The sequence below is a fragment of the Nonomuraea sp. NPDC002799 genome, from assembly GCF_053592075.1.
Map to the genome: position 1 here is coordinate 112,063 of NZ_JBSFVA010000003.1, position 452,538 is coordinate 564,600.

At 71.4% G+C, this 452,538-nt stretch carries 426 protein-coding genes, 1 tRNA gene and 3 riboswitches (2 of these 430 cut by a window edge); of the genes, 174 read left to right on the forward strand and 253 right to left on the reverse strand.

Features of this window, described 5'->3' with window-relative positions; all coding sequences use genetic code 11:
• The 4 genes from ACWD0F_RS07280 to ACWD0F_RS07295 form a co-directional block, all read left to right on the forward strand.
• Positions 1–685, forward strand: the 3' portion of a protein-coding gene (locus tag ACWD0F_RS07280) for a lantibiotic dehydratase (protein WP_449873050.1). 2,186 nt of this gene lie to the left of the window's left edge; the window shows 685 of its 2,871 coding nt (coding positions 2,187–2,871); its start codon lies beyond the left edge, outside the window; it ends in the stop codon at positions 683–685.
• Positions 589–1,830 carry a lanthionine synthetase C family protein gene (locus ACWD0F_RS07285; RefSeq protein ID WP_449873051.1) on the forward strand — a complete coding sequence of 414 codons (1,242 nt, stop codon included), beginning with the start codon at positions 589–591 and terminating at the stop codon, positions 1,828–1,830. The genes ACWD0F_RS07280 and ACWD0F_RS07285 overlap by 97 nt, the downstream gene beginning before the upstream one ends.
• 110 nt (positions 1,831–1,940) lie before the next feature.
• Positions 1,941–2,888, forward strand: a complete 948-nt coding sequence (locus ACWD0F_RS07290; protein ID WP_449873052.1) for a thiopeptide-type bacteriocin biosynthesis protein — start codon at positions 1,941–1,943, stop codon at positions 2,886–2,888.
• A gap of 341 nt (positions 2,889–3,229) precedes the next feature.
• Entirely contained in the window at positions 3,230–5,098 is a 1,869-nt protein-coding gene (locus tag ACWD0F_RS07295) for a GmrSD restriction endonuclease domain-containing protein (protein WP_449873053.1), read from the forward strand.
• Between the two features lie 202 nt (positions 5,099–5,300).
• Here the strand turns inward: ACWD0F_RS07295 and ACWD0F_RS07300 are convergent, their stop codons facing one another.
• The gene (locus ACWD0F_RS07300; protein WP_449873054.1) at positions 5,301–5,870 is read right to left on the reverse strand and encodes a PadR family transcriptional regulator; all 570 of its coding nucleotides are present in this window, start codon (positions 5,868–5,870) and stop codon (positions 5,301–5,303) included.
• A gap of 59 nt (positions 5,871–5,929) precedes the next feature.
• On the opposite strand from ACWD0F_RS07300, the gene ACWD0F_RS07305 reads away from it, so the two are divergent.
• Entirely contained in the window at positions 5,930–6,694 is a 765-nt protein-coding gene (locus ACWD0F_RS07305) for an alpha/beta fold hydrolase (protein ID WP_449873055.1), read from the forward strand.
• A 140-nt stretch (positions 6,695–6,834) separates the two neighbouring features.
• Here the strand turns inward: ACWD0F_RS07305 and ACWD0F_RS07310 are convergent, their stop codons facing one another.
• The 3 genes from ACWD0F_RS07310 to ACWD0F_RS07320 form a co-directional block, all read right to left on the reverse strand.
• Positions 6,835–7,512, reverse strand: coding sequence for a PepSY domain-containing protein (locus ACWD0F_RS07310; protein ID WP_449873056.1), 678 nt, complete (start codon positions 7,510–7,512; stop codon positions 6,835–6,837).
• Positions 7,513–7,822: 310 nt separating this feature from the next.
• On the reverse strand, positions 7,823–9,931 hold the full coding sequence (gene uvrB / locus ACWD0F_RS07315; protein WP_449873057.1) for an excinuclease ABC subunit UvrB: 2,109 nt from the start codon (positions 9,929–9,931) through the stop codon (positions 7,823–7,825).
• Positions 9,932–9,966: 35 nt separating this feature from the next.
• Positions 9,967–10,200: a helix-turn-helix transcriptional regulator gene (locus ACWD0F_RS07320; protein WP_449873058.1), complete on the reverse strand. Its 234-nt coding sequence runs from the start codon at positions 10,198–10,200 to the stop codon at positions 9,967–9,969.
• 163 nt (positions 10,201–10,363) lie between these two features.
• On the opposite strand from ACWD0F_RS07320, the gene ACWD0F_RS07325 reads away from it, so the two are divergent.
• The 7 genes from ACWD0F_RS07325 to ACWD0F_RS07355 all read left to right on the forward strand — a co-directional run bounded on the left by ACWD0F_RS07325 (position 10,364) and on the right by ACWD0F_RS07355 (position 17,058).
• The gene (locus tag ACWD0F_RS07325) at positions 10,364–12,007 is read left to right on the forward strand and encodes an SPFH domain-containing protein (RefSeq protein ID WP_449873059.1); all 1,644 of its coding nucleotides are present in this window, start codon (positions 10,364–10,366) and stop codon (positions 12,005–12,007) included.
• Complete coding sequence (locus ACWD0F_RS07330) at positions 12,004–13,245, forward strand: SPFH domain-containing protein (protein WP_449873060.1); 1,242 nt, start codon at positions 12,004–12,006, stop codon at positions 13,243–13,245. The genes ACWD0F_RS07325 and ACWD0F_RS07330 overlap by 4 nt, the downstream gene beginning before the upstream one ends.
• Positions 13,246–13,255: 10 nt before the next feature.
• A complete protein-coding gene (locus ACWD0F_RS07335) occupies positions 13,256–14,029 on the forward strand; it encodes a sporulation protein (RefSeq protein ID WP_449873061.1) in 774 nt (257 codons plus the stop codon).
• Positions 14,030–14,195: 166 nt separating this feature from the next.
• A complete protein-coding gene (locus ACWD0F_RS07340; protein ID WP_449873062.1) occupies positions 14,196–15,254 on the forward strand; it encodes a hypothetical protein in 1,059 nt (352 codons plus the stop codon).
• A gap of 9 nt (positions 15,255–15,263) precedes the next feature.
• Positions 15,264–15,881, forward strand: a complete 618-nt coding sequence (locus ACWD0F_RS07345) for a hypothetical protein (RefSeq protein ID WP_449873063.1) — start codon at positions 15,264–15,266, stop codon at positions 15,879–15,881.
• A gap of 10 nt (positions 15,882–15,891) precedes the next feature.
• Positions 15,892–16,707: an inositol monophosphatase family protein gene (locus ACWD0F_RS07350; RefSeq protein WP_449873064.1), complete on the forward strand. Its 816-nt coding sequence runs from the start codon at positions 15,892–15,894 to the stop codon at positions 16,705–16,707.
• Positions 16,708–16,812: 105 nt separating this feature from the next.
• On the forward strand, positions 16,813–17,058 hold the full coding sequence (locus ACWD0F_RS07355) for a hypothetical protein (protein ID WP_449873065.1): 246 nt from the start codon (positions 16,813–16,815) through the stop codon (positions 17,056–17,058).
• A gap of 25 nt (positions 17,059–17,083) precedes the next feature.
• Here ACWD0F_RS07355 and ACWD0F_RS07360 read toward each other — a convergent pair whose 3' ends face one another.
• Positions 17,084–18,256, reverse strand: a complete 1,173-nt coding sequence (locus ACWD0F_RS07360; protein ID WP_449873066.1) for an SLC13 family permease — start codon at positions 18,254–18,256, stop codon at positions 17,084–17,086.
• Between the two features lie 57 nt (positions 18,257–18,313).
• On the opposite strand from ACWD0F_RS07360, the gene ACWD0F_RS07365 reads away from it, so the two are divergent.
• A complete protein-coding gene (locus tag ACWD0F_RS07365; protein ID WP_449873067.1) occupies positions 18,314–23,884 on the forward strand; it encodes a WD40 domain-containing protein in 5,571 nt (1,856 codons plus the stop codon).
• An 82-nt stretch (positions 23,885–23,966) separates the two neighbouring features.
• Here ACWD0F_RS07365 and ACWD0F_RS07370 read toward each other — a convergent pair whose 3' ends face one another.
• A complete protein-coding gene (locus ACWD0F_RS07370; protein WP_449873068.1) occupies positions 23,967–24,572 on the reverse strand; it encodes a TetR/AcrR family transcriptional regulator in 606 nt (201 codons plus the stop codon).
• A gap of 95 nt (positions 24,573–24,667) precedes the next feature.
• Between ACWD0F_RS07370 and ACWD0F_RS07375 the strand changes: the two genes are divergently transcribed.
• Positions 24,668–25,489 carry an SDR family NAD(P)-dependent oxidoreductase gene (locus tag ACWD0F_RS07375; RefSeq protein WP_449873069.1) on the forward strand — a complete coding sequence of 274 codons (822 nt, stop codon included), beginning with the start codon at positions 24,668–24,670 and terminating at the stop codon, positions 25,487–25,489.
• Here ACWD0F_RS07375 and coaE read toward each other — a convergent pair.
• From coaE to polA, 6 genes are all read right to left on the reverse strand, one after another.
• A complete protein-coding gene (gene coaE, locus ACWD0F_RS07380; RefSeq protein WP_449873070.1) occupies positions 25,486–26,088 on the reverse strand; it encodes a dephospho-CoA kinase in 603 nt (200 codons plus the stop codon). The two genes, ACWD0F_RS07375 and coaE, sit on opposite strands and share 4 nt — an antisense overlap.
• A 129-nt stretch (positions 26,089–26,217) precedes the next feature.
• The gene (locus tag ACWD0F_RS07385; protein ID WP_449873560.1) at positions 26,218–26,673 is read right to left on the reverse strand and encodes a GNAT family N-acetyltransferase; all 456 of its coding nucleotides are present in this window, start codon (positions 26,671–26,673) and stop codon (positions 26,218–26,220) included.
• Positions 26,674–26,699: 26 nt separating this feature from the next.
• The gene (locus ACWD0F_RS07390; protein ID WP_449873071.1) at positions 26,700–28,220 is read right to left on the reverse strand and encodes an alpha/beta hydrolase; all 1,521 of its coding nucleotides are present in this window, start codon (positions 28,218–28,220) and stop codon (positions 26,700–26,702) included.
• 298 nt (positions 28,221–28,518) lie between these two features.
• A complete protein-coding gene (gene rpsA, locus ACWD0F_RS07395; RefSeq protein ID WP_449873072.1) occupies positions 28,519–30,003 on the reverse strand; it encodes a 30S ribosomal protein S1 in 1,485 nt (494 codons plus the stop codon).
• Positions 30,004–30,193: 190 nt separating this feature from the next.
• The gene (locus ACWD0F_RS07400) at positions 30,194–31,300 is read right to left on the reverse strand and encodes a polysaccharide deacetylase family protein (RefSeq protein WP_449873073.1); all 1,107 of its coding nucleotides are present in this window, start codon (positions 31,298–31,300) and stop codon (positions 30,194–30,196) included.
• Positions 31,301–31,372: 72 nt separating this feature from the next.
• Positions 31,373–34,063 carry a DNA polymerase I gene (gene polA, locus ACWD0F_RS07405; protein ID WP_449873074.1) on the reverse strand — a complete coding sequence of 897 codons (2,691 nt, stop codon included), beginning with the start codon at positions 34,061–34,063 and terminating at the stop codon, positions 31,373–31,375.
• Between the two features lie 104 nt (positions 34,064–34,167).
• Here polA and ACWD0F_RS07410 point away from each other — a divergent pair, with 104 nt between their 5' ends.
• The 6 genes from ACWD0F_RS07410 to ACWD0F_RS07435 all read left to right on the forward strand — a co-directional run bounded on the left by ACWD0F_RS07410 (position 34,168) and on the right by ACWD0F_RS07435 (position 39,433).
• Positions 34,168–34,539 carry a PaaI family thioesterase gene (locus ACWD0F_RS07410; protein WP_449873562.1) on the forward strand — a complete coding sequence of 124 codons (372 nt, stop codon included), beginning with the start codon at positions 34,168–34,170 and terminating at the stop codon, positions 34,537–34,539.
• Positions 34,540–35,065: 526 nt separating this feature from the next.
• Entirely contained in the window at positions 35,066–36,229 is a 1,164-nt protein-coding gene (locus tag ACWD0F_RS07415) for an ABC transporter permease subunit (RefSeq protein WP_449873075.1), read from the forward strand.
• A 16-nt stretch (positions 36,230–36,245) separates the two neighbouring features.
• Positions 36,246–37,244, forward strand: a complete 999-nt coding sequence (locus ACWD0F_RS07420; protein ID WP_449873076.1) for a branched-chain amino acid ABC transporter permease — start codon at positions 36,246–36,248, stop codon at positions 37,242–37,244.
• Positions 37,234–38,172 carry an ABC transporter ATP-binding protein gene (locus tag ACWD0F_RS07425; protein WP_449873077.1) on the forward strand — a complete coding sequence of 313 codons (939 nt, stop codon included), beginning with the start codon at positions 37,234–37,236 and terminating at the stop codon, positions 38,170–38,172. The genes ACWD0F_RS07420 and ACWD0F_RS07425 overlap by 11 nt, the downstream gene beginning before the upstream one ends.
• Positions 38,169–38,954, forward strand: coding sequence for an ABC transporter ATP-binding protein (locus ACWD0F_RS07430; protein WP_449873078.1), 786 nt, complete (start codon positions 38,169–38,171; stop codon positions 38,952–38,954). Before ACWD0F_RS07425 ends, ACWD0F_RS07430 begins: the two co-directional genes overlap by 4 nt.
• Before the next feature lie 77 nt (positions 38,955–39,031).
• Entirely contained in the window at positions 39,032–39,433 is a 402-nt protein-coding gene (locus ACWD0F_RS07435; RefSeq protein ID WP_449873079.1) for a hypothetical protein, read from the forward strand.
• Between the two features lie 66 nt (positions 39,434–39,499).
• On the opposite strand, the gene ACWD0F_RS07440 is transcribed toward ACWD0F_RS07435, so the two are convergent.
• Positions 39,500–40,795 (reverse strand): ABC transporter substrate-binding protein, encoded by a 1,296-nt coding sequence (locus ACWD0F_RS07440; protein WP_449873080.1) that lies wholly within the window; start codon positions 40,793–40,795, stop codon positions 39,500–39,502.
• 188 nt (positions 40,796–40,983) lie between these two features.
• Here ACWD0F_RS07440 and ACWD0F_RS07445 point away from each other — a divergent pair, with 188 nt between their 5' ends.
• Complete coding sequence (locus ACWD0F_RS07445) at positions 40,984–41,838, forward strand: hypothetical protein (RefSeq protein WP_449873081.1); 855 nt, start codon at positions 40,984–40,986, stop codon at positions 41,836–41,838.
• Between the two features lie 55 nt (positions 41,839–41,893).
• On the opposite strand, the gene ACWD0F_RS07450 is transcribed toward ACWD0F_RS07445, so the two are convergent.
• Both ACWD0F_RS07450 and ACWD0F_RS07455 read right to left on the reverse strand, forming a co-directional pair.
• The gene (locus ACWD0F_RS07450; protein ID WP_449873082.1) at positions 41,894–43,186 is read right to left on the reverse strand and encodes an ABC transporter substrate-binding protein; all 1,293 of its coding nucleotides are present in this window, start codon (positions 43,184–43,186) and stop codon (positions 41,894–41,896) included.
• A gap of 156 nt (positions 43,187–43,342) precedes the next feature.
• Positions 43,343–43,927 (reverse strand): ANTAR domain-containing response regulator, encoded by a 585-nt coding sequence (locus tag ACWD0F_RS07455; protein ID WP_449873083.1) that lies wholly within the window; start codon positions 43,925–43,927, stop codon positions 43,343–43,345.
• Between the two features lie 109 nt (positions 43,928–44,036).
• Here ACWD0F_RS07455 and ACWD0F_RS07460 point away from each other — a divergent pair.
• The 4 genes from ACWD0F_RS07460 to dapD all read left to right on the forward strand — a co-directional run bounded on the left by ACWD0F_RS07460 (position 44,037) and on the right by dapD (position 46,433).
• A tRNA-Leu gene (locus tag ACWD0F_RS07460) sits at positions 44,037–44,119 on the forward strand.
• 172 nt (positions 44,120–44,291) lie between these two features.
• On the forward strand, positions 44,292–44,612 hold the full coding sequence (locus ACWD0F_RS07465; RefSeq protein WP_449873084.1) for a VOC family protein: 321 nt from the start codon (positions 44,292–44,294) through the stop codon (positions 44,610–44,612).
• A 264-nt stretch (positions 44,613–44,876) separates the two neighbouring features.
• Complete coding sequence (locus ACWD0F_RS07470; RefSeq protein ID WP_449873085.1) at positions 44,877–45,299, forward strand: pyridoxamine 5'-phosphate oxidase family protein; 423 nt, start codon at positions 44,877–44,879, stop codon at positions 45,297–45,299.
• 171 nt (positions 45,300–45,470) lie between these two features.
• The gene (gene dapD / locus ACWD0F_RS07475; protein ID WP_449873086.1) at positions 45,471–46,433 is read left to right on the forward strand and encodes a 2,3,4,5-tetrahydropyridine-2,6-dicarboxylate N-succinyltransferase; all 963 of its coding nucleotides are present in this window, start codon (positions 45,471–45,473) and stop codon (positions 46,431–46,433) included.
• A 259-nt stretch (positions 46,434–46,692) separates the two neighbouring features.
• On the opposite strand, the gene pyk is transcribed toward dapD, so the two are convergent.
• From pyk to gltB, 5 genes are all read right to left on the reverse strand, one after another.
• Complete coding sequence (gene pyk / locus ACWD0F_RS07480) at positions 46,693–48,123, reverse strand: pyruvate kinase (RefSeq protein ID WP_449873087.1); 1,431 nt, start codon at positions 48,121–48,123, stop codon at positions 46,693–46,695.
• A 35-nt stretch (positions 48,124–48,158) separates the two neighbouring features.
• Positions 48,159–48,509, reverse strand: a complete 351-nt coding sequence (locus ACWD0F_RS07485) for a DUF2784 domain-containing protein (RefSeq protein WP_449873088.1) — start codon at positions 48,507–48,509, stop codon at positions 48,159–48,161.
• Entirely contained in the window at positions 48,506–50,305 is a 1,800-nt protein-coding gene (locus ACWD0F_RS07490; protein ID WP_449873089.1) for a S8 family peptidase, read from the reverse strand. The genes ACWD0F_RS07485 and ACWD0F_RS07490 overlap by 4 nt, the downstream gene beginning before the upstream one ends.
• Before the next feature lie 261 nt (positions 50,306–50,566).
• A complete protein-coding gene (locus ACWD0F_RS07495) occupies positions 50,567–52,045 on the reverse strand; it encodes a glutamate synthase subunit beta (protein WP_449873090.1) in 1,479 nt (492 codons plus the stop codon).
• Between the two features lie 12 nt (positions 52,046–52,057).
• Complete coding sequence (gltB, locus tag ACWD0F_RS07500; protein WP_449873091.1) at positions 52,058–56,563, reverse strand: glutamate synthase large subunit; 4,506 nt, start codon at positions 56,561–56,563, stop codon at positions 52,058–52,060.
• A gap of 269 nt (positions 56,564–56,832) precedes the next feature.
• Here gltB and ACWD0F_RS07505 point away from each other — a divergent pair, with 269 nt between their 5' ends.
• Positions 56,833–58,368, forward strand: a complete 1,536-nt coding sequence (locus ACWD0F_RS07505) for a bis-aminopropyl spermidine synthase family protein (RefSeq protein WP_449873092.1) — start codon at positions 56,833–56,835, stop codon at positions 58,366–58,368.
• Between the two features lie 44 nt (positions 58,369–58,412).
• Here ACWD0F_RS07505 and ACWD0F_RS07510 read toward each other — a convergent pair whose 3' ends face one another.
• From ACWD0F_RS07510 to ACWD0F_RS07585, 16 genes are all read right to left on the reverse strand, one after another.
• Positions 58,413–58,997: a hypothetical protein gene (locus ACWD0F_RS07510; RefSeq protein ID WP_449873093.1), complete on the reverse strand. Its 585-nt coding sequence runs from the start codon at positions 58,995–58,997 to the stop codon at positions 58,413–58,415.
• A gap of 97 nt (positions 58,998–59,094) precedes the next feature.
• Positions 59,095–59,955, reverse strand: coding sequence for a hypothetical protein (locus ACWD0F_RS07515; RefSeq protein ID WP_449873094.1), 861 nt, complete (start codon positions 59,953–59,955; stop codon positions 59,095–59,097).
• Positions 59,956–60,878: 923 nt separating this feature from the next.
• Positions 60,879–61,583, reverse strand: coding sequence for a VIT1/CCC1 transporter family protein (locus tag ACWD0F_RS07520; RefSeq protein WP_449873095.1), 705 nt, complete (start codon positions 61,581–61,583; stop codon positions 60,879–60,881).
• Positions 61,580–62,932 carry a prolipoprotein diacylglyceryl transferase gene (gene lgt, locus ACWD0F_RS07525; RefSeq protein WP_449873096.1) on the reverse strand — a complete coding sequence of 451 codons (1,353 nt, stop codon included), beginning with the start codon at positions 62,930–62,932 and terminating at the stop codon, positions 61,580–61,582. The genes ACWD0F_RS07520 and lgt (ACWD0F_RS07525) overlap by 4 nt, the downstream gene beginning before the upstream one ends.
• A gap of 26 nt (positions 62,933–62,958) precedes the next feature.
• Positions 62,959–63,726, reverse strand: a complete 768-nt coding sequence (locus ACWD0F_RS07530; RefSeq protein ID WP_449873097.1) for a DsbA family protein — start codon at positions 63,724–63,726, stop codon at positions 62,959–62,961.
• A 21-nt stretch (positions 63,727–63,747) separates the two neighbouring features.
• Positions 63,748–64,197: a MauE/DoxX family redox-associated membrane protein gene (locus ACWD0F_RS07535; RefSeq protein WP_449873098.1), complete on the reverse strand. Its 450-nt coding sequence runs from the start codon at positions 64,195–64,197 to the stop codon at positions 63,748–63,750.
• 180 nt (positions 64,198–64,377) lie between these two features.
• Positions 64,378–68,229: an endo-alpha-N-acetylgalactosaminidase family protein gene (locus tag ACWD0F_RS07540; RefSeq protein ID WP_449873099.1), complete on the reverse strand. Its 3,852-nt coding sequence runs from the start codon at positions 68,227–68,229 to the stop codon at positions 64,378–64,380.
• A 231-nt stretch (positions 68,230–68,460) separates the two neighbouring features.
• Positions 68,461–69,255, reverse strand: coding sequence for a tryptophan synthase subunit alpha (gene trpA / locus ACWD0F_RS07545; protein WP_449873100.1), 795 nt, complete (start codon positions 69,253–69,255; stop codon positions 68,461–68,463).
• Positions 69,256–69,349: 94 nt separating this feature from the next.
• Positions 69,350–70,570 carry a tryptophan synthase subunit beta gene (gene trpB, locus ACWD0F_RS07550; RefSeq protein WP_449873564.1) on the reverse strand — a complete coding sequence of 407 codons (1,221 nt, stop codon included), beginning with the start codon at positions 70,568–70,570 and terminating at the stop codon, positions 69,350–69,352.
• 23 nt (positions 70,571–70,593) lie between these two features.
• A complete protein-coding gene (gene trpC / locus ACWD0F_RS07555) occupies positions 70,594–71,433 on the reverse strand; it encodes an indole-3-glycerol phosphate synthase TrpC (RefSeq protein ID WP_449873101.1) in 840 nt (279 codons plus the stop codon).
• Between the two features lie 130 nt (positions 71,434–71,563).
• On the reverse strand, positions 71,564–71,995 hold the full coding sequence (locus ACWD0F_RS07560) for a DUF2752 domain-containing protein (protein ID WP_449873102.1): 432 nt from the start codon (positions 71,993–71,995) through the stop codon (positions 71,564–71,566).
• A gap of 50 nt (positions 71,996–72,045) precedes the next feature.
• The gene (locus ACWD0F_RS07565; RefSeq protein WP_449873103.1) at positions 72,046–72,627 is read right to left on the reverse strand and encodes a CD225/dispanin family protein; all 582 of its coding nucleotides are present in this window, start codon (positions 72,625–72,627) and stop codon (positions 72,046–72,048) included.
• Between the two features lie 177 nt (positions 72,628–72,804).
• Positions 72,805–73,530 carry a DUF4190 domain-containing protein gene (locus tag ACWD0F_RS07570; protein WP_449873104.1) on the reverse strand — a complete coding sequence of 242 codons (726 nt, stop codon included), beginning with the start codon at positions 73,528–73,530 and terminating at the stop codon, positions 72,805–72,807.
• A gap of 108 nt (positions 73,531–73,638) precedes the next feature.
• Positions 73,639–74,202, reverse strand: a complete 564-nt coding sequence (locus tag ACWD0F_RS07575; protein ID WP_449873105.1) for a Trp biosynthesis-associated membrane protein — start codon at positions 74,200–74,202, stop codon at positions 73,639–73,641.
• Positions 74,203–74,214: 12 nt separating this feature from the next.
• Positions 74,215–74,568, reverse strand: a complete 354-nt coding sequence (gene hisI, locus ACWD0F_RS07580) for a phosphoribosyl-AMP cyclohydrolase (RefSeq protein WP_449873106.1) — start codon at positions 74,566–74,568, stop codon at positions 74,215–74,217.
• 60 nt (positions 74,569–74,628) lie between these two features.
• Complete coding sequence (locus ACWD0F_RS07585; protein WP_449873107.1) at positions 74,629–74,979, reverse strand: STAS domain-containing protein; 351 nt, start codon at positions 74,977–74,979, stop codon at positions 74,629–74,631.
• A gap of 136 nt (positions 74,980–75,115) precedes the next feature.
• On the opposite strand from ACWD0F_RS07585, the gene ACWD0F_RS07590 reads away from it, so the two are divergent.
• Both ACWD0F_RS07590 and ACWD0F_RS07595 read left to right on the forward strand, forming a co-directional pair.
• On the forward strand, positions 75,116–75,946 hold the full coding sequence (locus ACWD0F_RS07590) for an MEDS domain-containing protein (protein WP_449873108.1): 831 nt from the start codon (positions 75,116–75,118) through the stop codon (positions 75,944–75,946).
• On the forward strand, positions 75,939–76,346 hold the full coding sequence (locus ACWD0F_RS07595) for an ATP-binding protein (RefSeq protein ID WP_449873109.1): 408 nt from the start codon (positions 75,939–75,941) through the stop codon (positions 76,344–76,346). Before ACWD0F_RS07590 ends, ACWD0F_RS07595 begins: the two co-directional genes overlap by 8 nt.
• Positions 76,347–76,427: 81 nt before the next feature.
• On the opposite strand, the gene ACWD0F_RS07600 is transcribed toward ACWD0F_RS07595, so the two are convergent.
• Together ACWD0F_RS07600 and ACWD0F_RS07605 are read right to left on the reverse strand one after the other, a co-directional pair.
• Positions 76,428–78,209 carry an ABC transporter ATP-binding protein gene (locus ACWD0F_RS07600; protein WP_449873110.1) on the reverse strand — a complete coding sequence of 594 codons (1,782 nt, stop codon included), beginning with the start codon at positions 78,207–78,209 and terminating at the stop codon, positions 76,428–76,430.
• Positions 78,206–80,002, reverse strand: coding sequence for an ABC transporter ATP-binding protein (locus ACWD0F_RS07605; protein WP_449873566.1), 1,797 nt, complete (start codon positions 80,000–80,002; stop codon positions 78,206–78,208). The genes ACWD0F_RS07600 and ACWD0F_RS07605 overlap by 4 nt, the downstream gene beginning before the upstream one ends.
• A 115-nt stretch (positions 80,003–80,117) precedes the next feature.
• Between ACWD0F_RS07605 and ACWD0F_RS07610 the strand changes: the two genes are divergently transcribed.
• The 3 genes from ACWD0F_RS07610 (at position 80,118) to ACWD0F_RS07620 (ending at position 82,640) form a co-directional block, all read left to right on the forward strand.
• Positions 80,118–80,747 carry a TIGR03085 family metal-binding protein gene (locus ACWD0F_RS07610; RefSeq protein WP_449873111.1) on the forward strand — a complete coding sequence of 210 codons (630 nt, stop codon included), beginning with the start codon at positions 80,118–80,120 and terminating at the stop codon, positions 80,745–80,747.
• A 308-nt stretch (positions 80,748–81,055) separates the two neighbouring features.
• A complete protein-coding gene (locus ACWD0F_RS07615; RefSeq protein WP_168019289.1) occupies positions 81,056–81,217 on the forward strand; it encodes a hypothetical protein in 162 nt (53 codons plus the stop codon).
• A 61-nt stretch (positions 81,218–81,278) separates the two neighbouring features.
• Positions 81,279–82,640: a glutamine synthetase family protein gene (locus ACWD0F_RS07620; protein WP_449873112.1), complete on the forward strand. Its 1,362-nt coding sequence runs from the start codon at positions 81,279–81,281 to the stop codon at positions 82,638–82,640.
• A gap of 49 nt (positions 82,641–82,689) precedes the next feature.
• On the opposite strand, the gene hisF is transcribed toward ACWD0F_RS07620, so the two are convergent.
• Genes hisF through hisD form a run of 9 tightly spaced genes read right to left on the reverse strand, consistent with a single transcriptional unit; the run spans position 82,690 to position 88,708 of the window.
• Positions 82,690–83,451, reverse strand: coding sequence for an imidazole glycerol phosphate synthase subunit HisF (gene hisF, locus ACWD0F_RS07625; protein WP_449873113.1), 762 nt, complete (start codon positions 83,449–83,451; stop codon positions 82,690–82,692).
• A complete protein-coding gene (locus ACWD0F_RS07630; RefSeq protein WP_449873114.1) occupies positions 83,448–83,837 on the reverse strand; it encodes a Rid family hydrolase in 390 nt (129 codons plus the stop codon). Before ACWD0F_RS07630 ends, hisF begins: the two co-directional genes overlap by 4 nt.
• Positions 83,838–83,854: 17 nt before the next feature.
• On the reverse strand, positions 83,855–84,601 hold the full coding sequence (gene priA, locus ACWD0F_RS07635) for a bifunctional 1-(5-phosphoribosyl)-5-((5-phosphoribosylamino)methylideneamino)imidazole-4-carboxamide isomerase/phosphoribosylanthranilate isomerase PriA (protein WP_449873115.1): 747 nt from the start codon (positions 84,599–84,601) through the stop codon (positions 83,855–83,857).
• The gene (locus ACWD0F_RS07640; RefSeq protein WP_449873116.1) at positions 84,602–84,931 is read right to left on the reverse strand and encodes a hypothetical protein; all 330 of its coding nucleotides are present in this window, start codon (positions 84,929–84,931) and stop codon (positions 84,602–84,604) included.
• A gap of 22 nt (positions 84,932–84,953) precedes the next feature.
• Positions 84,954–85,586: an imidazole glycerol phosphate synthase subunit HisH gene (gene hisH, locus ACWD0F_RS07645; protein WP_449873117.1), complete on the reverse strand. Its 633-nt coding sequence runs from the start codon at positions 85,584–85,586 to the stop codon at positions 84,954–84,956.
• Positions 85,583–85,738, reverse strand: a complete 156-nt coding sequence (locus ACWD0F_RS07650) for a hypothetical protein (RefSeq protein WP_449873118.1) — start codon at positions 85,736–85,738, stop codon at positions 85,583–85,585. Before ACWD0F_RS07650 ends, hisH begins: the two co-directional genes overlap by 4 nt.
• Positions 85,735–86,328 (reverse strand): imidazoleglycerol-phosphate dehydratase HisB, encoded by a 594-nt coding sequence (gene hisB, locus ACWD0F_RS07655; protein WP_449873119.1) that lies wholly within the window; start codon positions 86,326–86,328, stop codon positions 85,735–85,737. Before hisB ends, ACWD0F_RS07650 begins: the two co-directional genes overlap by 4 nt.
• Entirely contained in the window at positions 86,325–87,395 is a 1,071-nt protein-coding gene (locus ACWD0F_RS07660) for a histidinol-phosphate transaminase (protein WP_449873120.1), read from the reverse strand. Before ACWD0F_RS07660 ends, hisB begins: the two co-directional genes overlap by 4 nt.
• Complete coding sequence (gene hisD, locus ACWD0F_RS07665; protein ID WP_449873121.1) at positions 87,392–88,708, reverse strand: histidinol dehydrogenase; 1,317 nt, start codon at positions 88,706–88,708, stop codon at positions 87,392–87,394. Before hisD ends, ACWD0F_RS07660 begins: the two co-directional genes overlap by 4 nt.
• Before the next feature lie 401 nt (positions 88,709–89,109).
• Between hisD and ACWD0F_RS07670 the strand changes: the two genes are divergently transcribed.
• From ACWD0F_RS07670 to ACWD0F_RS07680, 3 genes are all read left to right on the forward strand, one after another.
• Complete coding sequence (locus ACWD0F_RS07670; protein WP_449873122.1) at positions 89,110–89,304, forward strand: hypothetical protein; 195 nt, start codon at positions 89,110–89,112, stop codon at positions 89,302–89,304.
• 48 nt (positions 89,305–89,352) lie between these two features.
• Entirely contained in the window at positions 89,353–90,363 is a 1,011-nt protein-coding gene (ligD, locus tag ACWD0F_RS07675) for a non-homologous end-joining DNA ligase (protein WP_449873123.1), read from the forward strand.
• Between the two features lie 86 nt (positions 90,364–90,449).
• The gene (locus ACWD0F_RS07680) at positions 90,450–91,934 is read left to right on the forward strand and encodes a trypsin-like serine peptidase (protein ID WP_449873124.1); all 1,485 of its coding nucleotides are present in this window, start codon (positions 90,450–90,452) and stop codon (positions 91,932–91,934) included.
• 21 nt (positions 91,935–91,955) lie between these two features.
• Here the strand turns inward: ACWD0F_RS07680 and ACWD0F_RS07685 are convergent, their stop codons facing one another.
• A complete protein-coding gene (locus ACWD0F_RS07685) occupies positions 91,956–93,083 on the reverse strand; it encodes an MFS transporter (protein ID WP_449873125.1) in 1,128 nt (375 codons plus the stop codon).
• Between the two features lie 54 nt (positions 93,084–93,137).
• Here ACWD0F_RS07685 and ACWD0F_RS07690 point away from each other — a divergent pair, with 54 nt between their 5' ends.
• Positions 93,138–93,983: a helix-turn-helix domain-containing protein gene (locus ACWD0F_RS07690; protein WP_449873126.1), complete on the forward strand. Its 846-nt coding sequence runs from the start codon at positions 93,138–93,140 to the stop codon at positions 93,981–93,983.
• A gap of 20 nt (positions 93,984–94,003) precedes the next feature.
• On the forward strand, positions 94,004–94,501 hold the full coding sequence (ybaK, locus tag ACWD0F_RS07695) for a Cys-tRNA(Pro) deacylase (protein WP_449873127.1): 498 nt from the start codon (positions 94,004–94,006) through the stop codon (positions 94,499–94,501).
• Positions 94,502–94,620: 119 nt separating this feature from the next.
• Here ybaK and ACWD0F_RS07700 read toward each other — a convergent pair whose 3' ends face one another.
• Together ACWD0F_RS07700 and murA are read right to left on the reverse strand one after the other, a co-directional pair.
• Complete coding sequence (locus ACWD0F_RS07700) at positions 94,621–97,134, reverse strand: transglycosylase domain-containing protein (RefSeq protein WP_449873128.1); 2,514 nt, start codon at positions 97,132–97,134, stop codon at positions 94,621–94,623.
• A gap of 53 nt (positions 97,135–97,187) precedes the next feature.
• A complete protein-coding gene (gene murA / locus ACWD0F_RS07705) occupies positions 97,188–98,498 on the reverse strand; it encodes a UDP-N-acetylglucosamine 1-carboxyvinyltransferase (RefSeq protein WP_449873129.1) in 1,311 nt (436 codons plus the stop codon).
• Positions 98,499–98,560: 62 nt separating this feature from the next.
• Between murA and ACWD0F_RS07710 the strand changes: the two genes are divergently transcribed.
• Entirely contained in the window at positions 98,561–99,073 is a 513-nt protein-coding gene (locus ACWD0F_RS07710; protein WP_449873130.1) for a hypothetical protein, read from the forward strand.
• A gap of 22 nt (positions 99,074–99,095) precedes the next feature.
• Here ACWD0F_RS07710 and ACWD0F_RS07715 read toward each other — a convergent pair whose 3' ends face one another.
• Both ACWD0F_RS07715 and ACWD0F_RS07720 read right to left on the reverse strand, forming a co-directional pair.
• Positions 99,096–100,466, reverse strand: coding sequence for an amidase (locus ACWD0F_RS07715; protein ID WP_449873131.1), 1,371 nt, complete (start codon positions 100,464–100,466; stop codon positions 99,096–99,098).
• 204 nt (positions 100,467–100,670) lie between these two features.
• The gene (locus tag ACWD0F_RS07720) at positions 100,671–101,543 is read right to left on the reverse strand and encodes a CPBP family intramembrane glutamic endopeptidase (protein ID WP_449873132.1); all 873 of its coding nucleotides are present in this window, start codon (positions 101,541–101,543) and stop codon (positions 100,671–100,673) included.
• 124 nt (positions 101,544–101,667) lie between these two features.
• Between ACWD0F_RS07720 and ACWD0F_RS07725 the strand changes: the two genes are divergently transcribed.
• The 4 genes from ACWD0F_RS07725 to ACWD0F_RS07740 all read left to right on the forward strand — a co-directional run bounded on the left by ACWD0F_RS07725 (position 101,668) and on the right by ACWD0F_RS07740 (position 106,365).
• Positions 101,668–102,822: a sensor histidine kinase gene (locus tag ACWD0F_RS07725; RefSeq protein WP_449873133.1), complete on the forward strand. Its 1,155-nt coding sequence runs from the start codon at positions 101,668–101,670 to the stop codon at positions 102,820–102,822.
• Positions 102,819–103,472 (forward strand): response regulator, encoded by a 654-nt coding sequence (locus ACWD0F_RS07730; protein WP_449873134.1) that lies wholly within the window; start codon positions 102,819–102,821, stop codon positions 103,470–103,472. Before ACWD0F_RS07725 ends, ACWD0F_RS07730 begins: the two co-directional genes overlap by 4 nt.
• 199 nt (positions 103,473–103,671) lie before the next feature.
• Complete coding sequence (locus ACWD0F_RS07735; protein ID WP_449873135.1) at positions 103,672–105,042, forward strand: amino acid permease; 1,371 nt, start codon at positions 103,672–103,674, stop codon at positions 105,040–105,042.
• A 147-nt stretch (positions 105,043–105,189) separates the two neighbouring features.
• Positions 105,190–106,365 (forward strand): SGNH/GDSL hydrolase family protein, encoded by a 1,176-nt coding sequence (locus ACWD0F_RS07740; protein ID WP_449873136.1) that lies wholly within the window; start codon positions 105,190–105,192, stop codon positions 106,363–106,365.
• Between the two features lie 6 nt (positions 106,366–106,371).
• On the opposite strand, the gene ACWD0F_RS07745 is transcribed toward ACWD0F_RS07740, so the two are convergent.
• Positions 106,372–107,601 carry a chorismate mutase gene (locus ACWD0F_RS07745; protein ID WP_449873137.1) on the reverse strand — a complete coding sequence of 410 codons (1,230 nt, stop codon included), beginning with the start codon at positions 107,599–107,601 and terminating at the stop codon, positions 106,372–106,374.
• Between the two features lie 291 nt (positions 107,602–107,892).
• Between ACWD0F_RS07745 and ACWD0F_RS07750 the strand changes: the two genes are divergently transcribed.
• From ACWD0F_RS07750 to ACWD0F_RS07775, 6 genes are read left to right on the forward strand one after another with little or no spacing between them, the layout of a single operon-like run.
• Positions 107,893–109,755: a protein kinase domain-containing protein gene (locus ACWD0F_RS07750; RefSeq protein WP_449873138.1), complete on the forward strand. Its 1,863-nt coding sequence runs from the start codon at positions 107,893–107,895 to the stop codon at positions 109,753–109,755.
• A 10-nt stretch (positions 109,756–109,765) separates the two neighbouring features.
• Positions 109,766–111,382, forward strand: a complete 1,617-nt coding sequence (locus tag ACWD0F_RS07755; RefSeq protein ID WP_449873139.1) for a serine/threonine-protein kinase — start codon at positions 109,766–109,768, stop codon at positions 111,380–111,382.
• Positions 111,379–112,221, forward strand: a complete 843-nt coding sequence (locus tag ACWD0F_RS07760; RefSeq protein ID WP_449873140.1) for an AraC family ligand binding domain-containing protein — start codon at positions 111,379–111,381, stop codon at positions 112,219–112,221. Before ACWD0F_RS07755 ends, ACWD0F_RS07760 begins: the two co-directional genes overlap by 4 nt.
• A 10-nt stretch (positions 112,222–112,231) precedes the next feature.
• Positions 112,232–112,894 (forward strand): AzlC family ABC transporter permease, encoded by a 663-nt coding sequence (locus ACWD0F_RS07765; RefSeq protein ID WP_449873141.1) that lies wholly within the window; start codon positions 112,232–112,234, stop codon positions 112,892–112,894.
• Positions 112,891–113,202, forward strand: a complete 312-nt coding sequence (locus ACWD0F_RS07770) for an AzlD domain-containing protein (RefSeq protein WP_449873142.1) — start codon at positions 112,891–112,893, stop codon at positions 113,200–113,202. Before ACWD0F_RS07765 ends, ACWD0F_RS07770 begins: the two co-directional genes overlap by 4 nt.
• Positions 113,203–113,211: 9 nt before the next feature.
• A complete protein-coding gene (locus ACWD0F_RS07775) occupies positions 113,212–114,471 on the forward strand; it encodes a serine/threonine-protein kinase (RefSeq protein ID WP_449873143.1) in 1,260 nt (419 codons plus the stop codon).
• A 29-nt stretch (positions 114,472–114,500) separates the two neighbouring features.
• On the opposite strand, the gene ACWD0F_RS07780 is transcribed toward ACWD0F_RS07775, so the two are convergent.
• Genes ACWD0F_RS07780 through ACWD0F_RS07790 form a run of 3 tightly spaced genes read right to left on the reverse strand, consistent with a single transcriptional unit; the run spans position 114,501 to position 116,357 of the window.
• A complete protein-coding gene (locus ACWD0F_RS07780) occupies positions 114,501–115,430 on the reverse strand; it encodes an RluA family pseudouridine synthase (protein WP_449873144.1) in 930 nt (309 codons plus the stop codon).
• A complete protein-coding gene (lspA, locus tag ACWD0F_RS07785; RefSeq protein WP_449873145.1) occupies positions 115,423–116,004 on the reverse strand; it encodes a signal peptidase II in 582 nt (193 codons plus the stop codon). Before lspA ends, ACWD0F_RS07780 begins: the two co-directional genes overlap by 8 nt.
• Positions 115,968–116,357 (reverse strand): TraR/DksA family transcriptional regulator, encoded by a 390-nt coding sequence (locus tag ACWD0F_RS07790; RefSeq protein WP_449873146.1) that lies wholly within the window; start codon positions 116,355–116,357, stop codon positions 115,968–115,970. The genes lspA and ACWD0F_RS07790 overlap by 37 nt, the downstream gene beginning before the upstream one ends.
• Positions 116,358–116,815: 458 nt before the next feature.
• Between ACWD0F_RS07790 and ileS the strand changes: the two genes are divergently transcribed.
• Positions 116,816–119,980, forward strand: coding sequence for an isoleucine--tRNA ligase (ileS, locus tag ACWD0F_RS07795; RefSeq protein ID WP_449873147.1), 3,165 nt, complete (start codon positions 116,816–116,818; stop codon positions 119,978–119,980).
• Positions 119,981–120,406: 426 nt separating this feature from the next.
• Here ileS and ACWD0F_RS07800 read toward each other — a convergent pair whose 3' ends face one another.
• The 18 genes from ACWD0F_RS07800 to mraZ form a co-directional block, all read right to left on the reverse strand.
• Positions 120,407–122,575, reverse strand: a complete 2,169-nt coding sequence (locus ACWD0F_RS07800) for a hypothetical protein (protein WP_449873148.1) — start codon at positions 122,573–122,575, stop codon at positions 120,407–120,409.
• 41 nt (positions 122,576–122,616) lie between these two features.
• Positions 122,617–123,504: a DivIVA domain-containing protein gene (locus ACWD0F_RS07805; protein WP_449873149.1), complete on the reverse strand. Its 888-nt coding sequence runs from the start codon at positions 123,502–123,504 to the stop codon at positions 122,617–122,619.
• Between the two features lie 107 nt (positions 123,505–123,611).
• Positions 123,612–123,899, reverse strand: coding sequence for a YggT family protein (locus ACWD0F_RS07810; protein WP_449873150.1), 288 nt, complete (start codon positions 123,897–123,899; stop codon positions 123,612–123,614).
• Positions 123,900–123,979: 80 nt separating this feature from the next.
• Positions 123,980–124,480, reverse strand: a complete 501-nt coding sequence (locus ACWD0F_RS07815) for a cell division protein SepF (protein ID WP_449873151.1) — start codon at positions 124,478–124,480, stop codon at positions 123,980–123,982.
• 141 nt (positions 124,481–124,621) lie between these two features.
• On the reverse strand, positions 124,622–125,314 hold the full coding sequence (locus ACWD0F_RS07820) for a YggS family pyridoxal phosphate-dependent enzyme (RefSeq protein ID WP_449873152.1): 693 nt from the start codon (positions 125,312–125,314) through the stop codon (positions 124,622–124,624).
• Between the two features lie 250 nt (positions 125,315–125,564).
• Positions 125,565–127,007, reverse strand: a complete 1,443-nt coding sequence (gene ftsZ, locus ACWD0F_RS07825; RefSeq protein WP_449873153.1) for a cell division protein FtsZ — start codon at positions 127,005–127,007, stop codon at positions 125,565–125,567.
• 340 nt (positions 127,008–127,347) lie between these two features.
• Positions 127,348–128,013, reverse strand: coding sequence for a cell division protein FtsQ/DivIB (locus ACWD0F_RS07830; protein WP_449873154.1), 666 nt, complete (start codon positions 128,011–128,013; stop codon positions 127,348–127,350).
• An 80-nt stretch (positions 128,014–128,093) separates the two neighbouring features.
• Positions 128,094–129,491, reverse strand: a complete 1,398-nt coding sequence (gene murC / locus ACWD0F_RS07835) for a UDP-N-acetylmuramate--L-alanine ligase (protein WP_449873155.1) — start codon at positions 129,489–129,491, stop codon at positions 128,094–128,096.
• The gene (murG, locus tag ACWD0F_RS07840) at positions 129,488–130,564 is read right to left on the reverse strand and encodes an undecaprenyldiphospho-muramoylpentapeptide beta-N-acetylglucosaminyltransferase (protein WP_449873156.1); all 1,077 of its coding nucleotides are present in this window, start codon (positions 130,562–130,564) and stop codon (positions 129,488–129,490) included. Before murG ends, murC begins: the two co-directional genes overlap by 4 nt.
• Positions 130,565–130,576: 12 nt before the next feature.
• On the reverse strand, positions 130,577–131,851 hold the full coding sequence (ftsW, locus tag ACWD0F_RS07845; RefSeq protein WP_449873157.1) for a putative lipid II flippase FtsW: 1,275 nt from the start codon (positions 131,849–131,851) through the stop codon (positions 130,577–130,579).
• Entirely contained in the window at positions 131,835–133,211 is a 1,377-nt protein-coding gene (gene murD, locus ACWD0F_RS07850; RefSeq protein ID WP_449873158.1) for a UDP-N-acetylmuramoyl-L-alanine--D-glutamate ligase, read from the reverse strand. Before murD ends, ftsW begins: the two co-directional genes overlap by 17 nt.
• 2 nt (positions 133,212–133,213) lie before the next feature.
• Entirely contained in the window at positions 133,214–134,269 is a 1,056-nt protein-coding gene (mraY, locus tag ACWD0F_RS07855; protein WP_449873159.1) for a phospho-N-acetylmuramoyl-pentapeptide-transferase, read from the reverse strand.
• Complete coding sequence (locus tag ACWD0F_RS07860; RefSeq protein ID WP_449873160.1) at positions 134,266–135,744, reverse strand: UDP-N-acetylmuramoyl-tripeptide--D-alanyl-D-alanine ligase; 1,479 nt, start codon at positions 135,742–135,744, stop codon at positions 134,266–134,268. Before ACWD0F_RS07860 ends, mraY begins: the two co-directional genes overlap by 4 nt.
• A complete protein-coding gene (locus ACWD0F_RS07865) occupies positions 135,744–137,273 on the reverse strand; it encodes a UDP-N-acetylmuramoyl-L-alanyl-D-glutamate--2,6-diaminopimelate ligase (protein WP_449873161.1) in 1,530 nt (509 codons plus the stop codon). The genes ACWD0F_RS07860 and ACWD0F_RS07865 overlap by 1 nt, the downstream gene beginning before the upstream one ends.
• A gap of 40 nt (positions 137,274–137,313) precedes the next feature.
• Entirely contained in the window at positions 137,314–139,044 is a 1,731-nt protein-coding gene (locus ACWD0F_RS07870; RefSeq protein WP_449873568.1) for a peptidoglycan D,D-transpeptidase FtsI family protein, read from the reverse strand.
• Between the two features lie 743 nt (positions 139,045–139,787).
• The gene (locus tag ACWD0F_RS07875; protein WP_449873162.1) at positions 139,788–140,699 is read right to left on the reverse strand and encodes a hypothetical protein; all 912 of its coding nucleotides are present in this window, start codon (positions 140,697–140,699) and stop codon (positions 139,788–139,790) included.
• Positions 140,689–141,654, reverse strand: coding sequence for a 16S rRNA (cytosine(1402)-N(4))-methyltransferase RsmH (rsmH, locus tag ACWD0F_RS07880; RefSeq protein WP_449873163.1), 966 nt, complete (start codon positions 141,652–141,654; stop codon positions 140,689–140,691). The genes ACWD0F_RS07875 and rsmH overlap by 11 nt, the downstream gene beginning before the upstream one ends.
• Before the next feature lie 217 nt (positions 141,655–141,871).
• A complete protein-coding gene (mraZ, locus tag ACWD0F_RS07885; RefSeq protein WP_449873164.1) occupies positions 141,872–142,303 on the reverse strand; it encodes a division/cell wall cluster transcriptional repressor MraZ in 432 nt (143 codons plus the stop codon).
• A gap of 419 nt (positions 142,304–142,722) precedes the next feature.
• On the opposite strand from mraZ, the gene ACWD0F_RS07890 reads away from it, so the two are divergent.
• From ACWD0F_RS07890 to ACWD0F_RS07900, 3 genes are read left to right on the forward strand one after another with little or no spacing between them, the layout of a single operon-like run.
• A complete protein-coding gene (locus tag ACWD0F_RS07890; RefSeq protein ID WP_449873165.1) occupies positions 142,723–143,760 on the forward strand; it encodes an AAA family ATPase in 1,038 nt (345 codons plus the stop codon).
• Positions 143,757–145,019, forward strand: a complete 1,263-nt coding sequence (locus tag ACWD0F_RS07895) for a DUF58 domain-containing protein (protein ID WP_449873166.1) — start codon at positions 143,757–143,759, stop codon at positions 145,017–145,019. The genes ACWD0F_RS07890 and ACWD0F_RS07895 overlap by 4 nt, the downstream gene beginning before the upstream one ends.
• The gene (locus ACWD0F_RS07900) at positions 145,016–147,457 is read left to right on the forward strand and encodes a transglutaminase TgpA family protein (RefSeq protein WP_449873167.1); all 2,442 of its coding nucleotides are present in this window, start codon (positions 145,016–145,018) and stop codon (positions 147,455–147,457) included. The genes ACWD0F_RS07895 and ACWD0F_RS07900 overlap by 4 nt, the downstream gene beginning before the upstream one ends.
• A gap of 375 nt (positions 147,458–147,832) precedes the next feature.
• Here the strand turns inward: ACWD0F_RS07900 and ACWD0F_RS07905 are convergent, their stop codons facing one another.
• The 8 genes from ACWD0F_RS07905 to ACWD0F_RS07940 form a co-directional block, all read right to left on the reverse strand.
• Positions 147,833–148,231 carry a DUF3040 domain-containing protein gene (locus ACWD0F_RS07905; protein WP_449873168.1) on the reverse strand — a complete coding sequence of 133 codons (399 nt, stop codon included), beginning with the start codon at positions 148,229–148,231 and terminating at the stop codon, positions 147,833–147,835.
• 228 nt (positions 148,232–148,459) lie between these two features.
• The gene (dinB, locus tag ACWD0F_RS07910) at positions 148,460–149,701 is read right to left on the reverse strand and encodes a DNA polymerase IV (protein ID WP_449873169.1); all 1,242 of its coding nucleotides are present in this window, start codon (positions 149,699–149,701) and stop codon (positions 148,460–148,462) included.
• Positions 149,702–149,770: 69 nt separating this feature from the next.
• A complete protein-coding gene (locus tag ACWD0F_RS07915) occupies positions 149,771–150,490 on the reverse strand; it encodes a methyltransferase domain-containing protein (RefSeq protein WP_449873170.1) in 720 nt (239 codons plus the stop codon).
• A 428-nt stretch (positions 150,491–150,918) separates the two neighbouring features.
• The gene (gene nusB / locus ACWD0F_RS07920) at positions 150,919–151,329 is read right to left on the reverse strand and encodes a transcription antitermination factor NusB (protein WP_449873171.1); all 411 of its coding nucleotides are present in this window, start codon (positions 151,327–151,329) and stop codon (positions 150,919–150,921) included.
• A gap of 1 nt (position 151,330) precedes the next feature.
• Positions 151,331–151,891 (reverse strand): elongation factor P, encoded by a 561-nt coding sequence (efp, locus tag ACWD0F_RS07925; protein WP_449873172.1) that lies wholly within the window; start codon positions 151,889–151,891, stop codon positions 151,331–151,333.
• Between the two features lie 227 nt (positions 151,892–152,118).
• A complete protein-coding gene (locus ACWD0F_RS07930) occupies positions 152,119–153,624 on the reverse strand; it encodes a serine/threonine-protein kinase (protein WP_449873173.1) in 1,506 nt (501 codons plus the stop codon).
• Positions 153,625–153,823: 199 nt separating this feature from the next.
• Positions 153,824–155,131, reverse strand: coding sequence for a dicarboxylate/amino acid:cation symporter (locus ACWD0F_RS07935; RefSeq protein ID WP_449873174.1), 1,308 nt, complete (start codon positions 155,129–155,131; stop codon positions 153,824–153,826).
• A gap of 216 nt (positions 155,132–155,347) precedes the next feature.
• Positions 155,348–156,388, reverse strand: coding sequence for an LLM class F420-dependent oxidoreductase (locus tag ACWD0F_RS07940; RefSeq protein ID WP_449873175.1), 1,041 nt, complete (start codon positions 156,386–156,388; stop codon positions 155,348–155,350).
• A gap of 93 nt (positions 156,389–156,481) precedes the next feature.
• Here ACWD0F_RS07940 and ACWD0F_RS07945 point away from each other — a divergent pair, with 93 nt between their 5' ends.
• Positions 156,482–157,369 carry an endonuclease/exonuclease/phosphatase family protein gene (locus ACWD0F_RS07945; RefSeq protein ID WP_449873176.1) on the forward strand — a complete coding sequence of 296 codons (888 nt, stop codon included), beginning with the start codon at positions 156,482–156,484 and terminating at the stop codon, positions 157,367–157,369.
• On the opposite strand, the gene ACWD0F_RS07950 is transcribed toward ACWD0F_RS07945, so the two are convergent.
• Genes ACWD0F_RS07950 through ACWD0F_RS07965 form a run of 4 tightly spaced genes read right to left on the reverse strand, consistent with a single transcriptional unit; the run spans position 157,355 to position 160,937 of the window.
• A complete protein-coding gene (locus ACWD0F_RS07950; RefSeq protein WP_449873177.1) occupies positions 157,355–157,921 on the reverse strand; it encodes a nucleotidyltransferase family protein in 567 nt (188 codons plus the stop codon). The genes ACWD0F_RS07945 and ACWD0F_RS07950 overlap by 15 nt on opposite strands.
• Positions 157,918–159,009 (reverse strand): XdhC family protein, encoded by a 1,092-nt coding sequence (locus ACWD0F_RS07955; protein ID WP_449873178.1) that lies wholly within the window; start codon positions 159,007–159,009, stop codon positions 157,918–157,920. Before ACWD0F_RS07955 ends, ACWD0F_RS07950 begins: the two co-directional genes overlap by 4 nt.
• Positions 159,002–160,078, reverse strand: coding sequence for a vWA domain-containing protein (locus tag ACWD0F_RS07960; RefSeq protein ID WP_449873179.1), 1,077 nt, complete (start codon positions 160,076–160,078; stop codon positions 159,002–159,004). Before ACWD0F_RS07960 ends, ACWD0F_RS07955 begins: the two co-directional genes overlap by 8 nt.
• Positions 160,071–160,937 (reverse strand): AAA family ATPase, encoded by an 867-nt coding sequence (locus ACWD0F_RS07965; RefSeq protein WP_449873180.1) that lies wholly within the window; start codon positions 160,935–160,937, stop codon positions 160,071–160,073. The genes ACWD0F_RS07960 and ACWD0F_RS07965 overlap by 8 nt, the downstream gene beginning before the upstream one ends.
• A gap of 118 nt (positions 160,938–161,055) precedes the next feature.
• Between ACWD0F_RS07965 and ACWD0F_RS07970 the strand changes: the two genes are divergently transcribed.
• Complete coding sequence (locus ACWD0F_RS07970) at positions 161,056–161,301, forward strand: hypothetical protein (protein WP_449873181.1); 246 nt, start codon at positions 161,056–161,058, stop codon at positions 161,299–161,301.
• A gap of 10 nt (positions 161,302–161,311) precedes the next feature.
• On the opposite strand, the gene lgt (ACWD0F_RS07975) is transcribed toward ACWD0F_RS07970, so the two are convergent.
• Positions 161,312–162,103, reverse strand: a complete 792-nt coding sequence (lgt, locus tag ACWD0F_RS07975) for a prolipoprotein diacylglyceryl transferase (RefSeq protein ID WP_449873182.1) — start codon at positions 162,101–162,103, stop codon at positions 161,312–161,314.
• Positions 162,104–162,215: 112 nt separating this feature from the next.
• Between lgt (ACWD0F_RS07975) and ACWD0F_RS07980 the strand changes: the two genes are divergently transcribed.
• Together ACWD0F_RS07980 and ACWD0F_RS07985 are read left to right on the forward strand one after the other, a co-directional pair.
• A complete protein-coding gene (locus tag ACWD0F_RS07980; RefSeq protein ID WP_449873183.1) occupies positions 162,216–163,343 on the forward strand; it encodes a sensor histidine kinase in 1,128 nt (375 codons plus the stop codon).
• Positions 163,340–163,984, forward strand: coding sequence for a response regulator (locus tag ACWD0F_RS07985; protein WP_449873184.1), 645 nt, complete (start codon positions 163,340–163,342; stop codon positions 163,982–163,984). Before ACWD0F_RS07980 ends, ACWD0F_RS07985 begins: the two co-directional genes overlap by 4 nt.
• 128 nt (positions 163,985–164,112) lie before the next feature.
• Here ACWD0F_RS07985 and ACWD0F_RS07990 read toward each other — a convergent pair whose 3' ends face one another.
• The 28 genes from ACWD0F_RS07990 to pyrR form a co-directional block, all read right to left on the reverse strand.
• Complete coding sequence (locus tag ACWD0F_RS07990; protein ID WP_449873185.1) at positions 164,113–164,565, reverse strand: PH domain-containing protein; 453 nt, start codon at positions 164,563–164,565, stop codon at positions 164,113–164,115.
• A gap of 19 nt (positions 164,566–164,584) precedes the next feature.
• Positions 164,585–165,052, reverse strand: a complete 468-nt coding sequence (gene ribH, locus ACWD0F_RS07995) for a 6,7-dimethyl-8-ribityllumazine synthase (protein WP_449873186.1) — start codon at positions 165,050–165,052, stop codon at positions 164,585–164,587.
• On the reverse strand, positions 165,049–166,266 hold the full coding sequence (locus ACWD0F_RS08000) for a bifunctional 3,4-dihydroxy-2-butanone-4-phosphate synthase/GTP cyclohydrolase II (protein ID WP_449873187.1): 1,218 nt from the start codon (positions 166,264–166,266) through the stop codon (positions 165,049–165,051). Before ACWD0F_RS08000 ends, ribH begins: the two co-directional genes overlap by 4 nt.
• Complete coding sequence (locus ACWD0F_RS08005; protein WP_449873188.1) at positions 166,263–166,925, reverse strand: nicotinamide mononucleotide transporter family protein; 663 nt, start codon at positions 166,923–166,925, stop codon at positions 166,263–166,265. Before ACWD0F_RS08005 ends, ACWD0F_RS08000 begins: the two co-directional genes overlap by 4 nt.
• Positions 166,922–167,512, reverse strand: coding sequence for a riboflavin synthase (locus tag ACWD0F_RS08010; RefSeq protein WP_449873189.1), 591 nt, complete (start codon positions 167,510–167,512; stop codon positions 166,922–166,924). Before ACWD0F_RS08010 ends, ACWD0F_RS08005 begins: the two co-directional genes overlap by 4 nt.
• Positions 167,512–168,627: a bifunctional diaminohydroxyphosphoribosylaminopyrimidine deaminase/5-amino-6-(5-phosphoribosylamino)uracil reductase RibD gene (gene ribD, locus ACWD0F_RS08015; RefSeq protein WP_449873190.1), complete on the reverse strand. Its 1,116-nt coding sequence runs from the start codon at positions 168,625–168,627 to the stop codon at positions 167,512–167,514. The genes ACWD0F_RS08010 and ribD overlap by 1 nt, the downstream gene beginning before the upstream one ends.
• Positions 168,628–168,737: 110 nt before the next feature.
• A riboswitch (FMN riboswitch) is annotated at positions 168,738–168,868 on the reverse strand.
• Positions 168,869–168,945: 77 nt separating this feature from the next.
• Positions 168,946–169,755: an oxygenase MpaB family protein gene (locus ACWD0F_RS08020; RefSeq protein ID WP_449873191.1), complete on the reverse strand. Its 810-nt coding sequence runs from the start codon at positions 169,753–169,755 to the stop codon at positions 168,946–168,948.
• Positions 169,756–169,785: 30 nt separating this feature from the next.
• Entirely contained in the window at positions 169,786–170,442 is a 657-nt protein-coding gene (rpe, locus tag ACWD0F_RS08025; RefSeq protein ID WP_449873192.1) for a ribulose-phosphate 3-epimerase, read from the reverse strand.
• A 45-nt stretch (positions 170,443–170,487) separates the two neighbouring features.
• Positions 170,488–171,939 carry an RsmB/NOP family class I SAM-dependent RNA methyltransferase gene (locus tag ACWD0F_RS08030; protein WP_449873193.1) on the reverse strand — a complete coding sequence of 484 codons (1,452 nt, stop codon included), beginning with the start codon at positions 171,937–171,939 and terminating at the stop codon, positions 170,488–170,490.
• A gap of 106 nt (positions 171,940–172,045) precedes the next feature.
• Entirely contained in the window at positions 172,046–172,969 is a 924-nt protein-coding gene (gene fmt / locus ACWD0F_RS08035; RefSeq protein ID WP_449873194.1) for a methionyl-tRNA formyltransferase, read from the reverse strand.
• Positions 172,970–172,971: 2 nt separating this feature from the next.
• Positions 172,972–173,520: a peptide deformylase gene (def, locus tag ACWD0F_RS08040; protein ID WP_449873195.1), complete on the reverse strand. Its 549-nt coding sequence runs from the start codon at positions 173,518–173,520 to the stop codon at positions 172,972–172,974.
• A 186-nt stretch (positions 173,521–173,706) separates the two neighbouring features.
• On the reverse strand, positions 173,707–175,059 hold the full coding sequence (locus ACWD0F_RS08045; RefSeq protein WP_449873196.1) for a hypothetical protein: 1,353 nt from the start codon (positions 175,057–175,059) through the stop codon (positions 173,707–173,709).
• 37 nt (positions 175,060–175,096) lie between these two features.
• On the reverse strand, positions 175,097–176,566 hold the full coding sequence (locus tag ACWD0F_RS08050) for a hypothetical protein (RefSeq protein ID WP_449873197.1): 1,470 nt from the start codon (positions 176,564–176,566) through the stop codon (positions 175,097–175,099).
• A 49-nt stretch (positions 176,567–176,615) separates the two neighbouring features.
• Positions 176,616–179,216 (reverse strand): primosomal protein N' family DNA-binding protein, encoded by a 2,601-nt coding sequence (locus ACWD0F_RS08055; RefSeq protein ID WP_449873198.1) that lies wholly within the window; start codon positions 179,214–179,216, stop codon positions 176,616–176,618.
• Positions 179,217–179,437: 221 nt separating this feature from the next.
• Positions 179,438–180,625 carry a methionine adenosyltransferase gene (metK, locus tag ACWD0F_RS08060; RefSeq protein WP_449873199.1) on the reverse strand — a complete coding sequence of 396 codons (1,188 nt, stop codon included), beginning with the start codon at positions 180,623–180,625 and terminating at the stop codon, positions 179,438–179,440.
• Positions 180,626–180,753: 128 nt separating this feature from the next.
• Positions 180,754–181,077, reverse strand: coding sequence for a hypothetical protein (locus ACWD0F_RS08065; RefSeq protein WP_449873200.1), 324 nt, complete (start codon positions 181,075–181,077; stop codon positions 180,754–180,756).
• Between the two features lie 286 nt (positions 181,078–181,363).
• Positions 181,364–182,569: a bifunctional phosphopantothenoylcysteine decarboxylase/phosphopantothenate--cysteine ligase CoaBC gene (coaBC, locus tag ACWD0F_RS08070; protein ID WP_449873201.1), complete on the reverse strand. Its 1,206-nt coding sequence runs from the start codon at positions 182,567–182,569 to the stop codon at positions 181,364–181,366.
• An 8-nt stretch (positions 182,570–182,577) separates the two neighbouring features.
• Positions 182,578–182,847: a DNA-directed RNA polymerase subunit omega gene (rpoZ, locus tag ACWD0F_RS08075; protein WP_043638590.1), complete on the reverse strand. Its 270-nt coding sequence runs from the start codon at positions 182,845–182,847 to the stop codon at positions 182,578–182,580.
• Positions 182,848–182,852: 5 nt separating this feature from the next.
• Positions 182,853–183,446 carry a guanylate kinase gene (gene gmk / locus ACWD0F_RS08080; protein WP_449873570.1) on the reverse strand — a complete coding sequence of 198 codons (594 nt, stop codon included), beginning with the start codon at positions 183,444–183,446 and terminating at the stop codon, positions 182,853–182,855.
• Between the two features lie 115 nt (positions 183,447–183,561).
• Positions 183,562–183,885, reverse strand: coding sequence for an integration host factor, actinobacterial type (gene mihF, locus ACWD0F_RS08085; RefSeq protein ID WP_214637712.1), 324 nt, complete (start codon positions 183,883–183,885; stop codon positions 183,562–183,564).
• A 653-nt stretch (positions 183,886–184,538) separates the two neighbouring features.
• Complete coding sequence (pyrF, locus tag ACWD0F_RS08090) at positions 184,539–185,231, reverse strand: orotidine-5'-phosphate decarboxylase (protein WP_449873202.1); 693 nt, start codon at positions 185,229–185,231, stop codon at positions 184,539–184,541.
• A gap of 150 nt (positions 185,232–185,381) precedes the next feature.
• Entirely contained in the window at positions 185,382–186,359 is a 978-nt protein-coding gene (locus ACWD0F_RS08095) for a dihydroorotate dehydrogenase (RefSeq protein WP_449873203.1), read from the reverse strand.
• The gene (locus ACWD0F_RS08100) at positions 186,349–187,215 is read right to left on the reverse strand and encodes a dihydroorotate dehydrogenase electron transfer subunit (RefSeq protein WP_449873572.1); all 867 of its coding nucleotides are present in this window, start codon (positions 187,213–187,215) and stop codon (positions 186,349–186,351) included. The genes ACWD0F_RS08095 and ACWD0F_RS08100 overlap by 11 nt, the downstream gene beginning before the upstream one ends.
• Before the next feature lie 23 nt (positions 187,216–187,238).
• Positions 187,239–190,526 (reverse strand): carbamoyl-phosphate synthase large subunit, encoded by a 3,288-nt coding sequence (carB, locus tag ACWD0F_RS08105; RefSeq protein WP_449873204.1) that lies wholly within the window; start codon positions 190,524–190,526, stop codon positions 187,239–187,241.
• Entirely contained in the window at positions 190,513–191,598 is a 1,086-nt protein-coding gene (gene carA, locus ACWD0F_RS08110; protein ID WP_449873574.1) for a glutamine-hydrolyzing carbamoyl-phosphate synthase small subunit, read from the reverse strand. The genes carB and carA overlap by 14 nt, the downstream gene beginning before the upstream one ends.
• Positions 191,599–191,615: 17 nt before the next feature.
• Complete coding sequence (locus tag ACWD0F_RS08115; RefSeq protein WP_449873205.1) at positions 191,616–192,902, reverse strand: dihydroorotase; 1,287 nt, start codon at positions 192,900–192,902, stop codon at positions 191,616–191,618.
• Complete coding sequence (locus tag ACWD0F_RS08120; RefSeq protein WP_449873206.1) at positions 192,899–193,816, reverse strand: aspartate carbamoyltransferase catalytic subunit; 918 nt, start codon at positions 193,814–193,816, stop codon at positions 192,899–192,901. The genes ACWD0F_RS08115 and ACWD0F_RS08120 overlap by 4 nt, the downstream gene beginning before the upstream one ends.
• The gene (gene pyrR, locus ACWD0F_RS08125) at positions 193,813–194,358 is read right to left on the reverse strand and encodes a bifunctional pyr operon transcriptional regulator/uracil phosphoribosyltransferase PyrR (protein WP_449873207.1); all 546 of its coding nucleotides are present in this window, start codon (positions 194,356–194,358) and stop codon (positions 193,813–193,815) included. Before pyrR ends, ACWD0F_RS08120 begins: the two co-directional genes overlap by 4 nt.
• Positions 194,359–194,610: 252 nt before the next feature.
• Between pyrR and ACWD0F_RS08130 the strand changes: the two genes are divergently transcribed.
• The 6 genes from ACWD0F_RS08130 to ACWD0F_RS08155 all read left to right on the forward strand — a co-directional run bounded on the left by ACWD0F_RS08130 (position 194,611) and on the right by ACWD0F_RS08155 (position 200,690).
• A complete protein-coding gene (locus tag ACWD0F_RS08130; RefSeq protein ID WP_449873208.1) occupies positions 194,611–195,855 on the forward strand; it encodes an arginine deiminase in 1,245 nt (414 codons plus the stop codon).
• Between the two features lie 9 nt (positions 195,856–195,864).
• Positions 195,865–196,800, forward strand: coding sequence for a carbamate kinase (gene arcC, locus ACWD0F_RS08135; protein WP_449873209.1), 936 nt, complete (start codon positions 195,865–195,867; stop codon positions 196,798–196,800).
• 10 nt (positions 196,801–196,810) lie between these two features.
• Positions 196,811–198,235: an amino acid permease gene (locus tag ACWD0F_RS08140; RefSeq protein ID WP_449873210.1), complete on the forward strand. Its 1,425-nt coding sequence runs from the start codon at positions 196,811–196,813 to the stop codon at positions 198,233–198,235.
• Complete coding sequence (locus ACWD0F_RS08145) at positions 198,232–199,098, forward strand: universal stress protein (RefSeq protein ID WP_449873211.1); 867 nt, start codon at positions 198,232–198,234, stop codon at positions 199,096–199,098. The genes ACWD0F_RS08140 and ACWD0F_RS08145 overlap by 4 nt, the downstream gene beginning before the upstream one ends.
• A gap of 301 nt (positions 199,099–199,399) precedes the next feature.
• The gene (gene bldD / locus ACWD0F_RS08150) at positions 199,400–199,894 is read left to right on the forward strand and encodes a transcriptional regulator BldD (protein ID WP_026214021.1); all 495 of its coding nucleotides are present in this window, start codon (positions 199,400–199,402) and stop codon (positions 199,892–199,894) included.
• A 361-nt stretch (positions 199,895–200,255) separates the two neighbouring features.
• The gene (locus tag ACWD0F_RS08155) at positions 200,256–200,690 is read left to right on the forward strand and encodes an ester cyclase (RefSeq protein WP_449873212.1); all 435 of its coding nucleotides are present in this window, start codon (positions 200,256–200,258) and stop codon (positions 200,688–200,690) included.
• 147 nt (positions 200,691–200,837) lie between these two features.
• On the opposite strand, the gene ACWD0F_RS08160 is transcribed toward ACWD0F_RS08155, so the two are convergent.
• From ACWD0F_RS08160 to ACWD0F_RS08170, 3 genes are all read right to left on the reverse strand, one after another.
• The gene (locus ACWD0F_RS08160) at positions 200,838–201,284 is read right to left on the reverse strand and encodes an SAV_6107 family HEPN domain-containing protein (protein ID WP_449873213.1); all 447 of its coding nucleotides are present in this window, start codon (positions 201,282–201,284) and stop codon (positions 200,838–200,840) included.
• 412 nt (positions 201,285–201,696) lie between these two features.
• On the reverse strand, positions 201,697–201,888 hold the full coding sequence (locus ACWD0F_RS08165; protein WP_449873214.1) for a ferredoxin: 192 nt from the start codon (positions 201,886–201,888) through the stop codon (positions 201,697–201,699).
• Positions 201,889–201,894: 6 nt separating this feature from the next.
• Positions 201,895–203,085, reverse strand: a complete 1,191-nt coding sequence (locus ACWD0F_RS08170) for a cytochrome P450 (protein ID WP_449873215.1) — start codon at positions 203,083–203,085, stop codon at positions 201,895–201,897.
• Between the two features lie 96 nt (positions 203,086–203,181).
• Here ACWD0F_RS08170 and ACWD0F_RS08175 point away from each other — a divergent pair, with 96 nt between their 5' ends.
• Both ACWD0F_RS08175 and ACWD0F_RS08180 read left to right on the forward strand, forming a co-directional pair.
• A complete protein-coding gene (locus ACWD0F_RS08175) occupies positions 203,182–203,787 on the forward strand; it encodes a TetR/AcrR family transcriptional regulator (protein WP_449873216.1) in 606 nt (201 codons plus the stop codon).
• Between the two features lie 84 nt (positions 203,788–203,871).
• Entirely contained in the window at positions 203,872–204,390 is a 519-nt protein-coding gene (locus ACWD0F_RS08180; protein WP_449873217.1) for a hypothetical protein, read from the forward strand.
• Positions 204,391–204,400: 10 nt separating this feature from the next.
• On the opposite strand, the gene ACWD0F_RS08185 is transcribed toward ACWD0F_RS08180, so the two are convergent.
• Positions 204,401–205,276, reverse strand: a complete 876-nt coding sequence (locus ACWD0F_RS08185; RefSeq protein ID WP_449873218.1) for an NmrA family NAD(P)-binding protein — start codon at positions 205,274–205,276, stop codon at positions 204,401–204,403.
• A gap of 83 nt (positions 205,277–205,359) precedes the next feature.
• Between ACWD0F_RS08185 and ACWD0F_RS08190 the strand changes: the two genes are divergently transcribed.
• The gene (locus ACWD0F_RS08190; protein ID WP_449873219.1) at positions 205,360–205,761 is read left to right on the forward strand and encodes a winged helix-turn-helix transcriptional regulator; all 402 of its coding nucleotides are present in this window, start codon (positions 205,360–205,362) and stop codon (positions 205,759–205,761) included.
• A 21-nt stretch (positions 205,762–205,782) separates the two neighbouring features.
• Here ACWD0F_RS08190 and ACWD0F_RS08195 read toward each other — a convergent pair whose 3' ends face one another.
• Positions 205,783–206,610, reverse strand: a complete 828-nt coding sequence (locus tag ACWD0F_RS08195) for a L,D-transpeptidase family protein (RefSeq protein WP_449873220.1) — start codon at positions 206,608–206,610, stop codon at positions 205,783–205,785.
• Between the two features lie 122 nt (positions 206,611–206,732).
• Between ACWD0F_RS08195 and ACWD0F_RS08200 the strand changes: the two genes are divergently transcribed.
• Entirely contained in the window at positions 206,733–207,209 is a 477-nt protein-coding gene (locus ACWD0F_RS08200) for a YbaK/EbsC family protein (protein WP_449873221.1), read from the forward strand.
• Positions 207,210–207,219: 10 nt separating this feature from the next.
• Positions 207,220–207,792, forward strand: coding sequence for a GNAT family N-acetyltransferase (locus tag ACWD0F_RS08205; RefSeq protein ID WP_449873222.1), 573 nt, complete (start codon positions 207,220–207,222; stop codon positions 207,790–207,792).
• A 186-nt stretch (positions 207,793–207,978) separates the two neighbouring features.
• Here the strand turns inward: ACWD0F_RS08205 and metF are convergent, their stop codons facing one another.
• Positions 207,979–208,899, reverse strand: coding sequence for a methylenetetrahydrofolate reductase [NAD(P)H] (gene metF, locus ACWD0F_RS08210; protein ID WP_449873223.1), 921 nt, complete (start codon positions 208,897–208,899; stop codon positions 207,979–207,981).
• Between the two features lie 90 nt (positions 208,900–208,989).
• Here metF and ACWD0F_RS08215 point away from each other — a divergent pair, with 90 nt between their 5' ends.
• Complete coding sequence (locus tag ACWD0F_RS08215; protein WP_449873224.1) at positions 208,990–210,057, forward strand: polyprenyl synthetase family protein; 1,068 nt, start codon at positions 208,990–208,992, stop codon at positions 210,055–210,057.
• A gap of 209 nt (positions 210,058–210,266) precedes the next feature.
• Here the strand turns inward: ACWD0F_RS08215 and thiE are convergent, their stop codons facing one another.
• The 3 genes from thiE to ACWD0F_RS08230 are packed head-to-tail and all read right to left on the reverse strand — an operon-like array spanning position 210,267 to position 212,454.
• Positions 210,267–210,902, reverse strand: coding sequence for a thiamine phosphate synthase (gene thiE / locus ACWD0F_RS08220; RefSeq protein ID WP_449873225.1), 636 nt, complete (start codon positions 210,900–210,902; stop codon positions 210,267–210,269).
• Positions 210,880–211,254: an Rv2175c family DNA-binding protein gene (locus tag ACWD0F_RS08225; RefSeq protein WP_449873226.1), complete on the reverse strand. Its 375-nt coding sequence runs from the start codon at positions 211,252–211,254 to the stop codon at positions 210,880–210,882. Before ACWD0F_RS08225 ends, thiE begins: the two co-directional genes overlap by 23 nt.
• Before the next feature lie 30 nt (positions 211,255–211,284).
• The gene (locus ACWD0F_RS08230) at positions 211,285–212,454 is read right to left on the reverse strand and encodes an NAD(P)/FAD-dependent oxidoreductase (RefSeq protein WP_449873227.1); all 1,170 of its coding nucleotides are present in this window, start codon (positions 212,452–212,454) and stop codon (positions 211,285–211,287) included.
• A 52-nt stretch (positions 212,455–212,506) separates the two neighbouring features.
• A riboswitch (TPP riboswitch) is annotated at positions 212,507–212,621 on the forward strand.
• Here ACWD0F_RS08230 and ACWD0F_RS08235 point away from each other — a divergent pair.
• The 4 genes from ACWD0F_RS08235 to pknB all read left to right on the forward strand — a co-directional run bounded on the left by ACWD0F_RS08235 (position 212,590) and on the right by pknB (position 217,030).
• The gene (locus ACWD0F_RS08235) at positions 212,590–213,999 is read left to right on the forward strand and encodes an FAD-dependent oxidoreductase (RefSeq protein WP_449873228.1); all 1,410 of its coding nucleotides are present in this window, start codon (positions 212,590–212,592) and stop codon (positions 213,997–213,999) included. (Overlaps the previous riboswitch by 32 nt.)
• Positions 213,996–214,196, forward strand: a complete 201-nt coding sequence (gene thiS / locus ACWD0F_RS08240; RefSeq protein ID WP_449873229.1) for a sulfur carrier protein ThiS — start codon at positions 213,996–213,998, stop codon at positions 214,194–214,196. Before ACWD0F_RS08235 ends, thiS begins: the two co-directional genes overlap by 4 nt.
• Positions 214,189–214,944 (forward strand): thiazole synthase, encoded by a 756-nt coding sequence (locus ACWD0F_RS08245; RefSeq protein ID WP_449873230.1) that lies wholly within the window; start codon positions 214,189–214,191, stop codon positions 214,942–214,944. Before thiS ends, ACWD0F_RS08245 begins: the two co-directional genes overlap by 8 nt.
• 184 nt (positions 214,945–215,128) lie before the next feature.
• Positions 215,129–217,030 (forward strand): Stk1 family PASTA domain-containing Ser/Thr kinase, encoded by a 1,902-nt coding sequence (gene pknB / locus ACWD0F_RS08250; RefSeq protein ID WP_449873231.1) that lies wholly within the window; start codon positions 215,129–215,131, stop codon positions 217,028–217,030.
• A gap of 54 nt (positions 217,031–217,084) precedes the next feature.
• Here pknB and alc read toward each other — a convergent pair whose 3' ends face one another.
• From alc to ACWD0F_RS08265, 3 genes are read right to left on the reverse strand one after another with little or no spacing between them, the layout of a single operon-like run.
• Positions 217,085–218,041 carry an allantoicase gene (alc, locus tag ACWD0F_RS08255; protein WP_449873232.1) on the reverse strand — a complete coding sequence of 319 codons (957 nt, stop codon included), beginning with the start codon at positions 218,039–218,041 and terminating at the stop codon, positions 217,085–217,087.
• Complete coding sequence (gene allB / locus ACWD0F_RS08260) at positions 218,042–219,352, reverse strand: allantoinase AllB (RefSeq protein ID WP_449873233.1); 1,311 nt, start codon at positions 219,350–219,352, stop codon at positions 218,042–218,044.
• Positions 219,349–220,506: a glycerate kinase gene (locus ACWD0F_RS08265; RefSeq protein WP_449873234.1), complete on the reverse strand. Its 1,158-nt coding sequence runs from the start codon at positions 220,504–220,506 to the stop codon at positions 219,349–219,351. Before ACWD0F_RS08265 ends, allB begins: the two co-directional genes overlap by 4 nt.
• Positions 220,507–220,831: 325 nt before the next feature.
• Here ACWD0F_RS08265 and ACWD0F_RS08270 point away from each other — a divergent pair, with 325 nt between their 5' ends.
• Together ACWD0F_RS08270 and ACWD0F_RS08275 are read left to right on the forward strand one after the other, a co-directional pair.
• On the forward strand, positions 220,832–221,158 hold the full coding sequence (locus ACWD0F_RS08270; RefSeq protein WP_449873235.1) for a hypothetical protein: 327 nt from the start codon (positions 220,832–220,834) through the stop codon (positions 221,156–221,158).
• A 106-nt stretch (positions 221,159–221,264) separates the two neighbouring features.
• Positions 221,265–221,555 (forward strand): hypothetical protein, encoded by a 291-nt coding sequence (locus ACWD0F_RS08275; RefSeq protein WP_449873236.1) that lies wholly within the window; start codon positions 221,265–221,267, stop codon positions 221,553–221,555.
• 54 nt (positions 221,556–221,609) lie between these two features.
• Here ACWD0F_RS08275 and ACWD0F_RS08280 read toward each other — a convergent pair whose 3' ends face one another.
• Positions 221,610–222,923, reverse strand: coding sequence for a nucleobase:cation symporter-2 family protein (locus tag ACWD0F_RS08280; protein ID WP_449873237.1), 1,314 nt, complete (start codon positions 222,921–222,923; stop codon positions 221,610–221,612).
• Positions 222,924–223,088: 165 nt separating this feature from the next.
• Positions 223,089–223,301 (reverse strand): EF-hand domain-containing protein, encoded by a 213-nt coding sequence (locus tag ACWD0F_RS08285; protein ID WP_449873238.1) that lies wholly within the window; start codon positions 223,299–223,301, stop codon positions 223,089–223,091.
• Between the two features lie 62 nt (positions 223,302–223,363).
• On the opposite strand from ACWD0F_RS08285, the gene ACWD0F_RS08290 reads away from it, so the two are divergent.
• A complete protein-coding gene (locus tag ACWD0F_RS08290; protein ID WP_449873239.1) occupies positions 223,364–223,894 on the forward strand; it encodes a GNAT family N-acetyltransferase in 531 nt (176 codons plus the stop codon).
• 6 nt (positions 223,895–223,900) lie between these two features.
• Here ACWD0F_RS08290 and ACWD0F_RS08295 read toward each other — a convergent pair whose 3' ends face one another.
• The 6 genes from ACWD0F_RS08295 to uraD are packed head-to-tail and all read right to left on the reverse strand — an operon-like array spanning position 223,901 to position 228,280.
• Positions 223,901–225,280: an 8-oxoguanine deaminase gene (locus ACWD0F_RS08295; RefSeq protein ID WP_449873240.1), complete on the reverse strand. Its 1,380-nt coding sequence runs from the start codon at positions 225,278–225,280 to the stop codon at positions 223,901–223,903.
• Positions 225,277–225,750, reverse strand: coding sequence for a (2Fe-2S)-binding protein (locus ACWD0F_RS08300; RefSeq protein WP_449873241.1), 474 nt, complete (start codon positions 225,748–225,750; stop codon positions 225,277–225,279). The genes ACWD0F_RS08295 and ACWD0F_RS08300 overlap by 4 nt, the downstream gene beginning before the upstream one ends.
• Positions 225,750–226,610: an FAD binding domain-containing protein gene (locus tag ACWD0F_RS08305; RefSeq protein WP_449873242.1), complete on the reverse strand. Its 861-nt coding sequence runs from the start codon at positions 226,608–226,610 to the stop codon at positions 225,750–225,752. Before ACWD0F_RS08305 ends, ACWD0F_RS08300 begins: the two co-directional genes overlap by 1 nt.
• A 3-nt stretch (positions 226,611–226,613) precedes the next feature.
• Positions 226,614–227,474 carry a factor-independent urate hydroxylase gene (pucL, locus tag ACWD0F_RS08310; protein WP_449873243.1) on the reverse strand — a complete coding sequence of 287 codons (861 nt, stop codon included), beginning with the start codon at positions 227,472–227,474 and terminating at the stop codon, positions 226,614–226,616.
• On the reverse strand, positions 227,475–227,774 hold the full coding sequence (gene uraH, locus ACWD0F_RS08315) for a hydroxyisourate hydrolase (protein WP_449873244.1): 300 nt from the start codon (positions 227,772–227,774) through the stop codon (positions 227,475–227,477).
• Positions 227,771–228,280 carry a 2-oxo-4-hydroxy-4-carboxy-5-ureidoimidazoline decarboxylase gene (uraD, locus tag ACWD0F_RS08320; RefSeq protein ID WP_449873245.1) on the reverse strand — a complete coding sequence of 170 codons (510 nt, stop codon included), beginning with the start codon at positions 228,278–228,280 and terminating at the stop codon, positions 227,771–227,773. The genes uraH and uraD overlap by 4 nt, the downstream gene beginning before the upstream one ends.
• A 144-nt stretch (positions 228,281–228,424) precedes the next feature.
• Between uraD and ACWD0F_RS08325 the strand changes: the two genes are divergently transcribed.
• Entirely contained in the window at positions 228,425–229,264 is an 840-nt protein-coding gene (locus ACWD0F_RS08325; RefSeq protein WP_449873246.1) for a deoxyribonuclease IV, read from the forward strand.
• Between the two features lie 355 nt (positions 229,265–229,619).
• Here ACWD0F_RS08325 and ACWD0F_RS08330 read toward each other — a convergent pair whose 3' ends face one another.
• The 5 genes from ACWD0F_RS08330 to ACWD0F_RS08350 all read right to left on the reverse strand — a co-directional run bounded on the left by ACWD0F_RS08330 (position 229,620) and on the right by ACWD0F_RS08350 (position 234,081).
• Complete coding sequence (locus tag ACWD0F_RS08330) at positions 229,620–231,110, reverse strand: sodium:solute symporter family transporter (protein WP_449873247.1); 1,491 nt, start codon at positions 231,108–231,110, stop codon at positions 229,620–229,622.
• A gap of 19 nt (positions 231,111–231,129) precedes the next feature.
• Complete coding sequence (locus tag ACWD0F_RS08335; protein WP_449873248.1) at positions 231,130–231,480, reverse strand: hypothetical protein; 351 nt, start codon at positions 231,478–231,480, stop codon at positions 231,130–231,132.
• Positions 231,477–232,217 (reverse strand): LytR/AlgR family response regulator transcription factor, encoded by a 741-nt coding sequence (locus ACWD0F_RS08340; RefSeq protein WP_449873249.1) that lies wholly within the window; start codon positions 232,215–232,217, stop codon positions 231,477–231,479. Before ACWD0F_RS08340 ends, ACWD0F_RS08335 begins: the two co-directional genes overlap by 4 nt.
• 66 nt (positions 232,218–232,283) lie before the next feature.
• Positions 232,284–233,429, reverse strand: a complete 1,146-nt coding sequence (locus ACWD0F_RS08345) for a sensor histidine kinase (protein ID WP_449873250.1) — start codon at positions 233,427–233,429, stop codon at positions 232,284–232,286.
• Between the two features lie 55 nt (positions 233,430–233,484).
• Positions 233,485–234,081, reverse strand: a complete 597-nt coding sequence (locus tag ACWD0F_RS08350) for a molybdopterin-dependent oxidoreductase (RefSeq protein WP_449873251.1) — start codon at positions 234,079–234,081, stop codon at positions 233,485–233,487.
• Positions 234,082–234,319: 238 nt separating this feature from the next.
• Here ACWD0F_RS08350 and aroF point away from each other — a divergent pair, with 238 nt between their 5' ends.
• Positions 234,320–235,342 (forward strand): 3-deoxy-7-phosphoheptulonate synthase, encoded by a 1,023-nt coding sequence (gene aroF, locus ACWD0F_RS08355; RefSeq protein WP_449873252.1) that lies wholly within the window; start codon positions 234,320–234,322, stop codon positions 235,340–235,342.
• 107 nt (positions 235,343–235,449) lie between these two features.
• Entirely contained in the window at positions 235,450–235,737 is a 288-nt protein-coding gene (locus ACWD0F_RS08360; RefSeq protein WP_449873253.1) for a YiaA/YiaB family inner membrane protein, read from the forward strand.
• 11 nt (positions 235,738–235,748) lie between these two features.
• Here the strand turns inward: ACWD0F_RS08360 and thiI are convergent, their stop codons facing one another.
• From thiI to macS, 3 genes are all read right to left on the reverse strand, one after another.
• Entirely contained in the window at positions 235,749–236,945 is a 1,197-nt protein-coding gene (thiI, locus tag ACWD0F_RS08365) for a tRNA uracil 4-sulfurtransferase ThiI (RefSeq protein ID WP_449873254.1), read from the reverse strand.
• A 64-nt stretch (positions 236,946–237,009) separates the two neighbouring features.
• Positions 237,010–237,651 carry a response regulator gene (locus ACWD0F_RS08370; RefSeq protein ID WP_449873255.1) on the reverse strand — a complete coding sequence of 214 codons (642 nt, stop codon included), beginning with the start codon at positions 237,649–237,651 and terminating at the stop codon, positions 237,010–237,012.
• 70 nt (positions 237,652–237,721) lie between these two features.
• Positions 237,722–238,837 carry a MacS family sensor histidine kinase gene (gene macS, locus ACWD0F_RS08375; protein ID WP_449873256.1) on the reverse strand — a complete coding sequence of 372 codons (1,116 nt, stop codon included), beginning with the start codon at positions 238,835–238,837 and terminating at the stop codon, positions 237,722–237,724.
• A gap of 112 nt (positions 238,838–238,949) precedes the next feature.
• On the opposite strand from macS, the gene ACWD0F_RS08380 reads away from it, so the two are divergent.
• Both ACWD0F_RS08380 and ACWD0F_RS08385 read left to right on the forward strand, forming a co-directional pair.
• Complete coding sequence (locus tag ACWD0F_RS08380; protein ID WP_449873257.1) at positions 238,950–239,801, forward strand: MHYT domain-containing protein; 852 nt, start codon at positions 238,950–238,952, stop codon at positions 239,799–239,801.
• 61 nt (positions 239,802–239,862) lie between these two features.
• Positions 239,863–240,681, forward strand: a complete 819-nt coding sequence (locus ACWD0F_RS08385; protein ID WP_449873258.1) for an MHYT domain-containing protein — start codon at positions 239,863–239,865, stop codon at positions 240,679–240,681.
• Positions 240,682–240,849: 168 nt separating this feature from the next.
• On the opposite strand, the gene ACWD0F_RS08390 is transcribed toward ACWD0F_RS08385, so the two are convergent.
• On the reverse strand, positions 240,850–241,875 hold the full coding sequence (locus tag ACWD0F_RS08390; protein ID WP_449873259.1) for a 6-phosphofructokinase: 1,026 nt from the start codon (positions 241,873–241,875) through the stop codon (positions 240,850–240,852).
• A gap of 537 nt (positions 241,876–242,412) precedes the next feature.
• Here ACWD0F_RS08390 and ACWD0F_RS08395 point away from each other — a divergent pair.
• Positions 242,413–243,189, forward strand: coding sequence for a Clp protease N-terminal domain-containing protein (locus tag ACWD0F_RS08395; RefSeq protein WP_449873260.1), 777 nt, complete (start codon positions 242,413–242,415; stop codon positions 243,187–243,189).
• Here the strand turns inward: ACWD0F_RS08395 and ACWD0F_RS08400 are convergent.
• Together ACWD0F_RS08400 and ACWD0F_RS08405 are read right to left on the reverse strand one after the other, a co-directional pair.
• Complete coding sequence (locus ACWD0F_RS08400; RefSeq protein ID WP_449873261.1) at positions 243,186–244,520, reverse strand: N,N-dimethylformamidase beta subunit family domain-containing protein; 1,335 nt, start codon at positions 244,518–244,520, stop codon at positions 243,186–243,188. The genes ACWD0F_RS08395 and ACWD0F_RS08400 overlap by 4 nt on opposite strands.
• Positions 244,521–244,572: 52 nt before the next feature.
• Positions 244,573–245,472 carry a lactonase family protein gene (locus tag ACWD0F_RS08405; protein ID WP_449873262.1) on the reverse strand — a complete coding sequence of 300 codons (900 nt, stop codon included), beginning with the start codon at positions 245,470–245,472 and terminating at the stop codon, positions 244,573–244,575.
• A 30-nt stretch (positions 245,473–245,502) separates the two neighbouring features.
• Here ACWD0F_RS08405 and ACWD0F_RS08410 point away from each other — a divergent pair, with 30 nt between their 5' ends.
• Positions 245,503–246,414: a bifunctional helix-turn-helix transcriptional regulator/GNAT family N-acetyltransferase gene (locus tag ACWD0F_RS08410; RefSeq protein ID WP_449873263.1), complete on the forward strand. Its 912-nt coding sequence runs from the start codon at positions 245,503–245,505 to the stop codon at positions 246,412–246,414.
• Here the strand turns inward: ACWD0F_RS08410 and ACWD0F_RS08415 are convergent.
• Positions 246,383–248,635, reverse strand: coding sequence for an MMPL family transporter (locus ACWD0F_RS08415; protein ID WP_449873576.1), 2,253 nt, complete (start codon positions 248,633–248,635; stop codon positions 246,383–246,385). The two genes, ACWD0F_RS08410 and ACWD0F_RS08415, sit on opposite strands and share 32 nt — an antisense overlap.
• Positions 248,635–248,784 carry a hypothetical protein gene (locus ACWD0F_RS08420; protein ID WP_449873264.1) on the reverse strand — a complete coding sequence of 50 codons (150 nt, stop codon included), beginning with the start codon at positions 248,782–248,784 and terminating at the stop codon, positions 248,635–248,637. The genes ACWD0F_RS08415 and ACWD0F_RS08420 overlap by 1 nt, the downstream gene beginning before the upstream one ends.
• A gap of 95 nt (positions 248,785–248,879) precedes the next feature.
• On the opposite strand from ACWD0F_RS08420, the gene ACWD0F_RS08425 reads away from it, so the two are divergent.
• Positions 248,880–249,473, forward strand: a complete 594-nt coding sequence (locus ACWD0F_RS08425) for a TetR family transcriptional regulator (RefSeq protein ID WP_449873265.1) — start codon at positions 248,880–248,882, stop codon at positions 249,471–249,473.
• Positions 249,474–249,534: 61 nt separating this feature from the next.
• Here the strand turns inward: ACWD0F_RS08425 and ACWD0F_RS08430 are convergent, their stop codons facing one another.
• Together ACWD0F_RS08430 and ACWD0F_RS08435 are read right to left on the reverse strand one after the other, a co-directional pair.
• Positions 249,535–250,557 carry an alkaline phosphatase PhoX gene (locus tag ACWD0F_RS08430; RefSeq protein WP_449873266.1) on the reverse strand — a complete coding sequence of 341 codons (1,023 nt, stop codon included), beginning with the start codon at positions 250,555–250,557 and terminating at the stop codon, positions 249,535–249,537.
• A gap of 168 nt (positions 250,558–250,725) precedes the next feature.
• Entirely contained in the window at positions 250,726–251,193 is a 468-nt protein-coding gene (locus tag ACWD0F_RS08435) for a Dps family protein (RefSeq protein ID WP_449873267.1), read from the reverse strand.
• Positions 251,194–251,310: 117 nt separating this feature from the next.
• Between ACWD0F_RS08435 and ACWD0F_RS08440 the strand changes: the two genes are divergently transcribed.
• The 4 genes from ACWD0F_RS08440 to mmuM all read left to right on the forward strand — a co-directional run bounded on the left by ACWD0F_RS08440 (position 251,311) and on the right by mmuM (position 256,210).
• A complete protein-coding gene (locus tag ACWD0F_RS08440) occupies positions 251,311–251,976 on the forward strand; it encodes a helix-turn-helix domain-containing protein (protein WP_449873268.1) in 666 nt (221 codons plus the stop codon).
• On the forward strand, positions 251,973–254,366 hold the full coding sequence (locus ACWD0F_RS08445) for a VIT domain-containing protein (RefSeq protein ID WP_449873269.1): 2,394 nt from the start codon (positions 251,973–251,975) through the stop codon (positions 254,364–254,366). The genes ACWD0F_RS08440 and ACWD0F_RS08445 overlap by 4 nt, the downstream gene beginning before the upstream one ends.
• Positions 254,367–254,524: 158 nt before the next feature.
• Complete coding sequence (otsB, locus tag ACWD0F_RS08450) at positions 254,525–255,343, forward strand: trehalose-phosphatase (protein ID WP_449873270.1); 819 nt, start codon at positions 254,525–254,527, stop codon at positions 255,341–255,343.
• Entirely contained in the window at positions 255,344–256,210 is an 867-nt protein-coding gene (gene mmuM / locus ACWD0F_RS08455) for a homocysteine S-methyltransferase (protein ID WP_449873271.1), read from the forward strand.
• A 7-nt stretch (positions 256,211–256,217) separates the two neighbouring features.
• Here the strand turns inward: mmuM and ACWD0F_RS08460 are convergent, their stop codons facing one another.
• Positions 256,218–257,510, reverse strand: a complete 1,293-nt coding sequence (locus tag ACWD0F_RS08460; RefSeq protein ID WP_449873272.1) for an MFS transporter — start codon at positions 257,508–257,510, stop codon at positions 256,218–256,220.
• 166 nt (positions 257,511–257,676) lie between these two features.
• Here ACWD0F_RS08460 and ACWD0F_RS08465 point away from each other — a divergent pair, with 166 nt between their 5' ends.
• On the forward strand, positions 257,677–258,633 hold the full coding sequence (locus tag ACWD0F_RS08465; RefSeq protein WP_449873273.1) for a LysR family transcriptional regulator: 957 nt from the start codon (positions 257,677–257,679) through the stop codon (positions 258,631–258,633).
• On the opposite strand, the gene ACWD0F_RS08470 is transcribed toward ACWD0F_RS08465, so the two are convergent.
• Positions 258,630–259,064: a DoxX family protein gene (locus ACWD0F_RS08470; protein WP_449873274.1), complete on the reverse strand. Its 435-nt coding sequence runs from the start codon at positions 259,062–259,064 to the stop codon at positions 258,630–258,632. The genes ACWD0F_RS08465 and ACWD0F_RS08470 overlap by 4 nt on opposite strands.
• Positions 259,065–259,146: 82 nt before the next feature.
• Here ACWD0F_RS08470 and ACWD0F_RS08475 point away from each other — a divergent pair, with 82 nt between their 5' ends.
• A complete protein-coding gene (locus tag ACWD0F_RS08475) occupies positions 259,147–259,605 on the forward strand; it encodes a MarR family winged helix-turn-helix transcriptional regulator (RefSeq protein ID WP_449873275.1) in 459 nt (152 codons plus the stop codon).
• A gap of 52 nt (positions 259,606–259,657) precedes the next feature.
• Here ACWD0F_RS08475 and ACWD0F_RS08480 read toward each other — a convergent pair whose 3' ends face one another.
• Positions 259,658–260,362, reverse strand: coding sequence for a lysophospholipid acyltransferase family protein (locus ACWD0F_RS08480; RefSeq protein WP_449873276.1), 705 nt, complete (start codon positions 260,360–260,362; stop codon positions 259,658–259,660).
• A 149-nt stretch (positions 260,363–260,511) separates the two neighbouring features.
• Between ACWD0F_RS08480 and ACWD0F_RS08485 the strand changes: the two genes are divergently transcribed.
• Together ACWD0F_RS08485 and ACWD0F_RS08490 are read left to right on the forward strand one after the other, a co-directional pair.
• Complete coding sequence (locus tag ACWD0F_RS08485) at positions 260,512–261,270, forward strand: alpha/beta hydrolase (protein WP_449873277.1); 759 nt, start codon at positions 260,512–260,514, stop codon at positions 261,268–261,270.
• Positions 261,271–261,316: 46 nt separating this feature from the next.
• Entirely contained in the window at positions 261,317–261,772 is a 456-nt protein-coding gene (locus tag ACWD0F_RS08490; RefSeq protein WP_449873278.1) for a hypothetical protein, read from the forward strand.
• A gap of 94 nt (positions 261,773–261,866) precedes the next feature.
• Here ACWD0F_RS08490 and ACWD0F_RS08495 read toward each other — a convergent pair whose 3' ends face one another.
• Genes ACWD0F_RS08495 through ACWD0F_RS08525 form a run of 7 tightly spaced genes read right to left on the reverse strand, consistent with a single transcriptional unit; the run spans position 261,867 to position 267,553 of the window.
• A complete protein-coding gene (locus ACWD0F_RS08495; protein ID WP_449873279.1) occupies positions 261,867–262,976 on the reverse strand; it encodes a hypothetical protein in 1,110 nt (369 codons plus the stop codon).
• Positions 262,977–263,013: 37 nt separating this feature from the next.
• Positions 263,014–263,700 carry an endonuclease/exonuclease/phosphatase family protein gene (locus tag ACWD0F_RS08500; protein ID WP_449873578.1) on the reverse strand — a complete coding sequence of 229 codons (687 nt, stop codon included), beginning with the start codon at positions 263,698–263,700 and terminating at the stop codon, positions 263,014–263,016.
• Positions 263,697–264,629: an ROK family glucokinase gene (locus ACWD0F_RS08505; RefSeq protein ID WP_449873280.1), complete on the reverse strand. Its 933-nt coding sequence runs from the start codon at positions 264,627–264,629 to the stop codon at positions 263,697–263,699. Before ACWD0F_RS08505 ends, ACWD0F_RS08500 begins: the two co-directional genes overlap by 4 nt.
• Before the next feature lie 14 nt (positions 264,630–264,643).
• Entirely contained in the window at positions 264,644–265,042 is a 399-nt protein-coding gene (locus tag ACWD0F_RS08510) for a hypothetical protein (protein WP_449873281.1), read from the reverse strand.
• 39 nt (positions 265,043–265,081) lie between these two features.
• Complete coding sequence (locus ACWD0F_RS08515; protein ID WP_449873282.1) at positions 265,082–266,293, reverse strand: ArsA family ATPase; 1,212 nt, start codon at positions 266,291–266,293, stop codon at positions 265,082–265,084.
• A gap of 1 nt (position 266,294) precedes the next feature.
• Positions 266,295–266,732, reverse strand: a complete 438-nt coding sequence (locus tag ACWD0F_RS08520; protein WP_449873283.1) for an SRPBCC family protein — start codon at positions 266,730–266,732, stop codon at positions 266,295–266,297.
• A gap of 53 nt (positions 266,733–266,785) precedes the next feature.
• Positions 266,786–267,553, reverse strand: a complete 768-nt coding sequence (locus tag ACWD0F_RS08525) for a metallophosphoesterase family protein (protein ID WP_449873284.1) — start codon at positions 267,551–267,553, stop codon at positions 266,786–266,788.
• Between the two features lie 126 nt (positions 267,554–267,679).
• On the opposite strand from ACWD0F_RS08525, the gene ACWD0F_RS08530 reads away from it, so the two are divergent.
• Together ACWD0F_RS08530 and ACWD0F_RS08535 are read left to right on the forward strand one after the other, a co-directional pair.
• Positions 267,680–269,410, forward strand: a complete 1,731-nt coding sequence (locus ACWD0F_RS08530; protein WP_449873285.1) for an AMP-dependent synthetase/ligase — start codon at positions 267,680–267,682, stop codon at positions 269,408–269,410.
• 233 nt (positions 269,411–269,643) lie between these two features.
• A complete protein-coding gene (locus tag ACWD0F_RS08535; protein WP_449873286.1) occupies positions 269,644–269,976 on the forward strand; it encodes a hypothetical protein in 333 nt (110 codons plus the stop codon).
• Between the two features lie 108 nt (positions 269,977–270,084).
• On the opposite strand, the gene ACWD0F_RS08540 is transcribed toward ACWD0F_RS08535, so the two are convergent.
• Complete coding sequence (locus ACWD0F_RS08540) at positions 270,085–270,855, reverse strand: DeoR/GlpR family DNA-binding transcription regulator (RefSeq protein ID WP_449873287.1); 771 nt, start codon at positions 270,853–270,855, stop codon at positions 270,085–270,087.
• A gap of 185 nt (positions 270,856–271,040) precedes the next feature.
• Between ACWD0F_RS08540 and ACWD0F_RS08545 the strand changes: the two genes are divergently transcribed.
• The 3 genes from ACWD0F_RS08545 to ACWD0F_RS08555 are packed head-to-tail and all read left to right on the forward strand — an operon-like array spanning position 271,041 to position 274,163.
• Positions 271,041–272,324, forward strand: a complete 1,284-nt coding sequence (locus ACWD0F_RS08545; RefSeq protein WP_449873288.1) for an ABC transporter substrate-binding protein — start codon at positions 271,041–271,043, stop codon at positions 272,322–272,324.
• A complete protein-coding gene (locus tag ACWD0F_RS08550; protein WP_449873289.1) occupies positions 272,324–273,199 on the forward strand; it encodes a carbohydrate ABC transporter permease in 876 nt (291 codons plus the stop codon). Before ACWD0F_RS08545 ends, ACWD0F_RS08550 begins: the two co-directional genes overlap by 1 nt.
• A gap of 46 nt (positions 273,200–273,245) precedes the next feature.
• Positions 273,246–274,163 (forward strand): carbohydrate ABC transporter permease, encoded by a 918-nt coding sequence (locus tag ACWD0F_RS08555; RefSeq protein ID WP_449873290.1) that lies wholly within the window; start codon positions 273,246–273,248, stop codon positions 274,161–274,163.
• 88 nt (positions 274,164–274,251) lie between these two features.
• Here ACWD0F_RS08555 and ACWD0F_RS08560 read toward each other — a convergent pair whose 3' ends face one another.
• Positions 274,252–275,337, reverse strand: coding sequence for a glycosyltransferase family 4 protein (locus ACWD0F_RS08560; protein WP_449873580.1), 1,086 nt, complete (start codon positions 275,335–275,337; stop codon positions 274,252–274,254).
• Positions 275,338–275,599: 262 nt separating this feature from the next.
• Entirely contained in the window at positions 275,600–276,949 is a 1,350-nt protein-coding gene (locus ACWD0F_RS08565; protein WP_449873291.1) for a M48 family metallopeptidase, read from the reverse strand.
• Between the two features lie 9 nt (positions 276,950–276,958).
• Here ACWD0F_RS08565 and ACWD0F_RS08570 point away from each other — a divergent pair, with 9 nt between their 5' ends.
• Positions 276,959–277,180: a hypothetical protein gene (locus ACWD0F_RS08570; RefSeq protein ID WP_449873292.1), complete on the forward strand. Its 222-nt coding sequence runs from the start codon at positions 276,959–276,961 to the stop codon at positions 277,178–277,180.
• Between the two features lie 44 nt (positions 277,181–277,224).
• On the opposite strand, the gene ACWD0F_RS08575 is transcribed toward ACWD0F_RS08570, so the two are convergent.
• The 3 genes from ACWD0F_RS08575 to ACWD0F_RS08585 all read right to left on the reverse strand — a co-directional run bounded on the left by ACWD0F_RS08575 (position 277,225) and on the right by ACWD0F_RS08585 (position 280,191).
• Positions 277,225–278,049 (reverse strand): hypothetical protein, encoded by an 825-nt coding sequence (locus ACWD0F_RS08575; protein WP_449873293.1) that lies wholly within the window; start codon positions 278,047–278,049, stop codon positions 277,225–277,227.
• A gap of 386 nt (positions 278,050–278,435) precedes the next feature.
• A complete protein-coding gene (locus tag ACWD0F_RS08580; protein WP_449873294.1) occupies positions 278,436–278,960 on the reverse strand; it encodes a C40 family peptidase in 525 nt (174 codons plus the stop codon).
• A 73-nt stretch (positions 278,961–279,033) separates the two neighbouring features.
• Positions 279,034–279,195, reverse strand: a riboswitch (cyclic di-AMP (ydaO/yuaA leader).
• A gap of 300 nt (positions 279,196–279,495) precedes the next feature.
• A complete protein-coding gene (locus ACWD0F_RS08585; protein WP_449873295.1) occupies positions 279,496–280,191 on the reverse strand; it encodes a class I SAM-dependent methyltransferase in 696 nt (231 codons plus the stop codon).
• Between the two features lie 72 nt (positions 280,192–280,263).
• Between ACWD0F_RS08585 and ACWD0F_RS08590 the strand changes: the two genes are divergently transcribed.
• Positions 280,264–281,151: a LysR family transcriptional regulator gene (locus tag ACWD0F_RS08590; RefSeq protein WP_449873296.1), complete on the forward strand. Its 888-nt coding sequence runs from the start codon at positions 280,264–280,266 to the stop codon at positions 281,149–281,151.
• Positions 281,152–281,244: 93 nt separating this feature from the next.
• On the opposite strand, the gene ACWD0F_RS08595 is transcribed toward ACWD0F_RS08590, so the two are convergent.
• Together ACWD0F_RS08595 and ACWD0F_RS08600 are read right to left on the reverse strand one after the other, a co-directional pair.
• The gene (locus ACWD0F_RS08595) at positions 281,245–282,198 is read right to left on the reverse strand and encodes a C40 family peptidase (RefSeq protein ID WP_449873297.1); all 954 of its coding nucleotides are present in this window, start codon (positions 282,196–282,198) and stop codon (positions 281,245–281,247) included.
• 106 nt (positions 282,199–282,304) lie between these two features.
• Positions 282,305–283,627: an NYN domain-containing protein gene (locus ACWD0F_RS08600; protein WP_449873298.1), complete on the reverse strand. Its 1,323-nt coding sequence runs from the start codon at positions 283,625–283,627 to the stop codon at positions 282,305–282,307.
• Positions 283,628–283,771: 144 nt separating this feature from the next.
• Between ACWD0F_RS08600 and ACWD0F_RS08605 the strand changes: the two genes are divergently transcribed.
• Positions 283,772–284,833 (forward strand): phosphotransferase family protein, encoded by a 1,062-nt coding sequence (locus ACWD0F_RS08605; RefSeq protein ID WP_449873299.1) that lies wholly within the window; start codon positions 283,772–283,774, stop codon positions 284,831–284,833.
• Positions 284,834–285,130: 297 nt separating this feature from the next.
• Here the strand turns inward: ACWD0F_RS08605 and ACWD0F_RS08610 are convergent, their stop codons facing one another.
• The 3 genes from ACWD0F_RS08610 to ACWD0F_RS08620 all read right to left on the reverse strand — a co-directional run bounded on the left by ACWD0F_RS08610 (position 285,131) and on the right by ACWD0F_RS08620 (position 289,878).
• Complete coding sequence (locus ACWD0F_RS08610) at positions 285,131–286,585, reverse strand: hypothetical protein (RefSeq protein WP_449873300.1); 1,455 nt, start codon at positions 286,583–286,585, stop codon at positions 285,131–285,133.
• A 346-nt stretch (positions 286,586–286,931) separates the two neighbouring features.
• On the reverse strand, positions 286,932–288,386 hold the full coding sequence (locus ACWD0F_RS08615) for a serine/threonine-protein kinase (protein ID WP_449873301.1): 1,455 nt from the start codon (positions 288,384–288,386) through the stop codon (positions 286,932–286,934).
• Positions 288,376–289,878: a protein kinase domain-containing protein gene (locus ACWD0F_RS08620; RefSeq protein WP_449873302.1), complete on the reverse strand. Its 1,503-nt coding sequence runs from the start codon at positions 289,876–289,878 to the stop codon at positions 288,376–288,378. The genes ACWD0F_RS08615 and ACWD0F_RS08620 overlap by 11 nt, the downstream gene beginning before the upstream one ends.
• Positions 289,879–290,059: 181 nt before the next feature.
• Between ACWD0F_RS08620 and ACWD0F_RS08625 the strand changes: the two genes are divergently transcribed.
• Positions 290,060–291,784: a DEDD exonuclease domain-containing protein gene (locus ACWD0F_RS08625; protein WP_449873303.1), complete on the forward strand. Its 1,725-nt coding sequence runs from the start codon at positions 290,060–290,062 to the stop codon at positions 291,782–291,784.
• 17 nt (positions 291,785–291,801) lie between these two features.
• Positions 291,802–292,089 carry an Lrp/AsnC family transcriptional regulator gene (locus ACWD0F_RS08630; RefSeq protein WP_449873304.1) on the forward strand — a complete coding sequence of 96 codons (288 nt, stop codon included), beginning with the start codon at positions 291,802–291,804 and terminating at the stop codon, positions 292,087–292,089.
• Positions 292,090–292,192: 103 nt separating this feature from the next.
• On the opposite strand, the gene qcrB is transcribed toward ACWD0F_RS08630, so the two are convergent.
• From qcrB to ctaE, 4 genes are read right to left on the reverse strand one after another with little or no spacing between them, the layout of a single operon-like run.
• Complete coding sequence (qcrB, locus tag ACWD0F_RS08635; RefSeq protein WP_449873305.1) at positions 292,193–293,848, reverse strand: cytochrome bc1 complex cytochrome b subunit; 1,656 nt, start codon at positions 293,846–293,848, stop codon at positions 292,193–292,195.
• The gene (gene qcrA / locus ACWD0F_RS08640; protein WP_449873306.1) at positions 293,845–294,954 is read right to left on the reverse strand and encodes a cytochrome bc1 complex Rieske iron-sulfur subunit; all 1,110 of its coding nucleotides are present in this window, start codon (positions 294,952–294,954) and stop codon (positions 293,845–293,847) included. The genes qcrB and qcrA overlap by 4 nt, the downstream gene beginning before the upstream one ends.
• Complete coding sequence (gene qcrC, locus ACWD0F_RS08645; RefSeq protein ID WP_449873307.1) at positions 294,951–295,760, reverse strand: cytochrome bc1 complex diheme cytochrome c subunit; 810 nt, start codon at positions 295,758–295,760, stop codon at positions 294,951–294,953. The genes qcrA and qcrC overlap by 4 nt, the downstream gene beginning before the upstream one ends.
• Positions 295,761–295,774: 14 nt before the next feature.
• Entirely contained in the window at positions 295,775–296,428 is a 654-nt protein-coding gene (gene ctaE / locus ACWD0F_RS08650) for an aa3-type cytochrome oxidase subunit III (RefSeq protein WP_449873308.1), read from the reverse strand.
• A gap of 209 nt (positions 296,429–296,637) precedes the next feature.
• Here ctaE and ACWD0F_RS08655 point away from each other — a divergent pair, with 209 nt between their 5' ends.
• Both ACWD0F_RS08655 and trpD read left to right on the forward strand, forming a co-directional pair.
• Positions 296,638–297,036: a hypothetical protein gene (locus tag ACWD0F_RS08655; protein ID WP_393161581.1), complete on the forward strand. Its 399-nt coding sequence runs from the start codon at positions 296,638–296,640 to the stop codon at positions 297,034–297,036.
• Positions 297,037–297,042: 6 nt separating this feature from the next.
• A complete protein-coding gene (trpD, locus tag ACWD0F_RS08660) occupies positions 297,043–298,092 on the forward strand; it encodes an anthranilate phosphoribosyltransferase (protein ID WP_449873309.1) in 1,050 nt (349 codons plus the stop codon).
• Between the two features lie 66 nt (positions 298,093–298,158).
• Here the strand turns inward: trpD and ACWD0F_RS08665 are convergent, their stop codons facing one another.
• The 4 genes from ACWD0F_RS08665 to ctaC all read right to left on the reverse strand — a co-directional run bounded on the left by ACWD0F_RS08665 (position 298,159) and on the right by ctaC (position 302,421).
• Positions 298,159–299,373, reverse strand: a complete 1,215-nt coding sequence (locus ACWD0F_RS08665) for an Ig-like domain-containing protein (RefSeq protein ID WP_449873310.1) — start codon at positions 299,371–299,373, stop codon at positions 298,159–298,161.
• A 143-nt stretch (positions 299,374–299,516) separates the two neighbouring features.
• Positions 299,517–299,930, reverse strand: a complete 414-nt coding sequence (locus tag ACWD0F_RS08670; RefSeq protein WP_449873311.1) for a cytochrome c oxidase subunit 4 — start codon at positions 299,928–299,930, stop codon at positions 299,517–299,519.
• Positions 299,930–301,594 (reverse strand): aa3-type cytochrome oxidase subunit I, encoded by a 1,665-nt coding sequence (gene ctaD, locus ACWD0F_RS08675; RefSeq protein WP_449873312.1) that lies wholly within the window; start codon positions 301,592–301,594, stop codon positions 299,930–299,932. Before ctaD ends, ACWD0F_RS08670 begins: the two co-directional genes overlap by 1 nt.
• On the reverse strand, positions 301,591–302,421 hold the full coding sequence (ctaC, locus tag ACWD0F_RS08680) for an aa3-type cytochrome oxidase subunit II (protein WP_449873313.1): 831 nt from the start codon (positions 302,419–302,421) through the stop codon (positions 301,591–301,593). The genes ctaD and ctaC overlap by 4 nt, the downstream gene beginning before the upstream one ends.
• Positions 302,422–302,572: 151 nt before the next feature.
• Here ctaC and ACWD0F_RS08685 point away from each other — a divergent pair, with 151 nt between their 5' ends.
• Together ACWD0F_RS08685 and ACWD0F_RS08690 are read left to right on the forward strand one after the other, a co-directional pair.
• The gene (locus tag ACWD0F_RS08685; protein ID WP_449873314.1) at positions 302,573–303,703 is read left to right on the forward strand and encodes a cysteine desulfurase family protein; all 1,131 of its coding nucleotides are present in this window, start codon (positions 302,573–302,575) and stop codon (positions 303,701–303,703) included.
• Entirely contained in the window at positions 303,700–303,945 is a 246-nt protein-coding gene (locus ACWD0F_RS08690; protein ID WP_449873315.1) for a sulfurtransferase TusA family protein, read from the forward strand. Before ACWD0F_RS08685 ends, ACWD0F_RS08690 begins: the two co-directional genes overlap by 4 nt.
• 57 nt (positions 303,946–304,002) lie before the next feature.
• Here the strand turns inward: ACWD0F_RS08690 and ACWD0F_RS08695 are convergent, their stop codons facing one another.
• Together ACWD0F_RS08695 and ACWD0F_RS08700 are read right to left on the reverse strand one after the other, a co-directional pair.
• Positions 304,003–304,989, reverse strand: a complete 987-nt coding sequence (locus tag ACWD0F_RS08695; protein WP_449873316.1) for a carbohydrate kinase family protein — start codon at positions 304,987–304,989, stop codon at positions 304,003–304,005.
• A 102-nt stretch (positions 304,990–305,091) separates the two neighbouring features.
• The gene (locus ACWD0F_RS08700; protein WP_449873317.1) at positions 305,092–305,445 is read right to left on the reverse strand and encodes a HesB/IscA family protein; all 354 of its coding nucleotides are present in this window, start codon (positions 305,443–305,445) and stop codon (positions 305,092–305,094) included.
• A 156-nt stretch (positions 305,446–305,601) separates the two neighbouring features.
• Between ACWD0F_RS08700 and nadA the strand changes: the two genes are divergently transcribed.
• The gene (nadA, locus tag ACWD0F_RS08705) at positions 305,602–306,759 is read left to right on the forward strand and encodes a quinolinate synthase NadA (protein ID WP_449873318.1); all 1,158 of its coding nucleotides are present in this window, start codon (positions 305,602–305,604) and stop codon (positions 306,757–306,759) included.
• Positions 306,760–306,817: 58 nt separating this feature from the next.
• On the opposite strand, the gene ACWD0F_RS08710 is transcribed toward nadA, so the two are convergent.
• From ACWD0F_RS08710 to ACWD0F_RS08740, 7 genes are all read right to left on the reverse strand, one after another.
• Entirely contained in the window at positions 306,818–307,417 is a 600-nt protein-coding gene (locus ACWD0F_RS08710) for an SIMPL domain-containing protein (protein WP_449873319.1), read from the reverse strand.
• Between the two features lie 104 nt (positions 307,418–307,521).
• A complete protein-coding gene (locus ACWD0F_RS08715; RefSeq protein ID WP_449873320.1) occupies positions 307,522–309,600 on the reverse strand; it encodes a protein kinase domain-containing protein in 2,079 nt (692 codons plus the stop codon).
• 121 nt (positions 309,601–309,721) lie between these two features.
• On the reverse strand, positions 309,722–311,098 hold the full coding sequence (locus ACWD0F_RS08720; protein WP_449873321.1) for an alpha/beta fold hydrolase: 1,377 nt from the start codon (positions 311,096–311,098) through the stop codon (positions 309,722–309,724).
• Between the two features lie 47 nt (positions 311,099–311,145).
• Positions 311,146–311,703, reverse strand: coding sequence for a PspA-associated protein PspAB (gene pspAB / locus ACWD0F_RS08725; protein WP_449873322.1), 558 nt, complete (start codon positions 311,701–311,703; stop codon positions 311,146–311,148).
• 6 nt (positions 311,704–311,709) lie between these two features.
• Positions 311,710–312,612, reverse strand: coding sequence for a zinc metalloprotease HtpX (gene htpX / locus ACWD0F_RS08730; RefSeq protein ID WP_449873323.1), 903 nt, complete (start codon positions 312,610–312,612; stop codon positions 311,710–311,712).
• A 4-nt stretch (positions 312,613–312,616) separates the two neighbouring features.
• The gene (gene pspAA, locus ACWD0F_RS08735; RefSeq protein WP_449873324.1) at positions 312,617–312,895 is read right to left on the reverse strand and encodes a PspA-associated protein PspAA; all 279 of its coding nucleotides are present in this window, start codon (positions 312,893–312,895) and stop codon (positions 312,617–312,619) included.
• Positions 312,892–313,671, reverse strand: coding sequence for a PspA/IM30 family protein (locus ACWD0F_RS08740; protein ID WP_449873325.1), 780 nt, complete (start codon positions 313,669–313,671; stop codon positions 312,892–312,894). Before ACWD0F_RS08740 ends, pspAA begins: the two co-directional genes overlap by 4 nt.
• 175 nt (positions 313,672–313,846) lie before the next feature.
• Between ACWD0F_RS08740 and ACWD0F_RS08745 the strand changes: the two genes are divergently transcribed.
• Positions 313,847–314,431, forward strand: coding sequence for a DUF3043 domain-containing protein (locus tag ACWD0F_RS08745; RefSeq protein WP_449873326.1), 585 nt, complete (start codon positions 313,847–313,849; stop codon positions 314,429–314,431).
• Between the two features lie 116 nt (positions 314,432–314,547).
• Here the strand turns inward: ACWD0F_RS08745 and ACWD0F_RS08750 are convergent, their stop codons facing one another.
• Entirely contained in the window at positions 314,548–315,465 is a 918-nt protein-coding gene (locus ACWD0F_RS08750) for a hypothetical protein (RefSeq protein ID WP_449873327.1), read from the reverse strand.
• A 57-nt stretch (positions 315,466–315,522) separates the two neighbouring features.
• Here ACWD0F_RS08750 and ACWD0F_RS08755 point away from each other — a divergent pair, with 57 nt between their 5' ends.
• Positions 315,523–316,521 (forward strand): aldo/keto reductase family protein, encoded by a 999-nt coding sequence (locus ACWD0F_RS08755; RefSeq protein WP_449873328.1) that lies wholly within the window; start codon positions 315,523–315,525, stop codon positions 316,519–316,521.
• Positions 316,522–316,585: 64 nt separating this feature from the next.
• On the opposite strand, the gene ACWD0F_RS08760 is transcribed toward ACWD0F_RS08755, so the two are convergent.
• A complete protein-coding gene (locus tag ACWD0F_RS08760) occupies positions 316,586–316,735 on the reverse strand; it encodes a hypothetical protein (protein WP_449873329.1) in 150 nt (49 codons plus the stop codon).
• Positions 316,736–317,079: 344 nt separating this feature from the next.
• Between ACWD0F_RS08760 and ACWD0F_RS08765 the strand changes: the two genes are divergently transcribed.
• Complete coding sequence (locus ACWD0F_RS08765; RefSeq protein ID WP_449873330.1) at positions 317,080–318,282, forward strand: bifunctional adenosylcobinamide kinase/adenosylcobinamide-phosphate guanylyltransferase; 1,203 nt, start codon at positions 317,080–317,082, stop codon at positions 318,280–318,282.
• Here ACWD0F_RS08765 and ACWD0F_RS08770 read toward each other — a convergent pair whose 3' ends face one another.
• Positions 318,283–319,083 carry an ABC transporter ATP-binding protein gene (locus tag ACWD0F_RS08770; protein ID WP_449873331.1) on the reverse strand — a complete coding sequence of 267 codons (801 nt, stop codon included), beginning with the start codon at positions 319,081–319,083 and terminating at the stop codon, positions 318,283–318,285.
• Positions 319,084–319,117: 34 nt separating this feature from the next.
• Between ACWD0F_RS08770 and ACWD0F_RS08775 the strand changes: the two genes are divergently transcribed.
• Positions 319,118–320,038, forward strand: coding sequence for an adenosylcobinamide-GDP ribazoletransferase (locus ACWD0F_RS08775; protein ID WP_449873332.1), 921 nt, complete (start codon positions 319,118–319,120; stop codon positions 320,036–320,038).
• An 82-nt stretch (positions 320,039–320,120) separates the two neighbouring features.
• Here the strand turns inward: ACWD0F_RS08775 and ACWD0F_RS08780 are convergent, their stop codons facing one another.
• From ACWD0F_RS08780 to ACWD0F_RS08790, 3 genes are read right to left on the reverse strand one after another with little or no spacing between them, the layout of a single operon-like run.
• Entirely contained in the window at positions 320,121–321,038 is a 918-nt protein-coding gene (locus tag ACWD0F_RS08780; protein ID WP_449873333.1) for a CPBP family intramembrane glutamic endopeptidase, read from the reverse strand.
• Positions 321,035–322,006 carry a hypothetical protein gene (locus ACWD0F_RS08785; protein ID WP_449873334.1) on the reverse strand — a complete coding sequence of 324 codons (972 nt, stop codon included), beginning with the start codon at positions 322,004–322,006 and terminating at the stop codon, positions 321,035–321,037. Before ACWD0F_RS08785 ends, ACWD0F_RS08780 begins: the two co-directional genes overlap by 4 nt.
• A complete protein-coding gene (locus ACWD0F_RS08790) occupies positions 322,003–322,350 on the reverse strand; it encodes a GntR family transcriptional regulator (RefSeq protein WP_449873335.1) in 348 nt (115 codons plus the stop codon). The genes ACWD0F_RS08785 and ACWD0F_RS08790 overlap by 4 nt, the downstream gene beginning before the upstream one ends.
• 105 nt (positions 322,351–322,455) lie before the next feature.
• On the opposite strand from ACWD0F_RS08790, the gene ACWD0F_RS08795 reads away from it, so the two are divergent.
• The 14 genes from ACWD0F_RS08795 (at position 322,456) to ACWD0F_RS08860 (ending at position 337,815) form a co-directional block, all read left to right on the forward strand.
• Positions 322,456–323,925, forward strand: coding sequence for a leucyl aminopeptidase (locus ACWD0F_RS08795; protein WP_449873336.1), 1,470 nt, complete (start codon positions 322,456–322,458; stop codon positions 323,923–323,925).
• 50 nt (positions 323,926–323,975) lie between these two features.
• Entirely contained in the window at positions 323,976–325,340 is a 1,365-nt protein-coding gene (gene lpdA / locus ACWD0F_RS08800; RefSeq protein ID WP_449873337.1) for a dihydrolipoyl dehydrogenase, read from the forward strand.
• Between the two features lie 38 nt (positions 325,341–325,378).
• Complete coding sequence (gene sucB, locus ACWD0F_RS08805; RefSeq protein WP_449873338.1) at positions 325,379–326,848, forward strand: 2-oxoglutarate dehydrogenase, E2 component, dihydrolipoamide succinyltransferase; 1,470 nt, start codon at positions 325,379–325,381, stop codon at positions 326,846–326,848.
• Positions 326,849–326,933: 85 nt separating this feature from the next.
• Entirely contained in the window at positions 326,934–327,827 is an 894-nt protein-coding gene (locus tag ACWD0F_RS08810) for a TIGR01777 family oxidoreductase (protein WP_449873339.1), read from the forward strand.
• A gap of 33 nt (positions 327,828–327,860) precedes the next feature.
• The gene (locus ACWD0F_RS08815) at positions 327,861–328,598 is read left to right on the forward strand and encodes a Type 1 glutamine amidotransferase-like domain-containing protein (protein ID WP_449873340.1); all 738 of its coding nucleotides are present in this window, start codon (positions 327,861–327,863) and stop codon (positions 328,596–328,598) included.
• Between the two features lie 37 nt (positions 328,599–328,635).
• Complete coding sequence (gene lipB / locus ACWD0F_RS08820) at positions 328,636–329,328, forward strand: lipoyl(octanoyl) transferase LipB (protein WP_449873341.1); 693 nt, start codon at positions 328,636–328,638, stop codon at positions 329,326–329,328.
• A gap of 58 nt (positions 329,329–329,386) precedes the next feature.
• The gene (locus tag ACWD0F_RS08825) at positions 329,387–330,367 is read left to right on the forward strand and encodes a hypothetical protein (protein WP_449873342.1); all 981 of its coding nucleotides are present in this window, start codon (positions 329,387–329,389) and stop codon (positions 330,365–330,367) included.
• Positions 330,368–330,409: 42 nt separating this feature from the next.
• Positions 330,410–331,339: a lipoyl synthase gene (gene lipA, locus ACWD0F_RS08830; RefSeq protein ID WP_449873343.1), complete on the forward strand. Its 930-nt coding sequence runs from the start codon at positions 330,410–330,412 to the stop codon at positions 331,337–331,339.
• A gap of 169 nt (positions 331,340–331,508) precedes the next feature.
• A complete protein-coding gene (locus ACWD0F_RS08835; RefSeq protein WP_449873344.1) occupies positions 331,509–332,468 on the forward strand; it encodes an AraC-like ligand-binding domain-containing protein in 960 nt (319 codons plus the stop codon).
• Positions 332,469–332,557: 89 nt separating this feature from the next.
• Entirely contained in the window at positions 332,558–332,944 is a 387-nt protein-coding gene (locus tag ACWD0F_RS08840) for a VOC family protein (RefSeq protein WP_449873345.1), read from the forward strand.
• Positions 332,920–333,783 carry an alpha/beta fold hydrolase gene (locus tag ACWD0F_RS08845; protein ID WP_449873346.1) on the forward strand — a complete coding sequence of 288 codons (864 nt, stop codon included), beginning with the start codon at positions 332,920–332,922 and terminating at the stop codon, positions 333,781–333,783. The genes ACWD0F_RS08840 and ACWD0F_RS08845 overlap by 25 nt, the downstream gene beginning before the upstream one ends.
• A 124-nt stretch (positions 333,784–333,907) precedes the next feature.
• The gene (locus ACWD0F_RS08850; RefSeq protein ID WP_449873347.1) at positions 333,908–336,301 is read left to right on the forward strand and encodes a beta-glucosidase H; all 2,394 of its coding nucleotides are present in this window, start codon (positions 333,908–333,910) and stop codon (positions 336,299–336,301) included.
• Positions 336,302–336,370: 69 nt separating this feature from the next.
• On the forward strand, positions 336,371–337,051 hold the full coding sequence (locus tag ACWD0F_RS08855) for a DUF4191 domain-containing protein (RefSeq protein ID WP_449873348.1): 681 nt from the start codon (positions 336,371–336,373) through the stop codon (positions 337,049–337,051).
• The gene (locus ACWD0F_RS08860) at positions 337,051–337,815 is read left to right on the forward strand and encodes a class I SAM-dependent methyltransferase (RefSeq protein ID WP_449873349.1); all 765 of its coding nucleotides are present in this window, start codon (positions 337,051–337,053) and stop codon (positions 337,813–337,815) included. The genes ACWD0F_RS08855 and ACWD0F_RS08860 overlap by 1 nt, the downstream gene beginning before the upstream one ends.
• A gap of 52 nt (positions 337,816–337,867) precedes the next feature.
• Here the strand turns inward: ACWD0F_RS08860 and ACWD0F_RS08865 are convergent, their stop codons facing one another.
• The gene (locus tag ACWD0F_RS08865; protein WP_449873350.1) at positions 337,868–338,329 is read right to left on the reverse strand and encodes an RDD family protein; all 462 of its coding nucleotides are present in this window, start codon (positions 338,327–338,329) and stop codon (positions 337,868–337,870) included.
• A 77-nt stretch (positions 338,330–338,406) separates the two neighbouring features.
• Between ACWD0F_RS08865 and ACWD0F_RS08870 the strand changes: the two genes are divergently transcribed.
• Complete coding sequence (locus ACWD0F_RS08870; protein ID WP_449873351.1) at positions 338,407–339,510, forward strand: hypothetical protein; 1,104 nt, start codon at positions 338,407–338,409, stop codon at positions 339,508–339,510.
• A 127-nt stretch (positions 339,511–339,637) separates the two neighbouring features.
• Positions 339,638–341,062, forward strand: coding sequence for a type I glutamate--ammonia ligase (gene glnA / locus ACWD0F_RS08875; protein ID WP_449873352.1), 1,425 nt, complete (start codon positions 339,638–339,640; stop codon positions 341,060–341,062).
• A 736-nt stretch (positions 341,063–341,798) separates the two neighbouring features.
• Here the strand turns inward: glnA (ACWD0F_RS08875) and ACWD0F_RS08880 are convergent.
• The 3 genes from ACWD0F_RS08880 to ACWD0F_RS08890 form a co-directional block, all read right to left on the reverse strand.
• A complete protein-coding gene (locus ACWD0F_RS08880) occupies positions 341,799–342,032 on the reverse strand; it encodes a hypothetical protein (RefSeq protein WP_449873353.1) in 234 nt (77 codons plus the stop codon).
• Positions 342,033–342,298: 266 nt separating this feature from the next.
• Complete coding sequence (locus tag ACWD0F_RS08885; protein WP_449873354.1) at positions 342,299–342,445, reverse strand: hypothetical protein; 147 nt, start codon at positions 342,443–342,445, stop codon at positions 342,299–342,301.
• A gap of 97 nt (positions 342,446–342,542) precedes the next feature.
• Positions 342,543–343,142 (reverse strand): B3/B4 domain-containing protein, encoded by a 600-nt coding sequence (locus tag ACWD0F_RS08890; RefSeq protein WP_449873355.1) that lies wholly within the window; start codon positions 343,140–343,142, stop codon positions 342,543–342,545.
• 16 nt (positions 343,143–343,158) lie between these two features.
• Here ACWD0F_RS08890 and ACWD0F_RS08895 point away from each other — a divergent pair, with 16 nt between their 5' ends.
• Positions 343,159–344,154: an SDR family NAD(P)-dependent oxidoreductase gene (locus ACWD0F_RS08895; protein WP_449873356.1), complete on the forward strand. Its 996-nt coding sequence runs from the start codon at positions 343,159–343,161 to the stop codon at positions 344,152–344,154.
• 93 nt (positions 344,155–344,247) lie between these two features.
• On the opposite strand, the gene ACWD0F_RS08900 is transcribed toward ACWD0F_RS08895, so the two are convergent.
• Positions 344,248–345,492, reverse strand: coding sequence for an MFS transporter (locus ACWD0F_RS08900; protein WP_449873357.1), 1,245 nt, complete (start codon positions 345,490–345,492; stop codon positions 344,248–344,250).
• Positions 345,493–345,576: 84 nt separating this feature from the next.
• Between ACWD0F_RS08900 and ACWD0F_RS08905 the strand changes: the two genes are divergently transcribed.
• A complete protein-coding gene (locus ACWD0F_RS08905; protein ID WP_449873358.1) occupies positions 345,577–346,419 on the forward strand; it encodes a LysR family transcriptional regulator in 843 nt (280 codons plus the stop codon).
• A 76-nt stretch (positions 346,420–346,495) separates the two neighbouring features.
• Here the strand turns inward: ACWD0F_RS08905 and ACWD0F_RS08910 are convergent, their stop codons facing one another.
• Positions 346,496–347,530, reverse strand: a complete 1,035-nt coding sequence (locus ACWD0F_RS08910) for a hypothetical protein (protein ID WP_449873359.1) — start codon at positions 347,528–347,530, stop codon at positions 346,496–346,498.
• Positions 347,531–347,562: 32 nt separating this feature from the next.
• Positions 347,563–350,484: a bifunctional [glutamine synthetase] adenylyltransferase/[glutamine synthetase]-adenylyl-L-tyrosine phosphorylase gene (locus tag ACWD0F_RS08915; RefSeq protein ID WP_449873360.1), complete on the reverse strand. Its 2,922-nt coding sequence runs from the start codon at positions 350,482–350,484 to the stop codon at positions 347,563–347,565.
• Between the two features lie 90 nt (positions 350,485–350,574).
• Between ACWD0F_RS08915 and ACWD0F_RS08920 the strand changes: the two genes are divergently transcribed.
• Complete coding sequence (locus tag ACWD0F_RS08920; RefSeq protein WP_449873362.1) at positions 350,575–351,288, forward strand: HXXEE domain-containing protein; 714 nt, start codon at positions 350,575–350,577, stop codon at positions 351,286–351,288.
• Here the strand turns inward: ACWD0F_RS08920 and ACWD0F_RS08925 are convergent.
• The gene (locus ACWD0F_RS08925; RefSeq protein WP_449873364.1) at positions 351,272–351,952 is read right to left on the reverse strand and encodes a type 1 glutamine amidotransferase; all 681 of its coding nucleotides are present in this window, start codon (positions 351,950–351,952) and stop codon (positions 351,272–351,274) included. The genes ACWD0F_RS08920 and ACWD0F_RS08925 overlap by 17 nt on opposite strands.
• Positions 351,953–352,031: 79 nt before the next feature.
• On the opposite strand from ACWD0F_RS08925, the gene ACWD0F_RS08930 reads away from it, so the two are divergent.
• Positions 352,032–352,892: an alpha/beta fold hydrolase gene (locus ACWD0F_RS08930; protein WP_449873366.1), complete on the forward strand. Its 861-nt coding sequence runs from the start codon at positions 352,032–352,034 to the stop codon at positions 352,890–352,892.
• Positions 352,893–352,953: 61 nt separating this feature from the next.
• Here ACWD0F_RS08930 and ACWD0F_RS08935 read toward each other — a convergent pair whose 3' ends face one another.
• A complete protein-coding gene (locus ACWD0F_RS08935; protein WP_449873368.1) occupies positions 352,954–353,667 on the reverse strand; it encodes a PaaI family thioesterase in 714 nt (237 codons plus the stop codon).
• A gap of 557 nt (positions 353,668–354,224) precedes the next feature.
• On the opposite strand from ACWD0F_RS08935, the gene ACWD0F_RS08940 reads away from it, so the two are divergent.
• Positions 354,225–354,821 carry an AAA family ATPase gene (locus ACWD0F_RS08940; RefSeq protein WP_449873370.1) on the forward strand — a complete coding sequence of 199 codons (597 nt, stop codon included), beginning with the start codon at positions 354,225–354,227 and terminating at the stop codon, positions 354,819–354,821.
• Between the two features lie 249 nt (positions 354,822–355,070).
• Positions 355,071–356,987, forward strand: a complete 1,917-nt coding sequence (locus ACWD0F_RS08945) for a S8 family peptidase (protein WP_449873372.1) — start codon at positions 355,071–355,073, stop codon at positions 356,985–356,987.
• A 73-nt stretch (positions 356,988–357,060) separates the two neighbouring features.
• Here ACWD0F_RS08945 and glnA (ACWD0F_RS08950) read toward each other — a convergent pair whose 3' ends face one another.
• Entirely contained in the window at positions 357,061–358,422 is a 1,362-nt protein-coding gene (glnA, locus tag ACWD0F_RS08950; protein WP_449873374.1) for a type I glutamate--ammonia ligase, read from the reverse strand.
• Between the two features lie 152 nt (positions 358,423–358,574).
• Between glnA (ACWD0F_RS08950) and ACWD0F_RS08955 the strand changes: the two genes are divergently transcribed.
• Complete coding sequence (locus ACWD0F_RS08955; protein WP_449873376.1) at positions 358,575–359,120, forward strand: EF-hand domain-containing protein; 546 nt, start codon at positions 358,575–358,577, stop codon at positions 359,118–359,120.
• A gap of 8 nt (positions 359,121–359,128) precedes the next feature.
• Positions 359,129–360,229, forward strand: coding sequence for a terpene synthase family protein (locus tag ACWD0F_RS08960; RefSeq protein ID WP_449873378.1), 1,101 nt, complete (start codon positions 359,129–359,131; stop codon positions 360,227–360,229).
• 8 nt (positions 360,230–360,237) lie between these two features.
• Here ACWD0F_RS08960 and ACWD0F_RS08965 read toward each other — a convergent pair whose 3' ends face one another.
• Positions 360,238–361,224 (reverse strand): DUF5937 family protein, encoded by a 987-nt coding sequence (locus ACWD0F_RS08965; protein ID WP_449873380.1) that lies wholly within the window; start codon positions 361,222–361,224, stop codon positions 360,238–360,240.
• A gap of 59 nt (positions 361,225–361,283) precedes the next feature.
• On the opposite strand from ACWD0F_RS08965, the gene ACWD0F_RS08970 reads away from it, so the two are divergent.
• From ACWD0F_RS08970 to ACWD0F_RS09010, 9 genes are all read left to right on the forward strand, one after another.
• Positions 361,284–362,480, forward strand: a complete 1,197-nt coding sequence (locus tag ACWD0F_RS08970) for an MDR family MFS transporter (protein ID WP_449873382.1) — start codon at positions 361,284–361,286, stop codon at positions 362,478–362,480.
• A 71-nt stretch (positions 362,481–362,551) separates the two neighbouring features.
• Complete coding sequence (locus tag ACWD0F_RS08975; RefSeq protein WP_449873384.1) at positions 362,552–364,405, forward strand: histidine kinase; 1,854 nt, start codon at positions 362,552–362,554, stop codon at positions 364,403–364,405.
• A 49-nt stretch (positions 364,406–364,454) separates the two neighbouring features.
• Positions 364,455–365,906: a BTAD domain-containing putative transcriptional regulator gene (locus tag ACWD0F_RS08980; protein WP_449873386.1), complete on the forward strand. Its 1,452-nt coding sequence runs from the start codon at positions 364,455–364,457 to the stop codon at positions 365,904–365,906.
• A 32-nt stretch (positions 365,907–365,938) separates the two neighbouring features.
• Positions 365,939–367,711 (forward strand): NAD+ synthase, encoded by a 1,773-nt coding sequence (locus tag ACWD0F_RS08985; protein WP_449873388.1) that lies wholly within the window; start codon positions 365,939–365,941, stop codon positions 367,709–367,711.
• A gap of 49 nt (positions 367,712–367,760) precedes the next feature.
• The gene (locus tag ACWD0F_RS08990; protein ID WP_449873389.1) at positions 367,761–368,771 is read left to right on the forward strand and encodes a hypothetical protein; all 1,011 of its coding nucleotides are present in this window, start codon (positions 367,761–367,763) and stop codon (positions 368,769–368,771) included.
• 5 nt (positions 368,772–368,776) lie between these two features.
• Positions 368,777–369,229, forward strand: coding sequence for a MarR family winged helix-turn-helix transcriptional regulator (locus tag ACWD0F_RS08995; protein ID WP_449873391.1), 453 nt, complete (start codon positions 368,777–368,779; stop codon positions 369,227–369,229).
• A gap of 136 nt (positions 369,230–369,365) precedes the next feature.
• Positions 369,366–370,703: an OFA family MFS transporter gene (locus tag ACWD0F_RS09000; protein WP_449873393.1), complete on the forward strand. Its 1,338-nt coding sequence runs from the start codon at positions 369,366–369,368 to the stop codon at positions 370,701–370,703.
• Between the two features lie 65 nt (positions 370,704–370,768).
• On the forward strand, positions 370,769–370,897 hold the full coding sequence (locus ACWD0F_RS09005; RefSeq protein ID WP_449873395.1) for an MFS transporter small subunit: 129 nt from the start codon (positions 370,769–370,771) through the stop codon (positions 370,895–370,897).
• A 61-nt stretch (positions 370,898–370,958) separates the two neighbouring features.
• Entirely contained in the window at positions 370,959–372,038 is a 1,080-nt protein-coding gene (locus tag ACWD0F_RS09010; RefSeq protein ID WP_449873397.1) for a DNA alkylation repair protein, read from the forward strand.
• Positions 372,039–372,137: 99 nt separating this feature from the next.
• Here ACWD0F_RS09010 and ACWD0F_RS09015 read toward each other — a convergent pair whose 3' ends face one another.
• From ACWD0F_RS09015 to ACWD0F_RS09040, 6 genes are all read right to left on the reverse strand, one after another.
• On the reverse strand, positions 372,138–373,364 hold the full coding sequence (locus ACWD0F_RS09015) for a hypothetical protein (RefSeq protein ID WP_449873398.1): 1,227 nt from the start codon (positions 373,362–373,364) through the stop codon (positions 372,138–372,140).
• Positions 373,361–373,765, reverse strand: a complete 405-nt coding sequence (locus tag ACWD0F_RS09020; protein ID WP_449873400.1) for a hypothetical protein — start codon at positions 373,763–373,765, stop codon at positions 373,361–373,363. Before ACWD0F_RS09020 ends, ACWD0F_RS09015 begins: the two co-directional genes overlap by 4 nt.
• Complete coding sequence (locus ACWD0F_RS09025) at positions 373,762–375,960, reverse strand: right-handed parallel beta-helix repeat-containing protein (RefSeq protein WP_449873402.1); 2,199 nt, start codon at positions 375,958–375,960, stop codon at positions 373,762–373,764. Before ACWD0F_RS09025 ends, ACWD0F_RS09020 begins: the two co-directional genes overlap by 4 nt.
• Before the next feature lie 139 nt (positions 375,961–376,099).
• Positions 376,100–376,702: a TetR/AcrR family transcriptional regulator gene (locus ACWD0F_RS09030; protein WP_449873404.1), complete on the reverse strand. Its 603-nt coding sequence runs from the start codon at positions 376,700–376,702 to the stop codon at positions 376,100–376,102.
• 7 nt (positions 376,703–376,709) lie between these two features.
• Positions 376,710–378,260: an MFS transporter gene (locus ACWD0F_RS09035; RefSeq protein ID WP_449873405.1), complete on the reverse strand. Its 1,551-nt coding sequence runs from the start codon at positions 378,258–378,260 to the stop codon at positions 376,710–376,712.
• Between the two features lie 145 nt (positions 378,261–378,405).
• Positions 378,406–379,629, reverse strand: coding sequence for an MFS transporter (locus ACWD0F_RS09040; RefSeq protein ID WP_449873407.1), 1,224 nt, complete (start codon positions 379,627–379,629; stop codon positions 378,406–378,408).
• 149 nt (positions 379,630–379,778) lie between these two features.
• On the opposite strand from ACWD0F_RS09040, the gene panB reads away from it, so the two are divergent.
• Positions 379,779–380,609, forward strand: a complete 831-nt coding sequence (gene panB, locus ACWD0F_RS09045; protein WP_449873409.1) for a 3-methyl-2-oxobutanoate hydroxymethyltransferase — start codon at positions 379,779–379,781, stop codon at positions 380,607–380,609.
• A 186-nt stretch (positions 380,610–380,795) separates the two neighbouring features.
• On the opposite strand, the gene ACWD0F_RS09050 is transcribed toward panB, so the two are convergent.
• The gene (locus ACWD0F_RS09050) at positions 380,796–381,809 is read right to left on the reverse strand and encodes a pyridoxal-phosphate dependent enzyme (RefSeq protein WP_449873411.1); all 1,014 of its coding nucleotides are present in this window, start codon (positions 381,807–381,809) and stop codon (positions 380,796–380,798) included.
• Between the two features lie 29 nt (positions 381,810–381,838).
• On the reverse strand, positions 381,839–383,011 hold the full coding sequence (locus ACWD0F_RS09055; protein WP_449873413.1) for a trans-sulfuration enzyme family protein: 1,173 nt from the start codon (positions 383,009–383,011) through the stop codon (positions 381,839–381,841).
• A gap of 59 nt (positions 383,012–383,070) precedes the next feature.
• Here ACWD0F_RS09055 and ACWD0F_RS09060 point away from each other — a divergent pair, with 59 nt between their 5' ends.
• Together ACWD0F_RS09060 and ACWD0F_RS09065 are read left to right on the forward strand one after the other, a co-directional pair.
• Positions 383,071–384,480, forward strand: coding sequence for an aminotransferase-like domain-containing protein (locus ACWD0F_RS09060; RefSeq protein WP_449873415.1), 1,410 nt, complete (start codon positions 383,071–383,073; stop codon positions 384,478–384,480).
• Positions 384,481–384,493: 13 nt separating this feature from the next.
• Entirely contained in the window at positions 384,494–385,180 is a 687-nt protein-coding gene (locus tag ACWD0F_RS09065; protein ID WP_449873417.1) for an alpha/beta hydrolase, read from the forward strand.
• Between the two features lie 57 nt (positions 385,181–385,237).
• Here the strand turns inward: ACWD0F_RS09065 and ACWD0F_RS09070 are convergent, their stop codons facing one another.
• Positions 385,238–385,711, reverse strand: coding sequence for a TIGR00725 family protein (locus ACWD0F_RS09070; protein ID WP_449873419.1), 474 nt, complete (start codon positions 385,709–385,711; stop codon positions 385,238–385,240).
• 23 nt (positions 385,712–385,734) lie between these two features.
• Positions 385,735–386,400, reverse strand: a complete 666-nt coding sequence (locus ACWD0F_RS09075; RefSeq protein ID WP_449873421.1) for a hypothetical protein — start codon at positions 386,398–386,400, stop codon at positions 385,735–385,737.
• A 38-nt stretch (positions 386,401–386,438) separates the two neighbouring features.
• Between ACWD0F_RS09075 and ACWD0F_RS09080 the strand changes: the two genes are divergently transcribed.
• On the forward strand, positions 386,439–387,167 hold the full coding sequence (locus ACWD0F_RS09080) for an AAA family ATPase (protein ID WP_449873423.1): 729 nt from the start codon (positions 386,439–386,441) through the stop codon (positions 387,165–387,167).
• A gap of 93 nt (positions 387,168–387,260) precedes the next feature.
• Here the strand turns inward: ACWD0F_RS09080 and npdG are convergent, their stop codons facing one another.
• Positions 387,261–387,962, reverse strand: coding sequence for an NADPH-dependent F420 reductase (gene npdG / locus ACWD0F_RS09085; RefSeq protein ID WP_449873425.1), 702 nt, complete (start codon positions 387,960–387,962; stop codon positions 387,261–387,263).
• Between the two features lie 137 nt (positions 387,963–388,099).
• Entirely contained in the window at positions 388,100–389,242 is a 1,143-nt protein-coding gene (locus ACWD0F_RS09090) for a lipase family protein (protein ID WP_449873427.1), read from the reverse strand.
• A gap of 171 nt (positions 389,243–389,413) precedes the next feature.
• Between ACWD0F_RS09090 and ACWD0F_RS09095 the strand changes: the two genes are divergently transcribed.
• Entirely contained in the window at positions 389,414–389,992 is a 579-nt protein-coding gene (locus ACWD0F_RS09095; protein WP_449873429.1) for a hypothetical protein, read from the forward strand.
• On the opposite strand, the gene ACWD0F_RS09100 is transcribed toward ACWD0F_RS09095, so the two are convergent.
• Positions 389,989–391,053, reverse strand: coding sequence for a LysR family transcriptional regulator (locus tag ACWD0F_RS09100; protein ID WP_449873431.1), 1,065 nt, complete (start codon positions 391,051–391,053; stop codon positions 389,989–389,991). The genes ACWD0F_RS09095 and ACWD0F_RS09100 overlap by 4 nt on opposite strands.
• 72 nt (positions 391,054–391,125) lie before the next feature.
• Here ACWD0F_RS09100 and ACWD0F_RS09105 point away from each other — a divergent pair, with 72 nt between their 5' ends.
• Complete coding sequence (locus ACWD0F_RS09105) at positions 391,126–391,377, forward strand: CBU_0592 family membrane protein (RefSeq protein ID WP_449873433.1); 252 nt, start codon at positions 391,126–391,128, stop codon at positions 391,375–391,377.
• Positions 391,374–392,018, forward strand: a complete 645-nt coding sequence (locus ACWD0F_RS09110; RefSeq protein ID WP_449873434.1) for a cyclase family protein — start codon at positions 391,374–391,376, stop codon at positions 392,016–392,018. The genes ACWD0F_RS09105 and ACWD0F_RS09110 overlap by 4 nt, the downstream gene beginning before the upstream one ends.
• 9 nt (positions 392,019–392,027) lie before the next feature.
• On the opposite strand, the gene ACWD0F_RS09115 is transcribed toward ACWD0F_RS09110, so the two are convergent.
• Positions 392,028–392,207: a hypothetical protein gene (locus ACWD0F_RS09115; protein ID WP_449873588.1), complete on the reverse strand. Its 180-nt coding sequence runs from the start codon at positions 392,205–392,207 to the stop codon at positions 392,028–392,030.
• A 32-nt stretch (positions 392,208–392,239) separates the two neighbouring features.
• Here ACWD0F_RS09115 and map point away from each other — a divergent pair, with 32 nt between their 5' ends.
• Positions 392,240–393,088, forward strand: a complete 849-nt coding sequence (map, locus tag ACWD0F_RS09120; RefSeq protein ID WP_449873436.1) for a type I methionyl aminopeptidase — start codon at positions 392,240–392,242, stop codon at positions 393,086–393,088.
• A 138-nt stretch (positions 393,089–393,226) separates the two neighbouring features.
• Here map and ACWD0F_RS09125 read toward each other — a convergent pair whose 3' ends face one another.
• From ACWD0F_RS09125 to ACWD0F_RS09145, 5 genes are all read right to left on the reverse strand, one after another.
• Positions 393,227–393,616, reverse strand: a complete 390-nt coding sequence (locus tag ACWD0F_RS09125) for a sensor histidine kinase (protein WP_449873438.1) — start codon at positions 393,614–393,616, stop codon at positions 393,227–393,229.
• A 212-nt stretch (positions 393,617–393,828) separates the two neighbouring features.
• On the reverse strand, positions 393,829–395,805 hold the full coding sequence (locus ACWD0F_RS09130; RefSeq protein ID WP_449873440.1) for a cytochrome c oxidase assembly protein: 1,977 nt from the start codon (positions 395,803–395,805) through the stop codon (positions 393,829–393,831).
• Positions 395,802–396,410 (reverse strand): copper resistance CopC family protein, encoded by a 609-nt coding sequence (locus ACWD0F_RS09135; RefSeq protein WP_449873442.1) that lies wholly within the window; start codon positions 396,408–396,410, stop codon positions 395,802–395,804. The genes ACWD0F_RS09130 and ACWD0F_RS09135 overlap by 4 nt, the downstream gene beginning before the upstream one ends.
• A gap of 45 nt (positions 396,411–396,455) precedes the next feature.
• The gene (locus ACWD0F_RS09140; RefSeq protein WP_449873444.1) at positions 396,456–397,739 is read right to left on the reverse strand and encodes a helix-turn-helix domain-containing protein; all 1,284 of its coding nucleotides are present in this window, start codon (positions 397,737–397,739) and stop codon (positions 396,456–396,458) included.
• Positions 397,740–398,182: 443 nt separating this feature from the next.
• The gene (locus tag ACWD0F_RS09145) at positions 398,183–399,676 is read right to left on the reverse strand and encodes a PucR family transcriptional regulator (protein WP_449873445.1); all 1,494 of its coding nucleotides are present in this window, start codon (positions 399,674–399,676) and stop codon (positions 398,183–398,185) included.
• Positions 399,677–399,771: 95 nt separating this feature from the next.
• Between ACWD0F_RS09145 and ACWD0F_RS09150 the strand changes: the two genes are divergently transcribed.
• The 3 genes from ACWD0F_RS09150 to ACWD0F_RS09160 are packed head-to-tail and all read left to right on the forward strand — an operon-like array spanning position 399,772 to position 403,629.
• On the forward strand, positions 399,772–401,973 hold the full coding sequence (locus tag ACWD0F_RS09150; protein ID WP_449873446.1) for a molybdopterin cofactor-binding domain-containing protein: 2,202 nt from the start codon (positions 399,772–399,774) through the stop codon (positions 401,971–401,973).
• Positions 401,957–402,190, forward strand: a complete 234-nt coding sequence (locus tag ACWD0F_RS09155; protein ID WP_449873447.1) for an EF-hand domain-containing protein — start codon at positions 401,957–401,959, stop codon at positions 402,188–402,190. Before ACWD0F_RS09150 ends, ACWD0F_RS09155 begins: the two co-directional genes overlap by 17 nt.
• A 59-nt stretch (positions 402,191–402,249) precedes the next feature.
• Complete coding sequence (locus ACWD0F_RS09160; protein ID WP_449873449.1) at positions 402,250–403,629, forward strand: NCS2 family permease; 1,380 nt, start codon at positions 402,250–402,252, stop codon at positions 403,627–403,629.
• Here the strand turns inward: ACWD0F_RS09160 and ACWD0F_RS09165 are convergent.
• Positions 403,626–404,552 (reverse strand): excalibur calcium-binding domain-containing protein, encoded by a 927-nt coding sequence (locus ACWD0F_RS09165; RefSeq protein WP_449873451.1) that lies wholly within the window; start codon positions 404,550–404,552, stop codon positions 403,626–403,628. The genes ACWD0F_RS09160 and ACWD0F_RS09165 overlap by 4 nt on opposite strands.
• 149 nt (positions 404,553–404,701) lie before the next feature.
• Here ACWD0F_RS09165 and ald point away from each other — a divergent pair, with 149 nt between their 5' ends.
• Positions 404,702–405,817 carry an alanine dehydrogenase gene (gene ald, locus ACWD0F_RS09170; protein WP_449873453.1) on the forward strand — a complete coding sequence of 372 codons (1,116 nt, stop codon included), beginning with the start codon at positions 404,702–404,704 and terminating at the stop codon, positions 405,815–405,817.
• 79 nt (positions 405,818–405,896) lie between these two features.
• The gene (locus ACWD0F_RS09175) at positions 405,897–406,391 is read left to right on the forward strand and encodes an EF-hand domain-containing protein (protein WP_449873455.1); all 495 of its coding nucleotides are present in this window, start codon (positions 405,897–405,899) and stop codon (positions 406,389–406,391) included.
• A 30-nt stretch (positions 406,392–406,421) separates the two neighbouring features.
• On the opposite strand, the gene ACWD0F_RS09180 is transcribed toward ACWD0F_RS09175, so the two are convergent.
• Positions 406,422–407,132 carry a DUF3105 domain-containing protein gene (locus ACWD0F_RS09180; RefSeq protein WP_449873457.1) on the reverse strand — a complete coding sequence of 237 codons (711 nt, stop codon included), beginning with the start codon at positions 407,130–407,132 and terminating at the stop codon, positions 406,422–406,424.
• Between the two features lie 121 nt (positions 407,133–407,253).
• On the opposite strand from ACWD0F_RS09180, the gene ACWD0F_RS09185 reads away from it, so the two are divergent.
• Positions 407,254–407,916 carry a DUF305 domain-containing protein gene (locus ACWD0F_RS09185; protein WP_449873459.1) on the forward strand — a complete coding sequence of 221 codons (663 nt, stop codon included), beginning with the start codon at positions 407,254–407,256 and terminating at the stop codon, positions 407,914–407,916.
• A gap of 4 nt (positions 407,917–407,920) precedes the next feature.
• A complete protein-coding gene (locus ACWD0F_RS09190; protein ID WP_449873461.1) occupies positions 407,921–409,327 on the forward strand; it encodes a phytoene desaturase family protein in 1,407 nt (468 codons plus the stop codon).
• 80 nt (positions 409,328–409,407) lie between these two features.
• Here the strand turns inward: ACWD0F_RS09190 and ACWD0F_RS09195 are convergent, their stop codons facing one another.
• From ACWD0F_RS09195 to ACWD0F_RS09220, 6 genes are all read right to left on the reverse strand, one after another.
• The gene (locus ACWD0F_RS09195) at positions 409,408–410,466 is read right to left on the reverse strand and encodes a threonine aldolase family protein (RefSeq protein WP_449873463.1); all 1,059 of its coding nucleotides are present in this window, start codon (positions 410,464–410,466) and stop codon (positions 409,408–409,410) included.
• A complete protein-coding gene (locus tag ACWD0F_RS09200; RefSeq protein WP_449873465.1) occupies positions 410,463–411,092 on the reverse strand; it encodes an SDR family NAD(P)-dependent oxidoreductase in 630 nt (209 codons plus the stop codon). Before ACWD0F_RS09200 ends, ACWD0F_RS09195 begins: the two co-directional genes overlap by 4 nt.
• Positions 411,089–413,191: a DUF6421 family protein gene (locus ACWD0F_RS09205; protein WP_449873467.1), complete on the reverse strand. Its 2,103-nt coding sequence runs from the start codon at positions 413,189–413,191 to the stop codon at positions 411,089–411,091. The genes ACWD0F_RS09200 and ACWD0F_RS09205 overlap by 4 nt, the downstream gene beginning before the upstream one ends.
• Positions 413,192–413,262: 71 nt before the next feature.
• Positions 413,263–413,919 (reverse strand): response regulator, encoded by a 657-nt coding sequence (locus tag ACWD0F_RS09210; protein ID WP_449873469.1) that lies wholly within the window; start codon positions 413,917–413,919, stop codon positions 413,263–413,265.
• Between the two features lie 70 nt (positions 413,920–413,989).
• The gene (locus ACWD0F_RS09215) at positions 413,990–415,726 is read right to left on the reverse strand and encodes a serine/threonine protein kinase (RefSeq protein WP_449873471.1); all 1,737 of its coding nucleotides are present in this window, start codon (positions 415,724–415,726) and stop codon (positions 413,990–413,992) included.
• Positions 415,726–417,192, reverse strand: a complete 1,467-nt coding sequence (locus ACWD0F_RS09220; protein WP_449873473.1) for a zinc ribbon domain-containing protein — start codon at positions 417,190–417,192, stop codon at positions 415,726–415,728. The genes ACWD0F_RS09215 and ACWD0F_RS09220 overlap by 1 nt, the downstream gene beginning before the upstream one ends.
• 105 nt (positions 417,193–417,297) lie before the next feature.
• Between ACWD0F_RS09220 and ACWD0F_RS09225 the strand changes: the two genes are divergently transcribed.
• Together ACWD0F_RS09225 and ACWD0F_RS09230 are read left to right on the forward strand one after the other, a co-directional pair.
• Positions 417,298–419,322: a hydantoinase/oxoprolinase family protein gene (locus ACWD0F_RS09225; RefSeq protein WP_449873475.1), complete on the forward strand. Its 2,025-nt coding sequence runs from the start codon at positions 417,298–417,300 to the stop codon at positions 419,320–419,322.
• Positions 419,319–421,019, forward strand: coding sequence for a hydantoinase B/oxoprolinase family protein (locus ACWD0F_RS09230; RefSeq protein ID WP_449873477.1), 1,701 nt, complete (start codon positions 419,319–419,321; stop codon positions 421,017–421,019). The genes ACWD0F_RS09225 and ACWD0F_RS09230 overlap by 4 nt, the downstream gene beginning before the upstream one ends.
• A gap of 51 nt (positions 421,020–421,070) precedes the next feature.
• Here ACWD0F_RS09230 and ACWD0F_RS09235 read toward each other — a convergent pair whose 3' ends face one another.
• The 9 genes from ACWD0F_RS09235 to ACWD0F_RS09275 all read right to left on the reverse strand — a co-directional run bounded on the left by ACWD0F_RS09235 (position 421,071) and on the right by ACWD0F_RS09275 (position 429,311).
• Positions 421,071–421,709: an adenosylcobinamide amidohydrolase gene (locus ACWD0F_RS09235; protein WP_449873478.1), complete on the reverse strand. Its 639-nt coding sequence runs from the start codon at positions 421,707–421,709 to the stop codon at positions 421,071–421,073.
• Positions 421,706–422,479 carry an ABC transporter ATP-binding protein gene (locus ACWD0F_RS09240; RefSeq protein WP_449873479.1) on the reverse strand — a complete coding sequence of 258 codons (774 nt, stop codon included), beginning with the start codon at positions 422,477–422,479 and terminating at the stop codon, positions 421,706–421,708. The genes ACWD0F_RS09235 and ACWD0F_RS09240 overlap by 4 nt, the downstream gene beginning before the upstream one ends.
• Positions 422,476–423,510 (reverse strand): FecCD family ABC transporter permease, encoded by a 1,035-nt coding sequence (locus ACWD0F_RS09245; RefSeq protein ID WP_449873480.1) that lies wholly within the window; start codon positions 423,508–423,510, stop codon positions 422,476–422,478. Before ACWD0F_RS09245 ends, ACWD0F_RS09240 begins: the two co-directional genes overlap by 4 nt.
• Before the next feature lie 3 nt (positions 423,511–423,513).
• Positions 423,514–424,470 carry an ABC transporter substrate-binding protein gene (locus tag ACWD0F_RS09250; RefSeq protein ID WP_449873482.1) on the reverse strand — a complete coding sequence of 319 codons (957 nt, stop codon included), beginning with the start codon at positions 424,468–424,470 and terminating at the stop codon, positions 423,514–423,516.
• A gap of 199 nt (positions 424,471–424,669) precedes the next feature.
• Positions 424,670–425,527 (reverse strand): Gfo/Idh/MocA family protein, encoded by an 858-nt coding sequence (locus ACWD0F_RS09255; RefSeq protein ID WP_449873484.1) that lies wholly within the window; start codon positions 425,525–425,527, stop codon positions 424,670–424,672.
• A gap of 67 nt (positions 425,528–425,594) precedes the next feature.
• The gene (locus tag ACWD0F_RS09260) at positions 425,595–426,416 is read right to left on the reverse strand and encodes an SDR family NAD(P)-dependent oxidoreductase (RefSeq protein ID WP_449873486.1); all 822 of its coding nucleotides are present in this window, start codon (positions 426,414–426,416) and stop codon (positions 425,595–425,597) included.
• Positions 426,413–427,606, reverse strand: coding sequence for a cytochrome P450 (locus tag ACWD0F_RS09265; RefSeq protein WP_449873487.1), 1,194 nt, complete (start codon positions 427,604–427,606; stop codon positions 426,413–426,415). The genes ACWD0F_RS09260 and ACWD0F_RS09265 overlap by 4 nt, the downstream gene beginning before the upstream one ends.
• The gene (locus ACWD0F_RS09270) at positions 427,603–428,559 is read right to left on the reverse strand and encodes a phosphotriesterase family protein (RefSeq protein ID WP_449873488.1); all 957 of its coding nucleotides are present in this window, start codon (positions 428,557–428,559) and stop codon (positions 427,603–427,605) included. The genes ACWD0F_RS09265 and ACWD0F_RS09270 overlap by 4 nt, the downstream gene beginning before the upstream one ends.
• Entirely contained in the window at positions 428,544–429,311 is a 768-nt protein-coding gene (locus tag ACWD0F_RS09275; protein ID WP_449873489.1) for a phytanoyl-CoA dioxygenase family protein, read from the reverse strand. The genes ACWD0F_RS09270 and ACWD0F_RS09275 overlap by 16 nt, the downstream gene beginning before the upstream one ends.
• An 85-nt stretch (positions 429,312–429,396) precedes the next feature.
• Here ACWD0F_RS09275 and ACWD0F_RS09280 point away from each other — a divergent pair, with 85 nt between their 5' ends.
• Positions 429,397–430,305 (forward strand): TIGR03621 family F420-dependent LLM class oxidoreductase, encoded by a 909-nt coding sequence (locus ACWD0F_RS09280; RefSeq protein ID WP_449873491.1) that lies wholly within the window; start codon positions 429,397–429,399, stop codon positions 430,303–430,305.
• 38 nt (positions 430,306–430,343) lie between these two features.
• The gene (locus tag ACWD0F_RS09285; RefSeq protein ID WP_449873493.1) at positions 430,344–430,931 is read left to right on the forward strand and encodes a histidine phosphatase family protein; all 588 of its coding nucleotides are present in this window, start codon (positions 430,344–430,346) and stop codon (positions 430,929–430,931) included.
• Between the two features lie 119 nt (positions 430,932–431,050).
• Here ACWD0F_RS09285 and ACWD0F_RS09290 read toward each other — a convergent pair whose 3' ends face one another.
• From ACWD0F_RS09290 to ACWD0F_RS09315, 6 genes are all read right to left on the reverse strand, one after another.
• Entirely contained in the window at positions 431,051–431,314 is a 264-nt protein-coding gene (locus ACWD0F_RS09290; RefSeq protein WP_449873495.1) for a sigma factor, read from the reverse strand.
• The gene (locus ACWD0F_RS09295) at positions 431,314–432,195 is read right to left on the reverse strand and encodes a maleylpyruvate isomerase family mycothiol-dependent enzyme (protein WP_449873497.1); all 882 of its coding nucleotides are present in this window, start codon (positions 432,193–432,195) and stop codon (positions 431,314–431,316) included. Before ACWD0F_RS09295 ends, ACWD0F_RS09290 begins: the two co-directional genes overlap by 1 nt.
• Positions 432,196–432,215: 20 nt before the next feature.
• A complete protein-coding gene (locus ACWD0F_RS09300; protein ID WP_449873499.1) occupies positions 432,216–432,974 on the reverse strand; it encodes a hypothetical protein in 759 nt (252 codons plus the stop codon).
• A 43-nt stretch (positions 432,975–433,017) separates the two neighbouring features.
• Positions 433,018–433,275 carry a 3'-5' exonuclease family protein gene (locus tag ACWD0F_RS09305; RefSeq protein ID WP_138717555.1) on the reverse strand — a complete coding sequence of 86 codons (258 nt, stop codon included), beginning with the start codon at positions 433,273–433,275 and terminating at the stop codon, positions 433,018–433,020.
• An 88-nt stretch (positions 433,276–433,363) separates the two neighbouring features.
• Positions 433,364–433,600: a DUF397 domain-containing protein gene (locus ACWD0F_RS09310; RefSeq protein WP_043632079.1), complete on the reverse strand. Its 237-nt coding sequence runs from the start codon at positions 433,598–433,600 to the stop codon at positions 433,364–433,366.
• Positions 433,601–434,422: a helix-turn-helix domain-containing protein gene (locus ACWD0F_RS09315; RefSeq protein ID WP_449873582.1), complete on the reverse strand. Its 822-nt coding sequence runs from the start codon at positions 434,420–434,422 to the stop codon at positions 433,601–433,603.
• A 222-nt stretch (positions 434,423–434,644) separates the two neighbouring features.
• Here ACWD0F_RS09315 and ACWD0F_RS09320 point away from each other — a divergent pair, with 222 nt between their 5' ends.
• Positions 434,645–435,148, forward strand: a complete 504-nt coding sequence (locus tag ACWD0F_RS09320) for an ATP-binding protein (protein ID WP_449873502.1) — start codon at positions 434,645–434,647, stop codon at positions 435,146–435,148.
• A 79-nt stretch (positions 435,149–435,227) separates the two neighbouring features.
• On the forward strand, positions 435,228–437,648 hold the full coding sequence (locus ACWD0F_RS09325; protein WP_449873504.1) for a helicase-associated domain-containing protein: 2,421 nt from the start codon (positions 435,228–435,230) through the stop codon (positions 437,646–437,648).
• On the opposite strand, the gene ACWD0F_RS09330 is transcribed toward ACWD0F_RS09325, so the two are convergent.
• Positions 437,632–438,639 carry an ABC transporter substrate-binding protein gene (locus ACWD0F_RS09330; RefSeq protein ID WP_449873506.1) on the reverse strand — a complete coding sequence of 336 codons (1,008 nt, stop codon included), beginning with the start codon at positions 438,637–438,639 and terminating at the stop codon, positions 437,632–437,634. The genes ACWD0F_RS09325 and ACWD0F_RS09330 overlap by 17 nt on opposite strands.
• An 86-nt stretch (positions 438,640–438,725) precedes the next feature.
• On the opposite strand from ACWD0F_RS09330, the gene ACWD0F_RS09335 reads away from it, so the two are divergent.
• From ACWD0F_RS09335 to ACWD0F_RS09350, 4 genes are all read left to right on the forward strand, one after another.
• Positions 438,726–439,838: a FecCD family ABC transporter permease gene (locus tag ACWD0F_RS09335; RefSeq protein WP_449873507.1), complete on the forward strand. Its 1,113-nt coding sequence runs from the start codon at positions 438,726–438,728 to the stop codon at positions 439,836–439,838.
• Positions 439,835–440,842, forward strand: coding sequence for a FecCD family ABC transporter permease (locus ACWD0F_RS09340; RefSeq protein WP_449873509.1), 1,008 nt, complete (start codon positions 439,835–439,837; stop codon positions 440,840–440,842). The genes ACWD0F_RS09335 and ACWD0F_RS09340 overlap by 4 nt, the downstream gene beginning before the upstream one ends.
• Complete coding sequence (locus ACWD0F_RS09345; protein ID WP_449873511.1) at positions 440,842–441,645, forward strand: ABC transporter ATP-binding protein; 804 nt, start codon at positions 440,842–440,844, stop codon at positions 441,643–441,645. The genes ACWD0F_RS09340 and ACWD0F_RS09345 overlap by 1 nt, the downstream gene beginning before the upstream one ends.
• A gap of 109 nt (positions 441,646–441,754) precedes the next feature.
• Complete coding sequence (locus ACWD0F_RS09350) at positions 441,755–443,047, forward strand: FAD-dependent oxidoreductase (protein WP_449873513.1); 1,293 nt, start codon at positions 441,755–441,757, stop codon at positions 443,045–443,047.
• On the opposite strand, the gene ACWD0F_RS09355 is transcribed toward ACWD0F_RS09350, so the two are convergent.
• A complete protein-coding gene (locus tag ACWD0F_RS09355) occupies positions 442,998–444,248 on the reverse strand; it encodes an ArgE/DapE family deacylase (protein ID WP_449873515.1) in 1,251 nt (416 codons plus the stop codon). The genes ACWD0F_RS09350 and ACWD0F_RS09355 overlap by 50 nt on opposite strands.
• Before the next feature lie 111 nt (positions 444,249–444,359).
• Between ACWD0F_RS09355 and ACWD0F_RS09360 the strand changes: the two genes are divergently transcribed.
• Complete coding sequence (locus ACWD0F_RS09360; protein WP_449873517.1) at positions 444,360–444,680, forward strand: GroES family chaperonin; 321 nt, start codon at positions 444,360–444,362, stop codon at positions 444,678–444,680.
• A 17-nt stretch (positions 444,681–444,697) separates the two neighbouring features.
• On the opposite strand, the gene ACWD0F_RS09365 is transcribed toward ACWD0F_RS09360, so the two are convergent.
• Positions 444,698–445,645 (reverse strand): TolB family protein, encoded by a 948-nt coding sequence (locus ACWD0F_RS09365; RefSeq protein ID WP_449873519.1) that lies wholly within the window; start codon positions 445,643–445,645, stop codon positions 444,698–444,700.
• 54 nt (positions 445,646–445,699) lie between these two features.
• Positions 445,700–446,155, reverse strand: a complete 456-nt coding sequence (locus tag ACWD0F_RS09370; RefSeq protein WP_449873521.1) for a TIGR02611 family protein — start codon at positions 446,153–446,155, stop codon at positions 445,700–445,702.
• A 151-nt stretch (positions 446,156–446,306) separates the two neighbouring features.
• Between ACWD0F_RS09370 and ACWD0F_RS09375 the strand changes: the two genes are divergently transcribed.
• From ACWD0F_RS09375 to ACWD0F_RS09390, 4 genes are all read left to right on the forward strand, one after another.
• Positions 446,307–447,215: a phosphotriesterase family protein gene (locus ACWD0F_RS09375; RefSeq protein WP_449873523.1), complete on the forward strand. Its 909-nt coding sequence runs from the start codon at positions 446,307–446,309 to the stop codon at positions 447,213–447,215.
• A 33-nt stretch (positions 447,216–447,248) separates the two neighbouring features.
• Positions 447,249–447,638, forward strand: coding sequence for a PPOX class F420-dependent oxidoreductase (locus ACWD0F_RS09380; RefSeq protein WP_449873525.1), 390 nt, complete (start codon positions 447,249–447,251; stop codon positions 447,636–447,638).
• Between the two features lie 45 nt (positions 447,639–447,683).
• Complete coding sequence (locus ACWD0F_RS09385; RefSeq protein ID WP_449873527.1) at positions 447,684–448,733, forward strand: sensor histidine kinase; 1,050 nt, start codon at positions 447,684–447,686, stop codon at positions 448,731–448,733.
• 98 nt (positions 448,734–448,831) lie between these two features.
• A complete protein-coding gene (locus tag ACWD0F_RS09390) occupies positions 448,832–449,485 on the forward strand; it encodes a response regulator (protein ID WP_449873584.1) in 654 nt (217 codons plus the stop codon).
• Positions 449,486–449,490: 5 nt separating this feature from the next.
• Here ACWD0F_RS09390 and secY read toward each other — a convergent pair whose 3' ends face one another.
• Positions 449,491–450,777, reverse strand: coding sequence for a preprotein translocase subunit SecY (gene secY / locus ACWD0F_RS09395; RefSeq protein ID WP_449873528.1), 1,287 nt, complete (start codon positions 450,775–450,777; stop codon positions 449,491–449,493).
• Positions 450,778–450,862: 85 nt separating this feature from the next.
• Between secY and ACWD0F_RS09400 the strand changes: the two genes are divergently transcribed.
• Positions 450,863–451,465 (forward strand): AAA family ATPase, encoded by a 603-nt coding sequence (locus ACWD0F_RS09400; RefSeq protein WP_449873530.1) that lies wholly within the window; start codon positions 450,863–450,865, stop codon positions 451,463–451,465.
• Here ACWD0F_RS09400 and ACWD0F_RS09405 read toward each other — a convergent pair.
• Complete coding sequence (locus ACWD0F_RS09405) at positions 451,401–452,210, reverse strand: putative hydro-lyase (RefSeq protein WP_449873532.1); 810 nt, start codon at positions 452,208–452,210, stop codon at positions 451,401–451,403. The genes ACWD0F_RS09400 and ACWD0F_RS09405 overlap by 65 nt on opposite strands.
• Before the next feature lie 81 nt (positions 452,211–452,291).
• Here ACWD0F_RS09405 and ACWD0F_RS09410 point away from each other — a divergent pair, with 81 nt between their 5' ends.
• On the forward strand, positions 452,292–452,538 hold the 5' portion of the coding sequence (locus ACWD0F_RS09410; protein WP_449873534.1) for a sodium:solute symporter family protein. 1,388 nt of this gene lie beyond the right edge of the window; the window shows 247 of its 1,635 coding nt (coding positions 1–247); its start codon is at positions 452,292–452,294; its stop codon lies off the right edge, out of view.

Here is a 452,538-nt window from a genome sequence, read left to right on the forward strand (position 1 = left end):
GGAGCACGGCAGACGCGATGACTGGTGGTTCATCCGCTACGACACCCCCACACCACACCTTCGGATCCGGCTCCACCTGCACGACGGCGACCGGTACGGGCCCGCAGCCCAGTCCCTCGGCACGTGGGCACGCACCCTTCACCGCGCCGAACTACTCCGCGATCTCTGCCTGGACACCTACCGGCCCGAAACCGGCCGCTTCGGCACCGGCCCGGCCCTGGGCGCCGCCGAAGCCGTATTCGCCGCCGACTCCGCGATCGCGGTCGCGCAGTTGCGTACCACGGCCAACGCTCAGGCCGCGACCGCGGCCGGCCTGCTCGACCTCGCGACGGGATTTCTCGGCATCGACGGGTTGGCCTGGCTCGTGAACCACCTCGTCCACGGTGGCACCCACGCGCTGGATCGCGCCATGGTCAAGCAGGCCAGGCACCCAATGGCTCTTCCGCTCAGCCTGATCGAGTGGCGGCATACAGCGCTGGCCACCTACCGGGCACTACTCGACGCCAGTGACGTGGACACCGTTCTGAGCGACCTGCTGCACCTGCACCACGCCCGCATGATCGGCACCGATACCGCGTCGGAGGGGATATGTCTGCGCATTGCCCGAGGCCTCGCTCAGAGCCTGATCGCAAGGAACGGCACATCGACCTCCGCCAGCGGGCCCGCCACGCGGCCGACGCCATAGCCCGACAGCTCCAGACACCCCATCCCTTCGGGCGGCCGCCTCAGTCACTCAGCGGCGGGGCCGCCGGGATCGCGCTCCTGCACATCGAACGCGCCAGCGCTGGCAGCGCCGGATGGCAGGAGGCGCACGACTGGCTGAGCGCAGCGACCCACGACGACTTCACCACCGGCGCGGGCGCCTGCCTCTATCACGGGGCACCCGCGCTCGCCTTCGCCCTCGACCCCGCGCCCCACGCCGGATACCGGCCCGCGCAGACCCTCCTGGACGAGGCAGTCGCGGCCCTCACCCGCGACCGACTCGCCGCCGCCTTCCAGCGCATGGAGCGCGGCGAGCGACCCGCTCTGGCCGAGTTCGACCTGATCAGCGGCCTCACCGGCCTCGGCGCCCACCTGTGGAGACATGACCCCGGCAGCGACCTGGTCAAGGACGTGCTGGCCTACCTCATCCGGCTCACCGAACCGGTAGATGGGCTGCCGGGCTGGTGGACGCTGTCCTCGTCCCGGCGCGCCCTGCAGGCTCCGCCTGGTGGGCACGGCAACAACGGGATGGCCCACGGCATCGCCGGGCCCCTGACGCTGCTGGCGCTCACCGCCAGAGCCGGCCTGGTCCTGCCAGGCCACATGGAGGCCATCGGCCGAATCGGCGGCTGGCTGGACGGCTGGCAGCAAGATCACCTCGGTGCCCCCTGGTGGCCAGAGATGATCACCCTGTCCGAACTCCATCGGGGTCGGACCGCCCAACTCGGACCACACCGCCCCTCCTGGTGCTACGGCACCCCAGGCCTGGCCCGCGCCCAGCAACTGGCGGCCCTCGCCACCGGCGACACCGACCGCCGGACCACCGCCGAAGCCGCCCTGACCGGCTGCCTCAACGACCCGCATCAGCTACGGCGGATCATCGACCGGAGCCTGTGTCACGGCACAGCAGGACTGTTCATGACCGTGACCGCCTTCGCGACCGACGCGATCGCCCCACACCACCTACCGATCTCCTGCGTCACCGAACTGCTGCTGGACGGCCCCACCGCGACCAATACTCCACCGGGATTCCTGACCGGACTCGCCGGCTACGGGCTCGCCCTCCACACCCTCGCCCACGACGCGCCACCCACCACCGCCTGGGACACCTGCCTTCTGCTGCGCTGACCACAACTGGGTGGGCACGCCTCCGCCCACACGCCGCCTCCGTCCCCTGGATGGAACACATGCCTACTCAACACCCGACTCTCACACGCTCACCCGTACCACCGCGCAAGATGGCCGATGCCGTGCTCGCGGTCCTCGCCGGCACCCCCGCCAAAGTGGCCGCAGCCGCGATCAACACCCGCACGGAGACCCTCATCGACGCCATCGAGGCCTACCAAGCAGCCGGATACCAGGCGTTGAAGGCCCGCACGGCCGATCACGGCTGGTACAGCATCCGCGCCCAGTTCGCCGACTGGGACACCGCCGAGCAGGCCGCCATAAATGACCTCGGCCCGCGCCTGGACCACCTCCAGGACCGCAAGCTAATCGGCGAGTGGTGGTTCATCCGCAAGCACCCGTGCTGGCGACTTCGGCTACGCCCGTTCGGCGCCCTCGTCCCGGAGACGAAGGCGGCCATCAACGCCGCGCTGAACGAGCTGACCGTATCCGGGGTGCTCACCCGCTGGTGGCCCGTCATCTACGAACCCGAAACCGCCTCGTTCGGCGGGCCGGTCGGAACCGAGATCGCCCACTCCCTGTTCAGCGCCGACAGCCACCACATCCTCGCCTACCTGCGGCAGCCCTCGCCGGACGTCAACCGCAAGGAGGTGTCGATGGTGCTCTGTGCCACCCTGCTGAGCGCCGCCGGACTGGACCGGTTCGAGCGCGGCAACCTATGGAACCGAATCACCGAGCTACGCCCTCTCCCCGCCAACACGCCCCCCAGCCGACTGGAGGACTTGACCGAGCGGATCCGCCCCCTGGTCGACTCCAACATCGGCTCGATCGACCCGGACGGGCCGTGCGCCTTCGCCATGCCCTGGGCGGCCGTCTTCCGCGACGCAGGGCAGCACCTCGGCGAAGCCACATCCGCCGGCTCTCTGGATCGAGGCATCCGCCACGTCATCACCCACCTAGTGATCTTCCACTGGAACCGCCTCGGCCTGCCCGCCCTCACCCAAGGCATCCTCAGCCGCGCCGCGAGCCAAGCTCTCCTCCCCACCGGGAATGGGCCATGACCACGGCGGACGTCGCCCAGCTCGTGCGCTGGTTCCCGCTGGCCCCACGAGAGTCCGACAGAAAGGGGACGCGCAATACCTGGTAGGTCAGGCCGTGTAGACGTAGTTCTTGCCGCACGGGTAGGCACGGGCGTGCCGCGTCTCCCCCATGGAAGAGCTAACCATGGACGGCTTCGACAGGCTGCATGCAGTGTCAGACGACGAGCACGATGCTCTGCTCGACGAATTCTGACACGGCAGCCGTACTTGGATGTCGGTTGGGCGACACGAAATCCCCTGACGCTCCGTTACCTTCCTATTACCATATTGCCCATCCTTCGCTCTCGACGAGGACGGGTGGCATGAGCTTCCAGACTCCGCTGTACAAGTTGGCCGACTACCTGAAGTGGACCACAAGTGGCCGTATCCAGCTCCCCGATTTCCAGCGCGGCTACAAATGGGAGGACGAGCGCATTCGCCAGCTCCTCGTGACGATCCTCCGTGGTCATCCGCTCGGTGTCGTCATGATGCTGAAGACCGGCAATGATCAGATTCGATTCAAGCCGCGCCCGGTCGAAGGGGTGGCCTCCCTCCCACTGGACACCGAGCCCGGGCTGCTGCTCCTTGACGGCCAGCAGCGGCTCACCTCGCTCACGCAGGCTCTCACCGGAGACGGTGTCGTCCACACCAAGGACAGCCGGGGCAAACTCATGGACCGCCGGTATTACGTACACATGGCCACCGCGCTGCTCGGCGAAGAACGCATCGACGAGGCCGTCGTGTCCATGCCCGGGGACGGAGTTCTGCGCAGCAACTTCGGCAAGGACATCGAGCTCGATCTGTCCACGCCCGAACTTGAGCGTGCGCACGGGTACTTCCCCGTTCGCCTTCTCTTCGGTGAGGCTGACATCGTCACGTGGCTCTTCGCCTGCGAGGACAAGGAGCAGGCCAGCCAATTCCACGCCAAGGTCATCCAGCCCTGCTCGACCTACAACATCCCCGCCATCGAGTTGGACGAGACGACCAGCAAAGCGGCTGTCGCCACCGTCTTCGAGAAGGTCAACACCGGCGGTCTGCCGCTGAACGTCTTCGAGCTCCTCACTGCCACCTTCGCCGGCGACAAGAAGTATTTCGACACCCACGGCACGGACTTCCGTCTCAACGATGACTGGCACACGACCCAGAAGGGCTTCGCCGCACATCCTGTCCTGGCGGCAGTCGAGAACACGGATTTCCTCCAAGCAGTGAGTCTGCTCGCGACGCTGAGCCGGGCCAGGAAGGACACATCTGGCCGACCACCCGCGGTGTCCGCGCGGAAAGAGGACCTACTCAAGCTCGCACTCGACGACTACCTAGAGTGGGTGCAGCCGGTCCGTGACGCCTTCGCATGGACATCGACTTTCCTCGCCGATCATCACATTTTCGACGTGAAGTTCCTCCCATACCCTAAGCAACTCGTTCCGCTCGCCGTGGTCAAGGTCATCCTTGGCAACAACGCGGACTTGCACGGCGTACGCGCCAAGCTCGCTCAATGGTTCTGGTGCGGCATCGTCGGTGAGCTGTACGGCTCCGCCATTGAGACCCGGTTCGCCCGCGATGTCGAACAGGTCCCTGGCTGGGCACGCGACACCACGGCGGCAACACCCCGGACCGTCGCAGACTGCACCTTCGCTTCCTCCCGGCTTCTGTCACTAAGAACCCGGAACGCGGCCGCCTACAAGGGTATCTACGCGCTTGTCCTGGCGCACGGCGCCAAGGACTGGATGTATCACAAGGCCTTCGACAAGATCCAGTATGTGGACCTTGCCGTTGACATCCACCACATCTTCCCGTCCAAGTGGTGCCTCGACCACGGCATCGACCCGAGCCGGCGGGAGAGCATCGTCAATAAGACACCTCTTTCCGCCGAAACCAACCGCGCGATCGGAGGCGTGGCACCCTCCACATACCTGCCCAAGATTGAGAAAAAGGCAGCGATTGCCTCCGCCCAGCTCGACGCACTCGTCGCTACTCACCTAGTAGATGCTGCACAGCTACAGGCGGACGACTTCGATGCGTTCTTCGACAAGCGCATGCAGGAGCTCGTCGTCCTCATCGAGGGTGCAACCGGCAAGCCGGTGCAGCACGACCTCGATGAAGGCAACGGAAGCGAGAGCCTGCAGCAGTTCGACCCCGAAGACGTCGCTGTAGTACCCGACCTGGACGACCTCGAGGTGGGCAGCGAGTCGTAGCGAGGGTGGGTGCCTCCAACGGCCGTTGACGCTCATAGGCGTAAGCGAGGTGAATCTCGACCGCTCGGCCGAGTACTCAGCCGAGCGGCTGAAGGCACATCAGCCAATGCGAATGTGGTGGAGTAACCGTTGATTGTGGTGGGCCATGTGCGACAAGTGGTGCTCGCCCAGGGGAGCAGCACCCCCCGTAAATCCAGCACCTTCAGGAGCCCATCGGCTGCACCTCCGGGGTGCTTCCTTCAGCACTGCTAGCCTCCAGCGCGTCAATGGTGGCGCGGAGCCACGCCAGCTCGGCCTGGCTGGTGGCGTGGGCGATCGTCAGCAGCCCCTGCCTGAACGGATCACCGAACTCCTCGGCCCCCATCGGGCGATCCCCCTCATAGAAGAAGCTCGTCGGCTCCTCCAGGAACGCCAGCCGCCTGCGCAGCACGACGGCCTGCTCCTCAGGGTCGGTCAGATGGCGGAGGAACGCCAGCAACACGAACCACCGATTCTCATCGCTGATGTCGAGCTCGTCAGGCTCCCGTAGTCGGTGCTCCAGCTCTTCCCGCCCCTCGGGTGTCAGGTAGAGCGTGCGCCGGGGCGCGGCGGCCGCTCCCGGCTCGTCCTTCCTGGTCAGCCAGCCGGCGGCGACCATGCGCTTGATCGCCGGGTAGAGCGTGCCATCGGCCACCGGGCGCACGTGCCCCATCAGGGCGGCCACCCGTTTACGCAGGTCGTAACCGTGTAACGGCCGATCTCTGAGAAACCCCAGCATCGCCAGCTCCAACATGCTGACCATGATACCTCGCAGCCGATGTATATTGGTCGCGATACAGGAGGAGAGTCATCATGCACGATGCCATCGCCCACCCCAGCGGCGCCCGCATGCGCTGGGTAGAGCTGCCGGGCGCGGATCCGGCCCGCGTCTACGTTCACGGCCTCGGGGCCACCTCGGCCCCCTACTACGCGGAGGTCGCCGCCCACCCGCTGCTGCCGCGCAACCGCTCACTCCTGATCGACCTGCTCGGCTTCGGCATCAGCGACCGCCCCGAGGGCTTCTCCTACACCCTGGAGGCCCACGCCGACGCGCTGGCCGAGGCGCTGCGCAAGGCCGGAGTGACCGGCGCCGCCCTGATCGCCCACAGCATGGGCGGCGCGGTGGCGATCGTCCTGGCCGCCCGCCACGCCGACCTCGTCGCCAGCCTGGTCCTCGTCGACGCCAACCTCGACCCCTATCCCAGGTCTCCCGTCCAGCCGGGCAGCAGCGGCATCTCCTCCTACACCGAGGAGGAGTTCGTGTCGCACGGCTGGAAGGATGTCCGTGACCGCGTGGGCCCGCACTGGTGGTCCACGATGCGCCTGGCCGACCTGCGCGGGCTGCACCGCACGGCGGTCAGCCTCTCCCAGGGCACCACGCCCACCATGCGCGAGCTTCTGCAAGACCTCCCGATCCCCCGCGCCTACCTGCATCCGGAGGGCGACGCTCCCGCCGGGGCCGACGGGTTGCGCGCGTCCGGTGTCGAGGTGCTCAGCATCCCGGAGTCGGGGCACAACATCATGCTCGACAACCCCCATGCCTTCGCCCACACCCTCAAGACCCTCCTCCCCTCCTAGCACCACGCCCAGCCCTACTGTCGCGCAGCTCGGCTCAGTGTCACGCGGAGTGACTCGTTGTCACGCAGCTCGGCTCGCTGTCGCGCTGGCGACTCACTGTCACGCGGCTGGGCCGCGTTCGGGTGTCCTGAGCCGGGGTGTCAGCTGGTGGTGCCGTCCCTGGTGACCTGGCCGGTGGCGGCGTCCACGACGGCGTGGTGCTTGGTTCCGTCGGGGGTGACCACGTCAGACTCCCAGACGGTCTTGCCCTGCTCGGTGTCGAGGTTGAGCTCGGTGATGCGGCCCTCGGGCACGGCGGCCAGGATCTTGTCCGCCGCCTGCGCGTAGTCGAGCTTGGCCGCGCTGACCCGTGCCTGGTGCTTGGCCTTGTCCTCCGGGTCATCGTCCTCGGTCGTGGGGCCGCTGACGACCTTGCCGGCCTGCACGTCCATCTCGTGCTCGGTGCCGTCCTTGTCGACGACCTGCACCTCCCAGAGGCGCCCGTTCTCCTCGGTCTCGATGGAGATGAGCGTGGAGCCCGGCACGGCGGCGAGTGCCGCCTGGGCGGCCTGCCGCAGCGCCTCCGCGCCGACCCGGCCGGGGCTGACGGACGGCGAGCCGGTGGAGGTGCCGGTGGAGGTGCCAGTGGACGTGCTGGTGGGGGTATCGGTGAGTATTCCGGACGGCGTGCCGGTGGGGGCGCCGGGTGTGCTGCCGGGCTCCTGGATGCCGGATGGCGACGCCTCGACGGCCAGTTTCTCCACTTGGCTGATGACGGTGCCGCAGCCGCCGGTGAGCACCGTCGCGCCGACCAGGGCCCCGATGATCGTCTTGTTCATACCATGACGCTGCCCGCCAGAAGTCGAACCATTCTCGCAGGTCAGAGGACCGCTGGAGCCAAGGAAACGGAAGCCCCGGCGGCAGCGGGCCTGGAGCGGAGCGGGCGAAGACCGCACACGCGGAAGGCGCGACGGCGGCCCGAGCCGCCGAGCGATCCGAGCCGCCGGGCGATCCGAGATCCGGGGCGATCCGAGATCCGGGGCGATCCGAGATCCGGGGCGATCCGAGATCCGGGGCGATCCGAGATTCAAGATCCGGGAGATCGCACCCGAAGGCTGGGTCGTCCCGGATCCGCGACCGAGTCAGGGTTTACTCGACCCCTGCCTCCCGCATGTCGCGCAACTCCCGCTTCAGCTCCTTGATCTCGTCTCGCAGCCGAGCCGCCACCTCGAACTGCAGATCGGCCGCGGCCTGGTGCATCTGCTCGGTCAGCGACTCGATCAGGGACTCCATCTGGGCCCTGGGCATCTCGCCCGCGATCGCCTTGGCGTGCTGCCCGGCCTGGCGGGCGGCGAAGCCGGGCACCGGGGCCTTGCCGCGCGACTGCTGGCGCCCGCCGCCCAGCAGCCGGTCGGTGTCGGCGTCCTCGCGCTGGAGGGAGTCGAGGATGTCGGCGATCTTCTTGCGCAGGGGCTGCGGGTCGATGCCGTTGGCCTCGTTGTACGCCTCCTGCTTGGCCCGCCGCCGGTTGGTCTCGTCGAGCGCCCGCTCCATCGACGGCGTGATCTTGTCGGCGTACATGTGGACCTGGCCCGAGACGTTACGGGCGGCGCGGCCGATGGTCTGGATCAGGGAGGTCTCCGAGCGCAGGAAGCCCTCCTTGTCGGCATCGAGGATGGCCACCAGCGAGACCTCCGGCAGGTCGAGGCCCTCGCGCAGCAGGTTGATGCCGACGAGCACGTCGAACTCGCCGCTGCGCAGCTCGCGCAGCAGCTCGATGCGGCGCAGCGTGTCGACCTCGCTGTGCAGGTAGCGGACCCGGATGCCGAGCTCGAGGAGGTAGTCGGTGAGGTCCTCCGACATCTTCTTGGTCAGCGTGGTGACCAGGACGCGCTCGTCGCGCTCGGCGCGCTCGCGGATCTCGTGGACCAGGTCGTCGATCTGCCCCTTGGTGGGCTTGATGACGATCTCGGGGTCGACCAGGCCGGTCGGGCGGATGACCTGCTCGACGACGTCGCCCTTGACGCGTCCCAGCTCGTAGGAGCCGGGCGTGGCCGACAGGTAGACGGTCTGGCCGATGCGCTCCAGGAACTCCTCCCACTTGAGCGGCCGGTTGTCCATCGCCGACGGCAGCCGGAAGCCGTGGTCGACCAGCGTGCGCTTGCGGGAGGCGTCGCCTTCGTACATGGCGCCGATCTGCGGCACGGTCTGGTGGGACTCGTCGAGGACCAGCAGGAAGTCCTCGGGGAAGTAGTCGAGCAGCGTGTTGGGCGCGGTGCCGGCCTCTCGCCCGTCCATGTGGCGCGAGTAGTTCTCGATGCCGGAGCAGGTGCCGATCTGGCGCATCATCTCCAGGTCGTACGTGGTGCGCATCCGCAGGCGCTGCGCCTCCAGCAGCTTGCCCTGGCGATCGAGCTCCGACAGCCGCTCGCCCAGCTCCGCCTCGATGCCCGTCACCGCGGCGGCCATGCGCTGCTCACCGGCGACGTAGTGGGAGGCGGGGAAGATGTAGAGCTCCTGGTCCTCGGTGATCACCTCGCCCGTGAGCGGATGCATGGTGGAGAGCTTCTCGATCTCGTCGCCGAACATCTCGATGCGCACGGCGAGCTCTTCGTACTTGGGGATGATCTCGATCGTGTCGCCGCGCACCCGGAACGTGCCCCGGGTGAAGGCGAGGTCGTTGCGGGTGTATTGCATGTCGACCAGGCGGCGCAGGAGCTGGTCGCGGTCGACGTCCATGCCGACGCGGAGCCTGGCCATGCGGTCGACGTATTCCTGCGGGGTGCCCAGGCCGTAGATGCACGAGACGGAGGCGACCACGATGGTGTCGCGGCGGGTGAGTAGCGAGTTGGTGGCCGAGTGGCGCAGCCGCTCGACCTCGTCGTTGATCGAGGAGTCCTTCTCGATGTACGTGTCGCTCTGCGGCACGTAGGCCTCAGGCTGGTAGTAGTCGTAATAAGAGACGAAATATTCGACCGCGTTGTTGGGCAGCATCTCCCGCAGCTCGTTGGCGAACTGCGCGGCGAGCGTCTTGTTGGGCTGCATGACCAGCGTGGGCCGCTGCAACCGCTCGATGAGCCAGGCGATCGAGGCGGTCTTGCCGGTGCCCGTGGCGCCCAGCAGGACGTTGTCCTTCTCCCCGGCCTTGACGCGGCGCTCCAGCTCGGCGATGGCCGTCGGCTGGTCGCCGGAGGGAGTCATCTCGGTGACGACCTCGAAGGGCGCCACCTTCCGCTGCAAATCTGTGACCGGACGCATGGTGCCACTGTAGGTGGCCCCACCGACAGAAACGCTCAGGCCGTACGCGCCCCGATCCGGGGGAACGGCGTGGTGGCGAAGACCACCTCGACCGGCACCTCGAAATGCTCGGCGATGCGCAGCGCGAGGTAAAGACTGGGGCTGTATTCGCCCCGTTCCAGATAGCCGACGGTCTGGTAGTGCACCCCGAGCGCGTCGGCGAGTTGCCTGCGGGTGAGCCCGCGCTCGGCGCGCAGGAGTGCGATGCGGTTGTAGACGGTCTCGGTCATTGACGCCCATCCTCCCAGGTTTTCGGCCCCGCAAGCAGTAGACCTACGCCATATGTAGCACACCTGCTACACCCTGTAATAGATCCGTGACTTCACATTGCAAGCGAATAGTAAGTCACACCCGATACGGTCTAATCCGCCTGTAGCGGAAAAGGAAGGTTCGATGTCACGACCCAGAGAGGCACTGATCCAGGCAGGTCAGGGCATAGCCCATGCGGTGGTCCAAGGGGGTGACGTACGGCAGGCGGTGGGCCAAGCCATGGGGCAGGTCGCCGGCCAGGCGAGCCAGTACGCGGGCCAGTACACGAGCCAGGGCCCGGGCGGCTTCACCCTGAACCCGCACGACTTCGCCGCCGCCCGCGACGGAGGCGTGTCCATCGGCACCCTCATCGAGGCCAGGACCGCGTCACTGAACGAGGCCGGCGAGATCGTCAACCGCAGCTTCGCCGAGAACGGCATGCACGTCATCTCGCCGGTGGTGATCCCCAAGGGCAGCACCGCGAAGGTCGTCGTGCCGCTGGGCATCCTGGTGGTGCTCGGCCTCATCGGCGCGCTCGGCAACGTCATCCCGAACACCGATCTGTTCTTCGGCCCGCACTACTGGGTGGTGCTGGTCCTGGCCGCCGCGTTCCTGTGGTGGCGCAGAAGCGTGGTGATGGTGCCCGAGGGCTGCAAGGCGCTGATCACCAAGTTCGGCAAGCTGGTGCAGATCGCGGACCCGGGCCGGGTGACGCTGTTCAACCCGTGGAAGCGGGTCAGCTACATCGTCAACACCACCCGCGAATACCCGTTCAACGCCCCGATCAGCGAGGCCCCTACCCAGCAGGGCGTCAAGGCGAGCGTGGACCTGTTCCTGCAGTTCAGGATCGAGAACCCGGCGGAGTTCATCTTCGTGCTCGGCTCGGTCAGCGGCTTCCAGTCCAAGCTCCAGAACGCCATCAGCGAGGTCACCCGCTCCCTCATCTACGCCCAGCGCGCCGAGGAGATCTACGACCTGGTGGGCGAGAGCACCCTGGGCATGCTGGACAACCTCAACCAGCAGTTCCTGCCCGCCGTCCGGCTCACCGACGTGAACATCACGCACGCCGAGCCGACCAGCCAGGAATACCGCATGGACCTGGCCGCCCCCGAGATGGTCCGCGTCGCCAAGGAGGCCTACACCTACGAGTACGAGCTGCAGCTCCGCAAGGAGCAGAACGAGGGCGACCTGATCAAGGAGCTCGCCGGTCTGCAGGAGACGCTGAGCGCCATCCAGGCGGAGATCGCCGGATACCAGGCCCGCATGGACACCGCGCTCGAACGCGCCACCCACCAGGCCACGGCGCAGGCCAGGCAGCGCCTGGTCGAGGCCGAGTCCACGGCCAACGCCAACTCCGCGCTCCTGGAGGCCCAAGCCCTGGACATCAGGGCGTTGTCGGCCGCCGAGGCCCCCGAGATCCTCGACTACCGCTTCCAGCAGGACCTGCTCACCAAGCTGGAGTCGGTCGCCACCAGGCTGCCGCAGGTGGTGCAGGTGGGCGAGCACATCGACATCGACTTCCTGGCCCTGGCCCAGCAGCTCGTGGGCGGCAAGGGCGCGGTGCTGTTCTCCCCCGAGGACATGGCCGCGATCCGCGCCAGGCTCGACGACATCGGCCTGCGCGTGTCGGGCCGCGAGGCGGAGATCGCCGCGCTGCTGCGGAAGAACGCCGCCGACGTGACCGAGCCGCCGGTGACGCCGGCGCCCGACGACGACCTGAACAGCACCGTCGAACGGCTGCTGCCGGGCGGCAGACATCACGTGATGGGCGAGGGTGAGGGCCGATGAGCAGGGAATTCTCCAAGATCAAGGAGTCGGTGGCCTCCTGGAGCGACATCCGCCAGCTCCTGCGCGGCGGCGAGCAGGGCCAGCTCGTGCCCGTCGTCATCCCCAAGGACCGGCGCGGCTTCGCCTGGATGGCGCTGGTGTTCCTGGCGCTCTACTTCGCCGGCATGGCGGCGCTGACCGACCTCACGCTGCTGGCGGCGCTGGCCGCGCTGTTCTTCTTGTTCGTGGCCATGGTCACGATGTGGCGCAAGGCGATCATCGAGATCGAGGAGGGCACCACCGGCGTACGCAGCCGCTGGGGCGCCATCACCGGCACGCTGCCGCCGGGACGCCACTATCTCTGGCTGCCGTGGGACCGGGTGGACGCGGTCGTCGACACCTCCACCGAGATCCCGTACTCGGCGCCGATCGTGGCCTGCCCCACGGCCGAGAACGTGCCGCTGAAGTCGATCGAGTTCTTCCTGAAGTTCCGCATCGTCGACCCCGTCGCGTTCGTCCGCACGATCGGCGCGGGCAACTTCGACCTGGTGCTCTCCAGCGCGGTGCAGGACGCGATCAGGCAGCGCAGCCGCCGGGTCAACACCGAGCGCGCCTACGACCTGCGCGGCTCCGACGTCGGCGACATGCAGGAGGCGCTCAACCGCCAGCTCGGCCGGTACGGCGTGCGCGTCACCGGCGCCAACATCCCCGACGTGCAGTTGCCCGACCAGTACCAGCAGCATCTGGCCACCAGGGAGAAGGTGGCCAAGGAGCTCTCGGCCTACGAGCGGGAGTGGGAGCTGACGCGCAAGCGCCGCATCGACACCCTGCTCATGGAGATCGAGCGTTCCAAGAAGACCCGTGACGCCCGGGTCGTCGAGGTCAAGGCCGCTCACAACAACGCGCGCAAGAACGTGGCGCGGATGCTGGAGGAGCAGGAGACGGAGGCGCAGCGGGTGACGTGGGAGATCGAGGCGCGGGGCAGGGCCGACCTGACCTCCGCCGAGAACGAGGCCAAGGCGCTGCGCCGGCTGGCCGAGTCGTATCGGGACAACCGGGCCGTGCTGCAGTACGAGCTGGCCCGCAGGCGCCTCGACGTGGGCGCCAAGCTTGCGGAGAACGCCCCCCAGCCGCTGATCGTACGCACCCAGCAGGGCCAGGCCGACTCCGCGCTCTCCACCCTCCTCCTGGCCCAGATGCTCCCCCGCATCTCGGGCACGGGGACAGGCCAAGTGAACGGCCACACACCTTCCGCATAGGAGAACCCCCATGGTGTTCCGCAAACTGATGGCCGCGTTCGGCGCGGGCGTCGAAGTCGACACGGTGCTGACCAACACGGGCGTGCGCCCCGGCGAGACCCTGCGCGGTGTCGTCCACTTCCGCGGTGGCAACTCCGACTACAAGGTCGAGGGCATCTACATCGACCTGACCGCGGTGGTAGAAGTCGAGCAGGGCGACAACGAGTACAAGACGACCTACAGTTTCCTGCGCCAGCAGGTCGCGGGGACCTTCCAGCTCGGCGCGGGCGCGCAGCACCAGCAGGCTTTCGAGCTGCAGGTCCCGTGGGAGACGCCGATCAGCGCGATCGCGGGGCATCCGCTGCACGGCATGCGGCTGGGTGTGCAGACGGAGCTGGCGCTGGCGGGGGCGCTGGACAAGGGCGATCTCGACCCGCTGTTCGTCAGCCCGCTGCCGGCCCAGGACCACGTGATCGGCGCCCTGGACCGGCTGGGCTTCGGGTTCAAGAAGGCCGACCTGGAGCGCGGCACGCTGTACGGCTCGACGATGCCGTTCTTCCAGGAGATCGAGTACTACGCGGGCGGCCAGTGGCGGCGGCACTTCAACGAGCTGGAGCTGACGTTCATCGCCGGGCCGCGGCAGATGGACGTCATCCTGGAGGCCGACAAGCGGGGCGGCTTCCTGACCTCCAGCCACGACTCCTACAACCGTTTCACCGTCCGCTACGACGACCACGCCGGCTCGGTCGAGCAGGCGTTGCAGCGGGGCCTGGAGCAGATGGCCCGGCATCGCGGCTGGTTCTGAACCCGTCGCGGGACGCGGCGGGCGGCGGCTGATGCCGCCCGCCGTCGTCAGTGTGCGCGGCATCCGCGGCTAGGGGATCGCTCCTTTCCGTGTGCTGGCAGTCGCTTGGCGCGCTCGTTACCATGACGTTCGGGGACTGACTGATCGTCGGACGGCGGGGCGAGCGATGACACGGTTCATGGTGGCGGTGCGGCGGGTCACGCCCTGGGCGGCCCAGAACGCCGACGGGGCCATCGCCCTGGTGCTGGCCATCGTGATCGGCGTCGTCGGCATCATGCCGGACGAGGTCGTGCCGACGGCGGTGCAGACGCAGCTCGTCAACGCCGCCACGCTGGTGATCATGGCGCTGGTGGCCACCGCGCTGCTGCGCGACCGCGTCCGCCAGGCCCCGGTCGAGGAGACGATCACCTCCGGGGCGCTGTCCCAGCTCCCCGAGCGCCTGGCGCGCATGGAGCAGATCGAGGCGCTGGCCGAGAGCACCCGCAAGGCCCTCGACGCGTTGCAGCTCGTCCGGGTGCTCGCCAGCAAGCAGGAGATCGCCCAGTCGCACGCCGAGGCCCGCCGCGACACCACCCGGTGGAGCTTCAAGGGCGGCACCGGCACCTACCTGCGCGCGATCACCCTGCCCGTGTGCGTCGCGGCGGCGCGCCGGGACAAGCGCCACCTCACGGTCCGGATCGAGATCATCGACCCGTCCGACGCGGAGGTCTGCGAGTCCTACGCCCACTACCGCCGCTCGCTGTCCGACACCCCTGACGGCACCGGCGAGACGTGGACGACCGACCGGGCCAGGAAGGAGTCGTACGCGACCATCCTGGCCGCCTTCTGGCACCGCCAGCGCTACGGCCTGCTCGACATCGGGGTGGGCCTGTCGTCGACGATGACGACGTTCCGCTGGGACCTGTCGGCCACCCGCCTGATCATGACGGTCGAAGACCCCAACATGGCGATGACCGCCCTGGCCGGCACGTTCTACTACGAAAACTGCGACACCGAGCTGCGGCTCAGCTTCGAGCAGGCGCGGCGGGTGCCGCTGGAGATGTACAAGAAGGTGCCGCTCGGCGACGAGCCCACCATCGAGGAGGTGCAGGAGCTGTTCGAACGCGTCGGGGTGCCCCTGCCCCGCTCCTACAACGGCCGCGACGTCGTGGACATCGCCCGCAAGGCGCTGCGGGCCATGGACCCCTACGGCGAGCCCGCGGCCCACCGCCGGGACGGAACGTAAGCACGGGTCATGAGCTATCACGACGTCCGTCAGCGGGTGCTCGCCGGTGAGGCGCGGTCGTGGGCCCTGGCGGCGCTCAAGGCCGGCGACCTGAGCGGAGTGCGTCACCCGCTCGGATTCGTCTGCCTGCCGCTGGAGCGCGAGGGCGGCGAAGGGGTATGCCTCCATCTGTGGTCCGACTCGCTCTCGCCCGCCGAGAGCACCACCTCGCAGATCCACTGCCATAGCTGGGACCTGGTCAGCCACGTCCTCTACGGCCAGGTGCGCAACGTGCACGCGCTGGTCTCCGACGCGGGCGCGGACGCCACGCACCGGGTGTTCGAGGTGGTCAGCGCGTCCGACGGCGACCGGATCTCGCCCACCGGCCGCACCGTGCGGCACGCGACGGGACTGGTGGAGGTGTTCGGCCCCGGCGACACCTACACGCTGCCGGCCGGCCGCTTCCACAGCAGCGTGGTCCCCGAGGGCGGCGAGGCGGCCACGATCGCGCTCGGCCGTGGCCGGCCGGGCAGCCGCGACCTGTCGCTCGGCCCGCTGGGCGCGGGCCCGCACCACGTGTCCAGGCAGTCGCTGGACGACCGCGAGACCGAGCTGGCCGTACGTCTGATCACCGCGCACCTGACCTGAGGGGTACCCGATGGACCTGGATCACGCTCGCACGGTCGCCGTCGAAGCCGCCGAGGCCGCGGGGGCGCTGCTCCTGGAGGGCATGCGGGGCGCGGTCCGCGTGCGGGCCAAGGGCGCGGCGGGAGACGTGGTGACCGATCTCGACCTGGCCTCGGAGAAGCTGCTGCTGGAGCGCATCCTGACGGCCTACCCCTCGCACACGGTCATCGCCGAGGAGTCGGGGCTGGTCGGGGCGGCGGGCGGCGAGTGGACCTGGCTGGTCGACCCGCTCGACGGCACCAACAACGTGGCGATCGGCCTGCCCGCCTACGTGGTGGGCGTGGCGCTGTGCCGGAGCGGGCGCCCGGAGCTGGGCGTGGTGCACGAGCCGGTCTCCGCCCAGACGTGGTCGGCCGTCCGGGGGCGCGGGGCGCGGGTCCAGCCGGTGGGCGCCGCCTCCGGTGTGCGCCTGGCGCCGGCGTACGCGCCGCGGCCGCACGGGCCGCTGCTGGCCTGGACCCAGGGCTACGACGTACGCCGGGGCGACCCGGCCGCCCGCGCGCTGAAGACCGCCCTGGAGCTGGGCGCCCGGCGGGTGCTGCAGTTGTGGGCGCCGCTGCTGGCCTGGGCGATGCTGGCGCGCGGCGACATCGACGGCATCGTCGGCTACCGGGCCGAGGCGGTCGACCTGCCCGCCGGCGCGCTGCTCGCCAGGGAGGCCGGGATCGAGATCAGGGCGCTGGACGGCGGGCCGTTCGAGGAGTGCTTCGACGGCACCGCCGAGGACCGCAGCTTCGTCGCCGCCCATCCCCGGGCCCTTCCCGCGCTCCTCTCCCTTCTCGAATGAGTAGAAGTCCACAGATGTGGTGTGTCCTTTGTCGATGAGTTCTTCCGCCGTTCGACGTCTATTTAGAGGGTGCCGCGGAACGGCACACGGGAGAGGGAGCTCGACATGATCAGCACGACCGAGTTGGCGCAGGTGCTCTTCGCGACCGCCCTGCAGCCGTCCGACGGCCTGTCCTCGTTCCAGATCCGCCAGGCCGTGGACGAGCGGCTCTGCGCGTGCGGCGGCGACCCGCGCCGCTGCGCGGCCTACGTGGCGCAGGAGGCCGGCGACCACCCCGAGACGTACGTGGTGCGCATGCGCTGGGCGCTGGGCGCGGTCGCCGGCGCCTACGAGACCGCGCTGGCCGCCTGAACGACCCGCGGCCGGTCAGGGACGGTCAGCCGAACTCGACCAGCGCCCACACGGTCGCGACGAGCCCCACGACGGCCAGGCCCGTGCCGGTGAGCAGGAACCGGCGCATCGGCACCTTGACGTCATGGCGGCGGCACGACTCGAACCAGAGCAGCGTGGCCAGCGAGGCCCACGGGGTGATGACCGGGCCCACGTTGGTGCCGGCCAGCAGGGCCAGCAGGCGGTCCTGGTCAGCGGCCGGGATGACCGTCTCGACGGCCTGGTAGGCGGGCAGATTGTTGATCACGTTGGACAGCCCGGCTCCGACGGCGGCCGTGCGGTAGGGGTCGCCCTCCGTGCCGATCATCCAGATCATCAGGTCGGACAGGCCGTGCCTGCTGAGCGTGGGCACCACGAGGAACAGGCCCGTCACGAAGATGACGAGCTGCCACGGGATCAGGCTCCACGTCAGGCGGTCGCGGGCGCGCACCAGGAACGCCGCCGCCACGACCACCGCCGCCACCGTGGCGGCGACGGCGACGTGCGTCTTGAGCAGCAGCAGCACGATGAAGAGCAGGCAGGCCGCCGAGGCGGCGCCGAACAGCACGCGGTCGGCGACCGGCTCCAGCACCGGCGGGGTGTAGCGCAGGTCGCGCCGCTCGCCGCGCCGCCAGAAGAACACCCACAGGAACACCATCGTCACGGCGATCGAGGCGACCTGCGGGGCCCACATGCGCGCGGCGAACTGCTGGGCGTCGAGACCGATCTTCTCCATGCCCAGGAGGTTGGTCAGGTTGGAGACGGGCAGCAGCAGGCTCGCCGTGTTGGCCAGCCAGATCGTGGTCATGGCCAGGGGCAGGGCGGCGATGCGGGCTTTGGGGGCGAGGGCGAGCATGACCGGGGTGAGCAGCACCGCGGTCGTGTCCAAGTTCAGAAATATCGTGATAAATGACGCGAAAGCCGTACAGAGGAAGAACAGGGCGACGTAGTTGCCGCGCCCGAACACCGCCATCCTCGCCGCGATCGCGTCGAAGACCTGCGCCTCCTTGGTCAGCTCGGCGGTCACGATGATCGCCACCAGGAAGATCAGCAGCGGGCCGATGTCGTCGAGGCTCCCGACCGCGGCCTCCCATGGCAGCAGCCCGGTCGCCACGAACACCGACCCGAGAACCAGCAGCCCGATCCGGATCAGGTCGAGCACGCCAAGACGCCGCCACACCCGTCGATGATCGCACACGGACTCCAAAACGCCGATTCCCCGGGGGATACTGGCGGCATGGCACGTGACGGCAGGCCGACCGAGATCTTCGTCAGCTACTCCCCGGCCGACACGGCGTGGGCGACCTGGATCGCCTGGGAGCTGGAGGCGGCCGGCTACCGGACGATGATCCAGGCCTGGGACTTCGTCCCGGGCACCAACTTCATCGACTTCATGGACCGCGGCGTCAGCGAGGCCCAGCTCGTCGTGGCCGTGCTCTCCCGGCACTACCTGACCTCGCGCTACGGGCGGATGGAGTGGCAGGCGGCGCTGCGGGCCGACCCCGACAACCCCTCCAACAAGCTCGTCACGATCAGGCTGGAGGACGTCCAGGTCGAGGGCCTGCTGTCCACGATCACCTGGGTCGACCTGCTGGGCGTCGGCGATCCAGGGCAGGCCAGGGCGCTGCTGCTCGGCCGGGTCAGGGAGGCGCTGTCGGGCCGGGCCAAGCCGGAGGCGGCGCCCGCGTTCCCCGACGGCTCCAGCGTGCCCGCGCCGACCCCGACGCTGCCCCCGCCCGGCGGGCGGTCCAGGGCCCGGCGCACGCCGGTCACGGCGCCGAGGTTCCCGCCGGCGGCGAGCAGCGACCGGGGCCGCGAGTCGATCAGCGTGCTGCACATCGGCGGCCCCCGGTTCGGCCGGGCGCTGCCCGATCCCGGCGAGCCGTTCACCCCGGAGGACATGCAGGCGCGCATCTGGGCCGACCTGACCGCCATGTACGACCGGGGCATGCCCCGTCCGGACCTGATGGTCGTCAGCGGCGACCTGACCGAGTCGGGCAGCCTCGGCCAGTTCGGGCAGGCGACCCGGTTCGTGACCGACCTGCGGCTGCTGATCGGGCTGGAGCCGCACCGGCTCGTGCTGCTGCCGGGCGCGCGTGACGTCACCAAGGCCGCCGCCAGCGCCTACTTCATGACCTGCGAGGCCGACGACGTGAGCCCGCAGCCCCCTTACTGGCCCAAATGGCGGCATTTCGCGAAGTTGTTCGGCGAGGTGTACCAAGGGCTGGACGACCGGGTGTTCGACGGCGGGCAGCCGTGGACCCTGTTCGAGGTGCCCGACCTGCGGGTGGTCGTGGCGGGGCTCAACTCGACGATGGCGATGAGCCATCTGGAGCGCGACGCGCACGCGCAGCTCGGCGAGGCGCAGGCGGCCTGGTTCGCCGAGCGGCTGCGGCCGTACGAGGAGGGCGCGTGGCTCCGGCTGGGCGCGGTCGGGCACGCGCCCGGCGAGCTGCGGGACGCGCCGACGTTCGAACGGCTGCTCGCCCACCGGCTCAACCTGCTCTTCCACGGCGGATCCGGGCAGCCGGCCGACGGCCGGATCACCGCGCCGCGCTCGGGCCGCCACCACGTCGTCGAGATCACCCCCGACGGGATGCGCACCTGGCTGCCCGACGAGGGCCGGCCCGAGCGGGCCCGGTACCGCTGGCGGGCCGTCGAGACCACGTTCACCGGCCGGAGCCCGGCCGGCCCGCCGCCCGCGCCCAAGCCGGAGGAGCGCGTCCCGAGCCCGGTCGAGCTGCTGCTCGACCGGATCGCCGAGGTGTGCGAGGCCAGGCACGAGCGGGTCAAGGTCCGCAGGTTCGCCGCCCATCTCGTGGTCACCCACCCCGAGGACGGCTTCGTCCGCCAGACGATGATCGGCGCGCACGTGGGCGAGCTGACCGAGGAGGCCGCCGACGGGTTCGCCCGCCAGGCGCACGCCACCGGCCTGGCCGCCGAGCTGGTCTACCAGGGGGCGCCCGCGCCCCGCGCGATCCGCGACGACCTGATGCGCAAGGGGGTGCGGCTGCGCAGCTTCACCGAGTTCCAGGGGCTGCTCGACCTGTCCGGCTACGTCGCCGAGCAGACGGCCCGGGTGACGGCGGACCGCCGCTACCCGCCCGGCCTGTACGTCCCGCAGCGCTACCGCGAGCTGGACCGCCCGGGAAGCCAGGTCGGCCAGGGGCTGACGGACGAGCTGATGCGCCTGCTGGCCACCGACCACGGCCGTTTCCTGCTGCTGCTCGGCGACTTCGGCCACGGCAAGACGTTCGCGCTGCGCGAGCTGGCCCGGCGCATCCCGGCCGAGCTGCCGCACCTGACGCCGATCCTGATCGAGCTGCGCGCGCTGGACAAGGCGCACTCGGTGGACGGGCTCGTCGCGGCCCACCTGGCCAACCACGGCGAGGAGGTCATCGATCTCAAGGCCTTCCGCTACCTGCTGCGGCAGGGGCGGATCGTGCTGCTGTTCGACGGGTTCGACGAGCTGGTGACCCGGCTGACGTTCGATCGGGCGGCCGACCACCTGGCCACGCTGCTGGCGGCGGCCGAGGACAAGGCCAAGATCGTGGTGGCCAGCCGCACCCAGCACTTCAAGTCGCACAGCCAGGTGCTGACCTCGCTCGGCGAGATGGTCGGGGTGCTGCCGCAACGACGGGTGCTGAGCGTCGAGGACTTCACCCCCGACCAGATCCGCTCCTACCTGCTCAACAGGTTCGAGGACGGCGACGAGGCGCGGGCGCGCATGTCGCTGATGGGAGAGATCGAGGACCTGCTCGCGCTGGCGCAGAACCCGCGCATGCTGAGCTTCATCGCCGACCTCGACGCCGACCGGCTGCGCACGGTGGCCGGCGCCCGCCACACGCTCAGCCCGGCCCTGCTCTACGAGGAGATCCTCGGCTCCTGGCTGGCCTTCGAGGAGCGGCGGGCCAAGGTTCCCGGCTCGCCGGCCGCGCTGACCACCGGCGAGTTGTGGCGGGCGGTGACGGCCCTGGCGGCGCGGCTGTGGGAGTCCGGGGAGTCGCTGCTCGGCGTGGACGAGCTGACCGAGATCGGCGAGACCCTGACCGACCTGGCCGACGGGCAGCTCTCCGGCGCGCACGCCGCCTACCGGATGGGCTCGGGCAGCCTGCTGGTGCGCACCGAGGAGGGCATGTTCGGGTTCATCCACGCCTCGGTGATGGAGTGGCTGATCGCCCGGCACATCGCCGCGACGCTGGACAACCCGGTGCTGCTGGCGCGCCGGCCGCTGTCGGCGCTGACCGTGGAGTTCCTGTGCGACCTGGCCGACGTGGCGGCGCTGCGCGCGTGGGTGCACGATCCGCCCGCCGACGACGTGTCCCGGGCGAACGCGGTCAAGATCGCCGCCCGGCTGCGCACGCCGGCCCGCGCCGACCTGCGCGGGGCCAACCTCAAGGGCGAGGACCTGTCCTCCAGGGACCTGCGGGAGGTCGACCTCACCGGCGCCGACCTGTCCGAGGCCACCCTCGCGGGCACCAACCTGTCCAGGGCGACCCTGCGCGAGGCCAGGCTGGCCGGGGCCCGGCTCGACGGCGCCGACCTGTCCGGGGCCGATCTGACCGGCGCCGACCTGTCGGGGGCGCGGCTGGCCCAGGTGGACCTGAGCGACGCGGCCGTCGAGGGCGCCCGCTGGCACCGCGCCTCACTGATCAACGTGACGGGCACGCTGCCGCACCTGCACGGCGCGGCGGTGGTGCCCGGCCAGCCGGTCGAGGTGGAGTTCGCGCCGGCCGGCATCGGCGTCCCGTACGGCTACCACTTCCAGACCAGCCGGCTGCCCGAGCCGATCGCCTACAGCGCCGACGGCGCCACGATCGCGATCGGCAACGAGGACGGCGGCGTGCTGCTGTGCGTCGGCGGCGCGCCCGTGCGCACCCTGCACGGGCACCGGGGCCGCGTCTACGCGGTCACGTTCGCGGGCGACCTGCTGGCCACCGGCGCCAGCGACGGGGTCGTGCTGCTGTGGGACTCCCTGACCGGCGAGCTCCGGCACCGGCTGCCCGGTCACGCCGACGGCGTCTGGCCGGTGCGGCTCAGCCCCTCGGGCGACCTGGTGGCGGCCGGCGGGGGCGACGGCGTCGTACGCGTCTGGGACACCGCCACCGGGCGGCTCACCCACGAGCTGAGCGGCCACCGGGCACCCGTCTACACGGCCTCGTTCGGCCCCTCGGTGCTGGTGACGGGCGACGCGGCGGGCGTCGTCCGCGTCTGGGACCTGGAGACGGGACGGGTGCGGCAGACGCTCGACGAGCATCGGGGCAGCGTCTACCGGGCGCTGCACAGCCCCGGCGGCCGCCTGCTGGCCACCGGTGACGAGGCGGGCACGATCCGGTTGTGGGACACCGCCGCGTGGACGCTGCTGCACACGCTGAGCGGGCACGCGGGGAGCGTCTACTGCCTGACGTTCTCCCCCGACGGCACGCTGCTGGCCAGCGGCGACACGGCGGGCAGCGTCCGCGTGTGGGAGGTCTCCGGGCAGGCGCACGGCGTGCACACCACGCACACGGCGGCCGTCTACCAGGTGGCGTTCAGTCCCGACGGGCAGAGCCTGGCCAGCGGCGACTCGGGCGGCGTGGTCCGGATCCAGCCGGTCGGCGGCGGGCAGCGGGTCGAGCTGACCGGGCACCGCAGCTCGGTCTGGCCGTTCGCGTTCCGTCCCGACGGGCAGCAACTGGCCACCAGCAGCAACGACGGCACCGTGCGCCTGTGGGATCCCGAGTCCGGCAAGTGCCAGCGCGTGCTGCGCGGCCACGGCCGGCGGATCACCTCCGTCCGGTTCAGCGCCGACGGGACGATGCTGGCGACCAGCGGCAACGACGGCGTCGTACGCCTGTGGGAGCCGCGCACCGGGCGGCGGCTGCGCGAGTTCAGCGGCACCGCCGACCGGCTGATCTCCGCCTCCTTCTCCCCCGCCGGGCCGGTGCTGGCCACCTCCAGCAACGACGGCGGCGTGCACTTCTGGAACGCCACCACCGGCGACTACGAGCGCGAGCTGCACGCCGAGACCGACCACGTGTGGGCCGAGGCGTTCAGCGCCGACGGCGACATGCTGGCCACGGCCAACGACGACGACAGCGTCAAGATCTGGTATCGCCCCACCGGGCGGCTGGCGGTCAACCTGATGGACCATCGCGGGCGAGTGCGCTCGATCGCGTTCAGCCCCGACGGCGCCTACGTGGCCACGGGCTGCGACGACAAGCTCGTCCGCCTGTGGCACGTGACCTCCGGCGGCCGGGTGGCGACCCTCGAAGGGCACACCGACCGCGTCTACTCGGTGGCCTTCTCCCCCGACGGCCGCCACCTCGCCAGCGCCGGCAACGACGGCAGGGCCCTGGTGTGGGAGCTGCGCCCCGGCCAGCCGTGGCAGCCGCGGCTGACGCACACGTTCGACCAGCACGACGGCCGGTTGTGGAGCCTGGCGTTCAGCGCCTCGGGCGACAGCCTGGCCACCGGGGGCGACGACCAGCGGGTGCGCGTGTGGGACCTCGGGACGGGGCGGCTGCGGCACACGCTGGCCGGGCACGCCCGGCGGGTGTGGTCGGTCGCCTACAGCCCCGCCGGCGACCTGCTGGCCAGTGCGGGCGATGACGGCGTGGTGATCCTCTGGGAGGGCGGCGAGCGGCGGGCGACGCTGCTCGGGCTGGCCGAGGGGTGGGCGGCGCTGGCGCCGGACGGGCGCTACAAGGTGCAGGGCGAGCCGGCCGGGCAGTTCTGGCACGTGGTGGGGATGTCGCGGTTCGAGCTGGGCGAGCTCGACCGGCACCTGCCGGGGGTGCGGCAGGTGCCGCTCGACTCACCGTTCTGACCTCAGCGGGCGGGCGGCGGGCGGCGGGCTCATCGCTCGGGCGAGCGCGCTGTTCGGGCGGGTCTGACATCGGGCGGGCGCATTACTCGGGCGGGCGCTGCTCGGGCGGGCGCTGCTCGGGTGTGCCTGACATCGGGCGGCCGAGCAGGGCGGTGGCCACGGCCGCCACGTGCGGGGCCACGTCGGCGGCTCCGGCCCGGGCCAGCGCCGGGGTGGCGACGACCGAGCGCAGGATGCCGATGCCGACCAGCCACGCGCTGAGCAGCTCGGCGCGCAGCTCCGCGTCCTCGCCCCGCGCGAGGTCCTCCAGGGCGCGCACGTAGGTGGCGCAGACCTCCTCGCGGATGCGCCGCCTGGTGTCCTCGTGGGCCGAGGAGCGCAACATGGCGACCAGGGGATGCTCTCCGCCGTAGCCGGTCCAGTCGGCGAAGACCACCGAGCCCAGCATGCGCGCGACGAGCTCCTCCTCCGGGCCGTCCAGCAGGTCGTGCGAGGTCTCGGAAGCGGCCGTCGCCTCGTCGAAGAGCCGCTTCTTGGAGCCGAAGTAGCGGAAGATCAGGGTGGCGTCGACGCCGGTGTCTCCGGCGATGTCGCGCACGCTGGTCGCGTCGTAGCCCTCGCGGGCGAAGCGCAGCCGGGCCGCCTCCAGCAGACGGGCCCTGGTGGCCTCCCGGTCTCTCTTCGGCACGCCGGCTCCCCTCCGTAGTCATCGACCGTTGACATTGTACGCAGGAGTCATGCTAGGTTCCTCAAGTCAGCGTTCGATGACTTGAGGGATGAAATATGCGGACATATGTCGTGGCGGGCGGCTCCACCGGCATGGGCAACGGGCTGGCGCGGCACTTCCTGCGCCGGGGCGACCAGGTCACCATCATCGGCAGCGACCCGGCGAAGGGCCGGCGCTTCCTCGACGAGGCCGCCACCCTGGGGGCCGGCGACCGCGCCGCGTACATCCAGGCCGACCTCACCTCCGTGACGGCGAACCGGCGCGTGATCGAGGAGGTCAAGGCCCGCCACTCGGCACTCGACGGCCTGATCCTCACCGCGATGCGGCACTTCGGCCGGCGCGTGGAGACGCCCGACGGCTTCGAGGGCACCTTCGCCCTCTACTACGTCAGCCGCTTCCTGCTCAGCTACGGCCTGACGGAGCTGCTGGAGAAGGGCGAGCGCCCGATCATCGTGAACGTCTGCGGCGTCAGCGCCACCAAGGGCGCGATCCACTGGGACGACCTGTCGCTGGAGCACGGCTTCGGCAGCGTCAAGGCCATGCTGCAGGGCGGGCGCGCCACCGACCTCCTCGGCGTCGCGTACGCCGCCAACCACCCGGACGGGCGCACGCAGTATCTCCTGCACCACCCCGGCTTCACCGACAGCGGGGCGGACACCCTCGGCCAGCCCGCCAAGACGATCGTCAAGCTGCTCGCCAAGGTCGCCGCCAAGCCCGTCGAGAAGAGCATCCAGCCGATCATCGAGCTCATGGACGATCCGCCCGCCGGGCGCCTGCTCGCCTACGACCGGCGCACCCCGGTCGCGCCGGCGCTGCCGACGCTCGACCCGGACAACGCCCGCCGCCTGTACGAGCGGACGCGCCACCTGCTCGGCTAGCCGCGGGCCGCCCGCCGCAGCAGTTCGTCCCAGACCTCGTCCGCCCGTGCGTCGAGCTCCTCCAGGGTGCCCTCGTTGGGGATCACGACGTCGGCCACCGCGAGGCGGTCGGCCCTGCTCGCCTGCGCGGCGATGCGGGCCCTGGCGTCGGCCTCCGGCATCCCCCGGTGCTCGGCGAGGCGCTTGATGCGCACGTCGTCGGCGGCGTCCACGACGATGACCAGCTCGTACATCGGGGCCAGCTTGTTCTCCGCCAGCAGTGGCACGTCGTAGACCACGATCGCGTCACCGGGCGCCCGCGACTGAAGCTCCGCGACGCGCTCCCCCACGAGCGGATGGACGATCGCGTTGAGCGCCGCCAGCTTCTCGGAGTCGGCGAAGACGATGGAGCCGAGCCGCTCCCTGTCGAGTGAGCCGTCGGGGCGGAGCACCTCCTCCCCGAACACGGCCACGACCCTGGCCAGACCGGCCGTGCCGGGCTCGACCACCTCCCGCGCGATCCGGTCCGCGTCGATCACCACGGCGCCTCTGGCCGCCAGCCGCTTGGACACCTCGCTCTTGCCGGATCCGATCCCACCGGTGAGCCCAATCATCAGCACCGCAGCAGCCTATCCACCATCGCGGCCGGCCGCTGCTGGGCGGAATGTCGGCGAGCTCCCGATCGCCGCGACGCACCCTTACCGACGAGCGTTCGGAGGGGCCACGCCGTGATCATCCCCGAGGCCGGGTCACTCTGGCGGCTGCCTGCGCAGATGCACCATCGTCAGATGGTCGTCCATCCGCTCGCGATGGGTCTCCCGATAGCCCAGGCGGCGGTAGAGCTTGAGGTTGGGGGCCGACAGGTGCCCCGTGAACAGGTCGAACACCGTCGCCTCCGGCACCGCCTCGTGCAGGGCGGTCAGCAGCGCGGTCCCGAGCCCGCGTCCCTGGTGGTCGGGCGCGACGGCGAGCCGGCCGACCAGGCAGGTCGTCCCGGACACCCGGCCGCGCACCACGCCGACGATCCGGCCGCCGTCGAGCGCCTTGAGCACCACGGCGTCTTCGATGACCTTCCTGACCTGCTCCAGCGACTCCACGAGCGGCGGGATGAACGGGTCGCCGTAAAGCTGGGCCTCGCTCACGTACGCCGCCCGCTGCACGGTGAGGATCTCCCCCGCGTCCGCCGCCACCGCCCGTTCGATCACCACCCGCAGCACTCTAGTCCTTCGCGTCATCCGCCCGGCGTGAGCTCCGCCGGGCAGGTGCCGCCCTTGTCCGGGAGCGTGCCGTTGACCAGGTACTCGTGCACCCGCGTCCGCAGGCACGTCGCCCGCAGCTTGCCCGCCCCCTGCAGCAGGTAGGCGCCGTGCCCGTCGCCGTGCCACAACAGCGCCGCGCCGGGGATCCGCGCGGCCACGTTCGCCGCTCCGGCGGCGGGGGCGTGGGTGTCGAGCCGCCCGATCCCGATCAGGACCGGCCGCCGGGACGTCGTGCTCAGCGGGCGAGGCGGCCAGCTCGGGCCCCGCCCCGCCGCCCCGAGGCAGCGGGCGACCTCGTAGCGGCCGGCCAGCCAGCCCACCCGGGGCGCCACGGCGCGCAGCCTCGCCTCCATCGCGAGGAAGCGCCGGTAGCGGGGCACGGCGGGCACGAAGTCGTGGCACAGCAGCACGCCCGCCACCGTCCCCGGCGCGGCCGGCCGGGCCGGGGCGGCCATCGCGGCCAGCGCGCCGGCGTCGCCGTTCCTGGCCGCCGCCAGGGCCTGGGCCAGCTCAGGCCAGCGCTGCGGGGCCAGCCCGGCGGTGACGGCGGCCACCAGCCGCCGGGCGTCGGCGCCGCGGCCGGGGCCGGCGGCCAGCGGCGCCCGCGCGAGCAGGTCGTCGAACACCGAGACCGCGTCGGCGTCCAGCGGGCAGCCCAGGCGGTAGCGGCACCAGTCGCGGAAGGAGAAGAGTTGCCGCTCCACCGCCCGCGCCCTGGCGATCATGCGCCGTCCCAGGCCGGCCTCGGTGTGGTCGGGCACGCCCTCCAGGTACATCCGCTCGACCCGGCGCGGGAACACCTCCAGATACGCCTGCCCGTACACGGCCCCGTAGGAGTTGCCGAAATACCGCAACCGGGGCTCGCCGAGAGCGGCGCGCAGGGCGTCGAGGTCGTGGGCGACCTGCCAGGACGTGAGCCCGGCGTGGGCGGGCCCGGCGGCGATGCGGCAACTGCGGTCGTAGGCGGCGTTGTCGCGGGCGTAGGCGCGCCACGCGGCCCGTCCAGGGGTGAGCTGGAGGCGCAGGGCGTCGGGCTTGGGCACGGAGCAGCGCACCATGGCCGCGCTCCCCTGGTCGCCGAGCCCGCGCGGCTCGGCCAGCACCACGTCGAACCAGCGCGTCAGCTCGCTCACCATGTCGGGCCTGGCTCGGACGTCCTGGATGGTGGGCCCGTGTCCGGTGTTCACGACCAGGGGGCCGAGGCTCCTGCCGGGGTCCTGCGCGGGCATCCGGGCCAGGTCGATCTGGGTACGGGGGCCGTGCGGCCTGGCCCAGTCGACCGGCACGGACAGCTTGGCGCACTGCAGGCGGTCACCGCAGTCCCGCCAGGCGAGCACCCGCTGCGCCCGGTATTCCGGCCCGGGAGTCTCCACCACACCGGCGCCACTCGCCGCGCTCCAGGCATTCGCCCTGTCGGCGCCGACCGGTGAAGCCAGGACGACAGCGGTGGCGGCCCCCAGGCCGGCCGTCACCCGCACCGTCCGCTGAACCATGCCCATGGCGATCGCCCCCGGGGTTAGGCGTCAAAAGCGCAGGTCAAAGTCTCCCAGCGCAGACAGCCACCACGCCGGGCGGTTGCCGATCCCCTAGGTAAAATCTCCGGGCCGCCCGGTGGACCATCCGGAAGAATGCGCGGATACCCGCCACCAGCGGTCCCGGCGCCGCCCCTGGCCACCAGGTGGCCGGGCAAGCGGAAGGCCCCGCACGGAGATCCGTGCGGGGCCTTCCCCAACGCTATGCCTCAGACATCAGCACGCGATGTCTCAGACGTCAGCCGAGAGCCTGACGGCCTCAGCTCTGTCCACCCGCGAGCTTCTCGCGCAGAGCCGCGAGCGCCTCGTCAGAGGCGAGCGCGCCGCTGGCCGGAGCCGACGACGAGGAGCTGCCGGACGGAGCCGCCGTCTCACCGCTGTAGGACGAGGGAGCCGCTTCGCCGGCCTCGGCCTCGGCCTTGCGGGCCTCCTCGATCTGCTTGCGGTGCGCGTCGAAGCGGGTCTGAGCCTCGGCGTACTGCCGCTCCCACTCCTCACGCTGCTTGTCGAAGCCGTCGAGCCACTCCCCGGTCTCGGAGTCGAAGCCTTCGGGGTAGATGTAGTTGCCCTGGTCGTCGTAGGTCGCCGCCATGCCGTAGAGGGTCGGGTCGAATTCGACCTCGGTCCCGACACCCTCGTTGGCCTGCTTCAGCGAGAGGCTGATGCGGCGACGGTCGAGGTCGATGTCGATGATCTTCACGAAGATCTCGTCGCCGACCTGGACGACCTGCTCCGGGATCTCCACGTGGCGCTCGGCCAGCTCGGAGATGTGGACCAGGCCCTCGATGCCCTCCTCGACCCGGACGAACGCGCCGAACGGCACCAGCTTGGTGACGCGGCCCGGAACGACCTGACCGATCTGGTGGGTGCGGGCGAACTGCTGCCACGGGTCTTCCTGCGTGGCCTTGAGCGACAGGGAGACGCGCTCGCGCTCCATGTCGACGTCGAGGACCTCGACCGTGACCTCCTGGCCGACCTCGACCACCTCGGACGGGTGATCGATGTGCTTCCAGGACAGCTCGGACACGTGGACCAGACCGTCGACGCCGCCGAGATCCACGAACGCACCGAAGTTGACGATCGAGGACACGACGCCCTTGCGGACCTGGCCCTTCTGGAGGGTGTTGAGGAACGTCTGGCGAACCTCCGACTGCGTCTGCTCAAGCCAGGCACGGCGCGACAGGACCACGTTGTTGCGGTTCTTGTCGAGCTCGATGATCTTCGCCTCGAGCTCACGGCCGACGTACGGCTGCAGATCGCGGACACGGCGCATCTCGACCAAGGACGCCGGGAGGAAGCCACGGAGGCCGATGTCGAGGATGAGTCCACCCTTGACGACCTCGATGACCGTGCCGGTGACGATGCCGTCCTCGTCCTTGATCTTCTCGATCGTGCCCCAGGCGCGCTCGTACTGAGCGCGCTTCTTGGACAGGATCAGGCGGCCTTCTTTGTCCTCCTTCTGGAGAACCAGGGCCTCGACGTGCTCGCCGACCTCCACAACGTCAGCAGGGTCGACATCGTGCTTGATCGAGAGCTCACGCGAGGGAATGACGCCCTCGGTCTTGTAGCCGATGTCGAGAAGAACCTCGTCTCGATCGACCTTGACGACGGTGCCCTCGACGATGTCGCCGTCGTTGAAGTACTTGATGGTCAGATCGATCGCTGCGAGGAATTCTTCCTCGGACCCGATGTCGTTGACCGCTACCTGCGGGGTGCTCGAGGTGGCCTCAGTGCTGGACGTCATGTGTGGAATTGCTCCGAACGCGGACAGATGTCGATGTGGCGATGCGCGGCAGGCCCTCTTCCGCATCAAGCCGAGCTATTACGACATCGACGTGACCGAGCGCGAGCCCGCTCCGTCTGAGGCGCGCGCGAGCCCACAGCGCAGCGATCAGCATATGAGACCATCGCCCTGAGGTCAATCCGGGGAGGAGTCAGTAGGCGATGACCTGGGGCCCTCGCTTGGCGACGATATTACCGCGAAGTTTCTCCGGGATGGAGATCCGCTGGGGATCGCCGTCCGAGACATAGCGCTCACCAGGGTGCTTGTTCAGCCACTCCAGCCAGTACTGCGAGCACCACTTGCGGCACTCGCCCTTCTTGCCGTTGCTCTGGATCCGCTGGATCGCGCCCCGGTCGAAATTTTTCGCGTAGGGCGAAAGCGACGGCTCCGCCCCGGCGAGGAAGACGCCCGCGAAATCGTAGCCCGTCCCGTCCCAGGAGCCCTTCCTGGCCGCCTTCTTGGTCCGGGGCATCGAGCCGTAGGGCAATGCCATGGTCATGGACTGCGGCGCGCCGAGTTTTTTGAGCAGGCGCTCGATCCGCACGATCTGCTCGCCGACCTTCTTCTTCTTGAGCAGGCGCAGGTTCGGGTGCCGCCAGGTGTGGTTGGCCACCTCATAGCCGTGATCGACCAGCCACCGCACGGCGACCGTCTGGGACTCCCGGTCCAGCAGCCCGAACGGCTCCCTGTTGATCCAGAACGTGGCGACCGGCCGGAACGACGGGTGCGCCGCCGCCACCTCCTGGATGACGCCCACGGCCGTGCCGGGCTTGGGATTGCCGCTCCCGTCCAGCGCGAAGTGGCTCGGGTGCCCGTCGTCGAACGTCAGCACCACGGGGAACTTCCCGGCCGGCACCCGGATGTCGCCGGTCGCGAACTCCCGGGCGGTGATCGGCACGTAACCCTGCTCGGCCAGCTTCACGAGCTCCTTCTTGAGCTGGCCGGGCGTGCGGTCGAGCGAGGCCAGCCGCTTGTCCAGGATCCGGTGGTACATCAGGACCGGCACCAGCCCCGCCTCGTTGGCGTGCACCTGGCGCGCGAACTCGGGCGTGGCGACCACTCCGGGCGGTTCGCCCACCGGGGCCGGGCTCGGCGGCGGCGCGCCGTCCTGGACCTTGGCCGCCGCGTCCGGTTCGGTGTCCGGGTCGGTGTGCGGCCGGGGCTCGGACGGCACGAGGCTCAGCCCGATGATGGCGATCGTGACCACCACCACGTTCGCGATGCCGATGATCCGCGTGAGAGACGCTGATATCCGCACAGAACTCCCGGCCGCTCGGTGAGACGTAAGCGTTCAGGGTAGTCCAGAACCACCCAGAAGCGGCCCGGGAGGTCAGTGGCCGGCGTCCTCCCAGGTGCGTCCCACGCCCACGGAGACCTCCAGCGGGACCCGGAGACGGTAGGCGGCGTTCATCTGGTCGCGGACGAGCTGGGTGAGCCGCTCCAGCTCGCCCTGGGCCACCTCGAAGACCAGCTCGTCGTGCACCTGCAGCAACATCCTGGAGGCCAGCCCCTCCTCCAGGACGGCCTGGCGGACGTTGAGCATGGCGACCTTGATGATGTCGGCGGCCGAGCCCTGGATCGGGGCGTTGAGCGCCATCCGCTCGGCCATCTCGCGACGCTGCCGGTTGTCGCTGGTCAGGTCGGGCAGGTAGCGGCGGCGGCCCATGATCGTCTCGGTGTAGCCGTCGGTGCGGGCCTGGGCCACGATGGCCTGCAGGAAGTCGCGCACGCCGCCGAACTCCTGGAAGTATTCCTCCTTCAGCGCCCGCGCCTCGGCCACCGCGATGTTGAGCTGCCCGGACAGGCCGAAGTCGGACAGGCCGTAGGCCAGGCCGTAGTTCATCGCCTTGATCCGGGCGCGCAGCTCGCCGTCGATCTGCTCGGGCGGCAGGTCGAACACCCTGGCCGCGGTGGCCTGGTGGAAGTCGTGGCCCGACTCGAACGCCTCGATCAGCGACTCGTCGCCCGACAGGTGGGCCATGATGCGCAGCTCGATCTGGCTGTAGTCGGCCGTCAGGAGCGTCTCGTAGCCCTCGCCGACCACGAAGCCCTGCCGGATGCGGCGGCCCTCGGCGGTGCGGATCGGGATGTTCTGCAGGTTGGGCTTCTCCGACGACAGGCGGCCCGTGGCGGCGATGATCTGGTTGAACGTGGTGTGGATGCGGCCGTCGTCGGCGATCTCCTTGATCAGCCCCTCGACCGTGGTGCGCAGCTTCTGCTGGTCGCGGTGGCGCAGCATGATCGTCGGCAGCTCGTGCTCGGTCTGGGTGGCGAGCCAGGCGAGCTGGTCGGCGTCGGTGCTGTAGCCGGTCTTGATCTTCTTCGTCTTGGGGAGGCTGAGCCGGGTGAAGAGGATCTCCTGGAGCTGCTTGGGCGAGCCGAGGTTGAACTGCTCCCCCACCGACCGGTGCGCCTCCTCCACGGCCTGCTTGACGGCGGCCGCGAACTCGGTCTCCAGGCCCGTGAAGTAGGCGCCGTCGACGGCGATGCCGGCGCGCTCCATGTCGGCCAGGACGGCCAGCAGCGGCAGCTCGACGTCGGCCAGGAGCTGGGTGCCGCCGCGGCCGGCCAGGAAGACCTCCAGGGAGTCGGCCAGCTCGCGCACGGCGTGGGCGCGCAGGCCGAGGTCCTTGGCCGGGGCGTCCTCGTCGTCGCCGAACAGCGCGGCCTGGCCGCTGGACTCCTCCTCGGCGCGCAGGTCGCGGTTGAGATAGCGCCTGGCGAGGTCCTCCAGGGCGAACGTGCGCTGCCCCGGCATCGCCAGGTAGGCCGCGAGCGCGGTGTCGCAGCTCAGGCCGCGCAGCTCCATGCCCTGCGCCCACAGGGCCAGGATGGGCCCCTTGGCGTCGTGGACGGCCTTGGGCCTGGTGTCGTCGCCCAGCCAGGCCCGCAGGGCCGTCTCGTCGGCCTCGGTGAGCTTGACGGGGTCGATGTAGGCCGCCGTGCCGTCGGGCGAGGCGACGGCGATGCCGTCGATGCGCCCGGTGCCGCTGCCGTAGGCGCCCTTGAAGGCGAGCCCGGCGCGGCCGCCCGGCAGCGCGTCCAGCCAGCCCGCGACCCGGTCGGGGCCGAGCAGCACGGTCTCGACCTCGAAGCCCTGCTCGGGCTCCTGCTCGCCGGTGCCGAGCACCTTGAACACCCGCTCGCGCAGCTCGCCGCGGATCTGCAGGGTGTCGAACAGCTTGTTGATCTCCTCGCGCTCCCAGACGCCCTGCTGGAGATCGGCGAGCTCGGCCTCGAGCGGGACGTCGCGGAGCAGCTCGGTGAGCCGGCGGTTGAGCAGCACCTGGGCGACGTGCTCGCGCAGCTTGTCGCCGACCTTGCCCTTGACCTCGTCGACCCGGTCGATGAGCGCGGTCAGCGAGCCGAACTCGCGCACCCACTTGGCGGCGGTCTTCTCCCCCACGCCGGGGATGCTCAGCAGGTTGTCGCTGGGGTCGCCGCGCAGGGCGGCGAAGTCAGGATATTGGACCGGGGTGAGGCCGTATTTCTCCACGACCGCCTCAGGCGTGAACCTCGTCATGTCGCTGATGCCGCGCCTGGTCATCAGAACGGTGACGTTGCCGTCGACGAGCTGCAGCGCGTCGCGGTCGCCGGTGACGATCAGGACGCTCATGCCCGCGGCGGACGCGCGGGTGGCGAGGGTGGCGATGAGGTCGTCGGCCTCGAAGCCCGCCTTGGACAGGTGCGGGACGCGCAGCGTGTCGAGCAGCTCGTAGATGAGCTGCATCTGACCGCGGAAGTCCTCCGGCGTCTCGCTCCTGGTGGCCTTGTAGTCGGAGTATTCCTCGTGGCGGAACGTCGGCTCCGACCTGTCGAAGGCCACCGCCACGTGGGTAGGCTGCTCATCGCGCAGAATGTTGGTCAGCATCGAGGTGAACCCGTAGACCGCCTCGGTGTGCTGACCGTCGGTGGTCATGAGGTTGGCGTCTTTTAGCGCGTAGAACGCGCGATAGGCCAGCGAATGCCCGTCAAGCAGCAAGAGACAGGGGCGGCTGGGGGTCACTTCACTCTTCGGCACGTACGCAGCCTAGTCTGCGTCTGCGACAGAAAACCTGAGCTCGGAAGAGTGGAGGCGTCCCTTTGACGCAGACCAACCCCTTGGACCTCTCGGTGTACAGCGGCATGCATGAGGGCACGCTCGCCGATCGGATGGGCATCGAATTCCTCGAGGCCGGACCCGAGCGGGTGGTGGGCCGGATGCCGGTGGAGGGCAACACGCAGCCGTACGGACTGCTGCACGGCGGCGCGTCGGTGGTGCTGGCCGAGACGCTCGGCTCGGTGGGAGCGGCCATCCACGCGGGGCCCGAGCGCATCGCCGTGGGCATCGAGATCAACGCCACCCATCACCGCTCCGCGACGTCCGGCCACGTCACGGGCGTGGCGACCAGGCTGCACGGCGGCCGGACGCTGGCGACGTACGAGATCGAGATCTCCGACGAGGAGGGACGGCGCGTCTGCACCTCCCGTCTCACCTGCCTGCTGCGCGACCGCTGACCCGGCGGTCACTTCGTTCGACCCTTTGCGCGAGGCCCCCGTGGGTCGCTACGGTTGTCCGACCGCGAGCCCGCGGGGAGGCCCGGTAGATAACGTGTTCGGCCGAGAATGCCGTTCATGGCCCCAAAGGCCATCTCCGCGGGTTCGTCCACCCTTTCCTGTGATCGTTATCGATTCGTCGTTCCATAACGCCAGGCGTCTCTTGCGATTTAGCCCCTGACCTGGCGTCTTGTTTCCTCACATCAGTGACACACACATGTCACTAATTGGTGACGAACGATACTGAACCGGGCGTCTGCGGAATAAGCTCCCGCCACAGCATCCCAGTGTGCCTGCGATGCGCGCGTGTCGAGATGGAGGGGCACCACCCCGCCTTGACCTACTTGAGGGAGCACCATTGCGCAGAGCCGTGATCGCGTTCACGGCCTTCCTGGGTGGACTCATCTTCCTGCTCGCCGGACCCGCTCACGCGGGACCCGCCGATTGCCAGGGTCTGAGGGGAACACTCAAACTCCAAGGCCAGCCAGTGAACGGCGCGAAGATCGTCGTGACCACCGAAGGCGGACAACCCGTCAAGGAAGTCACCACCAACGCACAAGGCACGTGGGACGTCCAGGTCGACAAGCCGGGCAAGTACAAAGTCACCTTGGACGCCGGCACGCTCCCGCAGAACGCCGAGGTACGCGGCGGCAACCTGGTCCGCACGCCGACCGTCTATGAGGGCAACTGCTCCGCGGTGCTGTACGCGCTGCAGTCCAAGGGCGTCCCGGGCCAGCCGCAGCCGGGGGAGGGCGGCGGCGAGAGCTCGTTCTGGACGCGGGCCGCGCAGCTCACGTTCGAGGGACTCAACCTGGGGCTGATCATCGCCCTGGCCGCGCTCGGTCTGTCGCTCATCTACGGCACGACCGGCCTGACCAACTTCGCCCACGGTGAGCTGGTCACGCTCGGCGCCATCCTCGCCTACGCCTGCAACGTCGGCTTCGGGCTCCATCTGATACCCGCGGCGGTGATCGCGGTGATCGTGGCGGGCGCCCTGGGCTACTTCCAGGACCGCCTGTTCTGGGGTCAGTTGCGCAGGCGCGGCACCGGCACCATCGCCATGATGATCATCTCCATCGGCGTGGCGCTCTTCCTGCGCTACGTGTTCCTGATCTTCTTCGGCGGTGAGAACGAGTCCTTCGCGCAGTACACCGCGCAACCGGGCATCGAGGTCGGGCCGATCTCCGCGGCGCCGAAGAACTTCGTCGCCATGGGCATCGAGCTGACCGTCCTGATCATCGTCGGCTTCGCGCTGCTGCGCACCCGCACCGGTAAGGCGGCCCGCGCCGTGTCCGACAACCCGGCGCTCGCGGCCTCCTCCGGGATCAACGTCGACCGGGTCATCCGGATCATCTGGACCCTGGGCGGCGCCATCGCCGCGCTGGCCGGCATCATGCTCGGACTGTCGCAGAACCTGAAGTTCACCATGGGCCAGGACATCCTGCTGCTGATCTTCGCCGGCGTGACGCTCGGCGGCCTCGGCACCGCGTTCGGCGCGCTGGTCGGCTCCCTCGTCGTGGGCCTGTTCATCCAGGTCTCGACGTTGTGGGTGCCACCGGAGCTCAAGAGCGTCGGGGCCTTGGCCGTGCTCATCATCGTGCTCCTCGTCCGGCCACAGGGCATCCTGGGCCGCCGCGAGCGGGTCGGCTGATCGGGGGAGGATCACCATGGACTGGATCACGATCATCAGCACCACCCTCAAGGCGGCCATCGGCGTCGAGACGGTGCTGTACGGACTCGCCGCGATCGGCATCAACATCCACTTCGGCTACACCGGCCTGCTCAACTTCGGTCAGGCCGCATTCATGGGCGTGGCCGGTTACGGCCTGGCCACCACCATCACCGTCCTCGGCCTGCCGTTCTGGCTGGGCATCATCGTCGGCCTGGCGGCCGCGGTGCTCCTCGCGCTCCTGATGGGCATACCGACGCTGCAGTTGCGCGCCGACTACCTGGCCATCGTCACCATCGCGGTGGCCGAGATCATCAGGCTCGTCTTCCGCTCGGTGACGTTCAAGGAGGTCTTCGGCGGCTCCGACGGGCAGCGCGGCTTCTCCGACGGCTTCTACGCGCTCAACCCCTTCCCCGAAGGCGACTACGGCTTCAACCTCGGCCCGGTGCCGTTCTTCTTCGGCTACCGCACGCTCTGGGTGCTCGTCGTCGGGTGGCTGCTGATCGCGCTGTGCTGCTTCATCGTCTACCTGCTGATGAAGAGCCCGTGGGGCCGGGTGCTCAAGGCCATCCGCGAGGACGAGGACGCCGTGCGCAGCCTCGGCAAGAACGTCTTCTCGTACAAGATGCAGTCGCTCATCCTGGGCGGCGTCATCGGCTCTCTCGGCGGTTTCGTCTACGGCCTGGCCTACGGCTCGGTGCAGCCCGACATCTTCGGCACCGAGACGACCTTCTACATCTACACGATGGTCATCCTCGGCGGCGCGGCCCGCGTGCTCGGCCCGGTCGTCGGCTCGATGCTCTTCTGGGTGCTGCTGGTCCTCGTCTACAACGTGCTCACTGAGGCGGTCGCCGCCGGGTACATCACCTTCATGAGCACCAACCAGGTCGGCGCCTTCCGCTACATCGTCGTCGGTCTCGGCCTCATCCTGTTGCTCGTCTTCCGGCCACAGGGCATCTTCGGCGATAAGAGGGAGATAGCGATCGATGCACGCTGAAACGACGACGAACGATCGCAAGAGCGCCGCCCTGGCCGCGTTCAAGGACCTGGCCCGGGACCCCGGCGTGCCCAAGCCGGACCCGATCCTGGTGGTGGACAACGTGGTGCGCCGCTTCGGCGGCCTGACCGCCGTCGAGGTGGGCCACATCGAGGTCCAGCGCGGCTCGATCACCGCGCTGATCGGCCCCAACGGGGCGGGCAAGACCACGTTCTTCAACCAGCTCACCGGCTTCGACACCGCCGACTCCGGCTCGTGGACGTTCAACGGGCGTTCCATGAACGGCGTGCCCGCCCACAAGGTGGCGCGCTCGGGCATGGTGCGCACCTTCCAGCTCACCAAGGCGCTGTCGCGCCTGACGGTGCTGGAGAACATGCGCCTGGGCGCCCAGCGGCAGAAGGGCGAGACCTTCTGGCGGGCCCTGCTGCCGAGCCTGTGGCGCGGCCAGGAGGACGAGATCACGGCGCGGGCCGAGGTGCTGCTGGAGCGCTTCAAACTCGACACCAAACGCGACGACTTCGCCGGATCGCTCTCCGGCGGCCAGCGCAAGCTGCTGGAGATGGCCCGCGCGCTCATGGTCGACCCCGAGCTGGTCATGCTCGACGAGCCGATGGCGGGCGTGAACCCCGCGCTGACGCAGTCGCTGCTCGGCCACGTCAAGGATCTGCGTGAGCAGGGCATGACGGTGCTGTTCGTGGAGCATGACATGGACATGGTCCGCGACATCAGCGACTGGGTGATCGTCATGGCCCAGGGCGCGGTCATCGCCGAGGGGCCGCCCGGATCGATCATGTCGGACGAACGGGTGATCGACGCCTACCTGGGCGCCCACCACGACGCGCCGCTGTCCGAGGGCGAGCTGGAGGCCCAGCTCCACGAGGCCGAGGCTGCGCTAGAGGCCGAGATCGAGGAGGAGACGCAGAAGTGAACGCGGTCCCAGAGTCGAAACAGGCCGTCACCGACCGCAGCGCGCACCTGGCAGGCGCCGAGAACGCCGTGCTCCGCTGCGACGAGCTGATCGCCGGCTACCTGCCGGGCGTCAACATCCTCAACGGCTCCGACCTCTACGTCGGGGAAGGCGAGCTGATCGGCATCATCGGCCCCAACGGCGCCGGCAAGTCGACCCTGCTCAAGGCCATGTTCGGGCTGGTCAACATCCGCAGCGGCACGGTGCTGCTCAAGGGCGAGAACATCACGAACATGAAGGCGCACTCGCTGGTCTCGCGCGGCGTCGGTTACGTCCCGCAGACCAACAACGTCTTCCCCAGCCTCACCATCGAGGAGAACCTCGAGATGGGCGCCTTCCAGGTGCCGGGGAAGTTCAAGGAGCGCTTCGAGTTCGTCGCCGAGTTGTTCCCCGCGCTCAAGGAGCGGCGCAAGCAGCGCGCCGGCTCGCTGTCCGGCGGTGAGCGGCAGATGGTGGCGATGGCCAGGGCCCTCATGACCGAGCCCTCGGTGCTGCTGCTCGACGAGCCGTCCGCGGGTCTGTCGCCCAAGCTGCAGGACCTGGTGTTCATCCAGGCCCAGCAGATCAACAAGGCGGGCGTGACGGTCATCATGGTGGAGCAGAACGCGCGGCGCTGCCTGCAGATCTGCCACCGCGGCTACGTGCTCGACCAGGGCCGCAACGCCTACACCGGCACCGGCAAGCAGCTCGCCGACGACCCCAAGGTCATCGAGCTCTACCTCGGGACGCTGGCCAAGGCGTAAACGAGATCACCGCGGAGAAGGGGCTCCCGCGGGGCCCCTTCTCCATTTTTAATGGGGCGATGTTTTCAATGGGCGATGTGAAACGTCTGACCGCGCTCGCGTTCATGATCCCCCTCCTGCTCGCCGGCTGCCAGGACGACGCGTCCCCGGCCCAGAAGTACAGCACCGGAGGCGATCCCGGCGACAGCCCGTGCGCCCGCGTGGTCTCCGCCATCGGCTACGCCGGCCTGATGTTGCGGCCGAAGGGCGAGGAGGACCGCCAGCACTTCGAGGACGCCCTGACAGGCCGCCTGGCGGAGGTACGCGGGATCACGCTGCAGTTCGGCGGCCGGCTGCCCAGCGGGCTCCAGGGAGCCGTGCAGACCGTCATGACGACCACCGAGGGGCTGTCCAGGAACGACGTGCCGAGAGATCGGGCGGTGTCGCTGCTGAAGCGGTACCGCGTGGCCGCCGACGAGGTCGTGGCCGGCTGCCGATGACGCGAAAGGGCCCGGCCTGAGGCGGCCGGGCCCTTTCTCATGCGTTGCTCACGCGGGCGTGAGGTCCTAGCCGGCGATGTTGCCGGTGCGGTACTCGAGCGCCTTGGTGGCGTACTTGTTGTCGTCGCCGTACTGGTAGATGCCGATGGTGGCGACGGCCGGGTCACCGGCCTCGTTGAACTCGACCGGGCCGCTGACGCCCTCGTAGTCGATGTCGGTGCCGGCCTTCAGCAGGTCGACGCACTCCTTGAAGCTCTTGCACTTCGTGCCGCCCTTGCTGACCTCGGCCAGCTTGGGTGCGATGTCGACGCCCGCGTCGCTCTTGGCCGCCTCGGCCGCCAGCGCGATCAGGTTGGCGGCGTCGTAGGACTCGGGGGCGTAGCTGAAGTCCTTGAGGTCCGCGTTCACCTCGATGAGCTTCTTCTGGAACTCCTCCGGAGCCGCGGCGCCGGGGATCGTGCCCTTGACGCCGTCGAGCGTGCCCTTGGGCATCTTCAGGTAGTTGGTGTTCGACGTGTTGCCGTCCACCATGTACCACTTGTGCTTGTCGGCGGGCAGGCCCTGCTTGACGAGCTCCTGGACGACCTTGGCGGTCTCGTCGAAGCCGATCAGGACGATGCCCTTCGGGCTCTTCGCCTTGAGCTTGGCGACGTCGGCGGAGAAGTCGGCCGCCTTCGGGTCGTAGTCGACGCGCTCGACCACTTCGGCGCCGCCGTCGGTGACGGTCTTCTGCACCTGGTCGGCCAGGCCGGTGCCGTAGGAGTCCTGCATGGCCAGGATGCCGACGGTGTCGTTGCCGTCGGCCACGATGAGGTCACCGAGCACGCGGCCCTGCAGCTTGTCCGGCGGCGAGGTGCGGAAGTAGAGCCCCTTGTCGTTGATCGTGGTGAACTTGTCGGAGGTGTTGGCCGGCGAGAAGTGGATGACCCCCGCGCCCGTGATCTTGTCGATCACCGACTCCGAGACCGAGGAGGACGCGGCGCCGATGATGGCGTCGGCCTTCTGGGCCAGGAGCTTGTCGACCGACTGCGAGGCGATGTTGGTCGTCGTGTCGCCCGAGTCCGTGTCGAACTTCTGCACGGGCTTGCCGAGCACCCCTCCGGCCTCGTTGATCTCCTTGAGGGCGAGGTCGACTCCCGCGAACTCGGGCGGGCCCAGGAAGGCCAGCGATCCGGTCTGGGGCAGCAGCGTTCCTAGTGTGAGCGTTCCGTCGCCCTTGGTGGCGGGGGCCGCCGAGGATGCCGCGGCCGATGGCGAGGTCTGCGTGGCGGTGTTGCTGTCGCCTCCGCCACAGGCTGTCAGGGCCAGGCTGGTGGCAGCCACGACAGCCAGCGCTCGCCCAACGGGAGCAATGCGGATCATGAAGTGTCTCCTTCATTTCCAAGCCGGGAGCCGTCAGCACGGCCGAGCGTTCCCGATCGAATGACGGAAACGTACAAAACCCCTGCTCGCTACGACAGGTGCAGCGAGGAACTGTCGGCACTTGGATGCGGAGTCGTAATCAGTCCTCAACTTACGAGAGCCGCCTTACCACGCTTAATGTGCGACAGGTGAAGCGCATTACGCCGCCGCTCGTCGTGATGATCCTCCTCACCGCCTGCGGCTCGTCAGAGCGGCCGCCGCCCTCCGCCGGCCCGGTCTCCGCCGATCCGCCCGCCGGCGTGTCCGTCTCCCTGGCCCAATGGCGCTCCGACGAACCCGTGCACGCGATGCAGGTGGCCGTCCGAAACACCGGCGAAACGCCGGTGTATTTCGCCGATGTGCAACTCGTCACACCCTCGTTCAGTACGCTGCCGCCGCAAAGGTCCGATTCCACCATCAAGAAGACGGAGCGTACGGACCTGCCGATCCCCTTCGGCGCCGCCAACTGCTCGCCCCAGGGCCTGCCCGAGGTGCGGCCGGCCACCGTCGTCGCCCACGTCAGCACCGGTGCGGAGCCGTTGCGCAAGGTGGTGTTCAAGGTGCCGCACCCCGATCCGCTGCTGACCAGGCTGCTGCGCGACGAGTGCTCCGAGTTCCTGATCAAGCAGGCGGCGAGCATCGAGTTCGGGCCGCGGTGGGAGCGGTCGGGCGAGGCCATGAAGGGCGACCTGGTGATCACCCGGCGCGGCACGGGGGCCGTCACGCTCAACGACATGGACGGCACCACGCACTACATCGTCACCCCGGAGCGGCGGCCCCTGGGCGAGCTGAAGGACGGACGGCAGCGGCTGGAGGTGCCGATCGCGCTCACCCCCGGCCGCTGCGACCCGCACGCCTTCGCCGAGGCCAAGAAGGCGTTCCTGTTCCCGGTGCGGGCGAGCCTCGACGGGGGCGAGGAGCGAGTCGTCATCGTGGTGCCGCCCAAGCCGCTGCAGGATCGCCTCATCGCCTACGCGCTGAAGGTGTGCGGCCTGGGCGGATGAGCACGCCACCGGCCCGCTGAGAGCCGCTGAGAGCCGCTGAGGAGGGCTCAGCGGCTCAGCCGGCGATGTTGCCGCGGCGATACTCGATGGCCTTGGCCGCGTCGAACTTGTTGTTCGCCCCGTACTGGTAGACCCCGATCGTCGCCACCGAAGGATCGCCCACGTCGTTGAAGTCCACCGGGCCGCTGACGCCGTCGTAGTCGATGTCCTCGCCGGCCTTCAGCAGATCGGCGCACTGCTTGAAGGCGGTGCACTTGGTGCCGGTCTTGCTCACGTCCACCAGGTTCGCCGCGATCGCCACGCCCGAGTCGCCCCGGCCCGCCGTGGCCGCCAGCGCGATCAGCGTCACCGCGTCGTACGACTCCGCGGCGTAGGTGAACTCGCTCAGGTCGTCCTTCAGGCCCAGCAGCCGCTTCTGGAACTCCTGCGGAGCCTCCGCCCCGGGAACCGTGCCCTTGACGTCCTTGAGCGTGCCCCTCGGCGCCTTGACGAAGTTGGTGTTCGACATGTTGCCGTCCACCATGTACCACTGGTGCTTGTCCGCCGTCAGGCCCTGCTTGACCAGCTCGTTGACGACCTTCGCCGTCTCCTGGAAGCCGATCAGCACGATGCCCTTGGGCTTCTTCTGCTTGATCTTGGCGACGTCGGCGGAGAAGTCGGCCGCCTTCGGGTCGTAGTCGACCCGCTCCACGACCGTGGCGCCCCCCGCCTCCGCCGTCTCGACCACCTGGTCGGCCAGGCCGGTGCCGTAAGAGTCCTGCATCGCCAGGATCCCGATGGTGTCGTTGCCGTCGGCGACCACCAGATCACCCAGGACGCGGCCCTGGAGCTTGTCCGGCGGCGCCGTACGGAAGTAGAGGCCCTTGTCGTTGATCGTGGTGAACGCGTCAGAGGTGTTGGCCGGCGAGAACTGCACCACACCGGCGCCCGTGACCTTGTCGATGATCGACTCCGACACCGACGAGGACGCGGCGCCGACGATCGCGTCGGCCTTCTGGGCCAGCAGCTTGTCGACCGACTGCGAGGCGATGTTCGTGGTCGAGTCGCCCGAGTCCGTGTCGAACTTCCGCACGGGCTTGCCGAGCACCCCTCCGGCCTCGTTGATCTCCTTGAGCGCCAGGTCGGCACCCGTGAACATGGGCGGCCCCAGATACGCGAGCGAGCCCGTCTGCGGCAGCACCGTGCCGATGGCCAGAGTGCCGTCCCCCTGCCCCGCCGGAGCGGAGGAGGACGAGATCGAGGCGGATCCTGCGGCGTCGGGGGCGGCGGTCGTGCCCCCGGTCGAACATGCCGCCAGCGCCAGGCCCGCCACGATGGCGACGACGGGCGCGCGGGAAATGCGGATCATCGAAAGCGTCTCCGTTCGCGATGAGCGGACCTTCCGTCCATACGCCCATCAGTTATGCGCCGGTACGCCGCTCTCGTAAGCATCCGAAGCCGGTTGGATGCCTACTCGTGACCACACCACAACCCACCGCACCAAAGAACCTGATATGTGCCGCTTTCAGCCCCGGTCGGCCGCGTCGTCTATAACGATCTGAGCAACCTCACGCATGCTCAGCCGCCGGTCCATCGACGCTTTCTGGATCCACCGGAACGCCTGCGGCTCGCTCCAGCCGTGCTGCGTCATGAGCCGCCCCTTGGCGCGCTCCACCAGCTTCCTGGTCTCCAGCCGCTCCGACAGGCTCGACACCTCGGCGGCCAGCGCCACCATCTCCTCGTGCCTGCTGACCGCCATCTCGATCGCCGGCACCAGATCCGCCTTCGTGAACGGCTTGACCAGGTAGGCCATCGCCCCCGCGTCCCTGGCCCGCTCCACCAGGTCGCGCTGGGAGAAGGCGGTCAGGATCAGGCACGGGGCGATCCGCTCGGCCACGATCCGCTCGGCCGCGGAGATGCCGTCGAGCACGGGCATCTTCACGTCCAGGATGACAAGATCGGGCCTGTGTTCGGCGGCCAGCCGGATCGCCTGCTCGCCGTCACCGGCCTCGCCGACGACGATGTAGCCGTCCTCCTGGAGCATCTCCTTGAGGTCAAGGCGGATCAAGGCCTCGTCTTCCGCGATCACTACTCGCCGCTGCGTACTCACGAGCAGAAGAGTACAGACGTCCGGTAGATTAGATCCACGCTGGCGCCCTGCAGTTGATCAACTTCAGCGGTAGGCTGCGCAGCAGATCCGGACAAGTCCGGAAATTTCGGCCGGAATGATGGAATGGCAGACATGGACGCCTCAAAAGCGTCTGCTCGAAAGGGCGTGCGGGTTCGAATCCCGCTTCCGGCACCCATGGTGGAGCGGAAACTGTCAGTGACGATCGTCACTCTGGGTCCGTGCATCCTCGCGCGACCGTAGACCGGGGCCCTCGGCATCGCCGGCGGCGGAGCCGCGTCACGCCCGATCATCGTCCTGGCAAGATGGCGGCATGGAACGTGTGCTTGGAATCGGTGGATACTTCATGCGAGCCACCGACCCGGTGGCCCTGGGCGCGTGGTATCGCGATTGCCTGGGCTTGGACGCCGATGAGAACGGCTTGTGGCGTCAGGAAGCCGGGCCGACGGTGTTCGCGGCGGTTGACTCCGAGATCGACTACTTCGGGTCCCGCACCCAGCAGAATATGATCAACTTCCGGGTCCGCGACCTTGACGCGATGCTCGCGCAACTGCGTGCCAAGGGAGCGGACGTGGCCGCCGAGACGCAGGACATGGAGGATGTCGGCCGATTCGGCTGGGTCACCGATCCCGAGGGCAACCGGATCGAGTTGTGGCAGCCCGCCTGACCCTGCCCCCACCCTGTCGTCACCGTGCCCTCACGCCGGCGGCGCCGGGCCGGAACAGCCGCGGTCACCGGCGAACGTCCGTACGGCGGCGACGACGGGCGCGGAACGTCTCACCTGCTCGCCCAGCTCCTAACCCGAACGAAAGCTTCGGCATATCTCACCCTATGCTGCCGATCGGTCGCGAACCGACACAACGCCGAGCTTTCGGGAACGCTCCCACAGGGAATAGGCGTCACAGGGCCGGCGAAGACGGGGGTGGCGCGGATGCCGTTGAGCGTGGCGGCGCGGGAGGCGTTCCTGGCGGAGACGCACATCGCGAGCCTGGCCGTGGAGGCCGGTGATGGACGGGCGCCGCTGAGCGTGCCCGTCTGGTACGACTACGATCCGGGCGGCGAGATCCGCTTCCTGACCGACGGCGACTCGCTCAAGGCGAAGCTGATCGCCAAGGCGGGCCGGTTCTCGATGCTGGTGCAGCGGATCAGCCCGACCTACCGGTACGTGTCGGTGGAGGGCCCGGTGGTCCGCTCGTATCCCACGACGCTGGACGACCTGACCCGCATCTCCGCGCGCTATCTGCCGCCCGACGCGGTGTCGGGATACGTGCACGGCTCGGATCTACGCGTGCTCGTGACGTTCCGGATGCGACCCGAGCACTGGCTCTCGGCCGACCTCGGCGCCCTGGCCTGACCTCGGCACCCTGACCCGGGCCCGAGCCTCGGCCTCCGCGCCTTGGGGCGCCACACCTTGGCGCGCCACGCTTGGGGGCGCCACGCCTGGGGGCGCCACGCCTGAGGCGTCGGGCCTGAGGCGTCGGGCCTGAGGCGTCGGGCCGGGCTTCGAAACGGTATTTTTGGGCGTGTGACTGCTATCGATCCCACCTCTACCGGCGCGTTCGGCGTCGGGCTCGCGACCATCGCCGACGACGGCACCGTACTCGACACCTGGTTCCCCGACCCCGAGCTGGGCGACGCGCCCGCCACCGGCACCGAGCAGCTCTCCGGTGCCGAGGCCGGTGAGCTGGCCGAGCTGACGGGGCCCGACGCCGCGCGGGGCGTGCGGGTGGTGGCGGTGCGCACCGGCATCGCCAAGCTCTCCGAGCCGCCCGTGGACGCCCACGACGTCTACCTGCGGCTGCACCTGATCTCCGCCCGCCTGATCAAGCCGCACGGCGCCAATCTGGACGGCGTTTTCGGCCTGCTCGCCAACGTGGTGTGGACCAACTTCGGCCCGTGCCCGGTGCCCGGCTTCGAACGCACGCGGTTGCGGCTGCGGGCCAGGGGCGCGGTGACGGTGTACGGGGTGGACAAGTTCCCCAGGATGGTGGACTACGTGCTGCCCGCGGGCGTGCGGATCGCCGACGCCGACCGGGTACGCCTCGGCGCCCACCTGGCCGACGGCACCACGGTCATGCACGAGGGCTTCGTGAACTTCAACGCCGGCACCCTGGGCGCCTCGATGGTCGAGGGCCGGGTGTCGGCCGGCGTGGTGGTCGGCGACGGCTCCGACGTGGGCGGCGGCGCCTCGATCATGGGCACGCTGTCCGGCGGCGGCAAGCAGGTCATCTCGATCGGCGAGCGCTGCCTGCTGGGCGCGAACGCGGGCGTCGGCATCTCGCTGGGCGACGACTGCGTGGTGGAGGCGGGCCTGTACGTGACGGCGGGCACGAAGGTCGCCCTTCCGGACGGGAAGGTGGTCAAGGCCGCCGAGTTGTCGGGCGCGGACGGCATTCTGCTGCGCCGGAACTCGCAGTCGGGCGCCGTGGAGGCGGTCCCGCGCAAGGGCGGCGGCATCGAGCTCAACGCCGCCCTGCACGCCAACTGACACGGGCGGGCCACCAGGGAACACCCGTCACCGGGCTGACACCTCAAGATCGACCGAGAACTGCCAGGGGCGACCGTGGCAGGGAGGGGCCGGCTGGAGGCGGCCCGGTGTGCGGCGCCCGGGAGGCTCCACGGACTCGGTCATCGACGCGCCGTGACGGCGGCGCGCCGGTGAGGCGGGTAAGCGTCCCCCTGGAAGGCCATCGGCCCCGGTCGGCGGATGGAGCCTGCCGGGCGGAGCCGTAAAAGCTGAAAAAGATCTACTGCGCGTGGGACACCGCGGAGCCTATGGTGTGCACGCGGAGGGCGTTGGTGGAGCCCGGGGTGCCGGGAGGCGAGCCGGCCACGATGACCACCTTGTCGCCCTTCTCCAGCACGCCCAGCGACAGCAGCGACGCCTCCACCTGCCGCACCATGTCATCGGTGTGATGCACGAACGGCACGTGGAACGTCTCCGTCCCCCACGTCAGCGAGAGCTGCCCCCGCACGTGCGGAGCCGACGTGAACGCCAGCAGCGGGATCGGCGACCGGTAGCGGGCCAGGCGGCGCGCCGTCTCCCCCGACATCGTGAACGCGATCAGCGCCTTGGCCCCCACGATGGCGCCCACCTCGGCCGCGGCCCGGGCGATGGCGCCGCCGGTGGTCTCCGGCATGCGCTCCAGCGTGTGGGTGGCGTGCAGGGACGCCTTCTCGGCGGCGCAGGCGATGCGGTCCATCGTGGCCACGGACTCGATCGGGTAGTTGCCGACCGAGGTCTCGCCCGACAACATGACCGCGTCGGCGCCGTCCATGACCGCGTAGGCCACGTCGGAGGCCTCGGCGCGGGTGGGGCGCGGGGCGTTCATCATCGAGTCGAGCATCTGGGTGGCGACGATCACCGGGCGGGCCTTCTCGCGGCAGAGCGTGATGATGCGCCGCTGCACGATCGGGACCTGCTCCAGCGGCAGCTCGACGCCCAGGTCGCCGCGGGCGACCATGATGCCGTCGAAGGCCTCGATGATCTCGGGCAGGCGGTCGACGGCCTGCGGCTTCTCGATCTTGGCGAGCAGCGGCAGGCGGACGGCCTCCTGCTCCATGATGTTGCGCACCACGTCGGCGTCGGACGGGCGGCGGACGAAGGAGAGGGCGATCATGTCGAAGCCGGTGCGCAGCGCCCAGCGCAGGTCGGCCTCGTCCTTGTCGGTGAGCGCGGGCGCGCTGACGTTGACGCCCGGCAGGTTGAGGCCCTTGTTGTCGGAGATCATGCCGCCGATGACGACGCGGGTGACGATGCGCTCGCTGTCGACGCGGGTGGCCTCAAGGACGAGGCGGCCGTCGTCGACCAGGATCGTGTCACCGGGGCGGACGTCGTTGGGCAGACCCTTGTAGGTGGTGGAGACCTGCTCGCGGTCCCCGGGCACGTCTTCGGTGGTGATGGTGAAGACGTCACCGAAGCCGAGCCGGACGGGCCCTTCTTCGAAGGTGCCGACACGGATCTTGGGGCCCTGCAGGTCGGCGAGCACGCCTACACCGCGGCCAAGGTCGGCCGCCACCTCCCTGACCCGGTCGTAGACCTCTCTGTGCAACTCATGATTGCCATGGCTGAGGTTGAACCGTGCCACGTCCATGCCCGCGGCGATCAGCTCGCGGAGGCGTTCCTTGGACGATGTGGCTGGGCCTAGAGTGCAGACGATTTTCGCGCGACGAGTCACGAGTCCTACCTTAATTGGTACAGACCACTTGGCAGTCACTGACGACGGAGAACGTACCCGACGTAGGAGAACAGAACGAGAACGGCGACCCCGAGTCGCGCCAAGTTCGTGTACTCCTCCGGGTAGATCACGCCTTCGATGTAGTGGTCGATGAATCCGCTGGCCGGCAGGCCTTGGAGACCTGCCATGCGGCGCCCCCAGTCTTCGGCGAGGGTCAGCGGGCACTCGGCGCCGGTGACGACCGAGAGCACTCCCCAGGCGGCGACCGCGAGGTGCGTCCAGATAGTACGCCGCCACCGCCACGCGAGAAACCCGCCCACCGCCATGTAGACGAGAAAGGCGAAATGCACCACCATCGCTGCGTCCGCGACGAGGCGATACATCATGGTACGAAGGTAGCCGCCTTCCAGGCGTCCACGAGCCCGTGGCCGAAGAAACCGTTGCGGGCCTGCTCGCCCTGACAGTCGTGCTTCTCATTCCCACCGTACGCCTTGTACTCGTACGAGCGCGGCGAAGGGCAGGCCAGCGGGCGGGCGGTCTTGTAGAGCAGGTCCTCGACGGTGGCCGGTGCGAGGGTGAGGCCGGCGGGGCCGGGTTTGCCGAAGCGGCTGATGAGGATGGCGGCGACACCTGTGGCGTGCGGGGCGGCCATGGAGGTGCCGTCGAGATACTGGTAGTAGGAGCAGGCTCCGCTCTTGCAGTCCTTGACGACGTCCGCGCCCTTGGGTTCGCCCGAGGCGTCGATCCGGCCGGCGGCCCGCAGCACGTGCTCGGGGGCGGCGGCCAGGATCGAGCGGGTGGTCTTGACGCCCTTGCCGTCGAGCACGTCGCCGCCGGGGGCGGACAGGTCGGTCTGCTCGACGCCGTAGTCGCTGTAGATGGACTTGCGCCCCGACGGGCCGACCGCGGAGACGGAGACGACGCCGTTGGACTCGGCGGGCACGTTGATGCAGGAGTTGTCGACCTTGCGAACCCTCTGGTCGCCTTCGGGATAGCCGGGGCTGGCTCTGTCGACCGTGGGCTTGCCCAGGTCGCTGGAGCCGTTGCCGAGGGCGGAGACGAGGGTGACGCCCTTGTTACGGGCGTAGTCGAGGGCGCGCTGCATGCCGACGATGATGGCCTGCTGTTCGAGCTGCTCCTTCCTGCGGTCGGACTTGTTGTCCTTGCAGTTGAACAGCCAGGGGTCGACGTAGTAGCTCATGTTCACCACGTCCACGCCGATGTCGCCGGCGTAGGTGAGCGCGTCGAGGCTGGGCTTGAGGAAGAAGAACCCGGAGTCCTGGCCGGCCCGCAGGTTCACGATCTGCACGGCGGGCGCGACGCCGGCGATGCCGATGCCGTTGATCGGGGAGGCGATCGTGCTGGCCACGTGGGTGCCGTGGCCGTCGTCGTCCACGTCCACGGGGTCCTTGCAGTCACGGGCCTCGCAGGCGCCGTCGAGCTTCTCGCCGTTCTCGTCCTTGGGCTTGTCGGTGACGAAGTTGCGGCTGAGCTCGCGGTTGAAGTTCGCGGCGAGGTCGGGGTGCTTGCCGTCGACGCCGGTGTCGATGACGCCGACCAGCACCTGCTTGCTGCCGGGGGCCTTGGCGTGCGCCCGGTCGGCGCCGATCATGCGCATGTCCCACTGGCGGCCCGCGAGCGGCTCCCGGCCGCCTTGCGAGATGAACGCCCCCGCGTCGGGGAAGGCCGACGATCCGGTACGGCGAGCCGCGGCGCTCAAGCCGGTACGACCTGCCACGGCGCCGGAGCCGGTACGACCGACCGCGGCGGTCGAGCCGGCTGTGGCGGTCGAGCCGGCTGTGGCGGTCGAGCCGGCTGTGGCGGTCGAGCCGGCTGTGGCGGTCGAGCCCTCTGTGGCCGGAGAGGACGAGGGGGGCGGTGTGCCGGGGCGGGTCGCGGAGCCGATGCGCCGGTCGGGCGACACGCCCACGATCGCCGGGTTCGCCCCAAGCCCCTCCACGAAGGCGTCACCGCTCCCGGAGGCCATCAGGTAGCCGAGCTTGGTGTCCTTGCTCACCGTGGCGCCTCCGGCCCGCTCAACGGCGTCCAGGGCCTCGCGCTGCCGTCCCTCGGCGTAGAAGACGAGGTATTCGGCCTGCTGGGACTGACGGGCGGCGGCGGGAACCCGAGGTGAGGCGGGCGCGCAGGCCGTAAGGGCGGCCAGGGTGGCGACCGCCGTCACAGCACAGGCGACTCGCCACATTCTTCCCCCAACCGACCGACTTCCCGCAGATTCTGCATCTTCCCGACACTAACCAGGTGATGCAACTTAGTCACGAAATTTCGGTCGATGCGGGGCGAAGTGGACTCCTCAACGGCCGGGCTGAAGGGCCGCGGGCGAAGGCCGTACGCGAGGAGCGAAGGCGGAAAAGCCGCCTGACGTTCAGCATGCGTAAGGCCCGGCAGGGCGTCGTCGCCTTGCCGGGCCTTACAACGGTCCTCGTCAGACGAGCGGCCGCGCCGTCGGCAGGATCGGGTACGGCAGCGCCGTCTCCCCGGTCAGGAACCGGTCCACGCCCGAGGCGGCGGCCCGCCCCTCGGCGATGGCCCACACGATGAGCGACTGCCCGCGGCCCATGTCGCCGGCCACGAAGACACCGTCCACCTTGGACATGTACGTCTTGTCACGCGAGACGTTGCCCCTGGCGTCGTAGAAGCCGTCGCCGGCGCCTTCGGCCAGGTCCTGCAGCAGCGCGCCCTTCTCCGGCCCGAGGAAGCCCATGGAGAGCGTGACCAGGTCGGCCGGGATCTCCCGCTCGGTGCCGGGGATCGGCTTGAACCCGTTCTGCGGCCCGTCGACCTGGACCAGCCGCAGCGCGCGCACGTTGCCGTCGGCGTCGCCGGCGAACTCGGTGGTGGAGACCGCGTAGACCCGCTCTCCCCCGCCCTCGGACAGCTCCTCGTGCGCGCTCTCCATCTTGAACAGGATGGGGAACGTCGGCCACGGCTGGCTGCCGGGCCTGGCCGCGGGCGGCTGCGGCATGATCTCGAGCTGGGTGACGGACGCGGCGCCCTGCCTGATCGCCGTGCCGATGCAGTCGGCGCCGGTGTCACCGCCGCCGATCACCACCACGTGCTTGCCCGCGGCCGAGATGGGCGCGGTGTCGTAGTCGCCCTCCTGGACCTTGTTGGACAGCGGGAGGTATTCCATCGCCTGGTAGACGCCCTTGAGCTCGCGCCCGGCGACCGGCAGGTCGCGCCATGCCGTGGCGCCGCCGGACAGCACCACGGCGTCGAACTGCTCGCGCAGCTCGGCGGCGGTGATGTCGACGCCGACGTTCACGCTGGTGCGGAACTCGGTGCCCTCGGCCCGCATCTGCTCAAGGCGGCGCTCGATGTGCCGCTTCTCCATCTTGAACTCGGGGATGCCGTAACGCAGCAGGCCACCGATCCGGTCGGCCCGCTCGAACACCACCACGTCGTGCCCGGCCCTGGTGAGCTGCTGGGCGGCGGCCAGGCCCGCGGGGCCCGAGCCGACGACCGCGACCTTCTTGCCGGTCCTGACCGCCGCAGGCTGGGGGGTCACCCAGCCCTCGGCGAACGCCCGGTCGATGATCTCGACCTCGACCCGCTTGATCGCCACCGGGTCGGAGTTGATGCCGAGCACGCACGCCGCCTCGCACGGAGCCGGGCAGAGCCTGCCGGTGAACTCCGGGAAGTTGTTCGTGGCGTGCAGCCGCTCGATCGCCTCGCGCCAGTCGGTGCGGTAGACGAGGTCGTTCCACTCGGGGATGAGGTTGCCCAGCGGGCAGCCGTTGTGGCAGAACGGGATGCCGCAGTCCATGCAGCGGGCCGCCTGCTTGGTCAGCTTCTCCTGGGAGAAGTCCTGGTAGACCTCGCGCCAGTCGCTGATGCGGACGTCCACGGGGCGGCGCGCGGGCAGCTCCCGGTCGTGTGTGAGAAAACCCTTGGGGTCAGCCATCGGTACGCCTCCCTAGCCCTTGACCGCGGCGGCCATGACCGCCTCGTCGATGTCCCTGCCTTCGGCGCGGGCGGCCTCGGCGGCCTCCAGCACCCTCTTGTAGTCGGTCGGCATGATCTTGCCGAACCGGCCGAGCGCGTCGTCCCAGTCGGCCAGCAACTGCTTGGCGACCGGCGAGCCGGTCTCCGCGAAGTGCTTCTCGACCGTCTCCTTGAGGAAGTCGGCGTCCTGCTCGGTGAGCGCCTCGATGGCGACCATCTCGCGGTTGACCCGCTCGGGCGCCAGGTCGAGCAGGTACGCGACGCCGCCCGACATGCCGGCCGCGAAGTTGCGCCCGGTCGCGCCGAGCACGACGACCTTGCCGCCCGTCATGTACTCGCAGCCGTGGTCGCCCACACCCTCGACGACCGCCGTGGCTCCGGAGTTGCGCACGCAGAACCGCTCGCCGACGACGCCGCGGACGAACACCTCGCCGGACGTGGCGCCGTACAGGGTCACGTTGCCGGCGATGATGTGGCCGTCGAGCGGCGCCTCGTCGTGCGGCCGGACCGTGATCCGCCCGCCCGACAGGCCCTTGCCGAGGTAGTCGTTGGCGTCGCCGGTCAGCCGCAGCGTGATCCCGCTCGGCACGAACGCGCCGAACGAGTTGCCCGCGGAGCCGGTGAAGGAGATGTCGATGGTGTTGTCGGGCAGGCCCTTGCCGCCGTGCCGCTTGGTCACCTGGTAGCCGAGCATGGTGCCGACCGTGCGGTTGACGTTGCGGATCGGCAGCTCCAGCGTGACCGGGGTGCCCTGGACGAGCGCGCCCTCGGCCAGCTGGATCAGCGTGTTGTCCAGCGCGTGCTGCAGCCCGTGATCCTGTTCGACGGTCCTGCGCAGCGGGGTGCCCGCGGGCAGCTCCGGCTGGTGCAGGATCGGCGACAGGTCGAGGCCGCTGGCCTTCCAGTGGTTCTCGGCCGCCGTCATGTCGAGCATCTCGACGTGCCCGATCGCCTCGTCGAGCGAGCGGAAGCCCAGCTCGGCCAGGTATTCGCGGATCTCCTGCGCGATGAACTCGAAGAAGTTGACCACGAACTCCGGCTTGCCGGAGAAGCGCTTGCGCAGCTCGGGGTTCTGCGTGGCGACGCCCACGGGGCAGGTGTCGAGGTGGCAGACCCGCATCATCACGCAACCGCTGACGACGAGGGGCGCGGTGGCGAAGCCGTACTCCTCGGCGCCGAGCAGCGCCGCGATGACGACGTCGCGGCCGGTCTTGAGCTGGCCGTCGACCTGGACGACGATGCGGTCGCGCAGGTCGTTGAGCAGGAGGGTCTGCTGGGTCTCGGCCAGGCCGAGCTCCCACGGCGCGCCCGCGTGCTTGAGCGACGTCAGCGGCGAGGCGCCGGTGCCGCCGTCGTGCCCGGAGATGAGCACCACGTCGGCGTGGGCCTTGGACACGCCCGCCGCGACCGTCCCGACGCCGACCTCGGCGACCAGCTTCACGTGGACCCTGGCCTCCGGGTTGGAGTTCTTCAGGTCGTGGATGAGCTGCGCCAGGTCCTCGATCGAGTAGATGTCGTGGTGCGGCGGCGGCGAGATGAGGCCGACGCCGGGCGTGGAGTGCCGCGTCTTGGCGATCCACGGGTAGACCTTGTGGCCGGGGAGCTGGCCGCCCTCACCGGGCTTGGCGCCCTGGGCCATCTTGATCTGCAGGTCGGCGGCGTTCACCAGGTATTCGCTGGTGACGCCGAACCGGCCGGAGGCCACCTGCTTGATGGCGCTGCGGCGGTTCGCGTCGTACAGGCGCTCGGGGTCCTCGCCGCCCTCGCCGGTGTTGGACTTGCCGCCGAGCCGGTTCATCGCGATGGCGAGCGTCTCGTGGGCCTCCATCGAGATGGAGCCGTAGGACATCGCGCCGGTGGAGAACCGCTTGACGATGCTCTCGACCGGCTCGACCTCCTCGATCGGGATCGAGGCGCCCTCGCGCAGCCGGAACAGGCCGCGCAGGGTCATCAGCCGCTCCGCCTGGGAGTCCACGAGGTTCGTGTACTCCTTGAAGATCTCGTAGCGGCGGGTCCTGGTGGCGTGCTGCAGCTTGAAGACGGTGTCGGGGTTGAACAGGTGGGGCTCGCCCTCGCGCCGCCACTGGTACTCGCCGCCGATCCGGAGCCCGCGGTGGGCGTTCGGCACGCGCGGGTAGGCGTGGCGGTGACGCTGCTCGACCTCGGAGGCCAGCACGTCGAAGCCGACGCCGCCCAGGCGCGAGGTGGTGCCGATGAAGCAGGAGTCGATGACCTCCTGGCTCAGGCCGAGCGCCTCGAAGATCTGCGCGCCGGTGTAGGAGGCCACCGTGGACACGCCCATCTTGGACATGACCTTGATGACGCCCTTGCCGTAGGCCTTGATCAGGTTGCGCACGGCCTTGCGCTTGTCCATCTGCAACGCGCCGGTGTCGACCAGGTCCTCGATGGTCTCGATGGCGAGGTACGGGTTGATCGCGGCGGCGCCGTAGCCGATCAGCAGCGCCATGTGGTGGCACTCGCGGGCCTCGCCGGTCTCGATGACCAGGCCGATCTTGGTGCGGGTCTTCTCCTGGATCAGGTGGTGGTGCACCGCACCGGTGAGCACCAGCGACGGGATCGGGGCCAGCGCGTCGGACGAGCCGCGGTCGGACAGCACGATGATGCGCGCGCCGTCGGCGATCGCCTGCGACGCCTCGGCCCTGATCTCGGCCAGCCGGCTCAGCATCGCCTCGCCGCCGCCGGCGACGTCGTACAGGCCGCTGATGACGGACGGGTGGAAGCCGGGCAGGTCGTGCTCGTCGTTGATGTGGATGATCTTGGCGAGCTCGTCGTTGTCGATCACCGGGTACGGCAGCACGAGCTGACGGCAGGAGCTCGGCCCCGGGTCGAGGAGGTTGCCCTCGGGCCCGAGGGTGCTGGCCAGCGAGGTGACCAGCTCTTCACGGATGGCGTCCAGCGGCGGGTTCGTGACCTGCGCGAACAACTGCGTGAAGTAGTCGAACAGCAAGCGCGGCTTCTCGCTCAGCACGGCGACGGGCGTGTCGGTGCCCATGGAGCCGATCGGCTCGGCACCGGCCTTCGCCATGGGCGACAGGAGGATGCGCAGCTCTTCCTCGGTGTAGCCGAAGGTCTGCTGACGCTTGACGAGCGCCTCGTGGGTGGGGACCTCGTGCTGGCGCGCGGGCAGCTCCTCGAACCTGACCAGGCCGGCGTGCAGCCAGTCTTCGTACGGGAGCGCGGCCGCGAGCTCGGCCTTGATCTCGTCGTCCTCGATGATCTTGCCGCGGGCGGTGTCGATGAGGAACATGCGGCCCGGCTGCAGGCGGCCCTTCCTGACCACGTCCTCGGGCTTGAAGTCGAGCACGCCGGCCTCGGAGGCCAGTACGACCAGGCCGTCGGCGGTCACCCAGAAGCGTCCGGGGCGCAGGCCGTTGCGGTCGAGCACGGCGCCGGCCAGGGTGCCGTCGGTGAACGTGATCGAGGCGGGACCGTCCCATGCCTCCATCATCGTGGAGTGGAACTCGTAGAACGCCCGCCGGGCGGGGTCCATCTCGGTGTGGTTCTCCCACGCCTCCGGGATCATCATCAGGACGGCGTGCGGGAGGCTCCGGCCGCCGATGTGCAGCAGCTCCAGGGCCTCGTCGAAGCTGGCGGTGTCGCTGCCATCCGGGTCACAGATGGGGAAAAGTCGCGAAATATCGCCCGGGATGTGGGCGGACGCCAGCATCGCCTCGCGAGCCCGCATCCAGTTGCGGTTGCCCTTGACCGTGTTGATCTCGCCGTTGTGGGCGATGTAACGGTAGGGGTGGGCCAGCGGCCAGCTCGGGAAGGTGTTGGTGGAGAACCGCGAGTGCACCAGCGCGATCGCGGTCTCGTAACGCTCGTCGCTCAGGTCGGGGAAGAACGGCTCGACCTGGTCGGGCGTGAGCATGCCCTTGTAGACGATCGTCCTGGCCGACAGCGACGGGAAGTAGACGTCGGCCTCGTGCTCGGCCCGCTTGCGCAGGCAGAAGGCGAGCCGGTCGAGCTCCACCCCGTGCCGCCCCTCGGGGTCGGACACGAAGAGCTGGGCGAAGTGCGGCATGACGGCCCGGGCACTGGGGCCGGGCAGAGCGCGGTCGACGGGCACGTCCCGCCAGCCGAGCACGGTGAGACCCTCTTCGGCCGCGATCTCCTCGATCAGGCGCGTGGCGATGGCCCTGGCCTGCTCGTCGACGGGCAGGAAGGCGATACCGGCGGCGTACGCGCCGGCCTCGGGCAGCGCGAACGGCAGGCTCGCGCGGTAGAACCCATCGGGAATCTGCGTCAGGATACCGGCGCCGTCACCAGTGTCCGGCTCGCTACCCTTGGCCCCCCGATGATCAAGATTACACAGCGCCGTCAGCGCCTTTTCCACGATCCCGTGCCCTCGGCGACCCGCGACGTCGGCAACCATGGCGACACCACAGGCATCATGCTCGTTGGCGGGGTGGTAGAGGCCCTGAGGCTCGGGGAATCCGAGGTGGGCAGCAGGCATTGAATCCCTCCCGTCGTCATCGTCTGTCTGAACTGCGCTACAGGCGGGGACGACGTTGGCCCTGCTGCATATCGTGGGTAGAGGTTACCGCACCCTGCCGGAATGGTGCCCGCCACGTCCGCATTGCGAACATTTGCGACAATCTCAACATCCGAACTCCCTATCCCAAACCCCGGATCACATGGTCAAATTCCCGATCCGGAACCGCGGAATGCGCCACGGGGAGCGATTCCGGCAGAGCCCCTCCGCACCCTCGATAGGGTTGCCCCATGGAGCGTGACGGGGTGGAGCGCCTGCTCAGCGAGGCAGGGGCCGACAGCAGGCGGCTCAGACACGCACTGGCCCTCCTGTGCGACGGCCAGTGGTGGACCCTGGGGGCGCTCGTCAGGCAGAGCGCCACCTCCAGGCGCACGATCGAGGCCCTGCTGCGCGAGCTGCCGCTGGAGCGCTCGGGCGACGACTCGTTCCGGGTGCCGCTCCCCCGCACCCCCGGCTATCAGGATCTCCTCGCCCTGGCCCCGCCGCCGGAGGACCCGGTGGCGCACCTCGTCCCCCACTACGCCGACGTGCTGCAGCGCCTGACCACGCTCATCTCCCGCGCTCCGCGGGCCCGCCACGTCCTCGACCACGTCTCCGCGACCCCGGAGACCGTGTTGCGGCGCGCGCTGCTCCTCGGGGCCCGCTTCTGGCTGCCCGGCGCCCGCCTGCTGTGCGTCGGCGACCACGATCTGACCTCGCTGGCCGTCAAGCTGGTCCATCCGGAGACCGACGTCACGGTGGTCGACGTCGACGAGCGCATCCTGGCCTACATCGACGCCCAGGAGCTCGGCGTCCGCACCCGCTGGGCCGACCTGCGGCTCGGCCTGCCCGCCTCGGCCAGGGATCACGACCTGGCGCTCACCGATCCGCCGTACACGCCGGAGGGCACGAGCCTGTTCGTGGCCCGCGCCGTGGAGGGGCTGAAGGACGAGGGCCGCGTCCTGCTGGCCTACGGCGCCAGCGAGCGCACTCCCATGCTGGCCCTCAAGGTCCAGCAGTCCCTGTCGGACCTTAACCTGGCCTATGAGGCCATCTATCCCGACTTCAACCGCTATTTCGGCGCAGAGGCCATCGGCTCCGCCGCCGACCTCTACATCCTGCGCCCCACCTCCAAGACCCGCCCGGCGGTGACGTCCCGCCTGAGCCGGTCGGCCACCGCCATCTACACGCAGGGCCCGCAGTCCGTCGAAAGCGCCCAGATCGCCCTCCCGGCGCCGCCGGCCGACGCCGACCTGCTGGTGGGCGACTGGCCCAAGGACCTCACCCAGCCCCGGGTACGGCTGGCGACCTGGCTGGCCAAGCCGTACGCGGCCGCGGCCGGCCACGTGGCCGCCGCCCTCCCGCCCGGCCTGGAGGCCGCCCTCCCGCGCCTGCTCCTGGCCACCCGCGCCGGCCATGTGCGCGTGCTCGGCACCGGCCTCCCCCCGCTGCCGGACGTCCTGTCCGCCGTCTACAAGGTGAGCACCGGCCCCGGCGCCCTCGACGCCGTGCGCATCCCGCCGCCCGAGGACGAGGCGGCCTCGGTGCTGCGCAAAATCCTGGACAACGGCCATGCCAAGCTGGCCAACACATGGCGCGAGGCCCTCATCGCGGTGGCGCGCGGCCAGGGGACGGCCCTGACCAAGAACGAGGCCCGCACCCTCATCCGCGAGGCCGCGCCGTGGTCGGACGACCTGACCCCCTTGGAGGCCCCCCTCCACCGCCTTGACAGCCTCAAGGACGCGGTCGCCACCACCGTCGCCGCCCTGACGACCACGACTTCCTGACCTCCGGGTTCCGGCACACGGCAGCGCTTCACCGCTACCGGCGACTACGTGGCGTTGACGATGCGGCTCTGGACCACGCGTCCGAGGCCGTCCAGCGCGACCAGGGCGGCGACCAGGTCCTGGGCGGGCCCACCGGCCCAGCTCACGGTCACGTAGTGCCCCATGGCCCGGGCCTGTGCCCGGCTGCCGGCGGCGTCGAACGGAACGTCCTGCCGGACGAACCCGTCCCGGCCCAGCGCCGCCACCAGCGCGTCAGCGGCACGCCCGTCGTTCAGGTTGAAGATGACGAACTGGCCCGCCATCGAGGACCCCTTGTAGGTGGCCTGGAGCGCCTGCGTGCAGCCCATGGCCGTGGTGCCCCAGAGCACCTCGTCGCAGTCGGTGAACTGCCGCGTCGACTCCCGTCGCATGGCGCCGAGCTTCTCCGTGGCCGCGGTGAAGACCTCTTGCGGGGTCAGCGGGGTGGCGTCGTTCTGGCGGGTGTCGATGGCCGCGTAGAAGGCGGAGGTGGGCTCGGCGTGGAAGCCGCCGGGACGGGGCTCGTCGCCACGCAGCCACAACCAGCCGGCCACGGCGACGATCACCACCAGGGTGGCGATCACGGCGGGAATGACGACACGGCGTGACATCAGGCGGCCACTCCTGCGATCGAGACGGCGTCCTGGCGGCGACGTGGGATGTCGGCGGGGCGTGTCCTGTGGCCGGGACAACGGGGCGTGGACGGCATCAGGACGACTGACCCGCGATCGTGACCACGCGGCGGTAGACGGCCTTCTCCGCCCCGCGCAACGCCAGCGTCAACGAGACGAAGTCGTCCTTGGGACCTGGCTCCGTGCCGTCCACCCGGCCGAGCCACACCAGGCCGACGTAGTGGCCGAGCGCGTAGCCGCCCGCCTCCGAGTGACCGCCGGTGGGGAAGGCGACCTTGGAGGAGGACAAGGGACGCGTCCATCCGCCTCGGTAAAGCGTTTTCAATGACTCCACCAGCCCGCTCGCCGACTGGCCGTCCTTGAGGTTGAGTAGCGTGTACTGGCCGACGTAATGGCCGTCGGAGCTGGCGTAGAGCCCGCGCGCCACCTGGGTGCAGCCGAATTCGGACATTTGTTCGAGGAGTGTCGCGCCCCACAGCGCCGCGGAGCAGTCCGTGTCGAGTTGTTTGGCGACGAGCTTGAGCTTGAGTTTCTTGGTGACGGCCAGTTCGTTCTGGCCGAACACCTCCTTCTCGGTGAGCGGACGCCCGTCCCTGGCCCGGTCCGTGACGGGTTCGAACAACTTCGGCGAGCTCCAGCCCTGGAACACCTGCGGCAGCGTCACGTCAGGCCCGACCACGGCGGCGCTGGCCCGCTGATCGGGCGAGTAGTTGCCGATCGAACGCGCGACCACCACGATGCCGGTGCCACCCAGCAGCACGCCGATGACCACGGCGATGATGACGATCATCCGCTGCCGCCGGGGCGGGACGCCCATGTCGGTGAGCAACGGGAACTGCCAGTCGGATCGCTCGGGACGACGCCGCTTCCTGGACGACGCCGCGGACCTCCCGCCATCGTCGGCCTCCGCCGCCGTATGGCCGCCGCCATCCGCCATCCCGTCGCGTCCGCCACTGTCCTGACCCGGCGGCCAGGCGCCATCTTCCTGAGCCGACGGCCAGGCACCCGCTTCCTGAGCTGGGGGCCAGGCACCGCTGACCTGCCCACCGTCGGACGCCCGCGCCGCCCTGCGACCACGGCCGCGACCGCCCTCTTGCGCGCTCGCCGCCGTCCGGGATCCACCACCGTCTGCGGCCGTCCCGCGCCGCGACCCCTCCGAGGCCGCCCGGCGCCCGGTTCCGCCCACGGCGGCCGCCCAGGATCCGGATCCGTCGTCAGCCGCCCACGATCCGGCCTGGCCCTCCCAGAAACCGTCTTCGTCCGCCGTGGTCCGAGGCGCACCGTCGGCTGCGGACCGAGGTCCGCCACCCGCCGCCCGAGGGCCGGTCGCGTCGGACACCACCGACTGCCATACGTCGTCGTCGGCCGCCGCCGACCGGCGCCGCCCGCCATCACGTGCACGGCGTCCACCGCCGTCACCACCCGCCGACGGCCGGCCACCGCTGCCCTGACCACTGCCATCAGCACCCGCCGGCCAACCACCAGTGCCCTGCCTAGTGCCATCAGCACCCGCCGGCCAACCACCAGTGCCCTGACCACTGCCTGGCGCACCCGCTGACGGCCGGCCGCCGCTGACCTGACCCGCACCACGAACGCCCGCGGCGGACCAGCCGTCACCGGCCTGACCACCGCCATCCGCACCCGCCGACGGCCAGCCGCCGCTGACCTGCCAGCCGCCGCTGACCTGACCGGCACCGTTGGAACCCGCCGGGGGCCAGCCGCCGTTGACGTCTCCAGCGCCGTCGGGGCCTGGGGCGGGCCGGTCGTCGCCGGAGTGTCCCGTGCTGTCGAAGTCCTCCGGGGGCCGGTCTCTGCCCGAGCGGCCACCGCTGTGGGAACCGCCGGCTCGTCTGCGGGCCATCACAAGCCCGCCGCCCCGATCAGGTTGCCGACGCCGAACGTGACCCCTGCCGCCACCGCCCCGACCACGAGCTGGCGCAGCCCTGAATACCACCAACTGCGTGCCGTCACAGCCGACACGATAGCCCCGGCCGCGAAGAGCGCAACACAGGACACAACCGCTGAGACCGCCAGAACCTTCACTCCGAGTACGTAGGGCAACAGGGGCAGCACCGCCCCCACGCTGAACGACAGGAACGACGACACCGCCGCCACCAGCGGTGACGGCAGCTCGCCGGGCGTGACACCGAGCTCGTTACGGGTGTGGACCTCCAGCGCCCGTTCGGGGTTGCGGGAGATCTGCGCGGCCACGCGCGCGGCCAGGTCGGGCGTCACACCCTTGTCCACGAACGTCTGCGCCAGCTCCGCCTGCTCGTCGTCCGGATAGCGGGCCAGCTCACGCCGCTCGACGGCGATCTCGGCCTGGGCCAGCTCGCGCTGACTGGCGACCGAGACGTATTCGCCGCCCGCCATGGACAGCGCTCCCGCGGCGAGCCCGGCGACACCGCCGAGAGCGATGACCCTCGTGTTGCCGGTGCCACCCGCGACACCCGCGATGAGCGCGAAGTTCGACACCAGACCGTCCATCGCGCCGAACACCGAGGGCCGCAACCAGCCTCCGGTGACGTCGCGATGGCGGTGGTGGATCTCCGCGCGACCGGTCATCGTGCGTTCTTCGCCTTGGCCCCGGAGCCGGAGTCGTCAGGAACGTCGCCAACCCGGCCGCCGGCCTCGCCGGAGACGTCCGTGGACCGGCCGCCGTCGCCAGGGTCGGCCTCACCAGAGGCGTCCTTGGAACCGTCCGCCTCACCGGAAACGTCCGCGGAACCATCCGCGACACCAGCGGCGCGCGCGGAATCGTCCGCCTCATCCGTGACACCAGCGGCCACCGAAGAATCGTCCGACTCGGAGACGCCAGAACCGTCCGCCTCGGAGAGGCCGGCAGAACCGTCCGCCTCACCGGATGCGTCCTCCGAACGGCCGGTGGTGCCAGGGACAACCGCCGCGCGGGGCGCGTCCTCCTGAGGGCTCCCGTCAGGAGCGCCGTCGGGAGCCGTGCCGACACGAGCCGTGTCATCACCGCCGCGCCCGGCCGCCGCGTCATCGGCGACCGCTTCGGAGGGCGTCTCTTCGGAGGAGGTCTCCCCGGTCTCGTGCGCCGGATCCGCCGGATCCGCCACCGACGGCGACACGACGATCTCCTCGCCCTCCTTGTTCCTGGTCGCCCAGAGGTAGACCAGCGCGCCCAGGAACAGCACGATCGACGTCCACTGGTTGATCCGCAGCCCGAGGAAGACCACCGCGTGGTCGACCCCGCCCACCGGGTCGATGCGCAGCCCTTCGATCCAGAAGCGGGCCAGCGTGTAACCGGCGACGTAGAGGGCGAACAGCCGCCCGTGCCGCAGGTTGAAGCGCCGCCCGGCGTAGATCAGGGCGAAGCCGAGCGCCAGGTCCCAGAGCGACTCGTACAGGAAGGTCGGGTGGTAGAGGATCCCCGGCTCTCCCCCGTGGTCGAGGTCGATCTCCAGACCCCACGGCAGCGTGGTCGGCGAACCGTACAGCTCCTGGTTGAACCAGTTGCCCCAGCGGCCGATGGCCTGGGCGAAGGCGATGCCGGGAGCGACCGTGTCGGCGACGGCGCTCATGGACAGGCCGCGCTTGCGCGCGGCCCACCAGACGCCGACGCCGCCGAGCGCGATCGCGCCCCAGATGCCGAGGCCGCCCTCCCAGATGAACAGGGCCTGGTAGGGCTCCTTGATCGCGCGGCTGCCGAAATAGGTCTGCCAGTCGGTGATGACGTGGTAGAGGCGGCCGCCGATCAAGCCGAAGATGACCGCGGGGACCGCGATATCGATGATCGTTCCGCTCTGGCCGCCGCGGGCGCGCCAGCGGCGCTCGCTCAGCCAGACCGCGACGATGACGCCGAGAACGATGCACAGTGCATAAGCCCGGATCGGGATGATTCCGAGATACCAGACCCCTTGGGAAGGGCTGGGAATCGAGGCAAGGGGCATGTCAGGTGAGGGTAGCGGAAGCGAGGCTACTTAGCCGCCTTCGTCACCGCATCGCGAAGATCCTTCGGACTGAAGATGACCGCATTGTCCATCTCTGTGCCGTTCAATTTCACCGTCGGCGTGTGCGTGAGCTTCTGCTCGTCGCTGATCTTCTTGCTGTACGCCAGATGCGCGTCGACGTTCTTCCCCGACGTGACGCACTGCTCGAAGCCCGGGTCGGTCACCCCGGCCTGCTTGCCCCACTCCACGAGCCGGCTCGGCGGGAAGCCCTCCTGGGTCTCCGAAGGCTGGTTGTCGAAGAGCAGGTTGTGGAAGGTCAGCCACTGCTTGCCGTCCTTGACGCAGCGCGCGGCGTTGGCGGCGCGCACGGAGTTGGACTTGGTCGGCTCCTGGGAGAAGATCGTGATGGGGTGGTAGACGACCTTGGCCTTGCCCTCCGAGGCGAGGTTCTTGAACGTCTGGCCGCTGACCCGCTCGGCCTCCTTGCAGGCCGGGCACTGGAAGTCCTCGTAGATGTCGATGACGGGCTTGGTGACGCCCGGCTGGGCCATCACGGTGCTGCCGTCGGCCTGCACCGTGATCGGCGCGAGGGCGCCGGCGGCCTCCTCCGAGCGGGACGTGCTGGCCGCATACCACCAGCCGAGCCCCACCGCGGCCACCGCGACCACGCCCGCGGTCACATAGGTGACCACCCGCTTGCGGTGGTCACGGGCGCGGGCCTCGGCCTGCTGCTCCTTGATCTTCTCACGAGCCGACTTCGACGCCGTCTTCGTACGCTGGCCCTTGCTCATCATTCGTCTTCCCCTTCGTCACGGTTATCGCCTTGCCAGGCCGAGCGCCCCGTCCAGGGCGAAACGGCCCGGCGGGAAACGCACGGTCCACGCCCCGAGCAGCACCAGGCCGAAGTCGCGGAGGATGTCGAGCAGGTAGGCCGGCTCCTGCCCCACCCCCAGCTGGCCGCCGCCGCCGAAGCAGCCGCAGTCGATCCGCAGGCCGTTCGCCCAGGCCCAGGCGATGCCGAACACGAACGCGAACATGAGCAGCGCGGCGATCACTCCGGCCACCCTGGTCAGCAGACCGACGACCAGCAGCACGCCGACCACGATCTCCAGGATGGGCAGGGCGTAGCCCACCGTGACGGCGATCGATTCGGGCAGCAACTGGTATGCCTTGACCGCCACGACGGAGTCGGCCGGGTTGCCGATCTTGAGCGCGCCGGCCGCGATCAGCACCCCGCCCAGGATCAGCCGGGCGACGGTCGTCACCCAGGGTATAGCCGCAGACGCTCTTAGTGACTGTTGCGACGCGACCACGGGTCATCTCCTCTGTCTTTGCACCGGAATTGCGCACAGTACCGGGATCTCATCCGACCACGCTGCGGATAAGCGCCGGCTAAGGCACTTTTCCGCAGGACGTGGAGCACCACCCGTCACAAAAGTGCGCGATCAGCCGCAGGTGAACCGGGCCGCGCCCCAGTCCGCGTGGTCGTTGCCGTTCCCGTCTCCGCCGTCGCCGGCGACGAGGTCCGCGTACCGGGCTCCGGACACGTCGGCGCTCAGCTCGTACGCCGCGTCCGCCGCCCGCAACACCGGGCTGCCCGCCTTCTCCACGCCGTCGGCCACCACGCTGAACCGCACCGACCCCCGCGCCGCCTGCGAGTCGTCCACGCCCACGACGGCGGTGAACGCCGTGCACCGGCCGCCCAGATGGAAGCGGACTGTGGCGGGCGCGTGCGTGCCGAGGCCCTTGGCGAACGTCCGCCCGCCGACCACGATCGGGCCGCCGTCGGCGGGGCCGGTGTCGCCGTTGGACCGGTCGCGCTCCACGGGGCCCCAGCCGTTGCCGGCGCTGACCCACTCCAGGTCACTGGCGTAGACGTCGGCCACCGGCGGCGCGGGCAGCGTGCGCACGCTCGCCGCCGCCGTCAGCCGCCGCGCGCCGCCGGCGGTGTAGCCGGCGACGGCGCGGAGCTCGTAGACGCCGTACGCCGCGTCGGCCGGCGGGGTCACCCGCCACGTCGTGACCAGCTTCTGGCCGGGCTCGACGGCGGCGGCGGTCCCGTCGCCGGCGACCGTCCATCCGTCCGGCGCCGCCAGCTCCACCAGCACGTCCCTGGCCGCCACGTCCTCCAGGTTCGTGAACGTCGTGGCGACCTCGTTGGCCGCCCCCTGCTCGAACGCCGGCGAGGCGGGCACCACGTCCAGCGACCCGCACGCCTGCGCCTCGGAGGTGACCCCGAGGTCGGTGACGGCGAAGTCGTCGAGGATGAAGTCGGCTCCCGGCTGCTCGGCCCTGAGCGAACGCAGCCCCACCCACACGTCGCCGCAGCCGGCCACCACCCGCTCGCTGAACACGGCCGTGGCCCGCCGCTCCGGGATCGGCGTGCGCCGGGTCTCGACCGTGGCCGCGGCCTGGTCGTAGCCGGTCACCCACTGGTAGGTGTCCGCGAGCGCGTTCTGGTAGCGGAAGGAGACCTCGTAGGCGTGCCCCGGCTCGAAGCGGGCGGTCCACGGCAGCGTGCGGTAGACGAGCCCCTGCCGCTCCTCATGGACCTTCAGCGACCAGTCGCCGCTCAGCACGTCATCGACCGTCTTGCCGTCCCACCCGGCCCGCGTGTACGGCTCGTGCCGCTCCGACAGGTGCGTGCGCGCGTCGAAGGACCCGCCCGCGTCCCCCTTCACGAACGGCCCCCAGCCCGGCTCGACGGACTCGAACGTCTCCACCTCCCCCTCCGGCTCCCGCCCGAACAGCCGTACGTCGTCCACCCGCACGTCCCCGTCGGCGCCGGCCGCCGTGACGCGCAGCGTGACGGCACCGCCGGGCGGCGCGGCGAAGGTGACCCTGACCCGCTGGAAGAAGGTGTCGTGCTTGTCGTCGGAAGCGATGTAGTTCCGCGCCGTGGAGCGGTCGAGCGTCACCGACGCGCCGCCCGCCTCCAGCGTGGTCCGGCGCGTGTGCCCCGGCTCGACCTCGACGTACGCCGACGCGGTGTACGTCCGGCCGGGCGCAAGGCCCGTCAGCCGCTGTTCCAGCCGGGCCGGCGCGCCGCCCGCGAGCCGCGCCATCCGGCGGCCCAGGCCGTCCCGCACGGCGCTCACCGGGCCGGTGACGCGCCAGCCCCCGAGCCGGTCGTCGTTGAAGCCGGGATCGCGCACGCCGGCGCCCTGCCCCCATCGCGGGTCGCCCTGGGCGGGCGCCTTGCCGGGGTGGAGCACGTACGGCACGCCCGCCTCGGCCCGCAAGGTGATCTTCCCGTCGCGCGGCGTGACCGTGCCCACGAGGACGCGGCCCTGGTCGGTCAGCTCGTAGACGGTCATCGCCCGCCCGGCCTCCCAGATGGTGACGCCTCCGGCGGCGTTGTAGTGGTAGTGCCTGCCCTGCCACGGCAGCAGGTACGCGCTCCCGTCGAGGACCTTCCTGCCCCCGGCGAACAACTCCCGCCGCCCGTCCCGGTACGTCCCGCGCACGCCGCCGCCGAAGACGATCTCGTCGGCGTCCCAATCCATGATCTTCTGCTGCTGCAGGAACTTGACCGGCAGGTTGTGCTCCCAGACGTTGCGGAGGAACGCGGTGAAGTCGTTCTCCGCCGTCCAGCCCTCGAACTCGACGATCCTGGCGTTGCCGAGGATCGGATGGGCGTTCCAGACGTCCTTCTCGTCGTTGCGGATGAAGCGGATGATCTGCGAGTTCAGCCCCTTGTTGGTGACTCCTCCGTAGTTGAGGTCGTTGGCCCAGTGCGCCCACAACGACGACCGTTCCAGCTTGTCGGACCATTCCGTGGTCACCTGCCAGCCCTGCGCGCGCAGCTCGGCCAGCGTGCGGTCGGCGACCCAGCCGTAGGGCCTGAACACGTCCACGTACAACACCCCGAGGTTCCCGTCGGTCTCCCGGCGCAACCGGGCGAGCCGCCCGGCCAGCGTGCCGCGGGTCAGGTCGCCGCGCTGGTCGATCAGGTACGCCTGGTCGAGCCAGTTCCAGCCTCTGCCGCCCCCGATGAGCTGCTCGCTGAAGGCCCTGGCCTCGGGATAGGCCTCGGTGGCGTTGACGTGCACGCCGAACGTGGCGTTCCACCCCTTACCGGCCCGGAGCAGGGTGTTCAGGTCCGTCAGCCCTCCGGCGCGGCGGTTGTGGTTGCCGCCGTAGTCGGGGTGCGCCGAGTCGTGCCCCTCCGACTGGTAGCCCTTGAGCAGCGCGAGCTGCCCCAGGCCGTCGGTGGCCAGCGAGACGCGCTTGACGTCGTCGAGCGTGCGCAGGAACGGGTGCGTGGCCTGGCTGGAGAAGTTGAACGGGATGTGGGTGACGACCCGGTCCTTGGTGCGCTCCGCGCCGAGCGCCTTGACGCCGATGCTCCGGAAGGCGATGGCGCCGTCCTGCCAGTCGAGGCTCCCGTCGCCGTTGGCGTCGGGGGTGACCACCACCTTGGCCCAGGGCGGCTCCTCGGTGAACGGCGAGCCGGCCGCGCGGTGGGTCCACTGGCCGCTCCACACCGCCACCGTGACCGTGCCGCCGGCGTCGCGCCTGGCCTGGTGCCAGAGCCGGGCCGCGTCCCTGTCGGTCACGCCGGAGGGACGGTCGTAGGTGGAGTTCGACTCGACGGCGGCGGCCAGCCGGTCGGTGTTCACGATGGCGTACGCCGCCCCGGCCGGCGCCGCCTCCGGCGCGGTGCCCGCCGTGACGGGGGCGAAGACGTCGGCCGTGCGCGTGGCGTTGGGATCCAGCCGGGTGAACGCGGTGGCCGCGCCGGGCTGGGCGCTCGACACCGACACCAGGTCGTGCCCCGGCAGGTCGATCGTCCCCACGCGGAACGCCTCGGTGTCGGCCACCGAGTCGATCCGGAACGTCGTCACCCTCCCCCGCACCCCGACGCTCGCCGCCAGGACCACGCCCGGCAGGGCGCCGAACGTCAGCCGGTACCGCGCCCGCGCGCCGTCGGCGCCGCTCAGCGCCACGCTCGCCGCGTACGGCTGCCCGTTGAGCACCACGGCCGGCACGGCCGTGCTCCCGCCCAGAGAGGCGCCGCCGGCCCGGTCGGTGTAGCGCAGGACGCGCGGGAAGGCCGGGTCCAGCTCGACGGTGAGCGACGGGGACGAGATCGTGATCGGCCGCGCCACCTCGGCGGGCTCGGGCGCGATGTCCTGCGCGGTGGGGCTCGGCGGCGGCGCGCCGGTCGGCGACGGCTCAGGGGACGGCAGCTCGTACGTCGGCGTGGGAGCCGGTACGGGGTCGGCGGACACCGGGGTGGCCATGGCCGCGGCCGTGAGCGCGAGGGCTGCCAAGAGCACGGGACTTCGACGCATGGGGGTCCTCCCGGGTCCTGCGTCATACCGCTCAGGAGCCCGATCATCACCCCGCGCCGGACCACCCGCCATGGACCCGCACGCCAGATCCTTACTTTCCTGACAGAGACGGCGAAGCGCGGCCCCCACCGGGGAACCGCGCTTCACGTGCTCGAATCAGCGGCACACGCCCCGCACCCGTCCGGCTCAGCGGCGCCCGGCTCAGCGGCGCCCGGCCGGCACCCGTCCGGCTCAGCGGCGTACGGCCTGTGCCATGTCCTTGGCGAGCGTGGCGATGGAGGCCCGGCCCGCGGCCTCGTCGGGCGCGTCGAGGATGCGGCGGATGAACGCCGACCCCACGATGACGCCGTCGGCGTAGGCGGCCACCTCGCCGGCCTGCTTGCCGGTGCCCACGCCCAGGCCCACGCACACGGGCAGGTCGGTGTGCGCCTGGGTCCGCTGGACCAGGCCCTCGGCCGCGACGTTGACGGTCTCCCTGGCGCCGGTGACGCCCATGAGCGAGGCCGCGTAGACGAAGCCGGTGCAGCAGTCGACGACGGCCTTGATCCGCTCCTCCGTCGAGCTCGGCGCCACCAGGAACACCGTGTCGATGCCCGAGGCCGCCGACGCCGCCCGCCACGGCTCGGACTCCTCCGGCGTCAGGTCCGGCGTGATCGTGCCCACGCCGCCGGCGGAGGCCAGGTCGCGGGCGAACCGCTCGGCGCCGTACTTGTCGATCGGGTTCCAGTAGGTCATGACGAGCGTGGCGGCGCCGGTGGCGGCGACGCCCTCGACCGTGCGGAGCACGTCGGCGATGCGGGTGCCGTTGAGCAGCGACCGGTGCACCGCGTCCTGGATGGTCGGCCCGTCCATGAGCGGGTCGGAGTAGGGCAGGCCGATCTCGATGACGTCGCAGCCGGCCTCGACCAGGGCCGCTGCCGCGGCGACGTCGCCGCCCTTGGTGGGGAAGCCCGCGGGCAGGTAGCCGACGAGCGCGGCCCGGTTGTCCGCCTTCGCCTTGGCGAAAACCGTCTGAAGAGTCGTCATGTCTGTCCGTTTCGGAAGGTCGAGTCTCACCATGATGCCTCGCCGCGCGCCCGCCCAGAGTCCCCCGCGCCGGTGCGGCTCAGCCCGGAGACCTTCAGAGGTTGAAGTACTTCATGGCCGTGCCCATGTCCTTGTCACCGCGCCCGGAGAGGTTGACCAGGATGGTCGCCTCGGGGCCGAGCTCGCGGCCCAGCTTGAGCGCGCCGGCCAGCGCGTGGGCGGACTCGATGGCCGGGATGATGCCCTCGGTCCTGGCCAGCAGCGAGAACGCGGCCATCGCCTCGTCGTCGGTGACGCCGTGGTAGGTGGCCCGGCCGGAGTCCTTCAGCCAGGCGTGCTCGGGGCCGACGCCCGGGTAGTCGAGCCCGGCCGAGATCGAGTGGGACTCGATGGTCTGGCCTTCGTCGTCCTGCAGGACGTAGGTGCGCGAGCCGTGCAGCACGCCGACCGAGCCCGCGGTCAGCGTGAGCGCGTGCTCGCCGCTGTCGAGGCCGTGACCGGCCGCCTCGTAGCCGTGCAGCCGCACGTCCGCATCGTCGATGAAGGCGTGGAAGATGCCGATCGCGTTGCTGCCGCCGCCGACCGCCGCGCAGATCGCGTCGGGCAGGCCGCCGGTCAGCTCCAGCATCTGGCGGCGGGCCTCGACGCCGATGATGCGGGCGAAGTCGCGCACGATCTCGGGGAAGGGATGCGGCCCCGCGACCGTGCCGAACAGGTAGTGGGTGGTGTCGACGTTGGTCACCCAGTCGCGGAACGCCTCGTTGATGGCGTCCTTCAACGTCTGCGAGCCGTTGGTCACCGGCACCACGCCGGCGCCGAGCAGCTTCATCCTGGCCACGTTGAGCGCCTGGCGCTCACAGTCGACCGCGCCCATGTAGATGACGCACTCCAGGCCGAGCAGGGCGGCGGCGGTGGCCGTGGCCACGCCGTGCTGGCCCGCGCCGGTCTCGGCGATGACCCGCTTCTTGCCCAGCCGCTTGGTCAGCAGCGCCTGGCCCAGCACATTGTTGATCTTGTGCGCGCCCGTGTGGGTGAGGTCCTCGCGCTTGAGCACGATCCTGGCGCCGCCGGCCTGCTCGCTGAAGCGCGCCACGTCGGTCAGCGTGGTGGGCCGGCCCGCGTACGTGCGGAGCAGGTGGTCGAACTCGCGCAGGAACTCCGCGTCGTTCTTGGCCTTCTCGTAGACCGCGGCGACCTCGTCGAGTGCCGGGATGAGCGCCTCGGGCACGAATCGGCCGCCGAAGATGCCGAACTTGCCGTGCACGTCGGGGTCGTCGCCGCGCACGCCGTTGCCCGCCAGGTCGGCGGCGGTCAGAATGCTGCCTTCGTATGCCACTGCTATCCCTCTGCTGAGTGGTCGGGGCGCGTCGACGGATGGGCGCCGGCCGTCACCAGCGCCTCCACTGCCTTGCGCGGGTCCTTGCCGGTGACCAGGCTCTCCCCTACCAGCACGGCGTGGGCGCCGGCCCTGGCGTAGGCGAGCAGGTCGTGCGGGCCGCGCACACCCGACTCGGCGATCTTGATCACATTATCGGGGATCTTCGGCGCCAGCTTCGTGAAGACGTCGCGGTCGACCTCGAGTGTCTTCAGATTGCGCGCGTTGATCCCGATGACCCGGGCGCCGGCGGCGACCGCCCGCTCCAGCTCCTCTTCGGTGTGCACCTCGACCAGCGGGGTGAGCCCGATCGACTCGGCCCGCTCGATCAGCGACACCAGCGCCTCCTGCTCCAGGCAGACGACCATCAGCAGCGCCAGGTCGGCGCCGTGGGCCCTGGCCTCCCAGAGCTGGTAGGAGGTGAGGATGAAGTCTTTACGCAGGATCGGGATGTCGACCCGGGCGCGGACCGCCGCCAGGTCCTCAAGGCTGCCCCCGAACTTGCGCCGCTCGGTGAGCACGCTGATGACGTGGGCGCCACCCGCCTCGTAGTCGGCCGCCAGCGCCGCCGGGTCGGCGATCGCGGCGAGCGCGCCCTTGGACGGGCTGGAGCGCTTGACCTCGGCGATCACCGAGATCCGGTCGCCCCCGAGCGCGGCCATCGCGTCCCTGGGCGGCTGCGCCCGCTCGGCCCGCTGCTTGAGCTCGTCCATGGAGACGGCCTGCTGGCGTGCGGCGAGGTCGGCGCGCACCCCGTCGAGGATGTCGTCGAGGACACTCGGCCCTTCCGTCCGCTCACTCACGCGCTTGGGGTCCCTCCGGTCGACAGTGGGGGTGGCTGGGAGTTCGCGTCGCGTCCGCTCCCTGCCTCGTCTTGCGATGGTATCGGCCCCGGCGGGGTCACCTCACCACAGGCCCCCGGCGAGCAGGGACTCAGGGCGCGAGGAACGCCCCGAAAGGCAGATTACGGACGACCCAGTAGACCATGACGACCGCGATGAACCCCCACAGCCACGCCGGGTGCGCCAGCGTCGTGCGTCTCGGCCTGCCCTGCCAGGCCCGCAGGACCCACCTGCCCCACCAGAACAGCAGGAACGGGATCGTCGCCATGGCGAGCGGGTTGAGCCCGATGGCCGCGACCGGATCGAGGTGCGCGAGCGCGTGGATGGTGCGCAGCGTGCCGCAGCCCGGGCAGTAGAGGCCGGTGATGGCCAGGAACGGGCACGTGGGGTAGTGGCCCGGCTGGTTGGGGTCGATCGTGCCGACGAACGCGAACACGGCGCCCGCCGCGGCCGCAACACCGAACGGCGCGAGCAGCGCCCTGAGGCGATCCGTGCCGCGCCGCTCGGTTGTCGCGAAGCTCATGCTCTCAGTATCCGCCTTCCGGTACGTGCCGGCCGCCCGCGCCGCTCGCTCTAGTAGGACCCGTAGGACGACGAGACGCTGGCGGTGAGCACGATGGCGAAGAGGACGTAGGCGATGATCGACAGCACGATGCCGATCGCGCCGACGATGAGGCTCCGCTTCCACCAGGTCTTGGCTTCCTCGGCGGCCTGCACCGCGCCCTGGACGTCGCCGATCTGCCACTTCGAGTTGACCTGCGATGACTTGACGATCGCCACGATGCCCAGGGGGAGGCAGCAGAACAGGGTGGTGAGGATGGCCGGGACAAGCTGGTTGTCCGGCGGCTGCTGGCCGGGGGCGCCGTAGCCACCGCCGCCGTAACCGCCGGCCGGAGGCTCCTGGCCGTAGCCGCCGCCGTAACCGCCACTCGGGGGCTGCTGGCCGTAGCCGCCACCACTCGGAGGCTGCTGACCGTAACCGCCACCGCTGGGGGGCTGCTGGCCATAGCCGCCACCGCTGGGGGGCTGCTGACCGTAACCGCCGCCACTCGGGGGCTGCTGGCCATAGCCGCCACCGCTGGGAGGCTGCTGACCGTAACCGCCGCCGGGCGGCTGCTGGCCGTAGCCGCCGTCGCCCTGGTTTCCGTAACTCATGCTAATGACCCCTCATGTCGTCATTTTTGAGCGAGTTGCGCGCGGCAGCCTAGCGATTCAGCATCTCCAAGGTGGACCAACATCCATTTTGCGGACAATTCGTAATCGGACCGCAAGCGGCTCGTCACGGCCTGGCTACACCCCGAGCACGTTACCGTTCAGTAGCCACGTTCCCGATCAGTAGTCGACAGAGGACGTCGCCGCGGCGCTGAGCCCCATCAGGCCCAGGATGAAGCCGCCGAAGATCAGCCAGCCCAGCACCCAGAGCACGACGGTGATGTAGGACGTGACGAGTCCGCCGACGGCCATGCCGTGGCCTTCCTCGCCGGTGGACTTGATCTTGTTGAGCGCGATGTGACCCAGGATCACGCCGGGGATGCTGGTGATGCCGCAGAAGATCAGGCCGATGATGCCCAGGACCAGCGAGGCGACCGCCATGCCGTTGGTGGACCGTGGCGGCGGGCCGTACTGGCCGTAGGCCTGCTGGCCGCCGAATCCGCCGCTCGGGGGCTGCTGGCCATAGGCGAGCGGCTCCTGCGGATAGCTGGGCGGCTGCTGACCGTAGCCACCACCGTAGCTGGGCGGCTGCTGACCATAACCGCCACCGGAAGGCGGCTGCTGACCATAACCGCCACCGGAAGGCGGCTGCTGACCATAACCGCCACCGGAAGGCGGCTGCTGACCATAGCCACCGCCGGAAGGCGGCTGCTGACCGTAACCGCCGCCGCTCGGCGGCTGCTGGCCGTAGCCACCACCCCCGCTGGGCGGCTGCTGGCCGTAGTCGCCCGCACCGCCCTGAGACTGCTGACCGTAACCGCCGCCGTAGCTGGGAGGCTGCTGGCCGTACCCACCACCGGGCGGCTGGGCGCCGTGGCCGCCATTGCCCTGATCCCCGTAGCTCATGCGCTTGGCTCCTAATGTTCCTGGCGAGTTGCAATGGCAGCTTATTGAGAAAACGTTTGCCAGGCGGACACAGGTTCAGAACAGTGCAGAATTCGTCACCCCCGAATCTCAGCGGGAATCGGTGGGATCGTCACCGCGGTCAAGGGCGTCCCAGAGCCCCCGGTCATCGTCACGGGCCCGCGCCGGCTCCTTGGCGGCACCCCTGTCGTAGCGCGCCGACATGCCCGCCCACCTGCCGCCCCGCAGAAACGCGAGCACTCCGCCCGCGATCATCAGCAGCGCCCCGGCCGCCGCCGCACCGGGCCAGAGCGGCACGGCCTCCCAGGGCAGGGCGGTGGCGCCGCGCAGGACGTTGCGTTCATGGAGCCAGGCGGTCACGCTCTCGTCGTTCAGCGCCGTCCACGTGCCCACCGCCGCGCCGGCTCCGCACAGGGCCAGCAGCGCGCCGACGACGCGGCGCCCCGCTCCCTTGGTGGCCAGCACGGCGACCACCCCGGCCAGACCGGCCAGCGCCACGGGTGTCAGCACGGGGCTCAGCTCGCCGCCGGTGGGCGCCACCGCGCCGCCCGCCTGGACGCGCACCCAGATCCGGCCCGCGGCGAACAGCACGAGCACGCAGCCCAGGACGGTCATCGCGACCCAGCCCCACAACTCTGCGCGTGGCGTCCTCATCGCCGGCCCGCCCTAGCCCCGGCCGAGCGGGAGTTCGAGCCGATCGGCGTCGAAGCAGGTGCGGTCTCCCGTGTGGCACGCCCCGCCCTCCTGGTCGACCTTGACCAGGATGGTGTCGCCGTCGCAGTCGAGGGCCACCGACTTGACGTGCTGGACGTGGCCGGAGGTGTCGCCCTTGACCCAGAAGGCGGCGCGGCTGCGCGACCAGTAGGTGGCCTTGCCGGTGGTGAGCGTCCGATGCAGGGCCTCGTCGTTCATCCAGGCCAGCATGAGCACCTCGCCGGTGTCGTACTGCTGGGCGATGGCGGGGACCAGGCCGTCGGAGTTTCGCTTCAGCCGTGCGGCGATCTTGGGATCGAGGGACATGCTGCCATTCAACCAGCCCGCCTCCGCGACTCCGTCACCGCCGCGACCGCCTGCCGGGCCTCAGTCCAGCGCCTGGGCCAGCGTGTCGTAGATCGGGAACAGCGACGCCAGGTTGGTCCGGCGCAACCGCCGCAGCACCTGGCCGTCCGTCGCCACCAGCGACATGGTGCCGTCCTGGTCCCGCATGGTGGCGAGCCGGCGCACCAGCACCCCGAGCCCCGTCGTGTCGATGAAGGTCAGCGCGGTCAGATCGACCACCAGCCGGCTCCCGTGCGTCTCCACCGCTTCGTCGAGGCATCTCCGCACCCGGGAGACGTTGTCCAGATCCATCTCGCCCGCCAGGCTGACCACCACGAGCTCCCCATGGTGGCGTCGCGTCATCTCCAGCACGTCCACGCCGATGCTCCTCATGACCCCTCCCCTGGCGGCCCCGCCGAAAAGCTACACCTGTCCGCCTCTGATCACCGTGGGTTTTGCCGAGAATGCGGTACGTGATGACCCGCGGCGGGGTATTTTCGGGGGCGTCGCGTGCTAGAGGAGGGCCATCGTGATACCGGTCGCGGGCTCCGTTCTCGACCCCGACCTGGGGGATCACATCTGCCTGCCGTTCGAGGGCGAACGCGAGCGGATGTCCGCCACCCGGGTCTTCACCATGAACGGGCTGCGGCGCCGTACCCGCGTGGTGATCATCACGCACGCCGACAGTCCCGAGCGGACGCGTGACTGGCTGGCGCCGCTCGTGCCGGGGTTCGCCGACGCGGAGTCCGCCGAGCAGGTGGAGATCCTGGCCTGCGCCGACACGCACTTCACCGACGGCAGCCTGGACCCCGCGCGGGTGTTCGGCGGGCTGGCCGCAGCGCGCGAGCGGGCGCGCAAGCACGGGCAGCACGGCGTGTACGCGCTGCTGGACGCCTCCTGGGGCGTGTACGACGCGTCCGCGCAGGCGGCGTTCGAGGCGGCGGCCAACGAGCTGTTCGGCGAGCGGTGGCTGGCGGCCGTGTGCCAGTACGACCGCGGCCTCTTCCCCCGTGACGCCCTCGACCGGGCGGCCTCGGTGCATCCGATCTCGCCCGAGCAGGCGCTGCTGCGCTTCGCCGGCATGCCGGGCGGGCTGCGGGTCTGGGGGGACATCGACCTGACCAACAGGCAGGCGTTCGCCTCGGTGCTGGAGAAGCTGGAGAAGGAGCCCGGCGAGGTCGTGATCGACGCCGCCGAGCTCGACTTCATCGACGCCGGCTCGGCCCAGTTGCTGACCGTCACGGCCATGGCCCGGCCTCAGGGGTCCACCGTGGTCGTCTGCCGCGAGTCCATGGCGCGGGTGCTCCGCCTGATCAGGGCGGATGAGTTCATCACCGTCCGCCGGATGGGCGATGTGTAGGCAGGTGCTCTGCGCGAGCTTCGCGCGGGGGCGCATCACCCTGCTGCGCAGGTCCGTGGCCGAGCACGCCGCCTACGAGGGGCTGGCGGGCCGGCAACTGGAGGACTTCGTGCTCGCCGTCAACGAGATCATCACCAACGCGGTGATGCATGGCGGCGGGCACGGGCGGTTGCGGTTGTGGTCGCACGAGGGGCGGTTGTGGTGCGAGATCGCCGATCAGGGGCCGGGGATGCCGTCCGGATGGCTGAGCGGCATGCGCCCGCCCGCGGGGTTCGACTACCGCGGGCGGGGGTTGTGGCTGACGCGGATGTTGTGCGATCACATCATGATCGTGTCGGGGCCGGCGGGCACGACGGTGACCTTCGCCGCCGTGCACGAGTCAGCGCCCGTGCACGAGTGAACGCCCCTGCACGAACGCCCCGTGCATGAGCGCCCGCGCATGAGCGCCCGTACACGAGCGCCCGTACACGATGGACGCCTGTCACGAGTGCGCCGCCGAGATCCACGAGGCGTGCAGGTCGGCGTACACGCCGGGCTCCTTGACCAGCTCGGCGTGCGGGCCGCGCTGGACCAGGCGGCCGGCGTCGAACACCAGGACCTCGTCGGCGTTCTCGGCCGTGGACAGGCGGTGGGCGATGGAGATGGCGGTGCGGCCCCGGGTGACGCCTTCCAGCGCGCGGGCCAGGCGTACCTCCGTGGCCGGGTCCACCGCCGAGGTGGCCTCGTCCAGCAGGAGCAGGTCGGGGTCGGCGAGGTAGGCGCGGGCGAGTGCGACGAGCTGGCGCTCGCCGGCCGACAACGACTCGCCGCGCTGGCCGACGGGCGTGTCGAGGCCGGCGGGCAGGCCCTCCAGCCAGTCGCTGAGTCCCAGCTCGGTCATCGCCAGCTCGATCTCCTCGCGGGTGGCCGACGGCTTGCCGTAGCGGACGTTCGCCTCCAGCGTCCCGTCGAACAGGAAGCCGTCCTGCGGGACCATGACGATCCGCTCGCGCAGGGAGGCGAAACGGACGTCGCGCAGGTCGTGGCCGTCCACCGTGACGCGGCCCGAGCCGGGGTCCATGAGCCGCGTCAGCAGCTTGGCGAACGTGGTCTTGCCCGAGCCCGTCTCCCCCACCACCGCGACGCGGGAGCGGGGCGGGATCCCGAGCGAGACCGCACGCAGCACGGGCACGCCGCCGGGGTAGGCGAAGTGCACGTCCTCGAAGGCGACCGAGATGGGGCCGCGCGGCAGGCTCACGCCCTGGTCGCCGGGGTCGGCCACGTCGGCCGGGGTGTCGAGGACGCCGAGGATGCGGCGCCAGCCGGCGACCGCGTTCTGGGCCTCGTTCAGCACCTCGGTGGCGGTCTGCAGCGGCGAGACGAACAGCGTCACCAGGAACAGGAACGCCACCAGCTCGCCCTGCGTGATCTCGCCCGACAGGCCGAGCCGGACGCCGAGCAGCACGATGCCGGCGATGGCGAGGGCGGCCGCGATCTCGGTCAGCGGGAAGACGAAGCCGACGATCGTCTGGGCCCTGGTCTGGGCGCTCCTGTTGGCGTCGACGGCCTGGTCGATGCGCTCGGCGGTGCGGCGCTCGGAGGCGTAGGCCCGGATGACGGTGGCGCCGACGACGGACTCGCTGACCGCCGAGAGCATGTCGCCGGTGCGCTCGCGGACGATCGTGTACGCCCGCGACAACAGTTTCTGGAAACGCGGCAGGGCGATCATCAGCGGGATGAAGCAGACCCAGACCAGCAGCGTGAGCTGCCAGGAGTAGACGAACATCAGGACGGTGGCCACGAAGAGCTGGCCGAACGCCACGATGATCATCAGCCCGCCCCACTGCATGAAGGTGCTGATCTGGTCGACGTCGTTGGTGACGCGCGAGACCAGAGCGCCGCGCCGCTCGGTGTTCTGGGTGAGCACCGACAGGTCGTGCACGTGACGGAAGCCGCGCACGCGCAGCGTCGCCAGCGAGGACTCGGTGGCCTTGTAGAGGCGCACGTTCATGGCGTAGCTGGCCAGGGCCGTGAGCACCACGGCCGCGGCGCAGATCAGGACGGCCCTGGTGATGTACGGAAGGTCGGGCGCGGTGCCCTTGAGACCCGTGTCGATCGTCTGCTGCACCGCGATGGGCACGATGATCTTGCCGACGGTCGCGACGACGGCCAGCATGAGCGTGACCACCAGGCCCTTGCGGAACTCGGGCGTGAGCGACAGGCCCTGCCGGACGGTGGCCAGCGCCGAGCGCTCGGAGTTGCCCTGGATGCCCTGCGCCGTCATGCGCTGACCTCTTCCTCTTCCTCTTCTTCGCCGGCGAGGACCTCGATGGCGGCGCGCTCGGCCTCCTCACGCTCGTAGGCGGTGACCAGGTTGCGGTAGCCGGCGCAGCGCGTCAGCAGCTCCTCGTGCCGGCCGTGGTCCACCACCCGGCCCCGGTCCAGGTAGACGACCTCGTCGGCCAGGGCGATCGTGGCCATCCGGTAGGCGACGACCACCACCGTGGCGGCCTCGGCCGCGTCGCGCAGGCCGTACAGGATCTTGGCCTCGACCTGCGGGTCCACGCTGGAGGTGGCGTCGTCGAGTATGAGCAGGCGCGGGCGGCGCACGACCGCGCGGGCCAGGGCCAGGCGCTGGCGCTGGCCGCCGGACAGCGTCGTGCCGCGCTCGCCGACCCGCGTGTCGAGGCCGGAGGCGAGCCGGCCGACGAATCCGTCGGCCTGGGCCAGCCGCAGGGCCGCCCACACGTCCTCGTCGGCGGCGTCGATGCCGAGCGCGATGTTGCCGCGCACGGTCTCGTCGAACAGGAACGTCTGCTGCGGCACCAGCGCGACCGACTCGGCGATGCCGCCGTAGGCCAGCTCCCGCAGGTCCTCGCCGTCCAGCAGGACCCGGCCCGCGCCGGGGTCCACGAGCCGGACGAGCAGGTTCACGAGCGTGGACTTGCCGGAGCCGGTGGGTCCGACCAACGCGACGGTACGGCCGGCGGGCACGTCGAAGGTGACGTCGTGGAGCACCTCGGCCTGGCCGTAGGCGTAGGAGACGCCGCGGACCGCCAGCGCGGCGGGCGCGGCGGAGGTCGTGGCGGCCTGGCCGTACTCCATGGAGCCGGTCGCGTCCAGCACGGCCTGTACCCGCTGCCAGCCGACGACGCTGCGCGGCAGCTCGGCCAGCACCCAGCCGAGCGCCCTGATGGGGAAGGCGAGCAGCGTGAACAGGTACGCCACCTGCACGAGGTCGCCGGAGTCGATCGCGCCGGCGGACAGGCGCGTGGCGCCGACGGCGAGCACCGCCAGCACGCCGAGCGTGGGCAGCGCCTCCAGCATCGGGTCGAACAGCCCGCGCACGCGGCCGACGGCGATGTTGGCGTCGCGCAGCTCGTGGGCGCGGCGCTGGAACCGCTCGGTCTCCAGCTCCTCCCGGCCGAGGGTCTTGACGACGAGCGCGCCGTCGAAGCTCTCGTGGGCGATCTCGCTGACCTCGGCGCGCAGTTGTTGCGCGCGGGTGGCGAGCGGGCTCAGCTTCCGCTGATAGATCAGGTTCAGTACGGCGATGGCCGGAAAAATCAGGAAACCCACCAACGCGAGCACGGAGTCCGTGAACACCATCGCGATGGCCGCCGTGACCAGCATGACGATTACGCCCACGGCCATCGGCAGCGGCGCGAGCGGCGCCCAGGCCGCCTCGGCGTCGGCGCTGGCGTTCGACAGCAGTTGCCCGGTCGGGTGCCGGTGGTGCCAGGACAGCGGCAGCCGCAGGTACTGCTTGGTGACGTCCCTGCGCGACCTGGCCTGCATGCGGTACTGGATGACGCCGGCCAGGATGCGCCGGCCCGCGACGCCGAGCGCCTTGAGCAGCGCGGCTCCTAAAATGAGGAACACGCCCGTCCAGAGCGCGCCGGAGGCGACGTGACCGGTCCTGAACGCCGGCAGCACCACGTTCTGCGTGGCCCAGCCCAGCGCCCACGCCGAGGCCACGGTCATGCCGCCGTAGATCGCGCTGGCCACGACGGCCAGGGCGAAGACCTTGCTCTCGGTGCGAATGGCCACCCCAAGGACTCGCAGTCCTTGGCGCATCACGGCCGAGGTGACCTTACTCGCCACTCTGTAGGCTTCCTTTCAAAAGTGACGTATGTACCTATGTCACTATCACGTCTGATCATCGCGTTATTCCCACAGGTAGGGTGACCACGTGACTCACGCTCGCGACGAACGCTCCGCCCTCTGCGACCTGTTCGACCGGCTCGGCCCTGACGCGCCCACGCTCTGCGCGGGCTGGACGACCTATGACCTGGCCGCCCACCTGGTGCTGCGCGAGCGCCGGCCCGACGCCATGGGCGGCATCGCGATCAAGCCCCTGGCCGGCTACACCGCCTCGGTCCAGAACGCGCTCAAGGCCAAGCACCCCTACTCCGAGCTGGTCGGCCTCGCGCGCAAGCCCGGCGGCGTCTACTCCCTGCTGCCCGCCCTCGACTCCGCCGTCAACACGATGGAGTACTTCGTGCACCACGAGGACGTGCGCCGCGCGCAGCCGTCCTGGGAGCCCCGCGAGCTGTCCGCCGACCTCGACGCGATCGTCTGGAAGCGCGTCTCGGCCGGCGCCCGCCTGATGTTGCGCAAGTCGCCCGTGGGCGTGGTCCTGCACCGCCTCGGCGGCGGCGTGGCGATCGGCGGCTCCCGCCAGGGCCCCAAGGTCGAGGTGACGGGAGCGGCCGCAGAGCTGCTGATGTTCTGCTTCGGGCGGCAGGGGCACGCCCGGGTCGAGGTCACCGGCGACCCCAACGCCGTCGAGCGGCTGCGCAACGCCTCGCTGGGCGTGTAGCACTCAAACACGAAGGCGTTCGCCGATCGGGTGGCCGTCAGGTGCGAAGGCGGGTGCCTCCCTCGCCGGCGCGACTGCTGGTGCGCCTGAGCCCTGCTGTTACCTATGGGGCTGCCGATGCACTGCCGCTCCGAGTACCCCTATCTCGTAAAACTCGGCGCGGTAGACCCTCGTAGGTAATCTCTAGCCCTTACGATGGCATAGAGAAGAAGCCCCCCGGTTAGGATCATGAACATCTTCACAGAAGATGCCCATGATCGCCCAGATCCGGGTATATACGGCTGGGAATGGACTGCAGGAGGCCCCCCATGCAGGTCAAGAAGGTGATCACCTACGTGGCTGTCGCGTTCGTGGTCTTCTACCTGTTCACCCGGCCGGCCCAAGCCGCCGCCGCGGTCAACGGTGTGTTCGACGGAATTCTTCAGGGAGCCAATCAGTTGGCCGTGTTCTTCTCGAGTGTTCTGACCTGACGGGTGGTTCTGTCTGCGTCAGGTGCTTCCCCGCGCTGTCAGATCGTGTTACGCAGACAGAATGAGAGATCGCCCCAGCGGCACAAAGATCAATCAGCTCGGTCCCGACGCGCGGCGCATCCTCGAGCGAACCGAGCTCGAGGGTATCGAGCTGATCCGTTTTCTGTACGCTGATCACGGTGGCGTGATCCGTGGCAAAGCGGCGTCCCGGTCGCGATTGGCCGAACGGCTCCACTCGGGCATCGGGCACACGGTGGCCATGATGGCGATGAACATGCTCGACCAGCTCCAGGACGTCGAGCACATGGGTCCGGTGGGCGAAGTGCGCATCGTTCCCGACCCCGCCACCTACGTCCCGTTGCCCTACGCTCCGGGCGCGGCCGTGATGTTGTCGGACCTGCGCCGGCCGGACGGCACGCCATGGGGCGCCTGCGCACGGACCTTTCTCAAGGATGCGATCACCGAGCTCGCCTCGGACGGCTACACGCTGGTCGCGGCGTTCGAGCCGGAGTTCACGCTTGGCCGGCGCCTGCCCGACCCCTCCGGCGGCCCGGACCGGCTGGTGCCGATCGACGACTCGCTCTGCTACGCCGCGAGCGGGTTCGACACGGCGCACGACTACACGATCAAACTCATCCGCGCCCTGGAGACGCAGGGGCTGCGCGTCGAGCACTACCATCCCGAACTGGGCCCGGGTCAGCAGGAGCTCTCGATACGCCACGCGCCCGCGCTGCGGGCCGCCGACAACCACGTCATCTACCGCGAGACCGTACGCGGTGTGGCCATGCGCATGCAGATGTGGGCCACGCTCGCGCCCAAACCCCTGGCCGACCAGGCGGGCAACGGCGCGCACCTGCACCTGTCGTTGTGGGACGACACGGCGAACCTCTTCGCCCAGGACGGCGAGATCCGCGACGGCTTCATCGGCGGCCTGCTCGCCCACCTGCCCGCCCTGACCGCGCTGACCTGCGGCAGCGTCAACAGCTTCCGCCGCCTGGTCCCGCGCACCTGGGCCGGCGCCTACGCCGTGTACGGCTCCGACAACCGGGAGGCCGCCGTCCGCGTGTGCTCCCCGCTGGGCGAGAGCGGCGAGCCCAACCTGGAGCTGAAGGCCTCCGACTCCTCGGCGAACCCGTACCTGTCGCTCGGCGCGGTCATCCACGCCGGCCTCGACGGCGTCCGGCGCAAGCTCGACCCCGGCGCGGCCGTGGACGTCGACCCGGACACGCGGCCCGGCCAGTATCCCCGCCTGCCGAAGTCGCTGGACGAGGCGCTGGACGCGCTGGAGGCCGACGAGGTGCTCATGGAGGCGCTGGGGCCGCTGCGGCGCAGCGCGTACCTGGCCGTCAAGCGGTCCGAGGCGGCCGCGTTCGCCGCCAAGGACGTCTCCTACGAGCTCTTCCATCATCTGCGGGTCTTCTGACCCGCACCTGCGAGGCCGCGGCGCGCACCGCGGCCTCCCGGCGGACGGCCTAGCGGACCGGGTGGCCCGCCATCCGGATCGTCTCCTTGACCTCGGAGATCTTCAGCGTGCCGAAGTGGAACACACTGGCCGCGAGCACCGCGTCCGCGCCCGCCGCCACCGCCGGCGGGAAGTCCTCCAGCCGGCCCGCGCCACCGCTGGCGATGACCGGAACCCGGACGGCCGCCCTGACCGCCCGCAACATCTCCAGGTCGTAGCCGTCGAGCGTGCCGTCTCCGTCCATCGAGTTGAGCAGGATCTCTCCCACGCCCAGCTCCTCGCCGCGCGCGGCCCACTCCACCGCGTCGATGCCGGTGCCGCGCCGGCCGCCGTGGGTGGTCACCTCGAAGCCGCTGTCCGTGCCCGGGGCGCGCCGGGCGTCCACGGAGAGCACGACGCACTGGGCGCCGAACCGCCGCGACGCCTCGGTGAGCAGCTCCGGCCTGGCGATGGCGGCCGTGTTGAGCGACACCTTGTCGGCGCCCGCCCGCAGCAGCCGGTTGACGTCCTCGACCGCGCGCACGCCTCCGCCGACGGTGAGCGGGATGAACACCTGCTCGGCGGTCCTGCGCACCACGTCGAGCATGGTCTCGCGCTCACCCGAGGACGCGGTGATGTCGAGGAAGGTGAGCTCGTCGGCGCCCTCGTCGTCGTAGCGCCTGGCCAGCTCGACGGGGTCGCCCGCGTCGCGGAGGTTCTCGAAGTTGACGCCTTTCACCACACGTCCGGCGTCCACGTCAAGGCAGGGGATGACTCTTACCGCGACGGTCATGCGCGCAGTGCCTCTATCTCGATCTCGACCAGCATTCGCGGGTCGACCAGACCGGCCACCCGCACTCCGGTGCAGGCGGGCCGCACCTTGTTGAAGACGTCGTGGATGGCCCTGCCGACCCGGTCGAAGTGCCGCTGCTCCACCACGTAGTAGCGGATCATGACCACGTCGTCGCGGGTGAGGCCGCCCATGGCGACCGCTTCCAGCGCGATGCCGATCGCGGTCAGGCTCTGCTGGTAGGCGTCGCCGACGTGGCGTACCTCTCCCTCCACGGTGGACGTGCACCCGGACACGATCACCCGGTCACCTACGACGACCGCGCGGGCGTAGCCGTACTGTTCCTCCCAGATGCCGCCCGAGAACACCCTCGGTCCGGTACTTTCCATACCGATGCTGCTGACGCTCATCTCGCCCCCTCCCGGCGAAGCTGCACGCGTACCGCCGCCAGTGCATCTTCCAGCGTGAACGCGTGAGCGTACAGGGCCCTGCCCACGATGGCCCCCTCCACTCCGTCGGGAACGAGAGAAGCCAGTGCCAGCAGGTCATCGAGGCTGGAAACGCCTCCGCTGGCCACGACGGGCTTGTCGGTGCGGGCGCAGATCTGCCGGTAGAGGTCGAGGTTGGGGCCCTTGAGCATGCCGTCCTTGGTCACGTCGGTGACGACGTAGCGGGGGCAGCCGTCGGCCTCCAGCCGGTCGAGCACCTCCCACAGGTCACCCCCGTCCTCGGTCCAGCCGCGCGCGGCGAGCGTGGTGCCGCGCACGTCGAGCCCGACCGCGATCTTGTCGCCGTGCTCCGCGATGATCTTGCGGCACCACTCCGGGTTCTCCAGGGCCGCGGTGCCGATGTTGACCCGGCGGCAGCCGGTGGCCAGCGCGGCGGCCAGGGAGTCGTCGTCGCGGATGCCGCCGGACAACTCCACGTTCACGTCGAGCCGGCCGATCACGCCGGCGATCAGCTCCCGGTTGCCGCCCCGGCCGAACGCGGCGTCGAGGTCGACCAGATGGATCCACTCGGCGCCCGCCTCCTGCCAGGCCAGCGCGGCGGCGAGCGGCGCGCCGTAACCGGTCTCGGTCCCGGCCTCGCCCTGGACCAGGCGTACGGCCTGGCCATCGACGACGTCCACGGCGGGCAACAATACGAGCGACATTCAGATCCTCCGGTCGAAGGCGAGGGTCACGACAACGGGTGCGAGCAGCAGCGAGAAGACGAGGACGGCCAGGCTGAGGCCGAAGGAGCCCCAGACCAGCCAGACGATCACTTGCACGAGCAGGAAACCGAGGGCCACCAGCCCGTTCTGGGCGCGGTGGCGGCGGGCGAGCAGGCCGCCCTGGCGGTAGAAGCGCACCGGGCGCGGGGCCAGCCGGGCGACGAGGGCGCGGCGGCGCGACCGGCGCGCCTGCCGCTCCTCGTTGGCCCGGATCGCCCGCGCCCGCTCGGCCTCCCGCTCGGCCCGCCGGCGCGCCCGCTCCTTGCTCATAAGGCCCTCCGGACCTTTCTCCTCACAGCGTGCCGAGCCAGTTGCGCAGCAGCGCGGCTCCGGCGTCGCCGGACTTCTCCGGATGGAACTGGGTGGCCGTCAGCGGGCCGTTCTCCACGGCGGCCACGAACGGCACGCCGTGCTCGGCCCAGGTGACGACCGGCTCGGCGAACCCGTCGCCCGGCCGCAACTCCCACTCGCGCACCCCGTAGGAGTGCACGAAGTAGAAGCGGGTGGCGGCGTCGAGGCCGGCCAGCAGGACACTGTCGTCGGGGGCCTTGACGGTGTTCCACCCCATGTGGGGCAGGACGGGCGCGTCGAGTCGTTCGACCGTGCCCGGCCACTCGCCGCAGCCCTCGGTCTCCACGCCGTGCTCGACGCCCTTGGCGAACAGGATCTGCATGCCGACGCAGATGCCCAGCACCGGACGGCCGCCGGACAGGCGGCGGCCGATGATCCGGTCGCCGTGGACGGCCTTGAGCCCCGCCATGCAGGCCGCGAACGCGCCGACGCCCGGCACCACGAGGCCGTCGCAGTCGAGCGCGGCCTCGAAGTCGGACGTCACGGTCACATCGGCGCCGACCCTGGCCAGGGCCCGCTCGGCCGAGCGCAGGTTGCCCGACCCGTAGTCGAGCACCACGACGTTCTTGCTCACCACCACAGCACCCCCGCCGTGATCGCCATCGCCGCGCCGATCGCGCAGATGGACGCACCGATCTTGAGCCCCTGCTTGCCCAGGGAGAACACGCCGCCGAGCAGGAACAGGCCGATGAAGACCATCACGCCGGCGAGCAGGTTGTCGGTCATAGGACGCCCTTGGTGCTCGGCACCCCGGTGGCGCGCGGGTCGAGCTCGGAAGCCTCCCGCAGCGCCCGGGCCAGCGCCTTGAACTGGGCCTCCACGATGTGGTGGGCGTTGCGGCCGTAGGGGACGTGCACGTGCAGGCAGATCGCGGCCTGGGCGACGAGCGACTCCAGGATGTGGCGCGTCATCGTCGAGTCGTAGTCGGGGCCGATCATCGGCGCCATGCCCTCGGGCTCGGAGTGCACGAGGTAGGGGCGGCCGGACAGGTCGACGGTGACCTGGGCGAGCGCCTCGTCCAGCGGGCACGACGCGCTGCCGAACCGCCTGATGCCCGACTTGTCGCCCAACGCGTCGCGGAACGCCTTGCCCAGGGCGAGCGCGGTGTCCTCGATCGTGTGGTGGGAGTCGATGTGCAGGTCGCCCTCGGTCTTGACCGTCAGGTCGAACAGCCCGTGCTTGCCGAGCTGGCCCAGCATGTGGTCGAAGAAGCCGACCCCGGTCGACACGTCGACCAGGCCCGTGCCGTCGAGGCCGACCTCCACCAGGACCGAGGTCTCTTTCGTAACGCGCTCGACGCGGCCTACGCGGCTCACAGGACTCCTTCCAGGGCGGCGCGGAAGGCCGCCATCTCCTCACCGGTGCCGATCGACACCCGCAGCCATTCTGGCGGGCCCACCTCGCGGATGAGCACTCCCCGCTCCAGCAGGGCCTCCCACACCTTGTGCCGGTCGGGGAAACGCCCGAACAGCACGAAGTTGGCGTCGGAGTCGGCCACGGACAGGCCCTTGGACCGCAACCAGGCGACCGTGTCGTCCCGCTCGCGCCGCAGCGTGTCGACCGTGCCGAGCAGGTCGGCGCGGTGCCGCAGCGCCGTGAGCGCCGCCGCCTGGGTGAGCGTGGACAGATGGTACGGCAGCCGCACCAGCAGCAGCGCCTCCACCACGGCCGGGCAGGCGGCCAGATAACCCAGCCGGGTGCCCGCCATGGCGAACGCCTTGGACATCGTCCGGGTGACGATGAGCCTTGGGTGGGCGGGCAGCAGGGTCAGCGCCGACGGCGTGCCCTCGCGGGCGAACTCGGCGTAGGCCTCGTCCACCACGACCATGCCCGGGGCGGCGGCCAGGATCGTCTCGATCGTCTCGATCGGCTGGGCGGTGCCCGTCGGGTTGTTGGGCGAGGCCAGGAAGACGATGTCGGGCCGGTGCTCCTCGATCGCCGCCGTGGCCTTGCCGGGGTCGAGCGAGAAGTCGTCCTCGCGGCTGGCTCTGACCCACTCGGTGCTGGTGCCGCTGGTGATGATCGGGTGCATCGAGTAGGACGGCTCGAACCCCATGGCCGTGCGGCCGTGGCCGCCGAACGCCTGCAGGATCTGCTGGAGCACCTCGTTGGAGCCGTTGGCGGCCCACACCTGCTCGGTGGTCAGGCCGTGGCCGAGATAGGCGGCCAGGCCGGCCCGCAGGGCCACGGCGTCCCGGTCGGGATAGCGGTTGAGGTCGCCCGCGCCGGCCCTGACCACTTCTGCCAGGTCGGCGATCAGCGCCGCGGAGGGCGGATAGGGGTTTTCGTTGGTGTTGAGCCGGACGGGGACCTCGATCTGGGGCGCGCCGTACGGCGACTTGCCCCGAAGGTCGTCTCGGATGGGCAGATCGTCCAGGTTCACGCGGTCTCCGTAGGGACTTGCCAGTCGAATCGGGCGCGGATCGCGGCGCCGTGGGCGGGCAGGTCCTCGGCGTCGGCCAGGACCGACACGTGCGCGGCGGCCTCCGCGAGCGCCTCGCGGGTGTAGTCGACGACGTGGATGCCGCGCAGGAACGACTGCACCGACAGGCCGCTGGAGTGGCAGGCGCAACCGCCCGTGGGCAGCACGTGGTTGGAGCCGGCGAGGTAGTCGCCCAGGGAGACCGGGGCGTAGGCGCCCACGAAGATCGCTCCGGCGTTGCGCACCCGCGCCGCGACGGCCGCCGCGTCGGCGGTGTGGATCTCCAGGTGCTCGGCGGCGTAGGCGTCGACGACCTTGAGGCCGTCGTCGATGGAGCTCACCAGCACGATGCCGGACTGCCGGCCGCCCAGTGCCTCGGCGATGCGCTCGGAGTGCCTGGTCGCCGACACCTGGCCGGGCAGCTCCTTCTCGACCGCGTCGGCCAGCTCGGGGCTGGTGGTGACCAGCACGGCGGCGGCGATCGTGTCGTGCTCGGCCTGGCTGATCAGGTCGGCGGCCACGTGGACCGGGTCGGCCGTCTCGTCGGCGAGGATGGCGATCTCGGTCGGGCCCGCTTCGGAGTCGATGCCGATGCGCCCCTTGAGCAGCCGCTTGGCCGCCGTGACCCAGATGTTGCCCGGCCCGGTCACCATGGTGGCCGCGGGGCACTCCTCGGTGCCGTACGCGAACATGGCCACCGCCTGCGCCCCGCCTGCGGAGTAGACCTCGTCGACGCCGAGCAGCGCGCACGCGGCCAGGATCGTGGGGTGCGGCAGCCCGCCGAAGTCCTTCTGCGCCGGGCTGGTCACGGCCAGCGAGGCGACGCCGGCCTCCTGGGCCGGCACGACGTTCATCACGACGCTGGACGGATAGACCGCGCGCCCGCCGGGGACGTAGAGGCCCACCCGGTCGACCGGCACCCACCGCTCGGTCACGGTGCCACCGGGCACGACCTGGGTGGTGACGTCGGCGCGCCGCTGGTCGTGGTGGACCAGCCTGGCCCGCCTGATCGACTCCTCCAGCGCGGCCCTGACCCTGGGGTCGAGCTCGTCGAGCGCCCTGCCGATCGCCTCGGCGGGAACGCGGGTGGTGGCGATCTCGACACCGTCGAACTTGGCGGTCAGCTCCCGTACGGCTGCCGCCCCGCGATGGCGTACGTCCTCGCAGATGAGCCGCACCTTCTCCAGGGCGGCCTCGACGTCGAGCTCGGCACGGGGCAACACGTCGCGCAGGCTCCCGGGCAGGGAGTCGCGCATGTCGATACGGGAAATCACCCTCACAGTCTACGGAGTCCGGCTCCCGAATCTCGCTCTGTCCATCATGCGGACGGAAGCCGGGGACGACGGACCCGTGACAGACGTATGGCGGTCGCGGGGCGGCATCGGCCGGACGCCACCCCGCGACCGCCATCACCCCGGACCGGGCCTGCCGGGGCGGGTGCCGTGGCCGTCACGGGGGTACGGCCACGGCCGGGGAAAGCCTGAAGTCATCACTATTGCCCTGCGCGAGCGCCCTCTAACGCGGGAGGCGGCGAAAACTCCGGGTAATCCAAAAATCACGTCACGCGATCTTTACCACAGGGCACGTGTCGCAGCAGGAGCGCACACCTTCCCCAAGGGCGTGTGAGCGCTTTTACGTTATGTGTCCATTATGTCCGATCCTTTACCCTGGCTTCATGGGACAGTGGCGCGGGCCAGGCGGCATCGTCGTCGAGGCGATCATCCTCGACGACCGTCCGCTGCTGCGCGTCTCGCACCGCGTCAACGGCCGTACCTACCTGCGCGGCTACTGTGCGACGGTCACCGAACTGGGCGAGCACGGCGTGGACCTCGCCGAACTGGTGGAAGACACGCCGCTTGACCATCTGTAGACCCCGTCTCACCGCTGGTGATCATGCTGACGGGGTACGGCCTGCACCATGTCCCGGCTGCCGGCCTACGCGCCGATGCTGGCCCAGCTCGGCACCCTGAGCTCCGTCCAGGGCGCGGACTGGGCCGTGGAGATGAAGTGGGACGGCGTGCGCGCCCTCGCCTACATCGAGGACGGCGCCGTCCGCCTGATGTCGCGCAACGGCAAGGACATCACCCCCGCCTACCCCGAGCTGCAGCTCATGGCCGGAGCCGCCGGCGGGCGCGCGGCCGTCGTCGACGGGGAGATCGTGGCCTTCGACGAGACGGGCCGGCCCAGCTTCGAGGCGCTGCAACCCCGGATGCACCAGCGCAACCCGGCCGCCGTGGCCGAGCTGACCCGGGCGGTGCCGGTGACGTTCATGGCCTTCGACGTGCTCCACCTCGACGACGGCAGCGTGGTCTCCCGGCCGTACGCCGAGCGCAGGCGGCTCCTGGAGAGCACGCTCACGCCGGGCTACCGGTGGGAGGTGCCCGTCTGGTTCCCCGACCACGCGGCCCGGGCGTTCGACTCCTCGCGCGAGCTCGGGCTCGAAGGGGTCGTGTGCAAGCGGCTGAGCTCGCCGTACCGGCCGGGCAGGCGCAGCGGCGAGTGGACCAAGATCAAGAACGTCAGCACGGCCGAGGTCGTGATCGGCGGCTGGAAGCCGGGCGGCGGACGGCGTTCGGGGATGATCGGGTCGCTGCTGCTCGGCGCGTACGACCGGCACGGCCGGCTCGCCTACGTCGGGCACGTCGGCACCGGGTTCACCCAGGCCATGCTCCACGACCTGCGGGAGCTGCTGGCGCCGCTGGAGCGGCCCGACCCGCCGTTCGACGAGCCGGTGCCGCGCGAGCACCTCCGCGACGCGCACTGGGTGACGCCGAGGATCGTGGGCGAGGTGCAGTACGCCGAGGTCACCGGTGACGGGCGGCTGCGGCACCCCTCGTGGCGCGGGCTGCGCCCCGACCGCGATCCCGCCGAGGCCGGCACGGCGGAGATCCTGTCTCCCGGACGCGAGGGCGACGCGGCCGCCGGCTGACACCGACACGCCACCCACACTACTGTTCGCCTTCATATAGTGACTTAGAGTGATCGAACGCTGTCGATTCACTCTGGGGGGACGCTGTGCAGAAGGCCCTGGTCACCACGCTCACCACGCTGGCCGGCGTCGCGCTCGCGGTGCCCGTGGCGGCCGACCGCACGCCCGCCGCTCCGCTGCGGCGTTCGAGCCTGGGCGCCGAGTCCTCGCCGCTGATGCGACCCGGCCGGGCGGTGCGCTACTGGACGGCGGGCAAGCAGGCCAGGGCCAAGGCCGCGACCCTGCCGAGCGCCGGCTCCGGCGGCCCGAGCGCCAAGGCCGCCGGCGGCACGGCCGAGCCGCGCAGCGTGCCCTCGGGCAAACGGCTCACGCCCGGCGGGGACCCCAACGGCTACGTCCGGGTGCAGCGCCCCTACACCGGCACGGCCCAGAGCCGCATCAGCGGCCGGCTGTTCTTCGTCAACGCCTCCGGCAAGGGCGACTCCTGCAGCGCCTCCGTCGTGCGCTCGGAGGTCAAGGTGCTCATCGTCACCGCCGCGCACTGCGTGTACGGCATCCCCGACGACTCCGAGCAGGGCCGGTGGCACAGCAGCTTCGCGTTCGTGCCCGCCTACGACGGGCGGGCGACGAGTGTCCGGGGGCGCGAGCCGTACGGGCGCTGGGGGGCGCGGCGGGCCTGGAAGCCCAACCGCTACACCGGCCGCAGCGGCGGCGACTGGAACTCGGTCTACGACATCGCCCTCATCGAGGTCGGCGCCGGCAAGAAGCGGCGCACCCTGCAGCAGACCGTCGGCGCCTTCACCCCGATGCGCAACGAGGGCGGCGACTACACCATCGCCACCACGGGCTACCCGGGGGTGCTGGGACGCAAGCCGTACGACGGCAGGGACCAGCTCTGGTGCCTCGGCAAGACGCAGCCCTCCCAGGCCGTCGCCCCCGACACCGCCCTCGACACCACCCTCGACACCGCGGCCGGCGCCCGCGCCGCCTCGGCCGCGCCGGGCGGCGGGCGGATGGAGACGGACAACTGCCACCTGTTCAAGGGGCACAGCGGCGGGCCGTGGGTGCTCAAGGACACCGACGACCTGGTCGGGGTGCTGTCGGCGGGCAAGGAGGACGGCGAGGCGGACGGCAACTCCCTCGCGACCGCGCTCAGTTCCCAGGGTTACGGCGTCATCGTCAAACGGGCCGACCCGCGCGGCGTGTACGACGCGCTGTCCGTCGATCTCTCGGGACCGTCGCGGCCGGTCCGGCGCGGCGCCACCGCGACCGTCACCGCCACCGTCGCCATGCGCGGGCTGATGGCCGCCGCCCAGGTGCCCGTCACGCTCTCCATACCGGCCGGGGCGAGCCTGGCGGAGGTGAGCGGGGCGACCTGCGAGCGCGACAGCAGGGAGGCGACCTGCACCATCGGCGCCGTCCATCCCGGGCGGCCGGTGCGGATCTCGGCCCGGGTGAACGTCGCCCGCGACGCCGGAGACTCCCTGCCCCTCGTCGCCCGCGTCACCTCCACCCGGCTCGACCCGTCCCAGCGCGACAACACCAGCGTGCTGCGCCTGCCCACGTCCTGACCCGCCGCGTGGCCACGCCTCTCAGGCGGGCTCGGGTTCCCTGGCGGGCTCCTTCAGCGTGCGTGACACGAGCCAGGCCAGCACCGGGAACACGATCAGGCAGGCCAGTGCCGTCCTGAGCGTGGCGGCCTCCGCGATCACGCCGACCAGCGGGCTGGCCAGGCCGCCGACGCTCACCGCCAGGCCCAGGGTCACGCCGCCGGCCGTGCCCACCCTGGTCGGCAGGAAGTCCTGGCCCAGCGTGACGTGCAGGGAGAAGGGCGCGTACAGGGCGATCGAGGAGGCGGCGATGAAGACGTACGCCAGGCCGCCGGGGGCGAGGGTCACGCCCGCGACCGCCGGAACGGCCAGCGCGTACGACAGGCGCATCGTGCGCACCCGTCCCCAGCGGGCGGCGAGCCGGCCACCCAGCACCGTTCCTGCCGCCCCGCCCGCGAACAACACGAGCAGCGCCACCGCGCCCGCCACGCCACCGCCCATGTACAGGGCGACGAAGGCGCTCAGGCCGACGTACACGATCGAGCGGAAGACGATCACCAGCGTCAGCCGGACGAACGACGGCCAGTCGTCGCCGCCGGACACCGGCGCGGCCGCCTTCGCCACCCGCTCTCCCCCGGTCAGCGCGCGGATCGCCGGAAGCGTCACCACCGCGCCCAGCACCGCCGGCGCCAGCAGGAACGGCGAGGCGCCCAGCCCCCAGCCCGCCAGCAGCGGCGTCACCAGCACGGGAGCCGTGGCGAACCCGAGCGTCCCGCCCAGCGAGAACCAGCTCATCCGCATATGGCTGCCCTCGCTGGCGACCCTGGCCAGGCGCGCGGACTCGGGATGGTAGGCGGCCACGCCCAGCCCGGACAGCGCCACGGCCAGCCAGGTCAGCGCGTAGGAGTCGGACACGCCGCCGAACGCCACCCCGGCGCCGGCGACCACCATGCTCACCGGGATCAGCCACGGCATCCGCCGCCTGTCGGTCAGCACGCCGAACAGCGGCTGCACGACGGACGACAGCAGCGTCGCCGCCAGCACGATGCCGGAGACGGCCACATAGCCGTAGCCGCGCCCGGCCACCAGGAACGGCACGAGGGCGGGGACCGCGCCCTGATAGAAGTCCACGGTGGCGTGGCCGGCGGCGAGCATGGGAATCCTGTTCACGCCTCGATCCTGCGCCCGGAGACTCCTGGCTCGCTTCCGATAAAATGCCAACCCATGACGGGAATCCGCCACCTCTCCGAAGCCCCCACCGGGCGGCGTCCCCTGACCTCCGGCGCGGGCATCGACGCGCACCGGCACGACACCCACCAGATCGTGTACGCCTGCCGCGGCGTGCTCTCGGTCACCACCGGCGCGGGCACCTGGGTGGCGCCCGCCAACCGGGCGATCTGGGTCCCGGCCGGGACCGTGCACGAGCACCGCGCCCACGGGAACACCGATCTGCGCCTGGTCGGGCTGCCGCAGAACCCGCTCGGGCTCGACCGGCCCGCGGTGCTCGCGGTGGGGCCGCTGCTGCGCGAGCTGATCATCGCGTACACCGGCGACACCGCGGACACGGCCGACTCCGCGTACACGGGCGACACCGCGGACACCTACGGCTCCGCGTACACCTACGACATCGCGGACACGGACGACATCGCGGACAGCGACGACGAAGCCGGCTCGCGGGCCGAGCGGGGCAGGCTGCTGGGCGTGCTGCTCGATCGGCTCAGGCGGGCGCCCGAGCAGCCGTTCCACCTGCCCACCACCGAGGAGCCCAGGCTGGCCGCCGTCTGCGCGTCCCTGCGCCGTGACCCCGCCGACGGCAGGACCCTCGCCGAGATCGCCCAGGGGGCGGGGACCAGCGGCCGCACGCTGGCCAGGTTGTTCCGGCGCGAGCTCGGCATGACCTTCCCGCAGTGGCGCACCCAGCTCCGCCTGCACCACGCGCTCCTGCTCCTCGCCGACGGCGTGCCGGTGACGGCGGTGGCCCATCGCTGCGGGTGGGCGTCGGCGAGCGCGTTCATCGATGTGTTCGGGCGGGCGTTCGGGTACACACCGGGCCGGGCCTTTACATTGTAGATTCGCTACACTGGGATCCCGTGAGTAAATCGTCGAAAGGCAAGGGCGGCACCCCGGCGACCATCGCGCTGGCCAACGCCCAGGCCGCATTCACGCTCCACCCGTACGAGCACGACGCCGCCGCGCAGGCGTACGGCGAGGAGGCCGCGGACGCGCTCGGCGTGCCCTATGAGCGGATCTTCAAGACCCTGGTGGCGGAGGTCGAGAGCGGGCTGGCGGTGGCGGTCGTGCCGGTGGCGGGCAAACTCGACCTCAAGGCGCTGGCGAGCGCGCTGGACAGCAAGCGGGCCGCGATGGCCGACGCCGCCAAGGTGGAGCGGGTGACCGGCTACGTCGTGGGCGGCATCAGCCCGCTGGGGCAGCGCAAACGGCTTCCGACGGTGGTCGACTCCTCGGCGCTCGGCTTCGAGACGATCTACTTCTCGGCCGGGAGGCGGGGGCTGCAGATCGAGACCGCGCCCGGCGACCTCATCGCCCTCACCGGAGCCGTCACCGCGCCGATCGGCAAGGTCCGCTGAGACGCCGCCCTCAGGACCCGCTGACGCCTCAGGACCCGCTGACGCCCTGCGACGTACGGGCACCTTAGGGCCGCCTGCCGGCCGTTTTCGGGAGCGCCTTCCGGCGCCCTCGGCAGCGCCTATCGGTGACGACCGCGGTACGGTCCCTCCCGCGACGGGCGCCTGTCGTAAGGGCCGTCCTGCGGCGGAGGCCCACCGTACGGGCGGCCCTGCGGCCGGCGTCCGCCGTGAGGACCGTCCTGCTGCGGTCGCCCGCCGTCCGGGCGGCGCCCGCTGTACGGACCGTCCTGTGACGGTCGCCCGCCGTCGGGCCTGTCCGGTGGCGAGGGGCGGCGGGTGGGCCCGTCCGGTGGCGAGGGGCGGTGGACGGGCGGCGTGTCGAGCGGCGGGCGGTCACCGGGCGATGCCCCGATCTCGGCGATCCCCCGCCGGCGCGGCCGCCGGAGCTCCGGGAGCGCCGACGCGTGGCCGAGCAGCCATTCGAAGAGCCGGCGATGCCGCCTGGCGAAGGGCCGGTCGCCGCGCCGCTTCTTGCGATCCTCCTCCGCCTGGGCCTTCTCCAGCCCAGGGGTCTCCCCGCCGCCGAAGCGCGACATGTCCGGCCCGGGGAAACCTTCCGGCTCGATCCGGCGCAGCGCGGCTCCCATGGAGTCCACCCAGATGGGCCCCGGCAGCGACGCCCCCTGCACCGAGCCGTAGTGGCGGTCCCCGATCTGCACCCCCTGCAACGGGAACTTGTAGGAGCCCCGGATGTCCCCGACGCTGACCGCCGCCGCCAGCGCGGGGGTGTAGCCGGCGAACCAGGCGGAGGTGTAGCCGTTGTTGGTGCCCGTCTTGCCCGCGGCCGGCCGGTCGATGGCCTGCCCGTGCATGGTGCCCTTGTCGAAGACGCCCGTCAGCACGTGGTTCACCGCGTCCGCGACCGGCCGGTCGATGGCCTGCTCGCACGCGGGCGGCACCCGCGTGCGCCGCCCGTCCCTGCCGGTGATCTCCATGATGGCCAGCGGCCGGCAGTAGACGCCCCTGGCCGCGAACGCCGCGAACGACGCCGCCACCGTCACCGGGTCCATCTCGTTGACGCCCAGCGTGAACGTCGGCACCTCCTTCAGCGGCCCCCCGTCGGCCCGCACGGCCCCGAGCGACCTGGCCGTCTTCACCACGTTGCAGAGCCCGACCTTGCGCTCCAGCATCATGTAGAAGATGTTCACCGACTTCCAGGTGCCGGTCTCGATGCTGTGCGGGCCGCCCTCGCCCTCGCCGCTGGCGTTCAGGATCCGGGTGTCCGGGTCGTTGACCGCCCGTCCGGAGCAGTCGCGGTAGCCCTGCCCCGGCACCAGCGCCCCGGGCGTCTGGAAGCCGTCGTTGAAGCGCCAGCCCTGCTGCAGCGCCGTCGCGAGGGTGAACACCTTGAACGTCGATCCGGCCTGGAAGCCCTGCCCGCCGCCGTGCGCCACGTCGGCGGCCAGGTTGAAGGTGGTCTTGGGGCCGTTCTTGTTGTTGCCGGGGTTGCGGCCGAAGCGCTTGCTGGCCGCCATCGCCCTGATCCGCCCGGTTCCCGGCTCGACCATGGCCTCGGCCGCCACCTCGCTGTCCTGGGGCGCCACGTACCGCTGGATGGCCTGCTCGGCGGCGCGCTGCGCGATCGGGTCGAGGCTGGTCCTGATCACCAGCCCGCCTCGGGCCATCCTGGCCCGGCGCTCGGCCGCGTTGTTGCCGAAGGCGGCGTTCGAGAGGAGCTCGCGCTGCACGTACAGGCAGTAGAACGGGAACTCGCTCTGCTCGCAGCCGCCGGGCTCGGGCCTGAGCTTGATGCCGAGCGCGGCGGTCTTGGCGCTCGCCGCCTCCTGCGGGGTGATCAGCTTGAGCCCGGCCATCCGGTCGAGGACGAGGTCGCGCCGCATGAGCAGGCGCGCCCGGTGCTCCTTGCCGAGCGAGGGATCGGTCGAGTACGGCATCCGCACCGCGCCCGCCAGCGTGGCCGCCTGGGTCAGGGTCAGCTTGGCGGCCGAGGTGGTGAAGAACCGCCTGGCCGCCGCCTCCACCCCGTGCGCGCCCGCCCCGAAGTAGGCGATGTTGAGGTAGCGCTCCAGGATCTCGTCCTTGCGGTACTTCTTCTCCAGCGCCAGCGCGTACCGCAGCTCGGTGATCTTGCGCGCCAGGTTGGGCGCGCGGGCCTTGTCGCGCTCCGCGTCGCTGCGGGCGCTCTCCACCAGGATGTTCTTCACGAGCTGCTGCGTCAGGGACGAGCCGCCCTGCCGGATGCCGCCCGCCTGGGTGTTGGTGAGCAGCGCCCGGAACGTGCCCCTGACGTCGAGGCCGCCGTGCTCGTAGAAGCGGGCGTCCTCGATGGCCACGATGGCCTTGCGCATCACCGGGGCGACGGCGGCGAGCGGCACCGCCGTCCTGTTGGCCTCGTAGAACTGGGCGAACGGCCTGCCGTCCTTGTCCAGCAGCCTGGTCACCTGCGCGAGCGGCTCCTCGCGCGGAGCGGGCGGCAGGTCGACGAAGGTGCTCGTGACGTTCATCGCGGCGAGGCCACCGCCGCCCACCACAGGCGCGACGAGTGCCGCCGTCAGCACGCCGCCGAGCGCCCCCGCCAGTGCGAGCCCGCCGGCGGATCTGAGTACGGTCACGTCAGATGATCTGCAACCACCAGAACCCCGGCAAACTCCTACTTCCCGGCTCTTTACTGTTGTCTGCGGATGTTCAGACCAAGGGAGGCGAACTGCTCGAACGGCCGGTGGTAACCGCGCTCGATGTGGTGCACGCCGCGCAGCGTGGACGTGCCGTCGGCCACCGCCGCCGCCAGGACGGCCGAGAACCCGGCCCTGATGTCGGGCAGCGTCACGTCGGCGCCCTTGAGCTGGGACACGCCGCGCACCACGGCCGAGTGCCTGGCGTTGGTGTCGTGGTAACGGCAGGCGGGCCCGCCCAGGCACTGGTCGAAGACCTCGATCTCGCAGCCCATCTTCTGCAGCGCCGGCACGTACACCAGGCGGTTCTCGAAGACGGTCTCATGCAGGACCGACATGCCCTGGCTCTGCGTGAACAGCACCATCAGCGGCGTCTGCCAGTCGGTCATGAACCCCGGGTGGGTGTCGGTCTGCACGGCCGCGGCGCGCAGACCCTCGGGGGGCGCGGTGGCGCAGACGTACTCGTCGTTGATGGCGAACTGGGCGCCCATCCTGGCCAGCGTGGTGATCGCGGTGACCAGGCGGTCCTGCGGGCAGCCGTGCACCCGCACCTCCCCGCCCGTGACCAGGCCCGCCGCCAGGTACGAGAACGCCTCGATGCGGTCGCCGGTCAGCCAGGTGGAGGCGCCGCGCAACTGCTCGACACCCTCGATGACGATGCGGCGGTCGGGCGACAACTCGATCCTGGCCCCCATCCGCTGCAGGAACAGCGCCAGCTCCACCACCTCGGGCTCCATGGCGGCGTTCTTCAGCACGGTCTTGCCCTCGGCCAGCACCGCCGACATCAGGATCGTCTCCGTGGCGCCCACGCTGGGGTAGGGCAGCTCGATCCGGGTGCCGTTGAGCCGTTTGGCCTTGGCGAAGATGCCGGTGTCGCCCACCTCGACCTCGGCGCCCATCGAGCGCAGCGCCTCCACGTGGAAGTTCACCGGGCGCCGGCCGATCGGGTCGCCGCCGACCAGCGGGACGAACGCCTCCCCCGCCAGGTGCAGCAGCGGACCCAGCATGAGGATCGGGATGCGGTTGAGCCCGGTGAACGCCGCCGGCACCCTGGGCTCGATCTGCGGGCCGCGCTCGATCCTGATCTCGGTGCCGGTGATCTCGACGTGTATGCCGAGGGCCTCCAGCATGGCGGCTGTGATGCCCACCTCGCCCACCTCCGGGGCGTTGTGGATGCTGCTCTCCCCGGTGCCGAGCATGGCGGCGACCATGTGCTTGGACACACCGTTCTTGGAACCGCGCACCTCGACGTCGCCCCGGAGCGGGCCGGAGGGCTCTATCAGCCAGACCTCTTCTGCAATCACGAAGCGAGCCTAGCCGGGGGATACCATCAAGTGATTCACACGTACATGTGAGGGGGAGTGGCGTGACGAGGGAAGTACGCGCTTTTGCGGTAACTGTCCTCGCGCTCGCCGCTCTCGGAGTCACCGCCGGACTGCTCTGGTCCGGGCTGACGCCGCGGGCTCCGTACCAGGTCACGCAGCAGGGCGAGACGGTGCTCGCCGATCCGACCACGCAGGCGCTGATCGCGGCCGACGGCTGGTTCGCGCTGATCACCGGCGGGCTGGGGTTGCTGTGCGGCGGCGTCGCGTGGTTCACCGGACGGCGGTGGATGTTGCCGGTGCTCCTGGGGCTCTGCGCGGGCGGGGCGCTCGCCGCGGGGCTGACGTGGTGGGTCGGGTCCACGTTCACGATCGGCGCCGTCACGGTGGAGGCGGCCGCGCCCGGGATCAAGGTCCTTCCCGGGGCGCTGAAGCTGACCGCCTCCGGTGTGCTGGTGTCGTGGCCGCTGCTGGCGGTGGGGTTGTTCGGGCTGTTGGAGGGCATGCACGGCTATCGGGAGTCGCCGCTGCGGCAACCGTTCGGCGACCCGCTCTGACTCCCCGGCGTACCGGCCGCCCTCAGAGCGGTGGGTGGCGGTCGGCGTGCCGGGTGGCCTGCTCGAACGCGTGCGCCACCCGCAACACCCTGGCGTCCTCGAACGGCCTGCCGATGATCTGCACCCCCACCGGCAGCCCGTCCTCGGTGAAGCCGGCCGGGACGGATGCGGCCGGCGCGTGCAGAACACTGATCCAGTACGCGGAGCGCATCCAGGCGAGATAGTCGGGCAGCCGCTCCCCGTTGATCTCCTCGACGTACGGCTGCTCGACCGGGAACGGCGGCACCTGGCTGACCGGCGCGATCAGCACGTCATAGGTGTCGAAGAACCCCGCCATCCGCTGGTAGAGGCGGCTGCGGGCCTGCTCGGCGCGGGCCAGGTCGGCTCCCGTGACCTTGCGGCCCTGCTCGACGTTCCAGGCGGTGTTGGGACCGAGCCCGGTCAGGGCACCGAAGGACAGCGCGTAATGCCAGGCCCGGTAGGTCCTGAACGCGTCCTCGGCCTCGGACAGGTCCAGCTCGACCTGCTCGACCCGGGCCCCCAGCCGCTCGAACACCGCCGGCGCCGTCGCGGTGACCGCCGCCGTCCGCGCGTCCACCGGCAGCCCGCCCAGGTCAGGGCTCCACGCCACGCGCAGGCCCGCCACGCCCTGCTCGGGCTCGGGGGTGAAGACCTCCTTGATCGACAGGGGCGAGCGGCGGTCGAATCCGGCGATGGCCGACAACAACAGCGTGGCGTCCTCGACCGTCCTGGCCATGGGGCCCTGGACGGACAGGGTGTACCAGGCGGCGGTGTCGGACGGGGACGGCACGCGGCCCGGGGTCGGGCGCAGGCCCACGACGTTGCAGAAGGAGGCGGGATTGCGCAGCGAGCCGCCCATGTCGGACCCGTCGGCCAGCGGAACCATGCCGGCGGCCAGCGCGGCGGCGGCTCCCCCGCTGCTGCCGCCCGCGGACTTGGACAGGTCGTAGGGGTTCCTGGTGGCGCCGAACACCTCGTTGACGGTGTGGGAGCCGGTGCCGAACTCCGGAGTGTTGGTCTTGCCCAGCGTGATCGCACCCGCGGCTCTGAGCCGCTTGACGATCAGCGCGTCCTCGGCCGGGACGTTGCCGGCGAAGAGCGGGGAGCCGTACGTCGTGCGGATGCCGGCCGTGTCGACGAGGTCCTTGTGCGCGACGGGCACGCCGTGCAGCGGCCCGGCCGGCTCGGCCGCGTCCGCCGCCTTGGCCGCGTCGAGCGCCCGCTCGGCGACCAAAGTCACGATGGCGTTGACCCGGGGGTTGACCTGCTCGATGCGATCCAGGTGGGCCTGGAGGACCTCCACGGCGCTCACCTGTCTGGTCCTGATCAGGCGGGCCAGTTCGGTGGCGGTCACGTAGTGCAGTTCGCTCACAGTGCGATCCTCCCGTACGGCCGGTGGGCGGGCGATGGCGAGGGTTGCCCACACTCACGCCCCCGGCTCGTCGCCGATCACCGTCCAAGCCTCCCGACCGGCCCCCCTTCCGCTCCCCCGGACCGCCACTCCCCCGACCGGTATTGCTCTCTCAGACGGGCCCGATTCCTCCCGGACGGACCCGACCTCGCTCGCTGCGGGTACCTACGCCCCTGTCCGGGCGGGTGCGTCCGCCCCTGCCTGTGCGGGGGCGTCCGACGCTGCCCTCGCGGGTGCGTCCGATCCCGGCTGGGACTCGCGGGCGGGCGCGTGCGGTCCTCGGCGCCAGGCCAGGAGGAGCAGCCCGGTCACGGTGAGCGTGGCGGTCATGATGAGGAGTTGCGTGCCGAACTGGAGGTCACGGGTGGGGAGGACCATGTTGCCCATGTGGAAACCGGTGTGCACGCCGACCGCCATCCACACCGCTCCGGTGCGCGCCCGGGCCACCGCGCAGACGAAGCCGAGCGCGGTCGCCGGGAGCAGGAAGAGCAGGCGCTCGGTGACCGTGTCGGCCGCGCTCTGCGAGAAGATGTGCAGCGCGCCGAAGACCACCGACACCACGATGAGAACCACCCTCGGGGACACGCCCCGGCTCGACAGGGTGTCGAACAGGTGGCCGCGCCACAGCAGCTCCTCAGGGAAGGCCTGGCCGAGCAGGGCCAGGGCGATCGCCAGCGGCAGGTAGGGCAGCTCTGGACGGAGCATCTCCCACGGCACGCCGGCGGCCACGCCGGTCGCCACCGACAGCGCGTTGGCGCCGGCTATGGCGATGATGCCCGCCAGGGCACCCAGCAGCAGGTGCGGCACGGCCCGCCAGGATCGCGTTAAACCCACGCCGCGCCATGGCTGACGGCCGAGGCGGCGGATCGCGTAGACGAGCGCGAGCGAGGCCAGCGTGGTCCCGATCATGCCCAAGGGCCCGTAGAGGGGGTGGCCGGAGTCGAGCAGCACCATCACGGGCAGAACGCCGACGATCACTTGCGCGAACATGGCGGCGATGGTGATCAGCACGGCCCAGGCGGGGTGGGTGATCTTCATGAATATCACGGTAGGTAGCCGGGTGGTGTTCGCGCATCGGCGCCAGGTCTGAACTTGTCATGACCTTCGTCAGGGGTCCTCAGGGAGGATTACAGCGCCCGTACAGGCGAACTAGGGTCAGAGCATGCTGCCTCGTCCGGCCTGGCTGCGCGATCCCGAGCGGCCGTTCCTGTTCAGCGTCGTGTTCTGGCTGGTGCTCGCCGCCACCGGGGTCGGCGCCTACTCCTCCAGCCCCGTGGAGCCCGCCTGGGCCTGGACGTTCGGCGTCAATCTGGCGCTCGTGGCCGCGTTATGGCCGCTGCTGCCCTGGCGGCGCCCCGACGACTGGCGGCGGCCGGTGCCGGTGGCGTTCCTGCTGGCGACGTTCGCGCTGGGGCTGACGGGCTCGGCCGAGATCCATCAGTTGCTGGCCCTCATCGCCGTCGCCAACGTGGCCTTCGTCTACGGCATGCGGACCGCCGCCGTCATCATCGGCTGCCTGTCCTGCCTGATATTCGTCTCCGTCGTGGTGGTGTACGGCCGGAGCATGCTGGACGCCACGGTGCAGACCATGGTGATGGTGGTGTTCTCCTCGTTCGTGCTCGGCATGACGTCGGCCGTGCTGGAGGCCCGGCGCAGGCGGGCGGAGGCGCAGCGGCTGCTGGCCCGGATCAGGGAGCTCACGGTCGCCCAGGAGCGGGCGCGGATGGGCGCGGAGATGCACGACTCCATCGGCCACCACCTGACAGTGATCAAGCTGAGCCTGGAGAACGCCGAGCGGTTCCGCACCCGCCGCCCGGAGGCCGCCTGGGACGAGGTGCGCCAGGCGAAGGAGCTCACCGTGGAGGCGCTGGCCGACGCCCGCCGCTGGGTCCGGGCGCTGCGCCCGCTGGCGCTCGACGGCCGCGTCGGCAGCGCGGCGCTGCAGCGGCTGGCGGCCTCGTTCGACGGCACGGGGCTCACGGTCTCCTTCGAGGTGGTGGGGGACGAGCTCCCCCTGGAGCCCGATGTCGAGCTGGTCCTCTACCGCGTCCTGCAGGAAGGGCTGACCAACGCCGTCCGGCACGCCGGTGCCCGCCACGTGCACGGCCGGCTCGCCTTCGACGGCGCACGCGTCGTGCTGGTGGTCGCCGACGACGGCGGGGGGCGCCTCTGCGGCGCGCCCGGCGGTTTCGGTCTCACCTCGCTCGCCGAGCGTGCCCGCGCGGTGGGCGGCAAGCTGGTCAGCGGCGACCGGACGGACGGCGGTTTCGAGGTGCGGGCCGAGCTCCCCATCCGTACGCGGGCGACGGCGTCGTGAGCACGATCAGGGTGCTGCTGGCCGACGACCAGGAGCTGCTGCGGCAGGGGCTGCGCAAGATGCTGGAGATCGAGGACGGCATAGAGGTGGTCGGCCAGGCCACCGACGGCCTGGAGGCGCTACGGGTGGTCGCCGAGTGCCGCCCGGACGTGGCGCTGGTGGACGCGAGGATGCCCAGGATGGACGGGGTCGAGCTCATCACCCGCCTGTCGGCCCGGCATCCCGGCGTGGCCTCGATCGTGCTCAGCACGTTCGACGAGGACGACTACATCTTCGGCGCGCTGCGCGGCGGAGCCGTGGGCTACCTGCTCAAGGACTGCAGGCCGGATGAGCTCGTCGACGCCATCCGCCGCGCCGCCCGCGGGGAGACGGTGCTGGCCTCCCCCGTGGCGGCGCGCCTGGTCACCGAGATCCGCCGCACCCCGGCCGTGCCGAGCGCGCTGCCGGGCCAGGAGCGGATGTCGGTCAGGGAGGCTCAGGTGGCCCGGTTGCTCGGCGCCGGGGCCGCCAACCGGGAGATCGCGGCTCGGCTGGGCATCACCGAGGGCACGGTGAAGAACCACGTCTCCAGCCTGCTCCGCAAGTTCGGCCTCCGCGACCGCACCCAGCTCGCCCTCCACCTCCAGACCGCACCTCCGCCCCAGCCCTGACACGCCTCGCCAGACGCGATGGCGCAGGCCCGCCTTGCCGCGCGCCGCGCGCCCGCCGGCCCGGCGCGCCGGACCAGTGCCCAGTGCCCGGGGCCCGCCGGACCAGGGCGCGGGGCCCGCCGGACCGGCGCGCCGGGCTCGCGACCACCGGTGGCGCCGATATTCTCGATCTCACTACGAGTAGTCGGGGAGACACGCGGTGCGCACGCAGTCGGACGAGGGTTACAGTCACGCGCTGGGCAACCGGCAGGTTCAGATGATCGCCATCGGCGGAGCGATCGGCGTGGGCCTGTTCCTCGGCGCCGGCGGGCGGCTGGCCGCCACGGGTCCCGCGCTGGTGCTCTCCTACGCCGCCGCCGGACTGGCCGCGTTCTTCGTCATGCGGGCGCTCGGCGAGCTCGTGCTCTACCGCCCGACGTCGGGTTCGTTCGTGGAGTACGCGGGTGAGTTCATCGGGCCGTGGGCGGCGTTCGCCAGCGGCTGGATGTACTGGATCAACTGGGCGTTCACCGGCATCGCCGAGCTGACCGCGATCGCCGCCTACATCCACTACTGGGCCCCCGCGTTCCCCAAGGCCTTCACCGCGCTGATCGCGCTGGGCTTCGTGCTGGTGGTCAACCTGCTGTCGGTGCGGCTGTTCGGCGAGCTGGAGTTCTGGTTCGCGATGCTGAAGGTGGTGGCGATCACGATCTTCCTGGTCGTGGGCCTGGTGCTGGTGGTCTTCTCGGTCGGCGAAGCGGGCCCGCACAACCTCGCCGCGCGCGGCGGCTTCTTCCCCACGGGCTTCCCGATGGTGCTGATGAGCCTGCAGTCGGTGGTCTTCGCGTACGCCTCCATCGAGCTGGTCGGCATCGCCGCGGGCGAGACGGCCAAGCCGCACGAGGTCATGCCCCGCGCGATCAACGGCGTGGTGTGGCGCATCGCGATCTTCTACGTGGGCTCGGTCCTCCTGCTCGCCATGGTGCTCCCGTGGACCTCCTACGACGCCGGCACCTCTCCGTTCGTGACGGTCTTCTCGGGCCTGGGCCTGCCGTGGGCCGCCGACGCGATGAACCTCGTCGTGATCACCGCCGCCCTGTCCTCCTGCAACTCCGGCCTGTACGCCACAGGCCGCATCCTGCGCTCGATGGCCGTGAAACAAGAGGCGCCCCGCTTCGCCGGCAGCCTGAGCTCCAGGCACGTGCCGATCGGCGGCATCCTGTTCACCGCGATCATGTTCCTGGCCGGGGTGGCGTTGTTCTACTTCCTGCCAGAGCGCGCCTTCAACATCGCCACCGCCGTCGCCTCGCTCGGCGTCATCACGACCTGGGGGGTGCTCGTCTACTGCCAGATCCGGCTGCGCAGGGCGGGGCACCGCTCCGACTTCCCCATGCCGGGTTCGCCGTACACCAACTGGATCACCCTCGGCTTCCTGGCGCTGGTCGTGCTGCTGATGCCCTTCGCCGACCGCGACCAGCGCATCGCCTTCTTCCTCATCCCGGCCATGGCCGTGGGCATCGCAGTCGGCTGGACGGTCGTCCAGCGCCGCCGCACGACCGTCCGCGCCGCCCCTGAAGCCGTGGAGCCTTAAAGCTGGTGCAGGCTGGAAGCCGGTGGAGCCTTGGAGCAGGTGCGACCTGGAAGCCGTGGAGGCTCGCTCGGACCGTGGAGCCTCAGCGCCTTTGAGATACAGGGCTGTGGAGCCGCGCTCGGATGGATCACGGGCTGGGTAGGCTCGGTGTCGCTCAAGAAGCCGTCGCGCCCGGGGGAGGCCGCGCTGAACGAGGCGAGACAGAGGACGCCGCCCGAGGTGACCGCGCAGCGGGAGCCCGGGGCCGCGCGGCAGGAGCCCGAGGCCGCGCAGCGGGGGTCCAGGGTCGCGCGGCGGGCGGCGGTCCGGACGGCGGCGGCGGTCGCTGTAGGTGTCGCGCTCGCTCTGGCCTGTCTGCCGCTGGGCGTCTACCCGAAGCTGGCCTGCGCCGTCCTCGACGCGGGCTGCCCCACCGGTCAGGAGCCGCCGCAGGGCCGGTTACCGCACCTGACCCGCCTGACGCCGGTGCAGGTCGCGCAGAGCGGCGCCTACGTGGCGCTCGGCGACTCCTACTCCTCCGGCGAAGGCGTCTACGACCTGGACAAGCAGCCCGTCAACGACGGCGCCGACCGCTGCCACCGCGCCACGGGCTCGTACGTGCCCCTGGTGGCGCAGGCGTACCGGTTCGGCGGCGGCACCGCCTTCTACGCCTGCAGCGGAGCCACCACCCGCCAGCTCCTGTCCGGCCAGTACGGCCATCCGCCCCAGATCACCCGCGTCGGCCCGTCGACCGGTCTGGTGACCCTCAGCATCGGCGGCAACGACGCCGGCTTCACCAAGGTCCTCACCGGCTGCATCGTCAAGCTGCCGTGGTCGGCGGCCTGCGTGGACCAGGACGTGGCCGTCGCCCGCCGCATCGAGCAGCTCGGCCCCGACCTCCTCAGGGTCCTGCGGGAGCTGCGCACCAGGGCGCCGAACGCCCGGGTCATCGTCCTCGGCTATCCCCGGCCGTTCCCCGAGACGCCGTCGGAGAGCGTCGACAACCTCAGCGCCGAGGATCAGCGGTGGCTGAACGGCATGACGCGCCGGCTCAACGACCAGGTGGGCTCGGTGGTGGCCGGCTTCGACCGCGCCATCGCGGCGTTCGACGCGCCCGGCAGCGTGGAGTACATCGACGCCTACGAGGCGTTCACGGGGCACGAGGTGGGGCGGACCCAGCCCTTCCTGAACGGGCTCAACGTGGACATGGAACAGCTTCAGGTCAACGCGCGCAGCTATCACCCGACGGGCGACGGCTACCGCCGCTTCGCCGAGCTCATCACCAAGCAGATCGCCGCCGGTCCCGGCCGCCCGATGAACAACTTCCTGGTGACCAACCTCTGACGGCGCTCATTCCGTGACCCGCTCCTCGGCCAAGTGGAGGCCGGCCTCGATGACGGCGTTCATGATGGGGGTCAGCCGCGTCTCTCCCAGTGAGGGCGCCCGCGTGGCCATCCTGGTGACCAGCGCGCGCTCCCGGTCCATGTCGCGCCCCGCGAAGCCGCCCACCGGCTTGATGCGCTGCACGATGCCCGCCAGCGTGGCCCGCCGCTCCAGCAGCGTGGCCAGGGCGGCGTCCACCCGGTCGATCGCCTCCCTGCACTCCGGCAGGGTGGCGGGCGCCTCGTCCCTGAGCAGCGCGCCGACGAGGGTCACGGCCTCCTCGGCCACGCGCATCGCCGCCACCGGATCCGTCGCCGGTCCCGCCTCCGGGCGCGCCGCCCGCGCATCCGTCTCCGATCCCGCCTCCGGGCGCGCCGCCCGGGGGTCCGTCTCCGATCCCGCCTTTGAGCGTGCCGCCCGCGGGTCCGTCTCCGGGCGCGCGGCCCGGTCGTCCTCGCGCTCGCCGCCTTCGGCTCCGGCGAACTCCCGCGCCACGACCCCCGCGTATCCGCTCTTACCGCCCCCGGCCCCGCGCGCACCACCCCGGACAGCGCCGTCCGCCCCACCCCGAACGCCGTCCGCACCGCCGTGCCTGGATGAACCGTCCGTGCCGTCCCGAGCAGCACCATCCAGAGCAGCGCCGTCAGCACCATCGTGCCCCGAGACGTCGATGACCACCCCGTCGGCTCCGGCCGCCACCGCCGCCGCCGACAGCCCGGCGTCCGCCGAGACGTCGACGAGGACGGGCCGCCCGGAGGCCGCCCGCGCCGCGCGTACGAGGCCCAGATCGAGCCGGCCGCCCTCGCAGAGGATCACCCGCCCGTCACCCTCGGCGGCGCAGTAGTCGGCCAGTCCCAGCCACTCCGCGACAGACCCCGAGGGCCGCCGCTCCACCACCACCGGCAGTCCCAGCCCGGCCGCGGCCCGCACCAGCGGGATGTCGCGCGTCCACGACGCGCCCACGACCACCGCGTCGGCCAGATCGGCGATGGCCGGCAGATCGGCGGCCGAGAACGGCTCCACCAGCGTGGCCCGCCCGCGTGCCCCTTCCTGGGCGCGGTGTTCCCGCAGCACCTCGTAGGCGTCCGCCTGGCCGTGCCGCGCCCGCAGGCTGACCCGCCCGACCACCACGGAAGGCCCTTCGCCCACGAGCGCGTCGCCCACCGCGACCGCGCGGCGTTCCAAGGTCGATGACATCTCGGCTCCCCACTCGAAGCCGGTCCCCGCCCTGGAACCGGCAGAAAATCAAAAAGGCAGAGACGGGGTTGTCTCTGCCTATGCCGACTCCAGGTGGTCGCTAGCTGACGACCGGCCCTCCCGGAGCCGGCTCGGTAAACGCGTGGCGACAAGTCATGTCTGAACCTTACACCCGCGTCTCCACCTGCTGGACAACGCTTCTCATATGGCGGACTGTCCTTCCGGCGAGTCGCCGATGATCCCTGCCTATGGGAGTATTTCTTGGCCTAGAGGGAGGGTTTGAGGCCGTTGATGTCGGATCGCAAGCATGACGGACGCCGCATCGCCGGCCGATACGAGCTGCAGGAGCCCATCGGCAGGGGCGGGATGGGCATTGTCTGGCGTGCCCACGACGAGCTTCTTGACCGCACTGTCGCGGTCAAGGAGGTCAGATACGCCGCCGCCCTGGGCGAGGAAGTGCAGTTACTGAACCGGCGGACGATGCGCGAGGCGAGAGCGGCGGCGAGGTTCGAGCATCCGAACGTGATCGTCGTGCACGACGTGATCGAGGAGGACGGCCGGCCCTGGATCGTCATGCAGCTCGTGCAGTCGCGCTCCCTGGGCGCCGTGATCAAGCAGGACGGGCCGCTGCCGCCCATGCGGGTGGCCGAGATCGGCCTGGCCATGCTGGACGCGCTGCACCGGGCCCATGAAGCCGGTGTGCTGCACCGCGACGTCAAGCCGGAGAACGTGCTGCTGGCCGACGACGGCCGGGTCGTGCTCACCGACTTCGGCATCGCCACGCTGGAGACCGAGACGCAGCTCACGGTGACGGGCCTGGCGGGCACGCCGGCGTTCATCGCGCCCGAGCGGCTCAAGGGCCTGCCCGCGCGGCGCGAGTCCGACCTGTGGTCGCTGGGCGCCACGCTGTACACGGCCGTCGAGGGCCGCTCACCGCACGAGCGCGGGATGGCCCTGGCGACCATGCACGCCGTGCTGACCGACGAGCCCGACCCGCCGCAACACGCGGGCCCGCTGACCGAGGTGATCAACGGGCTGCTGGTGAAGGAGCCGGTGCAACGCCTGTCGTTCGAGGAGGCGCAGCGGCTGCTGCGCCGGACGATCGCGCAGACCGCGCCGCAGCCGACGGCGCAGTTCCCGGCCGCGCAGCAGCTCGACGTGCCGCCCGCGACCAAGCCGCGCAAGCTGCCGCACCTGCGGCAGGCGCCGCCGAAACCGGCCCAGAAACCGGTGCAGAAACCGGCCCAGAATCCGGCGCCGTGGGAGGCTCCGGCGGAGGACGACCTCGCGACCGACCCCAACATGGCGCGGCCCGGCGTGGCGCGGCCCAGCGTGGCGCCGGCGCCGGCCCTCGGGCTTCCCGAGACCGGCGCGCGGCTCACCCCGGCGACCGGCGGCGCGATGCCGGCCGCCGAGTCCACGATGGAGGCCGGCCGGCCGGACTCGCGCCGCGCGGGCCCGGTGATCGCGGCGGCCCTCGCGGTCGTGCTCGTCGCGGGCCTGGGCGGCTGGCTCGGCCTGAGCTCGGTGCCCGAGGACGACCCGACGCCGGACCCGCGGACGTCGCAGGCCACCGTGGCCACCCCTGGCTCCACCGGCCCCACCACGAGTCCGTCCCAGGAGGCGCCGCCGAGCCCGTCCGCGACGCCCTCGGACACGCCCAGCGCGTCGGCCAGCCCCAGCGCGGCTCCCAAGGAGAAGGCTGCGCTGCCGGCCGGCTGGAAGATGTACAAGGACAAGAAGATGGGCTTCTCCATCGGGCTGCCCAAGGGCTGGGACGTGTGGGACCGCGGCGGCATGCAGGTCAAGTTCAAGGGCCCCGGGGCTGCCTCCAACGCCTATCTCATGATCGAGGAGGCGCCCAAGCCCGGCAAGGACCCGTACAAGGACTGGAAGAAGCAGGAGCCCTACCTCAAGAACAACTTCGGCGGCTACAAGAAGATCGACATCAAGAAGACCGACTTCCAGAAGGCCGCCGCCGACTGGGACTTCACCTGGAACACCGACACGGGCAAGACGCGGGTGCGCAACCGGGGCTTCATCACCGCCAACGGGCGGGCCTACGCGATCTACTGGCACACCCTGAACAGCCACTGGAAGAAGGACTACGACTTCTTCGAGGGGTTCTGCGCGACGTTCGTGTCGGCCAAGTAGGCTTCGCCGCGTGGAAAGGCAGGTCAGCAACCGCTATCGCCTCATCGAGCCGCTCGGCGAGGGCGGGATGGGTGTGGTCTGGCGGGCCTACGACGAGCTGCTCGACCGCACCGTGGCGATCAAGGAGGTCCGCTACTCGGGCGTCGGCGACGCCCAGCGGGCCGAGCTCAACCGCCGGACGATCAGGGAGGCCAGGGCGGCGGGCCGCCTCGACCATCCTTCGGTGGTGGTGATCCACGACGTCGTCGAGGAGGACGGCCGCCCGTGGATCGTGATGCAGCTCGTCCGCTCCAGTTCGCTGGCCGAGGTGGTCCGCGAGCGCGGGCCGCTGCCGGTGGGCCAGGTCGCGGTGATCGGCGGCCGGGTGCTGGACGCCCTGCGCGCCGCGCACGCCACCGGGGTGCTCCACCGTGACGTCAAGCCCGAGAACGTGCTGCTCGCCGACGACGGCAGGGTGGTGCTCACCGACTTCGGCATCGCCTCCCTGGAGGCCGAGGCGGGGCTGACGGCGACCGGCGGGCTGGTGGGCACGCCCGCGTACATGCCGCCCGAGCGCCTCAACGGCGAGCCTGCCCGGCCGGAGTCGGACCTGTGGTCGCTCGGGGCCACGCTGTACGCGGCCGTCGAGGGCGAGCCGCCGTTCAGGCGCGACTCGTGGGCGGCGACGGTGGCGGCGGTGCTGCGCGACGCGCCCGCGCCGCCGCGCCGGGCCGGCGCCCTGGAGCCGGTCATCATGGGGCTGCTGCACCGCGACCTCGCCGCCCGGATGCCCGCCGACCAGGCCGCGAGACTCCTGTACGAAGCCGCGAGCACGCGTTCCCCGGCCACCGGCGTTCAGGACCGGCCCTCCTCGGCGCCGCTCCCGCACCATCCGACGGCGGGCGGGCGGCAGCGGCACGCCACGCTCCCGCCCCGCCCGGCCGGCCCGGCCCGGCGGAACAGAGCGTTGTGGATCGGGGTGCCCGCCGTCGTGGCCGTGCTGGCGGTGCTGGGCACGGGCGGCGTGCTGCTGTCGGACCGCTGGGCGGGACAGCCCGGGCCGAGGACGCCCACGTCCGGCGGCCGGACGAGCGCGACCACCGCGACCACCGCGCCCGCCACGGACGAGCCGACCCCGGCCGCCACGGACGAGCCCACCCCGGCCGCCACGAAGAGCGCCACCCCGGCGCCGATCCCCGCGGGCTGGCGGTCCTACCGGCATCAGGACGGCCGTTTCTCGATGGCCTTGCCCGCGGCCTGGCAGGCCAAGAGGACACCCGGCCGGGACAGCATCTCCGTCACCCGCCCCGGCGTCCCGGCCGCGCTGATCGTGGAGTGGACGGTTCCCGACATCCCGTGGGACGACCCGGTGCGCCACTGGGCCGGCCTGGAGAAGGAGATCAGGGCCAAGGGCGAGTTCCGCCGCTACACCCGGCTGCGCATCACCGCCACCGGCTACCTCGGTATGGACGCCGCCGACTGGGAGTTCACCAGGCTGCGCGACGGCAAGCTGATCCACGTGGTCAACCGCGGCTTCCACACCCGCGACGGCCGCCCGTACGCGATCTACTGGGAGACTCTCGACTCCCGCTGGGACCAGGACAAGCACTACCTCCAGACGTTCCTGAAGACGTTCAGGCCGTTGTGAGGGAGCAGGCACGTTTCTGGCGGCACCCGGCGGTGCCGGAGACCGACCTGCTCAAGGCCCGCTATGTCACCCACCGCTTCTCCCGGCACGTCCACGACGGCTACGCGATCGGCCTCATCGTCTCGGGCGTGGAGGAGTTCCACTATCGCGGCGTCCTGCGCCGGGCGGCCGCGGGCGAGGTGGTCCTGGTCAATCCCGACGCCGCGCACACCGGCCAGGCGGGCACGGCGGGCGGCTGGGCGTACCGCATGCTCTATCCGTCGATCGACGCGCTGGCCGGGATCGCCGCCGAGCTGGGCGCGCCCCTGACGACGCCGCACTTTTCCGAGCAGGTGGTGCGCGACGACGAGGTGGCGGCGCTGCTCGGCCGGGCGCACCGGGCGGCCGAGAGCGGCGACGCGCTGGCCGCCTCGACGCTGAGCCGCATGTTGTTCGCCCGGCTGATCACCCGCCACGCGGCGCCCCGGCCGGCCGCGGTCGTGCCCGCGAGTGGCGGGCGGGCCGTGCGCGAGGCACTCGATCTGCTGCGCGAGCGCCTCGTCGACCCGCCCACGCTGGACGATCTCGCCGACGCCGTGGGCGCGCGGCCGTTCGCGCTGCTGCGGGCGTTCAAGGCCGCGACCGGGCTGCCGCCGCACGCCTACCTGACCTCGCTGCGGGTACGCCAGGCGCGCCGTCTCCTCCGGTCCGGCCTGCGCCCGGCCCAGGTGGCCGCCGAGGTGGGCTTCACCGACCAGGCCCATCTCAGCCGGCATTTCAAGCGGGTCGTGGGCGTCCCGCCCGCCGCCTACCAGCGTGCCGCAGGAACGTACAAGACTGGTGATTTGCCCAGCTCATAGCCTTAAGCCCATGAAAGAGACAACACGTCGTTCCGCCGCCGTGCGGGACGGCCTCGGCGTGGGCCTGGCGGTGGGGCTGTCCGGGCTCGCCTTCGGCGCCGCGGCGATCACCGCGGGGCTCAGCGTGCCGCAGGCGTGCGTGCTGAGCCTGCTGGCGTTCACCGGCGCCTCGCAGTTCGCGCTGACCGGCGCGGTGGGCGCGGGCGGCGACCTGCTGGCCGCCACGGCGGGCGCGCTGCTGCTCGGCGGCCGTAACACCCTTTACGGCCTGCGCCTGGCCGACCTGCTCCAGGTACGCGGCGCGCGCCGCCTGGCGGCCGCCCAAGGCGTGATCGACGAGACCACGGCCGTCACGCTCGCCCAGCCGGACGCCCCGGCCGCGCGCACCGCCTTCACGGCCACGTTCGCCAGCCTCTACCTCACCTGGAACCTGACCACGCTGGCAGGCGCCTTCGGCACGTCGTCCCTGGGCGACCCCGGTGTGCTGGGCCTGGACGTGGTGGGCCCGGCCACCTTCCTCGCCATCCTCTGGCCCCGCCTGACCGCCGGCGCCGAGTCGCGCAAGCTCGCGGCCGTCGCGGCGGCGATCGCGTTGTGCGCCACCCCGTTCCTGCCGCCCGGCGTGCCCGTGCTGCTGTCGGCCGTGGCGGTCCTGGTGGTGATGGTGCGATGACGTTGTGGTGGGCGATCGCCGCGGTCTGCGCGGGCTGCTACGCGCTCAAGCTGGCCGGGCTGGCCGCGCCGCGGCGGGTGCTGGACCATCCGGCGGTGCGCAGGTTCGCCGAGCTGGTGCCGGTGGCGCTGCTCGGGGCGCTGATCGCGGTGCAGATGTTCACCGAGCGGGGCGGGCTGAGCTTCGACCCGGCCCGGACGGCGGGCCTCGGCGCGGCCGTCGTCGCCCTGCTGCTGCGGGCGCCCTTCCTCGTCGTCCTGGCCACGGCCGCCGTCGTCACCGCGCTTGTCCGGATGCTTATCGGGTAGTCGCCGTGCATGTCCGATTCAACGGTGATGGTCGGTGGGCGATATCGGCTGCTCAAAACGATCGGCCGGGGCGGCATGGGCACGGTGTGGCACGCGCATGACGAGGTGCTCGGACGTGACGTGGCCGTCAAGGAGGTGCTGCCGCCCCCCGATCTGTCGGGTCCCGAACGCGAGGTGTTCGCCGCCCGGACCTTACGCGAGGCCAGGACGGCGGGCCGGGTGGCGCACCCGGGCGTCGCCGCCGTGTACGACGTGCTGGAGGAGGGCGGCCACCCCTGGATCGTCATGCAGCTCGTGCCCTCCCGCACCCTCGGCGACCTGATCCGCGACGACGGCCCCATGACCCCCGCCGCGGCCGCGAACGTCGGCCTGCGGCTGCTTGAGGCGCTGCGCGCGGCCCACGCGGTGGGCGTGCTGCACCGGGACGTCAAGCCGGACAACGTGCTGCTGGCACACGACGGCCGGGTGGTGCTGACGGACTTCGGCATCGCCACCACGGAGGACGAGGCGCCCGTCACCAGTACGGGCATCCTGATCGGCACCCCCTCCTTCATGCCCCCCGAGCGCGCCGCCGGCGGGCGGGCCAGGCCCGCCTCCGACCTGTGGTCGCTGGGCGTGACGCTCTACCTGGCCGTGGAGGGCCACTCGCCCTTCCACCGGGACAACGCCCTGGCCACGCTGGGGGCGGTGATGCACGCGGAGCCGGAGCCGATGGCCAGGGCCGGCGTGCTCGCCCCCGTGCTGCACGGCCTGCTGCGCAAGGACCCGGAGCAGCGCATGACTTTGGAGGAGACCGAGGGGCGGCTGGCCGCGATCCTGGGGGGCGGCGTCCCCGACCGGACGAGACCCGTCCCCTTCCAGGAGGCGCCGAGGCGGCGGCGCGCGCTGCCGCTGGCCGCCATCGCCGCCGGCACGCTGCTCGTCGGCATCGTCACGGGCGGCGCCGCCTGGTGGTCCAACCGGCCGAGCGGCCTGCCGTCCACCCCGTCCTCCGCTCCCGCCGTCGTGGCGACGAGCCCCGGCCGCGGCGACTCCGCTCCGGACAAGAGCTCCGGGCCGGCCGCGCCGCAGAGCAGCCCGCCGCCCACCAGGGAGCAGCCGAGGACACCGTCGTCGGGCGAGCGGAGCCCGTCCGGGAAGCCGACCCCGACCCCGACCTCGACCCCCACCAAGTCGAAGAAGGCGAAACCGGAGGAAGGGTCGGACGAGCAGACCTCCACCCCGGAGTCGCCCAGCCAGGTCGAGCCGTCGGACGAGGAGGAGCAGTGATCAGGACACGGTGATCAGGATTTCGGTGATCAGGATTCGGCGGCGACGACGTCGAGCGCCTTCTGCAGGTCCGGCGGGTAGTCGGTGCTGAAGGAGATCCATTCGCCCGTCGCCGGGTGCTCGAAGCCGAGCGCGACCGCGTGCAGCCACTGCCGGGACAGGCCCAGCCGGGCCGAGAGCGTGGGATCGGCGCCGTAGAACAGGTCGCCGACGCAGGGGTGGCGCAGCGCCGACATGTGCACCCTGATCTGGTGCGTACGCCCGGTCTCCAGCTTGATGTCCAGCAGCGACGCCGCCCTGAACGCCTCGATCGTGTCGTAGTGGGTGACCGACGGCTTGCCGCCGGCGACCACCGCGAACCTGCCGTCGCCCGACGGATGCCGGTCGATGGGCGCGTCCACGGTGCCCCTGAACGGATCGGGATGCCCCTGGACCAGCGCGTGGTAACGCTTGTCGACGGTGCGCTCCTTGAAGGCCCGCTTGAGCCGGGAGTAGGCCTGCTCGCTCTTGGCCACGACCATCGCGCCGGTGGTGTTGGCGTCGAGCCGGTGCACGATGCCCTGGCGCTCGGCGGCGCCGCTGGTGGCGATGGTGTGCCCGGCGCCGAGCAGGCCGCCGATCACGGTGGGGCCCGTCCAGCCGACGGTCGGGTGGGCGGCCACGCCGATGGGCTTGTTGACCACGACGATGTCGTCGTCCTCGTACACGATGGTCATGCCCGCCACCGGCTCGGCCACCGGCATCGGGGTGGTGACCGGGGGCGGCATCGTCACGTCGAGCCACGCGCCCGCGTGCACCCGGTCCGACTTGGCCGGCTGCCTGCCGTCCACCAGCACCTCGCCCGCGCCGATCAGCTCGGCCGCGCGCGTGCGGGAGAATCCGAACAACCGCGAGAGCGCGGCGTCGAGCCGCTCGCCCTCCAGCCCGTCGGGCACGGGCAGGCTGCGCTGATCAGTCACTCTTGGACACCTCCTTGGACCCGTCGATCTGCACGTTCCGCCAGGCCAGGAGCACCGCCAGGATGCCGCCGCAGACGATCGCGGAGTCGGCGATGTTGAAGACCGGGAAGTAGTCGATGACGGGGAAGTGACCGGGGAGCACCTCGATGAAGTCGACCACGTGCCCCTGGAACTGGGCGGAGCGGCCGAACCCCGAGGGGTAGCGCAGCAGCCGGTCGGTGAGGTTGCCCAGCGCCCCGCCGAGGAGCAGGCCGAGCGTGATCGCCCAGGCCCTGCTCCCCAGCTTGCGGGCGGTGCGGACGATGGCCACGACCACGCCCGCCGCGATGAAGGTGAAGATGAACGTCATCCCGGTGCCGATGCTGAACGCGGCGCCGGAGTTGAAGATCACCCGGAACTGCAGCACGTCCTGGATGACGACCAGCGGCGGCTCACCCTCCAGGGTGCGCAGCACCACCGTCTTGGTGATGAGGTCGGCCGCGTAGATGAACGCCGCCAGCGCGACGAGGACGGCGAAGAGGCGGCCCCGGGGTCTGCCTACCGGCGTTCCTCCCTCTGCTTGCAGGCCACGCACAGCGTCGCCCTCGGGAACGCCTGAAGGCGCTCCTTGCCGATCGGCTTGTGGCACGATTCGCACACTCCATAGGTCCCTGCGTCGATCCTGGCGATCGCACGTTCGTTCTGCGCGACCAGATCGCGCGCATTCAGGGTAAGGGCGATCTCGCGTTCGCGCTCGTACGTCTTGGCGCCGGCGTCCGCCTGGTCGTCGCCGGCTCCCTGGGTGACGTCTCCCGAGGCTATCTCCGACTCGTGGCGGAGGATGTCCGCGTTGAGCTCGTCGATCTCGGTCTGGAGACTGCCGCGTACCTCGGACAGCTCCTCTTCCGACCACATCGACGGTGTAGCGGTCTGCGTGACTGCCGCCATGGCTGCCTCCATTGCTGATCAAGGCCGTAAAGGGTGCGGGCAGCTTAGGATCCACATAACGGAACGGCAAACGACCCGCCGGACGGTTTACCTCTCCCGTACTATCCAGCCCCGCGCATTCAACTCCTCCCCAGCAGCGTCCATTCCCACAACTTTGCGGCGTTTACGCCTTGCGTACCGAGAGCCGCCTCGACGGTGGGACACCACCGGGGAAACCAGGAAGCCTTCGCTCCCACTCTGCGTTATGGTTTGAGTCTGCAAGGTGTCGATGGGGCCCGTCTGTGACGGATATCACCCCGGAGCCGCCGGAAGAACGGCTCTCGCGAGCTCATTAGACCCGGCCGCAGCGCGAATGAAGAGGGCCCCGCCACCGCGCGGAGCCAAGAAGGGTGGTACCGCGGAGCCGCAGGGCTTCGTCCCTTCACGCCAGCCGATCGAGCGTGGAGGTCCCGCCAGAGATGTCTGCTTTCCGCCCTCTTCCCGCGCAGGTGAACCTGCCCGCGCTCGAGTACGAGGTCCTCGACCGCTGGCGGGACGGGAAGATCTTCGAGCGTTCGGTGGAGCAGAACGCCGGCAACCCGGCCTGGGTCTTCTACGAGGGCCCGCCCACCGCCAACGGCCTGCCCGGCGTCCACCACGTCGAGGCCCGCGTGTTCAAGGACCTGTTCCCGCGCTACAAGTCGATGCGCGGATTCAGCGTTCCGCGCAAGGCCGGCTGGGACTGCCACGGCCTGCCCGTCGAGGTCGGCGTCGAACGCGAGCTGGGCCTGTCCGGCAAGAAGGACATCGAGACCTACGGCATCGCCGAGTTCAACGCCAAGTGCCGCGAGTCGGTGTTGCGGCACGTGGACGCGTTCGAGCAGATGACCGAGCGGATGGGCTACTGGATCGACCTGTCCCAGGCCTACCGCACCATGGACCCGGCCTACATCGAGTCCGTGTGGTGGTCGCTGAAGGTCGTCTTCGACAAGGGCCTGCTGTTCCGCGACTTCCGCATCACGCCCTACTGCCCGCGCTGCGGCACCGGCCTGTCCGACCACGAGCTGGGCCAGCCGGGCGGCTACGAGACCGTCTCCAGCCCCTCGGTCTACGTGCGCATGCCCGTGACCTCCGGGCCGCTGGCCGAGCTGGGCGCCTCGCTGCTGATCTGGACGACGACGCCGTGGACCCTCGTGTCCAACACGGCGGTGGCGGTGCACCCCGACGTGACCTACGTCGCGGCCCGCACCGCCGGCGGCGAGGTCCTGGTCGTGGCCGAGCCCCTGCTCTCGGTGCTCGGCGACGACGTGACCGAGGTCGCCCGCTACACCGGCCGCGACCTGGAGCGCACCGCCTACTCGCGCCCGTTCGAGCTGGTCGACATCCCGGACGCGCACTACGTCGTGCTCGGCGACTACGTCACCGTCGAGGACGGCACCGGCCTCGTCCACCAGGCCCCGGCCTTCGGCGCCGACGACCTGGCCGTGATCCGGCGCTACGACATGCCGGTCGTCAACCCGATCGGCCCCGACGGCCGCTTCCTCGACGACGTCCCCATGGTCGGCGGCCGGTTCTTCAAGGACGCCGACGAGGAGCTGACCGAGGACCTGCGCGCCCGCGGCCTGCTGTTCCGCGGCGGCCACCTCGAGCACAGCTACCCCCACTGCTGGCGCTGCCACACCCCGCTGCTCTACTACGCGCTCCCCTCCTGGTACATCCGCACCACCTCGGTCAAGGACCAGATGCTGGCCGAGAACTCCACGACCAACTGGTACCCCGACACGATCAGGTGGGGCCGGTTCGGCGAGTGGCTGCGCAACAACGTCGACTGGTCGTTGTCGCGCTCGCGTTACTGGGGCACGCCGCTGCCGCTGTGGGTGTGCTCGGCGGACGAGTCCCACGTGACGTGCGTCGGCTCACTGGAGGAGCTCGGCGAGCTGGCCGGCCAGAACGTCTCCGCCCTCGACCCGCACCGCCCGTACGTGGACGACGTCACCTTCGACTGCCCGACGTGCGGCGCGGCGGCGCGCCGCGTGCCCGACGTCATCGACGCCTGGTACGACTCCGGCTCCATGCCGTTCGCCCAGTGGGGCGAGCGCGGCAAGCCGGACGGCCTCTACCCCGCGCAGTTCATCTGCGAGGCGACCGACCAGACCCGTGGCTGGTTCTACTCGCTGATGGCCGTCGGCACGCTGGTCTTCGGCCAGAGCTCCTACGAGAACGTGCTCTGCCTCGGCCTCATCCTGGCCGAGGACGGCCGCAAGATGAGCAAGCACCTGGGCAACATGCTGGAGCCGATCCCGCTGATGGACGAGCACGGCGCCGACGCGCTGCGCTGGTTCATGGCCTGCTCGGGCTCGCCCTGGTCGGCTCGCCGGGTGGGGCACAACACCCTTGAGGAGATCGTCCGCAAGGTCCTGCTGACGCTCTGGAACACCTCGTCGTTCTTCACCCTCTACGCCAACGCCGAGTCGTGGTCCCCGTCCATGCTGGCGCAGGCCACGCCGGCGGCGCAGCGCCCGCTGCTGGACCGCTGGGTGCTGGCCGAGCTGCACAGGACGGTGGCCGAGGTCACCTCGTCCCTGGACGTCTACGACACCCAGCGCGCCGGCCGCCGGCTCGCCGACTTCCTCGACGACCTGTCCAACTGGTACGTCCGCCGCTCGCGCCGCCGCTTCTGGCAGGGCTCGCCGGACGCCTTCGCGACGCTGTACGAGTGCCTGGAGACGGTGCTGCGGCTGATGGCGCCCTTCACGCCGTTCATCACCGACACCCTGTGGGACGTGCTGCGCTCGGCGGACGCGCCCTCCTCCGTGCACCTGACCACGTGGCCCGAGGTACGCGAGGACCTGCTGGACCCGGCGCTGTCGGACCAGATGGCCCTGGTGCGCCGGCTGGTCGAGCTGGGCCGTTCGGCGCGGGCCTCGTCGGGCGTCAAGACCCGGCAGCCGCTGCGCCGCGCCCTGGTCGGGGCGCACGGCTGGCCGTCCCTGCCCGAGGAGCTGCGCGGGCTGGTGGCGGACGAGCTGAACGTCCAAACCCTGGACGACATGTCCGGATTTAGCGCCGATCTCGTGTCTTATTCCGTCAAGCCCAATTTCCGGTCCCTGGGCAAGCGCTTCGGCTCCCAGACCAAGCTCGTGGCCGCCGCGGTGGCCGCCGCCGACCCCACCCGCGTGGCCCGCGCCCTCCGCTCGGGCGCCACGGTCATGGTCGAGGCGGACGAGCTGGGCGAGATCATGCTCGGCCCCGACGACGTGATCGTCAACGAGCAGCCCCGCTCCGGCTGGGCCGTGGAGACGGGCGCCATCGGCACCGGCACCGGCGAGACGGTGGCCCTGGACCTGGAGCTCACGGACGACCTGCGCCGCGCGGGCCTGCTGCGTGAGGTCATCCGCCTGGTCCAGGACGCCCGCAAGTCGACCGGCCTGTCGATCACGGACCGGATCGACCTGTGGTGGACCGCCTCCTCCCCCGACCTGGCCGCGGCCCTGCGCTCCGACGGCCAGGTGGTGGCGGATGAGGTCCTGGCGACCACCTTCACGGAGGACACAGCCGCGGTGGACACGGGGAGCGCAGCGCCGGACCTGCCGTCGCACACGGACGAGGACCTCGGCCTGATCTTCCGCCTCCGCCGCGCCTGACAGGCCATCCCCCGGGCCCGGCGAGCCATTCGCCGGGCCCGGCCAAGCCATACGGGCCCTAACGAGCCACACGGGCTCACGAGCCACACGGCGGGCATAACGAGCCATACACCGGTCCCCACCAAGCCATACGGGGCCTGACGAACCATACGACCGGGGGCGGCCACCGCACCGCGCGCGCTCAGCGCCGGACTGCGGCGACCGCCCCCGACCCGTCCCCGGTCTCCTAGCTCGATGTGCCGCGTCCCTGAGACGGGATCACCATCCCGAAGGCCGGCGTCCTAAAACCGGCATCTACCGTCTCAACTGCCGGCGTCTCTGAGACGGCGGCCGCCAACTCCGCACTTGCGAACCTCCACCGACTTCAGGCTGTGCCTCTCACACACCACCGAGGCACCGAGACGGCGCGTTCTGGCCTGCCTTGCCTCAGCCGACCGTCTCGCGGTCGTTCTGGCAGACAGAGCAGCTCGTCAGTCCAGCCGCTTCGGCCGCGGCGAGCGTCATGGTCTCCACGCCGCTCTCGCCCGCCCCTCTGATCAGCGGGCACGCGGTGCTGTGGTAGCGGCGCGTGCCGACGATGACCTTCACCGTCACCGGACGCTCGCCCTTGCCCCCCGCACCGCCTCCGTTGGCGCTACCGGACTTCTCAGCGGCCGTGGACGACCCTGAGGCGCCACTCCCCCCGCCATCAGACTTCTCGCGCTCGGTCGAACCAGCACCACGCTCCGAAGCATCGATCTTCGGAGCGCCGGCCTGCGAAGCACCGGTCTTGGGACCAGCGCCCTGCGAAGCACCGGACTTAGGCCCATCAACCTGCGGAGCACCCGTCTTCGACGCACCGGTCTGGGGCCCACCAACCTGCGGAGCACCGGCCTTGGTCGCACCGGCCTGCGAAGCACCGGTTCTTGGCGCATCGCTCTGCGGAGCACCGGTCTTGGACGGACCGGATTGCTGGGCACCCGTCTTGGGCGCCTCCCCCTTGGGGCCGGTGCCGGATGCTCCGTTCCTGACCTGGTCGGAGGCGGTGGCCGGGAGGTCGGATCCCGTCTTGCCCGCCGCCGCATCCGGCTTCGTACCGGAAGGCCGGGACGGCGAGCCGGCGGGCCGGCCTGTGGGCAGCGGCCCCCGGGGCTTCGCCTCGGACTCGGCCGAAGACGCGGGCCGCTCGGGCAGGATCACGGTCCCGCCTTCCGAGGCGGGCTCCTCATCGGCGCCAGAAGGCCGCTGCGGCCCTCTGGAAGCCCCACCCGACGCACCGGGACGGCCCGGCGTCGCGGAGGAAGGCACGCGTGGCTGTGGCGCCGTCTCAGGCCCTGCGGCGCCGTCATCCCTGGGCGCACCAGCGGACTGGCCAGACTTGGAGCCGGACTGCCCGGACTTGGGACCGGACGGCCCAGACGTTCCACCGGACTGGCCGGTCGTCTGACCTGGTCCGCCGGCGGACTGCCCGACCTTGGGACCGGGCCGCACGGGCGCACCACCCGACTGGCCGGGCTTCGAGCCTGGCTTGACGGTGGGCTGGGTGGACTCGGGGCCGGGCTGCTCGGGCATGCTCGCGGCCCGCGACGGCGTGCCCGCCGCCCCCGGCGCCTCGGTCTTACCCGCAGGCGTACTGCCGGAAGAGGGCTTGCCAGGAGACGACTCACCCGGGGCGGGCCTACCGGCCCCAGGCTTGCCCGGAACACCGGACGATGAAGCGCCCGACGAGGGAGCGCCGGACGATGATGCGCCGGACGGTTGCGCGCCGGAAGACGGAGCCCCAGGTGACTGGGCACCGGAACGGCCGGCGAGCGGTGGCCGGAAGTAGGAAGTCTGCGCGTCCGCCTGCTCATCGGCCGAGGACTCGGCGGCGGCGGACGACGGGGCCGCGCCGGAGGGGCGGCCGAACCACCCGGGGGCGCCGTCCTCGTGGGCGGCAGGCTCCGGGCTGGGGGTGGAAGCCTTCGTGTCGGGCTTCGGCGGGGCGACCGGCGGACGTAGGTCGCGGGTCTCCGCGGAGTTCTCCGCCCGGCTCTCCGCGACGGGCGCGGAACCGGGTGCGACGACGGGCTCGGGGTCGGCGGCAGGCGGCAGTTGCCGTCCGCCGAGCGCAGCGTCCGGCAGGCACGTCGTGCAGGGCGTGAAGCCCTCCTCGCGTGCCTCCTCGTAGGTGAGCTCCTCGTGATCCCGGCCGCTCAGTTGCCGGCAGCCGGGCGCGTGATAACGCTTGCGTCCCGGGATCACCAGCACGATCGCATCCGGCGAGATGCCACTCGCCGCGGGGCGGCGCATGGCGGGGGCGGGAATGGGCGCCGTCCGCTGTGGCGTCTGCGGATGTGGATGTGCCTGAGGGGGCGGCTGGTGAGCCGGCGGACCGGCCTGGTTGTACGGCAGGCCAGGCGGCACGAGCCCTTTCGGCGGGGTGGCCGGCACAGCGGCCTGCCCACCACCGGGAAACAGCTCATTACGCCGCAGGAATGCCCCGATCACCAGGAACAGCGCGGACAGCACGCTGACCACGATGGACCACATGATCAGGAACGGCTTCGCCAGCACGAAGCCCGCGATCAGCAGAACCACTGCCGCGAGCACCAAACCAGCACTGATAAGGATCACAGGGGGCTCTTTCGAGTGTCAGGTCCTAGTGACCCGCTACTTTACCGGCGGTCGTTGTGCGGACCGTCACCGCCGGGGAAGACACCCTGGGGAGCCTCACCACCGAACGGGTTGGGACCACCGGGCAGAGGCTGCTGGCCACCCTGCGGCACGGCGTGCGACATGGCGGGAGCCTGCTGTTGCTGCTGCTGACCCTGCGGACCGGACATCACCGGGAACCCGCCGCTGCCCTCGGCGGAGACGTTCAGCTCGGCGAGCTGGTTCTCCAGGTAGAGCTTGAGGCGGCTGCGGTATTCGCGCTCGAAGCTGCGCAGCTCCTCGACCTTGCGCTCGAGCTCGTCGCGGGTCTGCACCAGCGAGCCCATCGCCTGACGGTGGCGCTCCTGGGCGTCGCGCTCCAGCGTCTCGGCGCGGGCACGGGCGTCGCCGATGACCTGCTCGGCCTGGCGGCGGGCCTTGGTGAGAACCTCGTCGGCCTCGCGCCGGGCACGGGTCACCGTCTCGTCCGCCTCGCGGCGGGCGTCGGAGATCGCCTGGTCGGCGGTCTGCTGGGCGAGCGCGAGCACGCGGGCCGCGGTGTCCATGTTGTCCTCGGCGGGAGGCATGCTCATGGCCACGGGCATCGGCTGCTGCACCGGGGGCGGCTCGGGAGCGCGCATGGGCTCCTGCTGCTGGGGCGGCCCCATCATCTCGGGCTTGGGCTGCTCCTGGACCGGGGCGGAGGCCATGGGCATGCTCATGCCGCCCGGCACCTTCCCGCGCAGGCACTCGGCCAGCTTGGCGCGGAGCTCCTCGTTCTCTTGGATCAGGCGGTCGAGCTCAGCCTCCACCTCGTCGAGGAAGGCGTCGACCTCTTCCTCGTCGTAGCCCGGGCGCAGCCGGGTGGTACTGAATTGCTTGTTCCGCACATCAGCGGGCGTCAGCGGCATTTTTTGGTCTCCTTGGCGCGCTTTGGAGTCTGTCCGGAGGGACGGTAACCCGAAGTCACTTCAGCGCGGACACGAGTTGGATCACGACCGGGACGACACCGGCCCGTTCATCGCAACGATCCAGCGATCTGGATCAAGATCAGAACCACGATGAACAGGACAGTGAAGCTTAGGTCAAAGGCCACCGTACCCAACCGGAGCGGGGGAATGAAACGGCGGAGGAACTTGAGTGGTGGGTCTGTCGCGGTGTACGTGGCCTCGGCCAGCACCAGAACGACCCCCTGAGGCCGCCACTGGCGGGCGAAAGCCTGCACCGTCTCAAAGATCATCCTGCCGATGAGCAACACCAGATAGAGAGACAGGACAACGACCAAGATCTGACCTACGATCCCCACGGCTTGGCCGCGCCTCCATTCTGATGTGCCCGCCCTGGTCTCGGTGAGACCCGGTTGGGTTCGATAGACATACAGAGACTCTAACTCTGGTTGAAGAACCCGCGTTCCGCGATTCGGGCCTTGTCCTCGGCGGTCACCTCGACATTGGCAGGGGACAACAGGAACACCTTGTTGGTAACACGTTCAATGCTGCCATGTAGGCCAAAGACGAGACCTGCCGCGAAATCGACCAGCCGTTTCGCGTCACTGTCAACCATCTCGGTCAGGTTCATGATGACCGGGGTGCCGTCCCGGAAATGCTCTCCGATGGTACGCGCCTCGTTGTACGTGCGGGGGTGGAGGGTCGTGATGCGCGCCAGATCGGTCGTGCGGCGCTCCAGGATCGTCGTGGCGGGCCTGGGCGCGGCCATCCCGGCTTCGGGGTCCTCCTCGCGGTCCTGAACCGCCACGGGCCGATCCTCGCCGGTCCGCTGCGCCTCGTCGTCGTAGGCGTAGTCGTCCGGGTAGGCGTCATACCTCTCGTAGCGGTCGTCCTCCACGAGACCGAGGTAGACCGCCATCTTGCGCATCGCGCCGGCCATCGCTAAGTCGTCCTCCTGCTCATGGTCGCACTCGCTCGGGCCTGTCGCCGGGTCCCGAGAGGCGGCAGCCGTACCCCCTTGGAGCTCACCGCTGATCGACCTCTCCACGGTCGCGGGCCTGAAGACCCACTTGGGGGGACATTACCTGACGAAGGGCTTGCGACGACCGAGCAACGCCGTACCGACGCGCACGTGTGTCGCGCCGTAGGCGATGGCCTGCGCGAGGTCCTCGCTCATGCCGGCGGAGATCATCGTGGCCCGTGGATGCTGCTCCTGCACGCGCGTCGCCAGCTCCCGCAGCCTGGCGAACGCCTTGGCCGGGTCCTCGCCGAGCGGGGCCACCGCCATCACGCCGCCCAGCCAGAGGCCGTCGGCGAGCGCCACCTCGTCGGCGAGTTCGAGCAGGTCGGCGGCCCGCGCCCCGCCCCTCTCCGGATCGTCGTCCAGCGCGACCTGCAGCAGGCAGCCGACCCTGCGGCCCTGCCGCAGGGCCTCCTTGCTGATCGTCTCGACCAGCCTGACGCGGTCGACGGAGTGGATCACGTCGGCGTAGCCGACGACGGAGCGCACCTTGTTGGTCTGGAGCTGCCCGACGAAGTGCCAGGTCAGCGTCAGGTCGGCGAGCTCGCTCGCCTTGGGTGCGGCCTCCTGGTCGCGGTTCTCGCCGACGTCGCGCACCCCCAGCTCGGCCAGCACGCGAACGTCCTCGGCGGGCCGGGTCTTGGTGACGGCGATCAGGGTGACCTCACCGCGGTCGCGCCCGACCGCGTGGCAGGCCGCGGCGATGCGCTCGTCGACCTCGGCGAGCCCGGCCGCGATCTCGTCCCTTCTCACGTGCCCTCCCCCCTCGCTCCCGGCATCCTCGCGCCCGCCCGTGCGGGTCGCGAACGTCTTCTGCACAGCAGGTCACCTCTTTCCTGTCCTGGCCGGCCGAATCTCGCCCGGCGAACCGAGCGCGGCGCATCGAGCCCATCGCATCAAGCCCGTCGGGCCCGACGCCGCAAGTCCGACGCCGCCGTTCGAGCACCTCGTAAACGACGGCGCCGCTCCCGTATCCCTGCGGGGAGCGGCGTCAGGCGGCCGGTTACTTGAGGAAGTCGGGAACGTCGAGTTCCTCTTCCTGCTCCTCGAAGATCACGCGAGGACGTTTGGCGGGCTCCGACATGCGGGAGGTGATGGGCGTGGGCGGGTTGGCGGGCTCGGGAGCGGGCCGGGGAATCGAGACGGGGCCGGACGGCTCGTCGGCGACGGATTCGCCGATGAGCGGATCGGCGGCCGGCGCCGGCTCCACCGGCCGGACCGGTTCCGTGCGCGGCTCGGGCTCGGACCTGAAGTCCTGGCGCGGCTCGGGACGCGGCTCCGGGCGGAAGTCCGAGCGAGGCTCGGGACGCGGCTCAGGACGGAAGTCGGAGCGGGGCTCCGACCGGAAGTCCGCACGAGGCTCAGGACGCGGCTCAGGGCGCGCCAGGGGCGGCTCGGACTTCACGCTGGGGGACGAGACGCTCGGCCGCACAGGAGACGACACGGACGGCGCGGCCGGACGGCTCGCGGGACGGGGCAGCGGCTTCTCCACCGGCGGCGGGACGTCGTCGAACCCGGCCGCGATCACCGTCACCCGCACCTCGTCGCCGAGCGCGTCGTCGATGACCGTGCCGAAGATGATGTTGGCGTCGGGCGCGGCCGCCGTGGACACGAGCTGCGCCGCCTCGTTGATCTCGAACAGGCCGAGGTCGGAGCCGCCCGCGATCGACAGCAGCACGCCGTGGGCGCCGTCGATGCTCGCCTCCAGCAGCGGGCTGGAGACCGCCATCTCGGCCGCCGCCACCGAGCGGTCGTCGCCGCGCGCGTGGCCGATGCCCATGAGGGCCGAGCCGGCGCCCGACATGACCGACTTGACGTCGGCGAAGTCGAGGTTGATCAGACCGGGTGTGGTGATCAGGTCGGTGATGCCCTGCACACCGGAGAGCAGCACCTGGTCGGCGGCCTTGAAGGCGTCGAGGACGCTGACCTGCCGGTCGGAGATCGACAGCAGCCGGTCGTTGGGGATCACGATGAGGGTGTCGACCTCGTCGCGCAGCGTCTCGATGCCGGCTTCGGCCTGCGAGGCCCTGCGCCGTCCCTCGAAGCTGAACGGCCTGGTCACGACACCGATCGTGAGCGCGCCGAGCGATCTGGCGATGTTGGCCACGACGGGCGCGCCGCCGGTGCCGGTGCCGCCGCCCTCGCCGGCCGTCACGAAGACCATGTCGGCCCCCTTGAGGACCTCCTCGATCTCCTCGCGATGGTCCTCGGCCGCCTTGCGACCGACGTCGGGGTTGGCGCCCGCGCCCAGTCCGCGCGTGAGCTCACGGCCGACGTCGAGTTTCACATCGGCGTCACTCATCAGCAGCGCCTGGGCGTCGGTGTTTATCGCGATGAACTCGACGCCCTTGAGTCCCTCTTCGATCATCCGGTTGACGGCGTTCACGCCGCCGCCGCCGATGCCGACAACCTTGATGACCGCGAGGTAGTTCTGCGGTGCTGCCACGACGAGGGGCCTTTCCGCTCGTTGACTTGCCATTTCGGATGCGGATCGTCTCCGCTTTTTCTCAGTTCGAATAACTCTCAACCTCAGGTTGAGATTTAGATTTATGTCAACCTGAGGATTGATACGGACAGTAGGAGTTACGCTCCGGGCGGGTCAACTAACCGCGCCGCAAGCACGTCCGGCGTGTCGCGGGCTGTCCGTTTCGCTCCGAAGTCGCGCCTGGTCAGGCGCGCCCTCCGTCGAAAGTCCGGCTTACAGACTCTCACGCCGCGACCCCCGCCTCGGACAGGCTCGGCGATGCTCTTGCCCCTGAGTTGCCAGACTGTGGCATTGATCGTCATCACTTGAGGGTCACGACGTCCGGGGAACTGACGTCGTACACCGTGGCTTTCTCCCGTTTGAGCAGAGAGGCCAGGATCCGGCCCTTCTCCTGCGGGCGGTCGGTGCCGCCCCAGATGACGGTCCGCCCGTCGGACAACTCCAAAGTCACGCCTTCCGCCGTGCCCGCGCGCACCTGCCTGATCTTGGGCGCCACCGTGTCCGGCACCGCCTGCACGACCTGCAGGGCGGCCATCATGGCGGGGTCGCCGGCGGCGGGTCTGTCCACCTTGAGCAGCGGAAGCATGGGCGGCACCGCGGACAAGAGCTCGATCACCACGCCCTGCTTGTCGACGATCGCCACCTTGCCGCCGGCCTGGACGGCGGCGACCGCCTCCCGCTCGACCACCTCGATCTTGAGCGTGCCCGGCCACATCCGGTCGACCTTGGCGGTGGCGAGCTGCCTGATGCCGAGGACGCGCGTCTCGACGCCGGCGAGGTCGACGGTGGCGAGCGGATGGAGATCGGCCACGCCCGCCTGCTCCTTGATCCGCTCGCTCGGCACTGTGAGATTTCCCACGATCTCGATCGAACGCACGCCCAGCACGGGCGAGAAGAACACCAGCCACGCCGCCGTGCCCACCACTCCCGCGGTGAGCAGCACCAGGAACGCCGTCCGCGCCTTCATCGCCCTCCCCTGCATGTCGCGGCACCGAACCTACGCCGACACGCGGCGTAACGCCGCGCGCCACGCCCAACGGCGGGCCGTCAGGAAAGGCGGGCCACGATCTGCGGGCCGAGCTCCGTCACGTCGCCCGCGCCCATGGTGAGCACGATGTCGCCCGGCCGGGCCCGCTCGGCCACCAGCGCCGGCACCAAGGCCCGGTCGGGCGCGTAGGAGACCTGCCCGGCGGGCAGCGGAACCCGGCCGGCCACCAGCGCGCCGGACACGCCGGGCTCGGGGTCCTCGCGGGCGCCGTAGACGTCGAGCACGATGGCCTCGTCGGCCAGCCCGAGCGCCGCGCCGAACTCGTCGGCGAAGAACCTGGTGCGCGAGTAGAGATGCGGCTGGAAGACCGCGATGACCCGCCCGGTGCCGGAGTAGGAGGCGACCACGTCGCGCGCGGCCCGCAGGTCGGCGGCCAGCTCGGTCGGGTGGTGGGCGTAGCTGTCGAACACCGCGATGCCGCCGGCCTCGCCCTTGGCCTCGAAGCGCCGCTTGGCCCCGGTGAAGGCGCCGAGGCCCTCTCTGATCTCCTCGAACGGCAGCCCCAGCTCATCGGCCACGGCGATCACCGCGGTGGCGTTGAGCGCGTTGTGCGCCCCGGGAACGGCCAGCCGCACCTCGCCCCTGCCCTCGATGCTGAACACGGTGCCGAACCCGTCGGGCCGGACGTCGCTCACGCGGTAGTCCTCGCCCGTCACGCCGTACGTCGTGACCCGCACCCCGCGCGCCCGCGCCTTGGCCGCCAGCTCGGCCGAGCCCGGGTCGTCGGCGCAGACGACGAGCAGGGAGCCGACCCGCTCGGCGAACCTGGCGAAGCTGTCGTAGACGGCCCGCGGGTCGCCGTAGTTGTCGAGGTGGTCGGCCTCGACGTTGGTCACCACGGCGATGTCGGGCGCCAGCATGAGGAAGGAGCCGTCGCTCTCGTCGGCCTCGGCCACGAACACGCCGCCCTGGCCGTCGTCGGCGCCGAGGCCGGTGGTGACGAGCTGGCCGCCCACGCAGTAGGACGGGTCGGCGCCGCACTTCTGCAGCGCCACGGTCAGCATCGAGGTGGTGGTGGTCTTGCCGTGGGTGCCGGCGATCGCGACGGCGGTGCGGCCGGCCATGACGGAGGCCAGCGCGGCGGCCCGCGGGATGATCCGCAGCCCCTGCTTGAGCGCCTCGCCCAGCTCGGGGTTGGAGTCGCGGATGGCGGTCGAGACGACCACCGTGTCGACGTCCCTGATGTGCGAGGCGGCGTGGCCGATGTGCACGGTCGCGCCGAGCTCGCGCAGCTCGGTGATCAGCTCGGAGCTGCGCGCGTCGCTGCCCGACACCCGCACACCGCGCTTGAGCAGGATGCGGGCGATGCCGGACATGCCCGCGCCGCCGACGCCGATGAAATGCACCCGCCCCAGCTCTTCTACGGTGACGGGATCGACCAGCTTGACGAGACTCATCGGGCTATCTCCAACACTTTCCTGGCAAGCATGATATCGGCGTCCTTACGTCCCAGTCTGGACGCCGCCTCTGACATGGCGACGACCCGTTCGGGATCGCGCAGGATGGGCAGCACGTTGCGGATGATCCAATCAGGTGACAACTCGGAGTCGTCGACCGCGAGGCCGCCGCCGCCCTGGGCGATGCGGCCGGCGTTGATCGCCTGCTCGCCGTTGCCGTGGGGCAGCGGCACGTAGGCGCCGGGCAACCCCACCGCGGTCAGCTCCGCGCACGTCAGCGCCCCGCTGCGGCACAGCGCCACGTCGGCGGCGGCGTAGGCGAGGTCCATGCGGTCGACGTAGGGCAGCAGCACGTATTGCGGGTCGCCGGGCGGAGGCTCGCGGTCGACGGTGTTCTTCGGGCCGATCACGTGCAGGACCTGCACGCCGGCCCGGCGCAACACGGGCGCGGCGGCGAGCGCGGCCTCATTGATCGACCTGGCCCCCTGCGAGCCGCCGAAGACCAGCAGCGTCGGCCGGTCGCCCTCCAGCCCGAACCACGAGCGCGCCTTGTCGCCCATGGACAGCCGGTCGAGCGTGACGATCTCGCGGCGCAGCGGGGTGCCGATGTACTCGGCCTTGGGCAGCGCCCCGTCGGGGAAGCCGGAGAAGACGTGGTCGGTCAGCCGCGCGCCCAGCCGGTTGGCCAGGCCGGGACGCGGATTGGCCTCGTGTACGACGATCGGCACGCCGCGCCGCTTGGCCGCCAGATAGGCGGGGGTCGCCACGTAACCGCCGAAACCGACGAGAACGTCGGCCCGGACCCGGTCGAGGATCGCCGCCGTGGCGTTGATGGCTCCGGCCAGCCTGCCCGGCACCGTCAGCAGGCTCGGAGTGATCGCCCTTGGCAGCGGCACCGCGGGCACCAGCTCCAGCTCGTAGCCCCTGGCCGGCACGAGCCGCGACTCCAGGCCGCGCTCCGTGCCCACGCAGGTGATGCCCACGCTCCGGTCCAGGTGACGCAGTGCGTCCGCAAGGGCGAGCGCGGGCTCGATGTGCCCGGCCGTCCCCCCACCGGCGAGGACCACCCTCATCTCGGTCACTCCCTAACGTGTCACTCGGCCTTTGGTCATACCCCCCAGGCCAAGCCAGCTTAGGGCCCGGACGGCGGGTCCGGGGCCACGGGCGGCCAAGGCCTCCCGCGCTCCCGGCTCGCGTTTGGCGAACGACAGCAGCATGCCGAGCGCGGCCAGCGTGGGCAGCAGCGACGATCCGCCGTACGAGACCAGCGGCAAGGGGATGCCGGTGATCGGCAGAACGCCCAGGACGGCGCCCATGTTGACGGTGGCCTGACCGACGATCCAGGCCACGATGGCGGCGGCGGCCAGCCGGATGAAGGCGTCGTTGACCCGGACCGCGACCCGCAGCCCGGCGTAGCCCAGCAGCCCGAACAGCGCCACCACCATCAGCGTGCCCATCAGCCCGAGCTCCTCGCCGAGGATGGCGAAGATGAAGTCGCTCTCGCCGTGCGGCAGCCAGCTCCACTTCTGGCGGCTACTGCCGAGGCCGAGCCCGAACCAGCCGCCGGAGCCCATCGCGATCTGCCCCTGCACGGCCTGGTAGCCGGCGCCCTGCGCGTCGGCCCACGGATCGAGGAAGGCGCCGATGCGCGCCATCCGGTACGGCTCCACCTTGATCATGATGACCGCGGCCAGCACCGCCAGCGACAGGATGCCGCCGAACAACTTCACCGGCGCCCCCACCACCCACAACAGCGCCAGGAAGATCATGAACAGGACCAGTGTGGTGCCGAGGTCGCGGCCGAGCATGACCATGACGGCCAGGATCGCGGTGCCGGGCATGAGCGGGATCAGCATCTGCCGCCACTCGATCCGGCCCTGCCGCACCCGCCTGGCCATCAGGTCGGCCCCCCACAGCGCGAGCCCCAGCTTGGCGGGCTCCGACGGCTGGATGGTGAACGGGCCGATGTAGATCCACCGCTGCGCGCCCAGCTCGGAGGAGCCGATGAACAGCACCATGACCAGCGCGATGATGGACAGCGCCATCAGCGGATAGCCGGCCCAGCGGAAGAACTTGACCGGCAGGCGCGAGCACAGATACATCAGCGGCACGCCCAGCCCGGCCGACAACGACTGCTTGATGAACCACGAGAACGGGCTGCCGGTCTTCTGCAGCGCCTCGATGCTGGAGGCCGACAACACCATCATCAGCCCGAGCGCGAGCAGCAGCGCGCTGCACATGATGATCAGGTAGTAGGTGGTGAGCGGCTTGCCGAGCAGTTCCTTCAGGGCGCCGAGCTGCTCGCTGAGACCGCTCCCCGGGCTCTCGGCGGCACGCCGCTCCTCAACGGTCGTGCTCATGCCGCAGCCTCAGCTCGTGCACGGCGCGGGCGAAGGCCTCCCCCCGCGCCGGGTAGTTGGCGAACATGTCCAGGGAGGCCCCCGCCGGGGAGAGCAGCACGGTGTCCCCTGGGGAGGCCAGCCGGGCGGCTTCGGTGACGACTCTTTCCATCGCACCAGTCTCCCGATCGGCGATGTCCACGACGGGGACATTCGGCGCGTGTCGCGCGATGGCTTCGGCGATCCGGGCACGATCGGCGCCCAGCAGCACCGCGCCGCGCAGTCTGGGGGCCGCCTGGCGCACCAGGTCGTCGACGTCGGCGCCCTTGAGCTGGCCGCCCGCCACCCACACGACCGACGGGTAGGCGGCCAGCGCCGCGGCGGCGGCGTGCGGGTTGGTCGCCTTGGAGTCGTCGACGTACTCGACCTCGCCGATCCGGTCCACGTGGGCCAGCCGGTGCGGGTCGGGCACGAAGTCGCGCAGCCCCTGGCGCACCGCCTCCGGCGGCACGCCGAGCGAGCGGGCCAGGGCGGCGGCGGCCAGCGCGTTGGCCACGTTGTGGGGCGCGAACGGCCGCACGTCGGCGAGCGTCGCCAGCTCCTCGGCCGCGTCGACCGGGTCCGCCACGAACGCCCGGTCCACCAGCAGGTCCTCGACCAGGCCGAGCTGGCCCCGCCGGGGCACCCGCAGCGTGAAACCGACCGCTCCCGGGTAGGGCGCGGCCAGCCGGGCGGCCTCGGGGTCGTCGGCGTTGTAGATCACCGTTCCGGCGCGCTCGTAGACGCGGCCCTTGGCGGCGGCGTACTCCCGCATGGACCCGTGCCAGTCGAGGTGGTCGGGGGCCACGTTCAGGATGGCCGCGGCGTGCGGGGCCAGCGTGCTGGACCAGTGGAGCTGGAAGCTGGACAGCTCGACGGCCAGCACGTCGTACGGCTCCGCGACGGCCCGGACGACGGGGACGCCCACGTTCCCCACGGCCAGGGCCTTGCGCCCGGCGGCCAGCAGGATCGAGGTGAGCATGCGCACGGCGGTGGTCTTGCCGTTGGTGCCGGTCAGCGCCAGCCACGGGGCCGCCTGCGCGGGACGCAGCCGCCAGGCCAGCTCCACCTCGCCCACGACCTCGACGCCGGCGCCGAGCGCGGCCGCGATCAGCGGGTGGTGGGGCGGCCATCCGGTGGTGACGAGCCGGTCGGCGCCCTCGGGCACCGTCATCTCCCCGAACCGGGTCTCGACGCCGAGCCGGGCCAGCTCGGCCGCGGCGGCGAGCTGGCGCTCGCCCTCGGCCGCCTCGACGACCACGACGCGCTCACCGCGCTCGGCCAGGACCCTGGCCACGGCGGTGCCGGAGACGCCGAGACCGGCGACGCAAGTCAGGCTCATGCTCACGGCATCCACTCGACGTAGAACAGCCCGAGGCCGAGCGCCGCGCAGAGCATCGCGATCAGCCAGAACCGGACCACGATCGTGGTCTCCGCCCAGCCTTTCAGCTCGAAGTGGTGCTGGAGGGGCGCCATCCTGAACACGCGTTTCCCGGTCATCTTGAAGAATCCGACCTGGATGATCACCGACAGCGTGATGATCACGCACAGGCCGGCGAGGATGATCAGCAGGAGCTGGGTGCGGGTGGCGATGGCCAGCCCGGCCAGCACGCCGCCGAGGGCGAGGGAGCCGGTGTCGCCCATGAAGATCCGGGCGGGCGGGGCGTTCCACCACAGGAAGCCGATGAGCGCCCCCAGCACCGCCGCGGCGACCACCGCCAGGTCCAGGGGGTCGCGGACCCAGTAGCAGTTGGGGCCGAGCTGGTCGATGCAGTTGTTGCGGAGCTGCCAGTTGCCGATCAGCACGTACGCCGCCAGCACCACCCCGGTCGCGCCACTGGCCAGGCCGTCGAGGCCGTCGGTGAGGTTCACCGCGTTGGAGAACCCGACGATCATGATCAGCACCCAGATGGTGAACCCGACGATGCCGATCGACGGGCCGAGGTCGCGCAGGAACGACAGGCGGGTCTCGGCGGGGGTGATGCCGTAGACGTTCGGCTGGCGGGTCACCAGGACCGCGAAGACGGCGCCGACGATGAGCTGGCCGAGTGCCTTGGCGCCGCTGCGCAGGCCGAGGCTGCGCTGCTTGTAGATCTTGATGAAGTCGTCGAGGAACCCGACCGCGCCGAGCCCCGTCATCAGGAACAGCACCAGCATGCCCGACACGGTCGCCGGCTCCAGCGTGGCCAGGTGGGAGGCGCCGTAGGCGAGCAGCGCGGCCAGCACGAACACCATGCCACCCATGGTGGGGGTGCCCCGCTTGCCGCCGTGCGACGGGCCCTCGCCCTCCTCCCGGACCTGCTGGCCGTAGCCCCGCCGCGAGAACAGCCGGATCGCCAGCGGGGTGCCCAGCATCGAGAGGATCAGGCCCACCGCACCGGCGATGATGATGTTGGTCACTGGGTGGCACCTCCGAGCACGAGCTCGGCCGTCCGCTCCAGCCCCATCGCCCGCGGCCCCTTCACCAGCACCGTGTCACCGGGCCGCAACCACCCGGCCAGCTCGGCCGCCGCGGCCTCGGCGTCGGGCACGTGCACGATCCGCGTCGCCTGCACAGGGGCCTGCGCGGGGGCGTCGCCCCCGGGCGGCCCGGGAGGCCCAGAAGGCCCGGGAGGGGGGCCGTGCCAGCCCTGCGGCGGCGTGTGGGCCGCCGCGTGGGCGCCCTCCAGCACCGGCCCGGCCTCCGGCCCCGCCACGATCAGTCCCGCGAGCCCGGCACCGCCGGCCAGCCGGCCCAGCTCGGCGTTGAGCGCGGGCCCGTCCTCGCCCAGCTCCCGCAGCGCCGCGATGACGGCGAACCGCCGCCGTCCCCGGCCCAGCACCGCGAGGGCCTCGAAAGCGGCCCGCATGGAGTCGGGATTGGCGTTGTACGCGTCATTGACGACCGTCACCCCGTCGGCCCGCTCGGTGACCTCCATCCGCCACCGGCTGCGCGGCGTGGCCTCCGACAACTCCTCGGCGATGGTGGCCACCGGCAGCCCCAGCTCGTAGGCGGCCGCGGCGGCCGCCAGGGCGTTCTCGACGGCGTGCTCTCCGTACAGCTTGAGCGAGACGTGCGCGGCCCCCGACGGCGTGCGCAGCGTGAACGAGGCGCGCCCGCGCGCGTCCACCGCCACCCCCTCGGCCCGGACCGAGGCGGACTCGCCGCGCCCGAAGTAGGTGACGCGGGCGTCGGTGCGCGCGGCCATCTCCCGCACCAGCGGGTCGTCGGCGTTGAGCACGGCCACCCCGGTGCGCGGCAGCGCCTCGACGAGCTCGCCCTTGGCCTTGGCGATGGCCTCCTTGCCGCCGAACACGCCGAGGTGCGCGGTGCCGACGTTGAGCACCACGCCGATCTGCGGCGGGGCGATGCGGGTCAGCTCCTTGATGTGGCCGATGTTGCGCGCGGCCAGCTCCAGCACCAGGTAGCGGGTGTCGACGTCGGCGCGCAGCACGGTCAGGGGGTGACCGAGCTCGTTGTTGAAGCTGCCGGCGGGCGCGATGGTCGGCCCGATCCGCGCGGTGAGCCTGGCCAGGAGGTCCTTGGTGCTGGTCTTGCCGGCCGAGCCGGTCACGCCGATCACGGTGACCTTGGGCAGCGCGCGGACCTGCTGGGCGGCCAGCTCGGCCAGGGCGGCGACGGCGTCGGGCACGATCACCGACGGCCCCTCGACCGGCCTGGAGGCCAGCACCGCGACGGCTCCGGCCCGGATCGCCTGCGCGGCGTAGTCGTGACCGTCGACCCGCTCGCCCGCGAAGGCGACGAACAGCGATCCCGGTTCTACGGCCCGCGAGTCGATCACGACGGGCCCGCGCACCACGGCGCGGGGATCGGCCATGCCCGACAGGGCGCCCGAGGTTATCTCGGCGATCCTGGCCAGAGGCAACGGGATCATTAGTGCTTCCTGCTTTCCTTGCGTGCGTCGATCGCTTGGGCGACCACTTCGCGATCGTCGAAGGGGATCACCTCGCCTGATACGTACTGGCCCTGCTCGTGACCCTTGCCTGCCACGACGACCACGTCGCCGCGCCCGGCCCGGGCGATCGCCAGGCCGATGGCGGCCGCGCGGTCGGGCTCAATGATCACATGAGCGCGGTCGTGCTGCGGAACGCGGAGCGCCCCTTCCATCATCGTCGCGAGGATGGCGAGCGGATCCTCCGAGCGCGGATTGTCACTCGTGAAGATAGCCACATCCGCCAGCTGCGTGGCGATCTCTCCCATGATGGGCCGCTTGCCCTTGTCGCGGTCGCCACCGCAACCGAGCACGATCGTCAGCGTTCCGGCGGTCACCGACCGCAGCGAGCGCAGCACCGAGTCCACCGCGCCCGGCTTGTGCGAATAGTCGACGATGGCCTGGAACTCGTCGTCCGCGGCCGTGACGCGCTGCATGCGCCCCGGTACGCCGGTGAGCGTGCCCACGCCGTGCACGGCCGTCTGCAGCGTCACGCCGGCCTCGACCAGCGTGACGATGGCGCCCAGCGCGTTGGCGACGTTGAAGGGGCCGGGCAGCGCGACGTGCGCGTCCGCCTCGACCCCGCCGGGCCCGACCACCCGGAACGTGCTGCCGTCCGCGCCCAGCCTGGCGTCCACCGCCCGCCACTCGGCCGCGGGGTCGCCCAGCGCCGAGAAGGTGGTCATCGGCACCTTGGCCAGGTGCAGCAGCTCCCGCCCGTAGCGCTCGTCGATGTTGGTGACACCGGCGCGGCTCAGCTCCGGCTGGAACAGCTTCGCCTTGGTGGCGAAGTAGTCCTCGAAGTCCTTGTGGAAGTCGAGGTGGTCCTGGGAGAGGTTCGTGAACAGGGCGACGTCGTAGAAGAGCCCGTCGACCCTGCCGAGCGCGAGCGCGTGGCTGGAGACCTCCATGACCGCCGCGCTGACCCGCTCCTCGCGCATCAGCGCGAACAGGCCGTGCAGCGCCGACGCCTCCGGCGTGGTCAGTGTGGGCTCGAAGCACAAATCGCCCGCGTGGATCTCGACGCCGCCCACCAGGCCCGCCCGGTGCCCGGCGGCCCGCAGGCCGGCCTCCAGCATGAACGTGGTGGTGGACTTGCCGCTGGTGCCGGTCACGCCGAGGACCTGGATGTCGTGGGCCGGCTGCCCGTACACCCAGGAGGAGATCTGCCCGAGCAGGGCGCGCGGGTTGGGCACGATCAGCACCGGCAGCCCGGTGGCGACGGCCGCGTCGCGGCCGTCGCGGTCGGTGAGCACGGCCACGGCGCCGCCGGCCATCGCGTCGGCCGCGAAGGTGGCGCCGTGGACGCTGTTGCCGGGCAGTGCCACGTAGAGATCTCCGCGCCGGACGCTGCGGGAGTCGATGGTGATGCCGGTCAGGGCGGCATGCGGCGACCGCGATGTGCCTGAGTCGGCGTCGAGCATGGCCGCGAGCCCGGTCAGCGGGCGGGGCGGGCTGGTCGCGGGACGCATAGAGGACGGGGGACGCACGGCGAGAGCGTACCTTCCCTGGTCACTGTCCCGCGCGCATCCGCACCTGCGGCGCGGCGGAGCCTGTGGGCGGAATCTTCCTGCTCTTGATGGCGAACGTCATCACATCCTTGAAAACGGGGGCCGCCAGCTGCCCGCCGAAGTGGCCGTTCTTGGGATTCTGCAGCACCGACAGCACCACGAGCCGGGGGTCGTCGGCCGGCGCGAACCCGGCGAAGGACGCGGTGTAGCCCTTGTAGCGGCCGAGTTCGGCATCGTAGCGGTTGGCCGTGCCGGTCTTGCCCGCCACCCGGTAACCGGGGATGGCGGCCAGCTCGCCCGTGCCCTCCGCGCTCACCGCGCTCTCCAGCATCGCCGCGATCTCCTTCGCCGTCGTCTCGCTCACCACCTTGCTCTGCTTACCTGCGGGAGCGGGCACGAACCTGCCCGAGGCGTCGGTGGTGCCGGCGACGATCTGCGGCTCGATCTTCACGCCGCCGTTGGCGATGGTCTGATAGACGCTGGCCATCTGCAGCGCGGTCACCGACACGCCCTGGCCGTAGGCGACCGTGCAGCTCTGGCTGCCCGACCAGCTCTTGTAGTCGGGCAGCAGGCCCGCCTCCGCGCTCGGCACCCCGCCGCCCGGCACGGAGCCGAAACCGAACGCCTTCAGCATCTTGTACAGGCTCTCACTGCCCACCCGGCGCGCCGCCATGATCGTGGCCACGTTGCTGGACTGGGCCATGGCCTGGCGGAACGTCATCGTCTCCGGCTTGTGGGCGTGCGCGTCGCGCAGCACCCGGTCGGCGCACTTGATGTTGTCGGGCACCTGGAACACCGTCTCGGGGCCGACCGCCCCCGCCTCCAGCGCGGCGGCCGCGGTGATCACCTTGTTGGTGCTGCCGGGCTCGAAGACGTCGGAGGCCGCCTTGTTGACGTAGGCGGAGGGCGAGGCCTTGCGCCAGCTGTCCAGGTCGAGCTCGGGGGCGTTGGCCATGGCGACGATCTGGGCGGTCCGCACGTCCATGACGATCACGGTGCCGCTGTCGGCGCCGGCCGCGGCCACCTGCTCGGTGATCGACTCCTGGGCGGCCCACTGGATGTCGCGGTCGATGGTCAGCCGCACGTCCTGGCCGTCCACGGGCGCGGTGCGCTGGCTGCTGGTCATCGGGATGCGCTGGCCGTCGCGGCCGGTCTCGACGCGCTGCTTGCCGTCGCGGCCGGCCAGAAGCGTGTTCCTGGTCTGTTCCATGCCGCCCAGGCCTTTGCCCTCGTCGCCGACGAACCCGATGAGGGTGCCCGCCAGGTCGCCCGCCGGGTAGAGCCGGCGGTAGGTCTTCTTGGCCGTCAGCGCGGGCAGGCGGGCCTGGAGCAGGCGGGTGGCCACGACGGGGTCGACGTCCCGGGCCAGGAGCTGGTAGCGGGTGTCCGTCCTGGCCAGCTTGGCGGCGATCTCCTGCTCGGTCTTGCCGAGCTGCCTGGCCAGGATGGCGGCCGCCTTCGCGCGTACGGTGGCGGGGACCTTGGTGGGGTCGATCGAGATCTCCCTGGCCTCGACGGTCACGGCCAGCTCGTTGCCGTTGACGTCGGTGATCGAGCCGCGCTTGGCGGGGATCTGCTCGGTGTGCTGGCGCTGGTCCACCGCGGCGGCCGCGTACACCTTGGAGTCGAGCCCCTGCATCTGGATCAGCCGGCCGGCGAAGATCGACAACACGAACGTCATGCCGATCAGGCCGATGTTGATGCGCCTGCGCGGGCTGCCCAGGCGCAGCACCAGCGGCGGCCTGGGTGGTCGTGGCGGTGCGGGCGGGCGGCGCGGTCCCCTGGGCGGCGGCACGTCCGCGCCGCGGCGCGGGCCCACCCGGTCGCGGCCCGGTGCCGTCTCGGGCCTGGGCCCGCCGGCCGGCGTACGGCGCCGCGGCCCTTCGTCCTGCCCGCCCCTGCGCAACGGCCCGTCGTCGGCGCGGCCCCGGGAGCGGTCGTCACGCCGTTGCGGCGCCCGCCCCTTCTGCCGTTCGCCGTGCCGGTCGCCGTCGTCCCGCCCCTGGGCACTCCGGCCTCTGGGACGGCCACCATCGTCGTCACGTGCGCCGCGCCCTCTGGAACGGTCACCGTCGTCATCGCGTGCGCCGCGCCCCCTGGAACGGTCACCGTCGTCGTCGCGTGCGCCGCGCCCCCTGGAACGGTCACCGTCGTCGTCGCGTGCGCCGCGGCCTCTGGGGCGGTCGCCCTCGTCGCGCGGGCGTTTGCGCTCGCCGTCGGCGTCCTGCGGCGGGCGGCCGCGCGCGCCGTCGTCGCGCCCGAACGGCAGGTCGAAGGGATCGGGTCGCTTGGGCGGCTGGCGCGGCGGGTTCTCCGGCGACGCCGGGCGGCCCGTCCCCTCCGAACGGGCAGAGCCGCCTTGGCGCCCGGTCCGTCCCGGTCCGCCCGGCGTACGACGAGCGGCGCCAGGCCCTCCTTGAGAGCCGGCGCCGCCGGCGCCGCGGCCGGGCCCCTGCCCCCTGCCGCCTGAGTTGCTCACCGTTCCGTGTCCACCTGGCCGGTCTGGTCACCTGCGCTGCTGTAGGGATTGACGCCGTCCCAGTCACGGCGCTGACCCTGGTTCTCGGCCAGCTTGGCGATGTTGTCGGACTGCGTCTTGCGCTGGTACTCCTGGTCGATCTTCTCGTTCTCCTGGATCGCGACCGCGATCTCCTCGCGCAGGCTCGCGTCGGTGATGGCGTCCTGGGCGAGCATGGTGTTGAGCAGCAGCAGGCTCACCAGGCCGCCGGTCATCAGCCCGACGACGAGCAGCACGAACGGCGCGCGCTGGCGGCGCGCGCTGCGCCGCGCCGGCGTGGATCCCCGCGCCGGCCGCGTGGACGGCTCAGCGCTGAGGCCGGACCGCGACTTCGACGGCGGCTTCACCGGCTGCTTAACCGGTGGCTTCACTGGCGGCTTCACTGGCGGCCGCACCGGGGACTTCGCCTTCAGCGGGGACTTCGGCGGAGCGAGCCGCTTGCCACCGGCGTCGTTACGCGCGGGCGCGCCGCCCGTCCGCTTCCTGCCGGCGTCCGCACGCGACCGCTCGCCATCGGCGCGCGAACGCCCGGCGTCCACGCGCGACCGCTCGTCGCCCCCCGGCCGCCCTTCGGCACCGGGACGAACCCGCTCGTCACCCGCCGGCCGCCGTGCGGCACCCGAACGGGCCCGCTTGTCATCTTCCGGCCGTCCCGCGACGTCGGGACGGACCCGCTTGCCGGCCGCCGGCCGCCCTTCGGTGCCGGCCACGGCGCGCTCATCGGCCGGCCGCTTGTCGTCGGCGTCGGGGCGTGCGTCAGGACGAGGGCGCGGCTTGGACTGGTACGACGCCCCGGACCGGCGGTTGCCCGTCTTGGGCACCGCGCGGCGGACGGGTGTGCCCCGGCCGGTCTCCTGCTCAGTCGTCAACACGGATCCTCTCTGCCGCCCGTAGCCGGGCCGAGGCCGCCCGCGGGTTACGGGCGAGCTCTTCTTCGCTCGGGAGCTCTGCTCCCCTCGTCAGCAGGCGGAACCTCGGCTGGTGAGCCGGCAACGGGACGGGCAGCCCGGGGGGGCCGGTGTCCCTGGTTCGCGCCGTGAGGGCCTGCTTGGTGAGCCGGTCCTCGAGTGAGTGGTAGGAGAGCACGACGACTCGCCCACCCAGCGTCAGCGCGTCGAGGGCCGTCGGAAGCGCCGCCTCAAGGGCGGACAGCTCCGCGTTCACTTCGATGCGCAGCGCCTGGAAAGTCCTCTTGGCGGGGTTGCCCCCGGTACGCCGCGTCGCGGCGGGAATCGCGTCGCGCACGATGTCCGCAAGCCGCTTAGTCGAGGTTATTGCCTCTTTAGCCCGTTCTTTGATGATCAGGCCCGCGACACGCGGAGCGAATCGCTCCTCGCCGTAGTCGCGCAGAATGCGGACCAGCTCTCCCCCGGAGTAGGTGTTGACCACCTTCTCCGCCGTCAGCTCCTGCTCGGTGTCCATCCGCATGTCGAGCGGCGCGTCATAGGAATAGGCGAACCCGCGCTCGGCCTCGTCGAGCTGCGGCGAGGAGACCCCCAGGTCGAACAGCACGCCGTCGATCGTGGTGTGACCGGCGTCGGCGAGCACCTCGTCCAGGTCTCCGGAGGAGGCGTGGACCAGCGTGATCCTGTCGGCGTAGGGGCTCAGCCTGCGGGTCGAGAAGCCGATCGCGAACGGGTCGCGGTCGATCCCGATCAGGCGCAGCTCCGGAAAGGCGGCGAGCAGGGCCTCCGAGTGGCCTCCGAGGCCGAGGTTGGCGTCGACGACCACCGGCCGCGGCCCGGCCAGCGCAGGGCCGAGCAGTTCCAGAACGCGGTCGAGCATCACCGGAACGTGACCTCCGGTGCCAGCGTCGTCGTGCATCTCCAACCCCCCTCGCGTCCTTGCTCGCGGATGACGCGTATCGATCGATCTCGGCTCTTCCTGGGTCCCCACCCCGGTGCCGTCCGGCCAGGTCCCCATCCGCACCCTCTTCGTGGACGCCCTCCATCTGACACCGGGGAAGGTGCATCAGTTGGTGAGCAGTGGTTGCGGGTGGAGACCTCGCCGAACGACAACACCGACGGATCGACCGTGGACACTACAAGATCCCTGGCAGCACCTCCTCCGACAGATCGGCGAACGCCTGCTCCTGTGCGCTGAGATAGGTGTCCCAGGCCTGTGCGTCCCAGATCTCCAGCCGGGTGTTGGCCCCGATGACGACGCAGTCACGTTCCAGCCCCGCGTAATGGCGGAGGCTCTGCGGGATCGTGATGCGCCCTTGTTTGTCTGGTTTCTCGTCGGACGCGCTGGCGAAGAAGACGCGGCTGTAGTCACGCACCGCTTTGGCGGTGACCGGGGCGGTGCTGAGAGCCTCGGTAATGCGCTGGAACTCCTCCACGGGAAAAACGTAGAGGCATCGCTCCTGGCCTTTGGTGATCACAAGACCCTCCGCCAGCTCCTCACGGTACTTAGCCGGCAGGAACAGCCGTCCCTTGTCGTCCAGACGCGGTTGATGGGTGCCGAGAAACACCGGCCCCACCTCCCGTGCCTCGTGAAGCGCTCAGCGCTGGTGCACCGGCCCTCCACTGCGCACCACCATACTCCACTTCTCCCCACCGTCAACTGATTCGAACCGTCTTCATCATCGGTTTCCGTTGCGTTACCGCAGGTCAGAGCGATGGGGCGCGGTGGAGCGCGGCGGCGGCGCCCCCAACCCTCATGGGCGTGTCGAGGGTTGGGAAGGCCGCCGAAATAGGGGCTGCGGCCCTCCGCGATGGTCTTCGTGGCGGGAAGTGGGGCGGATGGTGGGGCGGATCGGGGGGCTGCGTGTCACAAGATTCGCACCGCTATGGGATCAGAACAGGGACATCTACCGGCTTCCGTGGAATATCCGCAAATGTCGCTCGACAACCCGCAGCGTCGTAGGGTCGTACGCACAATGGAAAAGGAATGGCATGGCTCCCGCAAAGGCAGCCGCCGGACAGCCGTCCCACTTCTCATGGAGGCCTGGTGGCAGTAACCCATGACGTCCCTCCCCAGCTCGACGAGCTGGTCTCCACGGCCCACCGGATCCGGGAGGCCATCGAGTCGGTGATCGAAGGCAAGGGCGACGCCGTACGGCTCACGCTGACCGTCCTGCTCGCCGAGGGGCACCTGCTGATCGAGGACGTTCCCGGGGTCGGCAAGACGATGCTGGCCAAGGCGCTGGCCCGGTCCATCGACTGTCCCGTGCGCCGGGTGCAGTTCACCCCTGACCTGCTGCCCAGCGACATCACCGGAGTGAGCGCCTACAACCAGCAGACCAGGGAGTTCGAGTTCAAGCCCGGCCCGGTGTTCGCCAACATCGTGGTGGGCGACGAGATCAACCGTGCCTCCCCCAAGACGCAGTCCGCGCTGCTGGAGTGCATGGAGGAGCACCAGGTGACGGTGGACGGGGTGACATACCGGCTGGACACGCCCTTCATGGTGATCGCCACCCAGAACCCCATCGAGATGGAGGGCACCTATCCCCTGCCCGAGGCGCAGCGCGACCGCTTCACCGCCCGGGTCGCGATGGGCTATCCGGAGCCGACGGCCGAGCTGGAGATGCTCGACGTGCACGGCGGCGCCTCGCCGCTCGACAAGCTGGAGCCGGTGGCGACGACGGCGGAGGTACGGGCGCTGATCGAGGCCGTCCGCGGCATCTACGTCTCCCAGGCGGTCAAGAAGTACGCCATCGACCTGGTCGTGGCCACCCGCCACTCCCCCGACCTGCGGCTGGGCGCCTCGCCGCGATCCACGCTGCAGCTCGTCCGGGCCGCCAGGGCGCACGCCGCGCTGTCGGGCCGCGACTACGTCATCCCCGACGACCTGCAGGACCTGGCGATCCCCGTGCTCGCGCACCGGCTGCTGCCCAGCGTCGAGGCCCAGGGCCAGCGCCGCCTGCCTGAGCAGGTGGTGACCGATCTGATCAGGCGCGTGCCGGTGCCGGAGACGCGAGCGTCGTGAGAGCCGGACTGCGGGCGCTGACCGCCAGGGGCAGGTCGTTCCTCGCCTCAGGGATCGCGGCCATGCTGATGGCCGTGCTCCTCGGGGAGAACGACCTGTTCAGGATCGGCGTGCTGGTCACGGCGCTGCCGCTGCTGGCCGCGCTGGTGGTGGCGCGGACCCGCTACCGGCTGAGCTGCGCCAGACGGCTCGATCCGCCCAGGTCCGAGGTGGGCGGCGAGGCCACCGTGACCCTGCGGCTGGAGAACGTGACGAGGCTGCCGACGGGCCTGATGCTCATCGAGGACACCGTTCCTTACGCGCTGGGCGTGCGGCCCAGGTTCGTGCTGGACCGGGTGGAGTCCAAGGGCGTGCGGGAGATCGACTACCGGGTGCGCTCCGACCTGCGGGGCCGCTACACCATCGGTCCCCTGTCCGTCCGCATCACCGATCCGTTCGGGCTGGTCGAGCTGACCCGGGCGTTCACGATCAGCGACACGCTCGTGGTGACCCCGCACGTGGCGGCGCTGCCGCACGTGCGGCTGTCGGGTGAGTGGACGGGCGGCGGCGACAGCCGTACCAGGAGTGTGGCGGCGGCGGGCGACGACGACGTGGCGCCGCGCGAGTACCGGCAGGGCGACGACCTGCGGCGGGTGCACTGGCGCTCGACGGCCCGCCACGGCGAGCTGATGGTGCGCCGGGAGGAGCAGCAGTGGCAGAGCCGCGGCGCGCTCCTGCTGGACACCCGCAGGTACGCCCACCGCGGCGAGGGTCCGCGCTCGTCGTTCGAGGTGGCGGTCTCGGCCGCGGCCTCCATCGGCGTGCACCTCGCCCGTGAGGGCCTGGGCCTGCGGCTGGTCACCGACCAGGGGGCGGAGCACCTGACCGACACGGGCCTGAGCTATTCGCTGCTCGACACCCTCGCCGTCGTCCGGCACAGCCCGGCCCGGTCCCTGGAGATGGGCGTCGCCGCGCTGCGCCAGGGCGGCGGCGACGGGCTGATCGTGGCCGTGCTCGGCTCGCTCGACCCGGAGGAGGCGAGAGAACTGGCCAGGCTGAGGCATAGCGGCATCACCGCCGTCGCGGTCCTGCTCGACGTGGGCACGTGGGACGGCGCCGACCGCACCGCCGCCGAGCAGTACGAGTCCGTGCGGACCGTCCTCGCCGGGTACGGCTGGCGCATCGTCCGGCTGCCCGCGGGCACCTCGATCGCCTCCGTCTGGCAGGGCGCCGCCAGCCGGGGCCGCTACACGGTCAATCCGGCGGGAGGCGCGGCATGAGGCTGACCGTCGTTTCGGGGGTGTCCGCGTTCACCGCCGCGCTCCTGCTCTATCCGCTCTTCGAGGGCGGCTCCTGGTTCTGGTCGTCGCTGGGCGCCGTGCTGGCGGTGGTCGCGGCCGGCCTGCTGAGCAGCCGGCTGTCGCTGCCCGCGTGGGCGGCGGCGCTGGTCGCCGCCGCCGCGACGTGGATCTACCTGACCGCGTCCTTCGCCGCCGGCGAGGCGTGGGCGTGGGTGGTGCCGACGAAGGACTCGGTGGAGGAGCTGGCCCGGCTGCTGGGCGCCGGCTGGACCGACATCCAGCGGTTCGCCGCTCCGGTGCCGGCCACGGAGGGCATCACGCTGCTGACCGCCGGCGGCGTGGCGCTGATCGCGATCACGGTGGACCTGTTCGCCGCCCGGCTGCGGCGGGCGGCGCTGGCCGGGCTGCCGCTGCTGGCCCTGGCCACGGTGCCGGCCACGATCCTGCCCGACCCGATCAGCTGGCCCGCCTTCATCATCGCCGCGCTCGGTTTCGTCAGCCTGCTGAACGCCGACGGGCGCGAGCGGGTGAGCCACTGGGGCAGGGCCGTGCTGGTCCGGCGGACGACCCGCGCCACGTCCCCCTTCCCGGACGACCGGCGCGCCGCTGCCGACACCAGCGGCCTGCGGCTGTCCGGCAAGCGCATCGGGTTCGCCGCGATCGCGCTGGCCGTGCTGGTGCCGGCGCTGCTGCCGGCGATGGAGCCGATCTCGCTGTTCACCTTCGGCGTGGGCGGCAGGGGCGGCGGCACGGGCAACTCGATCAGCATCCCCAATCCGATCGCGAACCTGAAGGGCCAGCTCGAACTCCCCGAGCGGCGGGTCGTCCTCACCTATACCAACAACGACGACAAGGCGCGATATCTGCGGATCTACACGCTGGACGTGTTCGACGGCCAGCAGTTCGGGATGACGCAGCCGAAGGGGTCGCCGGAGAACCGGACGGAGAACGGCCCGCTCCCGTCGCCCCCGGGCCTCGGCACGCGGCCGAAGATCACCAGCGTGGTCACGAACGTCCAGATCAGCGAGGACATCGCGCGGTTGTCGTTCCTGCCGCTGCCGTACCCGGCCAGGGAGATCCGGGTGGACGGCGACTGGCGGGCGGACGTCGACACGCTGATGGTCTTCTCCACCCGGGAGGAGGCCGCCGGTCTGGAATACCAGGTGGGCACGAGTGAGCCGGAGCCGACCGCGGAGCTGCTCGACTCGCTCGGCGGCAGCCCGCAAGGGGTGAGCGAGCGTTACCTGCAGTTGCCGGACAACCTGCCATCGGAGATCGGCGACCTGGCCCGCAGGATCACCGCGGACGCCACGTCGCCCTACGACGCGGCGGTGAAGCTGCAGCAGTTCTTCACCAAGACCGGCGGTTTCACCTACAACCTCAGCACCCAGGGGCACAGCAACTCGGCGCTGCGAGACTTCCTCATCCGTGACAGGACCGGCTACTGCGAGCAGTTCGCGGCGTCGATGGCGGTGCTGGCCAGGCTGAACGGCATCCCGGCGCGGGTGGCGATCGGCTACACGGGCGGCACCAAGGTCGGCGACCACTGGCAGGTCGGCACGAACGACTCCCATTCCTGGCCCGAGCTGTACTTCGAAGGCGTGGGCTGGCTGCCGTTCGAGCCCACTCCCGCGGGGTCGCCTGGGCAGGGCAGCGCGCAGGTGCCGGCGTACACGCAGCCCGCGCCGCGTCCCACGAACGAGGCCACGGCGCCGACGCCGGGCGCGACGGCCTCCTCGGCCGACGAGCCGGTCGACCCGCAGAACCAGCTCAACCCCAATCAGGCGGACCGCGAGGCGCTGATCGCCACCGGCGGGCTGCCCGAGGAGGAGACGACGCCGCTGTTCGTCAAGATCGGCATCGGGCTCGCCGCGCTCCTGCTGATCCTGCTGATCCCCGCGGGCGTGCGGCTGATCACCAGGAGCCGGCGGGTGCGCGCCCTCGGCCGGTCGGAGTCCTCCGACGAGCCGAGGGCGGCGATGGTCGCCGGCACGGACGACGGCCATCCGCCTGGGGCCGGGTCGGTGGCCGCCGCCTGGGCGGAGCTGGACGACGTGCTGTACGACTACGGCATGGCCCGCGGGCCGAGCGAGACGCCGCGGGCGCTGGCACGCCGGCTGACCGAGCAGTACGAGTTCGACGCCGGCTCGGCGGCCTCCGTCACGGCGATCGCCTCGGCGGTCGAGCGGGTGCTGTTCGCCAAGGTCCCGGGCCGGATCGAGCCGATGAGGAAGGACCTTCGGCAGGTGCGGCGGGCACTGGCGGCCACGGTGTCACGCGGGCGGCGGGTGCGGGCGCTGCTGCTGCCCCCGTCGACGTTGCGGCGGCTGCGGGGTCTGGGCGAGCGGCTGCTCGACGGGTTCGACCTGCTGGAGAACATCCGGGTGCGGCGGACGACGACCGACCAGCACTCCTGAGCCCGGCACGAGCGTGCGGCCGTCCCCTGCGGGAACGGCCGCACGCTTGCTGATGTCATGAGGACGCCGTGTGGTTCCGGCATTCAGGAGCCGTCTGATTGCCGGGGGCTCAAGGGCCGTGTGGGTGCCGGAGGTTCAAAGGCCGTATGTTCCCCGGGAGCTGTTCCTGGGTCTTAGGGACGTGTGAAGTCCGAGCGTTACGGGCGTGCCATTCCCGACGTTACGGGCGTGCCAATCCCGAGCCATGCCGACCGTGCGGATCTGGGGCCTTGCCGGCCGCCCCTGGTGCGCCCGGCCCGGTCATCGCCGGTTCACCCCGTGCGGGACCGGCTCGACCGGGTCGGCCGCCCGGTGCACCCGGGCGGCTACGCCAGGTCAGCGCTCGTCGTGACGACGGCGCCAGCGCTCTTCCATCCGCTCCATGAAGCTCCCCCGGTTGCCCCGGCGGGCTTGCTTGCCCGGTGGGGCGGCGGTGTCGGCGGCGCGGGCCTCGCCACCGAACCCGTTCATACGTTTCCAACTGGACAGGCCCCACAGACACGCGGCGAGCATGACCACGAAACCGCCGACGCCGAGCCAGATCAAGCTCATGACCACGCCGACCATCATGATGACGACACCGAGGGCAAAGCCTATGGAGGCCTTGACCAGGCGACGCTTGTAATGGCTGCGTGGGTCGCTGATCCTTACGGTGTTGGCCCACTTCGGGTCCTCGGCGTAGAGGGCCTGCTCGATCTGGTCGAGCAAGCGCTGCTCGTGCTCAGAGAGCGGCACGGCGCCTCCCAAGGACAGCCCCAGGATGGGGAAGACGGCAACGGACGACACGGGGTGTCCGGACCTCGCGGTCGGTTATCCCCAGAATACGAGGCTGTAGACGTAGGCGAAAGCAAACGTCCAACGCAGACCAAACCGGAGGTGACGTCATGGCTCCATAATGGCCCATCTCGCCCCCCTTCCCCCAAAATCGCGACATCCACGTCCCACGAAGTCCGGACATCGGCGTCATGTATCTATCTCATCAAGCTTGCCACGTACGAGCGACGCCGGGAGCACCGCATCCGGACCGAATCTCCGGACCGCCTTGTCCATCGCCTGTTCGGCCTCGCGCCAGCCGGTCTCCCGCTCCCCCAGACCGAGCTGACGGGTCGCCTCGCCGGCGGGACGGAGGCTCTCCATCCGCACTCCGACCAGGCGCAACCGCACCCGCTCCAGGCCCGCGGCCGCGAACAGCTCGCAGGCGGTGGTGTAAATCACCTGGGCCACATCGGTCGGCTCACGCAGAGTGCGCGAGCGGTTGATCGTCGTGAAATCGGCTCGGCGAAGCTTCACACTTACAGTTCTTCCCACGTGACCGGCCTTACGCATCCTGGCCGCCACCCGCTCCGACAACCGCAGCAGCTCACGCTTGATCACCTCGGGATCGTCCACGTCCACCGCGAACGTCTCCTCGTTGCCGATGCTCTTGTCGGGCACGTGGGTGCTCACGGGCCGTTCGTCGCGCCCCCAGGCCAGCGCCGCGAGGTGACCGCCCGCGGCCTGCCCGAGCTCGCGCTGCAGGGTGCTGGGCGGCACTCTGGCCAGGTCTCCGACGGTGCGGATGCCGAGCCGTACGAGGGACTGCTCGGTGCGCTCTCCGACCCCCCACAGCGCCGACACGGGCAGCGGATGGAGGAAGTCCACGACCTGGCCGGCGGGCACCACCAGCAGCCCGTCGGGTTTGCACTGCTTGGAGGCGAGCTTGGCCACGAATTTGCTGCCGGCCACGCCGACGGAGCAGGTGATGCCGAAGCGGTCGAGGACCTGCTCCCTGATCATGGCGGCGATGGCGGCGGGCGTGCCGAGCCTGCGCCGGGCGCCGCCGACGTCGAGGAACGCCTCGTCGGAGGCGATCGGCTCGACCAGCGGGGTGACGGTGTGGAAGATCTCCATGACGCCCCGGGAGACCTCGGTGTACTTGCCGTGGCTGGGCGGGATGATCGTGGCCTGCGGGCAGAGCCTGCGGGCCCTGCTCATCGGCATCGCGGAGTGCACGCCGTAGGCCCTGGCCTCGTAGGTCGCGCTGAGCACGACGCCGCGACCGGCCGGCGAGCCGACGATCGCCGGCCGCCCGCGCAGCTCGGGGCGGTCGAGCAGCTCGACGCTGGCGAAGAAGGCGTCCATGTCGACGTGGAGGATCGGGCAGCCGCTGTCATCAACCCCGGTCCGCGGAGCGGGGCCGATGCCGGTGATCTGCTTGCGAGACACGCTGCCGATTCTATCCGAACAGACGTTCTACACCGAGGGGGGCCTGCACGATTCTTCCTCTCCCGCGCCTCAGCTCCAGTGCCCGAGGACGTGCAACTGCGTGGCGATGTCTCTCAGCACGGGATGGGTGGCGGCGACCTGTTCGAGCGCCACCAGCGCCTCGGCGGCTCCGGGCTCGCCGTCGACGAGCCTGCTCGGCACCAGGTCGGCGAAGACCCGCACACCGTGGATGGCGCCGACGCCGAACCCGGTCGCGCTCAGCAGCTCGGCGAGCGTGGCGGCGGCGAAGCGGCGCGGCGTGGGGTCGCGCTCGCCCCACGTGCCGCTGGGGTCGTCGAGCACGGCCCTGGCCTCGTCGAAGTGGCCGGCGAGCGCCCGGTGCATGGCGCTGGCGACCGGGTTGGCGGCCAGCACGCTGACGGCGCCGCCCCTGCGCAGCAGGCCCGCCACGGCGGTCAGCGCGCTGATCGGGTCTTCGACGTATTCGAGCACGCTGTGGCAGAGCACCAGGTCGGCGCTGTCGCGGCTGAGCAGCTCGCCCAGGTCGTCGGCGTCGCCCTGCAGGCTCCGCACCCCCACGCCCTTCTCCTTGGCGCGGCGCTCCAGCGCGGCCAGCGAGTCGGGGCTCGGGTCGACGACGGTGACGTTGTGGCCCAGCACGGCCAGCGGCACGGCGAACCCGCCGGTGCCGCCGCCGGCGTCGACGATGTCGAGCGCCTCGCGGCCGGTGGCCGCCGTCCGCTCGGCCAGCACGGCCCGCAACGCGTCCCAGACGACGGCGGTCCGCACCGCCGGAGTCCTCGTGACGCCTTCAGCACGCAATGTCGGCTCGCCTCCTCTGTCTCGCCTTCGCGAGCGCCCCCGCTCGGACCGCCTTAGCCTACGCCGTACGAGGCGTCGCCCGCTCACCGCTGACGGCACCCGCTCGCCTGGGCGGCGCCGGCACCATGGCGCGCACTTCGTCGCCGGGGGCCGCGAACCGGGCCCGGACAGGGAAAAGGGCGCGTCGCGGCTGGTGACGCGCCACTTTCCGTCCGGCTGCGGGGTGCTCCCGCCACACGGTCAGGCCCTGCCTTCGGGGGCCTCGGAAAGCCTCCGGGAGGCGATGCGAGGCCCGACCGCGCGACGGTACGCGTCCCTCGCCTCGCGAGCCGTGCAGGCCGGCGTGATTGGAACGTACCCCGAATACGCGGCCCTGGCCCGCCGAAAAGGGGTGTCTAAAGGGTGAGGCTTGGCTTGAGTTGCTTGAAGCGAGCCAGCAGGCCGTTGATGAACTGGGGAGACTCGTCGGTCGAGAGCTCGCCGGCCAGATGCACCCACTCGCTGATGACCACGCCCTCCGGCACGTCGGGGATCCACAGCAGCTCGTAGGTGCCCCCGCGCAGCAGGTTTCTGTCGACGGCGGGCATGCGGTCGAGCGTCCAGCCCTCGGCATAGGTGGCGATCAGCTCGTCGATGCGCGCGTGGTGCCTGGCGACGCCCTCGACGATGGTCGAGGTGTACTCGTTCACCGGCGGCTCCTGCCGCTCGACCCGCTCAGCGAGGATCTTCAGCGGATCCTCGCTGCGCAGCTCGGCCTCGAACAGGATGTCGAGCGCCCGTCTGCGTGCTTTACCGCGTGCCGACACCTCAGGCCCGGCCGAGGTATTCGCCGCTGCGGGTGTCGACCTTGACCTTCTCGCCGGTGGTGATGAACAGCGGGACCTTGATCTCGGCCCCGGTCTCCAGCGTGGCGGGCTTGGTGCCGCCGGTGGAGCGATCGCCCTGCAGGCCCGGCTCGGTGCTGGCGATGGTCAGCTCGGCGGCGGCGGGCAGGTCGATGTAGAGCGCGGAGCCCTCGTTGAACGCCACCGTGGCCAGAGTGTTCTCCAGCATGTAGTTGGCGGCAGTGCCGACGGTGTTACCGGGCACGTTGACCATGTCGTAGGTCTCGGTGTCCATGAAGACGAAGTCGTCGCCGTCCTTGTACGAGTACTGCATCTCGCGCTTGTCGACGTTGGCCACCTCGACCTTCACGCCGGCGTTGAACGTCTTGTCGACGACCTTGCCGGAGAGGACGTTCTTGAGCTTGGTGCGCACGAACGCGCCGCCCTTGCCCGGCTTGACGTGCTGGAACTCCACGACGGCCCACAGGTCACCGCCGTCGAGCTTCAGGACCATGCCGTTCTTGAGGTCGTTGGTCGTCGCCACTCGTTCTCTCCCGCGTGCGGCCGCTCAAAAGGACGAGCGGCTCCTTGGTGGTCTTGGTGAAGAGTCCCGGCCCGCCCTCACGTGACACGAGGGGGTCCTCGATGCGAACCCCTCCCCGGCCGGGGAGGTGGGTCCCAGGCTCGACGGTGATCGGAACTCGATCCTTTAGTCTACCGGTCCGTGAAGGGCCGAGGAACGGCGCGCGGCGATGGACCGGGCCGCGCGCCCTAATCTTCCGCCGGAAGCCGCCAGTCCCCCAGGAACTCCGCCAGCGGCCCCGACCGCTCCATGTCGCCCTTCTCCTGCGCCCGTCGCAGATCGCGGTAGACGCCGCCGATCTGGTCGATCGTCGCGTCGATCTTCCCCTCCTGGAACTTCCGGGCGGCCTTCCTGATCTTGTCCCTGGCCTTGCCGGCGACGTCCGGGTTGATCCCGCCCATGGTCTGCTGGTGCATCAGCGCCTCGTCGAACGCCGACAACCACCTGCTCCACCCGCCGGGCGGAATGGCCTCGCCCAGCAGGGTGCCCTTCGGCGCGGCCGACTCGCGCAGGACGGTGGGCAGGCCCGTGTCGGGCCTGAGGGTGGCGACGACCCCCGGGGAGGAGTCGACGGTGAGCTCCGGCTCACTGCTGGGCGGCTCGCTGGGCACGATCAGCGGAGTGGGGACGGGGGTGGACACCGCCGCCGGCCGCTCCTTGCCCGCGCCCGCCCACAACACCATGCCGACGGTCACCACCGCGATGATCGCGATGGCCGCGCCGAGCTGGATGAACAACTTGCGGTTCGGGGAGACCTCCGGCTCCAGGTCGCCGGCCTGGAAGACGGCGGTGTCACCGGCCCGGCCGCCAGGATGGGCCCCGGGATGGGGGCCCGTATGGGCGGCAGGGCCGGGACGCAGGCCGCCGTCCCGCAGGGAGACGCCGGTCACGGGCGCTGCCCCCGGGGCCATGGGGGGAGCCGCCGGGTTGGCGCGCGGCCTGGCGATGGCGGCCAGCGCGCGCCGGATGGCCTCACCGCTGACCGGCCGCTGCGCGGGGTCCTCGGCGAGCATGGCCAGGACCAGGCGGTCCAGCTCGGCGGGCACCTCGGAACGTACCGTGCTGGGCGGCGGAGGCGGGCCGTCCGGCGCGCCGTCGAAGGGCGGGCGCCCGGTGAGCAACTCGTAGCAGACGCACCCCAGCGCGTACAGATCGCCGGGCGCCTCCGCGCCGGCCGCCCGCTCGGGCGCGGCGTAGCGCCCGTCACCCGCGGGCCACTGACCGCCCATCCCGAACCCGACGACCTTGAGCACCCCGCTTCCGGCCAGCCGGAAGCTGTCGGGGTCCACCCGGCCGTGCACGACCCCGGCCCGATGCGCGGCGTCGAGCCCGGCCGCCGCCTGCCCGGTGAGGTCGCACACCTCGACGATGGTCAGGGAGCCGCGCGCGGCCGCCTCCTCGCCGAGGCTGAGCCCCGTCAGGTGCTCCATCACCAGGAACGGGGAGCCGTCCTGCTCCCCGACGTCCAGGACCATGGCGACGTTCGGATGGATCACCCTGGCCACCGCCTGCGCGTGCTGCCTGAGCACCTCGCGGGTGGCGGCCCCGGCCGCCTTGGCGCCGAGCACCTTCACGGCCACGACCCAGTCGGCCCGCGTGTCGTAGCCCCGCCACACCTCACCCATCGGCCCGCCGCCGATACGTTCGTCGAGCCGGTACCGGCCGGCGACCAAGGACGGCGTCGTGTCGGACATATCCCCGCCAAATACTCGAACATCAGGATTCCGACAACCTTAGGGCCCCACAGCCCCTGCCGCCCCAACATCCGGCACAGCCCGCACTCCGCGCACGTCCCGCTTCCCCGCTGACGCAGGCGTGCCGCCCCCTTCTGACGCGGACGGCCCGATCACGCTGACATGGGCGGCCCGATCCGCGCGGGCCGCCCGGAGGGCGTCAGACCGGCTCGGGCACGCGCGCCTGGCTCGGGGCCGGGCTCGGGGCCGGGGCCGGGGCGTCCATGAGCTCCTGCGGCGGCGCGTTGAAGACGGCCTCGTCCAGCCGCCCCTCGGACCGGGCCACCAGCACCGGGACCACCATCTGGCCGGCGACGTTGGTCGCGGTCCTGATCATGTCCAGGATCGGGTCGATCGCCAGCAGCAGCCCGACGCCCTCAAGGGGCAGTCCCAGCGTGCTGAGCGTGAGCGTCAGCATGACGACCGCGCCGGTCAGGCCCGCCGTGGCGGCCGAGCCGACCACCGAGACGAACGCGATCAGCAGGTAGTCGCCCACCCCGAGCTCCACCCCGAACACCTGGGCCACGAAGATCGCGGCCAGCGCCGGGTAGACGGAGGCGCAGCCGTCCATCTTGGTGGTCGCGCCGAACGGCACGGCGAAGGAGGCGTAGTCGCGGTCCACGCCGTTGCGCTCGACCGTCACCCGCTGGGTCAGCGGCAGCGTGCCGACCGAGGAGCGCGAGACGAAGGCCAGCTCGATCGCGGGCCAGGCGTTGCGGAAGAAGCGGACCGGGCTGACCTTGCCCCACACCGCCAGCAGCGTCGGGTAGACGGCCAGCAGCACGATGAGGCAGCCGATGTACACGGCGGCGCTGAACTTGGCCAGCGGCGCCAGCAGGTCCCAGCCGTAGGTGGACACGGCCTTGCCGATCAGGCCCGCCGTGCCGATGGGCGCCAGCCGGAGGACCCACCACAGCGCCTTCTGGACCAGTTCGAGGACGGAGCGGCTGAGACTCAGGAACGGCTCCGCCTTCTCGCCGATCGCCAGCGCCGCCGCGCCGAGGACGACTCCCAGGAAGACGATCTGGAGGACGTTCACCTCGGTGAAGGCGGTGACGACGTTCGAGGGCACGATGCCGGTGACGAAGTCGAGCCAGGTGCCGGCGCCCTCGGTGTCGACGGCCTTGGCCGCGCCGGTGTCGAGGGTGACGCCCCGGCCGGGGTCGATGATCAGGCCGAGCCCGATCGCGAACGCCACCGAGACGAACGCCGTGACGAGGAACCAGAACAACGTCTTGGTCGCGAGCCTGGCCGCGCCGTTGACGTTGCGCAGGTTGGCCACGCTGACCAGCACGGCCGTGAAGACCAGCGGCGGCACGGCGAGCTTGAGCAGCTGGACGAAGATCTGGCCGACCCGGGTGAGCGTCTCGGCCAGCCAGGCCACGTCCCAGATCTTGGCGACGAAGCCCAGCGCGACGCCGGCCGCGAGCCCGAGCAGCAACTGCAGGGAGAAAGAGAATCTCTTCACGAGGAGGAAGCTCCTGGATGACGGCACGCCACAGGGCGGCATGCCGGGTGAGGACTGGATGAACGCGGACGAGCGGTCAGCGACAGAGCGATCCGTGCAACCGGCACAGATCGACGTGCAGCCGCTCTACGAGCCACACGAACACCAGGGAGAACCTCACAAGCTCTTTCAACACCCGTGCGATCGGGCGCATTTCCCGCGGGCGGGAAATGTGAGCTACCCCACGATCTCCTTGATCTTCTCGATCAGCCGCACCCGGTCCTCGTGGGTCTTGCCGAACGGCGCCACGTTGAGGGTGCTCACGCCGGACTCCTTCAGCGCCTGGACGCGGTCGCGGACGAACCCCTCGCTGCCGATCAGCGACATCTTCTCCAGCAGCTCGGCCGGCACCAGCGCCGCCGCCTCCTGCTTCTTGCCGTCGAGGTAGAGGTCCTGGATCCGCTCGGCCTCCTTCTCGTAGCCGTAGCGCCTGGCCAGGTCGTTGTAGAAGTTCTTGCCCTTGGCGCCCATGCCGCCGATGTAGAGGGCGGCCATCGGCCGCCCGAACTCCAGCAGCCCGGACACGTCGTCGCCGATCGCCAGGGACGCCTGCGCGATCACGTCGAGCTCCCCGAGCTCCGGGTCCCGCTTGGCCCGGCCGGCGGCCAGGGACGGGCCCCACACCTCGGCGGCCTTCTCCGGGACGTAGAAGATCGGCTCCCAGCCCTCGGCCAGCTCGGCGGTCAGCTCGACGTTCTTCGGGCCGATGGCGGCGACCACGATCGGGACGCGGGGGCGTACCGGATGGTTGATGAGCTTGAGGGGCTTGCCCAGCCCGGTGCCCTGGCCGGGCGGGAGCGGCACCGTGTAGTTCCGGCCGTCGTGCTGCAGGCGCTCACGCCGCCACACCTTGCGGCAGATCTCGATGACCTCCCTGGTACGCCCGAGCGGCGCGGTGTACGGCACCCCGTGAAAGCCCTCGATCACCTGCGGCCCCGAGGCGCCGATCCCGAGGGTGAAACGCCCGTCGGAGACGTAGTCCATGCCCGCGGCCGTCATGGCCAGCAGCGTCGGCGTGCGCGAGTAGATCGGCAGGATGCCCGAGGCGATCTCCAGCCGCTCGGTCTTGGCCGCGATGTAGCCCATCTGGCTGACCGCGTCGAAGCTGTAGGCCTCGGCGACGAAGACGATGTCCAGCCCGGCTCGCTCGTAGTCGGCCAGCTCGGCCACCGACTCCTTGAAGCCGCCCGAATAGTTGAGTGCCATACCGATGCGCATGCCGGGCTCCCGCTCAACCGAATGATGTTCCGTTTCGACGGCACCAGGCTATCGCGTCGGCGTGTCGAGGTGTGAGCCGCTAGCCTGGTTCGGGTGCTGACTCGGGTCGTCGTCATCGTGTCCGCCGTGGTGGCCGCGGGCCTCGCGGGGCACCGGTTGATCCCGGCGCTCGGCGGATTCACTCCCGTGATGGAGAGCCTGCTGCCCTGGGTGGGCCTGTCGGTGCCGGTGCTGCTGGTGGTCGCCGCGCTGGCACGATCCAAGGTGGCCGCCCTCGCGGCGCTGGTGCCCGGGCTGGTGTGGGCGTTCATGTTCGGCTCCACGCTGTTCCGCACGCCGCCCGGCGGCCCCAGCGACCTGGCCGTCGGCACGGTCAACGTGGGCGTGCGCAACAGCGCCTCCGGCGAGGCCGTGCGGGTGATCGCCAAGGATCTCGACGTGCTGGCCGCCCAGGAGCTGACGAGCGGCGGCCCCGCGGCCAAGCAGCTCAACAAGATGTTCAAATACCACTATCCGGTCAGCACGGTCGGGCTCTGGAGCCGCTATCCGATCAGCAGGACCGAGCCGCTCGACGTGGGCCTGGGCTGGCCGCGCGCGCTGCGCGCGGTGATCACCACGCCCAAGGGCAAGGTGACCATCTACGTCATGCACCTGGCCTCGGCCCGGCCGGGGGAGACGACCTCGCGCGACGCCTCGCTGGCGCGGGCGCGCACGCTCATCGACGCCGACTCCAGCAAGCGCATCCTGCTGCTCGGCGACCTCAACACCGCCACCACCGACCGCGGCATGCGCGGTCTGACGCCGCCGCTGACGGACGCGCAGAGCGCCGCGGGCGACGGGTTCGGGTTCACCTGGCCGTCGGAGTTCCCGATCACCCGGCCGGACCACATCCTGTTCAAGGGCATGACGGCGACCGAGGCCGGCGTGGCGCCGGCGGCCGGCAGCGACCACCGCGCCGCCATCGCCTCACTCCGTCTCTAGCAGGCGCAAGTCCGCGGGCGTGTCGATGTCGGCCGGATCGCCGTAGGCGTCGCACGGCACCTCGGTGACCAGCTCGGGACGCGCCTTCAGATAGGCCCGCGCGCCGACGTCGCCCACGGCCAGCTCGATCACCCCGGCGAAGTGCCGGCGGGCGATCAGCACGGGGTTCGCGCGCCGCCCGCCGTACGTGGCCACCGCCAGCCCGGCGCCCGCCGCGATCAGCGCGCGTACCGCGCCCGGCCGGATCAGCGGCTGGTCGGCCAGCGCGACCACCACGGACTCCGCCGTCTCCGGCAGCGCGCCGAGGCCGGCCCTGAGCGAGGAGCCCATGCCGGAGGCCCAGTCCGGGTTGCGCACGGTCACGGCTCCGCGCACCTGCACCGTCGCCGCGCCCAGCACCACCACGACCGGATGGCAGCCGCCGTCCTCCAGCAGCCGCACGCCGTGGTCGACCAGCCGCACGCCGCCGTACTCGACCAGCGCCTTGGGGGTGCCCAGGCGGCTGCCCCCGCCCGCGGCGAGCAGCAGGCCGGCCACCCGCGACGCCCTCATGTCGCCTCGTGGTGGATGCGCCCCTCGGTCCCCGACAGCGGGCGGCCCGAGCCACCCCAGCGGAGCTGAATCAGCTCGGCGGCGATCGACACGGCCGTCTCCTCGGGGGTGCGCGCGCCCAGGTCGAGGCCGATGGGCGAGCGCAGCCTGGTCAGCTCGGCGTCGGTCACGCCGGACTCGCGCAGGCGGACGAGGCGGTCCTCGTGGGTGCGGCGCGAGCCCATCGCGCCCACGTAGCCGGCCTCGGTGCGCAGGGCCACCTCCAGCAGCGGCACGTCGAACTTGGGGTCGTGGGTGAGCACACAGATCACCGTACGCTCGTCGACCTGCACGGAGGCGAGATAGTCGTGAGGCCACTTGACCACCACCTCGTCGGCGTCCGGGAACCGCTTGGAGGTGGCGAAGATCGGGCGGGCGTCGCAGACCGTGACGTGATAGCCGAGGAACTTGCCGACCCGGGCCACCGCGGCGGCGAAGTCGATCGCGCCGAAGACGAGCATGCGCGGCGGCGGCGCGAACGAGTGCACGAACACCGCCAGGTCGTCCAGCCGCCGCTCCCCCTCACCGCCGTAGTGGCGGATCCCGGTCAGGCCCTGGGCGAGCATGCCGCGGGCGTCGTCGTCCACGGCCTCGTCCAGGCGGCCGGGGCCGAGGCTGCCGGTCGAGCGGTCCGGCCAGATGATCTTGCGGGCGCCGACCCGGCCGGGGCCCGAGACGATGGTCGCCACGGCGACCGGCTCGTGCGCGCCCACCGAGGCCGCCACCTCCCCCAGCTCGGGAAAGGTCTCGATCGAGATGGGCTCGACGAGGACGTCGATGATGCCGCCGCAGGTGAGGCCGACGGAGAACGCGTCGTCGTCGGTGACGCCGTACCGCTGCAGGAGGGGCGCGTCGATCTCGGCGGCCAGCTCGAACACCGCCCCCTCCACGCAGCCGCCGGACACGCTGCCGACCACCTCGTCGCCGCGCACCGCCATCGCCGCGCCCGGCGGCCTGGGCGCGCTGCTGAACGTGCTCACCACCGTCGCCAGCCCGAATCTGAGCCCCGAGCTCCACCACCGCATGATCTCCGGCAGCACGTCACGCATGAGCGAGCCTTTCGCTGAGTTGCTCGTAGGCGGCGAGGCTGTGCCCGGCCACCAGGTCGTCGAGGTAGGGCAGGGCGGCCCGCATGCCTCCCGTGAGCGGCTGGTAGTCCTCATACCCCTTGTGCGGGTTGACCCAGATCACCCGGTGGGCCTGCCGGGCGAGCCTGGCCATCTGCGTGCCCAGCAGCTCCGGGTCGCCGCGTTCCCACCCGTCCGAGGCGATCACCGCCACCGTGCCTCTCGCGCTGTAACGGGTGAGGAACTGCCGCAGTTCCTCACCCAGCCTGGTCCCGCCGCTCCAGTCGGGGATGGCCTTGGAGACCTCGTTCAGCGCGGTGCCCGGATCGCGGTGCCGCAACTCGGCGGTGATCGGGGTGAGCCGGGTGCCGACCGAGAACACCCTGGTGGCCCTGGGCTCGCTCCTGACCAGGGCGTGCGCGAAGCGCAGCAGCGTCTCGGCGTAGGGCGCCATCGAGCCGCTGACGTCCACGAACAGCACGACCACGCGCGGCCGGGTGGTGTGCCTGCGGTGCCGCAGCCGGGCGATGTCGCCCTTCCTGAGCGCCTCGCGGATGGTGCGGCGCCGGTCGAGCAGCCCCCGGTGGCTGCTCTCGAACCGGCGTGAGCGGCGCCGCGCCCGGCCGGTCCGCAACATGGCCAGCATCCGGTGCACCTCGTCCCGCTCGGCCTCGGTCAGCCGGGCGACGTCGCGGTGACGCAGGATCTCGGCCCTGCTGGCCGTCGCGGGCGCGGCCGTCCCGTCGCCGCCCTCTTCCTCCTGGGCCCCGTTCCGCGCGGCCAGGTGCCGGGTGACGGTCGTGGCGCCGGTACGGGCGAGGCTCGCCTTCCGGCCGCCGAAGTAGGCCGCGAAGCAGCGGTCGTACCGGGGCAGGTCGTCGGGGGTGGCGCAGAGCGTGAACCGCCCGGCCCAGTAGACCGCGGCCGGGTCGGTGACGTCGAGATGGCCGAGCGCCCGCAGCAGGCTCCGCGTCCGCTCGTGGTCGGCGCCCACCCCGGCCGCCCGCAGCGTCCAGGCGAACCCGGTCATGGTGGCGACCAGCTCATCCATGGGTCAGCAGCCCGTTGCCCAGCACATGGGCGAGATCCTCGCGGTATTTCAGCGCCGCCCCCAGCGTGGCCGCGGCCCGGCCCGGATCGAGCTCCTTGGCGCCCAGCGTCAGCAGCGCCTCGGTCCAGTCGAGCGTCTCGGCGACGCCGGGCGGCTTGACCAGGTCGGCCTGCCGCAGCCGCTCGGCCGCCCGCGCCACCTGCATGGCCAGCGTCTCGGTGCAGGCGGGCAGGCGCCGCAGCAGGATGGCGACCTCGCGGTCGAAGCCGGGGTGCTCCAGCCAGTGGTAGAGGCAGCGCCGCTTGAGCGCGTCGTGCACCTCCCGCGTGCGGTTGGAGGTCACCACGACCACCGGCGGCGTCACGGCCTTGATCGTGCCCAGCTCCGGGATCGAGATGGTGAAGTCGGAGAGCACCTCCAGCAGGAACGCCTCGAACTCGTCGTCGGCCCGGTCGATCTCGTCCACCAGCAGCACGCTGGGCTGGGTCTCGATGGCCTTCAGCAGCGGCCTGGCGATCAGGAACCGCCGGTCGTAGATCTCCCCTTCGAGCCTGCTCACGTCCGTGACCCCGGCGGCCTCGGCGGCCTTGAGGTGGAGGAGCTGGCGGGCGAAGTCCCAGTCGTACAGGGCCTGGGCCGCGTCGAGCCCCTCGTAGCACTGGAGCCTGATGAGCGGCGCCTTGAGCAGGGCCGCGAGGGTCTTGGCCAGCTCGGTCTTCCCGACGCCCGCCTCTCCCTCCAGGAACAGCGGCCGCCCCATCCGCAGCGCCAGGAAGGCGGCCGTGGCCAGCCCTTCGTCGGCCAGGTAGGCCTGCCGGTCGAGCAGCTCGATGAGCTGGTCGGGCGACTCGATGTCCATTGACTTGATTGTCCGCCGTAGCACGCCCTCAGGCTACGTCGAGAGCCGGTTCGACGATATTCCCCACCGCAACCGATCGCGCACAGTAGGCTACCGGCCACCGAACGAAGGGGCGACCATGCCGCACATCTCGATGCGGGAGTTCATCGAGGAGTTCCCGCTCACCCCCGGGATCATCGAGCGCACCAAGGTCACCGCCGCCCAGCGGGCGATCTACGCCGCGCTGCTGTCCCGCTTCCTGCTGACGGACGAGGAGCGGCTGGAGACCATCTCCTCCTGCCACGACCTTGGAACGCTCCAGAGGTGGATGATCCAGGCGGTCACCGCCGACACGCTGGACGGCTTCTTCGCCGCGACCGGCTGAGAGCCGTCGCTCAAGAGACCCGCGGGCGGCGGGTGGCGGCCAGGTAGGCGACCGCCGCCCCGAAGACCAGCAGCGCGGTCCAGACGTTGAAGCGCAGCCCGGCAAGGACGGGGGCGGGATCCACGCGCAGCCACTCGATCCAGGCGCGACCGGCGGTGTAGGCCGCGCCGTACAGCGCGAACACCCGGCCGCGGTCCAGCCGGAAGCGCCGCTCGGCCCAGAGGACGAGCCCGGCCACACCCAGGTTCCACAACGACTCGTAGAGGAAGGCCGGGTGGTAGGTGGCCGTGTCTTCCAGGCCCGGCGGCCGGTGGGCGGGGTCGATCTCCAGCGCCCAGGGCAGGGTGGCCGGCCTGCCGTACAACTCCTGGTTGAACCAGTTGCCCCAGCGGGCGATCGCCTGCCCGAAGGCGATCCCGGGCGCGACGGCGTCGGCGAAGTCGCGCAGCGGGATGCCGCGCCGGCGGCAGGCCAGCCACGCGCCCAGCGCGCCGCCGGCGACGGCGCCCCAGATGCTGATCCCGCCCTCCCAGATCGCGAAGACGCGCAGGGGGTCCTTGCCGGGGCCGAAGTACTGCTGCCAGTCGGTGGCCACGTGGTAGATCCGCGCGCCGGCCAGGCCGAACGGCACGGCCCAGGTCGCGATGTCCCCGACCGTGCCACGCTCGCCGCCGCGGGCGGTCCAGCGGCGCTGGGTGACCCAGGCGCCGACGACGATGGCGAGCACCATGAGCAGGGAGTAGGCGCGGACGGGCAGCGGGCCGAGGTGCCAGACGGCTTGGGACGGGCTGGGGATGGTCACACCGCCGAGTCTGGCTCCGGCGCGGCCGCGCGCGCATCGAGCGGGACACCGATCGCCGGGTCAGCCGACCGGTTGATGCCGGACCTGCGGGTGACTGATTACCGTAGGTGCCGTGGAGTCCTGGGAGCGGTCCCGCCGCCGGTGGCAGCACGCCTTCTTCGCCTCGTGGCTCGTGCTGACCTCGGCCGGGCCGCTGATGGAGGTCGGTCAGGTCCTGCCGGTGGTGCTCGTGACCGGGCTGGCCGCCTGGTACGCGGTGTGGTTCGTGCTGCGCACGCCTCCCGTGAGCGAGGTGCCCCTGCCCTACGTGGTGGGCGGCGGGCTGCTCTGGCTGGGGCTGTTCGCGATCGACTCGTCCTTCCTGGTGGTCTGCCTGAGCGTGCTCGTGCCGTACTGCGTGGACGCCGTGCGCGTCGGGCTGGTCGCGGTGTTGTCGTGCGCCGGGGGCTGGTTGTGGCACAGCTACCACGAGGGCGGGCCGATCACCTGGACCGAGATCGTCATCACCGCGCTGATCGCGATCAGCGCGGCCACCTCGGTCGGATACTTCTCTTCGGTGGCCCGGCAGAGCGCCGAGCGCAAGGAGCTGATCGACCAGTTGCAGGCCGCCCAGGAGGCGCGGGCGGCGGCCGAACGGCAGGCGGGCGTGGCCGCCGAGCGGCAGCGGCTGGCCCGTGACATCCACGACAGCCTGACCCAGGGGTTCGCCAGCGTGGTGATGCTGCTGGAGGCGGCGCAGGAGGGGTTGCCGGACGACCGGCACCTGACCCAGGCGTTACGGGCGGCCAGGGAGAACCTCGCGGAAAGCCGCCGGGTGGTGCGGGCGCTGCGGCCCGGCGAGCTCGACGACGGCGGCCTGCCGGAGGCGCTGCGGCGGTTGTCGGGCCGGCTGTCCGACGAGACCGGCATCGACGCGCACACCGTGATCACCGGGGCGTCGTGGCCCCTGGACGCGCGCGTCCAGGGGGAACTGCTGCGGGTGGCGCAGGAGGCGGTCGCCAACGCCCGCCGCCACGCCCATGCCGAGCAGGTCACCCTGACCTTGTCGTACATGGAGGATGTGATCGTGCTGGACGTCCACGACGACGGCGACGGCTTCGACCCCGGGCGGGCCGCCGCCGGCCACGGCCTGCTGATCATGCTGGAGCGGATGGAGCAGCTCGGCGGCACGCTCCTCGTGGAGAGCGCGTCCGGGGAGGGCACCACGGTCGTGGCCAGCCTCCCGGCGGAGGCGCGATGACCGCGCGGGTCTCGATCCGGGTCCTGATCGCCGACGACCACCCGGTGGTCCGTGACGGCATCCGGGCGATGCTCGGCACCCAGGACGACCTGGAGGTGGTCGGCGAGGCGGTCTCAGGCTCGGACGCGGTACGGCTGGCGCGCGACCTGCGGCCGGATGTCACGCTGATGGACCTGCAGATGCCCGAGCTCGACGGCGCGACGGCGATCAGCCGGATCCGCGAGCACGACCCCGCCGCCAGGGTGATCGTCCTGACCACCTATGACACCGACAGCGACATCTCCCGTGCCATCGACGCCGGAGCGATCGGCTACCTGCTCAAGGACAGCCGCCGTGAGCAGCTGTTCGACGCCGTCAGGGCGGCGGCCCGAGGGGAGAGCGCCCTGTCGCCGGCGATCGCGACCCGGGTGTTGTCGTGGGCGCGCGCCGACCCGCGCGGCGCCCTCAGCGGCCGGGAGATCGAGGTTCTGGGCGCGGTCGCCCAGGGGATGAGCAACAAGTCCATCGCCGCCCACCTGTGCATCAGCGAGGCCACGGTCAAGACCCACCTGCTGCACATCTTCGCCAAGCTCGACGTCGACGACCGCACCGCCGCCGTGACCGTGGCGGCCACGCGCGGGATCATCCGACTCGGCGGCTGACGGGCCGAGCCCTTCAGGCAGGTCACGCCAGGTCCGGAAACCGGCTGTCCGGCCTCGCGCGTCTCCCCGCGCCCTCGGGCCTCGCGGGCCTTTCCGCGCCCTCAGGCCTCGCGGGCCTCCCCATGCCCTCAGGCCTCGCGGGCCTCCCCGCGCTCCCGGATCAGGGCCGTGAGCTCGGCCGTGGCCCGGCGGGCGCGGGGTTTCTCCGATCCCTGGATCCCCATCGCTCCGATGGTCCGCCCGTCCGAAAAGTCGATCTTCGGCCACGGGTCCCCGACCAGCAGCGTGACGTCGAGCGCCTCCGGCCAGCTGTAGCGGTGGGTGCGGAGCGCGTTGACGATCGTGAGGCCCTGGTCGTCGGCCTCCACCCGCACCCGCCCCAGCAGATGCAGCACGAACGCCACCGCGCAGCCGAACGCCACGATCGCCACCCGATCGGGCAGCTTGAACGGCTCGGCGATGAAGATCGCCATGACCACCGCCCCCGCCACGATCAGGACGGCGAAGCCGTAGGCGACGACCCTCCCCCGGCGCGGGCGCCAGGTGACGGGCAGGGACGGAGCGGGCAGGGGCTCGGGCACGAAGGAAACCTACCGCAGGTCAGTCGAGGTCCCGCAGGAGGAGGGCGGTCTCCAGTGCGGCGATGGTCGACTCATACCCCTTGTCCTCCTTGCTGCCCGGCAGCCCGGACCGGTCGAGGGCCTGGTCGAGGGTCTCGCAGGTGAGGACGCCGTTGCCGACCGGCGTCTCCTCATCCAGCGCGATCCGCGTCAGGCCCGCGGTCACCGAGTCGCAGACATAGTCGAAGTGGGCGGTCTCCCCCTTGATGACCGCGCCCAGGGCCACCACCGCGTCGCAGCGGCGGGCCAGCGCCTGGGCGATCACCGGGATCTCCAGCGAGCCCGGCACGCGGACCACCGTCACCGTGGCGCCGCTGTCGTCGCACGCCTGCACGGCCCGTGACACCAGCTGGTCGGTGATCTTGGCGTGCCAGCTCGCCGCCACCACCCCGACCCTCAGCCCCGACGCGTCCGGCGCCGAGACGCCTGGCCGTCCTTCCCCGCTCATGAAGCCTCCGAGATGTCATGGCCGAGGCGGTCGCGCTTGGCCGTCAGGTAACGCTCGTTGTGGGGGTTCATGACCACGGGCATGGGCTCGCGGCCGAGGACCTTGATGCCGTAGCCGTCCATGCCCTTGAGCTTGGCCGGGTTGTTGGTGAGCAGCCGCACCGACTTCACGCCCAGGTCGGCGAGGATCTGCCCGGCGTTGGAGAACTCCCGCGCGTCCACCGGCAGCCCGAGCTCCACGTTCGCGTCGACGGTGTCGCTGCCGTTGTCCTGCAGGCTGTACGCCCTGAGCTTGGCCAGCAGCCCGATGCCCCGGCCCTCGTGTCCCCGCAGGTAGACGACCACGCCCCGGCCCTCCTGCGCGATGACCGACATCGCGTGGTCGAGCTGCACGCCGCAGTCGCAGCGCAGCGAGCCGAACACGTCGCCGGTCAGGCACTCGGAATGGGCCCTGACCAGGATGTTCTCGCCGTCGGTCAGGTCGCCGTAGACGAGCGCGACGTGCTCGCCGCCGTCCAGCGCGCTGGCGTAGCCGTAGGCCCGCCACATGCCGTACGCGTTGGGCAGCCGCGTCTCGGCGACCCTGGTGACCATGCTCTCGGCCCGGCGGCGGTAGTCGACGAGCTGCTCGATGGAGATCAGGGCCAGGTCGTGCTCGTCGGCGAAACGCCGCAACTCCGGCAGCCTGGCCATGCTGCCGTCGTCGTTGACGACCTCGGCCAGCGCGCCGGCCGCCGACAGCCCGGCGAGCCTGGCCAGGTCGACGGCCGCCTCGGTGTGACCGCGCCTGGCCAGCACGCCGCCCTCGTGGTAGCGCAGCGGGAAGACGTGCCCGGGCCGCACCAGCTCGTTGGGCTCGGTGGCCGAGTCGGCGAGCGTGCGGATGGTCCTGGACCGGTCGGCCGCCGAGATGCCCGTGGTGACGCCGTCGCGGGCGTCCACGGTGATCGTGTACGCCGTGCGCATGCGCTCCTTGTTGTGGAAGACCATGAGCGGCAGCCCTAGCCTGTCGAGCTCCTTGCCCTCCATGGCCACGCAGATCATCCCGCTGGTGTGCCTGATCGTGAACGTGCACAGGTCGGGCGTGGCCTTGGCGGCGGCGAAGATGAGGTCGCCCTCGTTCTCGCGGTTCTCGTCGTCGACGACCACGACGGGCTTGCCGTCGCGGATGTCCTCGATCGCCCGCTCGATCGGGTCGAGTGTGATCTCACTCATTGCGCCACCGCCACGTCGAGGCCGGATGATGCCCGGTATTCCTTCAGCCACTTCGCGAAGCCGACCATGACCAGCACGAAGAAGATCCCGTAGACGGTCCCGGAGACGACCAGGCCCGAGCTGAACGCCAGCGGCACCCCGACCAGGTCCACGGCCACCCAGACGATCCAGAAGTCCACCAGCGCCCGGCCCTGGGCCCAGGTCGCCAACGCGCTGCCGACGAAGATGTAGGCGTCGGCGGCCACCAGGAACGCGCCCTTGGGCAGCGGCACCTCAGCGCCCCACGACAGTCCGGTGACCCAGAACAACAACCCGACCATGACGGTGCCGACCAGCATGACGCCGATCATCACGCTCCGCTCCCACCAATCGGCCGGGCGGACGGTCAGTTGCCGGCCGTCCTGGGTGCCGCGCCGCCACGCCCACCAGCCGTAGACGGCCAGACCCGCGAACAGCACCTGCTTGAGCGCGTTGCCGGTGATGTGCGCGTTGACGGAGGCGATGAACAGCAGCACCGCCCCGGTGAACTGCACCGGCCACGTCCACATCGACTTGCGCATGGCGAGCAGGACCGTGGCCAGGGCGGCGATGTTGCCGACCAGGTCCGTCCAGAGCACGTGCGTGCCGAATACTTCGAATCCGGCGTCGGCCCAGTTCACTTTCTGGCCACCAGCCTTTCCACATACTTCGCGATCACGTCAACCTCGATGTTCACCACGTCGCCCACCTGGCGGTCGCCCATGGTGGTCAGCTTCAACGTGGTCGGGATGAGACTCACGCCGAAGCTTTCGTCATCAACCGTCGTGACCGTCAAACTGATTCCGTCGATCGCGATCGAGCCCTTCTCCGCGACGTACGGGCTGAGCGCGCCGGTCAGCGAGAACCGCAGGTCGTCCCAGTTCTCGCCGGGCTCCCGCGAGCGCAGGACGGCCGTGCCGTCCACGTGGCCCTGCACGATGTGGCCGCCGAGACGCTGGTCGGCGCGTACGGCCCGCTCAAGGTTGACCGGGGAGCCCACGGAGAGCCCGCCCAGGGAGCTGCGGTCGAGCGACTCCCTGATCACGTCCACGGTGAACACCTCGTCATCGACCCGCACGACCGTCAGGCACACGCCGTTGACCGCGATCGAGTCGCCGTGCTTGGCGTCGGAGGTCACGATCGGGCCGCGCACCGACAGCAGGGCTCCGCCGCCCGCCTGTTCGATGGCCACCACTTCGCCTTTTTCCTCAATGATTCCGGTGAACATCACTTCTCCCTGCCTGGGTGGGGGTTGGTGGGCCGGGCGATCAGTCGAACATCCGGCCCGATGAGGGCAATGTCGTCGAAGGTGAGCCGGTGGATCTCGCCGATCGTCCGCACCCCGGCCGCGCCGAGCGCGGCCGGCCCCGAGCCGAGCAGCGCCGGGGCGAGGTAGGCGATCACGCGGTCGGCCAGGCCCTGGCGCACGAACGAGCCGGCGAGCGTGGGGCCGCCCTCCAGGAACACGCCGACCACCTCACGCGCGGCCAGCTCGCGCAGCAGGGCATGGAGGTCGAGGCCGGGCCCGTGGCGGGGCAGGCGCAGGAGGTCGGCCTTGAGGCCGGTCTCCACGTCGTCGGCGATGGCCACGAGCGTGGGCGCGGCGTCGTCGAGCACGCGGGCGGACTGCGGCGTGCGGGCCTCGGTGTCGATCACCACCCGCAGCGGGATCCGCGCCACGACCCCCGCACGAGCATCGCCCTGAGAAGGGCGGGCCGTGAGGCTCGGGTCGTCGGCGAGCACGGTGCCGACGCCCGCGACGATCGCGCCGGCGGCGGCCCGCAGCCGGTGCACGTCCGCCCTGGCCGCCGCCGAGGTGATCCACTGACTGGTGCCGTCCTCGGCCGCCGACCTGCCGTCCAGCGTGGCGGCGAACTTCCAGGTCACGTGGGAGCGCCCCAGCCGCACGTACGTGAGCCACTCCTCGTTGCCCCGCGCGGCCTCCGCCGCCAGCACCCCGGACGTCACGGCCACCCCGGCGGCCCTCAGCCGCGCGGCCCCGCCGGCCGCCTGCGGGTTGGGGTCGGGCACCGCGATCACCACCCGCGCGATCCCCGCCGCCAGCAACGCCTGGCTGCACGGCCCCGTCCGGCCGGTGTGGTCGCAGGGTTCGAGCGTCACGTACGCGGTGCCGCCCCGGGCGCGCTCCCCTGCCTGCGCCAGCGCGGCGACCTCGGCGTGCGGCCCGCCCGCGTACGCGTGGAAGCCCTCGCCGGCGACGCGGCCGCCGGCGTCGAGCACGACGCAGCCCACGACGGGGTTGGGGCTGGTGGTGCCGTGTCCGCGCCCGGCCAGCTCGACGGCGCGCGCCATGTGCGCGGCGTCCTGCGCGGGAATGTCCACCCCGGGTCTCCTACTCGCCAGTAGCTTCTAGCCATGGCGGGCCCCGGGGGACTTGTCAGCGATGCATGCCTATGCACCACAGAAGGCGCCCGGCTGGAACACCGGACACCTCGCGCGCTTCCTCCCATCCGGACTTTAACCGTCGGTCCCGGAATTTCACCGAGTCAACCGGCCGATGGCATCGGCCGGGTCGCGGACTATCACCGCCGGTTCGGACTTTCACCGACCCCGGAGCACGCTAGCTCTCTTCTGCTACCAGTTTGCCATGCCCGGAACGAGAAGCGCGACCGCCCCTCGTTATTTGACCAAGCGCTCGCTTCAGGCGGCCATGATCTCGCGCGCCCGCCGGGCGGCCGGGGCGTAGCGCACCTGGGCCGGCACCAGGCCGATCCCGGTGTGCAGGGCGCGCAGCGTCGCGGTCGCCCACAGGTCGCCCACCGGCGTGGCGGGCAGCCCGTAGAGCCGCCGTGCCCAGCGCGGCAGCGTGGCGAACGCGAGCAGGGTCAGCGCGGGCATCGCGGGCTTGAGCGGGGTCAGCAGGCGCGGCAGCGGCGCGTTGAGCGACAGGCGCAGCGGGTGGGAGGCCTCGGGGACGAAGCGCAGCCCGGGACGTTCGGCGTCGATGTAGGCGCGCAGCCCGGCCACCGAGCCCGGCACGTCGGCCGCCTTGAGCCCCACCACCTCGGCGGCCTGCCGCCACTCCGCCACGAACGTGTCGGCCTCGTCGTCGCTCAGCCGCACGCCGGCGCGGCGGGCGACCGACAGGTAGGAGTCGACCTCGCCGACGTGGACCCAGCGCAGCGCGGCGGGGTCGTCGAGGCGGAAGGTGGCGCCGGTGTCGGGATCATGCGCGCTCAGCGTGGCGTGGATCTTGCGGATGCGGCGGCCGGCCCGCTCGACCTCGGCGCGGGTGCCGTAGGTGCGCACCCGGACGAACTCCGTGGTGCGCACGAAACGCGACCAGGCTTCGTGCGGATCCATGAGCGCGGAATTCTGCAGCACGCCGCGCATCGCCCTCGGGTGCAGCCCCTGCATCAGCAGCGCCCGGATGCCGCCGACGAGCAGGATCGGCTCCCCCATCACCCGCCACGTCACCGAGCGGGGGCCGAAGATCCCATGGTCGCTCATAAGTGAGGAGTTACCCAGGTAAGGCGGGAGTCATGCGCGGCCGGCCGTGGCTCTGAGGGCGTCGATGGCCGCCACCGGGTCGGCGGCGCCGTAGACGGCGCTGCCCGCCACGAACACGTCGGCCCCGGCCTCGGCGCAGCGCTCGATGGTGCCGGCGTCGACTCCGCCGTCGACCTGCAGCCACACCTGGCCGCCGTGCCGCTCGATGAGCGCCCGCGCCCGCCGGATCTTCGGCAACACGCCGTCGAGGAACTTCTGCCCCCCGAAGCCCGGCTCCACGGTCATCAGCAGGAGCATGTCGATCTCGGGCAGCAGGTCCTCGTAGGGCTCCACCGCCGTGCCGGGGTTGAGCGCGAGCGCGGCCCTGGCGCCGAGCGAGCGGATCTCACGCAACGTGCGGATCGGGGCCCTGGCCGCCTCCGCGTGAATGGTCACGCTGCCCGCCCCCGCCTCCGCGTACTGCGGCGCCCACCGGTCGGGGTCGGCGATCATGAGGTGGCAGTCGAGCGGCGTGGCGGTCGCCTTGCGCAGCGCCTCCACCACGGGCAGCCCCAGGGTGAGGTTGGGCACGAAGTGGTAGTCCATGACGTCGACGTGCAGCCAGTCGGCGTTGGGCACGGCGGCGGCCTCGTCGGCCAGCCTGGCGAAGTCGGCGGCGAGGATGCTGGGCGAGATCTGTACGGCCATGATTTTCCAGTCTAGAGAACGACCCGGGGGCTGTCGGACGACGAGCTACGAGCGCTTGCGCAGCAGGGACAGGAACATCGCGTCGGTGCCGTGCCGGTGCGGCCAGAACTGGGCGTGCGGCCCCTCGCCCAGGCCGTCGGCCTCGGGCAGGTAGGCGCGCGCGTCGAGCTGCTCGACGTCGTCCCGGCTCCCGGCGACGTCGCCGACCACGACCCGGGTCTCGGCCAAGTGGGGTGAACAGGTCACATACGCCACGACGCCACCGGGGCGCACGGCGTCGAGGGCCGTGCCGAGCAGCCGCCGCTGGAGCCGGCCCAGCTCGGCGATGCCCGCCGGATCACGCCGCCACCGCGCCTCGGGCCGCCGGCGCAGCGCGCCCAGCCCGGTGCAAGGCGCGTCGAGCATGACCCGGTCGAACGTGCCGGGCCGCCAGGCGGGCTCGGTGCCGTCCACCGTGATCACGGACGCGTCCCTGGTGGTCTGCCAGACCAGCCGCGCCCGATGGTATTGCACGTCGGCGGCCACCAGCCGCGCCCCACCGGGGAAGGCCGAGGACCTCCCGGCCTCGTCGTCCAGGCCCGCCAGGTCGCCGTGCGTGGCGATGGCGTCGAGCAGCCCGGCCTTGCCGCCCGGGCCCGCGCACATGTCGAGCCACAGCTCCTCGCCGGCGTCGCCGTCGAGCGGCACCCGGGTCAGGGCGAGCGCCACGAGCTGGCTGGCCTCGTCCTGCACGGCGGCGCGCGTCTCGGCCACCGCCGCGATCTGGCCGGGGTCGCCTTCGCGCAGGTAGGCGGCGTACGGCGAGAAGCGCGCGGGCATGGCGCCGGCGTCCTCGAGCTCGGCCACCGAGCTGCGCCCCGGCCGGGCCACCAGCGTCACCAGGGGGCGGGCGTTGTCCGCCTCCAGCAGCTCGGTCACCTCTTCGGGGCCGCCCAGCGCGTCGCGGAAGGCCGAGACGATCCACCGGGGGTGGGCGTGGGTGACGGCGAGGTGGCCGACCGGGTCGTCGGCCGGGTCGGGCGCCACGATGGGCAGCCACTCCTCGATCGTCCTGGAGCTGATCTTGCGCAGGACCGCGTTGACGAACTTGGCGGCGCCCGCGCCGATGCGCAGGCGGACGAGGTCGACGGTGGTGCCGACCGCGGCGTGCGGCGGGACACGCATGCGCAGCAACTGGTGGGCGCCGAGCCGCAGGGCGTCGCGCACGTCGGGGTCAGGGGCCCGGTCGCTGCACATCTCGATCACGGCGTCGTAGGTGCCGAGCCCGCGCAGCGTCCCGTACGTGAGCTCGGTGGCCAGCGCGGCGTCGCGCCCGGTGATGCGGCGCTCGCGCAGCAGCCGGGGCAGCAGCAGGTTGGCGTACGCGTCACGCTCGTCGACCGCGCGCACCACGTCGAAGGCGGCGTTGCGCGGCTGGTCGCGGGCCGGTCTCCGGGGCCCGCGCGCACGGCTTCCGCCGCCCGCGCCGCCGGCCGCCTGGTCGCCCCTGGTCTTCATCACTCAAACTTTCCTGACGCCTAGGCGGACGGCGCGCACGTGCCACGCCACCGTCACTCGAAGCTCTCCTTGCCCTCGGGGCGAACCCCGCGGGCCCACGCCGCCGTCACTCGAAGCTCTCCTTGCCCTCGGGGCGAACCCCGCGGGCCCACTCCACGGCCTCCATCGACCGCTTGCCCTGCGGCTGCACCTCGCCCAGCGCCACGGCCTCGGTGGCCGTCCCGACCAGCACCTCCGTCTTCGTGGCGGCGATCTCGCCCGGCGCGAGCCGCTCGGCGGACAGGCGCACCGGCCCGAGCTTCACCCGCTGCCCCCGGAACTCGCTCCACGCCCCGGGGCCGGGGGTGCAGGCGCGGATCATCCGGTCGACGTGCCTGGCGGGCTTGGCCCAGCCGACCCTGGCGTCGGCGACGTTGATCTTGGGGGCGATGGTCACCCCGTCGCCGGGCTGCGACCGGGCCTCCAGGGCGCCGTCCTCGACGCCGTCCAGGGTGGCGGCCAGCAGCCCGGCGCCCGACACCGACAACCGCTCCAGCAGCGACCCGCTGGTGTCGGCGGGCCGGATCTCCTCGGTCACCACGCCGAAGACGGGCCCGGCGTCCAGCTCCTTGACGATCTGGAACGTCGTCGCCCCGGTGATCTCGTCGCCGTGCAGGATCGCGTGCTGCACGGGAGCCGCGCCGCGCCAGGCGGGCAGGATCGAGAAGTGCAGGTTGATCCAGCCGAGCCGGGGCACGTCGAGCGCGGACTGCGGCAGCAGGGCGCCATAGGCGACCACCGGGCAGCAGTCGGGCTCCAGGGCGCGCAGCCGGTCGAGGAAGGCCGGATCGCCCGCCTTGAGCGGGCGCAGCACCTCGATGCCGGACTCCTCCGCGAGCGCGGCCACCGGCGACGGGTGGACCTTGCGGCCCCGGCCCGACTGCGCGTCGGGACGGGTGACGACCGCCACCACGTCGTGCCGCGGCGAGTCGATCAGGGCGCGCAGCGACGGCAGCGCCGTCTCGGGTGTGCCCGCGAAGACCAGACGCATGCTCAGAGTGCCTTTCCGCCGGTCGCGTGCGGCGACATCCTGATCACAGGGGCGGACAGGCCGCTCCACTCGGCCTCGCGGACGGCCTTCATGGCCAGCTTGCGCTGTTTGGCGTCCATGCGGTCGATGAACAGGATGCCGTCGAGGTGGTCGGTCTCGTGCTGGAAGCAGCGGGCCATCAGGTCGGTGCCCTCCAGCGTGACCGGCTCGCCGTGCATGTCGAAGCCCTTGGCGACGGCGCGGATGGCGCGCGGCGTGGGGAAGGACAACCCGGGGAAGGACAGGCAGCCCTCCTCGCCCTCCTCGTCGCAGTCGGCCGACAGATCGAGGACGGGGTTGACGAGGTGGCCGAGCTGATCGTCGACGTAGTAGGTGAAGACCCGCAGCCCGACGCCGATCTGCGGAGCCGCCAGGCCCGCGCCCGGCGCGTCCATCATCGTGTCGGTGAGGTCTTTGACCAGCCTGCGGAGCTCCTTGTCGAAGTCGGCGACCGGGGCCGCCGGGGTGCGCAGCACCGGGTCTCCGAACAGCCGGATCGACTGGATCGCCAAGGGGGTCACTCCGTTTCTCAAACGTGGATCAGGCCAGTTTACAGACCTCGTCAGCTGCGGCGGGCCGCCGGACGCGGCCCGCACAGGACACGGCCCGCACAGGACGCGACGCCGGCTACCCGCGGCCGGCCACGGGAGCGGAAGACCCGGGAGCGGAAGACACGAGGGCGGAAGACACGGCGCCGGCTATCCGCGGCCGGCCACGGGGCCCGGCGTGACGTGCGCCAGCGAGCGCGCCTTCATCGCGGCCTTGCGCGCGGCCTTGACCACCGCCTGGTCGTCGTGGGCCGCGGCGAGCATGTCGAGCACGGCGATGGTGTCGGGATGGCCGACCGCCGGCATCTCGCCGACCAGCTTGATCAGGTCTTCGCCCGGCTCGGGCGTGTCGAGGCGGCCCGCGGCGGGGCCCGACAGGTGCATGAGGGCCGCCAGCGCGTCGACCGCGATCCAGGTGTGGTCGCCGGGGCTCAGCGTGGGGGCCTCAAGGTCGCGGATGTGCAGCCAGGAGGCGGCGTAGCGGCGCATCAGGGGATGGCCGAGCGCCTCTCTGACCGGCGCCTCGGCCTCCGGGCCCAGCTCTTCGAGGATGGCGCCGACCGCGCCGCGCTGGCCCGCCGTGCCGGACGCCGCGATCTCGATCAGGTCGCGGGCGGCCGACTCGGGCGCGCGGCGCTCCAGCCAGCCGGCCACGGCGCTCTGCGTGGCCGCGCCCTTCACCAGGGCCGCCACCAGCTCGGTGGCCGACAGGTCGGCGAAGACCTGCACCTCCGCCGCCGTCGGCGCGTCGTGCCCCTCACGCAGCAGGTCGCGGCGGATGGCCCAGACGCCGAGCGGGGTGAGCGCGGTGCGCCCGGCGGCGGTCTGCTCGACCAGGCCGCAGTAGGCCAGCAGCGACAGCGCCTCGAGCAGCTCGGCGGGCAGCGCGGCGGCGAGGCGGCGCATCTCGACCTGGCCGGGGGCGCAGGCGACCTCGTGGGACTGCAGGATGCCGCGGGCGAGGTTGGCGGTGGCGACGCCGGAACGCACGGAGTAGATCGTGGCGAGCATCTCGGCCAGGTGGCCGTCGACCACGGCGGAGCCCGTCAGGCCCTCGTCGGCGCGGTCGAGCACGTCCATGACGACGCCGTCCCAGAACTCCAGCGTGGCCTCGACCGTGAGCCGCATCGTCAGCGGCCCTCTGGAGACCCGCCCGCCGATGATCTGCAGCAGCCCGGTGTTGACCGCGATGATCCAGATGAGACGGAACCGGGAGGCCGGCACACCGAGCTCCGCGGCGGCGGCCACGGCGTCGGCCTCGCTCAGGTGCCCGTCCCGGGTCACCTGGCGCTCACCCGTCCAGCTCGTGAGCCGGATGGCGTCGGCGACGATCGGCACCGTGCGAACCTGCCCGGCCAGCTCGGCGTCCGGCGCCGGCAGGACCGGCGGGAAGGTCAGCGCCTCGTGCTCCACGGCGGTCTCCTCAGGGAGCCGTGGAGGCACGGCGGCCTGCTCATCGATGAGCTTGCGCAGCTCGGCGAGGTCGAAGACGTTGTTGGCCACTAAGGAAACTTACTGCACAGGAGTCACAGGAGCGTACTCAACGGATGGCTCGGGAGCGCGCTTTGAACGCCGCCTTGCGTGCCGCCTTGGCCACCGTACCGTCCGGGATGGAGCGTCCGAGCAGCTCCAGGACCTGGACGACGTCAGGGTGGTCGACCCGCCACATCTCCTCGATCAGGTGGGCGGGCGGGCCGGAGGCCGCCATGTTCTCGGCGAAGATCTCGGGGTCCTCCTCGGCCGCGGGCATGGCCAGGGCGAGCATGTCGACGCTGACCCAGAGCAGCTCCTCCTGGGTGAGCTGCGGGGCGGGCAGCCCTCTGGCGGCCAGCCAGTGGATGGCGTGCGGCCGCAGCTCCTGGTCGTCGAGGTGGTCGCGGACCTGGGGCGCGGCCTCGGCGCCGAGGCGGTCGACGATGGTGATCGCGATGCCGCGGGCCACGGCGGGCGCGCCCGAGGCGGCGTCCAGCAGCTCGGCCGCGGCCTCGCTCACCGCCCTGCCGGTGAGCCAGCGGCTGATGTCGTCCTCGGCCAGCTCGGTCGGGACTCCGTCGAGCAGGCCCTCGATGAGACCGCGCGCGTCGGTCTCGGCCAGGTCAGGGGCCTGCGGGGCGTCGAGCCCGAGCGACAGGTAGTGCTCGCGCAGCGCCCAGACGGCCAGCGGCGTGAGCTCGGCGGTGTCGCCGGCGACCACGATCAGGCCGTGCCAGGCCAGCCGGTCGAGCACGGCGGCCAGGTCGATCTCGTCGGCGTCGGCGACCTCGTCGAGATAGTCGCCGACGACGCCGACGGGCACCCGCACCTGAAGCCGGTAGAGCATGTCGAACAGGTCGTAGAGGCCCTCGTCGAGCGCCGGGTAGCCGGTGACGGCGCCGCCCGTGTCGTGGTCGACCAGGCGGGCGACGGCCTGCGCCCAGGCCTCCAGCGGCTCGTCGCCGGACGGCAGCGGCTGCTCGGCGAGCATCGGCACCGCGCCCAGCGCGGCGGTCAGCTCCTCCGGATCGGCCAGCCGGACGGCCGGCAGGGGCGTGCACCCCGGGCAGTCGCAGGGCGCCTCGCCGAGGTCGGGCACCTCGCCGGAGGGGATGGCGATCGACTGCTCCAGCGACTCGGGGCCGATGGAGCTGAACAGGCTCTTGGCCATGCCGAAGTTGGCGGTGTCGGCGAGCGCGCCGGGCAGCCGCGGCTCGATGTCGTCGAGCCGGCCGCGCATCCGCGCCGCCGTCGCCTCGTCCACCTCTCCCGTCTCGATGAGGTAGCCGACCAGGGTGCGGGCGGCGGAGACGGTCTCCGCCGCGCTCTCCGGCGGGGCGATCACCTTGCGCGGGTAGATGGAGAGCAGCAGCTCGTCGAAGGTCTCGGGGGTGAAATCACTCAGTTCGTTGACGTTGAGATAGTCGCTGGCGTAGTCGCAGAGCAGGCGGACCTCGTCCGCGTCCACTTCGACTTCCCGCGCGCGCCCCCAAGCGCGCAGGTCGTCGACGGCTTGGTTCACCCATTCGATCGACACAGGGGCACGCTAACGGCTGGCCCACGGATGAGCGAATCGGGGAAATAGGCTAAATCAGGTCGAGTGGGTCGACACTCACCCTCACCACATCTGGCGTCTTCCGTGCCGCGCGCACCCCGCTGGCCCCTTTGAGCGCGGCGGACAGTGCGGCGCCGCCGGCTCTGCGCACCCGGATCATGGCGCGTTCCTGGCCGGACTCGTCCACGGGGACGGGGCCGAGAACCTCGGCCTCCGGCGGGAGGCGCACCTCGTCGAGCATCTGCCTGACCGCGCTCGCCGTACCGGTGAGCGTCGCCATCCGCACCGCGGGCGGGAATCCCAGCTCGGCGCGCTCGCCCAGTTCGCGCTCGGCGTGCGTGACGGGATCCCAGCGCAGCAGCGCCTGTACGGAGGGCAGCGCGGCGTCCCCGAGCACCACCAGCTCGGCGGCGGGGCGGAGGAGGGCGGCGGCGTTCATCCACCGGCGTACCGTCTCCTCCGCGGCCCGCAGGTCGGCCCGGCCGAGCAGCGCCCACCCGTCGAGCAGCACGGCCGCCGCGTAGCCGCCCTCCGCCACGGGCTCGGCGCCGGGGGTCGAGACGACGAGCGCGCGGGTGTTCGGGACGGTGGCCAGCACGCCGTCGCGGCCGGACGTGCGTACCTGCACCGAGGGGAAGGCCCGGCCGAGCTCCTCCGCCGTACGTCTGGCGCCGGTGACCACGGCACGCAGCCTGGGGCTGCCGCAGGACGGGCACCTCCAGCCGGCGTCCACCCGGCCGCACCAGCGGCAGCAGGGGGCCGTGTGGCCGCCTCTGAGCGCCAGCGGGCCGTGACAGGCGCCGCCGCCGGGCGGGATCTCGTTCGTCTCGCCACCGTGCGGCGTCACGGTCGCGCGATCAGGCGGCGTCGCGGCGGTCGCGCCGCCGTGCGGCGTCGCGGTCGCGCGGGTGGGCGGCAGGACGCAGCGGGCCGGCGTGCGGCAGTGCTGGCAGGCGAGGGCGGGCAGATAGCCACGCCTGGGCACCTGTACGAGCACCGGCCCCGTCTCCAGGCCCAGGCGCAGGGCCCGCCAGGCGATGCTGGGCAGCCGGGCCTGGCGGGCCGCCTGGTCCTTGGCCAGCTCGGCGTCCTCGCCGGCGGGGTGCACCCGGGGGGCGAGACCCCTGATCGTCGTCCGGGAGGCCACGATCGGCCGGGCCCAGCGGGTGGCGACGAGCTGCGTGGCCTCGGCGGTGCGGGCGTAGCCGCCGATCAGCATGGCCGCGCCCGTCCTGTGGGCGCGCAGGCCGAGGACCTCGCGAACGTGCGGGTACGGGGCCAGGCGTTCGGCGTGCAGGTCGTCGCCGTCGTCCCAGACGGCCACCAGGCCGACGTCGGCGACGGGGGCGAACATGGCGGCCCTGGTGCCCACGACGGCCCGCACCTGGCCTCTGAGGACCTTCAGCCACCGTCTGTAGCGCTCGGCCGGGCCGAGGTCGGCGGTCAGGGCGACGTGCCTGCCCGGTCCCAGCAGCCGGGCGAGCTCGCTATCGGCCAGCGCCACGTCCTTGCCGTCGGGGACCACGATCACGGCGCCCTTTCCGCCGTCCAGCGTCGCACGCACCGCCTCGGCCACCGCCCCCGCCCATCCCCGGGCACCGGGCACCGCCGACCATACGGCTCTGGGAGCGCGCCCGTTGCGCAGGGCGTCGAGGAAGGAGGCGCCGGTGGGATAGGCGTCCCAGGCGCTTCGAACGGGCGCCGGGGCCACGGCTGACACGCCTGGGGACATCGGATGGCCGGCCGGCCCCGGGACAGCCGTCACCAGGGCGGCGGCCGGTGCCCGGGCGGTGGCCGGTGCGGCGGCTGACGCGGACGGCTCCGCATGGATCTCTGAGGCACGCGGCTTGGCGACGGCGCTTGGTGCGGACGGTTCTGCGGCGGTGCCCGGATCGGGCGACCCCGAGGGCGAACGCGTGCCGGGCATCTCTTCACCGGCGCCCGGCCCCTGCGCGGACGTGTCCGTCGCACCGTGCCCGGACCGTTCCGCCGCGACGTTCGGTTCGCCGATTTCGTGTCCCGGGGACGCGGCGGGCTCATCGGATCCGGATCGTCTCGGGGACGGGTCCGGCTCCTCGGATCCGGGCCGTGCCGGAACCGCGTCCAGCTCATCGGATCCGGATCGTGCCGGAACCGTGTCCAGCTCATCGGATCCGGATCGTCTCGCTGCGCCGACCCGTCGTTCCGGTTTGGGCGTTTCCGCCTCGGCCTTGGCGTGGCGCGGCGGGATGGCGAGGCGCAGTACGTCGTTCAGGGTGCCCGCGTACCGGTCGGCGACCGCTCTGGCGAGGCCCGCGATCTCGGGCGTGAGCACCCGCTCGGGAGACACCACGCGTTCCAGCGGCGTCAGCTTGCCGTCATGATCACTTTTTTCGACCCGCTCCAGCAGGAACCCGTCGACAAGCTTGCCGGCGAACCGCACCCGCACCCGCACTCCCGGCTCGGCCGTCTCGTGCATGGGAGCGGGCACCAGATAGTCGAACGGCCTGTCCAGATGCGGCAGCGGGCTGTCCACCACGACTCTCGCCACAGGACGCTCGGGAGCGGGGACCGGGGCCCCTTTGGTGTCCTTCGACGACGCTGGGGGCCGCACGGCGTCAAGCGGCAGGAGGGCGTCGTCGGAGTCGGTCACGCATAACGTCTACCAGACCTCATCGCCCGCAACGCCCGCCACCCACAAGGGATCACGACAGGCCATGAGCGGCTCGAACGGCGCGCGCCCGAGCCGGTGTCAGCGGCAAGCGTCGGCCGACCGATGTCCACACGGACCGGCCGGCCATCGTCTTCACCGAGCGGACGGCGACGAAGACCACTGGGGCCAGGGCGATTCACCACCGCCCTGGCGCGGTCACGTCAGAGCCCGGCGGCGGTCCGCAGAGCCTCGGCGCGGTCGGTCGACTCCCAGGAGAAGCCCTCGCGGCCGAAGTGCCCGTAAGCAGCCGTCTCCGAGTAGATCGGACGCAGCAGGTCGAGGTCACGGATGATGGCGGCCGGACGCAGGTCGAACACCTGCAGGACGGCGCTCTGGATCTGCTCCACCGACACCTTCTCGGTGTTGAAGCACTCCACGAACAGACCCACCGGCTGCGCCTTGCCGATCGCGTACGCCACCTGCACCTCGCACCGGTCGGCGAGCCCGGCGGCCACGACGTTCTTGGCGACCCAGCGCATCGCGTAGGCGGCCGAGCGGTCGACCTTGGACGGGTCCTTGCCCGAGAAGGCGCCGCCACCGTGGCGGGACATGCCGCCGTAGGTGTCAATGATGATCTTGCGACCGGTGAGGCCGGCGTCACCCATGGGGCCGCCGATCTCGAAGCGGCCGGTCGGGTTGACCAGCAGGCGGTAGCCCTCGATGTCGAGGTCGAGGCCCGCGAGCACGGGGTCGACCACGTGCTCCTTGATGTCGGGCGCCAGCATCTCCTTGAGGTCGATCTCGGCGGCGTGCTGCGTCGAGACGACCACGGTGTCGAGGCGGACGGGCGTGTCGCCGTCATACTCGATGGTGACCTGGGTCTTGCCGTCGGGGCGCAGGTAGGGAACCGTGCCGGACTTGCGCACCTCGGACAGGCGCTGGGCCAGCCGGTGGGCGAGCGTGATCGGCAGCGGCATCAGCTCGGGGGTCTCGCGGCAGGCGTAGCCGAACATGAGGCCCTGGTCGCCGGCTCCCTGACGGTCGAGCTCGTCGATGTCGCCGCCCACGCGGTGCTCGTAAGCGTCGTCGACGCCCTGGGCGATGTCGGGCGACTGCGCGCCGATGGACACCGACACGCCGCAGGAGGCGCCGTCGAAGCCCTTGTGGGAAGCGTCGTAGCCGATCTCCAGGATCTTCTCCCGGATGACGCCGGGGATGTCGACGTAGGTCTCGGTCGTGACCTCGCCTGCGACGTGAACCTGGCCGGTAGTGATCATCGTCTCGACGGCGACCCGGCTCTTGGGGTCGTCCTTGAGCATGGCGTCGAGAATCGCGTCACTGATCTGGTCGGCGATCTTGTCCGGGTGGCCCTCGGTGACCGACTCGGAGGTGAACAGGCGACGTGACAACTCAGTGGCTCCTCATGCAGCGGCTGCTGACGGATGTAAGGCCCGGGACGAATGGGCATGCCTGGGCCTCGCCGAAGTCTAGCCCTACCCGGAGCCAGGTCGCGAAACCGTCCACCATCTGGCTCCCCTCACAGGTCGGGGAGGGGATCGGGTGGCAGCGTCTCCGGCGCGAAGACCTCCGCGTCGGCGGCCGCCACCACGGCGGCGTACTCCTCGTCGAACTCGAAGACCATCGAGCCCACCTCGATGACGCCTCCAGGAAGGATCGGCCCCAGCCGGGTGTGCCGCGGAAACACCGCGACCACCGAAACCGGGCGATCACTCCTGAGCGTTCTGGTGGCCAGCACCGATAGAGAGGCGTCGGTGACCACGATCAGGAAGTTCCCCGTGCCCGCCGGTCCCGCGGAGAGCGCGGGAAAGACGTACTGAATCTCCCCTTGGTCGCCGAGCAATGTTCTACAACGATCTCGGACAGCAGAACCCACCGGCATTCCGTCCCCCTTCGCCCCAAGTATCCGCAGGCGCAGGGGGGTGTCGCAACAGGTGATCGGGTAATCGGTCTTGCACATTTTGTACGACGCGCGAGGCCCATGCCCGTTTTGCAGCAATTTGCGCGTCTTGGACGCCGCCAGACACCCCTGACCGGTTGCGGCCATCCGCCTTCCGGCAGACACGACACGCGGGAAGGCGACCGCCGGGAGGAGCGCCGCCGGAGAGCGACCGGCGGCGGGAGGGTGCTCAGGACAGGCGGTGGGCGACCAGGTCCCATACGGCGTCGGCGACGTCATCCTTGGGCCCGAGCGGCACCTCGACCGGGACACCGCCGGCCACGAGGATGGTGGCGGCGTTGTCGGGGGTGCCGAAGGCGCGGCCCTCCCCCACCTGGTTGACGACCAGGAGGTCGCATCCCTTGCGCACCAGCTTGGCCTGCCCGTTGGCGAGCACGTCGTGCGTCTCGGCCGCGAATCCGACGATCACGGCTGGGCTCACCGGCACCCCAGCGCCGGCGGCCGATCGGCGTTCGCCGAGTTCGGCGAGGATGTCGGGATTTTCCGTCAGATGGATGGGCGCAGGCTCGCCACCCGTCTTCTTGATCTTCGCGTCCTGCCGCGTCGCGGGCCGGAAGTCGGCCACGGCCGCGGCCATGACCACCACGTCGGCCGCTGCGGCCGCGTCGAGCACCGCCGCACGCAGCTCGGCCGTGGACTCCACCCGCACCACCGCGGCCCCTGCGGGATCGGGCAGCGCGACGTTGGCCGCCACGACGGTCACCTCGGCCCCCCTGGCGGCGGCCGTGCGGGCCAGCGCGTAGCCCTGCAGGCCGGTGGAGCGGTTGCCGAGGTAGCGGACCGGGTCGATCGCCTCGCGGGTGCCCCCTGCGGAGATGACGACCTTGCGGCCGGCCAGGTCCAGGGGCTTGCCCCGCAGCACGCGCAGACAGAGCTGGAAGATCTCGGCGGGGTCGGGCAGCCGCCCAGGGCCGGTGTCGGCGCCGGTGAGCCGCCCCACCGCGGGATCGATCACGACGGCGCCCCGGGAGCGCAACGTCGCGACGTTGGCGCGGGTGGCGGGGTGCTGCCACATCTCGGTGTGCATCGCGGGCGCGAACACGACCGGGCACGTGGCGGTCAGCAGCGTGTTGGTCAGCAGGTCGCCGGCCAGCCCGTGCGCGGCCTTGGCCAGCACGTCGGCCGTCGCGGGCGCCACCACGACCAGATCGGCTCGCTTGCCGATCCGCACGTGGGGCACCTCGTGAACGTCGTCCCACACCTCCGCCGAGACGGGGTTGCCCGACAGGGCGGCCCAGGTGGGCGCGCCGACGAACTTGAGGGCCTCGCGGGTCGGGACGACCCGCACCTCATGCCCCGACTCGGTGAACAGGCGCAGCAGCTCGCAAGCCTTGTACGCGGCTATGCCGCCGCTGACGCCCAGGACGACCTTCATCGAAGGGGTCAGACCGCACCTTCGATGGGCTCGGCGTTGAGCAGGCCCTCGGAGACCTCGCGCAGCGCGATGGACAGCGGCTTCTCCTGCGCGTGCGTCTCGACCAGGGGCCCGACGTATTCGAGCAGGCCCTCGCCGAGCTGGGAGTAGTAGGCGTTGATCTGGCGGGCGCGCTTGGCACCCATGATCACCAGTGAGTATTTGCTGTCGACGATGTCGAGCAGCGCGTCGATCGGCGGGTTGGTGATGCCCTCCGCGGCCGGGGTGGTGCCTGCCACGATTGTCAGACCTCTCGGTTGGTGGTTGTCGTGACCCCCTGAGGGTCAGTCATCAAGGCTATCAGCCGGTGGCACACATCATGGACGCTCGTGTTCACGAGTGTCAGGTCGAACTCGGATTCGGCCGCCATCTCGATCCGCCCGGCGGCCAGCCGGCGCGCGATGACGTCCTCGGGCTCGGTGCCGCGCCCGCGCAGCCGCTTCTCCAGCTCCTCCCACGTGGGCGGGGCCAGGAACACCAGCAGCGCCTCCGGCATGCTGCGCCGCACCTGCCTGGCGCCTTCGAGGTCGATCTCCAGCAGGGTGGGCACGCCCGCGGCGAGATTTCGCAGTACGGGCTCGCGCGGCGTGCCGTAGCGGTTGCCCGCGAACTCCGCCCATTCGAGCAGCTCGCCGGACTCGACCAGCCGGTCGAACTCCTCGCCGCCGGCGAAAAAGTAGTGGACCCCGTGGACCTCGCCGGGCCGGGGCCGCCTGGTGGTCACCGAGACCGACAGCCACACCTCAGGGTGTGCCCGCCGGAGCTCGGCGACGACCGTGGACTTGCCGACGCCTGACGGCCCTGAAAGGACCGTCAGCCGCCTCTCACCCAAGGGCAGGAAGCCGACCTCCGCTCCTGATCCGACCGCCTCATAGGCACTGACTTCGCCGGACCAAGACCTGTCGGTCACTTCCTACCCCCCGTTGAACCTGCGCTTTCGTGTGGAACAGAGATTAGCTCTCGTTGCCACCGAACTCGCGCTCGAGGGAAGCCCTCTGGTTCGCACCGAGACCCCGCACGCGGCGGGACTCGGCAATGGCAAGCCGCTCCATGAGTTGCTTGGCGCGGACCTTGCCCACGCCGGGGAGCGATTCCAACAGAGCCGACACCTTCATCTTGCCGATGACGTCGTCGGTCTGCCCATCCTTGAGCACCTCAGCCAGAGAAACCGCGCCATGCTTGAGCCGGTTCTTGACCTCGGCACGCTCTTTACGGGCTTTGGCAGCCTTCTGCAGGGCTGCGGCCCGCTGCTCAGGGGTCAGGGGAGGAAGAGCCACGCCGGGTCACCTCGAATTTCTGTCGATGTACTCGGACGGGAAGGGAAACTAGCTGGTCATTGGCCCCTAAGCAACGTCAAGAGCGGTTTCTCTCCTCACAAAATCCGCTTCATCACTCTCCGTGATCGTAAAATCACATTGTGCTGATCAAATCGCCCTCACTTCCCTCTTCGCGCGTCGGCGCGCGACGATGTCGTGAACCGCATCGAAGATCACGTTTGCGTAGCGGCCCGATGTCCGAAACCCGGCCCGCACCAGGGCCGAAACCCAGAACCGCGATGACGTGCGACCTCGCGCACCGATGCATTATGATCTTGTGAGCGAGGTCCCTGGCGAGGATCCGGCGACCCCTGTCCCGGCACCCGCGCCGGGACCCGGCACCCGCGCCCCGGCGCGCCTCGGTGTGTCCCGTCGCGCCTCCGCCATGCCCTGGCGAAAGGCGTTCAGAAAGGGCGGCATCACCGCGCGAGTTCCGGCGATGATCCGCATCAGACTTACGCGGGCGGCAATTCGCCACGACGCCGGTCAAGCATGCGCTCGATACGGCGAGAGATATGTGAGCCTTCACAACCGGCCATGACAGGCGGCCACCCGCGTCGGCGCGTGCGGGTAAGCCGGCCTGCCGTAAAGAATGGCGCGTTGAATGGTAAATATCAGGACGCGCGCCGCAGCGACGCGGCGATGGCGGCGGCGGCCGCGCCCGGGTCCGCGGCGCCCGTGATGGGCCGTCCGATGACGAGCAGGTCGGCTCCGTCGGCCAGCGCCTGCTCGGGCGTGGCCACCCGCATCTGGTCCTGCGTGGCGGCCCCCGTGGGCCGCACTCCGGGGGTGATGAGCGTGATCCCCGCACCCACTTCGCGCCGCACCGCCGCCACCTCGTTCGGCGAGCACACCAGCGCCGTGGCCCCCGCCGCCACCGACAGGGCCGCCAGGCGGCGTACGGCGTCGTCGGCGGGCCCCGCGAGCCCGATGCGGTCCAGGTCCTCCTCGGTGAGCGAGGTGAGGATCGTCACAGCCGCGATCATGGTGTTGGGCGCCGACTCCACGGCCGCCCTGATCATGGCGGAGCCGCCGGCGGCGTGCACCGTGAGGATCGCGGGCCGCAGCCGGGCCACCGCGCGGGCGGCCCCGGCGACGGTGTTGGGGATGTCGTGCAGCTTCAGATCGAGGAAGACCTGCACGCCGCTGGCGCCGCGCACCGAGGCGATCACGTCGGGGCCGTAGCGCAGATAGAGCTCCAGGCCCACCTTCACCGTGCTGACATGAGGCGTCACCAGCGCCGCCCACCGGGCTGCGGTCTCCAGGTCGGGCGCGTCGAGGGCGACGGCGATGGGTGCGGGGGTCAAGAGACGCTCCCCTGGCTATCGGCGCGGACAGGTGCTTGGTTCAAGACGTGCTCTCCTGGAAGTCTTGCGGAGACGGGCTCGGAAGTCGGGACACGGACAGGTGAGGACACCGAAGGCGCGGCACGGACGCCGCGCGGCGCCGGCCGGCGGTCAAGGCGTGCTCCCTTCGGTGTCGACGAGCAGGTGCCGGGGGGCACTCCCCGGCGGGCGGTGCGCCAGGCCGACGGCGTCGGCCAGCCGCTGGAAGCCGCGGGCCCTCAGAAGGTCCTCCAGCTCGCGTTCGATGCGCAGGCAGGCATAGGGGTCGTGGAACAGCGCGGTGCCCACTCCGACCACACAGGCGCCCGCCAGGACGAGCTGGAAGGCGTCCCTGCCGCTCATCACGCCCCCGATGCCGATCAGGGGCACTCCGGGGAGCGCGGCGTGGACCTGCCACACGCACCGTACGGCCAGCGGCAGGATGGCCGGCCCCGACAACCCTCCGGTGACGGCGGCGAGCGAGGGCCGCAGCGCCTCGGTGTCGATGGCCATGCCGAGCGGATTGTTGATCATGGACAGCGCGTCGGCCCCGGCGTCCACGCACGCCCGCGCGACCGAGACGATGTCGGCCACGTCCGGCGCGAGCTTGGCGATCACCGGCACGTCGTAGCGCATGATGGAGCGCACCGAGGCGATCACCTCGGCCGCCGCCGAGCCCTCGCGGGCGAAGACCCGGCCGCGGTCCTCCATGTTGGGGCAGGACAGGTTGACCTCCAGCGCGGTCACCCCGGGCGCGTCGGCGAGCCTGCGGGCCAGCTCGGAGTATTCGGCGACGGTGCCCCCGCCGATCGAGACGATGGTCTTGACGCCCCGCTGGGCCAGCCAGGGCAGCTCCCGCTCCAGGAACGCGTCGATGCCGGGCCCCTGCAGCCCGACGGCGTTCAGCATGCCCGAGGGCGTCTCGGCCATGCGGGGGGTGGGCCGGCCGGCCCGCGGGGCCATGGTGATCGAGCGGGTCGTGAGCGCTCCGATCCGGTGCAGGTCGAAGAACTGGGCGAGCTCCTGCCCGGAGGCGGCGCAGCCGGCGGCCGTGGTGATCGGGTTCACGAGCTCCACATGCGCCAGGAATGTCCGCATATCAACTGACATGTCGTGCACCGCCTCCGGGGGCGCCGAGCGCGTCGAACGGGATCGTTCCCACGTCCTCGAAGCGCACCCGCTCCCCCCGGAACACCGGCCCCTCGGCGCACGCCCGGACCATCCTGGTCACCCCGTCGTCGCCGATGACGGGCAGCACGCACGTCATGCACACCCCGATCCCGCAGGCCATCGACTCCTCGACCGCCACCTGCACCGGGATGTCGAACTCCATCGCCACCGCCGTCACCGCCCGCAGCGCGTCCATGGGCGCGCAGGCGTAGACGGCGTCGGCCCGCGTGTCGGCGATGACCGCCGGCAGCGCGTCGGCGACCTTGCCGCGCACCCCGAGTGAGCCGTCCTCGGTGGTCAGCGTCGTGGTCTCGGCCATCCTGCGGGCCCGCATCGCCCCGAACACCCGCTCGGCCCCGGCCGCGCCCAGCACGAAGTCGACCCGGCAGCCGCGCGCCAGCAGCGCGTCGGCCAGCGGGAACAGCACGGCCGAGCCGTACTCGGAGCCGACGAGCACGCAGTTGACGGGGTCGCGCGGCAGCGGGAAGGGCCGGCCGAGCGGGCCGACCAGGTCGAGCGTGTCACGGGCGCGCCGCTCGGCCAGCCAGGCCGTGCCGGGCCCGCCGGCGGTGAAGACCAGCTCGACCGTGCCGCCGTAGTCGGACTTGACGTCGTGGATGGAGAGCGCGCGGCGCGTCACCATCGAGGTGTGCGCCCCGCCGACCGCCACGGAGACGAAGTGACCGGGGCGGTAGCGCTCGGCTATGCCGGGCGCCACCACCGTCAGCGCATGGTAGGCGTCGACCCGGCGCGTCGTCAGCACCGTGCCCGTCACCTGCACCGGAGTGCCGGCCAGCCGTCTTCACCTCCCGTGCGGGGTCAGCCCCGGAGTGCCTGTGCGTGCTCCTGCAGCGACCGTACGCCGATGTCGCCCCGCACGATCGCCTGGATGCCGGCCGCCGCGGCGGCGAGTCCCGCGACCGTGGTGATGCACGGGATGCCGCGCTGCACCGCGGCGGTGCGGATGTCGTAGCCGTCGAGCCGCGGGCCCGACTGCCCGGGGCTGCCGAAGGGCGTGTTGACGATCAGGTCGACCTCGCCGTCGAGAATGGCCTGCACACTCGTGGGCTCACCTCCGGGACCCGTCCCCTCGCTGTGCTTTCGCACGATCTTGGCATGGACGCCGTTGCGGCGCAGCACCTCGGCCGTGCCCTCGGTGGCCAGGATCTCGAACCCGAGATCCGCCAGCGCCTTCACAGGGAAGATCATCGCACGCTTGTCCCGGTTGGCCACGGACACGAACGCGCGTCCCTTGGTCGGCAGTTCGCCGTAGGCGCCCGCCTGGGACTTGGCGTAGGCGACCCCGAAGAACTCGTCGATGCCCATCACCTCGCCCGTGGAGCGCATCTCGGGCCCCAGGACGGTGTCCACGCCGCTGAACCGGTTGAAGGGCAGCACGGCCTCCTTGACCGCGATGGAGGCGTCCAGGGGCAGCGTGCCGCCGTCGCCGGTGGCGGGCAGCATGCCCTCCTCCCGGAGCGAGGCGATCGACGTGCCGAGCATCACCCGGGCCGCCGCCTTGGCCAGCGGCACCGCCGTGGCCTTGGACACGAACGGCACCGTACGGCTGGCGCGCGGGTTGGCCTCCAGGACGTACAGGACGCCGGCCGACATGGCGTACTGGACGTTCAGGAGCCCGCGCACGCCCACCCCGGCGGCGATGGCCTCGGTGGCGGCGCGGATGCGCTTGATGTCGAGGCTGCCGAGCGTGATGGGCGGCAGCGCGCACGCCGAGTCGCCGGAGTGGATGCCGGCCTCCTCGATGTGCTCCATGACGCCGCCCAGGTAGAGCTCCGTGCCGTCGTAGAGCGCGTCCACGTCGATCTCGATGGCCTCGTCGAGGAACTTGTCGACCAGCACGGGATGGCCGCCCTCCTGGGCCGCCATGTAGGTGGTGAGCGTCTCGTCGTCGTAGACGATGGCCATGCCGGCCCCGCCCAGGACGTAGGAGGGGCGCACCAGCACCGGGTAGCCGATCTCCTCGGCGATGGCGAGGGCCTCGGCGACGGTCAGCGCGGTGCCGTGCTTGGGCGCGGGCAGGCCGGCCTCGGCCAGGACGCGGCCGAACGCGCCGCGCTCCTCGGCCAGGTGGATGGACTCGGGCGAGGTGCCGACCACGGGCACCCCGGCGTCCTTCAGCGCCTGCGCCAGGCCCAGCGGCGTCTGGCCGCCGAGCTGCACGATCACGCCCGCGACGGGGCCGGTCTCCTGCTCGGCGTGCACGACCTCCAGGACGTCCTCCAGGGTGAGCGGCTCGAAGTAGAGCCGGTCGGAGGTGTCGTAGTCGGTCGAGACGGTCTCCGGGTTGCAGTTGACCATGACGGTCTCGAACCCGGCCCTGGACAGCTCGAACGAGGCGTGCACGCACGCGTAGTCGAACTCGATGCCCTGCCCGATGCGGTTGGGCCCGGAGCCGAGGATGATCACCTTCTGCCGCTCGCCGTAGGGGACCTCGTTCTCCTCGTCGTAGGTGGAGTAGAGGTAGGGCGTCTTGGCGGCGAACTCGGCGGCGCACGTGTCGACGGTGTTGTAGACCGGCCGCAGCCCGAGCGCGTGGCGCAGGTCGCGGACCCTGGCCTCGTCGATGCCGCGGATCTCGCCGATCTGCACGTCGCTGAACCCGTGGCGCTTGGCGCGCTCCAGCACCTCGGCGGTGAGCTCGGGCGCGCCGGCCACCTCCCGCGCCTCCTCGTCGAGGAGGAAGAGCTGGTCGAGGAACCAGGGGTCGACGTGGGTCGCCTCGAACAGCTCGGCGGCCGTGGCGCCCGCCCTGATGGCCTGCTGCATCGTCCGCAGCCGCCCGTCGTGCGGGATGCGGCACGCGGCCAGCAGCTCGGACTTGTCGGAGATGTCGCCTGCCCACGAGAAGGAGGAGTTCTTCTTCTCCAGCGACCGCAGCGCCTTCTGCAGCGCCTCGGGGAAGGAGCGGCCGATGGCCATGGCCTCGCCCACGGACTTCATGTGCGTGGTGAGCGTCTGGTCGGCGCCCTTGAACTTCTCGAACGCGAACCGCGGCACCTTCACCACGATGTAGTCGAGCGTCGGCTCGAAGGAGGCCGGGGTCTCCTTGGTGATGTCGTTGGGGATCTCGTCGAGCGTGTAGCCGATGGCCAGCTTGGCCGCGATCTTCGCGATCGGGAACCCGGTCGCCTTGGACGCCAGCGCCGAGGACCGCGACACGCGCGGGTTCATCTCGATGACGATCATGCGGCCGCTGGCGGGGTCGACCGCGAACTGGATGTTGCAGCCGCCCGTGTCGACGCCGACCTCGCGGATGACCGCGATGGCGACGTCGCGCATGTTCTGGTATTCGCGGTCGGTCAGGGTCAGCGCGGGCGCGACCGTGACGCTGTCGCCGGTGTGCACGCCCATCGGGTCGATGTTCTCGATGGAGCAGACGATGACCACGTTGTCGCGCTTGTCGCGCATGACCTCGAGCTCGTACTCCTTCCAGCCGAGGATCGACTCCTCCAGGAGCACCTCGGTGGTCGGCGAGGCGTCGAGCCCGGCGCCGGCGATGCGCCGCAGATCACTCTCGTCGTAGGCGAACCCGGAGCCGGCGCCGCCCATGGTGAACGACGGCCTGACCACCACGGGGTAGCCCAGCTCCTTGGCGCCGGCCAGGCAGTCCTCCATCGAGTGGCAGATGACCGAGTTGGCCGACTCGGCGTTGAAGCCGTACTCGCGGGCCACCTTGGCGACGATCTGCTTGAACCGCTCGCGGTTCTCGCCCGCCTGGATCGCGTCGAAGTCGGCGCCGATGAGCTCGACGCCGTACTGCTCCAGCACGCCCGACTCGTGCAGCGCGACCGCCGTGTTGAGCGCGGTCTGGCCGCCCAGGGTCGGCAGCAGCGCGTCGGGGCGCTCCTTGGCGATGATCTTCTCGACGTACTCGGGGGTGATCGGCTCGATGTACGTGGCGTCGGCGAACTCGGGGTCCGTCATGATCGTCGCCGGGTTGCTGTTGACGAGGATCACGCGGAAGCCCTCGTCCTGCAGCACCCGGCACGCCTGGGTGCCGGAGTAGTCGAACTCGCACGCCTGACCGATCACGATCGGCCCGGAGCCGATCACCAGGACGGAGTTGATGTCCTCACGCTTGGGCACGGCTCATGACCTCACAGAACTCGTCGAAAAGGTATGCGGCGTCGTGGGGCCCTGCGGCGGCCTCCGGGTGGTACTGGACGCTGAAGGCGCGCCCGTCGAGCAGGCGCAGCCCCTCCACGCAGCGGTCGTTGAGGTTGACGTGGCTGACCTCGGCCTGCCCGTACGGGGTGTCGAACGGCCCGTCGAGCGGCGCCTCGACCGCGAACCCGTGGTTGTGGGCCGAGATCTCCACCTTCCCGGTGCGTACGTCCTGAACCGGCTGGTTGACCCCCCGGTGCCCGTAACGCAGCTTGTAGGTGGAAAGGCCCAGGGCCCGCCCGAAGATCTGGTTGCCGAAGCAGATGCCGAAGAACGGGATCCCGGCCTCCAGCACCTGGCGCAGCGCCGTGACGTCCACCGTGGCGGGGTCGCCCGGGCCGTTGGACAGGAACACGCCGTCCGGCTCGACGGCCATGATCTGCTCGTACGTCGCGTGCGCCGGCAGCACGTGCACCTCGCAGCCGCGCTCGGCCATCCGGTGCGGCGTCATGCCCTTGATGCCCAGGTCCACGGCCGCGACCGTGAACTTCTTGGCGCCGATCGCCGGCACCACGTAGGGCTCGGCCGTGGCCACCTCGGCGGACAGGTCCGCGCCCTCCATGCGGGGGGCGCTGCGCACCCGCTCGACCAGCTCCTCGACCGGCACGGACGGCGCGCTGAAGATGCCGGCGCGCATGGCCCCGCGCTCGCGCAGGTGGCGGGTGAGCGCGCGGGTGCCGGTGATGGCGATGCCGACGACGCCCTGCTCCTTGAGGTAGTCGTCCAGCGAGCGGTTGGCCCGCCAGTTGGAGACCACCCTGGAGGGCTCGCGCACGACGTAGCCGGCGACCCAGACACGGGAGGACTCGGGGTCCTCGTCGTTGACACCGGTGTTGCCGATGTGGGGCGCCGTCATCGCGACGATCTGCCGGTGGTAGGACGGGTCGGTGAGGGTCTCCTGATAGCCGGTCATGCCGGTGTTGAAGACCATCTCGCCGAACGTCTCACCTTCGGCGCCATAGGGAGTTCCGTGGAAGACGCGGCCGTCTTCCATGACGAGCACCGCTGAGTTCAAACCAGCTTCCCTTCAAGAACGGTCGGCCTGCCGCGCAGGAACGTGGCCACTACCCTGCCGGGCAACGTCATCCCCTCGTAAGGGGTGTTCCTGCTCTTGGACGCGAAGGCCGACGGGTCCACCTTGGTGCGGGCGGACGGGTCGTACAACGTGATGTTGGCGGGAGAGCCGGCCTCCAGGGGCCGGCCATGCCCTGCGAGGCGGCCGATGAGCGCGGGCACCACGGACATGCGCTGGGCCACGCCGGCCCAGTCGAGCAGCCCGGTCTCGACCATGGCCTCCTGGACCACGCTGAGCGCGGTCTCCAGCCCGACCATGCCCATGGCCGCGGCCGACCACTCGGTCTCCTTGTCCTCGACCGGGTGGGGGGCGTGGTCGGTGGCGACGATGTCGATCGTGCCGTCGGCCAGCGCGGCCCGCAGGGCCTCGACGTCGGCGCGGGTGCGCAGCGGCGGATTGACCTTGTAGATGGGGTTGTAGGCGCCGACCGGCGACTCCTCGACGAGGTCGTCGGTGAGCAGCAGGTGGTGCGGGGTGACCTCGGCGGTGATGTTCCAGCCCTTGGACTTGGCCCAGCGCAGGATCTCGACCGAGCCGGCCGTGGAGACGTGGCAGACGTGCAGCCTGGAGCCGACGTGGGCGGCCAGGAGGCAGTCCCGGGCGATGATCGCCTCTTCGGCGACCGCGGGCCAGCCGGTCAGGCCGAGCCTGCCGGAGACGACGCCCTCGTTCATCTGGGCGCCGGAGGTGAGCCTGGGCTCCTGGGCGTGCTGGGCGACGACGCCGTCGAACGCCTTGACGTATTCCAGGGCGCGGCGCATCAGCACGGCGTCGTCGACGCACTTGCCGTCGTCGGAGAAGACGCGCACGCGGGCGGCCGAGTCGGCCATCGCGCCCAGCTCGGCGAGCTGCCGGCCCTCCAGCCCGACGGTGACGGCGCCGACCGGGTGCACGTCGCAGTGGCCGAACTCGCGGCCGAGCCGCCACACCTGCTCCACCACGCCCGCGGTGTCGGCGACGGGCGAGGTGTTGGCCATGGCGTGCACGGCGGTGTAGCCGCCCCTGGCCGCCGACTGGGTGCCGGTCTGCACGGTCTCGGCGTCCTCGCGGCCGGGCTCGCGCAGGTGGGTGTGCAGGTCCACCAGGCCGGGCAGCGCGATCGCGCCCGCGGCGTCGATCTCCTCGGCGCCCTCCAGCCCCGGCCCGATCTCCGCGATCACCCCGTCGGAGATCCGGAGGTCGACCGGCTCCCCGCCCAGGATCCTGACATTGCGAATGATCATGCGATCTCTCCCCCGAGGAGCAGGTACAGGACGGCCATGCGGATGGTCACGCCGTTGGCGACCTGCTCCACGATCGTGGAGCGCGCCGAGTCGGCCACCTCGGCCGCGATCTCCATGCCCCGGTTCATCGGCCCCGGATGCATGACGATGGCGTCCTCGGGCATCTTGGCGAACCGGTCGCGGTCGAGCCCGTACCGGCGGGAGTACTCGCGCTCGCTGGGGAAGTACGCGGCGTTCATCCGCTCCTTCTGCACCCGCAACATCATCACGACGTCGGACTTGGGCAGCACGCCGTCGAGGTCGTAGGAGACCTCGCAGGGCCAGGTGCCGATGGAGACGGGCACCAGCGTGGGCGGCGCGACCAGCGTCACCTCGGCGCCCAGCGTGTGCAGCAGCAGCACGTTGGAGCGGGCGACCCGGCTGTGCAGGACGTCGCCGACGATGGTCACCTTGCGGCCTTCGAGGCCGCCCAGGCGGCGGCGCATCGAGAAGGCGTCGAGCAGCGCCTGCGTGGGGTGCTCGTGGGTGCCGTCACCGGCGTTGACGACGCTGCCGCGCACCCAGTTGGCCAGGCGGTGCGGCGCGCCGGAGGCACTGTGGCGGATGACGACCGCGTCGGCGCCCATGGCCTCCAGGGTGAGCGCGGTGTCCTTGAGCGACTCGCCCTTGGACACGCTCGACCCCTTGGCCGAGAAGTTGATCACGTCGGCGGACAGCCGCTTGGCCGCCGCCTCGAACGAGATGCGCGTGCGGGTGGAGTCCTCGAAGAACAGGTTGACCACCGTGCGCCCGCGCAGCGTGGGCAGCTTCTTGATGGAACGTTCCGAAACTCTCGCCAGCTCCTCCGCGGTGTCGAGGATGAGCAGCGCGTCGTCCCTGGACAGGTCTCCGGCGGAGATCAGGTGCCGGTTCACTGGGCGTCCCCCTTCATGAGGAGGACGGCGTCGCGGCCGTCGATCTCCTGCAGATAGACCTTGACCTTCTCGCTCTTGGCGGTGGGGAGGTTCTTGCCCACGTAGTCGGCGCGGATGGGCAGCTCGCGGTGGCCGCGGTCGACCAGCGTGGCGAGCTGCACGGCGGTGGGCCGGCCGAGGTCGTTGAGCGCGTCCAGCGCGGCGCGCACGGTGCGGCCCGAGTAGAGGACGTCGTCCACGAGCACGACGATCTTGCCGTCGATGCCGTCGGGCGGCAGGTCGGTGCGGCCGAGCGGCCGGACGGGCCCCCGCCGCAGGTCGTCGCGGTACATCGTGATGTCGATCGAGCCGACGGGGATCTTGACCCCTTCGAACTGCTCGATGCGGTCGCCGAGCCGGCCGGCCAGCGTCGCGCCGCGGGTGGGGATGCCGAGCAGGACGACATCGCCGGCGCCCTTGGTACGTTCGAGGATCTCGTGCGCGATCCGGGTCAGCGCACGGTGGATGTCCGGAGCCTCCAGAACGGCCCTGGATTCGGACATGGCGAATCTCACCACCTTTCCCGCCTCACGGGACGGGTCTTAAAAGGGTGTTGGTCGGGACACACAGTACCAGGGCCCACCAGGTACAACGCGAGCGGCCTCGCGTGCCGTGCACCTGGTCTTGATCGGGTAATTTCCCGGTTCGCCCCTGTGTCAAGGGGCTTCCGGCCGGGCAGGTCCCCGGGCGGTCGCCCGGCGACCGATTTCCGGCCCGCCATGCCATTCGCCCTTTTTAAGGGGAATACAGCGAAGATGACATTCCACGTCGATTCCGAGGTCGGTCGTCTGCGCCAGGTCCTGCTGCACAAGCCCGAGCTGTCGCTGAAGCGGCTGACCCCCACCAACAAGGACGCGTTCCTCTTCGACGACGTGCTGTGGGTGCAGCGCGCGATGGAGGAGCACGAGGAGTTCCAGCGGGTGCTGCGCGAGCGCGGCGTCCGCGTCCACCTGCTGTCCGACCTGCTCGAAGAGACGGTCGGCATCCCCGAGGCGCGCAAGCACATCCTGGACGCGGTCATCGACGAGCGCTGGCTCGGCCCCGTGGCCATCGACGACATCCGCAACACGCTCGACGGCATGGCCCCCGAGACGCTGGCGGTCTACCTGACGGGCGGCATCACCAAGCGCGAGCTGGCCGAGCTGGGCTGCGCCCCCGAGTCGGTGACCTTCCACACCACGGCCGGCGACGACTTCATCCTGCCGCCGCTGCCCAACCACCTGTTCACCCGCGACACCTCCTGCTGGATCTACGGCGGCGTGTCGATCAACGCGATGAAGAAGAAGGCCCGCATGCGCGAGACGGTCAACATGGAGGCCGTCTACAGGTATCACCCGATGTTCGCCGGCGGCTTCGACCGCCCCGAGGACGGCGGCTTCCACTGCTGGCTGCCCGGCCGGTCGGTGGCCCCGGCCACCATGGAGGGCGGCGACGTCCTGGTTCTCGGCCGGGGCGCGGTGCTGATCGGGATGAGCGAGCGCACGCAGCCGCCGGCGGTCGAGATGCTGGCGCGGCGGCTGTTCAGGGCCCGCGCCGCGACGCGGATCGTGGCGCTCGACATGCCGAAGGCGCGGGCGTTCATGCATCTGGACACCGTGATGACGATGCTGGACGTCGGGGTGTTCACCAAGTACGCGGGCATCGGCATGCTGCCCGCGTACACGATCGAGCCCGGCGGGACGGACAAGGAGCTCAAGGTCACCGACCATCCGCCGGAGGACATGCACCAGGCCATCGCCCACGCGCTGGACCTGGCCGCCATCACCGTCCTGACACCCACGCAGGACGTGTCCGCCGCCGAGCGCGAGCAGTGGGACGACGGGTGCAACGGCCTGGCGCTGGCGCCGGGCGTGGTCGTCGCCTACGAGCGCAACACCACCACCAACAACTATCTGCGGGACAACGGGATCGAGGTCATCACGATCAGGGGCAGCGAGCTCGGCAGGGGACGCGGCGGGCCGCGGTGCATGAGCTGCCCGCTCGAGCGTGAGGGCGTCTAGGGAGGTCGCATGCGGGTCATCGTCGCCTTGGGCGGCAACGCGGTGCTCAGGCGCGGCCAGCGGCCGGACGCCGGCGCCCAGTTGCGCAACGTCCGCGCGGTCGCCGTCACGCTCGCCCGGCTGGCCGGGCGGCACGAGCTGGTCATCACCCACGGCAACGGCCCGCAGGTCGGCCTGCTGGCGGTGCAGAGCGCCGCCGACCCCGGCCTGAGCGGGCCCTACCCGTTCGACACGCTCGTCGCGCAGACGCAGGGCATGATCGGCTACTGGCTGCAGCAGGCGCTGCAGAACGCGCTGCCGGGCCGGCAGGTCCTCGCCCTGGTCACGCAGACGCTGGTGTCGGCCGTGGACCCGGCCTTCGAGGAGCCCGCCAAGTTCGTCGGCCGGGTCTACGAGCGGGACGAGGCGGAGAAGCTGGCCGGCGAGCACGGCTGGACGGTCCGGCAGGACGGTCCCCACTGGCGGCGCGTCGTCCCCTCCCCCGCCCCGCAGCGGGTCGTGGAGACCCGCCTGATCCGCAAGCTGAGCCGCGAGGGCGTGGTCGTGGTCTGCGCGGGCGGCGGCGGCGTCCCGGTCGTCCGCGACGAGCACGGCCGGCTGACCGGCGTCGAGGCGGTCATCGACAAGGACCTGACGTCCGCGATGCTGGCCGAGGCGCTGGAGTGCGACGCGCTGCTGATCCTCACCGACGTGCCGAGGGTCATGCGCGGCTTCGGCACGCCGCACCAGACGGAGATCGCCCACACCACGCCGCACGAGCTGCGGGCCATGGAGTTCCCCGCCGGGTCGATGGGGCCGAAGGTCGCGGCGGTGTGCCGGTTCGTGGAGAGCACGGGCGACATGGCCGCCATCGGGCGGCTCGACGAGGCCGAGCGCATACTCGACGGCTCAGCGGGCACGATCGTCACACCCAACGGCAGATGGCCGCTGACGAGCACGCTGTAGGGGGTGTCGGATGACGCTGGCCGGACGGCTCTTCCGTACCAAGCCCACCGACCGCATCGTGGCCGAGGGCGGGCAGGGCGAGGGCGGCGAGTTGCGGCGGACGATGTCGCTGTGGCAGCTCACCCTGTTCAGCGTGGGTGCCACGCTGGGCACCGGGATCTTCGTCATCCTCGGGCAGGCGGTGCCCAAGGCGGGGCCGGCGGTGGTGCTGGCGTTCGTGCTGGCGGCCGTCACGGCGCTGTTCTCGGCGCTGTCGTACGCGGAGCTGGCCGGGACGATCCCGGTGTCCGGCTCGTCGTATTCCTACGCGTACGCGACCCTGGGCGAGCTCGTGGCGTGGATCTGCGGCTGGTGTCTCATGCTGGAGTACGCCGTGTCGGTCGCGGCCGTGGCCGTGGGCTGGGGCGAATACCTCAACGCGTTCCTGCGCTCCCTGTTCGGCTTCACGCTGCCCGACGCGATCACCCGCTCCCCCGGCCAGGAGGGCGGCGTGGTCAACGTCGCCGCGATCGTCATCGTGCTGCTGGCGACCTGGCTGCTGCTGTACGGCGCCTCGGAGAGCGCCACCGCGAACGCGGTGTTCGTGCTGATCAAGGTCGCGGTGCTGGCGTTCTTCTGCGTGGTGGCCTTCAGCGCGTTCCAGGCCGGCAATTTCGCGCCGTTCGCCCCCATGGGGGTGGCGGGGATCACGGCGGCGGCCTCCCAGGTCTTCTTCTCCTACATCGGCTTCGACGCCGCCTCCACCGCCGGCGAGGAGGCCAAGAACCCCAAGCGCGACCTGCCCCTGGCCATCCTGTTGTCGCTGGCCATCGTGACCACCGTGTACGTGCTCGTGGCCCTGGCCGCCGTCGGCGCGATGCCGTGGAGCGACTTCGATCCCGAGGGCACCGAGGCGAGCCTGTCCCACATCGCCGACCTGGCCGTCGGCGCCACCTGGCCCGGCCTGATCGTCTCCTTCGGCGCGGTCATCGCCATCGCCAGCGTCGTGCTGACGGTCATCTACGGCCAGACGCGCATCCTGTTCGCGATGTCCCGCGACGGGCTCATCCCCCGCGTCTTCCAGCGCGTCAACCCGCGCCGTCAGGTTCCCGTCGCCAACACCCTCATCGTGGCCCTGTTCATCTCGGTGCTGGCCGGGCTGGTGCCCCTCGGGCAACTCGCCGAGGCGACCAGCATCGGCACGCTGTTCGCCTTCGCCATCGTCAACATCGGCGTCCTCGTCCTGCGTTACCGCAGTCCCGAGCTGCCGCGCACCTTCCGCACGCCGTTGTTCCCCGCCACGCCGGTGCTCGGCACGATCTTCTGCGTCGTCGTGATGGCGGGGCTGGCCGGGGTGACCTGGGCGGCGTTCGGGTTGTGGATGCTCTTCGGACTGCTCTGTTACTTCCTGTACGGCTATGGCCATTCGCGGCTGAACGCCGAGGTGCGTGAATGAGACTCGACAACGTTCTGGCCGGATTCATCTCCGAGCCCCGGGGCCGCGACGGGCTGGCCCTGGCCGTTCTCGTCAAGGAGCAGGCGCACGCGCGCCTGACGGTGGCGACCGTGCAGCCGCCCGTCTGGTCGGCGCCGGGGCCCGCCCGGGCCGACGAGAGCGCGTGGCGCGCCTTCCTGCGCGAGCAGGCGGAGGCGACGCTCGCCCAGGCGCGCGAGCTGGCGGGCGGCGACGCCGAGTACCTCGTGCACACCAACAAGGGCAGCGGGCGCGGGCTGGTGGAGCTGGCGCGCAAGCGGAGCTCGGACGTGGTCGTGATCGGCTCGGCGCCCCGCGGGGTCAGGGGCCGCATCACCGTCGGCAGCACCGCCGACCAGCTCCTGCACTCCTCCTCCGTGCCGGTGCTGCTGGCGCCGCGCGGCTACGGCGACCAGCGGCCCGCCGCCTTCGAGCGCCTCACCGTCGCCTACCGCCGGGGCCCCGGCTGCGACGCGGCGGTCAAGGACGCGGCCAGGACGGCGGTCGCGCTCGACGTCCCGCTGCGCCTCGTCACGCTCGTGGTCAGCGGCGGCCGGCGGGCCGGGATCGAGGAGGAGATGGTGTTGCGCCTGCGCGACCAGGCGGCGAACGACCTGCGGGTGGCGGCACGCGGGCAGTCGCGGCGGCTGCCCGTGGAGGTCGAGGTGCTGGAGGGCCGCACCGTCGCACAGGCACTGGGCGGGACCTCGTGGCTCCCCGGCGAAATGATCATATGCGCTTCCAGCGCGACCGGGCCACTCAGGCGGGTCTTCCTCGGGGACACCTCGATCAAGATCGTACGGGCGGCGACCCGTCCCGTCATGATTCTCACCAGGCAGACCTGACACGCCGCAATCCCTCGTCAAACTATGACGAAGTCCTGTTACCAGTGGGACATCAGGGGTCTTTGTGGCGTTCCCTACCGGACCGGATTCGGCATCTTTTTTCCAATCAGCTTGACCTTAGGCGTCCACCCCTTTACCGTCACTGTGCGTAACCACACCTCGCGGCGTTCTGGGGTAAACCCAGAGCCCTGGCTACCGATGGTGCCGAGCCTGGCACCTAACCCCCCGGTGGCTCGGGCATACGCCGCAAGGGAGCACAATCTACTAAGAGCGCTACATACGAGAGCCGGGGGGCCACACGATGCCGTCTGAGTACGCAAAGTCGCTGGGTGCACGACTCCGTGCCATCCGCACCCAGCAGGGGCTTTCCCTGCATGGAGTCGAAGAGAAGTCGCGCGGCAGGTGGAAGGCCGTGGTCGTTGGCTCCTATGAGCGCGGCGACCGAGCGGTGACCGTGCAGAAGCTTGCCGAGCTTGCCGACTTCTACGGGGTGCCCGTCTCCGAGCTGCTGCCGGGTGGCGCCGCCCCCAGCCCGCTCGGGCCGACACCGAAACTTGTCATCGACCTGGAGCGCCTGGCCACCCTGCCGAAGGAGAAGGCGGGGGCGCTGGCCCGCTACGCCGCCACCATCCAGAGCCAGCGTGGCGACTACAACGGCAAGGTCCTGTCGATCCGGCAGGAAGATCTGCGTTCCCTTGCCGTGATCTACGACAAGTCGCCGAGCGAGCTGACCGAGGAGCTCATCAGTTGGGGCGTGCTGGACGCCGAGGCGCGCCGCGCCGTCGAGTCGTTCTGAGATCTTACGTCTGAGGTCCGATGACCTGACGACGTGCCGTTTCGAGGTGGCCCGTCGAACGGCGCCGTCCAGGTCGTCATGGTGCGAAGGACGTCCGTTCCGGAGACGCATGCAGGCTCCGGGACGGGCTTTCGCGGTTTGACCTTTTCGACGAGGCCCGCGAGAGCAGGGCCCGTCGGCACCGCGCGCATGCGTGCGAAGCGCCCGTTCGCGCCTGCTGGACGGCGTAGGCGCCTTCCGCCGCCGCGCCCTCCGGGGACCGGGCCGTGCCCGCGCCGGTTATCTTCTCCGGTCGCCAGAGCACTGTTAACGTGGATTTATGCGCCTTTAGTGGGCGAGGGCACGAGCGGGGGTGGTTGCCATGACCAGTGCCCGGGAGATCAGGGATGACATCATCAGCGCGTTCAACCATCATGACGTTGAAGGCATCCTTCGATTCTTCGCCGATAACGCCGTCCTGGTCTCGCCGACGGGCATGGCGGAGGGACACGAGCAGATCGGCTGGTATTTCGGCCATTTCTTCGCGGGTTTTCCCGACCTGAGGTTCACCGCCTGGAGCAAACCGGTGCTGGACGATCCCGCGGTCACCGAGTACATGCTGACCGGGACTCACGACGGGCCCTTCCTGGCCTCGGACGGCAGGATGCTGCAGCGGACCGGACGCCACGTCGCGGTCCGCGGCGTGTCGGTGGCCTCCGTCGAGAACGGCATGATCATCACAGACCGCGACTACTACGACCAGTGGGAGCTCTACAGCCAGCTGGGCGTCTCACTCCCCAGCAAAGAGATGGCCTGACACCACATCGCCCATCGGTCCGGGCAAAGCGCTTGGACGTGGCGTCCGGGCTGCGCAACCCATCGGTCCGGGCAAGGCGCTGCGACGCGGGGATCCGGGCCGCGTCGGCGCTCCTCGACGCGCGGCCGGCTCCTGGTGGGTGGCGGGTCAGCCTGCCATGGGGACGTCCACTGGCAGTTGTGGCTGGCCCGGCACGCCGAGAAGGTCTTCGATCGTGGAGACGAACGTCTCCGCCTCGGCCAGGATCTCGTCGGCGTCGGCCGCGCTGACCCCGCGGACCATGCCCGCCTCCGCGGCGGCGCGCTTGGCGGCGCTCACCGAGAAGTAGGCGGCCCACTCGGCCAGGTGCGGCTCGGCCTCGGGCAACAGGTCCCATGCGCTGCGCAGGCGACGCCTGCGGCCTTCCGCAGGACGCGGGCGGGCGGCCAGCATCGCCGCCGCCGCTCGCAGGGCCGCCAGGTGTGCTGCCACATATCGGGATGCCGGGGTGCGGGAATGGGCCGCCTCCGCCAGGCAGGAACGTGAATCCGTCAAGTGTGCCCGAACCGCAGGCGACAGCCGGGGCCCGGGGGTGTCTCTAGGCCTGGATGCCATCTCTTGCGCGCCTCCTTGGAGTCGTGGGCGGCGGCCGGCGTCTCCGCCGGTGGAGTCAACACTTGCAGACGCCACCGACAGTTCCGCCGGGCTGGCCGGACGAGGAGCTTCCCCTCACCCCGTCCGGCCAGGACACGCCCGCCCGTCTCCGCCGACGACGAGGACGCGCCCTTCGCCCGTGGCCCTGGCCGCGGGCATCGCTTGGGGAAGCGAACGGCCCGCGACCAGGTCCTCATGACGTTGAGCCGCGAGCCTCACCGTCACTACGTCGAACATAATTTCGATCACGCTCGGTGTCAACCGATTCCACGAACACAGGTTCGATGACCATGGGCTCAAATGATCGTCCCGGCGCCGCACAACGGATAATCGATGCCTGAGGTCCCCGACGTCAGGGCCGCCGAGACGCGCCTCAGGGAGCGGAGATGGCCCCCGACGGGCAAAGGTTCACGGCGCGGCGGACGGCGTCCTCCAGCTCCTGCGGCGGCGTCTCCTGCAGCAGCAGGACCGTGCCGTCCTCCTCGCTCTGGTCGAACACCTTCGGCACGGTCAGCGCGCACATGCCCGCCCCGATGCACACCGTTGTATCTGCCTTGATTTGCATGGTGACCTACCAAGTGACAGGGAGGCGGTGCACTCCGTAGATGCTCATGTCCGAGCGCATCGGCACCTCCTCCGGCGTTACGGCCAAGCGTAGGCCAGGGAAGCGGCGCAGCAGCGCAGGGTAGCCGATGCGCATCTCGGTGCGCGCGAGCTGTTGTCCCAGGCACTGGTGGATGCCGTGGCCGAAGGTCAGGTGGCCGCCGGCCGGCCGGGTGAGGTCGAGGTGTTCGCCGCCGGCGAAGCGGGCGGGGTCGCGGTTGGCGGCGGGCAGGTGGAGGGTGACCGCCTCGCCCGCCTTGATGAGGTGGCCGTCGATCTCGACGTCGGCCGTCGCGGCGCGTACCGGGCCGAGGTGGATGATCGTGAGGTGGCGGAGCAGCTCCTCGACGCCGTTGTCCACCGACGACGGGTCGTCCCGCATGACGGCGAGCTGGCCGGGGTTGGCCAGCAGCGCGTACGTCCCCAGTCCGAGCATGTTGGCGGTCGTCTCGTGCCCGGCCAGCAGCAGCAGGAAGGCGACCCCGGTGAGCTCCTCGTCGGTGAGCTCACCGCTCTCGATGAGCCCGCAGAGCAGGTCGTCGGCCGGCTCCTCGCGCTTGCGCCGGATGAGGCCCAGCAGGTAGGCCGAGACCCGCCCGAGGGCCGCCAGCACGTCGTCGACCGCGGTCTCCAGGTTGAACAGGATCTTGGAGTCCTCCTGGAACTGGCGGCGGTCCTCGTACGGCACGCCGAGCAGCTCGCAGATCACCAGCGAGGGGATCGGCAGCGCGAACGCCTCGACGAGGTCCACCGGGCCGCCGGTGGCGGCCATGGCGTCCAGGCAGGCGTGGGTGATCTCCTCGATCCTGGGTTCGAGCAGCTTCATCCTGCGTACGGTGAACTGCCCGGTGAGCAGCTTGCGGTACCGCGTGTGCTCAGGCGCGTCCATCCGCAGGAACATCCCCGGCGGCGTCACGAACTCGCGCGCCCTCCCCAGGGCCGCCCTGCCGGGGATGGGCGGATGCGTCAGCTCCGGCCGGTTGCTGAACGCGGGGTGGGCCAGCACCGCGCGGGCGGCCGCGTAGCCGGTCACCAGCCAGCCCTGGTGCCCGTCGGCGTAGGTCATGCGGTGCATGGAGGCTTGCCGCCGCAGCCGCGCGACTTCCTCCGGCGGGTCGAACGGGCGCTGCCGGACCATGGGAAAGGTCAGTTCGGACATGTTGCGGCTCCTTTCCGAGCTCGCCCTCCAGAAAACCTCATCCAATGCAAAATTTCAATCGATGAAAAACATAACGGCGTGCAGTAGAGTTCCGGCATGGTGGGACTGCGGGAGCGCAAGAAACTGCGCACACGCCGGGCGCTGATCGAGGCGGCGCTCCAGCTTTTCGACGAAAAGGGCTTCGAGGAGACCACGCTGGCGGAGATCGCGGCGGCGGCCGACGTCTCGACGCGTACGTTCTTCAGCTACTTCGCCAGCAAGGAGGACGTGGTCTTCCACGACTCCCAGCACCGGATGGACCTGGCCGTCACCTTGCTGACCCACCGGGCGCCCGGCGTGTCGCCCGCCGACCTGCTCCTGCGGATCGTCGACGAGAGCTTCGACTGGTCCACGACGCAGGACGGGCTCACGATCGAGGACACGGAGCTGCGGATCCGGCTCGTCCTGACGGAGCCGACGCTGCAGGCCCGGGCGCTGCACCTGCTGTTCGACAGCCAGCTCAAGCTGGCGCGGGCGCTGCACGAGGCGTACGCCGACCAGCTGACCCTGGTCGACGCGGCCGCGGCGGTGGGCGCGCTGATCGGCGGGGTCAAGCTGGCCGTGGTGGCCAACCTGGGCGACGACAGATCGCTGGAGCAGGTCTGGGGCACGGCCAGGCGCGCCGCCGAGGTCACGCTGGCCGGGTTGCGCTCTCTCGGCTAGCCGGCGCCGTCGTCTCCCGGCCGGATGGCGGAAGAGGTGTGCCTTTTGAGAAGGTGGATCTTCGCGAGGGGGAAGGGAGAGCGGATGGGGGACAGCGGCCGGCGGCGTGCGGCCGGGCTCGTCCTGCTGGCGCTGGGGCCGGTGCTGGCGGGGGCGTACGCGGGGGTCAACCGCGTGGCCGTCCGGCTGGCCTCGCAGGCGCAGGTCGCGGGCCCGGGATGGGAGGGCGGCCGGGTCGGGGCCGACGGGCTGACGTCGCTGGGCGTGGACACGTGGCGGCTGGTCTGGTGGACCGCCGCCTTCGTCGGCGTCCTGGCACTGGCCTTCGTCGTCATCGGCGTGCTCCTGCGGCGGCCCCGGCGCGGCCGTACGCTCCTCCTCGTGCTCTCGGGCGTGCTCATCGTGCCGTACGCCGTCGCGTTCCTGGCCACGCTGATCAATCCCGTACGGCTCCTGGCGCGGCTCTACGACGCCGCCGACTTCGCGAACGGCATCCCGTCGTGGCAGCCGGGCACGGCCTTCCTGCTGCTCGCGGCCGGTCTGTCCCAGGCCGCCGGCCTGTCACTGGTGGCCGGCGAGGGCAAACGCGCGGCGGCGACATAGGCGTGGACGGTCAGGGCTGGAGCCCCGTCTTCACCGCCGCCGCGATCAGGTCGCGCACCGGGCGCGGCGCGTCCAGGAACGCGGGCAGGTCGCTCCGCCCCGCTTCGAGCAGGCCCGCGTTGACGTTGGCGAATATCGAGATCGTGTGCCCCGCCTGGTACGGCTCCAGCTCCGCCAGCGTCGGCCGGGCGAGCCCGACCGGCACCGTCTGATACTCGACGGGCCGCCCGAGCACGTCGGCCAGCACCTCCGCGAGCTCGCGCCCGCCGACCGCGCCCAGCCCCTCCAGCTCGTACGTCTCCCCCTCGTGCCGGCCCGGCACGCCGGCCACCAGATCGGACCAGGTCTCGGCCGCCACCCGCACGGCCACGGCGGCCAGGTCGTCACGGGCCACGACGGAGATCCGCCCGTCCCCGAGCGGCGCGGGGAACACTCCGCTCTCGGCCGCGACCGCGGCGCCCGACAGCGCGATCCCGGCCGCCAGTTCGGCGTACAGGCCGTTGCGCAGCACGGTGACGTCGAAGGGCGCCTCGGCCAGGCGCGCCTCGGTCCACCGGTGCGCGAGGGCGATGGTGAGCCGGTCGCCGGAGCCGGCCAGGCTGGTGTAGATCACGTGCCTGACGCCCGCCTCGGTGGCCGCCCGCACCACGGCGCCGTGCCGGGCCAGCACGACGTCGTCCTCGGCGTACCCGGCGGACACGAACACCAGCACCGTCGCGCCCGCGAACGCCTCCCTCAGCGTCTCCGGCCGGTCGAAGTCGGCGTGGCGCACCACCGTGCCGTCCCCCGAGCTGCTGGCTCCGATCACCTCCTGCACGCCGGCGGCCCGCAGCCCGTCGAGAATCGATCCGCCCAGCGCTCCGGACACGCCCGTGACAACGATCATTTGGACACCCCATAGTGTGGATCCGCAAGTGGACGGCCCCCATCATGGGCGCGGTCCTGCGCCCGCCGTAAGGAGGCACTTCCATGTCAGTCGCGCACACGGCGGTAACCCCCCAGGCCGGCGGGCCGTGCGGGGATGACGACTGCGGGATTCGCGACGTGCTCGACCGCATCGGCGACAAGTGGACGGTGCTGGTGATAGTGGAGCTGAGCAAGGGGGTGCGGCGGTTCAGGGAGCTGCAGCGGGCGATTCCCGGCATCTCCCAGCGCATGCTGACGCTGACGACGCGGCGGCTGTGCCGGGACGGGCTGGCCGAGCGTACGGCCTACCCGACGATTCCGCCGCAGGTCGAATACCGGCTGACGCCGATGGGCCACAGCCTCGCCGGCGCCGTCGAACGGCTGGCGAACTGGTCGCGGGAGTACAAGGACGCCATGGCGGACGCCCGCGACGACTGGGACGCCGCCCATCCCGGCGACGACTGACCGGGACGGGCGCGCGAGCGGTCAGCGCCTGAACTTGCCCCGCACGTACACCGGCACGCCCTTGCCCAGCATGCCGGGCAGCACTTCGGCCACGTTCATCGGCATGCGCACGCATCCGTGCGACGCCGGGGAGAGCGGCACCGACAGCGCCCCGTGGAAGGCGATCCCGCCGTTGAAGAAGATCGGGTTGTACAGCTCGCCGAGGTAGGACTTGTGCCATCCGCTCGCGCGCCACGTCGTCCTGAAGTTGCCGGTCGGCGTGCCGGCCGAGCCGCAGAAGCGCTGCTCCTTGCCCTGCCACGTCGCCGTCTCGCAGTAGGGGATGCCGCTGCCCGACGACACGTGGGTGATCAGCTCGGGCTTGCCGCCGACGTACAGGACCATGATCTGCTTGGTCAGGTTGACCTCGGCGCGGGTCGGCTTGCCGTTCTTGACCAGGACCTTGGGGAGCGCCGGGGTCTCCAGGGCCGCCCACGTGCGCTTGGCGACGGTGCTGGTCGGCTTGATGTCGTTGACCTTCTGGAACGCCCACACCGCCGTGAGCGTCGTGCCGCCGTACCGGCCGTCGGCCTTGCCCGGCCGGTAGCCGAGCTCGGTCAGGCGGCGCTGCAGCCAGGTGACGGACTTGCCCTTGGCGCCCAGTTTCAGCGTCTTGCGCGGAGCCGCGACCGTGGCGGCCGGGCCGGACTGCGCGGCGGCGGCGGTCCGCGTCGCGGCCGGTGTGGGGAGCGGCGGGGTGGCGGCCGGGGCCCGGGTGATCGTGACGGGCGACGAGGAACGTACGCCGTCCGGCGTCTGCGTGCCGCAGCCCGCGACGATGACGGCGCCGGCCGTCAGAAGAGCAGCCATACCGGGCAGCCGTCGACGCCCCACCCAAACCACCTCTCATACCACTAAGTAACAGATCAGAGGACCCTACACCACACACCATGAACCAGTAATCAATCGGGCAATCTGTTTAGATTGTCGCCATGCTTGAGAAGTTGCCGGCTAATGCCGTCGTTGTTGAGTCCGCGCTGCGCGAACGGGGCGCCACCGGGGAGATCGTGGTGCTGCCGGAGAAGGCGCCCACGGCGGCGACCGCCGCCGCCCAGGTGGGGTGCGCGGTCGGAGCCATCGCCAACAGCCTGATCTTCGACGCCGACGGCGACCCGCTGCTCGTGCTGACGAGCGGGGCGCACCGCGTGGACGTGGAGCTCATCGCCCGTACGGCGGGCGTCCAGCGGGTACGCCGCGCGACGCCGGAGTTCGTCAGGGTGGCCACCGGCCAGCCGATCGGCGGCGTCGCCCCGGTCGGGCACCCCGCGCCGGTGCGGACCTTGGTGGACACCTGGCTGAGCAAGCACGAGGTGGTGTGGGCGGCGGGCGGGCATCCGCTGACGGTGTTCCCGACGACGTTCGACGAGCTCGTGCGGATCACGGGGGGCACGCCGGTGGACGTCGAGTAGTGTGCGACGGGTGATCGAGTTTCGCGGAGCGGGTCCGGCCGAGTTCGGCAAGCGGCTGGACACGGTGATCGACATATACGCGGCCGCCATGAACCCGCCCGCGGATCAGATCGGCGGCCGCAAGGCCATCATGCGGAATCACGGGACATATCCCTATTTCCAGTGCTATTTCGCAGAATTGCGCGATATATCCCCAGAAACCGGTCAGCCGACACCCCGCATCGCCGGCTTCGCCTACGGCTTTCGCGGCGCGCCCGGCCAGTGGTGGCACGACGTGGTCCTCAGGGCGCTGACGGAGCGCCTGGGCGAGGAGGCGGCCGACGCGTGGCTGGGGCACGCGTTCGAGCTGGCCGAGATCCACGTCCACCCCGACTACCAGGGCAAGGGCATCGGCCGCGCCATGATCACGACGCTGTGCGCCGGCCGCCGCGAACGTTCGGCCCTGCTGTCCACGCACGACCAGCCCACGGCCGCCCGGCACCTGTACGCCAGCATGGGCTTCACGGACCTGCTGTCGCAGTTCGTCTTCCCCGGCGGCTACGAGAACTACGCGATCGCCGGCCGGCCGCTGCCGCTCACCTGAGCGTTACTCCTGATGAAGCCGTGACTCCTGGGTTTGCTCCGGCATGACCGCGGGCATCTTTCATAACAGAAAGTAACCGCTCTTTTACGCGTCGGCTACCGTCCCCTGCCCGTCACCCGCCCGGTCCCCCTGCGGACGGGTGGCGGGCCTTCTCCCCCGACGCCACCCGGTCGCCGTGGCCTCGGGTCAGGCGGACAGTGCCACCCGGTCGAGACGCTGGAAGACCTCTCGCGTCGCGCTCGACCGGTTGAACGTGATGAAGTGGATCCCCGGCGCGCCCTCGTCCAGCAGCCGCTGACACAGCTCGGCGCCGTGGTCGATGCCCAGCCGCCGCACCGCCGCCGGATCGTCCGCGACCTCTGCGAAGCGGGCCGCGATGTCCGGCGGGAACGGCGCTCCCGAGAGCTGCTCCGAGCGCGCGATCGTGCTCATCTGGGTGACCGGCATGATGCACGGGATGATCGGCGTCTCGCAGCCCTGGGCCGCCACCCGGTCGCGCAGCCGCAGGTAGTCGTCGGCCTGGAAGAACATCTGCGTGATCGCGTAGTCGGCGCCCGCCGCGCACTTGCGGACGAAGTATTCGGTGTCGGACTCGATGGACGGCGAGCGCGGGTGCTTGTAGGGGAAGGCGGCCACGCCGACGCAGAAGTCGCCCGCCTGCCTGATCAGCCGCACCAGGTCCTCGGCGTAGAGCACGCCCTCGGGGTGCCGCACCCAGTCGGCCGACGGGTCGCCGGGCGGGTCGCCGCGGACGGCCAGGATGTTGCGCACCCCGGCGTCGGCGAAGCGCCCCACGAGGTGGCGCAGCTCGCGGATCGAGTGGTCGACCGCGGTGAAATGCGCCACAGGCGTCAAAGTCGTGTCGTGGGCGATCCGCTCCACGATGTCGACCGTGCGGTCACGGGTGGAGCCGCCGGCGCCGTACGTCACCGACACGAACGTCGGCCGCAGCGACTCCAGCTCCCTGATCGCCCGCCAGAGCTGCCTCTCCCCCTCGTCGGTCTTCGGCGGGAAGAACTCGAAGGAGAATGTCCGGCCACCGGCGGCGAGCATGTCGCGGACGGTGGGAACACGATCGGGCCGGATGGAGGGTCGACCAAGCGCCATGGTGCAAGGTTACCGCCACATCGCCGGAACCGGCCGCCATAGATCGGCCTGCAGATCCGAGCTCGCTCACCTGGCCACTAGTCTCAAGACATGACCACTGACGCCGCCGGCATGAGCACCCTGCGCACGCAGGTGGAGCGTGCCCTCGGAGACTTCGTCGACCGCCAGCTGCCCGCCTCCGGCGATTCCGAGCTGGCACCGCTGCGCACGGCCGCCGACGAGCTCCTGTCCGGCGGCAAGCGGCTGCGGCCGGCGTTCTGTTATTGGGGCTGGCGCGGTGCCGGCGGCACGGACGTGCCCGAGATCTTCACCGCGGCCGCCTCGCTGGAGCTGCTGCAGGCGAGCGCGCTCGTGCACGACGACGTGATGGACAAGAGCGATCTGCGCAGGGGGATGCCGTCGGCGCACCGCCGCTTCCAGGCGCTGCACGAGAAGTCCGCCTGGTACGGCTCCGCGGAGCAGTTCGGCGAGGGCGCGGCCATCCTGCTGGGCAACCTGCTGCTGGTGTGGTCGGGCGAGATGTGGCGCACCAGCGGCCTGCCGCGCGAGTCGCTGGACGCCGCCCAGCCCGTGCACGATCACATGCGCACCGAGCTGATGTGCGGCCAGTACCTCGACCTGCTGGAGCAGGCGCACGGGGAGAACACGTTCGAGTCGGCGCTGCGGGTGGCGCTGTTCAAGAGCGGCAAATACTCGGTGGAGCAGCCGCTCAGGCTCGGCCTGGTGCTCGCAGCCGGGGAGCTCGCGCCGTGGATGGACGAGCTGTGCACCGGCTACGGGCGGCGGGTCGGGATCGCCTTCCAGCTCCGGGACGACATCCTGGGGGTGTTCGGGGACCCGGCGCAGACGGGCAAGCCCGCGGGAGACGACCTGCGGGAGGGCAAGCGCACCATGCTCGTCGCCCGCACGCTGGCCGGGGCCACCCCGGACGACGCGGAGACCGTGCGGCGGCTGCTCGGGGATCCCGGGCTGGACGAGGACGGTGTGGAGACGCTGCGGCGGATCATCGACGACAGCGGGGCCCTGCAGGAGTGCGAGGACCTGATCGGCGGCTATCTGGACCAGGCGCTGGCCGCGCTCGACGAGGCTCCTGTCACGCCCGGCTCCAGGACCGCCTTGACGGAGCTGGCCATCGCCGCCACCTCCCGCAAGACCTGACCTCCGCACGCCGCTTCCGGGCAGGCCGGACAGCGGACAGGCCGAACAGGGGCATGGCGGACAGCGGGCATGGCGGGCACGCGCTCGGCGGCCGTGGCGAGGAGAAGGCGCCCGTCTGGCGGCCGGGCGCCTGACCTGCTCACCCGGACGCCGTTGAACGCCTCTCCCTCACCGGACGCCTCAGCGCCACCCGGACACAGGCGAACGCCTCAGCCGGACAGCCGCTTGGCGAACTCCGTAGCGGCCGCCCCCGGATCCTCCGCGTGCGTGATCGCCCGCACCACCACGACCCGCCGAACCCCGTACGCCATGACGTCGTCGAGGTTGCCCAGGTCGATGCCGCCGATCCCGAACCACGGCCGCGCGGTCTCCAGCGACGCCGCGTGCCGGAGCAGCGGCGGCCCTGGGGCCGGTCGGCCGGGCTTGGTCGGCGTGGGCCAGACGGGGCCGCAGCAGAAGTAGTCGACGCCCTCCTCCACGGCCGCGGCGGATGCCTCGGCTGCGGAGTGGGTGGACCTGCCGATGACGATGTCGTCGCCGAGTATCTCTCGCGCGACCGTCACAGGAAGGTCGTCCTGCCCCAGATGGAGCACGTCGGGCCGGGCGGCGTAAGCGATGTCCGCCCGGTCGTTGACGGCCAGCAGTTTGCCGTGCCGGTCGCAGGCGTCGCGGAAGACCTCAAGGAGCGCGAGTTCTTCGCGTGCCTCCAGGCCCTTCTCCCGCAGTTGGACGATGTCCACGCCGCCGGCCAGCACCGCATCGAGGAACTCTGCCAGGTCGCCGCGGTCGCGGCGGCCGTCCGTGCAGAGATAGAGGCGGGCCTCAGAAACCGAGGGCTTGGGCACGCCGCTTGACCTCCGTGTGACGGCCGGCCTTGATCGCCTCGATGGGCGACCCTGGCAGGGACTCGTCAGGGGTGAAGAGCCAGCGCAGCGACTCGACGTCGTCGAAACCGGCGTCGAGCAACACAGTAAGCGTTCCTGGCAAACCCTTCATCACATCTTGTCCGTCGAGGAACACCGCGGGCACTTGCGGCCCGCCTCCCCCTCGGCGTACGCCGAGGAGTTTGTGGTCCTTGAGGAGTTGCTTGGCTCGCCCCAGCGAGAGGTCGAGGCGCGAGGCCACTTCGGGGAGAGTGAGCCACTCGTCGACGAGCTGGTCTGTCTCCCGGTCGATCTGTGCAACAGAAAGCGTCACGAAACCACAACTACCACATGCCGTGCTTGCTCAAACAACACAATCCCGTAGGGGGACTTCTGGATCTACCAGGCGCTCCACGTCGAGACGGTGTCCCGCGTCGATGATTCTGCGCCCCTGTACGAGGTCGCGCGGCCGGTCCACGGCCAGCACCGCGGCCAGGGAGTCGTCCGCGGTCAGCCAGACGGCCGACCACTTGCCCTCGGGCTCGCCACGGTGGATGAGACGCTCGCCCGCCGGATGGTGACCGGCGTACTGGAGCATGTGGCCGAACTGCTCCGACCAGAAGTAGGGCACCGGATCATAGGCGACCTCCTCCCCCAGCAGGGTGGCGGCGGCGACCTCGGGGGCGTTCAGGGCGGTGTCCCAGTGCTCGACGCGGAGCCTGGTCTGCCAGCGGCGCGACCACCAGGCGGCGCAGTCGCCGACGGCCACGGTGTGAGGCAGGGAGGTGCGCAGGTGCTCGTCGGTGACGACGCCGTTGTGCAGGTCGATGTCGGCGGTGGCCAGCCACTCGATCGCCGGGCGTACGCCGATGCCGGTCACGACCGCGTGGGCCTGCACGAACTCGCCGCCCACCAGCCGTACGCCGCCCTCGTCCACGGAGTCGACCATGGTGTCGAGCCGCAGGTCGATGCCGTCGTACCAGTGCTGGGTGCGGGCGCCGATCTCGGCGCCGACGGCGGTCGCGAGCGGCGCGGGACCGGCCTCGATGATCGTCACCTCGCAGCCGGCGCGGCGGGCGGCGGTGGCGACCTCCGCGCCGATCCACCCCGCGCCGATGATCGCGATGTGGGCTCCGGGAACGAGCATGGCCCTGAGCTCGTGCGCGTCGTCGATGGTGCGCAGCACGTGCTGCGGGCCGTCGCCGGGCAGCAGGATCGGCTCGGCTCCGGTGGCGATCACCAGGCCGTCGTAGCCGAGCTCGCCCTCGGTCGTCTCCACGACGCCCGAGCGCAGGGACTTGGCGCTGACGCCCGGCCAGAAGTCGACGTCCATGGCGGCGAGGTCGGTTTCGACGTAGCTGGTGTCGGCGTCGCCGAGCAGCACCGCCTTGGACAGGGGCGGGCGGTCGTAGGGGCGATGGCGTTCCTGCCCGATCAGGGTGATCCGGCCGCCGAATCCGCGTCCGCGCAGGGCCTCCACGGTGCGCACTCCGGCCAGGCCCGCTCCTACCACCACCACATGGTTCACGTTCATGACCATAACGGGGGCCGTGCTTGAACGCCGCACCGAGGCCGTAGGCTGTGCAGGAAAGACGCGCGGGAGTCCGGCCATTACCGGGCTGAGAGGAAGGCTTCAGGGCCTTCGACCGCAAGACACCTGATCCGGATCATGCCGGCGAAGGGAGCGCAAGTGGATGTGATCGTGGGTGGCGGGGTCGTCGGGCTCTCCATCGCCTGGCGGATGGCGCGCGCGGGGCGGCCGGTCACCGTGGTGGATCCGGCGCCCGGCGCCGGGGCCTCTTACGCGGCGGCCGGGATGCTGGCCCCGGTGAGCGAGGTCGCCTACACCGAGGCGCCGCTGCTCCGGCTGGGAGCCGCCTCGCTTCGGCGCTGGCCCGCCTTCGCCGCCGAGCTGGCCGCCGACGCCCTGCTGACCGCCGACGCCCTGCTGACCGCCGACGCCCTGCGGGCCACCGACACCCTGCTGGCCACCGACGCCCTGCTGGGAGCCGACGCGGGCCTCGCCCCGGGCCAGGGGCCCGGCGAAGGGGCTCGGCTGGGGCTGGATCTGCGGGCTGACGGGATGCTCGACGTCGCCTTCGGCGCCGACGACCTTGCCGCGCTGGACGAGCTCGCGGCGTTCATGGAGAAGCTGGGCCTGCCGGTCGAGCGGCTCACCGGGCGCGAGTGCCGCCGTCTGGAGCCCATGCTGGCTCCCTCCGTGCGCGGCGGGCTGCTGGCCCCCGGTGACGCCTGGGTGGATCCGCGCCGCGTGACGGCGGCGCTGCTCACCGCCCTGGATCGGCTGGGGGCGCCCGTGGTGCGGGCCCGGGTGAGCGAGCTCCTGCGGGAGGACGGCCGGGTCGTCGGCGTACGTCTGGACCGGTCCCCTTCTGGTGACGGCGCGAAGTCGGACGGCGACGCCGCCGGCGCCGGCGATGAGCGGCCGGCGGAGATGCGGGCGGATCGGGTGATCCTGGCGGCCGGGGCTTGGAGTGCCGAGCTGGCCGACGTGCCGGTGCGGCCGGTCAAGGGGCAGATCATGCGGTTGCGTTCGCCGAGCCCGCTGCTCACCCGATGTGTACGCGGGACCGTCCACGGCAACCCCGTCTACCTCGTTCCCCGGGGTGACGGCGAGCTGGTGGTCGGGGCGACGCAGGAGGAGCTGGGGTTCGACACCCGGGTGACGGCGGGCGGGCTCTACGAGTTGCTTCGTGACGCCAGGGAGCTGGTTCCGGGGATCACCGAATTGGAGGTCGCCGACGTCGTGGCCGGGCTGCGGCCCGGGACCCCGGACAACCTGCCGGTCATCGGGCCGAGCGGCACGCCGGGGTTGACCCTGGCCACCGGGCATCACCGGGGCGGCGTGCTGCTGGCCCCGCTGACGGCGGCGATCGTGCTGGCTGGGATCGACCGCGACGGTCCCGGTGGCGGCGCCCGGAGTTCGGGTGATGGTGCCCGGAGTTCGGGTGATGGTGCCCGGAGTTCGGGTGACGGCGGCGGTTCGGGTGATGGCGACAGTGAGTTGGGCGAGCTGGCGGCCTTGTGCGCGCCGGAGAGATTTCAGGAAATTTCATGAATCTGTGGATCAACGGGACTGCGCATGAGGTCGCCGACGGCATGACCGTGGCGCAGGCCGTAAGCACGTTGACCTCGGCCACCACCGGCGTGGCCGTGGCCGTGAACGACGAGGTGGTCACGCGCGGCACGTGGGAGACGACGGCGCTCAGCGACAGTGACCGCGTGGAGGTTCTGACGGCGGTGCAAGGTGGATGATCTGATCATCGCCGGGGAGAAGTTCTCCTCCCGGCTCATCATGGGGACCGGCGGCGCGCCTTCGCTCGAGGTGCTGGACCAGGCGCTGGCCGCGTCCGGGACCGAGCTCACCACCGTGGCCATGCGGCGGCTGGACCCCGGCTCGCGCGGTTCCGTGCTCGACGTGCTGCGCAAACGGGACATCAAGGTGCTCCCCAACACGGCGGGCTGCTTCACCGCGGGCGAGGCCGTGCTGACGGCGCGGCTGGCCAGAGAGGCCCTGGGGACGAACTGGGTCAAGCTCGAGGTCATCGCCGACGAGCGGACGCTGCTGCCGGACCCGATCGAGACGTTCGACGCGGCGGAGCGGCTGGTGGCGGACGGGTTCGTGGTGCTGCCGTACATCGGCGACGACCCGGCGCTGGCGCGGCGGCTGGAGCAGGCGGGGTGTGCGGCCGTGATGCCCTTGGGCGCCCCGATCGGCTCGGGGCTGGGCATCCGCAACCCGCACAACATCGAGCTGATCGTGGAGGCCGCCTCCGTCCCGGTGGTCCTGGACGCGGGCATCGGGACGGCCAGTGACGCCGCGCTGGCGATGGAGCTGGGCTGTGACGCCGTACTGCTGGCCACGGCCGTCACCAGGGCGCAGCGGCCCGAACTCATGGCGGCGGCGATGAGGGGCGCCGTGACGGCGGGGCGGCAGGCGCGGCAGGCGGGCCGCATCCCGCGCAGGCGGTACGCGGAGGCGTCCTCTCCACTGACCCCCTGACTCGCGAGAAAAAGATTCGGTGGTTCCGGGGTGCACCGGCCCTGGACCACGGTGCATGGGGCGGCAAGGCGAGTGGAGATATGTCCGCTTCGCCATAAAATGGGGCATTTCACGGAGCACGTCTCCGCATCGGTTTCGGGCGGCTGGGCCCTGCCAGTGGCAAAACGCCCGTAAACTCGGCCGGGTGGAAAGGACGACTGCGGACCCCCTGGTCGGGCGGCTCCTCGATGGGCGCTATCGCATCGAGAGCCAAATCGCCCGGGGCGGTATGGCGACCGTCTATCTCGCGCTGGACATCCGGCTCGACCGGACGGTGGCGCTGAAGGTCATGCACCGCTCGCTAGCCGAGGACCCTGCCTTCGTCAGAAGGTTCATCGGCGAGGCCAAATCGGTCGCCAGTCTCTCTCACCCCAACGTGGTGCACGTCTTCGACCAGGGCACGGACAACGACGTCGTCTATCTGTCGATGGAATACGTCCCTGGCAAGACGCTGCGCGACATCCTCCGCGAGCGCGGCAGGCTGCCTGCCCGCGAGGCGCTGGAGATCATGATCCCGGTGCTCGCCGCCCTCGGCGCGGCCCATCAGGCCGGGCTGGTCCACCGCGACGTGAAGCCGGAAAACGTCCTGATGACGGACGACGGCCGGGTCAAGGTCGTCGACTTCGGCCTGGCCAGGGCCATCGAGGCGACGAACCAGACCCGTACCGGCGTCATGATCGGCACGATCGGCTACATGGCGCCCGAGCAGGTCATGACGGGCGCCGCCGACGTCCGCAGCGACGTCTACGCCGCCGGCATCATGCTGTTCGAGCTGGTGACGGGGCAGCAGCCGTATGACGGCGAGACGCCGATGTCGGTGGCCTACCGCCACGTCCACGACACCGTCGCGGCCCCGTCGTCGGTGGTCCACGACGTGCCGCCGCTGATCGACACGCTGGTGGGGCACGCCACGGCCCGCGAGCCGCACGACCGGCCCGCCGACGCGACCGCGATGCTCGTGGCGGCCGTGGACGCGCACCGGATGTTGCCGCGGATGAGCATGCCGCCGATGTCGCACTCCCAGCCGCAGCCCAGGCCGGTCCCGGGCGCGGCCGCGTCGTCGGTGCCGCTGGCCGCCCCCACCTACACGCTCATCCAGCCCCGGGTGGAGGCGCCGGCACGGAGCAGCGGGTTCAAGCCCAACTGGTTCCTGGTGGTCCTCGCCGCCGTGATGGTGGTGGCGGTCGGGCTGACCGGATGGTTCTTCTCCCAGACCGAGTACGTCGCCGTCCCCTATCTGATCGGCAAGAACCTCGCCGTGGCCGAGAAGAACGCCAACAGCCTGGGACTCAAGGTGAAGATGGGCGAGGGCCAGCACGACGAGAAGGTGGGCGAGGGCCTGGTCCTGCGCACCGACCCGGTCGCCAAGTCCGAGGTGGAGAGCGGCGACACGATCACGCTGGTGCCCTCGCTGGGCCCCAAGCGCGTCGTCGTGCCCAACACCGGCGGCATGACCGGCAACGACGCGCGCGCCGCGATCGCCGCCGCCGGGCTGACCGTGGGCGCGGTCAAGCGCCTGGCCAACCCGGGGGTCGAGCGTGACAAGGTGATCCGCACCTCGCCGCAGGTGGGCGAGAAGGTGAAGGAAGGCGCGAAGGTCGACATCTTCGTCAGCGCCGGGCTGGTCATGCCCGACGTCGGCGGCATGCCGAAGGACGAGGCCGCCGCCTACCTGGGCGCGCAGGGCTTCCAGGTGCAGGTCAACGAGGTGGACGACGACGCCGAGCCGTGCACGGTGATCGCCCAGTCGCCGAAGGCCAAGTCCGAGGTGGACAAGGCCGCGCCGGTCATGGTCACGGTGGCGCGCTGCGCGACGGACTTCTGGAACTGGTTCCGCAACGGTGACAACCAGGCCCGCGACGATCAGCAGTTCAGCCTGGTGCCCGGGGTGATCGGCAAGGACGTCCGGGACGCGAAGGCCGAATTAGAGGCGCTGGGGTTCAAGGTACGGGTGCAGCGGCTCGGCAACCGGGGCGTGGTGCAGTATCAGCGGCCGCTGCCCAACAGCGAGCGCCCGCCCGGCACCGTGGTCTTCCTCTGGCAATAGTCGGCGGTAGGCGTCACTCCGGGCGGAGCGCTCAGGTGCCTCTGGCAGTGAGCGTCACTCCGGCGGAGCGGTCAGGTGCCCGTGCAGGCGGACTCTGGCCAGGCCGCCGTCCGGGTGGATGCCGACCCGGACGTGCGTGACCGGCTCCGCGTGCCCGAGCCTGAAGCGGTGCGCCGTGTCGGGCTGCAGCCGCGTCCTGGGCAGCAGCTCGACCTCCCGCTCCCCGTCCAGCCCCGTCAGCGCGACCGCCCCGGGCGCGTTGAACAGCAGGTTGGTCGTGTCGATCTCGGCCAGCCTGATCACCCCGCGCCCGGCCAGCCTGATGACCAGCCAGTCGTGGCCCGCGTCCCGGCGCCGCGCGGTCTCCCACCCCTCCGCCTGGTGCCGGGCCAGTCCCGGCGCGATGACGTTGTTGGGGGCGGAGTAGAAGTCGTCGGAGCAGGCGGTGACGAGGCCGCCGTTGGCGAGCGCGGCCAGATCGAGGCTGAGCCCGTCGTAGGCGGACAGGTCGGGGCGGGCCTCGCCGTGCACGCGCAGGCGGGCGACGCCGCCGTCCGGGAAGATGTTCAGCCGTACGTGGGTGTAGCGGGCCTCGTCGGCGACGTCGAAGTGGTGCTCGGCGTCGCCCTTGAGGCCGGTCATCGGGACGATCTCCGCCCACTCGGCGGCGAGCAGCTCGGCCGGTGACGGATGGCCCGCGACGCGGGCGGCCTCGACGGAGGCATGCGGCGGGTAGTTGCCCTTGAACCAGGCCGTGTCGACCACCACGCCCCGGATCGTGCCGGGGATCCCGAGCCGCACCACCGCCCAGTCGTGACCGGGCTCGCGGCGGCGCCGGGTCTCCCAGCCGTCGTACACCTGCCCCTTGCTGCCGAACGTCGCGGCCTGGAAGCCCGGCCGCCCCGGCCTGATCAGGCTCTCCTTCTCGGCGAACGACTCGTCGCTGGCCGACACGACGGAGCCGCCGAGGGTGCGCAGGGCGAGATCGGGCAGACTGGTGAAGCGGGACATCTATTGCTCTCCCAACAGGAATCGCCCGTGCGGGGCACCGTCCACGGGGCGGCCGCGCAACCACGTGGTCAGGACGGCGCCCTTGAGCGTGTGGCCGTGGTAGGGGGTGACCGGGTTCTTGTGGTGCAGGCGGGCGGCGTCGATCAGGTGGTCGGCGGCGGGGTCGAAGGCGACCAGATCAGCATCATTGCCCGGCTTTATACCCCCTTTTCCGGAAATATCGGCGAACGCCGCTGGATTGGCGGACATCCAGCGGACCACGTCCCCCAGCCCGTACCCCCGCCGCGCCGCCTCCGTCCACATCGCCGCCAGCCCGAGCTGGAGCGAGGCGATGCCACCCCAGGCGGCTCCGAAGTCGGGCACCTTCAGGTCGGCCGTCGAAGGCGAGTGGTCGGACACGACACAGCTCAGCACGCCCCTGGCCAGCCCGTCCCAGAGCAGGTCGCGGTTGGCCTCCCCGCGGATCGGCGGGCAGCACTTGTACGCGGTCGCCCCGTCCGGCACCCGCTCGGCCGCCAGCGTCAGGTAGTGCGGGCACGTCTCCGCCGTCACGGCCACGCCCCGCGCCTGGGCCGTCTCCAGCACGTCGAGGCAGGAGGCGCTGGAGACGTGCAGGATGTGCACCCTGGCGCCGGTCTCCTCCGCCAGCCGGACGGCCAGCGCGACGGCGCTCCGCTCCGACGCCTCCGGCCGCGAGTCCAGGAAGTCGCGGTAGCCCGGCCCTCCGGGCTCGGCGAGCAGCGCCGGATCCTCGGCGTGCACCACCATCACCCCGCCGAACCCGGCGATCTCCGCCAGCGCCTCCCGCAGCTCGCCCGGCTCCAGCGGCGGGAACTCCTCGACGCCGGACGGCGACATGAAGCACTTGAACCCATAGACCCCCCGCTCGCGCAGCGCCGCGAGGTCCTTGACGTTGCCGGGCACGGCGCCGCCCCAGAACCCGACGTCCACGTGGCACTGCCCCTCGGCGGCCCGCAGCTTGGTCTCCAGCGCGGCCACGTTCACGGTCGGCGGCAGCGAGTTGAGCGGCATGTCCAGGATCGTGGTGACGCCGCCGGCCGCCGCCGCCCTGGTCGCCGAGGCGAAGCCCTCCCAGTGGGTCCGGCCCGGCTCGTTGACGTGCACGTGCGTGTCGACCAGGCCGGGAAGCAGGGCCAGGTCGCGCAGGTCGATGTCCTCGGCGGCGTCGAGGGGGGCGGCGTAGTCGTACAGGCCCGCGATCCGCTCGCCGCGCACGGCCACCGCCGCCGCCCGCTCCCCGTCGGGCGTGACGGTCCTGCGCGATCTGACGACGAGGTCGAAACCGGTCATCCTGTTCCCTCCGCGAGGTGGTCGGCGGCGAGGCGGGCGGCGAGGCGTTCGAGCAGCGGCCCCGCCTCGGACATGCAGCGGGCCGGGTCGGGCTCCAGGTCGGTCAGCGCGTACGCGGCCGCGAGACCGGCGGCCGTGAGCTGGGCGTCGCTGAGCGTGCGGCGACCGCAGACGGCCACCACGGGAACACCGGCCCTGGCCGCCGCCTTGGCCACGCCGATCGGCGCCTTGCCGCGCAACGACTGCTCGTCGAGTGAGCCCTCGCCCGTGATGACCAGCCGCGCGCCCGCGACCTGCTCGCCGAATCCGAGCAGGTCGAGCAGGTAGTCGATGCCGGGCCGGAGCTCGGCGTGCAGGAACGCCAGCGCCGCGAACCCGACCCCGCCCGCCGCGCCCGCCCCGGGGGCCCCGGCCACGCCCATCGCGCGGGGGACGTCATCGTGCTCGACCGCGCCCATCAGGCCGTGGGTCGTGGTCGCCACGGCGGCCAGGCGGGACAGCGCGGCCTCCAGGTCCTCGACGTCCCCGGGGGTGGCGCCCTTCTGCGGCCCGTAGACGGCGGCGGCGCCGTGCGGGCCGAGCAGAGGGTTGTCCACGTCGCTCGCCACCACGAACTCCACGCCGCCGACGTGCAGGAAGCCGGACATGTCGATGCGCGCGAGGTCCTTCAGCGCGCCGCCGCCGCGCGGCAGGTCGCCGCCCCCGGCGTCCAGCAGCCGGGCGCCGAGGGCCTGCGCCATCCCCGCTCCGCCATCGGTGCACGCGCTCCCGCCCAGCCCCAGGACCACGCGCTTGGCGCCACGGCGGACGGCGTCGGCGATCAGCTCGCCGGTGCCGTAGCTGGTGGCCGTCAAAGGCTCGTGCCCGCCGGGAAGGCGGCGCAGCCCGGACGCCTCGGCGAGCTCGACCACGGCGGTGCCGGCGGGATGCCAGGCGTACGAGGCGGGGATCCGCTCTCCGGTCGGCCCGGTGACCTCGATCGTGATCCGGGTGAACCCGCTCGCCACGGCGGCGTCCACGGTGCCGTCACCGCCGTCGGCGACCGGCAGCTCCACCGCCGGCACTCCGAGCCCCGCCGCCACCCGGGACGCCACCTCGGCCGCCGTGAGCGACCCCTTGAACTTGTCCGGGGCGATCAGAACATGCTGAACCACTACGAACTCCCACACGATGATGAACAATGTCCTGACGCGCCTTCCTGCCCGGTGCGAGCGGGCAGGAAGGCGTGCCTCATCATCCTGGCACCGGGGTGTGACAGGGAAGCAGGCCGGTACATCACGCGGGCGAAGAGGCGCTCACCGATCACTGCGATCGCACGCGGACGGCGAAAAAGGTCCGCCCGGAAGACCTGGGGCGAATCTCCTACGGCCGCCATCTGATGGGTTGTACACATCGCAGCGACTCGACTACTTACCGCTACTCGGCCGCGTTGTTCTCGTGGACAGCGCGGGTCCTTCCTGCTCGCGGGTGGTGTGTGACGTGCCGTTGATCGACCCGGAGTCGCGCGCGCTCGTCGCAGCCGCCGAACAGCACGCCCGTCACCTTCTGGCACAGACGGAGTTGCAGCTCGACATGCGAGCCCGTCAGCGTTCTGTGCTGCGGAACACTTACCCCGGTCGGGGCATCGCGTACGAGCCCGACTCGGCAGGCCGGATGAGGTGGATGGCCCGGCTCGGCCACCACATCACCTTGGAGGAGGCCACGGCCGGGGTGCTGCCGTTCATCCAGGGTGCGGACGTGATCGCGCTCGCGACCACGCTCCCCTGGCAGGCGGCCGATGGCGTCCCCGAGAGCCCGGGGACATGAGCACGCGCGGCGGCGAACCATACCCTTCCCCGCTGCCGCGCCACGAACGCAAGGCACGGACACCTTGGGTACTGGGCGTCAACTCTGCGCTAAATGCGATCAGGAAGTGGTCGCAGCCGTTCTGATCGGCCACGGTATACAGGTCCGCCTCGACCCCGAGGCGGTCGTCGGCGGGCACTTCACGTACTGGAACCCGACCTACGACGGCAACTCACAGCACCTGCTCGCCGAACACCGCCCGCAGAGAGTCCCGCCGCCGATCAACGCTTCCCGCGGCGAGCGTGAGTCGTGGGACGGCGAGAAGGCGGCCGGCGAACGGAAGTGGTTCGTGCGGCACGTGTGCGGCAGGACCGCAGCACAGATCGTCGCGGAACTGCGCAGGAGCGGAACCGCGTGACAAGCCGCCCGGCTCCCGATCGGGCCGCCGCAGTTCGGGAGCCGGGCGTACGACTCAGCTCGCGGACCGGCTCGCGCGCAGGTGGTTGAAGACGAGGTTCAGGACGATCACCACCAGGCTGCCGGTGCTGATGCCGCTGTTCAGGATGGTCTGGGCCCAGTCGGGGAACGTGTCGTAGAAGTCCGGCACGCCGACCGGGATGGCGGCCACCCCGATGGAGACCGCCACGATGATCAGGTTGTGGTTGCCGTCGAAGCTCACTCTGGTCAGGGTGCGGATGCCGGAGGCGGCCACGGTGCCGAACATGGCGATGCCGGCGCCGCCGAGCACGGGCTGCGGAATGGCCGCGATGATCGCGCCGAGCATGGGGATCAGGCCGAGCAGCACGAGGATGCCGCCCGCGGTCGCCACGACCCACCGGCTGCGCACGCCGGTCAGCCCGACGAGCCCGACGTTCTGGGCGAAGGCGGTGTAGGGGAAGGTGTTGAAGACGCCGCCGAGCGCGGTGGAGAACCCGTCGGCCCGCAGCCCGTCCGCCAGCCGCCGGGGGGTGAGCTCGGACCCGGTCATGTCGGCCACCGCCACGAAGTCGCCGGTCGTCTCGGTCATGGACACGAGCATGACCACGCACATCGAGACGATCGCGGTGACCTGGAAGGTGGGCAGGCCGAACGCGAACGGCGTGCTGATCCCGAGCAGGTCGGCCGAGCCCACGCGGGAGAAGTCGGTGAATCCGAGCGGGATGGCGGCCAGCGTGCCGGCGGCGATGCCCACGAGCACGGCGATCCTGCTCAGGAACCCGGTGGACAGGCGGTAGACGGCGAGGATGAGCAGCAGCACGGCGGCGGCCAGGGCGATGTTGCGCGGCTCGCCGTAGGACGGGCTCCCGGCGCCGCCGGCGGCCCAGCGGGCGGCCACGGGCAGCAGCGAGAGCCCGATGATCGTGATGATGGTGCCGGTGACCAACGGCGGGAAGAACCTGACGATCTTGGCGAAGTAGGGGGCGACGGCCACGACGAGCAGCCCTGAGACGATGACGGCGCCGTAGATGGCGGGCAGGCCGCCCTGCGTGGTGCCGATCAGCACCATCGGGGTGACGGCCGCGAACGTGCAGCCTTGCATGATGGGCAGCCTGACCCCGAACCGCCACACGCCCACGCACTGGATGAGCGTGGCGATGCCGCTGATCAGCAGGTCGGCGTTGATCAGGTACGCGAGCTGCTCGGGCGGCAGCTTGAGCGCGCCGCCCACGATGAGCGGCACCGCCACCGCGCCCGCGTACATCGCCAGCACGTGCTGCAGTCCGAGCGTGCCCAGTTGCGCGGCGGGAAGCCGGGCGTCAACGGGGTGCACGTCACTGGTGGTCATGGGCCACTCCAAGGTCAGGGGGTGACCTCCAGTGAAACAACCGGGCGGTGCGAAAACCTATGCACGCGGCCATGAACCGCCGCCCCGTCCTCCTGCCGCCAGGTGTGTGATCCTCCAACTGCGCTCACCGCGGGCCGGGCGCGATGGTGCGGTCCTCCATGCGGCCTACGACACCGCGCGGATGAACTCCTCCAGCGAGTAGCGGCCGTCCTGGTCGGAGTCGGCCTCCTGGCTCAGCGCCCCCAGCGCCTCCGCCGGCAGGCCGGGGAAGTGCCGCTTGAACTCGGCCTCGGTGATGTAGCCGTCTCCGTCGTTGTCGATCGAGGCGAAGGTGCTCTTGAGCTCCGCCAGCCGGTCGTCTGAGAGTTCCGAGGACACGGGACCACCTTTCGTACTCATTTACGGACGTATACACCTTAATGGCCCGACATCATTGACCCATGGAGTGGAATCCTGTTTACCGGCGCGTCGATCGCGGCCAGGAGGACGAGGTCCTGGCGGTGCTGGACGAGACCGCCGCCTGGCTCGCGACGGAGGGCGTCCAGCAGTGGCCGCGGCGCTTCGAGCGGGCCTGGATCGGGCCGGCGATCGCCAGGGGCGAGACGTGGCTGGTCGAGGTCGGTGGCAGGGTGGCCGCGACCGTCACCCTGGACTGGTCGGACCCGCTGTGGGAGGAGGACGGCCTGGCCGGATACGTCCACCGGATGGCCGTGCTCCGCTGGGCGGCCGGGCTGGGCGAGCACGTGCTGGCGTGGGCGGCGGATCAGGCGCGGGAGGCGGGCCGGGCCTACCTCAGGCTGGACTGCGTGGCCTCGAACCAGCGGCTGCGCGACCACTACGAGTCCGCCGGGTTCGCCTACCGGGGGGACGTGCGCGTGGGCGGCGCGCCGGGCCAGCGCGCGTCCTCCGGCCCGGTCACGCTGGTCAGCCGTTATGAGCTGCCCCTCACCGCACCCGCCAAGCCAGGCTGACGCCCCTCACCGCACCTGCCGCGCCGGGCTGACGCCTCGCTCGTGGGCCAGTCGCAGCAGCCGGCGGCGGGCCTCGCTGCCCGCGCGCCCGGCCGCGTCCTGGGACACGGTCTTCAGCTCACCGTCCTCGACCACGGTCCGGGCGCCCACCAGCAGCCGGGCCAGCGGCGGCGGGGGCCCGAAGACCAGCGCGCAGACCGGGTCGGCCACGGCGGCGGTGAAGGGGCCCTCGACCCGCCACAGGGCGATGTCGGCGAGCTTGCCGGGCTCCAGGGAGCCGAGCTCGTTCTCGCGGCCGAGGTTGCGGGCGCCGCCGAGCGTGGCGATCTCCAGGGCCTGCCGGGCCGACAGGGCCGCGGGGCCGTGCCGGGCGCGCTGTAACAGCAGCGCCTGCCGCATCTCCCCGGCCAATGAAGTCAGCTCGGAGGAGGCGCTGCCGTCCACGCCGAGGCCCACGTTCGCGCCGCGGCGCAACATCTCGGACACGCGGGCGATGCCCGCGCCGAGCCGGCCGTTGGAGGAGGGGCAGTGCGCGGTGCCGGTGCCGGTGGCGGCGAGCTTGCCGATGTCGCCGTCGCTGAGGTGCACGGCGTGCGCGAACCACACGTCGGGCCCGAGCCAGCCGAGGCTCTCCATGTAGTCGACGGGACGCATGCCGAACTGCTTCACGCAGTGCTCGTCCTCGTCCAGGGTCTCGGCCACGTGCGTGTGCAGGCGCACCCCCCTGGCCCTGGCCAGGGCGGCGGACGCGGTCATCAGCTCGGCGCTGGCCGAGAACGGCGAGCAGGGCGCCACCACGACCCGCGACATCGAGGAGAACGACGCGTCGTGGTAGGCGTCGATGGCCTCGGCGGTGGCGGCCAGGATGTCGTCCAGCTCCTCGACCACGACGTCCGGCGGCAGCCCGCCCCGCGACTCGCCCCGGTCCATGGAGCCGCGCGCGGGATGGAAGCGCAGGCCCACGTCGCGGGCGGCCTCCATCTCGGCGGCCAGCAGGTCGCCCCTGCCCTTGGGGAAGACGTAGTGGTGGTCGCTGGAGGTGGTGCAGCCCGACAGCGCCAGCCAGCTCAGCCCGGCCGTGGCGGCCCCGTTGACGACGCCGGCGTCCATGGCGGCCCACACCGGATAGAGCGCCACCAGCCACTCGAACAGCGTCGCGTCCTGCACGAGCCCCTGCGAGGCCCACTGGTAGAGGTGGTGGTGGGTGTTGACGAGCCCCGGGGTGGCCAGGCAGCCGGAGCCGTCGATCCGGGCCGCGCCGGGCACGCCGGGCGCGGGGCCGGCGCCCACGGCGGCGATCCGATCCCCCTCGATGTGGATATATCCGGATTCGATTTCGGGTCCTGCGACCGGCGCGACGTACACGTTCTCGATCAGGATGCTCATCCGGCCGCCGCCTTCCGCTCCGCCGCCAGGCGGACCGCGTCGAGGATCTTCTCGTAGCCCGTGCACCGGCACAGGTTGCCCGCCAGCGCCTCCCTGATCTCCGCGTCCGAGGGCCGCTCGACGCGGCCGAGCAGATCGTGCGCCTGCACGATCAGGCCGGGGGTGCAGAAGCCGCACTGCACGGCCCCGCACTCCGCGAACGCCTCCTGCACCGGATCGAGCCGGTCGCCGTCGGCCAGCCCCTCGACGGTACGCACCCGCCGCCCCTCGGCCTGCCCCGCCGCGACCAGGCAGGCGCAGACCGGGACGCCGTCCAGGTAGACCGTGCACGAGCCGCATTCGCCCTGCTCGCAGGCGTTCTTGGAGCCGGGCAGGCCGAGGCGCTCGCGCAGCACGTACAGGAGGCTCTCGCCCTCCCAGACGTCGTCGGCGCTCTGCGGCCGGCCGTTGACGGTGAACGTGACGCGCATCAGGCGGCCTTCCTTCCGAGATGGTCGTTCCACGCCCAGGTGAGCGTGCGGCGGGCCAGCACGCCGATGGCGTGCACGCGGTAGGCCGCGGTGCCGCGCACGTCGTCGATGGGCGCGGCGGCGGCCGCGCACAACTCGCCGAAGCGCTTGAGCAGCGTGGGGTCGAGCGGGGCGGCCCAGTCGAGCTCCCTGGCCAGCAGGTCCTCGGCCTCCAGCGCCCGGCGCGGGGTCGGCGCGGCCGAGCCGATGCCGGTGCCGACCCGGCGCTCCCCCGGATGCAGCGCGACCGCGAACGAGCACACCGCGATCACCATCGCGTTGCGGGTGCCGACCTTGGAGAAGTACTGGGCGCCGGTGGCGGGCTTGACGTGCACGGCCCTGATCAGCTCGTCCGGCTTCAGCGCGCTGCGCTTGACCCCCAGGTAGAAGTCGGCCGCGGGGATCATCCGCACCCCGCGCTCCCGCGACTCCACCTCGATCACCGCGTCCGCGGCCAGCAGCGGCGGATGGCTGTCCCCGGCGGGCGAGGCCGCGCCGAGGTTCCCGCCGACGGATCCGCGGTTGCGGATCTGCGGCGAGCCGACCGTCCGCGCGGCCTGCGCGAGCCCCGGCAGCGGCCCGCCCAGCTCCTCGATGATCGTCGTGTACGGCACCGCGGCCCCCACCCGGCAGGCGTCGCCCGCCATGCCCCAGGCCCGCAGCTCGGCCACCCGGGTGAGGTCGAGCAGCGCGTCGGGCCTGCGCACGTCGAAGTTGAGCTCGACCATGACATCGGTGCCGCCCTGGATGGGCACCGCCTCGGGCCGGTCCGCCTTGGCGGCCAGCGCCTCTTCCCACGTCGTGGGGCGCAAGAAATCCATCGATCACTCCCAGGCGAATCCGGCGTCGGGCGCGTCCTCGCGCAGTACGCCGCCCTCGATGAGCCCGTAGGGGCGGTCCGCGGCGTGGAAGACCTCGTTCGGATTGTCCAGGCCGAACGGCGACAGGTCGACCGTGAAGTGGTGCTTGTTCGGCATGGACAACCTGACCTCGCAGATCTCGGCGCGGGTGGTCAGGGCGCGCTCGCCCATGGCGTACAGGGTCTGCTGGAGGGAGCGGCTGTGGGTGTCCGCGAACGCCTCCAGCAGGCTCCGCCGCACCCGCTCATGCGACTCGGCGTACGAAGGGGTGTCGCCGGCGTGCCGCCAGCGGGCCTCGACGGCGGTGGCCAGCACGCGGTCGCGGGTGGGGGGCAGGGTGGTGTAGTCGTCCACGATGTAGCCGTGGAACTCCGACCCCGTCGAGTTCAGCAGCACCAGGTCCTTCAGCCCCGACACCACGGTGACGCGCCCGTCCCTGTCGTGGTGCACGACGCAGGTGCGCACCTCGCCGCCCTCGCGCACGAACGAGTGCGGCCCCTGGCGGCTCCACGCGTACTCGTCGATCTCGACCCTGGCGTGGTGGATCGTGGGCTGCGACTCGACGAAGTGCCTGGCCAGCAGGAGGGCGAACTCCTCGATCTGGCCGACCCCGTGCCGGCGGGCGAAGGCGTAGACGGTGTTCTTCTGCGTGTCGGTGGGCAGGACGGCGGCGTTGTCGCCGGTCAGGTGGGCGGCCTCCATGTCGCCGGAGAGCGCGCTGCTGACGTTGAGGTCCTTGATGTGGTGCACCGGGCCGTCCCTGACGACGCGGACGAGCCTGGTCTCCGCCTTGCCGTAACGGTTGCGGCCGAGCTTGATGGCCATCTAGCTCCCTCGGTAGGTGGAGTAGGCGTACGGGCTGAGCAGCAGCGGGACGTGGTAGTGCTGGGCTGGGTCGGTCACGGTGAAGGTGATGACGACCTCGGGGTAGAAGGTGTCGGCCAGGTAGGCGCCCGTGTCGAAGACCACGCGATGGATCCCGGCCCCCGGCGCCCATCCCTTGATCCGCCCGTCGTCGTCGGTGCGTCCTTCGGCCACGACCCGGCCGTCCTGCTCCAGCCGTACGCCGACGCCCGCGGCGGGCCGCCCGGTGACGGCGTCCAGAACGTGTGTGGAGAAACTCATCCGCCCTCCTTCATGAGCTTGACCAGCCGCAGCTTGGTGATCTTCGCCAGCTCGTCCCTGACCACCGCCCGCTCGGCGTCCTCGTCGTTGCCCAGCCGGGCGCGCAGCCGGTCGAGCATCTGCCCGCCGCTGAGGCCGGTGGCGCAGATGAGGTAGACGTGGCCGAAGCGCTCCTCGTACTCCCGGTTGCCGGCGGCGAGCGCCGCGCGGACCTCCTCCTCCACCCCGGACTGCTCCTGCCGCGACCACGCGGCCTCCCGCCCTCCCGGGACGGGCCGCTCGCCGATGCGCGGGTGCGCGCCGAGCGCCTCCAGCACGTCGGGCCAGCGCAGGCCCCGCACGGCCCGCTCGGCCGCCTCGGCCAGCCGGTCGGGATCGCCGAACGGCCGCTGGGCGGCCACGTCCGCGGCGAAGGCCCGGGAGGCGCAGCAGGCGCGCAGCTCCGCCTCGGCGTCGGGCCGGGACCGGGCGTTGAAGGCGCCGAGCGCGGTGAGGATGTCGGACATGTCAGAAGTACACACATGCGCTTCGTGCCCGGTCCATCCGCAAGAACTCCGAACTACGGGGCCGGATGACCCGCGCTTTTGGTGCATGCTCCAAGCGCGGGGGCGATCGGCGGCCCACGTCGTACGCCTACACTGAGAGCCATCATGACCTCGAAATCCCTGATCGGCGGACACGTGTCCGTGACGGGCGGCCTGGCGACGGGCGGCCTCAAGTACATGGCGGAGATCGGCGCCGAGATGATCCAGGTGTTCGTCACCAACCCGCGCGGGTGGGCGCTCACCGAAGGCAAGCCCGACCAGGACGCGCTGCTGGCCGAGGCGGGCGTCGACACGTTCATCCACGTGCCCTATCTCGTCAACTTCGGCTCACCGAGCCCCGAGACGCTGGCCAACTCCATCGCGATCGTCCGCCACACGCTGCGGCGCGGCGTGGAGACGGCCGCCAAGGGCGTCGTGGTGCACACGGGCTCGGCGGTGACGCAGTCGCGCGACGACGCGCTGCGCCAGCTGCACGACAACCTGCTGCCGCTGCTGGATGAGATCCCCGACGGCGGGCCCGACCTGCTGCTGGAGCCGATGGCCGGGCAGGGCGCGATGTTGTGCGCCACGGTCCAGGACCTGGAGCCCTATCTGGCGGCCCTCGACTGGCATCCACGGGCCGGCATCTGCTTCGACACCTGCCACGCCTTCGCCGCCGGGCACGACCTCACCGCCGAGGGCGGGGTGCGGGAGACGTTCGACGCCCTGCACGCGATCGCGCCGGGCCGGCTCAAGCTGATCCACGCCAACGACTCCAAGGACGTGTGCGGCGCCAAGAAGGACCGGCACGAGAGCATCGGGGCCGGGCACATCGGCGCGCAGCCGTTCGCCGACCTGATGCGGCATCCGGCGGTGGCGGGCGTGCCGCTCTGCGTCGAGACGCCGGGCAAGGCGCCCCAGCACGCCGAGGACATCGCGCTGCTGAAGAAGCTCCGCGACGGCTGATCGGGGCGAAGGACCCCGGGCGGTCGAGAACCTGTGAGAGGGGCGCCTGCTCTCGCGATCCGACCGCCCCCGAAGGCCGGATCGCGGGGCCGGGTCTCACGGCCGCGGCAGGCGCCCCTTCACGTGATCGGCATGGCGGGCCCCACCCCCCGGTCAAGGGCCCGCACAGCCGTGGTGACCTGCGTGGTCACCGGTGAGCCGGCGCATCAGTATGTGCAGTGAGCCTCGCGGCTCGTCCCCCCGATGCGCCGGAGTGGCTTCCGATGCCGAAACACTACGGTTGCGATCTTGTGGGAGATACCCCGTTCACGGTCAGCTCGCTGAACGGTCTGTAGTCAGCGACATACGGAGAGTACTAACGCGACGAGCGGTCTCCGGGGAGCGACGAGCGGTGGGTTCCGGGGCTGGAAAGATGCTCGGGCACGTGCATCCTGGCCATCATCCGCCCCACGCCCCGCGGCATACGACCCGGTGTGACCAGGGAAATCAGCACCATCGCGGCGAAGGACACCGGCACGGCGACCGGCGCGGGGTAGGAAGTGAGCACCCCCATGTTCACGCCTGCCTGCTCGCACACGACGAGCACCGCCGTCGCGCCCCCGCCCAGCACGAACCCCGCCGCCACCCCCACGTCCGTCAGCCGCGGCCACCAGATCCCGAGGACCAGCAGCGGGCAGAACGTGGCCGCGGACAGGCTGAGGCCGAGCAGGACGAGCGCCACCGAGGCCCGCGGGCCGCTCGCCGCGGTCAGGCCCAGCGCGACCAGCAGGACGGCGCCCACCGCCACGCGGAAGGAGCCGATCCCGGCCCGCGACACGCACGCCGACACCGCGCCCCCGACCGCCACCAGCACGCCGCCCGTGGTGGCCAGGAAGGCCGCGAACGCCCCGGCGGCCAGCAGCCCGGTCAGCACCTCCCCCAAGGCTCCTGGAAGCATCCTGGCGGGCAGCAGCAAGACGATCTCGTCCGCCGCCCCGCCGGACACGTGCAGGCGCCCCAGAGCCCCGTAGAGCGGCGGCACCACGCAGAACAGGGCCAGCATGGCCTGCGTGGCCACGATGGACCGCCTGGCGTCGTGCCCGTCCCTGTTGGTGTAGACGCGCACGATCACGTGCGGCAGCCCCATGGTGCCCAGCGCGCAGGCCAGCAGCACGGTCAGCACGCCGGGCAGCGACGGGTCGCCCGTTCCCGCCAGGCCGGTGCCACCGGCGCGGTACGTCCCCTCGAACCAGGTGAACGGCGTGCCCGACATCCACCAGCAGATCACCCCGACGCCCACGAACACGACCAGCTTCAGCCAGAACTGCCACGCCTGGACGCTGGTCACGCTGCCCAGCCCGCCCACGAACGCCACGGCCAGCGCCGTGCCCCCGACCGCCGTCCAGCCCAGCCACGGCGGCAGCCCCGTCAGCAGCCGCACCACGACCCCGGCCGCGTGCAGCTGCGCGACCAGGAAGGTCAGCCCGATGACGAGCACGAAGCAGGTGGTGAAGCGGCGCAGCCTGCGCGACCGCAGCCGCCACTCGGCGAAGTCGGGCAGCGTGTACGTCCCGGACCGCCGCAGCGGCGCGACCACGAGCGCCAGGACGAAGACGAACCCGGCGGCGGCGCCCACCGGGTACCACACCATCGGCCCGCCACGGGTGGCGATGAGCCCCGCGGTGCCCAGGCAGGCGGCGGCCGAGGTGAACTCGGAGGTGATCGCGGCGCCGTTCCACCAGGGGGGCACGTCGCGGGCCGCCACGTAGAAGCCGGAGACGCCGCTGGCGCGGCGTGGTCGCGCGGCGCCCACCATGATGCCCAGAACCAGCACGAAGGCGATTCCGGTCAGCACCGCGACGGTCATCTCTCCCGCTGCCCGCCGATCATCTCTCCAGCCGCTCCGCCCGTCTCAGGTGCAGCACGGCCAGCCCCACCCAGGCGCACTGCACGGCCAGCGACAGCGCCACCCACACACCGGGGGCCGGCACCCAGGCGGCGACCACCGGAACGCCCAGCAGCAGGACGGCGACGGCGACGACGGTCATCAGCGCCTGCCGTAACTGCCGGCCGACGATCGCCGGCACGTCGGGCGCGCCCTCGCCCGGGTCGTAGCGGTCACGGGCATGCCCGAGCGCGGCCGGGCTCCGCGACACGACCACCCGCTCCGCCTTCGCCGGGCCGCCCGCACGCGGCCGGCCGGGGCCGGGCAAGGGGCCGGACCCCGGGGCCGTCACGAGAACACGCTCCGGTGCTGGCTGACGAGCTGCTCGCGCACCTGCCGGCTGTGCCGCCGGCTGACCGGGAGCGTCTCGGTGCCGACCGTGACCGTCACCCGCCCGCCCTCGAACCGCAGCTCGCTGACGTGCCGCGCGGACACCAGCGTGCTGCGGTGGATCCGGATGAACCCGGCCTCCGACCACCGCCGCTCCAGCGCCGCCAGCGACATGCGCACCAGGTAGCTGCCGTCCACGGTGTGCAGCCGCACGTAGTCGCCCTTGGCCTCGGCGAACCAGACGGCCTGCTGCGGCACGAACCTGGTGCGCCCGCCCAGCTCGACCGGGATCACGTCGTCCTGCCCCGGATCGGCCGCGGGCGCGGCGGCGGCCTCCAGCCTGCGCACCGCCTCCGACAGCCGCTCGGCGCGGACCGGCTTGAGCAGGTAGTCGACCGCCTCCAGATCGAACGCCTGCACCGCGCACTCCTCGTGCGCCGTCACGAACACCAGTTTGGGCGGGCTGGGGAAGCCGCCGACCAGCCTGGCGAGGTCGAGACCGTCGAGACCGGGCATCCGGATGTCGAGGAACACCCCGTCGAGCCGCTCGCCGCCGCCGATCATCTGCACCATGTCCTGGAGCGCCGTGACGCCGTCGGCCGCGGTCGAGACGTGTTCGATCCGCTCATCCTGGCGCAACAGATAGGCCAGCTCCTCCAGAGCGGGCACCTCGTCGTCGACGGCCAGAACTCTCAGCATGTCCACCACGCTGCCGTATGAAAGCAAAGGTCACAAGCGACACGCCAGCGAAGCGTAAGGATTTGACTACGATGAGTCCAGTTGCGTTTTGGGGACGCGCAGCCGCACCTTGGTGCCCGCTCCCAGCCCCGTCTCCACGATGAGCCCGTAGCCGTCGCCGTAGATCTGGCGCATCCGCAGGTCCACGTTCGCCAGCCCGATGCCGCTGCCCTCGCGGGCGGGGTTCTCGTCGAGCATGCGCCGGGCGCACTCCGGGTCCATCCCCGCGCCGTCGTCCTCGACCGTGATGTGCGCCTCGGGCCCGGCGTCGCGCACCACGACCCGCACCTCGCCGGTGCCGCCGCGGCCCCGCATGCCGTGCTTGATGGCGTTCTCGACCAGGGGTTGCAGGCACAGGAACGGCACCGGCACCGGCAGGACCTCCGGCGCCACCTGCATGCTGAAGCGGAGCTTGTCGCCGAAGCGGGCGCGCTCCAGCAGCAGGTAGTGGTCCACGCAGGTCAGCTCGTCGGCCAGGGTGGTGAAGTCGTGCGCCCTGCGCAGGGCGTAGCGGGAGAAGTCGGCGAAGTCGAGCAGGAGCTCGCGGGCGCGCTTGGGGTCGGTGCGGACGAACGAGGCGATCGTGGTCAGGGCGTTGTAGACGAAGTGCGGCGAGATCTGCGCGCGCAGGGCGCGCATCTCCGCCGACAGGGCGCGCCGTCTGGAGGCGTCGAGGTCGGCGAGCTCGAGCTGGCCCGAGACCCAGCCGGCGACCTCGGTGACGGTACGCACGAGGACGGCGCTCACCTCGTCGTCGAAGGCCGCCAGCGCCCCCACGACCGTGCCGTCCACGGTCAGCGGCACCACCACCGCCCCGTGCGGCTCCCCCGCGAACACCTGCGTCCGCCCGGCGGCCAGCGTGGCGCGGGCATAGGTCAGCACGTCGTCGGTGCACGGCCCCTCCCAGGCCAGCGCGGCGTCCGTCGAGGTGATCGCGACGGCGTGCGTGCCGAGCAGGGTGTGCAGATGGCGCACGGCCTTGCGGGCGGAGTCGCGGTTGAGCCCCGTCCGCAGGGCCGGGGCGGCCAGCGCGGCGATGTGCAGCGTGGTGAACGTCGCCTCGTCCGTCCTGCGGCCCTCCGGCACCCTCTCGCGGCGCCGGGGGGCCCGGGCGAGCAGGTAGCCGAAGAAGAAGGTCAGGGAGGACAGCGCCACGCCCGCGGTGGTCAGCATGCGGGCAACCGTAGCCGGGAACGGACCGTGTTCGGAGGAAAACCCGGAGTGAAGTCTAAGGGGGCCCCTCGCCGGGTTCTTCCTGGTAGGAGTAGCGCTGCTCGCGCCACGGGTCGGCGAGATTGTGGTAGCCGCGCTCCTCCCAGAAACCCCGGCGATCTTCGAGGAGGTATTCGATGCCGCGCACCCATTTGACGCTCTTCCAGGCGTACAGGTGGGGCACCACGATGCGCAGCGGGAAGCCGCGGTCGGGGCTGAGCGGCTTCTCGTCGAGCTCCATGGCGAACAGCGTGTCCGGCGCCGCGAAGTCGGACATGCGCAGGTTGGCGCTGTAGCCGTATTCGGCCCAGATCATCACGTGGCGCACGCCGGGGTCGGGCGGGGCGGCCGCCATGATGGTCTCGGGGGTGACGCCGCGCCACTCGTTCGCCATGAGGGAGAACTTCGTCACGCAGTGGAAGTCGGCCAGGCGCGTGGCGCGGGGCAGCAGCTCGAAGGCGCTCCAGTCGAACCGGTGCTCCTCGCCCGAGGCGGTGGCCCCGAAGACCCGGAAGTCCCAGCTCTCCGGCTTGAACGGGGGCACCCTGCCGTAGTGGATCACCGGTCGGCCGCGCGGGACGTACTGGCCTGGGGGCAGGCGCGACTCCTCCACGATCACTCTCCTCCCGGTTCTCACGTCTTGGGCCATCCTGCCACCGGATCGGTGGCGCCTCGCGAGCGGGTGCGATGCGGTACTCTTGGGTCCTATGCGTATCGCGTTCCAGTTTTGGTATGGCGACGGACCCGAGTCCGTTCGCCACCTGACGCTGCGCTAGCAGACAGGCGAACGAAGGCCCCGGGTCCACTGGACCCGGGGCCTTTCGTGTTTTCCGGGATAAGGAGCAGCACTGATGGTGATCGTGATGGGGCCCGAGGCCACCGCGGAGAATCTCGCGTCGATCGTGGCGGCCGTCGAGGCGGCCGGGGTCGAGGCGTTCGTCAGCAAGGGCGTGCGGCGCACGATCGTCGGCCTGGTCGGCGAGGTGACCCAGCTCGACGCGGCCGCCCTGCGCGGCATGGAAGGCGTGCGCGAGGTCATGCGGGTGTCCTCGCCGTACAAGCTCGTCAGCCGGGAGAACCATCCGGAACGTTCCACGGTGCACGTGGGCGGCGTGCCGATCGGTCCCAGGACCGTGACGCTGATCGCGGGGCCGTGCGCGGTGGAGACGCCGGAGCAGACGCTGGCGGCGGCCAGGATGGCGCAGACGGCGGGCGCGACGCTGCTGCGCGGCGGGGCGTTCAAGCCGCGCACCTCGCCGTACGCCTTCCAGGGGCTGGGCGAGAAGGGGCTGCGCATCCTGGCCGACGTGCGCGAAGAGACGGGCCTGCCGATCGTGACGGAGGTGGTGGACGTCCGCGATGTGGAGCTGGTGGCCTCCTACGCCGACATGCTGCAGGTCGGCACCCGCAACATGCAGAACTTCGCGCTGCTGCAGGCGGTCGGCGCGGCGGGCCGGCCGGTGATGCTCAAGCGCGGCATGAACGCCACGATCGAGGAGTGGCTGATGGCCGCCGAGTACATCGCGCAGCGCGGCAACCTGGACATCGTGCTGTGCGAGCGGGGCATCAGGACGTTCGAGACGGCGACCCGCAACACGCTGGACGTCTCGGCGGTCCCGGTGGCGCAGAACCTGTCGCACCTGCCGGTGATCGTCGACCCGTCGCACTCGGGCGGCCGGCGCGAGCTGGTGCTGCCGCTGACCCGGGCGGCCATCGCGGCGGGCGCGGACGGTGTGATCATCGACGTGCACCCGCAGCCGGAGCAGGCGCTCTGCGACGGGCCGCAGGCGCTGCTCGACACCGACCTCGGCGACCTGGCCCAGATCATGCACGACTTCCCGCCGCTGCTCGGCAAGTCCGCCGCGGTCGCCTGACGGCGCCCCGGCCCGGCCTGCCCGGCCCGGTCCGACCCGGGTACTCACGGGTAACTTGAGTACGCCGACTCATGCGGCGGACCGCCGCCGGGCACGACGATGACCGTATGACGAAGCCCATCCAGCCCACGCAGACCGCCGCGTTCTACGTCCAGGCGGTCCTGTCGTTCGCCGTCTCGCTGACCTCCATGATGATCGCCCTGTTCTACCTGCCCGCCTCCGGGTGGGTCAGGGCGTTCCTCGCGCTCGGACTGCTGTACGTCGTCACCTCGACCGTCACGCTGTGCAAGGTCGTCCGCGACCGGCAGGAGAGCTCGGAGGTCAGCAAGCGCGTCGACCAGGCGCGCCTGGACAAGCTGCTGGCCGAGCACGACCCGTTCAAGGTCGACGCCTGACCTCCGGCTCTCTAGAGCGTGTACTCCTGGATCGAGTCGGCGAGCTGCACGCACAGCTCCTCGGCGTCGAGCCGCTTCTCGATCTGCTTGAGATCCTCGATCTTGGCCCGGGTCTCGGCGCGCTTGGGAGCCAGCAGTGAGCAGCAGTCCTCGTCGGGCAGCTCCGAGATCTCCAGCGTGCCGATGCGCCGGGCCTCGGCCATGATCTCGGTCTTGTCCCAGCCCACCAGCGGGCGCAGGATCGGCAGCTCCACCGCGTTGTCCTGCGCCGTGATGTTGGTCAGGGTCTGCGAGGAGACCTGGCCGAGCGCGTCGCCGGTGATCAGCGCGGCGGCGCGGATGCGGTGGGCGACCTCCTCGGCCGTCTTGAGCATGAGCCGCCGCTGCGCGATCACCGCCAGCCGGTCCTGGCCGGAGTTGCGGATCGACTGCTGGGCCTTGCCGAACGGCACCACCCACAACCGCGACCTGCCCTGGAACCGGTCGAGCTTCCTGACCAGCGCGTAGGCCTTGTAGATCGACTCGGAGGTGGTGAACGGGATGCCGGAGAAGTGCAGGAAGTCGACGTGCAGGCCGCGCCGCATCATCCGGTAGGCGGCGACCGGCGAGTCGATGCCGCCCGACATGAGCACCAGGGCCCGGCCGCTGCTGCCGACCGGCAGGCCGCCCTGGCCGGGGATGCCGCCGGTGAAGACGAACACCTCGTCCCTGTCGACCTCGATGAAGACGGTCAGCTCCGGGTTCTTCAGGTCGACGGGCAGGCCGTACTCGTCGTTGATGGCGCCGCCCACGAACCGGTCGAGCTCGTTGGAGCGCATCGGGAAACGTTTGTCGCGGCGGCGGGAGCGGACCGCGAAGCGGGCGCCCCGCTTGGCCTCCTCGCTCTCCCCCACCAGCTCCACGCCCGCCTTGAGCACGGCGTCGGGATCCTTGGCCACCCGCCAGGCGCGGTGGATCCAGACCAGGCCGGGCACGTCGGCGACCCGCTGGGCCACCGCCTCGGCCTGCTCGGCGGTGGCGCCCTCGGGCAGGAAGATGGCGATCACGCCGTGCCGCTGACGCACGTCGACCCGGAGGTCGAGCGACTTGAGCGCGTCACGGATGTTGCTGATCAGGCGGCGTTCGAACAGATCGCGGTTCTTGCCCTTGAGGACGATCTCGCCCAGCTTGAGCAGAACACATGGCTCGCCCAGGGCGGACATCGTCATGGTGGAACCTCCGGGAGACGGGGAAAGCGCGGCGCTTTGAGGGCAACGTCGCGACCCATAGAGTTTAGTCCGCGTCCAGGCCCCGCTCGATCGCATATCGCACCAGCTCCGCCCTGTTGTGCAACTGGAGCTTGCCGAGCGTGTTCTGGACGTGGTTCTGCACGGTCCGGTGGGAGAGCACCAGCCGCTCCGCGATCTGCCGGTAGGAAAGGCCCTTGGCGACCAGCCTGAGCACCTCGGTCTCGCGCTCGGTCAGCCGCGGGGCCGCCGCGGGGTCGGGCTGCGCGGCCAGCCGCCGGTATTCGCCGAGCACGAGCCCGGCCAGTCCGGGGGTGAACACGGCGTCGCCGCCGGCGGTGCGGCGTACCGCGTCGAGGAACTCCTCGCGGCTGGCTGATTTGACCAGATATCCTGACGCGCCCGCCTTGACCGCCGCCAGGACGTCGTCCTGCTCGGCGCTGGCCGACAACACCAGCACCCTCGGCGCGGGCCGCACCCCGGCCAGCCCGGCGGCCACCTCGGCACCCGACATGTCCGGCAGCCGCAGATCGAGCACCACGACGTCGGGCCGCACCGCGCCGGCCACCCGGATCGCCTGCCGGCCCTCCCCCACGGCGGCGACGACCTCGTAACCGGCCTCGGCGAGATCCCTGGCGACCCCGTCACGCCACATGGGATGGTCGTCCACCACCATGACCCGCACCATTCCGCCACTCTAACGGCGCCCGGGAGCACAGGCGGGCGGGGTGCGGGCGCGGGGCGGGGGGCGGGCGCGGTCAGGCCGGGAGGGTGATCTCGACCTCCGTGCCCTGGCCGGGGACGCTGCTGATCGACACCGCGCCGCCCAGCTCGGCGACCCGTCCCCGGATGGACCGGGCCACCCCCATGCGCCCGTCGGCGAGCGCCTCGGCGAGCCGTCCGTCCGGAATGCCCGGCCCGTCGTCCCGGATGCTGACGGTCACCGTCCCCTCGGCCGACTCCACGAGCACCCAGGCGCGCGCCCGCGGGCCGCAGTGCGCGCGGACGTTGTCCAGGGCCGCCCCGACCGCCGCCGCGGCGCCCTTGGCCACGGCGAAGGGCAGCAGCAGCGGCGTCGCCGGGGTCGAGACCGTCACCTCCGAAGACCCGTACCGCATCAGAAGGACACGCAGGTCGGCCGCGCCGTGTCCCTCGTCGAGCCCGTCCGGCGGCGGATGCCCCATGATGAGCTCCCGCAGCGCCGCCTCCTGCGCCCCGGCCAGCCGCCCCAGCTCGGCCGCCGCCCCGCCGATCTCGCGCCCGCGCCGCTGGACCATGGCCAGCACCTGCAGGACGGAGTCGTGGATGTCACGGGCCAGGCGCTCGCGCTCGCGCTGGGCCGCCTCCATCTCGGCGGCGCGCCGCATCCGCTCTCCGGCCTCCTTGGCCAGACTGGCCACGTGCCCGACCACGACACCTGACAGGACCAGCAGGACGGCCCCGTTGACCAGGATGGGATCGTCGGCGGTGCGATGGCGTAACCACAGGTCGCCGGCCGCGACGACGGCCGCCGCTGCCACGCCCGCGCGGCGGCCCCCGTGCACGGCCCAGGCGAGCACGGGCCCGGCCACCCACGTGGCGGGCACCGGCATGACGCCCTCCGCACCCTGCCGCGCGCCCTCGACGTACGGCGAGGCCAGCAGGCAGGCCATGGTCACCAGCAGGTCGATGCCCAGCAGCGGCCACCGGCGCAGCGCCGCGACCGGGTAGGCGAACGTCGCCCCGGCCGTCCACAACGCCATCACGCCGAGCACGAGCCAGCCGATGACCGGCTCCTCGTAGCCGCGGTTCTGGGCCATCAGCACGGCCGCGTACCCCAGCGAGGCGACGCGGAAGACCGCGATCGCCCGCCAGAAGGGGCCCTCGATACCCATGAGCCCTTCTCATGTTCCGACAAGCAAGTTGACAGATAGTCGCAATATCCAAGCAAAAGGGACGTAACCGGTGACAGAATCCGGAGAACCCTAAACTGCAAGGAACCGATAGATGACGAGCGCTGTCAATCATTTCACCTACGGCCTGCTCACGCCGTTGCTCGCCTACGTGATGTCCGCCCTGGGCTCGATGCTCGGGCTGCGGCTCACGGCCCAGGCGCACGCCTCGCGAGGCGGTGCCCGGGTGCGCTGGCTGCTCGGCGCGGCGATCTCCATCGGCGGCACGGGCATCTGGGTCATGCACTTCATCGCCATGATGGGCTTCCAGGTCGACGGCACCCAGATCAAGTACGACGTGTGGCTCACCGTGGGCTCGGCCGTCGTGGCCATCGTGGTCGTGGGCACCGGCCTGTTCCTGGTCTCCTACGGCAACGGCCGGGTCCTGGCGCTCCTCGGCGGCGGCCTGCTCACGGGGCTCGGCGTGGCCTCCATGCACTACCTCGGCATGTACGCCATGAACATGTCCGCCCACATCTCCTACGACCGCCTCACCGTGGCGGCCTCCGTGGGCATCGCGGTGGTCGCCGCGACGGTCGCGCTGTGGTTCACCCTCCGCGTCAAGAGGCCCATCTGGATCACCGGCGCCGCCCTCGTCATGGGCGTGGCCGTGGCGGGCATGCACTACACCGGCATGTACGCGATGCACGTCACCGTCAACCCCGAGCCCGGCGTCCCCCTCGGAGCCGACGCCCTCGACTTCCTCGTGCCCCTCATGACCGTGATCAGCCTGATCACGCTGACCATGCTCCTCATGGTGATCCTGTCCCCGTCGGAGAAGGAGCTGCACGAGGACGCGGAGCTCGTCGCCAAGCTGGAGCTGCGCCGGCGCACCACTCAGCAGCAACAACTCACCTATCCGGCTCCTCTGCCGCGCCCGCAGCCGATCCAGGTTCGCAGAAGGTAGTTGCGCAAGCCGCGACTCCCTGTTCATACTCCCTTATCGGTGCGTAAGGGGTGGGTGGGGCATGTCGCCGATTGACCATTTCTCGTTCGGGCTTCTCACGCCGGTTCTGGCGTACGTCATGTCCAGCGTGGGCTCCATGCTGGGGCTCCTGCTGACCGCGCGCGCACGCCTCATCGGCGGCCGTGAGCGCCGGTACTGGCTCGTCGGCGCGGCGATCGCGATCGGCGGCACGGGCATCTGGACCATGCACTTCATCGCCATGCTCGGTTTCTCCGTGACCGGCTCGGTGATCCGTTACAACGTTCCGCTCACGGCCGCCTCGGCGATCATCGCCGTCGGCGTCGTCGGGGCCGGGCTGTTCCTGGCCTCGCGCGGCGGCGACCGCCTGACGTACCTGTTCGGCGGCGGCCTGCTGACCGGCGTCGGCGTGGCGAGCATGCACTATCTCGGCATGGCCGCCATGAACATGTCCGGCCACGTCTCCTACGACCCGCTGGTCGTCTCGCTCTCCGTGCTGATCGCGGTGGTGGCGGCCACGGTCGCGCTCTGGTTCACCCTGCGGGTCAGCGGCGCGCTGCGGATCGGCGGCGCGGCGCTGGTCATGGGCGTGGCGGTCTCCGGGATGCACTACACGGGGATGTTCTCGATGTCGGTGCGGGCCCACAGCGCGATGGCGCCCGTCGAAGGCGCCCAGGCCATCGACTTCCTGCTGCCGCTGATCGTCGGCATCAGCGTGGTCACGGTCGGGCTGCTGCTCACCATCGTCCTGTCGCCGTCGGAGAAGGAGCTGCGCAGCGAGGCGGAGTTCAGGGAGCGGCTGCGCGCACGCGACGAGGGCGCGCCGGAAGGAGTGAATCTCTTCGGCACGCCCCGGCGATGAGCTATCTGGTGGGCACGGCTTACGTCGCATCAGTGGGCCGCCGACTCGCTGCGGCGTAAGCCGTACCCCTGAGCGGGTTGTAGCGGAACCCCCGCTGATTCAGAAGGTACGGCCCGCCGCTTGCAAGCCGCTTTCAGTCAGCCGAAAACGGCGCGGCCGGTGCGGGGCTCAGCCGAAGAACACCTCCGCCTCGGAGTAGCGCGAGACGGGCACGGTCTTCAGCTCGGCCGTGGCCTCGTCGAGCCCGACGCGGACGATGTCGGTGCCGCGCAGGGCCACCATCTTGCCGTAGTCGCCCTCGTGGGCCGCGTCGATGGCCTGCAGCCCGAACCTGGTGGCCAGCACCCGGTCGTAGGCCGTCGGGGTGCCGCCGCGCTGGATGTGGCCGAGCACCGTGGTGCGGGCCTCCTTGCCGGTGCGCTTCTCGATCTCCTTGGCCAGCACCTCGCCGATGCCGCCCAGGCGCACATGGCCGAAGGCGTCGAGCTCGCCCGCCTGCAGCGCTATCTGGCCCTCGATCGGGTGCGCGCCCTCGGCCACCACGATGATCGGCGAGTAGCGGGTGCGGAAGCGCGACTCGACGTACTCGCAGACCCGGTCGATGTCGAACGGCTTCTCCGGGATGAGGATGACGTTGGCGCCGCCGGCCATGCCCGCGTGCAGCGCGATCCAGCCCGCGTGCCGGCCCATGACCTCACAGATGAGCGCCCGGTGGTGGGACTCGGCGGTGGTGTGCAGCCGGTCGATGGCCTCCATCGCGATGTTGACGGCCGTGTCGAAGCCGAAGGTGTAGTCGGTGCCCGACAGGTCGTTGTCGATGGTCTTGGGCACGCCCACGACGTTGACGCCGCGGTCGTAAAGCTGCTTGGCCACGCCGAGGGTGTCCTCGCCGCCGATCGCTATCAACGCGTCCACGCTGGTGGCGGCGAGATTCTCCTTGATCCGGTCGACACCGCCCTCGATCTTTATGGGGTTGGTGCGGGAGGACCCGAGTATCGTCCCGCCGCGCGGCAGGATGCCCCGGACGGCCTGGATGTCGAGCGGCATCGTGTCGCCTTCGAGGGGACCGCGCCAGCCGTCCCGGTAGCCGACGAACTCATGACCGTAGACACTCACTCCCTTACGCACCACTGCCCTGATCACGGCGTTGAGACCGGGGCAGTCGCCGCCTCCGGTGAGCACTCCAATACGCATGGCGGGTTCCTCCCGATAGGGGGTCACGAACCAGACCTTGATGTCAGACTCGCATTGTGCCCGGGATGGTGGTCAGTGGTCTAGACCAAACGCCAGGTGTGCGCCTCAAACCGGCGCCAAGGCGTTGTGAGAGCCCCATCGGCCGCGGTGGCCAGGCGCTCATGGGCGGGTGGTCGCGGCCAGCTTGACGCCGAGGGCGATGAGGGCGGCGCCGGTCAGCCCGTCGATGCACGCCGACGGCGATGCCGGTCGCCGCGGCCATGCCGGAGGTACGGCCGGCGACGGCGGAGCGTCGTACGACGACGGCGAAATCGGGGCCGGGGGACATCGCCCCGAGCAGAACGACTCCACCAAAGGCGACAAATTACGTCATTGACGTCATGGCGTACACCTTACGATCATCCGGAACGCCCGCCGGGCTGACTTCGAGCAGCTCGAAACCGATCGGGTCGTCGGGGGAGATCAGCGGCAGGCGACAACCTTTCTAGTGTCAACCTTGGGTTGACGACTCGAGAGCGTCAACCTATGGTTGACGGCATGGACAACATCGTTCGTCTCGACGACCTCATCAGCGCGATCAAGAGCCGCCACCCCGACGGCGACCCGCTCGGCGAGCTGTCCGACGCCGTGACGCTGGGCGAGCGCATCGGCGAGGTGGCCGACCATCTGATCGGTCACTTCGTCGACCAGGCCAGGCGCTCCGGGGCGTCCTGGACCGACATCGGGCAGAGCATGGGCGTCAGCAAGCAGGCCGCGCAGAAGCGGTTCGTGCCCAAGGAGGGCGGCGGGTCCGGATCGCTCGCCGACGACCTGCGCAACTACGCCCGTTACACCGACAGGGCCCGCAGTGCCCTCGTGAAGGCGCAGGGGGAGGCGCGGTCGGCCGGGCACGACCACCTCGAGGCCGGGCACCTGGTGCTCGGGCTGCTGCGCGAGCCGGACGCGCTGGCGGCCAAGAGCATGGTGGCGGTCGGCGCCTCGCTCGACGCCGTCAGGCAGGCCGTCACGGCCACGCTCGGTCCCGGCGGGGGTCCGGCGACGCAGGCCGCGCCGTTCACCTCGCAGAGCAAGAAGGTGCTGGAGCTGACGCTGCGCGAGGCGCTGCGGCTGGGGCACAACTACGTCGGCACCGAGCACCTGCTGCTGGGCCTGCTCTCGCTGGAGGACGGGCCGGCGGTGCGGGCACTGGCCGATCTCGGGGTGACCAAGGAGCCCGTCGAGCGCGAGATCAAGCGGATGCTCAACGAGATCCTGGTCGGCAGAGAGACGGACCAGAGCGGCGGGACGGACCAGAGCGGCGGAGGCACGGACTAGGGCGGACCGGCCGGACCCTTGGCGAACCTGGTCAGCAGGTTGATCGTCGATCGGCGGGTGAAGGCGGCGGCGGCCTCGGTCACCCCGTGGCCGCACCGCCTGCCCCGCAGCGCGCACACCCAGCGCATCGTCCCCGAGGCGAACACCCCCGCCCCGCTCGGCGCGGTGTAGTACGTGCTGTGGCTGACGGTCGCCCGGCCGCCGCACGTGAGCGGCGACTCGGCCAGCACCTGGACGCCGTCGGGCGAGCCCCGCGACACCCGGTCGGTCTCGACCCCGAGCATCCCGGGGAAACGCCTGCCCTTGGCGCCCTCGAAGATCCAGTGGCCGGGGCTGCGCACCTGGTAGACGCCCTCGGCGGGGAAGCAGTCGTACATCTGCCCCACCAGCGCGCTCTCCGGCTCCGACGCCCGCCAGAGCGGGCAGCGCACCTCCTTGTCGCAGACGACCTTCCTGCCGTGCGTCGCGATCCGCCAGTAGACCGCGTTGGCGCCGAGGAAGACCAGGTTCACGCCGTGGTCCCTGGCCTCGGTGACGGTCGTGCGCATGCCGGGCGACCAGTACTCGTCGTGGCCGAGCGAGACCAGCGCGCGGGCGCCTTCGAGCGCGCCGGGCTTGAGGTCGAGGTCGGTCAGGTACGCCAGCGGCACCCCGCTCTGCTCGGCCACGGCCAGCGCGTCCTTCTCGAAGTCGAGGAAGAGCCGGGCGCCGTCGCCGTCGTACGGGCGGTCGAAGGTGACGGCGCGGGAGCGGTCGGCGAACCCGCCGGGCCCCTGGTAGAGGCTGCGCCCGCCCCACAGGTTGTACGCCTGCCAGGTGGTGACCGCGTTCAGCATCACCACCCGGCCGGCGGTGGAGGCCGAGCGGACGGTGACGGGCACGTAGCGCTGGGCTCCCGAGGAGGCGTCGAGCCTGATCAGGTACGCGCCCTCCGCCCAGCCCGCGGTGTCCACGGTCAGCGAGGAGGTCCAGTGGGCGGCGCTCACGGTGCCCGCCAGGACCTTCATCGGCGCCTGCCGGACGCCCCGGACCGGCGCGGACTCCCAGACCTTGACCGGGTTCACGCCCATCCGGAAGGCGCCGGCCGAGAACCGCGGCGCGGTCGTGGACACGTGCAGCCCGAAGCGCTCGCCCGGCAGGACGCTCACCTCGTCGGCGTAGCCCTCGATCTCGTGCTCGGCGCCCTGCCTGGTGATGCGCCACGACTCCTGCACGTCCACGGCGGGCCGCGGGACCGGCGGCGCGGGCGTGGCGGCCCGGCGCACGGCGGGCGGTGGCGCCCCGGCGCAGCCGGCGGCCAGCAGGGCGAGGACTACGAGGATCCTGAGCACAGCCCATGGTCATGACCGGGCGCGGCGCCGGGCCCGCGACTTGGCGAACTCCTTACATGATCAGCACACAGGCCGGGCTTTCGACCTCGTACACCTGGCCCGTGGGCTCCGGAACGCCGTCCTTGAGCGCGAAGACGGTCACGGAGCCGGAGTACTGGTTCGCCACGTACATCCGGTCCCCGTCGATCGCGAAGTGCCGGGGCCACTCGCCGCCGGAGGACACCTCGGCCACGGGCGACAGGTCGCCGGCGCGCAGCACCGAGATCGTGTCGGGGCCGCGGTTGGCGACGTAGACGAGGTCGCCCGCGACCTGGAGGTGGGAGGGCTGGTTCCGGCCCGGCTCGCGGGAGGCGGGCACGACCGTGCGCTCCTCGCCGTCGATGAGGGTGACGGTGCCGGCCAGCTCGCCCGCCACGTACAGGCGTGATCCGGCGAAGGCGAAGTGCCGCGGGCCCGTGCCGGGCTCCAGCGTGATCGGCCGCAGCGAGGCGCCGAGGTAGCTGTAGCGGCGGATCTCGTCGGTGCCCAGGTCGGAGACGTGCAGCACGTCGTCGTGGAAGACGGCCTGGTGGGCGTGCGGGCCCTCCTGGCGTTCGGGGACCGGCCCCGAGCCCTCGTGGCGCAGCACGATGGGCTCGCCGGTGAACGCGCCGAGCCCGTCGAGCCGGTACAACACGGCCGTGCCGTCGCCGTAGTTGGCCGCCGCGAGCAGGGTGCCCGTGGGGTCCACGGCCACGTGGCAGGGGCTGTCGCCCTCGCTCGGCCGCTCGTCCAGCGGGCTCAGCCCGTCGCCGGCCGTGAGCGCGGTGAGCCAGCCGCGCCGCAGCTCGCCGACCGCGTACACCACGGACAGGGTCGGATGAGCCGCCAGGAACGACGGCGAGGCGAGCGGGGTGGTGGCGCCGTCGATCGTGACGATGCCCGGGCCGTAGCCACCTATGTACACGTTCACACGCGATCCTTCTTATGGTTGACTGTGGCAATGAGTTCGTTGACAGAGGCAAGGATCTCTGAGGTCAGGGCCTTCAACCGGTTCTATACGAAGGTGATCGGCGCGCTCCAGGCGGGGATGCTCGACTCGCCGTACTCGTTGACCGAGGCGCGGGTGCTTTTCGAGCTCGACAGGACCGGGCAGATGGAGACCGGCGACCTGCGCGGGCTGCTCGACCTGGACGCGGGCTACCTCAGCCGGATCCTGGCGCGGTTCGACGGCGACGGGCTGATCTCGCGCGAGCGGTCCGCCTCCGACGCGCGCAAGCAGCTCGTCCGGCTCACGCCTGCCGGCTCGGAGATCTTCACCGGCCTCGACCGGGGCTCCGCGCGGGAGGTCGAGCGGCTGCTGTCCGGGCTGCCGGACGCGGACCAGGAGCGCCTGGTGGCCGGCATGACCACGATCCGGGACCTGCTCGGCCCGGCCGGCCCGCGCGAGCCGTACCTGATCAGGCCCCCGCGCACCGGCGACCTCGGCTGGGTCGCCTACCGGCACGGGGTCCTCTACGCCGCGGAGCACGGCTGGGGCGTCGCGTTCGAGCAGCTCGTGGCCAGGATCGTCGGCGGTTTCGACTTCACCAGGGACGCCGGGTGGATCGCGGAGGCCGGCGGCGAGCGCGTCGGCTGCGTGTTCTGCGTGCGCCAGGACGAGACGACGGCCAAGCTGCGGCTGTTGCTGGTCGAGCCGTCCGCCCGGGGGCTGGGCATCGGGCGGCGGCTCGTGGAGGAGTGCCTGCGGCACGCCAGAGGCGAGGGCTACCAGCGGATCACCCTGTGGACGCGCGGCTCCCTGGTGAGCGCGCGGCGCATCTACCAGGCGGCCGGGTTCGAGCTGGAGTCGCAGGAGACCGGGAGCGAGAACGGCGTGGAGGTCATCGAGGAGATGTGGTCACGCGATCTCTGACCGGCCTCCTCGGCCACCAGTTGAGCGGGCCCGCCAGGCGCATCAGGCTGGGCACCAGCACGGCCCTGATCACCGTCGAGTCCACCAGCACGGCCACCGCCATGCCGACGCCCAGCATCTGCACGAACGCCACCTGGGCCGTGGCGTAGGCGGCGAACGTGAGCGCCAGGATCCCGCCCGCGGCGGTGATCAGCGGCGCCCCCCGCTGCAGGCCGGTGGCCACCGCCTCCTCCGTGTCGCCCGTCCTGTCGTACTCCTCCTTGATCCGGGACAGCAGGAACACCTCGTAGTCCATCGACAACCCGTAGGCGACGCAGAGCATGAGGATCGGGATGCTCGGATCGAGCGTGCCCGTGGGGGTGAAGCCGAGCAGGCCGGACAGGTTGCCGTCCTGGAAGATCCAGACGATGGCGCCGAACATGACGCCGAGGCTGAGGACGTTCAGGAGGGTCGCCTTGAGGGGGATGACGAGGCTGCGCGTCATGAAGTACAGGACGGCGAAGGTCACGCCGAACATGAGCGCGAGCACCAGCGGCAGGCGGTCCACGATCGAGGCGCGGTAGTCCGCCAGCTCGGCCGGGTAGCCGCCGACCAAGACCTCGAAGGGGGGCTCGACGGAGCGTACGGACTCGACCAGGCGTACGGGGTCGTCGGCCAGGGCCGCTGCGGAGGGCACCACGGACAGCCAGGCGCCCTGGCCCTGGAATCGGGCCGGGTCGCCGTCGCCGATCCGGCGGCCTTCGGCGTACGAGCCGGCGGCGGAGTCGACCTGGGCTACGCCCGGCAGCCGGGACAAGGTCCCCGCATACGCCGAAATATCGCCTGACGCCGTACTTTTCGAGATCAGTTGGATGGCGTCCGACTCCTCCGCGGGGAAGGACTGGCGGATGACCTCCTGCGTCTGGCGGGAGGACGCCTCCAGGGGCAGGATGCGGTCGTCGGCCGCGCCGAAACGCAGGCCCAGGAACGGCGCGGCCAGCAGCAGGAGCACCGCCGTGGCCAGGCCGCCGAACACCAGCGGGCGGCGCATCACCCGGGTGGCCAGCCCGTGCCAGAAGCCGGACGTACGACCGTGCGCGGCCCCGCTCCCCGCCGCCCGCATCGGCGGCGTGCCACGCTGGGACAGCCGCTTGGGCAGCCGCTTGGGCAGCCGCTTGGGCAGCATGGTGCCGCCGATGGTGGCGAGCACGGCGGGCAGCACGAGGACGGCCGCGACCAGCCCGCCGGCGACGACGGCGATGCCCGCGTACGCGAAGGAGCGCAGGAAGTCGAACGGCAGCGCGAACAGCACCGCCAGGGACGCGGCCACCGTCAGCCCGCTGAAGAGTACCGTCCGGCCCGCGTGCTCGACGGCCCCCGCGACCGCGCTCGCCCGGTCCCGGCCGTTCTCCGTCTCCTCGCGGAAGCGCTGGATGACGAACAGGCAGTAGTCGATGCCCAGACCCAAGCCCATGGCCAGGGTGAGGTTCAGGGCGAAGGTGGAGATCTCCGCCCAGAGCAGCACGCCGCTCAGCAGCGCCAGCCCGGTCACCATCGCGAACACCCCGGCCAGGATGGGCACCAGGGCCGCCATGGCGCGCCGCTGGTAGAGCCAGAGCAGCACGAAGGCGAGCGGGAAGATGACCAGCTCGGCGCGGACGAAGTCCTGCCTGGCCAGCGGGACGGTCTCGCGGAAGACCTCCTCCCCTCCCCCGGCGCGCACCTGGAGCAGGTCCGAGCCCTTGGTGATCTCGGGCACGAGCCTGGGCAGCACCTGCGCGCGCACGTGGTCGGCGTCGCCGGGGATGCGCACCACGATCAGGGCGTGCCTGCCGTCGCCGCTGCGCATGGTGGCGGGCTTGCCGCGGGACCAGTACGACCCGGCCTCGGCGACGCCGTCCTCGCGGCCGACCCTGGCGGTCAGCTCCCGGCCCGCGGCCTCGACCGCCGGATCGTCCACGGTGCCGCTCCTGGCGGTGACCAGGAAGATCATGTCGGGGCTGCCGGTGCCGAACCGTTCGACCAGCTCGCTCTGCGCCCGGTCGGACTCCGAGCCCGGCGCCTCGAACCTGGCCAGCGACAACCCCGTCACCGCGCCCGCCGCGAGCGCGCCCGCGACGATCAGGCCGGCCAGGGACAGCGCGAGCACGAGCCGGCGGTGCCGGACGAGCAGGAATCCGAGCCTGCGCAGCGGCGGCCCGCCCGTCGTCTCGCGCGGCGGCCGCACCTCGGTGTGCACCATCACGCCCGCACCGACCCCAGGCCCGCCGGCGCCTCTGCCTGCGCCCATTCGCGGACGGTGGCGATCACGCGGTCGCCCTTCCTGGCCGGCGTGCGCGCGGTCAGCAGGCCGAAGCCGCCGCCGCAGCCCGTGGCGAGCACGGTTCTCATGGGGTCTCCCAATCCAAAACTCGGTAAACTACTCGTGTTTACGGTGCTGGACTAGAAATACAAGTAAATGCTCGTATTTGTCAACGAGGAGACTCATGGCTGAACGCACGGTCCGTCGGCAGGCGCGCGGCCTGAAGCGCATGGCCGAGATCCTCGACGCCGCCGAGTCGGTGATCGCCGAGATCGGCTACCCCGACCTGACGACGAACCAGGTCGCCGCGCGGGCCGGGATGTCGCCCGGGTCGCTGTATCAGTTCTTCCGCAACAAGGAGGAGATCCTGGACGGGCTGGTGTCCCGCTACACCGACGACCGTCAGGAGTTCTGGGCCGCCCAGCTCGCCGCCGTCACGCCGGACGTTCCGCTGGAGGTGCTGGTCGGGCAGCTCGTGGACGAGAGCGTCAAGTTCAAGAGCACCTCGCCGGCGTACTGGTCGCTGCTGTACGGCACGGCCACCGGCGATCAGCTCGTGGCGGCGTCGCAGCGGCTGCACGAGGACATCGCCCGGCAGATCGCCGCCATGCTCCGCCGCCGCTCCCCCGCGCTGGCGGAGGAGCGCGCACAGCTCACCGGGACGATGGCGCTCGCCATGGTGAAGGCGGTGATGCCGATGGTCACCACGGCGACGCCCGAGCGCGGCGCGGAGCTGGTGCACGAGCTGAAGGTCATGCTGATCCGCTACCTGAGCTGACGACCCCGCCAGGCCGGGCCCATCCCTCAGGCCCGGCTTTCACCTCAGCACGGCTCTCCGGTCAGGCGCGGAACGGGCCCGACACCTCGAACGTGTGGCCCTGCGTGCGGCCACGCCGGACCGAGAAGTAGAGCCGCTCGCCCCCCGGCGAGAACGCCAGCCCCGTCAGCTCCACCCCGTCGTGCCCCTGGAGCCTGAGGAACGGGGTGACCGCCCGGTCCGGCGCGATGACGTCGATCTCCGTCGTCTCCCTGGCCACGTAGAGATCGCCGGAGGGCGCGGCGGTGATGGCGCGCACACCCCCGCACAGCCGCTCAAGGGCGGCGGTCTGCGCGTCGTAGGCCCACAGGCCGGTGTCGCCCTTGGTCGTGAAGTAGCAGACCCCGCCCGCGTAGTGGCAACCGTCGCCCCCGTCGAAGTGGCGGGCGTCCTCGACCTGGTGGCGGGCCGCCTTGAGCAGCGCCGCCGGCGAGGGCACCGCCTGCCAGTGCCCCGCGGCGCACAGGACCTCGAGCGTGCCCTCCGTCAGGTCGCCCCAGTCGCCCGGCCTGAACCGGTAGAAGCAGCCGTCGGGCTCGTCCTCGGTCATGTAGACCACGCGCCGCTCCGGGTCGCAGGCGGCGGCCTCGTGCTTGAAGCGGCCCATGGCCAGCCGGGGACGGGCGGCGCGGGCGCCATAGGGGTCGCACTCGAAGACGCGGCCCCGGTGGCCGAGCTCGCACGACAACCAGGTGTGCCAGGGCGTGGCCCCGCCCGCGCAGTTGAGGTCGGTGCCGGACAGGATGCGGTAGGCGTCGGCGACACTGCCGTCGGCGCGGAAGCGCAGAGCCGAGGCGCCGCCGAGCAGGGGAAGCTCGGAGTTGGACACGTAGATCCAACCGGCGCCGTCGGGGAAGCAGGCGCCGCCGTCGGGCGCGGCGTGCCAGGTCAGCCCGGCCACTTTGCTGCCGGAGCAGGCCACCACCCTGCCGGTGAAGCCCGCGGGCAGCGCGAGGCCGTCGTCGCCGGCCGGGCCGAGCGGTCCGTACGGGCTGACGCCGCCCGCCATGAGCGGGCCCGTGCGGAGGAGAGTCTTCTGGGACATCGTGGGGCCTCCCTCTAGGTGCCACGCTAGTCGACCGCACCGACATGAATGGCAAGGACTCGCGACATCAAACTCTGCGCAAACCCCGTGCCCGCCGACATGCGCGGGCACCTGGACGCGCGGAAGCCCGGGGGCCGCAGGCGGCCTCCCGGGCTCTCGCGTGCGGGCTCAGCGCTGGGCCTGGAACATCCAGTGTTGCTTGTCGATGTCCTGCGCGATGGCGATGAGCAGATCCTGGCTGACCGGGTCGGGCTCGTCGGTGGCCCGGATGCGCTCGTACATGCGCTTGCTCATGCCGTCCAGGAGGTCGGTCATCATCGCGACGGCCTTGCCGTCCTCCAGCCAGCCGCCCTCCGGCTGCGCGATCTTCGTGGACTTGGCGATCGTGGCGGCCCGGCCGTCCGGGTTGACGCCCAGGGCGACGGCGCGCTCGGCGATCGTGTCCATGTGGCTCCTGGCCAGCTCCGTGACCTCGTCGAGCTGGAGGTGGATCGGGCGGAAATGAGCCCCGGTGAGGTTCCAGTGCGCCTGCTTGGCGACCAGCGAAAGATCGACCAGATCGACCAGGGCGCCCTGGAGGGCCTCGGCGACGGTGTTCTTGGCGTCTCCCGAGAGCCGACCGGTGATGGTGGACATGTGGTAATTCCTCCCCGTCCGTGCATCTTTCTTACTGTTTGCGACAGAGGTCCCCGTGCCCAATCTTTTGAACGCCTAACGTTGACAGTGTAATAATGACAGTGTCATCGTAGAGAGATGAGCGACACCTGGACCATCGGCGAGCTGGCCGAGCGCGCGGCGCTGGCGCTGCGCGACGGCGCGCCTGTGAACGGCCGGGTCCGGGATGTGCCCGGAGAGCGGCTGATCAGGTGGTATACGACCATCGGGCTCGTGGACCCGCCCCTGACCAGACGCGGCAGGACCGCCCAATACGGACGGCGGCATCTGCTGCAACTGGTGGCCGTCAAGCGGCTGCAGGCGGTGGGAAACTCGATCGCCGACATCCAGGCGGCGCTGACCGGCGCGACCGACCGGACGCTGGAGGCGACCGCCCGGCTCGACGACGCGGCCCTGACGGACGGCACCGCGCCCCCGAAGAGCGGCGCGGCAGCGGGGAGCGGGGCGGCGGGCGATGGCCGCCTTCCCGGGCCAGGCCGATCGACCCGCGAGCGGTTCTGGGCCGAGCGGCCGGGCGACGGTTCCACAGGCACCGCTGCTGGGACCGCCGATGAGATGGGCGGCGCGGACGTCGCCGACGGGACCAGGGCGGGCGCGGCGGCGGTGATCGCGGGAGTGAGGCTGGGCGATGGGGTGCGGCTGGTGCTGGACGCGCGCCGCCCCCTGGCCGCGCAGGATGTTCAGGCGGTGCTGGCGGCGGCGGGTCCGCTGCTCGCGGTGCTCGAAGAGAGGGAGCTGATATGAAGATCACTTCGCTGGAGCCCGCACGGTGCCTGCCGGTGCCTGACACCGGGTTCGGCGCGCTGCGGACCGAACGCGGCAACCTGCCGCTCGAAAGCGTCGACGTGCACGCGAGCATCTCCGGTCTCATCGCCGGGGTCGAGGTCACGCAGGGTTTCACGAACCCGTTCGACGTCACCCTGGAGGCCACCTACGTCTTCCCGCTGCCGGACCGGGCGGCGGTGACCGGGTTCCGGATGGAGGCCGGCGACCGGGTGGTCGATGGTGTGCTGAAGGAGCGCGCCCAGGCCAGGGCCGCCTACGACCAGGCGCTGCGGGAGGGCAAGCGGGCGGCGATCGCCGAGGAGGACCGGCCCGACGTCTTCACGATCAGGGTGGGCAACCTCCTGCCCGGCGAGCGCGTCTCGGTCAGGCTGACGATGAGCCAGCCGCTCCCGTACGAGGACGGCGCCGCGACGTTCAGGTTCCCGCTGGTCGTGGCTCCGCGCTACATCCCCGGCCGCCCGATCGACGGCCCGCCCGCCGGGGACGGCGCCGCGCCCGACACCGACGCGGTGCCCGACGCCTCCAGGATCAGCCCGCCCGTCCTGCTGCCGGGCTTCCCCGACCCGGTACGCCTGTCGCTCAGCGCGACCGTGGACGCCGCCGGGCTGGAGCTGCGTGAGCTGGCCTCCAGCCTGCACGTCGTCGAGGAGGAGGGCCGCACCGTGCGGCTGCGCCCGGGCGAGCGCCTCGACCGCGACTTCATCCTGCGCCTGTCGTTCGACGCCTCCACCTCGCTGCAGCTCGACAAGAGGCCGCTCGACAAGGGGCCGCAGGAGGAGAGGCAGCAGGACGGCGAAGGGGGGACGTTCGCGCTCACCGTCGTCCCGCCACCGCTCCAGGCCGCCCGCACGCCACGCGACCTGGTCGTGCTGCTCGACCGGTCCGGCAGCATGGGCGGCTGGAAGATGGTCGCCGCCCGCCGTGCCGCCGCCCGCATCGTCGACACGCTGACGCCGCAGGACAGGTTCGCGGTGCTGACCTTCGACTCGGTGGTGGAGCAGGCGTTCGAGGGGCTGGCGGAGGCCTCCGACCGCAACCGCTACCGCGCCGTCGAGCACCTCGCCCGGGTCGACGCCCGCGGCGGCACCGAGCTGCTCGAACCGCTGCGCCAGGCCATCGCCCTGCTCGGCGGCCGGACGGAGCGCGAGCGGGTCATCGTGCTGGTCACCGACGGCCAGGTGGGCAACGAGGACCAGATCCTGGAACAGGCGGGCGGCGCGCTGTCGGCCATGCGGGTGCACACGGTGGGCATCGACAGGGCCGTGAACGCCGGGTTCCTCGGCAGGCTGGCGGGGCTCGGCGCGGGCCGGTGCGAGCTGGTGGAGTCGGAGGACCGGCTCGACGCCGCCATGGAGCAGATCCACCGCAGGATCGGCGCTCCCCTGGTGACCGACCTCTCGCTCAAGGGCCTCGACGTCGAGCAGGGCACGGTCACCCATCTCGGCTCGATCTTCCCCGGCGTGCCGCTGCGCGTGTACGGGCGCTACCGGGAGGGCTCGGCGGTGACCGTTCGCGGGCTGGCCGCGGCGGGGCCGTGGGAGGAGCAGGTGGCGGGCGTGGCCGTGGACAACCCGGCCATCCGCGCCGTCTGGGCCCGCGCGCACCTGCGCGAGCTGGAGGACCGCTACGCCATGGGCGAGCACGATCTGGAGGAGCGGATCGTCAGGACGTCGCTGGCCTACGGCGTGCTCTGCCGCTTCACCGCGTACGTGGCCGTCGACACCCGGCAGGTCGCCGACGGCGTTCCCGAGCACCGCGTCATCCAGCCGGTCGAGCCGCCGAGCGGCTGGGAGCTGCCGCGGAGCCCCACGATGGCGGGCGGTTTCGCGGCGCAGACGATGATGGCCGCGGGGCCGCCCGCGTCCGCGCCGCGCATGCGGATGCCCGCGCCGGGCCTCAGCGCCGGCGCCATGGAGCAGCCGCCGCTCCCTCAGGGCCGGGCGGACGCCTTCGGGGCGCCGCCGATGCCCGCTCCGGCGCCCGGGGGCGGAATGCGGGGCGGGTCGCCGGTATTCGCGCCGCGGCCCGGGCACCGGCTGGAGTCGGTCCTGCCGCAACTGACCGCCGAGCTCGACCGGCTCAGGACGCTGCCCGTGCCCGACGTGCTGTATCTGGCCGACCTGGGCTCGCGGTTGTCGGCGCTGGCGGCCTACCTCGGGGGCAACGAGGAGCTGGCGGCGCTGGCCCGCGAGCTGGAGGCGGCCGAGCGGCCGGGCGCGGACGCGCGGGCCCTGCACGACCGCGCCGTCGCGGTGCTCACGGCCCTGGTCGGCGACGCCCCGGCGCCGCCACCGGCGGCTCCCGGCGACCGCGGCGGCCGTCGCGGCCTGTTCTGGAAGCGCACCTGACACGGACGACCGAAGGCGGGCCAGGTGCGCGCGGAGACCTCGCTCACCTGGCCCAGGCGGGCACGGCGCGGACCCTCGCTCACCTGGCCGCCATCGGACGCCCGAATTGCGACAGCCCGTCTATCCGAGCCGATCAGGCTGCTCTATCGTTCGTGAGCATGGCGACCTCTCGCGCCCCGCTCCGCTTCGTCGAAGCAGTGTCCGCCACCGTCTCGGAGAGCACGAAATCCGGTTTCTTCTTCGACTTCGACGGCACCATCGCGCCGATCATGCGCGATCCGGACGCGGTGTTCCCCGTCGAGGGCGCGGTGGAGCGGCTCCAGGCGCTGGCGACGCGGGTGAGCAGGGTCGCCGTCGTCTCGGCCCGGCCGGCCGCGTTCCTGTCCGACCGCTTCGCCGGCGCCCCTCAGGTGCGCCTGTTCGGCCTGTGCGGCATGCAGACCGTCGTCGGCGGCCAGGTGCGCACGGACGCCGAGGCGGAGCCGTGGGCCCCGGTCATGCGGCGGCTGGCCGAGGAGGCCGCCCGCGACCTGCCGGGCGAGATCCTGGTGGAGGACAAGGCGCTGATCGTGGCGCTGCACTACCGCGCGGCCCCGGCGCTGCGTGGCGCGGTGGAGCGGTGGTCCTCGCGCCGGGCCGCCGAGCTGGGCCTGCGCGAGCAGTACGGCCGCATGGTGGTCGAGCTGCGGCCGCCGGTGGAGCGCGACAAGGGCACGATCGTCGCGCGGGAGAGCGAGCGGCTCACCCGCGCCTGGTACTTCGGCGACGACCTCTCCGACGGCCGGGCGTTCGACGCGCTGCGCGACAGGGAGGAGCGCGACCCCGCGTTCATGGGCGTCCGGGTGGCGGTGGCCAACGGCGAGACGGGCGATGAGCTGGCGCGGCGGGCGGATTTCACGGTCGGCTCGCCCGAGGACACTCCTGCCCTGCTCGATCAGGTGATCGAAGCGTTCCCCGCGGGCTCGTACCCTGAATAGGTGAGCGCACTTGTCCTGGACGGCGGCCTGTCCACCCAGCTCGAACACCTCGGCGCGGATCTCGGCGACGAGTTGTGGTCGGCGCGGCTGCTGCTGGAGCAGCCCGAGCTGATCCGCCGGGCGCACGCCGACTACTTCGCGGCGGGCGCCGACGTGGCCACGACGGCGAGCTACCAGGCGACGATCCCCGGCTTCCTGCGCCGTGGCCTCGACCCGGCGACGGCCGAGCGGCTGATCAGGTTGTCGGTGGAGCTGGCCGGGCAGGCGCGCGACGAGGCCGGCGGCGGGCTGGTGGCGGCCTCGATCGGCCCGTACGGCGCCTATCTCGCCAACGGCGCCGAATACACCGGCGACTACGACCTCGACGAGGACGGGCTGTTCGCCTGGCACCTGCCGCGCTGGGAGATCCTGGCCTCGGCCGGCGCCGACCTGCTGGCCTGCGAGACGATCCCGTCCTTTCCTGAGGCGCGGGCGCTGGCGCGGCTGCTGGCGCGCACGCCGGGGGTCAAGGCGTGGGTGAGCTTCTCCTGCCGCGACGAGGAGCGGCTCAACGACGGCACGCCGATCACGCGGGCGGCCGCGCTGTTCGCCGGCAACGCGCAGGTGGTGGCCGTCGGCGTCAACTGCACCGCGCCGCGCCACATCCCGGGCCTGATCGGCTGCCTGTCCGGCGTGGCACCCGTGGTGGTCTATCCCAACTCGGGCGAGTCGTGGGACGCCGAGCGGCGGCGCTGGCTGGGGCTGGCGGATCCGGTGGAGTTCGGGCAGGCCGCCAAGGAGTGGCAGCGGGCGGGCGCGTCCCTGATCGGAGGCTGCTGCCGTACGACTCCGGCGCACATCCGGCAGATCCGCGCCCACCTGGCGTGAGCGGCCGCTACCCCCGCGTGGCGCCCCGCAGCCACCACATGACGAGCACGCCGCCCGCCAGGACCACGCCGGCCACGACCCGATAGCCCGCGCTCATCCCGTGCGTGGTCATCACGGTGCCCATGACGGCGACCCCGATCGCGCTGCCGAGCTCCCGCGTGGCGCTGTTGAGCCCGGAGCCGAGCCCGGCCCGCTCGCGCGGCAGCGCGGCCATGATCTCGTGTGACAACACCGGCAGGCACAACCCCATCGCGGCGCCCATGAGCACGAGGCCGGCCGCGTACACCGGGTAGGGCAGGGCCGCGTCCGCGAACGACAGCAGCGCCAGCCCCACCGCGTTGCCCGCGAGCCCGGCCGGGACGGCGGCGCGCGCGCCGAAGCGGCCGGACATCCGCGACAGGATGATCATGGGAACGGTGAGCGGCATGATCGCCACCCCGGTCAGCAGCGGCGAGAAGCCCTTGACGTCCTGCAGGTAGCGGGCGTTGACGAAGAACATCGCGAACAACCCGAAGAACATCACCGCCACCCCCAGCGACCCCGCCCGCAGCCGGGGCGCGGCGAAGAGCCGGGGGTCGAGCAGCGGCCCCTTCGCGCGGAGCTGGTGCGCCACGAAGACGCAGAACACCACGGCCGCCACGCCGAACGAGCCGAGCACGAGCCCGCTCCCCCATCCGGCCTCGGGCCCTTCGATGATGCCGATGAGCAGCGCCACGGACGCGGCCGTCAGCAGCCCCGTCCCCGGCAGGTCCAGCGGCTTCGCCTCCAGGCGCGGCACGCGCGGCACCACCACGGCGACCAGCACGGCGAGCAGGCCCGCCAGCAGCACCGGAACGCCGAACAGCGCCCGCCACGGCAGGTATTCCATGACCAGCCCGCCGCCGAGGTTGCCGGCCACTCCGGCGGCGCCGGTGGCGGCCGTCCAGACGGCGACCGCGCGCCCGCGCTCGGTGGCCGGGTAGGCGCCCACGGTCATGGCCAGCGAGGCGGGCATGACCATGGCCGCGCCCGCGCCGCTCACCGCCCTGGCGGCGATCAGCGTCACGACGTCCGGCGCGAGCGCCGCGATCAGGCAGCCGCCGGCGAACACGGTCAGCCCCGCCAGCAGCACCCCCTTGCGGCCGAAACGGTCGCCGGCCGCTCCGGCGGGGATGAGCAGGCAGGCGAAGACGACGACGTACGCGTCGACGATCCAGAGGATCTGCGACGGCGACGGGCGCAGGTCGCTCGCGGCGAGCGTGGGGATGGCGAGATTGACGGCGGCGACCAAGGCGACCGCGAGGATCACCGAGGCGGTCATGACGGCCGTGATCCGCGTTCGGGCGGGATGTCCGGTTTCCAAAATGGTCGCGGGCATGCGAAACCCCCGGGTTCGTGGTGGGTGGTGGGTGAGCGGAGGCCTCCCGCGGCATTCACCGTAGACTCGGTCGTGACCTAACCTCAAATGCATCTTTGTCAGGTGATATATGCGTCAGACGCAACCGAGCCTGGACCTGCTGATCGCGCTCGACGCCCTGCTGGAGGAGGGCAGCGTCTCTGCGGCGGCTCGGCGGCTGCACCTGTCGGAGCCCGCCATGAGCCGTACGCTCGGCCGTATCCGCACGGCGATGGCCGATCCGGTCCTGGTGCGCTCGGGGCGGCACATGGTGCCGACGCCACGGGCACTGGCCGTGCAGGGCGAGGTCAGGGCGCTGGTCGAGGCCGCCAGGAAGGTGTTCACGCCGCCCGGCCGGCTGGATCCGGCCACGCTGGTGCGGCGCTTCACCATCCTGGCCTCGGACGCGGTGATCACCGCGGTGAGCCTGCCGCTGCTGACCGAGGTGTCCAGGTCGGCGCCCGGAGTCACCTTCGGCTTCATTCCCGAAGGACACGGCGACGAGCACGCGCTGCGGGACGGGAGCGCCGACCTGGAGGTGACGGTGATCGCGGACCCGGCGCCGGAGACGCGGGTCGAGCCGCTCATGACCGATCGAGCCGTCGGCGTGGTCCGCCCCGGGCACCCGCTGCTCGACGGCCCCGTCACGGCCGCGCGGCTGGCGGCGGCCGAGCATGTCATCGCCTCACGCCGGGGCCGCGTCACGGGGCCCGTGGACGAGGTCCTGGCCGGCATGGGGCTGACGCGCAGGGTGGCGGGGTCGGTGCCGACGTTCGGGGCGGCGCTGCTGGCGGTGCGGCAGTCGGATCTGGTGGGGATGACGCCGGAACTGCTGACCGCGCCGCTGGTCGAGGCGCTCGGGCTGGTGACGTTCCCGATCCCGTTCGCGCTGCCGGCGATGACGCTGTCGCAGGCGTGGCATCCCCGCTACGACGCCGACCCCGCCCACACCTGGCTGCGAGAGCGGGTGAGCGGGGTCCTCGGACGTCCGGGCGCGGGTCATCCGGAGGCCGCGGGGGCCACCGGGACGATGCGCGAGTGGTCCTAGGCGGTCGCCGACACGGCGCCGCGGCGGGTGAGCACCCGGCCGAGGACGGGGTCGAGCGCCAGCGCGCCGCCGCCGGTGAAGCCGACCGCCAGGCTGGCCGCGGCCAGCGCCAGGACGAACTCGTAGCCGCCGTCACCGCTCAGGCCGTTGGCCCCGTGCACGAAGACGATCGCGCCGACCATGTCGAGCGCCAGCAGCGTGCCCGCGATCGGCAGCGCCGCCCCCAGGATCAGCGCCGCGCCGCCCGCCACCTCCAGCACGGCCACGGCGGGCGCGGCCAGGCCGGCCAGCGGGATGCCCGCCGACTCGAAGAACGCGGTCGTCCCCGTGATGCCCATGGTCACGAACTTCTGGTAGCCGTGCACGACGAAGATCACGCCGACGGCGATCCTCGCGAGCAGCAGAACGATGGGACGCGCCTGGTCCACCATGTGATCCCCCTGAGAGTGATTCAGATTTGAACAACAACTCTAGCCGGAAAGTTCAAATCTGAACAACAAGTACACTGAGGTGGTGACAGACCCCCGATGGCTGGACGCGACGGAGATGGCGGCGTGGCGCGCCTTCCTGTCGACTTCCCACCTGCTCGAACGGCGTGTCGAGGAGCAGCTCAAGGCGACGGCCGGGCTGACGCATCCGCAGTACGAGATCCTCGTGCGGCTCGCCGGCTCCCCCGGCCGCCGGATGCGCATGACGGAGCTGGCCCGGGGCGTCGTGGTGTCGAAGAGCGCGCTGACATACCAGATCACCCAGTTGGAGAAGGCGGGCCTGGTGGAGCGGACCGACTGCCCGGGTGACGAGCGCGGGGTGCTGGCGGTGCTCACCGAGGCGGGCGACCGCTGCCTGAACGAGGTGGCCCCCGGTCATCTGGAGATCGTGCGCGCCTACCTCATCGACCGGCTCAGCCGGGCGGAGCTGCACGCGATGACGACCGCCATGCAGAAGACGGAGGCCGCCTTACGGGCCCGGTGAACAGCCCGGTGAACAGCCCCGTGAACAGCCCGGCGAGCGGCCCGCTGTTTCGCTATTTCGCGGCGGCGGCGCGGGCGGCGCGCTCCATCTCGACCCTGGCGCTGGCGGCGTACTTGTCGACGTATTCCTGCTCCGACAGCTCCATCAGCGCGTACATGATCTCGTCGGTCACCGCGCGCAGCACGAGGCGGTCGTCCTCCATCCCGTAGTAGCGGGAGAAGTCGAGCGGCTTGCCGAATTTGACGCCCGGCCGGATGCCCATCTTCGGCAGCGGGCGCCCCGGCGGCATCATCTCGTAGGTGTTGACCAGGGCCCACGGGATGACCGGCACCCGTGACTCCAGGGCGAGCCGGGCCACGCCCGTCTTGCCCTTGTAGAGGCGGCCGTCGGGCGAGCGGGTGCCCTCGGGATAGATGCCCAGGACGTGGCCTTCGCGCAGAAGGCGCAGCCCGGTGCGGATCGCCGCCTCGCTGGCCTTGCCGCCCGAGCGGTCGATCGGCACGGTGCCGACGCCGCTGAAGAACAGCCGGGTGAAGAAGCCCTTGATGCCGCGCCCGGTGAAGTAGTCGGCCTTGCCCAGCGTGATCACCTTGCGGCGGATCTGGAGCGGGCCGAAGAAGTGGTCGGCGAACGACAGGTGGTTGCCGGCCAGGATCACCGCCCCCTGCTTGGGCACGTTGTCCGCCCCTTCCGTCCACGGCCTGAACACGAGGTGGAGGAACGGCCCCAAGATGGCCTTGACCATCCAGTAGAACACCCCGGCACCTCTTCCTCAGCACGTAGTGGGCGAGCGCAGAGTCATCTTCCCATCCCAGGAACCATGCTCCTACATCAGCTCTCGCACAAACACCCTAGAACGTGCGACGATCGGGCAGTTCCGGGATGAAATTGTGCCAAGGAGCTGTTATGCCGCTCATGCCAGGCGCGGAGCCCTATCACCACGAAGCAGGCCAGGTCGGTGTGCTGCTCTGTCATGGGTTCACCGGCACCCCGCAGTCGCTGCGGCCATGGGGTGAGTTCCTGGCCGGGCACGGAGTGAGCGTCTCGCTGCCCCGCCAGCCCGGGCACGGCACCCGGTGGCAGGAGATGAACAGGACACGCTGGGAAGACTGGTACGCCGAGGTGGAGAAGGCGTTCGCCGACCTCCAGGGCCGCTGCGCGGAGGTGTTCGTGGCGGGGTTGTCGCTGGGCGGCTGCCTGGCGTTACGACTCGCCGAGGTGCACGGCGCGGCCATCAGGGGCGTCGTGGTGGTCAATCCGTCGATCACCAGCGACGTGCCGCTGATGAGGCTGGCTCCGCTGCTGAAATGGTTCGTGCCGTCGGTGCCCGGCGTCGCCAACGACGTCAAGAAGGCCGGCGTGACCGAGCTGGCCTACACCCGCACCCCCGTCAAGGCCGCCGCCTCGCTGCCGGGACTGTGGTCGCTGGTGCAGGCCGACCTCGCGAAGGTGACCCAGCCGCTGCTGGTCTTCCACAGCGTGGACGACCACGTGGTGAAGCCGGCGAGTGTGGCGATCATCCGCAAGAGAGTGCCGCAGGCCACGATCGAGGAGCTTACCGATAGCTACCATGTTGCGACGCTTGACAACGATGCCGACAGGATCTTTGCCGGGAGCCTCGACTTCATCCGGACACATGCCTCGGTACCCTTGCAGAGGGACTGATCGCACCCAGGGGGAAGTCGCGGTCGCTGCGGAGAGGCCCATCTAGGTGACGCCCCAGAGTGACGAGGACGAGGTCTGGCGGCAGATCGTCGCGTCCTTCAACGACACGGCCGAGCGCGACTCGGCCGATCAGCCGTGGCCGGACAGCGAAAACGTGCCGGTCGAGCCCACCCGCCGGGTGGTCAAGCCCTCGGAGGAGCTCGAGGAGGATCTCGACGAGCCCGAGGACAAGCAGGACGACGGGGACGACGAGGGGCACTTCGAGCCGCCTCCGCCGCCGCCGCTGCCCAAGCTCGACCTGCCGACCAAGCTGGCGTGGGTGGCCCTGTTCGGCGGGCCCGCCTATCTGCTGGTGGCGGCGATGGCGAGCTGGCAGATGGAGGGCTGGGCGCTGTTCACGGCCGTGGCGGCGTTCATCGGCGGGTTCGTGGCGCTGGTGGTGCGGATGGGCGACGGCCCGCCGTCCAACGACTCGGGCTGGGACGACGGCGCCGTTCTCTGAGCCTTACAGACTGAGGCGCCGCGTTCTCCGGGCCTTACGGACTCGGGCGCCGCGTTCTCCGGGCCTGACGGACTCGGGCGCCGTGCTGTGCGCCTTACGACTTGGACGTGGTGGTCTTGGGCGCGAACGACTCCACCACGTCGGTGTAGCGGTCGCGGGTGTCGATCGCGTGGCCGACCGCCCAGACGGTGCCCTTGCCCGCGAGATAGGCCACGCCCTGCAGGCGCACGCTGCTCCTGCCCTTCTTGGCCCCGCCGCGGAGCACCTCGCAGTCGCTCTTCTCGCAGCGCATCATGAACGGCTCCGCCGCCCGCGAAGGGTCGTAGCCGGCCATCCAGTAGCGGCCCTTGCCGTCGCCGGTCACGCTGTAGAGCCTGGCCTCGGAGTCGGGCAGCCGCAGTTCCCGCCAGTGCTTGCCGTTCCAGGCCAGCACGAGCGGTGAGATCTCGCCGGGGCCGCGGTAGACGCCGCCGACGGCCACCGCCCGCTTGGCGTTGTCGACCTGCACGTCGCGCAGGTAGCCGCCGGGGACCGAGGGCACCGGCATGGACTTCCACGAGCCGCCCGAGTAGTGCGTGATCAACGGCTCGGTGCCGGTGTCGCCGACGGCGAACCCGCCCGCCACCGCGTAGAGCGCGCCGTTCTCCTTGGTCTCCTGGACCGTCCACGTGCTGCCCTGGCCGGTGAGGATGAGCCCGCGCTTCTCGCGGCTGCCGACCGCCACGACCCGCCCGGGCTTGGCGTCGACGCCGCCGAGCCAGTCTCCGGCCCGCATCCCCTGCGGCCGGAGCCGGTCGAAGCCGGTCACGTCGCCGTGGACGAGGTAGGGCAGCCCGTCGTGCCCGTCGCCGACCGCCCACACGTCGGACGGCCCGGCGGCGGCCAGGGCGCGCAGGTTGCCCGCCTCCGAGGCGTCGCGCACGGTGACCTCGCTCCAGCCGCTGCCGTTCCAGTGACGGATGGTGCCCCGGTTCTTCCAGACGTCCCAGATCTCCTGCTGTCCCACGGCCCACACGTCGCTCGGCGAGATCGCCAGCACATCGGAGAGCGAGCCGTCGGCCTGGAGCCGCACGCTGGTCGACTGCTGCCACGCCTCGATCCCGGGAGGGCGAGGTTCGGCATGCGCGGCGGGCGTGACCTGCGTCGAGGCCACGAACGTCGCCAAGATCAAGGAGAGCGCACGCCGCTGAGAGCGACGGGTCATGAACAAATGCTACGGCTTGGAGGGCCCCGCTCGCCCGTCAGAGCCCAACTCGCAACTCCACGACCACCGGCCTGTGGTCACTGGCCCCCGCCAGATCGGCGATCGCGGCGTCCGCCGTTCCGCAGGTCACGACACGCGCCTCGCGCGCGGCGAAGACCGCGTCGATGCGCATGGCGGGCTCCCTCGCGGGGAACGTCGGCGGGGGCGCTTCGGCGTGGCAGTCGGCGAGGCGGCCGGCGAGGAAGCGCCAGGCCGGCTGGTGCGCCTGCTCGTTGATGTCGCCGCCGAGCACCACCATCGCGCCGAACCGGTCCGCCACCCGTTCCATCAGCGCCACCGCCTCGGCGGCGTGGTGGAGGCGGGCCCCGGCGTCGAGGTCGAGGTGGAACGAGCCGACGGCCAGCCGCGCTCCCCCGGCCTCCACCACGGCGATCGCCAGCGCGCGCCGTTCCAGCGTGCGGAAGGCCCGCAGCGCGTGGCTCTCGCCGTGCAGCACGCCGGCGCGCGGCCCGGTGAGGACGGCCACCCCGCCGACCCTGATGGAGGCGGCCACGCGCAGCCCGGCGCGCGCCGCCAGCTCCGCGCGCCTGGCCCGCCAGCTCCAGAACCTCGGCGCCTCCTGCACGCACAACACGTCCGCCCGCAACGCGGTGATGACCCTGATCAGCGCGGGAACGTCGTCGCGCAGGCCGTGGACGTTGTAGGAGGCGATCCTGACGGTCAGCGCTGCCTGGCCAGGTCGGCGGCGCCCACCAGACCGGCGGAGGCGCCCAGCTCGGCCAGCCGGATCTCGGCGATCGGCCGGTGGCCGTGGCCGGTGAGCCGCTCGGCGAAGACCTCGCGGGCCCGGTCGATGAACAGGTCCGCGGCGCGGGACACGCCGCCGCCGACGATGAAGCAGCCGGGGTCGAGGATCGCGGCCAGGTCGGCCATGCCCTGGCCGAGCCAGTCGGCGAGGCTGGCGAACGAGGCCAGCGAGGCGTCGTCGCCCAGGCGCGCGGCCTCGGTGACCTCCTCACCCTCGATCTTGCCGCCGGCCAGCCCAAGCAGGATCTCCGCCCGCTCCGGCCGGGCCTCGGCGATCTCCCGGGCGTCCTTGACGAGGGCCTGGCCGCTGGCGTACTGCTCCCAGCAGCCGACGTTGCCGCACCCGCACTGCCGCCCCTCGGGGAGCACCTGCATGTGGCCCAGCTCGGCGCCCATCCCCCAGCGGCCCCGGTAGAGGACGCCGTCGAAGACCAGGCCGCCGCCGATGCCGGTGCCGAGCGTGATGCAGACCACGTGGGACTGGCCGCGCCCAGCGCCGAACCGGGTCTCGCCCCAGGCCATGGCGTTGGCGTCGTTCTCGATCACGACCGGCAGGCCGACGAGGCCGCTGATCTTCTTCTGCAGCGGCTCCTCGCGCCAGGCGAGGTTGGGCGCGAAGCGCACGATCGACCGCGTCTCGTCGACGAACCCGGCCGCGCCGACGCCGACGGCCTCGATCTCCCTGCCCTCGGACAACTCGCGAACGACGTCGGCCACCGTCTCGGCCACCACGTCAGGACGGTCGGCGGCGGTGGGCCTGAGTGTGTGTGCGACGATCTCGCCATTGTCGTCGACCACACCCGCGGCGACCTTGGTCCCGCCGATGTCGACACCGATCGTGAGCATGCCCGGTTTTCTCCCTATCCCAGATCTATGTGTTCCACGTTGTCGCGGCGCTCGCGATCACCGGCGTCGTCGCGCGGCCTGTTGGGGGCGGGCCTGCTCAGCGCGTCGAACGCGCCGCGCACCGCGGCGAACAGCTCGCCGCCCGCCGCCACCAGGTGCCCCGTCACGTCGGAGCCCGACTCACGCTGCGCCGCGATCGCCCGGCAGACCGGGCAGGCACGGCAGATGTACTCGTCGTGGGGCTCGGACACGGCCTCTTCCCACACGTCGCGCTCCCTGCGGCCGCCGCCGGTGAAGGAGTTGAACACGCTCTTGCCGACCTGACGGGTGGCCCGCCCCTGGATCGAGTCGAGCAGCTTGCGCGCCTCGTCGGCGACGGTCCCGATCGGATCTCTGTCGTTGCTCTCGGTCATCTGGCCCTCCCTGGCTATGGGTCGCTCATCCTCCTCAACTCATGAGGACCCGGATTCGCTCCCTGCCTTGAACGGTAGTGCAGAGTCCGCCGCTTGCGGCTCCCCGCCGGACGCGGCGAACCGCACCCGGAGCACGCCGTCGCGGAGCGCCGCGCCGATGATCTTCCTGCGGGCCAGCGCCGCGGGCAGCGCCAGGATCCGCCGGTACGGCCCGGCGGTGACGATCAGCTCCTCCCCCTTACGGGCCAGGTCGATGTCGTCCCTGTCGGCGCCCGGCAGGGCCAGGGTCAGCTCGTCGGCGCTCATCCGCAGCGGCGGCTCGACGCCGGGGAGGGCGAACGGGTCGGACTCGCCGTACATCGCCGCGCCCACACCGGCCAGAGCCTCCCTCCCGACGGGCTCGGCGGGCAGGTAGGGGACGACGTGGATGGGCAGCGGCGCGAACGACTGCTCCGCCTCGGCCAGCAGCCGGGACTGCGCCGCCACCCACTGGGCACGCCACTCGTCGGCGCCGCCGGAGGGGAAGACCCGGTTGGCGATCACGGCGTCGACGCGGTAGCCGTACAGGTTGAGCGAGGTCAGGGTGCGCCTGGCCTCGGCGAGCACCACGGACTCCGGCGTGAGCACGAGCCGGACGGAGGCGTGGTCGCCGGTGAGCAGCTCGCGCACCTCCATCAAGCCGCGGTGGAAACGCTCGCCCGCGCTCACGACGTCCTCACCCGGCGCGCTCACCCTGGCCACGCTGCGCACGAACGGCGAGACGAGCTTGAGGAGCCTGCGGCCGACCGGCATGAGCCGGTTGACGTGCCAGTCGAGCGCCTCGGGCAGGGCCAGCAGGCGCAGCGTCTCGGCGGTGGGCGCGCAGTCGACCACGATCACGTCCCAGCGGTCCTCGCGCGCGTGCTCGCGCAGCTCCAGCAGGGCGATGACCTCCTCGGCGCCGGGCAGGACGGTGATCTCCTCGGAGGTGATCTCGTCCAGGCCCAGCTCGCCGAGCAGCCCTCTGGCGTAGCTCTGCAGCTCGCCCCAGTGGCTTTCCAGCGTCTTCTGCGTGTCGACCTGGTGCAGGTGCAGGCCGGGCGCGATCTCGCCGGGCTCGGCGCCGAGCGCGTCGGCCAGCGAGTGGGCGGTGTCGGTGGAGACGATCAGCGTCTTGAGGCCACGGCCGGCGGCGAGCGTGGCGGTCGCGGCGGCGGCCGTGGTCTTGCCGACGCCGCCCTTGCCGGTGAAGAGCAGGACCCGCGGGCTCAACTCAGCGGCCCTCGACGCGCTTCTTCAGACCCTTGAGCGCCGTGTCCACGATCACTTTCTCGGCCTTGCGCTTGATCATCCCGATCATGGGCACACTCAGGTCGACCGCCAGCTCGTATGTCACGTCGGTGCCTCTGCCCGTGTCGGCGAGCACGTAACTTCCCCGGAGGTCGGAGATCATCTTGCCCGGCTCGGCCACCTGCCAGCGCACGCCGTCTTCGCCCTGCCAGGTATAGGCGAGGGTATAGGTGTCGCTGATCATCCCCGCGTCGAGGACGAACCGCACCTGCTCCGCCCTGCCGTCGGCGCCCGTGGCGAGCACCTCGGCGCTCTTGATCGATCCGGCCCACTCGGGGTAGGCCGGGAAGTCCGCGACGACCGCCATGACATCGGCGCGGGCGGCGCCGATGGAGATGCTCGAAGTGGTGCGATCAGCCATGCGATCCACCGTAGTGCAGAATTCGCTCGTTGCGGCGGACCGCCGAACGTCCCTCACCATTCGAGGACGTAAGGAACCCCTCTTCCCCGGAAATGACCCACGTTCACGCATTCGGTACGGCCGACGCGGGCGCGGCGGTGCAGGGGATTGTGCACGTGGCCGAACAGGGCGTATCTCGGCTGGGTGCGCTTGATCGCCGCCAGGGTGGCCTCGCTCCCCCGCTCGAACCGCCGGGCCACCACGTCGTAGAGCAGCTCCGGCAGGGCGGGCGGGATGTGACAGCACAACACGTCGACCTCGCCGACGGCCTCGACCTTGGCGGCGTACTCCTCGTCGCCGATCTCGTACGGGGTGCGGTAGGGGGTCTTGAGCCCGCCCCCGACGAACCCGAACCGCAACCCGCCGATGTCCGCCACCTGCCCGTCGAGCACCTGGTGGCCGGGCCTGACGTAGTCGGCCCACAGGCGCGGGAGGTCCACGTTGCCGTAGGTGAGGTAGGCGGGGGTGGGCATGGCGGCGAAGAGGGCCGCGTACTGGGCGCGGACGTTGCGCTCGATGTGCTCGCGCGGATCGCCGTCGAGCGAGGCCCACAACCGCGCCGACATGGCCCTGGCCTCGTCGAACCGCTTGGCGGTGCGCAGGCCGATGAACTCGGCGGCCCGCTCCGCGCCGAACAGGTCGGCGAAGATGCCCTGCGCGTGGTCGTCGTAGTCGACGAAGAGGATCAGATCACCCAGGCAGATCAGCGCGTCCGCGCCGTCACCGGCTCTGGCCAGCGCGTCGGCCCTGCCGTGAACATCACTGACGACGTGCAGCCTCATGGGGCGAATCCTACGAGTTATGGCTGCTAGCGTGATGAATGCCCTTCATAACGCCTCAATGACGAAGCTACCGGCGCGTAACTTGAGACGGTAACGTCCAGGCGTTCCCCGAAGAGGAGATGATCCGTGCGCGAGTACACCGTCCCGGTCCTGGTCGACGTGCCTGTCTCCGCGAGCCTGCCCGACACGGTCTTCAGGCGCGCCGAGCAGGAGCCAGGCGCCGTGGTCATGCGCCGCAAGGCCGCCGGCGGCTGGCCCGTCGTGACCGCCGCCGAGTTCCGCGACCAGGTGGTCGAGGTCGCCAGGGGGCTGATCGCGGCGGGGATCGAGCACGGCGACACCGTCGCCCTCATGTCGCGCACCCGCTACGAGTGGACCCTGATCGACTACGCCATCTGGTCCGTCGGCGCGGTGACCGTGCCGATCTACGAGACCTCCTCGGTGGAGCAGGTCCGGTGGATCCTGTCCGACAGCGCGGCGAAGGCGATCTTCGTCGAGCTGGACGGGCACGAGGAGACCGTACGGGAGGCGGCGCCGGGACTGACGGCCCTCTGGCGGGTGGACGGAACGCTGCCGGCCGAAGGCGTCTCCGCCGCCGCCGTGGACGAGCGCAGGGAGCGGGTCGTCTCCTCCGACCTGGCCACCGTCGTCTACACCTCGGGCACCACGGGCCGGCCCAAGGGCTGCCGCATCACCCACGACAACCTGCTGTTCACCGCGCTCAACGTGCTGCGCGGGCCGCTGGAGCCGCTGTTCAGCAGCAAGGAGCCGGCGGCGCTGCTGTTCCTGCCGCTGGCGCACATCTTCGCGCGGATGATCCAGGTGGTGCTGATCGAGGCGGGCGCGATCATGGCGCACACGCCCAACATGAAGAACGTCGCCCCCGACCTGCAGGACTTCAAGCCCACGTTCCTGCTGGGCGTGCCGCGCGTGTTCGAGAAGGTCTACAACGGCGCCGAGCAGAAGGCCATCGCGGGCGGCAAGGGCAAGATCTTCGCGGCGGCCGTCGACGTGGCGGTGGCCTGGAGCAAGGCCGAGAGCTCCGGCGGGGCGCCGCTCGGGCTGCGGCTGCGGCGGGCCGTCTTCGACAAGCTCGTCTACGGCAAGCTGCGCGCGGCCACGGGCGGCCGCCTGTCGGCGGCGGTGTGCGGCGGCTCCGCGCTGGGCGACCGGCTCGGCCACTTCTTCAGAGGCGTCGGGATCGAGGTCTTCGAGGGGTACGGCCTGACCGAGACCTCCGCGCCCTGCTCGGTCAACATGCCCGGGGCCAACAAGATCGGCACCGTGGGCAAGCCGCTGCCCGGGGTCAGCCTGCGCATCGGCGACGACGGCGAGATCCTGACCAGGGGCCGCAACCTCTTCGAGGGTTACTGGCACAACGACGCCGCCACCGCCGACGTGATCGACTCCGACGGCTGGTTCCGCACGGGCGACGTGGGCGAGCTCGACGGCGACGGCTACCTGCGGATCACCGGGCGCAAGAAGGAGATCCTGGTGACGGCGGCGGGCAAGAACGTGGCGCCCGGGCCGCTGGAGGACGCCCTGCGCGCGCATCCGCTGATCTCCCAGGCCATGATCGTCGGCGACGGTCGGCCCTTCGTGGCGGCGCTCGTCACCCTCGACCCCGAGGCGGTGCCCGCCGGGGCCGACCTCACCGGCCTGCGAGCTGAGGTCCAGGGGGCGGTGGATCGGGCGAACGCGGCGGTGTCCAAGGCCGAGCAGATCAAGAAGTTCACGATCCTGGACGGGGACATCACGGAGGAGAGCGGGCATCTGACGCCGACGCTGAAGATCAAGCGCGGGCTCGTGATGAAGGACTTCGCCAAGGAGATCGACGAGCTCTACGGCGACCGCTGAGGCGAGCCCGTCCCAGCAATAGCGAGAACGGGCGTTAGTTGCCGAAAATAGTCGCCGCGATTTACACGGATCAGTCCGGATCTATACCCCCAAAGCGCTCTCTGACCAGGGGAATCTCTATTCGATTCGAGCTCGAGGGCGTTGATCGAGGGGGTATTCTCATGGTCAAAGAAGCGGGACCGGAGATGATGAAGATCCCCGGTCCCTTACCCCACAAGGTAAGGGAGATCACCATGGGTATCAAGGAGCTCGCCTGCGCGTTGGGCACCGCAGTGGAGAATGAGGTGATCCAGATCCGAGCGGACCACATCGAAATGGGCGAAAAGCTCACGCATCGCATCAACGGGGTGGCCGACCGCCTCAAGGTCCTCGACGGCAAGGTCACCGTGCTCGACGAGAAGGTCACCGCCCTCGACACCAAGTTCGACACCAAGTTCGCCGAAATGGAGTCCAGGCTTGAAAGCATGGACGCCAAGTTCGAAGCCAAGTTCGCGTCCGTGACGGAGATACAGACGGAGATGCTGCAGATCCTCGTCGGCATCCAGAGCAAGCTGAACGCCGCCTGACCCAACCATGGGACGCGGGCCTGTCACGTACAGGCCCGCGCCGTCAGATGGGCGGCGGCGTGATCGCGCAGCAACGCCCATGACCAGGCCGGTGGCCATGTCGCCGGGTTAGCTCGTCTCCGCGATGACGAGCTCTCCCACATGCTCGGCCAGAGTGTCCCTGGCGGGCTGCGGCAGCCCGGCGTCGGAGACGACCACGTCGGCCTCGCCGAGCGAGGCGATGGTGCTGATGCCGACCGTTCCCCATTTGGTGTGGTCGGCGGGCACGACGAGCCGGCTCGCGGCCTCCACCAGAGCGCGGTCGGTCTCGGCCTCCATCATGTTGGGGGTGGTGAAGCCGGCCCGCGCGGTCATGCCGTGCACGCCGAGGAAGAGCAGGTCCACGTTGAGCTGCCGGATCGCGGCCACCGCCACCGGGCCGACCAGGGCGTCGGACGGCGTGCGCACCCCGCCGGTGAGCACGACCGTCTGGTCGGGGCGGGCCGCGCGCTGGAAGACGTCGGCGATGCGCACGGAGTTCGTCACGACGGTGAGGGCGGGGACGGCGGCGAGGTGGTGCGCGAGCGTCCAGGTGGTGGTGCCGGCCGACAGGGCCACGGCGGTTCCGGGGCGCACCAGGGCGGCGGCGCGGCGGGCGATGGCCTGCTTCTCGCGTTCCTGGCGGACGGACTTCACGGCGTAGCCGGGCTCGTCGGTGGAGCCGATGGTGGTGGCGCCGCCGTGCACCTTGGCCAGCAGGCCGCGTTCGGCCAGCATCTCCAGGTCGCGGCGGATGGTGATGTCGGAGACGCCGAACGCCCGCACCAGCTCGATCACCCGGGCGCCGCCGTTCTCCCTGACGAGTTCCAGAATCGCCTGCTGACGCTGCGGGGCGAGCATCGCATCACCGGATTTCCACAGGTTCCGACACGTCCCGTTCGCATCATGACACGACGGCGGAGCCGGTGGTTGTCGGCGATTCGTCATGAAACCGTGCTTTGACAGTATGAAATTTGAGCTTTTCGATGAAGGAAGTTGCCCGAACTCGGGGGAATCTGAAGGATCCGGCAAGGAGGAACCCCACGATGGACCAACGTCTGCCGATCTCCCGCCGCAATCTCCTGCTCGGAGCCGCCGCCTTCGGCGTTCCCGCCGCCCTGGCCGGCTGCGGCTCCGACACGCCCACACCCGCGCCGGGCGCGTCGGGCGGCAAGCTCGGCACGGTCACGATCGGCTCGAACGCCTCCGACGAGGTCCCGAAGAAGGCTCTCGACACCGTGATCAAGGGCTTCACCCAGGCCACCACCAGGATCAACACCGTGGACCACAACACGTTCCAGGAGAACATCAACCGCTACCTCAAGGGCACGCCGGAGGACGTGTTCACCTGGTTCGCGGGCAACCGCATGCAGTTCTTCGCCCAGCAGGGGCTCGCCACCGACATCTCCGACGTGTGGCAGGAGATCGGCGGCGACTACACCCAGGCGTTCAAGGACCAGTCGACCGGCCTGGACGGCAAGCAGTATTTCGTGCCGTTCACGTACTATCCGTGGGCGGTCTTCTACCGCAAGAGCGTCTGGCAGGAGAAGGGGTACGCGCCTCCGGCCACGCTCGACGAGTTCATCGCCCTGGCCAGGAAGATGAAGGCCGACGGGCTGATCCCGATCGCGTTCGCCGACAAGGACGGCTGGCCGGCCATGGGGACGTTCGACATCCTCAACATGCGCACGAACGGCTACGACTTCCACGTCTCGCTCATGAGCGGCGAACAGTCCTGGACCGACCCGAAGGTCAAGCAGGTGTTCGACACCTGGCGAGGGCTGATGGAGCATCACCAGCCGGCCGCGCTCGGGCGCACGTGGCAGGAGGCCGCGCAGTCGCTGGCGCAGAAGAAGACCGGGATGTACCTGCTCGGCATGTTCGTGGCCCAGCAGTTCCCCGAGGCCGACCGCGACGACCTCGACTTCTTCACCTTCCCCGCGATCAACCCGGCCTACGGCACCGACTCGATCGACGCCCCCATCGACGGCTACATGATCTCCGCCAAGGCCAAGAACGTCGAGGGCGCCAAGGCCCTGCTCAAGCACCTGGCGCAGGCCTCGTCGCAGAACATCGCCACCAAGCTGGACCCGGGCACGCTGGCCGCCAGCTCCAAGGCCGACACCTCCGGCTACAGCGCACTGCAGAAGCGCGGCGCCGAACTGGTGTCCAAGGCCACGCACATCGCGCAGTTCCTCGACCGCGACACCCGGCCGGACTTCGCCTCCACCGTGATGATCCCGTCGCTGCAGTCGTTCGTCGGCAAACCGAACGAGATCGACTCCCTGCTGGCGAGCATCGAGAAGCAGAAGCTCAACATCTTCCGCTGATGAGCGTCAAAACCCGTCGCTACTCCGCCCGCGACGTGACCATCCTGGTCATCGGGCTGGGGGTGGCCGTCATCGTCAACGTGGGCCTCATCTGGGGCCCCACCGTGGCCTCCATCGGCCTGTCGGGCACGGACTGGAACGGCATCGGGCCGATCGGGTGGGTGGGCGGGCAGAACTACCACGACCTGGCCGCCGAGTATCCGCCGTTCTGGTCGGCCGTTCGCAACAACCTGCTGTGGCTGGGACTCCTGGCGTTGGTCGCGACGCCGTTCGGGCTGTTCTGCGCGGTGCTGCTGGATCGGCGGCTGCGGTTGTCGCGGGTCTACCAGAGCGCTCTCTACATGCCGGTAGTACTATCCCTGGCCGTAGTGGGCTTCATCGCGCAGCTCGTCTACTCCTCCGACTACGGCGTGCTGAACGCGGTGACCGGGCTGAGCGTGGACTGGCTGGGCGACAGCTCCATCAACATCTGGGTGGTCATGGTGGCGGCCGGGTGGCGGCACGTCGGCTACGTCATGATCATCTATCTGGCGGGGCTGAAGGCCGTCGATCCGGCGCTGAAGGAGGCCGCGGCCATCGACGGGGCCGGCGAGCGGCAGGCGTTCTTCCAGGTGGTGTTCCCGACGTTGCGGCCGGTCAACGTGATCGTGCTGGTGATCACGGTGATCGAGGCGCTGCGGGCCTTCGACGTCGTCTACGCCATCAACAAGGGGCGCAACGGGCTGGAGCTGCTGTCCGTGCTGGTCACCGAGAACATCGTGGGCGAGGCCAGCAGGATCGGGTTCGGCTCGGCCATCGCGGTGATCCTGCTGGCGATCTCGATGGGGTTCATCGTGACGTACTTGTCGCAGTTGTTCAAAGGAGAGGAGCGATGACGCTGTTCGAAGGGGGAGGAGCGATGACGCGCGAGGGAGAGGAGCGATGACGCTCACCGCGCCGGCCGCCGCTCCCCCGGCCCAGACGCCCGGGGCGCCCCCGAAACGTCCGGTGCGTCCGCTGCGGATCCTGCTGCACGTCTTCCTGGCGCTGGTGGCGCTGGGGTGGCTGCTGCCGCTGGTGCTCGCCGTCTACGCCTCGCTGCGGCCGTACGACGAGACCGCCCGCCTGGGCTACTTCTCGCTGCCGGAGAATCTCACGCTCGACTACTACGGAGAGGCGTGGAGCCAGGCCGAGCTGCCCCACTACTATCTGAACACATTGATCATCGTGGTTCCGGGCGTGCTGCTGACGCTGTTTCTGGCCTCGTTCACCGCTTTCGCGATCGCGCGGCTGCGCATCCCCGGGCGCAAGGCGCTGCTGATCGTCTTCACGGCCGGCAACCTGCTGCCACCGCAGGTCCTCATCACCCCGCTCTACACCCTTTACACGCTCATCCCGCTGCCCGCGTGGCTGTCGGACTCGGAGTCGCTCTACGACTCCTACCTGGGGTTGATCCTCATCCACGTGGCATTCCAGTTCGGCTTCTGCGTCTTCGTCATGGCGAACTTCATGCGCACGATCCCGGAGGAGATCACCGAGGCGGCGCTCGTGGACGGGGCCAGTGTGTGGAAGCGCTACTGGCGGCTGACGCTGCCGCTGTGCCGGCCGGTGCTGGCGGCGCTGTCCACGCTGCAGTTCACCTGGATGTACAACGACTTCCTCTGGGCGCTGGTGCTGATGTCGTCGGGCGACAAACTGCCGGTCACCTCGGCGCTGAACAACCTGCGCGGCCAGTTCTTCACCGACTACAACCTGCTGGCGGCCGGATCGGTGCTGGTGGCGCTCCCGACGCTGATCGTCTTCCAGCTCCTGCACAAGCAGTTCGTCGCCGGGCTCACGCTCGGCACCACCAAGGGCTAGCAGAGCGCTCGCGGTTACGGACCCGCACCTGGAGCAGGTCGCGAGAAGGGGCCCGATCCTGAGAGAGGTCGCGGGAACGGGCCCGTGGTCAAAGGAGGTCGTGGAAGCGGGCCGCGACGTGGTCCCAGGCCCATTCGCGGATGATCCAGTCGCGGCCGGCCGCGCCCATCTTGCGCGCCTTCTCCGGATCGCTCAGCAGCTCGACCACGGCCTGGGCGATATCGCCCGGATCCGTACCGTCCACGACCAGCCCGGTCTCGCCGGGCCGCACGGCGTCGGGCGCGCCGCCCGACCGCCCGGCCACCACCGGCAGCCCGGTGGCGGCCGCCTCCAGGAACACGATCCCGAGCCCCTCCACGTCCACCCCGTTCAGCCGTGTACGGCACGGCATCGCGAACACGTCCGATGCCGCGTAGTAGCCGGGCAGACCGGCGGCCGGCACCGTGCCGGTGAACCTGATCGACTCCCGCCCGCCGGCCAGCCGCTCCAGCGCCGCCCGGTAGGGCCCGCCGCCCACGAACAGCAGGACCGCGTCCGGCACCGACCGCAACACCTGGGGCCAGGCCCTGATGAGCTGGTCCTGGCCCTTGCGCGGCACCAGCCGCGACACGCAGGCGACGACCGGCCGGCCCGCCACGCCCAGCTCGGCCTTGAGCGCGCCGGGCCGGAACTGGGCGACGTCCACGCCGGGCGCGAGCCGTACGAGCTTGTCCTCCGGGATGACGGCGGCCAGCCGCTCGCGCGTGTACTCGCCGAGATACGTCACCACGTCGGCGTGCTCGCCGATCCGGCGCAGCGCGGACCGGAAGCCCGGTGCGCCCGCCCACGACGCCTCGTGGCCGTGGGTGAGCATCACCACGCGCCGCGCGCCGGCCGCGCGCAGACGCGGGGCGAGCAGGCCGAGCGGCGCCGCCGCCCCGAACACCACGGTCTGCGCGCGATGCTCCGCCACCAGCCCGGCCGCCCTGCGCGCGACCGCCGGGGTGGGCAACATGAGCCGGGTCGGATGCCGCACGATCCGGTACGGCTGCCGCCGGTCGAACTCCTCGCACCCCGGCCAGGCCGGAGCGTAGACGGCCACACCCGGCGTGCGGAGCGCCAGCCCGTGCACGAACGACTGGATGCCGCCCGGCCTGGGCGGAAAGTCGTTCGTGACGATGACCACGTTCCCCACGGCGTTCCCCACGGCGTTCCCCACGGCGTTCCCCACGGCGTTCCCCACGGCGTTCCCCACGGCACCCGCCCCGTCAGCGGTCACGGGACACCTGGCCGGTCACCGAACCCACTGCCCGGCCCGGCGTCGAGCCGGCCACCGGATCGGCCGCCAGACCTGAAACACGGCCCGGCACCGAACCCGCAGGACCCGGCTCGAAACCCGGCTCGGCACCCGGCGTGCTCGGTGGAGGGGTCGGGCACGCCACCTGTCGGGGCACCTGTCACGGCACCGGGACACCGTTCAGCTTCGCCCACGAGCGGGCCAGGGCGATGCGCTCAGGGCTGGAGGGATGGGAGGCATAGAGGACATATTCCACCGCATCCGGCGACAAGTCGGAAATATTGGTGATTGCCAGGCGTTTCTGCATGGCGATGAACGTGGCCGGATCCCTCGTGAGGTCGAGCGCGTGCACGTCCGCCCTGGCCTCGATGTGGCGGGTGATCAGGTTCTGGAGCGGGCCCATGATGAGCGAGCCCAGCGTCATGAGCCCGATGATCGCGCCGACCGCCCGGGGATCGGCGACCGAGGCGACGCCGGTACGCCGCCTGAGCGGGCCGAACACCAGGAACAGCAGGATCGCGCCGAAGGCCGACCCCAGACCGCCGATGAGCGTGCCGTACAGCACGTCGCCGTACTTGGCGTGGCCCAGCTCATGCGCCACCACCAGCTCGACCTCGCGCTGCGGAGCCTGGAGCAGTGTGTCGTAGACGACGATGCGGCGCGTGGCGCCGAAGCCGGAGACGTACGCGTTGAGCGCCGTCGTCCTGCGTGAGGCGTCGGCGACCAGCACGTCCTCGACCGGCACTCCGTCACGCTCGGCCATGGTCAGCAGGTTGGCCCGCAGCGGCCCCTCCCGCATCGAGGTGAAGTCGTTGAACAGCGGCTCGAACACCACCGGATAGACGAACGACGCCACCAAAGCCAGCGCGAACGCGCCGATGGCGGCCGGAATCCACCAGCGCCTGACCTTGCGGGCCAGCGCCACGAGCACGACCAGCATCAGGCAGAGCAGGAACGTCTCCACGCCCAGGCTCTTCAGCCGGTCACCGGCCCAGCCAGCCCAGTCCTGGACGGACAGGCCGTAGTCGCGCAGGATCGTCTCGAACCAGATGCCCAGCGGCAGCCTGATCACCTCGACGATCACGGTGATCACGACGACGCCGAGCACCACGCGGAGCCACCATGGGCCCTTGAGCCGGCCCAGCACCTTCGCCCCGAACGGGGTGGCCACCAGCAGCCCCGTGAAGATGACGGTGAGCGCCAGCGAGAGGTAGCTGGGCAACGTCGTGGCCGCGTCGAACGCCTGCGACCTGGCGATCTGGGCGGCGGTGAAGTCGCGGGCCGGTTCGGGCGGACCCGAGGTCAGCAGGTGCCAGGGGGTGCTGAACACGGCCACGGCCACCATCACCAGGCCGAGCAGCACCAGAGCCACCCCGGCCTGCCGCCGCAACCGTCCGCCGCCGTCCGCCGCCGTGCCGTTCGCGGAGGCCCCGCGCGCCGTGGCCTCCGGTCCGTCGTCGTGCCCGGAAGCCCCGGGCGCCGTGGCCTCCGGGTCGTCATCGTGCTTCACGTCCCCACCATGCCCCCGCTCCTCGCCTGCCACGGCGATCCGGTCGGCGTCCACGGCCGTCGTGGCGCCACCGGACCGTTCCCCGCCGCCTACCGGCACAGCCTCGGACCGTTCGCCGCTCGTCACCGGCACAGCCTCGGACCGTTCGCCGCCGCCCACCGGCACAGCCTCACCGGGCGGGTCCGCCCCCGGGACGGAAGCCGCACTACCGGGCTCCTCCCCAGCCGGTGATGCGTCGTCCGCGTCCTGTCGTCCGCTCATCTGCCTCCCCCTTGCTACGCGAGCCGATCCCGCACGTAGTCGCGCCACCGTGCCGTCAGTGTGGCGACGGAGAGCCCCAGCGGGGCGAGCGCCTGATCGACCCCGGCCGCCTGGGCATCACGGTAGAGCCTCACCAGGGTCCTCTCACTGAACCGGTCAGCGAGGAAGCGACACGCCAGCCAGGCCTCCTGGTACGCCCGCGCAAGCCGGATCGGGTCCCGGCCATCCACCGCAAAAGCCGCAGGTCCCGGCAATGCGCTCGGCAGTCGTCCGGCGCGCACCTCGGCGGTGAGCTCGGCGGCGGCGATCTTCACGGGCAACCCGGCGTCGCGGTAGGCGACGTAGTCGGCGAAGCCTTCGTACAACCAGATCGGCAGGCGTTCGGTGCCGGCCGCCACATGGGTGAGCTCGTGGGTGAGAACGACGTCCTTGCCGGTGGAGTTCAGCCTGGCGAAGAACTCGGGCACGACGATCACCCGCCCGCCGTCGGCCACCGCCGCCAGCCCGTCCACCCTCGGCACCCGGGCCAGCGCGGCCGCCTCCCCGGTGCTCGCCGGAACGACCACCACAGGCCGCACACGCCTGCCGAGCACGGCCGAGACCCGCTGCCCTGCCGTATCCGCCCGGCGGGCCATCTCGTGCAGCTCATCCACCGGCACGGGCGCGACGTGATGCCCGACGACCACGGAGTACACCCCGTGGGCGACGACCTGCCCCTCGCTCCACAACTCCCGCACGCCGGGGGGAAGGACGGGCGATTCAGGGGTGGGGGCGCTGGCGGGCACGGCGAGCAGGAGCAGGCAGGTGACTGCCGCTCGTCGGCTCACCGGCTCGGACACGATGCCCGATCGTAGTCGGCCCCATCCCCTGCCCTGAGCGCCCCAGCGCCACCCTGAGGGGCCTGCGCACCTCCACAGCGGCCGTGTACGCCCCGCGTACACCCAGGGCGCCACATCCAGCCCCGCGCACGCCCACGCACCACATCCAACGCCGCGCACGCCCACGCGCCACACCCAGCCCCGTGCACCACCTCGCCGGCCGGCGGTGCGCCGTAACGGCGGGGCGGGTGTGCGGGTCAGAGGCCGTCTCCCTGGAGGCCCTCGCCACGTGCGGCGGATGGCGTGCCGTTGGCTCCGCCGTAAAAAATCATCTAAAAACGTCTGCCGCAAAAGAGCGCCGATGAGAAGAGCCCCGCCCGAATGAGAAAGATTCGGGCGGGGCTTCTTCACGCGCCGGGACGGACCGCGCCGACGAACGACGACTTGCGCCACCCGCCCAGCTTGTCGATGCGCACCCGCTCGCCTGTCCGAGGCGAATGGATCATCTTGCCCTTGCCGACATACATGCCCACGTGGCCGAGCCCGCTGAAGAACATCAGGTCGCCTGGCTTGAGATTGCGCCAAGAGATCTTGGTCCTGATACGGACGAACTGGCTGCTCGCCACGCGCGGGAGTCTCACCCCGGCCTTCTTCCAGGCGTACTGGACGAGACCGGAACAATCGAACGAGCCGGGTCCGGTGGCTCCGTAACGGTACGGATCACCGACCTGGCCCTTGGCCACCGCGACGGCCCTGCGGGCCTTCACCTTCTGCCGGGCGATTCTGGCCGACCTCTTGGAGGTGGCCTTGGCCGATTTCGCGGTCACGGCGACGGCCTTGACCGCCTTGACCGTGGAGATTCCGGCCGAACCTCTGGTCGCCGCCTGGGCCGTGGGGGCCTGGAGGACCAAACCTCCGGCCGTCACGGTCATGGTGAGCGCTACGCCGCTCAGGGCAATGCGGGACAGGCGGGGGTTGTGCAGGGAGGTAGACAGGATTTCTCCTTGTGTCTTCCACGAACGCCTACCGGGTTAGCTGACGGATTCGGGCCTGGAAGTCGCCCTACGGCGCGAATGGCGCGCCGATTCACCCCTGATCCCTGCAAAGGGGGATCGCTGGGTCCCCGGTTCCGTGCTCCTGGCTGCACGGATTCGGCAGGTCGAAGCCGCTGATCAAGGTTTTGCTCTGGGAAAGATCAGCGGTGACCGGCGGATTCTTATCTGGCTCACATCGGGGGAACCGATGTCGGCTCGCGGCTGACATGGCTTGTTCGCCGCGACGCCAGAAGCTACGCCGAGAGGTCAAGAATCGGCAAAACACCAGCCAGCTTGTAAAGATCAGAAAAAGGGGTCAGTAAGGTTCGAAACCCCTGCTGGAGCACCAGGTTCTGTTATCGAAAAGTGACCCTTCTCACACTTCTGGACGGCTGACTGTGTCAGGTCCCACCCGTCACATCCGTCACATCCGTCACATCCGCTGCGCGGTCAAGCGGAAGCCGGTGTGCGGCAATCGCCCGGACGCGATCCGCTCCCGTTCGATGCGCCACAACTCGTCCACGACGCCAGTGCCGCCATTTATCAGCTTTCCGGCGATATATCGGGACAAGTAGGGCTCTGGCCGTACGTCCGGCGCCTCGAACCGCTCCCCGACGGCGGCCAGCATGTCGACGGCGGACGAGTGGTCCGCGTGGGCCGCCCGCCACCGCTCGGCCGGATCACGGCCGGGCTCACGCGGAAAATCCGCCACCCCCGCGGCGGCCAGCAACGATCCGGCATCGTAGAACCAGGCGGCCGCCGCCGGGTCGGCCCAGTCCCAGGCGAACTCGTCGACGACCAGCAGCCCACCTCTCCTGAGCAGGGCGGACGCGCGATCCAGCACCGCCGTCAAAGGGTGCATGTGGTGCAGCGACAGTGACATGACGATCGCGTCGAACGGCTCTTCGTCGTAGTAGCAAGCGAAGTCGGCCCGCCGCGCGGGCACCCCGGCGCCCCGGGCCGCCGCAACGGCGTGCTCCGAGACGTCGATCGCCGTCACGTCGTGGCCCCGCCCCAGGAGCGCGGCGGCCAGTTCGCCCCGTCCGCACCCGGCGTCGAGCACCCGTGACCGCCCGCTGCCGAGCACGTCGCCGAGCCAGGTGAGCTGATTGTTGTCCATTGTCTCCATACGCCTGAGGATGGCCGAGCGAGCGGTATGAGCACCACTGCGGGTTCGGCATGCGACCCATAAGCTGCACACATGCTTGATGTGTGGTCGCTGAAGGTGCTCGCCGAGGTCGGAAGGCTGGGATCGTTCTCGGCGGCGGCGCAGGAGTTGTCGATGACCCAGCCCGCCGTCTCCCGGCAGATCGGCGCGCTGGAGCGGCGGACCGGAGTGCGCCTGTTCGACCGGCTGCCTCGCGGCGTGCGGCCCACGGATGCCGGGCTGGCCGCGCTGGAGCAGGCCGGGGAGGTGCTGAAGGGGATGAGGCTGTTCGAGACGCGGCTGCGGGCGTTCGCCGTCGCGCAGGCGGGGCGGGTGCGGGTCTCGGCCTTCCCCAGCGCGGCCACCAGCTACCTGCCGGAACGGTTCCGCGCCTTCGCGCAGCGGCACCCTGACGTCGAGCTGGCGCTGACCGTGCGCTCAGGGGAACCTGACCCGTGCGCGGCCGTCCTGGACGGCGACGCCGACCTGGCGCTGCTGACCTCCTGGGACACGGCCGCAGGCGTCGAGGTCACACCGCTCGCCGAGGACGAGCTGTTCGTGGCGCTGCCGGCCGGTCATCCCCTGGCGAAGGGGGCTCGGGTACGGCTGCGGGACCTGGCGGAAGAGCCGTGGATCGACGGCACCCATCCCGACTGTCTCGGGCCTGTCTCCCAGCTCGCGGCGGCGCTCGGCGGCGCGCCCAGGATCAGCCACGTGTGTGACGACTGGAACGGCAGGCAGGGGCTGGTGGCGGCCGGGGTGGGGGTGATGTTGTATCCGTCGATCGCGGGGGTTTCGACCGCCCGGCGCGACATCCGGCTGCTGCGGCCCACGCCTGCCCTGCCGTCGCGGACGATCCTCGCCGCCACCCTGCCCGGGGACGGCAGCCGCTCTCCCGCCGTCTCCGCGTTCCTCGCCACCCTGACCGCACCCACGGCCTGAACCCCGGCCGTTCCACCGCGGCCATGTCCGAAAAGGAACCTGGCGCCGACCGAAACAGGCCGCCACCAGGCTCACATCAGACCCGGGCGAACCTCACGGCCGAACGGCCCCGACGATGCGGCCGCCGTAGGAGGAGAGCTTGACCACCTTGACGACGTCACCCGTCTGCGGCGCATGGACGATCTGCCCGTTACCCGCATAAATGCTGACATGCCCGAGACCGGAGCTGAAAATGAGGTCCCCAGGCTGAAGATCGCTCGGCTTCACCGTCCGCCCCTGCCCCCACGACCACTGCTGCCAGGTCGTACGCGGCAACGTCACCCCCGCGGCCCGCCACGCCGCCTGGGTCAGCCCCGAGCAGTCGTATCCGCGCGGCCCGGTCCCACCGAAGATGTAGGGCTTGCCGACCTGCGCGAACGCGAACCGCAACACCGCCGCCGCGTTACCCGAGGCCGGCCCCGTGTACGGGATGCCGACGCTGTTCGGGTTGCCCGGCCGGTAGGCCCCCAGCTTCTTGAGCAGCTTCTTCTGCTGCGTGATCAGCTTGAGGACCTCCGAGCGCTCCTTCTCGACGCCGTCCCGTTCCTTGTCCGCCGTCGCGAGCGCCACCTGCGCCTTGTCGCGCTCCACCTTCAGCCCGCGGTTCTCCCGGTCGAACGCGGCCAGCTTCTGCGTCCGCTCGTGCGAGAGCTGCCCGGCCAGCGCCAGCCCGCTCAGGAGCTGGCCCGGATTCTCCGAGCCCATCAGCCCGGGCCACGAGGTGACGTCCGAACCGATCTTGTAGCTGTCGACGGCCATGTCGACCACCTGGCCACGCAGGTTCGCGACCGTCGCCTGCTTGCGCTTGTAGCTCTCGTTCAGCTTGGCGTAGCTCTGCTTGGCGTCCTTGTAGCGCTCCGTCGCCGTGTTGTAACGGTCGACGACCTTGTCCGCCTTGCCGTTGAGCTTGTCCAGCTTGGCCTTCGCCTGTTGGAGTGTGGGCTTGGGATCAGCGACGGCCGCACCCGTCGGAAACAGCACCAGCCCGAACGCGATTCCCGCGGCCACCGGTACCCTGCCAAACCTCACTACGTCGCCTCCCAGGGGTTATACCTGGGGCGAAATAGTACAGAAGTGTCGGGTGAGGTCGTACCTAATCCCGTTAATTCGTAATTTAAGCCCGACCCAGCCTACGCAGCAGCAAGCCAGACGGAACGGGTCTGGCTCCCATGCGCCTGACGGACTCGGCCACCTCACGGTCCGACGACACCACGGCGATGGCCCTGCCGGGCGGCTCGGCCCGGACGAGCTGGCGGATGAGATCGTCGGCGATCACCCCCGGCGCGCTGAACAACACCCGCACCCCACGCGGCGCCACCACCTGCACGGGGGCGTTGAGCTCCGCCCCGTCGAAGACGACGGTCACCTCGACCCTCGTCTGCGCCACCAGCCCGCCGAGCCCGGTCATGAGCCGGTTGCGCTGGTCGGCGAGCGTGAGTGTGCCGTAGCCGGTCTTGGTGACGTTGTAGCCGTCGATGATGAGGTGCACCTGCGGCAGCGCCAGGAGCTGGTCGAGCAGTTGCGGGTCGTCGTCGGCGAGCGCGCGCGCGGGCACCCCGCGCACGCCGGGTCGCTCGCCGGTGATGGCCGCGACCGAGTCGGCCGGACGGCTGATCGTGGTGGGCAGGGCGAGCTCCCTGCGCAGCCCGGCTGAGGCGTCCTGCAACGCGTCGAGCAGCACTCTGACGCGGGCGTCCTCGATGCTCCGGCCCTCGCGGGCGGCCCGGCGCGAGGCCTCAAGCTGCTTTTCGACGTCGGCCAGCCGCTCGCGCAGCCGCCGCAGCTCCGCCTCGCCGGCGTTGCCCGCGACCGAGGCGGCCGAGCGGGCCTCCTCCGCCGCGTGCTCCTTCTCCTCGGCCGCCCGCAACGCGGACTTGGCCCGCTCGCGGGCGTCGTGCAGCTTGCGGCGCAGGTCGGAGTTCTCCGAGCGGGCGACCCTGATCTGCTCGCGCAGCCGGTCGGTCTCCTCCTTGGCGGCGCTCTTCTGCGCGGCGAGCTGCTCGCGCAGCCGGGTGACGACGATCTCGCGCTCCGAGCCCTCGGCGGCCACCGCCGACTGCTCCAGGTCCGCGCGGGCCGTCTCGATCATCTGCGCCCAGCCCGGCGGCCGGGTCAGGTAGGCCGCCGCGGCCACGAGCACGGGATCGGCCGCGGGCGGCACGTTGCCCTCGGCCAGCGACTCGACCAGCTCCGGCCAGCCGGCGGCCACCGACTCGGCGACCAGCTCGCGGAACTTCTTGTCGTTCTCCAGTTGTGCCGCGATCGGCGCCCCGCCCAGCTTGGCCCGCTTGCGGGGGTCGAACTTGGCGATGCCGCGCAACGGCGGCGGTATGGAGACAGCGGGCAGCGCGCCGAGGACCTGGGAGGCCAGGTCGACGACATTGAGCCGCACCTGCTCGGGAAGCGGGCGAGACAGGCCTTCACCCGCTGAACTCATCCCACTTGTCCCTTCGTGACATGCCCTTTCAGACAAGGGTACGGCTGCCGCGTACCTGACCGTAACGGCCGCCCGCATATGGACAAGCGCTTGCTAGGCGGTATACGACTGTGCCGGGGCAGGCGTTCACCCGGGAGGCACACCGTGACGGACCAGATGCGTACCTCCACCCGCGACCTGGAAGAACTGCGCGAACGCCTGACCGCCTGGCTCCGGGGCAAGGTCGGGCAGGACGCTTCGGTGTCCGAACTGTCCAGACCGTCCGCCAACGGGATGTCCAGTGAGACCCTGTTCTTCACCGCAACCTGGAGTGAAGGGCGAACGCGCTGCGTGGCGCGGCTCGCACCTGCGGTAGAAGCCGTTCCGGTTTTTCCGTCCTACGATCTGCGGGCCCAGTTCGACATCATGCGGCTGGCCAGGCAGAAAGCTGGGATTCCAGCGCCCAGGACCCTCTGGTTCGAGCCGGGGCCCGAGGCCGTCGGGAGCCCGTTCTTCGTCATGGAACGCCATGACGGCGAGGTGCCGCCCGACGTGCTGCCGTACACGTTCGGCGGCTGGCTGCACGACGCGGCGCCCGAGGACCGGCGCAGGCTGCAGGACGCGAGCGTGGCGATCGCGGCCGCGCTGCACGAGACCGCCTTCACCCCGGCGGAGCTGGCGCCGTACGGGGCGGGCGGCCTGCGGGCGCACGTCGAGGAGCAGCACGCCTACTACGAGTGGGCGCACGGGAAGACGCGCATCCCCGTGCTGGAGCGGGCCTTCGACTGGCTGGAGTCGCACTGGCCGCGCGACCCGGGACCCGACGTGCTCTGCTGGGGCGACGCCAGGATCGGCAACCTGATGTTCGAGGACTTCACGCCGGTCGCGGTGCTCGACTGGGAGATGGCCACGGTGGCGCCGCGCGAGCTGGACCTGTCCTGGATGATCTTCCTGCACCGCTTCTTCCAGGACATCACGGTCGGCGCGAACCTTCCTGGCATGCCCGACTTCATGCGCCGCGACGACGTATGCCAGAAATATCGTGAACTTACCGGGTACGAGCCCCGCGACATGGACTTCTACGAGCTGTACGCCGCCCTCCGGCACGGCATCATCATGGCCCGCGTGTGGCAGCGCCGGATCCACTTCGGCGAGCAGCCGCTGCCGGACGACCCCGACGACCTCGTGCTGCACCGGGCCACGATCGAGGAGTTACTGGCCCGCTGACCCAGGAGCCCGCGTCGGACGCGGGGCCCCTTCCTGATCAGGACATGAAATGAGCCGCGTGATCCCCCTCGGTTTGCCCATGCCCCTGTACTGGACAAACCTGATCGCGCGGCTCAAGGTCTTGCAAGACATAGCATTATTTGTCCCGCTTGCAGCCTGCTTGCAGGTTCATTAACCCTGAATGCGGCCCTCAGTCAGGGCGGCGGAGACCCGCACACCGCCGCCGCTCAGGGGACGCGCCGCCGCTCAGGGACGTGCCGGCGCTCGGGGACGTGCCGGCGCTCGGGGACGTGCTCGTCAGCCGCCGGCCGGCTGCTTGGCGAGCTCGGCCAGGAACGCCTTCGCCAGCGTCCGCGCGCCCTCCATCGCCTCCTTCTCGGCCATGAGGTCGACCTCGGCCGCGTTGGTGGCCTTCCCCTCGGGCCGCTGGTGCCCCGAATAGGCGAGGTCGACGACGATCGAGCCGCTGCGGATCAGCACCGTGCCGCTGGAGGCCGACACCTCGCCCTGCCGGGTCTGGACGAACTGCTCGTACGCCTGGTCGCCCAGCCCTGCGGCGTTCTTCAGCGCGCCCCACTTGACGCGGCCGATCGACGAGGCGGCGGTGCCCTTGGCGCGCCCGTGCCGGCTCGCGTAGAAGGCCTTGGCCGCGGGCTCGTCGACGGAGCCCGCCCGGTTGGAGAAGCGGTGCACGGTGATCAGCGCACTGCGGATCTTCACGATCCCCTCGCCGCCGGGCAGCTCGCGGTTGAGCCAGCGGCACTCGGTCTGCGCGTCGGCGCCGTCCCCCATGCCGCGCGCCCTGGTGGCGGGTTCGGGCACGAGCCGCGTGGCGGCCGGCGTGACGGCCGCGCACTCGGCGGGGAGGGCGGCCAGCACGGTCGGCGACGGCGTCGGCCGGGCGCTCGGCGTGACCGCGGCCTGCGACGGCCGGGCCTGGGCGAGCACGTCGGGGTGCTGCGCCTGCCAGGCGGCCACGCCCTTGGCGAAGTGGCCGACCAGCGTGGCCACCTCGCGGACGGCGTTCTCCTCGGTGATCGACTGGGTGGTCTCGTTGGACAGGATCTGCGCGTCCTTGCGCTGCTGGCCGGCCTGGAACTTGACCTCGATGAGCATGTCGTCGACCCGGGCGAACGCCGTGCCGAAGGAGTACCACAGCAGTTGGCCGTTGCGCCGCCAGGTGTACTGGGCGAACGCGCTGTCGCCGACGCCCGGGAGGTCCTTGATCGGGGAGATGTACTGCTTCTCGTCCGGGTCGAGGGACGGCTTGGCGGTCCCGCCGAAGGTGCCGCTGCGATATTCGGCCTCGTACGAGTTCTGCGCCATCGCCCTGCCGGTCTTGGCCCCGTCGGGCTTGTGCTGCTGGATCCGGACGTTGATCTCCCTCGACCGCCACCACTCACCGAACGAGATGCGCTGGTTCTTCCAGTTGCAGGTGAAGTCGATCGTGTAGTCGCCGTCCCTGGACCCCATGCTCACGGTCGCGCCGGGAGCCAGCCGCTCGACCTCGTCCTTGGGCAGCAGGGCGCAGGCGTCGGGCCCGGTCACCGGGGCGGCGGCGGTCTGGGACCGCTCCTTGCCGCTCTGCACGGCGGCGGGCGGCGTGGCGGTGCCCGCCGCCTGGCCGTAGACCAGGTACGCCCCCACTCCCCCGGCCGCGACCAGCACCACGAGCGCGGCGGCCAGCGCCGGCAGCAGCCAGGCGGGCCGCCTGCGGCGCGGCGGCGGGCCGGGCGGAGGGCCGGGCGGCATGCCCCAACCGGGCGGCCCTGAAGGCCCGCCCATCCCGTACGGCGGCCCCGAAGGCCCGCCCATCCCATGGGGCCCACCCGAAGGCCCGCCCATACCGCCGGGCGGCCCCGAAGGCCCGCCCATCCCGTACGGCGGCCCCGAAGGCCCGCCCATGCCGCGGGGCGGCCCTGAATGCCCGGTCGGCGGCTGGGCAGGCGGCATTCCCGGTCGCTCGAACTGCCTGCCCGGCACCGGATACGGGGTGTTCGGCGGCTCGTACTCGCTACCGGGATTCACGGAGACTCCTGGGGTTGCCCTGAACTGCGGGGAAACATGCTAGTAACCCCTCCTGCAAGGTGCTTCAACGTCATTTCGGCAATATCGCGGACACCAGGCGGGCGGCGGCGACGGCCGTCTCCTGGTCCTCCAGGTCCGAGGCCGGCACGTCATCACGATGCCAGACCACCTCGCCCAGCAGGTTGCTTGTCCGGAAAAGCACTGTGCTGTCCGAAGCACCGCTCTTGTTGGTGTTCACGTAGAACCTGAAGGCGTTCTGGACGATCGCCGACTCCCCCACGCCCGTGACGTCGCGGAGCTTGCCGCGCACGTCGCGCCGCACGCTGCCCTCGGCCGCGCCGCGGTTGGCCTTCTCGCTGGTGAAGCGCCGCAGCGCCACCTGCGGGCCGCCGAGGTCACCGTCGGGCTGCTCCGCCCAGGCGCGGACGAGCAGGCGGCGCCCGCGCTGGGTGCCCTCGCGGACGAGCCACTGGCACTCGCCCGGCCTGGGCCGGCTCCGTTCGGGCACGCCGTTCATCAGCCGGCCCGCCTGGGCGTCGCTGAGCAGCGCGCACGGGTCCGGCGCCGTGGCGAACCTGCCCGGTTCCGGATCGCCGCCGAGCGCGCCGGCGGCGTACCAGCCGCCCGCGCCGAGCGCCACGACGGCCGCGAGCACCGCCGGCAGCAGCCACCCGCGCCTCCGGCGGTGACCACGGCGGCCGCGCGCCGGCGGGGCGGCCGCCACGGCGCCGAGCGCCGCGCGGACCTGCGGCGCCGCAGGCCGGACGGCGGGGTTCTTGGCCAGCATGGCCATCAGCAGGCCGCCGAGATCGCGCCCCGCCCTGGCCGGGAACGGCGGTTCGTGCAGCAGCACCGCCGCCGCCACCGCCGCGGGCAGCTCCCGCTCGAACGGCGCCCGGCCCTCCACAGCCGTGTAGAGGCTGGCGCCGAGCGACCACAGGTCGGACGCCGGGCCCGACGGGTGCTCGTTGAGCCGCTCGGGGGCCATGTAGCCGGGCGAGCCCGCGCTGCCGTACCTGTCCATCGGGCCGCCCATCGGCGTCGCGATGCCGAAGTCGGTGAGCATGGCGGAGCCGTCGGCGTCGAGCAGGATGTTGGCGGGCTTGACGTCCTGGTGGAGGATGCCGTGGGCGTGCGCGACCTCCAGCGCCGACAACACCCGCAGCCCGGTCGCCGCGACGAACGCGGGCGGCAGCGGCCCCTGATCCTTGATCACCTTGTCCAGGGAACGGCCGGCGACCAGGTCCATGATGATCCACGGCTGGTCGTCCGCCAGCACGACGTCGTGAACGAGCACGATGGCCGGATCGCGCAGCCGCCCGGCGGACCTGGCCTCGTGGATGGCCCGGCCGGCGAACTCCGCCCGCTCGGCCGGCGTCAGCATCTCCGGCAGGTGGACCTGCTTGACCGCGACCTGCCGGTCGAGCACCTCGTCGATGGCCCGCCACACGGTCCCCGCGCCGCCCTGCCCGAGCCGCTCGATCAGCCGGTAACGGCCTGCCAGCAGGTAGAGGTCACCTGGCATCGCGCAACGCCCGCACGCTCGCCTGGGCCGCTCTCAGGGCCGACTGCTTGACGTCCTCGTCGGTCGGCCGGTCGGCGAGGGTCGAGTATTCGACGCTCACCACCAGGTTGGCCAGCCGGTAGTAGACGTGGGCGGAGTGCACCCGGCCCGTGGAGCCCTTCAGCTCGAAGCCGAACGCCTCCTCGCCGACGCCGGTGATCTGGTGCAGCGGGGTGCGCGTGGCCTTCCTGGAGTCCTTGACGCCGATCTCCGGCCAGGTCCAGTCGACGGCGTCGTACTTGGACCAGTAACGCCGCTGGCTCTCGAAGAGCGTGCGGGCCGAGGCCGGCGTCATCGACCAGGGGTCGACGGTGTCGGAGTCCTTCTGCACCTGCAGGCCGACGCCGGAGCCCGAGATGGGCCAGCCGCACTTGGGGCCGACCTCGTTGGAGTCGGGCTGCCCCTTGGGCGGGCTCTGGGTGCGCAGCAGCGCGCGGACCTCCTCGCCGCTGATCAGCGTGCACACGTCCAGCGGCGCCGTGAACGCCACCGGCGCCCCGCCGTCCCGGCCGCGCAGCACGAAGAAGCCCGTCGCGCCGGCGGCCAGCAGGACGACCGTGCCGGCGGCGATCCAGACGGCGGCCCGCCCGCGCCCGTGCACCTTGCTGGGCGCGGTCATGGCCTGGTTGACGGGCAGGTGCGGCGCCGCGCCGCCCGCCGCGACCTGTCTCAGCGCCTGTACGACCACGCGCGCGTCGGGCCGGGCAGCGGGATGGGGCGCCATCATGGCGGCCAGCAGCGGCCCCAGCGGCCCGGACGCGACCGGCACCGGCCGCGTCAGCGTGGCACGGAGCCGGTCGGCCACCGACCCCTCGTAGGCGGGAGCGCCCGTCAGCGCGTTGTAGAGCGTGGCGCCGAGCGACCACAGGTCGCTGGCGGGGCCGCCGGGGTGGCCGTCGAGCCGCTCCGGCGCGATGAACCCGGGCGAGCCGATCATCAGCCCCTGCTCGGTGAGCGTCGCCTGGCCCTCCTGCCTGGCGATGCCGAAGTCGGTGAGCACCACCCGGCCGCTGTCGGTCATGAAGACGTTGCCGGGCTTGACGTCGCGGTGCTGCAGCCCCTGCGCGTGGGCGACCGACAGCGCCTCCAGCACGTCGGCGCCCACCCGGGCGGCGTGGACGGGCGGCAGCGGCCCGGACTCGCGGACGGTCTCGGCGAGCGTGCGGCCCCGCAGCAGCTCCATGACCAGCCACGGCCGCTCCTGCTCCACGACCACGTCGTGCAGGGCCACGATGCCGGGATGACGCAGCCGCGCGGTGGCCTGCGCCTCGCGTACGGCCCGGGTGACCGACTCGGCCCGCTGCTTGGGCGACATGCCTTCCGGCAGCGTGAGCTCCTTGACCGCGACCTCGCGCTCAAGCATCTCGTCCCTGGCCAGCCACACCTTTCCCATGCCGCCGGCCCCCAGAGGGCGCAGCAGCGCGTAGCGACCGGCAAGTCTTCCCGCAGACATAAAGGGAAGGGTAACTAAGGATCATGACATGTGGTGATTCGTTCCCAGAGGTCACCACTCCCCCGCCCGCCGGGGCGCTCCCCGATCGCCCCCTTCCGTTCTCTGTCGACCACCCGCTCCGGGTTCCTGTCGATCACCCGCTCTATGTTCCTGTCGGTCCCCCTCTCTAAGGTCTTGGATCGTGGAACCGGTCCAAGGCACTCTCGACGAGCTCGGCACCCCGCTGAGCGACGTCACGTTCGTCGTGTTCGACCTCGAGACGACAGGAGGCTCGCCCGCGGAGGACGCGATCACCGAGATCGGCGCCGTCAAGGTGCGGGCGGGCGAGGTGCTGGGCGAGTTCTCCACGCTGGTCGACCCGGGAGGGCCGATTCCGCCGTTCATCTCCGTGCTGACCGGCATCACCGACGCCATGGTCGTGGCCGCGCCCAGGATCGAGGCCGTGCTGCCGAGCTTCCTGGAGTTCATCCGGGGCACCACGCTGGTGGCCCACAACGCGGGCTTCGACACCCGCTTCGTCAAGGCGGCCTGCGCCGCGCACGGCTACCCTCCGCCGCCCAACCCGGTCGTCGACACCGTCGACCTGGCCCGCCGCGTGCTGACCCGCGACGAGACGCCCAACGCCAAGCTGGCGACGCTGGCCAAGTTCTTCCACAGCCCCACCGAGCCGTGCCACCGGGCCCTGCAGGACGCCAGGGCCACCGTGACCGTCCTGCACGGGCTGATCGAGCGGGCCGGGTCGTTCGAGGTGCACACACTCGAAGAGCTCAAGTCGTTCGTCCGCGCCCCCACGCCCGAGCAGCAGCGCAAGCGCCATCTCGCCGAGTCCGTCCCGCACGCCCCCGGCGTCTACTTCTTCGAGGACGAGCGCGGCGAGGTCCTCTACATCGGCAAGAGCACCAACCTGCGCAACCGCGTGCGCTCCTACTTCACCGCCGGCGAGACCCGCCCGCGCATCCGCGAGATGATCGGCATCGCCGAGCGGGTCAGCCACGTCGTCTGCGCCACCGCCCTGGAGGCGGAGGTCAGGGAGCTGCGCCTGATCGGCGGCGCCAAGCCGCGCTACAACCGCCGCTCCCGCTTCCCCGAGAAGGTCGTGTGGCTCAAGCTCACCACCGACCCGTTCCCCCGCCTGTCGATCGTCCGCGACCTCAAGGACGACGGCGCCACCTACCTCGGCCCCTTCAGCAACTCCCGCACGGCCGACGAGGCCCGCATCGCCCTGCACGAGGCCGTCCCGCTGCGCCAGTGCACGCCGCCGATCTCGACGCGCACCCGCCGCGCGGCCTGCGTCCTGCACGAGATGGGCCGTTGCGGCGCGCCCTGCGCGGGCAAGGAGAGCCAGGACGACTACACCCTCCACGTCGAGAGCGCGCGCCGGGCCATGACCCTCGACGCCGGGCTGGTCTTCACCGCCGTGTCGGCCCGGATGGAGCGGCTGTCGGTCGAGCAGCGCTACGAGGAGGCCTCCATCGACCGCGACCGGCTGGCCGCGTTCGTCCGCGCGGCGGCCCGCATGCAGCGGCTGAGCGCCATCACGCGCCTCCCGCAGCTCGTCGCGGCCAGCCCGGCGTTCGGGGGCGGCTGGGACATCCACGTGGTCCGGTACGGCCGGCTCGCGGCGGCCGCGGTCATGCAGAAAGGCACCCATCCGACCGCTTTCGTGGCCTCCCTGACCGCCACCGCCGAGGTCGTCATCCCCGGCCCCGGCCCGGTCCACGCGGCCAGCGCCGAGGAGACCGAGTGCATCCTGCGCTGGCTGGAGTCTCCAGGGGTGCGTCTGGTGGAGGTCGACGGCGAGTGGAGCCTGCCCGCCAGGGGGGCCGCCCGCCACAAGGCCCGCATCGACCTCGCCTACCACCACCTCCGGGGGCCGCGGAATCGGGAGGGGCGACCTTTGAGGTGAAACGATAGAGTTGAGGGATGGTCACGGCTATTGTCCACATCAACGCAGAGGTAGACCGGATCCCGGAGGTCGCCCAGACGATCGCCGAGATCGAAGGGGTCAGCGAGGTCTACTCCATCACCGGCGAATACGATCTGCTGGCCATGGTCCGGGTGGCCGCCTACGAGGAGATCGCCGAGGTGATTCCCGGGCGGATCAACAAGGTGGCGGGCGTGCTGCACACGGAGACGCACATCGCCTTCCGCACCTACTCCAAGCACGACCTGGACGCCGCCTTCTCGATCGGCTTCCCCGAGGCCGACTGACCCGCATCCCCCGGAGCCCGCGCGCACGATGCCCTGCGGGCTCACGAACGCCGACGGGCCCGGACGATGTACTCGTCCGGGCCCGTGCGTTGTGGCGGCCGTGTCAGTGCGTGAGGCTGCGATCGTCGTCGCCACCGGAGCCGATGGCGGCGTGGTCGTCCCCATGCCCGTGCCCGTCGTCCAGCGGGATCTTCTCCCCGCCGTACGCCTTCGACATGCGCGCGCGCAGCTTGCCGAGCGGCCCGCGCATGCCCTTCGGCGGGATGCCCGAGCTGTCCTCGGCGACCGGCAACATCGGCACCGCGCTCTTGCCCCGCATGTGCGCCTCGATGTCCTCCGCCGGCGGCGTGTGGACCTCGATGAACTCACCGTGCGGCAGCCGCTTGATCACGCCCGACTCGACGCCGTGCGAGATCACCGCCTGGTCGGAGCGCTGCAGGCCCAGGCACATGCGGTAGGTGATCATGTACGCCAGCGCCGGCGCGACGAAGATCAGCACCCGGCCGGCGTACGTCGTCCAGTTGAGGCTGATGTGGAAGAACGCCGAGATCTCGTCGTTGGCGCCCAGCAGCCACAGGACGCCGTAGAACGTCATGGCCGAGATGCCGATCGAGGTGCGGTGCGGGTTGTTGCGCGGCCGGTCCGCGACGTGGTGCTCGCGGTGGTCGCCCGTCACCCAGCGTTCGAGGAACGGATAGAGCGCCAGGCCGGTCATGATGATGCCCATCGGCACCAGAGCCGGGATGATGACGCTCAGCGGCAGCGTGCCGGCGTGAGTGGTGCCGAAGAGGTTGATCTCCCACGGCGGCATGATGCGCAACGCGCCTTCGAGGAAGCCCATGTAGAAGTCAGGCTGCGAACCGGCCGACACATCGGCCGGTGTGTAGGGGCCGAACAGCCAGATCGGGTTGATCTGGGCGAACGTCGCCAGGCCCGCGATCACGGCCAGCGTGAACATGAAGTACGCGCCGGCCTTGGCCATGAAGGCCGGGTAGAACGGCGCGCCCACCACGTTCTGGTCGTTGCGGCCCTTGCCCGGCATCTGGGTGTGCTTCTGCACCCACATGAGCACCATGTGAGCCGAGATCAACGCCAGCAGGATGCCCGGGATGAGCAGGATGTGCAGCGCGTAGAACCGGGAGATGACATCCTCACCCGGATATTCCCCGCCGAACAGGAAGAACGTGATGTACGTGCCGACCAGCGGCAGCGAGATCGCCACGCCCTCGGTGATCCGCAGACCGGCGCCGGAGAGCAGGTCGTCGGGGAGGGAGTAACCGGTCAGGCCCTCGGCCAGCGCCAGGGTCAGCAGCAGCACGCCGATGATCCAGTTGAGCTCGCGCGGCTTGCGGTAGGCGCCGGTGAAGAAGACACGCAGCGCGTGCACCATCATGCCGGCCACGAACAGCAGGGCCGCCCAGTGGTGCATCTGCCGCATGAGCAGTCCACCGCGGACGTCGAAGCTGAGCTCCAGCGACGACGCGTAGGCCTCCGACATCATGACGCCCTTGAGCGGCGCGTACGAGCCGTCATAGGCGATCTCGCCCATGCTCGGCTTGAACCACAACGTCAGGAACGTGCCGGTCAGCAGCAGGATGATGAACGAGTAGAGCGCGATCTCACCCAGCAGGAACGACCAGTGGTCGGGGAAGATCTTGCGCAGGTTGCGCTTGAGGAAGTTGGCCCCGCCGAGGCGCTCGTCGAGGAAGTTCGACGGCCCCGCGATGGCCTTGGGCACACTGTTGAGCTGGTCGCTCATGCCTGGCCTCCTTCCCTGGCCGCGGCCTCGGCGTCGCCGCGTTCCCAGTAGCTGGGCCCGGGGGGCACCGCGAAGTCGCCCTGGGCGATCAGGTAACCCTCCGGGTCGACGGTGATCGGCAACTGCGGCAGCGGCCGGGCGGCCGGACCGAAGATGACCTTGGCGCCGTCGGCCGCGTCGAACGTCGACTGGTGACACGGGCAGAGGATGTGGTGGGTGTTCTGCTCGTACAGAGCGGCCGGGCAGCCCACGTGGGTGCAGATCTTGGAGTAGGCCACGATGCCGTCGTGGATCCAGTTCTGCTTGACGCCGCTCTTGATCTCCTCCGGCCGGAACTTGATCAGGATGAGCGTGGCCTTGGCGAGGGCGTTGAGGTCGTGCTGGTAGCCCTCGGGGACGACCGACAGGATGCTGCCGGGCGAGTTGAAGTCGGCGGCGCGGATCGGCTGGCCCGTGCCCTCGACGACGAGCCGCAGCGGCTTGCCCTCCTTGGTCTTCTCGCCCCAGACCGAATGCCGCAGCGTCTTGTTGAACTTGGCGCCGGGCATCTTGCTGTTGTCCAGGTCGCGCAGCAGCACCAGCGGGACCAGGCCCAGCGGCGCGGCGGCCAGGAGCAGCGTGCGCCGCATCAGCTTGCGCTTGACGAAGCCGCTCTCGTTGGCGCCCTGGACGAAGGTGTCGGCCACGACCTCGCGGTCGTCCTCGTCCGAGGCCATCAGGTGGCGCTCCTGGACGAGGGAGTACTTCGGCATGATCTGGCGGGTCCAGACCACGATGCCGACCGCCATCGCCAGGATCGCGATCGTCAGCGAGCCGCCCAGCGCGAGGTTGGACGTGCCCGTCGCCTCGGGGCTGCCCACCTGGAAGACCACGTAGGAGATGATGAACGCGATGGCGGCGAGGAAGGTGATCGTGAAGCAGAGCGCCACGATCTTCTCGGCCTTGCGGGCCTTGGCCTCGTCCTGCAGCGTGACGCCGGGGACCTCCTGGTCCACCTCCGCCGCTGCCGCGGTGCCGAGCATCGAGGTGCCCGGCGCGGGGGTGCCGATGACGCGCTTGGGGACGCGCTCGTCCGGCTGCTCGATCTCGTGCTCGTTGTCTGTCATGGCTTCTGTCGCTTCTTCGCGGTGATCCAGATGGCGGCGAGTGCGAGGGCGGCGAGCCCCACGACCCACGCTACGAGACCTTCGGTGACCGGGCCGATGCGACCGAGGCCGAAACCTCCCGGGTCTGTCTGTTCGCGAACCTGGGTGATGTAGGCGATCATGCTGCGCTTCTCTTCGGGCGTGATCGTCGTGTCGTTGAAGACGGGCATCGCCTGCGGACCCGTGACCATCGCCTCGTAGATCTGCGTGGGAGTCGCCTCGTTGAGGTTGGGCGCGTACTTGCCCTGTGTCAAGGCGCCGCCGCCGCCCGCCCAGTTGTGGCACTGGATGCAGTTGGCGCGGAAGAGCTCACCGCCCTTGCCGGCGTCACCCAGCTTCGGGTCGACGTGCTCCGGCGCGGGCACCTGCGGGCCGCCGCCGAGCGACTGCACGTAGGCGGCGAGCTGCCTGGTCGTCGTCTCGTTGACCCAGAGCGGATGCGGCTTGCGCGGCGCCTGCGGCCCGGGGTTGGCCGCGGGCATGCGGCCGGTGCTCACCTGGAAGTCGACGGCGGCCGCGCCGACGCCGATCAGCGTGGGTGCCGTCGTGGTGCCCTGGGCGTTCATGCCGTGACAGCTCGAACAGTGCTGCACGAACAGGCTCTTGCCCTCGGCGACGTCGTCCACCTTGCCAGCCGCCAGTGCCGCGTCGGCAGGCTTGCCCACCTGGACAAAGGCGGTGTATACCATCCCGACCAGCGCCAACGCGAAAATCAGGACGGCGTATCTCGCGAGGGGATGCCGCCGCCAAGCGGTGATCCTAGTCACAGAGATCCCGTTCCTTAACGAATGATGTAGATGGTCGCGAAAAGACCGATCCAGACGACGTCTACGAAGTGCCAGTAGTAGGACACGACGATCGCGCTGGTGGCCTGCTCATGCGTAAAGCGCTTCGCGGCGTACGTGCGTCCCAGCATGAACAGGAACGCGATCAGTCCACCGGTCACGTGCAGGCCATGGAAGCCCGTCGTCAAGTAGAACACGGAGGTGTAGGCGTTGGCCGACAAGGTCGCGCCCTCTGACGCCAGCTCGCTGTACTCGTAGAGCTGCCCGGCCACGAAGACCGCGCCCATGAGGAAGCTGATGAGGTACCAGAAGCGGAGCTTGCCGACCTGCCCCTTCTCCGCGGCCCACACGCCTAGCTGGCACGTCACACTCGACAGGACCAGGATGATCGTGTTGACCGTCGCGAACGGGATGTTCAGGTGAGCGGCTTCCGCCGCTTCCGCGCCTGCGGGAAGCAGCGAAGGAGCCCACTCGAGGCCCTTGCCTATGCTCACCGACCGGATGGTGAAGTACATCGCGAACAGCGCCGCGAAGAACATGAGCTCAGAGGACAGCCAGACGATCGTACCGACGCTGACCAGATTCGGTCTGCGGTACGACTGTGCTGTCGTCGTCGAAGTTATTGCGGATGCTGTCGCCACGGGCAGCATTATTGCGGTTCCCGTGGTCGGTCCGGCGCACGACCCCCCGTTAGGGGGTACAAACCGCCAACCAACCTGGGACAATTGGCGCAAAACGCCCGCACCGACCTGGTGGCCTGGGATTGCACGCCGACGCACCGGTACGATCCGTGGTGACAATACCGCTACGACGGATAGTGAGCACGACAGTGACGTCCCCTGGGAGCACCGACGACACGATGAGGGTCCTCGTCTACAGCGACGACGCCGCCACGAGGGCCGAGGTGAGCCAGGCCATCGGCAGGCGTCCGGCGGCCGACGTGCCCCTCGTCGAGATCGTGGAGTGCGCCACGGAGCCCAAGGTCCACCAGTGGCTGGGCTCGGGCGAGATCGACGTGGCCGTTCTCGACGGCGAGACCCAGCCCGCGGGCGGCATGGGCGTCTCCCGCCAGGCCAAGGACGAGGTCTACGACTGCCCGCCCATCTGCCTGATCATCGCCAGGCGCGACGACCGCTGGCTCGCCGACTGGTCCAAGGCCGACGCCGTCGTGCCGCAGCCCCTGGAGCCGATGGTCCTGGCCGACACCGTCGCCGACCTGATGCGCCGCCGTTCCTCCACCCGCCTCAACGCCAAGTAGGTGCCCATGGACTCCCGGACGACCTGGCCCGCCCTTCTGTCCGCTCTCCTGTCCGGAGAGCACCTGACCTCAGACGAGACGGCCTGGGCGATGCGGGAGATCATGTCCGGCTCCGCGACCCCGTCGCAGATCGCGGGATTCGTGGTCGCGCTGCGCGCCAAGGGCGAGACCGTGGCCGAGGTGGTGGGCCTGGCCCGGACCATGCTCGACCTGGCCACGCCGCTGACCGTGGAGGGCCCCGTGGTCGACATCGTCGGCACCGGAGGCGACCGCGCCCACACCGTCAACGTCTCGACGATGGCCGCCATCGTGGCCGCCGCCGCCGGCGCCCGCGTCGTCAAGCACGGCAACCGCGCCGCCTCCTCCTCGTGCGGCGCCGCCGACGTCCTGGAGCACCTCGGCATCCGGCTCGACCTCACGCCCGAGCAGACCGCGCGGGTCGCGCGCGAGGCGGGCATCGCGTTCTGCTTCGCCCCCGTCTACCATCCCGCGCTGCGCTTCGCCGGGCCGACGCGCAAAGAGATCGGCATCCCGACGGTCTTCAACTTCCTGGGCCCGCTCACCAACCCCGCCCGCCCGTCGGCGCAGGCCATCGGCGTCTTCGACGCCGTCATGCTGCCGGTCCTGGCCGGCGTGTTCGCCGAGCGCGGCGTCTCCGCCCTGGTCTTCCGCGGCGACGACGGCCTCGACGAGCTGACCATCGCCGCCACCTCGACGGTCTGGGTGGTCAAGGACGGCACCGCGACGCAGACCACCTTCGACCCGTCCGTCCTCGGCATCCCGCGCGCCGACGTGGGCGCGCTGCGCGGCGGCGACGCGGCCTACAACGCGCAGGCGGTCCACGACCTGGTGCGCGGCAAGACGGGGCCGGTGCGCGACGCCGTGCTGCTCAACGCCGCGGCGGCGCTGGTGGCGCTCGACGGGCCGGGCGACGACCTCGACTCCGCGATGATCGACGGCTACGCCCGGGCGGTCCAGGCGGTCGACTCCGGCGGCGCCGCCGCCACGCTCGACCGCTGGGTCGAGGCCAGCGGCTCCTTCCGCCCGGCCTCCTGACCCCGGCCTCCCGCCCGCCAGAGCCGCCCCGTGCGGCCAGGGGCCGGCGGCGGGCGCCGGCGCAGGTCAGAAGGTGATGGTCGGGCCCGCCTTCAGCGAGCTCCACTTCAGCCACTGCTTCCAGTTCTCCTGCCAGTGCCCCCACCCGTTCGTGGGCTCCAGCTTCCGCGGCGACCCCGTGATGATGATGGGATCCCCGATCAGGGTGTTCTTGATGAACCAGGCCGCGTTGTCCGGGCTGACGTTCACACACCCGTGGCTGACGTTGGAGTGGCCCTGCGACCCCACCGACCAGGGCGCGCTGTGCACGTACTCGCCGCTGTTGGAGATCCGCACGGTGTTGTAGACCGTCAGCTGGTAGTAACCGGCCGACCCGGGCCCGATCCCCGGCGAGGTCATGACCGTCACGGGCTCCCTGGACATGGCCAGGTGCACGCCAGAGGTCGTGTGATACTTCCACTGCCCGCCCTGCCCGGCGCTCATCGGCATCGCGCGGACCCGCTTGCCGTCGCGCTTGACGTAGAGCACGTGGTTGTCGAGGCTGCCCTTGGTGATCTGCTCGCGGCCGATCTTGAAGTCGAGCTTGACGTCACGCTTGCCGTACAGGCCGGGTCCGCCGCGCACGCCGGCCAGCTTGGCCTCCACCCGCACCCTCGTGCGCGCCGGCCAGTATCGCTCCGGCCGGAAGTCCACGTGACTGCTGTCGAACCAGTGCCAGGCCCCCTCCACCGGCTTGGAGCTGCGGACGGTCAGGTTGCGCTCGACGGAGATCCGGTCGGTGACCGGCTGGTCGAACGCGATCATGACGGGCATCCCGACGCCCACCGTCAGGCCCGTGTCGTCCTTGTTCGGGGTGATCGTCTGGATGTCGAACGTCTTGCCGCCCTTGACGGTCGAGAACGTGGTGGAGGTCTCGCCCTCCTTGCCGGTGGCGCCCACCGAGACGGCCGTGACCGTGTACGTGACGCCCGGGCGGGCGGTGGCGGTGCTGCGCCAGCGGGTGCCGTCGGAGCTGAGCACCCCCGGCAGCGCCCCGGCCTTGCCGCCGCCCTCCACCCGTACGCTCTTGAGCGTGCCCCCGTGGGCCGCCAGGACGACGGGATGGTCTGTGGGCACGTTCGCGGCCTTGTTGGCCGGAGAGACCGTCACAGAGGCTCCCTGCGCCTCCTGGCCCGCCATCGCCACCCCGCCGGGCGCGGGCTTGGCCGGGCCGTCCACCGAACACGCCGTCAGCAGCGCCAAGGCCAGCAGGCCGGCCGATGCATACGCTACTCGCCCCACGTGTGACTCCCTCGCCCAAGATCGAACCGCTTCTGCCTCCTTTATTACCCTGAGTGATCGAATCACCACATCCGCGCCCTGGTAAAGAACACCAAAAAGCGGACGCCCCTCCCCAAAGGAGGGACGCCCGCTTCCGGTGGAGCTCAGTGCGAGAAGTGACCCCGGTAGTACTGGAAGACGAACCCGATCATCGCCAGGAGGATCAGGAAGACGCCGATCAGGAACATCCAGAAGCCGATCACGAACCCGGCGAAGGCGAAGGCCGCCGCCAGGCAGAGGAACAGCGGCCACCAGCTGCTCGGGCTGAAGAACCCGATCTCGCCCGCGCCGTCACTGATGTCGGCCTGCTTGTTGTCCTCCGGCTGGGCGCCGATGCGCCGCGCGGTGAACATCAGGTAGTAGCCCACCATGAACGCGAACCCGACCGAGATCGCCATGGCGGTGGTGCCGACCGGCTCACCCTGGCCGGTGGCCGCCTTGGTCCAGAACCAGTAGGCGACGTCGACACCGGCGAAGAACAGGCCGCACAGCAGGAACAGCCAACCCTGGACCTTCATCAGTCCTCGACCTCCTGCTGGACGGACTTGGCGGACACGTGCGGGTAGTGCAGGTCGAAGGCGGGACGCTCAGACCTGATCCGCGGCAGCGAGGTGAAGTTGTGCCGCGGCGGCGGGCAGGAGGTCGCCCATTCGAGCGAGCCGCCGTAGCCCCAGGGGTCGTCGACGGTGACCTTGGGCGCGCTGCGCCAGGTCTTCCAGACGTTGTAGAAGAACGGCAGCGTCGAGGCGCCCAGCACGAACGCGCCCACCGACGAGATCATGTTGAGGTCGGTGAAGCCGTCGGCCGCGCTGTAGTCGGCGTAGCGACGCGGGAAGCCGACCATGCCCAGCCAGTGCTGGATCAGGAACGTGGTGTGGAACCCGATGAACAGCAGCCAGAAGTGCAGCTTGCCCAGCTTGTCGTCGAGCATCTTGCCGGTGAACTTGGGCCACCAGAAGTAGAAGCCCGCGAACATGGCGAACACCACGGTGCCGAAGACCACGTAGTGGAAGTGCGCGACGACGAAGTAGGTGTCGCTGATGTGGAAGTCGAGCGGCGGCGAGGCCAGGATGACGCCCGTCAGCCCGCCCAGGAGGAACGTGATGAGGAAGCCGACCGAGAACAACATCGGCGACTCGAACGACAGGTGCCCCCGCCACATCGTGCCGACCCAGTTGAAGAACTTCACGCCCGTGGGCACGGCGATGAGGAAGGTCATGAAGGAGAAGAACGGCAGCAGCACCTGCCCGGTCGGGAACATGTGGTGCGCCCAGACCGTGATGGACAGACCGGCGATCGAGATCGTCGCGGCCACGAGGCTGATGTAGCCGAAGATCGGCTTGCGGCTGAAGACCGGCAGCACCTCGGTCACGATGCCGAAGAACGGCAACGCGATGATGTACACCTCTGGATGCCCGAAGAACCAGAACAAGTGCTGCCAGAGCAGCGCACCGCCGTTCTCCGAGGCGAAGATGTGGGTGCCCAGCTTGCGGTCGACCTCGAGGGCCAGCAGCGCGGCGGCCAGCACCGGGAAGGCCATCAGCACGAGCATGCTGGTCAGCAGGATGTTCCAGGTGAAGATCGGCATCCGGAACATGGTCATGCCGGGCGCGCGCATGCAGATGATCGTGGTGATGAAGTTGACCGCGCCGAGGATGGTGCCCAGGCCGGACAGGGTCAGGCCCATGATCCACAGGTCGCTGCCGATGCCCGGCGAGTTGATCGCGTTGGACAGCGGCGTGTAGGCGAACCAGCCGAACGACGCCGCGCCGCCAGGGGTGAAGAAGCCCGACACGGCGATGAGGCTGCCGAACAGGTAGAGCCAGTAGCTCACCATGTTGAGGCGCGGGAACGCCACGTCGGGCGCGCCGATCTGCAGCGGCATCAGCTCGTTGGCGAAGCCGGCGAACAGCGGCGTCGCGAACATCAGCAACATGATCGTGCCGTGCATGGTGAAGAGCTGGTTGAACTGCTCGTTGCTGGTGAACTGCAGCCCCGGCTGCGCCAGCTCCGCCCGCATGACCAGCGCCATGACGCCGCCGATCAGGAAGAAGGCGAACGAGGTGATCAGGTACATGTGCCCGATGATCTTGTGATCGGTCGAGGACATCCACTTGGCGATGATCTGGCCCTTGGTGACGGGCCTGACCGGCACCCTCAGTGGTTCTTGAATGGCGGTCACTGGGCACTCCCAGCCTGGTGGGTCGCGATGTACTGGTCGAACTCAGCCTGCGGAACGAGCTTCACCGAGAACAGCATCCGGCTGTGGTCGACACCGCAGAGTTCGGCGCAGCGTCCGGCGAAGATGCCAGGCTTGTCGAGTGTGGTGATCTGGAACTTGCGGCCCGGGTTGTCCTCGGGGATCCCGGGGATGACATCGCGCTTGAAGAGGAACGCCGGCACCCAGAACGAGTGGATGACGTCCTCGGTCGAAAGATCGAACTCGACCTTGGAGTTCATCGGCAGGACCAGCTGGGGGCCCTCCTTGTAGTCGTGCACCGGCATGCCGGCGACCGGCTGCGAGGTCTTGCCGTTGACGGTCGTCGTGAAGCGCCAGCTCCACTGGAACGCCTCGACCTTGACCTTGACCGGAGCGTTGCCGTCGATCCGGGTGAGCACGTCGCTGTCACGGGCGGTGAAGAAGAAGAACACCGACACCATGACGAGCGGGATCAAGGTGTAGAGCATCTCGATCGGCAGGTTGTAACGCACCTGCGGCGGAAGCTCGGCCTTGGACCTGCGCTTGCGGTGGAAGATGGCCGCCCACACGATCAGGACGATGACGACGGCGCCCGTGACGAGCGCGGCGATCCAGGCCCCGTTCCACAAACTCTGAACGACGCCACCCTCCTGGGTGACGTGTTCAGGAAGAAGGCCGCGAGACCAATCGGCCTTCGGGACGTCATTAGCACACGCCGTAGCAGTGGCCAGCAGCAACGCCAAAGCGGCGGCGCGTGGCACCCTGCGCCGGGCCAACGAACGCCGCGTCGTACGGCGAGTCGGACTCACGGATCGCCTACCCCACAGATGTAGCCCAAGAGTCTCTCCCTTGGGCGCTCGTATTTCCCTATGCAAAGCTGATTGCAGACACATTAGCGTGCAGGTGCCTTGCCCCACCGCGCGACCCCTCGATGGGGCTGGAAGTGGGACGATAAGTCTCGTGGCGTATTTCGACGCGGCTTCCAGCGAGCCGCTCCACCCTCAGGCACGCGAGGCGCTGCTGGCGGCGATCGACGTCGGCTGGGCCGATCCCGCGAGACTGTACGGCCAGGCCCGCCGCGCGCACCTGCTCCTCGAACAGGCTCGCACGGAGGTCGCCGAGGTGCTGGGCGCGCGCCCGGACGAGGTGTCGTTCACCTCTTCCGGCACGCAGGCCGTGCATCTCGGCGTCCTCGGCACCCTACAGGGCAGGCGAAGGGCCGGGCGTCACCTCGTGACGGGCGCCGTCGAGCACTCCAGCGTGCTGCACGCCGCCGAGCTGCACGAACGCGACGGCGGCTCCGTCGAGACGGTCGGCGTCGAGCTGTCGGGGCGGATCGACCTCGACCGGTTCGCCGCGGCGGTCGCCGGGCCGGGCACGGCGCTGGCGTGCCTGCAGACCGCCAACCACGAGGTCGGCACCCTGCAGCCGGTGGCGGAGGCCGCCGCCGCGTGCCGGGCGCACGGCGTGCCGCTGCTGGTGGACGCGGCCCAGACGGCGGGACGGCTGCCGATCCCGCCGGGCTGGGCGGTGCTCACGGCCAGCGCCCACAAGTGGGGCGGCCCCGCGGGGGTGGGCGTGCTGGTGGTGCGCAAGGGCACCCGGTTCCGCTCGTTCCTGCCGGAGGACGAGCGGGAGCGGCGGCGGGTGCCCGGCTTCGAGAACGTCCCCGCCGTCGTGGCCGCGGCGGCGGCCCTGCGCGCGATGGCCGCCGCGGCCGAGGAGCAGGCCCGGCTCTCCGAGCTCGTCGCCAGGATCAGGGACACGCTGCCGAAGATCGTCCCGGACGTGGAGGTCATCGGCGACCCCGTCGACCGGGCGCCGCACATCGTGACCTTCTCGTGCCTGTACGTCGACGGCGAGGCGCTGCTGACCGAGCTCGACAAGGCCGGATTCGCCGTATCGTCCGGAAGTTCGTGCACCGCTAGTACGCTTCGTCCATCGCACGTTCTTGAAGCCATGGGTGTGCTCACCCATGGGAATGTCCGGGTGTCGCTGCCCAGGGAGGCCGCCGCGGCCGAGGTCGACCGATTCCTCGCCGTGCTGCCCGAGATGGTGCGCCGCATTCGCCAGGACGCAGGAGTCGCATGACCGAGGTCACCCAGCCGGCACTGACGATCGACGCGCTCGGGAAGAAGTGCCCGATCCCGATCATCATGCTCGCCGAGCAGATCAACCACGTGCCGCTCAACGCCGTGATCGCCGTGCGGGCCGACGATCCGGCCGCCTACACCGACGTGCCCGCCTGGTGCCGGCTGAAGTCGCATCGGCACGTGGGCTCGTACGAGCTGCCGGGGGGCGGCTGGGAGATCCACGTGCGGCGCAACTACTGAGCCCGCTGAAAAGAGAGCACCCCGCCGCCCGTCGGGACAGCGGGGCCTTCATGCGTGTCAGGGGTGGTAGCAGCGGACGTGCGCGGCGATCTCCTGGGCCGCGTCCGCGCCGTAGGCGGCGCTGAACCGCTCCAGGAAGACCTGCTGGCCGAGCTCGTACTCCTGGCCGCCGACCCGCTCCAGCACGTGCGTGGCGGTCAGGTTGCCGATCTGGCCGCACCGCTCCAGCGGCAGGCCCCAGGCCAGGCCCGCCAGGAACCCGGAGCGGAAGGCGTCGCCGACGCCCGTGGGGTCGGCCTTGGCCCGCTCGGGAGCGGGGGCGACCTGGATGGACGGCTCGCCCTCGCGGTCGATGACGGCGCCCTTGGGGCCGAGCGTGGTGATCCGGACGCCGACCCGGCCGAGGATCTCCTCGTCGGACCAGCCGGTCTTCTGCTCGATGAGCCCCTTCTCGTAGTCGTTGGAGAACAGGTAGGCGGCGCCGTCGACGAGCTGGCGGATGTCCTCGTCGGCCATGCGCGCGAGCTGCTGGGAGATGTCGGCGGCGAACGGGACGCCGCGCTGGCGGCACTCGTCGGTGTGCCGCAACATCGCGTCAGGGTCGTTGGGGCTGATCATCACCAGGTCGAGGGCGCCGAGGCGGTCGGCCACGGGCTGCAGCTCGATGAGCCGCGCCTCGGCCATGGCCCCGGTGTAGAACGAGGCGATCTGGTTGTGGTGCTCGTCGGTGGTGCACAGGAAGCGGGCGGTGTGCCGGGTCTCCGAGACGTGCACGGAGCCGCAGTCGACGCCATGGCGCTCCAGCCACGACCGGTAGTCGGCGAAGTCGTTGCCGACGGCGCCCACGAGGATCGGCTTCAGTCCCAGGCAGCCCATGCCGAAGGCGATGTTCGCGGCGCAGCCGCCGCGACGGATCTGCAGGTCGTCGACCAGGAACGAGAGTGACACCCGGTCGAGCTGCTCGGCGATCAACTGGTCGCCGAAGCTTCCCGGGAAGGTCATCAAGTGGTCTGTCGCGATGGAGCCGGTTACGGCGATGCGCACGGGATTCTTCTTCCTCGTTGTCAGCAGGCCTAAATGAGCCTCACGAGAATACGCGAAGGTCCCGCACGCACAAAGGCGAGCGGGACCTTCGCGGCACGTCGGCTAGTTGAACGAGTCGCCACAGGCGCACGAGCCGGTGGCGTTGGGGTTGTCGATGGTGAAGCCCTGCTTCTCGATCGTGTCGACGAAGTCGATCGAGGCGCCCAGCAGGTAGGGAGCGCTCATCCGGTCGGTGACGACGCTGACGCCGCCGAAGTCCGTCACCACGTCGCCGTCCATCGACCGGTCGTCGAAGAAGAGCTGGTAGCGCAGGCCGGAGCAACCACCCGGCTGCACGGCGACCCGCAGCGCCAAGCCCTCTTCACCCTGCTGCTCGAGCAGGCTCTTTACCTTGGCGGCTGCCCCATCAGTCAGGATCAGGCCCTGCGTCGTGGTCTCGCTGCTCTCAACCGTCATCTGCTGACTCCCTAACCCGGCTGTCTGTTTCCGACGTCCTACTAATGACGCTACCAACACCTGCGCGATGCCACACATTCCCGGGGGCACTCCCGGGGCGGATGCGGTCCTGGCCATGTGCCATCATGAGTATCGTCAGAACGACGATAAGGGGGTATGGCCATGGCCACCCAGACTGGGCTGCCGCTCTTCGTCCTCGGCCAGGGCGCCGATCCGCACAGCGAGAAGGGGGTCGACTGTCCCGGCGAGCTGCCGCCCGCATCCGACCCCGGCCTGGTGGAACGCGCGCGCAAGGCCAAGGAGGCGCTCGGCTCCCGGCTGTTCGTGCTCGGCCACCACTACCAGCGTGACGAGGTCATCCAGTTCGCCGACGTCACGGGCGACTCCTTCAAGCTCGCCCAGCAGGCGGCGGCGCGGCCGGAGGCGGAGTTCATCCTTTTCTGCGGCGTGCACTTCATGGCCGAGTCCGCCGACATCCTGACCGGCGCGGGCCAGAAGGTCATTCTGCCCGACCTGGCGGCCGGTTGCTCGATGGCGGACATGGCCACGTTCGACCAGGTCGAGGAGTGCTGGGAGGCGCTGGAGGACGCGGGGCTGGGCGATCAGGTGATCCCCGTCACGTACATGAACTCCAGCGCCGACATCAAGGCCTTCTGCGGCCGCAACGGCGGCGTGGTGTGCACCTCCTCCAACGCCCGCCGCGCCCTGGACTGGGCGTTCGAGCGGGGGCGGAAGGTGTTGTTCCTGCCCGACCAGCACCTGGGCCGCAACACGGCCGTGCTGGAGATGGGCATGTCCCTGGAGGACTGCGTCGTCTGGAACCCGCACCGCCCGAACGGCGGCCTCACGCGGGAGCAGGTGGAGCGGGCCAAGATGATCCTCTGGCGCGGCCACTGCTCGGTGCACGGCCGCTTCACGGCGGAGTCGGTCGACGACGTACGCTCCCGCATCCCCGGCGTCAACGTGCTGGTGCATCCGGAGTGCCGGCACGAGGTCGTGCTCAAGGCCGACCACGTGGGCTCCACCGAGCACATCATCAAGACGCTGGAAGCGGCTCCGGCGGGGTCGAGCTGGGCGATCGGCACGGAGCTCAACCTGGTCAAGCGGCTGGCGCGGAGCTTCCCCGACAAGAACATCTCGTTCCTGGACAAGACCGTCTGCTACTGCTCGACGATGAACCGCATCGACCTGCCCCACCTGGTGTGGGCGCTGGAGTCGCTGGTGCTGGGCGACGTCGTCAACCAGATCACGGTGGACGACGACACCGCCCACTGGGCCAAGGCCGCCCTCGACCGCATGCTGGCCCTGCCCTGACCCGCCTCCCCGGGGGGCCCGCGGGCCCTCCGGGAGCCGCCCGGCGCGGCGGGCTCCGTCAGCCGAAGTCGTAGCCGACCTGGACGCTGACGGACAACGACTGGCGGCCGGGGCTGATCGACGCGCCGGTCTCGGCCACCGCGGCCATCGTCAGCGGCTGGGGGGCGCCGCTCCTGACCTCCTCGCTCACCGACACCACCCGGCCCAGCGGGCGGCCGGCCAGCTCGGCGTACTGGGCGGCCTTGGCGGCGGCGTCGCGGAACGCCCTGGCCCTGGCCTCCTTCAGCGCCTTGGCCGGGTCGGCGAGCTCGAAGGCCACGCCGTTCAGCCTGGCCTCCTCACCGACTCCGGCGACCGTGTCGATCACGTGGTCGGCCTGGGCCAGGTCGCGGATGACGACCTCCACGCCCTGCACCGCCCGGTAGGCGGCGACCTTCGGGTACGCCTCGTACTCGGGGCCCAGGCTGAGCTCCGTCGTGCGCACGTCCTGCTCGGCGACGCCTGCCTGGCGCAGCGCCGCGCCGAGGCGGGCGGCGGCGGCTCTGACCGCCGCGAACGAGTCGGCGGCGGACGGCCGGCGCACCTCCACCCCCGCGTGCAGCCGCAGCGTGTCGGGCGCGGCCAGGACGGCGCCCTCGCCGATCACGGTGATGTCCACGCGCGCTCCCTCGGTCGGGTTCCCCCCTGATCCTAGGACGCGCCCCGGCGAGGCTCCTAGGACGCGGCCCGGTTCCTAGGACGTGGCCGGGGCGGGCCCGAGCGCTACGAGGCGGCCCGGCTGAAGCGGAAGCCCATCGTGTCGAACTCCGCCTTCTTCGGCGCGGTCGCCAGCACCCGGCCGACCCGCCCGGCCAGGTCGATCACCACGGCCTCGTAGCCGGCGCCCTTGGCCCGCCAGACCGCCAGGTGGTCGTCGTCCCACCACCCGATGAGCCGGTTGCTGACGAACGGGACGGTGAGCACCGGCGTGTCGTCGCCGGAGGCGGAGCGGGCGCAGATCCTGGCGCCGGCCGTCGTGCAGTGGGCCAGGAAACGGGTGCCGGACGGCGAGATGTCGTCGCCCTCGACCCACACCGGCGACCCGGCGTCCGCCAGGGTGCGCAGGTGCTTGCCGTTCAGGTCGTAGAACTTCATCTTGCCGCCCACCCAGGTGCCGACGGCCTGCCCGCCCGCGTCCCAGAAGAAGCGCCACTCCCCCGCGCCCTTCTCCTTGACCTGGAACGCGCGTCCGGTGCCCGCGGCCACGTCGATGATGCCGTAGCCGTACTCGACGGTGTTGTTCGCGGTGCCGCGGTAGAGGGTCACCAGGCCGTGCTCGCCGTCGGGCGACCAGCGGGGGGTGGTGGGGAAGACGGGCTTGCGGCTGAGTTCGACGACGCGCCGGACGCCGGTGGCGTGGTCGATGATGGAGACGGTGGCGTAGAAGTCGGCGCTGTAGTCGACGTCGGTGGCGAGGGCCCGGTTGGTCTTGGGGTCGAGGGCGTACTCGAAGAAGCGGGTGTCGGCGGCGAAGGCGCCGGTCGCGTGCTTTCTGACGTAGAGGCGCTTGGCGCTGCTCACGGTGTAGGAGGCGAGCCTGATGGGGTCGCCGGCCCGCTCCTCGATCCGGACCGAGGTGCCGGGCAGGGCGATCGAGCCTCCTGTGGGCGCGGGAGTGCCGGACGTGGCCGGCGGCGCGGGGGTGGACGCAGAGGACGACGCAGAAGGCGACACAGAAGGCGACACAGAGGGCTGCGCGGTGGTCGGCGCAGGGGGTGGCAGGGACCGGGTGGTGGCCAGGGCTGCGGACGGCGTGGGCGTCGTCTCGGCGCCCCGCAGCTCCCTGACCTGGACGGCCACGAAGGCGGCCGCGGCGGCGAGCGTGAGCGCTCCCGCGGCGCTCCCCGCGACGATCCAGCCGGTACGCCCGCGCCGCGCCGGCCGCGGGGGCGGGCCTGGGCGGAAGGCCGGGTGGGGCGGCGCTGGGCCCGAGGCCGCCGCGCTGCCGCGCTGGAGGAGGCCCTGGGTCTGGGGCGCCGGGGCGTGGCCCCCGGTCTGGGGCATCGGGGCGTGGCCGGCGGTCTGCGGCGCCGGGGCGTGGCCGAGCAGCCGCATCAGCGCCTCACCCGCCGCCGGCCGCCTGGCGGGGTCCTTGGCCAGGCAGTCGGTGACCAGCGCGCGCAGCGCCGGGTCGGCGACGGCGCGCACGTCCGGCTCGGTGTGCAGGATCCGGTTGACCACGGCGGGCAGGCTGTCCTGCCCGAACGGCGCCTGCCCGGACGCGGCGAACAGCAGCGTGCACGCCCACGCGAACATGTCCGACTTCGGCCCCGGGCTGGCCTCGGTGAGCTGCTCGGGAGCCATGTACGAGGGCGTGCCGATCACCGCGCCGGTCAGCGTCGAGGTGAGGTCGAGCGCCCTGGCGATGCCGAAGTCGATCACGCGCGGGCCGTCGGAGGCGAGCACGACGTTCGACGGCTTGAAGTCGCGGTGCACGATCCCGGCCTGGTGGATGGCCACCAGCGCGGTCACGGTGCCGATCGCCAGCCGGTGCAGCGACGATCCCGAGCGGGGCCCCTCCGCCCGGACGACGTCGGTGAGGGTGGGGCCGTCGATGTACTCGCTCACGATGTAGGGCCGGCCGCCGAACAGGCCGGTGTCGATGACCTGCGCCGTGCAGAACGGCGCCACCCGCCGCGCCATCGCCACCTCGCGGACGAACCGCTCAGACGCCTCGATGTTGCCCGCCAGGTCGGCGCGCAGGAGCTTCAGCGCCACCTTGGTCCCGTCCGGTCCCCTGGCGAGGTAGACGATCCCCTGTCCGCCCTCGCCGAGGCGCCCGGCCAGCGTGTATTCGCCCACTGACGCGGGATCGCCTGGCCGCGGGGCGGCGAGGTCCGGCATTGACAACCCCCCATGAAACGGCAACCTTGCCGCCATTCTGGTGTGTCGCGCGCCGCCCCGTCATCCGTTCCGGCAAGACCTAGATCGCTAAGACGGCCGCCACGACCGCCTCCGGGTCGTCGAGCTGGACCTGGTGCCCCGAATCCGGCAACCGGACGAGCTCGGCCCCGAGCTCACCGGCGAGCCGTTCCTGGCAGCCGCCCTTGGCCCCCGCGCTGATCACGGTGACGCGCGTGTCGGGGAACGGCTTGTCCGCCCGCAGCCTGGCCAGATCGGCGGCCATGACCCGGCGGGCCAGCCACTCCCCCGCCGCCGCGGTGGGCACCTTGCCCATGCGGTAGACGCCGTACGGGTCGGGCACGCCCGCCACGAGCCGGTGCAGGGCGGGCCCGGCCAGGCGGGCCAGGGCGGTGGCGGCCCACGTGCCGCCCAGGGCGGGCAGCCAGTGGCCCACCGATCCGGCGAGTGCGATCGGGCGGCGCTCGGTGACGCAGGCCGGGTCCACCAGGACGAGCCGGCCCACGCAGAGCGGGTGCAGCCGGGCGAACGCCTCCGCGTGCCAGCAGGCCACCCCGTGGGCCACCACGGTGACCTGTTCAGGGTGGGCGGGGGCCAGCGCGGCCAGACGGGCGACCTCGGCGTACAGGGTGGGCGGGGCCGGCGAGCGCGGGCTGAGACCCAGCCCTGGGCGGTCGAAGCGGATGACGCGGTGGGTGGGGGCCAGCGACCTGGCCACCGCGTCCCAGTGGAACCAGGCGCCCGCGGCGCCGGCGGTGATGAGCACCGCGGGGCCGGTGCCCTGCTCGACCACGTGGGGCACGCCGTATCCCCCGGTGCCGGGCCCGCTGGTGTCGGGGTCGTCGGAGATGAGCAGCCGCAGCGCCACGTACACCAGCCAGACCGCGACCATCGTGAGCTGCGCCCGGTGCGCGAGGCCCACCCCGTGCCCGGCCGCCAGAGCGGCCAGGGTGAGCAGTGTGGTGACCACGCTGAGCCAGGTGAACAGCCACGACACCCACGACTGCCACCGCGTGCTGAGCACCGCCATGGCGGCCAGCGCGGCGGTCACGGCCAGCGCGCCGGCCAGCGCGTGCACGTGGTGCCCGGCGGACAGGGCCCGGCCGGCGCAGGCCGGATCGCTCAGCGCGGCGCAGTCGAGCGGGACCAGCGCGGTCACGACGGTGAGCGCGCCGAACGCGGCCAGCGCCAGCCAGCCGGGCCACTCGCGCACCACCCGGGGCGCGAGCGCCACGCCGAGCGCGCAGGCCAGCCCCGACAGCGTGTCGCTCACCCGGAACAGGCGCGTCCAGGGCTGGTCGCGGGCGGCCAGCTCGCTGACGTAGCCGTCGGTCCTGTCGACCGCCGGGGTGGTGAACTGGCCGGTGATCCACGCGCTGCCCAGCACCGCCGCCACGATGAACGCGGACGCCGCGAGCACGTACAACCTTCGCTCCACGTGATCATTAGATCACCTGGCGCCACCATCGCCCAGAAGCCCCCTGGTCACAGCCCTGGAGCGCCCCAGACCGGGAACCACCGGGCCAGGTCCGGCTCCAGCGGCAGCTCGCCCTCCAGAACGCCTCTGGCCTGGAGTTCGAGCGGGTTGTCGCGCCGTTCGCCGGGCAGGGCGGCGAACGGGTAGAAGGTGCCCCGCTTGTAGAGGTAGACGATGGACAGCCGTTTGGCGCCGTGGCCGCCGAACGACACCAGCGAGCACAACAACGACGGCCCGAACCCGGACGACTCCAGCGTGGAGTTGACCGCGTGCAGCTCGGTGACCAGGTCGCTGAGCGCGTCGGGCGAGCGGCGCACCAGCAGCCAGGTGTAGCCGTAGCGGTCCTCGGACTGCTCGACGCGGTCGCCGAGCAGCGCCTTGGCGTCGCTTTCCACGGTGGCGAACGCCCCGCCCTCCGCGGCCCTGAACGCCACGGAGCCGAGACCCGTGGGCTCCAGCCCGGTCGCGGCCTGCAGCGTCACGGCCGCTGACGGGAGCGCGAAGAGCGCGTCGAGGTTGGGCTTGGCCGGTTTCGTCCGGCCGAGCAGCGTATCGAGCCAGCCCACGTGGGTTCAGCCCCTTCCGAGCTGCTTGGAGATCCGCGCCAGTTGCTCCAGCCGCTGTTCCAGCGGCGGGTGCGTGGCGAACAGGCGGGCCAGCGTCTCGCCCTTGGCCAGGGCCGGAGCGAAGAAGAAGGCGTTGAACGGCTCCGCCTCGCGCAGGTCGCGCGTCGGGATCCTGGCCATCTCACCGGTCACCTTGGTCAGCGCGCTGGCCAGGGCCGAGGGCCGCTGGGTGAGCAGCGCGCCCGCCCGGTCGGCCGCCAGTTCGCGGTAGCGCGACAGGGCGCGGGTGAGCAGGAAGCTGACGGCGTACACGATGATCGAGACGAGCATGATGATCAGCCCGATGGGAAGGCCGCCCTGGCCGTTGCCGTTGCGGCGTCCTCCGAGCCCCGTGTAGAGCGCGAACCTGGTCATGAGCCCGGCCACGATGCCCAGGAACGAGGCGATCGTCATGACGGCGACGTCACGGTGCGCGACATGGGACAGCTCGTGGGCCAGCACTCCCTCGAGCTCCTGCGGCTCCAGGCGGCGCAGGATGCCGGTCGTCACGCAGACGACGGACTTCTTCTGGTTGCGGCCGGTGGCGAACGCGTTGGGGACGTCGGAGTCCGCGATCGCCACCCGCGGCTTGGGCATGTCGGCGAGCGCGCACAGCCGGTCGATCAGGCCGTGCAGCTCAGGGGCCTCCTGCGGCGAGACCTCCCGTCCGCCCATCGCGAACAGCGCGATGCGATCGGACAGGAAGTACTGCACGAGCAGCAGGCCCCCGGCCAGCACCAGCACGGTCAGCGCCCGGACTCCGATGGAGATCAGGACGCCGGCGAACACCACGTAGAGCAGCCCGAGCAGGAACATCGTCACGACCATGCGGCTGGTCAGGCCGCGGTCGGACGGGAACCGCGTGCTCACGGGCTCAGCCCGGGATGAGGCCTTGGTCGCCCAGCATCTCCCGGACCTCCTCGATCGAGGCGTCCGCGGGGGGAAGGATCAGCTCTGACGGCTCAAGGCTGTCGTCGGGAAGCGCCTTGCCCACATGGCGCACCTTGTCGAGCAACGCGTGCAGCTTGACGCGGAAGGCCTTCTCGTCGCCCGCCTCGATGGCTGCTTCCAGCTCGCTGTCCAGCTCGTTGAGGATGGAGATGTCATCGGTGGAGATCTCCACCTGACCCTCGCCCATGATCCTGACAATCATGCGCCCTCCCCAGGCTGACGCAGGTGCTGGGTCTGGCCCGGCTGGGGCTGCCCCTGCTGCGCCTGCTGGCCGGGCTCGATCGCGCTCTTCGGCGCGGGACCCTGGCCCAGCTCGGACTTCATCCTGGCCAGCTCCAGCTCGACGTCCATGCCGCCGCCCATGCGGTCGAGCTCGGCCTGGATGTCGTCGCCGCGGGTGCCGCTGTAGTCGTCAAGCGCGCCACTGGCCAGCAACTCGTCGATCGCGCCGGCGCGGGCCTGCATCTGCGCCGTCTTGTCCTCGGCACGCTGGATCGCCAGGCCGACGTCGCCCATCTCTTCGGAGATGCCGGAGAACGCCTCGTTGATGCGCGTCTGCGCCTCGGCCGCGGTGTAGGTGGCCTTGATCGTCTCCTTCTTCGTCCTGAAGGAGTCGACCTTGGCCTGCAGCCGCTGGGAAGCCGTGGTCAGCTTCTCCTCCTCGGTCTGCAGGTTGTCATGCTGGACCTTGAGGTCGGCCATCTGCGTCTGCAGGCCCGACCGGCGTTGCAACGCCTCGCGGGCGAGATCCTCGCGCCCGACCGACAACGCCTTGCGGCCCTGCTCCTCAAGCCGCTTGGCCTGGCTCTCCAAGCCGGTGATCTGCAGTTCTACCCTTTTACGCGAGGTGGCGACGTCGGCCACCCCTCGACGCACCTTCTGCAGCAGCTCAAGTTGCCGCTGGTAGGAGTAGTCAAGGGTCTCGCGTGGATCCTCCATTTTGTCCAGGGCCTTGTTGGCCTTGGACTTGAAGATCATCGAAAGTCTCTTCATCACGCTCATGCGCGTCGGCCGTCCCCTTCTAGGTCGTGCTGGTGGTCACCCAATGCAGCGCAGCCGCCTTGGGATTACCCTACGCATAACGCACGGGGGCGTCACTAAGTTGCAGTCCAGGTAGGGTTGACGCGTGTTGCGACGCCGTTCCCAAACCTCCGTGGACGACACCCCCGTCCCCGTTGACGATCCTAAGCCCCAGGGTAAAGGTCGTCCCACACCCAAGCGCCGAGAAGCCGAGGGCAGAAAACGCCAGCCGGTTTCCGCGCCCAAGGACCGCAAAGAGGCCTATCGGCAGATGCGGGCCAAGCAGGCCACCGAGCGCGATCGTGCCCGAAAGGGCATGCTCGCAGGTGACGAGCGGTATTTTCCCGCTCGTGACAAGGGCCCCGCGCGCAAGTTCGCGCGCGACTGGGTCGACTCGCGGCGGCTGCCGAGCCAGTATTTCCTGCCGTTCTCGCTACTGATCCTGCTGGCCACATGGGTCCCCTGGCCCCCGGCCATCCGTACTCAGGTGCTGGGCTACGTCATCACGATCGGCTGGCCGATCATGATGATCGGCGTGCTCTTCACCTCCGTCTTCGTGGCCTGGAAGATGAAGAAGCTGGTCGCGGAGAAGCTGCCCAACGAGAGCGTTCGCGGCGTGGGCTTCTACGCGGCGATGCGGGCTTTGCAGATTCGCAAGCTGCGGTTCCCGCCGCCTGCGGTGCTGCCGGGCGGCAAGCCGGTCCCGCCCAAGAAATAACCGGGATCTTCCCAAATCTCGGTCAGCTCGCCACCGCGGCATCCGCCCGGCGGCGCTCGGTGAGGCGTGGGCGGCACTGCAAAGCGCCCGGCCTTGCCATGTCCGCTTCGTCAGTGCTACTCGACCCACTCCAGGCGGCCGTCCCGGGCTTCGGGGCGCCGGCCGCCGGCCGTTCCGCCCGTCTCCAGAGCGCCGGCGACGTCGCGGAGCATCGCGTAGTAGGACGGCCATAGCGGTTCGGCACTGACGTCCGGCCATACCACCGCGCCGCCGTCCGGCTCGATCTCGTACGCGTCGGCGAAGGGGATGCCCTCGCCGGACGTCCCTCGCTCCGCGCAGTTTCCCCGCCACCGGTCGCGGATGCCGCGCACGTCCCTCGGCTCGGCGAGGACACCGAGGGTGAACCGGTCCTCCGGCGGCCCTGCCATGCCGTTGTGGCGCAGCAGCGAGGCCCGCAGGTCGTCGGAGAACGCCACGCCCATCTGGGCTTCGGCGACCGCGATCGTCGTGGCCCTGCCCGGCTCTCCGAGCGTGGCGTAGGTGCGGGGTGCGTTCGCCTTCAGCCACCGCTCGACGCGCCGCCACTGGCGGTCCACCGCGGCGCGCACCCGCGGGCTGACCGGCCGGACCCGCACCGGGCCCGTCCGCACGCACGCGGCGGGAACCACGGGCTGGGGCGCCGGCGACGTGCGCGTCCGAAGCGGCTCCGGAGGCGTGTCCGCGGTGCGCGTCCGGAGCGGCTCCGGAAGCGTGTCCGCGCGGACGCCGGCGTCGATGCCCTGCTGCTCGGCCTGAGACGCCCGCCACCGCGCCGCATCGGCCTCCTGGGCCTCCGTGGGGATGAGCGCGACCGCGAGCACCAGGGCCACGATCGCCGCGATGGCGGCCCACACCAGGATCAGCCACGTGCGCCGGACCGGCGCAGGCTCCGCCGGCGCCGGCTCCGCGCCCGGCGTGCGGGCGCGGCGGCGAAGGCGTACCGCGATCGCCGTCACGATGGCCGCGGTCAGCGCCAGCCGTACGAGCTTCAGCACGTCGCGCACCCTATCCCGAAACAGATCACCCCATGGACCGGGATTAAGGTCGGGTGCATGGAATTCCGACACCTCGGTCGTAGCGGTCTCTTGGTCAGCGAGATCAGCTACGGCAACTGGCTCACCCACGGCTCCCAGGTCGAGGAGGACGCCGCCAAGCAGTGCGTGGCGGCGGCACTCGACGAGGGCATCACCACGTTCGACACCGCAGACGTCTACGCGGGCACGAAGGCCGAGGAGGTGCTCGGCCGCGCGCTGAAGGGCGTTCGCCGGGAGTCGCTGGAGATCTTCACCAAGGTCTACTGGCCGACAGGGCCCGGCAAGAACGACCGCGGACTGTCGCGCAAGCACATCACCGAATCGATCAACGGCTCGCTGCGCCGCCTGCAGACCGACTACGTCGACCTGTACCAGGCGCACCGCTTCGACAACGAGACCCCGCTGGAGGAGACGCTCAAGACGTTCGACGACCTCGTACGCCAGGGCAAGGTCCTCTACATCGGCGTGAGCGAGTGGAACGCCGACCAGATCTCGCGCGCCCTGAAGATCGCGGACGAGATGGGCTTCGACCGCATCGTGTCGAGCCAGCCGCAGTACTCCATGTTGTGGCGGGTCATCGAGACGGAGGTCGTGCCGCTGAGCGAGAAGGAGGGCATCGGCCAGATCGTCTGGTCCCCGATCGGCCAGGGGGTGCTCACCGGCAAGTATCTGCCCGGCCAGCAGCCGCCGGAGGGCTCGCGGGCGACCGACAAGAGCGGCAGCGCCATGATCTCCCGGTTCATGGGGGACGACGTGCTCACCCGCGTACAGGAGCTCAAGCCCATCGCCGCCGACCTCGGGCTGAGCATGGCGCAACTCGCGATCGCCTGGGTCCTGCAGAACCCGAACGTCTCCTCCGCCATCGTCGGCGCCAGCCGCCCCGAGCAGGTGCGCGACAACGTGAAGGCGGCGGGTGTCAAGCTGGACGCCGAGGTGTTGCGGCGGATCGACGAGGCGCTCGGCGAGGTCGTCGAGCGCGACCCGGCCAAGACGGTGAGCCCGGCCGCCCGCCCGTGACCGCCTGACCTCGAAAACCCCTTGAGCCACACGCCGCTCAAGGGGTTTTCCTATGACCCGGAGCTCACTCCGGACGCAGTGACATCCCCGTGTACTCCACCCGGTCCTCATCGAGCAACGCCACCTGCTCGACACCGGCTTCGAGCAGCTCACGCCAGTTCTCGCCGAGCCAGGACTCCGCGTCCGCCTGGCTCGGAAAAACCTCTCGCGGCAATGGGCGATCCGTTACCTCAGCGCCACTCGCGTTCTCATAACGCCACCGCCATGTCATGCCATACGCTCCTTTTCGCGGGTTCGCCGGCGCACCCTCCGCAGGCACTGGAACCCTACTCCCGAGCTTGGAGATCCATCGCGGCCGCGCGCCTGTCGCGTCGCGGCGGGCCCCCGGCCCCGGCGCGCGCCGCCCGGACGCGCCGGCGATCAGGGCTCCGTCATGGCCACCCGCCGCCACCCGCAGCCCACCGCGTCCCGCTGACGGCGGGGCCCGCCCCCCGCCGCGTCCCGCTGACGGCGGGCCCGTGGCATCGCTCCGCGCCGGTCCTTTGTACGCTCGGCGCGGTGAAAGTCCTTCTCTCCGGTACGGCCGGCGGCGCGGGCTGGCCGCGACCCGGCTGCGGCTGCCTGTCCTGCGCCGGGCTGCCCTCGGGCCATCGCCGCCCGTTCGAGGCGATCGTGGACGGCGTCGTCCGGCTCCCGTCCGCCGATCCACCGCCCGGGATCACAGACGGCGTCGTCCGGCACCCGTCCGCCGATCCACCACCCGGGATCACAGACGGCGTCGTCCGGCACCCGTCCGCCGATCCACCACCCGGGTACGCGGTCTGCGCCGGCGGCCTGGGGCTGACCTGTCCCGGCGGCTCCGCCGTGCTCCACCTCCCCGCGGGGCGTCCCCTGCCCGTGGACGGGCCCGCCCGGTACGACGTCGTGCTGATCGACCTGCTCGACCGGCCGGAGCGGCTGGGAGAGCTGCGGCGGGCCGGGCTGGCCGATGACGCGACCCTGGTGGTGGCCGTCGGGCTGGATCACCGGGTCCGCTCGGAGGCGGAGCTGGCCCGGCGGTTGCGGTTGTGGGGAGCCGTCGCCGTACCCGACGGGACGGAACTGCAGACCGCGCCGGGCCGGCCCGGGCCCGGCGGGACGGGTGGTCACGTGCGGCGGGCGTTGTTGCTGGGCGGCTCGCGGTCGGGGAAGTCGGCCGAGGCCGAGCTGCGGCTGGCCGGCGAGCCCCACGTCACCTACGTCGCCACCGGCCCGGACGGGGCGGGCGACGGCGAGTGGGCGGAGCGGGTGCGGGCACACCGGCGGCGGCGGCCCGCGCACTGGGCCACGTTGGAGACCACGGCCGGGACCAGGCCGGAGACCAGGCCGGAGACAACGCCCGGGACCATGCCGATGGCCACGCCTGGGGCGGCGGAGAAGATCACGGCGGGGGGCGCCGACCTGGCGGAGGTGATCCGGAGCGCCACCACGCCGCTGCTGATCGACGGGCTCGGGACGTGGCTGACGGCCGTGTTCGACGCGCATGGGGCCTGGGAGGGCGATCGCACGCCGGTCGCCGATCGGTGCGACGAGCTGGTGGCGGCCTGGCGGCAGGCGCCTGGGCCGATCGTGGCGGTGTCCGACGAGGTCGGGATGGGGGTGGTGCCCGCGACGGCCAGCGGCCGGGCCTTCCGCGACGCGCTCGGGCGGCTCAACGAGCGTCTGGCCGCCGAGTCGGAGTATGTGGCGCTGGTGGTCGCCGGGCGGCTGCTGGAGCTGTGATCAGGGGCGGAAGGCCCGCGCGTACCAGCGGCCGTCCAGCCGGTCCACGTGCAGAGGGCGGCCGAAGCAGTCGGACAGGTTGCCGGAGGTGAGGACCTCACCCACGGAACCGGCGGCCAGGACCCGGCCGTCGCGCATCAGCAGGGCGTGCGTGGTCGTCGCGGGCACCTCCTCCAGGTGGTGCGTCACCGTCACGGTGGTCAGGACGGGGCGGGTCGTGGCGAGCACCTCGACGGCGCTGATGAGGTCTTCCCTGGACGGCAGGTCGAGGCCCGCGAAGGGCTCGTCGAGCAGCAGCACCGCCGGGTCCGCCATGAGCGCCCTGGCCACCCGCACCCTGGCCCGCTCTCCTTGGGAGCACACGCGGAACGGCCGGTCGGCCAGCTCCTTGCTGCCGAGGTCGGCCAGCATCCGGTGGGCGCGCTCATGCTCGGCGTCGCCGTACTTGTCCCACAGGGGGACGCTCGTGCCGGTGTGCCCGGTGAGCACCACGGTGTGCGCGGTCGCACCCTCCTGCTCCAGCAGTTCCTCGTCGATGAGCCGCTGGCTGGCGGCGACCAGGCCGATGTGGCGGCGCAACTCGCGCAGATCGACCCGGCCGAGCCGGTGCCCGAGCACCTTGACCGTGCCCGCACTGGGATGGCGTACGGCCCCGGCCAGCGAGAGCAGCGTCGTCTTGCCCGCGCCGTTGGGGCCGAGGATCACCCAGTGGTCGCCGTAGTCCACCTGCCAGTCGATGTTGTCGAGCAGCGACTTGCCGACGACCCGGACACCTACACCTTCGAGTTCAAGCACGTGCATCCCGCCACATTAGTGCGCCCTAGGATCGTCCGTTATGCGGCTGGTGCACGGAGTGCGGTTCGCGGTCGGGACACTCAGCGTCTTTCCGGTACGGGTCGAACGCGTGGATCGTGCGGTCGCGGGGCAGGCGATGACGCTGGCTCCGGCGGTCGGGCTGATGCTCGCACTGGTCGCCGCGCTGCCGCTGGCGCTGCCCGTGCCGCCGCTGCTGGCGGCCGCGCTGGCGGCCGGGCTGCTGGCCGTGCTGACCCGGGGACTGCACCTGGACGGGCTGGCCGATCTGGCGGACGGGCTGGGCAGCGGCAAGCCCGCTCCTGCGGCGCTCGACATCATGAAAAAGTCGGATATAGGGCCGTTCGGCGTGGTGACGCTGGTGCTCACGCTGCTCATCCAGGTGCTCGCGCTGGCCGACGCCGGCATCACGGGGCTCCTCACGGCGTGCGTGGCGGGGCGGCTGGCGCTGACGTGGGCCTGCCGGTCCGGGGTCCCGGCCGCGCGGGAGGAGGGGCTGGGGGCGATGGTCGCCGGCACGGTACGCCCTCTCGCCGCCTGGCTGGTCACTCTGGCCGCGGTCCTGGCCGCGGCCGTCCTGGGCCTGCTGAGCGCCCCGGGAACGCCCTTCCTGGCCTCGGGCGCCGAACCCGGGATGACGGAGTCCTATGACGCCCGGGACGCCATCTCCGTGGCCTGCCTCGCGGACTCCTGTCCCGCCGGGTTCGAGACATGGGGCGGCATGCTCTCTTCCTATCCCGTGGAACCCCTGGTGGAGGGAACCGGGCTGGACCTTCCCGGCGTCGTCGCGCTGCCGGCCGCGCTGCTGACCGGGCTGGTGGCCGCGCTGCTGCTGCTGCGCCACGCCCGGCGCCGCCTCGGCGGGATCACCGGTGACGTCCTGGGCGCCCTCGTGGAGACCGCGACGGCGGCCGCGCTGGTCACCGCCGCCGTACTCGGCTGAGGCCCCGGTCCGCGAGATTCAGGCCGGCGGGCGGCGGCTGATCCGCGGGGCTCCGGCCACCTCTCACGCCGGGTCCGCGAATTCAGGCGCCGGCTGCGGCCGGGTCCGCGAGGTCGAGCGCCGGCCGCGGCGGGCGTACCGGGAAGAAGCGGAGCAGGGCCGCGCCGGCGAGCCCGAGCAGGACCCAGCCGACCAGGCCGGTGATGCCGGCCACCACCTCGTTCGGCGGCGCGGCGGCGTCGCCGAACTGCAGGGCGAGCCCGGCGACGGCGTTCAGCGAGCCGTGCGCGACCACGGCGGGCCACACGCTGCCCGTACGCAGCCGCAGCCAGCCGAACAGCACCCCGGCCAGCACGCAGAAGCCGATGAACACCAGCGCGGCCCACGATCCCAGACGCGGGTAGTTGTAGCCGAGCAGCGTCAGGGGCGCGTGCCAGACGCCCCAGATCGCGCCGGACAGCAGGAGGGAGGCGACGACGCCGTTCGTGGACATGAGCCTGGGCAGCAGCCAGCCGCGCCAGCCCCACTCCTCGCCGAGCGCCGGGATGGCGTTCAGCACGGGCCCGGCGACGACCGCCACCACGACCTGCAGCGCGGCGATCGTGCCCAGGTCGGCGGGGACGCTCACGCCCTGGGCGCGCAGCCCGTCCCGGATGAGGCTGAGCCCGGCGTAGTCCAGCGAGACCAGCCCCACGGCGGCGCTGAGCCCCAGCGCCACGAACACCAGCAGCGGCATCCCCAGCCAGGCGGTCAGCAGGACCAGGCCGGTGCGCTTGCGGTCGCCGCCGAGCGTCAGCCCGGTCTGCCTGGCCCACTCGCGGAACGGCGTGCGCGTGACCGCCCACACGCCGAGCACGCCCACGCTGGGCGTGAACATCATCAGCGCGGCCAGCCCCACCATCATCGGCGAGCCCAGCCCGCCGTCGAGCCAGAGGGGCAGCGTCACCGCCCAGGACAACCCGAAGGCCAGCACGATGAAGATGACCAGCGGTCTTTTCATGACTCCACTCGCTCCGCTATGAGGGCGTTGATGAGGGACGCGCCGCGGGCGGCGTCGTCGATGCTGATCGCCAGGGTCCCGCCGGAGCGGTAGGTGAGGACCAGGCATTCGCCGCCGCGCAGCATGATGGTGGCGCTTCCCGGCAGCCCGCGGAAGCCCCAGCCGCCGACCTGGCTCGGACGGCGCACCTGCGAGGTGGCGGACGCGATCTTCGACAGCGGGATCTTCCGCGCCGGCCAGCCGAACGGCCCGAACCCGATGGCGAGGCCGTCGTGGCCGGCCCGCACGGTGAGCGTCATGGTGGCCAGGCCGGCGATCGCCGCGATGGCGAGCCCCGGCAGGAGCGCCGAGGCCGTCGGGCTGGGCAGCGCGCCGGCGACGCTGAGCGCCCCGGCGGCGACGAGGGCGATCAGCGCGCCGATGCCGAGGACGCTCAGTCCCGAGTTGGTGACGCGGCTGACCCAGACCGTGCGCTGGCCCGGCCGCAGCCGCAGCCGGGGCGGCACGTCGCCGCCGGCGGGCGCCTCGTCGGGGACGCCCCTGCCGAGGTAGCCGGCCAGCGCGGCGCCACCGAACGCGACGGCCAGCACCGCGACGACCTGCCAGGCGGACAGCCGGGCCGCGGTCCAGACGGCCTGGTCGAGGTTGGCCGCCACCGTCGTGACGTTCATGCCGACGACGAGCAGGGCCCACCCGAACAAGAAGCCCCACCAGGTCACCCGGCCGTTCCGGAAGACCAGGGCCCGGCCGTGCGCGGCCAGGCCGAGCATGATCAGCCAGGGGACGGCCCACAGCAGGAGCACCATGAGCAGGTACGCGGTGAACGACATGGACCCGTCCGGCCCGTCACCCGGCCCCCAGTGCGTGGCCAGGGGGTCGGGCAGCCGGTCGCGTGACGCCAGCGGGATCAGGAGCACGGTGGCGGTGACGATCAGCCCCCATCCGAAGGCGACGACTCCGGGCTTCATGGCAGTTCCTCCAAAATCGTGATGAGGTCGGCGCGGCCGTAACCGTACTTTCCGGCCTCCTCCAGCAGCTCACGGGCCCGCTGCACGAGCAGGGCGCGCCCGTCGGCGCGGCCGGCCACGCTGACCCCGCGCCCCCGCCTGAACTCCAGCAGCCCCTCGTCCCGCAGGTCGCGCAGCGCCCGCAGGACCGTGTTGGGATTGATCCCGAGCGCCACGGCGAGGTCGCGGGCCGACGGAAGGCGGTCGCCCGGCAGGTAGGAGCCCTCGCCGATGGCGCGGCGTATGGCGCCCGCGACCTGATCGTGCAGGGGGCGAGCGTCGGTCAGATCCAGCGTCAGCAACATGGTGCTAATGACACTAGCACCATGGCACGCAGAACGCTGACCATTGATTTGTGGGATGAACCCCTGTTTGTGAGTACGCAGAAACCGTGGATAGCATCGGTTTACGTGACCACTGTGCGGCTGAACTCAGCAGATCCAGTCTCCATCGACACCGACGCGTTGGTCGTCGGCTTCAGGTCCGGCCAGGAAGGCCCACGCGCCGCCGCCGGAGGGGAGTCCCTCGACGCGGCCTTCGGCGGCAAGCTCGCCGCCTCCCTCAGCGCCGTCGCCTTCTCCGGCAAGGCCGGTGAGCTGGCCAAGCTGCCCACGTTCGGCGCCATCTCCGCTCCGCTGCTGGTCGCGGTCGGCCTGGGCGACGAGCCCGACGCCGAGGGCCTGCGCCGGGCCGCGGGCGCCGCCGTGCGCTCCCTGGCCGGCACCGCCCGCGCCGCGCTCGTCCTGCCCGCCGGCAGCCCCAAGGAGGCCGAGGCCGTCGCGCTGGGCGGCCTGCTCGGCGCATACGCCTTCCTGCGCTACCGCACCGGCGGCGAGCAGAAGGCGCCGGTCTCCGAGCTCACGGTGGTCTCCGACCAGCCGGAGAGCGTCGCCGAGCGCGCCGGCGTGCTGGCCGAGTCCGTCGCGCTGGTTCGCGACCTGGTCAACACGCCTCCCTCGGACCTGTGGCCGGCCAAGTTCGCCGAGATCGCCGAGCAGGTGGGCGGCAAGGCCGGGCTGAGCGTCGAGGTGCTCGACGACAAGCAGCTCAAGGACGGCGGCTACGGCGGCATCGTCGGTGTCGGCCAGGGTTCGGCCAACCCGCCGCGCCTGGTCCGCCTCTCCTACACCCACCCGGAGGCCGGCAAGACGCTGGCGTTCGTGGGCAAGGGCATCACGTTCGACTCGGGCGGCCTGTCGCTCAAGCCGTCGGCGGCGATGGACTGGATGAAGTCCGACATGGGCGGCGCGGGCGCGGTGCTCGGCGCCCTGGTCGGCATCGCCAGGCTCGGCCTGCCGGTCAACGCCATCGGCTACCTCTGCCTGGCCGAGAACCTGCCGAGCGGCACCGCGCAGCGCCCCTCCGACGTCCTGCACAGCTACAGCGGCAAGACGGTCGAGGTGCTCGACACCGACGCCGAGGGCCGGCTGGTGCTCATGGACGGCATCGCCAGGGCCGCCGAGGACGCGCCCGACGTGATCGTCGACGTCGCCACGCTCACCGGCGCGCAGATCGTCGCGCTCGGCTGGCGCACCGCCGGCGTCATGGCCAACGACGACGACGTCAGGGAGCTCGTCGTGGCGGCGGCCGGCGACGCGGGCGAGGGCGCCTGGGGCATGCCGCTGCCGGAGGAACTGCGCAAGGGCCTCGACTCGCCGATCGCCGACATCGCCAACCTGCAGCCGGAGCGCTGGGGCAGCATGCTGGCGGCGGGCATCTTCCTGAAGGAGTTCGTCCCCGACGGCGTGCGCTGGGCCCACATCGACATGGCCGGTCCCGCCTTCAACAAGGGCGAGCCGCACGGTTACACCCCCAAGGGCGGCACGGGCGCCATCACCCGCACCCTCATCGGACTCGCCGAGCGGCACGCGAGCATCTGAAACAGATGAAAAGATGACGGCATCACGAACACCCGACAAGGAGCCTTCCTGTGGCCTTTGACATCGTCGTCCTAGGTGGCGGCAGCGGCGGTTACGCCTGCGCGCTTCGGGCGGCTGAGCTGGGCAAGTCGGTCGCGCTGATCGAGCGAGACAAGATCGGCGGCACCTGCCTCCACAGGGGATGCATCCCCACGAAGGCCCTGCTGCACTCGGCCGAGGTCGCCGACGAGACCCGCGAGAGCGCGGCCTACGGCGTCAAGGCGCGCTTCGACGGCATCGACGTCCCGGGCGTCCACGCCTTCAAGGACAAGATCGTCACGCGGGCGTGGAAGGGCGTGCAGGGCCTGCTCAAGGGCGCGGGCGTGACGATCGTCGAGGGCGAGGGCCGCCTGGTCGGCCCCACCAGCGTCCAGGTCGGCCAGGAGATCTACGAGGGCCGCAACCTCGTCCTGGCCACCGGCTCGGCACCGAAGTCGCTGCCCGGCCTGGAGATCGACGGCGAGCGCGTCATCACCAGCGAGCACACCCTCAAGATGGACCGCGTGCCCACCTCGGTGATCGTGCTGGGCGGCGGTGTGATCGGCGTCGAGCTGGCCAGCGTCTACCGCTCGTTCGGCGCCGAGGTCACGATCGTCGAGGCCCTGCCGCACCTGCTGCCGACCGAGGAGGAGTCCAGCTCCAAGCTGCTGGAGCGGGCCTTCCGCCGCCGCGGCATCAAATACGAGCTGGGCGTCTTCTTCGACGGCGTCAAGACCACCGAGACCGGTGTGGTCGTCACCCTGGCCAACGGCAAGACCCTCGACGCCGAGCTGCTGCTCGTCGCGGTCGGCCGCGGCGCCGTCTCCTCGGGCATGGGCTTCGAGGAGCAGGGCATCACCGTGGAGCGCGGCGCGGTCGTGGTCGACGAGCACTGCCAGACCTCGGTGGCCGGGGTCTACGCCATCGGCGACGTGATCCCGACGCTCCAGCTCGCGCACGCCGGCTTCGCGGAGGGCATCATGGTGGCCGAGCACATCGCCGGCCTCAACCCGCCGCCGATCGACTACGCGGGCGTGCCGCGCATCACCTACTCCGACCCCGAGGTGGCCTCCGTCGGCATCACCTCGGCGCAGGCGGCCGAGCGCGGCATCGAGACCGTCGAGCAGGTCTACGACCTGGCGGGCAATCCCAAGAGCCAGATTCTCGGCACCGCCGGCGCCGTCAAGGTCATCGCCCAGAAGGACGGCCCGGTCGTCGGCGTCCACATGGTGGGCCGGCGCATCGGCGAGCTCGTCACCGAAGGCCAGCTCATCTACAACTGGGAGGCGCTGCCCGCAGAGGTCGCCCAGCTCATCCACGCACACCCGACCCAGTCCGAGGCCATGGGTGAGGCCATGCTGGCCCTGGCCGGCAAGCCGTTGCACGTCCACAACTAGTCCAGCCCTCGAGATCAGAACGCGAGAGAAGAATAACGATGCCGGTCTCCGTACAGATGCCCCAGCTCGGCGAGAGCGTGACCGAGGGCACGGTAACCCGTTGGCTGAAGAAGGAGGGCGAGCGCGTCGAGGCCGACGAGCCGCTCCTCGAAGTGTCGACCGACAAGGTCGACACCGAGATCCCGTCGCCGTCCGCGGGCGTTCTCACCAAGATCGTCGTGGCTGAGGACGAGACGGTCGAGGTCGGGGCCGAGCTCGCCGTCATCGACGAGAACGGCCAGGAGGGCGCGCCCGCCGCGGCCCCGGAGGCCGCGCCCGCGCCGGCTCCCGAGCCCGAGCCCGAGCCTGAGCCCGCCCCCGCGCCGGCTCCCCCGGCCTCCTCCATCCCGCAGCCCGCCCCGGCTCAGCCCGCTCCGGCGCCCGCGCCGGCCCCGGCCCCGGCGCCCGCTCCTCAGGCCGCCGCCCCGGCGCGGCAGCAGCCCGCGGCCGAGCCCGCCTCGTTGTCGTCCTCGGGTGACAGCCCGTACGTGACGCCGCTGGTGCGCAAGCTCGCCAACGAGCACGGCGTCAACCTCGACGCGATCAACGGCACCGGCGTGGGCGGCCGCATCCGCAAGCAGGACGTGCTGGAGGCCGCCAAGGCACAGCGCGAGCAGGCCACCGCGGCCCAGGCGGCACCGGCTCCGGCCGCCGCTCAGGCCGCTCCGGCCACCGCGGCCCCCGCTCAGGCTCAGGCCGCGCCGGCGTCCGCCGCCGCCCCCGAGCCCGTGGAGGTCGACACCACGCTGCGCGGCCGCACCGAGAAGATGTCGCGCCTGCGTCAGACGATGTCGAAGCGGCTGGTGGAGTCGCTGCAGACGGCCGCCCAGCTCACCTCGGTGGTCGAGGTCGACGTCACCAAGATCGCGCGGCTGCGCGAGCAGGCGAAGGCCGACTTCCTGCGCCGCGAGGGCGTCAAGCTGTCGTTCATGCCGTTCTTCGAGATGGCCGCCATCGAGGCGCTCAAGCAGCACCCGAAGCTCAACGCGACGATCAACAACGAGACCATGGAGGTCACGTACTTCGACGTCGAGCACCTCGGCCTCGCGGTCGACACCGAGCGCGGCCTGATCGCGGCGGTCATCAAGAACGCCGGCGACCTCAACCTGGCCGGGCTCGCCCGCAAGACGGCCGACCTGGCCGAGCGCACGCGTGCCAACAAGGTGACGCCTGACGAGATCACCGGCGGCACCTTCACGCTGACCAACACGGGCAGCCGCGGCGCCCTGTTCGACACGCCGATCCTCAACCAGCCGCAGGTCGGCATGCTCGGCACGGGCGCCGTCGTGAAGCGTCCCGTGGTGCTCGACACCGCCGACGGTGAGGTCATCGCGGTGCGGTCGATGGTCTACCTGGCGCTGACCTACGACCACCGCCTGGTCGACGGCGCCGACGCGGCCCGCTTCCTGACGACGATCAAGCGTCGTCTGGAGGAGGGGCGTTTCGAGGCGCAGCTCGGGCTCGCGTAACGCGGCCGACGGGTTCGAAGGCCGGGTGGCTGCGCGCCGCCCGGCCTTTCGCGTGTCCGCGGCCGGCCCGGCGTACTGTGTGGCTATGGCGATCATCGTGACGGGAGCGTCGGGGCTGCTCGGCTCGGCGCTGGTGGAGGCGCTGCGGGCCGGCGGCCAGGAGGTCGTCAAGCTCGTCCGGCGGGAGCCGCGCGAGGCCGATGAGGCTTACTGGCAGCCGGCCGAGCAGGTGATCGACCTGGCCGCGCTCCGGAGCGCCACCGGCGTGGTCCACCTGGCCGGGGCGTCCATCGGGGACAAACGGTGGAGCGCGGCCTACAAACGCGAGCTGGTCGCCAGCCGGGTCGAGGGCACCCGGGTGCTCGTCGACGCGCTGCGCGAGCTGGACACGCCGCCTGAGGTGCTCGTCTCCGCCTCTGGAGTGGACTTCTACGGCGATACCGGCGACCGGGTGATCGATGAGAGCCAGGGCAAGGGCACGGGCTTCCTGGCGGACATGTGCGAGCTCTGGGAGGGCGAGGCGCAGCGGGCGGAGGAGTCGGGGGTGCGCACGGTGCGGCTGCGCACGGGGCTGGTCCTCAGCAAGCGCGGCGGGGCGCTCGGGCGCATGTTGCCCGTCTTCAGGATGGGGCTGGGGGCGCCGCTGGGGACCGGGAAGCAATACTGGTCGTGGATTTCGCTGGCCGACTGGACGCAGGCCGTACTGCATATCTTGAAAAATCGGGATATCTCGGGACCGGTGAATCTGACCTCCCCGACTCCGGTCACGAACGCCGTTTTCACCCGCGAGTTCGGAAAAGCCCTGCACCGGTCGACGATGCCGATCCCCGTGCCGGCGTTCGCGCTCTCGCTCGGGCTCGGCGAGTTCGCCCGCGAGGGGCTGCTGCCCTCGCACCGAATCCTGCCGAAGAAGCTGGCGGACGGTGACTATCGCTTCACCCATACCAGCCTCGACGACGCGCTACGGGCCGTAATCTAGTGTGCGGTCGTCGTTCAGCAGGGAGATCTTGACATGATCCGGTCAGGACAATCGCACATCCTCGCCATCGGAGGCGGGTCGTTCCGCCCGAGCGGGCGTCACAACCTCATCGAGGCGAGCCCGCTGCTGCGCTACGGCCTCGACCTGACCGGACAGGACCGCCCCAAGCTCGGGCTGGTCGCCACGGCGGTGGGCGACTCGGCCGACTGGCTGCTGAAGATGTACGGCGCGTTCGCGGGCTGGGACGTCGAGGTGAGCCACCTGTCGGTGTTCCCGATGCCCAACGTCGAGGATCCCCGGGCGTGGATGCTCGACCAGGACATGATCTATGTCTGCGGCGGCAGCGTGGCCAACCTCATGGCCCTGTGGCGGCTGCACGGCCTCGACGCGTTCTTCGAGGAGGCGTGGCAGTCCGGGGTGGTGTTGTCGGGGCAGAGCGCCGGAGCGCTGTGCTGGCACGTCGGCGGCAACACCGACTCCTTCGGCCCCGAGCTGCGGGTGTGGGCCGAGGGCATGGCCCTGCTCCCCTACTCCTGCGGCGTCCACTACAACGCCGAGCGCCAGCGCCGCCCGCTGCTGCAGAAGTCGGTGGCCGACGGCGAGCTGCCCGGTGGCTACGCCGCCGACGAGGGTGTGGGCCTGCACTACGTGGGCACCGAGTTCATCCAGGCCGTGACGGTCGACCCGGGCGCCTTCGCCTACAAGGTCGACCACGACGGGTCGGGCGGGGTCAAGGAGGTCAGGATCGAGCCGCGCCTTTTGACCCCCTGATTACCCTTCAGGGGTGAGGCACCGGCACAATAGACCCATGCGCCCCATCCACGGGGACGATCCCCACGCACTCGCCATCGTCCGCCTCGGCGTCGACGTGCCCTACGAGCAGGCCTGGTCGCTGCAGCGCTGGGTGCATGGCAAGCGGGTCGCCGGAGAGCTGAGCGACACCGTCCTGTTCCTGGAGCACGCGCCCGTCTACACCGCCGGCAAGCGCACCGCCCCGCACGAGCGCCCCTCCGACGGCACCCCCGTCGTCGACGTCGACCGGGGCGGGCGCCTCACCTGGCACGGTCCCGGCCAGCTCGTCGCGTATCCCATCGTGGCCGTCACGGACGTGAGCGCCTACGCCTGCCGCCTCGAAGACACGATGATCCAGGTCTGCGCCGACTTCGGCGTCACGGCCAGGCGCGTGCGGGGCAGGAGCGGCGTCTGGGCGGCCGGCGACGCCAGTCTGGGGCTGCCCGACCGCCAGCTCGGCGCGGTCGGCCTGCGTTACGCGCGGGGCGTCACCATGCACGGCTTCGCCCTCAACTGCGCCAACGACCCCCGCTGGTTCAACCGCATCGCACCGTGCGGCATCCCCGACGTCGGCGTGTCGTCGTTGTCGGCGGAGACCGGCCGCCGGATCGTGGCCGAGGAGGTCCTGCCGATCGCGGAGAAACGGCTGGCGGAGGCGCTCGGCCTGCAGGCCGTCGACGTCCACGAGGAGGACCTGCTCCGCCGGTGACCGAATCGGCATCTGTTCACCGACATGATCCGGTGCTCTCCGGCTTACCATCACCCGTGTGAAACGCGTCTCCGCCCTCGTTCTCGCTCTCATCGTGCACCTGCTGACGCTGGCCTTCGTCGCGCTCGGCGGGTGGGTCATCCTCACCAACGCCGGCTCGCTGCTGGCCTGGCTGGTCGGCGGGCTGAGCCTGGCCGTCGGCTGGGTGCTGCGGCCACGCCTGGGCCGGCTGCCCGCCGACGCCGAGGTGCTCGACCGCCCATCGGCTCCTGAGCTGTACGACGTGGCCGGGCGCGTGGCCGACCGGATCGGCGTCAAGCGCCCCAGGAAGGTGGCGATCAGGGACCTGGCCACGGAGACCGCCTACGACCGGATCGGCCTGTCCCGCGTTCCCACGCTGATCGTCGGGCTGCCGCAGTGGCTGGCACTGCCGCCGAGGCAGCGGGTCGCGCTGCTGGCCGCCGCGTACGCCAGGCTCCCGAGCGGCGAGGAACTCGTGGTGAGCGGGGCGCTGTTCACGCTGGGCGCCTGGCGGGAGGCCCTGATGGAGGCCGAGCCGCTGCGCGTCAGGCAGGAGGCGCAGACCAAGATCACGGCCGCCTCGCTGGGGCCCCTGGACCAGCCGGACACCACGTACGAGGTGGCGGGCTTCTTCGGCCGGATACTCGGCCGGGTGCTCGGCGCGCCCGTGCTGCTGGCCGAGTACGCGCTGACCCGGCTGGCCGACGCCGGCCTGCCCCGCACGCAGGAGCGGCATCGGGCGCTGGCGCTGCGGGTCGTGTCCGAGGCGGAGCTGACGGAGCTGGCACGGCTGGCCCGCGGCGGCTATCTCGCGCCGATGCAGGCGGCGGCGCTGCGCGGCGAGAGCGTGGCCTCGATCAGGCAGGGCGCGCTGGCCAGGTTCCAGCGCGCCGAGGACGGCGTGCTCGTCTCCGCCGCGCGCACCGAGTTACTGGGCACCCGCGAATCGGCGCGGATCGACGACGAGCTGCTCGCCCACTACACGCGGGCGATCCGCGGTTTCGGGCTCATCACCTGACCCTGGAACGGGCCGGTTGCTCAGGAGACGTAAGCTGAGAACGTGACCGTTGCTCCTGAAGGCCGAAAGCTCCTCCGCCTGGAGGTGCGTAACGCCGAAACCCCTATCGAGCGCAAGCCCCCGTGGATCAAGACCAAGCTGAAGACGGGCCCCGAATACACCGAGCTGAAATCGCTCGTGCGCCGGGAAGGCCTGCACACGGTCTGTGAAGAGGCGGGCTGTCCCAATATCTACGAGTGCTGGGAAGACCGCGAGGCGACCTTCCTCATCGGCGGCGACCAGTGCACCCGCCGCTGCGACTTCTGCCAGATCGACACGGGCAAGCCGAAGGAGTATGACCGCGACGAGCCCCGCCGGGTGGCGGAGTCCGTCCAGCAGATGGGCTTGAAATACGCGACCGTGACCGGCGTGGCCCGTGACGACCTGCCCGACGGCGGCGCCTGGCTCTACGCCGAGACCGCGCGCCAGATTCACGGCCTGCTGCCCGGATGCGGGGTCGAGCTGCTGGTGCCCGACTTCAACGGCGACCCCGACCAGTTGGCGGAGGTCTTCTCCAGCCAGCCCGAGGTGTTCGCGCACAACGTCGAGACGGTGCCGCGGATCTTCAAGCGGATCCGCCCCGCGTTCCGCTACGAGCGTTCGCTGGGCGTGATCTCGACGGCACGCGAGGCCGGGCTCGTCACCAAGTCCAACCTGATCCTGGGCATGGGCGAGACGCGTGAGGAGGTCGTCGAGGCCATGCGCGACCTGCACGCGGCCGGCACCGACCTGCTCACCATCACCCAATACCTGCGGCCGACGCCGAGGCATCACCCGGTGGAGCGGTGGGTGAAGCCGGAGGAGTTCGTGGAGCTGCAGGCCGAGGCCGAGGCCATCGGGTTCGCCGGGGTGTTGTCGGGGCCGCTGGTCCGCTCGTCCTACCGGGCCGGGCGGCTGTACAAGCAGGCGATCGAGGCGCGGCAGAACGTCTGAGAACTGAGCCCCGGGCGCAGTGCGGCCCGGGGCTTTTTCCTGCCCCGGGCGCATGCGGTCCGGGGCTCTTCCTGCCCCGGGCGCGTGCGGCCTGGGGCTTCTCGTGGTCGTGCTCGCGGGCCGCGTGGCGTGGTTAGCATGGCAGCTCAGCCGACGGAGGGCGACGGGCATGGCCATCCTGATCCGCACGAGCGACCTGCCTGCCAGGCATCGTCACGACGCCTGGCGGAGCATCGTGTGCGACACGCTGGGCCCGCTCGACACCCGGATCGACCCGGACACGCCGCTGCGGGGCGAGATCGAGCTCGGGCAGCTCGGCCCCCTGCGCGTCGGCCGCATCCACACCTCCACCCCGCACAGCGTGCACCGCACCCCCGGCCTGATCCACCGCGACAACCCCGAGCTCTACCGGGTCGTGCTGGCCGTCTCGGGCAGCCCGCGCCTGTCGCAGGACGACCGGCAGGCCCAGCTCACCCGGGGCGAGTTCGCGATCTACGACTTCACCCGGCCCTACGAGCTGGCCTATGACTCGGCGGTGCGGCTGGCGGTGTTCGGCTTCCCGCGCGAGCTGCTGGCCCTGCCGCTCGACTCCGTCGCCGCGCTCACCGCCGTGCCCATCACCGCCGAGTCGGGCGCGGGCGCGCTGGCCGTCCCCCTGCTGCGCCGGGTGGCCATGGATCATGAGACCTACCGGCCGGACAGCGCGTCCAGGCTGTCGGCCGTGGTGATGGACCTGATCGGCGCCGCCGTCGCCGAGCGTTTGGAGCGGACGCGGCTGCTGCCCGCCGACTCGCACCGGCGCACGCTGCTGCTGCGCGTGCACGCCTTCATCGAGCGGCGCCTGGGCGAGATCGACCTCGATCCGGCCGTCATCGCGGCCGCGCACCACATCTCCGTACGCTACCTGCACCGGCTGTTCGAGTCGGAGGACACGACGGTGGCCGCCTGGATCCGGCAGCGGCGGCTCGAACGTTGCCGCGCGGAGCTGGCCGAAGGCGGCACCGAGTCGGTGAGCGCCATCGGGGCCCGCTGGGGGCTGCCGGACTCGGCCCACTTCAGCAGGTTGTTCCGGCGCGCGTACGGCATGCCGCCCGCCGAATACCGCCGCCACCGGCCGCCGGTGCGCTGAACGTCAAGCCCTCTGGCGCTCAGGTCCAAGACCGGAGTGCCCCGGATCGCCCAGACTTCGAGGCGAATCGAAGGAAGGGATCACGAAAAATGCAGCTTTTCGTCAACCTGCCGGTGAAGGAGCTGGACCGGTCGAAGGCGTTCTTCACCCACCTCGGCTTCGACCTGTTCGGCATGGCCGAGGGCATGGCGTCGGTGATCATCAGCGAGCAGACGCAAGTGATGTTGCTGACCGAGCCGACGTTCTCCTCCTACATCACCAAGGAGATCGCCGACGCCGGCAAGTCCACCGAGGCGGTCCTGGTGCTCGGCGTGGAGAACCCCGCTCAGGTGGATGACCTGGTGGACAAGGCCCTGGCGGCCGGGGCCGCGCCCGCGGGCGTCCAGCACGAGGACGGCTTCCGCTACCAGCGCGGCTTCGCCGACCTCGACGGTCACCACTGGGAGGTGCTGTGCCTGGTGCGACCGGCCGGGTGAGCGGGCGGACGACCTCGGCCGACGGCACCGCCATCGCCTTCGACCGGTACGGCTCGGGGCCGGCGGTCGTCCTGGTCCACGGCGCGTTCACGAGCAGGGGACACGCCACGCCGGCCGGCGTGGCGGCCGGCCTGGCGCCGTGGTTCACGGTGTTCGACTATGACCGGCGGGGGCGGGGCGGCAGCGGGGACAACCGGCCGTACGCCGTCGAGCGGGAGGTCGAGGATCTGATGGCGGTGATCTCGGCGGCGGGCGGGTCGGCCATGGTGTTCGGCGGCTCGTCGGGCGGGGCGCTGGTCCTGGAGGCCGCCGCACGCGGGGGCGCGGGGGACGGCGGAGAGCCGGTGGACGGGGAAGGCGGCCGGGGTGCGGGGATCGTGAAGCTGGCCGTGTGGGAGCCGCCGTACCACGTGGACGGCGGCGCGCCCGCGCTGCCGTACGACTTCGCGGCGCAACTGGACGCGCTGGTGCGGGCGGGGCGGCGGGCGGAGGCCGTGGAGCGGTTCATGGTGGAGGCGGCCGAGGCGCCGCCGCAGGCCGTGGCGGCGATGCGCGCGCAGCCCTCGTGGGCCCGGATCGAGGCGGTCGCGCACACCCTGGCCTACGAGGCCGCCGTGCTCGGGCCGGGCAACGTGCCGCCGGCCGCGCGGCTGGCCGCGATCACCCGGCCGACGCTGGTGCTCAACGGCGAGGACAGCCCCGCGTGGATGGGGAACGCGGGCCTGGCGGTCGCGGCGGCCGTGCCGGGGGCGATGCGCCGGGTGCTGGAGGGGCAGGCGCACAACGTGGCCCCCGAGGCGCTCGTGCCCGAACTGCTGGAGTTCTTCGTCGCCGCCTGAGCGACGGCCACGTCCGGGTTGGTCGCGCCCGGCTGGTCACGCCTGACCGACCGTGACCAACTGGCCGCGTCTGGTTGGTCGCGCCCGGCTGGGAGCGCTGCGATCCGGTGGGAACACTACGATCGTGGACTACGACGAACTGATCAGCCGGCTCGACCTCGACACCAAGATCCGCCTGCTCACCGGGGCCGACATGTGGTCGCTGCCGCCGCTGCCCGAGATCGGGCTCGACCGGATCGTGATGAGCGACGGGCCCATCGGCGTACGCGGGGAGCAGTGGACCTCCGCCGACCCCTCGATCGCCCTGCCCAGCCCGACCGCGATGGCCGCGACGTGGGACGTGGACCTGATCGGGCGGGTGGGCCGGCTGCTCGCCCAGGAGGCCCGGCGCAAGGGTGTGCACGTGCTGCTCGCCCCCACGCTCAACCTGCACCGCTCCCCGCTCGGCGGCCGGCACTTCGAGTGCTTCTCCGAGGATCCGCACCTGGCGGCCGAGATCGGCGTCGCCTACGTCGAGGGCGTCCAGGAGGGCGGCGTCGCCACCACGCCCAAGCACTACGTGGCCAACGACTTCGAGACCGACCGCTTCACCGTGGACGTCCGGGTGAGCGAGCGGGCGCTGCGGGAGGTCTACCTGCGGCCGTTCGAGCGGGTGGTGGAGGCCGGGGCGTGGGGCGTCATGACGGCCTACAACGCGGTGAACGGCACGACCATGACCGAGCACGCGGAGCTGGTCAACGGGGTGCTGAAGGGCGAGTGGGGGTTCGACGGGTTCGTCGTGTCCGACTGGACGGCGGTGCGCTCGACCGAGGCCGCCGCCCTGGGCGGCACCGACGTGGCCATGCCGGGGCCGGGCGGCCCCTGGGGTCCGCGGCTGGCGGCGGCCGTACGGGAGGGGCGGGTGCCGGAGCCGGTGATCGACGACCACGTCCGCCGCGTCCTGCGCCTGGCCGAGCGCGTCGGCGCCCTGCGGGACACCGGACGGCCCTCCAAGCCGCCCGAGCCCTCCGCGCCCTCCGTCGACGGCGTGGCGCTGGCTCGCGAGGTGGCCACGCGCGGCTGCACCCTGCTCGCCAACGACGGCGTCCTGCCGCTGGCGGACGTCCGGACGATCGCGCTGATCGGCTCGGCCGCCGCCGAGGCCCGGGTCATGGGCGGCGGCAGCGCCCAGGTCTTCCCCGACCGCGTCGTCTCGCCCCTGCGCGGCCTGAGCGAGCGGGCCGAGGTCCGGTACGCCGTCGGCACCGACCCCAGGGTCCGCCTGTCACCGCTCACGCGCCCCGCCACGGCCGTCTTCCTCGACGCGGCGGGCGGCCCGCTGGCCGAGTGCCCGCTGGGCACCACCGAGGCCCGCTGGATCGGGCAGTTGCCGCCCGGTGTGGACGGCGACCGGCTCAAGGCGGTGCGGCTGAGCACCGCGTACACGCCTGAGGTGACGGGCGAGCATGAGCTGTCCGTGGCCGGTGTGGGCTCCTACATGCTCACGGTGAACGGCGCGGCCGTCTTCGACGAGAGCATCGACCTGGCCGGGGACGACCTGGCGTTGGCCTTCCTGTCCCCGCCGGAGCGGCGGGTGCGGGTGCCGATGACGGCGGGCGAGACGTACGAGCTGGCCGTGACGCACCTGGCGGGCACGTTCGCCGGCCTCGCGTTCGTGTCCTTCACCCTCGGCCACGCCGACCCGAGCCCGGGCGAGGAGGCGCTGCTGGCCGAGGCCGCCCGGGTGGCGGCGGAGTGCGACGTGGCGGTGGTGGTGGTCGCGACCACGCCGGAGGTGGAGAGCGAGGGCTTCGACCGGACGGACCTGCGGCTGCCGGGACGGCAGGACGACCTGGTCCGCGCGGTCGCCGCGGCCAACCCCCGGACCGTGGTGGTCGTCAACGCCGGCTCGCCGGTGGAGATGCCGTGGGCGGAGGAGGCCGGGGCCGTGCTGCTGACCTGGTTCCCCGGCCAGGAGGCGGGGACGGCGCTGGCCGGCGTGCTGTTCGGCGACGCCGAGCCGGGCGGCCGGCTGCCGACGACCTGGCCCAGGAGGCTGGCGGACGCGCCCGTGGCCGGCGTGACGCCGGTCGGCGGGGTGGTCGCGTACGAGGAGGGCAGGACGCCGGTCGGCGGGGTCGTCGCGTACGAGGAGGGCGAGTTCATCGGCTACCGGGCGTGGGAGCGGTCAGGGCGCGAGCCGGCGTTCTGGTTCGGGCACGGCCTGGGGTACACGACCTGGTCCTACGACTCGATCGCGGCCGAGGGCGCCACCGTGACCGTGGCCGTCACCAACACGGGGACGCGCCCGGGACGCGAGGTCGTTCAGCTCTATCTCGCCGACGGGGCGGACCGGCGGCTGGCCGGGTTCGACGTGGTCGAGGCCGATCCGGGGCAGACGGTGATCACGACGGTGTTCCTGCACGAGCGGGCCTTCCAGACCTGGTCGGACGGCTGGCGCACGGCCGAGGGCGAGTACACGGTGGAGGCTTCCCACCACGTGGCCGATCCCCGTCTGTCCATCACCGTGAAGATCTAGCGTCGCGAAAGGTGAATTGGCCGGGCCGCGTTTTCCATACTGCACCAGTTGGTTTGTATCCTTCTGAGCATGGCAAAGTCCGAGGACCAAGAGAAGCCGGGGCGCATCAAGCAGCTCCGCATGATCGCGCAGATCATCAAGCAGGCCAATCCCAAGGGATTGCCGATCGTCTTCCTTTCGGCGCTCGGCACGCTCGCTGTGGTCGTCGTGATCGGTCTGGTCACGGACTACCTGTGGTATTCCGTGTTCATCGGCATCCTGGCGGCGTTCACCGTGGGGCTGGTGGTCTTCGGGCAGCTCGCCCAGCGGGCCCAATACTCCATCCTGCACGGCCAGACGGGCGCCGCCGCGGCGGTGCTGCAGGGCATGCGCGGCAACTGGCAGGTGACCCCGGCCATCGCCGTCAACCGTGACCAGGACCTGATCCATCTCGTCGTCGGCCATCCCGGCGTCGTGCTCGTGTCCGAGGGGCCCGGCAACCGGGTGTCGAGGATGCTGGCGGCCGAGAAGAAGCGGGTCGCGCGGGTGGTGCTGGGCGTCGAGATCTACGACGTGCAGTGCGGCGACGGCGAGGGCCAGGTGCCGCTGGGCAAGCTGCAGCGCCACATCATGAAGCTGCCGCGCAACCTGAAGAAGCCGTCGGTCAACGAGGTGAAGGACCGGCTGCGCTCCCTGCCGAAGAACGTGCCGATGCCCAAGGGGCCGATGCCCAAGGGCGCGCGCATGCCGCGCGGCCCCAAGATGCGCTAGTGCCGTCCGTCTCCTCTCTCGCCAACCGGGGCTGGTGGGACGGCAACGCCGACGACTACCAGGTCGAACACGGCGGGTTCCTGCGGGACACCGGGTTCGTCTGGTGTCCCGAGGGCGTTGACGAAGCCGACGCGCACCTCCTCGGCGAGGTGCGCGGCCGGCGCGTGCTGGAGATCGGCTGCGGCGCGGCACAGTGCGCGCGGTGGCTGGTGACGCGGGGTGCGGAGGTGGCGGCGTTCGACATCTCGCACCGCCAGCTCCGCCACTCCCAGCGCATCGACGACGGCACCGGGCTGCGGGTTCCCGTGGTGCAGGCCGACGCCGAGGTGCTGCCGTTCGCGGCGGACGCCTTCGACCTGGCCTGCTCCGCGTTCGGGGCGCTGCCGTTCGTGGCCGATCCGCTCGCGGTCCTCCGCGAGGTGCGCAGGGTGTTGCGGCCGGGCGGCCGGTTCGTGTTCTCGGTGAGCCATCCGATCCGGTGGGCGTTCCCCGACGATCCGGGGCCGCGCGGGCTCACGTCCGACCGGTCCTACTTCGACCGCTCCCCCTACGAGGAACACGACGCGAACGGCGCCGTCACCTACGTCGAGCACCACCGTACGATGGGCGACTGGGTGAATCTGGTGCTGGCCTCCGGGCTGAGCCTGACCGGCTTGCTGGAGCCCGAGTGGCCCGAGGGGCACGACCGGGTGTGGGGCGGCTGGAGCCCGCTGCGCGGCCGTCACCTGCCGGGCACGGCCATCCTCAGCTGCGGGAATACCTAGCGGCGGACCACTTTGTCCGCGGCGCGGCAGGCGCGGGCCGCAGGGCGCCGGGTCACATGCGGACGACCATCGTGTTGGACGCGCGGTCGTGCACGCCCCGATGGTCGCGGTCCCAGATCAACGCGGGCACGGCCAGGCCCAGCAGCACGGTGCGCACCAGCACGGGCAGCAGGCGGGGGCTGCCGCCGTCCATCGCGGCGACCCTGACGCCCGCCAGCCGGTGACCGAACGTCTGCCCCATGAACCCGACCAGGATCAGGTATTGGACGGCGAAGACGACCACCGGCGCCCACGGCGACTCGGCCGGGTTCATCCGGAACACGAGCTGCACGACCACCCAGGTGCAGATCATCCAGTCGATGACCAGGCCGGCGATCCTGCGGCCCCAGCCGGCGATCGACCCGCTGCCCTCCTCGGGCAGGCCCAGCCGCTCACCCGGATATCCGAGATCGACTCCGGCGGCGCGGAGCCCGCCCAGCCATGTCTGCGTCCACCGGGGCTCGTTCCTGCTCATGCCCCTAACGGTATCCGCCCGGCAGGGCGGTCGGCATTGTGACCCAACCGCGTCGAAACGTGTCCATGATGGACGCCATGCCAAGCGGGGATGACCTTGAAAAGCGCTTCAACGAGCTGGTGTCGCAGATCGACGCCGACGAACAGCGCAAGATGCGGGCGGCCGCCAAGAAGGCGGCCAAGGAGCCGTCGGGCTCCGTACGTCCGAGCAGGCCGGGGGGTCATGTCCGGGCATGGGCGGATGACGGTCACCCAGCCGGGCGGCCACGCCGGGCGGGGCGGACCTGGCTCGCGCTGGCCTGCGTCATGGCCCTGATCGCGGCCTCGGGCACCGTCGTCATCTTCCGCCCCGACCTGCTCGGCCCCGGGGGCCCGGTGCCGGAGGAGACCATGCCGGTGGAGGCGGCCTCCTGGCCGGCGGAGACCGGCGGTCCCGTACCCGAGGAGACCGCGCCGGTCAGCCCCGCTCCCGAGCCCGAGCGGCCGGAGTTACGGCTGTTCGAGGGGACACCGGCGGAGGACTACGCGGAGGGCGCGGCCGGCTTCGTCATGCCGAAGGCCAAGGCGATCGGCGGGCTGTCCAAGAAGGACGTGGCCAAGGGGCTGGCGCGGGCACGGGCGCTGCTGGCGGCCTCGAACCTCGATCGCAAGACGCTCATGGGCGGCAAGCCCAAGAAGTTCATGGAGCTGCTCCACCCCGACGAGCGCTCCTGGTTCGCCAAGAACCTCGGCCGCCGCAAGCCGTGGGACAGCCGGGTGTGGGTGACGAGCTTCGCGCCCAAGACCGCGGAGCAGGCCAGCAAGGTGATCAAGGTGAACGGCCGGGCGAAGTTGTCGTCGTTCAAGAAGAAGAACGGGCTCGCCGGCGCCAAGCTGACGACGAACTACATCGTCGTGCACGCGATCCAGCGGCCCGGCCAGCCTGACACGGCGATGCGGCTCGTCACGCACGAGCGCGGCACGATGCTGATGTATCGCGACACGCGGGGACTGATCATCTGGGTCGAGGACTGGGGCGGCAGCTCCACACCTGCCCGGTGTGACACGAAGGACGGTTACATCCACCCCTCCTACGCCGACTCCGTCCCCGACAAGGTGGGGGCGACGGGCCCGCCCAGCGATCCCTACGACCTCGACACGCCCGAGGTCGAGGGCGAATGCGGGGCCTCCAAGGGGACCTGAGCCCCGCACGACACACCCTTGCGCATGACTGACTCTGCGTAACACGTGCGAAACAATCGAGACACCATACGGAAACGGCCGAGTCCTAGCGTCGGAATGATGGCCAGTCCCTCAGGGAGGTTCGAGAGTGTTCAACTCCGCCGACGACGTCCTGAAGTTCATCAGTGACGAAGGGGTGCAGTTCGTCGATGTCAGGTTCACCGACCTGCCGGGGACGACCCACCACTTCACCTTCCCGGTAGAAAACTTCAGCGCGAGTGTCTTCACCGACGGACTCATGTTCGATGGCTCGTCCATCCGCGGGTTCCAGGCGATCCACGAGTCCGACATGCTCCTGCTGCCCGATCCGGGCAGCGCCGTGGTGGACCCGTTCCGCCAGCACAAGACGCTCAACATCAACTTCTTCGTGCACGATCCGCTGACCGGCGAGGCCTACAGCCGCGACCCGCGCAACGTGGCGCGCAAGGCCGAGGAGTTCCTGCGGGGCACCGGCATCGCCGACACGGTCTACTTCGGCCCTGAGGCCGAGTTCTACATCTTCGACGACGTGCGCTTCGAGACGAGCGCCAACGCCGGCTACTACTACATCGACTCCATCGAGGGCGCCTGGAACACCGGCAAGGCGGCCGAGGGCGGCAACCTGGGTTACAAGCCGCGTTACAAGGGCGGCTACTTCCCGGTCCCGCCGATGGACCACTTCACCGACCTGCGCTCGGAGATGGTGCGCAACCTCATCGAGTGCGGCGTCGAGGTCGAGATGCAGCACCACGAGGTCGGCACGGCCGGCCAGGCGGAGATCGACTTCAAGTTCGGCACGCTGCTCAAGACCGCCGACAACCTGATGCTCTACAAGTACGTCATCAAGAGCACGGCTCTGGAGCACGGCCACACGGTCACCTTCATGCCGAAGCCCCTCTTCGGTGACAACGGCTCGGGCATGCACTGCCACCAGTCGTTGTGGAAGGACGGCTCGCCGCTCTTCTACGACGAGGTCGGCTACGCGGGCCTGTCCGACACGGCCCGCTACTACATCGGCGGCCTGCTCAAGCACGCCCCGTCGCTGCTGGCCTTCACCAACCCGACGGTCAACTCCTACCACCGCCTGGTCCCCGGCTACGAGGCCCCGGTCAACCTGGTCTACTCCCAGCGCAACCGCTCGGCCTGCGTCCGCATCCCGATCACGGGCTCCAACCCGAAGGCCAAGCGCATCGAGTTCCGCGTGCCGGACCCGTCGTGCAACCCTTACTTCGCCTTCGCGGCGATGCTGATGGCGGGCATCGACGGCATCCGCAACAAGATCGAGCCGCCGGAGCCGGTCGACAAGGACCTCTACGAGCTGCCGCCGGAGGAGGCCCGCCAGGTGCCGCAGGTGCCCGGCTCGCTCTCCGAGGTGCTCACCGCGCTGGAGGAGGACCACGACTACCTGCTTGAGGGCGGCGTGTTCACGCCTGACCTGATCGAGACGTGGGTGGCCTACAAGCGGGAGAACGAGGTCGACCCGATCCGGCTGCGGCCGCACCCGCACGAGTTCGAGCTCTACTACGACATTTAGGCCACTTAGGTAGCCTGACCTGCGTTAACAGGAAGTCCACACGATCTTGCAGGACCACACCCACGGCCGCCCTGGCGGACTCATCGGAGTCCGGCCAGAGGCGGCCGTAGGTGTCTGAGGTGGTCTTGGCACTGGCGAGCCTGGACCACCGGCACATCGGCGCCGGACACGATCGGCAATGACGTGAGGTGATGCCGGAGACCGTGACAGCGGAAGCCCCCAGGCGATTTCGCCGCCCATGATCTGGGCCGGCCACATGGCTATGCCTTTGCTGGAGGCGACGCCCAGCAGGCCGACGAGTCACCTTTCCGCACGCCCGCGGGCGAATGTCGCGGCGCACCTGCAAGGACTCTTCAACCGCTTGAACGGCATGGTCGCCCATCCCGAGGTGGTAGTAACACCGGGCGCCTCATGACGCAGATGCCCCCAGCCGTACGCGTCCATCCACTCAGGCTCATCTCGGCTGCCCGCCTGCTCAGACGGTGCACGTGGTGGGCTGGTCACACGTGAGCACCGCGCATGGTGGCGTCCGCGAGCCTCGCCGACGCCGGCCGGGAGCGGATGGTCTACCTCATGACACGACCCTGACCCTGACCGGCGACACCGATCCCGAAGGAGGCGTCATGCCGGCCCGCGAAGCTGACACCGCCGCCCTCAGGACGACGAACGCACCGCGCCGGACAACCGCCCGACGCCGCACCGGCCGGGCGTCGTATGGCGCCCGTACCCGCGCCGGTCAGCGGGCGTGGTCGCGGATCGCCGCCTCGATCCGGATTCCGACGCCGGCCAACACGACGACAAGGTAGAGGGCGAGCCATTCGCGGGGCACGTCCTGCCAGGACACGGAGATGGTCAGCACCGACAGTGCGGCGCCCAGGCCGATGGCGATGGTCCCGATCGTACGGAGCACCTGGACGGAGCCGACGTCGTGGGGGGTGTCGGCTTGCTCGGAGTCGTGTGGTTCGGTCACGGCGGAGAGACTCCCACGCCAACATCAAGATCCGATAGCGGCGGGATCACTAGCCGAACCAGAACGCCAAGGCCCGATTTCTGTGACGGCTGGGCCCAGGGCGTAAGGTCCAGGCCCCCAGAAGATCCCCACTCGACGAACTCGCTGATGCCGTCGGCTCGACCGTGCAGTGAGGGAGGCCCAGGACCCGCGAAAGGCCCGCGCGGAGGCGGGCCCTAAGCGGGTCAGCGGACGCGCGCGGGATCACCCCCGCGTCACGTTGTGGACTATAGATCCCCGATCTTCGGGATCAGCTCCGTCAGCACCCACAAGGCCAGGCCCGCGCCCAGCAGGTTGAGGCGGCCTCCGCCGACGTTGAACGCGGCCAGCGCGAAACAGATCAGAGCGGCGATGAGCAAGATGATGGTGAGCACTGTGGTACCTCCTGGGGCTGAGGGTGGGTAAGCCACCGCTACCCATGATCACCGCGTTAACGCATGCAGCACTTCGCTGCCCTGGAAGGTGACAGGGTCAGAGGGTGAACTGCGGGGTGGAGGGGGTCAGGATCGTGGAGGTAGGGGTGGTGGGCCAGGTGGCGCGCAGCTCGGCGGCGAGGGTGGTCGTGAGGGCGGTGACGTCGGCCTGGGCGGTGCCGTGCAGGGCCTCGGCGACGATGAGGACGTCGGTCGTCGTGTCGCCGACGGCCGACAGGCCGCTCTGCCGGTTGGTCCAGCGGCGGGCGTGCGCCCTGTCCCCGGCGTCGGCGAAGATCACCTCTCCGGCCGGCGGCCGCTCGGTCTCGCCGGAGAAGGTCAGGTACGTCTCCTCGCCCCGCGCGTAGCGGACCTCGACGTACTCGGAGACCTTGGACAGGTCGAAGACCGCGACCGGGATCGCGTACGCGATGGAGACCGCGTTGCACAGGTCGATCAGGGGGTGCAGGCGCGGCAGGGCGCCCTCCTTCCTGAAGCGGCGCAGCAGCGACTCCGAGGCGCAGCGGTACTGCGTCGGTTTGAGGCCCATCTTCGTGAACGCCCGCCGCCACGCCTGGATCTCCGGCAGTTCGCCTTCCGAGACGGACACGAGCCGCTTCGCGGCGATCTCGCCGAACCGGGCGATCTGGTCGTCCACGGAGACGTCCGCGCTGATGCCCTGGGCGGAGATCGCGCCGGGTACAAGGGCGGGGAAGTCTCGCCAGATGTCGCTCGAATGCTGGAAGCGCACGGTCACCTCGTCGTTCGGCCGGCTCGGCGGTGTTGAGGGTGAGGATACTCCCGGCCGGTCGCGGAGGGTGGCGGACCAGGGAAAACACGCCGAGAGGCGCGAGGCCGGGACGGGCCGGAACGAGGCGTCCGATCAGCGCCGGACAGGCGCACCGTTGTCGGCCAAGCTCTTCGTCATGAACAACACACTTGACGGCAAGGTAGCGCTGGTCACCGGTGGTAGTCGTGGCATCGGCGCCGCCGTGGCACTGCGCCTGGCCCAGGACGGCGCCGACGTGGCGCTGACGTTCCAGCGCAATCAGCAGCGTGCCGATGATGTGATCGAGCAGATCAAGCAGGTGGGGCGGCGGGCCATCGCCGTGCAGGCCGACAGCGCCGACCCGGCGGCGTTGACCGCCGTGGTGGACCGGGTCGCCGCCGAGCTGGGCCGGCTGGACATCCTGGTCAACAGCGCCGGCGCGTTCCTTCTCGGACCGCTGGAGCAGTTGAGCCTGGAGGAGTTCGAACAGACCATCGCGGTCAACGTTCGAGCGCCGTTCGTCGCCTCGCAGGCCGCGGTCCCCCACATGTCGGCCGGAGGGCGCATCATCAACATCGGCAGCAACATGGCCGAGCGGGCGGTGTTCCCTGGCTTCGCGCTGTACGCGATGAGCAAGACCGCGCTGATCGGCCTGACCAAGGCGCTCGGACGGGAACTGGGCCCCAGGGCGATCACCGTGAACCTGGTGAACCCGGGTGCTACGGACACCGAACTGAACCCGGCTGACGGTCCGAACGCCGACACCATCAACGGGTTCACCGCACTCGGCCATTACGCGGCACCCGCCGATGTGGCCGCTGCTGTGGCGTTCCTCGCCGGCGCCGACGGGCGGTATGTCACCGGGGCGACGGTCAACGTCGACGGCGGCTTCACCATCTGATCGCCGGCCTGCCGCCCGCCCTGGCCTGAAAGCACATACGGCCCGTCCCTGACTGGGACGGGCCGTATGTGCACCAGGCCAGGGCGGGCGGGGTCAGGCGGGGAGGGCAGAGCGGGTGCGGAGGGTGGCGAGGGTGTAGCCGCCGCAGGTCAGCGCCGTCAGGATGGCCGCTGCCAGCAGAGGGTGGCCGATGACGCCCATGACCGCGACGCCGAGGGTGGCGCCGACCTGACGGAAGGCGTTCAGGACGCCGCCCGCCGTGCCCGCCGTCCCGGCCGGCGCGCTGTTGATCATGCCGGCCATCAGCGCGGGCAGGATGAACGACAGTCCGAAGCCCATCAGCACCAGCCAGGGTGCCAGCACGTCGGTGAGCGCGACGCCGGTCAGGCCGGCCGCGAGCAGGACCAGGCCCCCGAGGATGGGCCGGCGCGGGCCGTAGCGGGCTACCAGGCGGCCGGTGAGCAGCGGGTTCACCGCCATGGGGAGCGTGAGCGGCAGGAACGCGAGCCCGGCGGCCATCGGGGTGAGGTGGCGAACGTCCTGCAGCAGGAGGGTGAGGACGAACAGGGCGCCGGAGAAGGCGAAGTTCGCGACCGTGCCCGCGAGGAGTTCGGGCCAGGTGGCGGCGAGCAGGCCGCCGGGCAGCGCCGGGGCCTTGCTGCGGCGTTCGGCCAGCACCAGGGCGGCCAGCGCGGCCAGCGCCAGCAGGCCGGCCACGGGCGCGGAGTCGATCAGAGTCTCGGCGACCAGGCCCAGGAAGACGCAGGCCAGCACCTGGACCGGCCAGTCGATCAGGCGGACGCCGCGCGGGGACCTGGCCTTGCGCATGGCCAGCAGGCTGATCAGGGCGATGGGCGGGTTGAGCAGGAAGACGGCGCGCCAGCCGTACAGGTCGACCAGGACGCCGCCGAGCAGGGGGCCCGCCGCGAGCGCGCTGCCGGTGATGGCCGCCCACAGGCCGGTGGCGCGGGCGCGGGCGGCCGGCACGGGGTACATCTCGGCGAGCAGGCCGAGCGAGCCGCCCGTGCAGAGCGCGCCCGCCACGCCGAGGAGGCCCCGCAGCCCGATGAGCACCTCCAGGTTGGGGGCGGCGGCGCTCAGCAGCGAGATCACGCCGAAAGCCGCCACGCCGGCCTTGAAGACGCGGGCCGCGCCGTACCTGTCGGCCACCGCTCCCGCCGCGAGCAGGCAGGCGGCGAAGGCGACGGTGTACGCGTTCACGGCCCACTGCTGGCCCGCCAGCGAGCCGCCGAGTGAGGCCCGCAGGTCGGGCAGGGCGATCGTCAGCACGGTGGTGTCGAGGATCACCAGGAAGTACGCGAGGGAGAAACCGAACATGCCTCTCAGCCTGCTGATACGCGGCCTCTTCGCTCAACAGGCGCATCCGTGGGGGGCATTCGGGAAAGCCGTATGCTGTCTTTCATGGAGTTGCGGCAGTTAAGAGGCTTTGTGGCGGTCGCCGGGTCCGGCACCGTCGTCGGCGCGGCCGACAGCCTGGGGCTGGCTCCGGCGTCGGTGTCGGAGCAGGTGCGCAGGCTGGAGCGGAGCCTCGGCGTCACGCTCTTCGAACGCACCCCGCAAGGCATGCGCCTGACCGGGCCGGGCACGGAGTTGCTGGCCCTGGCCCAAGGGCTGCTCGACCACGCCGACGAGGTGCGCAGGGCCGTGACCGGCAGCCGGCGGCGGGTGCGGGTCGGCGCGCTGGAGATGCTGGCCGCGGCCAGGCTCCCCGCCGTGATCCGCCGCCTGTCGAAACGCCGCCCCGACCTCGACGTCGACGTGCACACGCTGACCAGGCACGCGCTGCTGACCGAGGTGGCGAGCGCCCGGCTGGACGCGGCGCTGCTGCTCGACACGGGGTCGCGGGTCGGAGGGCTGGGGTTCAGCCCGCCGGCCGACATGGATTTCGTGGACGTGGGCGAGGTCAGGCTGTCGCTGGTCGCGGCGCCGGACGGTGATCGGGAGCCGCTGCTGGTGAGCCCGCCGGGGTGCTCGATCCGGCTGGCGGCCGATCACGCGTTCGGGGTGGACGTGCCGCGCAGGGAGCTGACCAGCATCGCCACCGCCCGCGAGTGGGCGCGGCAGGGGCTGGGGAGGGCGCTGCTGCCGGACTTCGCCGTGGACGGCGACCTGGCCTCGGGCGCCCTGGTGTCCCTCGACCCGGCCCCCCCTGCGGCGGCACGGCCCGCGCTGGCGTTGCGGCTGGTGTGGTTGCGCAGCCGGGAGGCCGCGCTCCGGGAGGTGCTGTACGCGATGAGCGCCTGACGACGGCCATGGCACGGCTGTACGCGATGAGCCGCCTGACGACGGCCCGCGTCACGGCCGTACGCGATGAGCCGCCTCAGCGCCTCGGCTTGATGCCGGTGATGCGGCGGAACACGTCCCACCAGAACGGCGCCCCGAACAGCAGCGCCACATAGGTCAGCAGGAACCCCGGCCAATGGCTGGGCGTGGTCAGCCGACCGAACCACGACCCGCCGTTCCAGTGCACGACCGGGTCGCCCTCCGCCGGGATCGACACGCTGACCAGCGCCTGGTCCAGCATCTTGACGAGGGCGGGCTGGCTGAGCGTCTCGGTGACGCACGGCAGCGGGTCGCCGCCCGTGCACCGCGCCTTGAGCTCGTCGTAGGCGTCGGGCCCCGCCTCCGCCACGGCCGCCACCGAGGCGCGGAAGCCGTTGTCGCGCAGCAACGTCTTGGCGTACTCCAGCCCGTCCATCGTGAACAGCAGCGTCACCAGCAGGCCCAGCACGGCCACGACCCACTTGACGTAACGCTTGTACAACATCGACAGCCGCTGCATCTCGCCGTCGAACCAGGTCTCGACCCCCTGCCGGAACCGGTCGAGGTCGCGCTGCGAGCTCTCCCACACGCCCTTGAGGTGACCGTACAGCGGGCTGCGCATCGTCTTGAGCTTGTCGAGGAAGCCCTCGACGCCGCCCGGTTCGGTCGCGGCCAGCTCCATGAGCGCGACCGAGAAGCGCCCGGGAGGGAGGTTCGCGATGCTGGTACGGCCCTTGATGGGATGGTCGATCTCCTGAACCCGCTGGTAGAGCAGGTTGACCAGGGTGTCCTCCGCCTTGTTCTCCCGCGCGGGCAGCACCCCGGCCTGGGAGGGCGCGGGCTGGTCGCTGTGCTGGGGACGGGGGTCGCGCAGGAACGGCAGCGCGGCGAAGACGTCACGCGCCTTGGCCGGCAACCACGACTTCCCCTGGGCGTCCGAACCGTCCAAGGTGTCCCTGAGGTAGGCCCACAGGAACTTGCTGCGGATCGCGAGCAGGCGCACGAACGCCTCGTTGAGCCCGCTCACCAGCAGCGACAGCAGCAGGAACGACACGACCAGGCCGAGGGCCAGGTCCACATAAACGGACAGCACCCGGGCCTTGATACACCCTTTCCGGTTGCCGATCAAGCCCCGTAGAAGACCTGATCCACCACGCGCCTGGCCCGGCGGGTCACCCGGCGGTAGTCGTCGAGGAAGTCCTCCGAGCCGTCCGGCGGGTAGCCGAGCGTCTGGGCGATCAGCTTGCGCTCCCTCACGTCGCGCGGGACGCTGTCGCCCGGACGGCCCTTGACCAGCATGATCGCGTCTCGGATGCGGGAGGCGAAGCGCCACGCCTCGGCCAGCACCACCTCATCCGCCGGGGCGAGCAGACCCTCGTTCACGGCGGCGCGCAGGGCCGCGACGGTACGGGTGGTGCGCAGGGACGGCCTGGTCCCCGCGTAGCGCAGCTGCAGGAGCTGGGCCACCCACTCCACGTCGGACAGGCCCCCGGGGCCCAGCTTGGTGTGCAGGGCCGGGTCGGCACCGCGCGGGAGCCGCTCGGCCTCCATGCGGGCCTTGAGCCGCCTGATCTCCCTGACCGCGTCGTCGGGCAGCCCGTTCTGCGGATAGCGCAGCTCGTCGATCATCGAGACGAACGCGTGCCCCAGCGCCGCGTCGCCGGCCGAGAAGCGGGCCCGCAGCAGCGCCTGCGACTCCCACGGCGACGACCAGCGCGCGTAGTAGGCCCGGTAGGAGGCGAGCGTCCGCACCAGCGGGCCCTGCCTGCCCTCGGGCCGCAGGTCGGGGTCGATGATCAGGGGCGGATCGGGGACGGGCAGCGACAACAGCCGCCGCAGCTCGCCCGCCACGGTGTGGGCGGCGTCGGTGGCCTCGCGTTCGTCCACCCCGGGCCGGGGCGAGTGCACGAACATGACGTCGGCGTCGCTGGCGTAGGAGCACTCCATGCCGCCGAGCCGGCCCATGGAGATGATCGCGAACGAGGTGACGTCGGAGACCTTGGTGAGGGCGGCGTCGAGGGCCGCCTGGAGGGTGACGTCGTTCAGCGACGACAGGGCGCCGCCGACGGCCTCGATGTCGATGAGCCCGGAGATGTCGGCCACGGCCGTACGGAACAACTCCTTGCGGCGCAGCGCCCGGACGGCCGTGACGGCGGTCTCGGCGTCGCCGGCGTGCCTGGACACCGCCGCGGACGCCTCGCCGAGCAGCGACTCCGGCGGGCGCACGGCGAGCTCGCGGTCCGAGCCGAGCATCGCGACCGCGTCGGGCGCGTGCATGAGCAGCCCGGTGGCGTAGCGGCTGGTGCCGAGCACCCGCGCCATCCTGGACGCCACCGCCGTCTCGTCACGCAGCAGCCGCAAGTACCACGGGGTGCTGCCCAGCTTGTCGCTGACCTGCCGGAACCCGAGCAGCGCCGCGTCCGGGTCCGGCGCGTCGGCGAACCAGCCGAGCATGACCGGCAGCAGCGTGCGCTGGATCGCGGCCCGCCTGGACACGCCCGCGGTGAGGCCCGCGATGTGGCGCAGCGCGCCGCCCGGATCGACGTAGCCGAGCGCCTCCAGCCTGGCCTTGGCCGCCGCGGCCGACAACCGTGCCTCCGACTCCCGCAACCGCGACACCGCCTGCAGCAGCGGCCGGTAGAACAGTTTCTCGTGCAGCCGCCGCGCCTCCATGGCGTGCCGCCGCCACCGCGCGGTGAACTCCCCCACCGGATCGGCCTGCATCCCCAGCGCCCGGCCGAGCCTGCGCAGGTCGGCCTCGTCGGCCGGCACGACGTGGGTGCGCCGCAGCCGGTGCAGTTGCAGCAGGTGCTCCACCCGGCGCAGGAACGCGTAGGCCTCCGCCATCGCGCGCGCGTCGTCGCGCCCGACGTAGCCGCCCCGGGAGAGCGCGGCCAGGGCCGGGAGCGTGGCGCGGCGGCGCAGCAGGGGGTCGAGCCGGCCGTGCACGAGCTGCAGGAGCTGCACCGCGAACTCGATGTCCCGCAGCCCGCCGGGGCCCAGTTTGAGCTGGCGCTCCCCCTCGGCGCGCGCGTGGGCCTCGACCCGGCGGCGCATGGCCTGCACGTCCTCGACGAAGTGGTCGCGGGTGGCGGCCGACCAGACCATGTCGTCGATCGCCTCGACGTAGGCCTTGCCCAGCTCCAGGTCGCCCGCCACCGGCCGGGCCTTGAGCAGCGCCTGGAACTCCCACGTCTTGGCCCAGCGCCGGTAGTAGGCGAGGTGGCTGGCCAGCGTGCGCACCAGCGGCCCTGAGCGCCCCTCCGGCCGCAGCCCGGCGTCGACCTCCCACAGCGAGCCCTCGGAGGTGGTGGCGGTGCAGGCCCGCATCATGGCCTGGGCCAGCCGGGTCGCCGTGCGCAGCGCCTTGGTCTCGTCGGCGCCCTCGCGCGGCTCGGCCACGAAGATCACATCTACGTCGCTGATGTAGTTGAGCTCGCGGGCGCCGCACTTGCCCATGCCGATGACCGCCAGGCGCACCTCGCCGTCGTCGATCTCGGCGCGGGCGACGGCGAGCGCCGCCTCCAGCGCCGCGCCCGCGAGGTCGGACAGCTCCGAGGTGACCTCGCTCAGCGTGGCCTGGCCGGTGAGGTCGCGCGCGGCCAGGTGCAGCACCCTCTCGCGGTACGCCACGCGCAGCGCCACCAGCGTGTCGTTCCCCGAGGCGCGCGGTTCGGCCTCGCCCGGCTCGGCGCCGACGGCCCGCAGCAGCCCGGCCCGGGGGTCGCCCAGCTCCGGCACGGCCAGCGTCGCGACCTGCCCGGGGTGGCGCACCAGATGCTCGCCCAGGGCGGCGCTGACGCCGAGCACGGCCAGCAGCCTGGCTCTCAGGTCCGCGTTGTGGCGGAGGGTGTCGACGACCGCGGGCTCGCGCTCGGCCAGGCGGCTCAGGGAGAGCAGCGCCAGGTCCGGGTCGGCCACGTCCACCAGGGACTCCAGCAGGTCGTCCAGGTCGGTCCCGGCCTGCCGGACGAGCTGGGCGGCCCGGGCGCCGTCGGCGAAGCCGAGTCTGGCGAGCCTCGCTGCGGTGGATTCGATCCTGGGCACCCCTCCATCTTGACAGCTCTTGTCCGCATCGCCCTAGTATTGAACGCAACGTTGCGTTGCGTTTCGCTCGCGATGGGGACGGAGACGGACATGGAGCGGATCCCGGCGACGGTGACCTGGGGGCTGCTGGCCGCGTGGGCCGTGCACGACGCCGAGGAGCTGGCCACGATGGCGCGCTGGACGCGTGCGGCCCGGCCGGCGCTGGAGGAACGGTATCCACGGGTGCCCTGGGATCGCCTGGAAGTCACCCAGCGGCACGCGAACGTGGCCATCGGGCTCATGGGCGGGGTCATCGCCGGAGCCGCCGCGCACGGGGCGCGCACGGGCGGGCGCAGCCCGGTCTTCCAGGCCGTGCTCGCGGGGTTCGGGCTGCACGGGGTGACGCATCTGGCGCAGACGGCCGTGCTCGGCCGGTACACGCCAGGGGTGGTGACCGCGCCCGTAGTGGTGATCCCGTTCTCGGTGTGGGCGTGGCGGCGGTTGCGGGCGGCCGGGGTGCCGGCGCCCGCCGGACGTGCGGGACTGGCGGCGCTGGGGGCGCTGGGGGCGCTGCCGCTGGCACTGGCGGGCGTCCACGCGCTGGCGCACACCCTCACCAGGCCCCGGCGGGCCGCGAGACAGTCAGGCGCATCCAGGCAAGCCGCGAAACAGCCGGACGGGCCCGGACGGGCCGCGCGACAGCCGGGCGCATCCAGGCGGGCCGCGCGACAGCCGGACGGGCCCGGACGGGCCGCGCGACAGCCGGGCGAATCCAGGCGGGCCGCGCGACAGCCGGACGGGCCCGGGCTCAGGCGCGGGTTCTGATCACGTTCGCGAAGGCCAGCGCCATCGGGCGCCAGGCCGCGACGAGGGCCGGCTCGGCGGCCTTGACCTCGGCGTCGAGCTCGCCGGCCGCCTCCAGGCCGGACCCGTCCGTCCAGGAGGCGAAGATCTCCGGGGTGGCCTCGGGATGGAACTGGACCGCCCAGGCGGCCTCGCCGAGCCGGTAGGCCTGGTTCGGATACTGGTGGCCGGTCATCAGCGGCACCGCGCCGGCGGGCAACCTCGTCATGGCGTCCTGGTGATACTGGACGGCCACGGCGCCCGGCGCGACCCCCGACAACAGCCGGTCCGAAGCGGCGGCGGGCAGCGCGACCACCTCGCGCGCGCCGATCTCCAGCCCCCGCGCGCCCCGCTCGACCGTGCCGCCGCAGGCCAGGGTGAGCAGTTGCGCCCCCAGGCAGATGCCCAGCGTGGGCGTGCCGTCGCCGACGGCCCGTCGCAGCAGGTCACGGGTGGCGGGCTGCCAGGGGCTGCGCTCGTCCTCCCAGGCGGCCGCGGCCCCGCCGAGCACGATCAGCCCGTCCGCCGCGCGGACGGGAACCCGCTCCTCCAGGTACGGCCGCACGACCTCGCAGGCCAGGCCGAGCCAGCTCGCGAGGTATCCGAGCCCGGCCTCGGCCTCGTGTTCGATCACGGTGATGCGCATATTGGGTAATTATCCGGAACTTTGCCATTACGGCGGACCTGCCCTCCGCTATCCGGCTCCTTGTCCCTAAGCTCCGGCTATGACATACGCGTTCGACGAGGTAGACGGCCTGCGCATCGCCACGTTCGGCACCGGACCACGCCTGATCATCGCCGTGCACGGCATCACCGCCTCGCTCATGGCCTGGGGCGCGGTGGGCCGGCGCCTGCCCGAGGACTGGTCGCTGGTGGCGATGGACCTGCGCGGGCGGGGGCACAGCGCCGCGTTGCCCGGACCGTACGGGCTGCCCCGGCACGCCGAGGACGTGCTGCGGGTCGCCGAACACGTCGGGGCCGGCGCCGGCACGGTGCTGACCGGTCACTCGATGGGCGCGTACGTCGCCGCGCTGGCCGGCGCCCAGCGGGACTTCGCCCGGGTGGTGCTGGTCGACGGCGGGCTGCCGCAGCCGGCGCTGCCCGAGGGCGTGGATCCGGACGAGGCGATCGAGGCCACGCTGGGCCCCGCACTGGCGCGGCTGCGGCAGACGTTCGCCTCCGCGGACGCCTACGTCGACTTCTTCAAGGCGCATCCCGCCTTCGCCGGCCACTGGAACGCCGACGTCGAGGCGTACGTGCGCTATGACCTCACGGGCCCGGAAGGGGCGCTGCGGTCGCGGGCCGTCGGCGAGGCGGTGCTGGAGGACGGGCGGTGGATGCGGCTGGAGCAGGAGCGGATCGGCGCCGCCCTCACCGCGATCAAGGCGCCGCTGCACCTGCTCAGGGCTCCGCGCGGGCTGCTCAACCAGGACACGGGCCTGCTGCCCGACGAGCTGGCCCTGCCCTGGGCCGCGCGGCTGCCCGGGCTCCGCGACGAGCTGGTGCCGGACTGCAACCACTACACGATCCTGTTCGACGACCGCTGCGTCTCGACCGTCGCGGCCCGCCTCACCTCCCCCGCCTGAACCCTGGGCACGACAGAACGACCCCCGAGCGGTGCGCTCGGGGGTCGTTCGCGTCACCGGTCTAGCGTGGAGCGATCCAGGTGGCGCGAGCGGCGGCCACCAGCGTGCCGTCCGCCTCGTAGATGGCGCTCTGGCCCATCATCTTGCGCCCGTCACGGCCGGTCGGGCGGGCCACGACGGAGTAGCGGCCGCCGGGGGTGACCGGGCGGTGGATCTGCACGGCCAGCCGCCCCAGCAGGGCGGACTCGCCGGGGCCGAAGTGGGCCCAGCCGGTGATGCAGTCGAGCACGGCGCCGACGATCGAGGCGGGCACCCCCTCTTCGCCCATCACCGTGAACGGCACCCGCCAGCCGGCCGCCACCAGGTCCGTGCCCGCCACCGGGCCGGGGAAGATGCGCAGGCCGTCACCGGGCTCGCGCAGGCCGCAGGCGAAGCACTCCGCGAACGGGTGCGCCCGCAGGCCCGCGAACCCGGCCTCGGCGCGGGCGGCGTCGGTGAACGGCACGAAGCCGGGGCCCTCCAGGTCCTCGGCCACCGGGATGGCCTCGACCAGCAGCGTGTCGCCGTGGGAGAGGGAGACGGAGTTGGCCACGTGCTCCAGGCGCAGCTCGGTCTCCAGGGGTGTGGGCGCGTGCAGCGTCACCTCGACGGCTGATCGACCACCGTTCAGCGCCTCCACCATGGTTCCCGCTATCCAGCCGCCGTTGGCGACGCCTGCGGGGCCCCGGAAACGCTGGGGAACGGTCAACACGGTCTGCAGGGCAGCCGTCGTCATGCCACACCCTCCAATATCGCCGCAGATGGCGAGAAGTCCGGAAATAACATAATGAGCAGCCCGATTTTACTGGACTCCCGGTTTGGCCAGATGATGGGGGTCCTGACCGCTTGCTCGTACCACCACATAACGCCGCAAAGGGCCCGATACTTCCCGACCCCAGCACGGTCCGGTCACCAGGGGTGCCTGGGACGTTATGCGCCGCACATCGCGTCGATGTGACCGGGGAGTCAGAAGCAACGAAAATCGGCCTCACTCCGAACCGCTTGAGGAGTGAGGCCGATCAAGGCGTCGTGGAGTACTTTATCGCGGCTTTCCCTCCTGCCGCGACCAATCCTCCAATATCGGCCCAGTCCAGGAGCCGTTCGTCCGGCCGGGAACGAGCCGGCCGCCCGGCCGCGTGACGCCGGTGGGCCGGGGAGTCCGGCGCCTTTTCTGGCCGGAAGTGCGCATCCGGCCCCATCCTCGGAGAGGCTGGGGGGCAAGCGGCCTATGCTGGCGCGGCACGACAATCGGCGGCAAATCTCACCGGGGGTGAGCCTGTGCAGGGCGCGAGGTTGCGATATCCGCCCGGATCCCTGGTCATCCTGACCGGGCTTCCGGGCGCGGGCAAGACCACCCTGCTACGGCGCCTGTACGGGTTGCACGGCGCGGAGACGCTGCCCTTCACCTCGGGCGCGGTGGTGGTGATCGACTCCTACCAGTCCAGGCGGCACTGGTACGGCAGGCTCGACTGGGCCCCGCGGCCGGTGCGCCGGGCCGTGGTGTTCGCCACCCACCTGAGCCGCATCCGGCGGGCCCTGCTGCACGGCCACTCGGTCATCGCCCACAACCGGGGTTGCGGCCCGTACGTGCTCAGGGGCTTCGCCTGGCTGGCCCGCAGGCGCGGCGCCCGCCTCCACCTGCTCCTGCTGGACACGCCCGCCGGGGTGGCGCTGGCGGGGCAGCAGGCCAGGGGCCGGGTGGTCGCGCCGAAGACGTTCAGCCGCCATCAGCGCCGGTGGGAGGACCTGATCACCCGGGTCAAGAGCGGGGATCCGGCTCCGGCCAGCGGCGCGTACATCGTCGACCGGGCCGGGGCGGACCTGCTGGAGGCCATCGTGTTCGACGAGGTGACCACCGGGCTGCGCCGGCACGCGGGCGGCCCCGCCTGAGCGCACCCGCCATGGCCAATTCCGGCAAGTAGGAAATTCCGGATAACGGATCAACGTCACTCCGCCTAACCCCGCCTTTCCCTACATACGCTTGCTTTCACGCATAAGCGGGATTTCGATCGCCATCGGCCACGGGGAGGCGCGGGTGTAGCTGAGGCTCTTCTCGCATGCCCGCACGCATCCGCTGATGGCGTCCCCCCTCGTCACGACGCCGGCCCGCGAGGGCTCGGCCTGCCCCCCGGAGGACCAGTGAGACTACGGTCTCTGCTGGCGAGCACGTCCGTGCTCGCCATGACCATGACGGCCGTCCTGGCCGTCGGCGCGCCCGCGCAGGCCGCCACCGGCGACCCCGAGGTCGCCAAGAGCGTCGCGGCCGAGGTCAAGAGCGGCGCGAAGGTGCGCGCCATCGTCGAGCTCAAGAAGGGCGAGAGCGTCCCGGCCGTGGCCAGGACCACGGAGGACGCCTCGGCCAAGACCGCGGTGGTCGACCGGACGACCTCGACGGAGTTCCTGGTCGCCACCCTGGACAAGCCGACCCTCGCCACGCTCAAGACCGACGACCGGATCGAGGCGATCTACGAGGACCGGCTCAGCCTGACCACGCTCGACGTCAGCACCAAGCTGATCGGCTCCGACAAGGCCAACGCGGCCGGCTGGACCGGCAAGGGCTCCTCCATCGCGATCCTGGACACGGGCATCGACCGTGACCATCCGTTCTTCGCCGGCCGGATCGTGCGCGAGGCGTGCTTCTCCGTCAACTCTGCCGACGCCTACCTGCAGGCCCAGTCGCTCTGCCCGAACGGCCAGCCGACCCAGACCGGCGCGGGCGCCGCCGACGCCGAGACCGCGCTGTGCGTGGTGGCGGGCCGCAACCAGTGCTCCCACGGCACCCACGTGGCGGGCATCGCGGCCGGCAAGAAGACGGCGGGCGCCCCCGCCGGCGGCGTCGCGCCGGAGGCGGGCATCCTGCCCATCCAGGTGTTCACCAGGTTCAACGGCCCCGTCTGCGGGGAGCTGGGCGCCACCGCGCCGTGCTTCGGCAGCTACGACTCCAGCCAGAAGGCCGCGCTGGAGTACGTCGACAGCGTCCACGCCGGCCTCAAGGTCGTCGCGGTCAACATGAGCCTCGGCGGCGGCGCCAAGCAGACCCAGCACTGTGACAACGACCCCCAGGCCGGCGCGCTCAAGAACGAGATCGTCTGGCTGCAGCAGTTCGGCGTCGCCACGGTCATCGCCGCCGGCAACAACGGCTTCGCCGACGGCGTCTCCAGTCCGGCCTGCGTGTCGGCCGCCGTCGCCGTCGGCGCCACCGACGACAACGACGCCGTGGCGAGCTTCAGCAACCGCGGCGAGCTGCTCGACCTGTTCGCGCCCGGCGTGCAGATCAACTCCGCCGTCCCCGGCAACGCCTACAGCGCGCTCAGCGGCACCTCCATGGCCGCGCCGCACGTCGCGGGCGCGCTGGCCCTGCTGCGCCAGGCCTACCGCGGCGTGCCCATCCAGGGGCTCGTGGCCAAGCTGCGGGACACCGGCAAGCCCATCACCTACGCCGGGGTGACCACCAAGCGGATCAACCTGACGGCCGCCCTGCCGGCCGCGACCCCCACGCCGACCCCGACCCCCACGCCGTCGGTCACCCCCACGCCGTCGGTGACGCCGAGTCCGACCCGGACGCCGACGGCCGCCCCCACGCCGACGATCCGGTCGACCGAGGGTCCCGGGGACCCCGGCACGGACACGCTCCCCGTGCCCGTGCCCGACACCTGTGAGCGCGGCAAGGGCACCAAGCCGCTGAGCTCCAAGGCGTGGGCGGGCGAGATGTTGCGCAACCGGGGCTCGCTGAGCGACGCCACGCTCACCTGCTACCTCGCGATCGCCCAGAACGGCAGCAAGGTCTTCCCCGAGCGGGCCGACGCGGGCTCGCTGGGCAAGGCGTACAAGATCCTCAAGCCCAAGGGCAAGTCCGCCAGGGCGCTGCTCGACCGCGAGCTGCTGGCCGCGTGGCTGAACTACGCGCACGGCGTGTACAACGCCTCGGCCAAGGTGCACGGGAAGACGACGCTGAAGCAGGCGCTCGCGTCGGCGGAGCGGCACCGTACCGGCAAGACCGGCGCCGCCCAGCTCAAGAAGTCGGCTGTCTACCTGTACAAGAACGTCAACAAGTAGCCGCCACCGCGAAGAGCGGGCCACGTCGTCCGACGTGGCCCGCTCTTCGGTGTCCGGGTGTGCCGCTCGCCGGTCAGAGCACCGGCAGGTAGCGGCCGAGCTCGAACTCGGTGACGTGCCGGCGGTATTCGCGCCACTCCGCGCGCTTGTTGCGCAGGAAGAAGTCGAAGACGTGCTCGCCGAGCGTCTCGGCGACCAGCTCGCTGCGCTCCATGACCGCGATCGCCTCGTCGAGCGAGCCGGGCAGCGGCTGGATGCCCAGGGCGCGGCGCTCGGCGCTGGTGAGGGTCCACACGTTGTCCTCGGCGGCGGCGGGCAGCTCGTAGCCCTCCTCGATGCCCTTGAGCCCGGCCGCCAGGATCAGGGCGAACGCCAGGTAGGGGTTGCACGCCGAGTCGAGCGAGCGGAACTCGATGCGTGTCGAGCCCCCCTTGTGCGGCTTGTACATCGGCACCCGGACCAGGGCCGAGCGGTTGTTGTGGCCCCAGCACACGTAGGAGGGCGCCTCGCCGCCCTGGCCGGCGATGGCCTCGGCGCCGCCCCAGAGCCGCTTGTAGGAGTTGACCCACTGGTTGGTGATGGCGGTGATCTCGGCGGCGTGCTTGAGCAGCCCGGCGATGAACGAGCGGCCGGTCTTGGACAACTGGTAGTCCGAGCCCGCCTCGTAGAAGGCGTTGCGGTCGCCCTCGAACAGCGACATGTGCGTGTGCATGCCGGAGCCCGGGTAGTCGGTGAAGGGCTTGGGCATGAACGAGGCCCAGACGCCCTGCTCCAGCGCGACTTCCTTCATGATCAGGCGGAAGGTCATGATGTTGTCGGCCGTGGTGAGCGCGTCGGCGTAGCGCAGGTCGATCTCCTGCTGGCCGGGCGCGCCCTCGTGGTGGCTGAACTCGACGGAGATGCCCATCGACTCCAGCATCATGATCGCCTGACGGCGGAAGTCGTGGCCGGAGCTGTGCGGCGTGTGGTCGAAGTAGCCGCCGGAGTCGATCGGCTCGGGCCGCTGACCGGCCTCGGGCCGGTTCTTCAGCAGGAAGAACTCGATCTCCGGGTGGGTGTAGAAGGTGAAGCCCATGTCGGCGCACTTGGCGAGCGTGCGCTTGAGCACCCAGCGCGGATCCGCGTGGGACGGCGAGCCGTCCGGCATGAGGATGTCGCAGAAGATGCGCGCCGCGCCCGGCGTCTCACTGCGCCAGGGCAGAATCTGGAACGTGGACGGGTCGGGCTTGGCGAGCATGTCTGATTCGTAGACGCGGGCGAAGCCCTCGATGGCCGAGCCGTCGAAGCCCATCCCCTCGGAGAAGGCGCCTTCGAGCTCCGCGGGCGCGATGGCGACGGACTTGAGGAAGCCGAGCACGTCAGTGAACCAGAGCCGGATGAACCGGATGTCGCGTTCCTCGAGCGTGCGGAGCACGAACTCCTGCTGGCGGTCCAAGGCATCCCCTCATGAAGACAGTACGGGTCTCCTATCCAGGATGCCGTGTCCGTGTTTCGCACACGTTACGGGGGGTGCCGGTGCGAGCCTCGCTGACAAAGCCCCCCGCCCCACTTACTGTGATCACGCAGTCAGTCTCGGGGGAGGCATTGGTGGCTATCGACCTGCTCAATCACAAGCTCGATCGGGCGTTCGACCACATCGACGCGCGCGGCACCGGCGTCGTGGAGCGTGAGGACCTGCTCGGGCTGGGCGCCCGCATCCTGGTGGGCTTCGGAGAGTCCCCCACCTCGGTCACCGGAGCCAGCCTGGTCGGCAGCTTCGACGACATCTGGTCCACCCTGTCGCGCACGCTCGAACGCGACGGCGACTCCGGCATCGCGCGCCCGGACTTCCGTACCGCGATGAGGGCGGCGTTCGTCACCGGCGGTCACTACGACCAGGTGTTCAGACCGGCGACGGTGGCGGTGGCGGAGCTGTGCGACGCCGACCGGGACGGAAGCATCGGGCCGGGCGACTTCCGCACCATGTTGTGCGCGTTCGGGGTCGCCTACGACGACGTGGACGAGGCGTTCGACCGGCTCGACCGGATGGGCAGAGGCACGATCACCGTGGAGGAGCTGGTCCTGGCCGCCGCCGACTACTACCGCAGCGAGGACCCGAACGCCGCGGGCAACTGGCTTTTCGGGCCCTTGTGAAGGCGGCTGTGAAGACCACTGTGAAGACCGCAGCGAGCACCACCACGGAGTCCGTCACGGAATCCACCGCAGAAACCACCACGGACACCACGGGCACCACAGGCGCCACGGGCACCACGGGCACCACGGGCACCGTGTTCGCCACCGTGATCGGCACCGTGCGTGACGCGCTGCGCTCCGCGCTGACCTCGATGTTGCCGCTGCCGCGCAGGGGCGGCTCGGCGGCCCTGGCGCTGCTGCCGCTCACCGAGCGGGTGCCGGCGATGGCCACGCCGTGCCGGATGCATCCGGCCGTGTACGCGATCGAGGCCGCCGTCATCGACTGGGCCAGGAGGACCGGCCTGCGCGCCGATCCCGGCGTCGGCTACCACCGGATGGCCGGCCGCGCGTTCGCCGAGTTCGACGCGGCCGCGGCGGCGCTGTTCGCGCAGTGGCTGACCTGGCTCTTCCACCTGGACGACGAGCTCGACGAGGGGTCGTGCCCGCTGGACATCTTCCCCGGCATGCTCAGCGGCGCGGCGCGGCATCCGCTGGAGGCGGCGTTCGCGGACCTGTGGCGGGTGACGAGCGCGCGGATGAGCGACCAGTGGCGGGCCAGGTTCGCGGTCGGGCTGCAGGCGCAGTACGACGCCTGCCGCACCGAGGCCGACAACCGGGCGGCGGGCCGGATGCCGACGCTGGAGGAGTATCCGTCGTTGCGCAGGGGCACCGTGGGCCCCTACCTGTACGACCTGGTCGAGCCGTGCCTGCGGGTGGAGGTGCCGGTCTGGGTGCACGAGTGCGAGCCGTGGCAGCGGCTCGTGAGCGCGTGCAGCGACGTCACCGCCTGGTGCAACGACGTGGCGTCGCGGCCCAAGGAGCGCGGCGACGTGCACAACTTCGTGGTGCTCGCGATGCGCCAGCTCGGGCTGGGCGAGCGGGAGGCGATCGCCTGGGTCCTGGACCGGATCGAGGCGCGCTGCCAGGACATGCAGCAGGCGGCCCGGCAACTGCCGCTGCACGACCTGGAGCCGAAGGTGGCCAGGGACGTCAGCAAGGTCGCCTGCGCCTACCTCGCCGCGCCGCGCGCCCACCTCGACTGGCTGCTGGAGTCCGAGCGCTACACCTGAGCCCGGCGCTACGCCGGGGAAGGGACGAGGGAGCCGCCCGCCAGCATGTCTCCGGCGGGGGTGCGGCGGTAGACGACCTGCTTGCCGACCCGCATCCCCACCGTGAGCCCGCTGCCGCTGAGCACGCCCAGGTGCTGGCTGACCGAGCCGGGCGTGAGCGCCATGCGCGTGGCCAGCGCCGTGGTGGTGGCCGGCTCGGCGAGCGCGAGCAGGATCTGCGCCCGGCTGCGGCCGATCAGCGCGGCCAGCGCGCCGGGTGCGGGCGGCGGGCCCTGCTCCCACAACGTCCCGACGCCGAGCACCGGATAGACCAGCATCGACTGGTACGGCGCCGACATCACCGCCACCGAGGGCCACCAGAACGCGCTCGGCACCAGCACCAGGCCGTCGCCGTGCAGCCCGGTGAGCCCGTGCCCGCACCAGGGCCGGTCGATGACCAGCCGCTCCCCCGTCCAGCGCACGGTGGGGTCGAGCCCGGCGAACAGCTCGCGGGCCCCGCCCTGGGCGAGTTGCCGCGAGCGGCGCAGCACGTCGCGTTCGAGCAGCCCGTACACGCGGGGCCAGAACTCCGCGAGGCACGCCTCCCAGTACGCCTCCAGCGTGTCGGCGACCCTGGCCACCCCGGCCTCGGGGTCGGCGGCGAAGCGCGCCAGCGCCTCCCTGTCCGTGCTCGCCACCGTCAGGGCCTCCGCGCGGGCCCTTTCCGGCGGCGTGTTCCTGACCCGGTCGAGCTCGGCGCCGAACTCCGGCATCGGCGTGTCGGGCGGCGGGGTGACGAAGTCGGCGATGTAGCCGGCCGGCGGCACCAGCGCGAACAGCTCGCGCAGGTCGAACCCGGCCAGCCGGGGCCGGACGGCCTTGAGCCAGGGCAGGTGGATCGACTGCCTGGCCGGTCCCTGGAGCGTGCGCAGGCTGGCGACGAGCTCCCACAGCGGGGAGAACGCGAACCGGAGGCCGGCCACGTCCTCCGGCCTCATGGCCCAGGTTACGGACATCCTTTTAGTGTGGGCTAAATCGTTCGCCCAGCAAAACCGTAAATATCACTCTTTAGGACGTGTCGAGCGCAACTGTTGAGAAACCGTCCTTCCTCCAGTCGAAGGTCGGCGGGCTGCCCCGGGCCTTCTGGGCCCTGTGGGGCGGCACGCTGGTGAACCGCCTGGGCACCATGGTCATGCCCTTCACCGGCGTCTACCTGACCCAGAGCCGCGGCCTGTCGCTGGCCGCGGCCGGCCTGGTGATGGGCGTGTTCGGCGCCGGCTCGCTGCTGTCGCAGCTCCTGGCCGGCGTGCTCGCCGACCGCATCGGCCGCCGGGCCACCCTGTCGGGCGGCATGCTGGCCACGGCCGCGACCATGCTCGCGCTCGGCTACAGCTCCTCGCTGCCGGCGATCCTGGCCTCGATGTTCGTGCTCGGCCTGGTGATCGACGTCTACCGGCCCGCGTCCAACGCCCTGGTCGCCGACCTGGTCTCGCCCGTGGAGCGGCCCCGGGCGTACGGGCTGCTGTTCTGGGGGATCAACCTCGGCTACGCGGTCGGCATGACGGCCGGCGGCTGGCTGGCCGGGCTCGGGTTCGTCTGGTTGTTCTGGATCGACGCGCTGTCGAGCGTGGTCTTCGCCGTGCTGGTCTGGCGGGCGGTGCCCGAGACGCGGCCGGCCGCGTCCCGGGCGTCGGCGGGCGGGTTCGGCGTGGTGCTGCGCGACCGCGTGATGGTCGGCTTCACGCTGGTGTCGCTGGGCAACGCGCTGGTCTACTCGCAGACGATGACCATGCTGCCGGTGGCCATGACCCAGGTGGTGAAGCTGACGCCCGCGCAGTACGGCCTGGCCATGGCGATGAACGGCGTGCTGATCGTCCTGGTGCAGCCGCTGGTGTCGGGCTGGCTGGGGCGCAGGGACGCCGCCCGCACGTTCGCGCTGGGCCTGGCCGTCATGGGGGCCGGCTTCGCGATGACCGCGTTCGTCACCAGCACGGCCGGGCTGACCGTCACGATCGCCGTGTGGACGGCCGGCGAGATCATCACGGCCGGCATCCCGGGCGCCGTCGTGGCCGCGCTGGCGCCGCCCGAGCTGCGCGGCCGGTACGCGGGGCTGTTCGGGTTCTCGTGGTCGCTGTCGGCCGTGCTGGCGCCGCTGCTCGGCGGGCCGCTGCTGGAGCTCGGCGCCGACGTGCTCTGGTTCACCGTCGGCGGGGTCGGCGCGGTCTCCGCGGCCGGCATGCTCCTGCTCGGGCCGGCGATCCGGCGCCGTTGACACAATTTTGATCGGATAGTGGCGTCCTGCCGATAATTTCCCCCCAGACATGGGGTGGGAAGGACGGAAGGATGCGCCACGCAGGTCTGGCGCGCGGCGTGGCCATGGGCATCGCCGCGCTCGCCGTCGCCTTGGAGCTCACCGACATCTGGGTGACGGCGCGGCTGCCGCAGCCCGCGTGGACGCCGCTGCCCTTCGCGCCCGAGGACGTGGCGGGCACCGCCTTCCCGATCTTCGGCGCGATCCTCGTGCACAGCCGGCCGCGGCTGGTGATCGGCTGGCTGCTGTGCGCGGGCGGGCTGAGCGCCGCGGCCAACATCCTGTCCTGCAACCTCTTCCTGCTCTACACCGGCGATCCGTCGAACGGCCGGCTGATCATCAACCTGACCTGGAACGTGCTGCAGCTCACCCTCGGCGTGCTGCTCCCGCTGCTCTACCCGGCCGGCACGCTGCCGTCGAGGCGGTGGCGCTGGGTCGTCGCCCTGGCCCTGGCCGGGATGGCGCTCGACTGGGGCGCCGTCCTGACCGAGCAGCGGACGCTCAGGGAAGCCGCTCACTGGACGGTCTCGGCGGCCATGGCGCTGGCGTTCTCCTCGCTGGTGGTGCGCTTCAGGCGTGGCGACGCGATCCAGCGGCGGCAGTTGCTCTGGCTGCTCGTGACCCTGCCGGGCCTGCTCGTCCCGTGGATCTGGGGCGATCCGCTGTGGTGGGTGGCCTCGCTGACCATCCCGCTGATCCCGGCGGCCATCGCGGTGGCCGTGCTGCGCTACCGGCTGTTCGGCATCGACACGCTGATCAGCAGGGCGCTGGTGGGCACGGGGCTGGCGGTCGGGATCATGGGCGTGTACGTGGCGGTGAGCGCGGCCTCCAGCGTGTTCCTGTCGGAGGTGGACCGGGTCGCCGGGATCGCGGCGGCGGTGTTCGCCGGGGCGGCCTTCCAGCCGCTGCGGCGGGGGCTGCTGCGCGTGGTGGACCGGCTCCTGTACGGCAGCACCGGCGTGCCCGCCGCGCTGGCCAGGCGGTTGCGGCACCGGCTCCAGCACACCGACCCGGTGCACGGGCTGCTGGCCACGCTGGACACCCTGCGCGAGGGGTTGTCGGTGACGGGCGTGGCGGTCGAGGTGGACGGGATCACGACCACGTCCGGGCTGGTGGGCCCGGGCGTCAGGACGATCGCGCTGGTGTGGCACGGGGAGCCGGTCGGGCTGCTGCTGATCGGGCCGACGGGCCGGCGCAGGTTCCCGGCCGCCCACGACGAGCGGGTGATCGGGACGCTCGCGCCGTACATCGCCGACGCCGCGCACGCCGTCCGCCTGACGGCGGCGCTGCAGCGCTCCCGCGAGCGCATCCTGACCGCGCGCGAGGAGGAGCGGCGGCGGCTGCGCCGCGACCTGCACGACGGGCTCGGCCAGTCGCTCACCGGCATGGCCATGTCGATCAACGTGGCGCGCCGGGCCGTGCGCCACTCGCCGGAGCAGGCCGACCGGCTGCTCGCCGACCTGCGGGCCGGGATGGACGCGGTCAGCGGCGACATCAGGCAGCTCGTGTACGGCCTGCGCCCGCCCGCGCTCGACGAGCTGGGCCTGGCCGGGGCGGTCGAAGAGCTGGCCATGGCGCCGATCGAGACCTCCGGCGACCTGACGGGACTGCCGGCGGCGGCCGAGGTGGCGGCGTACCGCATCGTGCAGGAGGCGCTCACCAACGCCCGCAAGCACGCCCACGCCGGCCGGATCGCGATCACGATCCGGCGCGACGACTGGTTGCGCGTGACGATCGCCGACGACGGCGCCGGCGTCGCGCCGGGCGCGCGGCCGGGTGTGGGCCTGGCCTCCATGCTGGAGCGGGCCGCCGAGCTCGGCGGCACCTGCGCCGTACGCGACGCCGAAGGAGGGGGCACCGTTGTGCACGCCGATCTTCCCCTGTGAGATTTCGCCATATACCCAGACACGTTCTCCCTCTACAGTTACGCCTGACATGCTGACATTCACCGCGCTGGGACCGTTCCAGGTCTGGTCCGGCGGCGCCCCCCTCGATCTCGGCGGCCAGCGGCAGCAAGCGGTGCTCGCGCGCCTGCTCGTGGCCGGCGGCCGTGCCGTGCCCGTGAGCACCCTCATCGACGAGCTCTGGCCGGGCAGCCCGCCCGCGCAGGCCCTGTCCACGATCCAGGGCTACGTCTCCCGCCTGCGCCGCGCCCTCGAACCCGGCCGCGCGCCCCGCGAGGAGGCGGGCGTGCTGGTCTCCGCCCCGCCCGGCTACGCGTTGCGGGCCGGGGCCGAGCAGGTGGACGCCTGGCGGTTCGAGAGCCTGGTGAAGTCGGAGGGCGCCGCGTCGCAGGTGTGGGCGGCCATGGACGCCGCGCTGGGGTTGTGGCGGGGGCCGGCGCTGGCCGAGTTCAGCGAGCTGAGCTGGGCCGCGACCGAGGCGGGCCGGCTGGAGGAGCTGCGGCTGATCGCGGTCGAGCGGCGGGCCGACGCCGGGCTCGCGCTGGGCCGGGCGACGTCGCTGGTGGCCGACCTGGAGGCGCACGCGTCGGCCCACCCGCTGCGGGAGGAGGCCTGGCGGCTGCTCGCCGTGGCCCTCTACCGGATGGGCCGCCAGGGCGACGCGCTGGGAGCGCTGCGCAGGGCGCGCTCGGTCTGGCGGGACGAGCTGGGCCTGGACCTGTCGGCGGGGCTGAAGCGCCTGGAGGCCGACATGCTGGCCCAGCGCCTGGAGGAGCGGGAGCCGCCCGCGCTCGACGCGACGCCCGCCGGGGTGCTGCGCGTGCTGGTGGCCGATGACCAGGCGCTCGTCCGGGCCGGGCTGCGGGCGATGCTGGACAGCGAGCCGGGGGTGGCGCTGGCGGGCGAGGCGGCCAACGGCGAGGAGGCGATCGCGGGCGTCCGCGCGACGCGCCCCGACGTGGTGCTGCTCGACATCCAGATGCCGCACCTGGACGGCCTGGCCGCCGCCCGCCGGATCCTGGCCGCGGACCGGCCGCCGAAAGTCGTCATGATGACCACGTTCGGCAGTGACGAGAATCTCTACGCCGCCTTACGGGCGGGCGTGAGCGGGTTCGTGCTGAAGACGTCGGCCCCCGAGCAGTTCCTGGCGGCGATCAGGGCGGCCGCGGCCGGGGACGCGCTCATCGATCCCGCGATGACCACGCGGCTGATCTCGGCCTTCGCCGGGCGCAGCGACCCGGCCTCTCCCCCGGCGCTGGCCGGTCTGTCGGAGGCCCGGCTCGACGTGCTCAAGCTCGTCGCCAGGGGTCTGACCAACCGCCAGATCGGGCAGACCCTCGCGCTGCCGGAGGAGGAGGCGGCGTTGCTGGTCAAGTCCCTGCTGGAGCATCTCGGGCTTTTCGACCGCGCACAATTGGTTATGGCCGCTTATGAGTCAGGTTTAGTGACTCCTGGAGACAAGTCTTACTTTTCGTCGCTTTGACGATAAAAAAGGGGTCGTACTAGGCTGGTCGCGTGGCCCAACTCCGCATTGCCCTGGCACAGACGAACCCGACCGTCGGAGACCTCGACGCCAACGCCGACCGGCTCGTCGCGTGGACCCGCGATGCCGCCGAGCGCGAGGCCCATCTCGTGGTGTTCACCGAGATGGTCCTCACCGGCTATCCCGTGGAGGACCTGGTGCTGCGCACGTCCTTCGTGGACGCCAGCATCCGGGCGCTGGAGGAGCTGGCGCGCCGGCTGGAGCGTGAGGGTCTGGGCCACCTCCCTGTGGTGGTCGGCTACGTCGACCGCGCCGGCCTGGCCCCGCGCATGGGGCAGCCCAAGGGCGCGCCGCTGGACGCGGCGGCCCTGCTCCACCAGGGCGCGGTGGTCACCCGCACGGCCAAGCATCACCTGCCCAACTACGGGGTGTTCGACGAATACCGCTACTTCGTGCGCGGCGACCGGCTGCCGATCTTCCGGCTGCACGGCGTGGACGTGGCGATCGCGGTCTGCGAGGACCTCTGGCAGGAGGGCGGCCCCGTGTCCGTCGTGGGGCAGGCGGGCGCCGGGCTGCTGATCGCGCCGAACGCCTCGCCGTACGAGAAGGACAAGGACGACGTGCGGCTGGAGCTGTGCGCGCGGCGGGCCCGCGAGGCGGGATGCGCGCTCGTCTACGTGAACCAGGTCGGCGGGCAGGACGAGCTGGTCTTCGACGGCGACTCCATCGTGGTGGACGCCTCGGGCGAGCCGGTGGCGCGCGGCGCCCAGTTCCGCGAGGAGCTGCTGGTCGTGGATCTGGACCTGCCGGTCTCGGAGGCCGAGACGGGGACCTTCCCGTACGACGCGGGCGACGGCTCCTCGATCACGGTCGAGCGCCTGGTGCTCTCCCAGGACCCCGTGGCGCCGTACGAGCCGCTGCCCGGCGGGATCGCCGAGCGGCTGGACCCGTACGCGGAGGTCTACGCCGCGCTGGTGCTGGCGGTGCGCGACTACGTCGCCAAGAACGGTTTCGAGTCGGTCATCCTGGGCCTGTCCGGCGGCATCGACTCGGCGCTGACCGCCACGATCGCCGCCGACGCCATCGGCCCCTCGCGCGTCCACGTGGTCCTCATGCCCTCGCGTTACTCCTCCGACCACTCGCTGGCCGACGCGCAGGAGCTGGTGCGCCGGCAGGGCATCCACTCCCAGATCGTGCCGATCGCCGACATCGTCACCGCCTTCGAGAAGGAGGTCGAGCTGTCGGGCCTGGCCGCCGAGAACCTCCAGGCGCGGGTGCGCGGCATGATCCTCATGGGCCTGTCCAACCAGCACGGGCACCTGGTGCTGACGACCGGCAACAAGAGCGAGCTGGCGACCGGCTACTCGACCCTCTACGGCGACTCGGCCGGCGGCTTCGCACCGATCAAGGACGTGCTGAAGACGATGGTGTGGGAGCTGTCCAGGTGGCGCAACGCGCACACCGCCCCCGGCTTCCTGCTGAGCGCCGAGCGGCCGATCCCGGAGGACTCGATCTCCAAGGAGCCGAGCGCCGAGCTCCGGCCCGACCAGCGCGACACCGACTCGCTGCCGCCGTACGAGGTGCTGGACCGGCTGCTGGACGACTATGTGGAGAAGGACATGGGCTCGCGGGAGCTCATCGCGGCCGGGCACGATCCGGCGCTGGTCACGCGGGTGATCCGGCTGGTGGACCTGGCCGAGTACAAGCGCCGCCAGTATCCGCCGGGCCCCAAGATCACCCCGAAGAACTTCGGCCGGGACCGCCGCCTGCCCATCACGAACCGCTGGAGGGAGACGACCGGCTAGGCCGGCCTGAATTGTTCAGCAGGCTGAATGATTCCGCATAATGTTCAGCATGCTGAAGAACTTGTCGGCCGGACAGGTGCTCATCGCCGGTGTGATCGCCAGCGCGGTGCTCACCGGGCTGGTCTGGCTCCTGGGGCAACGTCTGCACGGCATCGCCCTGCTGCCCGACCAGGGGGCTTCCTGGTATTACTGGAAGCTCCCCGAGCCGACCTTCTGGACCAGGCTGTCGGCGTGGAGCTGCTACGCGGCGCACCAGATCGCGTTCTGGTGGCTGATCCACTACGCCCGGACCAGGGTCGGCCGCTACACCTCGGGGCTGCACCCGATCAACGTCGTGGCGCTCGCGGTCAACTTCGGCTTCATCGTCCTGCACCTGCTCCAGACGCAGCTCTTCTACGACGGGCTGGCCCAGGACGTGTCGATCTTCAGCTCCCAGGGCTCGGTGATCCTGGTGCTGGTGGCGGTGCTGCTCATGGAGAACCGGCGGCGCGGCCTGTTCTTCGGCCGTCCTGGGCCCATCCGGCAGGAGATCATCGACTTCGCCCGCCGCTACCACGGCTACCTGTTCAGCTGGGCGGCCGTCTACACCTTCTGGTACCACCCGGCCGAGAACACCAGCGGGCACCTGATCGGGTTCATGTACATGTTCCTGCTGCTGCTCCAGGGCAGCCTCTTCCTGACCAGGGCGCACACGAACCGCTGGTGGACGCTCACCCTGGAGCTGGCCGTGGCGGCGCACGGGACGCTGGTGGCCGTCATGAACAGCGGCCCCGGCGGGAAGTGGCCGATGTTCCTGTTCGGCTTCCTCGGGGTCTTCATCGTCACCCAGATGCACGGGCTGGGGCTCGGGCGCCGGGCGCGGTGGCTGCTGGGGCTCGGTTACGCGGGCGCGGCGCTCGCCGTGTACGCACTGCGCGGCGGGGTCACCGGCGTGCCGGAGGTGGTGCGGATCCCGGCGGTCGAGTACGCGCTGGTCGGCGTACTGGCGTTGCTGGCCTGGCTCGGCCTGCGCGCCGCCCGCCTGGCACGCCCGGAGCCGGCGGGACGTCTGGAAGAATGATCGGCGTGGAGGACCCGGGATTCGCCGCCGGCGCCGCCGGGCAGGTGCGGGCCGACATCGGCTCCTGGCCCACCGGCCGCCTGCTGTCCGTGGCCGCCCGGCTGGTCGAGCGGCGCTTCGACGACTTCCTGGCCGCCCACCAGCTCACCCACGCGGGCCTGATCGTGCTCCACCACCTGACCGGCGGCCCGCGCACGCAGCGCGAGCTGGCCACCGCCTGCCGGGTGACCGACCAGACGATGAGCCGGACGATCGAGCGCCTGCGCCGCTCCGGCTACACCGGCAAGCGCACCGACGACCGCGACCGCCGCCGGATGCTGGTGGAGCTCACCCCCGCCGGCGCGGAGGTCCTGGCGCACGCCCGCGAGAGGGAGCGCGACTCCGCCGATCTGCTCGGCGGGGTCGAGGACTACACCCGCTTTCGCGAGGAGCTGATCCGGCTCATCACGGTCACCTGACCGCCGTTCGCCGATCGTTTCTGACCGCTCGCCGTAAAGTCCGGTAAGCCTGCATACAGTATGTGGTACCGGTAAAAGCGTGGCAGACAGCACGAGGCTCACAAATCGCACCGGGCTCCTCAGTCGTTCCCGAACCGTGGCGCCGCCCGCGTGGAGCCGGTGGCTGATCCCGCCGGCGGCGCTCTCCGTCCATCTGGCCATCGGGCAGGCGTACGCGTGGAGCGTGTTCAAGCCCGCCCTTGAGACGTCACTCGGATTGACGGGCACGCAGAGCGCCCTGCCGTTCCAGCTCGGCATCGTCATGCTGGGCCTGTCGGCGGCCTTCGGCGGCACGCTGGTGGAGCGCAACGGGCCGCGCTGGGCGATGTTCGTCTCGATGATCTGCTTCTCCTCCGGCTTCCTGCTGTCGGCGCTCGGCGTGGCCACCCGGCAGTACTGGCTGGTCGTCGTCGGTTACGGCGGCGTGGGCGGCATCGGGCTCGGCATCGGCTACATCTCGCCGGTCTCCACGCTGATCAAGTGGTTCCCGGACCGGCCCGGCATGGCGACGGGCATCGCGATCATGGGGTTCGGCGGCGGAGCCCTCATCGCCGCGCCGTGGTCGGCGCAGATGCTCGAATCCTTCGGCTCGGACACCGGCGGGATCGCCACGACGTTCCTCGTGCACGGCGTCGTCTACGCGGTCTTCATGTCGATGGGGGTGGCGCTGGTGCGCGTCCCGGCGGAGGGCTGGTCGCCGCCGGACTGGTCGCCGCAGGCGGTCGCGGCGCGCAAGCTCGTCACGACGGCCGACGTCTCGGCCCGCAACGCCATCCGCACCCCGCAGTTCCTCTGCCTGTGGATCGTGTTGTGCTGCAACGTCACGGCGGGCATCGGCATCCTGGAGAAGGCCGCGCCGATGATCAGGGACTTCTTCTCCGGTACGGCGACGCCCGTCGCGGTGGGCGCGGCGGCCGGCTTCGTCGCGCTGCTGTCGCTGGCGAACATGATCGGGCGGTTCGTCTGGTCGTCCACCTCGGACCTGATCGGGCGCAAGAACATGTACCGCGTCTACCTGGGGGTCGGGGCGCTGCTGTACCTGGTGATCGCGCTGGCGGGGAACTCCTCCAGGCCGCTGTTCATCCTGTGCGCGCTCGGCATCCTGTCCTTCTACGGCGGCGGGTTCGCGACGATCCCGGCGTACCTGAAGGACCTGTTCGGCACCTACCAGGTCGGCGCGATCCACGGCCGCCTGCTCACGGCCTGGTCCACGGCGGGCGTGCTCGGGCCACTGATCGTCAACGCGATCGCGGACGCGCAGAAGACCGCCGGGCGGTCCGGGCCGGCCCTCTACACGACCTCGCTGTACGTGATGATCGGGCTGCTCGCGGTGGGCCTGCTCGCCAACGAGCTGATCCGGCCGGTGCACGAGCGGCACCACGAGCGGCCGGCGAAGGCGCGGCCGGTGGCTGAGGAAGGGCAGGCGGCCAGGTGACCTCGAACTTCAGCGGCGGAGGAGAGGACGGGCGGTCGGATGACCTCGGCGGCGGGAGGACGAGCATGACCTCGGATGCGGTGGCGCCCCGGCGGACGGCCCTGATGGTGGTGGTGTGGGCCTGGGTGGGCCTGCCGTTCGCGTTCGGGCTCTATGAGCTGGTGCTGAAGCTCACGCAGTTGTTCGCCGGCTGAACTGACGGCGGCCTTGCTGACGGCGGCTGAAACTGTCGGTGGCGGCTGGCAAGGTGTCCGCGTGGCCCAACCGCTCAAAGACATGATCAACGCCCAGTCCGTCTCCGTGCTCGCCGACGGGCTCGCCGCCGCCTGGGCGCCGTTCCCCCGAGCCGGGTTCATCGCGCGGGCGCTGACCGGCCTCGACGGACTGGAGCTCAAGGACCGGGTCAGACACGTGGCCACGGCGCTGCACGACGCCCTGCCCCTCCCCTATCCGCAGGCCGCCGAAATCGTGCGCGAGTGCGCCTCGCGGGCGGCGCTCACCATGTGGAGCGGCTGGCCGCTCACCGACCACACTGCCACCAGAGGTCTCGATCACCTGGAAGCGGCGATGTCCACGCTGGCCGTCCTGACGCCCTACGCCACGGGCGAGTTCGCCGTGCGCCCCTACTTGGAGCTCTACCGGGACGACGCCCTGAAGATCCTCTCCGGCTGGGCGGAGTCGCCCGACGAGCACCTGCGCCGGCTCGCCTCGGAAGGCTCCCGCCCGCGCCTGCCATGGGCGGGGCGGGTGGAGTGGCTGATGACGCCCGGCCCGACGTTGCCCCTGCTCGACCGGCTGCGCGACGACCCGAGCGAATACGTGCGCCGTTCGGTCGCCAACCACGTCAACGACCTGGCCAGGGATCATCCGGAGCCTGCTCTTGAGCTGCTCGCCCGCTGGCGTTCCGACGGGGGCTCCCACGTGGAGCAGGTCGTGCGGCACGCCGCGCGCGGATTGTTGCGCGCCGGCCATCCCGAGGCGCTGGCGTTGCTGGGCGCCACGCCGGGCAGCGGCGCGGTCGACGCGCTGGCGCTGCACGCGGACACGGTGGTCATCGGCGGCAAGCTGACCTTCACCGTCACGGTCACGGCGGAGGCGCCGGGGCCGCTCCTGCTGAAATACGCCATCCGCCGTCCGGGCTCACGCCGGGTGTTCCATCTCGGCCAACGCGCGGCCACGGGCGCCGGGGCCGCGTTCACCGTGCGCAAGAGCCACTCGTTCCGCCCCGTCACCACCCGCCGCGAGCCCCCCGGCCCCCGCGAGCTCGACGTCATCGTCAACGGCCGGGTGGCCGCGAGCACCCCCTTCACCCTGACCGACGACCGACCTCGGTAGGCCGCACCGCCCGGCTCTGGCCGACGACCCACCTCGGTAGCCGCACCACCCGACAGCCCGCACCACCCGGCTCTGTCAGCAGGTGGCACACGCCCCAGCTCAGACGGCGAACAGCAGGGTCAGGCCCCCGATCGTGTAGCAGACCATCAGCACGAACAGCGGGATCTGCCCGGCCACCGCGCGGGCGGGCGGCAGGAGGCGGACCGAGCGGTCGTGCGCGGCCACCACGCCCACGACGTGGCCGATCACGATGGCCAGCACCTGGACGGTGGCGATCGTGGCCGGATCCACGGCGTTCGGGTCCGGCCTGGCGTCCAGGCCCAGCGCCAGGATGATCGCGTGCCTGCCCTCGATGACCAGCAGCGAGAAGTAGTGCGCGACCAGGTAGCCGATGGCGATCGGCACCAGGGAGTGGGCGAAGCGGGCGGTCAGCCCCGGGGTGCCGCCGATGAGGGCGGCGGCCTGGAGGCAGAGGGCGTACAGGACGGCCACGCCGGCGACGGCCGCCAGCAGGCCGAGCGTGCCCAGCCCGGTGCGGCCGAGCGGGCTCGTCTGCAAAGCCCCGACCCAGGCGGGCGCGGTGGCGAAGCCGTCGTAACCGGTGCCGCCCAGCAGGACGCAGACGGTGGCGACCAGGCCGGGCGCGGACCGGATGGCGTCGAGGCCGTCGAACGGGTTGCGCAGCACGCGCTTGCCGTCGGCCCTCCTGCCCAGGGGCGACACCTGGCCGATCAGGGTCGAGTACACCTCGAACGGATCGCCGCGCTCCAGCCAGGCGTGCCCGTACACGAGGGTGCCGGCGAGCTGCGCGGCGCCGTACAGGGTGAAGAAGAGCAGCAGCGTGCCGGGCGCGGCGGGCTCGGGCGCGACCAGCTCCATCCAGGTGAACGCGAGCAGCCCCCCGGCGGCCGGCCAGTAGCCGAGGCGGCGCGGCAGCGGCCGGCGCGGCCGGTCGGGCAGCAGCCGGAACGGGCTCAGCGTCCGCCACACCGGTCCCAGCAGCAGCGACGCGGGCACCAGACCCACCCAGAAGAGCACATACACCAGGTACGGCCCCGCGTTCTCGTCCACGGGGCCGGCGACGAGCCAGCCCAGCGTGTAGAGGGCGACGAGGAGGGTCAGGATGCGCGGCGGCCGGTCGGGCAGGCGTACCGCGATCACCCGGCCCGCCCGGTCGCCACGGAAGCGGGGGTCGGCCCAGAGCAACCCGAGGGCCAGGAACGACACGACGAGCGCCGCGAACGCGCCCGCGTAGGCGTAGAAGAGCGGGATCGGCAGATCGGACCGCCCGCCGACACCGTGCGCGAGCAGCAGCTCGCCCGTCATCGGACCGCCAGCTGGGTGAGGACGAGCCCGCTCTCGTGCGTCTCCACCTCGAACACCCCGCTCAGATCGGCGGTGAACCGCACGGTGACGGGCACGCCCGGCCGCAGCCGCGCCGTCAGGTCGTAGCCGTGCACGTGCAGCTCGTCGGCCACGTCGCTGGTCACCGTGATGCTGACCTGCCGTCCCTTGACCACCTCCAGCCACCCCGGCGGCGGGCTCACCCGTCCGCCGGTCACGCTGATCTCGGCATCGGCCCGCCCGCCCGGAGCCTCCGTCGCGACCTCGTGGCTGTTGCCCGGATCGCGATGGGTCTGCGACAACGGCCCGCACCCGCAGACGAGCACCCCGGCCGCCAGCGCGGCCAGAGCGGCGCCCGCCGCGCGCCGCCCGGCTCCGCTCACGCCGGCACCTCGGTCTCGGCGGGCCTCTCCTCGGCCGTACGGCTCCGCCTCGGCGCCAGCACCACGACCGCGCTCAGCACCCAGAACCCGGTGACCAGCCCGCGCACCCATCCCGGCCCCAGCGGCACGAGCGGAATCAGGTACACCAGCCGGTCGAAGGCATCGGCGACGGCCAGCGCCCCCACCACGATCGTGAACCAGCCGAACACCGGCCGCCCGCCCCGCAGCGCCGCCCCGAGGCAGAGCCACCACGCCGCCATGAGCAGCAGCGCCACCCCGGCCTGCGGCGGGCTGTCCACGACCGCCGCCACGACGTCGAACGCGAGCCCGGCGACCCCGGCGGCGGTCCCCGCCACGATCAGCCGATGCCGGCGCCGGACGGCTGTCGCCTTGAACTGCGGCCGTTCACCGGCGGTGACAGCCGCCGCCTTGAACTGCGGCCGATCGCCGACGGTGACAGCCGCCGCCTCGGGCTGCGGCCGATCGCCGGCGGCGACGGCCGTCGCCTCGGGCTGCGCGCCGGCGGAGCGGCGTGCGGTGCGCCTGGAGCGCCACCAGAACAGCCCCGCCAGCAGCCCCAGCACCACCGAGCCGCCCAAGGCGAGTTGCGCCTCCACCTTGGCGAGCCCCGACGCCCCGAACCAGTCGCATCCGGCCGGCAGCCGGGCCTCGGAAGCGCTGAAGTCGGCGCACAGGTAGAGCTTGACGAGCTTCACGGGCTCGGCCAGGATCCGGCTCGACCCGCCCGACAGCGCGGGCGCCGCCGCCCCGCACACCGGCAGCACGGCCGGCGACGACGCGCCCGTGTCCCCCTGCCAGCAGTTGCCCGTGCCCTGCCCGTCCCACCACACGTCCAGCCCGTTCGGCCGCCGCTCCCCCGTCGGGCTCAGGCCGAACACGTTGCCCTCGTAACGGTTGTGGTCGGAGGTGTCGGCCTGCTTGCTCAGGTCGCTCTCGCCCCTGATGAACGCGGGCACGCCGAACAGGTGGAACGCCGCCCGCTCGTGCCCCCACAGGCGGTTGTCCCTGAACACGTTGTAGTTGCCGCCCGCCACCAGGATCCCCGTCCCCGACGGCACGCCGACCTGCGAGCACACCACGCCCCGCTCGTAGCCGCGCTCGGCCGGGGGTTTGGCGCAGGTGCCGTCGCGGGTGTAGCGGTAATAGTCGCGGTTGTTGTCGTAGATCCTGTTGTTCTCGAACTTGGCGTGGTTCTGCGGCAGGCCGGGGTGGGAGGGCCAGAGGCTGTCCATCGTGGCGCCGACCATGTTGTCGTAGAAGTCGTTGTCGTGCACCCAGAGCGAGTCGCCGGCGGTGCCCGAGTAGCCGAGCGCGTTGTCGTGGCTCTTGCAGCGGCGGATCTCGATGGCGTAGCGGGAGACGTCGTGGCCCCGATCGGCGTTGAGGTTGGAGGCGCTGCCCGGGTAGAGGCCGCCGTCGCCGTTGCCGTACGCCTCGCAGTCGGTGTAGAGGCCGTGGTCGCTGGCGAAGGTGAGGAAGCCGTACTCGTCGTTCCAGCGGGTGAGGACCTGGTCGATGACGAAACCATCGGTTTCCAGGACGTACAGGGAGTTGAACGTGGTGCGCTGGGCGGTGAAGTTCTTGAAGTAGACGCCGTCGGTACGGTCGGCGCGGACGGCGTTGAGCTTGCGGTACTCCGCGTCGATGATCACGTCCAGGGGGCCGGCCCCGGTGCCCTGGATCTGCAGGTCCTTCTTGTCGAGGATGGCGACGAGGTTCTGGTTGTGGGGGCACTGCCGCTGCTGCTCGAAGCTGAGGATCTGGTAGCCCCAGTCGGACCAGCGCGCGGGCAAGCGGGCGCAGTCGCCGGTGGGGGCGGGCTGGCTGGGCTCCTCGCGGTAGAGGCCGGGGAGGATGGCGATCGTCATGCCGGGGCGGTCGACCCGGTCGACGGCCTCCTGGAGGTGCCGGACCCCTTTTCGCTGACATGTCGCGAAGAGGTCAAGGTTGCGCTGTTGGAGCTCCGCCGGAAAATTCGCGATACGACGCTCGAAGTCGGCTTTGTCGGTCTTGCAGACGAGCAGATCCGGCTCGCTCGCCCGCAACGACGGCACCGTGCCCGTGCCGTCGGGAAGCGTCACCGGACGTTCCTCGTGGGCGAAGGCAGCGCCGCCGGGTAACAGCAGAACGGCCGCGAGCGCGACCATCATCGCGATCTTTCGCATGGGGGGCATGGCCGCGAGAGTAGAACAATGCTCACGTTCTGCCTAGGCCAGAATGATCATTTGTTGACCGCGCCTGAACAGACGTCCTCCCCCGGAAGAGCGACGGCCTGGTCCGGCGGCGATCGCCGCCGGACCAGGCCGTCCCAGGTCAGAGTGCCATGCCGTCCAGAGCCGCGGTCACCACGCGCTCGGCCAGGTCGAGCGGCAGGTCCCCGGCGGGACCCCACTTCGTGTGCCAGAGCATGGCGCCGGACAACACGGCCATGCTCATGCCGACGTCCAGGTCGGGCCTGAGCTCGCCGGTGGCGATGCCGCGCTCGATCACACCGCGCATGGCCTCCCTGCGCGGCTCGACGGCCTGCTTCATGAAGCGCTCCATCAGCCGGGGGTGGCGGTCGCCCTCGCTCATCGCGATGTTCATCACGCAGCGGCCGCGGGAGTGGCCCGCCTCCTGGCGCATCGCGTCGAGCAGGCTGATCAGATCGTCGCGCACCGACGTGCCGCCGAGCTCCGGCAACGGCGCCTTGAGCGTGGAGAGCGCGTCGACGATCAGGTCCTCCTTGTTGGACCAGCGCCGGTAGATGGTCGTCTTGCCGACGCCCGCCCTCGACGCGATCGCCTCGATGGACAACTCGGAGACGCCCATGCCCTCCCCGATCAGATCGAGGGTCGACTCGATGATCGCCTTCTCGGCCTTCTCGCTGCGCGGGCGCCCCGCCGGACGGGCGGTCCCTGATTCCTGGATCATCATCGCGGCCTCACACTACCGCTGGTTCTTTCTGTTCCGCCTGCCGCACCGGGCGTGCCTTGCCGGGCATCCACCTGGCGACCAGCACGACGCCGACCAGCGTGATGGCGGCCGACACCAGCGCGGTGACGTGCATGCCGTTCACGAACGCGGTGTAGGCGGGCTGGACCAGCGCCTGCCCCTTCTCGCCCAGCGTCTGGACGACGCCCATCGTGGCCATGATCGACTCACCGGCGGCGTGCTGCGCGCCGGGGGGCAGGATGTCCAGCGCGGGCGCGATCTCGGCCCGGTAGCTGGAGGACAACACCGAGCCGAGCACGGCCACCCCGAGCGCGCCGGACAACTGGCGCACGGTGTTGCTCATGGCCGAGCCGACGCCGGCCTTCTCCCTGGGCAGCGAATCCATGATGGCGGTGGTCGCCGGCGGCATGATGTTGGCCATCGCGGCGCCCTGGACGAAGAAGATGACCTCGATCAGCACGATCGGCGTGTTCTGGTCGAGGAAGGCGTAGCTGCCCAGCGCCAGCGTCACCACGATCATGCTCACGGTGGCCGCCAGCTTGGCGCCGAACCGCTCGTTCACCCGCTGGCTGAGCGGGGCGAAGATGAGCTGCGCGGCGGCGAACGGGATCATCAGCGCGCCCGCCTGCACCGGTGTGAACCCCAGCACCATCTGCAGGTAGAAGGTGAGGAAGAACATCCCGCCCATCATCGCGAAGAAGACGATGCCCATCATGCCGATGGCCGAGCTGAAGCGCACGTTGGTGAAGTTGCGCACGTCGAAGACCGGGTGGTCGATGCGGCGTTCCCACCAGACGAAGACGCCCAGCACCGCCACGCCGAACAACGTCGGCACCAGCACGTCGGCGCTCGCCACCGTGGCCAGCTCGCCGCCGCGGATGATGCCGTACACGATGGCCACCAGGCCGATGATCGACAGGATCACGCCGACGGGGTCCAGCCTGGACGGCTTGGGGTCACGCGACTCGGGCACCAGGGTGGCGATGAGGATCAGGCCGACCACCACGATCGGCACGTTGATCAGGAAGACCGAGCCCCACCAGAAGTGCTGGATCAGCAGCCCGCCGGTGATCGGGCCGATCGCCACCGCGAGTCCCACGCCGCCGGCCCAGACGCCGATCGCCTTGCCGCGCTCGCCGGGCGGGAACACGTTGGAGATGATGGCCAGCGTGGCCGGCATGATCGCCGCTCCGCCGATGCCCATCGCCGCCCTGGCCAAGATGAGCTGCGTCGGATCCTGGGAGTAGGCACTGGCGAGCGAGGCCAGGCCGAACAGCGCCATCCCGATGAACAACATGCGCTTGCGCCCGGTCCGGTCACCGATCACGCCGAAGGTGAACAACAGACCGGCGAAGACGAGCGTGTAGGAGTTGATCGCCCACTCAAGCTGGCTCTGCGTAGCGCCCAGACCGGCCGTCTTGTCGGCGATGGTCTTCATCGCCACATTGAGGATCGTGTTGTCGAGCACGACCGCGAGCAGGCTGAACACCAGAACGCCGAGGATGGCCCACCGGCGTGGATGTCCTGTGTGCGGATCCATGGAAACATCCCTAAATTTCGATACGGTTGAGTTTCGCAACGTCACCGTAGCGCAAGTAATTCCGATACGCAACGGTCCCGTTTCGTAAACATCACGTTAACTCTCCACCTACGGCGAGCCACGTCCGCATCGGCCCAGGTCAGGCTCACACAGGCTCGTGCGTCTTCCGCTCTTCCTCGACCGGCGCCGGGGACACGACCGGCCGCCGCCGCCAGAACGGGGCCGCGACCGCCACCATGGTCACCGCCACCAGCCCCGCCACGACGAACGCCCACCGGGGGCCGATCCCGTCGATCACGGCCCCCGCGATGGGCGCCGAGATCGCACCGCCGACCAGCAGCGCCGTGCCGTGGAAGCCCATGGCCTCCCCTCTGGCCCCCGCGGGCACCCAGCGGCTCAGCACGTCGACGGTGGCGGAGAGCGAGGGAGCGCAGAGCAGACCGGCCGGGAGCAGGGCCAGCACCAGCCACTGCCAGGTGCCGCCCACCAGCCCGACGGGGATGGTCAGCAGGCCCATGGAGGCGATGAGGACCAGGGGCGACAGGCCGCGCGACAATCCGCCGTACACGAAGCCGCCCGTGAGCGAGAAGACGCACCAGATGCCCACCGCGAGGCCGATCCAGGCGGTCGCGCCGGTGTGGTCCATGGTCGCGACGAGCGAGAGCTCGGTCGCCGTGAGCACGAACGTGGCCGCCGCCGTCGTGCCCAGCAGCGCCACGAACGCCGGGGTGAACCACTGCCGTCTCGGCGTCCGCACCTGCTGCCCCGCCAGCTCCGCCAGCTCCTCGGCCGAGCGGGTGGGCGGGTTGAGCACGATGAGGCCCACGCCCGCGGCCGTCATGCCGGCCCCGATGACGGTCATGGTGATGCCGCTGCCGAGCGTGGTCAGGCCCGCCACCGCCAGCGCGGGACCCACCATGTAGGAGAGCTCGACCAGCATGGAGTCGAGCGCGAAGGCGCTGCGCCGCTGCGGCACCGGCACCAGGGCGGCCAGGCACTGCCTGGTCACGCTGAACACCGGCAGCGCCAGCAGCCCGGCCAGCGCCGCCGCCGCGACCAGCACCGGGAACGGCAGCGCCCACGCGCAGCCCCAGAACGCCGCCTGCGCCGCGGTGGTGACGGTGAGCACCGGCCGCAGGCCGTGCTTGTCGACCAGCCGTCCCGCCAGCGGAGACCCGATCGCCATGCCGACCGTGCTGGCCAGCGTGAGCGCCCCAGCCCAGAAGTAGCCCAGGTGCATCTCCACGGCCACGTGCAGGGTCAGCGCCATGCCCGTGGCCGTGGTCGGGATGCGCGCCAGCAGCCCCACGAAGAGCAGCGTGGGGACGCCGGGGATCCCGAGCAGGCGCCGGTAAGGGTCAAATGCCATGTTACGTGTTACCTCCAGGCTAATTGTGACAAAAGGTACCGACACTTTCGCCACCGGTTTTTTTGGCCACCGGTTTCGCGCGTGCCATCATCGGAGTGAGTCCGGGGACGCACAGGGGCGCCTCGAGACGCTTTTGGAGGTTCAGACACATGTCCTCTTCAAACACGCTGTACGGCGGGATCTCCGGTCGCCGGGTGACCGTCCGCGACCTCCTGGCGGCCAAGGCACGCGGAGAGCGGTGGCCCATGATCACCGCGTACGACGTGATGACGGCCAGGGTGTTCGACCAGGCGGGCATCCCGGTCCTGCTGGTGGGCGACTCGGCGGCCATGGTCGTCTACGGCCACGACTCCACGCTGCCCGTCACGGTCGACGACCTCCTGCCGCTCACGGCGGCCGTCGTCCGCGGCTCCGCGCGCGCTCTCGTGGTCGCCGACCTGCCGTTCGGCTCCTATCAGGGCTCGCCCCAGCAGGCGCTGGAGTCGGCCGCGCGGTTCATGAAGGAGGCGGGCGCGCACGCGGTCAAGCTGGAGGGCGGCCGCCGGATCCTGCCGCAGGTGGAGGCGCTGGTGTCGGCGGGCGTGCCGGTCATGGCCCACCTCGGGCTGACGCCGCAGTCGGTCAACGTCATGGGCGGCTACCGCGTACAGGGGCGGGGGCAGGCCGGTGACGAGCTCATGTCGGACGCCAAGGACCTGGAGCGGGCCGGGGCGTTCTCGGTGGTGCTGGAGTGCGTGCCGGCCGACCTGGCGCAGCGGGTGACGACCTCGCTGGCGATCCCGACCATCGGCATCGGGGCGGGCGCTGACACGGACGCGCAGGTCCTGGTGTGGCAGGACCTGATGGGACTCACGCCGCAGCCGGCCAAGTTCGTCAAGCGGTATGCCGACCTGGGGGCCGAGATGGACCGCGCCGCGCGCGCCTTCGCCGCCGACGTGACGTCCGGGGCCTTCCCGGCGCCCGAGCACACCTACAGCTGACCGACGTCCGGAGTTTCCCGACCGGCTAACCGGCGTCCGGAGCCTTCCCGGCCGCCGGGCACACCTACAGCTGACCGGCGTCCGGAGCCTTCCCGGCCGCCGGGCACACCTACAGCTGACCGGCGTCCGGAGCCTTCCCGGCCGCCGGGCACACCCGACGGCCGGTGACGGAGATCTGGCGGGCGGTCAGCCGCCCGCCAGCGTGGCGGGGTCGGTGTTGGCGCCGCAGAGCACCACCACCACCCGCTCCCCCGGCTCCGGCGTGTACGCCCCCGCCAGCAGCGCGGCGTACGCGGTCGCGCCCGCGTGCTCCACCGCCAGCCGATGCCGCGCCCACAACTCCAGGCGGGCCGAGACGATGGCCTCGTCGCTCACCAGCACGCTGGACACCCTGGGCGAGGCGAGAATCTCGAACGCCACGTCCCCGATCCGGGAGGCCCCCAGCGAGTCGGCGGCCACACCGCGCACCCCGACCGGCACCGGCTGCCCCGCGCGCAGGGCGTCGTGCAGCGTCGGGATGCCCTCCGGCTCCACCGCGACGATCCGCGGCCCCGCGCCGCGACCTCCGGCGGACGTCTCCACGGCCACGCCCGCCGCCAGACCGCCGCCTCCAGCGGACGTCCCCGCCGCCAGACCGCCGACGGAGGCGGACGTCCCCACCGTCACCCCCGCCGCCAGACCGCCGCCGCCGACGGCCACCACGACGGTGTCCACGCCCCCGGTCTGCTCCATGATCTCCAGCCCGGCCGTGCCCTGACCGGCCACCACCTCGGGCTGGTCGTAGGCGTGCACCCGCAGGGCTCCGGTCTCGGCGGCGCGCTTGGCGGCGGCCTCGGCGGCGTCGGAGTAGATCGCCCCGATCTGGGTGATGTGCGCCCCCAGCGCCGCCAGCCCCGCCACCTTGACGGGGCTGGTCACCTCGGGCACGAAGATCTCGGCCCGCACGCCGAGCTCCCGCGCCGCGTAGGCCACCGCCAGCCCGTGGTTGCCGCCGCTGGCGGCGATGACGCCGCCGGCGGGCAGCTTTCCGGCCGACACCATGCGGTTGAAGGCCCCGCGCACCTTGAAGGAGCCGGTGTGCTGCACCATCTCCAGCTTGAACAGCAGCCCGGGGGAGATTTCGAGCACCGGCGTGCGCAGCGCGAGCCCGTCGATCCTCGCCGCCGCGGCCTCCACGTCCTCATGGCTAACGGTGCTCACGGCTTCCTCTCGATAGTCAGGCGACCAGGCTACGCCAATGCCTGGAGGACGTCGGCCCACAGGTCCTCGGGGTGTTCGATGCCGACCGAGAGGCGCACGGTGCCCTCCCCGATGCCGCTCCGCGCCAGCTCCTCGGCGCTGAGCGAGCGGTGCGACGTCGTGGCGGGGTGCAGGACGAGCGTCTCGACGCCGCCCAGGGAAGGGGCGAGGAGCGCGAGGCGTACGGAGCTCATGAACCGCTCCCCCGCCGCCCGCCCGCCGGTCAGGTCGAACGAGAACACCCCGCCGCACCCGGACAGCAGCTTGCGCCCCAGCTCGTACGAGGGGTGCGTGGCGAGCCCCGGCCAGTGCACGGCGGCCACGGCGGGATGCCCGGCCAGGCGGGTGGCCAGGAACTCGGCGTTGGAGCAGTGGCGTTCCATGCGCAGGGCGAGGGTCTGCAGCCCGCGCAGCGTCAGCCACGACGCGAACGGCTCCGCCGAGGCCCCCAGCTCGATCGCGAAGTGCCACACCTTCTCGTAGAGCGCGGTGTCGGCGAAGACCGCGATGCCGCCCACGACATCGGTGTGCCCCGACAGGTACTTGGTGGTGGAGTGCAGGACGATGTCCGCGCCGTGCTCCAGCGGCCGGCACAGCAGGGGCGTGGCGAACGTGTTGTCCACCACCGAGAGGATCCCCAGCTCCCGGGCGACCGCGCACATCCCGGGCAGATCGGCGACCAGGGTCATCGGGTTGCTGATCGTCTCCAGGTAGACCAGCCGGGTCTCGGGCCGTACGGCGGCGCGCAGGGCCGCGGGATCGTTCTCCGGCACGTACGTGACCGCGACGCCGAACCGGCCCACGAGTTCGCCGATCATGGCCGCCGTCCCGCCGTACAGGGACTCCTGGGCCACCAGATGATCGCCCGGCTTGAGCAGCCCGAGCAGCACGGTGTTGATCGCCCCCATGCCCGACCCCGTGGCCAGGCCGTGGGCGCCGCCTTCGAGCCCGGCGACGGCGGACTCCAGCGAGCGGACGGTGGGGTTGCTGTAGCGCCCGTACACGTACGCGCCGTCGGGGCGTCCCATCGCGTCGGCCATCACGGCGGGGTCGTCGAAGACGAATCCGGAGGTCTGGTAGATGGGGACGGTGATCGGACGGCTGCCCTCGACGGTCGGCTGGGGAACGTGCACGGCTCGCGTTTCAGGGCGGAAATCGGTCATAAGACAATAATCTCCCGCTAAACCCACCACGGTGAGAGCCAATCCGGCAGAATTGGTCCATGAATGGGGCCAATATGGACGACCTCGTCGACCTCCTCGGACGCTGGGCGTCGGGCCGCGGCCCGCTGTACCTGCTGCTCGCGGGCGGGCTCCGGGCGCTCATCGACGACGGTGTGCTGCCGCCCGGCGAGGCGCTGCCCCCCGACCGGGTGCTGGCCAAGCTGCTGGCCGTGGGCCGGGGCACCGTCGTCGCCGCCTACGACCTGCTCCAGCAGGAGGGCCGCGTCGTGCGCCGCCAGGGCAGCGGCACCAGGGTGGCCCCGCTCGACCTGCCGGCGACACGCTCGACCGACGGCGTGGTGGCCAACCCGCTGCTGCTGCACATCCTCCACCCGCCGGACGGCGTGCAGCTCCTGACGTGCGCCGCGCCCCTCGATCCGCCCGCGGCGCTGTTCGAGGCGTACGAGGAGGCAGGCTCGCGGCTGGCCGGCACGCACGACCTCGGCTACCAGCCGGCGGGCCACCCGGCCCTGCGCGTGGCGCTCGCCGCCTACTACACCGGGCGCGGCGTGCCCACGACGCCGGACGAGATCATCGTGACGACGGGCGCGCAGCAGGCGCTCACGTTGCTGACCGGGCTGCTGGTCACGCCGGGCGACACGGTGCTCACCGAGACGCCGACGTATTCGGGGGCGCTGGAGGTGTTCCGGCACGCGGCCGCCGTCCTCCGCCCGGTGGAGCTGCGCGAGCGGCCCGCGCTGGCCTACTTCGTCCCCACCCTGCGCAACCCGGACGGCGTCATCATGGACGACGCGTCGCGCCGGCGGCTGGCGGCGCTGGCCGCCGCGCACGACGTGCCGCTGATCGACGACGAGGTCCGCGCCGAGCTGTGCTTCTCGGGCGGGACGCCGGCGCCGCTGGCCGCGTTCGGGCGGAGCGAGCAGGTGATCACGATCGGCTCGCTGAGCAAGCTGGTCTGGGGCGGGCTGCGGGTGGGCTGGATCCGCGCGGCGGCGTCGCTGGTCTCGCGGCTGGCGCGGCTGCGGGCCGTGCACGATCTCGGGGGCGAGGTCTTCAGCCAGCTCGCCGCCGTCGCGCTGCTGCGCCGCCTGCCGGAGATCCGGGCGGACCACGTACGCGTGCTGCGCCGCCGGCACGAGCACCTCTGCGCCGAGCTGCGCACGCGCCTGCCGTCCTGGTCGTTCGAGCCGGCCCTGGGCGGCCAGACCCTCTGGGTACGCCTCCCGCGCGGCGACGCCGACTCCTTCGCCCAGGTCGCGCTCAGGCACGGCGTCGCGGTGCCGCCGGGCAGGTCGTTCGACCCCCTGGGCGGTCACACCGATCACCTGCGGCTGCACTTCCTGTTCTCCGAGGACGAGCTTTCGCGAGCGGCGAACAACCTGGCCGTGGCCTGGGCGGTCTATGACGGAGCCGACCGTTCGGTGTCCCGGCAGCCCCTCGTCGTCTGACAGGGTGAAGGGCATGCAGACGACCTTCGTACTCGTGCACAGCCCCTCCGTCGGGCCGTCGACCTGGGCGCCCGTGGCCGAGTCTCTGGAGCGCCGGGGGCACACGGCCGTGGTGCCCGACCTGACCGGCGTGGCGGCCGGGGCTCCGCCCTACTGGCCGCGGGTGGTCGCGGCGGTGCGCGCCGCCACCCCGGACACCCCCGTCGTGCTGGCCGCGCACAGCAACGCCGGCTTCTACCTGCCGCTGATCAAGGAAGGGCTCGGCGACCGGGTGGTGGCCTGCGTGTTCGCCGACGCGCACATCCCGCCGCGCGACGGGCTGGTCAAGATCGCCGACGAGGGTTTCCTGCCCTTCCTGCGCGACCTGGCCGGCCCCGACGGCGTGCTGCCGCGCTGGACGGACTGGTGGGACGAGGAGGACGTGGTGGCCATGCTGCCCGATCCCGCCGTACGCGTGCGGGTGGCGGCCGAGCAGCCGCGCCTGCCCCTCGACTACTACACGCAGAGCATCCCCGTGCCCGCCGGGTGGGACGAGGTCAGGTGCTCGTGCCTGTGGTTCGGCCCGCCCTACGAGGAGGTCGCCCAGGAGGCCGCGCGGCGCGGCTGGCCGGTGACCCGCGTTCCCGGCCTGCACCTGCACCAGCTCATCGACCCGGAAGGCGTCACGGACGCGCTGCTGAAACTCTCCAGGAAGTCGTGAAGCCCTCCCGGGCCCGACTCCAGCGATAGAGCGGGTGTCTCTACCCGCAGCCGCGATCTACCGCCATAGACCTGTCAGCTCTATCGCGTGTCGCGGGGTGTCGGCGTGCAGGATGCCCGGGATCGGTCGCCCAAGATGATCTTGAATGCGCCACCCGCCAAGCTGCACGACGGGGCTTCGTCCGCTCCGCATGGCGAGGGCCAGTTCGGAGAGCGTTCCCCAGGAGCCGCCGACCACGATCACGGCGTCACCCGAGTTGACGATGACGTTGTTCCGGGCTTCGCCGATCCCCGTAGGAATGACGATGGTCAGGTCGGGGTTACTGTGCTCCCGGTCAGCGCGGGAGAGGATGCCGACAACTGTCCCGCCTGCGGCGTTCGCGCCTGCGGCGACCGCCGCCATGACGCCCGTGCATCCGCCGCATATCACCACCGCTCCGCGTTCGGCCAGCAGGCGGCCCAGCTCGCGGGCATGACGACGGTCCTCTTCGGTGCAGTCACGCGGCCCGCACACCGATACCTGAAAAACCACCTGAAGTCTCCTACGCCGTGACCTCACTCGAGAAGTGCTGGTTGGCTCGGAGCAACGGCATGATGGGCGGTGAAGAGATCGATGCGCTCTCTCAGCTCCAGAGCGATCTTGCCATGTGCACGTGGGGCGAGCTCGCCGCTGATGCGCCGGACTCGCTGTATGACCGGAAGTGTACGGTGCTCCGGCGCGATGCTGAGCACAGGATCCAGCGCGTCGGCGAACCCGTCGACTTCCCCTGACGCCAGATGAGCCGCCGCCAGGTCTGTCCGCGCTGCGGCGAGCAGCTCTGCCCCCGATTCTGACGGGTCGGCCGTCAGGAGCTGGATCGACTGTTGCGCTTGCCACGTCGCCTCGCGAAGGTCATCGGCCTTCCCCATTGCGCAATACGCCTCGCTCGCATAGTAGGCGGCTTTACCGCGACTGAACCGGAACACCCCGGGTTCGTCGGCAGCCGGCAGCCGATCGCGCGCATCGCGCGCAGCCGCGATGGCAGCGGGGAATTCGTGGGTGTCTCGAACCGCGGCCAGCGCCCTGGCCTCCTGGCTCGTCAGTCTGAGCATGGCCGTGCCGGATGTGGCGTGATCACGGCCGGCGTGGGCCACCTCAGCAGCACGCCGGTAGTCTCCACGCCAGTAGGCGATGTTCGATTGCGCCCACCGAACGGAGGCGCGCATCCAGTACGCGCCCACGCTGCCCGGCTTATCCGGCCCGCAGGAAGGCATTAGCCATGTTGCTCACCCACCTGACCGCCCGCCGGCTTCCGGCGGGCTGGCCCGCCGCTCTGGCACCTGTCCGCCAGCTGGCAGAGGAACGCCTGGAGCTGACCGCCCCCGTTTCCTTCCTCGTCGGAGAGAACGGCTCGGGCAAGTCCACCATCATGGAAGCGATCGCGGATGTGTCCGGCATCAATTCCGCCGGCGGCAAGGCCGGTACCAAGTATTCCAGCACCGGACCCATGACCTCGCTGGGAGAAGTTCTTGATGTCGAACTCACCACGACGGGGCTGCGTCTGCTGCACGGCCCCCGTCTCAAGCGGCGCGCGTTCTTCTTCCGCGCCGAAACACTGTTCAACCTTGGGCAGAACGTATCGGGCAGGTACGGATTCTGGGAAGACGACCTGACAGAACAGTCCCATGGCGAGGGCTTCTTCACGGTTCTTGAACGCATGGTGAACGGGCCGGGGCTCTATCTGATGGACGAACCCGAAGCTGCGCTGTCGTTCCAGTCGTGCGTGCGCTTGGTCGGCTTGATGAATCGCGTCGCAGACGAGGGCGGGCAGATCATCTGCGCCACCCATTCTCCGATCCTTGCCAGTTTGCCGGGCGCGCAGATCATCGAACTTGACGAACACGGCATGCGTACGACCGATTGGGAAGACCTTCAGCTGGTTGATCACTGGAGGCGCTTCCTCGCCAAACCGGACTTCTACCTGCGATACGCGTTGGACGGCGGCTGAGGCACCGGAGACTGGTCCCGGCGATGCCTCTGGCGCACCGCCCGCCGCGGTGACGGCCTGACGCCGCGCGCGGTGGGCGGTCTGGTGGGGCGGTCAGATGTCGGTGATGCGCAGACCGGCGTGGGCCTTGTAGCGGCGGTTCACCGAGATGATGTTGGCGGTGAGCGCCTCGATCTGGTGCGCGTTGCGCAGCCGGCCGCCATAGACGCCCCGCACCCCGGGGATCGCCTCCGCCAGGGCCTGCACCGTGTCGGTCGCCTCCCGGTCCTCGCCCAGCACCAGGACGTCCAGGTCCACCTTGTCCACCGCCGGATCCATCAGCACGACGGCCGACACATGGTGGAAGGCCGCCACGACCCGGCTGTCCGGCAGCACCGCCGCGGCCTGCTGCGCCGCGCTGCCCTCCTCGACGGGCAGCGCGTAGGCCCCCTGCTTGTCGAACCCGAGCGGGTTGACGCAGTCGATCACGATCTTCCCGGCCAGCTCGCTCCGCAACGACTCCAGCAACGCCTTGTGCCCCTCGTACGGCACGGCCACGATCACGATGTCGGCCTCGGCCGCGACGGCGGCGTTCTCGCCCCCGGTGGCGCCGGAGCCGATGGCGTTCGCCGCCTCCTGGGCCCGCTCGGCGCTGCGCGACCCGATCAGCACCGGATGCCCCGCCAGCGCGAACCGCCGCGCCAGCCCCTTCCCCTGGTCGCCGGTGCCGCCAAGGATGGCGATGGAAAGTCCGTTCACCTCAGTCATAGCCAGATCATGCCAGCCCGTCCGCGTCGCCGCGCGACCAGCCCCCACCCGCCGCCGACCGGCCCCGCACGCCCGCCCCCCGACACGCCACCGGCCGAACGCACCCGCTGCCGACAGGCCGCGCAGGACCCGGCCCGGCGTGACCCGGCCGGGCCCGGCGAGCGGGCCCGGCCGGGTCGGCCTGATCAGCAGTTGCCGAAGGCGGGCAGCCCGAGGATCCGCAGTGTCAGCCACTCGATCGCCAGCGGCCCCCCTTCGATGGCCCCGGTGACGTGGTCAGGCGCCGGCAGCGCGGCCCAGCGCACGTTCACCCCGGCCCTGCAGTACTGAGAGCGCAGCGTGGACCCCACCGAGAGCGGAATGATCTCGTCCCCGCGCGCGTGATAGAGGAACATCGGCACCCGCGGCGCGATCGCGCCGAGCCGGTTCTCGCCGAGCCGCGCCAGCCACTTGGGCTGGTTGAGCAGGTCGATCGGGCTCAGGTCGGCGAAGCTGAGCCCGGCCAGCTTGCCGAGGTCGCCCACGCAGTCGTCGGCGGCGTCGGCGAGCAGGGCGCGGCCACGGGCGTTCAGGTCGGCTTCGAGATCCAGCTCCGGATAGGCGGCGTCGAACCCCACCCCGGCGGCCGCGCCCAGCCCGAAGTCCGGGCCTCCGTCCAGATGCGTGGCGACGGCGTGCAGGTCGGCGGGCACGCCGCCCGCCGCGACGCCCCTCAGCCGGAGCTCAGGCGCGTACGACGGCTGGAGCTGCGCGGCCCATCCGGCCGAGGAGCCGCCCTGGGAGTAGCCCATGACGGCGACGGGCGCCTGGCGCGACAGCCCGGACCCCGGCACGCGGGTTGCGGCCCTGATCACGTCCAGCACGGCGTGCCCCTGCGAGATCCCGGCCATGTACGTGTGCTGCCCGGGGGTGCCGAGACCCTCGTAGTCGGTGACGGCCACCGCGAACCCCTTGAGCAGGAACAGGCTCACCAGTACCAGCTCCGCTTCCCGGCCCTCACGCATGCTCAGCGAGGGGGCGCACTGGTCGCCGAGCCCGTGGGTGCCGACGGCGTACCCGATGATGGGGCGGGCGCCGAGAGCGTAGCCGTTCTTGGGCACCAGCAGGGTGCCGGAGACGGTGTTGAGCGAGCCGGTGGCGGAGGTCGAGTTGTACAGGACGTGCCAGGCGTTGACGGGCACCTCCAGCAGTTTGCCCGGCAGGAGGTAGACGGTGGTCGGTTGTGCGGAGACCACGTCGCCCGGAGCCGCCGCGTGGGCGGGGGCCGTGGTGAGGGACATGATCACTAACAGGACCATGGACATGCTGACGCGCACACGTAGAGTCATGTGCCGCCCCTCTCCGTGAGGATCACCCTTGGGACGGCGGCGCCGCGAGCCCGATCGTTACCCGAGGGAACTCCGTGTCAAGGCCCGAAATGACGGTGAAACACACCCTGTGTCAACTCATCACTGGAGAAACAGTCACCCCGGACGTGCTCGTCAGGCACCATGGAACGCATGGACTCAGGATCGGTGGCACTCCTGCGCGCGCTCCTGGCCGACACCGGCTGGCTCGACGGAGCACGCCAGCTCGGCCTCGCCCTGCGCGCCACCCGTTCGCCCGGCGGTCTGCTGCTGGTGGGCACTCCTGACGACGAGCCCTGGCACCTGACGGCGCATCTCAGCGACGAGGCCCGCCTGTCCGGCCTGCCGCAGCTCACGCCCACGCTGGTCCGCTGGGCGCCGCCCGCGGGCGCGCCCGCCCACCTGAGTGTGGATCTGCGGCGCCTGGAGCAGGCGGGCAGGGGCGAGACGCTGTTCGTCCTGGCCGAGCAGGAGGCACCGGCGCCCCTGCTCGAACGCGTCGACGACGCCCGGCGTACGGGAGCGACGATCCTGGCGATCGAGGGCGGCGACACCGAGCTGGCCGGGCTGGCGCACGACGCGATCGCGGTGCCGAAGGGCGGGCTGGTGACGTTCGACGGAGCCCAGCACCTGGTGAGCGCGGCAGCCGGAGAGCGGGAGCAGCGCCTCAGCCTGCGTGAGCGCCTGGCCCGCCTCCTGGACAAGGTCAGCGGCCCCCAACTGGCCGACTAACGCCCGCCCGCCTCGGCCGCCGGCCCCGACCCAAGGGCGGATGCCGCCCCAGAGGCAGGCGTGGCGGCGGTTGCGGGAGCAGAGGCGGGAGCAGTCACGGATGCAGGCCCGGAGACCGGCTCCGCGGTGCCGAGCCGGTGGCGGAGCCGCTCCTCCAGCCCCGCGACGGCCTCCTCGATCGCCTCGATCACCACGCTCTGCACCGGATCGGGCTCCCCCGACCGCGTACGGCTCACCCGCGTCACCGCGTCCAGCCGCCGCGCCCCCACATCCCGCACATCGCTCACCCGCACCTCACCCTCCGGCACGTCCAGCAGCGCCAGCCCGGGCACGACGGCCACCCCGTGCCCGGCGGCCACCAGCGCCAGCGTGGGCTCGAACTCCGTAATGACGTGCACCTTGCGCGGCTCGAAGCCGTGCAGCCCCGCCAGCCGCTCCAGCGCCTGCCCGCACGCCTGGTCCGGCTCGCTCGCCACCCACGGCGACCGCAGCAGGTCCGCGATCGAGCGCGGCGGATCGGGCAGGCCGGGCGGCAGCACGATGCGGTACTCGTCCACGTACAGCAGGCGGGTGCTCAGCGACGGTTGGGACAACGCGGGCAGCCCCATGTCCTGCTCGGTGATGAGCAGGTCCACCGCCCCCAGCCGCAACTCCTGGAGCCCGGGCTGCCCGTAGATCTCGTGGATGGTGGGCACGATCCGCGGATGGCGGACGGCCAGCTCGCGCATGGCGGGCACCAGCACGTGCTTGATGAACGTGGGAAAGGCGGCGATGCGCACGGGCCCGGCCAGCCGCTCGGTGAAGCGGATGAGCTCCCGCCTCGCCTCCATCAGCTCCTCCTCCACCCGCTCGGCGTAACCGGCGAGGACCCGCCCGGCCGGGGTGAGCGAGACGCTGCGCTGGGAGCGGTCGATGAGGGCCAGCCCCACCTCCCGCTCAAGCTGGGCGAGCTGCTGGGAGACGGCGGAGGGTGTCAGGAACAGCGCCTCGGCGGCCCGCATCACACCGCCGCGACGGGCGACCTCGTGCAGGACACGCAGCCGCCGAGGATCAATGTCCATGAAGGTCAGCTTACGACAACCTTTAGGTTTCGTTATTTGTCCTTTACCAGCGGCACTCACGACAATGGCGCCATGGAATTCCTGCTGGCCGCCATCGGCTGGATCGGCGCCGCCCTGCTGCTGGTCGGGTACGCGATGGTCTCCTCGTCCCGCATGCCGGGGAACGGGGCGGCGTATCAGCTCATGAACCTCGCGGGCTCGATCGGCCTGATGGTCAACAGCGCGTACAACGCCGCCTGGCCGTCGGCCGGCCTCAACCTGGTCTGGGCCGCCATTGGCGTGGTGGCCCTGGTGAAGCTCATCCGAGTAGGAGTCGCCAAATGATCGTCGAACTCAGCCACCCCATCATCGACGGGATGATCACCTACCCCGGGGTCCCGGCGCCGCGGCTCGGCGTGCACCTGAGCAGGGAGGACTCACGTGAGGTGTACGCGCCGGGCACGGAATTCCTCATAGGCACCATCACGCTGGCCGCCAACACCGGCACCTACCTCGACACCCCGCACCACCGCTACCCCGACGGCCTGGACCTGTCACAGATGCCGCTGACCAAGCTCGCCGACCTGCCCGGCGTGGTGGTGCGAGCCGGGGAGTCCCGCGAGGTGCGCATCGACCAGGGCCTGGACGTACGCGGCCGGGCGGTGCTGATCCACACCGGCTGGGACCGCCACTTCGGCACGGAGGAGTATTTCCACGACCACCCCTACCTCGCCTCCGAGTCGGCACAGTGGCTGGCCGAGCAGGGCGCGGCCCTGGTCGGGATCGACTCGCTGAACCTGGACGACACCCCGCCGCATGGCGAACGCCCCGCCCACTCGATCTTGCTGAAGGCGGGGATCCCCTTGGTGGAGCACCTGACGGGCCTGGCGACGCTGCCGGACGACGGCTTCCGCTTCCACGCCGCGCCCCCGATGGTCGCGGGCATGGGCACGTTTCCGGTCAGGGCCTACGCCATCGTCCCCTGACCCGTCCGCTTACACCTCGTCGTCCTGGTCGTCCTCGTCCCACGCCTTGTTACGGTCGGCGGCGCGCTGCAGCGCCCCCGCCGCTTCCTCCTCGGAGGCGTAGGGACCCATCCGGTCCTTGTTGGGGCAGCCCTGATCGGGCTCGACCCGCATGTGCTTGAGACAGAACCACCATTGGCCTTCGCTCACGGGATCAATTCTGCCCCGTAGACTCGTGTTTCATGACCACACTGCTCCAGCCCGGCCGAGTTTCGCCCATGCGAAAGGTCCCCGCCCACATCGAGCGGCCGGAGTACGTCGGCAAGAAGCGCCCCAAGACGGGCGAGTCCGACGTGAAGACCCCCGAGATGATCGAGCGCATGCGCGTGGCCGGCCGGATCGCCGGCCAGGCCCTGGAAGAGGTCGGCAAGGCCGCCCAGCCGGGCGTCACGACCGACGAGCTCGACCGGATCGGCCACGAGTTCCTCCTCGACCACGGGGCCTATCCGAGCACGCTCGGCTACAAGGGCTACCCCAAGTCGCTGTGCACCTCGATCAACGAGGTCATCTGTCACGGCATCCCCGACGACACCATGCTGCGCGACGGCGACATCGTCAACGTCGACATCACCGCCTTCATCGGCGGCGTCCACGGCGACACCGACGCCACCTACCTGGTGGGCGAGGTGGACGAGGAGTCCCGGCTGCTGGTCGAGCGGACGCGCGAGTCGATGATGCGCGCCATCAGGGCGGTCGCGCCGGGCCGGCAGCTCAACGTGGTGGGCCGGGTCATCGAGGCCTACGCCAAGCGCTTCGGCTACGGCGTGGTCCGCGACTTCACGGGCCACGGCATCGGCGCGAGCTTCCACTCGGGCCTCATGGTGCCGCACTACGACGACCCGTCGCTGCGGGTGGAGCTGGTGCCCGGGATGACGTTCACCATCGAGCCGATGCTGACGCTGGGCACGATCGACTACGACATCTGGCCCGACAAGTGGACCGCCGTGACCAAGGACCGCAAGCGCACGGCCCAGTTCGAGCACACGATCGTGGTCACGGAGTCGGGCAGCGAGATCCTCACCCTCCCCTGACCCCGCACTGACCGGCCTCAGCGCCCACCGCGGCACCGTCACCCCGGGCGCCATCACCCCCGGGCGCCATCACCCCCGGGCGCCATCACCCCCGGGCGCCATCACCCCCGGGCGCCATCACCCCCGGGCGCCGTCACCTCAGCGCCGCCGCGGCACCACCCCGGTCACGGTCGTGCCCTCCCCGTGGACGCTGTTGACCGAAAGATTGCCGCCGATCTCCGCGAAGGCCGCCCGCATCCGCGCGATCCCGCGTCCCGCTCCGGCCGTGGGAAAGCCCTGCCCGTTGTCGCTGACGGTCATGCGCAGCCCGCTCCTGCCGACGGTCACGGCGATGGACACGGTCCTCGCCCGGCTGTGCAGCTCGACGTTGGACAGGGCCTCGCGCATCGTGACCATGACGCTTTGAGAGACGCGCGAGGGCACGTCCGTGGCCGGCAGCGCCCAGGTCTCGACCACGATCCCCGTGCGTTGCGACCATTCGGCCAGCTGGCTCTCCAGCGCCTCGGCCAGGCTCTGCCCCCCGCGCATCCGTGTCTCTTCCGACAATGGCTCTCGCCTCTCTTGGCACGCCCGGCCCACGCCGGTCCCCACACCGGCGCTCCCTATCGAGCGATGCGCGCGTCCCCCCTCGAAGGCGCGCGCACGCTAGCTGATGGGGACATGCCCGTCTCCCCTGCGAGAAAGGCTACCTGGCGGTCCAGAGACTTGTAGTCGGAGGATAGGAGGCCATGGCCGAACGGCTACTCGCCCTGGTCTGCGCGGTTGAGACGGGCGAGGTAGGCGTTGTAGGAGTCAAGTTCGGGATCCCCGGCGCCCGCGCGATCGGCCCGGCGATCGGCGCGCCGCGCCTGCCTGTCGTCGTCCTTGTACCACTGCACGGCGATGGCCAGCAGCACGATGAGCGTCGGGATCTCGCCGAACCCCCACGCGATGGCCCCGCCGTCGCGCTGCGTCTGCAGCAGCGTCTTGCCCCAGGTGCGGCCGAGCTGCTCGTACCAGTCGGAGGCGATGACCGTGCCCATCATCATCAGCGCGATGCCGAAGAACGCGTGGAACGGCATGGTGACGAAGAGCATCATCAGCCGCCCGACGTACGGCAGCCGGTTGGGCCCGGGATCGACCCCGACGATCACCCAGAAGAACAGGCAGCCGCTGAGCAGGAAGTGGAGGGTCATCCAGATGTGCCCGAGATGCTCGGTCATAGCCGATTCGAACAGCGGCGTGAAGTAGAGCGCGTACGTGGAGGCGATGAAGATGGCCGTCGCGACCACCGGATGCGTGATCACCTTGGTGAACCGGCTGTGCAGGATCGTGGTGATCCACTCCCGCGGGCCCCTGTCGCCCCTGCGCGGCGTCGGCTTGAGCGCGCGCAGCGCCAGCGTGACCGGCGCGCCGAGGACGAGGAAGATCGGCACGACCATGGAGAGCGTCATGTGCTCGATCATGTGCGTGTCGAACATGACCTTGGCGTAGCGGGCCAGCCCGCTCTGCGTGGCGAACACCAGCAGCGCCACGCCGGCGAACCAGGACACCGTCCGGCCCACGGGCCAGGCGTCGCCCCGCCGGCGCAGCCGGAACAGGCCCAGCCCGTAGAGGCCGGCCAGAAGGGCGGCCACCACGGCGAAGAACAGGTCGAGCCACCACAGGGAGAACACGTTGCCGATGGTGAGCGCCGGCGGCAGGGGGAAGCCGAGCAGCTCGAAGGCCCGGTCGGCGGGAATGCTGGCGTCGGGCGGCGGCGTGCGCGACAGCGCCACGGCCACGCCCATGGTGGCGAGCATGAGGAGCGCCTCGCCGCCGGCCAGCCTGGTGAACGCGCGGGGCCGGCCCGCCTTCATGGCGGCCAGCGTGCGCTGCCGGTGCCAGTAGCCGACGTAGCCGAGCAGCACGAAGGCCACGATCTTGGTCAGGGCCAGCAGGCCGTACTCGGAGGTCCACAGGTCGGACACCGCGCCCAGCCGCGCCACCAGGGCGAACACCCCGGACAGCCCCACCCCGGCGTAGCACCACAACGCCATCCGGGAGAAACGGTCCGCGGCCACCTGGAGCTGCGGCTGCCGGAGGACGGCGTGCAGGGCCAGGACGACGAGGCCGCCGACCCACAACGCCAGCGAGAGCAGGTGCAGCGACACCGACGAGGTGGCCAGGTCGTGGTTGGGCGAGGAGGAGGTGTGCCCGGTGAGCGGCGCGGGCAGCAGCGTCACCAGCCCGAGCAGCAACAACCCCGCCGCGGCACCCGCGGTGATGGCGCCGCGCGAGAACAGCGCGATCGCCACCCCGAACAGCACCACGAGCGTCAGCGCCACGCCCTGCGTGGTCTGGGTGGCGTAGCTGGTCAGGATGGTGCGGTCGAGGATCTGGGGCAGCGTCCTGCCGATGGACTCGGCGGCGCCGAACACGATGGCGAGGAAGGCCGACCCGGCCCAGACCAGCGCCGCCCATGAGGCGGCCTTGACGTACTGGACGGCGGTCTTGCCGAGCACGCCCTTGTCGTTGGGCAGCAGCGCGGCGGCCATCAGCAGCAGGCCGACGGTGGCCACGCCGGCCACGTCCATGAACAGCTTGGACAGCGGCAGCCCCCACCTGACCACCGCGCCGGAGTCGGGCAGCCCCGGAATGATCCTCGGGAACGCCCGGCCACCCGCGATCATGCCGATCACCAGGGCGACGACCGCCGCCGCCACACCGCCGAGCGCCAGACGCGCCGCCCGGCTCATGGCTTCTTTTTCCGTGCGCTGAGCAGGAAGCCGATGCCGATGCCGGCGAGCGCGCCGACCACGACGATCAGCCAGACGGGGAACGACACGTCCTGGGCCGCCGTCGCCGTCTCGGCGGCGGCGGCGCTCGTCTCGGCGGCCGGCGGGGACGAGCCCGGCGCGGGCAGGGCCTCGGCCGTGGAGCCTGGGCTGGAGGTTGTGCTGGAGCCTGGGCTGGAGCTCGGGCTGGGGGACGGCGGCTGCGCCCCCTTCACCGTGAACGGGATCTCGCCCTCGACCGGGTGCCCGTCGGAGGAGACGACCCGGTAGGCGATCGTGTAGTCCCCGTCGGGCAGCGGGCCGTCGACCGCCTGCTTCACCACCGCCCCGTCGGCCTCGGGCTTGCCGCGCTGGTGCTGGGCGTCGCCGTCGCCCCGCACGATGACGAACGGCAGGCGCACCTTGGCGCTGAACTCCAGCCTGACCTCGTCGAGGGCCTTGACCTTGGCCCCCTTGGCAGGGGAGCTGCTCTTGAGCGTGTCGTGCGCCAGCGCGGGCACGGCGGTGCCGAGCACGAACAGGGCGGCGAGGATCGCGGTGAGTGCCGCGAGCGGGGATCTCTTCATGGCACCCCCAAGGCTACCGACGCCGCCGCCCGGTCCGGACTCCAGCTACAGACCGGCGCAGGCGAGGGCGCGCTGATAGGCGTCCACCGCGGCGTCGGAGTCGCCGACCTGGTCCATGGTCTCGGCCGCGGCGTACCAGAAACCGGCCGTCTCCAGCGAGTCGGGCAGGGTTTTCAGCGCGTGCGTGACGAGCCGCACCTGCTCCTCGCCCTTGGTGAAGTCGCCGCGGGCGCCGAACGCCCGGCTGAGGACCAGACCCGCTTCGGGGACCTGCGCGAGCTCGTCGGGGGCCAGCAGAGCGACGGCGGCGAGCCCGTCCTTGACGGCTCCGTCGAGATCACCGCTCATGAGCTCGACGCAGGCCAGCTCGGTGATGGTGCGGGCCCGGTCGGTCGTGCTGATGGAGGTCTGCTCCAGCTCGTTGGTCGCGCGCAGGAGGTGGTCGCGCAGCGCGGCCGCCTCCTCGGGCCGCGCCCGCCGCTTGAGCTGGGCGTAGGCGCCGCGCATCATCGCCAGCAGGCGCGGCTGCGCGGTCTCGGACAGCAGGGCCAGCGCCCGCTCGGCGAACGTCAGCGCCTCCTCACGGTGACCGGTGTGACTGGCGGTGTAGGCGGCGTTCCAGTTGGCCACGGCCATGGCGCGGGGGGTGCCGAGCGCGTCGGCGGCGTTGAGCAGCTCGGCGGCGAACTGCCGGGCCCGCAGGTTGTCGCCGCGGACGAGGTAGGCGGCCAGCAGCGTCGAGCCCAGCTCGACCAGCAGGTCGGACCAGGCGGGCCGGGTCATGCCGCCGAGGATCCGCTCGCCGATCTCGACGGCCTCGATCAGCCGGTTGCTCTGGCGGTAGGCGCGGCACAGGGCGATGGCGACCTCGATGCGGCGCTCCGGGGCGAGCTCCTCTCCCTGCAACCGGTGCAGGATGGCGATCGCCTCCTCGCGCTGCCCGTAGGCCTCCGTCGCGAGGGCGAGCCCGAACTCGGTGTCTTGACGCAGAACAGTCAGACCTGCGAGGTTACTGTTCGACAACAGCTCGGCGAAGCGTGTGCGCGCCTCGGAGACCTCCCCGTTCTCCAGCGCGAGCCTCGCATAGCCGAGGGCGAGCTCGATGTCCTCCATCTGTTCGGCGGTGACACCGTTGATCAGGTAAGAGAGTGAGCAGTCGAGTTTCTGGGCCAGCAACTCCAGAACCGCCGGAGTGGGAGTACGCTTACCACTTTCGATCAAGGAGACGTAGCTATCAGACAACTCGGGGTGTGCGAGCTGCGCCTGAGACAGGCCACGCTGTCGCCTAACCGTTTTGATACGGAGTCCCACCAGGTCAGATGTGGTCACAGCCGCCGCTCCCTGAGATGATTACGTCCAAGCAACACACAGATTGGCGAGGGAGAACCCCATGCGCACGCGCATTGCCCTGTCCGCACTAGTTGCCTTGCTCACGGCCTTCGTGGCCGTTGCAGGCAATAGTACGGCCGCAAACGCTGAAACGTCCTCCCCCTCTACCATCTCCACCATGTGGGACCTTTATTGCTGCTGAACCGGTAATGCGGAGGAGCGGAGCGGCTGCCCGACTGGATAGGGGCCACGCGAAGAGACGGAATGGACGTGGCTCCGGGCAGCCCCCCGCTTCACCGCACCACCCCTCACCGAAACCACTGAGCCGTCTGGTTTCCATCGACAATCGCACCCCGCCCGTTACCCCTGGACGCGGATCTCAAGTCGCCGATCGACCGATGTCACGGCCCTGTGGAGTCCGCGTCTTCGGCTTCTCAGCGCGGTCACCGGGGTGTCCCCGTGTCCCTGAGTGCCAGGAAGAAGTCGACCCGGTCGGCCATGGTCGACAGGTTCCTGCCGGTCAGCTCCTCGATCCTGCGGATGCGGTAGCGAACGGTGTTCACGTGCACGTGGAGCTGCTCGGCGCAGGAGTTCCAGGAGCCGGCCCGGTCGAGGAAGACGCCGAGCGTGCGCACCAGCTCGGACTGGTGCCGGCGGTCGTAGTCGAGCAGCGGCGACAGCAGGCGCGCGGCGAACGAGCGGCGCACGTCGCCCGGCACCGTGGCCAGCAGCAGCGCGTGCGTGTAGATCTCGTCGCTGGTCACCACGCCGCCGGAGCGGGCCTCGGCCAGCCGCCTGGCGTGCCCGGCCTCCTCCACGCCGCCCTTGACGGCGGCTGCGCCGGTCAGCGCGCCGCTGAGGCCGACGCAGACGCGGGTGTCGGGCAGCGCGGCGAGCACCTCGGCCCCGGCGCGCAGCCGTCCGGCCAGCTCGGCGGTGCTGCGATCGCGCAGCGGCAGCACCGCGACCGCGCCGTCGGCGCCCGCCGCCGCCACGACCTCGCGGCCGAGCAGCTCCTCCACGACCTGGCCGCCGAGCGTGGCGGCGTCGGGCCCGCGGGTGGCCCCGGGCCTGGGAGCGGTGGCGTTCACCACCGCGTACGGCTCCGCCACGTCGATCCCGCAGGTGCGCAGCCTGGCGTTGAGCTCGGCCACGTCGGACTCGGCCAGGGCGGCCACGATGAGCTGCTCGGTCAGGCGGCGCTCGACCCTGCGGCCCTCCTCCATCCGGCTGCGTTCGAGACCGACGCAGGCGGCCAGCTCGTAGCCGACGTCGGCCCGGCTGATCAGGTCGCCGTCGCAGGCCAGCGCCCAGCCGGCGCCCCGGTGACCGCGCCCGACGGCGAAGATCGTGGTGCCGCCGACGTACGCGGGCAGCCTGGGCGCCGTCAGGTAGGCCTTGGCCAGGCGTACCGGATCGTCGGCGGCGCCCACGAGCACCTCGCCGGCGGCGGACAGGACGGCGCCGGTGACGCCCAGCTCGATGGCGGTCAGCTCGAACAGCTCGCTGAGGTCGGCGCCCTCGGAGATGGCCGCGACGAGCCTGCGGTGGCGGCCGAGCGCCTCGCGCACGTCGCCCGACAGCCGGGGCACGACCAGCTCGGTCAGCGTGCGGAAGGAGACCTCGGTGGGCACCGCGAGCAGCGGCAGGCCGGCGGCGGCGCAGGCGGCCACCAGGTCGCCGGGGACGTGGCCCAGCCGGGCCGCGCCGGCGCCGAGCGCGGCCACCCCGGCCTCGGCCAGCGCGGTCACGAACCCGGCCGAATCCTCCGGCGTGTGCCGCCACATCAGCCCCGTCAGCACCAGCTCGCCTCCGGACAGGTAGCGGCCCGGCTCCGGCAGGTCGGTGATGTGCACGGTGCTGAACTCACGGGCGGGGTCGCCGGCCAGCAGCGTCAGGCCCAGCTCGTCGATGGCCAGCAGGTCGGTGATGCGCACTTGGAGGAATATACAAGCCCGCGCGGCGAACCGCTGACCGGGATTTCACGCGAAACGCATAGGACGGGGCGGGGCCGCAGTGCTCTACTCGGAAGATGACGGAGACGGTCAGCACCCCCTTGAGCGGCGTCGGCGAGAGCGCGCGGCGGCCCGACGCGACGCTGAAGGTGACCGGTGAGTTCGCCTACGCCTCCGACCTGTGGCTGGACGGCATGGTGTGGGGCGTGACGCTGCGCAGCCCGCATCCCTCGGCGTGGATCCGCTCGATCGACATCGGGCCCGCGCTGCGGATGGCGGGCGTGCTGGCGGTGCTCACGCACGAGGACGTGCCGGGCGAGAAGTTCTACGGCCTGGAGCACAAGGACCAGCCGGTGCTGGCCATCGACCAGGTCCGCTACCAGGGCGAGCCGGTGGCGCTGGTGGCCGCCGACCATCCGGAGACGGCCCGCAGGGCGGCCGCGGCCATCGTCGTGGCCTACGAACCCCGCGCGGCCGTCACCGACCCGCGCGAGTCCCGGGACATCGTGAGGCGGCAGCCCGTGCTGATGGGCGACACGTTCGAGGCCGAGGTGGTCGTCACCGGCGAGTACGAGGTCGGCATGCAGGACCAGGCCTTCCTCGGCCCCGAGTCGGGGCTGGCGGTCCCGGCCGAGGACGGCGGCGTCGACCTCTACATCGCCACCCAGTGGCTGCACGTGGACCGCGACCAGCTCGCCCCCTGCCTCGGCCTGCCCCCGGACAAGGTGCGCCTGACGCTGTCCGGCGTCGGCGGCGCGTTCGGGGCCCGCGAGGACCTGTCCATGCAGGCGCACGCCTGCCTGCTGGCCCTGCGGCTCGGCCGCCCGGTGAAGATCGTCTACGGCCGCGAGGAGTCGTTCTTCGGCCACGTGCACCGCCATCCGGCCCGGATGCGCTACGAGCACGGCGCCACCCGCGACGGCCGGCTCGTCTACGTCAAGGCCGACATCCTGCTGGACGGCGGCGCATACTGCTCCTCCTCCCCCGCCGTCGTCGGCAACGCGGCCTCCCTGGGCGTGGGCCCCTACGAGGTGCCGAACGTGCGCGTGACCGCCACCGGCGTCTACACCAACAACCCGCCGTGCGGCGCGATGCGCGGCTTCGGCGCCGTGCAGGCCTGCTACGCCTACGAGTCGCAGATGGACCGCCTGGCGGAGGCGTGCGGGTTGTCGCCCGTGGAGATCCGGGTGCGCAACGCCGTCTCCCAGGGTTCCCGGCTGATCACCGGCCAGCTGATCGACACCCCGGCGCCGCTCGCGCGGATGCTGGGCGACCTGGCGGCCATGCCGCTGCCGCCGGCCCGGTCCGGCGAGGACCTGCGGGCGCTGCCGGGCGGCGTCTCCCAGACCACCCACGGCGAGTCCGTGCGCCGCGGCGTCGGCTACGGCGTCGGCATCAAGAACATCTGCTTCTCCGAGGGCTTCGACGACTACTCCACGGCCAGGGTGCGGGCCGAGCTGGTCGGCGGCGAGCCGCACGTCACCGTGCACACGGCGGCGGCCGAGGTGGGCCAGGGTCTGGTGACGGTGCAGGCCCAGATCGCCCGCACCGAGCTGGGCGTGACGAACGTCACCGTGGCCACCGCCGACACCGCGGTCGGCTCGGCGGGCTCCTCGTCGGCCTCGCGCCAGTCGTACGTCACCGGCGGGGCGGTCAAGGCCGCCTGCGAGGCCGTGCGCGAGCGGTTCGGGGGCCTGGCGGCGCGCGAGGCGCTGGAGAAGTACGGGCCGATCGAGGAGACGCGCGAGTTCCGGCACCGCCCCACGTACCCGCTCGATCCGGTCACCGGCCAGGGCGACTCGCACACGCAGCTCGCGCTGTGCGTGCACCGGGCGGTGGTGGACGTGGACGTGGAGCTCGGCCTGGTGAAGGTGGTCGAGCTGGCGGCCGTGCAGGACGTGGGCCGGATCCTGAACCCGCAGGCGCTCGAAGGGCAGATCCACGGCGGCTCCGCGCAGGGGCTCGGGCTGGCGCTCATGGAGGAGATCCAGATCCGCGACGGCCAGGTGCTGAACCCCTCGTTCACGGACTACCTGATCCCCACCATCCTCGACATGCCTCCGATGCGACTGAAAATCCTGGAAAATCCAGACCCGTCGGCCCCGTACGGACTGCGCGGCGCGGGCGAGCCCCCCACGCTCTCCTCCACCCCGGCCATCGCGGCCGCGGTGCGCGCGGCGACCGGGCTCCGGTTGACTCGCGTTCCGATTAGGCCGGAAGATATCGCCTTGTTTGCAATCAGCTCGACAAGGGGGACAACCGATGACAACCGGGCGTGAAGCGGCCGAGGCGGAGTTCCGCCGCTTCGACACCGACGGCGACGGCCTGCTGACCGCCGCCGAGATCAGGCAGGCCAACGAGGCGCTGGGCGGCCAGGGGGCGTCCGAGGCCGAGATCGAGGCGTTCATCCAGTCGGCCGACCGCGACGGCGACGGGACGGTCGGGCTCGACGAGTTCGTCGGCCTGGTGGGTCACGGGCGGCACGAAAAGGCGTGATCTTGTCCCCCGCCGGGTAGGCACCCGGCACTCCCCCTGATCATCAAGGGGGGCTGGCGGTGCTCGACAGGTTCTTCGAGCTGACCGGGCGGGGGACCACCGTCGCCCGCGAGGCGCGCGGCGGCCTGACCACGTTCGTGGCCATGGCCTACATCATCCTGCTCAACCCGATCATCCTGGCCGGCGCCAAGGACGTGACCGGCGCCCGCCTCTCCATCGCCGAGCTGACCACGTCCACCGCGCTGGCCGCGGCGATCTCCACGCTGCTGATGGCGTTCGTCGGCAACGCCCCGTTCGGCCTGGCCGCCGGGCTCGGCCTCAACGCGGTGGTCGCCTACCAGGCCGCCCCGCACATGACGTGGGCGCAGGCCATGGGCCTGGTGGTGCTGGAGGGCCTCATCATCATCGTGCTGGCCGTGACCGGACTGCGCACCCTGATCATGAACGCGATCCCGCTGGCGCTCAAGCACGCGATCAGCGTCGGGATCGGCCTGTTCATCGCGCTGATCGGCCTGGTGGACGCCGGCTTCGTGGCGCCGGGCTCCGGCACGCCCGTGCAGCTCGGCAGCACCGGGCACCTCACGGGCTGGCCGGTCGCGGTGTTCTGCTTCGGCCTGCTCCTCATGATCGTCCTGTACGTCCGCAGGACCCCGGCCGCCATCCTCATCAGCATCGCGGTGACCGCCGCCCTGGCCATCCTGGTCAGCTCGCTCACCACCCTCCCCCCGGGATCGTGGGGCGTGGTGACGCCGCGCGTGCCCGAGGCGCTGGTCGCGGCGCCGAGCTTCGGGCTGGTCGGCGAGTTCGACCTGTTCGGCGGGTTCGCCAGGGCGGGGGCGCTGACGGCGACCGTGGTGCTGTTCACGCTGGTGCTGTCCGGGTTCTTCGACGCGATGGGCACGATCATCGGCGTGTCCGACGAGGCCGGGCTGGTGGACGAGCGCGGGCAGGTGCCCAGGCTGGGCCGGATCCTGACCGTGGACGGCGTGGCCGGCGTGGTGGGCGGCACGGCGAGCGCCTCGGCGAACACCGTCTTCGTGGAGTCGGCCGCCGGCGTCGGCGAGGGGGCGCGGACCGGCCTGGCCAGCGTGGTGACCGGGGCGCTGCTGGGGCTGACGCTGCTGTTCACGCCGCTGGCCTCCGTGGTGCCCGCCGCCGCGGCCGCCCCCGCGCTGGTGCTGGTCGGGGCGCTGATGATGACGCAGTGCAAGAACGTGCCCTGGGACGACCTCGACCTGGCCGTGCCCGCGTTCCTGACGATCGCGCTGATGCCGTTCACGTACTCGATCACCAACGGCGTCGGCGCCGGCGTGATCGTCTACACGCTGATCAAGGCGGCGCGGGGGCGGTTCTCGCAGATCCCGTGGTTGTTGTGGATCGTCTCGCTGGTCTTCCTGGCCTACTTCGCCATCGACTGGCTGCGGTCGCTGGCCGGTTAGCGCAGGTCGGCGCTGTTGCAGGCCACGCCGTTGCCGTCGGCGTCGGTGTACCAGGAGTATTCCTCGTGGGTGCCCCTGGAGTAGGGGCCGTCACCGGCGGCCACGGCCTCCTTGCAGCTCGCGTAGCGCTTGTCGGGGGTGCGCCGGGGGCCCGACGCGGGACTCGTCGCCCCCGGCCCCGTCGTGGCCGTCGTACCGGTGCCGGTCGTCCCCGTCGTGGCCGGGCCCGTCGTGCCGGCGGGATCGGTGCCGGGGCCGGTGGAGGCGGGGGGCGTGGCGGCCGGATTCGTGGCGCCGGGGTCGGCCGGGGCGGAGCTCCCGCCGGTCGGCGCGGTGCCGAGCAGGCGGGTCACCAGCGTGTCGGCCTGCTCCTTGGTGTAGCCGGCGATGCTGATGCTGTCGCCGTCCATGCTCTGGGTGACGACGGGCGCGGCCAGCACGGTCTTCGGCTCTTCGGGCTTGTCGGGCGCCAGCACGATCGCCACCGAACGCTGATCGGGCGCGAGCTCGTCGATGAGCTGGACCAGCTTGTCCTTGTACGCCGGCGCGATCGCGATGCGCACGGAGTATTGGCCGTCCTTCTCCCGCACCGGCTCGATCCGCTGCACGGAGGGCACCGTGACGCCGTCCTCCAGGAGGTAGCAGGTGGTCTGCTCCTCGTCGAGCACCGCCGGGTCGCCGGGGCAGGGCGCGGCCTTGGTCTCCCTGACGGGAGCGAAGTGGATGGCCACCGCCAGCCGTTGCGGCGGCGCGCCACCCAGAAGCGGGGTGTCGGGATTCTGCGTCATCAGGACGGCGACGGTGCCGAGCACCCCTGCGACCAGCACGACGATGACGAGCGAGACGATCAACACGATGGTGGTGAGTCTGCTCGCCCTAGGCTCCCCCGGGTCCGCGGTCGGCGGCTCTTCCGGCTTGTCCATCGATGACGACCTCATCCTGACGTTCGGGCTGCCGGAGAGCCTATCGAGCGCGGGCGCGCGCGGGGTAATCAGCCCGGCAATCCACGCTGAACTGTGAGATGCGAGCAAGAATGGGGCCAGAAGCTCACCTGGTCGAGAAGAGTCGCGCAATGAAGGTCGGCGTTCCCCGTGAGGTCAAGAACAGCGAATATCGAGTGGCGCTGACCCCCGCGGGGGTGCACGAGCTGGTGCGGCACGGCCACCGGGTCTTCGTCGAGGAGGGCGCGGGCGCCGGCTCCTCCATCCCCGACGCCGACTTCGCCGCGGCGGGCGCCGTGATGACGCCGGACGCCGACGCGCTCTGGGCGGCGGCCGACCTGGTCATGAAGGTGAAGGAGCCGGTGGCGGAGGAGTATCACCGGCTGCGCCAGGGGCTGGTGCTCTTCACCTACCTGCATCTGGCCGCCTCCGCCGCCTGCACCCGGGCCCTGCTCGGCTCGGGCTGCACGGCCATCGCCTATGAGACCGTGCAGAGCGACGACGGCTCGCTGCCGCTGCTGGCGCCCATGTCCGAGGTGGCGGGCCGGCTGGCCTCCCAGGTGGGCGCCTACCACCTGATGCGCTCGGAGGGCGGCAGGGGCGTGCTGATGGGCGGCGTGCCCGGTGTGCGCGCCGCCCACGTCGTGGTGATCGGGGCCGGGGTCTCCGGCATGAACGCCGCCGCCATCGGCCTCGGCATGCAGGCCGAGGTGGTGCTGCTGGACAAGAACATCGACAAGCTGCGCCAGGCCGACCTGATCTACCAGGGCCACTGCCAGACCGTCGCCTCCAACACCCTGGAGATCGAGCGCGCGGTGCTGGAGGCCGACCTGGTCGTCGGCGCGGTGCTGGTGCCCGGCGCCAAGGCGCCCGAGCTGGTGAGCAACGACCTGGTGAGCCGGATGAAGCCGGGTTCCGTACTGGTGGACATCGCCATCGACCAGGGCGGCTGCTTCGCGGACTCCCGGCCGACCACGCACGAGCAGCCGACGTACCGGGTGCACGAGTCGATCTTCTACTGTGTGGCCAACATGCCGGGCGCGGTGCCGAACACCTCGACGTACGCCCTGACGAACGTGACGCTGCCGTACGCGCTGGCCATCGCCGACCTGGGCTGGCAGCGGGCCATGCGCGAGAACCGAGCGCTGGCGCTGGGCCTGAGCACCCACAAGGGCCGCCTGACGAGCCGGCCGGTGGCGGCGGCGCACGGGCTGGAGTGCACACCGCTGGAGGACGTGCTGGGCTGACCCCTTACGCGAGCCTGAAGAAACGGTTACGCTGAGTAGTCATTATCGATACTTAGCGTAACGATCGATCGGAGTTCGCATGCCCGGGCGGGACTTTCGCGAGAGCGCGGAGCGCAACTTCAACGACCTGGACGCCGACGGCGACGGCTTCCTGACCAGATACGACTACATGGCGCTGGCCCAGCGCCGCCTGGATCAGACCGGCGTGGGCGCCGAGGCCCCCGAGGGCGAGGCCATCATCGACGCGTTCCTGAACGCCTGGGACACCCACGTCCACGCCCTCGACACCGACCGTGACGGCCGGATCAGCAGGCAGGAGTACGTCCGCTCCTTCGAGACGCTGGCGCGCACCGGAGCGCTGGAGCGGGTGCTGACCCCCATCTCCCGGGCCACCTTCGCCGCGGCCGACCGCGACGAGGACGGCCGGATCACCGCCGAGGAGTTCGGCTCCGTGTGGAGCCGGCCCGGCACGGACCTCGCCGCCGTCTTCGCCCAGGTGGACGCCGACGGCGACGGCCGCATCACCTTCGAGGAGTACGCCCGCGCCCGCCAGGGCCTGCTCATCGGCGACTGACGGGCGCGCTCGCCGGCAGGCCGGCGGCGCTTACTGCTGGGACTGGCTGGGCGACGGGGCCAGGCTCTCCGTCGGCATCGGCTGCTCGCCCGTGGGCGCGGGCGGCAGCGGAGCCTGGTCGGCCGTGGTCGTGATGGCGTCCTGGCCACCGCAACTGGCGCCGGCCTCAGGCGTGTCGGCCCCGTTCTGATACTTCTTGATGAACGCCCCGAGCTTCGGGTCGTCGGCGCTGTTGAGCTTGAGCTGGTGACCCCACGACGACGCGACCACCGGCGCCGGCAGATTGGGGAACGGGCTGACCAGCATGTAGTCCTGCTGACCCGTGGACGAGGCGACTTCCTTCAGCTTGTCGACCTGCGCCTTGGCCAGGTCGGGCCGGTAGGTGATCCAGACGGCGCCGTGCTCCAGCGAGTGCACGGCGTGCTCGCTGTGGATGGGCTTGTCATAGATCGCGCACTGCTGCCAGTAGTTGTTGTGCTCGCCGCCGACCGGAGGCGTCTCCTTGTACGTCACCGCGGTCGCGACGTGCTGACCGGCGTCGTACTTGACGCTGGTCACCGCGTCGAGCGAGGTCTCGCGGGACTGCTTCACCAGGTAGAAGCCGACCACACCGACCAGCACCACGATGATGAGCCCGCCCGTGCCCCACATGAGCAGCGCGGCGCGGCGTTGCTTGCGCTGCTGCTCGGCCCGCATCTTCTGCAGATGCTCGCGCCGCGCCTGCGCCTTCTCCTTCATCATCGTTCCTCCATCGGCATGCCAACTCCGGGTCACCCTATGCCCTATGGGCGTATGCAGAGAATAAGGGTGTTGTAAGCGTCGGATCACAGTCCCGCCCGCAGGTGGGTACGCTGGACGAGCCATGGAAAAGCCTCTGAGAAGACCATTTCTGATCGTCTGCGGCGTGCTGGTGCTCGCGGTGGCCGCGTTGTTGCTGTTCGGCCGCGACGGCACGCCCGGTGACAACTCGCCGGAGGCCGGATACGCCCGCGACATGGCCCGGCATCACGCGCAGGCGGTCGACATGGCGTTCATCATCAGGGACAAGGGCCCCGCCAAGGAGATCCGCAATCTCGCCTACGACATCATCACCACCCAGTCCAACCAGCGCGGCATGTTCCTGGGGTGGTTGCAGCAGTGGGAGCTCGACCAGTCGAGCGACCAGCGGCCGATGGCCTGGATGAGCGGCCACGGGCACGGCGGCGCGACCACGGCCCCGCCCGCCACCACCTCGCCCGCCACGGGGGCGGCCGTGATGCCCGGCATGGCCGACGCCGCGGAGCTGACCCGGCTCAAGGAGGCGGAGGGCACCGCGGCCGAGGTGCTCTTCCTGCAGTTGATGATCCGCCACCACGAGGGCGGCGTGCAGATGTCCGAGGGCCTGCTCAAGCTGTCCACCCGGGGCGAGGTGGTCAACATGGCCGACAAGATCGTCCAGGGGCAGAGCGCGGAGATCGAACTCATGACCGAGCTGCTCCAGCACCGCGGCGCCCAGCCCTACCCGTCGATCCTGCCGCCGAAATAGCCCGGTGAGCAGCGCCGACGCCGTCGTCGTGGGATCCGGCCCCAACGGGCTCGTCGCCGCCGTCACCCTGGCCCGCGCCGGGCGCAAGGTGCTGCTGCTGGAGGCCGCCGAGCGGTTCGGCGGCGGGCTGAGGTCCGCGGAGCTGACGCTGCCCGGGCGGGTGCACGATGTGGGCGCGACCGTGATGGCGATGACCCTGGCCTCTCCGGCGTTCCGGGAGTTGCGCCTGGAAGGGGTGGAGTTCGCCCACCCGCCGGTCGCCGCCGCGCATCCGCTCGACGGCCGGCCCGCCGTGCTCGTGCACCGCGACCCGCGCCGCACCGCCGAAGGGCTCGGGCGTGACGCGGGCGCGTGGCTGGCCACCGCTGGGGCGACGGCGCGGGCCGGGCTGCCGCTGGTGGAGCTGCTGCTCCAGCCGCTGGGGCCGTGGCGGGTGCCGCCGATGACGTTCGCCAGGGCGGCCAGGTTCGCGATGGCGGGGGCGCTGCCCGCCACGACGTTCGCCCGCACGGCGTTCAGGACGGTGGAGGGGCGGGCGCTGATCGCGGGCATGGCCGCGCACTCCATGCTCGACCTGCGCGCGCCCATCAGCGCCGGTTACGGCCTGTTGCTGGCGTCCCTGGCCCATCTGGTGGGCTGGCCGCTGGTGCGGGGCGGCTCGCAGGTGCTGGCCGACGCGCTCGTGGCCGAGCTCAGGTCGCTCGGTGGCGAGGCGGTCAGCGGCCACCGCGTGCGCCGCCTGGCGGAGCTGGACGCGCCGGCCGTGCTGCTCGACGTCTCCCCCAGGCAGTTCCTCACGATGGCCGACCTGCCGCCCGGCTACCGCCGGGCCCTGCGGCGCTACCGCTACGGGCCGGGGGTGTTCAAGGTGGACTGGGCGCTCGACGGGCCGGTGCCGTGGCGGGATCCGGCGGTGGCGGGCGCGGGCACGGTGCACCTCGGCGGGACGCTGGAGGAGATCGCGCTGAGCGAGGCCGAGACGGCCGCCGGGCGGCACTCGCCCCGGCCGTACGTGCTGCTCGTGCAGCCCTACGCGGCCGACCCGACGCGGGGCGGGCACACCCTGTGGGCCTACTGCCACGTGCCCAACGGCTCGCGGGCCGACATGACCAGCGCCATCGAGACCCAGATCGAGCGGTACGCCCCGGGCTTCCGCGATCGGGTGCTGGCCCGGCACACGATGGGGCCGGCCGAGCTGGAGGCGTTCGACGCCAACCTGGTCGGGGGTGACATCGGCGGCGGGCTGGCCGGCCTCGGGCAGTTCGTGCGGCGGCCGGTGTGGTCGCCGGCGCCGTGGCGCACGCCGCTGCCCGGGGTGTTCCTCTGCTCGGCCTCGACGCCGCCGGGGCCGGGAGCGCACGGGGTCGGCGGCTGGCAGGCCGCCCGCCTGGCCCTCAAGTCCGGCCGGTAGCCCGGCGCCTGGCCCGCAAAGACCACCGCCTGGCCGTCAAGGCCACCGCTTGGTCTTCAAGAGTGGCCGGTGGCCCCGCGTCAGGAGCGGGCCGCCGCCGCCTCCTCGGCGATCGCGGCCGCGAAGGCGTCCACGTCCTCCTCGGTGGTGTCGAACGCGCACATCCAGCGCACCTCGCCCGTGGCCTCGTCCCAGGTGTAGAAGCGGAACCGCTTCTGCAGCCGCTCGGTCACGTCGGCCGGCAGGACCGCGAAGACCGCGTTGGCCTCGACCGGCCGCGGCACCTCCACGCCGGGAATGCCGCGCACCGCCTCGGCCAGCCGCCGTGCCATGGCGTTGGCCTGCCGCGCGTTGCGCGACCACAGGTCGCCGGAGAGCAGCGCCTCGAACTGCGCCGACACGAACCGCATCTTCGACGAGAGCTGCATGAACGTCTTGCGCAGGTAGTCGACGCCCCGCGCGGCCTCGGGGTTGAGCACGACGACGGCCTCGCCGTACAGCAGGCCGATCTTCGTGCCGCCGAAGGAGAGCACGTCGACGCCCGCGTCCGTGGTCAGCGCCCGCATCGGGACGCCGAGCGCGGCGGCGGCGTTGGTGAGGCGGGAGCCGTCGAGGTGGACGAGCAGGCCGCGGTCGTGGGCGTGCGCGCAGAGGGCGGCGACCTCACCGGGCGTGTAGAGGGTGCCCAGCTCGGTGGAGTTGGAGATCGACACGACCCGCGGCTGCGCCCGGTGCACGTCGCCGAAGCCCCAGGCCCGCTGGTCGATCAGCTCGGGCGTGAGCTTGCCGTCGGGCGTGGGCACCTGCAGCAGCTTGATGCCGGCCACCACCTCGGGCGCGCCGCCCTCGTCGGTGTTGATGTGGGCGCTCTCCGCGCAGATGACCGCCTCCCACGGGGCGGTCATGGCGCGCAGGGAGACGACGTTCGCCGCCGTGCCGTTGAACACCGGCCAGGCCCGCGCCTGGTCGCCGAAGTGCTGCTGGAAGACCCTCTGGAGGGCCTCGGTGTAGACGTCGTCCCCGTAGGCGATCTGGTGGCCGCCGTTGGCGGTCGCGATGGCCTTGAGGATTTCGGGGTGCACGCCCGCGTAGTTGTCGCTGGCGAACGCTTTGAGCTGGGGGTCGTGCCGGGGAATCAAGAAGTGAGGTCCAATCGGGTGCCGTTGATCTCCGCGGCGGGGCGCTCGTAGAGAGCGCCGATGGCCGCGGCCAGGTCGTGAACGTCGGTGAAGCCGGGGAACTTCGCGTCCGGCTTGGCGGCGCGCATCTCGTCGTTCACCAGGGCCTTGACGACGAGGATGGTGGCCGCGCCGGACGTGCCGGAGAGCGCGTCGGCCAGCGCGAGCGTCCACGCCTCGGAGGCCGCCTTGGCCGCCGAGTAGGCGGCGCCGCCCGCGGTGGGCCGCTCGGCGGCCTTGGCCGAGACGATCACGAAGCGGCCGTTCTCGCTCGCGCGCAGCAGCGGCTCGAAGGCCAGCGAGACGTGCTGGAGGGTGCGGATCAGCAGGGCGTGCAGGGCGTCCCAGTCGTCGAGGCTGGTCTCGGCGAACGTGGGCGAGCCCCGCCAGCCGCCGACCAGGTGCACCACGCCGTCCACGCGCCCGTGCTCGCGGGCGATCCGGGCGGCCAGGTCACCGACGGCCGCACGGTCGAGGAGGTCGACGTCGTTCTTGTCGACGCCGAGCACAGTGTGCCCATTTTTCCGGAAATATTCGGAAACGGCCTTACCGGTGGGGCCTCCTGCCCCCGTAACCAGAATGATCATGCTCGTAGTCCCTTAGTCGATTCGACCACATCGGTCAGCTTACGACGCAGCGCCTCGTAGAACATGCTCAGCGGGAACTCGTCCGGCAGCACCGCGTCCACCTTGGCCTTCTGCTCCTCGGGCAGCGCCCCGATCCCCTTGGCCCAGGTCGAGCCCGGGTGCGCCGGCACGTACGCGCTCACCAGCTCGTACGCCGCCAGCCAGTGCGCCAGCTTGGAACGGTCGATGCTGTCGCGATACAGCTTCTCCACCTCGCCCCGCAGGTCGGCCACGCCGTCCGCGACCCGCTCCCAGTCGATCGCCAGCCGGTTGTCCGTCCAGCGCACGACGTCGTTGCGGTGCAGGTAGGCGAAGAGCAGCTGCCCGCCGAGCCCGTCGTAGTTGCGCACCCGCTCCCCCGTGATCGGGAACCTGAACAGCCGGTCGAACAGGATCGCGTCCTGCACGTGGCGGGCGTGCGGCACGCCCTGCCGCTCCAGCTTCACCGCCTCGCCGAACGCGGTCAGGTCGCAGCGCAGCTCCTCCAGCGCGTACAGCCAGTACGGCATCCGCTGCTTGATCATGAACGGGTCGAACGGCAGGTCGCCGTGGCTGTGGGTGCGGTCGTGGATCAGGTCCCACAACACGAACGTGTCCTGCGCGAGCCGCTGCGACTCCAGCAGCCTGGCGGCGTCCGGCGGCAGCTCCAGCCGGAGCGTGGTGGCCGCGGCGCCGCAGACCCGCCGGAACCGGGCGGCCTCGCGGTCGGCGAAGATGCCGCCCCAGGTGAACCGGGCCGGCGCCGTCCGCACCGCGATCGTCTCGGGGAACAACACGGCGGAGTGGGTGTCGTAGCCGGAGGTGAAGTCCTGGAACGCGATCGGCACGAACATCGGGTTGTCGTAGCCGCCGGCCTCCAGCTCGGCCAGCCAGCCGGGCCAGATCGTCCTGATCCAGACGGCTTCGAGGTTGCGGGCCGGGTTGCCGTTCTGGGTGTACATCGGGAACACGACGACGTGTTCGAGGCCGTCCTCGCGCTGGGTGTCGGGGTGGAACAGGTCGAGCGAGTCGAGGAAGTCGGGCACGCCCAGGTCCTGCCCGGCCCACGCGGCGAGGTCGCGCCGGACGGCCGCCAGGTAGGCGGCGTCGTGCGGGAAGTGCGGTGAGACGTCGCCCACGCGCTCGGCGATCACGCCCACCAGCGCCTTGGCCCGCTCCTTGCCGGCCGGCACCGAGCCGTCCTTGACCTGGAGCGGGCGCAGCTCCTCGACGGCCTCCTTGAGCCGGGCGAAGACCTCCGCCCTGACCGCGTCGCGCGGCGCGGCGGCCGCGTCTCCGGTGGGCACGCGGGCGGCCCAGGTGACGACGTTCCCCCAGAGCCTGCGGTGGTCGTAGTCCTCGATGGAGTCGTCGCCGAACAGGTCGGAGTCGGCGAACACGACCACGCGGCCCCGGCCGTGCCGCAGCGCGACAGCCAGCGGCGCGCCCGCCGGGTCGGCGTCCGCCGAGGTCCTGAACAACACACTCACCTCGTCGGCGAGCACAGCAGCGCCGGACACGGGGGCATCGGCGGGTGTCACGGTGAGGGCGCCCGAGCGGTAGAAGCAGGCCGCGCGCACCCCGGCCAGCACCCCGGAGGCCGTGGAACGTTCCCCCAGCACCCAGGTCGCCACGTCCCGGTGCGCGTGCCCCGGGTCGCGCACGGTGGTGTGCTCGACCCGCACCCCGAACCGCCCGAGCAGCTCGTTCAGGTTGTTGCCGTACTTGTCCTGCTCCTCCTCGGCCAGCACCACCAGCCCGCCGCCACCGGCGACGAAGCTCTGGACGGCGTCCAGCTCGGCGGCGGAGAAGACGGGGCTGCCCTGCCCGGTGGTGCGCTCCCACCGCTCCCCCGACGGATGCGCGATCACCAGGACGTCCTGCTCCGCCAGGACCGCGTCCCCGAGCTCGCCCGCCGTGCGGACGGTGACCGTGTGCCCCAGATGCCGCAGCAGCCCGGCCGCGCGGGCGTAGCTGTTGTCGTCGGGATGTGCGGGGTTGATGACCTCGGCCACCTCACGGCGGACGGTCCACGACTCGCTGTGAGCCTCGTCGAACAGCACCCGGGGGAACGATTGCATGAAAGATCTCCTGTACCTACCGCCTTATGACGAAAAATATACACATAAGTCCGGCATGCACCAAAGAACACTCAAGCGGCGCCGGGTCGCACGACCCCCGACTCGTACGCGAACACCACGGCCTGCGCCCGATCCCGCAGCGCCAGCTTCATCAGCACCCGGGCCACGTGCGTCTTGACCGTGGCCTCCCCCACGAACAGCTCCCGGGCGATCTCCGCGTTGGTGAGCCCGCGGGCGAGCAGCCGCAACACCTCCAGCTCACGCGGCGTCAGCTCGCCCAGCCGGGGCGAGGGCGTCGGCTCGGCCCGGCCCGCGAACGTGGCGATCACCCGCCGGGTCACGGCCGGGTCGAGCAGCGCGTCCCCGGAGTGCACGATCTTGATCGCCTCCAGGAGCTGCTCCGGCGGCGACACCTTCAGCAGGAAGCCGCTGGTGCCGGCGCGCAGCGCGGCGTAGAGGTTCTCGTCGGTGTCGAACGTGGTCAGCGTGATGACCTTCGGCGGCGACGGAGTGTCGAGCAGTTCCCTGGCCGCCGACAGACCGTCGAGCCGGGGCATCGAGATGTCCATGAGGACGATGTCCGGCCGGGTGCGCCGGGCCACCGCGATGGCCTCGCGCCCGTCGGCGGCCTCGCCGACGACCTCCATGCCGGGGTCGCTGTCGACGACCATGCGCAGCCCTGCCCTGACCATCGCCTGATCGTCGGCGATGACGATACGAATGCCCACACGCCGGAGGGTAGACCTCGAAACCCGGGCTTGAACACCCAGGCCAAGCCGGGCACAAGTGAGTTACAAGTCACGAGACGTGCACGCTCTGCCTGATGCGGGTCTGGGTGGCGTCGTCGCAGGTGGCCTTGGCGCAGAAGTACATCACAAGCATGGTCTTGGGCCGGCGGTCGATCACGTAGCTCACGAAGCCCAGCCGGGTGCCGGAGGCGGGGTCGTGCAGCGAGCCGTCGAAGCGGGTGGCCGGGCTGTTGCCGGCCTGGTCCTGGACGGGCTTGCCAAGGTCCACCTCGCCGGGCAGCAGGGACTCCATCTTGGCCTTCATCAGCTCGGAGGTGCCGCTGGCGTCGAGGGTGTCGGCGACCTGGACGTAGACGCCGGAGGCGCCCTCGGGATCCTCGGTCACCACGCTGGAGATCGCCGACCAGTCGGCGCCCGGCCCGGCCACGAACAGCGCCTCGAACTCCTGGGCGTGCGGCGAGGCCACCGCGAACAGGTCCTGGTGGGTGCGCGAGGTCCAGTCGCCCGGATACTCGAACGTGAGCGGCGCGGCGGCGCTGGTCTGGTAGCGCGACCAGGTGTCGCCGCGGTGGTTCATGATGATCATCGCGACCAGGGCGAGCGCCGCGACGGCGGCGACCAGGGTGGCCGCCACGATCGGCACCCGGCCGGGACGGCTCCTGGGCGCGGAGGGCTGCGTGGCCGGCGCCGGCGCCCGGCGCGAGCGGCCCGCGCCGCCCTGCGCGTACTGCGGGCCGGTGTGCGGCACGGACTGAGGGCCGGTGTGCGGCGCGGCGTGGGCGCCCGCGCGTGGCACGGCCTGGGAGCCGGCGTGCGGCGCCGCCTGCTGGCCCGTCTGCACCTGGTGCGGCCCGGAATGCGGGCTCGGGGTGGGGCGGGGCACCAGGTGGGGCGCGGGATACGGGACCGAGTGGGGGCCCGAGCCGGGGCCCATCAGGTCGTAGGTGTGGCCGCTGATGGCGTCGCGCAGCGCGGTCACGAACTCGGTGCAGGTCGAGTAGCGGTGCTCGGGCGACTTCGCCAGTGCCCGCGACATCACGTCGTCCACCTGCGGCGGCAGTTCGGGCCTGATCTCCGACAGCGGCGTGGGCGTCTCGGCCAGGTGGGCCCAGAGCAGCGCGATGTCGTTCTCCCGCTGGAACGGCAGCCGCGCCGACAACGACTCGTAGACCACGCACGCCAGCGCGTACTGGTCGCAGCGGCCGTCGATGGTCTCCTTGTTGATCTGCTCGGGCGACATGTAGCGGGGCGTGCCGATGAACTGGTCGGTCTGCGTCAGCCCCGAGATCGACGAGCGGTGCTTGGTGATGCCGAAGTCGGTCAGGTACACGTGGTCGCCGGCCAGCAGGATGTTGGCCGGTTTCACGTCACGGTGGATCAGGTCGTGCGCGTGGGCGGCGTCGAGCGCGGCGGCGACCTGGGCGAAGATCTGGTTGCCCTGGCCGATCCCCAGCGGGCCCCGGTCGTAGATGAGGCGGCGCAGGTCGAGGCCGTCGACGTAACGCATGGCGATGTAGAGGACGCCGTCGGCGTCGGCGTTGGCCTCGTAGATCGGGATGATGTTGGGGTGCTCGATGCTGGCGACCGTCCTGGACTCCAGGATGAACCGCTGCCTGAACCGGTCGTCGACGCTGAGCACCGGGTTGAGGATCTTCAGCGCCACGCGGCGGCTCAACCGGGGGTCGAGCGCCAGGTAGACGACGGCCATGCCGCCCTTGCCGACGATGTCCTCGATATAATACCCGGCCACCTCCTGGCCGATGAGCGATCTTTCGTTCAATGGCATCACGTCTCGATGGGGTGGCCGCAGTAACCGCAGAACCGATGCGCCGGGCCGAGTCTCATGCCGCACGATGTGCAGTATTTAATGCCCGGATCCGGCGCCGTCATCACCTGTTGCTGCTGCGGAACCACTTGGAACGACTGGGAGCGCCGTACGACCACGGTCTGGTTGGCACCGTCGTCGAGTGGCGGACCGGCCGTCGCCAGCGGCTGTGGCGGTTCTGTCGCTCTTTCAGGAGTGCGGCGGCGCCACAGCAGATACGCCCCGCCGCCGGCGGCCAGGAAAAGTATCCCGGCGGCCACGATGAACGGCCACAGCGGCGTGGAGCGCACGGGGGCGGCCGCCGCCTGCTTGGTGCCCTGGTCCTCCGGGCCGCCCCGCTTGGCCAGCGAGGTCTTCAGCAGCGTCGCGGCCACCACGTTGCCGGGATAGAGGTCGAGCACGCGCTGGAAGCCGGGCGCGGCCTCGGTGTAGTACTTGGTGTGGTAGCGCGTCAGCGCGGCCTCGAACGCCGTGTCGATCGCCCCGCGCCGGGGCACCACCTTGGCCGCGGCCAGGATGCCGGTGATCTCCCGGACGCCGATCATCTTGCCCTCTTTGCCGCCGCCGACGAGCAGGCCGATGACGTGGCCGTCCTTGTCGCCGATGATCGGTGCGCCGACCAGGCCCTTGTCGGCCAGGCCGCCCAGCTTGACCGGCTCGTTCACCTTGTTCTCCGGGTCGGCGAACGGCCTGCCGGTCTCGCCCGCCGCGCCGCCCTTGGACAGGTGGGCGATCTCGACCGTCTCCTTGACCGTGGGGCTGGGCCTGCCGAGGAAGCCCGCCAGGTTGGTGGGCGCGCCCGCGTTCTCGGGCACCTTGTCGGCGAGGGGGGCCGTGGGCATGCCGACGCTGCCGGCCGCCGGGGTGAGCGGCACGAGCACGGCCGGGCTGTCGGGCGTCGGGCCGGCCTTGATGCACTTGACCTTGAACCCGTCGGCGCTGGGCGGCGACACGTTGGGGAAGGCCGTGATCTCGGTGGTCACGTTGATGATGCAGGTGGCGGTGCTGGTCTTGGGCGGGTAGCACTCCTGCAGGTGGTGGTCGAGGATGTCGTCGGAGAGCTTGTGCTTCTTGTAGTCGGCGGGGATCTTCACCTTGTGGTGCTCGGCGAAGATCCGGTTGGCCGCGTAGATGGCGACGTCGTCGGGGTTCACCGCGAGGCGGCGGAGGGCGACCATGGTCCCGTCGGGGTTGATGACGGTCGCCGTGCCGGCGGCGAACGGGATGTCGTAGGACCGCTCCACATGTTTGAGCTCGCCGACGTGGTCGAGCAGGGTGATCTCCACGTGCGACACCGACTCCACGCGCACCACGGCGGGGGTCACCAGGTCGGTGATCCCGCTCGGGTGCTCGTGCGCCGTCGCCGGGAGGGCGATCAGCACCAGTGCCGCCGCGACGCCACCGGCAAGAGCTGTGAAGCGCGCCATCTATCCGCTCCAAACGCTGGAATACGACCAGGGTCCCAAGCACAAGGCGTAAGTCAATAGACCACTGCATAGACAAGCGCTTGCTAGGGACCATAACGTACCTGGATGGGTTACGCGATCGGCGTCGATGTCGGCGGCACCTTCACCGATGTGGTCCTGCGAGGCAGGTCCGGAGCGGTCTCCGTGGTCAAATGTCTCAGCACCCCTAACGACCCCATCGCGGGCATCGTCACCGGCGTTACGCGCGCCCTCGGAGACGCCGACCCCGCGCAGGTCACGCGGGTGGTCCACGCCACCACGCTGGCGACCAACGCGGTGCTCGAACGTAAGGGGGCCCGCGTCGCCTATGTCACGACTCAGGGCTTTCGCGCCGCCATCCCGCTCGGCCGCTACGCCCGCGTCGAGGAGGACCGCTACGACCTCCGCTTCTCGCCGCCGCCCCCGCCGGTGTCCCCCGGCGACTGCTTCGAGGTGGTGGAGCGGATCTCGGCGCGCGGGGCCGTGCTGACGCCGCTGGACCCGGAGTCGGCGCGGCGGGCGGCGGCGGAGATCGCGCGGCGGGGCATCGGGGCGGCGGCCGTGTGCCTGCTGCACGCCTACGCCAACCCCGAGCACGAGCGGCAGGTCGCGGCGATCCTGCGCGAGGTCGTGCCCACGGTGGTGGCCTCGTCGGAGGTGTGGCCGGAGATCCGGGAGTACGAGCGCGCCACCACCACCATCATGTCCGCATATATAGGTCCATTGATGGCGTCTTACCTGTCGCGGTTGCGAGCACGGCTGGCGGAGATCGGGATCGTCGCGCCCGTGCACGTCATGGAGTCGAGCGGCGGCGTGATCTCCGCCGAGCTGGCCGCCAGGCGGCCGGTGGCCACGATCGAGTCGGGCCCGGCGGCCGGCGTGCTGGCGGCGGCGGGGACCGGGTTCGCGGACGTGATCTCGTTCGACATGGGCGGCACCACGGCCAAGGCGTGCGTGGTGCGCGGCGGGCGGCCGGAGATCACCCACGAGTTCCACGTGGGCGGCAAGGGCAGCTTCGGCGGGCGGCGGGCGGGCACCGGCGTGCCGATCAAGACCCCGGCCATCGACCTGGCGGAGGTCGGGGCGGGCGGGGGCAGCGTCGCCTGGCTCGACGCCGCCGGGGCGTTGCGGGTGGGCCCGCACTCGGCCGGCGCCTCCCCCGGGCCCGCCTGCTACGGCCTGGGCGGCTCGGAGCCCACGGTCACGGACGCGAACCTGGTGCTCGGCTACCTCTCCTCGGCCTCCATCCCGCTGTCGCCGGCGCTCGCCGCCCAGGCCCTCGACCGGATCGCCGGGCCGCTGGGGGTGTCCAGGGAGGAGGCGGCGTCCGCGGTGCACGAGATCGTCAGCGCCTCGATGGCCTCGGCGGTGCACGTGGTGACCGTGCAGCGCGGGATCGATCCACGTGGCTTCGCCCTGGTGGCCTTCGGCGGCGCCGGGCCGATGCACGCGGCCCGGGTGGCGGAGCGGTTCGGGATCGGGACGGTGGTGGTGCCCGCGTACTGCGGCGTGGCGTCGGCGGCCGGACTGCTGTCGGGCGCCCTGTCGACCGACCGGGTGCGCTCCCGCCTGGACGCGCCGGATCCGGCGGCGCTGTTCGGCGAGCTGGCCGCCGAGGCCGCCGCCGACCTCGGCGTCTCGCTCGACGATCCCGGGGTACGGGTGCTGCGCTCGGTGGACGTCCGCTTCAAGGGCCAGTCCCACGACCTGACCGTCGACTGGACCCCCGCGCGAGCCGATCTGGAGGAGCGCTTCTCCGCCCGGTACGCCCGGGTCTACGGGATCGCGCAGCGCGGCGAGATCGAGCTGGTCAGCTACCGCGTCCGCGTCATCACCCCGGCCGCCGAGCCACCCCACTCCTCACCCCCACCCCCAGCCCCGTCCCCGCCCCCGCCGGCGGAACCCGGCCCGGCCAAGCCCGGAACGAGAGCGGCCTACTTCCCCGAACACGGCGGGCCCATCGAGATCCCCGTCCACACCAGGGACACCATGGACGTCCTGGAAGGCCCGGCCGTCATCGAGGACGCCGAGTCCACGATCGTCGTCCCGCCCGCCTGGACCGCCACCCTGACCGGGACCCGCGCCGTCCACCTGACGAGGGCCGCGCCATGACCGACGCGCTCACCGCCGAGGTCCTCAGGAGCGCCCTGGTCGTGGCGGCGGAGGAGGCCAGCATCGTGGTGGTGCGCTCGGCGTACTCGACGTTCATCGTCGAGGGCTCCGACGCCTCGGCCGCCGTCCTTGACGCGCGGGGCCGCCTGATCGCCCACTCCATGGCCACCACGCTGATGAACAGCATGGCGCTGAAGGTCGCCCTCCCCGAGGTGCTCGCGGACATCCCCCTGGACACGATGCGGCCCGGCGACGTGTACGTGCTCAACGACGCCTACCGGGGCGGCGTGCACACCAACGACCTGCTCGTCTACCGCCCGGTCTTCTCCGGCGGCGCCCCGGTCTACTTCACCGCCACCATGATCCACGTCTCCGACCTGGGCGGCCTGTCGGCGGGCGGCATGGCCCCGCTGGCCACCGACATCTTCCTGGAGGGGCTGCAACTGCCGCCGGTGCGCCTGGCGACCGAAGACGGCGTCGACCCGGCCGTCGAGGCCATCCTGCGGGCCAACAGCCGCACCCCGGACAAGGTCATGGGCGACGTGCGGGCCCTGGTGGCCGGCACGGCGGTGGCCGCCGCCCGGATGGAGGCGCTGATCGGCGAGTACGGGGAGCGGGGCCTGGCGGCGGGCATCGACGACTACCTGGACTACACGGAGACCAGGACCCGCGCCGCGCTGGCCGGGCTGCCCGAGGGCCGGTTCGAGGCGGCGTACCCGATCGACGACGACGGCATAAACCCCGAAAAATCACACGAAATCCGCGTATCGATCACGCTGAGCCCCGGCCACGCCCTGCTCGACTTCGCCGGCACCGGCCCCCAGGTCCCCGCGGCCATCAACGCCTCCGCCTCCCAGTCCCTGGCCGCCGCCGTCTTCGCGCTCCGCTGCTTCCTGGACCCCACCATCCCCATGAACGACGGCTGCCTGCGCGCCATCGAGGTGCGCCTGCCCGAGGGCTCCCTCCTCAACGCCCGTTCGCCCTACCCCTGCGGCGGCCGGTACGTCCCCATCTACGCCGCCATGGAGGCCGTCTTCCAGGCGTTGTCGGACGCGGTGCCCGAACGGGCGATCGCGGCGAGCGGGATCCTGCAGCCGTTCTCGATCGCCGCCGTCGGGGCGCCGTACTGGATCCATCTGTCCTACGACTTCGGCGGCGTCGGCGCCCGGCAGGGTTTGGACGGGCCGGACGCGACGGGCGTGCACTTCGGCATCGGCCGCAACTCGGTGCCGCAGGCGGAGCCGGTGGAGAGCCGCTGCCCGCTGATCGTCGAGTCCATCGAGACGATCCCGGACTCGGGCGGGCCCGGCCGCTTCAGGGGCGGGCTGGGGTCGCGGACGGTCTACCGCTTCCTGGCCGACTGCCACGTCACGACCCGCGGCGACCGCCTCCGCCTGCCCCCGCCGGGCCGCGACGGCGGCCTGCCCGGACGGGTGGGCGGCTTCTTCAAGCGCCATCTGGACGGGCGGGTGGAACGGCTGGCGTCCAAGGTGAACAACGTGCGGTTCGCGGCCGGTGAGGCGTTCGTCGTGGCCACGACGGGCGGCGGCGGCCTCGGGCCGCCCGGCGACCGGGACCGGACGGCACTCCTGGCCGACTTGGACGCGGGCCGCGTCACCCCGCGAGGGGCGGCCGAGGACTACGGTCTCGACACTCGTGGCCCGGCCGAGCCGGCGCCGCCGAAGCTCGCGGAGTAAGGCGCCGCTTTTAGGCGCCGGGCTCGGTGGCCTGCTGCTTGCCGCATTCGCCTACCTGAAGTCACGAGGCCGCCACGCTTCGGCGCCGCGCCTGACCGCCGTGTGCACGGCCCGCGCCACCCGCGCCCCCCACTCCGACCGGGGCCCGCCGAACACCTCCTCCGGCCCCTCGTCCGGCACGGCCACGCAGACGGCGTCGGACGCCGTTCCCGTGCAGGGGTAGCCGGCCTCGATGAGCGCCTGCGACTTGGCCTCCGTCACCGTCATGACCGCGTTGACCAGCGCGGCGTCGGTCATGGCCACGGGCAGCACGGTGACGATGTTGATCGTCCCCACCCGCAGCGGAGCCAGCTCCGGATCCTCGGTCCCCTCAGGGGCGGCCGCCCAGGTGGGCACCCGCAGCCCCACCGTGGCCACGGCCTCGACGCCGCCGTCCGAGGCCCGCACGTAGCGGTCGACGGAGGCGGCGGTCATCATCCCGACGCCGTTCCCGCCGGGGCCGAGCGAGGTCAGGTGCTCGACCGGGTCCATCCGCGCGTAGCCGGCCACCACCTGCGCGTTCAGCACCCACGCGCGCGGCCCGATCCCGCCGCCGAGCATGGCGGAGGAGATCATCCGCCAGCCGGGGCCGAACTCCCACAGCAGAGCCCCGAGCCGGGTCCCCTCCTCCACCCGATACGTGAGCTTCACGACGCCTCCCTGACGAGATGCACGACGGGCCGGCCGCCGGGCCCTGGCTGGATGTTGACACGGGCGTCGAAGTGCCGTCCCACCAACGCCTCGGTCAGCACCTCGGCGGGTGTGCCGGAGGCGGCGGCGCGCCCCCCGGCCAGCAGCAGCAGCGCGTCGGCGTAGAGGCCGGCCACGGTCAGGTCGTGCAGGGTGGTGACGACGGTGAGGCCGTCGGCCCGCCGCAGGCGGTCCACCAGCTCCAGCACCTGCTGCTGGTGCCCGAGGTCGAGCGCCGTCGTGGGCTCGTCCAGCAGCAGCACCGGCGCCTGCTGGGCCAGCGCCCTGGCCAGCACCACCCGCTGCCGCTCCCCGCCCGACAGCGCCCCCGCCGGGCGCATGGCCAGGGCGGTCAGGTCCAGCCGGTCGAGCACGGAGGCGGTGACCTCCCGATCGTGGGCGCTCTCCCGCCCCAGATACGGGATGTACGGCGTCCGCCCCAGCAACGCGTAGTCGAAGACCGTCATGTCGGGCGGCATGGCGGGGGTCTGCGGGGCGTAGGCCAGCAGCCTGGCCCGCTCCCGGGGTTTGAGCCCGGCGGCGGGCCGGGAGTCCAGCGTGACGGTCCCCCGGTGCGCGACCAGCCCCATGACGGCCCGCAGCAAGGTGGACTTGCCCGCCCCGTTGGGCCCGATGACGGCCAGCCACTCCCCCTGCCGCACCCGCAGGCCGACGTCGGAGACGACCTCGCGGTCCCCGAGCCGCACGGACAGGCCGGACGTGCGGATCACGTGCTCGCCCTCCTGGTCATGCGCAGGACGCCGACGAAGAACGGCGCGCCGACGAACATCGTCACCACCCCGATCGGCAGCTCGGCGGGCGCGATCACGGTGCGCGCCAGGAGGTCGGCCAGCACCAGGAACGCCGCGCCGCCGAGCATCGACAGCGGCAGCACGATCCGGTACGAGCCGCCCGCCAGCCGTCGGACCACGTGCGGGATGACGATGCCGACGAACCCGATCAGCCCGCTGACCGCCACGGCCGCCGCGGTGGCGAGGGAGGCGGCCAGCAGCACGGTGAGCCGCACCCGCGCGGCCGGCACCCCCAGGCTCGCGGCCTCCTCGTCGCCCACGGACAGCACGTCGAGCATCCGCCCGTGCAGCAGGAGCAGGACGGCGGCGACGACGGCGTACGGCAGCACCAGCCCGAGCTGGTCCCATCCGCCGCCGACGTCACCGAGGATCCACGAGTAGATGCGCTGCAGCTCCTCCACCTTGAACTGCTGGATGAAGGTCTGGATGGCGGTCAGGAACGACGTGACCGCCACCCCGGCCAGCACCAGCGTCGCGGTGCCGCCCGCGCGCCCGGCCGTGTTGCCCAGCGTGTAGGCCAGGAAGACACCGCCCACGGCGCCCAGGAAGGCCGCGGCCGGGATGCTCCCGGCCAGCGACGGCAGCAACACGATGGCCACGGTCGCCGCCAGGCCGGCGCCCGCGGCGGCGCCGAGCAGGTACGGATCCGCCAGCGGGTTGCGGAACACCCCCTGGTAGCCGGCCCCGGCCATGGCCAGCAGCCCGCCGACCACGGCGGCGAGCAGCACCCTGGGCAGCCGCAGCTCGTACAGCAGCCCCTGCTCGACCGGCGCGAGCCCCGAGTCCACGTGCACGAACGGCAGCCAGTCCACCGCCTGGAGCACCACCTGCCAGGGGGAGAGGTCGGCGGCGCCGTCGAGGAGCCCCGCGACCATGGCCACGGCCAGCACGCCCGCGGCGCACGCCACCCACAGTGGTCTGGCCCTGGCCGGGCCGGCCTGCGCAGCCATGCGTCAGCTCGCGCCGGCCTTGGTCACGGCCGCGCCGATCGACTCGGCGAGCTGGACGACCCGCGGCCCCCAGCGGGAGGCGAGGTCGTCGTCGAGCTGGACCACCTGGTCGTTCCCGATCGCCGACAGGCCCTTCCAGCCCGGCCGCTTGGCCAGGGTGTCCTTGCTCTGCTGGCAGCACTTGACATCGGCCAGGAAGATCAGGTCGGGGTCGGCCTGGGCCACGAACTCGGCCGACAACTTGGGATAGCCGCCCGCCGCGTCCGGGGCCTTGTCGGCGATGTTGGTGAGGCCGAACAGGGCGTAGACCTGGCCGATGAACGTCTGGGACGTCGCCGCGTACGGCGTCTGGTCGAGCTCGTGATAGTAGGTGAGCTTCTTGTCCTTGGGCGCCTGCGCGGCCAGCTTGTCCATGGCCGACCGCATGCCGGAGACGACCTCGCCGGCCTTGGCCTGGTTGCCGGTGGCGGCCCCGAGCTCGGTGATCTCCTCGTACGCCTCCTCCAGCTTCGTCGCGGCGGGCTGGAGGAGGACGGGCACGCCGACCTTGCCCAGCTCGGCGACGACCTTGTCGAGGTCGTCGGAGACGATGACGAGGTCGGGCTTCTTGGCGACGATGGCTTCGACGTTCGGCTTGAAGCCGGACAGGTCGGTCTTCGGGGCCTCCGCCGGATAGTTCGACTGGTCGTCGACCGCGACGACCTGGGGGCCCGCGCCGATGGCGAAGAGCGTCTCGGTGTGGGTGGCCGACAACGAGACGATCCGCTCCGGCTTCTTGGCGAGGGTGACCTGGCCGTTGCCCGCCTCGATGGTGACCGGGAAGGCACCGGCGGGGGCTGAGGTGGCGGGGGTGGTGGGGGCTGTGGCCGGGGGGCCGGCTGTTGGGCTGGTCTGACCGCAACCGGTCAGCAGGAGTGTTCCCAGCAGCGCGCCCGCGAAGGCCGTGGGTACGGGCCTCACGTTTGGTCCTTTCACACTGTCGGAACCGAGAGACCCGCAAAGATGCGACGGATCACCCTTTTCCACGAGGGTTGATGACGTCGGCGCAGCGGCAGGCGACCTGGCTATGACAGTTGCGGGACAGCGCCGGACTCACACCGGACTTCGCTGCGCACTGCGCGTCGGACGTACGCTATCAATCCCCCGGAAGCCGCCCGCGTCAAGGGGTGAGTTGAGCCTCCGCCTCGGCGATGATCCGCTGGATCCTGAGCCCGTGGGCGGCGTCGAGGGGATGGCCGCCGCCGTCGCGCACGGTCTGGGCGAACTCCTCGACGAGCGTCGCCTTGGGGTCGCCGGTGTAGGGCGGGAGCACGGCGTTGCCGTCGTGGCCGTACACGGCGAACGTCGGCAACGGGCGCTCACCGGTCGCGACCATGCACAGGGACGCCTCGCTGACGGCGCCGCCCTCGTGCTCCAGCAGCAGTCCGGTCCAGCCGAGCGGGTCGCCGTGCGCCCGGACGCCGCTCACCCGGCCGAGTGCGGCGTCCAGCAGGTCGATGACGTGCGGGCCGACGTCGAGCAGCGCGCCGCGCTCCAGCCGCCACGGGGTGGCGAAGTGGTGGCCGTCGAGGAGGGCGCCGGAGATGTTGGCGGCGTGGCCGCCGAAGGGCCGGATGGCGGCGCAGCGGGCCAGGAACGCGCGGGTCTCGGCGGCGTAGCGCATGGTGAACACCATCTGGGAGGCCACGCCCGCCTCGGCGACGGCGTCCGCCAGCCGCCGGGCGCCCTCCAGCGAGTCCGCCAGGGGCTTCTCCAGCAGCAGCGCCTTGCCGGCCCGCGCCGCGCGCACGCCGATCTCGGCCTGCACGGCGGGCGGCACGCAGAACGCCACGGCCTCGCAGGCGTCGAACAGCTCCTCGATCCGCTCGAACACCGGCGCTCCGAGCCTGGCCGCCGCCTCGGGCCTGCGGGCCCACACGCCGGCCAGCCGGGTGTGCGGCCCCCGGGACAACATCGGCGCGTGCGCCCGCTCGGCCCAGGGTCCCGCTCCGATCAGCCCGACCGCCACCGGCTCCATCAGACCTCCAAGATCTACCCTGGAGCCACCATAAGGGACGTTCGTCCCGTGCCGGGTGTGCCCGCCGTCACGGCCGCTGGGTGTCGCGCCACTGCTGGACGGCGTGCTGGGGGCGGTGGGCGAGGGTGCCGGAGTCGATGACGACGGTCTGGCCGGTGACGCAGCGGGCCTCGTCGGAGGCCAGGAAGCACACCAGGGCGGCGACGTCCTCGACGGTGCACGGCCACGGGAGCAGGCGTTCCGCGGCCTTGTCGGCGAGCTGGGCCGGGGTCATGGCCCGCTGGGCGGCCCGGGTGAGGACGAGGGCGGGGGCGACGGCGTTGCAGCGCACGCCGCGGGAGCCGTACATGGTGGCGACGTAGCGGGTGAAGCCGGTCAGGGCGGCCTTGGAGGTGCCGTACGCGGCGTGCGCGGTGTCCCCGACCAGGGCCGACACCGACGACGTGAGGACGATGGCGCCGCCGTCCGGCATGACGGGGACCGTGTGCTTGACCATGAGCATGGCGCCGCGCAGGTTGACCTCCATGGTGCGGTCCCAGACGGCGGGGTCGAGGGTGTCCAAATCCCGGTCGCGGCCGTACACGTCGGCGTCGAGCACGGCGGCGTTGGAGTGCAGCACGTTCACCCGGCCGAACGCCGTCACCAGCGTCGCGACCGCCTCCTCCACCTGTTTGCTGTCGGAGACGTCGCAGGTCAGCGCGATGGCGGTGCCGCCGCAGGCGCGGATGGCGGCGGCGGTGGACTTGGCGCCGGCCGCGCGCAGGTCGAGCACGCCCACCCAGGCGCCCTCGGCGGCCAGGCGGGCCGCGCAGGCCGCGCCGATGCCGGACCCGGCGCCCGTCACCAGCGCGACGCGCCCGTCGAACCTGGCGCCGAGGCCGTCGCTCACCACTCCACCAGCAGGGACGTCAGGCCGCGGCCGACGATCGACTTGCGGTGGGCGGCCGGCCGGCCGGGGACCAGCCGCAGCTCCGGCAGGCGGCGGCCGAGCACGTCCAGGGCGGTGCGCAGTTGCAGGCGGCCGAGCGCGGCCCCCACGCAGAAGTGGATGCCGTAGCCGAAGACCATGTGCTCGGCGGCGTTCGGGCGGTCGATCACGAACCGCTCGGGGTCGGGGAAGACGGTCTCGTCGTGGGCGGCGGAGTCGGTGGAGAGCAGCACGAGCGAGCCCGCCGGTATGTCCACGCCGTGCAGTGAGACGTCCGCCGCGGCGTACCGGAACGACCCGAGTGACGCGCCGTCGATGCGCATGCACTCCTCTGCCGCGCCCGCCACCAGCTCGGGCGGCACCGGCCAGGCGTCCTCGCGCAGCAGCCGCAGGACGGTGTTGCCGAGCTGGTTGGGGACGGTGTCGTTGCCGCCGAGCAGGATCGTCGAGATCAGCTCGACCACCTCCCGGTGGCTCAGCTCGTCGCCGATGAGGGCGGTCATCAGGGAGGTGAAGTCGTCCCTGGGGTCCTTGGCCCGGGCGGCCACCAGGCGGTCCACGTAGTCGAGGTAGGTCAGGAAGCTGGCGGCCAGCTCAAGCTGGCGCTCCGGCGGCTGCGGCGACAGGAAGAGCTGGAACCAGTCCTTGACGTGCCCCTGCACGAACGCCTCGTCGGACTCCGGCACCCCGATGAAGCGGGCGGTCAGCTTGACCGACGGCTCGTGGCCGATCTCGGTGACGAAGTCGGCCCGGCCGCGCGGGGCCACGCGGTCGAGCAGGTCCTCGTTGAGCCGCAGGAAGGCCGTCTCCATGGCCGCGACCGCCCGGGGGGTGAACGCCCTGGACACCGACCTGCGCAGGCGGGTGTGGTCGGGCGGGTCCACGTTGGCCACGAAGGCGGACAGGAACGAGCCGTGCTCGCCCAGCTTCTCCTTCGTCTCCCGGGTGAGGCTGCGGGAGATGGTCAGCGAGCCCTTGGAGGAGAAACGCCGGGGATCGCCGTAGGCGGCGCGCACGTCGGCGTGGCGGGTCAGCACGTACGCGCCGAGATGCTCGCTGCGGAACACCGGCGAGCGGTGGCGCAGCGTGCGCAGGAAGGCGTAGGGGTCGGCGACGTGCCAGTCGGAGCTGACGTCGAAGTCCTCGATCATGCGAAGATCCTCCGCGGGTTGTCGACGAGCATCTGATGGATCTGGCCGTCGGTGACGCCCCTCTTGCGGAGCTCGGGGACGACGTCGCGGGAGACATGGAGCAGGTGGTAGTTCGGATGGCGGCGGCGGACGACGTCGGCGTCGAAACGATCGTTGAAGCAGTACGAGTCATGGCCTAACACCATTTTTCCGGCGTGCCCGCGCTCGCACATCGCCGCCACCACCGACACGCGGTCCTCGAACGGGCTGATCGTCTCGATGCCGAAGCGGTCCATGCCCAGGTAGGAGCCATTGGCGACCAGCTCTTCCAGGTAGGCCACGTCCGTCGAGTCACCCGCGTGCCCGATCACGACCCGGCCCAGGTCCACGCCGAGCGCGCCGAGCAGCCGCTGCTGCTCCAGGCCGCCCTTGGAGGCGCTGTGCGAGTGCGTGGTGATCGGCGCCCCGGTCTCCAGGTGCGCCTCGGCGACCGCCCGGAAGACCCGCTCGCAGCCCTTGGTCATCCCGAGGTGGTCGGAGGCGCACTTGAGCATGGCCGCCTTGACCCCGGTCCGCCCGATCCCTTCGGAGATGTCCCGGACGAAGAACTCCGCCAGCCGGTCGGGCCCGCCGAACAGGGATCCGGGGCCCCGGTTGGCGAAGTAGGGCGGCAGCGCGTCGTAGGTGTAGAGGCCGGTGGCGGCCACGATGTTCACGCCGGTGAGCTCGGCCACCCGCTGCACCGCCGGGACGTACCGGCCGAGGCCGACCACGGTCAGGTCCACGATGGTGTCGACGCCCTCGGCCTTGAGCGCGTCCAGCTTGCCGGCCGCCTCCCGCGCCCGCGCCTCCAGGTCCCAGCCCTCCGGGAGGTCCGGCCAGTTCCAGAGGATCTCCGGGCTGAGCCCGAAGACGTGCTCGTGCATGAGCGTCGCCCCGAGGTCGGCGACCGGGCCCCTCACGGTTTCAGGCACGGGAACCTCTCGTGTTCGAACGGCCGGTTCACCTGGAGCCCGAGCCCGTCGGTCTGCTGGTACGGCAGGCCGGTGTAGAGGGCGTCGGCGTCGAAGTAGGTGACGGTGAACGACAGGCGCGGATGGTCGTGGCGGTTGGCCGGCGCGCCGTGCACGGTCAGGGCGTGGTGCACGGTGGCGTCCCCGGCCTTGAGGTCGAGCGGCGGCGACAACTCCAGCTCCTTCAGCCACGGGTGCTGGCTGAGCTGGTCGTCCCCCGGCCTGGTGAAGCTCCTGCCGAGCACGCCGAGCCGGTGCGAGCCCTCGTAGAACCGCAACGAGCCCATGCCGGCGGGCACGTCGGCCAGGGCCAGCCAGACGGTGAGCATGGCCGAGCGGTCCATCGGCATCCAGGGGAAGTCCTGGTGGAACTCGGTGGCGCCGTGCTCGCCCGCCTCCTTGACCAGCAGGTTGGTGACCTGCACGCGCACGGCCCGCACCCCGCGCAGCAGCCGGGCGGCGTTGCTCCCCATCGCGGGCGCCATGGTCAGCGCGCCGAACAGCTCGTCGGCCGCCGCGACGTCCCTCGACTGCCCGAACGCCTGGTCGACCGGCGTGCGCTTGTCCCTGGCCCGGCTGCTCAGGTGGCCGGCGGCCCGCTCGCGCAGCGCCGCCGCCGTGCCCGGGTCGACCAGCCGGCCGAGGCGCACCCAGCCGTGCTCGCCGAAGAACGCCACCTCGTCGTCCGTCGCCTGGCGCACCTGGATCTCCATGACCCCAGTCTGGCACCTAAAGCAAGCGCTTGTTAAGACGCGGGCGTACAGTCGTCCTCAGGCGCTTGCTCGGAGTGGAGGCATCGTGCGGCGGTTCAGGTTCGGGGCGGTGGTACGCGAGGCCGGGTCGGGAAGGGCCTGGGCCGAGAAGGCCAGGCGGCTGGAGGGATCCGGGTTCGACGTGCTGCTGGTGCCCGATCACCTCGTCGGCCCCCGGTTCGCCCCCATCGCGGCCCTGACGGCGGCCGCCTGCGCCACCACCAGGCTGCGGGTGGGCACGCTGGTGTTCGCCAACGACTTCCGGCATCCGGCCGTGCTGGCCAAGGAGAGCGCCACGCTCGACCTGCTGTCGGACGGCCGGATGGAGGTCGGGCTCGGCACCGGCTGGCTGGCCGGCGACTACGCGGGCGCGGGCCTGGCCCTGGAGCCGCCGGGCGTGCGGGTGGACCGGCTGGCGGAGGCCGTCGCCGTGCTCAAGGGGCTCTGGGGCGACGGGCCGTGCACGTTCGAGGGCACGCACTACCGGATCACGGGGCTCGACCAGCGGCCCAAGCCCGTGTCCCGGCCGCATCCGCCGCTGGTGCTGGGCGCCGGCGGGCCGCGGATGTTGCGGCTGGCGGCCGAGGAGGCCGACGTGGTGAACATCGGGATGCGGGTCAAGAGCGACGGCAGCGGTCCCGACGGGCGCGACGGCGGCCTGGCGGCGTTCCTGGGCAAGCTGGCCCTTCTGCGGGCGGCCGCCGCCGGCCGTGCCACCCCGCTGGAGCTGGGCACGAGCGTGATGCAGGTGGGCGAGCGGAAGGCGGAGGAGGCGTGGAGCGCGGCCGACAGCTCGTCGCTGGAGGAGACGCCACAGGTCCTGCTCGGCACCCGGCACGACATAGCCGACAAGCTCCGATACTGGCGCGATGAGCACGATATTTCGTACTTTGTGGTGCATCACGAGCGGGACCTGCCCGCCTTCACCGCCGTCGCCGAGGAGCTGGCGACCTGACGCGCGGCCACGATCAGCCGTGCCCGATGATGGACCCCATGAAGGACATGTTGCTGCTTCGCCATGGTGAGACCGAGTGGAGCAAGGCGGGCAGGCACACGGGCCGCACCGACCTGCCGTTGACCGAGCACGGCGAGGAGCAGGCCAGGGCGCTGGCGCCGCTGGCGAAGGAGCCGTTCGACCTGCTGCTGGTCTCCCCCGCCCAGCGCGCCCGCCGCACGGCGGAGCTGGCCGGGCTGACGGGCTACGAGGTCGACCCCGACCTGTGGGAGTGGGACTACGGCGGCTACGAGGGGATCACCACGCCGGAGATCCGCGAGACGCGGCCCGGCTGGTACCTGTGGCGGGACGGCGTGCCCCCCGGCGACGCCGAGCATCCCGGCGAGAGCGCCGCCGCCGTGGGCGCGCGGGCCGACCGGGTGATCGCGCGGGCCGCGGCGGTGGAGGGCCGGGTGGCGGTGGTCGCGCACGGCCACTTCCTGCGGGTCCTGGCCGCCCGCTGGCTGCGCCTGGCGCCCGAGGACGGCCGGTTGCTGAGGCTGGACACCGGCACCTACTCGCGGCTCGGCTTCGAGCACGCCGAGCCGGTGCTGCTGACCTGGAACGCCCCCATCACCTGCGCCTGACGGTGCCGCCGGCCCGCAACCCGGCGCCTGGCCCGGTGCCGCCGACCTGCGACCCCGCGCCTGACCCGGCGCCGCCGACCTGCGACGCCGCCCTCACCCGCACCTGACCGGCGGGCCGGTCAGCCGACCTTGGAGCGCAGCGCCGACTCGTGCAGGGCCCGGCTCACCAGCCAGCCGCGCAGCGAGCCGAGGCTCGGGTCGTAGGACAGGGGACGCTCCCAGAGCGCGACGAACACGTTCTGGGTGATCTCCTCCGCGTGGGTCTGGGCACCGGTGACCTTGACCGCCACGCCGTAGACGTACGAGGCGTGCTCGTCGTAGGCGTCGGCGAGCGCGTCGAGGTCGCCGGCCATCAGCCGCGCGCACAGGTCCATGTCGCTCATCAGTCGCACCCCAGGGTGGCGGCGGCCCGGATCAGGTCGCGGGCGAGCGCGGGATCGCCCTCGGCCGCGTACGGGAAGCCGCCGGGCGGCCATCGGTCGGCCAGCAGCCGGCAGAAGTCCACCGCGCCGGCCGAGATGACCACGGCGACGTGGTCGGAGGCCGGCGAGAGGGGGATCGTCCACGTGCCGCCACCGGGTCCGGTGAGCACCACGGTGGCCGAGACGTCGCGGCGCGGCCCCTTCATCGCGCGCGGAAGCAGCGCCAGGCCGAACTCGGCGATCATGTGCACGTGCTCGTCGCGCGGCGCGGCCCTGGACCGCTCGGTGGCGGCGCGGATGTCGTCGGCGTGCGTCCAGGTCTCGAACGTGCGCTGGATCAGGGCCTGGCGCAGCGGCGCGCGGGCCGGTCGCGCCCCCGCCAGCGCCACCTCCACACCGAGCAGCACCTCGCTGCTGGCGGAGATCCTCGTCAGGAGCGAGCCGGCCTGCTCGCGCCAGCGCCGGTGCTCCGGCGCCTGTCCCGTCCCCGGCACGCCCATGAAGTGCGCCACGGTGGCGTCGTTGGCCGCCAGGTGGGCCACCAGGCCCCTGATCGTGCCGTGCTTGGCGACGGGGGCCTCCCACTGCGGCGCGCTCAGCTCCTTGAGCAGTTCGTCCATGATCGCGACCTGCTCGGCGTACGGCACCGCCACGGAGGCCACGCCGATCAGGGCCGGGCCGCGGCGGCGGCGCGCCTTGGCGAGCACGGCCTCGCGCAGCGCGGGGGGCGGCTCGACGGCCGTGTCCGGATGGTCCAGGAGCGCGATGGCCGCACCGCAGTCGGGGCACGAGGCCAGGTGATCGTCCGGCCCCTGCCCGTTATAGAGGTAAGTGTCCGTCATGGCCACCTCCGCAGCCGACGCTAACCCGGTGCTCCCCCTGGCGCCAGGCGGCAACCGGGGAACGGTGCCAGCAGCGTCTCACGCCAGGGGCCTTCGAGATAGTCGCGCGAGCGCTTTCCCCAGTCGAGCAGACGGGAGTCGGGGGCCACCTCGTCGTCGAGGCCCAGGGCGGCGTCGCGGGCGCGCTGCGTGGCCAGGTGGTCGTCGAGCGAGACGGCCCAGATCGTGACGGCCTCGGTGTCGCAGAACAGCACCTCGTACAGGCCGGCCAGGGTGTGCCCGTGCTCGGCCAGCAGTGGCGCGCGCTCGGCGCGCACCGCCTCCAGGTAGTCGAGGGCGGCTCCCGGGCGGACGCGGGCGCTCTCGAAGAGGTAGAGCTCGGCGGCGGGCGCCTCGGACAGCGGCGGGCAGCCGGGCACGGCGCCGAGCGGCCGGGAGAAGGCGGAGAAACGCAGGTCGTCGATGTCGGACAGGAACAGGCGCTGGTCCACGCCCTGGTAGATCTCCATCATCTGGCGCCAACCGCCGTCCCACCCGCCGTGGCAGTCCCACAACGTCACGGCCTTGAACTGCGGATGGCCGGTGATGCCGACGGCGTAGAAGGCGCCGACGAGGTCGATCTCGCGGGACCGGATGGACATGCCCGAGGTGAGCGTGGGAGCGGCGCGGCTCTCGTCCTCGCGCTTGTAGCGGGTCAGCCAGGTGAGGTACTCCAGCGGGCGCCTGGAGTTCATCGGCCGGAAGTCGACCTCCTCTAGCAGGTGGATCGCGCGCCGCACCACGCCTCCTCTACCAAGCGGTTGCTTGGCATGAGGATAGCGATCAGGTCAGCGCTTGGGAAGGTTGCGGCCCCCGCCCCGTGAGCCACTCCAGGACCCGGCGGTGCCCGGAGGTGGCGTCCTCGAAGTGCCCCCAGTGCCAGTAGCGCGGCTGGTCGCGGATGCCGGTCACCCAGGTCCGGTAGGAGACGGAGGCTCCCGTGGTGGCGGGCGCCACTCCATAAGTGCGAATCACGACCTTGCCGCCCGGTGCGAAGAGCACGTCGTCGGCGATCGGATAAAGGGTCATCTGGTCGAGCATGGTGCTGATCCTCCCGGCACGAGGAGGCCGGGCGGTTACGCCTCCGGCGCGCCCCCGTTAAGCGGGCGCGCCGGAAGTAAACACAGTGTTAAACGAGCAGGCCGTCGAACTCTCCGTCCTTCACCCCGAGCACCAGGGCCCGGATCTCGTCGCGGGTATAGATGAGGGCGGGGCCATCGGGAAAGCGCGAGTTGCGCACCGCGATCCCTCCATCGGGAAGCTCCGCGAGCTCCACGCAGTTGCCCTGCGAGTTGCTGTAGCGGCTCTTGCGCCACGCGACCTGGGTCAGGTCCGCCGCGGGCATGCCGTTGTAGGTCTGGTTCATCTACATCTTTCTGAGAAGACCGCCGATGAGCTCGACGGTGCCCCCTGGCGTGGTGCTCTCCACGCACAGTTGCTCCATTGCGGTGAGGTATGGATCGATGTCCTCACGCTTGTCGAGGTACAGGGCACCCCAGAGCTGCTCGACATAGACAACGTCCGACAAGTCAGACTCGGGAAACCGCAAGATGCTGAACGCGCCCCCTTCAGCGGCATGCTTGCCGAATCTGAAGGGCATCACCTGGATGGTGATGTTGGGAAGTGCCGCGACTTCCAGCAGATGCTGGAGTTGCTCGGACATGACCTCCCGCCCGCCGATGGTCCGCTTGAGCGCCGCCTCGTCGATGACGGCCCACAACCGGGGTCCGTCTTTCCGGGTGAAGCGCTCCTGACGCTGCATGCGCAGATGCACGCGCCGTTCGATTTTCTCGGGACTCGCATCGGGGTTGCCAAGCTGGAATACCGATCGCGCATACGCGGCCGTCTGCAGCAGACCTGGCACGAACTGCACCTCATAGGTGCGGATCACGCTGGTCGCCTCTTCCAGGCCCACGTACGTGGTGAACCACGTGGGGAGCTCGGCCGAGTACTTGTGCCACCACCCGGGGGTGTTGGCCTCGCGAACCATTTCCAGCAGGGCACGGCGCTCGGCATCGTCGACGACGCCGTACAGGGTGAGCAGGTCTTCCACGTCACGTGTCTTGAAGCCGACCCGTCCGAGCTCCATACGGCTGATCTTGGACTCGGACGCCCGGATGTGGAATCCGGCCTGTCCCCGGTCGAGCTCGCTGGCCTCGCGGAGGCGCCTGAGGCTCGCCCCCAGCATGATGCGCCGAACGGTCGAACCGGAACCGGGCGGATCAATGGACACGTGCTGCTCCTTGGTCGTTTCCTTGCGACACAGTCTGTCACTTCACGGCCGAAAGATCATGGGCCGCGGACAAGATCCCCTTTCCCCCATATTGACCATTTGATGGCAACCGTAGCGCCTGCACGGGTTGCCTGCACGTGCATTCGCTCTTGCACCTGCACGAGAGTTTGGCGCAGAATGATCAACGTGCAATCCACCACGGCCCCCGGCCTGTGGACCACGTTCGACTGGTGGCCTCCTGTCGGCTGGTGGCCGGAGGCGGCTCGCGATCTACTGGTCCCAGGACCTGCTGCGAGTGCCACGTTCGTGCTCCCGCCCACCGCGTCCTCCGTCCATTCCGCCCGCAGCTTCACCGCGGGCACACTGATGGGCTGGGGACTCACCGAGCTGACGGAGAACATGGAGCTGGTGGTCTCGGAGCTCGCGACCAACGCGCTCCGCCACGGCCTGCGTTTCGACGAGCCTCGCCGCCAGCGCCCGGTCCACATGTCCCTGGTGCGCCGGGGATCACTCGTCACCAGCGCCTTCACCGATCCAGGCTCCTCGGTGCCGGTGCTGCGATACCCTGACCCCCTCGACACCGGCGGGCTCGGGCTCCATATCGTCGAGTCGCTCAGCCAGCGCTGGGGCTGGTCCGCACTGGCCCCACACGGAAAGATCGTCTGGGCAGTCCTCTCCTGACCGGGGGTGATCTGCATTACCGTGGATGGCTATGGCTCACGGTGAGTCCCGCGTCGCGACCCCATGAGAGTGCTGACCGATGGAAGATCACCTGCTCGGCTGGCTGCGAAACCTAGACGAAGACAGGCTCGGCCGCATCCTGGCGAACCGGCCTGACGCCATCGCCGCGCCCTGGCCCCGGCGGCTCGACACCCTGGCCCAGCGGCTCGGCAACGGTTTCGCCGTGATGGAGACCCTGCGTCGCCTGCCGCTGCCCTGTCTGCAGCTCGCCGAGGCGGCCCTGGCCGTCAGCCGTCCCACGGCCGACCGGCTGGCACTCTTCCTCGACACGCCGGCCGGCGAGGTGACGCCGTGGCTGGAGCACCTTTTCGACCACGCGCTGGCCTGGCCGGACGACGACGGCGTGATCCGGCTGGCCGAGGGCGTCGCGCGCTGGTGGGCCGCGCCGCTCGGCCTGGGCGAGGCGCTGGACCACCATCTCAACTCCTGGACGATCAGCAACGACACGCTGCGCGCGCTGGCCCGCAAACTGGGCCTGCCCGCCCACGGCAACAAGCGCCGCACGATCTCCCGCGTCATGGAGGTGCTCTCCGACACCGGCAGGCTCCAGACGCTGGTGCGCACCGCGCCCGAGGGCACCGCCACGCTGCTCGACCGGTTCGCCTGGGACGGCCCCGTGCTGGACGTCGACGGCGGCCGGTTCGTCACCCCGGGCACGCCGGAGAAGTGGTGCGCCGACCACGGCCTGCTCTTCCGGCCCAACTGGCACGTCGCCGAGATGCCCCGCGAGGTGGCGCTCAGCCGCCGCGGCCCCGGCTACCACCCGCCTTTCGACCCCGCCGCCCCCGAGGTCGCCACGATCCCCGTCGATCCTGAAGAGGTCGACCACCTGATGACGCTGGCCGCGCCGCACGTGGTGGAGCGGTGCGCGGCCCTGCTCGACAACATGTCCAAGACGCCGCTGCCGCTGCTCAAGACCGGTGGCGTGGGCGTGCGCGAGGTCCGCAGGGTGGCCAAGGAGACCGGCTGCGACGAGGACGAGACGCGGCTGCTGCTGGAGGTGTGCGCGGTGGCCCGGCTGCTGGCCTGGGACGAGCAGTCGGGCGGCATGATCCCCACCGAGCGCTTCGACCGGTGGCGGCTCGACGAGGGCTCGGCCCGGCTGCGGGTGCTGCTGTCGGCGTGGTGGCGCATGGAGCGCTCCTCGTTGCGCAAGGCCGACGGCAAGTACGGCACCGTGCTCGGCGACGACCCCGCGGGCAGCGTGGTGGCCCAGATACGCCGGGTCGTCCTGTCGGTCCTGAACCACCTGCCCGCGGGCACGGCGTACGCCGGCCGCGAGAGCCTGCTGGCCAACGTGCACTGGCAGGCCCCGCTGATCGACCGGGAGCTGCTGCTCGGCTGCGCGCCCGCCGTGCTCGACGAGGCCAGGCTGCTGGGGCTGCTGGCCAACGACGCGCTCACCGACCTCGGCCGGGCCCTGTCCGGGCTCACCGCCCTGCCCGGCGACGAGAACGACGACGCCGTGCCCATGGTGGAGCACGACCCCCTGCTGGCCGAGGCGGCCACGCGGGCGCTGGCCAGCGTGCGCAGGAGCGCGCTGTTCGGTCCCGACCTGACCGCGGTGGTGACCGGGCCGCCCTCGGCGGAGCTGGCGGCGCTGCTCGACCGGGTCGCCGAGCGCGAGTCGCGGGGCGCGGCCTCGGTGTGGCGCTTCACCACCGAGAGCGTGCGCCGCGCGTTCGACCACGGCTACGACGCCGATGAGCTGCTCGACGAGCTGGCCGGGGTCGGCACCATCCCGCAGCCGCTCGAATACCTGGTGCGCGACACCGCCCGCCGGCACGGCGAGGTGACCGTGACCACGGTCGGCTGCGTCATCCAGGCAGGCGACACCGCGCTGCTCGCGGAGATCGCCGCGCACCGGCGGCTGAGCCGGCTGGGCCTGCGGCTGCTGGCCCCCACGGTCCTGGTGAGCGCGTCGGGCGCCGAGCGCACGCTGGGCCTGCTGCGCGAGCACGGCTACTCCCCCGTGCCCGTCTCCGACACCGGCGAGATCACCGTCCACCGGGCCAGGGCCGAGGAGCCGCCCAACGGCAAGCTGATCCTGCTGCCCGGCGGCCAGGTGGCGGAGCTGGCCGAGTTCGCCGGCGACGCGGAGTTGCAGGCGCCCCCCTACCTGGCGGCCGAGCCCACCCCCGACCCGGGCGAGCACGCCCGCCGGCTGCTCGCGAGCAGCCGGTCCGGTGACACGACGAGCGGCCGCACCTGGGCGATCATCGGCAGGATGGCGACCCGGCTGCCGACGGCGCAGCAGTCGCTGCTCGGTTTCGTGGTGGATCGCGGGGTGCGCGCCGGCATCACGCTGACCGGCGGGCTGACCGCCACGATCAGCCACGGCGAGCTCAACGGCGGTGCGCTGGACGCCTGGTGCGAGGAGGCGGGCGACTACCTGGAGTTCCCGCTGGCCGAGATCGTCGAGGTCAGGGGAGGGTTCTAGCCTTCTTCAGGTTGGCCACCAGGCCCTCCAGGAAGGCCGCGTATCCCTGATAGCTGTAGGGCGCCTCGGCGTTCCACGGGTAGAGCTGTCCGGCCTTGACCGCGGGGAGCTTGGCGAAGGTGGGCTTCTTCATCATCTCCTCGGGCTTGAGCGCCTGGGTGCGGGTGTCGTAGAGGATCACGTCGGCGTCGTAGGTGTCCGCGTTCTCCCAGCTCAGCGTCTGGAAGAAGCCGCCCTCGTCCACCTTCGACGGCGTGACGACGCTCAGGCCGCCCTCGACGAGGTGCACGATGTCCGGGTACTCCGGCGGGTTGACCACCCAGAACGCGTCCGCGCCGCCCGACACCATGAGGATCTTGAGGTCCTTGAACCGGGCGAGCTCCTCGGTGGCGGCCTCCATGCGGGCCTTGGCCGCGGGCACGCCCTCCATGGTGGCGCCGAGGGACTTGGCGAGCTCCTCGTACGTGCCGATCACCTCGGTGGCGCTCTTGCCGGTGAGCATGACGCCCACGGTCGGGGCGACCTGCTCGATCGTGTCCTTGGACTTCTCGGGCACGTACCAGAGGGTGCCCTTGACGTACATGCTGCTGACGAGCAGGTCGGGCTGCAGGGAGATGTACTTCTCGACGTTGAACTCGTCCCACACGTTGCCCAGGCCCTGGACCTGGGCGATGTCGACGTTGCCGACCTGCGGGTCCTTGGCGCCGTCCGCGAGCTTGTGCGGGCCGAAGACGCCGATGGGGCGCACGCCGAAGTCCCACAGGGCGGCGGCCGCGCCCACCTGAGCGACGATCTTGGAGGGGACCTTCGGCTGGGTCAGCTTCTTGTCGCGGTCGTCGGTGAACGACCAGGTCTGGGGCGCGGGGGCGGCCGAGCCCGCCGGGGCGGTGGCCGCGCTGCCGCCGTCGCCGCACGCGGCCAGCGCCAGGGCCGCCGCGAGTCCTGTGGCGGACGCCAGGAAGCCCCTGCGCGCCAGTACCGGTCCCGACATGTATGTCTCCTATAGATAGGCTTGCCCGATTACTCGGTGCTTAGATTAGCCTTGCCTAAGTTTGACTGTTGACGAGAGGGGGTCGGGTGCGCCCGGCTCAGGACCCGGCCGAAGCCGGACAGGGTACGACGGCGACCGCCGCGGCCCCTGACGTGGACGAGCCGGCGACCGGCGGGCTGGGCGGGGAGCGCGCCGCCAAGGCGCGGCCCGCGCTGCTAATCGCCGGGCTGCTCGTCACGCTGGCGGTGCTGGCGCTGACGGCGATGGCGAGCGTGGCGCTGGGCGCGCGGTCGGTGCCGTTCGCCACGGTGATCGACGCGTTCCTGGCCCCCGACGGCTCCAGCGACCACATCGTCATCCGTGAGCTGCGCGTCCCGCGCACCCTGCTCGGTCTCGGCGTGGGCGCCACGCTGGGGCTGGCCGGCGCGCTCATGCAGAGCCTGACCCGCAACCCGCTGGCCGACCCCGGCCTGCTGGGCATCAACGAGGGGGCCGCGCTCGGGGTCACGCTGGCGCTCGGCCTGTTCGGGCTCTCCGACCCGGCCGTCTACGTGTGGTTCGCCTTCGGCGGGGCCGCGGTGGCCTCCGCCGTCGTCTACGCACTGGCCTCCTCCGGCCGCTCCGGCTCCAGCCCGGTACGTCTCGCGCTCGCGGGCATCGCGTTCGGCATGGTCTGCACGGCGGTGGCCTCGGCCGTCCTGCGCATGGACCCGCAGACCTACGACCGGATGCGGTTCTGGCTGACCGGGTCGCTGGCCGGGCAGACGGCCGGCACGCTGGTGCGGCTGGCGCCGTTCATGGTCGCCGGGCTGGTGCTCGGGCTGCTGCTGGCCCGGCCGCTCAACATGCTGGCGCTGGGCGACGACGCGGGCAAGGCCCTCGGCGTGGCGGTCGGCCGCACCCGGCTCCTGACCGGGGTGGCCGTCACGCTGCTCTGCGGCGCGGCCACCGCCGCCGCCGGGCCGCTGTGGTTCGTCGGCCTGATCGTGCCGCACGCCGTGCGCGCCGTGGTGGGGCCCGACCAGCGGTGGGTGTTGCCGTACTCGGCGCTGGCCGCGCCGGTGCTGCTGCTGGGCGCCGACGTGGCCGGCCGGCTCATCGCCCGGCCGGGAGAGGTGCAGGTCGGGATCGTGTGGGCGGTGATCGGCGCGCCGATCTTCATCCTGCTGGCCCGGCGCAGGCGGGTGGCGGCGCTGTGACCGTCCGCGTCGGCCCCTATTCCCTGCGGCTCGCGCCCCGCGCCCTGCTCGTCGGCGGGGCCCTCGTCCTGATCGCCTGCGCGGTGACCGTGGCCGCCCTGGCGACGGGCGAGTTCACCGTGCCCGTGCCCGACATCGTCTCCGCCCTCTTCGGCCAGGGCACGCCGGTCGCCGAGCTGATCGTCGGCAAGCTCCGCGCCCCCAGGGTCGTGACGGGGCTGCTGGTCGGCGCGGCGTTCGGCGTGAGTGGCGCCCTCTTCCAGAGTCTCACCAGGAACCCGCTGGGCAGCCCCGACTTCATCGGCTTCACCGCCGGCGCCTCCACGGGCGGCATCATCGCCGTCGTCGCGGGCGGCTCCGCCCTGACGATCGCCGGCGGCGCGCTGGCCGGCTGCGTGGTCACGGCCGTGCTCGTCTACGCGCTGGCCTACCGCAAGGGCGTGCCGGGCTACCGGCTCGTCCTGGTCGGCATCGGGGCCAACGCGCTGCTGCTGGCGGTCAACTCCTACCTGCTGACCAGGGCGAACATCAACGACGCGGCCACCGCGAGCGCCTGGCTCACCGGCAGCCTCAGCGGGCGCGGCTGGGACCACGCGATCCCGGTCGCGGTGGCGCTGGCCGTGCTGCTGCCGATGTGCGCGTCGGTGGCCCGGCCGATGCGGATGATCGAGATGGGCGACGACGCCGCCAAGGCCATGGGCATCAGGGTCGAGGCCGTGCGGGCGGTGGCCATCACGGCGGGGGTGCTGCTGGCCGGCGTGGCCACGGCCGCCGCCGGGCCCGTGGCCTTCGTCGCGCTGGCCGCGCCCCAGCTCGCGCGGCGGCTCACCCGCTCGCCCGGCGTGAGCATGGCCTCCTCCGCGCTGATGGGCGCCGTGCTGCTGACCGCCTCCGACCTGGTCGCGCAGCGGCTGCTCGCGCCCACCCAGCTTCCCGTCGGGGTGCTCACCGCCGCGATCGGCGGCACGTACCTCGCCCTGCTCTTGCGAAAGGACCGCTCCTGATGGCCGGCGTCCGCTTGTCAGGCACCCGTCTCACCCTCGCCTACGACCAGCGCGTCGTGGCGACCGGCCTCGACGTGACGATCCCCGGCGAGTCCTTCACCGTGATCATCGGCCCGAACGCCTGCGGCAAGTCCACCCTGCTGCGTGCCCTGGCCCGGATGCTGAAGCCCAGGACCGGCGCCGTCCACCTGGACGGCAGCGTCATCACCTCGCTGCCGTCGAAGGAGGTCGCGCGGCGGCTGGGCCTGCTGCCGCAGAGCTCGATCGTGCCCGACGGGATCACCGTGGCCGACCTGGTGGCCCGCGGCCGCTATCCGCACCAGCGGCTCATGCGGCAGTGGTCGAAGGCCGACGAGGCGGCGGTGAGCGAGGCCATGCGGGCCACGGACGTGGCGGAGCTGGCCGACCGGATCGTGGACGAGCTGTCGGGAGGGCAGCGGCAGCGGGTGTGGCTGGCCATGGCGCTGGCGCAGGAGACGCCGATCCTGCTGCTGGACGAGCCGACCACGTTCCTGGACATCTCCCACCAGATCGAGGTGCTCGACCTCTGCGCGGATCTGCACGAGGCCGGGCGGACCATGGTGGCCGTGCTGCACGACCTGAACCAGGCGTGCCGGTACGCCACCCATCTGATCGTGATGCGGGCCGGCGCGATCGTGGCGGAGGGGGACCCCGGCGAGATCGTCACTCCCGAGCTGGTGCGGGAGGTGTTCGAGTTGCGGTGCGAGATCATCCGGGATCCGCAGTCGGGCACCCCGCTCATCGTCCCGGAGGCCCGCCGCCGCGCCACGGCCGTCACCTGACCGGCGCGCCCGGTTCCTGGGAGCGTGCCAAAGGACGTGGAAGAAAACCGATCCGCGCGCGACCCTCTGCCCGAATGGTTGTTCTCAGAACGTTCGCAGGGGGAGATCAATGGACCACGCCATCGTCATCGGCGCGAGCATGGCGGGGCTGTTGTCCGCGGCCGCTCTGCACCGCCGGTACACCCGGGTCACGGTGCTCGACCGCGACACGCTGCCCATCGTGGACGCCCACCGCAGGGGCGCCGGGCAGAGCCGGCACGCGCACGGCCTGCTCGCCAGGGGGCGCGAGGCCATGGAAGAGCTGCTGCCGGGGATCGGCGCCGAGCTGGTCGCGCAAGGGGCGATCAGGGGCGACGTGCTGCTCAACGCCCGCCACGTGCACGGCGGGCACCGGCACGCCCGCACCGCCGGCGGCCTGACCGGGCTGCTCGTCAGCCGGCCGCTGCTCGAAGGCCAGGTCCGGCGCCGGGTGAGCGGGCTGTCCGGCGTGCGGGTGCTGCCGAACAGGATCGCCACCGGCCTGCTCGCCCAGGAGGGCCGCGTCACGGGCGTGCGGCTGGCCGACGGTGAGCCGATGCCCGCCGACCTCGTCGTCGACGCGAGCGGCCGGGGCTCGCGCACGCCGTTCTGGCTGGGCGAGCTGGGCTACCGGCCGCCGCGCGAGGAGCGGCTGGAGATCGACGTGCGGTACGGCACGCGCGAGTTCCGCCGCCGGCCCGGGCAGCTCGGCGGCGACCTGGTCGTCATCATCGCGCCCACGCCGCAGACGCCGCGCGGCGGGGTGGCCCTCGCCATGGAGGACGACCGCTGGATCGTCACCCTGATCGGCTACGGCGAGGCCCCGGACCTCGGCCTGGCCGGGTTCACCGGCTACGCGGCCACCCTGGCGGCGCCGGACCTGCACCACCTGATCAGCTCGGCGGAGCCGATCGGGGAGCCGCACGCCTACCGGAACCCGGCGGCGATCAGGCACCGCTACGAGCGGCTGACCCGCTTCCCCGAGGGCCTGCTCGTCATCGGCGACGCGGTCTGCGCGTTCAACCCGCTCTACGGCCAGGGCATGACGGTCTCCGCCATGGAGGCGCTGGCGCTGCTGGACATCGATCTGCGGCCGATGCCGTTCTTCCGGCGGATCGCGAAGGTGGTGGACGGCCCTTGGGACGTCACGGTCGGCGGCGACCTGCGGATGCCCGGCGTCGAGGGCGTCGTGACGCCGAAGATCCGCCTGATCAACGCCTATCTGGAGCGCTTCCACGCCGCCGCCGCGCACGACCCCGAGCTGGCGTTGCGCTTCCAGCGGGTGGCGAACCTCTACGATCCGCCGCCGTCGCTGCTGAGCCCCGGCTCGCTGCTCAGAGTGCTCCGCAGCGGCGCACCACGAGCCGTGCCAGTGCCCGCGTGACCTCGATCAGCTCCCCCAGGCCGACCTGCTCGCGGGGGGCGTGCGCGAACCGCACGTCCCCCGGGCCGTAGTGCAGCGTCGGGATCCCGCCCGCCGCGTACAACCTCAGGTCGCTCCCGTACGGCGCCCCCGCCTCGGCCGGCCGCCGGCCCGTCGTGTCGGCCACCGCCTGGGCCACCTCACCGAGCAGCGCGTGCCCCGCCGGCAGCCGCCCGCTGGCGAACTGCCCGCCCGGCCACGTCACCACCGGCGGGTTCTCCCGCAACCAGGGGTGCGCGACCTCGGCCACCGCCTCCTCGAACACCGCCCGCGCCGCCGCCGGGTCCTCGTCCAGCCGCACGCCCAGCCGCCCTTCGGCGACCAGCAGGTCGGGCACCGTGCTGGCCCAGTCGCCCGCGCGCACCGTCCCCACCTCGATCGGGTACGGCATCGTGTTGCCGCCGAAGACGCCGTGGACGTCCGCGTTACGCGCCGCCTCCAGGCGCCTGATCGCCTCGAACACCGGCCAGAACACCTCGATCGCGTTGACCCCTTCGGTGCGCGTGGCGCCGTGGGCGGCCCGCCCGGCGATCTCCAGCCGGAACGTCAGCGCCCCCGCGTTGGCCGTGATGACCGCGCCACCGGTGGGCTCGGTGATCACCGCGGCCTCGGCCGTGTGCCCTCTGCCCAGCGTGGCGAACGCGCCGAGCCCGCCGTCCTCCTCGCTGACCACGCAGTGCACGGCCAGCGGCCTGGCGAGCCTGACCCCGGACCTGCGCAGCGCCCGCGCCACGGCCAGGTTGGCGACGAGCCCGGCCTTCATGTCGCAGGCGCCCCTGCCGTGCAGCACGTCACCGGTGATCCGGGCGGCGAACGGGTCGCTGCCCGCCCATTTGGCCAGGTCGCCGGTCGGCACCACGTCCACGTGGCCCTGGAGCGCCAGCGCCGGCGTGCCCGCGCCGGTGACGGCGACGACGCCGTAGCCCTCGGTCCTGGGGGCCTCGGTGCCGGGGAAGCCGGGGCCGGCGGCCAGGGCGGCGAGGTCGAGCTTCCAGACGTCCACGTCCATGCCGGCCTCGGTGAGCAGGACGGCGCACCGATGTTGCAGGTCCGACTCCGCGTCCGTGCCCGTGACGCTGGGCACGCGGACGGTCTCCGCGAGCAGGTTCACGGTCTCCGCCGTGTCGATGGCGTCAAGGACCCGGGCTTCGGCGTCATGCATGGTGCACACCTTCTCATGGACCCGCGATTTCGAGCCGGGGCGGCCGTGCTGGAGCGGCCCCTGTCACGAGCCTGGGCTGTCGCGGGTCCGGCGGCTCGTAAACTTGCCCTTGTGGTAGAGCCCAAGTTCGAGATTCAGATGCTGCACGACCGGGTCATGATCCGGCTGGAGCAGGAGGCCGAGGAGCGGCGCAGCGGCTCCGGGATCGTCATTCCCGCGACGGTCAAGATGGCCAACCGCCTGGCGTGGGGCGAGGTCTGCGGCGTCGGCACGAACGTGCGCTCGGTCAGGGTCGGCGACAAAGTGCTGTTCAACCCCGAGGAGCAGTTCGAGGTCGAGGTGCACGCGCGGGTCTATCTGGTGATGCGCGAGCGCGACCTGCACGCGGTGGCCACCCAGGAGACCGACCACGGCACCGGCCTCTATCTGTGAGGCTGTGAGGTCTGAGGCTATGAGGCCGGGGCGGCGGCGCGGGTGAAGGACAACCAGAGGTCGGCGGCCCACGTGCCGGCCGGCAGGTCCGCGAGCACGCGCGTCGTCTTGCCACTCAGGTCCAGCACCGACAGCCGGTAGGCGCCCGCGTTCGCCATGACCGCGATGAGGTGACTCTCGTCCCACCAGCCGAACAGGGCCGCCGGTCGGGCGCCCACCTGCCCGGCGATCTTGCCCGTGGCGGGATCGACCAGGCAGAGCTGCGCCTTGAGGCGGGCGGGACACCACGTGGTCAGCCGCCTGCCCGACGGCGAGTAGGCGTCCTCGGGGCCGGTCGGCAGGCCCACGTCCGCGTAGGTGCGCAGGACCGCGCCGTCGGAGGGCCGGTAGACGCGCAGGCCGGTGCCGTACATCGCGACGAGGTTGCCGTCGGGGCTCCACCAGAAGCCCGCGTTCGCGCGCAGGCCGGAGATCTTGACGGTGCGCGCGCTCTTCGCCGTCACGTCGACGACCGTGAAGCCGAGCACCTGCCACTTCCCCGCCGACTTCTGCTCGACCGTGAGCGCGACCTTCCTGCCGTCGCGCGACCACGAGGCGTAGGAGGCCGTCTGCGGCCTGGCGACCGTGCGGATCCTGCTCGTGGCGCCCGTCGTGCGGTCGGTGACGACGAGGGAGTCATAGCCCGACCGGTACGCCGCCGGCACGCCCGCGATCAGCCGGCCGCCCGGCGCGGCGGACACCTCGGACAGCGTCTGTTCCCAGGCGAAGGCGGTGCCGGCGGTGGATCGGAGATAGGTGCGCTTGGTGCCGAGCCCGTAGGCGGTGAGCCGGACCGGATCGCCGCTCTGTTCGCGGTAGGTCACGCCCCCGGTGCCCGGGAGGGCCACGTCCGCCCGGGCATCGGCCGGGAGGGTGGCGTGGCTGGCGAGCAGCAAGGACAGCGCGACGGCGAGTTTGGCGATCACGCCCGCAGAATAGTCAGCTATTTCGCGAAATCTTGGCCGCGATAACGACCGGGTCTAGATGAAGCGCTGCGCGATCGCGATGACGTCGATGCCCAGCGTGCGCAGCCCGAAGTAGACGATCACCCCGGCGGCGGCCACGGTGACGACGAGCACGATGATGCGGACAGTCCAGCCCTGCCGTTTGTACCACTGCGTCCAGGTGTGCAGCGTCCGCTTGCCGAACTCCAGCACCCGATGCGCCCAGTGGAACTCCGTGGCCAGCACCGCCAGCCCCGCGAACACCACCAGCCACCCGGGCCCGGGGAAGGGCACCATGACCAGGCCGCCCACCACCATGACGGTGCCGAGCAGGCCGATCACGATCTTCAGCGTGAGCGCGCCCGTACGGGTGGAACGGATGCCGTCCAGCCAGCCGTGGATGCCCGTGCGGCGCTCGGGCATGTCGGAACGGCCGGCCGCCTCGTCCTTCATCACGTCGGCATCGCCGGTGTCGGAGTTCTTAATCGCCACAATTCTCCCCCGCCAATCGGTGATGCACCCCAGGATACGGCCCCGCCTTCGGCGTCCACTTGCAGATGACTAGCAAAGCACCAAAACCCCCAAAGCGTAAAATTTCCGGCCTGAACAGCCTTTCTCCGGCAAACATCGGTTAATGTCTGGCATGCCCGAAGTTCTGCTTCGTACCGTCACCGGACCCGTACGAGCCGCCGCCATCACCGGCGCGGTCCTCCCCCACGAGCACCTGCGCACCGACATGCGCTGGGCGGTCGGTATCGACTCCGACCCGCACCGCTGGCTCGACGAGGACACGACCGTCACCGCCGAGCTCCGCGAGCTGCGGCAGTCCGAGCAGCTCGGCCTGGTGGTCGAGCTGACCTGCATGGGCATGGGCCGCGACGCCGGAGCCCTGGCCCGGGTCGCCGCCGGCAGCCGGGTCCCGGTGATCGCCTCGACCGGGCTGTTCGCCGAACCGTTCACGAACGTGGGCGACGCCGACGCCGACACGCTCACCAAGCTGCTGATGGAGGAGATCCTCAGCGGCGTGGACGGCACGGGGGTGTTCCCCGGCGTGATCGGCGAGGTCGGCTCCTGGGGCGCCGACCCGACGCCGCGCGAGGAGCGCTGCCTGGTGGCCGCCGCCCGCGCCGCCCTGCAGTCGCGCCTGCCCGTCGCCGCCCGCGGCCAGAACAGCCTGGCCGTGCTGGAGATCCTCCTCGGCCAGAACCTGCCCGGCTCCCGGGTGGCCGTCGACTACGCCGGCTCCGACGTGGGCGCCGCCAGGAAGATCGCCGAGGCGGACGCGTACGTGTCCCTCAGCTCCCTGAGCGCCGGCCCCGACCAGGCGGCCAGGATCGCGCTCGGCCTGATCGAGGACGGCCACGCCGAGCGCCTGCTGCTCAGCACCGGTCTGCACCGGGTGGCGCAGGTCCAGCGGTACGGCGGCGCGGGCTACGCCCACCTGTTCCACGCCCTGCTGCCCCGCCTGCGCGAGGCCGGGGTCGGCGAGGACCTGATCCGGCTCATCACCAACGAGAACCCGGTGCGCTGGCTGACCGCCGGGCTCGCTTGACCTCAACCGATGTCAAGGTTGCAGGATGGTCGCATGATCTTCACACAGGCAGAGCTCGACTATCTGGCCGGCCAGCGGCTCGGCCGGCTGGCCACGGTCGCCCAGGACGGGCAGACCCAGAACAATCCCACCGGCTTCTTCGTCGACGCGGAGTCGGGCACGATCACCATCGGCGGGCACGCCCTGGGCAAGTCCAAGAAGTTCCGCAACGTTCAGCGGGGCAGCACGGTCGCGTTCGTCGTCGACGATCTGGCCTCGACGGATCCGTGGGTGGTGCGGGGCATCGAGATCCGGGGCACCGCCGTGGCCCTGACGGACCACGAGCCACCGGTGCCGTTCTTCTCGCGGGAGGTCATCGAGATCACACCGTCCAAGATCATTTCATGGGGTCTGGACGGCGATCGATCGAGCCGGACGGTGTGAAAGCTCGCTAGGATCGGGGCTACACGAGCCTGGGCCTGGTGGGAGATGGTGACCGAGCACACGCACAGAGCCGGCCCGCTGCGCCGGCCGCGCACCGCGCTGTCCCGTCTGACCCGGCTGGGTGACGTCCCGGTCGTGGTGATGCTGGCGTGGGCGGGCTGGCTGGCGGTTCCCTGGTCGTTCAGCGGCCTCGCCCAGGCCCGCGCGGCCGCCGCCGCTGCCGCCGACGCCCAGCCGCCCCTGCTCCAGATCCGCGCCGAGACCGCCCGGCACACCCCGCCACCCCCGCCGACCCGGCGCGTCTCCGCCTCAGCGGCGGCTCAGGGGCCGGGCGGCGCCGGTGTTCGGCAGCCTGGCACGGAGCCCGGGCTGCGCGGGGCCACGGCCTGGGGCATCCCCGCCGCGCACACCGCCCACCCCACGACGGTCCGCTTCACACAGGCGGGCCCGCCCGGCGTCGGTGCGGGCGCGTCCGGGGTGGACGTGGCGGGCGTGGCGGGCGTGGTGGCGCTGGAGCGGGCCCGGATCGCCGGTGAGGTGCATGACGCGGCCGGTCATGGGCTGGCGGCCATCGCCTTGCAGGCCGGGATCGCGCTCGTCACCCTCGACGACGACCCCGAGCAGGCGCGCGCCTCGTTACGGGCGATCCGGGAGACGAGCACGACGGCGCTCGCCCACCTGCGGGCGGCCCTCGACGGCATCGACCCGCCGGGCGGCGACCTGCCGAGCCTCATCGACGGTGTCCGGGCGGCGGGCCTGCCGGTGGACATGGAGCCCGCCGACCCGGCCGTGCCCGCCCGGCTCCAGGGCGTCGTCTACCGGGTGGTGCGCGAGTCGCTGACCAACGTGCTGCGCCACGCGGGCCCGACCAGGGCGCTGGTCCGGATGGGCGCGAGCCGGGGCGAGTTCGTGCTGGAGGTGGCCGACCGAGGCGTGGGACGGACCGAGGTGGGTGATGGGCGCGGGCTGGCCGGGATGCGGGCCAAGGTGACCGAGGCGGGCGGCCTGTTCACGGCCGGGCCGCGCGACGGCGGCGGCTTCCAGGTGATCGCCCGGTTCCCGCAGGACGCCAGGTTCCCGCAGGACTCCGCATGACCACTCAGGACGAGCCGGCGGCCTCCGGCGGCGCCTCCCGGCGAGTGGACCCACCGCCCCCGGCCGGCTCACTCGGAGCCGGGCCGGAGGGGAAAGGCCTGATCCGGGTCGCCGTCGCCGACGATCAGGCGGTGGTGCGGATGGGGCTGCGGGCCCTGCTGGAGCGGGAGCCCGGCATGGAGTGCGTGGGCGAGGCGGCCGACGGCGCGGCGGCGCTGGCGTTGATCCGGCACACCCGCCCCGACGTGCTCCTGCTCGACATCCGCATGCCCGGCATGGACGGCCTCGCCGCCCTGCGCGCCATCGCCGGCGAGCCCGGGCTGCGGAGCACCCGGATCGTCGTGGTGACGACGTTCGCCGTCGACGAGTACGTCTTCGCCGCCCTCCAGGCCGGCGCCAGCGGTTTCGTGCTCAAGGACAGCGCCCCGGACGAGCTGGTCAACGCCGTGCGCGTGGTGGCGGCGGGTGAGGCGCTGCTGTCACCGGCGATCACGCGGAAGGTCATCGGCCTGTTCGGACGGCACGGTGCCGCCGAGCCGGTGGCGGGCGTCGAGACGCTCACGCCGCGCGAGCGCGAGATGGTCGCGTGGGTGACCACCGGCAGATCCAACGACGAGATCGCCAAGGAGCTGGTGATCAGTCCCGACACCGTGCGCACTCACGTCAGCCGCGCCATGGTCAAGCTCCATGCGCGGGACCGGGCCCAGCTGGTGGTGTTCGCCATCCGGGCCGGACTGGCCCCGCCGGGCTGAGGGCCTCACCGCAGGAAGCCCTCATAGTTGCGCTGCTGGAGCTGGGCCTCGATCTGCTTGACGGTGTCGAGCCCGACCCCCACCATGATCAACACGCTGGTCCCGCCGAACGGGAAGTTCTGCTGCGTTCCCGGATCCCGCAGGATCGCGAACGCCACCAGCGGCAACAGCGCCAGCACCGCCAGGTAGACGGCTCCGGACGCGGTCAGCCGGGACAGGACGAACGCCAGATACCCGGCCGTCGGCCGCCCGGGGCGGATCCCCGGCACGAACCCTCCGTAGCGCCGGATGGCGTCCGCCACCTCCACGGGGTTGAACGTGATCGACACGTAGAAGTAGGCGAAGCCCACGATCATCAGCACGTACACGCTCATGTAGAGCGGATGCGTCCCCGAGGTCAGGTTGCGCGCCACCCAGCCCTCCACCTCCCCGCCCAGCAGCGGCGCCGCCAGCGTCGGCAGGTAGAGCAGCGAGGTGGTGAAGATGACCGGCACGATCCCCGCCTGGTTGACCTTCATCGGGATGTACGTGCTCGTGCCGTACGCGCGCCGCCCCACCATGCGCTTGGCGTACTGCACGGGTACGCGCCGCTGCGCCTGCTCGACGAAGACCACGGCCGCCACCAGGAACAACCCCGAGACGATCATCACCACGAAGCCGACTGGCGTCAGCATGAAGATCCGGGACATGTAGCCCGGGAAGACGGCCACGACCTGGGCGAACATGAGGAGCGACATGCCGTTCCCGATCCCCCGATCGGTGATCAGCTCGCCCAGCCACATGACCACGCAGGCCCCCGCCACCATGGTCAGCACCAGCACGAGAACGGCGAGCAGGCCCTCGTCCCGCAGCAGCGGCCGCGAGCAGCCGGGCAGGAGCTGCCCGGTGCGGGCCAGCGCGACGACCGTGCCGGCGTTCAGGACGGCGAGCCCGACGGTCAGGTAGCGGGTGTACTGCGTGATCTGGGCCTGCCCGCGTTGCCCCTCCTTCCGCAGGGCGTCCAGCCGGGGCACCACCACGGCGACGAGCTGCATGATGATGCTGGCCGTGATGTACGGCATGACGCCCAGCGCGAACACCGACAGGTGCAACATCGCGCCCCCGCTGAGCATCTGCACCATGTCGAACACACCGCCCTGGGCCGACCCCGCGCACTCCCGCACGGCCACCACGTCCACGCCCGGCGACGGCATGACCTGCCCCAGCCGGAACAGGGCGATGAGCCCCAGTGTGAACAGCAGTTTCCTACGCAGCTCCGGCGCCCGGAACACCCTGGTCAAGACGGTCAGCATGAGCAAGGAGTCTGGCTGTCGCGGGCCGCGGGGTCGTCCGCTCAGACGAGGCTTCCGCGTACGCGGATCCGCGTAGGTTGATCACGTGACCACTGTCTGGGTGATCAGCGGGCCGCCGGGCGCGGGCAAGTCCACGGTCGCCGCCGCGCTGCTCGCCCGCCTCTCCCCCGTGCCCGCCCTGCTGGACAAGGACACCGTGTACGGCGACTTCGCCGCCGAGGTCCTGCGCCGGGCCGGCCGGCCGGACGGCGAGCGCGAGGGCCCCTGGTACGACCGGCACGTCAAACGGCACGAGTACGCCGGCCTGACCGGGATCGCCAGGCAGATCCGCGGCCACGGCTGCCCGGTGCTGCTCGACGGCCCGTTCACCGGCCAGGTGCACGCGGCGGACCGGTGGGCCGGGTGGGTGGCGGAGCTGGGCGGCCCGCCGGTGCGCCTGCTCTGGGTGCGTTCCGACGGCCCGACGTTGCGCGAGCGCCTGACGGCCAGGGGGTTCGGGCGGGACGCGGGCAAGCTGGCGGCGTTCGAGGACTATCTGCGCGACATCCGGGTGGACGAGCCGCCGGTCGTACCGCACCTGGAGATCGACAACCGGCACGGCGCCGCACCCGTCAGCGACCAGCTCACGGCGGCGGGCATCCCGCCGAGGTGTCAGGCACCCGATAGTCCTCGTCCCGGGCGTCCATGATCGCCATGTGCCCCGGCAGGTGGCCGATCGCGTACTCGACGCCGCTGGCCATGATCGCCGCCTGCGGCGTCACCCCGCACGCCCAGAACAGCGGCACCTCGCCGTCGCGTACCTCCACGGGACGGCCGCCGAAGTCGGGCCTGGCCAGGTCGCCGATCCCGATCTCCGCCGGGTCCCCGATGTGCACCGGCGCCCCGTGCACCAGCGGATACCGCCCGCTCACCGCCACGGCCGTCGCCACCAGTTTCTCCGGGACCGGCCGCATCGACACGACCAGCGGCCCCGACAGCCGGCCCGCGGACTTGCACGCCACGTTCGTGACGTACATCGGCACGCTCGTCCCCACCTCCAGATGCCGCACCGGCACCCCGGCGGCCAGCAGCGCGTGCTCGAAGGTGAAGCTGCAGCCGATGAGGAACGGCACCAGGTCCGCGCGCCACTCGGCCACCACGTCGTCGAGGTCGGCGACCAGCTCGCCGTCGCGGTAGAGGCGGTAGCCGGGCAGGTCGGTGCGCAGGTCCCCGGCGAACAGGCGGGTGGACCAGACCCCCGGCTCGCCCACGTCGAGCACCGGGCACGCCTGGGCGTTGTTGTGCGCGAACAGCAGCAGCTCGTACCGCAGCTCCTTGGGCACGGCGATCAGGTTGGCCTGCGTCCAGCCCCGGCACCAGCCGGCGGTGGTCACCCGCTCGCCGGTGCGGAAGCGCGCCCGCGCCTCGGCGGGGCTCAGATCGGCGACATCCACCTCTCGACAGTAGGACGGGCCGGTTCCGCGGTCCATCAGCTGTTACGTGATGTTGTGATTTTCCGGGGTAGCAGGGTGGCCGTGCGGCTTGATGTGAACCTCCTCGACTACGCACTCATCGCGATCTATTTCGCGACGGTGCTCGCCATCGGCTTCGCCGCCCGTCGCCGGATCAGCTCCAGCCTCGACTTCTTCCTGGCCGGACGCGGGTTACCCGCCTGGATCACCGGGCTGGCGTTCGTCTCGGCGAACCTCGGCGCCATCGAGATCCTCGGCATGGCGGCCAACGGCGTCCAGTACGGCGCGATGACCGTGCATTACTACTGGA

Bases quoted from the DNA above. Each gene is read 5' to 3' on its own strand.
- ACWD0F_RS07285 (WP_449873051.1), top strand. From the start codon at position 589: ATGTCTGCGCATTGCCCGAGGCCTCGCTCAGAGCCTGATCGCAAGGAA.
- ACWD0F_RS07290 (WP_449873052.1), top strand. From the start codon at position 1,941: ATGGCCGATGCCGTGCTCGCGGTCCTCGCCGGCACCCCCGCCAAAGTG.
- ACWD0F_RS07295 (WP_449873053.1), top strand. From the start codon at position 3,230: ATGAGCTTCCAGACTCCGCTGTACAAGTTGGCCGACTACCTGAAGTGG.
- ACWD0F_RS07300 (WP_449873054.1), bottom strand. From the start codon at position 5,870: ATGTTGGAGCTGGCGATGCTGGGGTTTCTCAGAGATCGGCCGTTACAC.
- ACWD0F_RS07305 (WP_449873055.1), top strand. From the start codon at position 5,930: ATGCACGATGCCATCGCCCACCCCAGCGGCGCCCGCATGCGCTGGGTA.
- ACWD0F_RS07310 (WP_449873056.1), bottom strand. From the start codon at position 7,512: ATGAACAAGACGATCATCGGGGCCCTGGTCGGCGCGACGGTGCTCACC.
- uvrB (WP_449873057.1), bottom strand. From the start codon at position 9,931: ATGCGTCCGGTCACAGATTTGCAGCGGAAGGTGGCGCCCTTCGAGGTC.
- ACWD0F_RS07320 (WP_449873058.1), bottom strand. From the start codon at position 10,200: ATGACCGAGACCGTCTACAACCGCATCGCACTCCTGCGCGCCGAGCGC.
- ACWD0F_RS07325 (WP_449873059.1), top strand. From the start codon at position 10,364: ATGTCACGACCCAGAGAGGCACTGATCCAGGCAGGTCAGGGCATAGCC.
- ACWD0F_RS07330 (WP_449873060.1), top strand. From the start codon at position 12,004: ATGAGCAGGGAATTCTCCAAGATCAAGGAGTCGGTGGCCTCCTGGAGC.
- ACWD0F_RS07335 (WP_449873061.1), top strand. From the start codon at position 13,256: ATGGTGTTCCGCAAACTGATGGCCGCGTTCGGCGCGGGCGTCGAAGTC.
- ACWD0F_RS07340 (WP_449873062.1), top strand. From the start codon at position 14,196: ATGACACGGTTCATGGTGGCGGTGCGGCGGGTCACGCCCTGGGCGGCC.
- ACWD0F_RS07345 (WP_449873063.1), top strand. From the start codon at position 15,264: ATGAGCTATCACGACGTCCGTCAGCGGGTGCTCGCCGGTGAGGCGCGG.
- ACWD0F_RS07350 (WP_449873064.1), top strand. From the start codon at position 15,892: ATGGACCTGGATCACGCTCGCACGGTCGCCGTCGAAGCCGCCGAGGCC.
- ACWD0F_RS07355 (WP_449873065.1), top strand. From the start codon at position 16,813: ATGATCAGCACGACCGAGTTGGCGCAGGTGCTCTTCGCGACCGCCCTG.
- ACWD0F_RS07365 (WP_449873067.1), top strand. From the start codon at position 18,314: ATGGCACGTGACGGCAGGCCGACCGAGATCTTCGTCAGCTACTCCCCG.
- ACWD0F_RS07375 (WP_449873069.1), top strand. From the start codon at position 24,668: ATGCGGACATATGTCGTGGCGGGCGGCTCCACCGGCATGGGCAACGGG.
- ACWD0F_RS07390 (WP_449873071.1), bottom strand. From the start codon at position 28,220: ATGGTTCAGCGGACGGTGCGGGTGACGGCCGGCCTGGGGGCCGCCACC.
- rpsA (WP_449873072.1), bottom strand. From the start codon at position 30,003: ATGACGTCCAGCACTGAGGCCACCTCGAGCACCCCGCAGGTAGCGGTC.
- ACWD0F_RS07410 (WP_449873562.1), top strand. From the start codon at position 34,168: ATGCATGAGGGCACGCTCGCCGATCGGATGGGCATCGAATTCCTCGAG.
- ACWD0F_RS07420 (WP_449873076.1), top strand. From the start codon at position 36,246: ATGGACTGGATCACGATCATCAGCACCACCCTCAAGGCGGCCATCGGC.
- ACWD0F_RS07425 (WP_449873077.1), top strand. From the start codon at position 37,234: ATGCACGCTGAAACGACGACGAACGATCGCAAGAGCGCCGCCCTGGCC.
- ACWD0F_RS07440 (WP_449873080.1), bottom strand. From the start codon at position 40,795: ATGATCCGCATTGCTCCCGTTGGGCGAGCGCTGGCTGTCGTGGCTGCC.
- ACWD0F_RS07450 (WP_449873082.1), bottom strand. From the start codon at position 43,186: ATGATCCGCATTTCCCGCGCGCCCGTCGTCGCCATCGTGGCGGGCCTG.
- ACWD0F_RS07465 (WP_449873084.1), top strand. From the start codon at position 44,292: ATGCGAGCCACCGACCCGGTGGCCCTGGGCGCGTGGTATCGCGATTGC.
- ACWD0F_RS07470 (WP_449873085.1), top strand. From the start codon at position 44,877: ATGCCGTTGAGCGTGGCGGCGCGGGAGGCGTTCCTGGCGGAGACGCAC.
- ACWD0F_RS07485 (WP_449873088.1), bottom strand. From the start codon at position 48,509: ATGATGTATCGCCTCGTCGCGGACGCAGCGATGGTGGTGCATTTCGCC.
- ACWD0F_RS07495 (WP_449873090.1), bottom strand. From the start codon at position 52,045: ATGGCTGACCCCAAGGGTTTTCTCACACACGACCGGGAGCTGCCCGCG.
- gltB (WP_449873091.1), bottom strand. From the start codon at position 56,563: ATGCCTGCTGCCCACCTCGGATTCCCCGAGCCTCAGGGCCTCTACCAC.
- ACWD0F_RS07505 (WP_449873092.1), top strand. From the start codon at position 56,833: ATGGAGCGTGACGGGGTGGAGCGCCTGCTCAGCGAGGCAGGGGCCGAC.
- ACWD0F_RS07510 (WP_449873093.1), bottom strand. From the start codon at position 58,997: ATGTCACGCCGTGTCGTCATTCCCGCCGTGATCGCCACCCTGGTGGTG.
- ACWD0F_RS07515 (WP_449873094.1), bottom strand. From the start codon at position 59,955: ATGGCGGATGGCGGCGGCCATACGGCGGCGGAGGCCGACGATGGCGGG.
- ACWD0F_RS07520 (WP_449873095.1), bottom strand. From the start codon at position 61,583: ATGACCGGTCGCGCGGAGATCCACCACCGCCATCGCGACGTCACCGGA.
- lgt (WP_449873096.1), bottom strand. From the start codon at position 62,932: ATGCCCCTTGCCTCGATTCCCAGCCCTTCCCAAGGGGTCTGGTATCTC.
- ACWD0F_RS07530 (WP_449873097.1), bottom strand. From the start codon at position 63,726: ATGATGAGCAAGGGCCAGCGTACGAAGACGGCGTCGAAGTCGGCTCGT.
- ACWD0F_RS07540 (WP_449873099.1), bottom strand. From the start codon at position 68,229: ATGCGTCGAAGTCCCGTGCTCTTGGCAGCCCTCGCGCTCACGGCCGCG.
- trpA (WP_449873100.1), bottom strand. From the start codon at position 69,255: ATGACGACTCTTCAGACGGTTTTCGCCAAGGCGAAGGCGGACAACCGG.
- ACWD0F_RS07560 (WP_449873102.1), bottom strand. From the start codon at position 71,995: ATGAGCTTCGCGACAACCGAGCGGCGCGGCACGGATCGCCTCAGGGCG.
- ACWD0F_RS07565 (WP_449873103.1), bottom strand. From the start codon at position 72,627: ATGAGTTACGGAAACCAGGGCGACGGCGGCTACGGCCAGCAGCCGCCC.
- ACWD0F_RS07570 (WP_449873104.1), bottom strand. From the start codon at position 73,530: ATGAGCTACGGGGATCAGGGCAATGGCGGCCACGGCGCCCAGCCGCCC.
- ACWD0F_RS07575 (WP_449873105.1), bottom strand. From the start codon at position 74,202: ATGAGGACGCCACGCGCAGAGTTGTGGGGCTGGGTCGCGATGACCGTC.
- hisI (WP_449873106.1), bottom strand. From the start codon at position 74,568: ATGTCCCTCGATCCCAAGATCGCCGCACGGCTGAAGCGAAACTCCGAC.
- ACWD0F_RS07585 (WP_449873107.1), bottom strand. From the start codon at position 74,979: ATGAGGAGCATCGGCGTGGACGTGCTGGAGATGACGCGACGCCACCAT.
- ACWD0F_RS07595 (WP_449873109.1), top strand. From the start codon at position 75,939: ATGTGTAGGCAGGTGCTCTGCGCGAGCTTCGCGCGGGGGCGCATCACC.
- ACWD0F_RS07600 (WP_449873110.1), bottom strand. From the start codon at position 78,209: ATGACGGCGCAGGGCATCCAGGGCAACTCCGAGCGCTCGGCGCTGGCC.
- ACWD0F_RS07605 (WP_449873566.1), bottom strand. From the start codon at position 80,002: ATGCGCCAAGGACTGCGAGTCCTTGGGGTGGCCATTCGCACCGAGAGC.
- ACWD0F_RS07615 (WP_168019289.1), top strand. From the start codon at position 81,056: ATGCAGGTCAAGAAGGTGATCACCTACGTGGCTGTCGCGTTCGTGGTC.
- ACWD0F_RS07620 (WP_449873112.1), top strand. From the start codon at position 81,279: ATGAGAGATCGCCCCAGCGGCACAAAGATCAATCAGCTCGGTCCCGAC.
- hisF (WP_449873113.1), bottom strand. From the start codon at position 83,451: ATGACCGTCGCGGTAAGAGTCATCCCCTGCCTTGACGTGGACGCCGGA.
- ACWD0F_RS07630 (WP_449873114.1), bottom strand. From the start codon at position 83,837: ATGGAAAGTACCGGACCGAGGGTGTTCTCGGGCGGCATCTGGGAGGAA.
- priA (WP_449873115.1), bottom strand. From the start codon at position 84,601: ATGTCGCTCGTATTGTTGCCCGCCGTGGACGTCGTCGATGGCCAGGCC.
- ACWD0F_RS07640 (WP_449873116.1), bottom strand. From the start codon at position 84,931: ATGAGCAAGGAGCGGGCGCGCCGGCGGGCCGAGCGGGAGGCCGAGCGG.
- ACWD0F_RS07650 (WP_449873118.1), bottom strand. From the start codon at position 85,738: ATGACCGACAACCTGCTCGCCGGCGTGATGGTCTTCATCGGCCTGTTC.
- ACWD0F_RS07670 (WP_449873122.1), top strand. From the start codon at position 89,110: ATGGGACAGTGGCGCGGGCCAGGCGGCATCGTCGTCGAGGCGATCATC.
- ligD (WP_449873123.1), top strand. From the start codon at position 89,353: ATGTCCCGGCTGCCGGCCTACGCGCCGATGCTGGCCCAGCTCGGCACC.
- ACWD0F_RS07690 (WP_449873126.1), top strand. From the start codon at position 93,138: ATGACGGGAATCCGCCACCTCTCCGAAGCCCCCACCGGGCGGCGTCCC.
- ACWD0F_RS07720 (WP_449873132.1), bottom strand. From the start codon at position 101,543: ATGAAGATCACCCACCCCGCCTGGGCCGTGCTGATCACCATCGCCGCC.
- ACWD0F_RS07725 (WP_449873133.1), top strand. From the start codon at position 101,668: ATGCTGCCTCGTCCGGCCTGGCTGCGCGATCCCGAGCGGCCGTTCCTG.
- ACWD0F_RS07745 (WP_449873137.1), bottom strand. From the start codon at position 107,601: ATGTCATCGACCTTGGAACGCCGCGCGGTCGCGGTGGGCGACGCGCTC.
- ACWD0F_RS07750 (WP_449873138.1), top strand. From the start codon at position 107,893: ATGTCGGATCGCAAGCATGACGGACGCCGCATCGCCGGCCGATACGAG.
- ACWD0F_RS07765 (WP_449873141.1), top strand. From the start codon at position 112,232: ATGAAAGAGACAACACGTCGTTCCGCCGCCGTGCGGGACGGCCTCGGC.
- ACWD0F_RS07770 (WP_449873142.1), top strand. From the start codon at position 112,891: ATGACGTTGTGGTGGGCGATCGCCGCGGTCTGCGCGGGCTGCTACGCG.
- ACWD0F_RS07775 (WP_449873143.1), top strand. From the start codon at position 113,212: ATGTCCGATTCAACGGTGATGGTCGGTGGGCGATATCGGCTGCTCAAA.
- ACWD0F_RS07790 (WP_449873146.1), bottom strand. From the start codon at position 116,357: ATGGCGGCAGTCACGCAGACCGCTACACCGTCGATGTGGTCGGAAGAG.
- ileS (WP_449873147.1), top strand. From the start codon at position 116,816: ATGTCTGCTTTCCGCCCTCTTCCCGCGCAGGTGAACCTGCCCGCGCTC.
- ACWD0F_RS07805 (WP_449873149.1), bottom strand. From the start codon at position 123,504: ATGCCGCTGACGCCCGCTGATGTGCGGAACAAGCAATTCAGTACCACC.
- ACWD0F_RS07815 (WP_449873151.1), bottom strand. From the start codon at position 124,480: ATGGCCGGCGCGATGCGCAAGATGGCGGTCTACCTCGGTCTCGTGGAG.
- ACWD0F_RS07830 (WP_449873154.1), bottom strand. From the start codon at position 128,013: ATGAAGGCGCGGACGGCGTTCCTGGTGCTGCTCACCGCGGGAGTGGTG.
- murC (WP_449873155.1), bottom strand. From the start codon at position 129,491: ATGAGTCTCGTCAAGCTGGTCGATCCCGTCACCGTAGAAGAGCTGGGG.
- murG (WP_449873156.1), bottom strand. From the start codon at position 130,564: ATGAGGGTGGTCCTCGCCGGTGGGGGGACGGCCGGGCACATCGAGCCC.
- ftsW (WP_449873157.1), bottom strand. From the start codon at position 131,851: ATGAGCACGACCGTTGAGGAGCGGCGTGCCGCCGAGAGCCCGGGGAGC.
- murD (WP_449873158.1), bottom strand. From the start codon at position 133,211: ATGAGCCTGACTTGCGTCGCCGGTCTCGGCGTCTCCGGCACCGCCGTG.
- ACWD0F_RS07860 (WP_449873160.1), bottom strand. From the start codon at position 135,744: ATGATCCCGTTGCCTCTGGCCAGGATCGCCGAGATAACCTCGGGCGCC.
- ACWD0F_RS07865 (WP_449873161.1), bottom strand. From the start codon at position 137,273: ATGCGTCCCGCGACCAGCCCGCCCCGCCCGCTGACCGGGCTCGCGGCC.
- rsmH (WP_449873163.1), bottom strand. From the start codon at position 141,654: ATGCACGACGACGCTGGCACCGGAGGTCACGTTCCGGTGATGCTCGAC.
- ACWD0F_RS07890 (WP_449873165.1), top strand. From the start codon at position 142,723: ATGGCATGGCTCCCGCAAAGGCAGCCGCCGGACAGCCGTCCCACTTCT.
- ACWD0F_RS07900 (WP_449873167.1), top strand. From the start codon at position 145,016: ATGAGGCTGACCGTCGTTTCGGGGGTGTCCGCGTTCACCGCCGCGCTC.
- ACWD0F_RS07930 (WP_449873173.1), bottom strand. From the start codon at position 153,624: ATGTCCGACACGACGCCGTCCTTGGTCGCCGGCCGGTACCGGCTCGAC.
- ACWD0F_RS07940 (WP_449873175.1), bottom strand. From the start codon at position 156,388: ATGCGCATCGGTATGGCACTCAACTATTCGGGCGGCTTCAAGGAGTCG.
- ACWD0F_RS07950 (WP_449873177.1), bottom strand. From the start codon at position 157,921: ATGAGGGCGTCGCGGGTGGCCGGCCTGCTGCTCGCCGCGGGCGGGGGC.
- ACWD0F_RS07955 (WP_449873178.1), bottom strand. From the start codon at position 159,009: ATGCGTGACGTGCTGCCGGAGATCATGCGGTGGTGGAGCTCGGGGCTC.
- ACWD0F_RS07960 (WP_449873179.1), bottom strand. From the start codon at position 160,078: ATGGATGAGCTGGTCGCCACCATGACCGGGTTCGCCTGGACGCTGCGG.
- ACWD0F_RS07965 (WP_449873180.1), bottom strand. From the start codon at position 160,937: ATGGACATCGAGTCGCCCGACCAGCTCATCGAGCTGCTCGACCGGCAG.
- ACWD0F_RS07970 (WP_449873181.1), top strand. From the start codon at position 161,056: ATGCCGCACATCTCGATGCGGGAGTTCATCGAGGAGTTCCCGCTCACC.
- ACWD0F_RS07985 (WP_449873184.1), top strand. From the start codon at position 163,340: ATGACCGCGCGGGTCTCGATCCGGGTCCTGATCGCCGACGACCACCCG.
- ribH (WP_449873186.1), bottom strand. From the start codon at position 165,052: ATGAGCGGGGAAGGACGGCCAGGCGTCTCGGCGCCGGACGCGTCGGGG.
- ACWD0F_RS08000 (WP_449873187.1), bottom strand. From the start codon at position 166,266: ATGAGTGAGATCACACTCGACCCGATCGAGCGGGCGATCGAGGACATC.
- ACWD0F_RS08010 (WP_449873189.1), bottom strand. From the start codon at position 167,512: ATGTTCACCGGAATCATTGAGGAAAAAGGCGAAGTGGTGGCCATCGAA.
- ACWD0F_RS08020 (WP_449873191.1), bottom strand. From the start codon at position 169,755: ATGAGCGACCATGGGATCTTCGGCCCCCGCTCGGTGACGTGGCGGGTG.
- rpe (WP_449873192.1), bottom strand. From the start codon at position 170,442: ATGGCCGTACAGATCTCGCCCAGCATCCTCGCCGCCGACTTCGCCAGG.
- ACWD0F_RS08030 (WP_449873193.1), bottom strand. From the start codon at position 171,939: ATGAAGACCAGGGGCGACCAGGCGGCCGGCGGCGCGGGCGGCGGAAGC.
- fmt (WP_449873194.1), bottom strand. From the start codon at position 172,969: ATGCGTCTGGTCTTCGCGGGCACACCCGAGACGGCGCTGCCGTCGCTG.
- coaBC (WP_449873201.1), bottom strand. From the start codon at position 182,569: ATGAAGGTCGTCCTGGGCGTCAGCGGCGGCATAGCCGCGTACAAGGCT.
- ACWD0F_RS08095 (WP_449873203.1), bottom strand. From the start codon at position 186,359: ATGTCAGTTGATATGCGGACATTCCTGGCGCATGTGGAGCTCGTGAAC.
- carA (WP_449873574.1), bottom strand. From the start codon at position 191,598: ATGGAAGACGGCCGCGTCTTCCACGGAACTCCCTATGGCGCCGAAGGT.
- ACWD0F_RS08115 (WP_449873205.1), bottom strand. From the start codon at position 192,902: ATGATCATTCGCAATGTCAGGATCCTGGGCGGGGAGCCGGTCGACCTC.
- pyrR (WP_449873207.1), bottom strand. From the start codon at position 194,358: ATGTCCGAATCCAGGGCCGTTCTGGAGGCTCCGGACATCCACCGTGCG.
- ACWD0F_RS08130 (WP_449873208.1), top strand. From the start codon at position 194,611: ATGACATTCCACGTCGATTCCGAGGTCGGTCGTCTGCGCCAGGTCCTG.
- arcC (WP_449873209.1), top strand. From the start codon at position 195,865: ATGCGGGTCATCGTCGCCTTGGGCGGCAACGCGGTGCTCAGGCGCGGC.
- ACWD0F_RS08140 (WP_449873210.1), top strand. From the start codon at position 196,811: ATGACGCTGGCCGGACGGCTCTTCCGTACCAAGCCCACCGACCGCATC.
- ACWD0F_RS08145 (WP_449873211.1), top strand. From the start codon at position 198,232: ATGAGACTCGACAACGTTCTGGCCGGATTCATCTCCGAGCCCCGGGGC.
- bldD (WP_026214021.1), top strand. From the start codon at position 199,400: ATGCCGTCTGAGTACGCAAAGTCGCTGGGTGCACGACTCCGTGCCATC.
- ACWD0F_RS08155 (WP_449873212.1), top strand. From the start codon at position 200,256: ATGACCAGTGCCCGGGAGATCAGGGATGACATCATCAGCGCGTTCAAC.
- ACWD0F_RS08160 (WP_449873213.1), bottom strand. From the start codon at position 201,284: ATGGCATCCAGGCCTAGAGACACCCCCGGGCCCCGGCTGTCGCCTGCG.
- ACWD0F_RS08165 (WP_449873214.1), bottom strand. From the start codon at position 201,888: ATGCAAATCAAGGCAGATACAACGGTGTGCATCGGGGCGGGCATGTGC.
- ACWD0F_RS08170 (WP_449873215.1), bottom strand. From the start codon at position 203,085: ATGTCCGAACTGACCTTTCCCATGGTCCGGCAGCGCCCGTTCGACCCG.
- ACWD0F_RS08175 (WP_449873216.1), top strand. From the start codon at position 203,182: ATGGTGGGACTGCGGGAGCGCAAGAAACTGCGCACACGCCGGGCGCTG.
- ACWD0F_RS08180 (WP_449873217.1), top strand. From the start codon at position 203,872: ATGGGGGACAGCGGCCGGCGGCGTGCGGCCGGGCTCGTCCTGCTGGCG.
- ACWD0F_RS08185 (WP_449873218.1), bottom strand. From the start codon at position 205,276: ATGATCGTTGTCACGGGCGTGTCCGGAGCGCTGGGCGGATCGATTCTC.
- ACWD0F_RS08190 (WP_449873219.1), top strand. From the start codon at position 205,360: ATGTCAGTCGCGCACACGGCGGTAACCCCCCAGGCCGGCGGGCCGTGC.
- ACWD0F_RS08195 (WP_449873220.1), bottom strand. From the start codon at position 206,610: ATGGCTGCTCTTCTGACGGCCGGCGCCGTCATCGTCGCGGGCTGCGGC.
- ACWD0F_RS08200 (WP_449873221.1), top strand. From the start codon at position 206,733: ATGCTTGAGAAGTTGCCGGCTAATGCCGTCGTTGTTGAGTCCGCGCTG.
- metF (WP_449873223.1), bottom strand. From the start codon at position 208,899: ATGGCGCTTGGTCGACCCTCCATCCGGCCCGATCGTGTTCCCACCGTC.
- ACWD0F_RS08215 (WP_449873224.1), top strand. From the start codon at position 208,990: ATGACCACTGACGCCGCCGGCATGAGCACCCTGCGCACGCAGGTGGAG.
- ACWD0F_RS08230 (WP_449873227.1), bottom strand. From the start codon at position 212,454: ATGAACGTGAACCATGTGGTGGTGGTAGGAGCGGGCCTGGCCGGAGTG.
- ACWD0F_RS08235 (WP_449873228.1), top strand. From the start codon at position 212,590: ATGCCGGCGAAGGGAGCGCAAGTGGATGTGATCGTGGGTGGCGGGGTC.
- thiS (WP_449873229.1), top strand. From the start codon at position 213,996: ATGAATCTGTGGATCAACGGGACTGCGCATGAGGTCGCCGACGGCATG.
- alc (WP_449873232.1), bottom strand. From the start codon at position 218,041: ATGTCCCGCTTCACCAGTCTGCCCGATCTCGCCCTGCGCACCCTCGGC.
- allB (WP_449873233.1), bottom strand. From the start codon at position 219,352: ATGACCGGTTTCGACCTCGTCGTCAGATCGCGCAGGACCGTCACGCCC.
- ACWD0F_RS08280 (WP_449873237.1), bottom strand. From the start codon at position 222,923: ATGACCACCAGTGACGTGCACCCCGTTGACGCCCGGCTTCCCGCCGCG.
- ACWD0F_RS08290 (WP_449873239.1), top strand. From the start codon at position 223,364: ATGGAGTGGAATCCTGTTTACCGGCGCGTCGATCGCGGCCAGGAGGAC.
- ACWD0F_RS08295 (WP_449873240.1), bottom strand. From the start codon at position 225,280: ATGAGCATCCTGATCGAGAACGTGTACGTCGCGCCGGTCGCAGGACCC.
- ACWD0F_RS08300 (WP_449873241.1), bottom strand. From the start codon at position 225,750: ATGCGCGTCACGTTCACCGTCAACGGCCGGCCGCAGAGCGCCGACGAC.
- ACWD0F_RS08305 (WP_449873242.1), bottom strand. From the start codon at position 226,610: ATGGATTTCTTGCGCCCCACGACGTGGGAAGAGGCGCTGGCCGCCAAG.
- pucL (WP_449873243.1), bottom strand. From the start codon at position 227,474: ATGGCCATCAAGCTCGGCCGCAACCGTTACGGCAAGGCGGAGACCAGG.
- uraH (WP_449873244.1), bottom strand. From the start codon at position 227,774: ATGAGTTTCTCCACACACGTTCTGGACGCCGTCACCGGGCGGCCCGCC.
- uraD (WP_449873245.1), bottom strand. From the start codon at position 228,280: ATGTCCGACATCCTCACCGCGCTCGGCGCCTTCAACGCCCGGTCCCGG.
- ACWD0F_RS08325 (WP_449873246.1), top strand. From the start codon at position 228,425: ATGACCTCGAAATCCCTGATCGGCGGACACGTGTCCGTGACGGGCGGC.
- ACWD0F_RS08330 (WP_449873247.1), bottom strand. From the start codon at position 231,110: ATGACCGTCGCGGTGCTGACCGGAATCGCCTTCGTGCTGGTTCTGGGC.
- ACWD0F_RS08340 (WP_449873249.1), bottom strand. From the start codon at position 232,217: ATGCTGAGAGTTCTGGCCGTCGACGACGAGGTGCCCGCTCTGGAGGAG.
- ACWD0F_RS08345 (WP_449873250.1), bottom strand. From the start codon at position 233,429: ATGCTGACCACCGCGGGCGTGGCGCTGTCCTCCCTGACCTTCTTCTTC.
- aroF (WP_449873252.1), top strand. From the start codon at position 234,320: ATGGTGATCGTGATGGGGCCCGAGGCCACCGCGGAGAATCTCGCGTCG.
- ACWD0F_RS08360 (WP_449873253.1), top strand. From the start codon at position 235,450: ATGACGAAGCCCATCCAGCCCACGCAGACCGCCGCGTTCTACGTCCAG.
- thiI (WP_449873254.1), bottom strand. From the start codon at position 236,945: ATGACGATGTCCGCCCTGGGCGAGCCATGTGTTCTGCTCAAGCTGGGC.
- ACWD0F_RS08370 (WP_449873255.1), bottom strand. From the start codon at position 237,651: ATGGTGCGGGTCATGGTGGTGGACGACCATCCCATGTGGCGTGACGGG.
- macS (WP_449873256.1), bottom strand. From the start codon at position 238,837: ATGGGTATCGAGGGCCCCTTCTGGCGGGCGATCGCGGTCTTCCGCGTC.
- ACWD0F_RS08380 (WP_449873257.1), top strand. From the start codon at position 238,950: ATGACGAGCGCTGTCAATCATTTCACCTACGGCCTGCTCACGCCGTTG.
- ACWD0F_RS08385 (WP_449873258.1), top strand. From the start codon at position 239,863: ATGTCGCCGATTGACCATTTCTCGTTCGGGCTTCTCACGCCGGTTCTG.
- ACWD0F_RS08390 (WP_449873259.1), bottom strand. From the start codon at position 241,875: ATGCGTATTGGAGTGCTCACCGGAGGCGGCGACTGCCCCGGTCTCAAC.
- ACWD0F_RS08395 (WP_449873260.1), top strand. From the start codon at position 242,413: ATGGACAACATCGTTCGTCTCGACGACCTCATCAGCGCGATCAAGAGC.
- ACWD0F_RS08410 (WP_449873263.1), top strand. From the start codon at position 245,503: ATGAGTTCGTTGACAGAGGCAAGGATCTCTGAGGTCAGGGCCTTCAAC.
- ACWD0F_RS08415 (WP_449873576.1), bottom strand. From the start codon at position 248,635: ATGGTGCACACCGAGGTGCGGCCGCCGCGCGAGACGACGGGCGGGCCG.
- ACWD0F_RS08420 (WP_449873264.1), bottom strand. From the start codon at position 248,784: ATGAGAACCGTGCTCGCCACGGGCTGCGGCGGCGGCTTCGGCCTGCTG.
- ACWD0F_RS08425 (WP_449873265.1), top strand. From the start codon at position 248,880: ATGGCTGAACGCACGGTCCGTCGGCAGGCGCGCGGCCTGAAGCGCATG.
- ACWD0F_RS08430 (WP_449873266.1), bottom strand. From the start codon at position 250,557: ATGTCCCAGAAGACTCTCCTCCGCACGGGCCCGCTCATGGCGGGCGGC.
- ACWD0F_RS08435 (WP_449873267.1), bottom strand. From the start codon at position 251,193: ATGTCCACCATCACCGGTCGGCTCTCGGGAGACGCCAAGAACACCGTC.
- ACWD0F_RS08440 (WP_449873268.1), top strand. From the start codon at position 251,311: ATGAGCGACACCTGGACCATCGGCGAGCTGGCCGAGCGCGCGGCGCTG.
- ACWD0F_RS08445 (WP_449873269.1), top strand. From the start codon at position 251,973: ATGAAGATCACTTCGCTGGAGCCCGCACGGTGCCTGCCGGTGCCTGAC.
- otsB (WP_449873270.1), top strand. From the start codon at position 254,525: ATGGCGACCTCTCGCGCCCCGCTCCGCTTCGTCGAAGCAGTGTCCGCC.
- ACWD0F_RS08460 (WP_449873272.1), bottom strand. From the start codon at position 257,510: ATGACCGCCTCGGTGATCCTCGCGGTCGCCTTGGTCGCCGCCGTCAAT.
- ACWD0F_RS08465 (WP_449873273.1), top strand. From the start codon at position 257,677: ATGCGTCAGACGCAACCGAGCCTGGACCTGCTGATCGCGCTCGACGCC.
- ACWD0F_RS08470 (WP_449873274.1), bottom strand. From the start codon at position 259,064: ATGGTGGACCAGGCGCGTCCCATCGTTCTGCTGCTCGCGAGGATCGCC.
- ACWD0F_RS08485 (WP_449873277.1), top strand. From the start codon at position 260,512: ATGCCGCTCATGCCAGGCGCGGAGCCCTATCACCACGAAGCAGGCCAG.
- ACWD0F_RS08495 (WP_449873279.1), bottom strand. From the start codon at position 262,976: ATGACCCGTCGCTCTCAGCGGCGTGCGCTCTCCTTGATCTTGGCGACG.
- ACWD0F_RS08505 (WP_449873280.1), bottom strand. From the start codon at position 264,629: ATGCTCACGATCGGTGTCGACATCGGCGGGACCAAGGTCGCCGCGGGT.
- ACWD0F_RS08510 (WP_449873281.1), bottom strand. From the start codon at position 265,042: ATGACCGAGAGCAACGACAGAGATCCGATCGGGACCGTCGCCGACGAG.
- ACWD0F_RS08520 (WP_449873283.1), bottom strand. From the start codon at position 266,732: ATGGCTGATCGCACCACTTCGAGCATCTCCATCGGCGCCGCCCGCGCC.
- ACWD0F_RS08525 (WP_449873284.1), bottom strand. From the start codon at position 267,553: ATGAGGCTGCACGTCGTCAGTGATGTTCACGGCAGGGCCGACGCGCTG.
- ACWD0F_RS08535 (WP_449873286.1), top strand. From the start codon at position 269,644: ATGGGTATCAAGGAGCTCGCCTGCGCGTTGGGCACCGCAGTGGAGAAT.
- ACWD0F_RS08540 (WP_449873287.1), bottom strand. From the start codon at position 270,855: ATGCTCGCCCCGCAGCGTCAGCAGGCGATTCTGGAACTCGTCAGGGAG.
- ACWD0F_RS08545 (WP_449873288.1), top strand. From the start codon at position 271,041: ATGGACCAACGTCTGCCGATCTCCCGCCGCAATCTCCTGCTCGGAGCC.
- ACWD0F_RS08550 (WP_449873289.1), top strand. From the start codon at position 272,324: ATGAGCGTCAAAACCCGTCGCTACTCCGCCCGCGACGTGACCATCCTG.
- ACWD0F_RS08555 (WP_449873290.1), top strand. From the start codon at position 273,246: ATGACGCTCACCGCGCCGGCCGCCGCTCCCCCGGCCCAGACGCCCGGG.
- ACWD0F_RS08570 (WP_449873292.1), top strand. From the start codon at position 276,959: ATGCCCCCGCTCCTCGCCTGCCACGGCGATCCGGTCGGCGTCCACGGC.
- ACWD0F_RS08580 (WP_449873294.1), bottom strand. From the start codon at position 278,960: ATGACCGTGACGGCCGGAGGTTTGGTCCTCCAGGCCCCCACGGCCCAG.
- ACWD0F_RS08585 (WP_449873295.1), bottom strand. From the start codon at position 280,191: ATGGAGACAATGGACAACAATCAGCTCACCTGGCTCGGCGACGTGCTC.
- ACWD0F_RS08590 (WP_449873296.1), top strand. From the start codon at position 280,264: ATGCTTGATGTGTGGTCGCTGAAGGTGCTCGCCGAGGTCGGAAGGCTG.
- ACWD0F_RS08600 (WP_449873298.1), bottom strand. From the start codon at position 283,627: ATGAGTTCAGCGGGTGAAGGCCTGTCTCGCCCGCTTCCCGAGCAGGTG.
- ACWD0F_RS08610 (WP_449873300.1), bottom strand. From the start codon at position 286,585: ATGCCGCCCGGCCCTCCGCCCGGCCCGCCGCCGCGCCGCAGGCGGCCC.
- ACWD0F_RS08615 (WP_449873301.1), bottom strand. From the start codon at position 288,386: ATGCCAGGTGACCTCTACCTGCTGGCAGGCCGTTACCGGCTGATCGAG.
- ACWD0F_RS08620 (WP_449873302.1), bottom strand. From the start codon at position 289,878: ATGTCTGCGGGAAGACTTGCCGGTCGCTACGCGCTGCTGCGCCCTCTG.
- ACWD0F_RS08630 (WP_449873304.1), top strand. From the start codon at position 291,802: ATGGTCACGGCTATTGTCCACATCAACGCAGAGGTAGACCGGATCCCG.
- qcrB (WP_449873305.1), bottom strand. From the start codon at position 293,848: ATGAGCGACCAGCTCAACAGTGTGCCCAAGGCCATCGCGGGGCCGTCG.
- qcrA (WP_449873306.1), bottom strand. From the start codon at position 294,954: ATGACAGACAACGAGCACGAGATCGAGCAGCCGGACGAGCGCGTCCCC.
- ctaE (WP_449873308.1), bottom strand. From the start codon at position 296,428: ATGCTGCCCGTGGCGACAGCATCCGCAATAACTTCGACGACGACAGCA.
- ACWD0F_RS08655 (WP_393161581.1), top strand. From the start codon at position 296,638: ATGAGGGTCCTCGTCTACAGCGACGACGCCGCCACGAGGGCCGAGGTG.
- trpD (WP_449873309.1), top strand. From the start codon at position 297,043: ATGGACTCCCGGACGACCTGGCCCGCCCTTCTGTCCGCTCTCCTGTCC.
- ACWD0F_RS08670 (WP_449873311.1), bottom strand. From the start codon at position 299,930: ATGAAGGTCCAGGGTTGGCTGTTCCTGCTGTGCGGCCTGTTCTTCGCC.
- ACWD0F_RS08690 (WP_449873315.1), top strand. From the start codon at position 303,700: ATGACCGAGGTCACCCAGCCGGCACTGACGATCGACGCGCTCGGGAAG.
- ACWD0F_RS08700 (WP_449873317.1), bottom strand. From the start codon at position 305,445: ATGACGGTTGAGAGCAGCGAGACCACGACGCAGGGCCTGATCCTGACT.
- nadA (WP_449873318.1), top strand. From the start codon at position 305,602: ATGGCCATGGCCACCCAGACTGGGCTGCCGCTCTTCGTCCTCGGCCAG.
- pspAA (WP_449873324.1), bottom strand. From the start codon at position 312,895: ATGATTGTCAGGATCATGGGCGAGGGTCAGGTGGAGATCTCCACCGAT.
- ACWD0F_RS08740 (WP_449873325.1), bottom strand. From the start codon at position 313,671: ATGATCTTCAAGTCCAAGGCCAACAAGGCCCTGGACAAAATGGAGGAT.
- ACWD0F_RS08755 (WP_449873328.1), top strand. From the start codon at position 315,523: ATGGAATTCCGACACCTCGGTCGTAGCGGTCTCTTGGTCAGCGAGATC.
- ACWD0F_RS08770 (WP_449873331.1), bottom strand. From the start codon at position 319,083: ATGCACGTGCTTGAACTCGAAGGTGTAGGTGTCCGGGTCGTCGGCAAG.
- ACWD0F_RS08775 (WP_449873332.1), top strand. From the start codon at position 319,118: ATGCGGCTGGTGCACGGAGTGCGGTTCGCGGTCGGGACACTCAGCGTC.
- ACWD0F_RS08780 (WP_449873333.1), bottom strand. From the start codon at position 321,038: ATGAAAAGACCGCTGGTCATCTTCATCGTGCTGGCCTTCGGGTTGTCC.
- ACWD0F_RS08785 (WP_449873334.1), bottom strand. From the start codon at position 322,006: ATGAAGCCCGGAGTCGTCGCCTTCGGATGGGGGCTGATCGTCACCGCC.
- ACWD0F_RS08790 (WP_449873335.1), bottom strand. From the start codon at position 322,350: ATGTTGCTGACGCTGGATCTGACCGACGCTCGCCCCCTGCACGATCAG.
- sucB (WP_449873338.1), top strand. From the start codon at position 325,379: ATGCCGGTCTCCGTACAGATGCCCCAGCTCGGCGAGAGCGTGACCGAG.
- ACWD0F_RS08810 (WP_449873339.1), top strand. From the start codon at position 326,934: ATGGCGATCATCGTGACGGGAGCGTCGGGGCTGCTCGGCTCGGCGCTG.
- ACWD0F_RS08815 (WP_449873340.1), top strand. From the start codon at position 327,861: ATGATCCGGTCAGGACAATCGCACATCCTCGCCATCGGAGGCGGGTCG.
- lipB (WP_449873341.1), top strand. From the start codon at position 328,636: ATGCGCCCCATCCACGGGGACGATCCCCACGCACTCGCCATCGTCCGC.
- ACWD0F_RS08835 (WP_449873344.1), top strand. From the start codon at position 331,509: ATGGCCATCCTGATCCGCACGAGCGACCTGCCTGCCAGGCATCGTCAC.
- ACWD0F_RS08840 (WP_449873345.1), top strand. From the start codon at position 332,558: ATGCAGCTTTTCGTCAACCTGCCGGTGAAGGAGCTGGACCGGTCGAAG.
- ACWD0F_RS08855 (WP_449873348.1), top strand. From the start codon at position 336,371: ATGGCAAAGTCCGAGGACCAAGAGAAGCCGGGGCGCATCAAGCAGCTC.
- ACWD0F_RS08865 (WP_449873350.1), bottom strand. From the start codon at position 338,329: ATGAGCAGGAACGAGCCCCGGTGGACGCAGACATGGCTGGGCGGGCTC.
- ACWD0F_RS08870 (WP_449873351.1), top strand. From the start codon at position 338,407: ATGCCAAGCGGGGATGACCTTGAAAAGCGCTTCAACGAGCTGGTGTCG.
- ACWD0F_RS08895 (WP_449873356.1), top strand. From the start codon at position 343,159: ATGCCCTGGGCGGAGATCGCGCCGGGTACAAGGGCGGGGAAGTCTCGC.
- ACWD0F_RS08900 (WP_449873357.1), bottom strand. From the start codon at position 345,492: ATGTTCGGTTTCTCCCTCGCGTACTTCCTGGTGATCCTCGACACCACC.
- ACWD0F_RS08905 (WP_449873358.1), top strand. From the start codon at position 345,577: ATGGAGTTGCGGCAGTTAAGAGGCTTTGTGGCGGTCGCCGGGTCCGGC.
- ACWD0F_RS08920 (WP_449873362.1), top strand. From the start codon at position 350,575: ATGGAGCGGATCCCGGCGACGGTGACCTGGGGGCTGCTGGCCGCGTGG.
- ACWD0F_RS08925 (WP_449873364.1), bottom strand. From the start codon at position 351,952: ATGCGCATCACCGTGATCGAACACGAGGCCGAGGCCGGGCTCGGATAC.
- ACWD0F_RS08930 (WP_449873366.1), top strand. From the start codon at position 352,032: ATGACATACGCGTTCGACGAGGTAGACGGCCTGCGCATCGCCACGTTC.
- ACWD0F_RS08935 (WP_449873368.1), bottom strand. From the start codon at position 353,667: ATGACGACGGCTGCCCTGCAGACCGTGTTGACCGTTCCCCAGCGTTTC.
- ACWD0F_RS08965 (WP_449873380.1), bottom strand. From the start codon at position 361,224: ATGTCCGTAACCTGGGCCATGAGGCCGGAGGACGTGGCCGGCCTCCGG.
- ACWD0F_RS08975 (WP_449873384.1), top strand. From the start codon at position 362,552: ATGCGCCACGCAGGTCTGGCGCGCGGCGTGGCCATGGGCATCGCCGCG.
- ACWD0F_RS08980 (WP_449873386.1), top strand. From the start codon at position 364,455: ATGCTGACATTCACCGCGCTGGGACCGTTCCAGGTCTGGTCCGGCGGC.
- ACWD0F_RS08990 (WP_449873389.1), top strand. From the start codon at position 367,761: ATGCTGAAGAACTTGTCGGCCGGACAGGTGCTCATCGCCGGTGTGATC.
- ACWD0F_RS09005 (WP_449873395.1), top strand. From the start codon at position 370,769: ATGACCTCGGATGCGGTGGCGCCCCGGCGGACGGCCCTGATGGTGGTG.
- ACWD0F_RS09015 (WP_449873398.1), bottom strand. From the start codon at position 373,364: ATGACGGGCGAGCTGCTGCTCGCGCACGGTGTCGGCGGGCGGTCCGAT.
- ACWD0F_RS09025 (WP_449873402.1), bottom strand. From the start codon at position 375,960: ATGCCCCCCATGCGAAAGATCGCGATGATGGTCGCGCTCGCGGCCGTT.
- ACWD0F_RS09030 (WP_449873404.1), bottom strand. From the start codon at position 376,702: ATGATGATCCAGGAATCAGGGACCGCCCGTCCGGCGGGGCGCCCGCGC.
- ACWD0F_RS09035 (WP_449873405.1), bottom strand. From the start codon at position 378,260: ATGGATCCGCACACAGGACATCCACGCCGGTGGGCCATCCTCGGCGTT.
- ACWD0F_RS09040 (WP_449873407.1), bottom strand. From the start codon at position 379,629: ATGGCATTTGACCCTTACCGGCGCCTGCTCGGGATCCCCGGCGTCCCC.
- panB (WP_449873409.1), top strand. From the start codon at position 379,779: ATGTCCTCTTCAAACACGCTGTACGGCGGGATCTCCGGTCGCCGGGTG.
- ACWD0F_RS09055 (WP_449873413.1), bottom strand. From the start codon at position 383,011: ATGACCGATTTCCGCCCTGAAACGCGAGCCGTGCACGTTCCCCAGCCG.
- ACWD0F_RS09060 (WP_449873415.1), top strand. From the start codon at position 383,071: ATGAATGGGGCCAATATGGACGACCTCGTCGACCTCCTCGGACGCTGG.
- ACWD0F_RS09065 (WP_449873417.1), top strand. From the start codon at position 384,494: ATGCAGACGACCTTCGTACTCGTGCACAGCCCCTCCGTCGGGCCGTCG.
- ACWD0F_RS09080 (WP_449873423.1), top strand. From the start codon at position 386,439: ATGTTGCTCACCCACCTGACCGCCCGCCGGCTTCCGGCGGGCTGGCCC.
- ACWD0F_RS09090 (WP_449873427.1), bottom strand. From the start codon at position 389,242: ATGACTCTACGTGTGCGCGTCAGCATGTCCATGGTCCTGTTAGTGATC.
- ACWD0F_RS09095 (WP_449873429.1), top strand. From the start codon at position 389,414: ATGGACTCAGGATCGGTGGCACTCCTGCGCGCGCTCCTGGCCGACACC.
- ACWD0F_RS09100 (WP_449873431.1), bottom strand. From the start codon at position 391,053: ATGGACATTGATCCTCGGCGGCTGCGTGTCCTGCACGAGGTCGCCCGT.
- ACWD0F_RS09105 (WP_449873433.1), top strand. From the start codon at position 391,126: ATGGAATTCCTGCTGGCCGCCATCGGCTGGATCGGCGCCGCCCTGCTG.
- ACWD0F_RS09110 (WP_449873434.1), top strand. From the start codon at position 391,374: ATGATCGTCGAACTCAGCCACCCCATCATCGACGGGATGATCACCTAC.
- map (WP_449873436.1), top strand. From the start codon at position 392,240: ATGACCACACTGCTCCAGCCCGGCCGAGTTTCGCCCATGCGAAAGGTC.
- ACWD0F_RS09125 (WP_449873438.1), bottom strand. From the start codon at position 393,616: ATGCGCGGGGGGCAGAGCCTGGCCGAGGCGCTGGAGAGCCAGCTGGCC.
- ACWD0F_RS09130 (WP_449873440.1), bottom strand. From the start codon at position 395,805: ATGAGCCGGGCGGCGCGTCTGGCGCTCGGCGGTGTGGCGGCGGCGGTC.
- ACWD0F_RS09135 (WP_449873442.1), bottom strand. From the start codon at position 396,410: ATGAAGAGATCCCCGCTCGCGGCACTCACCGCGATCCTCGCCGCCCTG.
- ACWD0F_RS09150 (WP_449873446.1), top strand. From the start codon at position 399,772: ATGACGGAGACGGTCAGCACCCCCTTGAGCGGCGTCGGCGAGAGCGCG.
- ACWD0F_RS09155 (WP_449873447.1), top strand. From the start codon at position 401,957: ATGACAACCGGGCGTGAAGCGGCCGAGGCGGAGTTCCGCCGCTTCGAC.
- ACWD0F_RS09165 (WP_449873451.1), bottom strand. From the start codon at position 404,552: ATGGACAAGCCGGAAGAGCCGCCGACCGCGGACCCGGGGGAGCCTAGG.
- ald (WP_449873453.1), top strand. From the start codon at position 404,702: ATGAAGGTCGGCGTTCCCCGTGAGGTCAAGAACAGCGAATATCGAGTG.
- ACWD0F_RS09175 (WP_449873455.1), top strand. From the start codon at position 405,897: ATGCCCGGGCGGGACTTTCGCGAGAGCGCGGAGCGCAACTTCAACGAC.
- ACWD0F_RS09180 (WP_449873457.1), bottom strand. From the start codon at position 407,132: ATGATGAAGGAGAAGGCGCAGGCGCGGCGCGAGCATCTGCAGAAGATG.
- ACWD0F_RS09185 (WP_449873459.1), top strand. From the start codon at position 407,254: ATGGAAAAGCCTCTGAGAAGACCATTTCTGATCGTCTGCGGCGTGCTG.
- ACWD0F_RS09200 (WP_449873465.1), bottom strand. From the start codon at position 411,092: ATGATCATTCTGGTTACGGGGGCAGGAGGCCCCACCGGTAAGGCCGTT.
- ACWD0F_RS09205 (WP_449873467.1), bottom strand. From the start codon at position 413,191: ATGCAATCGTTCCCCCGGGTGCTGTTCGACGAGGCTCACAGCGAGTCG.
- ACWD0F_RS09215 (WP_449873471.1), bottom strand. From the start codon at position 415,726: ATGCCATTGAACGAAAGATCGCTCATCGGCCAGGAGGTGGCCGGGTAT.
- ACWD0F_RS09220 (WP_449873473.1), bottom strand. From the start codon at position 417,192: ATGGCGCGCTTCACAGCTCTTGCCGGTGGCGTCGCGGCGGCACTGGTG.
- ACWD0F_RS09225 (WP_449873475.1), top strand. From the start codon at position 417,298: ATGGGTTACGCGATCGGCGTCGATGTCGGCGGCACCTTCACCGATGTG.
- ACWD0F_RS09230 (WP_449873477.1), top strand. From the start codon at position 419,319: ATGACCGACGCGCTCACCGCCGAGGTCCTCAGGAGCGCCCTGGTCGTG.
- ACWD0F_RS09245 (WP_449873480.1), bottom strand. From the start codon at position 423,510: ATGGCTGCGCAGGCCGGCCCGGCCAGGGCCAGACCACTGTGGGTGGCG.
- ACWD0F_RS09255 (WP_449873484.1), bottom strand. From the start codon at position 425,527: ATGGAGCCGGTGGCGGTCGGGCTGATCGGAGCGGGACCCTGGGCCGAG.
- ACWD0F_RS09265 (WP_449873487.1), bottom strand. From the start codon at position 427,606: ATGATCGAGGACTTCGACGTCAGCTCCGACTGGCACGTCGCCGACCCC.
- ACWD0F_RS09275 (WP_449873489.1), bottom strand. From the start codon at position 429,311: ATGGAGATCCAGGTGCGCCAGGCGACGGACGACGAGGTGGCGTTCTTC.
- ACWD0F_RS09285 (WP_449873493.1), top strand. From the start codon at position 430,344: ATGAAGGACATGTTGCTGCTTCGCCATGGTGAGACCGAGTGGAGCAAG.
- ACWD0F_RS09290 (WP_449873495.1), bottom strand. From the start codon at position 431,314: ATGAGCGACATGGACCTGTGCGCGCGGCTGATGGCCGGCGACCTCGAC.
- ACWD0F_RS09295 (WP_449873497.1), bottom strand. From the start codon at position 432,195: ATGACGGACACTTACCTCTATAACGGGCAGGGGCCGGACGATCACCTG.
- ACWD0F_RS09305 (WP_138717555.1), bottom strand. From the start codon at position 433,275: ATGCTCGACCAGATGACCCTTTATCCGATCGCCGACGACGTGCTCTTC.
- ACWD0F_RS09310 (WP_043632079.1), bottom strand. From the start codon at position 433,600: ATGAACCAGACCTACAACGGCATGCCCGCGGCGGACCTGACCCAGGTC.
- ACWD0F_RS09315 (WP_449873582.1), bottom strand. From the start codon at position 434,422: ATGCTGGGGGCGAGCCTCAGGCGCCTCCGCGAGGCCAGCGAGCTCGAC.
- ACWD0F_RS09320 (WP_449873502.1), top strand. From the start codon at position 434,645: ATGATCAACGTGCAATCCACCACGGCCCCCGGCCTGTGGACCACGTTC.
- ACWD0F_RS09325 (WP_449873504.1), top strand. From the start codon at position 435,228: ATGGAAGATCACCTGCTCGGCTGGCTGCGAAACCTAGACGAAGACAGG.
- ACWD0F_RS09330 (WP_449873506.1), bottom strand. From the start codon at position 438,639: ATGTCGGGACCGGTACTGGCGCGCAGGGGCTTCCTGGCGTCCGCCACA.
- ACWD0F_RS09345 (WP_449873511.1), top strand. From the start codon at position 440,842: ATGGCCGGCGTCCGCTTGTCAGGCACCCGTCTCACCCTCGCCTACGAC.
- ACWD0F_RS09350 (WP_449873513.1), top strand. From the start codon at position 441,755: ATGGACCACGCCATCGTCATCGGCGCGAGCATGGCGGGGCTGTTGTCC.
- ACWD0F_RS09355 (WP_449873515.1), bottom strand. From the start codon at position 444,248: ATGCATGACGCCGAAGCCCGGGTCCTTGACGCCATCGACACGGCGGAG.
- ACWD0F_RS09375 (WP_449873523.1), top strand. From the start codon at position 446,307: ATGCCCGAAGTTCTGCTTCGTACCGTCACCGGACCCGTACGAGCCGCC.
- ACWD0F_RS09380 (WP_449873525.1), top strand. From the start codon at position 447,249: ATGATCTTCACACAGGCAGAGCTCGACTATCTGGCCGGCCAGCGGCTC.
- ACWD0F_RS09385 (WP_449873527.1), top strand. From the start codon at position 447,684: ATGGTGACCGAGCACACGCACAGAGCCGGCCCGCTGCGCCGGCCGCGC.
- secY (WP_449873528.1), bottom strand. From the start codon at position 450,777: ATGCTGACCGTCTTGACCAGGGTGTTCCGGGCGCCGGAGCTGCGTAGG.